This is a genomic window from Qipengyuania aquimaris (genome assembly GCF_009827445.1).
Lineage (GTDB): Bacteria > Pseudomonadota > Alphaproteobacteria > Sphingomonadales > Sphingomonadaceae > Qipengyuania > Qipengyuania aquimaris.
In genome coordinates, this window is record NZ_WTYI01000001.1 from 1,128,356 (window position 1) to 1,579,623 (window position 451,268).

General features: G+C 62.3%; 438 protein-coding genes, 8 tRNA genes, 2 other RNA genes and 1 riboswitch (2 of these 449 running past the window's edge). Of the genes, 189 read left to right on the plus strand and 259 right to left on the minus strand.

The window, feature by feature from the left end; all coding sequences use genetic code 11:
* The 5 genes from GRI34_RS05505 to smpB all read right to left on the minus strand — a co-directional run.
* On the minus strand, window positions 1–1,133 hold the 5' portion of the coding sequence (locus GRI34_RS05505) for a DUF4139 domain-containing protein (protein WP_160595095.1). Its footprint begins 493 nt before the window's first position; the window shows 1,133 of its 1,626 coding nt (coding positions 1–1,133); it begins with the start codon at window positions 1,131–1,133; the stop codon falls past the left edge of the window.
* Window positions 1,134–1,146: 13 nt separating this feature from the next.
* Window positions 1,147–2,670: a DUF4139 domain-containing protein gene (locus GRI34_RS05510; protein WP_160595096.1), complete on the minus strand. Its 1,524-nt coding sequence runs from the start codon at window positions 2,668–2,670 to the stop codon at window positions 1,147–1,149.
* Window positions 2,671–2,707: 37 nt separating this feature from the next.
* Window positions 2,708–5,191, minus strand: a complete 2,484-nt coding sequence (locus GRI34_RS05515; protein WP_160595097.1) for a hybrid sensor histidine kinase/response regulator — start codon at window positions 5,189–5,191, stop codon at window positions 2,708–2,710.
* A complete protein-coding gene (locus tag GRI34_RS05520; protein ID WP_234028154.1) occupies window positions 5,188–5,721 on the minus strand; it encodes a DUF2062 domain-containing protein in 534 nt (177 codons plus the stop codon). The genes GRI34_RS05515 and GRI34_RS05520 overlap by 4 nt, the downstream gene beginning before the upstream one ends.
* Window positions 5,722–5,896: 175 nt before the next feature.
* On the minus strand, window positions 5,897–6,379 hold the full coding sequence (smpB, locus tag GRI34_RS05525; RefSeq protein WP_090478640.1) for an SsrA-binding protein SmpB: 483 nt from the start codon (window positions 6,377–6,379) through the stop codon (window positions 5,897–5,899).
* Between the two features lie 122 nt (window positions 6,380–6,501).
* Here smpB and GRI34_RS05530 point away from each other — a divergent pair, with 122 nt between their 5' ends.
* The gene (locus GRI34_RS05530; RefSeq protein ID WP_325065186.1) at window positions 6,502–8,469 is read left to right on the plus strand and encodes an alpha/beta hydrolase family protein; all 1,968 of its coding nucleotides are present in this window, start codon (window positions 6,502–6,504) and stop codon (window positions 8,467–8,469) included.
* An 18-nt stretch (window positions 8,470–8,487) separates the two neighbouring features.
* On the opposite strand, the gene dapA is transcribed toward GRI34_RS05530, so the two are convergent.
* Complete coding sequence (gene dapA / locus GRI34_RS05535; RefSeq protein ID WP_160595099.1) at window positions 8,488–9,369, minus strand: 4-hydroxy-tetrahydrodipicolinate synthase; 882 nt, start codon at window positions 9,367–9,369, stop codon at window positions 8,488–8,490.
* 105 nt (window positions 9,370–9,474) lie between these two features.
* Between dapA and GRI34_RS05540 the strand changes: the two genes are divergently transcribed.
* Genes GRI34_RS05540 through GRI34_RS05550 form a run of 3 tightly spaced genes read left to right on the plus strand, consistent with a single transcriptional unit; the run spans window position 9,475 to window position 12,399 of the window.
* The gene (locus GRI34_RS05540; protein WP_234028155.1) at window positions 9,475–11,415 is read left to right on the plus strand and encodes a lytic transglycosylase domain-containing protein; all 1,941 of its coding nucleotides are present in this window, start codon (window positions 9,475–9,477) and stop codon (window positions 11,413–11,415) included.
* A 23-nt stretch (window positions 11,416–11,438) separates the two neighbouring features.
* Window positions 11,439–11,918 carry a GreA/GreB family elongation factor gene (locus tag GRI34_RS05545; protein WP_160595101.1) on the plus strand — a complete coding sequence of 160 codons (480 nt, stop codon included), beginning with the start codon at window positions 11,439–11,441 and terminating at the stop codon, window positions 11,916–11,918.
* On the plus strand, window positions 11,911–12,399 hold the full coding sequence (locus GRI34_RS05550; protein ID WP_160595102.1) for an invasion associated locus B family protein: 489 nt from the start codon (window positions 11,911–11,913) through the stop codon (window positions 12,397–12,399). The genes GRI34_RS05545 and GRI34_RS05550 overlap by 8 nt, the downstream gene beginning before the upstream one ends.
* Window positions 12,400–12,452: 53 nt before the next feature.
* Here GRI34_RS05550 and GRI34_RS05555 read toward each other — a convergent pair whose 3' ends face one another.
* Window positions 12,453–13,115, minus strand: a complete 663-nt coding sequence (locus GRI34_RS05555) for an outer membrane protein (RefSeq protein WP_160595103.1) — start codon at window positions 13,113–13,115, stop codon at window positions 12,453–12,455.
* A 282-nt stretch (window positions 13,116–13,397) separates the two neighbouring features.
* Here GRI34_RS05555 and rlmN point away from each other — a divergent pair, with 282 nt between their 5' ends.
* From rlmN to GRI34_RS05590, 7 genes are all read left to right on the plus strand, one after another.
* Window positions 13,398–14,642, plus strand: coding sequence for a 23S rRNA (adenine(2503)-C(2))-methyltransferase RlmN (gene rlmN, locus GRI34_RS05560; RefSeq protein WP_160595104.1), 1,245 nt, complete (start codon window positions 13,398–13,400; stop codon window positions 14,640–14,642).
* A complete protein-coding gene (locus GRI34_RS05565) occupies window positions 14,639–15,250 on the plus strand; it encodes a class I SAM-dependent DNA methyltransferase (RefSeq protein ID WP_160595105.1) in 612 nt (203 codons plus the stop codon). Before rlmN ends, GRI34_RS05565 begins: the two co-directional genes overlap by 4 nt.
* Window positions 15,251–15,418: 168 nt before the next feature.
* Window positions 15,419–16,066, plus strand: a complete 648-nt coding sequence (locus GRI34_RS05570) for an MOSC domain-containing protein (protein ID WP_160595106.1) — start codon at window positions 15,419–15,421, stop codon at window positions 16,064–16,066.
* A 120-nt stretch (window positions 16,067–16,186) separates the two neighbouring features.
* Window positions 16,187–16,570: a glycine zipper 2TM domain-containing protein gene (locus GRI34_RS05575; RefSeq protein WP_160595107.1), complete on the plus strand. Its 384-nt coding sequence runs from the start codon at window positions 16,187–16,189 to the stop codon at window positions 16,568–16,570.
* A gap of 143 nt (window positions 16,571–16,713) precedes the next feature.
* Entirely contained in the window at window positions 16,714–17,481 is a 768-nt protein-coding gene (locus GRI34_RS05580; RefSeq protein ID WP_160595108.1) for an SDR family oxidoreductase, read from the plus strand.
* Window positions 17,478–18,149, plus strand: coding sequence for a cytochrome b/b6 domain-containing protein (locus tag GRI34_RS05585; RefSeq protein WP_160595109.1), 672 nt, complete (start codon window positions 17,478–17,480; stop codon window positions 18,147–18,149). The genes GRI34_RS05580 and GRI34_RS05585 overlap by 4 nt, the downstream gene beginning before the upstream one ends.
* Complete coding sequence (locus tag GRI34_RS05590; RefSeq protein ID WP_160595110.1) at window positions 18,139–18,879, plus strand: molybdopterin-binding protein; 741 nt, start codon at window positions 18,139–18,141, stop codon at window positions 18,877–18,879. Before GRI34_RS05585 ends, GRI34_RS05590 begins: the two co-directional genes overlap by 11 nt.
* Here the strand turns inward: GRI34_RS05590 and GRI34_RS05595 are convergent, their stop codons facing one another.
* Window positions 18,880–19,317, minus strand: coding sequence for a DUF1801 domain-containing protein (locus GRI34_RS05595; RefSeq protein ID WP_160595111.1), 438 nt, complete (start codon window positions 19,315–19,317; stop codon window positions 18,880–18,882).
* Window positions 19,318–19,495: 178 nt separating this feature from the next.
* On the opposite strand from GRI34_RS05595, the gene GRI34_RS05600 reads away from it, so the two are divergent.
* A complete protein-coding gene (locus GRI34_RS05600) occupies window positions 19,496–20,710 on the plus strand; it encodes an argininosuccinate synthase (RefSeq protein ID WP_160595112.1) in 1,215 nt (404 codons plus the stop codon).
* Window positions 20,711–21,654: 944 nt separating this feature from the next.
* Entirely contained in the window at window positions 21,655–22,167 is a 513-nt protein-coding gene (locus tag GRI34_RS05605; RefSeq protein WP_160595113.1) for a septal ring lytic transglycosylase RlpA family protein, read from the plus strand.
* Window positions 22,168–22,197: 30 nt separating this feature from the next.
* On the opposite strand, the gene GRI34_RS05610 is transcribed toward GRI34_RS05605, so the two are convergent.
* From GRI34_RS05610 to uvrA, 5 genes are all read right to left on the minus strand, one after another.
* Window positions 22,198–22,959, minus strand: coding sequence for a hypothetical protein (locus tag GRI34_RS05610; RefSeq protein ID WP_160595114.1), 762 nt, complete (start codon window positions 22,957–22,959; stop codon window positions 22,198–22,200).
* A gap of 30 nt (window positions 22,960–22,989) precedes the next feature.
* On the minus strand, window positions 22,990–23,757 hold the full coding sequence (locus GRI34_RS05615) for an RloB family protein (RefSeq protein WP_160595115.1): 768 nt from the start codon (window positions 23,755–23,757) through the stop codon (window positions 22,990–22,992).
* 14 nt (window positions 23,758–23,771) lie between these two features.
* Entirely contained in the window at window positions 23,772–25,040 is a 1,269-nt protein-coding gene (locus tag GRI34_RS05620) for an AAA family ATPase (RefSeq protein ID WP_160595116.1), read from the minus strand.
* A gap of 276 nt (window positions 25,041–25,316) precedes the next feature.
* Window positions 25,317–25,610, minus strand: coding sequence for a hypothetical protein (locus tag GRI34_RS05625; RefSeq protein ID WP_160595117.1), 294 nt, complete (start codon window positions 25,608–25,610; stop codon window positions 25,317–25,319).
* A 236-nt stretch (window positions 25,611–25,846) separates the two neighbouring features.
* Complete coding sequence (gene uvrA, locus GRI34_RS05630) at window positions 25,847–28,771, minus strand: excinuclease ABC subunit UvrA (protein WP_160595118.1); 2,925 nt, start codon at window positions 28,769–28,771, stop codon at window positions 25,847–25,849.
* A gap of 171 nt (window positions 28,772–28,942) precedes the next feature.
* Here uvrA and GRI34_RS05635 point away from each other — a divergent pair, with 171 nt between their 5' ends.
* The 6 genes from GRI34_RS05635 (at window position 28,943) to GRI34_RS05660 (ending at window position 35,926) form a co-directional block, all read left to right on the plus strand.
* Window positions 28,943–29,923 (plus strand): hypothetical protein, encoded by a 981-nt coding sequence (locus GRI34_RS05635; protein WP_160595119.1) that lies wholly within the window; start codon window positions 28,943–28,945, stop codon window positions 29,921–29,923.
* 187 nt (window positions 29,924–30,110) lie between these two features.
* Complete coding sequence (locus GRI34_RS05640) at window positions 30,111–31,025, plus strand: lysozyme (protein WP_234028156.1); 915 nt, start codon at window positions 30,111–30,113, stop codon at window positions 31,023–31,025.
* Window positions 31,026–31,150: 125 nt separating this feature from the next.
* Window positions 31,151–32,320 carry a GGDEF domain-containing protein gene (locus GRI34_RS13415; RefSeq protein WP_160595120.1) on the plus strand — a complete coding sequence of 390 codons (1,170 nt, stop codon included), beginning with the start codon at window positions 31,151–31,153 and terminating at the stop codon, window positions 32,318–32,320.
* 24 nt (window positions 32,321–32,344) lie between these two features.
* Entirely contained in the window at window positions 32,345–32,890 is a 546-nt protein-coding gene (gene thpR, locus GRI34_RS05650; protein ID WP_160595121.1) for an RNA 2',3'-cyclic phosphodiesterase, read from the plus strand.
* Window positions 32,891–32,991: 101 nt separating this feature from the next.
* Window positions 32,992–33,528: a hypothetical protein gene (locus GRI34_RS05655; RefSeq protein ID WP_160595122.1), complete on the plus strand. Its 537-nt coding sequence runs from the start codon at window positions 32,992–32,994 to the stop codon at window positions 33,526–33,528.
* Window positions 33,529–33,673: 145 nt separating this feature from the next.
* Window positions 33,674–35,926 (plus strand): M3 family metallopeptidase, encoded by a 2,253-nt coding sequence (locus GRI34_RS05660; protein WP_160595123.1) that lies wholly within the window; start codon window positions 33,674–33,676, stop codon window positions 35,924–35,926.
* Between the two features lie 19 nt (window positions 35,927–35,945).
* Here the strand turns inward: GRI34_RS05660 and GRI34_RS05665 are convergent, their stop codons facing one another.
* Genes GRI34_RS05665 through GRI34_RS05685 form a run of 5 tightly spaced genes read right to left on the minus strand, consistent with a single transcriptional unit; the run spans window position 35,946 to window position 40,711 of the window.
* Entirely contained in the window at window positions 35,946–36,266 is a 321-nt protein-coding gene (locus tag GRI34_RS05665) for a GCN5-related N-acetyltransferase (protein ID WP_160595124.1), read from the minus strand.
* A gap of 14 nt (window positions 36,267–36,280) precedes the next feature.
* A complete protein-coding gene (locus tag GRI34_RS05670) occupies window positions 36,281–37,009 on the minus strand; it encodes an ABC transporter ATP-binding protein (RefSeq protein WP_199800119.1) in 729 nt (242 codons plus the stop codon).
* Window positions 37,006–37,938 (minus strand): FecCD family ABC transporter permease, encoded by a 933-nt coding sequence (locus GRI34_RS05675; protein ID WP_160596403.1) that lies wholly within the window; start codon window positions 37,936–37,938, stop codon window positions 37,006–37,008. Before GRI34_RS05675 ends, GRI34_RS05670 begins: the two co-directional genes overlap by 4 nt.
* Window positions 37,939–37,955: 17 nt before the next feature.
* Window positions 37,956–38,768, minus strand: coding sequence for an ABC transporter substrate-binding protein (locus tag GRI34_RS05680; RefSeq protein ID WP_160595125.1), 813 nt, complete (start codon window positions 38,766–38,768; stop codon window positions 37,956–37,958).
* Complete coding sequence (locus tag GRI34_RS05685) at window positions 38,765–40,711, minus strand: TonB-dependent receptor plug domain-containing protein (RefSeq protein ID WP_325065188.1); 1,947 nt, start codon at window positions 40,709–40,711, stop codon at window positions 38,765–38,767. Before GRI34_RS05685 ends, GRI34_RS05680 begins: the two co-directional genes overlap by 4 nt.
* A 91-nt stretch (window positions 40,712–40,802) precedes the next feature.
* Window positions 40,803–40,996: riboswitch (cobalamin riboswitch) on the minus strand.
* An 81-nt stretch (window positions 40,997–41,077) separates the two neighbouring features.
* Here GRI34_RS05685 and GRI34_RS05690 point away from each other — a divergent pair.
* The 13 genes from GRI34_RS05690 (at window position 41,078) to GRI34_RS05750 (ending at window position 55,950) form a co-directional block, all read left to right on the plus strand.
* The gene (locus tag GRI34_RS05690) at window positions 41,078–42,148 is read left to right on the plus strand and encodes a cell wall hydrolase (RefSeq protein WP_160595126.1); all 1,071 of its coding nucleotides are present in this window, start codon (window positions 41,078–41,080) and stop codon (window positions 42,146–42,148) included.
* Between the two features lie 121 nt (window positions 42,149–42,269).
* Window positions 42,270–42,602, plus strand: coding sequence for a hypothetical protein (locus tag GRI34_RS05695; protein ID WP_160595127.1), 333 nt, complete (start codon window positions 42,270–42,272; stop codon window positions 42,600–42,602).
* Window positions 42,603–42,894: 292 nt separating this feature from the next.
* Window positions 42,895–43,857: a malate dehydrogenase gene (mdh, locus tag GRI34_RS05700; protein WP_160595128.1), complete on the plus strand. Its 963-nt coding sequence runs from the start codon at window positions 42,895–42,897 to the stop codon at window positions 43,855–43,857.
* A 23-nt stretch (window positions 43,858–43,880) separates the two neighbouring features.
* Window positions 43,881–44,795, plus strand: a complete 915-nt coding sequence (locus GRI34_RS05705) for a hypothetical protein (protein ID WP_160595129.1) — start codon at window positions 43,881–43,883, stop codon at window positions 44,793–44,795.
* On the plus strand, window positions 44,792–45,682 hold the full coding sequence (sucD, locus tag GRI34_RS05710) for a succinate--CoA ligase subunit alpha (RefSeq protein WP_160595130.1): 891 nt from the start codon (window positions 44,792–44,794) through the stop codon (window positions 45,680–45,682). The genes GRI34_RS05705 and sucD overlap by 4 nt, the downstream gene beginning before the upstream one ends.
* Before the next feature lie 105 nt (window positions 45,683–45,787).
* Window positions 45,788–48,619, plus strand: a complete 2,832-nt coding sequence (locus GRI34_RS05715; RefSeq protein ID WP_160595131.1) for a 2-oxoglutarate dehydrogenase E1 component — start codon at window positions 45,788–45,790, stop codon at window positions 48,617–48,619.
* Between the two features lie 28 nt (window positions 48,620–48,647).
* Window positions 48,648–49,889 (plus strand): 2-oxoglutarate dehydrogenase complex dihydrolipoyllysine-residue succinyltransferase, encoded by a 1,242-nt coding sequence (gene odhB / locus GRI34_RS05720; RefSeq protein ID WP_160595132.1) that lies wholly within the window; start codon window positions 48,648–48,650, stop codon window positions 49,887–49,889.
* 11 nt (window positions 49,890–49,900) lie between these two features.
* Window positions 49,901–50,206 (plus strand): hypothetical protein, encoded by a 306-nt coding sequence (locus GRI34_RS05725; RefSeq protein ID WP_160595133.1) that lies wholly within the window; start codon window positions 49,901–49,903, stop codon window positions 50,204–50,206.
* Between the two features lies 1 nt (window position 50,207).
* Window positions 50,208–51,620, plus strand: a complete 1,413-nt coding sequence (gene lpdA, locus GRI34_RS05730; protein ID WP_160595134.1) for a dihydrolipoyl dehydrogenase — start codon at window positions 50,208–50,210, stop codon at window positions 51,618–51,620.
* Between the two features lie 193 nt (window positions 51,621–51,813).
* A complete protein-coding gene (locus tag GRI34_RS05735) occupies window positions 51,814–53,181 on the plus strand; it encodes a serine hydrolase (RefSeq protein ID WP_160595135.1) in 1,368 nt (455 codons plus the stop codon).
* Between the two features lie 54 nt (window positions 53,182–53,235).
* Entirely contained in the window at window positions 53,236–54,570 is a 1,335-nt protein-coding gene (locus tag GRI34_RS05740; RefSeq protein WP_160595136.1) for an amidase family protein, read from the plus strand.
* Window positions 54,571–54,613: 43 nt separating this feature from the next.
* Entirely contained in the window at window positions 54,614–55,309 is a 696-nt protein-coding gene (locus GRI34_RS05745; RefSeq protein ID WP_160595137.1) for a PepSY domain-containing protein, read from the plus strand.
* Between the two features lie 5 nt (window positions 55,310–55,314).
* Window positions 55,315–55,950: a trimeric intracellular cation channel family protein gene (locus GRI34_RS05750; protein WP_160595138.1), complete on the plus strand. Its 636-nt coding sequence runs from the start codon at window positions 55,315–55,317 to the stop codon at window positions 55,948–55,950.
* 3 nt (window positions 55,951–55,953) lie between these two features.
* On the opposite strand, the gene GRI34_RS05755 is transcribed toward GRI34_RS05750, so the two are convergent.
* The 39 genes from GRI34_RS05755 to GRI34_RS05945 all read right to left on the minus strand — a co-directional run bounded on the left by GRI34_RS05755 (window position 55,954) and on the right by GRI34_RS05945 (window position 82,913).
* A complete protein-coding gene (locus tag GRI34_RS05755; RefSeq protein ID WP_160595139.1) occupies window positions 55,954–56,730 on the minus strand; it encodes a hypothetical protein in 777 nt (258 codons plus the stop codon).
* 146 nt (window positions 56,731–56,876) lie between these two features.
* Window positions 56,877–57,476 carry a hypothetical protein gene (locus GRI34_RS05760; protein WP_160595140.1) on the minus strand — a complete coding sequence of 200 codons (600 nt, stop codon included), beginning with the start codon at window positions 57,474–57,476 and terminating at the stop codon, window positions 56,877–56,879.
* 130 nt (window positions 57,477–57,606) lie between these two features.
* A complete protein-coding gene (locus GRI34_RS05765; RefSeq protein ID WP_160595141.1) occupies window positions 57,607–59,028 on the minus strand; it encodes a serine hydrolase domain-containing protein in 1,422 nt (473 codons plus the stop codon).
* Between the two features lie 89 nt (window positions 59,029–59,117).
* Complete coding sequence (rplQ, locus tag GRI34_RS05770) at window positions 59,118–59,537, minus strand: 50S ribosomal protein L17 (protein WP_090478754.1); 420 nt, start codon at window positions 59,535–59,537, stop codon at window positions 59,118–59,120.
* Window positions 59,538–59,625: 88 nt separating this feature from the next.
* Window positions 59,626–60,681, minus strand: coding sequence for a DNA-directed RNA polymerase subunit alpha (locus GRI34_RS05775; RefSeq protein WP_160595142.1), 1,056 nt, complete (start codon window positions 60,679–60,681; stop codon window positions 59,626–59,628).
* A gap of 104 nt (window positions 60,682–60,785) precedes the next feature.
* Window positions 60,786–61,175 (minus strand): 30S ribosomal protein S11, encoded by a 390-nt coding sequence (gene rpsK, locus GRI34_RS05780; protein WP_090478760.1) that lies wholly within the window; start codon window positions 61,173–61,175, stop codon window positions 60,786–60,788.
* 55 nt (window positions 61,176–61,230) lie between these two features.
* Window positions 61,231–61,599, minus strand: coding sequence for a 30S ribosomal protein S13 (rpsM, locus tag GRI34_RS05785; RefSeq protein WP_100259017.1), 369 nt, complete (start codon window positions 61,597–61,599; stop codon window positions 61,231–61,233).
* A 279-nt stretch (window positions 61,600–61,878) separates the two neighbouring features.
* Window positions 61,879–62,529 carry an SRPBCC family protein gene (locus GRI34_RS05790; RefSeq protein ID WP_160595143.1) on the minus strand — a complete coding sequence of 217 codons (651 nt, stop codon included), beginning with the start codon at window positions 62,527–62,529 and terminating at the stop codon, window positions 61,879–61,881.
* Between the two features lie 83 nt (window positions 62,530–62,612).
* Window positions 62,613–63,257, minus strand: coding sequence for an adenylate kinase (locus tag GRI34_RS05795; RefSeq protein WP_160595144.1), 645 nt, complete (start codon window positions 63,255–63,257; stop codon window positions 62,613–62,615).
* A gap of 32 nt (window positions 63,258–63,289) precedes the next feature.
* Complete coding sequence (gene secY / locus GRI34_RS05800) at window positions 63,290–64,654, minus strand: preprotein translocase subunit SecY (RefSeq protein WP_090478764.1); 1,365 nt, start codon at window positions 64,652–64,654, stop codon at window positions 63,290–63,292.
* 105 nt (window positions 64,655–64,759) lie between these two features.
* The gene (gene rplO / locus GRI34_RS05805) at window positions 64,760–65,290 is read right to left on the minus strand and encodes a 50S ribosomal protein L15 (protein ID WP_090478767.1); all 531 of its coding nucleotides are present in this window, start codon (window positions 65,288–65,290) and stop codon (window positions 64,760–64,762) included.
* A gap of 94 nt (window positions 65,291–65,384) precedes the next feature.
* Complete coding sequence (gene rpmD, locus GRI34_RS05810) at window positions 65,385–65,570, minus strand: 50S ribosomal protein L30 (protein ID WP_160595145.1); 186 nt, start codon at window positions 65,568–65,570, stop codon at window positions 65,385–65,387.
* 5 nt (window positions 65,571–65,575) lie between these two features.
* On the minus strand, window positions 65,576–66,370 hold the full coding sequence (rpsE, locus tag GRI34_RS05815; protein WP_224803434.1) for a 30S ribosomal protein S5: 795 nt from the start codon (window positions 66,368–66,370) through the stop codon (window positions 65,576–65,578).
* Window positions 66,370–66,714, minus strand: a complete 345-nt coding sequence (gene rplR, locus GRI34_RS05820; protein ID WP_090478770.1) for a 50S ribosomal protein L18 — start codon at window positions 66,712–66,714, stop codon at window positions 66,370–66,372. Before rplR ends, rpsE begins: the two co-directional genes overlap by 1 nt.
* Window position 66,715: 1 nt before the next feature.
* Window positions 66,716–67,249, minus strand: a complete 534-nt coding sequence (gene rplF / locus GRI34_RS05825; protein WP_160595146.1) for a 50S ribosomal protein L6 — start codon at window positions 67,247–67,249, stop codon at window positions 66,716–66,718.
* On the minus strand, window positions 67,249–67,644 hold the full coding sequence (gene rpsH, locus GRI34_RS05830) for a 30S ribosomal protein S8 (protein WP_160595147.1): 396 nt from the start codon (window positions 67,642–67,644) through the stop codon (window positions 67,249–67,251). Before rpsH ends, rplF begins: the two co-directional genes overlap by 1 nt.
* Window positions 67,645–67,655: 11 nt before the next feature.
* Window positions 67,656–67,961, minus strand: a complete 306-nt coding sequence (rpsN, locus tag GRI34_RS05835) for a 30S ribosomal protein S14 (RefSeq protein WP_090478779.1) — start codon at window positions 67,959–67,961, stop codon at window positions 67,656–67,658.
* Between the two features lie 41 nt (window positions 67,962–68,002).
* A complete protein-coding gene (rplE, locus tag GRI34_RS05840; protein ID WP_160595148.1) occupies window positions 68,003–68,581 on the minus strand; it encodes a 50S ribosomal protein L5 in 579 nt (192 codons plus the stop codon).
* Window positions 68,574–68,894, minus strand: coding sequence for a 50S ribosomal protein L24 (rplX, locus tag GRI34_RS05845; RefSeq protein WP_090478785.1), 321 nt, complete (start codon window positions 68,892–68,894; stop codon window positions 68,574–68,576). Before rplX ends, rplE begins: the two co-directional genes overlap by 8 nt.
* Window positions 68,894–69,262: a 50S ribosomal protein L14 gene (gene rplN / locus GRI34_RS05850; protein ID WP_006831888.1), complete on the minus strand. Its 369-nt coding sequence runs from the start codon at window positions 69,260–69,262 to the stop codon at window positions 68,894–68,896. The genes rplX and rplN overlap by 1 nt, the downstream gene beginning before the upstream one ends.
* A gap of 59 nt (window positions 69,263–69,321) precedes the next feature.
* A complete protein-coding gene (gene rpsQ / locus GRI34_RS05855; RefSeq protein WP_100259025.1) occupies window positions 69,322–69,612 on the minus strand; it encodes a 30S ribosomal protein S17 in 291 nt (96 codons plus the stop codon).
* A gap of 10 nt (window positions 69,613–69,622) precedes the next feature.
* The gene (gene rpmC / locus GRI34_RS05860) at window positions 69,623–69,829 is read right to left on the minus strand and encodes a 50S ribosomal protein L29 (RefSeq protein WP_090478791.1); all 207 of its coding nucleotides are present in this window, start codon (window positions 69,827–69,829) and stop codon (window positions 69,623–69,625) included.
* Entirely contained in the window at window positions 69,829–70,263 is a 435-nt protein-coding gene (gene rplP / locus GRI34_RS05865) for a 50S ribosomal protein L16 (RefSeq protein WP_090478793.1), read from the minus strand. The genes rpmC and rplP overlap by 1 nt, the downstream gene beginning before the upstream one ends.
* 21 nt (window positions 70,264–70,284) lie before the next feature.
* Complete coding sequence (gene rpsC, locus GRI34_RS05870) at window positions 70,285–70,980, minus strand: 30S ribosomal protein S3 (protein WP_100259026.1); 696 nt, start codon at window positions 70,978–70,980, stop codon at window positions 70,285–70,287.
* 1 nt (window position 70,981) lies between these two features.
* On the minus strand, window positions 70,982–71,359 hold the full coding sequence (gene rplV / locus GRI34_RS05875) for a 50S ribosomal protein L22 (RefSeq protein ID WP_006831883.1): 378 nt from the start codon (window positions 71,357–71,359) through the stop codon (window positions 70,982–70,984).
* Window positions 71,359–71,634, minus strand: a complete 276-nt coding sequence (gene rpsS, locus GRI34_RS05880; RefSeq protein ID WP_040963566.1) for a 30S ribosomal protein S19 — start codon at window positions 71,632–71,634, stop codon at window positions 71,359–71,361. The genes rplV and rpsS overlap by 1 nt, the downstream gene beginning before the upstream one ends.
* Window positions 71,635–71,640: 6 nt before the next feature.
* The gene (gene rplB, locus GRI34_RS05885; protein ID WP_090478804.1) at window positions 71,641–72,477 is read right to left on the minus strand and encodes a 50S ribosomal protein L2; all 837 of its coding nucleotides are present in this window, start codon (window positions 72,475–72,477) and stop codon (window positions 71,641–71,643) included.
* A 14-nt stretch (window positions 72,478–72,491) separates the two neighbouring features.
* On the minus strand, window positions 72,492–72,800 hold the full coding sequence (locus GRI34_RS05890; RefSeq protein ID WP_090478807.1) for a 50S ribosomal protein L23: 309 nt from the start codon (window positions 72,798–72,800) through the stop codon (window positions 72,492–72,494).
* Entirely contained in the window at window positions 72,793–73,416 is a 624-nt protein-coding gene (gene rplD / locus GRI34_RS05895; RefSeq protein ID WP_160595149.1) for a 50S ribosomal protein L4, read from the minus strand. Before rplD ends, GRI34_RS05890 begins: the two co-directional genes overlap by 8 nt.
* Before the next feature lie 2 nt (window positions 73,417–73,418).
* On the minus strand, window positions 73,419–74,255 hold the full coding sequence (gene rplC, locus GRI34_RS05900) for a 50S ribosomal protein L3 (RefSeq protein WP_090478815.1): 837 nt from the start codon (window positions 74,253–74,255) through the stop codon (window positions 73,419–73,421).
* Between the two features lie 244 nt (window positions 74,256–74,499).
* On the minus strand, window positions 74,500–74,811 hold the full coding sequence (gene rpsJ, locus GRI34_RS05905) for a 30S ribosomal protein S10 (RefSeq protein ID WP_006831877.1): 312 nt from the start codon (window positions 74,809–74,811) through the stop codon (window positions 74,500–74,502).
* Window positions 74,812–75,125: 314 nt separating this feature from the next.
* Window positions 75,126–76,301: an elongation factor Tu gene (tuf, locus tag GRI34_RS05910; protein WP_160595150.1), complete on the minus strand. Its 1,176-nt coding sequence runs from the start codon at window positions 76,299–76,301 to the stop codon at window positions 75,126–75,128.
* A 92-nt stretch (window positions 76,302–76,393) separates the two neighbouring features.
* Window positions 76,394–78,487 (minus strand): elongation factor G, encoded by a 2,094-nt coding sequence (fusA, locus tag GRI34_RS05915; RefSeq protein ID WP_160595151.1) that lies wholly within the window; start codon window positions 78,485–78,487, stop codon window positions 76,394–76,396.
* A 120-nt stretch (window positions 78,488–78,607) separates the two neighbouring features.
* Window positions 78,608–79,078, minus strand: coding sequence for a 30S ribosomal protein S7 (gene rpsG / locus GRI34_RS05920; protein ID WP_160595152.1), 471 nt, complete (start codon window positions 79,076–79,078; stop codon window positions 78,608–78,610).
* Between the two features lie 24 nt (window positions 79,079–79,102).
* Window positions 79,103–79,474, minus strand: a complete 372-nt coding sequence (gene rpsL / locus GRI34_RS05925) for a 30S ribosomal protein S12 (protein ID WP_006831873.1) — start codon at window positions 79,472–79,474, stop codon at window positions 79,103–79,105.
* Window positions 79,475–79,813: 339 nt separating this feature from the next.
* Window positions 79,814–80,248, minus strand: coding sequence for a hypothetical protein (locus GRI34_RS05930; RefSeq protein ID WP_160595153.1), 435 nt, complete (start codon window positions 80,246–80,248; stop codon window positions 79,814–79,816).
* A 69-nt stretch (window positions 80,249–80,317) separates the two neighbouring features.
* Window positions 80,318–80,572, minus strand: a complete 255-nt coding sequence (locus GRI34_RS05935) for a cold-shock protein (RefSeq protein WP_160595154.1) — start codon at window positions 80,570–80,572, stop codon at window positions 80,318–80,320.
* Between the two features lie 926 nt (window positions 80,573–81,498).
* On the minus strand, window positions 81,499–81,774 hold the full coding sequence (locus GRI34_RS05940) for a hypothetical protein (protein ID WP_160595155.1): 276 nt from the start codon (window positions 81,772–81,774) through the stop codon (window positions 81,499–81,501).
* Window positions 81,775–81,803: 29 nt separating this feature from the next.
* Window positions 81,804–82,913: a hypothetical protein gene (locus GRI34_RS05945; RefSeq protein WP_160595156.1), complete on the minus strand. Its 1,110-nt coding sequence runs from the start codon at window positions 82,911–82,913 to the stop codon at window positions 81,804–81,806.
* A gap of 528 nt (window positions 82,914–83,441) precedes the next feature.
* Here GRI34_RS05945 and GRI34_RS05950 point away from each other — a divergent pair.
* The 3 genes from GRI34_RS05950 to GRI34_RS05960 all read left to right on the plus strand — a co-directional run bounded on the left by GRI34_RS05950 (window position 83,442) and on the right by GRI34_RS05960 (window position 85,141).
* Window positions 83,442–83,699 carry a hypothetical protein gene (locus GRI34_RS05950; RefSeq protein WP_090478840.1) on the plus strand — a complete coding sequence of 86 codons (258 nt, stop codon included), beginning with the start codon at window positions 83,442–83,444 and terminating at the stop codon, window positions 83,697–83,699.
* 228 nt (window positions 83,700–83,927) lie between these two features.
* Complete coding sequence (locus GRI34_RS13200) at window positions 83,928–84,422, plus strand: hypothetical protein (protein WP_199800121.1); 495 nt, start codon at window positions 83,928–83,930, stop codon at window positions 84,420–84,422.
* Window positions 84,423–84,532: 110 nt separating this feature from the next.
* Window positions 84,533–85,141 carry a GNAT family N-acetyltransferase gene (locus tag GRI34_RS05960; RefSeq protein ID WP_325065189.1) on the plus strand — a complete coding sequence of 203 codons (609 nt, stop codon included), beginning with the start codon at window positions 84,533–84,535 and terminating at the stop codon, window positions 85,139–85,141.
* Here the strand turns inward: GRI34_RS05960 and GRI34_RS05965 are convergent.
* The 11 genes from GRI34_RS05965 to GRI34_RS06015 form a co-directional block, all read right to left on the minus strand.
* Window positions 85,138–85,725, minus strand: a complete 588-nt coding sequence (locus GRI34_RS05965; protein WP_234028157.1) for a GNAT family N-acetyltransferase — start codon at window positions 85,723–85,725, stop codon at window positions 85,138–85,140. The two genes, GRI34_RS05960 and GRI34_RS05965, sit on opposite strands and share 4 nt — an antisense overlap.
* The gene (locus GRI34_RS05970; protein WP_090478850.1) at window positions 85,677–86,462 is read right to left on the minus strand and encodes a LysR substrate-binding domain-containing protein; all 786 of its coding nucleotides are present in this window, start codon (window positions 86,460–86,462) and stop codon (window positions 85,677–85,679) included. Before GRI34_RS05970 ends, GRI34_RS05965 begins: the two co-directional genes overlap by 49 nt.
* A 67-nt stretch (window positions 86,463–86,529) precedes the next feature.
* Window positions 86,530–86,850, minus strand: a complete 321-nt coding sequence (gene trxA, locus GRI34_RS05975; RefSeq protein ID WP_090478853.1) for a thioredoxin — start codon at window positions 86,848–86,850, stop codon at window positions 86,530–86,532.
* Between the two features lie 51 nt (window positions 86,851–86,901).
* The gene (gene addA, locus GRI34_RS05980) at window positions 86,902–90,366 is read right to left on the minus strand and encodes a double-strand break repair helicase AddA (RefSeq protein WP_160595157.1); all 3,465 of its coding nucleotides are present in this window, start codon (window positions 90,364–90,366) and stop codon (window positions 86,902–86,904) included.
* Window positions 90,363–93,395: a double-strand break repair protein AddB gene (gene addB / locus GRI34_RS05985; RefSeq protein ID WP_160595158.1), complete on the minus strand. Its 3,033-nt coding sequence runs from the start codon at window positions 93,393–93,395 to the stop codon at window positions 90,363–90,365. Before addB ends, addA begins: the two co-directional genes overlap by 4 nt.
* Window positions 93,388–94,110: a nucleotidyltransferase family protein gene (locus GRI34_RS05990; protein WP_160595159.1), complete on the minus strand. Its 723-nt coding sequence runs from the start codon at window positions 94,108–94,110 to the stop codon at window positions 93,388–93,390. Before GRI34_RS05990 ends, addB begins: the two co-directional genes overlap by 8 nt.
* On the minus strand, window positions 94,107–95,096 hold the full coding sequence (locus GRI34_RS05995; RefSeq protein ID WP_160595160.1) for an aminoglycoside phosphotransferase family protein: 990 nt from the start codon (window positions 95,094–95,096) through the stop codon (window positions 94,107–94,109). Before GRI34_RS05995 ends, GRI34_RS05990 begins: the two co-directional genes overlap by 4 nt.
* Window positions 95,093–95,542 (minus strand): tRNA (adenosine(37)-N6)-threonylcarbamoyltransferase complex ATPase subunit type 1 TsaE, encoded by a 450-nt coding sequence (gene tsaE / locus GRI34_RS06000; RefSeq protein WP_160595161.1) that lies wholly within the window; start codon window positions 95,540–95,542, stop codon window positions 95,093–95,095. The genes GRI34_RS05995 and tsaE overlap by 4 nt, the downstream gene beginning before the upstream one ends.
* On the minus strand, window positions 95,539–97,881 hold the full coding sequence (locus tag GRI34_RS06005) for a PAS domain-containing sensor histidine kinase (protein WP_160595162.1): 2,343 nt from the start codon (window positions 97,879–97,881) through the stop codon (window positions 95,539–95,541). Before GRI34_RS06005 ends, tsaE begins: the two co-directional genes overlap by 4 nt.
* A gap of 89 nt (window positions 97,882–97,970) precedes the next feature.
* Window positions 97,971–99,413 carry an adenosylhomocysteinase gene (gene ahcY, locus GRI34_RS06010; RefSeq protein WP_160595163.1) on the minus strand — a complete coding sequence of 481 codons (1,443 nt, stop codon included), beginning with the start codon at window positions 99,411–99,413 and terminating at the stop codon, window positions 97,971–97,973.
* A gap of 110 nt (window positions 99,414–99,523) precedes the next feature.
* On the minus strand, window positions 99,524–99,982 hold the full coding sequence (locus GRI34_RS06015; protein WP_160595164.1) for an S-adenosyl-L-homocysteine hydrolase: 459 nt from the start codon (window positions 99,980–99,982) through the stop codon (window positions 99,524–99,526).
* A gap of 177 nt (window positions 99,983–100,159) precedes the next feature.
* Between GRI34_RS06015 and GRI34_RS06020 the strand changes: the two genes are divergently transcribed.
* Both GRI34_RS06020 and GRI34_RS06025 read left to right on the plus strand, forming a co-directional pair.
* On the plus strand, window positions 100,160–100,639 hold the full coding sequence (locus tag GRI34_RS06020) for a peroxiredoxin (RefSeq protein ID WP_160595165.1): 480 nt from the start codon (window positions 100,160–100,162) through the stop codon (window positions 100,637–100,639).
* A 79-nt stretch (window positions 100,640–100,718) separates the two neighbouring features.
* Complete coding sequence (locus GRI34_RS06025; protein WP_160595166.1) at window positions 100,719–100,979, plus strand: hypothetical protein; 261 nt, start codon at window positions 100,719–100,721, stop codon at window positions 100,977–100,979.
* Between the two features lie 87 nt (window positions 100,980–101,066).
* Here GRI34_RS06025 and GRI34_RS06030 read toward each other — a convergent pair whose 3' ends face one another.
* The 4 genes from GRI34_RS06030 to GRI34_RS06045 form a co-directional block, all read right to left on the minus strand.
* Window positions 101,067–102,350, minus strand: a complete 1,284-nt coding sequence (locus GRI34_RS06030; protein ID WP_234028158.1) for an alpha/beta fold hydrolase — start codon at window positions 102,348–102,350, stop codon at window positions 101,067–101,069.
* Window positions 102,351–102,453: 103 nt separating this feature from the next.
* The gene (gene folE, locus GRI34_RS06035) at window positions 102,454–103,065 is read right to left on the minus strand and encodes a GTP cyclohydrolase I FolE (protein WP_100259051.1); all 612 of its coding nucleotides are present in this window, start codon (window positions 103,063–103,065) and stop codon (window positions 102,454–102,456) included.
* The gene (locus tag GRI34_RS06040; RefSeq protein ID WP_160595168.1) at window positions 103,062–104,612 is read right to left on the minus strand and encodes a phospholipase D-like domain-containing protein; all 1,551 of its coding nucleotides are present in this window, start codon (window positions 104,610–104,612) and stop codon (window positions 103,062–103,064) included. Before GRI34_RS06040 ends, folE begins: the two co-directional genes overlap by 4 nt.
* Window position 104,613: 1 nt before the next feature.
* A complete protein-coding gene (locus GRI34_RS06045; protein WP_160595169.1) occupies window positions 104,614–105,105 on the minus strand; it encodes a hemerythrin domain-containing protein in 492 nt (163 codons plus the stop codon).
* 88 nt (window positions 105,106–105,193) lie between these two features.
* On the opposite strand from GRI34_RS06045, the gene GRI34_RS06050 reads away from it, so the two are divergent.
* Window positions 105,194–105,592, plus strand: coding sequence for a metallopeptidase family protein (locus tag GRI34_RS06050; RefSeq protein ID WP_160595170.1), 399 nt, complete (start codon window positions 105,194–105,196; stop codon window positions 105,590–105,592).
* 52 nt (window positions 105,593–105,644) lie between these two features.
* Here GRI34_RS06050 and GRI34_RS06055 read toward each other — a convergent pair.
* A tRNA-Arg gene (locus tag GRI34_RS06055) sits at window positions 105,645–105,721 on the minus strand.
* Between the two features lie 44 nt (window positions 105,722–105,765).
* Window positions 105,766–106,161 (minus strand): (deoxy)nucleoside triphosphate pyrophosphohydrolase, encoded by a 396-nt coding sequence (locus tag GRI34_RS06060; RefSeq protein WP_325065228.1) that lies wholly within the window; start codon window positions 106,159–106,161, stop codon window positions 105,766–105,768.
* Window positions 106,162–106,274: 113 nt separating this feature from the next.
* Here GRI34_RS06060 and GRI34_RS06065 point away from each other — a divergent pair, with 113 nt between their 5' ends.
* Together GRI34_RS06065 and GRI34_RS06070 are read left to right on the plus strand one after the other, a co-directional pair.
* Complete coding sequence (locus tag GRI34_RS06065; RefSeq protein WP_160595172.1) at window positions 106,275–106,454, plus strand: Flp family type IVb pilin; 180 nt, start codon at window positions 106,275–106,277, stop codon at window positions 106,452–106,454.
* Between the two features lie 124 nt (window positions 106,455–106,578).
* The gene (locus GRI34_RS06070) at window positions 106,579–106,770 is read left to right on the plus strand and encodes a Flp family type IVb pilin (protein ID WP_100259056.1); all 192 of its coding nucleotides are present in this window, start codon (window positions 106,579–106,581) and stop codon (window positions 106,768–106,770) included.
* Between the two features lie 84 nt (window positions 106,771–106,854).
* Here the strand turns inward: GRI34_RS06070 and GRI34_RS06075 are convergent, their stop codons facing one another.
* From GRI34_RS06075 to GRI34_RS13355, 5 genes are all read right to left on the minus strand, one after another.
* On the minus strand, window positions 106,855–108,321 hold the full coding sequence (locus tag GRI34_RS06075) for a M48 family metalloprotease (RefSeq protein ID WP_160595173.1): 1,467 nt from the start codon (window positions 108,319–108,321) through the stop codon (window positions 106,855–106,857).
* 113 nt (window positions 108,322–108,434) lie between these two features.
* Window positions 108,435–109,379: an acetyl-CoA carboxylase carboxyltransferase subunit alpha gene (locus GRI34_RS06080; protein ID WP_160595174.1), complete on the minus strand. Its 945-nt coding sequence runs from the start codon at window positions 109,377–109,379 to the stop codon at window positions 108,435–108,437.
* Between the two features lie 10 nt (window positions 109,380–109,389).
* Entirely contained in the window at window positions 109,390–110,268 is an 879-nt protein-coding gene (locus GRI34_RS06085) for a tyrosine recombinase (RefSeq protein ID WP_160595175.1), read from the minus strand.
* A 7-nt stretch (window positions 110,269–110,275) separates the two neighbouring features.
* Window positions 110,276–112,090 carry a hypothetical protein gene (locus GRI34_RS06090; RefSeq protein WP_160595176.1) on the minus strand — a complete coding sequence of 605 codons (1,815 nt, stop codon included), beginning with the start codon at window positions 112,088–112,090 and terminating at the stop codon, window positions 110,276–110,278.
* Complete coding sequence (locus tag GRI34_RS13355) at window positions 112,087–112,221, minus strand: hypothetical protein (protein ID WP_267903980.1); 135 nt, start codon at window positions 112,219–112,221, stop codon at window positions 112,087–112,089. Before GRI34_RS13355 ends, GRI34_RS06090 begins: the two co-directional genes overlap by 4 nt.
* 76 nt (window positions 112,222–112,297) lie before the next feature.
* On the opposite strand from GRI34_RS13355, the gene GRI34_RS06095 reads away from it, so the two are divergent.
* From GRI34_RS06095 to GRI34_RS06110, 4 genes are read left to right on the plus strand one after another with little or no spacing between them, the layout of a single operon-like run.
* Entirely contained in the window at window positions 112,298–112,867 is a 570-nt protein-coding gene (locus GRI34_RS06095; protein ID WP_199800123.1) for a shikimate kinase, read from the plus strand.
* Window positions 112,858–113,967 (plus strand): 3-dehydroquinate synthase, encoded by a 1,110-nt coding sequence (gene aroB, locus GRI34_RS06100; RefSeq protein ID WP_160595177.1) that lies wholly within the window; start codon window positions 112,858–112,860, stop codon window positions 113,965–113,967. Before GRI34_RS06095 ends, aroB begins: the two co-directional genes overlap by 10 nt.
* Before the next feature lie 10 nt (window positions 113,968–113,977).
* Window positions 113,978–114,748 carry a cyclase family protein gene (locus tag GRI34_RS06105; RefSeq protein WP_160595178.1) on the plus strand — a complete coding sequence of 257 codons (771 nt, stop codon included), beginning with the start codon at window positions 113,978–113,980 and terminating at the stop codon, window positions 114,746–114,748.
* Window positions 114,749–114,751: 3 nt separating this feature from the next.
* The gene (locus GRI34_RS06110) at window positions 114,752–115,213 is read left to right on the plus strand and encodes a GNAT family N-acetyltransferase (protein ID WP_160595179.1); all 462 of its coding nucleotides are present in this window, start codon (window positions 114,752–114,754) and stop codon (window positions 115,211–115,213) included.
* A gap of 6 nt (window positions 115,214–115,219) precedes the next feature.
* Here the strand turns inward: GRI34_RS06110 and GRI34_RS06115 are convergent, their stop codons facing one another.
* The 11 genes from GRI34_RS06115 to GRI34_RS06165 all read right to left on the minus strand — a co-directional run bounded on the left by GRI34_RS06115 (window position 115,220) and on the right by GRI34_RS06165 (window position 128,241).
* Window positions 115,220–115,480, minus strand: a complete 261-nt coding sequence (locus GRI34_RS06115) for a hypothetical protein (RefSeq protein WP_160595180.1) — start codon at window positions 115,478–115,480, stop codon at window positions 115,220–115,222.
* Window positions 115,481–115,663: 183 nt separating this feature from the next.
* Window positions 115,664–117,730, minus strand: coding sequence for an acetyl-CoA carboxylase biotin carboxylase subunit (locus tag GRI34_RS06120; protein ID WP_160595181.1), 2,067 nt, complete (start codon window positions 117,728–117,730; stop codon window positions 115,664–115,666).
* Between the two features lie 74 nt (window positions 117,731–117,804).
* Window positions 117,805–118,236, minus strand: a complete 432-nt coding sequence (locus tag GRI34_RS06125) for a hypothetical protein (protein ID WP_160595182.1) — start codon at window positions 118,234–118,236, stop codon at window positions 117,805–117,807.
* A 148-nt stretch (window positions 118,237–118,384) separates the two neighbouring features.
* Entirely contained in the window at window positions 118,385–119,164 is a 780-nt protein-coding gene (locus GRI34_RS06130) for a heme-dependent oxidative N-demethylase family protein (RefSeq protein ID WP_160595183.1), read from the minus strand.
* Window positions 119,161–119,391, minus strand: coding sequence for a hypothetical protein (locus GRI34_RS06135; protein ID WP_160595184.1), 231 nt, complete (start codon window positions 119,389–119,391; stop codon window positions 119,161–119,163). Before GRI34_RS06135 ends, GRI34_RS06130 begins: the two co-directional genes overlap by 4 nt.
* A complete protein-coding gene (bioB, locus tag GRI34_RS06140) occupies window positions 119,391–120,401 on the minus strand; it encodes a biotin synthase BioB (protein ID WP_160595185.1) in 1,011 nt (336 codons plus the stop codon). The genes GRI34_RS06135 and bioB overlap by 1 nt, the downstream gene beginning before the upstream one ends.
* Before the next feature lie 277 nt (window positions 120,402–120,678).
* Window positions 120,679–122,835: a methylmalonyl-CoA mutase gene (gene scpA / locus GRI34_RS06145; protein ID WP_160595186.1), complete on the minus strand. Its 2,157-nt coding sequence runs from the start codon at window positions 122,833–122,835 to the stop codon at window positions 120,679–120,681.
* A gap of 22 nt (window positions 122,836–122,857) precedes the next feature.
* Complete coding sequence (mce, locus tag GRI34_RS06150; protein ID WP_160595187.1) at window positions 122,858–123,307, minus strand: methylmalonyl-CoA epimerase; 450 nt, start codon at window positions 123,305–123,307, stop codon at window positions 122,858–122,860.
* Between the two features lie 79 nt (window positions 123,308–123,386).
* Complete coding sequence (locus GRI34_RS06155) at window positions 123,387–125,426, minus strand: S9 family peptidase (RefSeq protein ID WP_234028159.1); 2,040 nt, start codon at window positions 125,424–125,426, stop codon at window positions 123,387–123,389.
* Between the two features lie 506 nt (window positions 125,427–125,932).
* Window positions 125,933–127,465 (minus strand): acyl-CoA carboxylase subunit beta, encoded by a 1,533-nt coding sequence (locus GRI34_RS06160; RefSeq protein ID WP_160595188.1) that lies wholly within the window; start codon window positions 127,463–127,465, stop codon window positions 125,933–125,935.
* Window positions 127,466–127,524: 59 nt separating this feature from the next.
* Window positions 127,525–128,241, minus strand: coding sequence for a TlyA family RNA methyltransferase (locus tag GRI34_RS06165; protein WP_160596410.1), 717 nt, complete (start codon window positions 128,239–128,241; stop codon window positions 127,525–127,527).
* A gap of 71 nt (window positions 128,242–128,312) precedes the next feature.
* On the opposite strand from GRI34_RS06165, the gene GRI34_RS06170 reads away from it, so the two are divergent.
* Both GRI34_RS06170 and GRI34_RS06175 read left to right on the plus strand, forming a co-directional pair.
* Complete coding sequence (locus GRI34_RS06170) at window positions 128,313–128,876, plus strand: hypothetical protein (RefSeq protein WP_160595189.1); 564 nt, start codon at window positions 128,313–128,315, stop codon at window positions 128,874–128,876.
* A 431-nt stretch (window positions 128,877–129,307) separates the two neighbouring features.
* On the plus strand, window positions 129,308–130,387 hold the full coding sequence (locus GRI34_RS06175) for a branched-chain amino acid aminotransferase (protein WP_160595190.1): 1,080 nt from the start codon (window positions 129,308–129,310) through the stop codon (window positions 130,385–130,387).
* On the opposite strand, the gene GRI34_RS06180 is transcribed toward GRI34_RS06175, so the two are convergent.
* Window positions 130,384–131,313 carry a LysR family transcriptional regulator gene (locus tag GRI34_RS06180; RefSeq protein WP_160595191.1) on the minus strand — a complete coding sequence of 310 codons (930 nt, stop codon included), beginning with the start codon at window positions 131,311–131,313 and terminating at the stop codon, window positions 130,384–130,386. The two genes, GRI34_RS06175 and GRI34_RS06180, sit on opposite strands and share 4 nt — an antisense overlap.
* Window positions 131,314–131,419: 106 nt before the next feature.
* On the opposite strand from GRI34_RS06180, the gene GRI34_RS06185 reads away from it, so the two are divergent.
* Together GRI34_RS06185 and GRI34_RS06190 are read left to right on the plus strand one after the other, a co-directional pair.
* Window positions 131,420–132,121 (plus strand): pirin family protein, encoded by a 702-nt coding sequence (locus GRI34_RS06185; protein WP_160595192.1) that lies wholly within the window; start codon window positions 131,420–131,422, stop codon window positions 132,119–132,121.
* 15 nt (window positions 132,122–132,136) lie between these two features.
* Entirely contained in the window at window positions 132,137–132,730 is a 594-nt protein-coding gene (locus tag GRI34_RS06190; RefSeq protein ID WP_160595193.1) for an FMN-dependent NADH-azoreductase, read from the plus strand.
* On the opposite strand, the gene GRI34_RS06195 is transcribed toward GRI34_RS06190, so the two are convergent.
* From GRI34_RS06195 to GRI34_RS06205, 3 genes are all read right to left on the minus strand, one after another.
* Entirely contained in the window at window positions 132,731–134,074 is a 1,344-nt protein-coding gene (locus GRI34_RS06195; protein WP_160595194.1) for an MFS transporter, read from the minus strand.
* A gap of 109 nt (window positions 134,075–134,183) precedes the next feature.
* Window positions 134,184–136,244 carry an NAD(+) synthase gene (locus tag GRI34_RS06200; protein WP_160596411.1) on the minus strand — a complete coding sequence of 687 codons (2,061 nt, stop codon included), beginning with the start codon at window positions 136,242–136,244 and terminating at the stop codon, window positions 134,184–134,186.
* Between the two features lie 269 nt (window positions 136,245–136,513).
* Entirely contained in the window at window positions 136,514–137,518 is a 1,005-nt protein-coding gene (locus GRI34_RS06205) for a DNA topoisomerase IB (protein ID WP_160595195.1), read from the minus strand.
* Window positions 137,519–137,608: 90 nt separating this feature from the next.
* Between GRI34_RS06205 and yghU the strand changes: the two genes are divergently transcribed.
* The 7 genes from yghU (at window position 137,609) to GRI34_RS06240 (ending at window position 147,063) form a co-directional block, all read left to right on the plus strand.
* Window positions 137,609–138,460: a glutathione-dependent disulfide-bond oxidoreductase gene (yghU, locus tag GRI34_RS06210; protein WP_160595196.1), complete on the plus strand. Its 852-nt coding sequence runs from the start codon at window positions 137,609–137,611 to the stop codon at window positions 138,458–138,460.
* 48 nt (window positions 138,461–138,508) lie between these two features.
* Window positions 138,509–138,583, plus strand: a tRNA-Gln gene (locus GRI34_RS06215).
* Between the two features lie 117 nt (window positions 138,584–138,700).
* Window positions 138,701–139,486 (plus strand): enoyl-CoA hydratase-related protein, encoded by a 786-nt coding sequence (locus GRI34_RS06220; RefSeq protein WP_160595197.1) that lies wholly within the window; start codon window positions 138,701–138,703, stop codon window positions 139,484–139,486.
* Between the two features lie 191 nt (window positions 139,487–139,677).
* Entirely contained in the window at window positions 139,678–142,836 is a 3,159-nt protein-coding gene (locus GRI34_RS06225; RefSeq protein ID WP_160595198.1) for a TonB-dependent receptor domain-containing protein, read from the plus strand.
* Window positions 142,837–142,953: 117 nt separating this feature from the next.
* Window positions 142,954–143,742 carry a hypothetical protein gene (locus GRI34_RS06230; RefSeq protein WP_160595199.1) on the plus strand — a complete coding sequence of 263 codons (789 nt, stop codon included), beginning with the start codon at window positions 142,954–142,956 and terminating at the stop codon, window positions 143,740–143,742.
* Window positions 143,739–145,532, plus strand: a complete 1,794-nt coding sequence (locus GRI34_RS06235) for a tetratricopeptide repeat-containing sulfotransferase family protein (RefSeq protein WP_160595200.1) — start codon at window positions 143,739–143,741, stop codon at window positions 145,530–145,532. The genes GRI34_RS06230 and GRI34_RS06235 overlap by 4 nt, the downstream gene beginning before the upstream one ends.
* 16 nt (window positions 145,533–145,548) lie before the next feature.
* On the plus strand, window positions 145,549–147,063 hold the full coding sequence (locus tag GRI34_RS06240) for a tryptophan halogenase family protein (protein WP_160595201.1): 1,515 nt from the start codon (window positions 145,549–145,551) through the stop codon (window positions 147,061–147,063).
* A gap of 29 nt (window positions 147,064–147,092) precedes the next feature.
* On the opposite strand, the gene GRI34_RS06245 is transcribed toward GRI34_RS06240, so the two are convergent.
* A complete protein-coding gene (locus tag GRI34_RS06245; RefSeq protein WP_160595202.1) occupies window positions 147,093–148,475 on the minus strand; it encodes an NAD-dependent succinate-semialdehyde dehydrogenase in 1,383 nt (460 codons plus the stop codon).
* Window positions 148,476–148,686: 211 nt separating this feature from the next.
* Here GRI34_RS06245 and GRI34_RS06250 point away from each other — a divergent pair, with 211 nt between their 5' ends.
* The gene (locus tag GRI34_RS06250; RefSeq protein WP_160595203.1) at window positions 148,687–149,286 is read left to right on the plus strand and encodes an SDR family oxidoreductase; all 600 of its coding nucleotides are present in this window, start codon (window positions 148,687–148,689) and stop codon (window positions 149,284–149,286) included.
* A 16-nt stretch (window positions 149,287–149,302) separates the two neighbouring features.
* Here GRI34_RS06250 and GRI34_RS06255 read toward each other — a convergent pair.
* The 7 genes from GRI34_RS06255 to aspS form a co-directional block, all read right to left on the minus strand.
* Window positions 149,303–149,379, minus strand: a tRNA-Met gene (locus GRI34_RS06255).
* 76 nt (window positions 149,380–149,455) lie between these two features.
* Complete coding sequence (locus tag GRI34_RS06260; protein WP_160595204.1) at window positions 149,456–149,974, minus strand: 2'-5' RNA ligase family protein; 519 nt, start codon at window positions 149,972–149,974, stop codon at window positions 149,456–149,458.
* A complete protein-coding gene (gene mltG, locus GRI34_RS06265) occupies window positions 149,971–150,924 on the minus strand; it encodes an endolytic transglycosylase MltG (protein ID WP_160596412.1) in 954 nt (317 codons plus the stop codon). Before mltG ends, GRI34_RS06260 begins: the two co-directional genes overlap by 4 nt.
* Before the next feature lie 22 nt (window positions 150,925–150,946).
* Window positions 150,947–152,206 carry a beta-ketoacyl-ACP synthase II gene (fabF, locus tag GRI34_RS06270; protein WP_160595205.1) on the minus strand — a complete coding sequence of 420 codons (1,260 nt, stop codon included), beginning with the start codon at window positions 152,204–152,206 and terminating at the stop codon, window positions 150,947–150,949.
* Window positions 152,207–152,300: 94 nt separating this feature from the next.
* Window positions 152,301–152,537, minus strand: coding sequence for an acyl carrier protein (locus GRI34_RS06275; RefSeq protein WP_006834437.1), 237 nt, complete (start codon window positions 152,535–152,537; stop codon window positions 152,301–152,303).
* 111 nt (window positions 152,538–152,648) lie between these two features.
* Window positions 152,649–153,656, minus strand: a complete 1,008-nt coding sequence (locus tag GRI34_RS06280) for a hypothetical protein (RefSeq protein ID WP_160595206.1) — start codon at window positions 153,654–153,656, stop codon at window positions 152,649–152,651.
* 101 nt (window positions 153,657–153,757) lie between these two features.
* Window positions 153,758–155,578, minus strand: coding sequence for an aspartate--tRNA ligase (gene aspS, locus GRI34_RS06285; protein ID WP_160595207.1), 1,821 nt, complete (start codon window positions 155,576–155,578; stop codon window positions 153,758–153,760).
* Window positions 155,579–155,747: 169 nt separating this feature from the next.
* Here aspS and rnd point away from each other — a divergent pair, with 169 nt between their 5' ends.
* Together rnd and GRI34_RS06295 are read left to right on the plus strand one after the other, a co-directional pair.
* Window positions 155,748–156,950, plus strand: coding sequence for a ribonuclease D (gene rnd, locus GRI34_RS06290; RefSeq protein WP_160595208.1), 1,203 nt, complete (start codon window positions 155,748–155,750; stop codon window positions 156,948–156,950).
* The gene (locus GRI34_RS06295; RefSeq protein ID WP_160595209.1) at window positions 156,947–157,843 is read left to right on the plus strand and encodes a hydrogen peroxide-inducible genes activator; all 897 of its coding nucleotides are present in this window, start codon (window positions 156,947–156,949) and stop codon (window positions 157,841–157,843) included. The genes rnd and GRI34_RS06295 overlap by 4 nt, the downstream gene beginning before the upstream one ends.
* Here the strand turns inward: GRI34_RS06295 and GRI34_RS06300 are convergent.
* Window positions 157,840–158,109 (minus strand): hypothetical protein, encoded by a 270-nt coding sequence (locus GRI34_RS06300; RefSeq protein ID WP_160595210.1) that lies wholly within the window; start codon window positions 158,107–158,109, stop codon window positions 157,840–157,842. The two genes, GRI34_RS06295 and GRI34_RS06300, sit on opposite strands and share 4 nt — an antisense overlap.
* A gap of 195 nt (window positions 158,110–158,304) precedes the next feature.
* Here GRI34_RS06300 and GRI34_RS06305 point away from each other — a divergent pair, with 195 nt between their 5' ends.
* Window positions 158,305–159,771, plus strand: coding sequence for an oligosaccharide flippase family protein (locus GRI34_RS06305; RefSeq protein WP_160595211.1), 1,467 nt, complete (start codon window positions 158,305–158,307; stop codon window positions 159,769–159,771).
* Here the strand turns inward: GRI34_RS06305 and pgsA are convergent.
* Window positions 159,768–160,361: a CDP-diacylglycerol--glycerol-3-phosphate 3-phosphatidyltransferase gene (gene pgsA, locus GRI34_RS06310; RefSeq protein WP_160595212.1), complete on the minus strand. Its 594-nt coding sequence runs from the start codon at window positions 160,359–160,361 to the stop codon at window positions 159,768–159,770. The two genes, GRI34_RS06305 and pgsA, sit on opposite strands and share 4 nt — an antisense overlap.
* 112 nt (window positions 160,362–160,473) lie before the next feature.
* Here pgsA and GRI34_RS06315 point away from each other — a divergent pair, with 112 nt between their 5' ends.
* On the plus strand, window positions 160,474–161,817 hold the full coding sequence (locus tag GRI34_RS06315; RefSeq protein ID WP_090481460.1) for an MFS transporter: 1,344 nt from the start codon (window positions 160,474–160,476) through the stop codon (window positions 161,815–161,817).
* Window positions 161,818–161,820: 3 nt separating this feature from the next.
* Here GRI34_RS06315 and GRI34_RS06320 read toward each other — a convergent pair whose 3' ends face one another.
* Entirely contained in the window at window positions 161,821–162,015 is a 195-nt protein-coding gene (locus GRI34_RS06320) for a hypothetical protein (protein WP_143089629.1), read from the minus strand.
* Between the two features lie 150 nt (window positions 162,016–162,165).
* Here GRI34_RS06320 and GRI34_RS06325 point away from each other — a divergent pair, with 150 nt between their 5' ends.
* Window positions 162,166–163,836 carry a thiamine pyrophosphate-binding protein gene (locus tag GRI34_RS06325; RefSeq protein ID WP_160595213.1) on the plus strand — a complete coding sequence of 557 codons (1,671 nt, stop codon included), beginning with the start codon at window positions 162,166–162,168 and terminating at the stop codon, window positions 163,834–163,836.
* Between the two features lie 9 nt (window positions 163,837–163,845).
* On the opposite strand, the gene GRI34_RS06330 is transcribed toward GRI34_RS06325, so the two are convergent.
* A complete protein-coding gene (locus GRI34_RS06330; RefSeq protein ID WP_160595214.1) occupies window positions 163,846–164,256 on the minus strand; it encodes an EVE domain-containing protein in 411 nt (136 codons plus the stop codon).
* A gap of 160 nt (window positions 164,257–164,416) precedes the next feature.
* On the opposite strand from GRI34_RS06330, the gene GRI34_RS06335 reads away from it, so the two are divergent.
* The 6 genes from GRI34_RS06335 to GRI34_RS06360 are packed head-to-tail and all read left to right on the plus strand — an operon-like array spanning window position 164,417 to window position 170,160.
* Complete coding sequence (locus GRI34_RS06335) at window positions 164,417–166,114, plus strand: putative bifunctional diguanylate cyclase/phosphodiesterase (protein ID WP_234028160.1); 1,698 nt, start codon at window positions 164,417–164,419, stop codon at window positions 166,112–166,114.
* Between the two features lie 41 nt (window positions 166,115–166,155).
* A complete protein-coding gene (gene dapF, locus GRI34_RS06340; protein WP_160596414.1) occupies window positions 166,156–166,965 on the plus strand; it encodes a diaminopimelate epimerase in 810 nt (269 codons plus the stop codon).
* Window positions 166,962–168,149 carry a MiaB/RimO family radical SAM methylthiotransferase gene (locus tag GRI34_RS06345; RefSeq protein ID WP_160595215.1) on the plus strand — a complete coding sequence of 396 codons (1,188 nt, stop codon included), beginning with the start codon at window positions 166,962–166,964 and terminating at the stop codon, window positions 168,147–168,149. Before dapF ends, GRI34_RS06345 begins: the two co-directional genes overlap by 4 nt.
* Entirely contained in the window at window positions 168,146–169,069 is a 924-nt protein-coding gene (ftsY, locus tag GRI34_RS06350) for a signal recognition particle-docking protein FtsY (RefSeq protein WP_090481444.1), read from the plus strand. The genes GRI34_RS06345 and ftsY overlap by 4 nt, the downstream gene beginning before the upstream one ends.
* Window positions 169,069–169,713, plus strand: a complete 645-nt coding sequence (locus GRI34_RS06355; protein WP_160595216.1) for an inner membrane-spanning protein YciB — start codon at window positions 169,069–169,071, stop codon at window positions 169,711–169,713. Before ftsY ends, GRI34_RS06355 begins: the two co-directional genes overlap by 1 nt.
* Window positions 169,714–169,719: 6 nt before the next feature.
* Window positions 169,720–170,160: a GNAT family N-acetyltransferase gene (locus GRI34_RS06360; RefSeq protein ID WP_234028161.1), complete on the plus strand. Its 441-nt coding sequence runs from the start codon at window positions 169,720–169,722 to the stop codon at window positions 170,158–170,160.
* Here GRI34_RS06360 and GRI34_RS06365 read toward each other — a convergent pair.
* From GRI34_RS06365 to GRI34_RS06405, 10 genes are all read right to left on the minus strand, one after another.
* Window positions 170,157–172,115, minus strand: coding sequence for a potassium transporter Kup (locus GRI34_RS06365; protein WP_160595218.1), 1,959 nt, complete (start codon window positions 172,113–172,115; stop codon window positions 170,157–170,159). The genes GRI34_RS06360 and GRI34_RS06365 overlap by 4 nt on opposite strands.
* A 116-nt stretch (window positions 172,116–172,231) precedes the next feature.
* Complete coding sequence (locus GRI34_RS06370; RefSeq protein WP_160595219.1) at window positions 172,232–172,879, minus strand: tetratricopeptide repeat protein; 648 nt, start codon at window positions 172,877–172,879, stop codon at window positions 172,232–172,234.
* A complete protein-coding gene (locus GRI34_RS06375; protein ID WP_160596415.1) occupies window positions 172,876–173,259 on the minus strand; it encodes a cytochrome c-type biogenesis protein in 384 nt (127 codons plus the stop codon). The genes GRI34_RS06370 and GRI34_RS06375 overlap by 4 nt, the downstream gene beginning before the upstream one ends.
* Before the next feature lie 20 nt (window positions 173,260–173,279).
* On the minus strand, window positions 173,280–173,807 hold the full coding sequence (locus GRI34_RS06380; RefSeq protein ID WP_160595220.1) for a DsbE family thiol:disulfide interchange protein: 528 nt from the start codon (window positions 173,805–173,807) through the stop codon (window positions 173,280–173,282).
* Window positions 173,804–175,759, minus strand: coding sequence for a heme lyase CcmF/NrfE family subunit (locus GRI34_RS06385; protein ID WP_160595221.1), 1,956 nt, complete (start codon window positions 175,757–175,759; stop codon window positions 173,804–173,806). Before GRI34_RS06385 ends, GRI34_RS06380 begins: the two co-directional genes overlap by 4 nt.
* A complete protein-coding gene (gene ccmE / locus GRI34_RS06390; RefSeq protein ID WP_160595222.1) occupies window positions 175,756–176,217 on the minus strand; it encodes a cytochrome c maturation protein CcmE in 462 nt (153 codons plus the stop codon). Before ccmE ends, GRI34_RS06385 begins: the two co-directional genes overlap by 4 nt.
* Window positions 176,214–176,369, minus strand: a complete 156-nt coding sequence (locus tag GRI34_RS13205) for a hypothetical protein (RefSeq protein WP_199800124.1) — start codon at window positions 176,367–176,369, stop codon at window positions 176,214–176,216. The genes ccmE and GRI34_RS13205 overlap by 4 nt, the downstream gene beginning before the upstream one ends.
* Before the next feature lies 1 nt (window position 176,370).
* On the minus strand, window positions 176,371–177,093 hold the full coding sequence (ccmC, locus tag GRI34_RS06395; RefSeq protein WP_160595223.1) for a heme ABC transporter permease CcmC: 723 nt from the start codon (window positions 177,091–177,093) through the stop codon (window positions 176,371–176,373).
* Window positions 177,094–177,155: 62 nt separating this feature from the next.
* Complete coding sequence (locus tag GRI34_RS06400; RefSeq protein WP_160595224.1) at window positions 177,156–178,223, minus strand: Leu/Phe/Val dehydrogenase; 1,068 nt, start codon at window positions 178,221–178,223, stop codon at window positions 177,156–177,158.
* A gap of 49 nt (window positions 178,224–178,272) precedes the next feature.
* A tRNA-His gene (locus GRI34_RS06405) sits at window positions 178,273–178,349 on the minus strand.
* Window positions 178,350–178,545: 196 nt separating this feature from the next.
* On the opposite strand from GRI34_RS06405, the gene GRI34_RS06410 reads away from it, so the two are divergent.
* The 3 genes from GRI34_RS06410 to GRI34_RS06420 all read left to right on the plus strand — a co-directional run bounded on the left by GRI34_RS06410 (window position 178,546) and on the right by GRI34_RS06420 (window position 179,988).
* Window positions 178,546–179,181, plus strand: a complete 636-nt coding sequence (locus GRI34_RS06410; RefSeq protein ID WP_160595225.1) for a prolyl hydroxylase family protein — start codon at window positions 178,546–178,548, stop codon at window positions 179,179–179,181.
* Between the two features lies 1 nt (window position 179,182).
* Entirely contained in the window at window positions 179,183–179,605 is a 423-nt protein-coding gene (locus GRI34_RS06415; protein WP_325065191.1) for a GFA family protein, read from the plus strand.
* Window positions 179,606–179,670: 65 nt separating this feature from the next.
* Entirely contained in the window at window positions 179,671–179,988 is a 318-nt protein-coding gene (locus tag GRI34_RS06420) for a TraR/DksA family transcriptional regulator (RefSeq protein ID WP_160595226.1), read from the plus strand.
* A gap of 60 nt (window positions 179,989–180,048) precedes the next feature.
* Here the strand turns inward: GRI34_RS06420 and rpmE are convergent, their stop codons facing one another.
* From rpmE to pyrH, 10 genes are all read right to left on the minus strand, one after another.
* Window positions 180,049–180,273 (minus strand): 50S ribosomal protein L31, encoded by a 225-nt coding sequence (gene rpmE / locus GRI34_RS06425; RefSeq protein ID WP_090481408.1) that lies wholly within the window; start codon window positions 180,271–180,273, stop codon window positions 180,049–180,051.
* 94 nt (window positions 180,274–180,367) lie between these two features.
* Window positions 180,368–180,820, minus strand: coding sequence for a 3-hydroxyacyl-ACP dehydratase FabZ (gene fabZ, locus GRI34_RS06430; RefSeq protein WP_090481405.1), 453 nt, complete (start codon window positions 180,818–180,820; stop codon window positions 180,368–180,370).
* A gap of 22 nt (window positions 180,821–180,842) precedes the next feature.
* Complete coding sequence (locus GRI34_RS06435) at window positions 180,843–181,526, minus strand: OmpH family outer membrane protein (protein WP_090481403.1); 684 nt, start codon at window positions 181,524–181,526, stop codon at window positions 180,843–180,845.
* Entirely contained in the window at window positions 181,526–184,240 is a 2,715-nt protein-coding gene (gene bamA, locus GRI34_RS06440) for an outer membrane protein assembly factor BamA (RefSeq protein ID WP_160595227.1), read from the minus strand. The genes GRI34_RS06435 and bamA overlap by 1 nt, the downstream gene beginning before the upstream one ends.
* Before the next feature lie 133 nt (window positions 184,241–184,373).
* Window positions 184,374–185,513, minus strand: coding sequence for an RIP metalloprotease RseP (rseP, locus tag GRI34_RS06445; RefSeq protein ID WP_325065192.1), 1,140 nt, complete (start codon window positions 185,511–185,513; stop codon window positions 184,374–184,376).
* Between the two features lies 1 nt (window position 185,514).
* Window positions 185,515–186,672, minus strand: coding sequence for a 1-deoxy-D-xylulose-5-phosphate reductoisomerase (dxr, locus tag GRI34_RS06450; protein WP_160595229.1), 1,158 nt, complete (start codon window positions 186,670–186,672; stop codon window positions 185,515–185,517).
* Window positions 186,669–187,367 (minus strand): phosphatidate cytidylyltransferase, encoded by a 699-nt coding sequence (locus GRI34_RS06455; protein WP_325065193.1) that lies wholly within the window; start codon window positions 187,365–187,367, stop codon window positions 186,669–186,671. The genes dxr and GRI34_RS06455 overlap by 4 nt, the downstream gene beginning before the upstream one ends.
* Window positions 187,357–188,043 (minus strand): polyprenyl diphosphate synthase, encoded by a 687-nt coding sequence (gene uppS, locus GRI34_RS06460; protein ID WP_160595231.1) that lies wholly within the window; start codon window positions 188,041–188,043, stop codon window positions 187,357–187,359. Before uppS ends, GRI34_RS06455 begins: the two co-directional genes overlap by 11 nt.
* Before the next feature lie 36 nt (window positions 188,044–188,079).
* On the minus strand, window positions 188,080–188,637 hold the full coding sequence (frr, locus tag GRI34_RS06465; RefSeq protein ID WP_160595232.1) for a ribosome recycling factor: 558 nt from the start codon (window positions 188,635–188,637) through the stop codon (window positions 188,080–188,082).
* 29 nt (window positions 188,638–188,666) lie between these two features.
* Complete coding sequence (gene pyrH, locus GRI34_RS06470) at window positions 188,667–189,392, minus strand: UMP kinase (protein WP_090481386.1); 726 nt, start codon at window positions 189,390–189,392, stop codon at window positions 188,667–188,669.
* A 186-nt stretch (window positions 189,393–189,578) separates the two neighbouring features.
* Here pyrH and GRI34_RS06475 point away from each other — a divergent pair, with 186 nt between their 5' ends.
* On the plus strand, window positions 189,579–190,313 hold the full coding sequence (locus tag GRI34_RS06475) for a hypothetical protein (protein WP_325065194.1): 735 nt from the start codon (window positions 189,579–189,581) through the stop codon (window positions 190,311–190,313).
* A 77-nt stretch (window positions 190,314–190,390) separates the two neighbouring features.
* Here GRI34_RS06475 and tsf read toward each other — a convergent pair whose 3' ends face one another.
* Together tsf and rpsB are read right to left on the minus strand one after the other, a co-directional pair.
* Window positions 190,391–191,317, minus strand: a complete 927-nt coding sequence (tsf, locus tag GRI34_RS06480; RefSeq protein WP_160595234.1) for a translation elongation factor Ts — start codon at window positions 191,315–191,317, stop codon at window positions 190,391–190,393.
* 116 nt (window positions 191,318–191,433) lie between these two features.
* Complete coding sequence (gene rpsB, locus GRI34_RS06485) at window positions 191,434–192,183, minus strand: 30S ribosomal protein S2 (RefSeq protein WP_160595235.1); 750 nt, start codon at window positions 192,181–192,183, stop codon at window positions 191,434–191,436.
* A gap of 353 nt (window positions 192,184–192,536) precedes the next feature.
* Here rpsB and GRI34_RS06490 point away from each other — a divergent pair, with 353 nt between their 5' ends.
* Window positions 192,537–192,776: a hypothetical protein gene (locus GRI34_RS06490; RefSeq protein ID WP_160595236.1), complete on the plus strand. Its 240-nt coding sequence runs from the start codon at window positions 192,537–192,539 to the stop codon at window positions 192,774–192,776.
* On the opposite strand, the gene GRI34_RS06495 is transcribed toward GRI34_RS06490, so the two are convergent.
* The 4 genes from GRI34_RS06495 to GRI34_RS06510 all read right to left on the minus strand — a co-directional run bounded on the left by GRI34_RS06495 (window position 192,745) and on the right by GRI34_RS06510 (window position 195,676).
* Window positions 192,745–193,497, minus strand: a complete 753-nt coding sequence (locus GRI34_RS06495) for a CDP-alcohol phosphatidyltransferase family protein (protein WP_160596417.1) — start codon at window positions 193,495–193,497, stop codon at window positions 192,745–192,747. The genes GRI34_RS06490 and GRI34_RS06495 overlap by 32 nt on opposite strands.
* An 86-nt stretch (window positions 193,498–193,583) precedes the next feature.
* On the minus strand, window positions 193,584–194,333 hold the full coding sequence (locus GRI34_RS06500) for a phosphatidylserine decarboxylase (RefSeq protein ID WP_160595237.1): 750 nt from the start codon (window positions 194,331–194,333) through the stop codon (window positions 193,584–193,586).
* 41 nt (window positions 194,334–194,374) lie between these two features.
* Entirely contained in the window at window positions 194,375–195,517 is a 1,143-nt protein-coding gene (locus GRI34_RS06505) for a beta-ketoacyl-ACP synthase III (protein WP_199800125.1), read from the minus strand.
* A 73-nt stretch (window positions 195,518–195,590) separates the two neighbouring features.
* Window positions 195,591–195,676 (minus strand) — tRNA-Tyr (locus GRI34_RS06510).
* 100 nt (window positions 195,677–195,776) lie between these two features.
* On the opposite strand from GRI34_RS06510, the gene rlmB reads away from it, so the two are divergent.
* Together rlmB and GRI34_RS06520 are read left to right on the plus strand one after the other, a co-directional pair.
* On the plus strand, window positions 195,777–196,619 hold the full coding sequence (gene rlmB / locus GRI34_RS06515; protein WP_234028162.1) for a 23S rRNA (guanosine(2251)-2'-O)-methyltransferase RlmB: 843 nt from the start codon (window positions 195,777–195,779) through the stop codon (window positions 196,617–196,619).
* Between the two features lie 30 nt (window positions 196,620–196,649).
* Window positions 196,650–197,510 (plus strand): hypothetical protein, encoded by an 861-nt coding sequence (locus GRI34_RS06520; protein WP_160595239.1) that lies wholly within the window; start codon window positions 196,650–196,652, stop codon window positions 197,508–197,510.
* 115 nt (window positions 197,511–197,625) lie between these two features.
* Here the strand turns inward: GRI34_RS06520 and GRI34_RS06525 are convergent, their stop codons facing one another.
* The 8 genes from GRI34_RS06525 to GRI34_RS06560 all read right to left on the minus strand — a co-directional run bounded on the left by GRI34_RS06525 (window position 197,626) and on the right by GRI34_RS06560 (window position 206,783).
* Window positions 197,626–197,898 (minus strand): HU family DNA-binding protein, encoded by a 273-nt coding sequence (locus GRI34_RS06525; RefSeq protein ID WP_090481341.1) that lies wholly within the window; start codon window positions 197,896–197,898, stop codon window positions 197,626–197,628.
* A 245-nt stretch (window positions 197,899–198,143) separates the two neighbouring features.
* Window positions 198,144–200,540, minus strand: coding sequence for an endopeptidase La (gene lon / locus GRI34_RS06530; protein ID WP_160595240.1), 2,397 nt, complete (start codon window positions 200,538–200,540; stop codon window positions 198,144–198,146).
* A 132-nt stretch (window positions 200,541–200,672) separates the two neighbouring features.
* A complete protein-coding gene (locus tag GRI34_RS06535; protein WP_160595241.1) occupies window positions 200,673–201,011 on the minus strand; it encodes a YbaB/EbfC family nucleoid-associated protein in 339 nt (112 codons plus the stop codon).
* Window positions 201,008–202,831, minus strand: a complete 1,824-nt coding sequence (locus tag GRI34_RS06540; RefSeq protein WP_160595242.1) for a DNA polymerase III subunit gamma/tau — start codon at window positions 202,829–202,831, stop codon at window positions 201,008–201,010. The genes GRI34_RS06535 and GRI34_RS06540 overlap by 4 nt, the downstream gene beginning before the upstream one ends.
* A gap of 50 nt (window positions 202,832–202,881) precedes the next feature.
* An RNA gene (ffs, locus tag GRI34_RS06545) (signal recognition particle sRNA small type) lies at window positions 202,882–202,976 on the minus strand.
* A 56-nt stretch (window positions 202,977–203,032) separates the two neighbouring features.
* Window positions 203,033–203,311, minus strand: coding sequence for an ETC complex I subunit (locus tag GRI34_RS06550; RefSeq protein ID WP_090481332.1), 279 nt, complete (start codon window positions 203,309–203,311; stop codon window positions 203,033–203,035).
* Window positions 203,312–203,328: 17 nt separating this feature from the next.
* Window positions 203,329–205,755, minus strand: coding sequence for an ATP-dependent helicase HrpB (hrpB, locus tag GRI34_RS06555; RefSeq protein ID WP_160595243.1), 2,427 nt, complete (start codon window positions 205,753–205,755; stop codon window positions 203,329–203,331).
* Window positions 205,756–205,766: 11 nt separating this feature from the next.
* Entirely contained in the window at window positions 205,767–206,783 is a 1,017-nt protein-coding gene (locus tag GRI34_RS06560; protein ID WP_160595244.1) for a polyprenyl synthetase family protein, read from the minus strand.
* Between the two features lie 49 nt (window positions 206,784–206,832).
* Between GRI34_RS06560 and GRI34_RS06565 the strand changes: the two genes are divergently transcribed.
* A complete protein-coding gene (locus GRI34_RS06565; RefSeq protein ID WP_234028163.1) occupies window positions 206,833–207,159 on the plus strand; it encodes a chorismate mutase in 327 nt (108 codons plus the stop codon).
* Here the strand turns inward: GRI34_RS06565 and GRI34_RS06570 are convergent.
* The 4 genes from GRI34_RS06570 to GRI34_RS06585 form a co-directional block, all read right to left on the minus strand.
* The gene (locus GRI34_RS06570) at window positions 207,156–208,499 is read right to left on the minus strand and encodes a sensor histidine kinase (protein ID WP_160596420.1); all 1,344 of its coding nucleotides are present in this window, start codon (window positions 208,497–208,499) and stop codon (window positions 207,156–207,158) included. The genes GRI34_RS06565 and GRI34_RS06570 overlap by 4 nt on opposite strands.
* Window positions 208,500–208,593: 94 nt before the next feature.
* Window positions 208,594–209,271, minus strand: a complete 678-nt coding sequence (locus GRI34_RS06575) for a response regulator transcription factor (protein WP_090481318.1) — start codon at window positions 209,269–209,271, stop codon at window positions 208,594–208,596.
* A 94-nt stretch (window positions 209,272–209,365) separates the two neighbouring features.
* Entirely contained in the window at window positions 209,366–209,671 is a 306-nt protein-coding gene (locus GRI34_RS06580) for a PepSY domain-containing protein (RefSeq protein ID WP_160595245.1), read from the minus strand.
* A 62-nt stretch (window positions 209,672–209,733) separates the two neighbouring features.
* Entirely contained in the window at window positions 209,734–210,453 is a 720-nt protein-coding gene (locus GRI34_RS06585; RefSeq protein WP_160595246.1) for an SIMPL domain-containing protein, read from the minus strand.
* A 129-nt stretch (window positions 210,454–210,582) separates the two neighbouring features.
* Here GRI34_RS06585 and GRI34_RS06590 point away from each other — a divergent pair, with 129 nt between their 5' ends.
* Genes GRI34_RS06590 through GRI34_RS06600 form a run of 3 tightly spaced genes read left to right on the plus strand, consistent with a single transcriptional unit; the run spans window position 210,583 to window position 214,581 of the window.
* Window positions 210,583–212,157 (plus strand): amidohydrolase family protein, encoded by a 1,575-nt coding sequence (locus GRI34_RS06590; protein WP_160595247.1) that lies wholly within the window; start codon window positions 210,583–210,585, stop codon window positions 212,155–212,157.
* A 43-nt stretch (window positions 212,158–212,200) separates the two neighbouring features.
* Window positions 212,201–214,006, plus strand: a complete 1,806-nt coding sequence (locus tag GRI34_RS06595; RefSeq protein ID WP_160595248.1) for an ABC-F family ATP-binding cassette domain-containing protein — start codon at window positions 212,201–212,203, stop codon at window positions 214,004–214,006.
* A complete protein-coding gene (locus tag GRI34_RS06600; protein ID WP_234028164.1) occupies window positions 214,003–214,581 on the plus strand; it encodes a uracil-DNA glycosylase family protein in 579 nt (192 codons plus the stop codon). Before GRI34_RS06595 ends, GRI34_RS06600 begins: the two co-directional genes overlap by 4 nt.
* Here the strand turns inward: GRI34_RS06600 and GRI34_RS06605 are convergent.
* Window positions 214,566–215,039, minus strand: coding sequence for a DUF6456 domain-containing protein (locus tag GRI34_RS06605; RefSeq protein WP_160595249.1), 474 nt, complete (start codon window positions 215,037–215,039; stop codon window positions 214,566–214,568). The genes GRI34_RS06600 and GRI34_RS06605 overlap by 16 nt on opposite strands.
* A 91-nt stretch (window positions 215,040–215,130) precedes the next feature.
* Between GRI34_RS06605 and GRI34_RS06610 the strand changes: the two genes are divergently transcribed.
* On the plus strand, window positions 215,131–215,703 hold the full coding sequence (locus tag GRI34_RS06610; protein ID WP_160595250.1) for a helix-turn-helix transcriptional regulator: 573 nt from the start codon (window positions 215,131–215,133) through the stop codon (window positions 215,701–215,703).
* Complete coding sequence (locus GRI34_RS06615; RefSeq protein ID WP_160595251.1) at window positions 215,700–216,896, plus strand: glycosyltransferase; 1,197 nt, start codon at window positions 215,700–215,702, stop codon at window positions 216,894–216,896. The genes GRI34_RS06610 and GRI34_RS06615 overlap by 4 nt, the downstream gene beginning before the upstream one ends.
* Here GRI34_RS06615 and secF read toward each other — a convergent pair.
* From secF to yajC, 3 genes are read right to left on the minus strand one after another with little or no spacing between them, the layout of a single operon-like run.
* A complete protein-coding gene (gene secF / locus GRI34_RS06620) occupies window positions 216,893–217,870 on the minus strand; it encodes a protein translocase subunit SecF (protein ID WP_160595252.1) in 978 nt (325 codons plus the stop codon). The genes GRI34_RS06615 and secF overlap by 4 nt on opposite strands.
* An 11-nt stretch (window positions 217,871–217,881) precedes the next feature.
* On the minus strand, window positions 217,882–219,474 hold the full coding sequence (secD, locus tag GRI34_RS06625; RefSeq protein ID WP_160595253.1) for a protein translocase subunit SecD: 1,593 nt from the start codon (window positions 219,472–219,474) through the stop codon (window positions 217,882–217,884).
* A 24-nt stretch (window positions 219,475–219,498) separates the two neighbouring features.
* Window positions 219,499–219,825 (minus strand): preprotein translocase subunit YajC, encoded by a 327-nt coding sequence (gene yajC, locus GRI34_RS06630; RefSeq protein ID WP_160595254.1) that lies wholly within the window; start codon window positions 219,823–219,825, stop codon window positions 219,499–219,501.
* A gap of 199 nt (window positions 219,826–220,024) precedes the next feature.
* On the opposite strand from yajC, the gene GRI34_RS06635 reads away from it, so the two are divergent.
* Window positions 220,025–220,101 (plus strand) — tRNA-Pro (locus GRI34_RS06635).
* A 43-nt stretch (window positions 220,102–220,144) separates the two neighbouring features.
* Here GRI34_RS06635 and GRI34_RS06640 read toward each other — a convergent pair.
* A complete protein-coding gene (locus tag GRI34_RS06640) occupies window positions 220,145–220,552 on the minus strand; it encodes a hypothetical protein (protein ID WP_160595255.1) in 408 nt (135 codons plus the stop codon).
* 138 nt (window positions 220,553–220,690) lie between these two features.
* Here GRI34_RS06640 and GRI34_RS06645 point away from each other — a divergent pair, with 138 nt between their 5' ends.
* The 4 genes from GRI34_RS06645 to accC all read left to right on the plus strand — a co-directional run bounded on the left by GRI34_RS06645 (window position 220,691) and on the right by accC (window position 223,570).
* Complete coding sequence (locus GRI34_RS06645) at window positions 220,691–221,104, plus strand: holin family protein (RefSeq protein WP_160595256.1); 414 nt, start codon at window positions 220,691–220,693, stop codon at window positions 221,102–221,104.
* 99 nt (window positions 221,105–221,203) lie between these two features.
* Complete coding sequence (locus tag GRI34_RS06650) at window positions 221,204–221,638, plus strand: type II 3-dehydroquinate dehydratase (RefSeq protein WP_160595257.1); 435 nt, start codon at window positions 221,204–221,206, stop codon at window positions 221,636–221,638.
* Between the two features lie 76 nt (window positions 221,639–221,714).
* Window positions 221,715–222,212: an acetyl-CoA carboxylase biotin carboxyl carrier protein gene (gene accB, locus GRI34_RS06655; RefSeq protein ID WP_160595258.1), complete on the plus strand. Its 498-nt coding sequence runs from the start codon at window positions 221,715–221,717 to the stop codon at window positions 222,210–222,212.
* Window positions 222,213–222,220: 8 nt separating this feature from the next.
* Complete coding sequence (gene accC, locus GRI34_RS06660) at window positions 222,221–223,570, plus strand: acetyl-CoA carboxylase biotin carboxylase subunit (RefSeq protein ID WP_160595259.1); 1,350 nt, start codon at window positions 222,221–222,223, stop codon at window positions 223,568–223,570.
* A 60-nt stretch (window positions 223,571–223,630) separates the two neighbouring features.
* On the opposite strand, the gene GRI34_RS06665 is transcribed toward accC, so the two are convergent.
* From GRI34_RS06665 to GRI34_RS06675, 3 genes are all read right to left on the minus strand, one after another.
* A complete protein-coding gene (locus GRI34_RS06665) occupies window positions 223,631–225,538 on the minus strand; it encodes a TIR domain-containing protein (protein ID WP_160595260.1) in 1,908 nt (635 codons plus the stop codon).
* Between the two features lie 105 nt (window positions 225,539–225,643).
* Entirely contained in the window at window positions 225,644–226,063 is a 420-nt protein-coding gene (locus GRI34_RS06670; RefSeq protein WP_325065195.1) for a GFA family protein, read from the minus strand.
* A gap of 4 nt (window positions 226,064–226,067) precedes the next feature.
* Window positions 226,068–226,532: an Lrp/AsnC family transcriptional regulator gene (locus GRI34_RS06675; RefSeq protein ID WP_100259294.1), complete on the minus strand. Its 465-nt coding sequence runs from the start codon at window positions 226,530–226,532 to the stop codon at window positions 226,068–226,070.
* Window positions 226,533–226,753: 221 nt separating this feature from the next.
* Here GRI34_RS06675 and GRI34_RS06680 point away from each other — a divergent pair, with 221 nt between their 5' ends.
* From GRI34_RS06680 to GRI34_RS06700, 5 genes are all read left to right on the plus strand, one after another.
* A complete protein-coding gene (locus GRI34_RS06680; RefSeq protein ID WP_160595261.1) occupies window positions 226,754–228,517 on the plus strand; it encodes a histidine kinase dimerization/phospho-acceptor domain-containing protein in 1,764 nt (587 codons plus the stop codon).
* 47 nt (window positions 228,518–228,564) lie between these two features.
* On the plus strand, window positions 228,565–229,566 hold the full coding sequence (locus tag GRI34_RS06685; RefSeq protein ID WP_160595262.1) for a polysaccharide deacetylase family protein: 1,002 nt from the start codon (window positions 228,565–228,567) through the stop codon (window positions 229,564–229,566).
* Window positions 229,567–229,626: 60 nt separating this feature from the next.
* Window positions 229,627–229,703 (plus strand) — tRNA-Ile (locus GRI34_RS06690).
* Between the two features lie 33 nt (window positions 229,704–229,736).
* Window positions 229,737–229,813 (plus strand) — tRNA-Pro (locus GRI34_RS06695).
* A 31-nt stretch (window positions 229,814–229,844) separates the two neighbouring features.
* A complete protein-coding gene (locus GRI34_RS06700; protein ID WP_160595263.1) occupies window positions 229,845–231,191 on the plus strand; it encodes an MATE family efflux transporter in 1,347 nt (448 codons plus the stop codon).
* Here GRI34_RS06700 and GRI34_RS06705 read toward each other — a convergent pair whose 3' ends face one another.
* The 3 genes from GRI34_RS06705 to GRI34_RS06715 form a co-directional block, all read right to left on the minus strand.
* Window positions 231,192–232,403, minus strand: a complete 1,212-nt coding sequence (locus tag GRI34_RS06705; RefSeq protein ID WP_160595264.1) for a GGDEF domain-containing protein — start codon at window positions 232,401–232,403, stop codon at window positions 231,192–231,194.
* A 102-nt stretch (window positions 232,404–232,505) separates the two neighbouring features.
* Complete coding sequence (locus GRI34_RS06710) at window positions 232,506–233,855, minus strand: M20/M25/M40 family metallo-hydrolase (RefSeq protein ID WP_160595265.1); 1,350 nt, start codon at window positions 233,853–233,855, stop codon at window positions 232,506–232,508.
* Window positions 233,856–233,933: 78 nt separating this feature from the next.
* Window positions 233,934–235,109 (minus strand): glycosyltransferase, encoded by a 1,176-nt coding sequence (locus tag GRI34_RS06715; RefSeq protein ID WP_160595266.1) that lies wholly within the window; start codon window positions 235,107–235,109, stop codon window positions 233,934–233,936.
* A 123-nt stretch (window positions 235,110–235,232) separates the two neighbouring features.
* Between GRI34_RS06715 and ettA the strand changes: the two genes are divergently transcribed.
* The 3 genes from ettA to GRI34_RS06730 all read left to right on the plus strand — a co-directional run bounded on the left by ettA (window position 235,233) and on the right by GRI34_RS06730 (window position 239,347).
* Entirely contained in the window at window positions 235,233–236,906 is a 1,674-nt protein-coding gene (gene ettA, locus GRI34_RS06720) for an energy-dependent translational throttle protein EttA (RefSeq protein ID WP_160595267.1), read from the plus strand.
* Window positions 236,907–236,953: 47 nt separating this feature from the next.
* Complete coding sequence (locus tag GRI34_RS06725; RefSeq protein WP_160595268.1) at window positions 236,954–238,762, plus strand: sensor domain-containing diguanylate cyclase; 1,809 nt, start codon at window positions 236,954–236,956, stop codon at window positions 238,760–238,762.
* 147 nt (window positions 238,763–238,909) lie between these two features.
* Window positions 238,910–239,347 (plus strand): FKBP-type peptidyl-prolyl cis-trans isomerase, encoded by a 438-nt coding sequence (locus tag GRI34_RS06730; RefSeq protein ID WP_160595269.1) that lies wholly within the window; start codon window positions 238,910–238,912, stop codon window positions 239,345–239,347.
* A 130-nt stretch (window positions 239,348–239,477) separates the two neighbouring features.
* On the opposite strand, the gene GRI34_RS06735 is transcribed toward GRI34_RS06730, so the two are convergent.
* Window positions 239,478–240,047: a flavin-binding protein gene (locus GRI34_RS06735; protein ID WP_234028165.1), complete on the minus strand. Its 570-nt coding sequence runs from the start codon at window positions 240,045–240,047 to the stop codon at window positions 239,478–239,480.
* 184 nt (window positions 240,048–240,231) lie between these two features.
* Between GRI34_RS06735 and GRI34_RS06740 the strand changes: the two genes are divergently transcribed.
* A complete protein-coding gene (locus GRI34_RS06740) occupies window positions 240,232–241,341 on the plus strand; it encodes an RcnB family protein (protein ID WP_234028166.1) in 1,110 nt (369 codons plus the stop codon).
* A gap of 83 nt (window positions 241,342–241,424) precedes the next feature.
* On the opposite strand, the gene GRI34_RS06745 is transcribed toward GRI34_RS06740, so the two are convergent.
* Entirely contained in the window at window positions 241,425–241,976 is a 552-nt protein-coding gene (locus tag GRI34_RS06745) for a cytochrome b (protein ID WP_160596425.1), read from the minus strand.
* A gap of 106 nt (window positions 241,977–242,082) precedes the next feature.
* Here GRI34_RS06745 and GRI34_RS06750 point away from each other — a divergent pair, with 106 nt between their 5' ends.
* Window positions 242,083–242,751 carry a prolyl hydroxylase family protein gene (locus GRI34_RS06750; RefSeq protein WP_160595270.1) on the plus strand — a complete coding sequence of 223 codons (669 nt, stop codon included), beginning with the start codon at window positions 242,083–242,085 and terminating at the stop codon, window positions 242,749–242,751.
* Between the two features lie 4 nt (window positions 242,752–242,755).
* Here the strand turns inward: GRI34_RS06750 and GRI34_RS06755 are convergent, their stop codons facing one another.
* From GRI34_RS06755 to GRI34_RS06765, 3 genes are all read right to left on the minus strand, one after another.
* On the minus strand, window positions 242,756–244,384 hold the full coding sequence (locus GRI34_RS06755) for a lysine--tRNA ligase (RefSeq protein ID WP_160595271.1): 1,629 nt from the start codon (window positions 244,382–244,384) through the stop codon (window positions 242,756–242,758).
* A 273-nt stretch (window positions 244,385–244,657) separates the two neighbouring features.
* The gene (locus tag GRI34_RS06760) at window positions 244,658–244,984 is read right to left on the minus strand and encodes a hypothetical protein (protein WP_160595272.1); all 327 of its coding nucleotides are present in this window, start codon (window positions 244,982–244,984) and stop codon (window positions 244,658–244,660) included.
* Window positions 244,985–245,092: 108 nt separating this feature from the next.
* On the minus strand, window positions 245,093–245,542 hold the full coding sequence (locus tag GRI34_RS06765; RefSeq protein WP_160595273.1) for an Lrp/AsnC family transcriptional regulator: 450 nt from the start codon (window positions 245,540–245,542) through the stop codon (window positions 245,093–245,095).
* A 117-nt stretch (window positions 245,543–245,659) separates the two neighbouring features.
* Here GRI34_RS06765 and GRI34_RS06770 point away from each other — a divergent pair, with 117 nt between their 5' ends.
* From GRI34_RS06770 to GRI34_RS06780, 3 genes are all read left to right on the plus strand, one after another.
* On the plus strand, window positions 245,660–246,868 hold the full coding sequence (locus GRI34_RS06770; RefSeq protein WP_160595274.1) for a methionine gamma-lyase: 1,209 nt from the start codon (window positions 245,660–245,662) through the stop codon (window positions 246,866–246,868).
* 62 nt (window positions 246,869–246,930) lie between these two features.
* Complete coding sequence (locus GRI34_RS06775; RefSeq protein ID WP_160595275.1) at window positions 246,931–249,672, plus strand: ATP-dependent DNA helicase; 2,742 nt, start codon at window positions 246,931–246,933, stop codon at window positions 249,670–249,672.
* Window positions 249,669–250,196 (plus strand): SixA phosphatase family protein, encoded by a 528-nt coding sequence (locus tag GRI34_RS06780; RefSeq protein WP_160595276.1) that lies wholly within the window; start codon window positions 249,669–249,671, stop codon window positions 250,194–250,196. Before GRI34_RS06775 ends, GRI34_RS06780 begins: the two co-directional genes overlap by 4 nt.
* 605 nt (window positions 250,197–250,801) lie before the next feature.
* On the opposite strand, the gene soxR is transcribed toward GRI34_RS06780, so the two are convergent.
* On the minus strand, window positions 250,802–251,239 hold the full coding sequence (gene soxR, locus GRI34_RS06785; protein ID WP_160595277.1) for a redox-sensitive transcriptional activator SoxR: 438 nt from the start codon (window positions 251,237–251,239) through the stop codon (window positions 250,802–250,804).
* Between the two features lie 115 nt (window positions 251,240–251,354).
* Between soxR and GRI34_RS06790 the strand changes: the two genes are divergently transcribed.
* Window positions 251,355–251,729 carry a VOC family protein gene (locus GRI34_RS06790; RefSeq protein WP_160595278.1) on the plus strand — a complete coding sequence of 125 codons (375 nt, stop codon included), beginning with the start codon at window positions 251,355–251,357 and terminating at the stop codon, window positions 251,727–251,729.
* Between the two features lie 152 nt (window positions 251,730–251,881).
* Entirely contained in the window at window positions 251,882–253,144 is a 1,263-nt protein-coding gene (locus tag GRI34_RS06795) for a Xaa-Pro dipeptidase (protein WP_160595279.1), read from the plus strand.
* Here the strand turns inward: GRI34_RS06795 and GRI34_RS06800 are convergent.
* Both GRI34_RS06800 and GRI34_RS06805 read right to left on the minus strand, forming a co-directional pair.
* A complete protein-coding gene (locus GRI34_RS06800; protein ID WP_160595280.1) occupies window positions 253,119–253,442 on the minus strand; it encodes an ArsR/SmtB family transcription factor in 324 nt (107 codons plus the stop codon). The genes GRI34_RS06795 and GRI34_RS06800 overlap by 26 nt on opposite strands.
* A gap of 82 nt (window positions 253,443–253,524) precedes the next feature.
* The gene (locus tag GRI34_RS06805; protein WP_160595281.1) at window positions 253,525–254,220 is read right to left on the minus strand and encodes a DUF4197 domain-containing protein; all 696 of its coding nucleotides are present in this window, start codon (window positions 254,218–254,220) and stop codon (window positions 253,525–253,527) included.
* A 66-nt stretch (window positions 254,221–254,286) separates the two neighbouring features.
* Here GRI34_RS06805 and GRI34_RS06810 point away from each other — a divergent pair, with 66 nt between their 5' ends.
* Genes GRI34_RS06810 through GRI34_RS06820 form a run of 3 tightly spaced genes read left to right on the plus strand, consistent with a single transcriptional unit; the run spans window position 254,287 to window position 258,685 of the window.
* Window positions 254,287–256,452, plus strand: a complete 2,166-nt coding sequence (locus GRI34_RS06810) for a primosomal protein N' (RefSeq protein WP_160595282.1) — start codon at window positions 254,287–254,289, stop codon at window positions 256,450–256,452.
* Between the two features lie 11 nt (window positions 256,453–256,463).
* The gene (locus GRI34_RS06815; protein ID WP_160595283.1) at window positions 256,464–257,084 is read left to right on the plus strand and encodes an SOS response-associated peptidase; all 621 of its coding nucleotides are present in this window, start codon (window positions 256,464–256,466) and stop codon (window positions 257,082–257,084) included.
* Window positions 257,085–257,116: 32 nt separating this feature from the next.
* The gene (locus GRI34_RS06820) at window positions 257,117–258,685 is read left to right on the plus strand and encodes a cryptochrome/photolyase family protein (protein ID WP_160595284.1); all 1,569 of its coding nucleotides are present in this window, start codon (window positions 257,117–257,119) and stop codon (window positions 258,683–258,685) included.
* On the opposite strand, the gene GRI34_RS06825 is transcribed toward GRI34_RS06820, so the two are convergent.
* On the minus strand, window positions 258,682–259,263 hold the full coding sequence (locus tag GRI34_RS06825; protein ID WP_160595285.1) for a DnaJ domain-containing protein: 582 nt from the start codon (window positions 259,261–259,263) through the stop codon (window positions 258,682–258,684). The genes GRI34_RS06820 and GRI34_RS06825 overlap by 4 nt on opposite strands.
* 185 nt (window positions 259,264–259,448) lie before the next feature.
* Complete coding sequence (ada, locus tag GRI34_RS06830) at window positions 259,449–260,477, minus strand: bifunctional DNA-binding transcriptional regulator/O6-methylguanine-DNA methyltransferase Ada (RefSeq protein WP_160596426.1); 1,029 nt, start codon at window positions 260,475–260,477, stop codon at window positions 259,449–259,451.
* 104 nt (window positions 260,478–260,581) lie between these two features.
* Between ada and GRI34_RS06835 the strand changes: the two genes are divergently transcribed.
* Complete coding sequence (locus GRI34_RS06835) at window positions 260,582–262,150, plus strand: S1 family peptidase (RefSeq protein WP_160595286.1); 1,569 nt, start codon at window positions 260,582–260,584, stop codon at window positions 262,148–262,150.
* A gap of 1 nt (window position 262,151) precedes the next feature.
* Here the strand turns inward: GRI34_RS06835 and GRI34_RS06840 are convergent, their stop codons facing one another.
* Window positions 262,152–262,979 (minus strand): TauD/TfdA dioxygenase family protein, encoded by an 828-nt coding sequence (locus tag GRI34_RS06840; RefSeq protein ID WP_160595287.1) that lies wholly within the window; start codon window positions 262,977–262,979, stop codon window positions 262,152–262,154.
* Between the two features lie 206 nt (window positions 262,980–263,185).
* On the opposite strand from GRI34_RS06840, the gene GRI34_RS06845 reads away from it, so the two are divergent.
* From GRI34_RS06845 to GRI34_RS06875, 7 genes are all read left to right on the plus strand, one after another.
* Window positions 263,186–263,740: a F0F1 ATP synthase subunit delta gene (locus GRI34_RS06845; protein WP_160595288.1), complete on the plus strand. Its 555-nt coding sequence runs from the start codon at window positions 263,186–263,188 to the stop codon at window positions 263,738–263,740.
* A 16-nt stretch (window positions 263,741–263,756) separates the two neighbouring features.
* Window positions 263,757–265,286 carry a F0F1 ATP synthase subunit alpha gene (gene atpA, locus GRI34_RS06850; protein WP_160595289.1) on the plus strand — a complete coding sequence of 510 codons (1,530 nt, stop codon included), beginning with the start codon at window positions 263,757–263,759 and terminating at the stop codon, window positions 265,284–265,286.
* A gap of 33 nt (window positions 265,287–265,319) precedes the next feature.
* On the plus strand, window positions 265,320–266,192 hold the full coding sequence (locus GRI34_RS06855; RefSeq protein ID WP_160595290.1) for a F0F1 ATP synthase subunit gamma: 873 nt from the start codon (window positions 265,320–265,322) through the stop codon (window positions 266,190–266,192).
* A 14-nt stretch (window positions 266,193–266,206) separates the two neighbouring features.
* Window positions 266,207–266,569 carry a hypothetical protein gene (locus tag GRI34_RS06860; RefSeq protein WP_224802565.1) on the plus strand — a complete coding sequence of 121 codons (363 nt, stop codon included), beginning with the start codon at window positions 266,207–266,209 and terminating at the stop codon, window positions 266,567–266,569.
* A 19-nt stretch (window positions 266,570–266,588) separates the two neighbouring features.
* A complete protein-coding gene (gene atpD / locus GRI34_RS06865; RefSeq protein WP_160595291.1) occupies window positions 266,589–268,046 on the plus strand; it encodes a F0F1 ATP synthase subunit beta in 1,458 nt (485 codons plus the stop codon).
* Between the two features lie 3 nt (window positions 268,047–268,049).
* Window positions 268,050–268,307 (plus strand): ATP synthase F1 subunit epsilon, encoded by a 258-nt coding sequence (locus tag GRI34_RS06870; RefSeq protein ID WP_100259344.1) that lies wholly within the window; start codon window positions 268,050–268,052, stop codon window positions 268,305–268,307.
* Between the two features lie 153 nt (window positions 268,308–268,460).
* A complete protein-coding gene (locus tag GRI34_RS06875; RefSeq protein WP_325065196.1) occupies window positions 268,461–270,596 on the plus strand; it encodes a prolyl oligopeptidase family serine peptidase in 2,136 nt (711 codons plus the stop codon).
* Window positions 270,597–270,656: 60 nt separating this feature from the next.
* Here GRI34_RS06875 and GRI34_RS06880 read toward each other — a convergent pair whose 3' ends face one another.
* The 3 genes from GRI34_RS06880 to glmU all read right to left on the minus strand — a co-directional run bounded on the left by GRI34_RS06880 (window position 270,657) and on the right by glmU (window position 272,997).
* Complete coding sequence (locus GRI34_RS06880) at window positions 270,657–271,289, minus strand: SOUL family heme-binding protein (protein WP_160595292.1); 633 nt, start codon at window positions 271,287–271,289, stop codon at window positions 270,657–270,659.
* A 65-nt stretch (window positions 271,290–271,354) separates the two neighbouring features.
* Complete coding sequence (locus GRI34_RS06885; protein WP_199800126.1) at window positions 271,355–271,624, minus strand: HNH endonuclease; 270 nt, start codon at window positions 271,622–271,624, stop codon at window positions 271,355–271,357.
* Between the two features lie 5 nt (window positions 271,625–271,629).
* Entirely contained in the window at window positions 271,630–272,997 is a 1,368-nt protein-coding gene (gene glmU, locus GRI34_RS06890) for a bifunctional UDP-N-acetylglucosamine diphosphorylase/glucosamine-1-phosphate N-acetyltransferase GlmU (RefSeq protein WP_160595293.1), read from the minus strand.
* 60 nt (window positions 272,998–273,057) lie between these two features.
* Between glmU and GRI34_RS06895 the strand changes: the two genes are divergently transcribed.
* From GRI34_RS06895 to GRI34_RS06905, 3 genes are all read left to right on the plus strand, one after another.
* A complete protein-coding gene (locus tag GRI34_RS06895; protein ID WP_160595294.1) occupies window positions 273,058–273,726 on the plus strand; it encodes an HAD-IA family hydrolase in 669 nt (222 codons plus the stop codon).
* Window positions 273,727–273,861: 135 nt separating this feature from the next.
* Window positions 273,862–274,791, plus strand: a complete 930-nt coding sequence (locus GRI34_RS06900) for an SDR family NAD(P)-dependent oxidoreductase (protein ID WP_160595295.1) — start codon at window positions 273,862–273,864, stop codon at window positions 274,789–274,791.
* A 143-nt stretch (window positions 274,792–274,934) separates the two neighbouring features.
* Window positions 274,935–276,077, plus strand: coding sequence for a hypothetical protein (locus GRI34_RS06905; RefSeq protein WP_160595296.1), 1,143 nt, complete (start codon window positions 274,935–274,937; stop codon window positions 276,075–276,077).
* A gap of 60 nt (window positions 276,078–276,137) precedes the next feature.
* On the opposite strand, the gene GRI34_RS06910 is transcribed toward GRI34_RS06905, so the two are convergent.
* From GRI34_RS06910 to GRI34_RS06925, 4 genes are read right to left on the minus strand one after another with little or no spacing between them, the layout of a single operon-like run.
* Window positions 276,138–276,488 (minus strand): DUF2794 domain-containing protein, encoded by a 351-nt coding sequence (locus GRI34_RS06910; protein WP_160595297.1) that lies wholly within the window; start codon window positions 276,486–276,488, stop codon window positions 276,138–276,140.
* Entirely contained in the window at window positions 276,488–277,177 is a 690-nt protein-coding gene (gene epsC / locus GRI34_RS06915; RefSeq protein WP_160595298.1) for a serine O-acetyltransferase EpsC, read from the minus strand. Before epsC ends, GRI34_RS06910 begins: the two co-directional genes overlap by 1 nt.
* 27 nt (window positions 277,178–277,204) lie before the next feature.
* Entirely contained in the window at window positions 277,205–277,822 is a 618-nt protein-coding gene (locus tag GRI34_RS06920) for a P-loop NTPase family protein (protein WP_160595299.1), read from the minus strand.
* A gap of 15 nt (window positions 277,823–277,837) precedes the next feature.
* Window positions 277,838–279,046, minus strand: coding sequence for a heavy-metal-associated domain-containing protein (locus tag GRI34_RS06925; RefSeq protein ID WP_234028168.1), 1,209 nt, complete (start codon window positions 279,044–279,046; stop codon window positions 277,838–277,840).
* Between the two features lie 132 nt (window positions 279,047–279,178).
* Here GRI34_RS06925 and purM point away from each other — a divergent pair, with 132 nt between their 5' ends.
* Genes purM through GRI34_RS06940 form a run of 3 tightly spaced genes read left to right on the plus strand, consistent with a single transcriptional unit; the run spans window position 279,179 to window position 281,434 of the window.
* Entirely contained in the window at window positions 279,179–280,276 is a 1,098-nt protein-coding gene (purM, locus tag GRI34_RS06930; protein ID WP_160595301.1) for a phosphoribosylformylglycinamidine cyclo-ligase, read from the plus strand.
* Window positions 280,269–281,234, plus strand: coding sequence for a phosphoribosylglycinamide formyltransferase (gene purN, locus GRI34_RS06935; protein ID WP_160595302.1), 966 nt, complete (start codon window positions 280,269–280,271; stop codon window positions 281,232–281,234). The genes purM and purN overlap by 8 nt, the downstream gene beginning before the upstream one ends.
* Window positions 281,234–281,434 carry a hypothetical protein gene (locus tag GRI34_RS06940; RefSeq protein WP_160595303.1) on the plus strand — a complete coding sequence of 67 codons (201 nt, stop codon included), beginning with the start codon at window positions 281,234–281,236 and terminating at the stop codon, window positions 281,432–281,434. The genes purN and GRI34_RS06940 overlap by 1 nt, the downstream gene beginning before the upstream one ends.
* Here the strand turns inward: GRI34_RS06940 and GRI34_RS06945 are convergent.
* The 6 genes from GRI34_RS06945 to GRI34_RS06970 form a co-directional block, all read right to left on the minus strand.
* Complete coding sequence (locus GRI34_RS06945; RefSeq protein ID WP_160595304.1) at window positions 281,431–281,889, minus strand: nuclear transport factor 2 family protein; 459 nt, start codon at window positions 281,887–281,889, stop codon at window positions 281,431–281,433. The genes GRI34_RS06940 and GRI34_RS06945 overlap by 4 nt on opposite strands.
* Window positions 281,890–281,946: 57 nt before the next feature.
* Window positions 281,947–282,369 carry a nucleoside-diphosphate kinase gene (gene ndk / locus GRI34_RS06950; RefSeq protein ID WP_160595305.1) on the minus strand — a complete coding sequence of 141 codons (423 nt, stop codon included), beginning with the start codon at window positions 282,367–282,369 and terminating at the stop codon, window positions 281,947–281,949.
* Window positions 282,370–282,454: 85 nt separating this feature from the next.
* Complete coding sequence (locus tag GRI34_RS06955) at window positions 282,455–282,949, minus strand: hypothetical protein (protein ID WP_160595306.1); 495 nt, start codon at window positions 282,947–282,949, stop codon at window positions 282,455–282,457.
* Window positions 282,950–283,013: 64 nt separating this feature from the next.
* Window positions 283,014–283,451, minus strand: coding sequence for a DNA polymerase III subunit chi (locus tag GRI34_RS06960; protein ID WP_160595307.1), 438 nt, complete (start codon window positions 283,449–283,451; stop codon window positions 283,014–283,016).
* Window positions 283,448–283,594, minus strand: a complete 147-nt coding sequence (locus tag GRI34_RS06965) for a DUF2256 domain-containing protein (RefSeq protein ID WP_100259362.1) — start codon at window positions 283,592–283,594, stop codon at window positions 283,448–283,450. Before GRI34_RS06965 ends, GRI34_RS06960 begins: the two co-directional genes overlap by 4 nt.
* Before the next feature lie 24 nt (window positions 283,595–283,618).
* Entirely contained in the window at window positions 283,619–285,079 is a 1,461-nt protein-coding gene (locus GRI34_RS06970; RefSeq protein ID WP_160595308.1) for a leucyl aminopeptidase, read from the minus strand.
* A gap of 100 nt (window positions 285,080–285,179) precedes the next feature.
* On the opposite strand from GRI34_RS06970, the gene GRI34_RS06975 reads away from it, so the two are divergent.
* From GRI34_RS06975 to rsmA, 4 genes are all read left to right on the plus strand, one after another.
* A complete protein-coding gene (locus GRI34_RS06975) occupies window positions 285,180–287,525 on the plus strand; it encodes an LPS-assembly protein LptD (protein WP_160595309.1) in 2,346 nt (781 codons plus the stop codon).
* A gap of 143 nt (window positions 287,526–287,668) precedes the next feature.
* Entirely contained in the window at window positions 287,669–289,021 is a 1,353-nt protein-coding gene (locus GRI34_RS06980; RefSeq protein WP_325065197.1) for a peptidylprolyl isomerase, read from the plus strand.
* Window positions 289,018–290,031, plus strand: a complete 1,014-nt coding sequence (pdxA, locus tag GRI34_RS06985) for a 4-hydroxythreonine-4-phosphate dehydrogenase PdxA (RefSeq protein ID WP_160595310.1) — start codon at window positions 289,018–289,020, stop codon at window positions 290,029–290,031. The genes GRI34_RS06980 and pdxA overlap by 4 nt, the downstream gene beginning before the upstream one ends.
* Window positions 290,024–290,848: a 16S rRNA (adenine(1518)-N(6)/adenine(1519)-N(6))-dimethyltransferase RsmA gene (gene rsmA, locus GRI34_RS06990; protein ID WP_160595311.1), complete on the plus strand. Its 825-nt coding sequence runs from the start codon at window positions 290,024–290,026 to the stop codon at window positions 290,846–290,848. Before pdxA ends, rsmA begins: the two co-directional genes overlap by 8 nt.
* Here rsmA and GRI34_RS06995 read toward each other — a convergent pair.
* Window positions 290,845–291,624: a DUF2189 domain-containing protein gene (locus GRI34_RS06995; RefSeq protein WP_160595312.1), complete on the minus strand. Its 780-nt coding sequence runs from the start codon at window positions 291,622–291,624 to the stop codon at window positions 290,845–290,847. The genes rsmA and GRI34_RS06995 overlap by 4 nt on opposite strands.
* Before the next feature lie 60 nt (window positions 291,625–291,684).
* On the minus strand, window positions 291,685–293,790 hold the full coding sequence (locus GRI34_RS07000; RefSeq protein WP_160595313.1) for a malate synthase G: 2,106 nt from the start codon (window positions 293,788–293,790) through the stop codon (window positions 291,685–291,687).
* Between the two features lie 129 nt (window positions 293,791–293,919).
* Between GRI34_RS07000 and GRI34_RS07005 the strand changes: the two genes are divergently transcribed.
* From GRI34_RS07005 to GRI34_RS07020, 4 genes are all read left to right on the plus strand, one after another.
* Window positions 293,920–295,128, plus strand: a complete 1,209-nt coding sequence (locus GRI34_RS07005; protein WP_160595314.1) for a hydrolase — start codon at window positions 293,920–293,922, stop codon at window positions 295,126–295,128.
* The gene (locus tag GRI34_RS07010) at window positions 295,125–296,141 is read left to right on the plus strand and encodes an arginine N-succinyltransferase (RefSeq protein WP_160595315.1); all 1,017 of its coding nucleotides are present in this window, start codon (window positions 295,125–295,127) and stop codon (window positions 296,139–296,141) included. Before GRI34_RS07005 ends, GRI34_RS07010 begins: the two co-directional genes overlap by 4 nt.
* Window positions 296,138–297,388: an N-succinylarginine dihydrolase gene (locus tag GRI34_RS07015; protein WP_160595316.1), complete on the plus strand. Its 1,251-nt coding sequence runs from the start codon at window positions 296,138–296,140 to the stop codon at window positions 297,386–297,388. The genes GRI34_RS07010 and GRI34_RS07015 overlap by 4 nt, the downstream gene beginning before the upstream one ends.
* 149 nt (window positions 297,389–297,537) lie before the next feature.
* Window positions 297,538–297,795, plus strand: coding sequence for a hypothetical protein (locus tag GRI34_RS07020; protein WP_160595317.1), 258 nt, complete (start codon window positions 297,538–297,540; stop codon window positions 297,793–297,795).
* Window positions 297,796–298,051: 256 nt separating this feature from the next.
* Here the strand turns inward: GRI34_RS07020 and ssrA are convergent.
* Window positions 298,052–298,396, minus strand: a transfer-messenger RNA (tmRNA) gene (gene ssrA, locus GRI34_RS07025).
* Between the two features lie 48 nt (window positions 298,397–298,444).
* Window positions 298,445–298,909 (minus strand): large conductance mechanosensitive channel protein MscL, encoded by a 465-nt coding sequence (gene mscL, locus GRI34_RS07030; protein ID WP_100259372.1) that lies wholly within the window; start codon window positions 298,907–298,909, stop codon window positions 298,445–298,447.
* A gap of 136 nt (window positions 298,910–299,045) precedes the next feature.
* Here mscL and GRI34_RS07035 point away from each other — a divergent pair, with 136 nt between their 5' ends.
* Genes GRI34_RS07035 through GRI34_RS07055 form a run of 5 tightly spaced genes read left to right on the plus strand, consistent with a single transcriptional unit; the run spans window position 299,046 to window position 302,525 of the window.
* Window positions 299,046–299,648, plus strand: a complete 603-nt coding sequence (locus GRI34_RS07035; protein WP_160595318.1) for a LemA family protein — start codon at window positions 299,046–299,048, stop codon at window positions 299,646–299,648.
* An 8-nt stretch (window positions 299,649–299,656) separates the two neighbouring features.
* Window positions 299,657–300,481: a TPM domain-containing protein gene (locus tag GRI34_RS07040; RefSeq protein WP_160595319.1), complete on the plus strand. Its 825-nt coding sequence runs from the start codon at window positions 299,657–299,659 to the stop codon at window positions 300,479–300,481.
* On the plus strand, window positions 300,481–301,158 hold the full coding sequence (locus tag GRI34_RS07045; protein ID WP_199800127.1) for a TPM domain-containing protein: 678 nt from the start codon (window positions 300,481–300,483) through the stop codon (window positions 301,156–301,158). Before GRI34_RS07040 ends, GRI34_RS07045 begins: the two co-directional genes overlap by 1 nt.
* A 9-nt stretch (window positions 301,159–301,167) precedes the next feature.
* Window positions 301,168–301,740 carry an NUDIX hydrolase gene (locus GRI34_RS07050; RefSeq protein ID WP_160595321.1) on the plus strand — a complete coding sequence of 191 codons (573 nt, stop codon included), beginning with the start codon at window positions 301,168–301,170 and terminating at the stop codon, window positions 301,738–301,740.
* Between the two features lie 2 nt (window positions 301,741–301,742).
* A complete protein-coding gene (locus GRI34_RS07055; protein ID WP_160595322.1) occupies window positions 301,743–302,525 on the plus strand; it encodes an SDR family oxidoreductase in 783 nt (260 codons plus the stop codon).
* Window positions 302,526–302,562: 37 nt separating this feature from the next.
* Here the strand turns inward: GRI34_RS07055 and GRI34_RS07060 are convergent, their stop codons facing one another.
* From GRI34_RS07060 to GRI34_RS07065, 3 genes are read right to left on the minus strand one after another with little or no spacing between them, the layout of a single operon-like run.
* On the minus strand, window positions 302,563–302,781 hold the full coding sequence (locus GRI34_RS07060; protein ID WP_160595323.1) for a PspC domain-containing protein: 219 nt from the start codon (window positions 302,779–302,781) through the stop codon (window positions 302,563–302,565).
* Entirely contained in the window at window positions 302,778–302,897 is a 120-nt protein-coding gene (locus GRI34_RS13210) for a recombination protein F (protein WP_198507709.1), read from the minus strand. The genes GRI34_RS07060 and GRI34_RS13210 overlap by 4 nt, the downstream gene beginning before the upstream one ends.
* Before the next feature lie 33 nt (window positions 302,898–302,930).
* On the minus strand, window positions 302,931–303,050 hold the full coding sequence (locus tag GRI34_RS07065) for a recombination protein F (RefSeq protein WP_090481021.1): 120 nt from the start codon (window positions 303,048–303,050) through the stop codon (window positions 302,931–302,933).
* A 230-nt stretch (window positions 303,051–303,280) separates the two neighbouring features.
* On the opposite strand from GRI34_RS07065, the gene recF reads away from it, so the two are divergent.
* Complete coding sequence (gene recF, locus GRI34_RS07070; RefSeq protein ID WP_160595324.1) at window positions 303,281–304,357, plus strand: DNA replication/repair protein RecF; 1,077 nt, start codon at window positions 303,281–303,283, stop codon at window positions 304,355–304,357.
* On the opposite strand, the gene GRI34_RS07075 is transcribed toward recF, so the two are convergent.
* The gene (locus GRI34_RS07075; protein ID WP_234028169.1) at window positions 304,354–305,055 is read right to left on the minus strand and encodes an arylesterase; all 702 of its coding nucleotides are present in this window, start codon (window positions 305,053–305,055) and stop codon (window positions 304,354–304,356) included. The two genes, recF and GRI34_RS07075, sit on opposite strands and share 4 nt — an antisense overlap.
* A 47-nt stretch (window positions 305,056–305,102) precedes the next feature.
* Between GRI34_RS07075 and GRI34_RS07080 the strand changes: the two genes are divergently transcribed.
* Window positions 305,103–305,792, plus strand: coding sequence for an ABC transporter ATP-binding protein (locus GRI34_RS07080; protein WP_160595325.1), 690 nt, complete (start codon window positions 305,103–305,105; stop codon window positions 305,790–305,792).
* Window positions 305,789–308,296 (plus strand): ABC transporter permease, encoded by a 2,508-nt coding sequence (locus tag GRI34_RS07085; RefSeq protein ID WP_160595326.1) that lies wholly within the window; start codon window positions 305,789–305,791, stop codon window positions 308,294–308,296. The genes GRI34_RS07080 and GRI34_RS07085 overlap by 4 nt, the downstream gene beginning before the upstream one ends.
* A 216-nt stretch (window positions 308,297–308,512) precedes the next feature.
* Here the strand turns inward: GRI34_RS07085 and GRI34_RS07090 are convergent, their stop codons facing one another.
* Window positions 308,513–311,185 (minus strand): TonB-dependent receptor, encoded by a 2,673-nt coding sequence (locus GRI34_RS07090; protein WP_160595327.1) that lies wholly within the window; start codon window positions 311,183–311,185, stop codon window positions 308,513–308,515.
* 256 nt (window positions 311,186–311,441) lie between these two features.
* Between GRI34_RS07090 and typA the strand changes: the two genes are divergently transcribed.
* The gene (gene typA / locus GRI34_RS07095) at window positions 311,442–313,262 is read left to right on the plus strand and encodes a translational GTPase TypA (protein ID WP_160595328.1); all 1,821 of its coding nucleotides are present in this window, start codon (window positions 311,442–311,444) and stop codon (window positions 313,260–313,262) included.
* A 15-nt stretch (window positions 313,263–313,277) separates the two neighbouring features.
* Here the strand turns inward: typA and GRI34_RS07100 are convergent, their stop codons facing one another.
* Window positions 313,278–314,033, minus strand: coding sequence for a hypothetical protein (locus GRI34_RS07100; RefSeq protein ID WP_160595329.1), 756 nt, complete (start codon window positions 314,031–314,033; stop codon window positions 313,278–313,280).
* Between the two features lie 103 nt (window positions 314,034–314,136).
* Between GRI34_RS07100 and putP the strand changes: the two genes are divergently transcribed.
* The 4 genes from putP to GRI34_RS07120 are packed head-to-tail and all read left to right on the plus strand — an operon-like array spanning window position 314,137 to window position 318,549.
* A complete protein-coding gene (gene putP, locus GRI34_RS07105) occupies window positions 314,137–315,615 on the plus strand; it encodes a sodium/proline symporter PutP (protein ID WP_160595330.1) in 1,479 nt (492 codons plus the stop codon).
* A 43-nt stretch (window positions 315,616–315,658) separates the two neighbouring features.
* Window positions 315,659–317,449, plus strand: a complete 1,791-nt coding sequence (gene ggt, locus GRI34_RS07110) for a gamma-glutamyltransferase (RefSeq protein WP_160595331.1) — start codon at window positions 315,659–315,661, stop codon at window positions 317,447–317,449.
* Between the two features lie 12 nt (window positions 317,450–317,461).
* Complete coding sequence (locus GRI34_RS07115) at window positions 317,462–317,869, plus strand: VOC family protein (RefSeq protein ID WP_234028170.1); 408 nt, start codon at window positions 317,462–317,464, stop codon at window positions 317,867–317,869.
* Window positions 317,870–317,880: 11 nt separating this feature from the next.
* A complete protein-coding gene (locus GRI34_RS07120) occupies window positions 317,881–318,549 on the plus strand; it encodes an extensin-like domain-containing protein (RefSeq protein ID WP_160595332.1) in 669 nt (222 codons plus the stop codon).
* A gap of 41 nt (window positions 318,550–318,590) precedes the next feature.
* Here the strand turns inward: GRI34_RS07120 and GRI34_RS07125 are convergent, their stop codons facing one another.
* The 7 genes from GRI34_RS07125 to GRI34_RS07155 all read right to left on the minus strand — a co-directional run bounded on the left by GRI34_RS07125 (window position 318,591) and on the right by GRI34_RS07155 (window position 324,739).
* Entirely contained in the window at window positions 318,591–319,253 is a 663-nt protein-coding gene (locus tag GRI34_RS07125) for a response regulator transcription factor (protein ID WP_325065198.1), read from the minus strand.
* A 100-nt stretch (window positions 319,254–319,353) separates the two neighbouring features.
* Window positions 319,354–320,103: a proteasome-type protease gene (locus GRI34_RS07130; RefSeq protein WP_160595334.1), complete on the minus strand. Its 750-nt coding sequence runs from the start codon at window positions 320,101–320,103 to the stop codon at window positions 319,354–319,356.
* 21 nt (window positions 320,104–320,124) lie between these two features.
* Window positions 320,125–320,940 (minus strand): transglutaminase family protein, encoded by an 816-nt coding sequence (locus GRI34_RS07135; RefSeq protein ID WP_160595335.1) that lies wholly within the window; start codon window positions 320,938–320,940, stop codon window positions 320,125–320,127.
* On the minus strand, window positions 320,940–321,884 hold the full coding sequence (locus tag GRI34_RS07140; protein ID WP_160595336.1) for an alpha-E domain-containing protein: 945 nt from the start codon (window positions 321,882–321,884) through the stop codon (window positions 320,940–320,942). The genes GRI34_RS07135 and GRI34_RS07140 overlap by 1 nt, the downstream gene beginning before the upstream one ends.
* Window positions 321,884–323,311, minus strand: a complete 1,428-nt coding sequence (locus GRI34_RS07145; RefSeq protein ID WP_199800128.1) for a circularly permuted type 2 ATP-grasp protein — start codon at window positions 323,309–323,311, stop codon at window positions 321,884–321,886. Before GRI34_RS07145 ends, GRI34_RS07140 begins: the two co-directional genes overlap by 1 nt.
* Before the next feature lie 77 nt (window positions 323,312–323,388).
* Entirely contained in the window at window positions 323,389–324,144 is a 756-nt protein-coding gene (locus GRI34_RS07150) for an esterase/lipase family protein (RefSeq protein WP_325065199.1), read from the minus strand.
* Between the two features lie 52 nt (window positions 324,145–324,196).
* Entirely contained in the window at window positions 324,197–324,739 is a 543-nt protein-coding gene (locus GRI34_RS07155) for a DUF3617 domain-containing protein (RefSeq protein WP_160595337.1), read from the minus strand.
* A gap of 98 nt (window positions 324,740–324,837) precedes the next feature.
* Between GRI34_RS07155 and uvrB the strand changes: the two genes are divergently transcribed.
* From uvrB to GRI34_RS07170, 3 genes are all read left to right on the plus strand, one after another.
* A complete protein-coding gene (gene uvrB, locus GRI34_RS07160; RefSeq protein WP_160595338.1) occupies window positions 324,838–327,033 on the plus strand; it encodes an excinuclease ABC subunit UvrB in 2,196 nt (731 codons plus the stop codon).
* Between the two features lie 125 nt (window positions 327,034–327,158).
* Entirely contained in the window at window positions 327,159–327,947 is a 789-nt protein-coding gene (locus GRI34_RS07165) for a class I SAM-dependent methyltransferase (protein WP_160595339.1), read from the plus strand.
* A gap of 95 nt (window positions 327,948–328,042) precedes the next feature.
* Window positions 328,043–328,582: a hypothetical protein gene (locus tag GRI34_RS07170; RefSeq protein WP_160595340.1), complete on the plus strand. Its 540-nt coding sequence runs from the start codon at window positions 328,043–328,045 to the stop codon at window positions 328,580–328,582.
* Here GRI34_RS07170 and GRI34_RS07175 read toward each other — a convergent pair.
* Window positions 328,527–330,671, minus strand: coding sequence for a protein-disulfide reductase DsbD family protein (locus tag GRI34_RS07175; protein ID WP_160595341.1), 2,145 nt, complete (start codon window positions 330,669–330,671; stop codon window positions 328,527–328,529). The genes GRI34_RS07170 and GRI34_RS07175 overlap by 56 nt on opposite strands.
* Here GRI34_RS07175 and GRI34_RS07180 point away from each other — a divergent pair.
* Window positions 330,646–331,860, plus strand: coding sequence for an FAD-dependent monooxygenase (locus GRI34_RS07180; RefSeq protein ID WP_160595342.1), 1,215 nt, complete (start codon window positions 330,646–330,648; stop codon window positions 331,858–331,860). The two genes, GRI34_RS07175 and GRI34_RS07180, sit on opposite strands and share 26 nt — an antisense overlap.
* 1 nt (window position 331,861) lies before the next feature.
* Here the strand turns inward: GRI34_RS07180 and GRI34_RS07185 are convergent, their stop codons facing one another.
* The 3 genes from GRI34_RS07185 to hemC all read right to left on the minus strand — a co-directional run bounded on the left by GRI34_RS07185 (window position 331,862) and on the right by hemC (window position 334,409).
* Complete coding sequence (locus GRI34_RS07185; protein ID WP_325065200.1) at window positions 331,862–332,695, minus strand: hypothetical protein; 834 nt, start codon at window positions 332,693–332,695, stop codon at window positions 331,862–331,864.
* 95 nt (window positions 332,696–332,790) lie between these two features.
* Window positions 332,791–333,483: a uroporphyrinogen-III synthase gene (locus GRI34_RS07190; RefSeq protein WP_160595344.1), complete on the minus strand. Its 693-nt coding sequence runs from the start codon at window positions 333,481–333,483 to the stop codon at window positions 332,791–332,793.
* Window positions 333,480–334,409 (minus strand): hydroxymethylbilane synthase, encoded by a 930-nt coding sequence (gene hemC / locus GRI34_RS07195; RefSeq protein WP_160595345.1) that lies wholly within the window; start codon window positions 334,407–334,409, stop codon window positions 333,480–333,482. Before hemC ends, GRI34_RS07190 begins: the two co-directional genes overlap by 4 nt.
* Window positions 334,410–334,457: 48 nt before the next feature.
* Here hemC and tsaD point away from each other — a divergent pair, with 48 nt between their 5' ends.
* From tsaD to GRI34_RS07260, 14 genes are all read left to right on the plus strand, one after another.
* Window positions 334,458–335,498 carry a tRNA (adenosine(37)-N6)-threonylcarbamoyltransferase complex transferase subunit TsaD gene (gene tsaD, locus GRI34_RS07200; protein WP_160595346.1) on the plus strand — a complete coding sequence of 347 codons (1,041 nt, stop codon included), beginning with the start codon at window positions 334,458–334,460 and terminating at the stop codon, window positions 335,496–335,498.
* Window positions 335,495–336,487, plus strand: coding sequence for an NAD(P)H-dependent glycerol-3-phosphate dehydrogenase (locus GRI34_RS07205; protein ID WP_160595347.1), 993 nt, complete (start codon window positions 335,495–335,497; stop codon window positions 336,485–336,487). The genes tsaD and GRI34_RS07205 overlap by 4 nt, the downstream gene beginning before the upstream one ends.
* Complete coding sequence (locus GRI34_RS07210) at window positions 336,484–337,980, plus strand: lipopolysaccharide biosynthesis protein (RefSeq protein ID WP_160595348.1); 1,497 nt, start codon at window positions 336,484–336,486, stop codon at window positions 337,978–337,980. The genes GRI34_RS07205 and GRI34_RS07210 overlap by 4 nt, the downstream gene beginning before the upstream one ends.
* 191 nt (window positions 337,981–338,171) lie before the next feature.
* The gene (locus GRI34_RS07215; protein WP_160595349.1) at window positions 338,172–339,815 is read left to right on the plus strand and encodes a vWA domain-containing protein; all 1,644 of its coding nucleotides are present in this window, start codon (window positions 338,172–338,174) and stop codon (window positions 339,813–339,815) included.
* Between the two features lie 64 nt (window positions 339,816–339,879).
* A complete protein-coding gene (locus GRI34_RS07220; RefSeq protein WP_160595350.1) occupies window positions 339,880–340,620 on the plus strand; it encodes an OmpA family protein in 741 nt (246 codons plus the stop codon).
* The gene (locus GRI34_RS13360) at window positions 340,620–340,751 is read left to right on the plus strand and encodes a hypothetical protein (protein WP_267903951.1); all 132 of its coding nucleotides are present in this window, start codon (window positions 340,620–340,622) and stop codon (window positions 340,749–340,751) included. The genes GRI34_RS07220 and GRI34_RS13360 overlap by 1 nt, the downstream gene beginning before the upstream one ends.
* Window positions 340,748–341,227 carry a hypothetical protein gene (locus tag GRI34_RS07225; RefSeq protein ID WP_160595351.1) on the plus strand — a complete coding sequence of 160 codons (480 nt, stop codon included), beginning with the start codon at window positions 340,748–340,750 and terminating at the stop codon, window positions 341,225–341,227. Before GRI34_RS13360 ends, GRI34_RS07225 begins: the two co-directional genes overlap by 4 nt.
* 64 nt (window positions 341,228–341,291) lie before the next feature.
* Complete coding sequence (locus tag GRI34_RS07230) at window positions 341,292–341,660, plus strand: response regulator (RefSeq protein WP_199800129.1); 369 nt, start codon at window positions 341,292–341,294, stop codon at window positions 341,658–341,660.
* A 73-nt stretch (window positions 341,661–341,733) separates the two neighbouring features.
* Window positions 341,734–342,120 carry a four-helix bundle copper-binding protein gene (locus tag GRI34_RS07235; RefSeq protein WP_160595352.1) on the plus strand — a complete coding sequence of 129 codons (387 nt, stop codon included), beginning with the start codon at window positions 341,734–341,736 and terminating at the stop codon, window positions 342,118–342,120.
* A gap of 37 nt (window positions 342,121–342,157) precedes the next feature.
* On the plus strand, window positions 342,158–342,604 hold the full coding sequence (locus tag GRI34_RS07240; RefSeq protein ID WP_160595353.1) for a lasso peptide biosynthesis B2 protein: 447 nt from the start codon (window positions 342,158–342,160) through the stop codon (window positions 342,602–342,604).
* Between the two features lie 69 nt (window positions 342,605–342,673).
* On the plus strand, window positions 342,674–343,849 hold the full coding sequence (locus tag GRI34_RS07245; protein ID WP_160596435.1) for an acyl-CoA dehydrogenase: 1,176 nt from the start codon (window positions 342,674–342,676) through the stop codon (window positions 343,847–343,849).
* A 153-nt stretch (window positions 343,850–344,002) separates the two neighbouring features.
* Entirely contained in the window at window positions 344,003–344,644 is a 642-nt protein-coding gene (gene maiA / locus GRI34_RS07250) for a maleylacetoacetate isomerase (protein WP_160596436.1), read from the plus strand.
* 4 nt (window positions 344,645–344,648) lie between these two features.
* A complete protein-coding gene (locus tag GRI34_RS07255) occupies window positions 344,649–345,659 on the plus strand; it encodes a fumarylacetoacetate hydrolase family protein (protein ID WP_160595354.1) in 1,011 nt (336 codons plus the stop codon).
* Window positions 345,660–345,730: 71 nt separating this feature from the next.
* Window positions 345,731–346,783, plus strand: a complete 1,053-nt coding sequence (locus GRI34_RS07260) for a glycosyltransferase (RefSeq protein ID WP_160595355.1) — start codon at window positions 345,731–345,733, stop codon at window positions 346,781–346,783.
* On the opposite strand, the gene GRI34_RS07265 is transcribed toward GRI34_RS07260, so the two are convergent.
* The 6 genes from GRI34_RS07265 to GRI34_RS07290 form a co-directional block, all read right to left on the minus strand.
* Window positions 346,765–347,922, minus strand: a complete 1,158-nt coding sequence (locus GRI34_RS07265) for a tetratricopeptide repeat protein (protein ID WP_160595356.1) — start codon at window positions 347,920–347,922, stop codon at window positions 346,765–346,767. The two genes, GRI34_RS07260 and GRI34_RS07265, sit on opposite strands and share 19 nt — an antisense overlap.
* Window positions 347,919–350,129 carry a GumC family protein gene (locus GRI34_RS07270; protein WP_160595357.1) on the minus strand — a complete coding sequence of 737 codons (2,211 nt, stop codon included), beginning with the start codon at window positions 350,127–350,129 and terminating at the stop codon, window positions 347,919–347,921. Before GRI34_RS07270 ends, GRI34_RS07265 begins: the two co-directional genes overlap by 4 nt.
* On the minus strand, window positions 350,126–350,743 hold the full coding sequence (locus tag GRI34_RS07275) for a polysaccharide biosynthesis/export family protein (RefSeq protein ID WP_160595358.1): 618 nt from the start codon (window positions 350,741–350,743) through the stop codon (window positions 350,126–350,128). The genes GRI34_RS07270 and GRI34_RS07275 overlap by 4 nt, the downstream gene beginning before the upstream one ends.
* A 95-nt stretch (window positions 350,744–350,838) precedes the next feature.
* Complete coding sequence (locus GRI34_RS07280) at window positions 350,839–352,215, minus strand: O-antigen ligase family protein (RefSeq protein ID WP_160595359.1); 1,377 nt, start codon at window positions 352,213–352,215, stop codon at window positions 350,839–350,841.
* 57 nt (window positions 352,216–352,272) lie between these two features.
* Entirely contained in the window at window positions 352,273–353,436 is a 1,164-nt protein-coding gene (locus tag GRI34_RS07285; protein WP_160595360.1) for an acyl-CoA dehydrogenase family protein, read from the minus strand.
* A gap of 43 nt (window positions 353,437–353,479) precedes the next feature.
* Window positions 353,480–354,241: a crotonase/enoyl-CoA hydratase family protein gene (locus GRI34_RS07290; RefSeq protein ID WP_160595361.1), complete on the minus strand. Its 762-nt coding sequence runs from the start codon at window positions 354,239–354,241 to the stop codon at window positions 353,480–353,482.
* A 115-nt stretch (window positions 354,242–354,356) separates the two neighbouring features.
* On the opposite strand from GRI34_RS07290, the gene GRI34_RS07295 reads away from it, so the two are divergent.
* On the plus strand, window positions 354,357–355,625 hold the full coding sequence (locus tag GRI34_RS07295) for an acetyl-CoA C-acetyltransferase (protein ID WP_160595362.1): 1,269 nt from the start codon (window positions 354,357–354,359) through the stop codon (window positions 355,623–355,625).
* Between the two features lie 9 nt (window positions 355,626–355,634).
* Here the strand turns inward: GRI34_RS07295 and cysN are convergent, their stop codons facing one another.
* The 5 genes from cysN to GRI34_RS07320 all read right to left on the minus strand — a co-directional run bounded on the left by cysN (window position 355,635) and on the right by GRI34_RS07320 (window position 362,664).
* Window positions 355,635–357,542, minus strand: coding sequence for a sulfate adenylyltransferase subunit CysN (gene cysN / locus GRI34_RS07300; RefSeq protein WP_160595363.1), 1,908 nt, complete (start codon window positions 357,540–357,542; stop codon window positions 355,635–355,637).
* Window positions 357,542–358,450 carry a sulfate adenylyltransferase subunit CysD gene (gene cysD / locus GRI34_RS07305; protein WP_160595364.1) on the minus strand — a complete coding sequence of 303 codons (909 nt, stop codon included), beginning with the start codon at window positions 358,448–358,450 and terminating at the stop codon, window positions 357,542–357,544. The genes cysN and cysD overlap by 1 nt, the downstream gene beginning before the upstream one ends.
* 147 nt (window positions 358,451–358,597) lie before the next feature.
* Window positions 358,598–360,001: an alpha-amylase family glycosyl hydrolase gene (locus GRI34_RS07310; protein WP_160595365.1), complete on the minus strand. Its 1,404-nt coding sequence runs from the start codon at window positions 359,999–360,001 to the stop codon at window positions 358,598–358,600.
* Window positions 359,994–361,532: an MFS transporter gene (locus tag GRI34_RS07315; protein ID WP_199800130.1), complete on the minus strand. Its 1,539-nt coding sequence runs from the start codon at window positions 361,530–361,532 to the stop codon at window positions 359,994–359,996. The genes GRI34_RS07310 and GRI34_RS07315 overlap by 8 nt, the downstream gene beginning before the upstream one ends.
* 100 nt (window positions 361,533–361,632) lie before the next feature.
* The gene (locus tag GRI34_RS07320) at window positions 361,633–362,664 is read right to left on the minus strand and encodes a LacI family DNA-binding transcriptional regulator (RefSeq protein WP_160595366.1); all 1,032 of its coding nucleotides are present in this window, start codon (window positions 362,662–362,664) and stop codon (window positions 361,633–361,635) included.
* Window positions 362,665–362,935: 271 nt separating this feature from the next.
* Here GRI34_RS07320 and GRI34_RS07325 point away from each other — a divergent pair, with 271 nt between their 5' ends.
* From GRI34_RS07325 to GRI34_RS07350, 6 genes are all read left to right on the plus strand, one after another.
* The gene (locus GRI34_RS07325; protein ID WP_160595367.1) at window positions 362,936–365,725 is read left to right on the plus strand and encodes a TonB-dependent receptor; all 2,790 of its coding nucleotides are present in this window, start codon (window positions 362,936–362,938) and stop codon (window positions 365,723–365,725) included.
* A gap of 119 nt (window positions 365,726–365,844) precedes the next feature.
* Window positions 365,845–367,362 carry a tryptophan halogenase family protein gene (locus GRI34_RS07330; RefSeq protein ID WP_160595368.1) on the plus strand — a complete coding sequence of 506 codons (1,518 nt, stop codon included), beginning with the start codon at window positions 365,845–365,847 and terminating at the stop codon, window positions 367,360–367,362.
* Window positions 367,359–369,200 carry an alpha-amylase family glycosyl hydrolase gene (locus GRI34_RS07335; protein WP_160595369.1) on the plus strand — a complete coding sequence of 614 codons (1,842 nt, stop codon included), beginning with the start codon at window positions 367,359–367,361 and terminating at the stop codon, window positions 369,198–369,200. Before GRI34_RS07330 ends, GRI34_RS07335 begins: the two co-directional genes overlap by 4 nt.
* Complete coding sequence (locus GRI34_RS07340) at window positions 369,197–370,783, plus strand: alpha-amylase family glycosyl hydrolase (protein ID WP_160595370.1); 1,587 nt, start codon at window positions 369,197–369,199, stop codon at window positions 370,781–370,783. Before GRI34_RS07335 ends, GRI34_RS07340 begins: the two co-directional genes overlap by 4 nt.
* Window positions 370,780–372,816: a glycoside hydrolase family 97 protein gene (locus tag GRI34_RS07345; RefSeq protein WP_160595371.1), complete on the plus strand. Its 2,037-nt coding sequence runs from the start codon at window positions 370,780–370,782 to the stop codon at window positions 372,814–372,816. The genes GRI34_RS07340 and GRI34_RS07345 overlap by 4 nt, the downstream gene beginning before the upstream one ends.
* Window positions 372,813–374,309, plus strand: a complete 1,497-nt coding sequence (locus tag GRI34_RS07350; protein ID WP_160595372.1) for a tryptophan halogenase family protein — start codon at window positions 372,813–372,815, stop codon at window positions 374,307–374,309. Before GRI34_RS07345 ends, GRI34_RS07350 begins: the two co-directional genes overlap by 4 nt.
* Window positions 374,310–374,315: 6 nt before the next feature.
* Here the strand turns inward: GRI34_RS07350 and GRI34_RS13215 are convergent, their stop codons facing one another.
* The 24 genes from GRI34_RS13215 to GRI34_RS07465 form a co-directional block, all read right to left on the minus strand.
* Window positions 374,316–375,287, minus strand: coding sequence for a hypothetical protein (locus GRI34_RS13215; protein WP_199800131.1), 972 nt, complete (start codon window positions 375,285–375,287; stop codon window positions 374,316–374,318).
* 174 nt (window positions 375,288–375,461) lie between these two features.
* Entirely contained in the window at window positions 375,462–376,244 is a 783-nt protein-coding gene (locus GRI34_RS07355; protein WP_160595373.1) for a Bax inhibitor-1/YccA family protein, read from the minus strand.
* Between the two features lie 145 nt (window positions 376,245–376,389).
* Entirely contained in the window at window positions 376,390–376,893 is a 504-nt protein-coding gene (locus tag GRI34_RS07360; protein ID WP_160595374.1) for a type III secretion system chaperone family protein, read from the minus strand.
* Between the two features lie 145 nt (window positions 376,894–377,038).
* Window positions 377,039–378,577, minus strand: a complete 1,539-nt coding sequence (locus tag GRI34_RS07365) for an SPOR domain-containing protein (RefSeq protein WP_160595375.1) — start codon at window positions 378,575–378,577, stop codon at window positions 377,039–377,041.
* 45 nt (window positions 378,578–378,622) lie between these two features.
* Complete coding sequence (ftsZ, locus tag GRI34_RS07370; protein ID WP_160595376.1) at window positions 378,623–380,305, minus strand: cell division protein FtsZ; 1,683 nt, start codon at window positions 380,303–380,305, stop codon at window positions 378,623–378,625.
* 133 nt (window positions 380,306–380,438) lie between these two features.
* The gene (gene ftsA, locus GRI34_RS07375; protein ID WP_160595377.1) at window positions 380,439–381,731 is read right to left on the minus strand and encodes a cell division protein FtsA; all 1,293 of its coding nucleotides are present in this window, start codon (window positions 381,729–381,731) and stop codon (window positions 380,439–380,441) included.
* Window positions 381,731–382,627: a cell division protein FtsQ/DivIB gene (locus GRI34_RS07380; RefSeq protein WP_160595378.1), complete on the minus strand. Its 897-nt coding sequence runs from the start codon at window positions 382,625–382,627 to the stop codon at window positions 381,731–381,733. Before GRI34_RS07380 ends, ftsA begins: the two co-directional genes overlap by 1 nt.
* Window positions 382,620–383,597, minus strand: coding sequence for a D-alanine--D-alanine ligase (locus GRI34_RS07385; RefSeq protein ID WP_160595379.1), 978 nt, complete (start codon window positions 383,595–383,597; stop codon window positions 382,620–382,622). Before GRI34_RS07385 ends, GRI34_RS07380 begins: the two co-directional genes overlap by 8 nt.
* 4 nt (window positions 383,598–383,601) lie before the next feature.
* Window positions 383,602–384,525: a UDP-N-acetylmuramate dehydrogenase gene (gene murB, locus GRI34_RS07390; protein WP_160596438.1), complete on the minus strand. Its 924-nt coding sequence runs from the start codon at window positions 384,523–384,525 to the stop codon at window positions 383,602–383,604.
* 38 nt (window positions 384,526–384,563) lie between these two features.
* Window positions 384,564–385,985 (minus strand): UDP-N-acetylmuramate--L-alanine ligase, encoded by a 1,422-nt coding sequence (gene murC, locus GRI34_RS07395; RefSeq protein ID WP_160595380.1) that lies wholly within the window; start codon window positions 385,983–385,985, stop codon window positions 384,564–384,566.
* Window positions 385,982–387,178 (minus strand): undecaprenyldiphospho-muramoylpentapeptide beta-N-acetylglucosaminyltransferase, encoded by a 1,197-nt coding sequence (gene murG / locus GRI34_RS07400; RefSeq protein WP_160595381.1) that lies wholly within the window; start codon window positions 387,176–387,178, stop codon window positions 385,982–385,984. Before murG ends, murC begins: the two co-directional genes overlap by 4 nt.
* Window positions 387,175–388,443, minus strand: coding sequence for an FtsW/RodA/SpoVE family cell cycle protein (locus GRI34_RS07405; protein WP_160595382.1), 1,269 nt, complete (start codon window positions 388,441–388,443; stop codon window positions 387,175–387,177). Before GRI34_RS07405 ends, murG begins: the two co-directional genes overlap by 4 nt.
* Window positions 388,440–389,753: a UDP-N-acetylmuramoyl-L-alanine--D-glutamate ligase gene (murD, locus tag GRI34_RS07410; RefSeq protein WP_160595383.1), complete on the minus strand. Its 1,314-nt coding sequence runs from the start codon at window positions 389,751–389,753 to the stop codon at window positions 388,440–388,442. The genes GRI34_RS07405 and murD overlap by 4 nt, the downstream gene beginning before the upstream one ends.
* Window positions 389,750–390,820, minus strand: coding sequence for a phospho-N-acetylmuramoyl-pentapeptide-transferase (gene mraY, locus GRI34_RS07415; RefSeq protein ID WP_160595384.1), 1,071 nt, complete (start codon window positions 390,818–390,820; stop codon window positions 389,750–389,752). The genes murD and mraY overlap by 4 nt, the downstream gene beginning before the upstream one ends.
* A gap of 18 nt (window positions 390,821–390,838) precedes the next feature.
* Window positions 390,839–392,305, minus strand: coding sequence for a UDP-N-acetylmuramoyl-tripeptide--D-alanyl-D-alanine ligase (locus GRI34_RS07420; RefSeq protein WP_160595385.1), 1,467 nt, complete (start codon window positions 392,303–392,305; stop codon window positions 390,839–390,841).
* Entirely contained in the window at window positions 392,302–393,774 is a 1,473-nt protein-coding gene (locus tag GRI34_RS07425) for a UDP-N-acetylmuramoyl-L-alanyl-D-glutamate--2,6-diaminopimelate ligase (protein ID WP_160595386.1), read from the minus strand. The genes GRI34_RS07420 and GRI34_RS07425 overlap by 4 nt, the downstream gene beginning before the upstream one ends.
* Window positions 393,771–395,474 (minus strand): peptidoglycan D,D-transpeptidase FtsI family protein, encoded by a 1,704-nt coding sequence (locus GRI34_RS07430; RefSeq protein ID WP_160596439.1) that lies wholly within the window; start codon window positions 395,472–395,474, stop codon window positions 393,771–393,773. Before GRI34_RS07430 ends, GRI34_RS07425 begins: the two co-directional genes overlap by 4 nt.
* Before the next feature lie 41 nt (window positions 395,475–395,515).
* Window positions 395,516–396,028, minus strand: a complete 513-nt coding sequence (locus GRI34_RS07435; protein ID WP_160595387.1) for a hypothetical protein — start codon at window positions 396,026–396,028, stop codon at window positions 395,516–395,518.
* Window positions 396,028–396,966 (minus strand): 16S rRNA (cytosine(1402)-N(4))-methyltransferase RsmH, encoded by a 939-nt coding sequence (rsmH, locus tag GRI34_RS07440; RefSeq protein WP_160595388.1) that lies wholly within the window; start codon window positions 396,964–396,966, stop codon window positions 396,028–396,030. Before rsmH ends, GRI34_RS07435 begins: the two co-directional genes overlap by 1 nt.
* Entirely contained in the window at window positions 396,963–397,448 is a 486-nt protein-coding gene (locus GRI34_RS07445; protein WP_100259448.1) for a division/cell wall cluster transcriptional repressor MraZ, read from the minus strand. The genes rsmH and GRI34_RS07445 overlap by 4 nt, the downstream gene beginning before the upstream one ends.
* Window positions 397,449–397,789: 341 nt before the next feature.
* Entirely contained in the window at window positions 397,790–398,530 is a 741-nt protein-coding gene (locus tag GRI34_RS07450) for a Gldg family protein (protein ID WP_160595389.1), read from the minus strand.
* A complete protein-coding gene (locus GRI34_RS07455) occupies window positions 398,514–398,885 on the minus strand; it encodes a hypothetical protein (RefSeq protein ID WP_160595390.1) in 372 nt (123 codons plus the stop codon). Before GRI34_RS07455 ends, GRI34_RS07450 begins: the two co-directional genes overlap by 17 nt.
* Window positions 398,886–398,911: 26 nt before the next feature.
* A complete protein-coding gene (locus GRI34_RS07460) occupies window positions 398,912–399,928 on the minus strand; it encodes a cysteine synthase A (RefSeq protein WP_160595391.1) in 1,017 nt (338 codons plus the stop codon).
* A 42-nt stretch (window positions 399,929–399,970) separates the two neighbouring features.
* Window positions 399,971–400,288 (minus strand): 2Fe-2S iron-sulfur cluster-binding protein, encoded by a 318-nt coding sequence (locus tag GRI34_RS07465; protein ID WP_160595392.1) that lies wholly within the window; start codon window positions 400,286–400,288, stop codon window positions 399,971–399,973.
* A gap of 81 nt (window positions 400,289–400,369) precedes the next feature.
* Between GRI34_RS07465 and GRI34_RS07470 the strand changes: the two genes are divergently transcribed.
* Genes GRI34_RS07470 through GRI34_RS07480 form a run of 3 tightly spaced genes read left to right on the plus strand, consistent with a single transcriptional unit; the run spans window position 400,370 to window position 402,866 of the window.
* Window positions 400,370–400,987 carry a DNA-3-methyladenine glycosylase family protein gene (locus GRI34_RS07470; RefSeq protein ID WP_160595393.1) on the plus strand — a complete coding sequence of 206 codons (618 nt, stop codon included), beginning with the start codon at window positions 400,370–400,372 and terminating at the stop codon, window positions 400,985–400,987.
* Window positions 400,988–401,009: 22 nt separating this feature from the next.
* Window positions 401,010–401,816, plus strand: a complete 807-nt coding sequence (locus tag GRI34_RS07475; protein ID WP_160595394.1) for an SDR family oxidoreductase — start codon at window positions 401,010–401,012, stop codon at window positions 401,814–401,816.
* Window positions 401,817–401,828: 12 nt separating this feature from the next.
* Window positions 401,829–402,866 carry an alpha/beta hydrolase gene (locus GRI34_RS07480; RefSeq protein WP_160595395.1) on the plus strand — a complete coding sequence of 346 codons (1,038 nt, stop codon included), beginning with the start codon at window positions 401,829–401,831 and terminating at the stop codon, window positions 402,864–402,866.
* Here the strand turns inward: GRI34_RS07480 and GRI34_RS07485 are convergent.
* Complete coding sequence (locus GRI34_RS07485) at window positions 402,855–403,151, minus strand: 4a-hydroxytetrahydrobiopterin dehydratase (protein ID WP_090480803.1); 297 nt, start codon at window positions 403,149–403,151, stop codon at window positions 402,855–402,857. The two genes, GRI34_RS07480 and GRI34_RS07485, sit on opposite strands and share 12 nt — an antisense overlap.
* A gap of 54 nt (window positions 403,152–403,205) precedes the next feature.
* Here GRI34_RS07485 and ccmA point away from each other — a divergent pair, with 54 nt between their 5' ends.
* The gene (ccmA, locus tag GRI34_RS07490) at window positions 403,206–403,787 is read left to right on the plus strand and encodes a heme ABC exporter ATP-binding protein CcmA (RefSeq protein WP_160595396.1); all 582 of its coding nucleotides are present in this window, start codon (window positions 403,206–403,208) and stop codon (window positions 403,785–403,787) included.
* The gene (locus tag GRI34_RS07495) at window positions 403,784–404,443 is read left to right on the plus strand and encodes a heme exporter protein CcmB (RefSeq protein WP_160595397.1); all 660 of its coding nucleotides are present in this window, start codon (window positions 403,784–403,786) and stop codon (window positions 404,441–404,443) included. Before ccmA ends, GRI34_RS07495 begins: the two co-directional genes overlap by 4 nt.
* 101 nt (window positions 404,444–404,544) lie before the next feature.
* Here GRI34_RS07495 and map read toward each other — a convergent pair whose 3' ends face one another.
* Both map and GRI34_RS07505 read right to left on the minus strand, forming a co-directional pair.
* The gene (gene map / locus GRI34_RS07500; RefSeq protein ID WP_160595398.1) at window positions 404,545–405,375 is read right to left on the minus strand and encodes a type I methionyl aminopeptidase; all 831 of its coding nucleotides are present in this window, start codon (window positions 405,373–405,375) and stop codon (window positions 404,545–404,547) included.
* Between the two features lie 41 nt (window positions 405,376–405,416).
* A complete protein-coding gene (locus tag GRI34_RS07505) occupies window positions 405,417–406,250 on the minus strand; it encodes a DUF3298 and DUF4163 domain-containing protein (RefSeq protein ID WP_160595399.1) in 834 nt (277 codons plus the stop codon).
* Between the two features lie 44 nt (window positions 406,251–406,294).
* Here GRI34_RS07505 and GRI34_RS07510 point away from each other — a divergent pair, with 44 nt between their 5' ends.
* From GRI34_RS07510 to GRI34_RS07545, 8 genes are all read left to right on the plus strand, one after another.
* Window positions 406,295–407,683 (plus strand): leucyl aminopeptidase family protein, encoded by a 1,389-nt coding sequence (locus GRI34_RS07510; RefSeq protein WP_160595400.1) that lies wholly within the window; start codon window positions 406,295–406,297, stop codon window positions 407,681–407,683.
* 78 nt (window positions 407,684–407,761) lie between these two features.
* Window positions 407,762–408,115 (plus strand): hypothetical protein, encoded by a 354-nt coding sequence (locus tag GRI34_RS07515; RefSeq protein WP_160595401.1) that lies wholly within the window; start codon window positions 407,762–407,764, stop codon window positions 408,113–408,115.
* Window positions 408,108–409,043, plus strand: coding sequence for an N-acetyl-gamma-glutamyl-phosphate reductase (gene argC, locus GRI34_RS07520; protein ID WP_160595402.1), 936 nt, complete (start codon window positions 408,108–408,110; stop codon window positions 409,041–409,043). Before GRI34_RS07515 ends, argC begins: the two co-directional genes overlap by 8 nt.
* A gap of 201 nt (window positions 409,044–409,244) precedes the next feature.
* Window positions 409,245–409,583, plus strand: coding sequence for a P-II family nitrogen regulator (locus GRI34_RS07525; RefSeq protein ID WP_090481558.1), 339 nt, complete (start codon window positions 409,245–409,247; stop codon window positions 409,581–409,583).
* Between the two features lie 59 nt (window positions 409,584–409,642).
* Window positions 409,643–411,052, plus strand: a complete 1,410-nt coding sequence (gene glnA, locus GRI34_RS07530; protein ID WP_160595403.1) for a type I glutamate--ammonia ligase — start codon at window positions 409,643–409,645, stop codon at window positions 411,050–411,052.
* Window positions 411,053–411,259: 207 nt separating this feature from the next.
* A complete protein-coding gene (locus GRI34_RS07535; RefSeq protein ID WP_160595404.1) occupies window positions 411,260–411,856 on the plus strand; it encodes a lysozyme in 597 nt (198 codons plus the stop codon).
* 85 nt (window positions 411,857–411,941) lie between these two features.
* Entirely contained in the window at window positions 411,942–412,949 is a 1,008-nt protein-coding gene (locus GRI34_RS07540) for a hypothetical protein (RefSeq protein ID WP_160595405.1), read from the plus strand.
* A 13-nt stretch (window positions 412,950–412,962) separates the two neighbouring features.
* A complete protein-coding gene (locus GRI34_RS07545; protein WP_160595406.1) occupies window positions 412,963–413,526 on the plus strand; it encodes a fasciclin domain-containing protein in 564 nt (187 codons plus the stop codon).
* Here GRI34_RS07545 and GRI34_RS07550 read toward each other — a convergent pair.
* The 4 genes from GRI34_RS07550 to GRI34_RS07565 form a co-directional block, all read right to left on the minus strand.
* Window positions 413,520–417,722, minus strand: coding sequence for a translocation/assembly module TamB domain-containing protein (locus tag GRI34_RS07550; protein WP_160595407.1), 4,203 nt, complete (start codon window positions 417,720–417,722; stop codon window positions 413,520–413,522). The genes GRI34_RS07545 and GRI34_RS07550 overlap by 7 nt on opposite strands.
* The gene (locus GRI34_RS07555; protein ID WP_199800133.1) at window positions 417,722–419,887 is read right to left on the minus strand and encodes an autotransporter assembly complex protein TamA; all 2,166 of its coding nucleotides are present in this window, start codon (window positions 419,885–419,887) and stop codon (window positions 417,722–417,724) included. Before GRI34_RS07555 ends, GRI34_RS07550 begins: the two co-directional genes overlap by 1 nt.
* A complete protein-coding gene (locus tag GRI34_RS07560; protein WP_160595408.1) occupies window positions 419,853–420,695 on the minus strand; it encodes an arginyltransferase in 843 nt (280 codons plus the stop codon). The genes GRI34_RS07555 and GRI34_RS07560 overlap by 35 nt, the downstream gene beginning before the upstream one ends.
* A 149-nt stretch (window positions 420,696–420,844) precedes the next feature.
* The gene (locus GRI34_RS07565; RefSeq protein WP_160595409.1) at window positions 420,845–422,098 is read right to left on the minus strand and encodes a threonine ammonia-lyase; all 1,254 of its coding nucleotides are present in this window, start codon (window positions 422,096–422,098) and stop codon (window positions 420,845–420,847) included.
* A gap of 109 nt (window positions 422,099–422,207) precedes the next feature.
* On the opposite strand from GRI34_RS07565, the gene GRI34_RS07570 reads away from it, so the two are divergent.
* Window positions 422,208–423,857, plus strand: a complete 1,650-nt coding sequence (locus GRI34_RS07570; RefSeq protein WP_160595410.1) for an amidohydrolase — start codon at window positions 422,208–422,210, stop codon at window positions 423,855–423,857.
* Here the strand turns inward: GRI34_RS07570 and tatC are convergent.
* The 9 genes from tatC to GRI34_RS07615 form a co-directional block, all read right to left on the minus strand.
* Complete coding sequence (gene tatC, locus GRI34_RS07575; protein WP_160595411.1) at window positions 423,842–424,648, minus strand: twin-arginine translocase subunit TatC; 807 nt, start codon at window positions 424,646–424,648, stop codon at window positions 423,842–423,844. The genes GRI34_RS07570 and tatC overlap by 16 nt on opposite strands.
* 1 nt (window position 424,649) lies before the next feature.
* Complete coding sequence (tatB, locus tag GRI34_RS07580) at window positions 424,650–425,108, minus strand: Sec-independent protein translocase protein TatB (RefSeq protein WP_160595412.1); 459 nt, start codon at window positions 425,106–425,108, stop codon at window positions 424,650–424,652.
* Between the two features lie 24 nt (window positions 425,109–425,132).
* Window positions 425,133–425,363, minus strand: a complete 231-nt coding sequence (gene tatA, locus GRI34_RS07585) for a twin-arginine translocase TatA/TatE family subunit (RefSeq protein ID WP_100259471.1) — start codon at window positions 425,361–425,363, stop codon at window positions 425,133–425,135.
* Between the two features lie 59 nt (window positions 425,364–425,422).
* Window positions 425,423–426,013: an SMC-Scp complex subunit ScpB gene (scpB, locus tag GRI34_RS07590; protein WP_160595413.1), complete on the minus strand. Its 591-nt coding sequence runs from the start codon at window positions 426,011–426,013 to the stop codon at window positions 425,423–425,425.
* A complete protein-coding gene (locus GRI34_RS07595; protein WP_160595414.1) occupies window positions 426,010–426,810 on the minus strand; it encodes a segregation and condensation protein A in 801 nt (266 codons plus the stop codon). Before GRI34_RS07595 ends, scpB begins: the two co-directional genes overlap by 4 nt.
* Window positions 426,807–427,826, minus strand: coding sequence for a beta-N-acetylhexosaminidase (gene nagZ, locus GRI34_RS07600; RefSeq protein ID WP_160595415.1), 1,020 nt, complete (start codon window positions 427,824–427,826; stop codon window positions 426,807–426,809). Before nagZ ends, GRI34_RS07595 begins: the two co-directional genes overlap by 4 nt.
* An 81-nt stretch (window positions 427,827–427,907) precedes the next feature.
* Window positions 427,908–428,615 (minus strand): SPOR domain-containing protein, encoded by a 708-nt coding sequence (locus GRI34_RS07605; RefSeq protein ID WP_160595416.1) that lies wholly within the window; start codon window positions 428,613–428,615, stop codon window positions 427,908–427,910.
* Between the two features lie 2 nt (window positions 428,616–428,617).
* Window positions 428,618–430,357: an arginine--tRNA ligase gene (gene argS / locus GRI34_RS07610; RefSeq protein WP_160595417.1), complete on the minus strand. Its 1,740-nt coding sequence runs from the start codon at window positions 430,355–430,357 to the stop codon at window positions 428,618–428,620.
* An 88-nt stretch (window positions 430,358–430,445) separates the two neighbouring features.
* Entirely contained in the window at window positions 430,446–431,099 is a 654-nt protein-coding gene (locus GRI34_RS07615; RefSeq protein ID WP_160596441.1) for a hypothetical protein, read from the minus strand.
* Window positions 431,100–431,192: 93 nt separating this feature from the next.
* Between GRI34_RS07615 and ispH the strand changes: the two genes are divergently transcribed.
* From ispH to rnhA, 3 genes are read left to right on the plus strand one after another with little or no spacing between them, the layout of a single operon-like run.
* The gene (ispH, locus tag GRI34_RS07620; RefSeq protein ID WP_160595418.1) at window positions 431,193–432,170 is read left to right on the plus strand and encodes a 4-hydroxy-3-methylbut-2-enyl diphosphate reductase; all 978 of its coding nucleotides are present in this window, start codon (window positions 431,193–431,195) and stop codon (window positions 432,168–432,170) included.
* Between the two features lie 13 nt (window positions 432,171–432,183).
* Window positions 432,184–433,140 carry a homoserine kinase gene (gene thrB / locus GRI34_RS07625; RefSeq protein WP_160595419.1) on the plus strand — a complete coding sequence of 319 codons (957 nt, stop codon included), beginning with the start codon at window positions 432,184–432,186 and terminating at the stop codon, window positions 433,138–433,140.
* 27 nt (window positions 433,141–433,167) lie between these two features.
* Entirely contained in the window at window positions 433,168–433,614 is a 447-nt protein-coding gene (gene rnhA / locus GRI34_RS07630; RefSeq protein ID WP_160595420.1) for a ribonuclease HI, read from the plus strand.
* 3 nt (window positions 433,615–433,617) lie between these two features.
* On the opposite strand, the gene GRI34_RS07635 is transcribed toward rnhA, so the two are convergent.
* The 3 genes from GRI34_RS07635 to GRI34_RS07645 form a co-directional block, all read right to left on the minus strand.
* Window positions 433,618–433,794 carry a YegP family protein gene (locus tag GRI34_RS07635; protein ID WP_160595421.1) on the minus strand — a complete coding sequence of 59 codons (177 nt, stop codon included), beginning with the start codon at window positions 433,792–433,794 and terminating at the stop codon, window positions 433,618–433,620.
* Window positions 433,795–433,856: 62 nt separating this feature from the next.
* A complete protein-coding gene (locus tag GRI34_RS07640; RefSeq protein WP_160595422.1) occupies window positions 433,857–434,954 on the minus strand; it encodes an NAD(P)/FAD-dependent oxidoreductase in 1,098 nt (365 codons plus the stop codon).
* On the minus strand, window positions 434,951–435,958 hold the full coding sequence (locus GRI34_RS07645; RefSeq protein ID WP_160595423.1) for an alpha/beta fold hydrolase: 1,008 nt from the start codon (window positions 435,956–435,958) through the stop codon (window positions 434,951–434,953). The genes GRI34_RS07640 and GRI34_RS07645 overlap by 4 nt, the downstream gene beginning before the upstream one ends.
* A 62-nt stretch (window positions 435,959–436,020) precedes the next feature.
* On the opposite strand from GRI34_RS07645, the gene GRI34_RS07650 reads away from it, so the two are divergent.
* The 7 genes from GRI34_RS07650 (at window position 436,021) to GRI34_RS07680 (ending at window position 443,588) form a co-directional block, all read left to right on the plus strand.
* Window positions 436,021–436,734: an A24 family peptidase gene (locus GRI34_RS07650; RefSeq protein WP_160595424.1), complete on the plus strand. Its 714-nt coding sequence runs from the start codon at window positions 436,021–436,023 to the stop codon at window positions 436,732–436,734.
* Window positions 436,735–436,825: 91 nt separating this feature from the next.
* Window positions 436,826–437,944, plus strand: a complete 1,119-nt coding sequence (gene cpaB / locus GRI34_RS07655; protein WP_160595425.1) for a Flp pilus assembly protein CpaB — start codon at window positions 436,826–436,828, stop codon at window positions 437,942–437,944.
* A 39-nt stretch (window positions 437,945–437,983) separates the two neighbouring features.
* Window positions 437,984–439,558 (plus strand): type II and III secretion system protein family protein, encoded by a 1,575-nt coding sequence (locus GRI34_RS07660; RefSeq protein ID WP_160595426.1) that lies wholly within the window; start codon window positions 437,984–437,986, stop codon window positions 439,556–439,558.
* 11 nt (window positions 439,559–439,569) lie between these two features.
* Complete coding sequence (locus tag GRI34_RS07665; RefSeq protein ID WP_160595427.1) at window positions 439,570–440,223, plus strand: CpaD family pilus assembly protein; 654 nt, start codon at window positions 439,570–439,572, stop codon at window positions 440,221–440,223.
* A gap of 3 nt (window positions 440,224–440,226) precedes the next feature.
* Complete coding sequence (locus GRI34_RS07670) at window positions 440,227–441,510, plus strand: pilus assembly protein CpaE (protein WP_160595428.1); 1,284 nt, start codon at window positions 440,227–440,229, stop codon at window positions 441,508–441,510.
* An 85-nt stretch (window positions 441,511–441,595) separates the two neighbouring features.
* Complete coding sequence (locus tag GRI34_RS07675) at window positions 441,596–442,567, plus strand: type II secretion system F family protein (RefSeq protein WP_160595429.1); 972 nt, start codon at window positions 441,596–441,598, stop codon at window positions 442,565–442,567.
* Window positions 442,568–442,586: 19 nt separating this feature from the next.
* Complete coding sequence (locus tag GRI34_RS07680; RefSeq protein ID WP_199800134.1) at window positions 442,587–443,588, plus strand: type II secretion system F family protein; 1,002 nt, start codon at window positions 442,587–442,589, stop codon at window positions 443,586–443,588.
* A 51-nt stretch (window positions 443,589–443,639) separates the two neighbouring features.
* Here GRI34_RS07680 and GRI34_RS07685 read toward each other — a convergent pair whose 3' ends face one another.
* The 3 genes from GRI34_RS07685 to GRI34_RS07695 form a co-directional block, all read right to left on the minus strand.
* Window positions 443,640–444,137: a MarR family winged helix-turn-helix transcriptional regulator gene (locus GRI34_RS07685; RefSeq protein ID WP_234028173.1), complete on the minus strand. Its 498-nt coding sequence runs from the start codon at window positions 444,135–444,137 to the stop codon at window positions 443,640–443,642.
* Between the two features lie 40 nt (window positions 444,138–444,177).
* Window positions 444,178–445,050 (minus strand): crotonase/enoyl-CoA hydratase family protein, encoded by an 873-nt coding sequence (locus GRI34_RS07690; protein WP_160595430.1) that lies wholly within the window; start codon window positions 445,048–445,050, stop codon window positions 444,178–444,180.
* 139 nt (window positions 445,051–445,189) lie between these two features.
* On the minus strand, window positions 445,190–448,243 hold the full coding sequence (locus GRI34_RS07695; protein WP_160595431.1) for a TonB-dependent receptor domain-containing protein: 3,054 nt from the start codon (window positions 448,241–448,243) through the stop codon (window positions 445,190–445,192).
* Between the two features lie 254 nt (window positions 448,244–448,497).
* Between GRI34_RS07695 and GRI34_RS07700 the strand changes: the two genes are divergently transcribed.
* Window positions 448,498–449,103, plus strand: a complete 606-nt coding sequence (locus GRI34_RS07700) for a DUF305 domain-containing protein (protein WP_199800135.1) — start codon at window positions 448,498–448,500, stop codon at window positions 449,101–449,103.
* On the opposite strand, the gene GRI34_RS07705 is transcribed toward GRI34_RS07700, so the two are convergent.
* Together GRI34_RS07705 and GRI34_RS07710 are read right to left on the minus strand one after the other, a co-directional pair.
* Window positions 449,100–449,585 (minus strand): DUF411 domain-containing protein, encoded by a 486-nt coding sequence (locus GRI34_RS07705; protein ID WP_160595432.1) that lies wholly within the window; start codon window positions 449,583–449,585, stop codon window positions 449,100–449,102. The genes GRI34_RS07700 and GRI34_RS07705 overlap by 4 nt on opposite strands.
* 5 nt (window positions 449,586–449,590) lie before the next feature.
* Window positions 449,591–449,860: a metal-sensitive transcriptional regulator gene (locus GRI34_RS07710; RefSeq protein ID WP_160595433.1), complete on the minus strand. Its 270-nt coding sequence runs from the start codon at window positions 449,858–449,860 to the stop codon at window positions 449,591–449,593.
* Between the two features lie 85 nt (window positions 449,861–449,945).
* On the opposite strand from GRI34_RS07710, the gene GRI34_RS07715 reads away from it, so the two are divergent.
* A protein-coding gene (locus GRI34_RS07715) for a copper resistance system multicopper oxidase (RefSeq protein ID WP_160595434.1) crosses the window boundary here: on the plus strand, window positions 449,946–451,268 show its 5' portion. The gene runs 366 nt beyond the window's last position; 1,323 of the gene's 1,689 nt are visible here — the first part of the coding sequence; the start codon lies at window positions 449,946–449,948; the stop codon falls past the right edge of the window.

Here is a 451,268-nt window from a genome sequence, read left to right on the forward strand (position 1 = left end):
ATGAACCGCGCCTCGACCTCGTCCTTGTCGAGGAAGGCGACCTGCTTCTGTCCTTGAGCGGCGACGGTGACAGGCTCCGGAATGCGATAGAGCTTCAAATCGCCAAGTGCCTCCTCGGCCGCGATCACGGAAAGTGGCGCGGCGGCTTCCGCCATCACTTTCTGGATCCTGCTGCCGGTCACCACGATCGATTCTGCGTCCATCGCCATCGCGGCCATGGCAGGAGGCGGCGGAGGAGGCGGTGGTGGCGGCGGATACAGGAGCGGTGATCCGGTGGCCGTGCTGCCGAAGGGATAGCAGGTAAGGCGAAGCGGGCGTGCCTCGGGCTCGTCCGCCAGCTCCTCGAAGTGGGACTCCACACTGAGCGTGCCGGCCACCGCCATTAGGGTGGCATCGGGAAAGCTCTGATTGTTGTCGTTGAGGATGGTGAGCCAGGACAGCAGCTCCATCCGCAAGCTGCCATCCGCCCTCGCTTCGTGCAAACGGGCGACGTAATTCGCTTCCCAGTCGAAGCCCCATGCAAGGTAAGACAGCGTCACGGTGTAAGTCCCACCAGAATCGCTGCGCGTATTGATCGAGAACACGGGCTGAGGTGATAAGCCCGAGGGCACTTGGTCGAAGGTCAGTTTTTCAGGAAGGCCCGAGCATCGCACGGCTTCGAAGCCATCCTGTGTTTCCAGGACCAGTCCGCCGTCGGCACGGGTCCTGACAATTGCCTGCTCCGAACGCGCCGCACCGCTTGCCGGATCGGTGCGCGTTATCGTGACGCGATTGCCAAGAGTACGATCGACGAGGGCCGCAGGGCTGAGCAAATCGGCGTTGCGGTTCTTTTCGATCGTGCCGCCTGGCAGGCCGGTGACGATGGCGCTCACGGCGACCATGCCCTCTGCCACCCCGGTAAAGCGGATCTTCGACTCGCCCGGAGGAAGAGTGAGGGTCCTGACCTCGCTGATCATGGCGAAGCCTTCAGGCCAGCGGCGGTCCATCCGCTCGCCCTCGCCCCGCTGGGGATCGCGATAGACCGTCACCGCAAGCTCGTTCGGAGCCGACGCATCGACGGTTTCGCGTGCCAGCAGGTCGCCAGCCGGAACAATGGCCGCGAGTGCCGCAACGAGGAGAAGAGGACGGATCACGCCGGTGCGGAAATCAGTAGCGCGTTTCGAAAGTCACGGTGACTTCGCGCTTGCTGTTCGCAGCCACGGGCACCGTCCATTCGCGCCGGTCGAGGCCCACGCTACGCCCGGCGACGTCTTCGCTGATGACGCGGTAATCGCGCGACCACCAGCCGCGATAGAGGCCGCCCTGGACCAGTTCGACCTCCACCGCCGTCGGCTTCGCATTGGTGATCGTATAGCGCATGGTGGTGCGCCAGAAGGTCTTGGCCTCCTCCACCTCGATCTCGCGCGTGACTTCGCCGTTCTCGATGACGCGATAGCGGGCGCTCTTCTCGTATTCGCTGGCGGTGATCTTTTCGCGGTCCACGACCTCGGCAAGGACCAGCACGTCGAATGCGTCGCCCGTGCGCAGCGTCAGTTCGCTGCCCATCGGGGTGTGGCCGATGCTGTTCTCGCCGATGAACTGCGGATTTCCCTCGGCATCGCGCTGGTAGAAGCGGACGGCCCCGGCAGGCAGGGCATCGCCCAGCCCCTGCTCGCGGCTGGTGCCGAACTGGACCTGGCTTGCGACGTTGATCGAGCGGTCGTCATTGGTCAGCCAGTCGACGGTGCGCTGATAACGCCTGCGTGCAGGAACGCTCTGCACATCGAGGAAGCTGACCTGCTTGGTCTGATTGTTAGCAATCGTGGTGCGCTCGGAGAGCGGATAGAGATAGAAGTCGCCGAGACGCTCACGATCTGCGGTTTGAGTGCCCGGCACCATCGAGCTGTTGCGCCCCGGAGGCGGAGGCGGGGATCGACGCCCGCGATCATAGCCGTTCGAACCGGGAGATCCGGCGACGAGCAGCGTGTCCGCATTGTGGAAGGTCGTGCCGGTCTGGTTTGTCAGCGTCACCCAGCCCTGCATGTCGACCGTTCCCTTTTCCTCATCGAACAAGGCGACATAGTCGGCACTCCAGCCCAGGCTCGGCGTGAGGTAGCGGATCGACGCAGGCCGCGTTCCGGCGCGGGTGCTGTCCACGGTCACCGACAAGGTCGGCCGCGCACGCAAATTGGTCGGCACGCGGTCGAAGATCGCCCTCACCGGCAATCCGTCGTCGCGCAGCACTTCGATACGGTCGCCGATTTTCACCACGACGCCGCCCGATGTGGAGAGGACTGTCGCTCGCTCGCGCGTTTCGGCGCCGGTTGCCGGGTTGGTCCGGATAAGGGTGATGGTCTGGCCGATAGCCTTTTCCATGAGCTTGGTCGGGGTCAGCAGGTCGAAGTCGAAATTCTGCTCGACGATCCCGACACCCGCAGCGGCGAAGCTGAGCGTTTCGGGCCGGATGCGGGCCGAGACATCGGGAAACTCGATCCGGCTGCGTCCGGCAGCGATGGACAGCTGGCGCACATCCTGCACCAGCGCGTGCCCATTGTTGTAGATGGTGACCGAAACATCGCCCTGTGCAGTCGCATCGGGGTCCGCCAGCGCCTGTTCCGCGGTCTGGGCCAGAAGCGGAGCACCGCCGAGAATTGCCAGTCCCGTCAGTGCCGAAATCGAATACGCCTTCATCGCAGTCCCCTTACCGCAGCCAGGGGAGCCCGATTACTTAGGCGTCCGTCTTGGCCTGTTCTCCAAGTACCTCTGATACCTTGCCGTTTATTTGCTGTACGCTGAACGGCTTGGGAATAAAGTGCATGTTGTCGATGTCGATATCGTTACGCAACTGCTCTTCGGCATATCCCGACATGAAGAGAATGGGGATCTTTGGTTTCACCTTGCGAATGGCGCGCGCCATTGCCGGACCGTCCATCGCGGGCATGACAACGTCCGACACGATAAGGTCGAATTCGGTCTTCCCATTGGCGATCGCGGCAAGGCCTTCCTCGCCATCGCGTGCGGTGGTCACCTGGTAGCCGGCGCGGGTAAGCGCACGTTCGGCGACTGCACGCACCATGTCCTCGTCTTCCACCAGCAGCAGCTTGCCGCCGCCCGACCATTCGCTGGCCTTGCTCTCTTCCGTATCCTCCGGACGGGTCACGGCGGGGATCTCGCCCTTGTGGACAGGCAGGTAGATCGTGAAGCGGGCGCCGGCAGGCCGCCCATCCGGGCCGCCTATGTTATCCGCGAAGATGAAGCCGTTCGACTGCTTCACGATACCGTAGACGGTGGAGAGGCCGAGGCCGGTGCCCTTCCCCTGCTCCTTGGTCGTGAAGAACGGTTCGAAGATCTTGCTGAGATGCTCGCCCGGAATGCCGCCGCCCGTGTCCTGTACGATGAGGACGGTATAATCGTCGGCGGGCATGATATCGATGCCCATCTTGCGCACGTCGCGCGCCGACACGCGGCGGGTCGCGAGCGTCAGGCGACCCTTCCAATTTTCCTTGCCGGACTTCGCCGCATGGGCCTGCATCGCATCACGCGCATTCACCGCGAGGTTGATGATGACCTGCTCCAGCTGTTGCGGGTCGGCGCGGACTGGCCCCAGCTCGCGGTCATGGCGCACGGCAAACTCGATCTTGTCGCCCATGAGGCGTTTGAGCAGCTGGCTGACCTCGCTGACAACGTCGGGCAACTGGAGCACCACGGGGCGCAGCGTTTGCTGGCGGCTGAAGGCGAGCAATTGCCGCGTCAGGCTGGCCGCGCGGTTGGAGTTTGCCTTGATCTGCTGGATATCGTCGTAGTCGCTGTCGCCCGGCGTGTGGCGCAGCAGCATGAGATCGCAATAGCCGATGATCGCGGTCAGCACGTTGTTGAAATCGTGCGCGACGCCGCCTGCCAGCTGGCCCACGGCCTGCATCTTGGTCGCCTGCGCAACCTGGCGGCGCAGGCGCTTTTCCTCGGTGGAATCGGAGATCGACAGGAGGACGGCCGCATCGCCCAGGCCGCGCACACCGGCAAGTCCGATGGAAACCGGCTCTTCCTTGTCGCCCGACAAGCGGACCGCCATGTCCCCGCTCGACGTTGCGCCCCGCGCAAAGCGGCGGACAGTGTCGGAAATGGCCGGCTTGTCTTCGCGCACGACGAGATCGGAGGGGAATTGCGGCAGCCCCTTTTCCTCGCGCTCGACTGCACGCAGGAACGCCTTGTTGGCATAAAGGAAACGACCGTCGCGGTCGGTCAATGCAAGGCCAAGCGGCAATGCGGACAGCAAGGCTTCGAGCTGCGGGACGGCGGCCTTGCCGCTACCCTGCCAGCCACCACCGATGCCGACATTGCTATCGACCAGCAGCATGAGCGATGGCGACTGGTCCGCGGCCTTCTTCTTGTCCGCCTGCGGCTGGGTCAGCGGAATGTGCACCAGCGTCTGCGGGGTGCCCTGCTGCCCTTCCTGAGCGAAGAAAATGCGGTCGCGGTCGTCTGACCGGAGCAACTGGACGAATTCCTGGCCTGCAAGGCTGTCGTTCGGGTTACCGGCTGCGCGTTCCGCCAGTCCGGGCGTCGCCGACTGGACGATGCCGTCGGGCGCCACCAGCGCCAGTTCGATGCCAGCGCTGGACAGGATCGCACCGAACGGTCCAGACACGCGTTCCGCCAGCGTGTCGTGGCCGTCTTCCTCGACCCGCTCGCCGAAGCGCCAGACAAGGTAGTCCTCGCCCCGCCCCACGCGCTCGATATGCAGGCTGAATTTGCGATCGGCGGACGGCGTTTCGAGCTCCTCGCTCTGCGCCTCGCCTTCGCGCCACGCCTGGCGGGCTGCATCGGCGAGCCGTTTCTTGCCTCGATCCGACAGGGAAATCTCGTGCGGGGCCACTTGGCCGCCGAACCAGTCCTCATACGTCGCATTGGCGCACACAAGGCGGTTCGCACGGTCGATGATCGCTACCGCCCGGCGCCGGTTCTCGATGGCTGCAGCGGTAACGGCCCAATCGGGTTGCGCCGGCTGACCGGCTTCTTCGGGCGCTTTGAGGCGTGCTGCGAGCAATAGCGTCAGGAGAACTGTCAGCAAGCCACCGCCATAGGCCAGCGCCACCAGCGACGATCCTGCAACCAGCCACACCAGCACCACCGATGTTACCAAGGCGAAGACGATTCCAAACAGCAGTGGAATTGGCGGGAGGGCCTGCGCCTCGACCTGATCGGACCCGGTCACTGGCCGCGTTCCTTCAGGCGCTCGCTCAGCCGCTGCTCCATGCGGATCAACCGTTTCCGGCGTTTGCGTGCAACAATGTACCGCCAGCTGAAACTGGCGATCAGATATCCCATTCCTGCACTGAAGAGCGCGAGTACGAGAAAGCCGAAAGCCGTCACGCCACCGACCTCAAGCCAACGGGCGAGCGCGCCGCCGTCTTCGGCAAGCGTGCCTGCGCTACCACCGAGGCTGGCATCGATATTCAGCATGGTCTTGCCCGTACGGTTGGCGACCAGCAGCCAGAACGGCAGGGTGAAGGGGTTGGTCACGAATGTGACGAGCGCCGAAAGCGGCACATTCGCCCGCGCCGGAAGCGCCAGGAACGCCGCGAGGAAAATTTGCCCGATCGGCACGATGAATGCCGCAAACAGGCCGAGCGCAACACCGCGCGGCACGCTGCGGCGGGTAAAGCGCCAGAGCTCAGGCGTCAGGAAACGGTGCGCAATCGGCTTGAGGTACTTGTTGCGCGCCATTTCTTCGCGCGTGGGCATATACTTGCGGATCAGATCCGCTGCCCAAGTCTTTGACCTCTTCCCGCTCATCGCCATGCACCCGACATGGCGTCGCCCTGTGCACTGCACAAGCGGCTAGAACTAGTTTTCTGCGGTGAAGAGGCCATGACGAGAGATATGCCTAGCACAATTGACGTTTCCGTCCTGTGAAGCGTCATCCCTTCTCGCGCATCAGGCGAGCCTTGTCGCGCTTCCAGTCGCGGTCCTTGATGGTCTGGCGCTTGTCATGCGCCTGCTTGCCCTTGGCCAGCGCAAGCTCGACCTTCGCCCGTCCGGTAGAGTTGAAATAGATCGACAGCGGGACAAGCGTCATGCCCTTGCGCTCCACCGCACCGAACAGCTTCTCGATCTCGCGTTCATGCAGCAGTAGCTTGCGCGGACGGCGCGGTTCGTGATTCAGGCGATTGCCGTGCGAATACTCCGGGATGTTGGCGTTGATCAGCCAGACCTGCCCGTCCCGCACCTCGGCATAGCTTTCCTTGATGCTCGCCTCGCCCGCGCGCAGCGCCTTTACCTCGGTCCCTTGCAGCGCAAGTCCGGCCTCGAAAGTTTCCTCGACATGATAATCGAACCGCACACGCCGGTTGTCGGCGACGGTTTTCTGCTTGTCGAAAGTAGCGGGTTTGGGTCGTGCCATATCGGCGGTGCATGTAGGCGCTTGGGATGGAAAGGTGAAGGGAAAGCTCGGCGCTGCGGTTGCGCCGGGTAAGTATACTCTCTACACCGAATAACTAAGTTTGGTTTCAGGGGGTCGTAACCGTGAATATTATTGGAAGGCTAGTGTGTGCACTGGCCATTACTGTCGGCGCGCAATATCCGGCGCATGCTCAAACGCAACCGAAAGAAGTGGCGCTGTCCGAGTACGGTGAGCTTGCCAACGTGGAGGACGTTGCCTTGTCGCCGTCAGGCGATCGCGTTGCCATCGTCATGACAGTGAACGGCGCGCGGCTGCTTACGTTTTTCGGTCCCGAAACTAACCTGCTCGGCACGGTGAATGTGGGCGATGTAAAGCTGCGCTCGATCGATTGGGTTGGCGAAGACCACGTCCTGATGATTTCCAGCCAGACGGAAAAGCTTGGCATGAACTTCACCACCGACCTTCACGAATTTTCGGTTGGACGGATCATACCGGTCAACTCAGGCACCAGTGGTGATGTCGTCTTCGCCAATCGCCGCGAGCTGCTCGACGCCATCTTCGGCTATTATGGCAAACGCCAGGTCAATGGTCGCTGGTACGCCTATTTCGGGGCGATGGTGCTCAAGCGCAATCCGGGTACCAATTCGCGCACCTCGTTCGGGTTCGACCACGGGCGCCCGTTCCTCTACCGTGTCGACGTCACCGATATGTCAGTAGAGAAGATCAAGGGTCCTGCGCGCGAAGGCCAATCGCGGGACTGGCTCGTCGGTGCGGAGGGCGATGTCGCCGCTACATTCGACATCGATAATGAAAGCGGCCGCTGGACCATCCAGGGACCGGACGGCAACGCCATCGCCGAAGGCCGCCAAGAATCGGGACGCGCAGGCATGGTGGGTCTCGGATATGGCGGGCAAAGCGTCATCTATTCGCAAGCTGACGCAGACGGCACCAACACCTGGTACGATGTGTCGCTCGCTGGTGGCCCTGCCGAGTTGTTTCTCGACGAGGTAGATGTAGATCGTCTTTATTTCGACAGGCTAACCGGGCACCTGACCGGATATCTGCGCGGGGACGGAAACAAGGTCGCAGTCTTCAAGGATCCGGCGAAGAGCAAAACCGCCAAGGACGTACGAGCGGCCTTCTCCCATCTCGACATGCGCATGATGGAATGGACCAGCGATTTTGGCAGGGTTCTAGTGCGCACTTCCGGCAACCAAGACAGCGGTACATGGTTCAAGGTGGATTTGCGCGAGAAGAAAGCGGATGCGTTCGCTTACGAGCGCATGGCGATCGGTCCGAATGAAGTCGGAGCGATCTCGACGGTCGATTATGTTGCTTCCGACGGCCTGGAAATGGACGGTATCCTTACCCTTCCCCCGGGTCGCGAACCAAATAACCTGCCAGTCGTAATGCTTCCGCACGGCGGGCCTCACAGCCATGACACGGCCAGTTTCCACTGGTGGGCGCAAGCGTTTGCATCGCGCGGCTATGCCGTCTTCCAACCCAACTTCCGCGGTTCGACCAACCGCAACCAGGCTTTCCGCCGCGCTGGCTACGGAGAATGGGGACGCGCGATGCAGACCGATATTTCCGATGGTCTCGCCAAGTTGGCTCAAGCGGGCATTGTCGATCCCAAGCGCGCCTGCATTGTGGGCGCCAGCTACGGCGGATATGCCGCGCTGGCAGGTGTTACCCTACAACAGGACATTTACCGCTGTGCAGTGGCGGTCGCTCCCGTCAGCGACATTCGCAAGATGTACTACGAGGATGTGAGAGCCAGCGGGAGAGACCGCACAACCGAAAAAAGCCTGGAACTTCAGCTTGGACCGCAAGAACGCTGGGACGAAGTTTCCCCTTGGAAAAATGCCGCGAAGGCTTCCGCTCCCGTCATGCTGATCCACGGGCGCGACGACACGGTCGTACCTTACGTGCACTCGCACCGGATGGCGGATGCGCTCAAGGACGCGAAAAAGCCCTACGTACTGGTCCCGCTCGAAGGCGAAGACCATTGGCTTTCGCTATCCTCTACTCGCAAGCAGATGCTGGAAGCGGCAGTCGGCTTCGTCGAGAAACATAACCCTGCCGACTGACGCCAGGAGCGCGCCGGGTCAGATAAGCCCGGCGTGCTCCAGCGCTTCTTCTACCGCCTTGCGGCTCGCGTCGCTGGCCTTGCAGATCGGCAGACGCACATCGTCCGGGAACCAGTCGTGCACGCGGCTGAGGGCATATTTCACCGGTGCCGGGCTGGCGTCCGAGAACATCGCATAGTGCAGCGGGAAGAGGCGATCGTTGATTTCGCGCGCCTTGATCAGGTCCGCCGCGGCAATTGCGTCATGGAATTCTGCGCAAAGCGCGGGCGCGACATTTGCGGTCACCGAGATGCAACCCGACCCGCCGGCTGCGCTGTGCGGAAGCCACAACTCGTCGTTACCGGAAAGCTGGCAGAAATCACGGCCGATACCCATGCGGTGATCGGCCACGCGCGACAAATCGCCGCTCGCATCCTTGATAGCGACAATGCGGTCGGGATATTTGTTCACCAGTTCGCAGACCGTGTCATCCTCGATATCCGTCACCGTTCGACCGGGCACGTTGTAGAGCACGATCGGAAGATCGCTGTTCTCTGCAAGGAAGCTGAAATGGGCGATTAGGCCCGCCTGGCTCGGCCGATTGTAATAGGGCGCAACGCACAGGCCGGCGGCCGCCCCCGCCTTCTTCGCGAACTGCATGTGGAGCAAAGCGTTGCGCGTATCGTTCGACCCGCAACCGGCGATCACGGGGACGCGTCCGGCGGCCTGTTCGATGCAGACTTCGATGACCCGGTGATGCTCTGCATTGGAGATGGTCGAGGCCTCTCCGGTCGTGCCGCAGGGGACCAGCCCCTTGCTGCCATTCTCGATCTGCCAGTCGACCAGCTTGCGAAACGCAGCCTCATCGAACGATCCGTCGCGAAAAGGAGTCGCAAGAGCGGGAATTGAGCCAGAGAACATTTACGCGAGTCCTGCGTTAGAGGTATGAAAACGGGACGCTTTGTGGCGACCCATGCCGCAATTCATTCAGCGCCTGATAAGGAGGGGCCGGGCACTATGTCCAGCATGGCCAATAAAACTTTCGCTTCGTTCGCATTTCTTGCCGGTACTGCACTGGCGAGCCCCGCAATCGCCCAGACGATCGCCGTACCCGAACGCAGCATGGTGGCACAGCAACCCACCCGCATGACGCAGGCGCTGTCGCAGTGGGAATATCTGACGAAGGAAGACGATCTCTCCTTCTCGCAATACGCAGGCTTCCTCTCGACTTATCCGGAATTTCCCAAGGCCGCGCTGATCCAGCGCAGGGCCGAGGCCGCTCTCGATAATGAGGCGATCTCGCCGCAATCGCTCGTGGCCTTTTTCGAGAAGAACCCTCCCCTCTCCAATGGTGCCAAGGCGCGCTACGCATTGGCGCTGGCGGCGATGAACCGTCCCGAGGCGTTCGATCTTGCGCGCGAAGCATGGCGTGGCGGTTCGATGAGCGGGCCGGCAGAGGCCTATATGCAGGGGCTGTTCGGCCAGCGCCTGTCGCCCGAAGATCACGATGCGCGCATGGACGCGCTGCTGTGGCAGGGCCAGCAGGAAGCGGCTGCACGCCAGATCGTGCGCGTCTCGCCCGCCTATCGCGATATGGCGCAGGCGCGCCTTGCGCTCCTCCAGGGCACCGATCCGGCAAGCATCGGCCTCACCGTGCCGTCTGGCGCGATGAACGATAGCGGTTATGTCTATAATCTCGCTCGCTATTATCGCAGCAATGGTCGTCTGCCGCAGGCGATCAACCTGCTGGCCACGCGTGCGCCTGCATCCAGTCCGGCGTTCGACGGCGCTGATTTCGTAACCGAAGCGCTTCGTGCCGCCCAGGGCGCGGGAACCTCTCAGGCCGTCGCCATCGCCAGCAAAGTCGATGACCTCTTCGCGCCCGGGACCGATATTTCCGAAGGCTCTTTCCAGCTGCGCGACAAATACACCGACCTGATGTGGCTCGGCGGAACGAAGGCGCTCTGGTCCATGGGTGACGGCGCCAAGGCCGCCCCGCTCTTCTATCGTTATGGTGCTGCTGCCAAGACGCAGCTCACGCGCGCGAAGGGCTTTTACTGGGCAGGCCGTGCCGCCGCGAAAGCCGGCGACCGCGAGGAAGCGCGCCGTTACTGGGAAATGGCATCGAGCCATCCGGAATATTACTACGGCCAGTTGGCGCTCAGCGAACTCGGCCGTACGATCAAGGAATTTGCCAAGGCCACTCCCGTACAGCCCACCGCTGAACAGCGCGCCGCATTCAATGCCGAGCCGCTGACGCTCGCCCTGCGCGAAATGGCTCGCAATCGCCGCGCGTGGCAGACCGAGCGTGCCTTCTTCGAAGCTATCGCCGAGAATGCAGAAACGCCTGCCGAAATGGCTCTTGTCGCCGAACTCGCCCGCGACACCGGGCTCGAGGAAATGGCGGTCGTTGCCGGAATGGTCGCCGGAGAGCGCGACTTCGCGGACTTCGAATGGCTCGGCTTCCCCACCGTGCCGACGCATTCGGGCGCGAACTGGACCATGGTTCACGCCATCGCCCGCCAGGAAAGCGAGTTCGACCGCACGCGCGTCAGCCACGCCGGTGCGCGCGGCATGATGCAGCTGATGCCAGGCACCGCGCGCGAGGAAGCGGGTAAGATCGGCGTCCAGTACATGTCCGCCAGCCTGACGGGCGATCCCGGCTACAACATCCGCCTTGGCGACGCGCATTTCGCACGCCTCATGGACCGCTATAACGGCGCGTATCCGCTGGCCATTGCGGCCTATAACGCGGGCCCGGGCCGGGTGAACCAGTGGCTGCGCCTGAACGGCGACCCACGCACCGGAGCCGTGGACTGGGTATCCTGGATCGAGCAGATCCCCGCCAATTTCGAAACGCGCTATTATGTCATGCGCGTGATCGGGAACGCGGTGACCTACGCCAATCTGCACCCTGACAAGTCCGCCTCTTACGAGCGCGATATCCGCCATTACGTCGGGCGCTGATCTGCGCTAGGGCTCGCCGCCTGATGCAGACCCGGAGCAACCCGATTACACCGGCAGGCTATGCCGCCATGAAGGCACGATACGACCATCTCCTTGGCAAGGAACGCCCGGAGATCGTCGAAATCGTGAGTTGGGCTGCGGGCAATGGTGACCGGAGCGAGAACGGCGATTACCTCTACGGCCGCAAGAAGATGCGCGAGATCGACCGCGAACTCGCCCATCTTGCCCGGCGCATGAAGGCCGCACAGGTCATCGCCCCGACCGACCAGCCGGACAAGAGCAAGGCCTTCTTCGGCGCGCGCGTGACCATGGCCGACGAGGACGACAACGAGAAGACCGTCACTCTCGTCGGCGACGACGAGCAGGACGCAGGCAAGGGCCGGATCGGCTGGTCCAGCCCTCTCGCCCGCGCATTGAGGGGTGCCAGCGTCGGGGATTTGCGCACGGTCAGGCTTCCATCCGGCGTGAAGGAATGGGAAGTCGTCGCCATCGACTATGACTAGGATCGCCGCCGCCCTTGCCGTGATGATCGCCGCAGCCACTCCGCTTGCGGCCAAGGACAGCCTTGGCGTCTTTTCCGGCTGGGCCGCCTTTCGCGACGCCAATGTGCCGCGTTGCTATGCAATCGCCGCAGCCGAACCTGCGCGCGACGGCACCGCATCGAGCGGCTACGCTACGATAGGGCACTGGCCGAAACGGAGCATTCGCGGACAGGTCCACCTGCGCCTGTCGCAACCCCTGCGCGCCAAACAGGCCAGTTTGCGCATCGGCCGCCAGAGCTTTTCCCTGACCGTCGACGGGAACAAGGCCTGGGCGCGGGACAAGGCCATGGACGCCGCGATCATCGCCGCCATGCGATCGGCACCGTCGATGCGCATCACGGCGATCGGTACCAATGGCCGCCGCTTCACCGACACCTACGAACTCGCAGGCGCCGCCACGGCAATCGATGCCGCCACCCTGGCTTGCCGACGCTTCAGATAAAGAAAGAGCCGATGGCATCGCTGCCACCGGCCCTTCACTTCACACAGGCTTAATTAGAAACGGTAGCCGAAGCCAACCATGACCTGGTGACGGTCGGTATCGATTTCACCGACATCGACGTCGGCAATATCGCCTTCGAAATCGAGTTCCGCATCGCTGTAGTTCGAATAGCGATATTCGACCTTGGCGAAGGTGTTCGCATCCAGCGCGTATTCGACGCCGGCACCCAGGCGATAGCCATCGGTGTCGAGCTTGGCGGCGTATTCTTCACCGTCGAACGAGCTGTTGATGTTGTAACGGCCGTTCGTGTAGCCGCCCTTGGCGTAGACCAGAAGGTCCGGCTGTGCGAGCACACCGACACGGGCGCCGACATAGATGTCGCGACCGGCGTTCACATCGCCGAGACCGAAGCCTTCGAAGTCGCCATCGTCGAATTCGACGTCTGCAGTGGAATCGGTCAGTTCACCTTCAAGGCCGAGGACCACGCCGCCGGCATTGAAGTCGTAACCGAGACCAACGCCATAAACGACGCCTTCGATCGACTGGTCGTTGTCTTCGTTCACATCGTCATCGATCGAGCTGCCAGCCTTGCTGACGTCGTAACCGCCGACGACTTCGACGCGCGGGCCGGTGAACGGCGAGTTGTCCTGGGCGGCGGCCGGGGCTGCCATGGCGATTGCCGAACCGGCGACCAGAAGTGTTGCGACCTTTTTCATAGTAAACTCCATTGTTGTTTTCGACGCGCCATGTGCGGCGCGTGGACCCGATCAACGGCAGTTTCCCACTTGCGTTTCATTAACCTCGCACAACAAGAAAGTGTTGCAGGTGCGCAACAAAATTAGCGACGAAATTCATCCTGCCGTCGACCAAATGCAGCGGGCGAAAATTTTCGACGAACGGTGCAGGGAGCAGGCGAATTCACGGAAACCGGATGCATGATCCTGCATTGTGCACGCCCCTTTCCTTTCACCCCTCACGCGCCTATATGCGCCGCTCCCATGGCCGATACGACTTTGATGAGCATCCCCGGGCAGGTTGACCCGGTTCCTGTCGCGCGTGACATCACGCCGCGTCCTGACGGGCGCGTGGATCTGATGGGCCTGCCCAAGGCGCGTATCCGCGAACTGTTCGAAACCGCCGGGCTGGAAGCGAAGCAGGCAAAGCTGCGCTCCAAGCAGGTGTTTCACTGGCTCTATCATCGCGGCGTCACCGATTTCGAAGCGATGACGGACATCGCCAAGACGATGCGCCCCTGGCTGACCGAGCGTTTCGTTATCGGCCGCCCGGAAATAGTCGAAGCCCAGCATTCGAACGACGGCACCCGCAAATGGCTGCTGAAGACCGCCGACGGGCACGAGTTCGAAATGGTCTTCATCCCCGATGCCGATCGCGGAACGCTGTGCGTGTCGAGCCAGGTGGGCTGCACGCTCAACTGCCGCTTCTGCCACACCGGCACCATGCGCCTCGTACGCAACCTGACGCCGGGCGAGATCGTGGGTCAGGTCATGCTGGCGCGCGATGCGCTGGGCGAATGGCCCAAGGGCAAGATGGATTTCGCAGAGGAAGCGGACGAAACCGAATACCGCGCAGACGGCCGCCTGCTGACGAATATCGTCATGATGGGCATGGGCGAACCGCTCTATAATTTCGAGAACGTGCGCGACGCACTGAAGCTGGTGATGGACGGTGAAGGCCTGGCCCTCTCCAAGCGCCGCATCACGCTGTCGACCAGCGGCGTCGTTCCGGCAATGGAACGCTGCGGCGAAGAGATCGGCGTGAACCTCGCCGTGTCGCTCCACGCAGTGACCAAGGAAGTCCGCGACGAGATCGTCCCGATCAACAAGAAGTACGGCATCGAGGAACTGCTTGCGGCGTGCGCCGCCTATCCGGGTGCCAGCAACGCGCGCCGCATCACCTTCGAATACGTGATGCTGAAGGACAAGAACGATTCCGACGACGACGCGCGCGAACTGGTGCGCCTGATCAAGGAATACGACCTTCCCGCCAAGGTGAACCTCATACCGTTCAACCCCTGGCCCGGCGCGCCCTATGAGTGCTCCACGCCCGAACGCGTGCGCGCTTTCTCGAACATCGTCTTCGAAAACGGCATTTCCGCACCCGTTCGCACCCCGCGCGGCCGCGATATCGATGCGGCTTGCGGCCAGCTGAAGACTACTGCCGAAAAGAAATCGCGCGCCCAGCGTGATCGCGAAGCGGCAGAGGCCGGAGCCGCGCAGGAGTGAGCGCGGACGCGGACACGATCGCCTATTACGAGGCGAACGCGCCGCGCTACACCCTGTCATTCGGCCAAGGGCCGAGCCGCTTTCTCGACGCATTCCTCGACCGGGTGAAATCCGGGGCCGAGATTTTGGAGCTCGGCTGCGGGAGTGGCCGGGATTCCGCGCGCATGGTCGAACGCGGGTTTGCGGTCGATCCTACCGACGGGACCGAGGCCATGGCCCGCAAGACCCGCGAACGCTTCGACCTGCCGGCGCGCAAGCTGCTGTTCTCCGAACTCGATGCGCAAAGTGCCTATGATGCGATCTGGGCGCACGCATGCCTGCTGCACCTGCCCCGCGCCGATCTTCCGCCTGTCCTGCGATTGATCCACGCCGCTCTGCGTCCCGGTGGCCTGCACTTTGCCAATTACAAGCTGGGCGACGAGGCGCATCCGGACGAAGGCCGCGATCCGCTGGGTCGATGGACCAACCTCCCCTCGCCCGAATGGCTGGAGGAGCGTTACCGTGAAGCGGGTTTCACGATCCTCGATGCCGTGCGCTATCGCGGCGAAGGGGCCGACGGCGTGCAGCGCGACTGGTATGCCCTGACTGTCCGGCGCGGTGACGATTGACCGCGGGGCACGAACCCTTTCCTACTTTGGCGCCTTGTGCTGGAAGGGGTGGATGATCGTGCCTCGGCCTCGAAAAACGACCGGAATGCGCCGCTTGGAAGGTGCCGGGAATTTTCTCCCCTGGACCGTGTTTCACCCGTTCCACTCTGTAGGATCGCGGGGCCGGATATGAGCGTGCGCGTGGATGCGATCTGCATCGGCCTGCCCAAGCCATTCAACGGCGCGGAACTCAGCGCCATCGACAAACGCCCGCTGGGAGGAAAGGCGACCTTCCGCAGTTTCGGCATTGAAGGGGATATGGTCGCCGATACAAAGCACCACGGCGGGATCGACATGGCGGTGCACCAGTATCCGACTGACCATTATCACGCCTGGAACGAGGTACTGGGTGGACATCCCCTCCTTACAGGCCCTGCCCCTTTCGGCGAGAACCTCATGGTCGCTGGCCTGAAAGAGGACGAGGTCCTGATCGGCGATCGTTTTCGCCTTGGGACTGCCTTGCTGGAAGTCAGCCAACCACGCCAGCCATGCTGGAAGATAGAGCATCGCTTCGGTCGCAAAGGCATGGTCGCTCACATCCTCGGTGCGCACAATTGCGGCTGGTACTACCGCGTCGTCGAGGAAGGCGAGGCCGAGGCGGGCGACGAATTGCGCAAGGTCGAGGACGGCCATGCCGACTGGAGCGTCGCCCGCGTTTTCGCGGCTCTCTACGACCCGGCGGCAAACCCGAATCAGGACGAGCTGTGTGCGATTGCCGGGCTCGACCGGCTCACCGGAAAGTGGCGCGAGAAGGCACGTGGCAGATTGAAATCATAGCATTTCGTCGCAGGCCGCCGGTCGGTTTATCGCTAATTTCGAGTTAAAGGCGTTTGTTCATCCGCGGTTGTAATCCCCGCCGCAAACTGGCGACAAATCACTCTCATTAGGGGACGCACAATGAAGAAGATCGCACTCGCTTTTGCCGCCGGCACGATGGCCGTGACCGGCCTCGGAACCGCCGCTCCGGCAGCCGCCGACCCGCCCAGCTGGGCTCCGGCTCACGGCAAGCGCGCCAAGGACCGGATGTACAACAACCAGGGCTACTACGTCACGCCGCGCCGCATCACGCGCGACAGCTACATGTGGCGTGGCCGCGACGGCCGCTACTACTGCAAGCGTGACAACGGCACGACCGGTCTTGTCATCGGTGCAGGTGTCGGCGCGCTGGCGGGGCATGAACTCGCCGGTCGCGGCGACCGCACGCTGGGCGCGATCCTCGGCGGGGCCGTGGGCGCAATCGTCGGCCGCGAGATCGACCGTGGCAGCCTGCGCTGCCGCTGATAGACCTGAGATGACAGCAAGCGCCGCGGGCCCATTGGCTCGCGGCGTTTTGCTTGTCCGCACCTCATCGGCGCAAAAGGCTTGATCGCAAAGCCGTTGCTGGTCCAGACCGGCACCATGGATCGATCCGACGAGCTTTCCCGATGACCCGGCCTGCCGTCCTTGTGACCGGTGGCGCAAAGCGGCTCGGGGCCGCCATCGTGAAGACCTTCGCTGCGAAGGGCTGGCACGTCATCATCCACTACCACAGCTCCGACGGGGCCGCGCAGGAACTGGCCGACAGCCTGCCGAGCGTGGAAACGGTCTGCTGCGACCTGCGCGATGGCGACGCTGCGGTTCGAATGATCGAAAAGCTTGCCCAGCGCCACGACGATTGGCGGGTGCTGGTCAACTCCGCCTCCGCTTTCTCTCCTGACGATGTAACCGGGCTCGATCCCGACACGAACCAGAGGGCGATGCAGATCAATGCCCGCTCCCCCGCCCGTATGGCGCAGGCCTTCCTTAAGGGCGCCAAGTCCGAAGATGGGCGCTGCGTCATCCAGGTCACCGACCAGAAGTTGCGCAACCCCAATCCCGACTTCTTCAGCTACACGATGAGCAAGCATGCTCTCGACGCCACCATCGCTATGCTTTCCATGGGCGCAACCCGCGATGACGACCGGGTATACGGCCTTGCTCCCGGAGCAATCCTGCCAAGCCACGACCAGACGGAAGAAGAGGCCGAGCGCTCGCACCGGATGAACCTGATCCGGCGTCGCACCGGGGCGGACGAAATTGCCGATGCCTCCGTCTTCCTGGCGCAAGGTCATCTCGGCAGCGGCCAGACGCTCTTCATCGACAGCGGCCAACACCTGATGCAACAGGACAGGGATGTCATCTACCTCGCGCGGGAAGAGGGAGCCGAGGCTTGAAACGTCACGCCCTTTCTACGCGCCTGTGGCACTGGCTGAACCTGTTCTGCGTGGTCGTCCTGTTCATGTCGGGACTCACGATCTCCAATGCCCACCGCCTGCTCTACTGGGGCGACTGGGGCTTTTCCCGCCAGCAGGCCTGGCTCGAAGTTCCCCGCTTCCCCGACTGGATGACCATCCCCGGTTATTACAGCCTGGCGGTTGCACGCGACTGGCATATCCTCATCGCCTGGCCGTTCGCACTGGGTCTGCTTTTCATGTGGGCTGCGATGCTCCTCAACAGGCATTTCAAGCGCGACATCGCCACCAGCAAGCGCGAATGGCGCTGGTCGAACATCAAGCGCGATATCGTCCAGCACCTGAAGCTCGATTTCGACCACGGAGACGGCAAGTACAATTTCCTCCAGAAGCTGGCATACGGGCTGGTGCTGGGCGTTTTCCTGCCGATGATGGTATTCACCGGAATGGCGATCAGCCCGGGGCTGGAGCCGCTGCTCGGATGGTTGGTCGACCTCCTGGGCGGAAGGCAGTCGGCACGCAGCCTGCACTTCATCTTTGCGTTCGCCATCTTCGGCTTCTTCATCGTTCATCTGGCCCTGGTCATCCTGGCAGGCCCTTTCCGGCAAATCCGGGACATGATCACCGGAGGACGCATCGATGAAGCGTAGGGGGTTTCTCGCAGTGCTCGGTGCCGGGTTCGTCGCCGGGTGCAACAAGTTCGCCGATAGCGACGCTGGCTCGAAACTGCTGGGCGCCGCGGAAAAGTGGCACAAGAATGCGCACGAGTTCCTGATGGACAGAAAAGCGCTCGCCCCCGAGTTCCCGCGCAGCGCAATCTCTCCCTTCTTCCGGGGCAACGGTTCGGTCGATCCGCAAAACGGTGACTACCCGGCCCAGGCCGAAGCAGGTTTTGCCGACTGGCGGCTGGAAGTACGCGGCCTCGTCGAACACCCGCTTTCGCTCAGTCTCGAGAACATTCGCAAGCTGCCCCAGCGCACGCAGGTAACGCGCCATGACTGCGTCGAGGGCTGGAGTGCGATCGGCGAATGGACCGGGCCGCAGCTTTCCCTGCTGCTCGACACGGCAAAGCTGAGGCCCGAGGCGAAGTACATCGTATTCCGCTGCGCGGATAACCTCAACGGGCAGGATTATTACGAGAGCGTCGACCTCATCGACGCTTACCACCCGCAAACAATCGTCGCGCATGAGCTGAACGGCGAACCGCTCCCCATCCGCAATGGCGCCCCGCTACGAATGCGCATCGAACGCCAGCTTGGATACAAGCACGCCAAGTATCTCACCGCCATCGAAGCGGTGGCCAGCCTCGATGATATCGCAGGCGGGAAAGGCGGCTATTGGGAAGACCGCGCCGGCTACCAATGGTACGCGGGCATCTGATCACGCCGGGTATTTGCGCGCCATGCCTTCCCAGTCATTGCGCAGAAGAGCCTCCAGCACATCCATGTCTACATCGGCGAGCTTGTTGATGTAGAGGCAGCTCTTGCCGATCTTGTACTTGCCCAGCTTTGCGAGAAGCTCGTCGCGGCGCTTGCCGGTTTCCGGGTCGCAATATCCGCCCATCAGGTAGAGCGAATGTTTCGCTTTGCGGGGGCTAAATCCACTTCGCATCCAGTGGACATCGCGACCGCTTTCATAGGTGGTGTGGTACTCACCATAACCGATAATCGACGGCCCCCACATCTTGGGTTCCATACCGGTGACCTTGCGGAAAAGATCGTCGAGGACTTCCGCTTCTTCGCGCTTTCGCTCAGGCTCGACCGAAGCAAGGAAATCCGAGGGTTTGCGATCAGTGATTTTCGTCGTTGCTTCTGCCATTGCGCTCCAATATCACTCACGAGGAATTCGGCCAAACCCTGGCCAGCTTCCGCCCTCCCCGCATCGCGTCCGTATCTTTGGCGAAACCTGCCGCTTCCCCCGGCTTAGCGCTTCTTGATTGCCTACCGCCTTACCCTCCTGCTAGCCGCGCCTCCAAGCAATCCAAGGTGCATCTGCAATGTCCGATATCAAACGCGTCGTCCTGGCCTATTCCGGCGGCCTCGATACTTCCGTCATCGCAAAGTGGCTCGAAGTGGAGCGCGGGTTGGAAGTCGTCACCTTCACGGCCGACCTCGGTCAGGGTGAAGAAATCGAACCTGCTCGCGAAAAGGCGCGCACGATGGGCATCCCCGACAAGCACATCTTCATCGAAGACCTGCGCGAGGAATTCGTCCGCGATTTCGTCTTCCCGATGATGCGGGCGAATGCGCGGTATGAAGGGGATTATCTCCTCGGCACCTCGATTGCCCGGCCACTCATTTCCAAGCGCCTCGTGGAGATCGCTCACGAGACTGGCGCCGATGCGATCGCCCACGGAGCGACCGGCAAGGGCAACGACCAGGTGCGCTTCGAATTGTCCGCCTACGCGCTTGATCCCGATATCAAGGTCATCGCCCCCTGGCGGGAATGGGACCTCACGAGCCGCACGGCGCTCATCGCATGGGCAGAGGAGCACCAGATCGCCGTTCCGAAGGACAAGCGCGGGGAAAGCCCCTTCTCGACCGATGCGAACCTCCTGCACACCTCCAGTGAGGGCAAGGTGCTGGAAGATCCGTGGGAAGAGACACCCGACTACGTCTATTCGCGCACCGATCATCCGGAAGACGCGCCGGACACGCCTGAATACATCGAGATCGGCTTCAAGAAGGGCGACGGTGTTTCGTTGAATGGCGAGACGATGAGCCCCGCTACCCTGCTGACCGCCCTCAACGAGCTGGGACGCAAGCATGGCATCGGGCGCCTCGACCTGGTCGAAAACCGCTTTGTCGGGATGAAGAGCCGCGGGATGTATGAAACCCCGGGCGGCGAGATTTACGCCCGTGCTCACCGCGGTATTGAGCAGATCACGCTCGACCGGGGCGCGGCGCATCTCAAGGACGAGCTCATGCCGCGCTATGCGGAACTGGTTTACAACGGCCTGTGGTTCAGCCCCGAGCGCGAGATGCTGCAGGCGGCCATCGATCTCAGCCAGGAGAAGGTCAACGGGACCGTCAGGCTGAAGCTCTACAAGGGCAACGCAATGGTCGTCGGGCGGAAGTCCGATCAGTCGCTCTATTCCGAAGCCCACGTTACCTTCGAAGATGACGCAGGCGCCTACGACCAGAAGGATGCCGAGGGCTTCATCAAGCTCAATGCCTTGCGACTTCGCCTGCTGGCCAAGCGTGACCGGTAGAGAATTACCGGTCAGCCAGTCCGTAGGCGCTTAAAATTGCGCGCATAGCCGAAGTCGGGTTCGAATCTTTGCGACGAACGGTTGACTTATCCACCTCCCTCCACAGCGAATTGTGTGGAAAGTGGATAACTCGCCTCTTGTGCGCTTGAAGAATCACACAATCAGGAGCAGCTTCAAGTCATCGGAACGGCGAAGAAAGCTTCCGGTCTCGACGGTCTAACGACCTGAAAGACTTAGGAAATTCGGAACCGGAAAGACGTAGCGGAACCTGTCCGCGCGACTTAAGAGACCCTCGTGCCGAAGGCTCACGCCGGACGCAAGGCGGGTCGATGACGAAGACGCGTAACGTTCCATTACGAGCCGGGGCAACCCGGTCGGATGCCGAAGGAGGCGTCGCAACAAGGTCTTCGGACCGGATGGCGATGCAACCGTTTGAGGCTCCGGCCATCAACGGAAGGTCGGGCTGCGGAGCTGCCTGTTGAAGGTCGGCTGGGGAAAGTAAGCGAACGGCTTCGGCCGCGACGCGACTGGACCGGGCTGATTGGAGGGTGGAGCCGGATGCCGGTGCGAGCGCCGGTGACAGAACCGGAAGGGAAGTCTTCGGACGGAACGGAAGGGAAAACATCGGATGCCAAGTCTGCGTCCCTTGAACTTCGGTTGAAGGAACACGGCCACGCATCGGTGAGAGTGGGGTCGGCAGCAATGCCGGCCCCATTTGCTATGCGGCACCCTTCCCTCGCGATCCGGCAACAACAGCCGTCAATTCCCCCGAATCGCTCTCTGGTATGCACGCCACCTGGCACACCCCAGATGCAGTAGGAAAGCGCGACCACCTCCGTATCCGCGCGTTGAAACGTGGCCAAAACGAGGCAGTTTCCGTCCACGTTAACGACTCCGCGCGGCGCATCGCCTATATCCTCCCGAACCGAACGGGAGGTCCATTCATGGCCAAACGCGCGCTACGCAGCGCACTCTTCGTTGCAGCACTGACGCTGCCCGGCACCGCCGGTCATTCGGAAGAGCGCGAGCTTACCCCAGTAACCGACACCCAATTCCAGGCGAGTTTCGCCGAGTACGCCCCCCTGCCCGCTGCGCCTGCGCCGGGGCCGGAGGCGGTGGATCTCGACACCTTCGATCCCCCGATCGAGGTGGAGCCCGTCACGACCTCGCTCGGCAGCGGGGTTGCTTCCTATTACGGCCGCCGGTTCCACGGCCGCCGCACCGCCAATGGCGAGCGGTTCGACATGAACGCCATGACAGCTGCGCACAAGACGCTGCCCTTCGGAAGCCTGGTCCAGGTCACCAACCCGCGCACGGGGGCTTCGGTCATCGTGCGCATCAACGACCGCGGTCCCTACGCACACGGCCGCACCATCGACCTCAGCCGCGCCGCCGCCCAGCAGATCGGGCTGGTCCAGCGCGGTCACGGCTCGGTAGAGCTGGAACTGGTGAAGTAGGCACCGCGCCCCCGCGCCAGCCCCTCGCCGCTACCACACGAACGCGCCCTTCCCGTCCTCTCCGGTGAAGAGCCACCACTCCCGCCTGCGCCCCTCGTAGGCGGATAGCTGCAGCTCCTCCAGCGCGAGAGGCTCCAACCCCAGCGCCTGTGCCTGTTCCTCGATGCTCGGCGCATCGGCGGGCCGCGCATCGAGCATCGCCAGCACCCGCTCCACCCAGGTGACGCAGCACGCGCACAAGTCCTCCTCGTCCAGCGTGTCGGATTGCTCCCCGCATTCCCTACAGAGTGGAACGGGTGGAACACACTCCTGGGCCAATTCTCCTGGCGAGCGCGCCGCCGCCAGTTCCTCGCCCCGCTCCAGCGCCTCGATCCGCTCGTCGAGCACATCCAGCTCGGCCGCGATTTCGGGCTTTTCCTCGAGCCGGTCGAGCCGCGCCAGGTGCGCGAGCAGCAGGCGGTCGGAATAGCGCCTGCGCCGCGCCACCTCCTCGCCGTGATAGAAGACCGCCTCCTCCACCCCGTTGATCGCGCGATCGGCGAGCGTCGCCTCGGCCGCAGCCCGCGCCGCGAGCAGCGCCGCATCCCACGCCCGCGCAAAGCCGGAGGAGCGCCGCCGCGCCCGATAGGCCGTCTGCGCCGAGCACGAGGCCGCCCGGCACGCGAGCCGGACATTGCCGAACAGCTGGAGGCTCTTGAGAAACTCCGCCTGGAGCGAAGGCGTCAACACCGTCCGCCCCTCCCCATGCGGACCGTGAGTGGGAGCGGGTTCGATCGGGACGATGGCGTTCATGGTTCACCTTATGGGCTGGAGTGAACCGGGTTAGTTATAAGGAGACGCGGGAGTAGGACAGGCTAGTCGATCTCGCCTCTTAAAAGTGATTCCCAAAGTTCCGCTTTGCCTTGGCGAACATGGCAAAGGCGAGCTTGGCCTACCGCACGTCCTGTCCAGATAATTCAAATAAATGCGCGACGAGCTTGTGCATTTCTGTCGATGGGTTTTTCTCATCGTCGGCCTCAGCCATGCCCAGCGCAGCGCGCGAATTGGCAATCGCTTGTGGTAAACGCCCACGAAGTTGAGACCAGAGGTCTGTTTGCCCTTTCCTATAATCGCCAATACGGTCCGCAAGTTCTCGACAAGCCACTTCGCCAGCGCTTCGCCAGCGCTTCGCCCCCCTGCTGCGACAAGTGGTTTACGGAACGGCTCAAAATGCATCAGGCCCCAAACCTCGAAGCAAGGATATGAAGGTACAAGGCGAATGGGCAAGCCACCCGCGATCTCTGTTGCGACTTTCTCAAGCGCAGCTGCGAACGTTTGGTGACTGTCGCGGTCGACCAAGCAGAAAAGCTCATCGAAACCACCGTCTTCTTTGAACTGATCAATTCCATACAACACCACACTAAGCGGGTCGCTGCCACATTCCTCGCCACGAATATCCAAACCGAAAAAACGTAGTTCTCTTCTCAAACCATCAAAGTATTCGGGTTCGGTGCATTCGCCCTCACAAGCGATGAGTATTCTCGACTCGCCTTCTTTCAGATTATCAATGCGACCGAGCGTGGCCGGCGGACGTCCACGTCGCTTTTGCATCGGTCGGCGGGCCATTACCGGCTCGTCCGAGCCAATGGAATACCACGGTAGCGACCACCAAGGTAACCTCGCAGAAATGATTCATTCTGTCGGGGCTTAAAGTCAGATAGCGGATACAAAACTGAACCTGCATTGATATTTCTGTCTAGGAACCAAATTTGATCAGTTCTTAGGAGATTATCTTGGAGAAGAGTCGCTTCATGGCAAGTGATAACGAGCTGCGCGTTACTGGTATTGTGCGATTTGCTGAAGAACAAACTAACGAGCGCTCTCAAAGCTAAGGGATGTAAACCACTATCAAGTTCGTCGATGATCAGCGTGTATCCGCTTTCAAGTGTGTCGATCCACGGCCCAGCAAGGCTATACATGATCGAGTTGCCGGTGGATTCCTCTTCCAGCGCGAACTCAATCGGCATCCCGTCAGTACCGCTTCGAATTAGAGACGCGTCGTAATGTTTCTTACCTTTAAGCTCACTCAAGATCGACTCGCGTACTTGCTCACTGAAGTCCTTCAATAATTCTTCAGCATCGAACTCGCTTTCCTTCACTCGTAAATCTTCAATTTCTGGATCAACCGATCGAATGAGGTCAACCACTTTGCCCTTTTTTTCTTCATCAAGACAATACTGAGAGGTTCTAACATCACCAAGACTTCTCGCACTTGAAAAGACGCGAAAATGACTATTAAGCCATTCAAAAGGAGGCTCTAGGTCCTGAGAGTTCAACTGATTAGCAGTTGAAAGGAATAGAGAATTACTTCGAGTTGATTCCTGCCAGACTTTCTTCTCACCGCGAATTCGACTATTCACATACCACTCATAATCACCGCTACTGGTATCGAGGTCACGCGAAAAGATGTGACGAATTCGACCATCCGATGGCGTTTCATACAACCACTCACCGTGTACCTTTTCGGCATCAGCAGAGAAGCCGTACTGGTAGAGCACATCTTTGTGGATGAAAATTATTTCGAATTCGGATGGTTCTTCTCGGCATTTTGTATCGAGCCGATATGGCGAAACAGGAATTGGGTCACCTTTCTGTCCAGAAGCCGAATGCATAACGAACCTACGCATCGTTGCCATTGCGGCAATCAGGTTGCTTTTGCCTCCAGAATTCGCCCCATAAATAACAGCGCCATGCAGCAGATTAGGCGCGGGCTTGAGTTTTGTCGAAAAGCTTCGGCCGTTTTTACCGGTGCCTTGCCTTCCGGCCTCAAGCGAAAGCGTTTGCTCACACTTGAAGGACAGATAATTTTTGACTGAAAACCTGACGAGGGCCATCGTTGCTCCAAACAAATAGCGATTTCTGCACATTTTGTGCTCAAAACAGCTGTTATTTGAGATTCTGGCTGTAGGCAAGCCTTAAGTTTGAGGCCTACACGCTCTCGCAGCAACCTAACAAAATCTCACCTTTTCGACGATGGAGATGACGATACTGTGTCGCTTTCAGCTTCCGCTCAAGGATCAGTTCCACGTACTGGCCCGTATAGCTTTCCGGCACTTCCGCGACCTCTCCCTGCGCGCCTTACGCGACGATCCGGCCATCAAGCACCGCCCTTACTTCGCGTTTCGCGCACACCCCTGCACGACGGTTTGCATCTCCGCATTGTCCTCGCCGAAGGCGTCGGTCAGTTTGAAGCCGCGGCGGTCGAATTCGCGTTTCATGCAGCCGCAGATTTGCGGGGCCTTGGACTGGAATTGCGCCGGGAAGCGCGCGCGAGCGACGCATTGCTCGACGAAGTCCTCGTCCAGCCTGCGGTCCACCTCCGCCCCGATCTCATCGCTGTTCGACCAGCCGAAAGCGACCAGGAAGCCGACCACTGCGGCGACGATAAAGGCAAGCCATTTCATAACCCACGCTCCTTAAGCTGACGGGTGTGAAGGCTTGGCTATAGCACAGGGTGGTTAAGGGTTCTGCCTCGCGCGGAGTGGCTCGTTCGGGCGTATTTTTTTGTTTGCGCCCTCAAACGCCGGGCGCGGCCCGTCCGGGCCGCTTGGCTTCGCGGCATAAGCCGCGACGCGCGCTTGCGCTTTGGCGACGCTGGCGCGTCGCACCAGCGCTCCTCCGCTAGCTATGCGATATTCACTTACTCCGCCGCTTCCTTGGTGGCTGCTTGCCGTTCCAGCATCGGCTTGAGATACTGCCCCGTATAGCTCTCCGGCACCTCGGCCACTTCCTCCGGCGTACCTTGCGCGACGATCTCGCCGCCGCGCACGCCGCCGCCCGGGCCCAGGTCCAGGATGTGGTCGGCGGTCTTGATGACGTCGAGATTGTGCTCGATCACCACCACCGAATTGCCCTGTTCCACCAGCCGGTGCAGCACTTCGAGGAGTTTCCTCACATCCTCGAAATGGAGGCCCGTGGTCGGCTCGTCGAGGATGTAGAGCGTCTGGCCGGTGCTGCGCTTCGACAGTTCCTTGGCCAGCTTCACGCGCTGCGCCTCGCCGCCTGACAGCGTGGTCGCCTGCTGGCCGACCTTGACGTAGCCCAGCCCCACCTCGTTCAGCATGTGCATCTTGTCGCGGATCGGGGGGACGGCCTTGAAGAAGACCTCCGCATCCTCGATCGTCATGTCGAGCACGTCGGCGATGGAGTGCCCCTTGAACTTCACCTCCAGCGTTTCGCGGTTGTAGCGCTTGCCGCCGCATTCCTCGCAGGTGACGTAGACGTCGGGCAGGAAGTGCATCTCGATCTTGATCAGGCCGTCGCCCTGGCACGCCTCGCAGCGGCCGCCCTTGACGTTGAAGCTGAAGCGGCCGGGCTTGTACCCGCGCGCCTGCGCTTCGGGGAGGCCCGCGAACCAGTCGCGGATCTGGGTGAAGGCGCCGGTGTAGGTCGCCGGATTGGAGCGCGGGGTGCGGCCGATGGGCGACTGGTCGATCTCGATCACCTTGTCGCAATATTCGAGGCCGGTGACCTTATCGTGCGCGCCCGCGACCACGCGCGCGCCGTTCAGCTGGCGCGCCGCGGAGGCGTAGAGCGTGTCGATGGTGAAGGACGACTTGCCCGAGCCCGAGACGCCGGTGATGCAGGTGAAGGTGCCGAGCGGGATGGAGGCGGTCACGTCGTTGAGGTTGTTCGCCCGCGCGCCGTGGACGGTAAGCTCGTGCCCGTTGCCCTTGCGGCGGGTGGCCGGAACGCTGATTTCGCGGCGGCCGGTGAGATAGTCCGCGGTGAGCGACTTCTTGCTCCGCAGCACCTGCTTCAGCGTGCCCTGCGCAACCACCTCGCCCCCGCGCACGCCAGCGCCCGGGCCGAGGTCGACCACATGGTCCGCCTGGCGGATCGCGTCCTCGTCATGCTCCACCACGATCACCGTGTTGCCGAGATCGCGCAGGCGCTTGAGGGTTTCGAGCAGCCGGTCGTTGTCGCGCTGGTGGAGGCCGATGCTGGGCTCGTCCAGCACGTAGAGCACGCCCGAAAGGCCCGAGCCGATCTGCGATGCGAGGCGGATGCGCTGGCTCTCCCCGCCCGACAGCGTGCCGCTGGTGCGGTCGAGGTTGAGGTAGTCGAGGCCGACATTGTCGAGGAAGCCCAACCGCTCGTTGATTTCCTTGAGGATGGCCTTGGCGATCTGGCTTTGCGTGTCGTTGAGATCCTCGGGCAGCTTGAGGAAATAGTCCTTCGCATCGGCCACGCTCATCTTGGTGGGGGTGGCGATGTCGGTCCCTGCGATCTTCACCGCCAGCGCCTTCTCGTTGAGACGCTTGCCATGGCAGGTCTCGCACGGCTGCGCGGTCTGGAACTTTGACAGCTCCTCGCGCATCCACGCGCTCTCGGTCTGGAGCATGCGGCGGTTGAGGTTGCCGATGACGCCCTCGAACGGCTTCTTCACCGTGTACTGCTTGCGCCCGTCCTTGAAGGTAAGCGGGATGGCCCGGCCGCGGGTGCCGTAGAGGATGATATCTCGGATTTCCTTGTCGAAATCTTCCCACGGAGTGGTGAGATCGAACTCGTATTCCTTCGCGAGGCTGGCCAGCACCTGCATGTAATAGGGCGACGGAGGATTGCTCTTCGCCCACGGCACGACCGCGCCTTTCTTGAGGCTGAGCGCCTCGTTGGGCACGACCAGCTGCGGGTCGAACAGCTGCTTCTCGCCGATCCCGTCGCAGGTCGGGCAGGCACCCTGCGGTGCGTTGAAGGAGAACAGGCGCGGCTCTACTTCCTCGATGGTGAAGCCGGACACCGGACAGCTGAAACGCTCGGAGAACACGATCCGGTTCGCGGGAAGGCCCGCTCCCTTCATCGCGCCGCCGCCTTCAGCTTCGTCCTCACGCCCGGGCACGACGCCATCGGCAAGGTCCACATAGGCGAGCCCATCGGCGAGCTTCAACGCAGTCTCGAAACTGTCGGCCAGGCGCGTTTCCAGGCCTTCCTTCACCGCCAGGCGATCCACCACCACTTCGATGTCGTGCTTGAATTTCTTGTCGAGCGCAGGCGCTTCCTCAATCGGATACATCTCGCCGTCGATGCGCACGCGGGTGAAGCCCGCCTTCTGCCATTCGGCCAGTTCCCTGCGGTATTCGCCCTTGCGACCGCGCACGACCGGCGCGAGCAGGTAGAGCCGGGTACCTTCAGGCAGTTCCATGACCCGGTCGACCATGTTGGAGACCGTCTGCGCCTCGATCGGCAGGCCGGTGGTCGGCGAATAGGGCACGCCCACCCGCGCCCACAGCAGGCGCATGTAATCGTAAATCTCTGTCACCGTCGCCACGGTCGAACGCGGATTGCGGCTGGTGGTTTTCTGTTCGATCGAGATAGCGGGAGACAGCCCGTCGATATGTTCGACGTCAGGCTTCTGCATCATCTCGAGGAACTGGCGCGCATAAGCGGAGAGGCTCTCCACATAGCGCCGCTGCCCTTCTGCATAGATGGTATCGAACGCCAGGCTCGACTTGCCCGAACCGGACAGCCCCGTGATCACGATCAGGCTGTCGCGCGGAAGGTCGATGTCCACGCCCTTGAGATTATGCTCGCGCGCGCCGCGTACGGAGATTTTGGTAAGTGCCATGAAGGAAGCGTGTTCCCGAATTGTTCGCTTTGGTCAAGGGGCCGCGACTGTGGGTGTCCAGGCCTTCACTGAGGGCAGCGGACGAGAAGCGCGGGGGTTCCGCAAATGTGGGTTTGGCCCTTGGCGAATACAAGCTGGGACCCGGATGGCAGCCACGCGAGTTTTCTAGGCATGACCATCCCACGCACACTCCTTTCGATAAGCGCCTTCCTTTCAGCAACTTGCCTTGCCGGGTGCAGCGATGCGCCGCCCTCCGAAAGCGAATTAACGACCTCCGAGGCTGCGGCACCCGCGCTCGAGATCGGCGCGCCAGTGACCTCGCTCGGCGCAATCAAGGGGTTCTGGCTGGTCGAACGCTTTGAGGAATTTTCGCCGGACTGGCGCGAAGGAGTCGGCTGGCGCAGTGCCTATGTCCAGGTCAATGCCGACGGGCTGGCCTATTCGGTCGGCTGCAATCACTCCAGTAATCCGGCAACGCTGGGCGAAGATGGGATTCTTCGGGAGGCCGGCGATGGTTCGCGCATCCAGACGTTGATGGGGTGTCCCGCCGAATGGGAAGGCCGCGACGGCAGGTTCTTCGGCTTCTTCGGTACAAATCCTACCGTGAACCGGGTTGGAGAAAGTCGACTGCTGTTGAAGAGCGGGGCTACGGAACTCGTATTGGTAGAGCCGGAAGCCTGGCGGTTGGCCAATATCCCCGACCGCGATTTCGTAACGGGCAAATGGGTGCCGCAAATGGCGTCTACTTACGACGGGTGGGGCCATTCGGGCTTCGGCATCGGCGAGAATGCAGGTGTGGTCACCATCGCTGCCGGCAATATCGAATGGTCGGAATGCCCTGGCACCTCGATCGAGATCGAATGGACTGCAGACGGCCGTCTAAGGAATCGGGATGGAGCGAAAACCCGGTGTGACGCTCTTGCGCGGAATACGGACAACGGCAGAAGTCTCGTGATGGGTGTCCTCTCTGACAGCCCTGCGGTAATCCGTATAGGAAAGAACAGGATAACCCTGATCGTCGGGACGAGCGACAAGGGCAGCAGGCTAGATATGCAGACGCTTGAAAGTGTCATGAATCCTCCAAAACTGCCGCCACCCCCACCGGGAGAGGTGGAACCGCCTCCCCCGCCTCCTATTCCCATAAATAGCTGAAACTCTGTTATTTTTTGGTCGCTCCCCCGATATGGACCACCCCTCCAAGCGAGCGCCAGGCGCGGTGAAGCGTGGACCCATTCAACCAGTTGATCCGTTGATTGGGTAAGACAGGCCGCAGATCGGCCATGCCTTCCGCTTTCGAGCGAAGGGTTTCAGATACGGAATTCACGGGAATAGAAAAGCAATGAAGCAGGAAGTCGAGCAAAAGGACCGGGTCGCACCGTCACCCGACCGCTTGCGACCTGCGCCCATATCCGGTTCGCTTCAGGACGAACGCATCCGCGCAATCATGCGCGAACTCGATCGCCCCCTCGACAGCGAGAACTGGATCGCAACACCCCACGCGGGTGAGCAGAAGCGCGCACGCAAGCTCCTCAAGCGTATAAAGCAGCATCGCCGTCACCGCCGCGACCTCAAGCGTGCACGCCAGGCGGCGCAGCAGGTGTTCAACGTCAAACCCAGGATGTCTTCGCGCAAGCGAGCGACGTTGATGATGGGTGCTGGCGCAGTCGGCCTTGCAGCCTTTACCGGACCACCGACACAGAATTCGCGCAGTAAGCCTCAGTCTGCTGCAACCTATGTGATGAGTGCTGAAGAGCAGGACGTCCGCAAACCTGCAGCCCTGATGAAGGCGAGCGATGACTTCAAGCAGGCGCTTATCGAAGAAGAAGGGGTCCGCTACACAGTCTATCGCGATGTCGCAGGCTATCCTACCGTCGGCGTGGGCCATTTGATTACGCCGGAAGACAACCTGCGGGTCGGCGACCGTATCTCGGAAGAACGCGTATTGTCCCTCCTGGAAAAGGATTTGCAAACCGCGGAGCGCGGCGTGCGTATCCTCGTGGGCGACCTTCCCCTTTACCAGCACGAATTCGATGCGCTGCTCGATCTCGTCTACAATGTGGGCCTAGGGAACGTCTCCGAAAGCAAAAGCCCGAGACTCAACGCTGCTATCGAAGCTGGCGATTATGAGCAGATCGCCGCAGAACTCGATTATACCCACGCGGCCGGCAAGGTTGCTCGCGGTCTTGAATTCAGGTCCGAACGCAGAGCGCAGATGTTTATGGACGCGAGCTACGATAACCCCAGGGACAGTTGAGCGTTTTCATTGATAACAATAACCCCCGCCTTCGACGCAATATTGTAAGTTTCCGGTTTGTGTCATAAAGCGTTCATGAGGCCTCACACACACGGGTTGAAGGTGAGGTAACAGGGGACAGCCGCGTGAAGACGGCAACTGGGTTTTCGGTCGCACCCGAACGGGACGCAGATTGGCTGCAAGAAAGCTGGCGAGAGACCGTGAGATCGGTCTTGATCACCGAAGATCGTGCTTTTTACGCCAATGTCCTCGCCGTCGTCGCAATTGCCGTAGCCGTCTTGTTTCTGCGCAATCCCTCGGCCTATCTTTTTCCTTTGCTGATGCGCGTATTGTCCCTGACCGGAGCGCATCTTTCCTACAACCATCTGCGCCGTCAGATCGACACCGGCCATTCACTCGATCCGGCGTTGAGAATCCTTACCGTGATGCTGTTTTTTGGGGGGATGAGCTGGGCCTACCTGCTCCTGCCGTCGCTTTCGAAGCCGCTGGACGAACCTCTTCGCCTCGTGATCGCGGCAGGGACAATCACCGGCGTGGGACTTATCGTGACGATGACCGCAACGCTGAGGCAACAAACGTTTGCGTTCTTGCTTGGCTTCCTGCTGACGCTGTTTGTCGGCCTTTATTTTTTCGCCGGTGATGCCCTCATTACCTACGGAATCGGGACGACCGCACTGGTTATCGGAGTTTCCATGTTCGCCTTTGCATCCGCCCAGCAGCGGAGCGTTTCCGCCGACATGCTGGTGGAAAACCGGCGCCTCAACGAAGACCTTGCCGATGCCTTGGCGCAGGCGGAATTCCTGGCCAAGCATGATCCGTTGACAGGCCTCTACAATCGCCGCGCTCTCTTCGAATACGGGCTTGTGGATGGCCAGACCAACCCGATCGCGCACCTGTTGCTGGTGGATTTGGATCACTTCAAGAAAATCAACGACAATTACGGCCACGATATGGGCGACAAGGCGTTGATCGAAGCGAGCAAGCTGATGCGCGACGCCCTTCGCGTTTACGGCGATGGGCATCATTTCGCGGCGCGCCTGGGTGGCGAAGAATTTTGCGTGTTCCTCGATGAAGAAAACCCTCACGAGGCCCTGATATTCGCTGAAGACCTACGAGAAGGGCTTGCATCGCTGCACGAGGTGCTCGGCCTGCCGAGCGGCGCGACCAGCGCCTCCATCGGCATGGGGCCGCACACGCTTGGCAGCACCATTGACGAGAGCCTGAGGCGAGCAGATGCCGCAATGTACGATGCCAAGACCGAAGGCCGCAATCGCGTGCGCCAGGTCAACCGCTGATACGGCTCTGACCCGGATTACTCCATGAGCCATCGCCTGTTCGTCGGACTGCGTCCGCCAGCCAGCCATCGGGACCAACTCATCGACCGCATGCAAGGCGTGGATGAGGCGCGCTGGCAAGATGACGAACAACTGCATTTGACGTTACGCTACATCGGCGATGTCGAGACACACCAGGCTGACGACCTCGCCGAACAGCTGGGCTCGATCGACTTCCAACCATTCGACCTTACTGTTTCAAGCACCGGTTTTTTCGAAAGAAAAGGCCACCTCCGGGCCCTGTGGGCAGGAGTCGAGCAAAGCGAGGCGCTCATCCGCCTACAACGCAAGGTCGAAAGGATGTGCCAGGCCGTCGGTTTCGAAGCTGAGGGTCGCAAGTTTCTCCCCCATATCACTCTCGCCCGGCTGAATTCCGCAAGCGGACCCGCCAACGCATTTCTGTCCGCTACAAGCACCTTGCGCCTTGAGCCATGGACCGTGCAGGAATTCGTCCTGTACGAGAGCGAATTGCATCCCGAGGGGTCGATCTACACCCCTATTGTCCGCTATCCTGCGCGCAAATGCACTTAAAAGCCCACCTTTTCCCGACGATCGGCCTCACGACCGCCCTTGCGGCATGCTCCCCGGCTCCTTCGGATATTCTCGTTCCGGATGACCAGCGCGAGCCCCTGATGCAAATAGTCGAACAAGAAGCCCGTGCGGATCCTGCCGAGAATTGCCTTTTGCTGGTCTGGTCGGAACAGGAAGATCCGGACATCGAGTTCGACCGGGCAAACGACGCCGTCAACGGCGGTGCGATCTCCTGCGCTACCGGAACAAGTCCGAGCCAGTTCGAAGCCGCCATCGAAACCTTGCGCGATGCTGCCCAGAGCGGCGACAAGGCGCGCCTTCTCGAACAAGTTGGCCTGCCACTTCTCTATATCGACGCCGAGGGCGAGCGGCAGGAGCTGACCGAAGACCAGATCGACGCCCTGTTCGATGAGGTGTTCGACCAGCGCATGGTCGCGGTCCTGCGCGATCTCGACCTGTCGCAAATGACGGTCGACAAGGACCAGGGCGCGTATTTCGAACTCGGTTCTCTATGGCTGGTTGTCGACGGCACCGGAGGCAAGCCCCGCATCGTCACGGTGAACCGCCAGGCGCTGGAGGAAGCGGCTGAGGCTGCGAAGGATCAGGCCGAGCGGGGTCAGGGCAAGCCACTCGACTAAGCGCCTCCGCAGACCGGCATTTGCCGTTCGACGCGCGAAACTTGCACTTCGCCTGCAATTCCTGTTCATGCGCCATTGTCGCAAACGAAACCATATTGCGGATGCACAAATGTCCATTCGCTTTTCGCCGATTATTGGAGAGACCATGAAGGCCCAGATTTTGGCCACCACCGCCGCCGCAGCCCTGCTTGGCGGCTGCGTTACCATCAACACCGAAGAAGGTGATCCCTTGGCAGAACTGAAGGAAGCCCAGGCGTACAATCCGGATATTCCCGCCGGCACCGGCTATTTTGCCGAACGCAGCGATCTGCCGCTTTACGCGCCGGACTTCACCAAGATCTCCGAAGACGATTATCTCCCCGCTTACGAGCAGGCGATGATGATCCACAAGGCCGAGATCGAGGCGATCAAGAATAACCCGGCCGCCCCGAATTTCGAAAACACCATCGTCGCTATCGAAAAGGCCGGCAGCATGCTGGGCCGCATCAACACGGTGTTTTTTGCCCTGACCGGTTCGAATACGACCGATCGCCTTGACGAAATCAACACAGAGATCAGCCCCAAGCTGACCGAGCATTATGACTCGATCACGCTCGACCCCGCACTCTTTGCCCGCGTCAAGGCCGTCTATGACAACCGCGCCGCGATGACGATGACGGTGGAAGACGCCAAGCTGCTCGAGACCACCTACGATACCATGGTCCATGCCGGCGCGCTGCTGAGCGATGCCGAGCGCGAGCAGGTCAAGGCGATCAACTCGCAGCTCTCGACGCTGACGACCGAATTCAGCCAGGCAGCCCGCGCCGCGATGAGCGACCAGCCGGTCATCTTCGACACCCGTGAAGAGCTCGCCGGTCTGTCGGACAACGACATCAAGTCCGCTGCCGATCTGGCCACCGAAAAGGGCTTTGACGGCAAATATGCCATCGCGCTCCAGAACACGACGCAGCAGCCGCTGCTGCCGAGCATGGAAAACCGCGCTGCCCGCGAAAAGCTGTTCATGGCGAGCTATCACCGCGCCGACGGGACGACCGATGTCGACACGCGCATGCTGATTGCCAAGATCGCCAAGCTGCGCGCCGACAAGGCCGCCCTGTTCGGTGAAGCCGACTGGGCCAGCTACGCCATGTGGGATCGCATGGCCGAAAAGCCGAAGACCGCGCTCGATTTCATGGAACAGATGGTCCCTGCCCTTGCCGCGACCCAGCGCCGTGAAGCGGCCCTGCTGACCGCCGCAATCGCTGCCGACGGCGGCGACTACGAAGTGAAGCCGTGGGACTGGTATCGCTATGCCAACCGCATCAAGGCCGAACAGTTCGACCTCGATGAAGATGCGGTGATGGAATACTTCGTGCTCGACAAGGTGCTCGAGGACGGCGTGTTCTACATGGCCGAAAAGCTTTACGGCCTAACCTTCCAGAAGCGCACCGACCTGCCTGTCTATCACCCGGACGTGACGACCTACACCGTCTTCGACCGCGACGGCCGCGAACTGGGCATCTTCTATTTCGACCCGTTCCAGCGCCCGTCCAAGCGTGGCGGCGCTTGGATGAGCAACTTCGTGGAGCAGAGCCATTTGTATGGCACCAAGCCGGTGATCTACAACGTGCTCAACATCCCGAAGGCACCGGCAGGCGAAGTCCAGCTGGTCAGCTTCGACTGGGTGAACACCACCTTCCACGAATTCGGCCACGCGCTGCACGGCTTCTTCGCCGACCAGCGGTATGAAAGCCTGTCGGGCACCGCCACGGCGCGCGACTTCGTGGAATATCCCAGCCAGGTCCACGAGATGTGGGCCACCTGGCCGAGCGTGCTGTCGAACTACGCCAAGCACTACGAAACCGGCGAGACCATTCCCGACGAGATGATCGAGAAGATCGAAGCCGCTGCAAAGTTCAACCAAGGCTATGATTTCGGCGAAGTCGTCGAAGCCGCCCTGCTCGACATGAAGTGGAGCGCGCTGTCGCCTGCCGAAGCAGCCGCTATCGATACGCCGGAAAAGGTCGACGCGTTCGAGCGTCGCTCGCTGGAAGAACTCGGCCTCGAGATCGACCTCGTGCCGCCGCGTTATCGCAGCACCTATTTCAGCCACATCTTCAGCTCGCCCGCGGGTTATTCCGCCGGCTATTACAGCTATCTGTGGACCGAGATGCTCGATCGCGACAGCCGCAAGTGGTTCATCGAGAACGGCGGCCTCACGCGTGAGAACGGCGATCACTATCGCGCAACCGTGCTCAGCCGCGGCGGGACGATGGATTACTTCCAGATGTTCCAGAACTTCGCTGGCCGGGCACCCGATGTGACCCCGATGCTCGAAGCGCGCGGCCTTGTCGCCGGTGACGAAGCAGCGGACAGCGAAGTGTCGGACGGCAAGCTTCCGGGTTCTGCCGTCAACTAAGGCTGATCGTCAGCGTAAATCAGCAAAGGCCGGGCCGTTTGGTCCGGCCTTTTCTTTTGCCCCGCCATGCGAGTGACTTGTCGTTGAGCTGGTCCATGTCCAGCGCCCCGGCAATGGCCTGTTCGCCAAGGGCAATCGCCAGCCCCAGCTGTTCATCGGTCGCATTGCGATAAGCAGGCGAAGCGATAGTTTCACGCCAGGGGCCGCCCGTGGCATTGTCGAGCAGGATGCGCTGGAAGCAGTGGTCGAGATGTACCGGCCACTCGCGCGCGCCGGAAAGTGCAGGCAGTTCCTCGCGCGTCAGGGCGAACCAGCGCTGGACTAGATGATCGGCAGCCATGGCCGGTCAACGGGTCACAGCGGCATGAGTGCCATGCGACCGCCGCGCTCGATCCATTCGACCTGCGTTTGCCAGACGCGCTCTACCACCTCGGCGGCAAGCGCGCGGTGCGGCTCATCGTCCGCCGCCAGTGTCCCTTCGTCCAGCACGATCACGCGGTCCGCATGGTTCATGGCATGGGACAGGTCATGCAGCACCAGAACCACGCCGATGCCGCTGTCGGCGGCTCGGCGCAGGTGTTTGAGCAGGGCCAGCTGGTGCCCGATGTCGAGCGCAGCCAGCGGTTCGTCGGCGAGAATCCATTGCGGCTCTCCCGCAAGCACGCGGGCCAGCAGGACACGCGCTGTCTCCCCGCCGGACAATGATTGCGCACGACGGTCGGCCAGATGCTCTACGTCGAGTGCCCGCAACGCGGCCTCTACTGGCTCGGTGCGCTTGTCGCCATGCGGCATCCGGCCCAATTCGACGAGCCGGCGGACCGGCACGTCCCAGGATACGGTATGCTCCTGCGGCAGATAGCCGATTGCCTGTGCACGCTCGCGCGGCTGGTAGGACACAAGGTCCCTGTCGCCGAGCCCGATAGCGCCGGAATCGACGTCGAGAAGTCCCGCCAACGCTTCGAGAAGGCTCGACTTGCCCGCCCCGTTGGGGCCGCAGATCGCGGTGATTTCCCCGGGCCGCAGGCTCAGGCTGACATGGGCGAGCCTGTCCTCAAGCACGAGGTCGCGTGCTTCCAGCATCATGCCAGCCCCTTCCGCATGCGCAGCAGCAGCCACAGGAAGAAGGGCGCACCGAGCAGGCTCAATGCAATGCCCAGCCGCAGTTCGGTGACCAGCGGGAGGATGCGCACCACGCTATCCGCAACAAGCACCAGCAAGGCGCCCGCCAGCGCGCTCGGCAGGATTAGCTGCGAAGGCCGCCGATCCGTAAGCGGCCGCACGAGATGGGGGACGATGAGCCCGACGAAGCCGATAATGCCTGCAACCGCGACACCCGCTCCCACAGTGAGGCCGACGCCAAGGATCAGGAGCCACAACAGCCGGTTGGTATCGACACCAAGCGAGCGTGCAACCGGCTCTCCCAAGGTCAGCGCATCGAGGCCCGCACCTGCGCGCATCAGTAATACCATGCCGAGCAAGACCATCGGCCCGGCAAGCCACACCTCGCGCCAGCTGCGGTCGGTCAGCGCGCCGTTCAGCCACAGCACGATCTCGCTCATAGCAAAGGCATTAGGAGACATGGAGATAGCCAGTGCAGTCAGCGCGCCCGCGAGGCTCGCCACCATGAGGCCAGCCAGCGTGAACAGGGCGATGCCCCCGGTGCGCCCGGCAATCAGGGCGAGCAGCGCCATCGCCCCGCCCGCACCGACCAGCGCGAAGAGCGGCAGCAGCCACGCGCTCGCGGTGAAGCCGAAGAAGAGAGCCGTGACCGCGCCCAGCGCCGCACCAGGCGCGATGCCAAACAGGCCGGGATCGGCCAGCGGATTGCGAAGGTATCCCTGCATGGCCGCGCCGGCCGACCCAAGCCCCGCTCCCACTACGATTGCCAGCACGGCACGCGGCAGGCGGAGCTCGCCAAGGATGAGGGCGGCGTTGGGCGTGGTTGCCGGGTCGATCCACACCCTTCCCGCAAGCAGCGATAGCGGTAAGGCAATCGCCAGCAGTGCGGCCATGACGAGGACGGCGCGATTCACGACACGTCCTGCCGGATTTGCGCCAGCCGTTCCGCAGCACGGATGATCGTCGGGCCGCCGCAATAGAGGAGGCTCGTGTTGAAATTCTCGCGACGCATCTGCAGCAGGCCGGACAGGACAGGATGGCGCTGCCCCGCCTCGCTGCCCGCTATCAGCAAGACTTCGGGAGGGTCGGCGACGACTTGTTCCAGCGCGAGGTAGTCCGCCTGCGCCATTCCCCTGGCAGCGCTGTAGCTTTCGAAGCCCGTCCGCCGCAGCAGATCGCTGATGAGCGCGCCCTCACCCGGGACAATGCCCGAGGGTTGCCATAGGGCGGCTTCGACCGGCCTGCCGTCGGCAACAGCACCCGTAAGCGCGCGCTCGATCGAAGCGACCAGGGATTCTCCGCTCGCGGGATTGCCCGTCAGGCGCGCAAGTTGGCGCACCTGCTCGATGCTTTCCTCCACGCTCGCAACGCTGCCGAAGGTTTCGACCCTCATCCCCAGATCATCAAGCGCCGCCCGCGTTGCAGGGGCGATGAAAGTCGAGGCCACGACAATGTCGGGTTCAAGGGCGAGGATTTCCTCCACCGTGCCGCCCGTCGAGGCATATCGTGCCGCAACCTCCGGCTCCATCGAACTCGCGCGCGGGTCCTTGCTATAGTGCGAGATTGCCAGCAGCTGTTCGGGATCGGTGACCTCCGCAAGGATCGCGTCCGTGCAAGGGTTCAGGCTGACGAGCTTGGGCTTTTCGCCGCCATGGTCCCCTAGCTCCTGGCCGCCCGAACAGGCGGCCAGGAACAGGAACAAGGTGGGCGCGATGCGCTTCACATCTGCGCCCTTAGCCCGACGAACGCGCCTCTGCCCGGCGTCTGATAGCCGGATACGAGGCGGTAATCGGTATCGAACACGTTCTCGACCCGCCCGAACAGTTCCAGGCTCTCGCCGATATCGAACGCGGCCCTAAGATCGAGGATCTCGTATCCGTCGAGTTCCACGGTGTTCGCCGCGTTGTCGAAGGACGAGCCCGAGAAGCGCAGGTCGGCGCCCAGCTTCAACCCGAAACCGCTTTCCCAATCGGCGAACAGGGTGCCGAAATGCTGCGGCCTGCGTGCGAGCTCGAGACCGCTCCCGCGATCCTCTGCATCCACCAGCGCGTATACACCCGACAGGCGGAGCGAGTTCGTCACATCGAAACCCGCTTCCGCCTCGATGCCCTGCGCGCGGGCGCGGTCGGTGTTCTGGTAAACGCCGAACGGCCGGTCGGGCGTGAAGGCAAAGCCGATCAGATTATCGCTGTCGCGCCGAAAGCCAGTCAGCGCGAGGTACAGGCCGAGATCGCGGCGACCACGCTCGATGCCGATGTCGAAACTGGTGCTCTCCTCCGGTTCGAGCTCGGTATTCCCGTAGAAGGACAGCAATTGGTATAGCGTCGGCGCCTTAAACCCTTCGCCAAGGCTGGCCCGCACGCGCCAATCGTCGCCGAAACCATAGCTGACATCGCCGCCAAAGCTGGTCGACGTGCCGAATTGCTCATGATCGTCGATCCGTCCGCCGACATGGATGGCAAGGCGGCCCATCACCCAGCCGAGCTGACCGTAGAAACCCGCAATGCCCGTCTCGGCAGGAGCGTCGAAATTCGTCTCGAACTCGGTCCATTCCTTCTCTCCGCCGAAAGCGAAGCTGAGCCCGCCCAGAAGGCGGTATTCGCCGCGCAGCTGCACGCGCTCGGACTTGCCCTTGCTGCCGAAGGTGACACCGCCGTCCTCACCGAGATTGTCGCGCTCGGTGCCCGAGAGGCTGTAGGCTGCGCGCAAGGTCAAATCATTGCCGTAGTACGCAAGGCCGATGTCGCCCCAGTGGCGGCGCGTTTCCTGCGTTTCCAGGGTATCGGCCAGGGCGAATGAGGGAGGCGGGAAGCCGTCTATGTCGAGCTTTCCCTCGCTCCAGTTGAGGTGGGTGAAAATTTCCAGACTGTCGGTCAGGTCGAGGAAGCCGACACCTCCGATTGCAAACTGCTGGAAACCGTCCGCCTCGGTGCCATTCGCGGCGGCGGAAAAACCGTCGCTCGTGAACCATGACCCATTGAGCCCGACATAGGCTTTTTCACCGCTTACCCCGGTCGCGACATTCGCCCGGAAGGTCTCGCGCGCACCATACTCCAGCGTACCCTTCATACCCGTTTCGGCGCGGGTGGAGATGTCCATGACACCGCCGATCGCCTCGCTTCCCCAGATGGTCGAGTTTGACCCCCTCAGGATATCGAACTTACCCGCCATTCCGGTGAGCTGGTTGCCGAAATCGAAGCCGCCACCCGGCGCGGCCGGATCGGCCACCCTGACGCCGTCGACCAGCACCAGGACCTGGTCGGCACTGGCACCGCGAATGTTGACGCCGGTGAAACCGCCGACCCCGCCATTGCGCGAGAAGGAGAGGCCGGGTGTCCTTTGCAACACGCGCGTTGCGTCGCCGCCTTGCACGCTTTCGATCTCGTCGCGCTCGATAATCGTGACCGCCTGTCCCGTGTTCTCGATGGCGGTGGAAAGACCATTAGCGGTCACCGTGATCTGAGGGACCAGCATGTCAGCGATTACGATCGGTTCGGGCCACTCGCGCTCTATGCGGGTACCGTAGTGCGCTTGGTCATCGACTTCCTTTGCCTGTTCGGCATCTTGTGCAGCGATGATTTCCGCCAGCGCGTCCTCGCTTGCCGATTGCGCAGCAGCGGCGGCCGGGAAAGTGGAAACAGTAATCAGAAACAGGTATTTATACACGAAACCTCCTATCATGAACGAACTGCCGCTCATGACGGGAGGGAGCAGGATCGCTTCCATCCGCGTTTGCCATCGGTGCACCCCGCCCGTGGCCGAACGACTGGTACAGGCAGGTCTCCTGGCTCGCCGGATCAACGCTTTCCCGCCGCCTTCCCACCCCCGCAAGGGGGCAGTGGCATCTGGCGGGATCGCTCCCCGGTCACAGTTGCGGGGGCAGCCGGGGCTTCCTCACCCCGTTCCCTCTTAGGTCCGCCTTCGCGGACAACCCGTACCAATAACCGCGCCAATAGGGTGGGTTCGCAGGGCGGGCAAGTGCCTTGCTATTAACCTTTCCCCGCTATGCGATCCTGCGGTATGGAGCGCGTCATGCAGCATCGGGATACACCAGTGTCGAGCAGGAGGGCTGCGCGCGAGGCGCAGGCCCGCTCGCGCCGCCAGATGCTGCGGCGGGTGGCAGTGGTGATCCTTGCAATCGCCCTGCCCACGGCTGCTGCGCAGGGTGCATGGCCCGGCTTTGCCAAGGCCATGGGCATCGCGCAGGGCGAGCCGCCGGTCCAGCCCATGCCGTTCGAGATTGCAGGCCAGAGCTTTCCGGGCTCGGCATTCTATTATCTCGACCAGCCGCCCGAACAGGTGATCGACCTTGCCGAGCTTCGCGTGTCCGAAGGCAACCTCGATACCGAACGCTTTACCGAACGCTTCGGAGCGGCTGCCACCGCACGGGCCTTCCAGAGCGCGGGGAGCGGGATCGACAAGGCACGCGCGCTTCGGTGCCTGTCCATGGCCGTCTATTACGAAGCCGCCAGCGAAAGCCAGGCGGGGCAGGAAGCCGTCGCGCAAGTCGTCCTCAACCGGGTCTCGCACCCCGCCTATCCGGCAAGTATCTGCGGGGTCGTATTCCAGGGGTCGGAGCGCAAGACCGGTTGCCAGTTCACCTTCACCTGTGACGGCTCACTCAATCGCCAGCCATCGCGCGCCGGCTGGGCCAGAGCGCAATCGGTGGCCCTCGCCGCCTTGTCGGGGCATGTATTCCAAGCGGTCGGCCTCGCGACCCATTATCACACCCACGCCGTCAATCCGTACTGGGCGAGCAGCCTCGACCTGATCGGCTCGATCGGCGCGCACCGTTTCTATCGCTGGAAGGGCAGCGCAGGCCGCGCAGCCGCATTTTCGGGGGCCTATGCGGGCGGAGAACCGCTGGCCTTGCCGAATACGTCGAGCGCTTCGCCCCTGCCCTCGCAGGCAGCATTGGGCAGCGTGCCCCCTCCTCCCGCAGATCCCGTGATCGGAGCGACCATCGCGCCCGAACCCAAGGTCGGCGAGACCAGCGCCGCAGAGGTGGTCGGCTCTCCGCAGTCCGGCGACGTGAAGCCTGAATATCGCAACAGTGGGCGGTGGATCAGGGAGCCCGGCGCGCGAAAAAAGACAGCGGAATAGGCATTTAACTTCTTTTCAAGCATACCGCGGAACCGAAGTTTAGCGGCTGCCGCTTATACCGTCTCCCGAAGCCGGGCCGCGAGGGTAGATAGACCCGCGGCAGCACAGGAGGATCGCGTTCATGCCAGTTCATTTTGCCGCCGCGCGCTCAGCCGCGCGCTCCCCCGTTGCGCGCATACTCGCTAAGCCGTCGCCGGGGATTGCGGTAAACGACAATGATTATCCGGTCGGTGAACCCTTCCCGATGGAGAGCCTGCGCGATGCGTTGATGCATTTCGCGGAACACGGGATGGGCGCCGCAAAGGAAGCACATCGCCTAGCACGTGTCGCGCATGAAGCTGACAATGTCGGTGATCGCGAACACTGGGCTGGCATCTGCCGCACACTGGATGCCCGGGAAGCCAGCGAATTCGAGCGCGCGCTCATCTCGCAGGATGCGCCGCTGATAGGTTGAGCCTGTCGCTTCGCCTCACCTGAATGGGGCGACGGCAAAAGTACTGGCCGCGCGGAACCTGAAAGCCGCGCGGCCATTTCTTTGTCACCTCCCCGCGGAAAACTGCCGTTATTGCTACTGCGAACTATTTGCAAAGATAGTTGTCGCATGCGACCTTTTGCCGGTTGCATTCCTATGCTCCGGGGCCTAGGTCGCCCTTCGAACACCGGGCGCGCGTACCCACGCGGGACTCCACGCGCCATAGCGGTCCAGGCAATTTCGTCCCGCGCTGTTTGAAGGACGCACTCACCCTATGGCACGCAAGAAGATCGCGCTCATCGGCTCCGGCATGATTGGCGGCACCCTCGCCCACCTCGCTGCGAAGAAGGAAATGGGCGACATCGTCCTGTTCGACATCGCCGAAGGCATGCCGCAGGGTAAGGCACTCGACCTCAGCCAGTGCGGCCCGATCGAAGGTTTCGACGCGAAGATCACCGGCTCGAACGACTATGCCGATATCGCCGGTGCAGATGTTGTCATCGTCACCGCAGGCGTTCCCCGCAAGCCCGGCATGAGCCGCGACGACCTGCTCGGCATCAACCTCAAGGTGATGAAGGCGGTCGGCGAAGGCATCAAGAACAACTGCCCGGACGCTTTCGTTATCTGCATCACCAACCCGCTGGACGCGATGGTCTGGGCGCTGCGCGAATTCAGCGGCCTGCCGCACAACAAGGTCGTCGGCATGGCCGGCGTACTCGACAGCGCGCGCTTCGCTACCTTCCTCGCCTGGGAATTCGACGTTTCGGTGAAGGACGTGAACGCCTTCGTCCTCGGCGGCCACGGCGACACCATGGTCCCCGTCACCAGCTACACCACGATCAACGGCATCCCGGTCAACGACTTCGCCAAGATCAAGGGCGTTTCGGAAAGCCGCATCGATGAAATCGTCGACCGCACCCGCAAGGGCGGCGGCGAAATCGTTGGCCTGCTCGGCAACGGCTCGGCCTATTACGCCCCGGCCACCAGCGCGATCGCGATGGCCGAAGCCTATCTCGGCGACCAGAAGCGTATCCTGCCCTGCGCCAGCTATGTCGAAGGCAAATACGGCCTCGACGGCCTCTATGTCGGCGTGCCCACCATGATCGGCGCCGGCGGCACGGAAGAAGTGATCGAGATCGAACTGTCGGACGAAGAGAAGAGCAACCTCAAGGTCTCTACCGATGCGGTCGAAGAACTGCTCGAAGCCTGCAAGGGCCTCGACAGCTCGCTGGCATAAGCTGGCAGGAACGGAGACTTCTCATGAAGCGGATCGCACTCCTTTCAGCCCTGCCACTGCTGGCATTTGCAAGTCCCGCAGCGGCGCAGATGAAGCCCGCAGGGGCGCCGGACATTCTCGAAGCTATCGAGATGTGCAAGTCGATATCGACGCCCGTCTGGATGCATCGCGACCTTCTCGAAGATTCAGACTGGCATACGGCTGAAGTGCGCGGCGAACGTCGCCGCACCCGCAAGGTGCGCGGCATCTATGAGAAGTTGGGCAACCGTGCCTATGTCGTTCTGACCCGGGAAGAACTGCGCAACCGTGAATGCGTGGTGCAGGCGCGCCTCGAAGAAACCAGCGCTTACATGCCCCTGCTTCAGGAAATTTCGCAGACCACCGGCATGCCGACCGGTCAGGACGGATACGGCTATACCTGGGAGCTGGACGACTACAACATGCGCGTCGAGCCGACCGGCGAGCGCAGCGCGCCGAGCGTGCGTTTCGTCATTTCGACCATTCCGATGGTTGGCACGGATGATATCCTGGCGGCTGTCGATGCATGCGTAGCCGCGACGGGCGCGACACGCCTCGAAGCTGATGCACTCGCACCGGCTGGCTGGAGCAAACGGACCGAATTCCGCCGTAAGGATTCGGATGGCTCGCTGGGTATCGTCATGTTCGAAAGCGCGGAGAACGCAGCCATCGTTTCGTCGCGGGCAACCGGTGACGACTTCAAGGATTGCCGCGTCTCCGGACGTCTCGAGAGCAAAGAGACCGCAGAGAACCTGCGCGCCGCCCTGACCGGCAAATTCGGAACCCCGAGCGCCGATGACGACAAATTGAATTGGAGCCATGACGGTCGCTCTTTGCGCCTCATGACTTTCGAACGTGCCAACCAGTCGGGGGCGTTCGCTTTCCAGATACCTGTTTCCTACGTGGGAGAAACCGAATGAGCATCCTCGTCGACAAGAACACCAAGGTCATCACCCAGGGGATGACTGGCAACACCGGCACCTTCCACACCCAGCAGGCGCTTGATTACGGCACCAAGATGGTAGCAGGCGTCACGCCCGGTAAAGGTGGCACCGACCACATCGGCCTGCCGCAGTTCAACACGGTGCGGGAAGCCAAGGCCGAAACCGGCGCGACGGCTTCGTGCATCTACGTCCCGCCGCCGTTCGCAGCCGACGCTATCCTTGAGGCGATCGATGCCGAGATGGAACTGATCGTCGCCATCACCGAAGGCATCCCTGTGCTCGACATGGTCAAGGTCAAGGCTGCCCTCACCGGCTCGAACTCGCGCCTGATCGGCCCGAACTGCCCAGGTGTGCTGACCCCTGAAGAATGCAAGATCGGCATCATGCCCGGCTCCATCTTCAAGAAGGGCAGCGTCGGCGTGGTCTCGCGTTCGGGCACGCTGACCTATGAAGCCGTGCACCAGACCACCATGGTCGGCCTCGGCCAGACCACGGCAGTCGGCATCGGCGGCGATCCGGTCAACGGCACCAATTTTATCGACGTGCTCGACCTCTTCCTCGACGACGACGAAACCAAGTCGATCATCATGATCGGCGAAATCGGCGGCAGCGCGGAAGAAGAGGCGGCCGAGTTCATCAAGCAGGAAGCTGCCAAGGGCCGCAAGAAGCCCATGGTCGGCTTCATCGCAGGCCGCACGGCGCCTCCGGGCCGCCGTATGGGCCATGCCGGTGCTATCGTTTCGGGCGGCCAGGGTGGCGCGGACGACAAGATCGCGGCGATGGAAGATGCGGGCATCCGCGTTTCGCCCTCGCCCAGCGAACTTGGCACCACGCTCGACGCGATGCTGAAGGAACTCGCCTGATCTTTGGTCTGTTGCGGAAAGGTTTTCTCCTCCCCGGGAGCCTTCCGCACCGCCGAGGCATTGGCAGTATAAGCCGGCAAGAAAGTCGGCGCGAAAGGTAGCCCGATGGGTAACGAGAGCCACGATTTCCTGCCCGAAATGGGCGATCAGGAGGGTCCGCAGCAAGGGCCCAGTTGGGGTAACCCGCGCTGGTTGGCCGAAGTGGTCGACAGCGATGCGGACCTCACGGCCGCACTTGATCCCACCCAGATGCGTCTCGCGGTCAAGCAGGCCGCAGAGAAGGCCGGCAAGGCCACCGATCCCAAGGCTATCGAACAGGCGGCCGACGACAGCATCCGCGCTATGCTGCTCGTGCGGCTCTACCGCGTGCGCGGCCATCTGGCGGCCGACCTCGACCCGCTGGGTCTTTCCCACCGCGAGGTGCCGGAAGATCTGACGCTGGAATGGCATGGCTTCACCGGCCAGGAAGACCGCGAAGTCTTCGTCGGCGGCGTATTCGGCTTCGACTGGGTCACCGTTCGCGAGCTCTACGATGCCCTGCGCGCTACCTATTGCGGCAATGTCGGCCTCGAGTACATGCACATCTCGGACACGGAGGAACGCCGTTTCCTCCAGGACAAGTTCGAACAGCCCGAAGACACGATCCAGTTCACCGACGAAGGCAAGCGCGCCATTCTCGCCTCCGTAATCCGGGGCGAGGAATACGAGAAATTCCTCGGCAAGAAATACGTCGGCACCAAGCGCTTCGGCCTCGATGGCGGCGAATCCATGATCCCTGCGCTCGAAGCGGTCATCAAGTATGGCGGCCAGCAGGGCGTGCGCGAAATCATCTACGGCATGGCCCACCGTGGCCGCCTCAACGTTCTCGCGAACGTCATGGGCAAGCCGTACAAGGTCATCTTCCACGAATTCTCGGGCGGCTCTTCGAATCCTGACGATGTCGGCGGCTCGGGCGACGTGAAATACCACCTCGGCACCAGCACCGATCGCACCTTCGACGATATCGACGTGCATATGAGCCTCGTGCCCAACCCCTCGCACCTTGAGGCGGTGAATCCGGTCGTCCTCGGCAAGAGCCGCGCGCAGCAGGCCATCCGTGACGACCTCAAGAAGCATGAACAGGTTCTGCCTGTCTTGCTCCACGGCGATGCCGCCTTCGCAGGCCAGGGTATCGTGTGGGAATGCCTCGGCTTCTCGGGTGTGCGCGGGTACAACACCGGCGGCTGCCTGCACTTCGTCATCAACAACCAGATCGGCTTCACCACCAGCCCGCAATTTGCGCGTAGCTCGCCCTACCCGAGCGATGTCGCCAAGGGCGTCCAGGCGCCGATCCTCCACGTCAACGGCGACGATCCCGAAGCCGTGACCTTCGCCTGCAAGCTGGCGATCGAATACCGCCAGAAGTTCGGCCGCGATATCGTGATTGACATGTGGTGCTATCGCCGCTTCGGCCACAACGAGGGCGACGAGCCCAAGTTCACGCAGCCGCTGATGTACGACGCCATTCGCAATCACCCGCGGGTGAGCGAGCTCTACACCAAGCGCCTCGAAGAAGAAGGCGTCATCGAGAAGGGCTATGCCGACCAGTTGCGTAGCGAATTCGACGCCCATCTCGAGGAAGAATTCTCCGCGGCCAAGGATTACAAGCCCGACGAGGCCGACTGGTTCGGCGGTCGCTGGGCCGGCATGAACAAGCCTGCCGATCCCGAGGGCGCACGCCGCAATGTCGAAACCGCGATCGAAAAGAAGCTGTTCGACAGCCTCGGGCGCACGCTGACGACCGTCCCCGAAGACGTGACCATCCATAAGACCCTGGGCCGCGTGCTCAAGGCGAAGAAAGAGATGTTCGACAGCGGCACCGGTTTCGACTGGGCAACCGCAGAAGCGCTCGCCTTCGGCAGCCTCGTTACCGAGGGTTTCGGCGTCCGCCTGTCGGGCCAGGATTCGGGACGCGGCACATTCAGCCAGCGTCATGCCGTCTGGGTCGACCAGAAGGACGAGCGCAAGTACATCCCGCTGACCACCCTCCCCCACGGCAAGTTCGAGGTCTACGACAGCCCGCTGTCCGAATACGGCGTGCTCGGCTTTGAATACGGGTTCGCCATGGCGGATCCGAAGAGCCTAGTGATGTGGGAAGCGCAGTTCGGCGACTTCGCCAACGGCGCGCAGATCATGATCGACCAGTTCATCGCCGCCGGTGAAGTGAAATGGCTGCGTGCGAACGGCCTCGTCCTGTTGCTGCCGCATGGCTACGAAGGTCAGGGTCCGGAACACAGCTCCGCGCGTCTTGAACGCTTCCTGCAGCTGTGCGCGAACGACAATATCCAGGTCTGCAACATCACCGACCCGGCGAACTACTTCCATGTCCTGCGCCGCCAGATGCTGCGTTCGTTCCGCAAGCCACTCGTCATCATGACGCCCAAGTCTCTGCTGCGCCATCCGATGGCCAAGAGCGATGCCGATGGTTTCATGGGCGAAACGCATTTCATGCGGATCAAGTCGGACCTGACCGACATTCCCGACGAGAAGGTGAAGCGCCTTGTCCTCTGTTCGGGCAAGGTCGCTTATGACCTGATGCAGCGCCGCGACGAAGCCGGGGTGGACGATGTGTCCATCGTGCGCATCGAGCAGCTTTATCCCTTCCCCGGCGAACCGCTGGCGGTCCGGATCGAACGGATGAAAAATCTTGAGACCATCGTCTGGTGCCAGGAAGAGCCGAAGAACAACGGCGCGTGGTTCTTCGTCGATCGCCTGATCGAGGAAGCGGCGGAGAAGGCCGGCAAGAAGGGCATGCGTCCCTGCTATGCCGGACGCGAAGTCGCCGCCTCGCCCGCCACCGGATATGCCAGCCGCCACAAGGTCCAGCAGGAAGCGCTGGTCAACATCGCGCTCGGCCTGAACGGCGACAATTCCGCCGCCACCAGCAATTGCCCCTGATCGAGGTCGTAAAAGGAACCACCTGACCATGGCCACCGAAGTCAAAGTCCCCACGCTCGGCGAGAGCGTTACCGAAGCCTCCATCGGCGAATTGCTGAAGAACGTCGGCGATGCCGTCGCCGTGGACGAGCCGATCGTCAGCCTCGAAACCGACAAGGTCGCGGTCGAGGTACCCTCGCCCGTCGCGGGCGTGATCACCGAATTCAAGGTCGAAGTCGGCGACACCGTCGAAGTCGGCGCGGTTCTGGCCGTGATCGAAGAAGGCGGCGCCCCCGCTGCCAAGGGCGAAGAAGCCGGTCGCGCTGCCGAACAGCGGGAAGACGGAAAGGAAGAGCGCGCCGAAGCGAGCGCTCCCGCGGCCTCTTCGGACGCATCGCAAACGCTTTCGCCGGCCGTACGCCGCGCCGTTCTTGAACACGGCGTCGATCCCTCGACAATCAAGGGCACCGGCAAGGATGGCCGCCTGACCAAGGAAGATGTGATCGCCGCTGCCAAGGCCAAGAAGGACGGCGGCACGATTGCCGATGCTGCTCCTGCACAGGCCGCCACCCCGTCGGCTCCGGCTGGCGAGCGCCGCGAAGAACGCGTCAAGATGACGCGCATGCGCCAGACCATCGCCAAGCGCCTGAAGGGCGCGCAGGACAATGCGGCGCTGCTGACCACCTTCAACGATGTCGACATGTCGGCGGTGATCGAGGCGCGTACCAGGTACAAGGACCTCTTCGCCAAGAAGCATGACATTCGTCTCGGTTTCATGGGCTTCTTCGCGAAGGCCGCCTGCCTCGCGCTGAAGGACGTTCCGGCGGTCAACGCCTATATCGAGGGCGACGAGATCGTCTATCACGATTACGTCGACATCTCGGTCGCGGTTTCGGCGCCCAACGGCCTCGTCGTCCCGGTCATCCGTGACGCGCAGGACAAGGGGTTCGCCCGCATCGAGAAGGATATCGCGGACTTCGGCAAGCGGGCCAAGGAAGGCACGCTGACGATGGAAGACATGAAGGGCGGCACCTTCACCATCTCCAACGGCGGCGTCTTCGGATCGCTGATGTCGACGCCGATCATCAACCCGCCGCAGAGCGCCGTTCTCGGCCTCCACCGCATCGAGGACCGCCCAGTCGTCGTCGACGGCGAAATCGTCATCCGCCCGATGATGTATATCGCCCTGTCCTACGACCACCGCCTGATCGACGGCCGCGAGGCTGTGACCGCGCTCAAGATCATCAAGGAAGCGATCGAAGATCCGACCCGGATGCTGATCGACCTCTGAGGAGCGCTAGCATGAAGAAGCTGGTAATCTGCACCACTGCCCTCGTCGCCCTGACGGGCTGCGACGTCGCTAGCGCAGTCGCCGGCGATGCGATCGCGGGAGAAATCCGCACGCGCTACATCGAGCAGTGCCAAGGCATTGCCGAAGGTGCAGGCATTGCTACGGAACGGATCGACGCTGCGTGCGAATGCAGCGCGGACAATTTCAAGGAAGACTTCGCCGCCGATGGCCAGTTGGACATCAATCGCGAGCGGATGGAAGAAGTCTTGAGAATCTGTATCCAGGACGACACGCAAGTCGCTCCTGCGGAGGGATAAAATGGCTGAATACGACTACGACGTCCTTGTCATCGGCGCTGGCCCCGGCGGCTATGTCGCCGCGATCCGCGCAGCACAACTGGGCCTGAAGACCGCCTGCGCCGAAAGCCGCGAGACGCTGGGTGGTACCTGCCTCAACGTGGGCTGCATTCCGTCGAAAGCGATGCTGCACGCATCGGAATATTTCGATGCGGCAAGCAATGGCACGATGGCCGAGATGGGTATCGAGGTTTCGCCGAAGCTGAACCTCGACGCGATGCACGCGCAGCGTCGTGACGCGGTAAAGGGCCTGACGGGCGGCATCGAATTCCTGTTCAAGAAGAACAAGGTCGACTGGAAGAAGGGCCATGCCACCTTCCAGGATGAGCACACGGTCAAGGTCGGCGACGAAACGGTCACCGCCAAGGACATCATCATCGCCACGGGTTCTTCGGTCACTCCGCTCCCCGGTGTCGAAGTCGACAACGACAAGCAGATCGTCGTCGATTCCACCGGCGCGCTGGAACTCAAGTCCGTGCCCAAAAAGATGGTCGTCATCGGCGGCGGCGTGATCGGGCTGGAGCTCGGCTCCGTCTGGCGGCGTCTCGGTGCCGAAGTCATCGTGGTCGAATATCTCGACAAGCTACTGCCCGGCATGGACGACGATGTCCGCAAGGAAGCTGGCAAGATCTTCAAGAAGCAGGGCATGGAACTGCGCCTGTCGACAAAGGTCACCGGCTGCACCGTGAAGGGCAAGAAGGCCACGCTGACGCTGGAACCGTCTTCTGGCGGTGACGCAGAAACGCTCGAAGCCGATTGCGTACTGGTGTCGATTGGCCGCAAGCCGAATACCGATGGCCTCGGCCTCGATGCGATCGGCATCGAAACCAACAAGCGCGGTCAGATCGAAGTCGATCACGACTTCCGCACCAAGGTCGACGGCGTCTGGGCCATCGGCGACGTCGTCCCCGGGCCGATGCTCGCTCACAAGGCCGAAGACGAAGGCATTGCCTGCGCCGAGAATGTTGCTGGCCAGACCGGCATCGTGAACCACGATCTCATCCCCGGCGTGGTGTACACCTGGCCCGAGTTTGCCGGTGTCGGCCTGACGCAGGACGAAGCGATCGAGAAAATGGGTGGCGACAAAAAAGCCATCAAGGTCGGCAAGTTTCCCATGATGGCCAACAGCCGCGCCAAGACCAATCACGAGCCCGAGGGCTTTGTGAAGGTCATCGCGGAAGCCGAAAGCGATCGCGTGCTCGGAGTTTGGGCCATCGCCAGCGTGGCAGGCACCATGATCGCCCAGGCGACGCAGGCCATGGAATTCGGCGCTACATCCGAAGACATTGCCTACACCTGCCACGCCCACCCGACGCATTCGGAAGCGATCAAGGAAGCGGCGATGGGCGTACAGGGCAAGCCGATCCACATCTGATCAGGTCGACGGGAAGGTCTTTGCCAAAACCCACGGGGGTGCGTGAATGGCGGCCTTCCTGATTTTAAACCTGTCCACTAAGGCCGCAATTAAATCTGCGGCTGAGTATCGGCCTTTAGCAAACGAAGATCCTCCGAACTTGCCCTCACTCCTCGAGTGTGTATTAATACCGTAATACACATGGGAGAATGAGATGATCACGTTCCGCCGCACAGCCAATGCCTTCGCCCTTTTGGCCTTGATGCTATCCGGCGCTTCCCTGTCCGCGCAGGATGCACAGCGGATGGAAACCATCGTCTCCGCAAGCGAGGATGACGGCAAGTTCATGGGAACGGCGCTGGTAGCTATTGGCGACGAAATCTTGCTCGACAGCGGGTATGGATCCGCCAATCTTGAGTGGGACATCTCGAACAGCCCGCGCACGAAATTTCGCATCGGTTCGGTCACGAAGCAGTTCACCGCTGCTGCGATCCTGTTGCTCGCGGAACGAGGCGAGATCAATCTAGATGAGGCCATCGGCACCTATTGGTCCAAAGCTCCCGCGTCCTGGGATGCTGTCACCATCCGTCACCTTTTGCATCACACTTCCGGAATTCCGAACGTCACGAGCTTTGAAGACTTCGGAAAATGGAAATACCTGCCCACCGAGCGCGACGAGTTAATCGCCCGTTTCTCCGACAAGCCGCTTGAATTCGAACCTGGCGCAAAGTGGGCCTATTCCAATTCCGGCTACCTGCTTTTGTCGGCCATCGTTGAGGAAGTGGGAGGTTCGCCCTACGCCGAGTTCGTGAAGGAAAATTTCTTCACGCCGCTACAAATGGCGGACACGGCGATCGATGTGACCGCTGAGATCGTGCCTTACCGTGCATCGGGGTATTCCCCGTCCGATGATGCGATGGTCAATGCAGATTACGTCGATATGGGCATCCCCCAAGGTGCAGGAGCCCTATATTCGACAACGCACGATCTCCTCAAATGGCAACGAGGCCTATTCGGCGGCAAGGTTCTCCGACCTGAGAGCCTCGCAATGATGGTTGCCCCAGCCATCGAAGCAATGCCCGATTCCGGCTATGGGATGGGTGTTCTCGTGACCGAGAAGGATGACGGACGTCTCATCTGGCACGGCGGCGGTATCGAGGGATTCAACTCGTTCCTTGGCCACGATCCCGACCGCAACATTACCGTCGTTGTGCTCGCCAATCTGAACGGTGGTGCTGCAAATACTCTAGGGCAATCGCTTGTTACCCTGGCTCGCGGCGGTGAAGTCACCCTGCCCAGCGAACGTGTGACTGCCGACCTGCCGATTGAGAACCTCGCTCAATACGAGGGCGTCTATGCCATAACTCCCGAATTCAAGATCAGCATCTTCGAAAGGAACGGCGCCCTGATGACGCAGGCGACTGGACAGGATGCCTTCCCGATCTTTGCAGAAGAGCGCAAGGACTGGTTCTTCCTCAAGGTCGTCGACGCGCGCCTCCACTTCCAACGTGACGATAACGGAGACGTCACCGGCCTGGTCTTGCATCAAGGTGGTCGCGAGGCGCCGGCAACGAAAGAGTAAGGGAATTGCCCCTCTTCCCCAGCTGACATAGTCTGCAAAGCGAGGGGAGATTGCATGGCCTATCCGAAATTGACCGACAAACCCGGAGCGATTGAAACGGCTGCGCGGATTGCAGCGGGAGAAATCTCGCCGCTTGAGGCTGTCGACGCGGCGATTGCGCGGATCGAACACCTTGATACGCATATCAATGCGGTGGTGGTTTGCGATTTCGAGCGCGCCCGGGATGCGGCGAAAGCTATGGATAAGTCTGCGCCTTCGGACGCTACGCCACTGTTCGGCGTCCCCATGACGATCAAGGAAAGCTTCGACATTGCCGGCCTTCCCACCACCTGGGGCCACGAAGCGCACCGCGACAACATAGCCACGGCGGACTCCGCAGTCGTACGCAAGCTGAAAGCAGCGGGCGCGATCTTTCTCGGCAAGACCAATGTACCGCCTGACCTGGCGGACTGGCAGTCCAACAATCCGGTATATGGCCGCACCAACAATCCTCACGATCACGAACGCTCGCCCGGCGGATCGTCGGGCGGGTCGGCAGCTGCAGTCGCCAGCGGAATGGTGCCGTGCGAATTCGGGACGGACATCGGGGGGTCCGTGCGCGTACCGGCCCATTTCTGCGGCGTATGGGGCCACAAGTCGAGCTGGGGCCTGGTCAGCAAGGAAGGGCACGACCATCCCCTCATGGCAGGTCGCGGCGCGCATGACGGGGTCCTTTCGATCGCAGGCCCCCTCGCCCGCAATGGAGCGGACCTCTCGCTCCTTACCCGGATCACCACCGATCGCCCGCTCGAAGAGCGTCGCGCGCCTCTTTCTCAGATGCGTTTCCTCGCGCTCATCGATCATCCCGACTGCGAGACCGATGACGGTGTTCGCGGTCCTCTCAAAGCTGCGCTCGACACGATGCGCCAGGCAGGCGCGACAGTGGACACCAGCAGCGATATCTTGCCAGACCTTGCCGCGCAGCATGCCGATTACATGCGGATGCTCAACGTAGCGATGGCGCGCGGCGCACCCGGAAAGGACGGCAAGCGAGCCAGCGCTACCGACTGGTTCAACATGCTCGACCTGCAGTATCGCAACGAGCTGGCCTGGGCGAAAGTGTTCGAGACATATGACTTCGTTCTCGCCCCGCCTGCTCCCGTGCTTGCGGTGCCACATACCGATGGCCGGGTCTTCGATGGGGAAATAGAGGTCAATGGCCGGCAGGTTCGCGGTGCAGCCGGTCTGTGCTGGGCCGGGCTCGCCACATTCCCCAACCTTCCCTCGACCGTATTGCCGATCGGTGCGAGCGGCGATCTTCCCTGCGGAATGCAGGTCATGGGTCCCCGCTGGGCAGATCTATCCACGATCGCGGCTGCAGAAGCTATCGGGCAGGTGTTGCACTCCTGAGCCTCGCAGCGCATTCCGGTTGGCGGATCAGACGGAGGATTTTGTGGGTCAGCAGCAAATGATGCGGCGCTTTGCCAAATGGCACATCTGGCTGGCCTGGCTGGCTGGCGTTCCGATCCTGATGTGGACCGTCACTGGCCTCATCATGGTGATCAAGCCGATCGAGGAAGTGCGCGGCAATCATTTGCGCAACGCGGTCACCGAACGCGCCTTGCCCAGCGACACGGAAATCTCGGTCGCCTTGCCAGCGGAAAGCACGCGGCCGGTTCGCTCGGTGAAGACGCAGATCGAACGCGGCGAAACGGTGACGCGGATCACCTACATGGACGGTACGAGCGACAGGTTTCGTGCCGACGGCTCCGAAATGGGCCCGATTTCCGAGGTGGAAGCGCGCATGATCGTGGCCGAGCGCATCAAAGGCGGCGACCGTGTGGCCGACACCGCGCGCTACGATGCCGATGAGGTCCCGTTCGATTTCCGCAGGGAAATGCCGGTCTGGCAGGTCGCCCTGACGGACGGAACCCACGTCTATGTCGGCGAGCATACGGGTGAGATCGAGGCCGTCCGCACGCAGTGGTGGCGCACGTTCGATTTTGTCTGGGGCTTGCACATCATGGATCTGCAGACCCGCGAAGACACCAGCCATCCGATCCTGATCCTGTTTGCAATCCTTGGCGTCCTGGCGTCGCTGCTGGGCTTCGTCCTGATGTTCCGCCGCCGCAAAGCCCGTAAGGTCTAACTCTCTTGAACGAGGAAATCCTCACGCCTGTGCTCGACTGGCTGGACGTTGCCGGAGTGGCGATCTTCGCCATGACCGGGGCCCTGGTGGCGGCCAAGGAAAAGCAGACGCTTGTCACGCTGACATTCTTCGCTCTCATCACCGGAGTAGGAGGTGGCACGATACGGGATCTGCTGATCGGCGCGCCAGTGTTCTGGATGGTCGACCCCTGGGTCTCCGCCACCTGCCTCGGTATCGCGCTGTTTGCATGGTTCACGCCCACGCGCTGGTGGGAGGGCCGGTTCCTGTCGATTGCCGATGGAATGGGCCTCGCCGCCTATGCCGTCCTCGGTACGGCCAAGGCGCTGCAATACGGAGTCCCGCCCGTCCCCGCGGCATTGATGGGGGTAATTACCGGCTGTGTCGGCGGCATCATCCGCGATGTGCTTGCGGGAAGGCCTTCGATCCTGATGCGGCCGGAGCTCTACGTTACCGCCGCAGCCCTTTCCTCTAGCCTGACCGTGGTCGGCTCGCTGGTCGGACTGGAGGACTGGTACGTATGGATCGGCGCGGCGCTGGCCGGATTCGGCCTCCGCCTCGCCGCCATCCTGTTCAATCTAGCCCTGCCCTCCTACGACGAGCGCGTGGCGAGCAAGGACTAGGATTTAGACCGGGTCGCCGGGATAGACGGGGCGATTGTCTTCGTCCTCGCCCTCGATCGGGCCGCCGGGATAGGCCGGTTGGGCTCCTTCGACGACGGCATTTTCCGTGTCCGAAACCATCGCAGTTCGACCGTCGGCCTTCTGCCTCTCGGCAGCATAGCGCGCATCGTCCCACTGGTTGTCTTCGGTGACTGCTGCATAGCCGTCATCGTCGCGATCTTCGTCGCCCTGCCAATTGCCGGACTGCCCGAAATCCACGTTCCGGACGCGGCCATCGTTGCCGATTTCGCAGGAGAAGCCTGCGCCGCTCGAAAGGGTGCCGCTGATCTGCCAACCGCGAGCGGTGCGATCCGCACGGTCCACGGTCTCGACGCGTTCGTCACGCTCCACCGCATCTACGCACATGCTCACGGCGCGGTCGATACCGCGGCCATCGTCCCAGCGCGCATCGTCGCGGCGATCATCGCGATAGTCGCGGTCGCGATAGCGGCGGTCGTCGCTACGCTTCGAATTGTTGGCGATAGCGGCGATGCCACCGATGATCAGGACGCCGGTCAGCACGTCGCCTAGGCTTGGGCCACGGTGGTGACGATAGTGGCGGTAACGGCGGTGCCGATGGTTTTCGTAAATCTGATCGGCGGGATCGTAGCTGGTGACGCCTGCGGGTTTCGCAGCGACAACCGAGACCTGCGGGATGGATGCCGCGGCGACGGGCGACACCCCGATATAAGCGGTCGCGAGAACGGCAGGCGCGAGTGCCCAAGTGTGCAATTTCTTCATGCAAAACTTCCTCTGCCTTCGCGCCCCCACCTAGCGCAAGGAATGACGATGCGACCGATGCCATATCGCAGCTTTAGCACGGCTGAACCGGACACAAAAAACGGCCCGAACCTCAAGGTCCGGGCCGCTGGTGGATTGATCGGGAATTAGCGGAGACCGCGAATGCCCTTGAAATCGACGTGGCTCACACGGCCCCGCTCGATATAGCAGGTGAACTTGCCGTGATCTTCACCGCGATAGCGGCGACGGTCGTCACGATCGTACCTGTCATAGCGGTCGTACCGGTCATAGCCGCCCCAGCGGCCACCACGCTGGCCATCGACGACGATCCGGCCCTTCACCCTCCAGCCATAACGCGTGTCGTCGACATCGCGGATGTCGGTGACCTGGGCGTATCGATAGCCATAACGGCGCGCGTCCTGCTTGGCGGCGCGAACACAACGCTCGACTGCGGCGCGCGGGTTTCCGCGGTTACGATACGCGCTGCGGCGGTAATCGCGCCCGTCGCGGTAATAGCGACCATCGCGGTAATAGCGGCCGTCGCGATAATAGTCGCGGTCCCGCTTAGCCGAATTGGCAATAGCGGCAATGCCGCCGATGATGACTGCGCCGGCGATGACGTCGCCGACGGAGATACCATCGTCGCGGTCGCGGGCCTGGGCCGGAGTTGCGGTGGCCAGCGCCATGGCGCCGACTGCAGCTGTTGCGATCCCACCCTTCGCAATATTCTTGGTAATCTTGGTCATGTGAGGTTCTCCTCATCTCTACCCAGGCGGGATTGCCTCGGTTGAATGAGGTTCTAGGCGAGTCGCACTGAGGTGAGCCTGAATTCCGATTGCAGGCAATATTCAGGAAAGTCTATATTTATCTGAACGCCTAATTCTCAAGCGATTTCAGCACGTCGCGGGTGAAAGCGGCAATATCGAAGCGGGTTCCGACCATGTTTTCCCCACGTCTGACGATCACGACTTCGCGCGAAGGTACGACGACCACATACTGCCCGCGATTGCCAAAAGCGGCGAAAGTGTCGCTCGGAACACCTTCGGACTGGTTCATCAACCACCAGGCTGCTCCATAGCCGAAAGCGCTGCCTTCAGGCTGCGGTCCGGCAGGGCTTGAGACATAATCGCGCCAGTCCTCTGGCAAGATGCGCTCACCTTCCCACACGCCGTCCTGCAAATAGAGTTGACCTAGCCGAGCGAGATCTCGCGCGGTTGACCAGACTTGTGACGAGAGGACGTAGTTACCCCGCCAGTCGGTCTCGGCGACAGTGTTGGTCATTCCGAGCTTCTCGAAGAGGTCCGCAGGCGGATGGTCTTCGAAGGTTTCGTCAATCGCCATGATCGCAGCAAGAGTATCATTGTTGGCGTAGCGATAGATCGTGCCCGGCGCATCAATCAGCGGCCAATTTTGTGCACGTTCCTCTACAGTTGTGCCGCCCCAATAGAGCGGATCGGTGCGATTGCCGCGCGTGTCCGAATACCGACCCGTTGCCATGCGCAGCGCATGGTCGATAGTGATCGCGCGGCGGGGGTCGATATCGTCGGCACCCAGTCCGGCCGAAGCAGTTACCTCCGCCTCACCTCTCTGCACTGCTGCTCCGATCACGGTTGCAGCAATGCTCTTGGCTACAGACCATGTGCGCTGAGGCGTCGTCGCGTAGAAGCCATCGGCATATTGCTCGCCAGCCAGCTTGCCACGGTGAAGCACGGTGACTGCGGTTGTCCGCCCTTCGCCATATGCGCCTGTGAAGGCCGCGCTCACATCCACGCGTTTTTGCGCGATATTGGCCGCCATGGGGTCAGACGTAGTCCGCTCCATGGCAGGATTGCTGGGCGCCTCGGTACGCAAGAAGTTCCAGTCTGGCGGTGTGGCGCCCATCGGAGCGACGAAACAGCCCTTCCCTTCGCGATAGACGGCCCAACGGGGCGGAGCATCTTCGGCCCAGGTCACCGCGACGTGGTCCAGCCCTGGGCGCTGCCCGCTGTCTTCGTCCAGGGGTGCCGCCCAGAACACGTCATATTCTAAGTCGCGGACAATTGGATCGAGAGCAGGGTAAATCCCTGTCAGTTCCCAAGCGTGGACACTCTCAGGCGTTCTCAGCGCGCCATTGGCCTCAGCATTGCCAATCGCGCTGCACAGCATCAGCGCCTTGTAGCCCGCTGCGAGCGCAAGATCGTAGCGCGCATCGAGCTGGTCTTGCGCCGTTGGCGGCGAAACAGAGCGTGATTGCGCATGGGCAGAACTCGCGGGAGCAGTGATCGCAGCGAGAACGCTGGCAAGAATGAGCCTCTTCATGGCAGCCAACCCTAAGCGCGCCCGCCCAAAAGAAAAGGGGCCGGAGGATTTCGCCTCCAGCCCCTCGTCAATTTCCCGATGGAGAGCGCTTACGCGTCTTCCATTTCCTCGTCGCCCATGACCGGACCGCTGTCCTGGCCCTTGGCGTCGACGTCGCGGTCGACCAGCTCGATCACGGCCATCTGCGCGGCGTCGCTGCCACGATAGCCGGCCTTGATCACGCGGCTGTAACCGCCTTCACGATCGGCATAACGCTCTGCCAGGACGTCGAACAGCTTCTTCAGCTGCGTTTCGTCCTGCAGGCGAGCCATCGCAAGGCGACGGTTCGAAAGGCCGCCACGCTTTGCCAGCGTGATCAGCTTTTCGATGTAGGGGCGCATTTCCTTCGCCTTGGGCAGCGTGGTCATGATCTGCTCGTGCTTGATCAGCGCAGCAGCCATGTTGCGCAGCATTGCATGACGGTGACCCGTCTTGCGTTGCAGCTTGCGGCCGGAAATCTTGTGACGCATTTTCTAGTCCTTCGTTCGTAGGGGGCCCGTATGAGGTAGCCCGAAACAGGCCGGAAAACGGGGTCCGGCCTATGCCCCTTGAGATAGATTAACCGAGCAGCTCTTGTTCGAGCTTCTTGGCCATTTCCTCGATATTTTCCGGCGGCCAGCCAGGGATGTCCATGCCGAGGCGCAGACCCATCGAGCTCAGGACTTCCTTGATCTCGTTGAGCGACTTGCGGCCGAAGTTCGGCGTACGGAGCATCTCGGCCTCGGTCTTCTGGACCAGGTCGCCGATGTAGATGATGTTGTCGTTCTTGAGGCAGTTCGCCGAACGAACCGACAGTTCCAGCTCGTCGACCTTCTTGAGAAGGTAGCGGTTGAGCTGGTTGGTGTCGCTTTCCTGCGGCTCTGCAGCCTGGCCGATCATCGCCGAAGTCGGCTGCGGGATGCCGTCTTCGAAGTGGACGAACAGGGTCAGCTGGTCCTGGAGGATGCGCGCGGCATAGGCCACGGCGTCTTCCGGAGTGACGGTGCCGTCGGTTTCGATCGTCAGCGAAAGCTTGTCGTAGTCCAGTTCCTGGCCCACGCGAGCGTTGTCGACCTTGTAGCTGACCTGGCGAACCGGCGAATACAGGCTGTCGACCGGGATGAGACCGATCGGCGCATCGGCCGGACGGTTCATCACGGCGGGGCGATAGCCCTTGCCCGTGTCTGCGGTCAGTTCCATGTTCAGCGTTGCACCTTCGTCGAGGTGGCAGATCACGAGATCCTTGTTCATGATCTCGATGTCGCCGGAAACGGCGATGTCGCCAGCCTTGACTTCGCCCGGGCCGGTGGCCGAGAGCTGAAGGCGCTTGGTGCCTTCACCTTCCATCTTGAGCGCGATTTGCTTCACGTTCAGGACGATGTCGGTGACGTCCTCGCGCACGCCTGCGAGCGAGGAGAATTCATGCAGCACGTTCTCGATCTTGATCGAGGTGATGGCCGCGCCCTGGAGCGAGGACAGCAGCACGCGACGCAGAGCGTTGCCGAGCGTCAGGCCGAAGCCACGCTCGAGCGGCTCGGCAACGAAGGTCGCCTTACGCTTCTTGTCGCCACCGTCCTTGATGTCGAGGGTGTTGGGTTTCTTGAGTTCCTGCCAGTTCTTGATGTTGACGGACATGGATTTCCCCTGGTGTGGATGCGGGCAGGACCGGAGCTCTCAGTGAGCGTCCGGTCCGTGAAGATTGTCGGCGGCCCGTTGCCGGACCGCCAGGCAGGTACGGATCAGACGCGACGACGCTTGGACGGCCGCACACCATTGTGCGGGATCGGCGTAACGTCGCGGATCGAAGTGATCGTGAAGCCGACAGCTGCGAGACCGCGAAGCGCGCTCTCACGACCCGAACCCGGGCCCTTAACTTCGACTTCGAGGGTGCGCACACCATGCTCGGCAGCTTTCTTGCCGGCATCGTCTGCTGCAACCTGGGCAGCATAGGGAGTCGACTTGCGGCTACCCTTGAAGCCCATCATCCCGGCGCTGGACCAGCTGATAGCATTGCCTTGTGCGTCGGTGATGGTGATCATCGTGTTGTTGAAGCTGGCGTTGATGTGCGCAACGCCGCTGGAAATGTTCTTTTTGTCGCGGCGCCTAACGCGGCCGGGTTCGCGTGCCATGATGTTACTTCCTTACATATTCTCAAGAAGGGAAAAGCGCTGGGAGGCCCCAAGCTTACTTCTTCTTGCCGGCGATCGGCTTGGCCTTGCCCTTGCGGGTACGGGCATTGGTGTGAGTGCGCTGGCCGCGAACGGGCAGGCCGGCACGGTGACGAAGACCGCGATAGGAACGCAGGTCCATCAGGCGCTTGATGTTCATCGCGGTGTCGCGACGAAGATCGCCTTCGACCATGTGCTCTTCGTCGATCGTTTCGCGAACGCGCAGGATTTCCTCGTCGGAAAGGTCCTGGACGCGGCGAGCGTGATCGATGCCGAGCTTGTCGGCGATCTCAACAGCCTTGGTACGGCCGATTCCGTGAATATAGGTGAGCGCGATGATAACGCGCTTGTTGGTGGGGATATTTACCCCGGCAATACGAGCCACTTAATTCTCCATGCTCCACAGGGTCCTTTAAAGCGGGACCCTATCTCAACGCCTTGTTTTCATTGACACAACCGGTCGTTCTTCACGCAAAAAGCCCGGATGGCGTGCTTACAGCTCCCGCCTGCCGGACTCACCGAAAGTGTCGAATGAAACGCGCGCTTAGGCGGATTCGCCGCTAAGGTCAACCGCCCGCGCACGCAAACGACGAGGCCACCGATGTAGGAGGCCTTCCGTCTATTACAACAGTGTCATAACGGGTGGAGGGAGCTGCGTCAAAATTCAGTCGGCCAAAGCGTCTATCTGATCCCCGACACTGGCTTCCTCGGCCGGCTGATCCTCGTCTTCCTGCTCCGGCGTTTCGCCCGCAGCTTCGGCTTCATCACCATCCAGTGAACCGAGGTGATCGCGCAATCCCGACAATTGCTGGTTCATCACCCCGTCGACAGCCTTCGATATCTGGCCGATCTCGAAACCCATCGGCCCACCGACATTGTATTCCCAGTCGATCCGGGTCCCGCCGTCGATTTCCGAGAGTGTGACAGTCAGGACCCCGGTCGCGGGGACGGCCTGCAGCGGGCCCAGCCCCCCGCGTAGACGCAGCGCCCGATCCGGCACGGCCTGTACGACGATTGCATGCTGCGCACTGCCATCGAGGGGAATGTCGCCCTCGCCCGGGATCTTCTCGCAAAAGCACCCGCCTGCGCTCGGCACGAGCGTCATGTTAGACGCATCGGCCGACCATGTGTGCGCGTCGTTCCACCAGTCTGAAGGCTTGATCAAGGCAAGCCAGGCTTCACGCGGGGTTGCCGCAACCCGCGCCGAGGCCTTGGTCACGAAGCCGCTATCGCTTGTCGCGACGACCTCTGCGCTCGCCGGCACCGCGAGTGTCGCGAGGCCGATGGCAGCAAGGGTTGCATGAAAACGCAGCATTCATCTCTCCCGGATCATTCGCGCGAGTTGTATGAGTGCAAAAGGTGTTTGGAAAGGGCAGTTCGCACCGCCCTGCCCCTTCCTTAGGTCAGGATCGCGTCGATCGCGTGGGTGACGTCATCGATGGCACCCATCCCGTCGACCCGGCTGACGATTCCGCGCTCTTCGTAGCCAGGCAGGATCGGAGCGGTCTCGCTGCGATAAACCTGCATGCGGTGACGCACGGTTTCTTCATTATCGTCGGGGCGGCGCTTGAACTCGGTCGAACCGCACTGGTCGCAGACACCTTCCACCTTCGGCTGCTTGAAGGTGTCGTGATAGCCCGCACCGCAATTGGCGCAGGTGAAGCGACCGGTAATACGCTCTACCAGTGCATCCTCGTTCACTTCGAGTTCGATGACATGGTCGAGGCTGCGGCCATGCTTGGCCAGGATCTCGTCCAGCTGCTCAGCCTGTGCTGCCGTGCGCGGATAGCCGTCGAAGATAGCACCGGTTTCGGGGCCCATGTCGGTGAGCTTGGCATCGATCATGGCGGAAACGATGTCGTCCGAGACAAGGCTGCCGGAATCCATGATGTCCGCGACCTTGCGGCCGAGTTCGGTATCCGCCTTACGCGTTTCCCGAAGCATGTCGCCGGTGGACAGCTGCATCATGCCATGATGCTCGACCAGGCGCTGTGCCTGCGTGCCCTTGCCTGCGCCCGGAGGGCCGAGAAGAATTATATCCATCGCGTGACGTCCCTTTCGCCTTCGCTCATGCCTTAACGAAGGCGCCCCTTCAACTTGGCCTTTTTGATGAGATCGCCGTACTGGTGCGCCAGCAGGTGCGACTGGATCTGGCTGATCGTATCGACGGTCACGTTCACGACGATCAGCAGGCTGGTTCCGCCAAGGAACAGCGGGATGCCGGTCTGGGCGATCATGTATTCGGGCACGACGCAGACGAACGTCAGGTAGATGGCGCCGATCACGGTGATGCGCGTGAGAACGTAGTCGAGATACTGCTCGGTGCGCTTACCGGGGCGTATGCCCGGGATGAAGCCGCCGTTCTTCTTCAGGTTCTCTGCGGTCTCTTCCGGATTGAAGACGACTGCGGTGTAGAAGAAGCAGAAGAAGATGATGCCGAGGCCGTACAGCGTCATGTAGAGCGGCTGCCCGTGCTGGAGGTATTGCAGAACCGTCTGCACACCGCCGCCGAAGCTGCTTTCCGTGTCCAGCGAATTGCCGGCAAACTGCGTGATCGTCAGCGGCAGCAGAAGCAGCGAGCTGGCGAAGATCGGCGGAATGACGCCGGCAGTGTTGAGCTTGAGCGGAAGGTGCGAACGATCCGCCTGCATCCCGCCGCGCTGGGTCGCACGCTTGGGATACTGGATCAGCAGGCGACGCTGTGCACGCTCGAAGAAGCTGATCAGCAGGATCAGGCCGACGACCATCACGATGAAGCCGAGCAGGATGCCGGTTGCGATCGAACCTTCGCTGTAGCCGGTCGCCATGTTCGACACGAAGGTCGGGAACTGGGCGACGATGCCGGCCATGATGATCAGCGAAACGCCGTTGCCGATACCGCGACTGGTGATCTGTTCACCCAGCCACAGCAGGAACATCGTGCCGCCGACAAGACTGATCACCGCGCCGACACGGAACATGTAGCCCGGGTCCACGACTGCGGCGATACCTTCGGAGGCACCGAAGCTTTCCAGTCCGGCGGCCAGGAACCAGCCCTGCACCGTGCAGAGCAGCACAGTACCGTAGCGGGTATACTGGTTGAGTTTCTGCCGTCCGACCGTGCCTTCTTTCTTGAGGGCAGCCAGCGTGGGATGCAGGGCCGAAGCCATCTGCACGACGATCGAGGCGGTAATGTAGGGCATGACGCCGAGCGCGATGAGGCTCATCCGCTCCAGGCTGCCGCCCGTGAACATGTTGAACATGTCGATGATGCCACCCTGTGTGACATCGGCCAGCTGCGTCAGCGCACGGGCGTTGATGCCCGGCAGCGGAACGAAGCTCAGGAAACGGAAAACGATCAGCGCGCCGATCGTGAACCAGATGCGCTGCTTGAGCTCAGTGGCCTTGGAGAAATTGGCGAGACTTATGTTGCTCGCGAAACTGTCGGCGCTTGATGCCATTGGTCGTCTTCGATCCTAGCTTGTCGCCGGCCCGTCCCGGCGCTGACCGGACAGATAGGGAGCGGAAGGCCGATTGTCGAACCCCCGCTCCCTTATTTCCATCGATTACTTTGCCTTCTTGGCCTTGTTGGCCTCGGTGCGAGCAGCCTTCTTCTCGTGCTCGGGCTGCGCCTTGGGCAGCACTTCAACCGAACCACCGGCCTTCTCGACGGCTTCGATCGCGCCCTTGGAGGCACCGGCAACGACGAACTTCGCCTTTGCCTTGATCTCACCCTTGCCGAGCAGGCGGACACCGTCCTTGCCGCCGCGTGCGAGGCCTGCGGCCTTCAGCGCTGCGTGGTCGATGTCCTTCTTGGCGTCGAGCTTCTTGGCGTCGATGAACTTCTGGACCATGCCCAGGTTCACTTCGGCGTAGTCCTTGCCGAACGGGTTGTTGAACCCGCGCTTCGGCAAGCGCATGTGAAGGGGCATCTGGCCGCCTTCGAAGCCCTTGATGGCAACACCCGAACGGCTCTTCTGACCCTTCTGGCCTCGGCCAGCGGTCTTGCCCTTGCCCGAACCGATGCCACGGCCGACGCGGATGCGCTCCTTGCGGGCGCCGGGATTGTCACGGATGTCATTGAGTTTGATAGTCATGTCTTGCACTCGCTTTCGCTTTTGTTCGCGCTGAAAAATGGAAGCGGCCCGCTATCGTAGCAGGCCGCTCCCGTCAAATTGTTCCGTCGACTGATTAGTCGACGATCTCGACAAGATGCGGGACCTTGGCGACGGCACCACGCACTTCGGGAGTGTCCTGGCGTTCTACGACCTTGTGCATCTTGTTCAGGCCAAGACCGATGAGGATCTTGCGCTGTCCTTCCGGACGGCGGATCGGCGAACCGATCTGCTTGAGCTTGATGGTTTTTGCTTTAGCCATCTTGATTACTCCGCGATAGCGGCGGCGTCGGCTTCAGCCTCTGCCTCCGATGCACCACCGCGACCAAGCAGGTCGGCGACCTTCTTGCCGCGACGCTGGGCAACCGACTTCGGCGAAGTCTGGTCGGTCAGCGCGTCGAACGTGGCGCGGATCATGTTGTAGGGGTTGGAGGTGCCGACCGACTTGGTCACCACGTCTGCAACGCCCAGGCTTTCGAAGACGGCACGCATCGGACCACCGGCGATGATACCGGTACCCGGAGGCGCCGTACGCACGGTTACCTTGCCGGCACCGAAGCGACCGTTGCCGTCGTGATGGAGGGTACGACCTTCCTTCAGCGGGACGCGGATCATCTTCTTGCGAGCAGCGGCAGTCGCCTTCTGGATCGCTTCGGGCACTTCGCGGGCCTTGCCCTTGCCGAAGCCGACACGGCCCGAGCCGTCACCCACGACCACGAGAGCAGCGAAACCGAAGCGCTTACCGCCCTTCACCGTCTTGCTGACGCGGTTGATATGGACGAGCTTCTCGATGATGCCGTCGTCTTCTTCTTCGCGACGACCGCCACGGCGGTTGTCACGGCCACCACGACCACGGCCGCGATCGTTGCCACCGCGGCCACCGCCACGGTTGCCACGTCCGCGCGGCTGACCTTCAGCGCCCTGTGCGGGGTCCTGGTTGGCAGCAGCTTCCGAAGGCGTATCGGCAACAGCCGGCTCTTCGTTGGTCACAGCGGTTTCGGTTTCTGCCGTCACGACCTTTTCTTCGGTCTTTTCTTCGGTCTTGTTTTCATCAGCCATGATCAGAACTCCAGCCCGCCTTCACGGGCGGCGTCGGCCAGCGCTTTCACGCGGCCATGGAACAGGAAACCACCGCGGTCGAAAACGACGTTGGTGACGCCAGCCTTCTTTGCAGCAGCGGCGATGTCGGAGCCTACCTTCTTGGCGGCGTCGACATTGGCACCCGAGCCCTTCACGCCCAGCGTCGAAGCAGCGGCAACGGTCTTGCCGGCAGCATCGTCGATGATCTGCGCGTAGATGTGCTTACCGGTGCGATGGACCGACAGGCGCGGCTTGCCACCAGCGCGGCTGCGAAGCGCAGTGCGCACACGGCGGCGGCGGCGTTCGAAAAGGGAAAGCTTTGCCATCTTACTTCTTCTTCCCTTCCTTGCGGAAGATATACTCGCCGCGGTACTTGATGCCCTTGCCCTTGTAAGGCTCGGGCTTGCGCCACTTGCGGACGTTAGCCGCAAACTGGCCCACGGCCTGCTTGTCACTACCGCTGATTTCGACGGTGGTCTGGTCCGGGGTCTTCACCTCGATACCTTCCGGAACATCGAGGTCGACGTCGTGCGAGAAGCCGAGCTGAAGCTTGAGCTTCTTGCCCTGTGCCTGCGCACGATAACCGACGCCATTGATCTCGAGGACCTTGCTGAAACCTTCGGTAACGCCTTCGACCAGGTTCGACACCAGCGTGCGCTGCATACCCCAGTGGTTGCGTGCCTGACGGGTGTCATTGGCCGGAGTGACCGAGATTTCGCCGTCTTCCAGCTTGTACTCGACCAGATCGGACATGCCCATGGAAAGGGTGCCCTTGGGCCCCTTCACGCTGAGCGTGCCATCTTCGATCTTGGCCTCGACCCCACTCGGGATCGCGACGGGTTTTTTACCGATGCGGCTCATCAGAATACCTCCGCCAGCACTTCGCCACCGACGTTGTCGGCACGTGCTTCGGCGTCCGAGAGCACGCCCTTCGGCGTCGAGACGATGGTGATGCCAAGGCCGTTGCGGACCACGGGGAGTTCTTTCGAACCCGCATAGACGCGGCGGCCGGGCTTGGAGACGCGGGCGACGTGCTTGATAGCCGGTTCGCCTTCGAAATACTTCAGTTCAATCCGCAGCGCAGGGTGCTTGCCACTGTCGTCTGCAGCGTAGCCACGGATGTAGCCTTCGCGCTGGAGTACTTCGAGGACGTTTGCACGCAGCTTGCTAGCCGGCGAAAGGACGCTGTCCTTCTTCGCCTGCTGGCCGTTGCGGATACGGGTGAGCATATCACCCAGGGGATCGGTCATAGCCATCTATCGATTCCTCACCAGCTCGACTTGGTCAGGCCCGGAATCAGGCCCTTGTTGCCGAGGTCGCGCAGTTCGATACGGTTAAGGCCGAACTTGCGGTAATAGCCGCGGGGGCGGCCGGTGGTGGAGCAGCGGTTACGCACCCGGGTCGGGTTCGCATTACGCGGCAGTTCAGCCATCTTGAGGCGCGCGATCAGTCGCTCGCCCTCATCGAGGCTCTCGTCGTCTGCGATCGCCTTCAGCTTTGCGAACTTATCCGCATACTGCTTGACGAGCTTCTTGCGACGCTCGTTCTTGTTGATCGAACTCAGTTTCGCCATTGGACTTAAGTTCCTTCCTTATCTCTCGATCGGAAGGCGGCTCACGCCGCCTCCTTCTCTTCCGACTTTTCAGCCGGGAACGGGAAACCGAACAGACGCAGCAATTCGCGCGCTTCTTCGTCGGTCTTTGCCGTGGTTGTTACGATGATATCCATGCCCCGGACCTTGTCGATCTGATCGTAGCTGATCTCGGGAAAGATGATCTGTTCTTTGAGGCCCATTGCATAGTTGCCGCGACCGTCGAACGACTTGGCGTTGAGGCCACGGAAGTCGCGGATGCGGGGCATTGCGATGGTCACAAGGCGATCAAGGAATTCGTACATGCGCTCACGACGAAGGGTGACCTTCGCGCCGATAGGCATGCCTTCACGCAGCTTGAACTGCGCGATCGACTTCTTGGCCTTGGTGATGACCGGCTTCTGGCCGGCAATCAGTGCCATCTCTTCGGCTGCAGTCTGGACCTTCTTCTTGTCCTGGCTGGCTTCGCCCACACCCATGTTGAGCGTGATCTTTTCCAGCTTCGGGACTTCAAGACGGTTCTCGTAGCCAAATTTCTCGGTCATCGCCTTAACGATCTGGTCGTCGTAGCGCTGCTTCATGCGAGGCGTATAATCAGCCATCGATGGTCTCCCCGGATTTGACGGCGACGCGCACCTTCTTGCCGTCCTTTTCTTCGAAACGGACGCGGGTGGGCTTGCCATCCTTGGGATCGGCAACAGCAACCTTCGAGATCGGCATCGGTGCTTCGAAGCGGTCGATGCCACCCTGCGGGTTCTGCTGGGTCGGCTTGCGATGACGGGCTGCGATGTTCACGCCTTCGACGACGATCTTGCCGTCCTTGGGGTTCACTTTCGAAACCGTACCGGTCTTGCCCTTGTCCTTGCCGGACAGGACGACGACGGTGTCACCCTTCTTGATCTTTGCGGACGCCATTACAGCACCTCCGGAGCAAGCGAGATGATCTTCATGAAGCCGCGGCCACGCAGTTCGCGTACCACCGGCCCGAAGATACGGGTGCCGATCGGTTCTTCGTTCTTGTTGACGAGAACCGCGGCGTTGCTGTCGAAGCGGATCACGCTGCCGTCGGGGCGGCGTACGTCCTTCTTCGTGCGCACGATGACAGCGCGATGGACATCGCCCTTCTTCACCTTCGTGCGCGGCTGGGCTTCCTTGACGGAAACCACGATCACGTCGCCGACGGACGCGGTGCGGCGCTTGGAGCCGCCCAGTACCTTGATGCACTGGACGCGCTTTGCGCCGCTGTTGTCCGCGACGTCGAGATTGGATTGCATCTGGATCATTGATCCGTTTCCTTCTCACTGGCTTGCCGGAACAAGTCCGGCAGTTCCTAACGTCTAACTCAGTTGCCTGCGGCTTCGACTTCGAGGTCAGCCTCGACAGCCTGCGTTCCGCCTGCCGTTACCCGGTCCTTGACCAACCAGGTCTTGGTCTTCGAGATCGGCTTGGTCTCTTCGATGCGCACGACGTCGCCGAGCTGGTACTCGTTCTTCTCGTCATGTGCGTGGTACTTCTTCGAGCGACGGATGATCTTCCCGTAGAGGGGGTGCTTCACCTTACGCTCGACCAGTACGGTCACGGTTTTGTCGGTCTTGTCGGAGGTGACGGTCCCGATCAGAATACGCTTGGGCATGGTCTACTCCTTAAGCCTTGGCAGCGGCGCTGGCGCGCTCGGTCTGCAGCGTCTTGATCTTGGCGATCGAGCGGCGGACTTCGCGGATGCGGGCGGGCGCTTCGAGCTGGTTCGTCGCAGCCTGGAAGCGCAGGTTGAACTGCTCACGCTTCAGGTTGGTCAGTTCCTCTGCCAGCTGGTCGTCGCTCTTCTGGCGCAGATCTTCGATCTTGCTCATCATTCGCCTCCCAGGTGCGAGGAGTCACCCAGACGGGCAACAACCTTGGTCTTTACCGGCAGCTTCATGGCTGCGCGGCTGAACGCTTCGGCGGCCAGCGGGCCAGCAACGCCGTCGAGTTCGAACAGAATACGGCCCGGCTTTACGCGAGCGGCCCAGTATTCGACGGAGCCCTTACCCTTACCCTGACGGACTTCGGCAGGCTTTTTCGATACCGGCACATCGGGGAAGACGCGGATCCAGAGACGGCCCTGACGCTTGATGTGACGCGTGATCGCACGACGCGCAGCTTCAATCTGGCGTGCGGTGATACGCTCGGGCTCGAGGGCCTTGAGGCCGTACGAGCCGAAGTTCAGCGTGGTGCCGCCCTTGGCGTTGCCATGGATCTTGCCCTTGAACGCCTTGCGGTACTTGGTTTTCTTCGGTTGCAGCATGGTTCTTTCCTAATCCTGCAATCAGCGAGCCGGACGGACGCCGGACGTCTGCGATTCCATCATGAGACGGTCCTGCGCGGTCGGGTCATGGCCGAGGATCTCACCCTTGAAGACCCACACCTTGATTCCGATGATGCCGTAAGCGGTCAGTGCTTCGGCTTCAGCGTAATCGATGTTGGCGCGCAGCGTGTGCAGCGGCACGCGGCCTTCGCGATACTGTTCGACACGTGCGATTTCTGCACCGCCAAGACGGCCGCCACACATGATCTTGATGCCTTCGGCACCAAGGCGCATGGCCGACTGCATGGCGCGCTTCATAGCGCGACGGAATGCGACACGGCGGATCAGCTGATCGGCAATGCCCTGTGCGACGAGCTTCGCATCGACTTCCGGCTTGCGGATCTCGACGATGTTCAGCTTCACTTCGCTTTCGGTCATCTTCGACAGCTGCGCACGCAGCTTTTCGATGTCCGCGCCCTTCTTGCCGATGATGACGCCGGGACGCGCAGCATAGATCGAAACGCGGCACAACTTGGCCGGACGCTCGATCACAACCTTCGAGATTGCAGCCTGAGCTGCGTTCTTGAGGATGTACTTGCGGATCTCGATGTCTTCGCTCAGCAGCTTCGCGTAGTCGCGCCCTTCGGCGTACCAGCGGCTGTCCCAGGTGCGGTTGATCTGCAGGCGCAGACCGATCGGATTGCTCTTATGGCCCATCTTACGCCTCTTCCTGCTCGCGAACGACGATCCGAAGGCGGCTGAACGGCTTCAGGATGCGCGTCGACTTGCCGCGACCACGGGTGTGGAAGCGCTTCATCGTGATCGACTTGCCTACCGAAGCCTCGGCTACGACCAACGAGTCGACATCGAGGTTGTGGTTGTTTTCCGCGTTGGCGATCGCCGAGGCGAGAACCTTCGTGGCATCCTTGGCCATCGACTTCTTCGAGAAGGCCAGGATGTTGAGGGCCTCTTCGGCCTTCTTGCCGCGGATAAGCTCGGCAACGAGGTTCAGCTTCTGCGCGGAACCACGAATGGTGGTGCCTACTGCCAGAGCCTCGTTGTCGGCGACGCGACGGGGAGCTTTCTGCTTGCTCATCAGCGCTTACCCTTCTTGTCGGCAGCGTGACCCGGGAACGTGCGCGTGGGCGCGAATTCACCAAGCTTGTGGCCGACCATTTCTTCCGAAACGGCTACGGGGATGAACTTGTGGCCGTTGTACACGTTGAACGTGAGACCGACGAACTGGGGCAGGATAGTGCTGCGGCGCGACCAGGTCTTGATCGGCTTGGCATTGCTTGCGTCCTGAGCCTCTTCGGCCTTCTTCAGAAGGCTGAGTTCGACGAACGGACCTTTCCAGACGGAACGAGCCATGTCGGATTACCTCTTCTTCTTCGCGTGACGCGAACGGATAATGAACTTGTCCGTCTGCTTGTTCTTGCGGGTGCGGGCGCCCTTGGTCGGCTTACCCCACGGAGTGACGGGATGACGGCCACCGCTGGTGCGGCCTTCACCACCACCGTGCGGGTGATCGACCGGGTTCTTGGCGACACCGCGCGTCAGCGGCTTGATGCCCATCCAGCGACGACGACCGGCCTTGCCCAGGTTCTGGTTCTGGTTGTCTGGGTTCGACACGGCGCCAACGGTGCCCATGCAGTCGGCGCGCAGGTAACGCTGCTCGCCGCTGTTGAGACGCACGATGACCATGCCGCGGTCACGACCGACCAGCTGGACATAGGAACCTGCAGCGCGAGCGATCTGACCGCCCTTGCCCGGCTTCATTTCCACGTTGTGGCAGATCGTACCGACCGGCATCTGGCCGAGCAGCATTGCGTTGCCGGGCTTGGTGTCGGCCTTTTCGGCTGCGATCACCTTGTCACCGACAGCGAGACGCTGCGGAGCGAGGATGTAGGCCTGCTCGCCGTCTTCGTACTTCACGAGTGCGATGAAAGCGGTGCGGTTGGGATCGTATTCGATCCGTTCCACGGTGCCTTCAACGTCCCACTTGCGACGCTTGAAGTCGATGAAGCGGTACTTCTGCTTGTGACCGCCGCCGATGCCACGCGAGGTGACATGGCCCTTGTTGTTCCGGCCACCGGTCTTGCGCTTGCCTTCCGTGAGCGACTTGACGGGCTTGCCTTTGTACAGGCCCGACTTGTCGACGAGGATGAGGCCGCGGCGCGCGGGGCTCGTCGGTTTGTAGTTCTTGAGTGCCATTGTTTCCTAGCCCCTCAGATACCGCTGGTGACGTCGATGCTATCGCCGTCCTTCAGGGTGACGACAGCCTTCTTCACGTCGTTGCGCTTGTAGGGCTTACCGCGCCAACGCTTGGTCTTGCCCTTGACATTGATCGTGTTGACGCCCGTCACGCTCACATCAAAGATCGCCTCGATGGCTTCCTTGATCTGCGGCTTCGTTGCGTCATTGGCCACTTTGAAGACGACCGCGTTATGCTCGGAAGCAAGGGTCGACTTTTCGGTGATGTGCGGTGCGAGCACGACGTCGTAGTGACGCGCGTCTACTGCCTGCTTCTTAGCCATTGAAACGGCCCTCCAGCTTTTCGACCGCGTCCTTGGTGAGGACCAGCGTGTCGTGCTTCAGGATGTCGTAAACGTTGGCGCCCATGGCGGGCAGGACGTTCACGCCCGGCAGGTTTCCGGCGGCCTTCTTGAAGCCGTCGTTCACGCTTTCGCCGTCGATGACCAGGACCTTGCCGTTCCAGCCATTCTTGTCGAACACACCCTTCAGCGCCTTGGTCTTGGCGTCCTTGAGCTCGAGGCTGTCGACGACGACGAGGCCGTCCTTCGCCTTGCTCGAGAGAGCCATCTTGAGGCCGAGAGCGCGGATCTTCTTGTTCAGCGACTGCTCGAAGTCACGCTTGCGCGCGCCATGAGCCTTACCACCGCCGATAAAGATCGGAGCGCCACGATCGCCGTGACGTGCGCCGCCCGAACCCTTCTGGCGACCGAACTTCTTGCCCGTGCGGGCAACGTCCGAACGCTCACGCGTGGGGCGTGCAGTGCCGCGGCGGTTTTCGAGCTGCCACGTTACTACGCGGTGAAGGATGTCGGCACGCGGTTCGAGACCGAACACATCTGCGTTCAGTTCGATGTCGCCCGACGCCTTACCGTCGATTTTCTGGACCTTGACCTTCACGATCAGGACTCCTTGCTATCGGTGGCATCGCCCTCGGCACCAGCTTCCTGCTGTGCGAGAAGCTTCGCCTGAGTTTCGGCGTCCACCTCGGTGTTCACTTCGTGCTCGGCTGCGCTTTCGACCAGACCGGCGTCAGCTTCCTGCGAAGCGAACTCGTCCTGGTTGCGGCGCATGACGCCCGGGAACGGCAGTTCCTCGGCCGGAGCAACCTTCACGGCATCGCGAACCATGAGCCAGCCATTCTTCGCGCCCGGGACCGAACCCTTGACGAAAAGAAGACCGCGATCGGCGTCGGTGCGCACGATTTCGAGGTTCTGCTGGGTACGCTGACGGTCGCCCATGTGGCCGGCCATCTTCTTGCCCTTGAACACGCGGCCCGGATCCTGACGGTTACCCGTCGAACCGTGCGAGCGGTGCGAGATCGAGACACCGTGGGTGGCACGCAGACCACCGAAGCCCCAACGCTTCATGGCGCCGGCAAAGCCCTTACCCTGCGTGTGACCGGTGATGTCGACCTTCTGGCCGGCGATGAAGTGCTCGGCAGAAATGCGAGCGCCGACCGGAAGCAGAGCTTCTTCGCTGTCGACGCGGAATTCTGCGACCTTCATTTTCAGCCCGACTTCTGCCTTCGCAAAAGCTTCGCGCTGCGGCTTGTTTACGTTCTTCTGCTTCGCTTCGCCCGAACCGACCTGGACGCCGTAATAGCCGTCACGGTCCTGCGTGCGATGTGCGGTGACCTGGCAATCTTCCAGCGAAAGAACGGTCACGGGTACGTGCCGTCCGTCCTCCTGGAAGAGGCGGGTCATCCCGACTTTCTTTGCGATCACGCCTGTGCGCATCGTCAAACTCCTCAACAGAGGCACCCAGAGGCCCATCCCCAGGGTGCTTGCCAGCCCGATGATGTGATGCGTGCCCCCGTCCGGGCTGATTGCTTCCGAGAAGGAAGCAGACGGGGGACGCAGTCCCGGGCTGATGCCCGGCGGTATCCCGATGTCTTGCCTGATCTTGCGATCCGGCGGGGCTATCGAGCGCCCCTTTAACTTCCGGCTGCTTTAAAGTCCTGCCGGGGACCGGATCAGTGGCTTAGGCCAGCTTGATCTCAACGTTCACGCCAGCCGCGAGGTCGAGCTTCATGAGCGCGTCGACGGTCTGGGCGTTGGGCTGCACGATGTCGAGCAGACGCTTGTAGGTGCGCACCTCGAACTGCTCGCGCGACTTCTTGTCGATGTGCGGGCCGCGGTTCACGGTGAACTTCTCGATGCGCGTCGGCATGGGAATGGGACCACGAATAAGGGCACCCGTACGACGTGCGGTGTCTGCGATTTCACCAGTTGCCTGGTCGAGAACGCGATGGTCGAACGCCTTGAGGCGAATGCGGATATTCTGTGCTTCCATTACCTACACCGATGCGAAAGAGCCAAGCGGGCCGGGGGTGACCCGCAAACAAAAAGAAAGGTCCGCCTCGCATTGGACCCGGTTTCCCGGAACGAGCGACCTTCCATGAATTCGATAAATCAGAGACGAATCTCTGTCTGTGGGCGCGCATATACGGGTGACACCCGCATCTGGCAACCCCCGATTTCCGCCAAATCCAACTAGCGGGATCGTGGTGCGATCAACCGTGCCTCAGCACCGACCGCAAACCCCAGAAAAGTGGAAGGCCCGCCCTTCCCCGAAAGGAAGGACGGGCCTGCCATTGAAGCAAAAGCTTACTTCTTGATGGTGCCGACAACACCCGAGCCGACCGTACGGCCACCTTCGCGGATTGCGAAGCGCAGACCCTGGTCCATAGCGATCGGTGCAATCAGCTTGACGTCGATCGTCACGTTGTCGCCCGGCATCACCATTTCGGTGCCTTCGGGAAGGATCACTTCGCCGGTGACGTCGGTGGTGCGGAAGTAGAACTGCGGACGGTAGTTCGCGAAGAACGGCGTGTGACGGCCGCCTTCGTCCTTCGAAAGGACGTAGACTTCTGCGCTGAACTCGGTGTGCGGCGTAACCGAACCCGGCTTAGCGAGAACCTGGCCACGCTCGACTTCTTCACGGCCAACGCCGCGGATCAGGGCACCGATGTTGTCGCCTGCTTCACCACGGTCAAGCAGCTTGCGGAACATTTCGACGCCGGTGACGGTCGTCTTCGCAGTGTCCTTGATGCCGACGATTTCGACTTCGTCGCCAACGTTCACAACGCCGGTTTCGACACGGCCGGTGACAACCGTACCGCGACCCGAGATCGAGAACACGTCTTCGATCGGCATCAGGAAGTCCTTGTCGACCGGACGATCGGGCTGCGGGATGTTGGTGTCGACCGCGTCCATCAGTTCCTTGATCGAGTTTTCACCGATTTCCGGATCACGACCTTCGAGAGCGGCCAGTGCCGAACCCTTCACGATGGCGATGTTGTCGCCGTCAAAGCCGTACTCGCTGAGGAGTTCGCGAACTTCCAGTTCGACGAGTTCGAGGATTTCCTCGTCGTCAACCTGGTCGACCTTGTTCATGTAAACGACCAGAGCCGGAACGCCGACCTGACGTGCGAGCAGGATGTGCTCGCGGGTCTGCGGCATGGGGCCGTCAGCTGCGTTCACAACCAGGATGGCGCCGTCCATCTGGGCCGCACCGGTGATCATGTTCTTCACGTAGTCGGCGTGACCCGGGCAGTCGACGTGTGCGTAGTGACGCGCGTCGGTTTCGTACTCGACGTGTGCGGTCGAGATGGTGATGCCGCGCTCACGCTCTTCGGGAGCCTTGTCGATGTTTGCGAAATCGACGGCCGAACCGAGAACCTTGGTGATTGCTGCGGTCAGCGTGGTCTTGCCGTGGTCGACGTGGCCGATGGTGCCAACGTTGACGTGCGGCTTATTGCGCTCGAATTTTTCCTTCGCCATTTTCCAATAACCTCTGTCTTAAAAATTGGGATTTCTGCGGGAAGAAACGGCGCCCGCGGAATCAGGCGCCGCCCCTAGACGGTGAAGCTGCCTTACGCAAGCTTCTCCTTGACTTCCTGTGCCACGTTAGCCGGAACTTCGTCGTAGTGGCTGAACTGCATCGTGTACTGAGCACGACCCTGGGTGAAGGAGCGCAGTTCGTTCACGTAACCGAACATGTTCGCGAGCGGAACGAAGGCTTCGACTGCCTGGGCGTTGCCGCGGCTGTCGGTGCCCTGGATCTGGCCACGACGCGAGTTGAGATCGCCGATGACGTCGCCGAGGTAATCCTCGGGAGTGACGACTTCGACCTTCATGATCGGTTCGAGAAGCTTGATGCCGGCCCGCTCTGCGACTTCGCGCATAGCGCCGCGACCGGCGATTTCGAACGCGATCGCGCTCGAGTCGACGTCGTGGTAGGCACCGTCATACAGGTTGACCGTGAAGTCGATGATCGGGAAGCCGACCAGGTGGCCGCTTTCGGCCTGCTCGCGCAGACCCTTCTCGATCGCGGGGATGTATTCCTTCGGAATGTTACCGCCCTTGATCTCGTCTTCGAAGACGAAGCCCTGACCGCGCTCGCCCGGGGTGACCTTGAGCTTGACGCGACCAAACTGACCCGAACCACCCGACTGCTTCTTGTGGGTGTAGTCCACGTCCACCGGCTTGCCGAGGTATTCGCGATAAGCGACCTGCGGTGCACCGACGTTCGCCTCGACCTTGAATTCGCGCTTCATGCGATCGACGAGGATGTCGAGGTGAAGCTCGCCCATGCCCTTGATGATCGTCTGACCGGATTCGTGGTCGGTGGTGACGCGGAAGCTCGGATCTTCGGCGGCCAGGCGGTTGAGGGCGACGCCCATCTTTTCCTGGTCGGCCTTGGTCTTCGGTTCGACCGACAGCTCGATCACAGGCTCGGGGAATTCCATACGCTCCAGGATGATCGGGGCGCTCGACGCACACAGAGTGTCGCCGGTGGTGGTTTCCTTGAGACCTGCGATAGCGACGATGTCGCCTGCAAACGCTTCATCGATGTCCTCGCGGTTGTTCGAGTGCATCAGCAGCATGCGGCCGATCTTTTCCTTCTTGTCCTTCACCGAGTTCAGGACACTGCCCTTGGTCAGCTGGCCCGAATAGATGCGGGTGAAGGTGAGCGAGCCGACGAACGGGTCGTTCATGATCTTGAAGGCGAGTGCCGAGAACGGAGCCTCGTCCGAAGACGGACGGGTCTGCTCTTCGTCGCTGTCGGGCAGGACGCCCTTGATGGCCGGAACGTCGAGCGGCGACGGCATGTAGTCGACAACCGCGTCGAGGAGGGGCTGGACGCCCTTGTTCTTGAACGCCGAGCCACACAGGACCGGCACGAATGCACGGTCCATGGTGCCCTTGCGGATCAGACGCTTAAGCGTTGCTGCATCGGGCTCGTTGCCTTCGAGATACTGTTCCATGACATCGTCGTCGAGTTCGACGGCGGTCTCGACCAGCTTCTCGCGGTATTCGGCAGCCTTGTCGGCGAGATCGGCCGGGATGTCGACGTAGTTGAACGTCGCGCCCAGACCGTCGTTTTCCCAGACGATGCCGCGCATGTTGACGAGATCGACTACGCCCGAAAGATCGCTTTCGGCGCCGATCGGGAGATAGAGCACCAGCGGCGTCGCGCCGAGGCGGTCGATGATCGACTGTACGCAGTAATAGAAGTCAGCACCGGTGCGGTCCAACTTATTGATGAAGCACATCCGGGGAACGCCGTACTTGTCGGCCTGGCGCCAGACGGTTTCGGACTGCGGTTCTACGCCGGCGACGCCGTCGAAAACTGCAACAGCGCCGTCGAGTACGCGCAGCGAGCGTTCCACTTCGATCGTGAAGTCGACGTGTCCGGGCGTGTCGATGATGTTGATGCGGTGCTTGGGACCTTCACCGTCTTCGGCCGACCAGAAGGTGGTCGTTGCAGCCGAGGTGATGGTGATGCCGCGTTCCTGCTCCTGCTCCATCCAGTCCATGGTAGCGGCGCCGTCGTGGACTTCGCCGATCTTGTAGGACTTGCCGGTGTAGTAAAGGATACGCTCGGTCGTGGTGGTCTTGCCGGCATCAATGTGGGCCATGATGCCGATGTTGCGGTACCGCTCCAGCGGATATTCGCGAGCCATGTGCTTTTCCTTAAGACTGGGGGAGGAGACGAATTCTCCAGCCCCATATGGGTATCATTGTGACCGCTTGAAGACCGCGGGGAAGGAAACGCCCTCCCCCGGCCCCACAAGCGGAACGGCTTACCAGCGGTAGTGCGAGAAAGCGCGGTTCGCGTCCGCCATGCGGTGCGTGTCTTCGCGCTTTTTCACGGCGTTGCCGCGGTTGTTCGCCGCATCCATCAGCTCACCCGACAGACGTGCTGCCATGGTGGTTTCCGGACGGCCGCGCGCTGCGCCGATCAGCCAGCGGATCGCGAGTGCCTGGGCACGCTCGGGGCGAACCTCGACCGGCACCTGGTAGGTCGCACCACCGACACGGCGGCTGCGAACTTCGACCTGCGGCTTGATGTTGTCGAGCGCGGCGTGGAACAGCTCGACCGGGTTGGCCTTTGCCTTTTCCTCGACCACGTCGAGCGCGGTGTAGACGATACCTTCTGCAACGGCCTTCTTGCCGTCATACATCAGGTTGTTCATGAATTTCGAAAGGACCTGATCGTTGAATTTCGGATCAGGCAGGATTTCCCGCTTCTCGGGACGACGACGACGACTCATTGATTATCTCCTAAGTCCCGTGGATTACTTCGGACGCTTCGCGCCATACTTCGAGCGCGACTGCTTGCGATCCTTGACGCCCTGCGTATCGAGCACGCCGCGAAGGACGTGGTAACGAACGCCGGGAAGGTCGCGAACACGGCCGCCGCGGATGAGCACAACGGAGTGCTCCTGCAGGTTGTGGCCTTCGCCCGGAATGTAGGAGATGACTTCGCGCTGGTTGGTCAGGCGAACCTTGGCAACTTTACGCAGAGCCGAGTTCGGCTTCTTCGGAGTGGTCGTGTAAACACGGGTGCAAACGCCGCGCTTCTGCGGGTTCTGCTCCATCGCAGGGACCTTGGACTTGGCCTTCTGCGGAACGCGGCCCTTGCGGACCAGCTGGTTAATAGTCGGCATGAGTTCTCTCTTCACCGTTTCGATGGCGGCGACTAGCGGGTTTCAGGATGGTTCGTCGGGTTCGTGCCAAGCGCCGCACCGATGCCGCAAAGGGCACCTGGGCGGTCTGTTCGCACGAGCCTGAAACGCTCCACCCATCGGCCCACACGGCCACCGGGTTACTTTGACGGCTGCCCCGAGCGAAACTGGTTCGCTGCAATAGAAAAGAGCCTTATCGCTACAGCGACAGGCCCCCGGGTCATGACCGGCAATGTTCAGCTCTATCTGGCCAGCGTTGGTTTCGCACAGGGCGATTCCCTCACCGGATGGGCGCGCACATAGTGTGAGAGGGGAGATGGGTCAAGCCGTGCCGCCCTCTTCAGCGCTCAACTGACGCAGGTGCTCGGCAACTGCAAGGTCGAGGTCTTGGTAGACGTAAGGCCCCACATGGTAAGACCGCGCTATACGCTCGGTAATCTGCGGCGGCGTCGGTTGTGCCGGATGGCGGACCGCGCCGCCTTCGTCTTCCCAGGATTTGACCGGATCGACGGGTATGGCCGGCGCAAGCGGCTTGAGCGGTTCGGTATCACCGGCATAGCTGCCGTAGATGATCGTTTCCGGCCGGTTGACCGGTTCATCCGGCTTGCTGGCGTACAACGTGTCCCGCAACCCGCGAATGCGTGCGGCGTATTCGGCAACCTTGACGAAATGACTGTCCTTGGCCGCCGTATCGCCGGAAGCCGAAGCCTTCATCACCGCAATTTGGTGCTTGTGTAGCAGTTCATTGAGATCCATGGCTCGCCTCCTGCGGCAACCGTTAGGTAATTCGGGCGCATCCTTGTGACGCGCCCGAAAGGTCATGCATCAGCCCTGCTGCTTGCTGGCCTGTTCACCCTGCTTGCCCGCGCCCTGTTCTTCTTGGCGCAGGTTGATTGCCTGCGGCTTTCCGCCGTCGACCTGCTTGGTTTCGTAGCCGAAGCGCTGGCCCTGCTCGGGAGCGGAAGATTCCTTCCTCAGATCGGCCTTGGCGAAATGCAGCACATCGCCGCCCTTTTCGGCAGTGATCATGCCCTCGCCCTTGCCGCTGTCGTAGTTCTTGATGGTGCCATAATGTGTCATGGAAATAATCCTTCGATTTCGCGCAGGCGTTCATCAGCGACCGCTTGTGCGCGGGCTAGAAGGCGAAATGGAAAGAAGAGAGGGCAACTGGCCCTCGGGACCGTCGATCGCGACTGGTAGCTAAGTCTAAGATGGGGTGTTTTCGCCGGATTACAAGGCGGTGGAGCTGTTTAGCTGGCCGGGCCTGAAACGCTCCACCCATCGGCCCACACAGCCACCGGGTTACCTTGACGGCTGCCCCGAGCGAAACTGGTTCGCTGCAATAGAAAAGAGCCTCGTCGCATAAGCGACAGGCCCCCGGGTCATGACCGGCAATGTTCAGCTCTATCTGGCCAGCGTTGGAGGCGCGCAGGGCGATTCCCTCACCGGATGGGCGCGCACATCGTGTGAGAGGGCGGATGGGTCAAGGGAGAGGGATGTTACAGGAATGCGCCTCGTTGGACACAGTAATAGCAACGACCCGTGTCTTGATAGGATAAGGCAGATATGAAAGCCTCAGCCTCATCCAGCGAAACACCTGTGGCTGGGTAAGCGGGAAACCATTTGGTCGGTCCGTTCCCTTTGTCCTGATTTTTCTGACCTCGCCCATTCCGACAATGATCACAATCACCGGAGTGAATTCGAGCCCTGCTGGTCGGCGGGATGATCTTCACAAAGAAGGGCATCAATTCAATCTTCTGAAAATCGCTCAAGCTCAGCCTGGCATTCAGCCTTCAAGTTCGATGCTCGGGGCAAGTCAACTTCGCCACGCAAATCATATGCAACGCAAGCCTCAGAGGCGAGAACATCGACCATCAGCTGAACTGCTTCTTCAGATTCCTCTAATCGCAAATCTTTGGAGAGTAGGTTTGAGAGACGGGCCAACTGCGCCTGATATCGCTCAGCCCGTCTCAATTCCGCACCGTCCAAGTGACTTTTCGCCGTGTTCACCAGCGCATATTGTGAACAACATTCTGCCGAAGCTTTTCCCGTTCGATATCGTAAGTATCATTTTTGGTGAATTCCCGCATAAAGTCGGCAGATAGACTTTGGTACGACTGCCCCGATTCAATAACCGAAGACACCTCCTGAAGCTTGCGATCATCCACTCGACCCTTGGTGTCGAGGTAAGATTGGACCAAAAATGTCACGAGCCCAGTTAGCGCCGCTGTCGCGACGATGCTGACGAACATCCAAGTCCGATCTCCCTTTCCCTCGCTCAACTTGTCATTCCTTCCGCAATAAGCCTGAGCTAGGCCTCATCGTCTTCTACGCCCATCTCCGTCGATAGACCCGTCGCTTCTTCGACGTCGTGCAATTGCCTACACTGCTGCTCCCAATCATCGAGCATCATCAATTCTCGCGCACTTTCGACCCTTTGAGCGACTTCTATCGTGCAATCGTCGTTCGGCGCAGCAGAATTCACAATTTGAATCGCTTGCGCGAGATCAACGTTTCCTAAATCCGCTCCATAGGCAATGCCAGCAGTGAGAAGCGCAACCGTCGCCAAAGGGGCTACCGTATGATCGATAATTCTCTGAAAGCCCCGCGAGTTGATATTGAGCTTCAACTCCATCGCGCGTTCAGGGTGTTCCCGCAGATAGTTTATTGCTTCCGCGTAGGGAACCTGATTTTCAACTCCCTGTTCCGCAGCAATCAGCACCCCTGTAATGTAGTTGAGGAATGATTGAATGTAGTATTCGTTGAGAGTGTTAAAGTCGTCCTCTTCCGTATTGATACGTGCAGAAAACGTCCCCGCGAAGATGTATTGGTCAAATCCTGCCGCAACAACCTCTTTTCGCAAACTTCTATCAAGAAGCATGACGGGATCAGGCCGGCTCAAGCGATCTCTCATCAAATCAGAGAAAGTTCCACGCTGTTTTGATCGAAACCATTTAACTCTACGAGCCAGCATAGGCTCGCCATCATATATCGCTTGCCAGCTATGCATATGCGGCAAGCCTACAAGCTTACCGATGAGAACCTCACCAAAGTAACCCTCGCCCGGCACCACGATAACGGTTCCCTCTGGCAATTCGCGCAATTTTCGAATTGCTCCAATGTACCGTCCGAGGCGCTGCCGATAATCTTGTCCCTCGAAATCTGAAGTGTCGTCAGCGGGTCGAGGCCCAAAGTTGTCATTATCGTGCCAATCCCTGATCGCGAGAGACCGGACCACTTGAAGCCGCATCTCCTTATCTTCGGGCAACTCCTCTAGTGGATCCAAATCGAGATCTGGGAAATCGAGAAAAATGCGATTGCTTCGCCGAAAGTGGTCGAACAGCCAGTAGTCCTCTCCCGGCCGAACAACATAAATATTGTCTTGCTCGCGCAGAACATGGGTCGAAATATCGACGCGCATTCTACTAAATTCCCCGCTTCGAACAGACCACCCGCATCGCAAGCGGAGCTTGTTTCGTCAAACTTCGACCGTCACGCGATCCCAAAAATTGGGTGATAAGCACTATCAGGTTGCGCTCCCAATCCAAAGCGGGCGCCCACCACATACAAGCGCCTTTAGCGATAGTCGTCCACATCGATTTGACCTGAGTTTCAATTCCAATCACCGAGCGATGGGCGCATATCGTGCTCAAAATTTCGCAAGCTAGAAACTGTTTTCCTACTCCGCAGTTTCTTGTTTTTGTCCCTCAAACGCCGGGCGGAGCGCGTCCGCGCTCCTTGGCTTCGCGCCATTAGGCGCGGCGGGCGGTCGCCCTTGCGGCGCGCTGGTCGCACGCCGGATTTCGCCAAAGCTGGAGGGGCGCACCCCCACCCCATCCTACTGATTTCACACCACAGAAAAAAAATGTGGCACAAATTTGTCATCAGTGCGTAGTATGGTCGAAGCGCGGGTTTCCGCGCTCGGAATCCACATAAAGGGGAATACCACATGAAGTTCAACAAACTGGCAATCGTCGCCGCTTCGGCAGCCGCTCTCTCGCTCGCAGCTTGCGCCGAAAGCGAGCAGGAAGCTCAGGAAGACCTGGTCGAGCAGCAGGCTGAATCGCAGGAAGACCTCCTTGAAGAGCAGGCCGACCTCGCAGAAGCACAGGGCGACGAAGCAGCTGAAGAAGCTCTCGACGCCGAAGCAGACGCCATGGGCGAAGCCGGCGACGCAGCAGAAGACGCTGTCGACGAAGGCATGTAACCCACACAGCCCGCGGTTCACTCCGCAGGCGAAAAAAGCGGTGTCCGTCGAAAGACGGATGCCGTTTTTTTTGCGCCCTCAGACGCCGGGCGCGACGCGTCCGCGTCGCTTGGCTTCGCGGCATTAGCCGCGGCGGGCGGTCGGCCTTGCCTTCGCCTTCGGCTCGGATTTGGCCCTTAACCGATAGAGGTTTCCTACACGGTCGAGTTGTGCATTTCCGAGGGGGCCATGAACGAAACCACTCGTGTAACGCCTCGACAGGCAACTTCTGCCGTTGCCAATCCCGGGCCGGAGCTTGATCCGGACGATCCGCTGCTCGCCTTTGCGCCCTATATTCACAGGCAGCCGCGGCGCAATTCCATTACGCCGGACCTGCAGCGCCGGTTCGTCGCCACGCTCGCGGCGACGGGGATCGTCGTGCAGGCGGCCCGCTCCATCGGGAAAAGCATGGAGGCGCTCTACAAGCTTCGTGCGCGGCCCGGGGCGGAAGGGTTTGCCGCCGCGTGGGACGAGGCGGTCGGATACGGCGTCTGGCGGCTGGAGGATTGCGCGATCGAGCGCGCCCTGGCCGAGGGGTTCTACAACCCGCGCGCCAATTCGCTGCTCTGCTTCGTTCTCGCCTATCGCGGCCGCTATCGCGAGGATGTGCGCAAGATCGTCCCCAGCCACCCCGTCTACGAATGGATCCGCGACGATGGGCTGGCGGAAGAAGGTCTGGTCTAGGCTGCCCGCCCCCGCATGGAAGGGCTTAGCCGCCTGCCGACCCTGTGCTATGCCGCCCGCACAGACCAAGGAGCCGCCCCATCGCCGATGATCCCCCCTCCCCCGAATACGTGCCGTGGCGCGGTGGCTGCGGGCCGGGTTCGATCAACACCGCCATCGAGGATGGCCGCCCCGTCTGCATCCGCCGCGTGGACCGCGCGGACGAGGCGCTGATGCGCGCAGGGATAGAGCGGATGTCGCCCCACTCGCGCTACTTGCGGTTCTTCTCCGGCATGCGCACCCCGCCCGACTGGGTGATCGACCGCCTGCTCGACGCGGACGGGGTGATGCACCTAGCCTGGGGCGCGCTCGACCTGTCGGAAGACCCGCCGCGCTCCGCCATCGGTGCCGTCCACGCCTTTCGCGACGAGGAGGATCCGGAATGCGCGGAGTTCTCCGTCGCCATCATCGACGATTTCCACGGCCTCGGCCTCGGCAAGCTGCTGACGGCGACGATCCTGCTCGACGCGCGCGAGGAAGGGATCACGCGCTTCCATGTCGAAACGCTGAGCGAAAACCGCAGCGCGACGCAGTTCACGCGGATGCTGGGCGGCGTGGGGAGCGGGACGGTCGACGCCTCGCGCGGCTGGGTGCTGGAAATCGACGAGGCACTGGAGCGATTGCGGCAACAGGCCGACCCGCCCGGCATCGCGCACGTTTTTGCGGCCTTCGACGGCTAGGCCCGCTCGCTCGCCAACAGTCCGTACACCGCCACATCGCGAAGCCCTGCGTGGGTCGTCTCATGCTCGCGGAACAACGCCTCGCGCGTGAAGCCGAGCCGTTCGAGCAGGTGGATGGAGGGGGTGTTGTCCATGTCCACCTCGGCGGTGAGCTTGCGCAGGCCGCTTGCGAACAGGTGATCTACGAGCGCCGCAGTGCATTCGCGCGCCACGCCCCCGCCCTGTCGGTCCATGCAGGTGACGTAGCCGATCTCCTCGATACCGTCCTCATGCGCAGGCACGGCGACGAAGCGCCCCGCAACGCGTCCCTCCGCATCCTCTGCGATCCAGGTGCGCCCGTTCCAGTCCGGCTCAGCCAGCCAGCCCCACAGCTCTTCTTGGGAGGTGAAGGCCGGGCGAGTCAGGTAGAGGCACTGCGCCTCATCCGCGAAGGTCGGGAATAGCGCAGCGGTGTCCTCGCGCTTCAGCGGGCGCAGGGTGAAACGGTCGGTACGCAGGGTCTCGACGTCGCGCATGGACTGAGCCAGCGCGGCGATCAGGCCGTCAGGAAGGCGACCAGCGCCTTGACCTTCTTGGTCCGCCATTGCGGGGTCGGAGCGACCAGCCAGTAGGCGCGTGTGCCCGGCTCGGGCCCGTCGAGAACCTCAAGCTGGCCCGCCTCGATCGCTTCCTTGGCGAGCAATTCGGGCAGGATCGCCTTGCCCAGCCCCGCCATCGCGCCCGAAAGCGCCTGTCCGGCATTGCTGACGGTGACGTGCGCAACAGTGCCGTCCTGCAAGGGCAGGCCCCAGTCGATCCACTTGTCCGGCGCACCGGGGGCAGCCACGGTCACGCGGCGAGCCGCCGCAAGTTCGACGCCCTGCAGATCGCCCGGCCCATCGACCAGCCGGATGGCGCAGTCGAGATTGGCCTCGGTAAAATCGGCGTTTTCGTCAGCGACGAAGGTGAACTTGATGTCGGGGTTCGCTTCGGCAAATTTCGCCAGCCGCGGCGCGAGCCACTGGGCGTAGAATTCGCGCGGGCAGGCGACCGTGTAATTGTCGCTAGCCTGGCCCGCCTGCATGGCGGAGACGCTTTCCTCGAACTTGAGGAAGCCCTCGCGCAGCGCGTCGAGCCCCGCCGAACCTTCCTGCGTCAGCTCCAGCCCCTTGCTGGTGCGCCGGAACAGGACGGTGCCGAGGTGGTCTTCGAGCGCGCGGATCTGCTGGCCCACGGCCGCAGGCGTCACCGCCAGCTCGTCCGCAGCGCGGGTAAAGCTCAGGTGACGGGCTGCGGCGTCATAGACGCGCAATGCGTTGAGAGGCAGGTGCGTGCGCTTCATGGTTCCACGCGTTTAGCAATGTTGCGCCGCAAAACAAGATTGCGGCAAGACTATGTCCCGAAGTGCGTCAGAGCGCGCCTTCGAGCCACTGCTTGAGCTGGCCCTTGGGTGCCGCGCCGCGCATCTGTGCCGCCGGCTGGCCATCCTTGAACAGGACCAGGTAAGGGATCGACTGAACGCCCATCTGTCCGGGCACGCCGGTATTTTCCATGATGTCCATCTTGGCGATGGTGACCTGGTCGGCCATTTCTTCGGAAAGTTCTTCCAGCGCCGGAGCGATCATCTTGCACGGCCCGCACCATTCGGCCCAGAAATCCACGAGAACGGGCTTGTCGCTGTCGAGGACGTCTTTCTGGAAGCCTTCGTCGGTTACGTTGATGGTGGCCATGGGATATCTCCTGAATTCGTGTCTGCCGCCGATGTGGGGCGGCTTGGTCGATTACTCAACGGGCGGCAAGGCAAAGCTTTCCTGCCGATCCGGAAACGCGGTCTTGTAAGGCGCGAGCGCCGCCGCGGGCAAGGCGATCAATTGCGGCGTCTGGGTATAGAGCACCGCCGCCTCTACCGCCCTGCCCGGATAGATCGCTTCCAGCGCCGCGACATAGGCAGCCATCTGGCGCATCGTCGTTTCCGGAACCGCATCGAGCGAGGCAGGAGGGCGGCGCGCGGTCTTGAAATCGACCACGGTGACCTTCTCTGCCGTCACCAGCAGCCTGTCGGCAGTGCCCATCACGACCTGGCCCTGAACCGTTGCGGCAAGCGGTATTTCCGCAAGCGCATCGGGACCGAAGATCGACGTGAACTCGGGCGTGTCGAGAACGGCGCGCGCACGTTCGTACATTTCGCGCCGCTCCGTCTCGGCCAGCTCGGGTGTCTGGCGGGCCAGCCAGTCCAGCGCTCTCGCCTCCCTCTCGCCCTGCGGCACTTCGGGAAGACGTTCCAGCAAGGCATGGATCAGCACACCGCGCCGTGCGGCTCCGGCGGCAATTTCCGGAGGAAGCGGCGGATCGCTGCCTTCGACTTCGCCAAGCCCGGACGGGGCAAGCGGACGCGGCGGTCGCGGCTCCGGCCCTACGGGAGCCGATGCCCAGCCCGGCAATTCCACTTCGGAAGCACGACGCGCCGACACGTCGGGGAGCCTTGCATCGCTTAGGGTGCCCCATTCGTAGCGGGCGTCCCACAAGTCGTCCGCAAGCGCGTCATCCGGAAAAAGCGGCTTGAGCCGGGCGTACCAGCTGTCCTCGTGCGGACCGTTCTTCGCATCGCGCGGGCCGAGCGATCCGCCGACGAACAGCGCCTCTTCCGCGCGGGTCATCGCGACATAAAGCAGCCGCCAATGCTCCTCCAGGGCGGCGGACGAAGCGACGTCCTCTGCCTCGCGCAGGGGGCCAACCTTCTCGTCCTTCTTCAGGCCCGGGACGGGAACGGCAAATTTCCGCTCGCCGCCGAGCGGAGCATCTTCCAGCTCGAGATCGCCAGATCCGTCAGGGCCGATTGCGGCGTCGGCAAGGATTACGATGGGTGCCTGCAAGCCCTTCGATCCGTGCACGGTCATCACGCGCACCTGGTCGCCGCCCTCGCCTGCCTCGCGCTTGATCTCGCCTTCGCCAGCATCGAACCAGCGGATGAAGCCCTGAAGGCTCGCGACGTGGCTTGCGGCATAGGCGTTGGCGGCGTTGAGCAGCTCGTCGATAGGGTCGTTTGCCTCGCGCCCGAGCCGCGACACGAGCTTGCGCCGACCATCCATAGGTCCGACGAGGATCCAGTGCAGCAATTGCTGCGGCGTGTCGAAATCGGCGCGGCGCAGGATTTCGCGCAATGCGTCGAGTGCCTGGACGATCATCGGGTCCTCGCTGCGGCGCAAATGCTCCCACAGGCGCACGCCCTTGTCGCGGTAGCCGTGCTTCAGGAGATCGTCCTGCGACCAGCCGACCAGCGGTGAGACGAGCAGGCTCGCAAGGGTTAGATCGTCCAGCGGCTGAGCGGCAAAACGGATCGCCGCCATCAGGTCCTTGACTGCCAGCGGATTGCCTAGCCGCAACCGGTCGACCCCGGCCACCGGCACACCGTGGCGATAGAGCCGCGCTACGATCAGCGACGCGAGGTCGCGCCTCTTCCTGACGAGAACCATCACATCGCCGGGACCGGCGCGGCGAGGCGCGCCATCCTTCACCAGCGGGAAGCCTTCTTCCATCCAGCGCTTCACCTGGCGGGCAATACGGTCGGCCAGCTTTCGATCATGCTTGCCGAGCCAGCTTTCGTCTTCCTCGCCCTCTTCCATCCCGCTGTCGGCGTGGACAGTGTTCCAGAGTGTCACGAGACCGGGACGATCCTGCCCGTCGTGTTGTTCCGCCTCCCGATCGAGGCCCAGTTCGGCAGAGCCAATCGCCTTGATTGCCTCGTCCACGAAATCGAGGACGTTGTCTGCGGTGCGGAAACTCTGGCCGAGGCCGTATTGGCGCAAGTAACGCGGATCGGGCGCGTCGCGTGCGTCCTGCGCGGCATCGGCGGTGCGCCGCATTTTTTCCGCATAGCGATCGCGCGCCTCGGCGAAATTGCGCGGACTGGTACCCTGGAAGCCGAAGATCGCCTGCTTGAAGTCGCCCACGGTGAAGATCGTGCGGATCCGGTCCGAGCGCGCACCTTCACCGGAGAAGAAATCGTCCGTCAGCGCCTCGATGATTTGCCACTGGGCGCGGTTGGTATCCTGCGCCTCGTCGACGAGGATGTGGTCGAAACTACGATCGAGCTTGTAGCGGATCCAGTCGGCCACCGCGGCATCCGACAGCAGGTGTGCGGCGCGCTGGATCAAATCGTCGAAATCGACCAGTCCTTCACGCGCCTTGGCCTGTTCCCACCGCAGGGCGAAGGCGCGTCCTGCCTCCAGTTGCGGGGCGAGGGAATCCGCAAGGTTCAGCAAGGCGCGGCGTTCGGCTACGTCCCGTATTGCTTCCGCGATCAACTCTTGCTTGCGCACGAAATCGGGATCGTTCTTCTCGGCACCTTTCATCGAGCGCGGCGCGCCGTCCCTCTTCAAAAGCGTGTCGAAGAAGCCGTCCAACGTCGACAGTCGATCTGCAGGATCGCGTTCGAGCCAAGCCGGTACGAAGTCGCGCACCTTGTCGGCCGCTTGCGCCTTCCAACCATCCATGGCCGGCAAGGTTGCCCGAAGGACTGAAACCGGGAAACTCTCGTCGCTGCACGCCTCGGTGACCCATTCGGGTCCGGCATCGGAAGGAACATCCAGGACGCGCCTTACCGCACCGGAGAGCTCTCCCTGCCATTGCGGCTGGTACCAGAGGTCGAGGAAACCGGTGCATTTCATCAGCCAGCCGCGCACGGCGTCTGCGCCCTTGCGGCGGCTCATCTCGCCGATTGCGGCAACGAAGCGGGGCTCGCCCTGTTCAAGTAGTTCGCCGAGCACCTCCCTGCTCAGGAGGTCGCGCTCGCGGTCCTCCATCGGCTGGCTACCGGGAAGGATTTCCGCCTCTGCCGGAAACGCGGCAAGCAGATATTGCGCGAAGGCGTGGATCGTATCGATCCTGAGGCCGCCGCCCGGGCAATCGAGCACCCGGGCGAAGAGCGAGCGTGCCCGTTCGCGCGTGCCCGGATCGCTCTTTGCGCCCAGATTGCCGAGTTCTTCCGCCAGCTGCGTGTCGCTCATGCGGACCCAGCGGGCTAGCACCTCGTTGACGCGCACGGCCATTTCGGCAGCGCCCGCCTTGGTGAATGTGAGGCACAGGATCTGCGAGGGATCGGCACCCGGCTCCAGCAGCAGGCGCAGCACACGCGCGGACAGGACCTGCGTCTTGCCGGTACCCGCGCTGGCCGACAGCCAGACGCTTTCCTGCGGGGCCACCGCGTCCATCTGGTGGCCCTTGAGGGGATAGACCTTGCCGCTCATGCCGCGCCGCCTTCCGCATCTTCTTCGGCGTCCATGTGAGGCAGCCATTCCTCAAGCCGCATCAGCTGGTCGTAGGTATCGTAGGCGGGGTAATCCGGGTTGAGCCGCGCGGTGAACGGCGCATCCCCCTTGATCCAGCGGTTGATCGCATCGGTCAGGTAGGCTTCGGACTTGGGCAGGAAATCCTCCGGCTCGATCCCGCTACGCTTGCTGCCGACCTTGAGCGGCGTTTCGACATAACCGAAGCCGAATTCATTGCTGTCCGATTTGGCCTTGCCGAGCGACCAGTATTCGAAGGCGCTCGCTTCGCCCGAAATGCCTTCGAAACCGCCCCGCCCGGCCATCATGCCGAGCAATCCGAGCTGCAACGCAAAGCCCTGTTCGACCATCTTGGAAGACGGGGGCGAACCGGTCTTGTAGTCGACGATCGCCAGGCTTCCGTCGGAGAGCCGGTCGAGGCGGTCGATCTTGCCGTGAACGCGCACGCCCTCGACGTGCATATCGCCCCAGGATTCCACTGCGACGACTTCGCGATCTTCGTAGCCGGCGATCTCGCTTTCCACCCATTCGAGCGCCTTTTCGAGACGCGGTTGCCACAGACCGCGCATCAGCGGGTGGACGTTGCGGTCGTCGAACACTGCGTCCATTACCTCGGCAATGGGCGGCTTGGGATCGGCACGATGCCAGCGCTCGAGGATTTCGTGCGCAACCGTGCCCTGCCACGCGGCAGAAGGCTCTGCATCGAGCGCGTCGAGGTCCTTCAGGCCGAGGATTTGCTGGGCGTAGAACTGGTAGGGATCGCCGCGCAGCCGGTCGAGCGCGGTGGCCGAGATCGCGACCTTGCGCTGATCTGCATCGGGCATGGGCTTGGGCCGCGGATAGACCCCGGCATCGGGAGCCCGCGACATGGCGCGCGCCAATTCGACGGCCTGCGTTTCCTCATGGCGTGGCAACTGGTCGCCAAGCAGCGCCTGGACGCGCAGGAGGAAACGGCTGGGAATAGCCGGACCGCCCTCGTCCCGTGCCGCGCGGCTGAGGACCACTTCAGGTGCACCAAGGGCGCCTGCAAGGTCGTGCGCGGACAGGCCGATCCGGAAATCGCCGCCCGGTACGCCGAGCGTCCGGAGCACCGGCGGGGCGAGCAGCGCATCGACGCTCCCGCGCGCCGGCCACACACCCTCGTTGAGGCCTGCGCAAATCACCAGATCGGCGCGGTTCATCCGCGCTTCGAGCAGGCCGAGCACCTGGACGCGCGCGTGACCGCCATAGGGCGGGCGGACCGCCACCTGCTCCATGGCATCCGACAAAAGCGCCGCTACATCGCGGGGCGCCACCATGAAGGCTGCCTCGCGCGCGTGGAGGCGAAATTCCTCCACGAAGGCCGACAGGCTGCGCCCGTCCTCTCGTGCCCACAAACGCTCGCCGCACAATCTTTCGGCGCTATCCGCCAGCGTGTCGATCAGCTCCGCAAGCAAGCAAGAAGCGTCATGGTCCCGCTCCACCAGAGGAGACAGAGCCGCCTCTGCCTGCGACCAGAATTCACCGACATTCTTGTGCGTTTCTGAAAGCTTGGCGACGATTTCGCTCACCGGTTCGAGGCCAGACTCCAGCCTCGGCCCGCGCAGTTCGCGCTCCACCCGACGCAGTTGGCGCAGCCAGACACCGCGCTCCATCTCGCCCTTGGCCAGCGGATGACCCAGCAGCGCCATCAGCGAAACCGACATGGCATTTTCAGCCATGACCTCCGCTGCCAGCAGGAAAGCGCGCCCCGCTGCCGTCTGGGATAGCGGGCGACCGGCGGAATCGTCGGCGACAATGTTCCAGCGTGCGAGATGGTGGACCACTCGCCGCGCCAGCGCCCGGTCGGGCGTCACGACGGCGACACGCTTTTCGGGTTCTTCCACGGCCTCGCGGACCAGCAATGCGACGGCCTGCGCCTCTTCTTCAGGATTGGCCGCCTGCATGACGCGAACCCCGGACAGGCGGCGCTTCTCGGAAGGTAGCGCCGCCCACACCTTGCTTCCCTCCGGAGGAAGGAAAAGCGCGCCGATGGCATGGCTGCGCTCCGGCGGAGCGGCGGTCATGCCCTTGCGGTGCCACGGCTGAACTTCCTCGCGCCGCACACCCATGCGGTTGAGCAGCAGCTTGAGGTGATACTGCGGGTGCGTAACCGCATCGTCCTTCGCGAACACGGTGTCGCCGGGCGACGGACGGTTGCCCGCCCTTCCCAGCTCGTCCCAGACCGCGGCATCCATGGTCAGGTCGAAATCGGGCAGGATTACCGCGCTCTGCGGCAGTTCGCTCACCACCCGCAGCAGCCTTGCAAGTGCAGGCGCTGCACTGGTGACGCCCGCAGCGACGATCGGCGCTGCCGGGGGATCTGCTTTCCAACCCTTCGCGGCGTGATCGAACAGGCGATTGCGCCTCGCTGCAGCGTCGAGCGAAGTATTTGCGTCGAGCCACGCCAGCCAGCGCGTCTGGACCCGTGCAAACAGACGCAGCGCTTTCTGCCAGTGCTCGGACAGGCTCGGATGGATCTCCAGCACTTTCTCGTCGAGCAATTGCTCCGGCCCCACATCCTCCACCAGCAGGCGGTCCATGGTGGCGCCGGTTTCCCGCGCAAGGCGCAGCAAGGTCGCACCCTTGGGCGCATCGTCGCCCATTTCTTCTGCAATGAGGCTCGCCAGCGCGAACATCCGGCGCTGCGGGTCAACGGCAGGCCTTATGTCGGCTGAGCGCAGCGGATCGAGCAGTGGCCCCAGGGCCTCGTCGAGATCGAGATCACCGACCACCACCATGCGCGGCATCAGGAGGCCCGGCCGCCCAAGCTCGCCCGCATGGCGAATGAAGGCTTCGGATACGGTGCGCCGGGCACGGCTGCTGGGCAAAAGCAGCGTCAGCCGGGCAAGGCCAAGCTCATCGTCTGAATATCGTGGGACCAACCCTGCCACCAGGGCGTCGGCAAAACCGCGGTGTGCGGCAATCGAGTAGACCTTCGGCTCTGGTGCGACCCTGCCTTCGTCAGCCACCCGTCAGTGCCTCTTCGGTAGGCCTGATGTGGTGCGGTGTGCCGACTTCGTACCATTGGCCAGTAAAGGCGACACCGTAGAGCCGGTCTTCGGCAATCGCGCGATCCCACAGGATATTGGTCGAGAACTTGCCTTCGGGCGCGTCGCGCAGCAGTCGGTGCGACACGAGCTGGATGCCCGTGTAGATAAATGGTGCGATCCGGTCGGGTCGCTTTCGCGCCAGGCGGCCCGCGCCGTCCATGTAGAAATCGCCCGTACCGTCGAAATTATGGGCCCGCGCATGGGTCACGACGAGGAGAAGTGCGTCCATCTTCTCCGGGTTCCATGCCTGCGAAAGGTCGAGAAAGGCGTTGCGGGGTCCGTCCAGCCAGATGCTGTCGGCGTTGCAGGCGAAGAACGGGTCAGGCAGCAGGCCTGCCGCGTTCGCCTTGATCATGCCGCCGCCTGTTTCAAGCAGTTCGGCGCGTTCGTCGGAAAAGGTCACGGCGGGCGCCTTGCGTCCTCCGATGTGCGCTTCGATGGATTCGGCGAGGTAGTGGACGTTCACGATCGCCTTCTCGATCCCCGCATCCTCGACCCGGTCCAGCGCCCGATCGATCAGCGGCTTGCCCGCAACGCGAACCATCGGCTTGGGCGTGGAAGCCGTGAGCGGTCGCATCCGTTTGCCGAGGCCGGCAGCCATCAGCATCGCGGTGTCGGAAACAAGGCCGCTCATGCGATCTTGCCGCCATGATTGGCACGGATGTCGTCGGGAATATTGGCGGCAAACCATTCGGCTACCGGTGCAAGCGCCTCGTGCTTCAAATCCCGCTCCATCGCTTCCCAGACGCGCGGGATCATCGTGAGATAGCGCGGCTTCGCATCGCGCTTGAACAGGCGCGTGAAGATGCCAACGATCTTGGCATTGCGCTGCGCTCCGAGACGGGCGTAGTCGGCCTCGAAATGCTCGTCCGCACTCGCAGCGAGGCGATATCTGTCGAGCATGGCCGTTTCGAGGTCGGTCGACACGTCGCGGCGTGCATCCTGTAGCAGGCTGACGAGATCGTAGGCCTTGTGGCCGACAAGCGCATCCTGGAAATCGATCAGGCCCTGCTCACCGCCCGACTTTCCGGGTTCCAGCAGCATGATGTTCTCCGCGTGATAATCGCGCAGGACGCTCACCCCGGGTTGCTGGCGTGCGAGCATCGGCGACAAGGCCTTGTCCCACGCTTCGCGCCACCCGTCCTCGTCGACCGTCAGGCCGGCAGCCGGACAGAACCATTCGACGAACAGGCCGGCTTCGCGCTGATAGACGGCCATGTCATAGGGCTCGAAAGGACCGGGCGGCAGCTTGTGCAGGTCCACCAGTGCATCGATGGCCTGCGCGTAGACCGCGTGCTCGTCCTGGGGATTGGCGTCGATCCATTCCTTCATTCGCTGGTCGCCGAAATCCTCTGTGAGGATCCAGCCCCTGTCCGCGCGTTCTGCCAGGATTGCCGGAGCACGCATGCCGTGTTCGGCCAGCCATTTCGCCACGTGGAGAAACGGCTTGGGGTCTTCCTCCGGCGGCGGCGCGTGCATCAGAATGGCGCTGCGACCACCCATGCGCAGGCGGAAATAGCGGCGGAAGCTGGCGTCGCCCACCAGCGGGGCGATTTCGGCGCCCTGCCATGCAGTGTCGCCAAGGAAGTCGTGAATGCCGTCGGGCAGCGTATCGCTCATGGCTTCCGGCTTTGCCAAGCTTCGCCTGCATTAACAACGGCCCTGCGCCCCTCACCCCCATTTTCTCCCACCGTTTGCAGCGTGATTTCGAGGCAGGTCGCCTCATGGGAAAATCCGCCTGCATGGTCGGGCCATTCGGCGAGCAGCGCGGCGCCCTCGCGGTAATCGTCGAGGCCGATCTCTTCGGCTTCGGACGGATGCTCCAGACGGTAGAAATCCGCATGAACGAGCGGCACGCGCAAATGATCGTAGGTCTCGACGATCGTGAAGGTCGGCGACGGCACCTCCCCTTCGTGACCCAGCGCCGAGATGATCGCGCGGGCGAGCGTGGTCTTGCCCGCGCCCAGCCCTCCCGACAGCGCCACGACATCGCCGGGCTGCAACTTCGCGGCGATCCTGGCGCCGAACACATCCATCGCGGCGAGATCGGGCAGGTCGACTATCACGGTAGCGTAATGACCGCGCTGGTCCCGGCGTTGCGCCGGCTCTGGATATCGAGCGTGCCGCCATGAGCCTCGACCAGTTGGCGCGCGAGCGGGATCCCGAGACCGTGGCGACGCTCGATGCCCTTACCGTCGGCGGACATGCGGATACCTTCGAGCGCGCGGGCCAGTTCATGCTGGCTCATCCCGCGCCCGGTATCATTGATCGCAATGCGATTGAGGCCGCGCTGCTTGGCGACATCGATCACGATCTTCCCGCCCTGCGGCGTATTATTGATCGCATTGTCGAGCAATTGTCCGAGCGCGCGCTGCAATTGCTGCTGGTCGGCATCGACCACCTTGTTCGCATTGCCCTTCAGATCGAGCGTCAGCCCACCGTCGAGGATCGCCTGTTCGCGCTTGCGCACGATGCGGGTCAGCAGCGGCAACAGTTCGACGCGCTGTTTGCGCAGCGGCATGAGGCCGGCCTCGGACTGCGACAGGTCGAGCACGTTTTCCACCTGCTCGGTCAGCTTGCCGACCGACTGGGTGATTGCAGCTACATACTCCGCGGCTTGCGGAGACAATTCACCGGCCAGCCCGCTTTCCAGCATCTCGGCGAAACCACCGATCGTGGTCAGCGGGGTGCGGAATTCGTAGCTCATATTGGCGAGGAAGCGGGTCATGACCGCATCGGCCTCTTCGAGCGCGCGATTGCGTTCCCGCAGTGCCTCTTCCGCCTGCTGCGAAGCGGTGACGTCGAGGACGGTAAGGAGGCCGTTGCCGTCCGGCAGCGGCACGCCGGCATAATCGAGCGTGCGACCGTCAGCGAGCTCGATCCGGCCTTCGCGGTTCTTGCGATCCAGCGTTGCGGATCGGATGGTCTGGCCGATCTGCGCAATCGCCTTGGGGTCGGCGAGCTGGCCCGCAATTGCCTCGAGCAATTCTTCGGCCTGCGGATGGTTGTCCAGAACTTCGCCATCGAGGCCCCACGCCTTGGGAAAGCCACGATTCCACAATTCGAGGTGTCCGTCAGGCGCGAAGACGGCAAGTGCTTCGAACAGGCTGTCGAAGGTCGCGGTTCGCGTGCGCAGCAGAGTGTCGCGCGTGGCGGAAAGGGCGAGCTGCTCGGTCCGGTCTTCCGCGATCATCACCAGTCCGCCGTCGGGAAGCGGCTGCGCGATGACGCGCAGGTGCGTTCCATCCGGCAGCGGCCAGGCCATTTCCTCCGGGTCGTCGCGCTGGAACCATTCGACCAGTTCGCCGCGCCATGCGGGGAAGTCACGCACTTCGGGAATACGGCCGTTCTCGCGCGCGACCATCAGCATCTGCTCGAAGCTGGTGCGCTCGTTCACCACGCCGGGCGGGAGCGAGAAGGTCCGGTGGAACGGCTGGTTCGCAAAGGTCATGCGGCGGCGCGCGTCGAACTGCGCCACGCCGATCGAGAGCTGGTCGAGCATCGAGCGCTGCGCTTCGCGGAAAGCGCGGAATTCGCGGGCCTGCTCTTCCATCTCCTCGATGTCGACGGCGTATCCGGCGATACCTTCGCCGACGAGCGGCAAATCAGTCACGCGGATCGTGCGACGCGCGTCCTTGATCGTGGCGGAGACGATCCGTTCGATCGGTTGGCGGCGATCGGCGGCCTGCTGCGCGACCTCTGCCGCAGTGCGCCCACCCACGCGCTCGACCAGTTCAACCTGTTCAGTCACGACTTGGTCGGCGCTTTCACCGCCCACCGCTTCGACATAGGCGCGGTTGACGAGGCGCAGGTGCATGTCGGCACCGCGGAACCACATCGGCATCGGCGCGGCTTCGATCAGGCCGACGAGCGCGCCGAAATCGTCGCGGGCGCGTGCCGCCTCTTCTTCCAGCCGGGCGAGTTCGTCTTCGGTCTCGGTAAAATCGAACACCCAGATCAGCGCAGCGCCGCTCGGCGAAACGGCGGGATCCGCCAAGGCGCCGCGCATGGCCAGCATCTTACCCGACCCGGGAGGCCGCAGGGAAAGCTTGAACGGCTTGGCCGTGCGCTGCGTGCGACGGACCAGGGTGGAGAGTTCCTCGATCTGTTCGTCGGAAAGGCCGGTGCCGTCTTCGCGTGCGAGTTCGCTGAGGTATTCGGGCACCCGCTCCAGACCGAGCCAGCGCGCCAGCCGGTCGGGCGCCTCAATCCGGCCGTCGGTCCGCACCGTCAGGGGAATGGCAGGCCCCTCCTCGACCATGCGCGCGAGGCGCAGGGCGGCCTTGCGATGGGCCTCGGCGGCCTGCGCCCGCGTCGTCGCGCGCAACATCAGCCACACGGCCGCGCCGGTCCAGACTGCCAGCAGCAGTCCGATCAGGGCCAGGAGGGTCGGCGAAACTTCCATCATTCGCCAGCTATGCGTGCAGCGGCGGGGATGCAATGCCCCGCCGCCTCACATGATTGAATAACCCGCCGAAAAGCGGGAATCGCCGCTTAGTAGCGATAATGTTCCGGCTTGAACGGACCTTCGACCGGAACGCCGATATAGTCCGCCTGCTCCTGGCTCAGCTTGGTGAGCTGGACGCCAAGCTTGTCGAGGTGGAGCGCGGCGACCTTCTCGTCCAGTTTCTTGGGCAGGACGTAGACGTCGTTTTCGTATCCGTCGGTGTTTTCCCACAGCTCGATCTGCGCCAGCACCTGGTTTGTGAAGGAACAACTCATCACGAAGCTGGGGTGGCCGGTGGCGCAGGCGAGGTTCACCAGGCGGCCCTTGGCCAGCACGATGATTTCCTTGCCATCGGGGAACTTCACGAGGTCGGTGCCGGGCTTGAGTTCGGTCCACTCGTAATTGTCGAGCGCGGAGATCTGGATCTCGCTGTCGAAGTGACCGATGTTGCACACGATGCTCATCGGCTTCATCGACTTCATGTGCTCTGCCGTGATCACGTCTTCATTGCCGGTGGTGGTCACGAAGATGTCGGCACGCTTCACGGCGTCTTCCATGGTGACGACTTCGAAACCGTCCATGGCCGCCTGAAGCGCGCAGATCGGGTCGATTTCGGTGACGAGTACGCGCGCGCCGCCATTACGCAGCGACTGGGCCGAGCCCTTGCCGACATCGCCGAAGCCGGCAACGCAAGCGACCTTGCCCGACAGCATGACGTCGGTGGCGCGGCGGATCGCGTCGACCAGCGATTCGCGGCAGCCGTAGAGGTTGTCGAACTTCGACTTGGTCACGCTGTCGTTCACGTTGATCGCCGGGAACGGCAGCTTGCCCTGCTTGGCGAGGTGGTAAAGGCGGTGGACGCCAGTGGTGGTTTCTTCCGAAACGCCCTTGATCGCCTTGACGCTCTTAGTGAGGTAGCCCGGCTTCTTCGCGACAAACGCCTTGAGCGCGCGCTGCATTTCGATTTCTTCGGCGTTCTGCGGCTCGGGCATTTCCTCGCCTGCTTCGATACGCGCACCCCACAGGGCGAACATGGTCGCGTCGCCGCCATCGTCGAGGATAAGGTTCGCCGTGCAATCGGGATCTTCATCGGAAGACCAGTCGAAGATCTTGCCGACATAGTCCCAATATTCGGCAAGGCTTTCGCCCTTCACGGCAAATACGGGAATCTCGTTGGCAGCCATGGCGGCAGCTGCATGGTCTTGCGTCGAGTAGATGTTGCAAGTCGCCCAGCGCACTTCGGCACCCAGCGCGGTCAGCGTTTCGATCAGCACCGCAGTCTGGATCGTCATGTGGAGCGAGCCGGTGATACGCGCGCCCTTGAGCGGCTGCGATGCGCCGTATTCCTCGCGCGTTGCCATCAGGCCCGGCATTTCGGTTTCTGCGATACGGATTTCTTCGCGGCCGTAATCGGCGAGCGAAATGTCTTTGACGACGTAGTCTGTAAACTGGGCCACTGGCGGTCCTTTTCTTGATATGTCCGGATTCATGCGCCGCGCACGGAAAAGGGGCGGCACACAGATGCGCCGCCCCTAGCCCTTCATTTATGGGAGGGCAACAGCGCCCCTCTGCTGCCCTCCCTCGCGTATCCCGAAAGGCCTCAGCGTCGTGCGTAGCGTCCACCGCTCCGCGGACGCGGTCCGAGCAATTCGTCGGCGGCCTGGGCCAGGACCGCAGGATCTTTGGAACCTGCAAGGTCCGACGTGATCTCTTTCAGTTCGGCACAGCCCAGCCACGGGTGTCCCTGCCCGTACTGGTTCGCCATGCCGACGCTGATCTGGTCGAGCTTGCGCTTGGCGCCCTTGCTTCCGTGACGCTTCACCATGCTCTGCTCCATCCGCCGCGCCGCGCCGTTGAGCGTAGACAGGTGGTTGGAAGAGAATTTGCGATAATGGTGCTGGAAGTCGTCGCTTCCCATGCGGCACCTCAGCGACGTCACCATCAGCATGATGTCCAGCTTGCGAATCTGCTCATCGCCCGTCCCGGCGCTGGCAGTGGTCGGCGCGCAAAGCATCGCTGCCGCCGAAGCCGCGAGCGCAAATTTCCTTAAATTTTTCATAGTCCCTGGTCTCCCTTCGCGGACGACCCGTTGCCCGCGATGGAAACCATGAGTGCAAAAATTTACCGGGATTTAAACCCGCGCGGTAAACTGACGTTAACCACTCGACTCCCTTGCATGCACGGTTCGTCTCTCTACATCGTGAGTGTGGACGGGAAGACACAGGAGTTTTAACAAATGACAATCGCTGTAGGCGACAGCCTCCCCGATGTAACGCTGGTGAAGGCAACGCCCGATGGACCCGAGCAGGTCCAGTCGAGCGAGTATTTCAAGGGCAAGACCGTGGCGCTGTTTTCGGTGCCAGGCGCTTTCACGCCCACTTGCTCTGCGCGCCACCTGCCGGGCTATGTTGAAAAGGCCGATGACCTCAAGGCCAAGGGCGTCGACGAGATTGCCTGCACGGCGGTCAACGACGCATTCGTACTCGGCGCCTGGAAGGGCGCGAACGAAGCTGGCGAAGTGACCATGCTGGCAGACGGCAATGCCGATTTCGCCGAAGCCGTCGGCCTCACCATGGACGGTTCAGGCTTCGGCATGGGCAAGCGCGGTCAGCGCTACTCAATGCTGGTCGAAGACGGCGTTGTGAAACAGCTCAACGTGGAAGCGCCGGGCGATTTCTCGGTATCGAGCGCGGAGCACATGCTCGGCCAGATATAACCTGCATCACCTGTCCCGATTGCGGACAAAGCGGCGCCCCGTCTTGCCTCACGGCACGGCGGGGCGCAGTCTTTCGTGCATGACGCAGGGGAAAGACAGCAGCGACGAGAACTTCGGCATCCTTTTGGGATGGAGCTCGTCACCGGCGGGCGAGCGCATCGCGCTCAAGATGCAAAGCACCCGAAAGGTCGTCGAGAGCGAAGAGGATGTGCGCGAGTATCGCTATTTCCTGAGCAAGGAACAGGCGGTCCAGCTGGGCAACTACCTCTACACCCTCGCCGGAGAAACGGCGCCGGTCCGCAAGAAGCGCGGGCTTATCGAAAGAATGTTCGGCGCATAGCAGCGGTCGCGGCCGAGCCACCACGTTGGCGATTTTCGAGGTGAGCGAGGGAAGGTTGACCCTTCCCCGGCTAACGAAGGTTCGACCTCATTCTACCGTAACCGAAACGGAGCGCCCGTAGTCGCGACCGGACCTTCCTTTGATGTAGTCGGCCATGAGATCATAATATCCCGGCGTGACACGAAAGTATTCGCGCATTCCATCGGGAGATTGCTCGTACTCCCACATGCCGTGATCGGTCTCGGGAAAAACACGGATCGCAATATCGCTCCCGGAGCGACGAAGGCTCTGGAGGCGTTCAAGCGTGAGGCCGATCGGAGCTTCCCGATCTTCGCCCGCAAGGACCCAGAGTTGGGGTACCTCAACATCCCGCAGGACGCTCATCGGCTCTAGCGACCAATCGATATCGAGATCGTTGAACCGGGGCACGCCCTCTTGCCGAAGCTGTTCAACGGGCGTGTTGAGAAAAACACCCGTGTAGCCGCCGCGTATGAGCTGGAACCATGGTTCGGAAGCATATTGCTGCTGGATTGCCGCCAGCTCGTCCAGACCGTCCTTATAGTCCGAAGACGCCACCCGCGCCGTGACGTCGGTGATATTCTGCGCGATCGCGAGGACATCCTTCCCATAGCCGGCGTCGCGAAGTTCCTTTTGCACCTGGCTGGCGTCTTCTTCACGAATATCTGCGACGAGGCCGTAGCCGATAGCGATGAAGTCGGCCTGCGACCGTTCTGCAGCTAGCGGAGCGACCCATCCTCCCTGGCTCAGACCGACCAGCCCGAAGCGGCCGAACCGTCCCGCCGCCAGACGCTTCGCCTCCATCGATGCGGCAACCAGATCGCCGGCCAGACGCGGGAAATTTTGCGAATAGCGCCCTTCCGACTGCCCAGTGCCTCGTTTGTCGAAAACGAATACCGAAATGCCCCTCCCAAGCATTTGATACGGATCGCGGACCGCCTCTATCCACCCTGTCGGTTCGGAACCATGCGCATATGCAATAAGAGGTGTGTCTCCGTCGGCATCGGCAGGTTCGAGTAGTTGTCCAGCCAGCATCACCTCACCGGAGGCGAAGCGCGTGTTCGTCACCCGTATCGGTATCGTGGACCAGACATGTTCGCCGTTGACGAGAACGGAGCCTTTCCCGCATCGAACGACTTCGTCAGGTTCCTCGGTCGATCCGATCCGGCCATCCTCGAAGGCGTAGCTAAAGCCGTCTTGAGACCGCGTGATAGCGACGAAACGACCGCTCGGCTCACCATAAATGCCGACCTCGCATGGACCCGAAGAAAAGGCGGCTGTCGTGGCCTGGGCGCTGGCAGACACCACCTCTGTCGGCGAGGTGCCGCAGGCTGTCAGTGTTAGGAGGCTCAATCCGATCAGATGTTTTGGTGACATACACGGATAATACACCTAAGCGGATGAGACGCAACTACCTGTTGAAGTCATGCACCAAGCTCTACCGCGCCTCTGACGCTCAGCCATACCCCATCAGGCTCAGCACTTCCTTGCGGCTGCGCTGGTCTTCGAGGAAGGTGCCCATCATGCGGCTGGTGATCATGCCGACGCCGGGCGTGCGCACGCCGCGGGCGGTCATGCAGCTGTGCGAGGCTTCGATCACCACAGCGACGCCCTGGGGCTGCAAATGCTCCCAGATACAATCGGCGACCTCGGCGGTCAGGCGCTCCTGCACCTGCAGGCGGCGCGCGAAGCCGTGGAGGACGCGGGCGAGTTTCGAGATGCCCACCACACGGTCGTTCGGCAGGTAGGCGATGGCCGCCTTGCCGATGATCGGGGCCATGTGGTGTTCGCAATGCGACTGGAACGGAATGTCCTTGAGCAGGACGATCTCGTTATACCCGCCGACCTCTTCGAAAACGCGGCTCAGGTGGTAGGAAGGGTCTTCGGTATAGCCGAGACAGTATTCCTTCCACGCGCGCGCGACGCGCGCGGGCGTATCGAGAAGACCTTCGCGGGTGGGATCGTCTCCGGTCCACTCGATCAGGGTGCGGATCGCGTCCTGCACGTGTTCCGGTACCGGCGGCTTGCCGCGCGGATCGTCTTCGTCTGGACCTACAAGGCTGCTCACTTGCCCCACTTCCCTTTGATCTTGGTGCGAACCCGTTCGAGGCGGCTTCCCTTGCGGAAAAGACCGCCATTTGCAAACGGCTCGAACATATCGTCGGGATCTTCGGGATCCAGGACACCGCTCTGAGCGACGGCTTTCTCGGCATCGTTGAGGTCAGGCGGGTGATAGCGGCGCAGATTGCGGCCGCCCTCGGTGACTGTGTGGTCGATCATGGCGGCCATCGAGCCGTAGCGAGCCAGCATCTCTGGCACCTCATCCTCTTCCACGCCGCAATGTTCGGCGAGAAGCGAGTGGCGGATCGCTCGGATAGGATCGGCGGCGTGCTCGTTGCCCGGCCGGGTCGAGTCGACGAACACGTCGCATTCGCTGTCGAGGCCCATGGAGCGATTGTTGAGATTGGCCGATCCGATGCGGAAGATCTTGTCGTCGACGATCATCATCTTGGCGTGGACGTAAATCGGCGTTTCCCCCGACCACGGGCACCAGATGGTGAAGCGGTGCTTGTGGTCGACTTCCTCAATACAGCGGACGATCTCGGCGCGCGCATGGTCCATTGCCTGCTGTTCCAGCCAACCGTCGGCCTTTTCAGGATGGACGATAACAAATTCCGGAGGATCGTCCTCTTGCACTCGCTCGATGATTGCTTCCGCCACTGCACGCGAGGCAAAGTACTGGCTTTCCGCGTAGATGAATTTCTCGGCACGTTTGATGTGGTCGACGAAGAGATGCTCGATCTCTTTCACTTCCGACCAGTCGCGATGTTCGGCGCGGGTGCGTGCAATGCCGATCTCAACGTTTTCGAAGGTCGGCTCAAGGCCTTCGGGCCAGAGGCTTTCATCGCGCGGCTGGATCGGCAGCAACGGCGTGCCCCCGGCCCTAATCCAGCGATCGCGCCCCAGGTCGCTCAGCGCCTCGGCAATTTCGCCTTCCATCATCATCGAGGCGTCGTGCCAGGGCTCGTAAGGTTCGCCGCGCGGAGTGCGGCGCATCGGCTCGTCTTCCTTGTGCTCGCGCGTGTCGAGCCGCTTCACGGTCATGTCGATACCGCCGCACACAGCCAGCGAATTGTCGAGGATACCGATCTTCTGGTGGTGGCTGCAGCCGGTCGGGTGGGCACTGTCGAACTTGAAATCGATCCGGCGATGGCGTGCCCATCGCGTCAGATCCCACCACATGGAACCGCGCAGGACGAATTTGAAAACGCCGAAGCTCCATTTGAGGATTCGGATCTCGAGCGATTTTTCGCGATTGATGAGCCACGAGAAAAAGCTGCCCAGCCTCGCGGGGTACTTGTCCTTGAACGGCCGCTGCCACCAGCGGCGCCCTTCGCCCAGATGGATGCGGGTATCGAAATCCCAGCCGATGAGGAAAATGCGATGCTTCGCATTCATCATCGCTTCCTGCATCGCAGCGAAATAGTCCGCCGCGTCGATGATCACCCGCGCACGGTCGACCTTTGCATAACGCCAAACGCCCGGCTCGACGCCTTCGTCGAGCCGGGACACTTGTTTCGGATCTGCGGGTTGCCCCTCCTCCCCCTTGGCCATCTTACTCCTTGGCTTCCTCTTTCTTTTCGGGCGTCAATTCGGCGTCCGCTTTCTCTTCCTTCTTACGGCGATCGAAAACCTCGCGCATGTGCTCCTGGTCTTCATCGTCGAGGTAGTTCGCAAAGTCGGGGAAGTGGTCTTCCTCTTCTTCGTCGATGTGGTGGCGGTAATCGTGGGCGAACTTCTTGAACTTGGTCAGCCAGCCGCCCTCGGACATGTCGGTAGCGGCCAGGTCGTTCAGCATTTCGTCGATTTCGTCATGCTCGGCAACGGAATGGCGCGTTTCGTCGGTGGTCGGCGGCTTGCGCAGCATGGTGGAATAGAGCGCCTGCTCTTCTGCGGCGGCGTGGCTCTTCAATTCCTTAGTGAGTTCTGTGAAGAGCTCTTCGCGCTTCTCGCTCTCGCCGCTCGTTTCGAGCAGCTTGTCGATCAGGTCGCGATGGCGATCGTGGTCTTCTTTCAGGCGATCGAAGATTTCGGTGGTGTCGGACATGGGTGTTTCTCCTTTGCCTGATTGAACAGGCGAAGGCGCGCCGGGTTCCGTCCTTGCACGATGATAGGTGGCGACTCATATAGGACGGATGCTTCACGATCGATCGGGACCCACGCAGGAGCAGATGCAACAGATGGCAGAAGCCGTACGCGCATCGCTGCCTGATCACTTCCGCTTGCAGATGGAAGAAATCGTTTTGCGGGTGGAGGACTTCGCCACAGAGGAACAGCTCGCGGCCGTCGAGATCGAGAGCAAATGGCACCTGACCGGCCTGTACGAAGGCGAATCACTGCCCGACCGCTCGATCTGGGCTAGTGGACGCATGCCGGCACGCATCTGGCTCTTCTGCAAACCGTTGATCGCGGAATGGCGCGAAACGGGCGTTCGCATGGACGATCTCGTGCGCCATGTCGTGATTCACGAAGCGGGCCACCACTTCGGCTTCAGCGACGAAGACATGCATCTACTGGAAGATCGCGCCGACTGATTCAGGCCTAGAACCAAAGAAGCCCACGACCGCTGGGGGTCATGGGCTTGTTTGGCGCGCCAGGAAGGATTCGAACCTCCGACCGCCTGATTCGTAGTCAGGTACTCTATCCAGCTGAGCTACTGGCGCGTTGGAGGGCGGCACATAGGCAGGCGATGCGGCCTTGGCAACACCTAATCGGGCATTTTGGCGAGCAAATGTGCAGCAAGCTCGATATCCAGCGGTGGCTTGGCCAGTTTCTCTATGTCACGGCCCCTCACCCATTCCACCGCACCGCCCTCGAGCGCAGAGGCTTTCCCGGTCCATCGGGTGCAAGTGTAAAGAAGTATGACAATCGGGTTGGGGCCGACATCCTCGCCCTCCTGGGCGAAGCAACAGGGCGACAGATCCTCGGCGCGGACATCTATCCCTAATTCCTCCTTCACCTCGCGAACCAAGGCGCAAGCGGGCGTTTCGTCAGCCTCGACCTTGCCGCCAGGGAACTCCCACAACCCGCCGTGGTGCTTGTTATCGGGGCGTCTGTGCATCAGCCAACGGCCCTCCCTGTCACCAAGCGCAAGGGCGACCACGCAGCGCCATGTCGGATAATTTTCCAAAACTGATCCTTCCCGAAACCTTTTCTTAACGCCTGACCGAGTAGTTCGACGATGTCAGCTACGAATTGACTTTGGGGGCAACACAAGTGGTCGAATTTCTCAAAAGACTGGGACGCGACACCGAAGGTGCCACCGCTGTTGAATACGGGCTGATTCTCGCTCTGATCTTCCTCTCCATGCTCGGTGCGGTCAGCTCCTTTGGACAGACCACCATCGATATGTGGAACAGGGTGGCAACTGCCATTTCGGCGGTCACCGGGGTCTGAACGGGAGCGAAGAAGTCGGTCGGTTGATTAGCAATTTGTCAACTTGTCGGCGTCAGAACGAGAATTGCTCAAGCTTCAACAGGGGCGAGAGCCGGGTAACGAAGACTGAACCAGGAGACTACACATGAAGTTCATCAAAACGCTGCGTCGCAACGAAGAAGGTGCAACCGCTATCGAGTACGGCCTGATCGCTGCTCTTATCGCTGTTGCTGCTATCACTGCCATGCAGAGCCTCGGTGGCGAGCTCAGCACGACCTTCAACACCGTTGACGGTGAAATGGCTACGGCAAACGCCAAGGCTCCGAACGGCGTCTAATAGACCCTTCGGTAACGAAAAAAGAAGGCGGCGAGGGAAACCTCGCCGCCTTTTTTGTTGCTCGCGGTAAAAGTGATCAGGGGCTTAGCGGCCCCGCACCACGATCTTTACCTTCTGACCGGCCTGCAGGCGATCGGTCGACGAGAGGCCATTGAGCACGCGGAAGCGCGCTTCCTGTCCGCTGTCGTAGGCCATGCGCGCCGCCATCGTCGCAACCGTATCGCGCGATCCGACCGTCACGACATCCACATGACGCGGGATGACATTGGCCGCCTGCTGCGCGGTAATGCGGCGCATCGACGAAAACATCGAATTGAACGTGCCGGACTGGCCCGCCGGGGTCAGCGCCAGGAAGTGGTAGGCGCGGTCGTTCGAGAATTCATACGCAAACACCGTGACATCCAGGTTCTGGTTGCCCGAATTGACCCGCGCAGTGCCGTAGGCGGCAGGCAATCCGTTGACCGTGGTGGTCTGGATGCTGGCGGGGCGAACCTGCTGCTGGTCGCTCAGCGCACCGAAGACGCTGGTGACATAGCTCTGCAGATTGCCATTATACGGCCCAAGCGAGAATTGAGCCTTGCCGCTCTGCCCGCTGATGGTGACGGCGCGCGTGCCGTTGACCATGTAGAAGCCCTGCGGCGCGGTGAACGCCAGGCGCAGGTCCGGATGGATGAACTGGCGCCCTTCGACGACGCCCTGCTGCGGATCATCGCCATACAGGATGCCGTCGATACGGGTGAGGAATGTGTCGCGATTCGTCACGCGGCCGGTTCCGCCGACTTCCTGCGCGAAATTCAGAGCGGTCTGTACGCGGCTGGCAGGATCGGGGTGGGTCGAAGCCCATTCCGGAAGGCGCGCGTTGTCGCGTCCCATCAACTGCGCATCGAGCGAGTTTTGCGCTGCAAGGCTGGACAGAACGGTAGCCATTGCACGCGTGTCGTATCCTGCCTGATTGAGATACTGGATACCGAGGCGGTCGGCTTCCAGCTCCTGGCTGCGCGAGAACTTGAGGGTCAGGAGCTGCGAGCCCTGCAATGAGAGCTGTCCAAGCTGCTGTCCGAGGCCGGTGCCGCCAAGCAGGGCCTGGCTGGCGATCGCGCCGAGCACACCGAGGATCGAGTTACGCTGGGCAGCCTGCTGGCGACGCTGCGAGTGGCGAGCCGCGACGTGGCCGACTTCGTGGCCGAGAACGCCCGCCAGTTCGGCTTCGTTGTTCATCAGTGAAACGAGCTGGCGCGTCGTGTAGACGTACCCGCCGGGGATCGCGAATGCGTTGTTTACCGGGCTGTTCAGCAGCGAAACTGTGAAGCTGCCGCGCGCATTGGCAAGGCCTGACTGGACGGCGATGTTCTGGCCGACCATTTCCACATACTGGGCCTGCGGGCCGGTCATCGCTCCGCCGAACTCGGCCAGCAGCTGCGGATGGGCCTCTGCGCCCTGCTGTGCTTCACCCTGCGATATCGGCGCGGATGAATCTGGAATGGTGGCACAGCCCGTGAGGGCCAACGCAATGGTGGCGGTGGATGCGGCGAGTGTCTTCATGACGGACATTGGGTTCCCCTTCGTCTGGCCAAGCGGGTCCCACCGCCGCCGGGCCGGTTGTTTACGCTAGGGAGAACAGGGGGATGCGGCTGTTTGTTCCCGCACCGCGCAAATGAAGTCGATCAGCCTGCGATCTGCAGGAAGCGCTCCTCGCGCATCCGCTTAAGCTCTTCCGGAGAGTGAATCGACAGCTTGTCGAGTTCCTCGCCGATCGCTTCCGCAAGGCTATGTGCCGCTGCACGCGGATCGCGATGCGCGCCGCCCACAGGTTCGGCCACGATGCGGTCGATCACGCCCAGCTCCTTCAGGTTCTGCGCCGTCACCTTCATGGCCTCTGCCGCATCGGGCGCCTTTTCGGCCGTACGCCACAGGATGGATGCACAGCCTTCGGGCGAAATCACCGAATAGACCGCGTGTTCGAGCATCAGCACGCGTTCGGCGCTGGCCAGCGCCACTGCGCCGCCCGAACCGCCCTCGCCCACGATGCTGGCCACCATGGGCACCGGCAGCGCGAGGCAGGCTTCGGTGGAACGTGCAATCGCTTCGGCCTGGCCGCGTTCTTCCGCTTCGACGCCCGGAAACGCGCCGGAAGTGTCAACAAGGGTGACGACCGGCAGGTCGAACCGGCCGGCAAGTTCCATCAGGCGGATCGCCTTGCGATAGCCTTCGGGCTTGCCCATGCCGAAATTGTGACGGATGCGACTGGCGGTATCATTGCCCTTTTCGTGGCCGATCAGCACGATCTTGCGGCCGTTCAGCTTGGCAAAGCCGCCCATGATGGCTTCGTCTTCGCCATAGGCGCGGTCTCCGCCCAGCGGCACGAATTCCTCGAATGCATACTCCACGTAGTCGCGGAAATGCGGACGCGAAGGGTGCCGCGCGACCTGCGTTTTCTGCCACGGCGTCAGCGAGGCATAGGTGGAAGCGAGCAAGTCCGCGCTCTTGAGTTCAAGGCGCTGGAGCTCGTTCGTGATATCGACATCGTCGCCCTCGGCAGCGCTGCGCAGTTCCGCAAGGCGCGTTTCGAGTTCGGCGACGGGCTTTTCGAATTCAAGATAGGAAACCATTGCCACCCCGCTAGTCGCTCGCGCGCGGGCGGGCAAGTGGATGCCGTTCGTTGACGAGCTTTACCAACCGTGCCGCGTCGACATGGGTATAGATTTGTGTCGTCGCGATATCCGCATGGCCGAGCAATGTCTGCAAGGCGCGCAGGCCCGCCCCGCCCTCCAGCAGGTGAGTCGCGAAGGCGTGACGCAAGACGTGGGGGCTGAGCTTTTCGGGGGGCAAATCGGCGCGCACGGCAAGTTCCTTCAGCATCTGGAACAGACGGACCCGCGAGATATGTCCTGCGCGCGACGGAAACAGGAACGTGGATCCACCCGGGCGCAATGACAGCCATCGCGACAGCGCTTTCTTGGCGCGGCGGCTGATCGGCACCAGCCGCGCCTGGCCGCCCTTCCCGGTCACCGTGAGAAAGGGTTCGTCGCGCGGCACCGCCGATAAAGGCAGTGAGACGAGCTCCGTTGCGCGAAGCCCCGAACCATAGAGCAGTTCGAGCATGACCAGCATCCGTACGGCTTCGGGCCGCTCGCTCGATGCTTCGTCCTCTGCGCGGGCAAACAGTGCCTCGACCTGCTGGTGGGTCAGGATCTTGGGCAAGGGACGGCGCGTGGCAGGGCGCGGGAGAGCGTGCGTCGGATCGTCCTCGCGAAGGCCTTCGTCCATCAAGAAGCCGTAGAACTGGCGCAGCGCGGAAATCTTGCGAGCCACGGTCGACGCGGCGAGCGAGGACCAGCCCTGCCCAAGTTTCGAAAGTTGCGCCTTGTTGGCGGCGGCAAGATCGCCGCCCACGATTTCCTCTGCCTGCGCCAGGTCTCGCCCGTAGGCGATGATCGTGTTCCGGGCCGCGCCGCGTTCTGCGGCCAGCATGGCGAGGAAATCGTCGATTGCGCTCATGGCCCGGTCAGGCCCGCGCGACCGCCTCCGCGGCGATCATCCTGGCCTCGGCCTCCATGCCCACTGCATTGAGCGCGGAAACGATGTGATAGAGATGGCGCGCGGTCATCTGGTCCCAGCTCGTTCCCTGCATCCCCAGCCCGGCCAGATAGGCAACCAGTGCGCCATTATTCACTTCGGCAGCCTTGTCGATCATCCGGGTCCAGCGGGTGGGCGCGGTGAAGTTCATTTCGAGCCGGTCTGAATACTCGGCAATCTCGTCCTGCCCGACGCGCCCCAGTCCGGCGAGGCCAGCCAGCAGCATACGCGATTTGCGGCTGCGGGTGGATTCGTCATCGTCGAAGAACGTGTCGAGCTGGCCGTCGGTGACCGTGCCGCCCTGCGGATTGGCCAGTGCCAGGAGCGCCCAGCCAAGGCTGCCCTCATCGACAGCATTGGCCCATCGCATCGCATCCCGGTCGAGGCCTGCGGTCAGCATAGAGGCGATGAGGTCTCCGGAATCGTCCGCGAAATCCGCGCTCGGCGTCACACGCGCAGCGGCGTAGGCGGTTAGGACATAGCGGCCATACTCGTCATCGCTGCCATTCCACACATCGCGGATAGCTGCGATCCGCTCTGCCGGAGAGGGATCGACATAGGCAGAGCGAAGGCGTGACGCGACCGGCAACGCGGGGTCTTCGCCCGCTTGCTCTCGCTCTGCGTAGAGCAGGGAGTAGAGATCCACGATGGCGCGCGCGGACAGGACACCCGATGCCGCTGCCACATCGGCACCGCGGATACGCTGTCCTGCGGAAAGAGCCGGTGTCAAAGCGCTGGAAATCAGCATCGAATTGTCGAGATCGTCGGTCAGGTCTTCGGGGATCGGTTCGCCCAGAGCGTTCGCCATGGCGAAGCGCCACGGGGTCAGATCGCCCGACCCGTCCCACTCGATGGTCACCGCTCGCCGTCCCTCGCCGGCAGCACCGGCAAAACGCTGTGCCAGCAGCACGTCGAGCCGCGCGTCCCCTTCGGCGCGCGAAAGGAGCCTGCGCAAATCGTTCTGCGCCCGCTGCGATTCCCCGGCGAAGGCGGCGCAAATGCCTTCCAGCATTGCCCAGCGCGGCGTCTCTTCGTCGCCCTTGCCCAGCCGAACGGCCGGGCACGCACCCACGATATCGCTGGTCCCGACATAGGCGTCGATCGCGGCGCGGGTCAGCGCGGGCGAGTAGTTCGCCGTATCGATGTCCTGTACCAGCGCGCGCGCAGCGGCATATTCGCCCATGCTGTTGAGCGCACGTGCGCGAAGGGTGGCAAATTCGACCGGACCCATGCCCTGCGGTGCATCGAGCCGGCTCGCGAGCGCCCGGCGCATCAGGATGTGTCCCCAGCGCGACACCATCGGTCCCTGGACGGCGCCCAGTGCAGCGCGCACGATGGAGGCAGGCTGGCGCGCGAGCGAGCCGGTGGGCAATCCGCCCTCTGCAGGCGCAATGATCCCGATTTCGCGGGTAGCCCGGCGCGCGGCAGGCGGAATGTCGTAACGCGGTCTCAGGCCCAAAGCCTCGTCGAGTTCCGCCGCGGTCATCGATTCCAGCTCTTCGACAGAGGGAATATCGCCCAGGCTGATGCCGGAGGTATCGACCGGCGCAGGCGCACTCGGCAAAGGCTGCACCACTTCGCCCGATGCCGTCGGACTTTGGGTGGGCGCAGGTGTCGCAGGGGCCGGAGCGGGCGCAGGCGTATTGGCGGCCCCGGGCAGAATGCTCTCGGGTGCGCGCTGTGCCACCACCACGCTGGAGGAAATAACGAGGGCCGCACCGGCCAGCCAATAGCCGCGTTTCATCCTGCTGCTCCTGGCAGTTCGACAGGTTCCGAAATCGGACGCAGCGGCTCTTCACCGCCGTCGATCCAGGCCACGACCAGCACTGCCAGAATGGCGAGCGCAGCGATCAGGATCATACGCGAGCGTTTCACGGCCAAGATTTTCGTATCCTCGATCAATATTCGTGTGGGTTGCCCGCGCCCTAGCCCATCTATAGGCCGAGCGGCAATGAGCAACGCGCATACACCCCACGATATGTCCGATCCCGTGCGGCAGGCACGCCGGATCACACGCCCGGTCGTGCTGGTCGGTCTGATGGGCGTGGGCAAGACGAGTATCGGCCGCCGCCTCGCCTCGGCGCTGGATCGGGATTTCATCGACGCCGACGAGGAAATTGAGCGCGCCGCCGACCGCACGGTGGCGGAAATCTTCGAAGCGCATGGTGAAGCCTATTTCCGCGACGGGGAACGGCGCGTGATCGCGCGGCTCATGGAAGAAGGTCATGGCGTGATTGCCACCGGCGGAGGCGCCTTCGTCGATCCGGAAACGCGCGCCCTCGTCATCGAGAACGGGCTGGCGATCTGGCTCGATTGCGACATCGACACGCTGGTCGAACGCACGTCGCGCAAGAATACGCGCCCCTTGCTCAAGACCGGCGACCCGCGTGCAATCCTACGCGACCTGAAGGAACAGCGCAGCCCTGCATACGCGCAGGCGCAAATCCACGTCGTGACCGGGGATGGCCCGCACGAAGTTGCAGTAGAGCGCATCATCGAGGAGCTTGCGGCATGGCAGTGATCGACGTCGAACTCGCCGGCCGCAGCTACGAAGTGCGCGTTGCGCGCGACCTTCTGGCATCCGTTGCCGATCAAGCCGGGGCGTTCCTGCGCAAACAGGGCGTTCCCATCGTTGCCGATGCCAATGCGCGCCGACACTGGGGCGCTGCCGTCGAAGCCTCGCTTCGCGCTTCCGGCAAGGAACCGCGCTGGTACGATGTCGCTCCGGGCGAAAGTTCGAAAAGCTGGGAAAGCCTTGCGCGCCTGACCGACTGGCTGCTGGCCGAAGGGGTGGAGCGCGGCGACCATGTGCTGGCGCTTGGCGGCGGCGTCGTGGGCGACCTGACCGGCTTTGCCTGCGCGATCCTGAAGCGCGGCTGCGGTTTCGTGCAGTTGCCGACCACGCTGCTGGCTCAGGTCGACAGTTCAGTAGGCGGCAAGACCGCGATCAACACGTCGGCAGGAAAGAACCTGGTCGGTGCATTCCACCAGCCCTCGCTGGTGCTTGCCGATCTTTCGGCGCTCGACACCCTGCCCGACCGCGAGATGCGCGCAGGATATGCGGAAGTGCTGAAATACGGCGTGCTAGGCGACGCGGACTTCTTCGCCTGGCTCGAGGAAAACGGCGCCAGGGTGGTGGACCGCGAAAACGAAGCGCTCGAACACGCGGTTGCTGAGAGCGTTCTGGCCAAGGCGCGGATCGTCGCGGAGGACGAGCGCGAGACGTCCGGTGCACGGGCGTTGCTGAACCTCGGTCATACCTTCGGCCATGCACTCGAGGCGGAAACCGGCTTTTCCGACCGGCTGCTGCATGGCGAAGGCGTTGCGCTCGGCATGGTCCTCGCGGCGCGCTATTCCGCGAGGCGCGGCGATATCGGGATCGAGGATGCGCAGCGCGTGACCCGCGCGGTCGACGCTGCGGGGCTTCCATCGGAAATTTCCGCGCTTGGCCTGACCTGCGACGGGCGCGCGCTGGCCGATCACATGCTGCACGACAAGAAGATGGATTCAGGCACCCTGCCCTTCATCCTGTTGCGCAGCATCGGTGCAGCATATCTCGCTAAGGACGTGGCGCTGGACGACGTTGCGCTCTTCCTCGACGAGCAGCTTCAGGCGCACTAACGTGGCGCGCATGACGCGCTTTATCGACCTCTCCATCCCGATCACCAACGAGGTCGTGTCCGACCCCGACGTGATGCGCCCAAAGATCCAGTACATGACCCACGAAAGCACGTGGGAGCAGATCGCAATGTTCTTCCCGGGACTGGAAAAGGGCGACCTGCCGGGCGGCGAAGGCTGGGCGGTCGAGATGCTGGAACTCTCCACCCACAACGGCACGCACATGGATGCGCCGTGGCATTATCATTCGACGACGGACGATGGTGCGAGCCCTGCGCCGAGCATCGACGAGGCCCCGCTGGACCGCTTCTATCGCCCGGGTGTGAAGCTCGACTTCAGCCACCTGCCCCACGGCCATGTCGTCAGCGCGGCAGAGGTCGAGGAGGCATTCGCGAAGATCGGCCACGACCTGCAGCCTCTCGATATCGTGCTGGTCCAGTCTGGCGCGGTCTACGGGACGGACAATTTCACCGACCAGGGCGTGGGGCTAGGCGCGGAGGCAACGCTCTGGCTGACCGAGCGCGGTGTCGAAGTTGTCGGGACCGATGCGTGGAGCTGGGATGCCCCCTTCAGCCACACAGCAAAACGTTGGGCGAAAACCCGCGATCCCTCGATCATCTGGGAAGGCCACAAGGCGGGCCGCATTCGCCCCTATTACCAGATTGAAAAGCTGACCAATCTCGAAAGCCTGCCCGGTCACGGTTTCATGTTCAGCTGTTTTCCCGTGAAGATCGAACGCGCCAGTGCAGGATGGATCCGGGCGGTCGCGATGGTGGAAGAGTAAAAGATGCGCGTCGCACTTGCCGATATTGCTGATCCCTGCGTCCGTGAACTTGCCGCCTATCACCAGCAAGATATGCACCGCGCATCGCCTCCGGGGACCGACTTTGCCCTCGATGTCTCGGGTTTGGAAAAGCCCGGCATTACGATCATCGGGGCCTGGGAGGGAGACACGCTCATTGCGATGGGTGCCTTGAAGCGGCTCGCTGGCGGTCAGGCGGAATTGAAATCCATGCGGACTCATCCGGACCATCTCGGGAAAGGAGCCGCGAGTGCTATTCTGGAGGCCCTCATCGCCATGGCCGCGCAAGAGGGCACCGAACGACTAAGCCTGGAGACAGGCACCGCAGAAGTATTTCAACCCGCTATCAGACTGTACACGAAGCGCGGTTTCGCTGCAGGCGAGGGTTTCGCGCAATACGTCAATGGTCCGCACAACCAGTGCTACCATCTGGACCTGAAAGCCTAGCCGGGTTCAGCTCGCGCGCGGTTCCAGTCGTGTGACCTTCGCGCCTGCACCGTGAGGTTGGTAATCGGCCATCATGGTGTCATGTTCGCTGAACAAACGTTCGATTTCGGACCTGCGTTGCAACAGCATCTGCGCAATGCCCGGTGCGAGGCTGTCACCTTCGCCAATTTTGCCAAGAATTCCTGCGAGATCACTGATCGTCGCGTCTTCCGGGGTCTTGTGGTAATTACCCCGCGTGTCGAAGAATCCTGTTCCCCTGTGTGCCATGCGTACTACTCCTGAGTGAGTTGCGTCAGAAGCGAACCGAAGGCCCACAGTATCTCCACAAGACCGATTCGGTAAAAGACCCTTAACCACGATTTCACGCCGACCCCTGCATTTCGCAAGGATCGGCGCGATCAGGGTAATAATCGAAGCGCGGCGCTATAGTAAAAAGCGCGCCGCTCTTTTCTATTCTAGTTCGAGGATGACTTCGTCCACCGCGAGGCTATCGCCTTCGCCGGCATTGATCTTGCCCACGACAGCCTGTTTTTCGGCGCGCAGGATGTTCTCCATCTTCATCGCCTCGACTGTGGCCAGCGGCTGGCCGGGCTGGACTTCCTCGCCCTCTGCCACGTGCAGCTTCACCAGCAGGCCCGGCATCGGGCAGATGAGCATCTTGGAAAGATCCGGCGGTTCCTTCTCGATCATGTGACCGGCAAGGTTCGCGATGCGCGTCTGGAGGATACGCAGGTGATGCGTCGCCCCGCGCGTCGTGATGGCATAGCCAGTGCGCGACGGAGCCAGCTGGAACGTATAGGTTTCGAGCGGCTCGGCATCTTCGTCGGCATCGTTTGCGAACAGAGCCACGTCGATCATGCGCTGGCCCGGCGTGTACTGCATCTCGATCGTGACCTGCTCGTCATCGACGGTCAGCGCGTTCTCTTCTAGCCGTACTTCATGGCTGGACGAGCCTTCCTCACGCTCGCCGATCCGGATGGTCCAATCGCCCGGCGCGTATTCGTCGCCGTTCAACTGCTGGTCGATCCGTCGGGCGCGATCGGCATCGGCTGTCGCGATGACGCCGCCCACCGCAGCCAATACCCGCTTGAGTTCGTCGGAGGCAGGAGCGCCTTCGAAACCCTCGGGATATTCCTCGGCAATGAAGCCGGTCGTCAGTTCGCCCGAGCGGAAACGCGGGTGCTGCATGATGGCGCTGAGGAAATCGATATTGTGCCCGAGCCCCTCGATCCGGAACGCGTCCAGTGCCTGCACTTGAAGGTCCGCCGCCTCGTCGCGGGTTTCGCCCCAGGTGACGAGCTTGGCGATCATCGGGTCGTAGAACATCGACACTTCACCGCCTTCGAACACGCCATCGTCGACGCGGATGCCGTCAATGCCTCGTCGCCCGTTCTCGGCGCCATCGTCCGCCCACGGCTCCACCGGCGGCTGGTAATGAACAAGGCGCCCGGTGGACGGCAGGAAGCCGCGATAGGGATCTTCCGCATAGACGCGGTTCTCGATCGCCCAGCCGTCGATTTTTACATCGTCCTGTGTGATATCGAGCGTCTCGCCGGCCGCGACCCGTATCATTTGCTCTACAAGGTCTACGCCAGTGATCGCTTCCGTTACCGGATGCTCTACCTGCAGGCGGGTGTTCATTTCGAGGAAGTAGAAGCTCTCGCCCGTCGGATCCGCGCCGCTGACGATCAGTTCGACGGTGCCTGCGCTGTGGTAATCGACCGCCCGCGCCAGTGCGACACACTGTTCGCCCATGGCCTTGCGCATCTTGGGTGTGACGAAGGGCGACGGCGCCTCTTCGACGACCTTCTGGTGACGCCGCTGGATCGAGCATTCGCGCTCGTTGAGATAGATGATGTTGCCGTGCTTATCGCCCAGGATCTGGATTTCGATATGGCGCGGGTTCTCGATGAACTTTTCGATGAAGACACGGTCGTCGCCGAAGGAGTTCAAACCTTCGCGCTTGGTCGCCTCGAAGCCTTCGCGCACATCCTTTTCGGAATAGGCGAGGCGCATTCCCTTGCCGCCGCCGCCTGCGCTGGCCTTCATCATCACCGGATAACCGATGTCGCCGCTGATCTCGACGGCATGCTCCGTATCGCGGATTTCGCCGACGAAGCCGGGGACTACGTTGACCCCGGCCTCGCGTGCCAGTTTCTTGGATTCGATCTTGTCGCCCATCGCCGCAATCGCACCGACCGGGGGGCCGATGAAAGCGATGTCATTCTCTGCCAGAGCCTCTGCAAAGCTGGTGCGTTCGGAGAGGAAGCCGTAGCCCGGATGCACTGCCTCCGCGCCGGTCTGCTTGCAGGCGGCGATGATCTTGTCTGCGATCAGATAGCTTTCCGCTGCCGGTGCCGGGCCGATGTGCACGGCCTCGTCCGCCATGCGCACAAATGGCGCGCGCGCGTCGGCATCGGAATAGACCGCGACGGTGGCGATACCCATCCGCTTGGCAGTCTTGATGACGCGGCAGGCAATTTCACCGCGATTGGCAATCAGGATCTTGGAAAACAAACGGGCCTCCGATGCAGGCGAACTAGCGTGAGCAGTCCATGCCGCAGCGGAGGCCCCGTATCAAGGCAAGTACCTCAATCCCGGTCGATATGACCGATGTGGCGGTCTTGACGCAGGATAAGGGAATCGAATTCTTCCCACAGCGCCTTGGCCTTGTCCTCGCCGCCGACCTGGCGCACGAATTCGGCCTCCCACTTCTTACCCTCGGGATTTTCAGCCCAACCCATCTGCGCGATACCACCGCGCATCGGCAAAGCGACGATGCTGTCATAATCGCCGGTTTGCATATGGAAATCGATCACGTCGTTATAGCCCAGTGCCGTATCGACCTTTTCGAACATTTCGATGATTTCGTGGGCACGTTCCCCCTTGCCTTGCTTCCACTTGATCATGTTGACCCGATACCAGTCGACCTTGGAAAGTTCGGGCGTGTGATCGTCCGCAAAGGCGGGTGTTGCCGGAATGGCGAGGCCAATGGCGGCGACGGTCAAGATAAGCTTCTTCATGCAGTCTTCCCCCTAGTCAGGAATACGACCCTAAGAAGCGATCCGTTCGGTTATCTGCTGTTGTCCCCCAGCGCGGCGAATTAGCCACCCGAATCGAGCGAGAGTCAAGCAGTCAGCCTAACCCACTGATCCGACCTCGAATTTCCGTCTACGGCTGGACGAACTCGATCAGCGCATGGGCATAGTGCTGCGCTCCGCGCCGCTCGCCCTCGCCTTCGAGAAGCCCCTGCATGGCCACCGCGAGGCGCTGCTGGTTGTCCGATGACAGCTCGCCCAGCGGAGACACGTAGATACCAATAGTGAAGAGGATCGCACCCGTTTCGGGCAGGCGGCGCAAGGTCTGGCGTTCGGAGCGCACGAAGAGGGTTTCGCCGGCATTTTCCGGCGTGACATGCGCAAACGCCTGTTCCGGAGGCTCGGCCACCCAGCGCTTGTCGCCGGTGGCTGCGATAAACCAGTTGCAGCGCCCGTAAATCGCGCCCGCTTTGAGCTTGGCCATGAAGTGATCGACGCCGCTGGCAAGCTGCTCCTCGTATCCCTGAATCGGCGCATGCAGCGCACGCAGGGGCAGACCCAATTTGTCGGCAGGCGTCCAGTCGGAAGGCCATGCCACTGCCGCGCCGACGAGGCGGTACTGTTCGTCGCCTTCGCGCAGGGTGAGCAGACACATGTCCTCGTGATGCGCCCGCGCCGCTTGGGGCAGGCCACCCGAGAGTCCGAGCACCGCAGCGAGCTCCACCCCTGGCGCCTCGCCTTCGCGCGACAGCTGGATGCCTTGCGGATAGGCCGCGAACCCCGCCTCGCGCGCCGCAAGGTCGGGATCTGGCTGGAGCCAGTCCCTCTCGTCGAGCTTGGCGAGCCCCATCTTGAGCACCCCGCCCCCGCGTGCCTTCGGCAGCAATGCGTCGACGGAGAAGCCGAGGGTCAAGGGCGCATCCGTTTGATAATTCCGCGTGCGAACCACTGTAAAAATATCGCGCAGATAAGGCCGTAAAGAATGGTCGGGATGGCGCCCCCTGCCAAATAGCCGGGAGCAGCTTTCTCTTCACCACTTGCCGAAAATTTCACGATTTCGAAGACCATAGAAGCGGCGGTCCAGAAGAGAACCGAGAATAGTGAAAAACCGATAGTTGCGATACGAATGAAGCGAGCCATCACTCGGCTGGCTCCGCCACCTTGCAAGCCCGCATCGGCTCCTCCTGCTGGAGCGCGGTGAGGCCCAGCTTGGCGAAGAGCGCCGCATCGCTGTCGTCGCCCGCATTGGGAGCGGTCAGCAGCTTGTCGCCGGTGAAGATCGAATTCGCGCCCGCCATGAAGCACAGCGCCTGCGTCGCTTCGCTCATGCTTTCGCGGCCTGCGGAGAGGCGGACCATGCTCATCGGCATCGTGATACGTGCGACGGCCACGGTGCGCACGAACTCGATATCGTCGATCTTGGCGAGCGGGGTGTCGGCGAGCATGTCGCCCAGCACCGTGCCCTTGACCGGCACCAGAGCGTTGACCGGCACGCTTTCGGGATGGAGCTCCAGCGTGGCGAGCGTGTGGACGAAGGCCACCCGGTCCTCGCGCGTTTCGCCCATGCCGACGATCCCGCCGCTGCACACGTTGATGCCCGCATCGCGCACGTTCTGCAGCGTGTCGAGCCGGTCCTGGTAGTTGCGGGTCGAGATCACGCGCTCGTAATATTCCGGCCCGGTGTCGACATTGTGATTGTAGTAATCGAGGCCCGCTTCCTTGAGCATGTCCGCCTGTTTCGGCGTCAACATGCCCAGCGTCATGCAGGTCTCCAGCCCCATTTCGCGCACGCCCTTCACGATCTCGACGATCGCGGGCATGTCGCGGTCCTTGGGATTGCGCCATGCCGCGCCCATGCAGAAGCGCTGACTGCCCGCATCCTTCGCCTGCGCCGCGCGCTGGAGGACGGACTGCACCTCCATCAGCTTGGTCGCCTCGACCCCGCTATCGGCCTTCACCGACTGCGAGCAATAGCCGCAATCCTCCGGACACCCGCCAGTCTTGATCGACAGCAGCGTGCACAGCTGGATCTGCTCGGGCGGATGGAACTCGCGGTGGACGGTAGCGGCCTGGAAAAGCAGTTCGGTAAAGGGAAGGTCGAACAGCCCCGCGATTTCCTCGCGGGTCCAGTCTGTGCGGATTTGATTCATAAATCAGTACTCGAAGATATTGCGACAAAGCCCGAAAAAATCAGGCCAAAAACGATCGTTAGGCCGAGCACTAGGGCGGCGATTACCCAATTTCGATTCCGAAAGTTGCCCGATTTGTCGAACGCTAGGAAACTGAGTCCCAATCCGATCAGCGCAGGAGGAGCGATCACCACGGAATGGGCTAGCAGATTTGTCGCACCTAAAGCCCTCGCGAAAAGAACCCCTAGAATTACCCCCGAAAGCGTGAAGACGAGAGTTTTCGAACCTCTATGAGAGCTCACTCAGCCGCCTCGTCCAGATCCTCACCGGCAGGCGGCATGTTGTGGCCCATCAGGCGCAGCACGTCCGCCGCGCATTCGACCACGTTGCTGCCCGGACCGTAGATGCCCTGCACACCGGCATCGCGCAGGAAGTCGTAGTCCTTCTGCGGGATCACGCCGCCGGCAATGACCTTGATGTCGCTGCGGCCCGCGTCTTTCAGCAGGCCGATCAGTTCGGGGATAAGCGTCTTGTGCCCCGCCGCAAGGCTGCTCGCGCCGATGGCGTCGACATCGTTCTCCAGCGCTATGTCGCGGGTTTCCGCGGGCGTCTGAAACAGCGGACCGGAGACGACCTCGAAGCCCATGTCGGCAAAGGCGGAGGCGATCACATTTGCGCCGCGGTCGTGGCCGTCCTGGCCCATTTTGGCGACCATCAGCTTGGGCGCACGGCCGAGGCGGCGCTCGACCGCCTTCACCCCTTCGACCACCTGGCGGTAGCGATCGTCGTCCGAATAGGCTTCGGAATACACGCCGCGCACGGGCTTGGGCATGGTGTCGTAACGGCCATAGGCGTCTTCCATCGCCTGGCTGATTTCGCCCAGCGTCGCATCGTGGCGCGCCGCCTCGACAGCGAGCTCAAGCAAATTGCCCTCGCGCTGCGCAGCGCCGCGTGCCAGCGCGTCGAGCGCGGCCTTGCAGGCGAACTCGTCGCGGCCCGCACGGACCTTTTCAAGCCGCGCGATCTGGCTCTGGCGCACGGCATGGTTGTCGATGTCGAGCGTGTCGATTTCGTCTTCCTTGTCGCGGCGGTACTTGTTGACGCCTACGATCACCGTCTCGCCCCGGTCGACGCTGGCCTGTTTCGCAGCAGCCGCTTCCTCGATCTGCGCCTTGGGTTTGCCGCTGGCGACGTATTCGGTCATGCCGCCTGCCGCCTCGACCTCGTCGAGCATCTTTTTCGCCTCGTCTACCAGCGCGGCGGTGAGGCTTTCGATGTAATAGCTGCCGCCCAGCGGATCGGCGACATTGGTGATGCCGGTCTCTTCCTGGATCACGAGCTGCGTGTTGCGCGCGATGCGGGCGGAGAAGTCAGTCGGCAGCGCGATCGCCTCGTCCAGCGCATTGGTGTGGAGCGACTGCGTGCCGCCCAGCACCGCCGCCATCGCCTCGATCGTGGTGCGGATGACGTTGTTGTAGGGGTCCTGCTCTTGCAGGGAAACACCGGACGTCTGGCAGTGGGTGCGCAGCATCTTCGACTTGGGGTTTTCGGCCCCGAGATCGGTCATCACATCGTGCCACAGCGCGCGCGCCGCGCGCATCTTGGCGATCTCCATGAAGAAGTTCATGCCGATGCCCCAGAAGAAGGACAGGCGCGGCGCGAAGTCGTCGATATCGAGGCCCGCTTCCATCGCGCGCTTGGCGTATTCCTTGCCGTCGGCGATGGTGAAGGCGAGTTCCTGCACTGCCGTCGCCCCGGCCTCGTGCATGTGATAGCCCGAGATCGAAATGCTGTTGAATTTCGGCATGTTGGCCGAGGTATATGCGATGATGTCTGAAACGATCCGCATGCTCGGTTCGGGTGGGTAGATATAGGTGTTGCGGACCATGAACTCCTTTAGGATGTCGTTCTGGATGGTCCCGGCGAGCTTGTCCTGCGAAACCCCCTGCCGCTCTGCCGCGACGATGTAGAAGGCGAGCACGGGGATCACCGCGCCGTTCATCGTCATCGACACGCTCATGGTGTCGAGCGGGATCTGGTCGAACAGGATTTCCATGTCGCGAACGGTGTCGATGGCGACGCCCGCCTTGCCGACGTCGCCGACCACGCGCGGGTGGTCGCTGTCATAGCCGCGGTGGGTGGCAAGGTCGAAAGCGACAGACAGGCCCTTCTGACCCGCGGCAAGGTTGCGGCGGTAGAAGGCGTTCGATTCCTCGGCGGTGGAGAAGCCCGCATACTGGCGGATCGTCCACGGACGGCCGGTGTACATCGAGGCATAAGGCCCGCGCGTGAACGGCGCGATGCCTGGCACGCCGGGGTCGAGACCTTCGGTATCCTCGCTGGTGTAGAGCGGCTTTACCTCGATGCCTTCGGGCGTGTGCCAGGTCAGGTCGCGGCCCTTCACTTCCTTGTCGGCGCGGGCCTTCCAGTCGTCGTATGTCGGCTTGTCAGTCATCGTGAGTTCCGTGTCCGCGCGATCAGTTCGACCAGTGCGCGTTTTCCTTGGGGGTTTCCATGATTTCGGTGAGCTGGCCCATCATGTCCTTGGGGTGGAGGAAGAAGATCGGCGTGCCGTGTGCGCCGATGCGCGTCGGGCCGAGAATGCGCTTGCCCATATCGTCGAACCATTTGCGCGCGTCCTCGATGTCCTCGACCTCGTAGCAGACATGGTGCTGCGCGCCGGAGGGATTCTTCTCGAGGAACTTGGCGATGGGGCTGTCTTCGCCCAGCGGCTCGATCAGTTCGATCTGCGTGCCGTTGGTGCCCTCTTCACCCGGAGTGTCGACGAAGCAGACCTTCACCCCCTGCGCTTCCAGATCGAAGGGCTTGTGAAAGCGCGTCGCGCCCATGACGTCGCGGTAGTAGCGGATCGATTCCTCGATCGACGGCGTCGCGACACCGATGTGATTGAGACGGCCGAGCTTCATGCGTCATCCTCCAGAACAGAAACGGCGCGCCCCTGCAAACAGGAGCGCGCCGCTTCTTTGGAACGTCGGCAGGCAGCAATCAACCGCCGCTTTCGACATCTCCCAGTCCTTCGACATATTCGGCACCGGCGAGGATTTCCGCCGAACTGCCTTCGAAGCTTTCGCCGATAGGCTGCGTACGCCCGCCGAGGCAGGTGCCGAGGAAGCCTTCCATCGCCGCGAAGAAGCTCAGCCGGTTTTCCGGTTTCTGGAAGCCGTGCCCTTCGTCGGGATAGTTGATGTAGGTGACGGGCAGGTTCTTGGCCTGCATAGCCTCCACCAGGTTGTCGGCTTCCTGCTTGGTCACGCGCGGGTCGTTGCCGCCCTGCCCCACGAGCAGGGGCACGCGAATGTCGTCGATCCGGCTGATGGCCGAGCGCGCCAGCAAGTCCTTGCGCTGTTCGGGATTGGCGGGATCGCCGACATAGCGATACCAGGTCCCGGCAAGGAACGGTTTCCAGTATTCGGGGAAGCTCTCGATCAGGGTGACGAGGCTCGACGGGCCGACGATATCGACGCCGCAGGCGAAGCGGTCGGGCGTGAAGGCAACGCCGGTCAGCGTGGCATAGCCGCCGTAGCTGCCGCCGCCGATCGCGACCTTGTCTTCCTGCGCGATGCCTTCCGCAATCGCCCAGTCGACCGCGTCGATCAGGTCGGTGTGCATCTTGCCGGCAAATTCGCCGACGGCAGCATTGGTGAAGTCCTTACCGAAGCCGGTCGAGCCGCGGTAATTGACGCTCAGTACCGCATAGCCGCGATTGGCCATCCACTGGTGGATCGTGTTGTAGCCGTAGCTGTCGCGGGCCCACGGGCCGCCGTGGACCCACAGCAGCATCGGGACCGCTTCGTCCGGACGCCCGTCGCCATCGGGATCGCTGCCCGGCGGCAACGTCAGATACGACACCAGCGTCTTGCCGTCCGAAGACTTGAGTTCGAGCGGGTGCATCGGCTGCAGCGGCGCATCGGCGAGATCGGGACGTGTCACGAACCACGGCGTCAGCGTCTGCGCAGCCCGATCGTAAACATGATATTGCCCCGGAGCCTCGGCAGAGCCACCCCATACGATCCACTTGCTGTCGTCTTCGGTCCGCGAAAGGATCTGGTACTCGCCGTCGATCTTGGAGGAAAGGTACTGCAATTCCTTGGCCGCCTCGTCGTTCAGCGCCTGCCATTCTTCCTGGAGGTAATTGGTCGAATAGGCGATCGGCTCGTAGGTCTCGTTGTCGACGAGAACGCGGCTCAGGTCTGCCTTTTCCGGCTCTACCAGCAGCGAGCGCTCGCCCGTCGTCAGGTCGATGGCGAAGCCTGCCGCAAGATTACGCTCGCGGCTGTCGATCATGTAAACCGTGTTGTTGTCGCGCGAGAAGCCGACGATATTGGTGTTAAGCATGTCCTCGCTGGGAATGTCGGCAAACACCTCGCCCGGCGTCATGTCCTCGTTGAGATAGACGGCCTTCATCCCGCCATCGGGCTGCGGAGCCAGCGCCATGCGCGGCTTGTAGGTATTGTCGGTGACCCAGGCAGCATAGCCGGGATTTTCCGCGACCAGCGTGCGCTCGCCCGTCTCGATGTTGTATTCATAAAGATCGGTGAGCTGCGGGTTACGCTCGTTCGTGCCGACCAGGATCACGCCGGGCCGGTCGCGGCTTGCGCCCGTCAGCTGCGCGCGGATGCCGTCGGGCAGCGGGGTCAGGTCGCGTGTCTCACCAGTTTGGGGATCGGCGGCGTAGACGTGGAAGTTCTCGTCGCCGTCATTGTCCTTCACGAATAATACGTACTGACTGTCGACGGTCCACTGGTGGTTGGAAATGCCGCGATGGCGGTCGTCGGTCACGACCTTGCCGTTCGACGGATCGCTGGCAGGCGCGACCCAGACGTTCATCACGCCTTCGTCGGGCGCGATCCAGCTGACCCACTGGCCGTCCGGGCTGATGCGGCCCTGGCTCGCGACGGGATTGCCGAACAATTCATCGCGGTCGATCAGCTCGTAATCGGAAAGGGCGTGATGTTCTGCATGGCCGACGCCCGTCATCAACGCCGAACCTGCAAGCGCAGCGGCGGCTAGGGAAATTTTCTTCATGAAGTCAGTCTCCTCTCGATGACCGGGAGACTAACCGGGGGAAGCTGTATTGTCTAGGTAACACGGCGTCGAGGGGCGCACACCTCGATAGACGGCAGAGATCAGTCGATTAGCAGCGTGGCGACGTCGATATGGCTGAGATGGCCGAGTCTCATTTCAAGAGCTCCGTAATGGAATGCAGTTTCTTTCTCGACTAGATCGGGTTTTCAGAAAGTCCTCAACTAACTCTCTTCGGTCAAGCCGCGCTGAAATGTACGGGGTCAATACAAAACTCAGAAAGTTACGTTTAATGGCTCTAGCATCCGGGTCATGATCGAAAACGATCCGCCGGATATACAGACGCCGGAGTAAATCATCCGACGGAAGCTTTGAACAATCCCAAAAATTGGCTTGATCGGCACGTGTCTTCTGACGTTGATCGATACCTTGCTCGCCTATTCTCGCGACATATCCAACACCAACAAGCGAGGCGAAAAGGACGACTAACGAAGCGAGACCAACCTTATTCACAGTGGGATATTGTCGTGCTTTTTCCACGGGTTCTCGAGCTGCTTCGTTCGGAGCTTGCGTAGCCCCAATGCAATCCGCCGCCGCGTGGAATGCGGGTAGATCACCTCGTCAATATAGCCGCGCTGGGCGGCCACGAAGGGGTTCGCGAAGCGGTCTTCATATTCCTTGGTCTTCTCGGCGATCTTGTCGGGATCGTCGCGGTCTTGGCGGAAGATGATCTCCACCGCGCCCTTTGCGCCCATCACGGCGATTTCGGCGGTGGGCCAGGCGTAGTTGAGATCACCGCGAAGATGCTTCGACGCCATCACGTCATAGGCGCCGCCATAGGCCTTGCGGGTGATGACGGTGATCTTGGGCACGGTCGCCTCGGCATAGGCGAACAGCAGCTTCGCGCCGTGCTTGATGATGCCGTTATGCTCCTGCGCCGTGCCGGGGAGGAAGCCGGGCACGTCGACGAAGGTCAGGATCGGGATTTCGAAAGCATCGCAGAAGCGCACGAAACGCGCGGCCTTCTTGGAACTGGCGATGTCGAGCACGCCGGCCAGCACCATTGGCTGGTTCGCCACCACGCCCACCGTGCGCCCTTCGACCCGGCCGAAGCCGCAAATGATATTGGCGGCATGGTTCGGCTGGATCTCGAAGAAATCGCCTTCGTCCAGCGTCTTCCTGATAACTTCGTGCATGTCATAGGGCTGGTTGGCGTTGTCGGGGATCAGCGTGTCTAGGCTCGGCTCCTCGCGGTCCCAAGCGTCCGCCGTGGGCCGTTCCGGCACCTCCTCGCGGTTCGACAGCGGCAGGTAATCGAAAAAATCGCGCGTCGCGAGCAGCGTCTCGATGTCGTTCTCGAAGCTGTTGTCGGCGACACTGGTCTTGGTGGTGTGCGTCTTCGCCCCGCCCAGTTCTTCCTGCGTGACGACCTCGTTGGTCACCGTCTTCACCACGTCGGGGCCGGTGACGAACATGTAGCTGCTGTCCTCCACCATGAAGATGAAGTCGGTCATCGCGGGCGAATAGACCGCACCGCCTGCACATGGCCCCATTATGAGGCTGATCTGCGGCACCACGCCGCTGGCCAGCACATTGCGCTGAAACACCTCGGCATAGCCCCCGAGCGAAGCGACGCCTTCCTGGATGCGCGCGCCGCCGCTGTCGTTGAGGCCGATCACCGGCGCGCCGACTTTCATCGCAGTATCCATCACCTTGCAGATCTTTTCTGCGTGGCGCTTGGAAAGTGAGCCGCCGAAGACGGTGAAATCTTGGCTGAAAACATAGACGAGGCGGCCGTTGATCGTGCCCGATCCGGTGACGACGCCATCGCCGGGGATCTTCTGGTCCTGCATGCCGAAGTCGACGCAGTCGTGTTCGACATAAGTGTCGAGTTCTTCGAAGCTGCCCTCATCCAGCAACACATCGAGCCGTTCGCGCGCGGTCAGCTTGCCCTTGGCGTGCTGTGCGGCGATGCGTTTCTCGCCTCCGCCCAGCTTGGCGGCTTCGCGGCGACGTTCCATTTCGGCGATATTGGCGGACATGCTCTCTCCGTAAATTCTCTCGCGAAGCGCCTAGAGCGCGCAGTGGCGAAGCGTCAATGTCAGGCTTGGCCCCGCTGAGCGCTTATCAGGAACTCGACATTGCCTTCCGGGCCCGTGATGGGGCTTTCCACAATGCCCTGCACCTCGAAACCCAGACCTTCGACCCACTCGCGCACCTCGTCACAAACGCGGGCATGAAGCGCCGGATCGCTGACCACGCCCTTCTTGCCCACTTCCTCGCGCCCGACCTCGAACTGCGGCTTGATGAGAGCGACGAGGCGGCAGTCCTCTTCAGCGAGTTCGAGCGGGCGTTCGAGAACTTTGGAGAGGCCGATGAAGCTCGCATCGCACACCACCCATGTCACGGGCCGGTCGATCATCTCGGGCGTTAGGATGCGCGCGCTGGTCTGTTCGAGCACCGTCACCCGCTCGTCCTGCCGCAGCTTCCACGCAAGCTGGTTGGTGCCGCTGTCGACAGCAAAGACGTGGCTGGCTCCGCCCTGCAACAACACGTCGGTGAAACCGCCGGTCGAACTGCCGATGTCCATCGCGGTGACCCCGCTCGGATCGAGACCGAAATGCTCGATCGCGTGAGCCAGCTTGATCCCGCCGCGGCTCACCCAGGGATGGTCGCGACCGCGCACTTCAAGCGGAACGTCCTCGCGCAATTGCTGACCGGGCTTGGCAAGCTTCTGCTCGCCAGAAAAAACCAGTCCCGCCATGACCAGCGCCTGCGCACGGGTCCGGCTTTCCACCAGGCCGCGATCGACAAGCATTTGGTCGAGACGTTTCTTCGCCACAGCAAACTCCGTTTGAAACCAAGGGCGTTAGCGCGCATTGGACCGGTATGAAACCGATCTACGGACAATTTGCAGCCGCCTGTGCGCTGACCATCGGCCTTGCCGCCTGCATCCCGCCCTCACCGGAGCCGACGCCCGCGCCCAGCCCTGCACCCGTCAGCACTCCGTCGCCAACACCTACGCCGACACCGACACCGGTACCGCAGGCTCCTGTTACCGCAAACTGGATCGATGCCCCGCAAACCTCCGGCAACTGGTCTTACGGGACGGTCGATGGCGGAACGATCGCGCGCTTTTCCGGCCGCAACGGAGGACCACTCTTCGCCATCGGCTGCATGCGTGGCAGCGCCCGTATGGCAATGATTCGCTATCAGGCAGGCAGCAGCGCCACTCCGGCCATGACCATTCGCACCGAAACAGCCACCCGCACGCTTGCGGCACGGCAAGGCGACAGCGCCTCCTCACTCGCTGCCGACGTGCAGGCACGCGACCCACTGCTTGATGCCATGGCCCTCACACGCGGACGATTCGCTGTGGAAACAAGCAATTCGTCGCCGCTTTACCTTCCGGCATGGTCCGAAGTGACGCGGGTTATCGAGGATTGCCGCTGACCTGATTCGATGCTCGGCCCGCCTCCTTGGAAGAGCCCCCGATCCGGATACGAAAAAGGCCCGGGATTCGTCCCGAGCCACAAACGCCAATTCTGACGTGGGATAACTTTTTTACAAGCCTTGTTTTCACCTCTTTTCCGCAACAAATTGTAAGCAAGATCAGCGGCGCACGCGGTCTTGGCCACCAGTGAAACGGCGGTCTAGCTCACAAGCTTGAAAGGAGGTGATCCGATGTCTCATGGTTCAGTAGCGAGGTCGGTGAAGATCCCTACGGAGCATATTCGGTAACATTCCTGCCGAGTAAGGCTACGTGAGCGGCGCTTCCGACCGCTGACCATGCGAAGGGCGATCCTCCTACGGGCGAGGGTCGCCCTTCTCATTTGAGGGTCTCGATACTTGCGCCCGCGCGCCCTTCACACTAACCGCGCGTCATGGATTTCGCGCACATTCCCCACCCCGCCCCCGTTCCCGACGAGACCCGCCAGCAGGCGCTTCTGGATCCCGGTTTCGGCAAGCTTTTTACCGATCACATGGTCGTGATCGACTATGATGCGGACAAGGGTGGATGGTATCAGGCCACGCTCGGCCCGCGCCAGCCGATCAGCCTCGATCCTGCGGCGGCGGTGCTGCATTACGCGCAGGAAATTTTCGAGGGGATGAAGGCTTACAAGCACGGCGACGACACGCTCGGCCTGTTTCGTCCCGAACAGAATGCGCGGCGTTTCAACGCGAGCGCGAGGCGGATGGCGATGCCCGCATTGCCGGAAGAGCTTTTCCTCGAATCCATCCGCCAGCTGGTCGCCGCCGACCGTGACTGGGTGCCGAGCGATCCCGACGGTTCGCTTTACCTGCGCCCTTTCATGTTCGCATCCGAGGCGTTTCTCGGCGTTCGCCCGGCGAGGCAGTACAAATATATCCTGATTGCGAGCCCCGTCGGCCCCTACTTCAAGGGCGGCGCGAAGCCGGTGAAGATCTGGGTCAGCCGCAACTATACGCGCGCAGCTCCCGGCGGGACCGGTGCGGCGAAGACCGGCGGCAATTACGCCGCCAGCCTCGTGCCCCAGGCCGAGGGTATCGAGAACGGCTGCGACCAAGTGGTCTTCCTCGATGCGGTCGAGAAGAAATGGATCGAAGAACTGGGCGGGATGAACCTGTTTTTCGTATTCGACGATGGCACGGTCATTACTCCGCCGCTGACGGGCACGATCCTGCCGGGCATTACCCGCGACAGCCTGATCCAGCTGCTGCGCGAAGAGGGTCTCAACGTTCGCGAAGAGCCATACAGCATCGACCAGTGGCGCGTTGATGCGACCACCGGCAAGCTGCTGGAAACGATGGCCTGCGGCACCGCTGCGGTCGTGACGCCAGTCGGCACTGTTCTTGGCCCTGATGGCGACTTCACCATTGGCACTGGCGGTACCGGCCAGATCACCAACAAGGTCCGCGAAAAGCTAGTCGGCATCCAGAAGGGCGCCGTGAGCGATACGCACGGCTGGGTCACGAAGCTCTAAGGCCGGGCCGTCACCGAAGGCTCCACTCCTTCGCACGCCGCCAGTCGGTCCCTGATTGCATCGATAAGCCAGCTGGTTGCAGGGCCTGGCCGCGCATCTCGGCGCCAAAGCGCGCTGAGCGTATAGTTCGCCCCGGGCTTTTCGGGGAGGTCCAGCAGACACAGCCTGCCTTCCTCAAGATCGCCGCGCACCATGTGCCGCGGCATATTGCCCCAGCCGATTCCCTCCTTGAGAAGCGCGTGCTTCGCGCCGAGGTCTGCCAGGCGCCAGTTCTGCGGCGACAGCACCGAAAATTCCCGTCCTTCCGAAAGGGGCGAGCGGTCCGACAATACGAGCTGGAGGTGCTTGCGGCTTTGCCCCGGCTTGATGCCGGCGCGCGCGAGTGGATGATCGGGGGCGGCAACGGGGACCAGTTCGACGGCACCGACGGCCTGTCGTTCAAGTTCCGCCCTGTCGGCCATCAACGGACCGCCGATTGCCAGGTCCGCGCCGCCACCGATGAGGCAAGCCTCGACAGCACCCAAGGCTTCCACCTGTAGTCGCAGGGCGACATTGGGATACATCTTGCGAAATTCGCGCAGCACCCCCGCCGTCACTTCGCCCGGCAGCATCACGTCGACGACCAGCGAAACCTCGCTCTCGAGGCCGGCATGGAGGCTTCGCGACTTCGCAATGAGCGTGTCGACACCGTCGGTTACGGCCATGGCTTCAGGGAGCAGCGCCTTGCCGTCATCCGTCAACACCGGCCTGCGCGAGCCTTCGCGCTCGAACAGCGTGACCCCCAATTGCGCTTCCATCTGGGCAATGCCGTAGCTTACGGCCGAGACCGCCCGGCCCATCTTGCGCGCCGCGGCGCCGAAGCTCCCCTCCTCGGCCACTGCGAGAAAGATGCGGAGTTGGTCGAGGCTAGGCTCGCCAAACTTCACTGTTCGTATTTCCTGAACATCTTAACGTATTTTATCGCAGTTATCGAAACATAGCGCAATCGCTATCTGTTGCTCCAACGAAGCAATCCCTTTGAGGAGACCCGATATGATCGAACACCGCCCTTTCGATACGCTCGGCAAGGCCAACCACGGCTGGCTCGATGCGAACCACCATTTCTCTTTTGCCGGCTACCATGATCCGGAGCGCGTTAACTGGGGCGCCCTGCGCGTCTGGAACGACGACATCATCGCGCCGAAAAGCGGCTTTCCGACGCACCCGCACCGGGACATGGAAATCATCACCTATGTCCGCACCGGCGCGATCACCCACCGCGACAGCATGGGCAATGAAGGCCGGACCGAGGCAGGGGACGTCCAGGTGATGAGCGCCGGAAACGGCGTCCAGCATTCGGAATTCAATCTGGAAGACGAGGAAACCACGCTTTTCCAGATCTGGATCATCCCTTCCGAACGCGGCGGCCAGCCCGGCTGGGGTGCACGCAAGTTCCCCAAGGACGACCGCGCCGGCCAGTTCGTGCCGCTCGCCAGTGGAGCCGCGAACGACGACGACGCCCTCAACATCCGGACCGATGCCCGCGTTCTGGGTGCGACGGTCAAGGCAGGCGAAAGCGTGACCTACATGCCTACAGCAGCCGATCGGCACCTGTATCTCGTGCCGGCGACCGGAAGCATCCGCATCGGCGATATCGAGGCGAAAGCGCGCGACGGCATCGCCATCACCAAAGAAGGCAGCATCACCATTACCGCTCTCGAGGACAGCGAACTCGTCCTTGTCGATGCGGCCTGAACAGGAGACAGACACATGAGCACTATCCTTCACATCACCGCCAGTATCCGTGATGGCGAGAGCGTTTCGCGCAGCCTCGGCACCAAGCTGGTCGAAAACCTCGCAGCCAAGCAGGACGCGAAGATCGTCATCCGCGACCTCGCGAAGAACGAGATCCCGTTCATAGATGCGGAGCGTTTCGCGGCAAACCTCGCACCCTATGCAGAACGTTCGCCCGAGCAACACGAACTGGCCAAGGTGGCCGACGAACTGATCGAAGAGCTGAAAGCAGCCGATACGATCGTGTTGAGCGTGCCGGTCTACAACTTCGCCGTTCCCGCCACGGTCAAGGCGTGGGCCGACCTCGTCGCCCGTGCAGGCACGACGTTCCACTACACTGCAAATGGCCCCGAAGGTCTCCTGACCGGCAAGAAGGCTTATATCGCAATCGCGTCGGGCGGCACGCCGATCGGGAGCGAGATCGACTTCATGAGCCCGTGGCTGAAGTTCTTCCTCGGCTTCCTCGGCATCACCGATGTCGAAATGGTCGCCGCCGATGGCATCATGGGTGAAGGCGGCGAAGAGAAGATCGCCGAAGCCCACGAAAAGGTCGAACGCCTCGCCGCCTGATCACGCGGGCTTGTGAGCCGCCATTATCTCGCGCCGCTTCTGGATTTCATAATATTCGGGGCGGCGCGGGAATTTTGCTGTCAGCAACAGCAGTAGCGCGACTGTCAATCCGGCGCCCACGATGATGAATATCGAGGGCAGACCGCCAAGCGCGTCTGTCTTGCCCAGCATGAACGCTCCAAACGAAATCCCGAAGTTCGACACCGCCATGTAGATAGTAAACTGCGTCGCAGCGACGGTCGGGTCGCACAGCCGCATCGAGATGGGCAGCAATGCGACCGTGATCAGCATGTCGAGCGGGATCCAGAAATAGACGAACGCCATGAAGACAGCAGAGCTGCTCCAGTGTTCGACCGCTCCGAACATGACCGCGCACATCGCGATGCCTGACGCCACCCACATGATGCCGATCCGCTTCGCGCCGTATCTGTCTCCGAGCCAGCCACCCAGCGTCATACACAGAACTCCGGCCAGCAGCCCGGCCGTTGCGGTCAGGCTGGATATTTCGGCAGTGTCCCAGCCCACATAATTGGCCCCGATGAGCGGTGTCGCACCTGCGAAGCCGCCATAGAGGACCCCGCGCCCGAACAGGCAAGGCAGCCACAAAAGGCTCGACGACTTTCGCATCGAGTTGAACGTGGACTTGAGCAGCGGCCACCAGGCATCGAGCTGGATTTCCAGGTTCCTCTCGTGGGCCCTGCCGCTACTCCACGGCATCGACCTTTCGCCCTGCCGCTCCCTGAACGAGGCAATGTAAACGCACAGGACAAAAATCAGGGCGGCGACAATCAGGAATGCCGCTGGCGCTCCGAAGTCCCCGATTACGAAACCGCAAATGGCCGTTGCGGCGGCGATACCGATCGCCTGACCGCCGAACATCATGCCGGAACCTCGCGCTCGTTCATCCTCGGTCATGATATCGACCGCAAGGCCATCGACCGCCACGTCCTGGAACGTCGTCGCCAGGTTCAGGGCAAAGCCGATACCGCCGAGAATTGCGACGTCTTTCACGGAAGGGTCTATTAGCGCTGCTATCAGCAGGCATGCGATCATCACGAGCTGCGCACCAAGGATCCACGCCCTGCGTCGCCCCATGGGCAGGAAGGTATAGCGGTCCATGATGAACCCGTTGACGAGCTTGAGCGACCACGGAAGCGCCGTCAGCGCAGCCACAGAGCCGACATCGGCCGCAGGCGCCCCGTTGACGGCCATCCATGCCGGCACCGCGAACCAAAACAAGCCGATCGGCATGCCTTGGCCAACGTAGAGGATGAAAAGGGTGAACAACCGCAAGCGCAGACTGTCTTCAAGGATCAGTGATTTTCCGGACGCGGCAGATGCCATCGCTTAGCCCCCATAAGCATGAGTGACGGCTGGCTGTCTGCCCTTGGCCGATCGCGTCCCTACGATCCGATTGCCTCAGTGCTGCCCTATCGCGGGCGATCTAGCAAGATCAGCCGGGCAGGTTTCGCTTCAGGTCATCGAGCCACAGATCCGCTACGGCATCGCTGGGCGCACGCCAGTCGCCGCGCGGCGAAAGTGCGCCGCCCGCGCTGACTTTCGGCCCGTTGGGCATGGCGCTGCGCTTGAACTGGCTGAAGCCGAAGAAGCGTTTCACGAAGTTTTCCAGCCACTTGGCGATGGTGGCAAGATCGTATGCGTTCTTGGCATCTTCGGGGAAATCGATCGGCCATTGGCCGGCCTCGGCGTCCTTCCACGCGTGCCAGGCAAGGAACGCGACATGGCTCGGACTTTGTCCCCAGCGAATGACGTGGTGCAGGAAAAAGTCGTTCAACTCATAAGGGCCGATGATCGATTGTGTGCTCTGGATCGTGCCATCCTCGCCCGCGGGAACCAGTTCCGGGCTGATTTCGGTGTCGAGGATATCGAGCAATACCTCGTCGACATGATCGTCGAACTGGTGCGTCGTCGTGGTCCAGCGAATGAGATACTGGATGAGCGTCTTCGGCACGCCCGAATTGACACCATAGTGGCTCATCTGGTCGCCTACGCCATACGTGCACCAACCGAGCGCGAGTTCGGACAGGTCGCCGGTCCCGATCACCCAGCCGCTATGCTGTCCTGCAAGGCGGAAGAGGTAGTCCGTGCGCAGGCCCGCCTGGACGTTTTCAAACGTGGTGTCGTAGACGGGATGTCCGTCGGCGAAGGCGTGGCCGATATTCTCCAGCATCATCGTCGCCGTCGGCTTGATGTCGATTTCTTCCGCCGAGATGCCGAATGCCTTCATCAGCTTCCATGCGTTGGACTTGGTGCCGTCTGATGTCGCGAAGCCGGGCATGGTGTAGCCGCGAATATCGGTGCGGGGGCGGCCCAGGCGGTCCATCGCCTTGGCGGCGACCAGCAAGGCATGGGTGCTGTCGAGCCCTCCCGAGATGCCGATGACCAGGCACTTGGGCCGCGTCGCTTCGATCCGGCGCATCAGAGCGTCGACCTGGATATTGAATGCTTCGTAGCAATCCTCGTCCAGCTTTTCCTGGCGGTTCGGGACGAAGGGGAAGCGGCGGATCGGTCGGACCAGTCCTTTATTCTTGGGGGCCGCGCAGTGCTCGAAGCCGATTTTGCGGTACCAGTCTTCCGGGCGACCCGCCGCATCGGCTGCATCGCCCCAGGTCTGCATCCGCATGCGCTCCGCAAGGATGCGGCGCGTGTCGACGTCTGTGACACACAGTTCGGGCTCGTGATCGAAACGCACGCTCTCGATCAGCAAATCGCCGAGTTCGTAGATCATGCCCTGCCCGTCCCACGAAAGGTCGGTGGTGCTTTCGCCATAGCCGCTGGCGGAATAGGCATAGGCGCAGACATAGCGTGACGAGCTGGCGCGTGTGAGCATGTGCCGCTCATCCGACTTGCCGATCGTGATGTTCGATGCGGAGAGGTTGAGCAGGATCGTCGCCCCGGCCAGCGCGGCAAGCGTACCGGGCGGATTGGGCGACCAGAAATCCTCGCAAATCTCGATACCGAAGGTGAAGCCGGCGAGGTCTTCCGCTTCGAAGACGATGTCCGTTCCGAAGGGCACGGTCTCGCCCAACACATCGATTTCCAGCCCGACACAATCACGGCCATGGCTGAACCAGCGCTTTTCGTAGAATTCGCGGTAATTCGGCAGGTAGCTTTTGGGCACCACACCGAGGATGCGCCCCTTGGCGATGGTGATGGCGCAATTGTAGATCCGCCCGTTCCGCCGCAGCGGGGCGCCGATGACGAGCACAGGTGTGAGCGTGCGCGACCGCTCGAGAATTTCTGAAAGATGCCGTTCGACCGCCTCCAGAAGCGCGGTCTGCAAATGCAGGTCGTCGAGCGCGTAGGAGGAAAGGCTCAGTTCCGGATAAAGCAGGAGATCGACGCCCTGCTCATGCGCCTTTTTCGCCTGCTCGATTATGCCTTGGGCATTGTAGGCGATATCCGCGGTGCGGACTTTCGGCGTGGCGGTTGCGACGCGTACGAACCCGTGCGTGTGCAAATCGAAAAAGGGATGCGTGTCACCGCTGGCCATGGGTCGCGTTTCTTCCTGTTGGTTTTCGGCAGGCTCTATCCAGTCCGCAGGCTCGCAAATGCCGAGTTCGGAGAGCGTGCGCTGGGCCTGTGCGCGGGCGATGCGGCCCTTGCTTTCCCAGCCGAACACGGTCTGCGTCTTGAAGCCATGACGGGACGCGAACTCTTCTGCGGACAGGGGAGGTTTCTGCGCCAGCCGCCATGCCTTGAGTTTCTGTCCTGCTTTATGCATTTCTTGCGATTATCCCGAAAAGATAATTCGCGCAAGGATCAAGCCACAGCAAGCAGCTCCGCCACGTCGGGTGCATCCTGCAATAGCTCCAGCAGCCCGCGTTCGTCCCGCGTGAGCCACTGCGTCGCACGAGGCAGCTTCAGCGAAGCCCGCCATTCCTCCTGGCGATCGACGAGATCGATCACGGCCGGATGGATATAGCTTTTGCGCGTTACAGCGGGGGTGTTGCCGAGTTTCTGCGCAACACAATCGAGCAGTTCCTTGATCGGCAGCCTACCCTCGCCCTGGCGCAGGCACTCGAAGGCCAACACGCTTGCATGCCAGGTACGAAAATTCTTCGCCGTAAAGCGCTCGCCCATCGTCTCTTCGAGATAGGCGTTCACGTCGCTCGAACCGACGGGGTTCACCTCGCCATCATCATCGACATATTTGAAAACGTTTTGGCCGGGTAGGTCCTGCATCTTGCGCACCAGTCGGGCGAGACTGCCATCGGTAAGCGTTACTTCACGCTGCTTGCCGGACTTTCCACGATAGCGAAGGCGCAGCGTCTTGCCGGTCACCTCTGCATGCCGCCGCCTCAAAGTCGTCGCGCCGAAACTCTTGTTACGCTCGGCATAACCTTCATTGCCGACGCGAACCGCGCCGAGATCGAGCAGTCGCACCACGCTTGCCACTGCCCGGTCGCGGGTCAGTTTTCGGCCGCGCAAATCTTCCTCCACCCTCTTGCGAACAAGGGGGAGCAACGCGCCGAACGCGATGCAGCCATCGAATTTCTCGCCTTCGCGGGCAGCGCGGAAATCGGGGTGATAGCGATATTGCTTGCGTCCCTTCGCATCCAGGCCGGTCGCGAGAATATGGCCGTTCGGCGCCGGACAGAACCATGCGTCCTCATAAGCGGGCGGCAGGGCGATCGCGTTGAGCCGCTCCTTCTCCTTGCGGTCGCGAATAAGCTCGCCCTTGGGATCGTAATACGCCCAGCCCTTGCCCGCGCCCTTGCGGGTGATGCCGGGCAGGCTGTCGTCTACATAGATGAGCTTCGTCATGGCGAAGGGAAGAACCGTGGCAAGCGTGTAGCGGTTCCCCACCTTGCGACGAATGGAAGGGTGAATTAGCCCACCCAAAAGGAGATCACTATGGCCGATGCGACTTACACCCCGCCCGCAGTCTGGACTCACGACGCCGAGAACGGCGGGCGCTTCGCCAGCATCAACGCTCCGACAGCAGGTGCGCGTGAGCAGAAGGACCTGCCGGTCGGAGAGCATGATTTCCAGCTCTACTCGCTGGCGACGCCGAACGGGGTGAAGGCCACCGTCATGCTGGAAGAATTGCTCGAAGCGGGCCACTCCGGCGCAGAATACGACGCGTACACGATCAATATCGGCGACGGCGTGCAATTCACCAGCGGTTTCGTCGACGTGAACCCCAATAGCAAGATTCCCGCCCTCCTCGACCGTAGCGGCGACACACCCGTCCGCGTTTTCGAGAGCGGCGCGATCCTTATGCACCTGGCGGAAAAGTTCGGGGCATTCCTGCCGACCGATCACACCCGCGCAGAAGTGCTCAGCTGGCTGTTCTGGCAGATCGGCAGCGCGCCCTTCATCGGCGGCGGCTTCGGGCACTTCTACGCCTACGCGCCAGAGAAGTTCGAGTACCCCATCAATCGCTACGCCATGGAGACCAAGCGGCTCTTCGATGTCGCTGATAAGCGGCTCGCGGACAGTGAATATCTGGGAGGCAAGGACTACACGGTTGCCGATATCGCGGCCTGGCCATGGATGGCGCCCTTCGTCGAAGGCACCATTTACAACGAGGCCAAGACCTTCCTCTCGATCCACGAGTATGAAAACGTCGCGCGCTGGGCCAAGCAGATCGCCGATCGCCCTGCAGTCCGGCGCGGCCGGATCGTCAACAAGGCATGGGGCGATGAAGACACGCAGTTGCTTGAGCGTCACTCGGCTGCCGATTTTGAAGGCAAGAAGCTCTAATCCCCCCTTCACATTGACGGCGGGCACGTTATAGGAGCGCCCGCCTGCTGGGGTGTAGCCAAGTGGTAAGGCACCGGTTTTTGGTACCGGCATTCGCAGGTTCGATCCCTGCCACCCCAGCCACTCTCCTCCATTCTCCCGATACCGGTCCCCCACTCGCTTTTGCGAGCGAACTAGGTTGCATTTGCGCACCCTTTTGACCAAACGGGTCGGACACAAGGGACAGGAGAACGAGGACCCATGAGCGATTTCGAAATGATCAAGGCCGAACGCGACGGGCCCGTACTCACGATAACGCTCAATCGTCCCGAACGCCTCAACGCCTGCCCGCCGCAAATGGCGGACGAGATATTCACTGCGATCCGCGACATCGGCGATGCACGCGCCGTCCTGCTTCGCGGGGAAGGTCGCGCCTTTTGTTCGGGCGCCGACCTTGCCGCGAATGCCGAAATGTCTGTCAGCGGCGGCGATCGCGCCTTTGCGTCTCTTAGCCAGCATTACAACCCGATGATCCAGGCCTTGGCGGCCCTGCCCGTCCCGGTCGTTTCCGTGGTTCAGGGCCCTGCCGCGGGCGTCGGCTGCTCTCTCGCACTCGCTGCAGATTTCGTACTGGCGGGCAAGAGCGGGTACTTCCTCCAGGCGTTCGTCAATATCGGCCTGGTCCCCGATGGCGGATCGAGCTGGATGCTCCCCCGCCTTATCGGCACTGCCCAAGCCACTCGCATGATGATGCTCGGTGAGAAAATTCACGGAGAGGAAGCAGAGCGCATCGGCTTGATCTATCGCTGCGTCGAGGACGACGCCCTGGCGGGCGAAGCACAGGCTCTCGTCGAGCGGCTGGCCAATGGCCCCACGGTCGCAATCGGCCAAATGAAACGCACCCTGCGTGAGGGCTTGCAAGCCGATTTTCCCGCAACGCTGGCGGCAGAAGCCAACGCGCAGCGCATTGCCGGCAGCACACAAGATGCCGTCGAAGGGGCCATGGCGTTCCTCCAGAAACGCAAGGCCGAATTCAAAGGCAGCTGATCGGGCGCTCCCTTGTGGCGAAAAGACCACAAGGCCTCATGAAAATGGGTAAAAACCGCGCTCGTTGATTGTTTTCCAACCGATCTTCCGCAGAAGTGCCGACATTAACGCCTGTGCTGCCTTCCCGGGCAGTGCAATTTTGGGAATCGCCAACACCGGAAAACCCGGTTTGCTTAGGGGGTTTAGAATATATGAATACTCGCATTTACGGTGCGAATCCTAAGGCCACGCGCCTGCTGGCAGGCTCCGGCCTGGCTGCACTCGCCGTGACCTTGGCTTCGCCGGCCGTGGCCCAGGACGCTGACGCGCAGGATGACGAAGAAGTCGTAATCCTGGAAGAAGGTCAGGAAGTCCCCGAGGGTACCACCATCCTCGTTACGGGTTCGCGCATCCGTCGCAGCGAAGCGACCAGCTCTTCGCCCCTCCAGATCATCGATCCCGACATCGCTCGCCGCACCGGCGCTACCGACGTCGCAGAGATCGTCCAGAACTCGCCGATCGCGAGCGGTTCGTCGCAGATCACTTCGGCAATTTCGGTCAACGCCGTTTCGAACGGTGGTCCGGGTGCAGAAACGATCTCGCTGCGCGGCCTGGGTGCCGAACGTACCCTCGTCCTGCTCAACTCGCGTCGTGCAGGCCCCGCCGGTACGCGCGGCGGCGTTGCCTCGTTCGACCTGAACGTGCTTCCCTCCTCTATCATCCAGTCGGTGGAAATCCTGAAGGACGGCGCATCGTCGATCTACGGTTCGGACGCTGTGGCCGGCGTGGTCAACCTTTTGACCAAGCGCTCAACCGACGGTCTCGAGCTCGACGGTTCGGTTACCCTGCCGTTCGAAAGCGGCGGCGAAATCTACCAGGTTTCCGCTGCCTGGGGCAAGGAATTCGACCGCGGCCACATTATGTTCGCCGGTGAATATTATCGCCAGGAAGAACTTGAGCGCCAGGACCGCGACTATCTCGGTTGCGACTACGACTACCTGTTCCGCACTGAAGACGGTGACGAGCGTGTCGACCTGATCGACCCGCGCACCGGCAGCCTTGCTTGTAACGGTACGACCTGGGGCCACGTCTGGGCATACTATGCCAGCAACGTTCCGCAGACGAACTCGCCGGCAACGCTCATGCAGTTCAGCTACGGCAATGACAATCTGGGCCAGTACCTCGATCGTCCGGGCCCGATCACCGGTGCTTTCGACGTCTCGTCGCCCGAAGGCTGGTATCCGGTCGCGAAGTACGATCCGGTGTCCCAGGCGCTGACCAACAGCTACCACCCGTTCGAACAGAAGTCGTCCGTCATCCCCGAGACCGAGCGTTACACCGCTTACGTCGAAGGTTCGTTCGACATCACCGACACGCTTCGCCTCTATGGTGAAGGCCTGTTCAACCAGCGTCGTACCTATGTCGACAGCTACAGCCAGTTCTACAACTTCGGCTACACGCAGCAGTACGACGAAGGCGATCCGGACGATCCGTTCCCCGGCTGGAATGGCAACTTCCAGTTCCTGTCGCCGACCGGTATTCTGGACAACTACGACAACGAGATCACCGTCGATTACTATCGCGCGGTCCTCGGCCTGACGGGTGACTTCAGCGACCGTATCGGTTTCGACATCCACGGTCAGTACAGCCGTTCGGACGGTGATTACGCACTCGACCAGATCCTGCAGGACGTTATCAGCCAGCAGACCAACCGTGCCTTCGGTGCCGGTTGTGCAGGCCTCGTCACGCCGATCAGCGGCAAGCAGTGTCTCCAGGTCAACTGGGTCGATCCGCGCATCATGGCCGGTGACTTCACCGCCGAAGAAGAAGCCTACTTCACGGAAACGGAAGTCGGTAACACCCTGTACGAACAGGTCTTCGTCGAAGCTTCGGTTTCGGGCCAGGCGTTCGAACTGCCGGCAGGCTGGCTCGGCTTCGCAGCCGGTGCCGTCTACCGCCGTGACGACATCAACGACCTTCCGGGTCACATCACCTACGCTCCGAACCCCGATTTCGACCCGACCCTGTCGCCGGAAGATGACGGTTACGAGCGTCCGTTTGTAGACAACGGTTTCGCAAACCCGTTCTCCTCGGGCAACACCTTCGGTTATCGTGAGACGACCGAAGCCTTCGCCGAAATCGAAGTTCCGCTCATGCGCGACCGTCCGCTGGTTCAGGACCTCGTCCTGTCGGCATCGGCTCGTGTCACGAACGTGAACTCGGTCCGTGGTTCGGATGGCTTCTCGGACTCCGACAACGGCAACATCACCTACAAGCTGATGGGTAACTGGCAGGTCAACGACTGGCTGCGTTTCCGCGCAACCTACGGTACGTCCTACCGTGCACCGGCCCTGTTCGAGCTCTTCCTGGCCGACCAGGTCAGCGGCGCTCGCCAGACTGTCGACCCGTGCGTCAACTGGGGTCAGAACCTCGCAGAAGGTGCAATCACTCAGCGTATTGCTGACAACTGCGCTTCTGAAGGTCTCGCCGATGACCGTACCGGTGCCGGCATCCAGGCCAGCGTCTTCACCTCTGGCGGTGTCGGCGTGCTGGAATCGGAATCGTCGCGCGCCATCACGGCCAGCACGATCCTGACGCCGTACATCGGTTCGGACAGCGACCTCGCCATCACCATCGATTACTTCGATATCAAGGTGAAGGACGAAATCGCTCAGCTCACGCCGACGTCGATCCTCCGTTCGTGCTACGATTCCGAAGATTTCCCGAACAGCCCGTTCTGTGATCTCTTCGAGCGTGGCCAGGACGGCGACCCGACCAACATCCGCAACATCTTCCGCAAGTTCATCAACGTCGATGAACAGCTGAACCGCGGTATCGACTTCACCGTCCGTGCAAGCCACGACTTCGGTGATGCCGGTCGCATCCAGCTGCTTGCTCAGGCTACCTACCAGCTGGAAGACACCGTTGCGCGTCTTGGCGAGTTCGAAGACTTCAACGGAGAAGTTGGCGATCCCAAGTTCACGGCCGACATCAACCTTGGCTATGACTACAAGGGCTGGAACCTTCTTTACGGTCTCGACATCATCGGCGCTTCGTCGAGTGAAGAAGACTACATCGAAGACTTCGGCACGCTCTGCCGCAGCCCGGAAACGAGCCCGATCGCAGAATTCGTCTACCTCGGCGAATATTGCGTTCGTCCGATCACGGATGCTGTGTTCTACCACAACCTCTCGCTGACGAAGGAATTCGCAGACCGCTTCGAAATCACCGCCGGTGTTTCGAACATCTTCGACACGCGTCCGCCTGAAGTGTCCGGCATCACCACCATCGGTGGTGCAACGCCGCTGTTCGCATCGCAGTATGACTGGCTTGGCCGTCGTCTGTTCGTGCGTGCAGGCATCAACTTCTAAGCTTCTCGCTTAGCCACAGATCAGGGGCGGTGCCGGAAGGCATCGCCCCTTTTCTTTTGCGCGGTCGAAATCCTCGCCAGCCTTGCACTTTGCGCCCGCACCCTTAATCCGGCTGGCATGCAAACCATTCACGTCAAGCCGGACAATCTCGACGAACGGAATACGGAATTCCCGCAAACGCCGCTCGATCAGCCAGTCTTCCTGAACAGCCTCCCGAAGTCCGGCAGCCATTTGCTGCGCAACATCATCCGCATGTTCGTACCGGTGGAACACCAATACAACGCCGACTTCATCCAGTTCGCCAATCTCAAGCGCCATGTCGCGGCTTTCGACGGGCCGCCCGCCAAACTGAGCTGGGGGCACCTCTTCTTCGCCGATATCTCGGCTGCGACCACGGGTGGCGCGCGCCGCATCCTCCTCGTGCGCGATCCCTACGACTGGGTTCTCGCAATGGCCCGCTTCATGCTGTCCGACGAGTTCTCCGGCGATCTCGATATCCTCAAGAAGGCCCCGCTCACCGCAGAGGAGCTTATGAATGTCGTGATCTTCGGCCTGCCGCGTCAGAGCCCCGGTCTTCACGAGACGTTTCTTTTCAACGCGGTCGCCTGGCTTGGGACGGGCGAATACCTCGTCAGGTTCGAGGAACTGCGCGACGCAGTGAAGAACCTCGATAGCGATGAAAGCGAAGCCTATTTCGCCAAGCTTCTCGAAGCTTGCGGTATTACAATACCCGATGACTGGCGCGAACGGGTCCGCATCGGAGCGGATCCGGAGCAGAGCGGTACTGCCCGACAGAACCTGACCATGCGCGGGGTCAACATTCCCGACACGCTCCCGCAAGCACAGCGCGACATCGTCGATCTCGTATCGCCGCGCCTGCGCACCATCCTGGGGTACGCACAATGAGCGGCGGACGCCCTGTGGAAACCGTCGGCGGTTCGCTCGACGACGCCCTCGCCCGGGGCGCCGCCCTACTCCAGTCCGACCCTGCCCTTGCTCTGAAGCAAGCTCAGGTCATTCTGCGCAAGGACGGGCGCGAACCGCGCGCCCTGCGCCTTGCCGCTGCGGCCCATCGCGCAAGGGGCGAGGCGGATTTCGCCGCCAAGGCCGAACTCCTCGCTATCGACGAAGCGCGCCGGTATCCCGTGCTGGCGCAGGCAGCCAAGGCGCTCAATGCGGGTGATTTCCCCGCGGCGAGCGATCTTGCCGCTAAGCATCTCAAGGACTTTCCCGGAGATCTTGCCGCAATAGTCCTCTCCGCCGAGAGCGCCTTGGGTATCGGTTTGCACGACAAGGCTATCCCCATGCTGAAGATGGTCCTCGATCGAGCGCCGGGTTTTGCCCACGCGAGCGTGCTGCTGGTCAACGGCTTGATGCTGTCGGACCAGTTGACCGAAGCTCGCAAGACGTTGGATCCGCTCATTGCCGCTGCCCCGGACGACATTGGCCTTCTCTCACTTCAGAATCGCCTTCTGACCGGCGCTGGAGATTTCGATGGCTGCGTAGAGACGACGCAGCGGCTGATCGACTTGAAGCCGAAATCGCCCGATTTTCGTGCCGATCACGCAGACGCCTTGCGCTTCGTCGGGCGGAGCGATGAGGCGAAAGAGGCGTACCGCAAAGCGCTTGAGCTCGATCCCGATCATGCGCGCTCGTGGTGGAGTCTCGCCGATCTCGACGCTCCCAGTCTCTCCGATGACGATATCGCTTATCTGACCAGACGTTTGGAAGCAGCCGGATTCAAGGGCGAGCGCGAGATCAATTTCCACTTCGCCCTCGCAATGGCTCATCACGCGCGGAAGGATTTCGACCAGGCATTCGTACATTTCGAAGCCGGAAACCGTAAGCGCCAGGAAGCTGAGCCTTTCGATGCAACTGAGTTCGCGCAGTTGATGACAAAGCACCTCGATCACGCAAGCTCAATCGCGGCAGCACCGAAGGAAGCAGGCGAGAACGCGTCCCCCCTTCCCCTCTTCATAGTGGGTATGCCGCGAGCAGGTTCGACCCTGCTCGAACGAATGCTCGGCCAGTCGGACGCCATCGAACCGCTCGGGGAGTTGCAGGTCGTCTCCCACATGGTCCAGCGCCTGATGCTGACCCAGGGCCGCGACGCGCTTCCGCAAACGATAGCCGGCCTGAACGACCAGGCGCTTGCCTCCATGGGCACATGGTATCGCAACCGTGCACGCGAGATGATGCGCAGCAATGCCAAGATCATCATCGACAAGATGCACATGAACTGGCGCCACCTGCCCCTGATCCTGCGCATGCTACCGCAAGCGAAAATCGTCGATATCCGGCGCGATCCGATGGATTGTTGCTGGTCGAATTATCGCACCTTGTTCGCCCGCGGCCATGCGGCTTCCAGCGATCTGGAGGATATTGCGAGCTTCTATCGCACCTATACGCAATTCACCGATGCCCTGCGCGAGCGGTTCCCCGACCGGATCATGCTTGTCGAATACGAGAACCTCGTGGACCGTCCGCAGGACGTGCTCGGCGATGTGTGCGAATTTCTCGGCGTTTCCTACGAGGAGGCAATGCTCGCCTTCCACCAGTCGTCCGAAGCGGTGGCAACGGCCAGCTCCGAACAGGTGCGTAAGCCCCTGAACCGCAAGGGGATCAAGGCATGGAAGGACTATGAGGCGCATCTCGCTCCCTTGTCCGATGCCTTGGGTGAGCTGGCTGGAAGCTGAGATCTAGGTAAGCGCGATGACCGATCCTATTCGCAAGGTTTTGATCGTGGGTGGCGGCTCGGCCGGTTGGATGGCAGCCGCATATCTGTCGCGTGCTCTTTCCGAAACCGTGGCGATCGAGCTCGTCGAAAGCGAAGCAGTCGGCACGGTCGGTGTCGGAGAGGCAACGATCCCGCCTATCCGCGAATTCAATCGCATGGCGGGGATCGACGAGGTCGAGTTCGTCAGGGCGACCGATGCCACCTTCAAGGTCGGTATCGAATTCGAGAATTGGGGGGTGCCGGGCGATCGATACCTACACGCCTTCGGACATGTCGGCCAAGAACTCGATGCGATGGTACGCCTCCATCACTGGTGGCTACTGGGCAAGCAAGCAGGTCGGCAGGAATATCCGCAGTGGCAGGAGCTGTTCCTTGGCCGGGCCGCCGCCGATCTTGACCGGTTTGCCATCGACCAGCGCCCGGGCAGCGAACTTTCCCGACTGCTCCCCCACGCCTATCATTTCGATTCTCTCAGCTATGGGCAGTATCTGCGCAAAGTCGCTGAAAGCCGCGGCGTAAAGCGGACCGAGGGAAAGGTTGTCGCAATCCACCGCGCTTCAGAAACGGGGGAAGTCACAGGAGTCGGCCTGGATGGCGGCGCCACCCTTGAAGCCGACTTCTTCATCGACTGTTCCGGTTTCCGCAGCCTCGTATTGGGCGAGGCGATGGAAGTGCCCTTCGACGACTGGAGCCATTGGCTGCCTGCCGACCGCGCGCTCGTCGTGCAGACCGAAAACGTGGGCGATACGATATCTCCGATGACCCGGGCCATCGCCCACAGCGTTGGCTGGCAATGGCGCATCCCGCTTCGGAGCAGGACCGGCAACGGTCACGTCTTCTCAAGCGCGTTTTCGAGCGAGGAAGAGGCGACAGAGCGCCTGCTGGCGACCGTATCGGGCGATCTGCGCGGCGACCCACGCCTGATCAGGTTCCGGACAGGCAGGCGGCAGGAGGCGTGGGCAGGCAATGTCGTCGGGATCGGCCTTGCCGCCGGCTTCCTGGAGCCCTTGGAGTCGACCAGTATCCATCTGGTCCAGGCCAGCCTCGAACGATTGGTAGAACTATTCCCGACCAAAGCGATCGACCCTGTCCTGCGCGACCGCTTCAATGCGCAAACGCAGCAGGAATGGGAGCAAGTCCGGGACTTCGTGATTGCGCACTATGCGGTGACGCAGCGCGACGACAGCGAGTTCTGGCGTCATTGCCGCACGATGGAATTGCCGGATACCCTTTCGACGATCCTCGAACTTTGGCGTTCGCACGGAAGCGTGGCCATCGACGGCGGGCATCTCTTCCAGCTCGGATCGTGGACTTCGCTTCTACTGGGACAAAATCTCGAACCGGCCCGCCCCCATCCGGCAACGGCACGCGCGCAGCCACAACCGATCGCGGACCGCATCGCCCATATCGCCAGCTCGCTGCGCAAGAGCGCCGAGGGACTGCCCGATCACGGACAATTCCTGGCCCGCATGGCCGGGACATCCTCATAGATCCCGGCCACTGCAGGCAGGTCATCGCCTTACGATGGCAGGAAGATGGCCTTCGCGTTGACGAATTCCTTCATGCCGAAGCCGCCATGTTCGCGGCCATAACCTGAATCCTTGACCCCGCCGAAAGGCATATTCGGGTCTGCCGCTCCGAACGAGTTGATGCGTACCATACCTGTGTCGAAATGATCGCGGGCCAAGCGGATCGCCTTGTCCTCATCCTTGGTGAAGATACCCCCGCCAAGGCCATAGCGGCTGTCATTGGCGATACGCATGGCGTCCTCGTCATCCTTGGCACGAATGATGGAAGCGACAGGGCCGAAGAGTTCGTCGTCATAGGCCGGAGTGCCCGGCTTGCAGTCGGCGAGTACCGTTGCCGGATAATAGCATCCTTGCGCGTCCTTGTCGGGATCTCCGCCGCACAGCAGGGTTGCACCTCCATCAAGGCTCTTGCCGACCTGCTCGACCAGCGTATCGAATTGCTCCTCGCTCGAAACCGGGCCCAGCTGGGTGTCCTCGTCGAAGGGATCGCCCATCTTTACCGATTTCATGCTTTCGACGAATGCCGATACGAAGTCGTCGTAGACGGCGTCGGTTACCACGAACCTCTTGGCCGAAACGCAGGTCTCGCCATTATTGTAAAGCCTACCCTGAACGCAGGTTTTCACTGCCAGGCCGATGTCGGCATCTTCGAGGACGAGGTAAGCGTCGTTCGAACCGAGCTCCAGCACCGTTTTCTTGAGGTTCTTGGCCGCCAGTTCGCCGATATGGCTGCCTGCGCCATCGCTGCCGGTCATGGTCACGGCGCGGACCAGATCGTGTTCGATGATCTTGTCAGATACGTCGTGGCCGACAAGGATCACGTCGAACAGCCCCTTGGGCAGTCCGGCTTCGAGACACAGGTCACGCAGCAACAGGCCGCTGCCGGTGCAGATCGATGCGTGTTTCAGGACGACAGCGTTTCCGGCCATGATGTTCGCCGCCAGCACACGCATGGGTTGGTAGACCGGAAAATTCCACGGCTGCACGCTGTAGATTACGCCGATCGGGGAATAGGTGACGATGCCGCGTTTCTTGCCGCCGCTATGCTGGCGTTCTTCATCGGCCAGCGCATCGGGTCCATTGTCGGCCGTGTATTCGCAAATGCGGGCGCAAATCTCGATTTCGGTTTTGCCGTCCTTGTAGAGCTTGCCCATTTCCTTGGTCATGAGCTCGGAAAACTTGTCCGCGTTGTCTCTCAGGACTTCAGCGATCTTGCGCAGGTATGGTGCGCGTTCCTCGTGGGACTTCTTGCGCCAATCCAGAAACGCCTCATGCGCAGCCTCGACGATCCCGAACGCCTCGCTTTCGCTCATCAGGTCGTAGGTCTGAAGATTTTCCCCGGTCGCGGGGTTCTTGGTCTGAATCGTGCTCATGGGAGGTGCTTTCTGATCGTTGGGCAAGCGCGCGTTGGCATCGCTCGCAGGGTTGGACTTCACGTGGCCAACGGTGACGGCACTACCGTGTTCCGAGGCGCCCCTTCTCCGCTCGCAGCGACCGCGGCTGTCGAAACGATCTGGTGCGGGATGCGTTCAGCCATCGAACAACGATCCTTTCCAACCCCGATTTCCAGAACGTAGGCACATCATGAAAATTCTTATCGCCGGCTCGACCGGCAACACCGGACTTCGCCTCACCCGCCAGCTTATGGAGGCAGGTCATGAACCGATCGCGATGCATCGCGCCTCTTCCGACACCTCGGAATTGCCTGAAGGTGTCGCGACGCGCGAAGCCGATCTGACTCAATTGGACGACAATGTTTGCTCAGATGTCGATGCGGTGGTGTTTGCGGCGGGCTCGGGCGGCGACACGAGCGAGGAAATGACCGAAAAGGTCGATCGCGACGGGGCCATCAAGCTGATCGACCAGGCAAAAGCCGCCAATGTCAGCCGCTTCGTCATGCTGAGTTCCGTAGGAGCGGACGATCCCGACCCGGATTCCGAGCTCTATCACTATCTGAAAGCGAAAAATGCCGCAGACGAGCATCTCGAAGCCTCCGGTCTCGATTATTCGATTGTGCGTCCCGTCGCGCTCACGGACGACGACGGCGATCGCGACGTGAAGCTGGGCGACGATGTAGATCCCAAGGGCAAGGCAGCGCGCGGTGATGTGGCGGCCGTCCTCGCGCGCGCTATCAGCGACAATAGCCTGCGCAACAAAGCGTATCTGATGGAAAGCGTCTGCTAACGGCAAGATGTCGGTTTGGTAGCGGAGGAGGGACTCGAACCCCCGACACGCGGATTATGATTCCGCTGCTCTAACCACCTGAGCTACTCCGCCCCGAAAGGCCGTGCGGCGGGCAAATGCCCGCTCGGCAGGCGGCGCATTTAGGGCGCGCGCGCCTATCGGTCAACACTCATTTCCCGCGAAATGCGAAGCGGCGCAGAAACTCCCATGGTCCGCCACGGTAAGCGTAAAGCGTGAGGCCGCGAAAGGCGAAGTCGCGGGGCTGGATCACACCGCTCAATTGCGCCTGAAGCGCCTTTGCTTCCTTGGAAGTGACCTTGTTCTGGATCGTCACGTGCAGGCGCGGACGATGCTGGTCCTGGTTGGTCAGCATGCCGTGGAAATGATCGGCGATCCGGTCGCGCAGGTCGAGCATCGCGGGGCTGACAAGCTTGATGGCGGTGCCTCCCCCGAGCGACATGAGACCCTCTACCCTCCCCTCGACCGGCGCCGTTTCCCCCACGAGGCGCGCAAGGTAGCGACGGACCTCGTCCTCGCACTGCGCCGGCAGGGCATGGAACAGCGTCACATGCGCTTCGAGGTAATTGCGCTCGGGCGGGAAATGCTCGGTCCGCAGGTCGGTGAAGCGAGCGTGAAGGTCCTCTGGCAGCTCCGCCGTCAGGATCAGGGGCGCGTCGCTCCCGCTCACATTTCACCGCGTTCGCGGCGCAGGGCGAACCACTTCTCGACGTTGGCATTATGCTCGGCCAGCGTCTCTGCGAAGGCGTGGCCGCCCGTCCCGTCGGCGACCATATAGCGCGCTTCGGTGGCCTCAGGATCGAGGACGGCGGCGATGGATTCGCGGCCCGGATTTGTAATCGGCCCCTTGGGCAGCCCGACCATCGAGTAGGTATTGTAGTCATTCACCGCGGCGATTTCCGATTGCCGGATGCGGCGGCCAAGCGGTTTGCCCTTGGTGATCGGGTAGATGATGGTCGGGTCCGCCTGCAACAGCATGCCGTCCTTGATGCGGTTCGAATAAAGCCCTGCGACCATGCGCCGCTCTTCCGGCACCCCGGTTTCCTTCTCGACGATCGATGCGAGGATCAGCGCATCCTTCACATTGTCGACCGCGATCCCTTCCTTGCGGCGCGGCCAAGCCTCGGCGAGGTAATTCTGCATCGCCGCCTGCATGCGGGCGAGGACGGCGCCCCGTTCCTCGCCGCGTTCGAAATCATAAGTGTCGGGCAACACGCTGCCTTCCTGCGGCACAGGGATTTCGCCGGTCAGGTGCTCCTGCGCCATTAGGCGTTCCCATACCAGGATGGAGGGCATGCCTTCGGGAATGGTAACGAAGCGGCGGATGACGTCGCCCGACTGGAACATGTCGAGGATCTGCGACTGGCTGGCGTTTGCGGGCAGGAGGAATTCCCCCGCCTGGATCGGATCGCCGCCACCGAAAATCTTCGCGCGCAGCAGGAAAGCGTCGGCGGACGCAACCACACCCTCCTCCTCCATGCGGTTCGCCACCGAGGTCAGCGTCGATCCCGAGGGCACGATGAAGGGCGTGTCTTCCTCGATCTGGGCGGAGCCGAACCAGCCGCTGGCGAACCATACGGCTGCAGCAGCCATAACCAGCGCGGCAACCGCGCCGAGCATCAGCGCGGAGCGTTTTGCCACCTCAGTCGACCTTCTTGACGATCAGCGAAGCGTTGGTGCCGCCAAAACCGAAGCTGTTGTTCAGCGCCGCTTTCACTTCGCGCTTCTTGGCGGTGAGCGGGACAAGATCGACGCCTTCGGTGCCTTCGTCCGGATCTTCGAGATTGAGCGTGGGCGGGACGACCTGGTCGCGGATTGCGAGAATGCAGAAGATCGCCTCGACCGCACCCGCGCCGCCGAGGAGGTGGCCGATGGCCGACTTCGTGCTGCTCATGGAAGCGCCGCACAGATCGTCGCCCAGCACGCGCTTTACCGCGGCAAGTTCAATCGTGTCCGCCATCGTCGAGGTGCCGTGTGCGTTGACGTAGTCGATGTCACAGGCTTCGAGGCCGGACTTTTTCAGCGCCATGCGCATGGCGAGTTCAGCGCCCTTGCCTTCCGGGTGCGGGGCGGTGACGTGATAGGCATCGCCCGACAGGCCATAGCCCACGACTTCGGCATAGATCTTCGCGCCGCGGGCCTTGGCGTGCTCGTATTCTTCGAGAACCACGACACCCGCGCCCTCGCCCATGACGAAGCCGTCACGGTTCTTGTCATATGGACGGCTCGCCTTTTCGGGCGTATCGTTCATGCTCATGTTGAGCGCACGCGCCTGAGCAAAGCCCGCCACGCCGAGCGGGTTCACGGTGCTTTCCGCACCGCCGGCCAGCATGATGTCGGCATCATCGAGCGCGATCATTCGCGCGGCATCGCCGATCGAGTGGGCGCCGGTCGAACAGGCAGTCACGACTGCGTGATTGGGCCCCATCAGGCCATATTTGATCGACACCTGGCCGCTGATTAGGTTGATCAGGCGTCCATGGACGAAGTGCGGCGAAACACGGCCCGGACCGCGTTCGTGCAGGACGATGGATTCGCTCTCGATACCCGGAAGGCCGCCGATGCCCGAACCGATCGACACGCCGGTGCGCATCTTGGTAGCTTCGTCCATGTCTTCGAGGCCAGCGTCTTCGATGGCCTGTCCGGCCGCGTCGATGCCGTAGATGATGAACGGATCGACCTGGCGCTGGACCTTGTGGTCGACGCGCTTGTCGGGATCGAAGCCGTATTCGTGGTCCTTGCCCTTAACCTCGCAGGCGATCTGCGCCTTCTGGTTCGAAGCGTCGAAGCGGGTGATCTTGCCCGCCCCGCTCTTGCCAGCGATGAGATTGGACCAGGTAGTCTCCACATCGCCGCCCAGGGGGGTGACGAGGCCAAGTCCGGTTACGACCACACGACGCATGTAATTCTCCGCGTAAAAAACAACAGGCCCGGCCCGCTATCGGGTCGGGCCTGTCCGGTCCCGCTTTACGCGGGAAATTGAGCTTTCGAGGGAATTAGCCCTTGTGCTCTTCGATGTACTTGGTCGCATCGCCGACGGTGGTGATCTTCTCAGCCGCATCGTCGGGTATTTCGACGCCGAACTCTTCTTCGAACGCCATGACCAGTTCAACGATGTCGAGGCTGTCTGCGCCAAGATCGTCGATAAAGCTGGCTTCCTGCGTCACCTTGTCGGCTTCGACGCCGAGGTGCTCGACAACAATTTTCTGCACGCGGTCGGCAGTATCGCTCATTTTATTCCCTCTCGAATTCATGGGGGTTAGCAAATTGGCTTTCGCCCTAATGAACGCCGCCGATAAGCGCAAGGGGGTGGCTGCTTTGACGGAGGGGAATCGAGCCTGACCTTACGGCAGGGAGGTCGTTTCACCTGCGTCATCTTCGCTCACCCCCCAGATTTCGTCGAGGATATAGTCGGGCGGGAAATGCTTTCCGACCTGATCCTGAGCCGCCAGCGTCGCTTGCAGCCGCGCGATGGCCGTACGGACGTACGAATGACCTCCATGCCTGCCCTCGATGAATTTCTGGTCGCTCAGCGCCCGGCGCAAATCTCCTTCGCTCTCGCGGCACACGGCACTGTTGAAGCGAACCGACTGATGATCGAAATTGTTTTGTGAAAGCTGGTCGAAAAGGACACAGGCCCCGATTTGATCGTGTTTGGTAAGCGAAAGGGCGCGCTTGAAGGTGGCGCGGTCCTCTTTCGACAGGCCCTTCCTCTTTTCCAGCAATCTGACCTGCTCGCTCCCCATCCGGGGAGCGAAATCCATGCGCACTTCCCGGGCAAAACCGTCGAGCAGAGACTGCCCAACTTCGCCAACGGTCGGGCGATCATCGCCTGCACAATATTCCAGCCTGCGAGCGCGCTCGCCGCCGTTTGAATAGCGTTCTTCACGACCGAGTTCGGCGACCATCCGAACATTGGCGTTGAGCGAGACGACGATTGCATAGCAGGCCACCTCGGTGGTCCTGTAACGCACGCATTCGTCCTTTTTCTCCTCGATGCAGGTCTTTTCGATGCGTGGATCGAGCTCGATTTCGTCGACGTCGACCTGCGCCACGCCGAACAGCGTGCCCCTGCGGATACCTGGCGAACCACTACCTGCCTTGTCGCTTGGCACGATCTTGAAAAAAGGGCCTTGCTCGACGTTTACCGCAGCGAGTCGATCCATGAGGGCGTATTTCAGGTCGGGACCGGCGCTGCCTTCGAAGTCATCGATCATGATGACGTCGATACCGATTGCATCGTCCGTATTTGCTGGCGCCATGGTCGAAACCGGGAGGGTTTCGGCATGCAAAGGGGCCGCAAGCAGGATAGAAGCCCCTGCAAGTGCGGCCCATAAACTCTTGATCTTCATACTTCCCCCGCTTTTGTGTTCAGCGAGAGAATTGCCCACACAAGCTTACGCAGCGATTAAGCGCATCCGCAGATTTGGCAGAATTTCTTGCTAATCCGGCTTCAGGCGTCGCCCACCCGGTCGACCCGGGTAGCCTCGGCACCCTGCGGCTTCGGCGCTTCAACCGTGCGAATATGCACATCGCGCAGCTGGCGCGAGGACACGAGGTTGGGCGCGCCCATCATCAGGTCCTGCGCCTTCTGGTTGAGCGGGAAGGCAATTACTTCGCGGATGTTCGGCTCGTCGGCGAGCAGCATCACAATGCGGTCGATGCCCGGTGCGGAACCGCCGTGCGGCGGCGCGCCGAGCTTGAAAGCTTCGATCATGCCCGAGAAGTTCTCGTCCACATCGGCCTGCGTGTAGCCGGCGATCTCGAACGCCTTGTACATGATTTCCGGCTTGTGGTTCCGGATCGCGCCCGAGGACAATTCGTAGCCGTTGCAGACGATGTCGTACTGCCACGCCAGGATATCGAGAGGGTCCTTGGTTTCCAGCGCTTCCATCTCGCCCTGCGGCATGGAGAACGGGTTGTGGCTAAAATCGACCTTCTTGAGCTCTTCGTCATACTCGAACATCGGGAAATCGACGATCCAGCAGAACTTGAAGCAGCCTTCCTCGATCAGTTCGAGCACTTCGCCGACGCGCGTGCGTGCGGCGCCAGCCAGCTTCGCCGCGTCCTTTTCCTTGCCCGCGGCAAAGAACAGGCCGTCGTTTTCGCCAAGGCCCAGCTCGGCATAGAGCTTTTCCATGCCTTCCGTGCCGTGGTTCTTGGCAATCGGGCCGCCGAACTCGCCCCCCTTTCGGGTGACATAGCCGAGGCCGGCAAAACCCTCCTTGCGGGCCCAGTCGTTCATTTCGTCGAAGAACTTGCGGCTCTTCTCATTGGTGTTCGGTGCCGAGATCACGCGAACTTTGCCGCCGGTGCCGACGATCTTTTCGAACAGGCCGAAACCGCTCTTTTCGAAGTGGTGCGTCACGTCGGAAATGATCAGCGGGTTGCGCAGGTCGGGCTTGTCGGTGCCGTATTTCAGCATCGCTTCGGCATAGGGGATGCGCGGGAATTCACCGGCGGGGGTGACGGACTTGCCGCCAGAGAATTCTTCGAACACGCCCGCGAGCACGGGTTCGATCGCCTGGAAGACGTCTTCCTGCGTCACGAAGCTCATCTCGAAGTCGAGCTGGTAGAATTCGGGAGAGCGGTCTGCGCGAAGGTCTTCGTCGCGGAAGCAGGGCGCGATCTGGAAGTAGCGGTCGAAACCGGCAACCATCAGGAGCTGCTTGAACATCTGCGGCGCCTGCGGGAGCGCGTAGAAACGGCCCGGGTGAAGGCGGCTGGGCACGAGGTAGTCGCGCGCGCCTTCGGGACTGGAGGCGCCGAGGATCGGCGTCTGGAATTCGCTGAACCCCTGGTCGGTCATGCGGCGACGCAGGCTGGTGATGACCTGGTTGCGCAGCATGATGTTCTTGTGAACCCGCTCGCGGCGCAGGTCGACGAAACGGTACTTGAGACGCGTTTCCTCGGGATAATCTTCCGCTTGGTTGACGATCAGCGGCAGGTCTTCCGCACGGCTCTGGATTTCGATTTCGCGGGCAAAGACCTCGATCTCGCCGGTGGGCAGGTTCTTATTGACCGCCACGTCGTCGCGCGCCTTCACCGTGCCGTCGATGGTGACGACCGATTCCAGCTTGAGCTTTTCGAGCACCGGAAGCGCCTTGCTGTCGCTGTCGGCAACGATCTGCGTGATTCCGTAATGGTCGCGCAGGTCGACGAACAGCACGCCGCCATGGTCGCGCTTGTTGTGCACCCAGCCGGACAGGCGAACAGTGTCGCCGACATTCTCTTTTGTCAGCTGAGCGCAGTTGTGGGTACGATAGGCGTGCATCTGGAAGTCTTTCCAATTTGGGATGTATGGCGCTAAGGGCGCGAGCGTGCGCGCTCCTTTAACAGGAATCGCGCGCGCTAACAGGGCACCGGCGGGTTTTTGTCAAGACTTTGGCAGATGCTTGTGGCGGTGCGGGAGCGGTACTCCGCTCGCAACATGAAAAGACACGATGAAAATACACGACCTGATAACGACCACCGATGCCCTCGCCGACTTGTGCGAGCGCCTGGCGAAAAGCGAATTCGTCACCGTCGACACCGAGTTCATGCGCGAGAACACCTACTGGCCGGAACTGTGCCTGGTGCAGATCGCGAACGAGGAAGAAGCAGCCGCCATCGATCCGCTGGCCGACGGCATCGACCTTGCCCCACTGTGGGATTTGATGTGCGACAATGAGGACGTGCTCAAGGTCTTCCACGCCGGCGGGCAGGATGTCGAGATCGTCTACAATTTCACCGGCAAGACTCCGCACCCCATCTTCGACACGCAGATCGCGATGATGGCGATCAGCCAGTCCGAACAGATCGGCTATGCCAATCTCGTCGAAAGCTGGCTCGGCTTCACCGTCGACAAGGGCGCACGCTTTACCGACTGGAGCCGCCGCCCCCTGACCGAAAGGCAGATCGAATACGCGATCGGCGATGTGACCCATCTGTCCAAGATCTTCCCCAAGATCCTCGACAAGCTGGTGAAGACCGGTCGCGGTGCATGGCTCAATGCAGAAATGGACAAGCTGGCCGACCCGGCGAATTACGCCAATGACGCCGATCTTGCGTGGAAGCGCATCCGCTCGCCCGGCCGGAATGCCTCGGTGCTTGGCCGGCTCAAGGCGCTGGCCGCATGGCGCGAAGGCGAGGCGCAGCACAAGAATATCCCGCGCGGCAGGATCATGCGCGACGAGACGCTGGCCGATATTGCCAGCCATCCGCCCAAGAAGCAGGCCGACCTCACCAAGGTCCGCGGCCTGTCCAATGCCTGGCGCGACAACGATATCGGCAAACGGCTGATGAAGGTGCTCGACAAGGCAGAGCCGATGCCGAAGAGCGAAATGCCCGACAAGCCAAAGCGCGGCGCACCGCTCGGCAAGGAAGGCGCGCTGGTCGCCGACCTTCTAAAGCTGCTGCTCAAGATCCGCGCGCGTGAAATCGACATTGCCGCCCGCCTGCTGACCCGGGCGGACGAAATGGAAGCGCTGGCCGCAGGCGTTCGCAAGCTGCCGATCCTTGAGGGCTGGCGCTACGAGGTCTTCGGCAAGGATGCGCTCGAGCTGGTCGAGGGCCGCCTCGCCTTCGCGGTCAAGGACGGCAAGCTGCTGATGACTCACATCGACGACATGGGAAGCGAATTGAGCGAAGCGCAGGCGGCAGAGTGAGTACCTACCTCCCCACCCTCAAGCAGCTGCAATATCTCGTCGCCCTGCACGAACATGGCCATTTCGGCCGCGCGGCAGAGGCCAGCTTCGTTTCCCAATCGACCCTTTCGGCGGGCATTCGCGAGCTGGAATCGCTGCTCGGCGTCACCCTGGTGGAGCGGAGCCGCCGCGTGGTGCGCTTCACGGCGCTGGGCAACCAGGTGGTCGAGAAAGCGCATCGCATCCTACGCGAGGCGGAGGAACTGGCCGATCTCGTCCAGGCTGCCGGCAAGCCGCTGGCCGGGCAATTGCGCATGAGCGTGATCCCGACGATCGCGCCCTTCATGCTGCCGCGTTTCCTGCCCCGGTTGCGCAAGGAGCGGCCCGAGCTCGAGCTGTTCCTGCGCGAAGAAACCAGCCAGGATGCCGTGGAATCGCTCCAGCACGGTCGGGTAGATTGCGTGCTACTGGCCCTGCCCTTCGCGACCGGAGAGGTGGAACAGGCCCATATCGCGGACGATCCGCTCTATGTCGCATTCCCGAAAGACGACCCGCGCGATCCGCCGGAAACCATTTCCGCCGACATGATCGACGAGGGACGGCTGCTCCTGCTCGAAGACGGCCATTGCCTGAAGGAACATGCGCTGGCGGCCTGCAACCGGCCTGAATTGCGTGGCAGTGCGACCATGATCGGCACCAGCCTTCACACCCTCGTACAGATGGTCGACAACGGCCTTGGCCTGACCATGTTGCCGCAGATGGCGGTCGATGCGGGTATCCTGAACGGAACGGAGGTCGTCGCGCGCCCGCTCAAGAGCAAGGCGGCAAGCCGCGAGATCGCGCTCATCTGGCGCAAGAATTCACCGCGCCGGGACGATTTCGAATTGTTGGCGGAGGAACTGCGCGCGGGTTAGGCTGCGAGCGGTTCTTCGTCCTGCTTGACCTTGGATTTAAGGTAGCGATCGGCTTTCTTCACCACGAACATCGGGACGATCACGCTGAGCGCGATCCCTGCGAGCGAGCAGAAGGCGATCCAGATTGCCATCGCCGTGCCGCCGGACAGGTAGAGTCCATAAAGCACGGGCGCCGCGAGCACGAGGCCGCGGATCTCGTTGAAGATGATCGCAACAGCACCGACCTTGAGCAGCGCAGCGAGAAGCATGTGTAGCGTGGCAGTCATGCGAACCGTAGTAATCCTGCTTGGTAAAGAAACCGTTGACCACGCAGCGGGTATCTCCTCTCCGCCGCAAAAGCGGTGCGACTGGTCATGTCTCGCATCGGCCCCTAAAGATGGCTTGGCGGCGCCGACACGGGATCACGCGGGCCGCGACAGGGGGTTCGAGATCGTCATGCGATTGACCGGGGTACATTACCGGTGAGCAAGGGAGAGACCGGACAGGTCGGCGTCTATCGCGGCGCGGCTGTGGCCGTCGCGATGACGTGGGTGCTGCGTGCGATCGGACTGGTTTCGGTCTTCGTTCTGGCGCGCCTGCTGACCCCGGCCGATTTCGGTGTGGTCGGGCTGGCAATGACTGCTGTCGCGCTGGTGGAAACCTTCTCCTACCTCGGCATGAAGCAGGCCCTGCTTCGGATGGATAAGCTGGAACGGGACTATTACGACACGGCCTGGACCATCCAGATAGTGATGTTCGCCCTGCTCGCCGCAGTCCTGTTCGCCATCGCCGGCCCGGCCGCGGCTTTCTTTGCAGAGCCGCGGGTAGAGCCGGTCATTTACGCGCTGTCGCTACGCTTCCTCATGCTCGGAGCGATGAATATCGGGATCGTCGAGTTCGAGCGCGATTTCGCCTTCGGCCGCGACTTGAAGATGAAAGGCACGGCACGGATCTTGTCGTTCTTCGTGACCGTCGGGCTGGCGCTATGGCTGCGGTCCTACTGGGCGCTGGTCGCAGGGATGATCGTGCAATCCCTGATTCTCATGGTGCTCTCCTACACAATGCAGGCCTATCGCCCGCGACTGTCGGCGGCGCGCCGGGCAGAGCTGCTCGGCGTCTCCCTCTGGTTTTTCGCCGGGGCTGCCGCGCAGGTTTTCTACAGCCAGGTGGAGCGCCTGACCGTGGGCCGCGTGGCCGACACCGGCACGGTCGGCGCATTTTCCGTGAGCAAGGACGTGGCGAATATCCTGACACAGGAAATCGCGATGGCCCTCAACCGCGTGACATACGTGACGACGGCGCGCAGCGGAGCCTTTACCGAACAGGGGCGCCGTATCGCCCGCTCGCTGGGCGGTTATGCCATGATGGCCGCACCGATGGGGCTGGGCCTCGCGGCGGTGTCGGACCAGTTCATTCGCGTATTCCTCGGCGAGCAATGGGGTGCCGCCGCCGTGCTGGTCGCGCCTATCGCTGTCGGCACGGCTCTCATCGCCGTGTTCCGCCTGATCGCCTCCTCGCTCCAGGCAGGCGGGCACGAACGGCTGTCCGGACTGCTGTGCCTTGGCGCACTGGCCGCCATGGTGATTGCGGTCGTCACGGTCGCCGCAAACGGTGGGTCGCCGCTGGCCATCGCCCAGACCGGCCTTGCCGTAAGCGCGGCGCAACTGCTGGTCGGCCTTGCCATCATCTCGCTCCTGTCGCGAGGGAGCGTCTTGGGCGCGATCGTGGCCGTGGCCCGCCCCTTCCTTGCCGCTGCAGCCATGTATGTGCTGGTAATCAGCCTGCCGGTGCTATCGACCTGGGTGCTGGTCGAGCTGGTCTGGCGCGCGAGCGTGGGTGCGGCGAGCTATGCCGCGATGCTGTGGCTGCTGTGGCTGGTCTCAGGCCGCCCCGATTCCAGCGAGGCCGAGTTCCTTCGCGTCGCAGGCCGCAACCTGCGGCGACTCTAATCCATGTGCTTGAGGCCGACGCGCAGGTAGTCCCACCCTGTGATGAGCGTCAGCAAGGCGGCTGCCCAAAGTGTCACCAAGCCGACCGTGTGCGGGACATTGGCCGCGATATCGCCGATCATGACCGTCCAGCGCGGCAGCCCCTGTCCCAGAATCAACGAACCCAGTGCGATAAGCTGGAATGTCGTCTTCCACTTGGCGAGCTTGCTCACCGGAACCGAGACTTGAAGCCCGCCCAGGAATTCGCGCAGGCCCGACACCGCGATTTCGCGCACGAGGATGATGAGTCCGGCAATGACATGCATGTCGCCCACATAGGGGCCGCGCAGTACACCCTGGGCCGCCAGCACGAGGATCACCGATGCGACCATGATCTTGTCGGCGATCGGATCGAGGAAAATGCCGAGCTTCGAAACTGCCCCGCTCGATCGGGCGAGCATGCCGTCGAAATAGTCGGTGATGCCCATCGCGCAGTAGAGCACGAAGGCCGCAAGATAGCCGGTTTCCCAGCCCGGCCACCACAATAGGAAGGCCAAGAGCGGGATCGCGACGATGCGCGAAAGCGTGAGGATGTTGGGCAGGCTCAACATGACGAATCGCTCTAACGACAAACTGTCCGGCGCAAAAGCGGCACATTTGCCTTGTCCGCGCCTGCGTTAGTCCGCACAAGGGCTGCGGAGCCGAGGTTGTGCCCGGGGGGTCATGCTTACATCTACACATTTGCTGCGCAGCAGGCGTTTCCTGCCGCTCTTCGTGACGCAGCTGTTCAACGCGTTCAACGACAACCTCTACAAGACCGCGATGGTGCTCTTCGTGGTCTACCAGATCTACAATTCCGAAGAGGCGGAAGGCCAGTTCAGCGCCATCGCGTCGGGATTGTTCATCCTGCCGTTCTTCATCCTGTCCGCACTGGCAGGCCAATTAGCCGACATGCGCGACAAGGCGGCGATCATCCGCAAGGTCAAATTCTGCGAGATAATCCTGATGCTTATCGGGGCGAGCGGGCTGTACCTCGCCTGGAAAGGCTATGACCTGCCGGTCAGCCTGTTCGGTATCGAGACTACCCTGCCGATCGTCCTGATGCTGTTTGCGCTGTTCCTGACCGGCGTGCAGTCCACCTTCCTCGGACCGATCAAATACGCGATCCTGCCGCAGCACCTCAAGAAAGACGAAGTGCTCGCGGGCACCGGCTTGGTCGAGGCCGGAACTTATATCGCCATCCTTGCCGGCACGATCCTGGCTGGTTGGATCCCCGTCGAGGTCGCGGCGGTTGGCATCATCCTCACCTCGGTCGTCGCCTATTTCGTGAGCCGCCAGGTGCCCGATGCCCCGCCGCAGGGCGCGCCGGAAAAGCTCGACTGGCACATCCTGCGTGCTTCGGTGCAGCTCGTGCGCGAAACCATGCATGCGCGCGAAGTCTATTACGCCATCATCGCGATCAGCTTCTTCTGGACCATCGGTGCGGTGCTGTTCATCCAGTTCCCCCCGCTCGCCAAGAACGTGATCATGGCCAGCAAGGAAGTGGCAAGCCTCTTCCTCGTCATCTTCTCGGTCGGGATCGCCATCGGATCGGTGGCTATCAACGCCCTGCTCAAAGGCGAGGTCTCGGCCCGTTATGCCTCGCAATCGGTGATCGTGATGGGCCTCTTCGTGATCGCTTTCTACAGCGTCGCGAAATTGTGGGAGGCCGACCAGCCGACCGAACTGCTCGATGTCGCAGGTTTCCTCGCCTGGCCGATGGCGACCGTGCTGCTGCTGTGCCTGCTCGGCATCGCGATTGCAGGCGGAATGTTCGTCGTGCCGCTCTACGCCTTCCTGACCACGCGCGTGGCGCCGGAGAAGGCATCGCGCACGATTGCGGCCAACAATATCGTCAATTCAGGCGCGATGGTCTGCGGCTCGCTCCTGGCGATGGGGATGAGCGCGGCCGGGGTCCCGATCGTGGAACAGGTACTCATCAGCGCACTGATGTGCCTGATCTCTGCATGGTTGGGGCGCAAACTTTTGAAGGCAGAGCGTAGCGCCGCAGCCCTCAATCGGGCCTGACAATCAGGCGATAAAAGCGAGAACCGCTGCGAAGGTCGCGAAATAGACCGTCGCCGCGCCGCGTACATCCGAAGCGGTCAGCCGCCAGTCGATCGGCTGGTCCTGCGGAACGTCGGCGAACATCGCGCGGCGCTGGGGCAGACTTGCCCGCAACCAGTGGCGGGCGGCTTCGGTGTTAAGGACTAATGCGCGTCTCATGATGCAGCTCTTAACGCATTTTTAACCCTTGGGGTCCCGCACAATCAACGCTGTAGCAATACGGGACATTCAGCGTGTTTGCTGAGGATATGTGGCAAGATTTGCCACCGCGATTGCGCGAAGCTGCCGGCGAGGCTAACCGCGTGATCCATGACCAAGCGCCCCACTCCCGCCGCCGCGAAACTGCTCGTCGATTGCCTGATCGAACAGGGCTGCGACCGAATTTTCACCGTGCCGGGAGAAAGCTTCCTGCAGGTTCTCGACGCGCTCGGCCAGCAGGACTCAATCGACCTGGTCACTTGCCGACAGGAAGGCGGGGTTGCGATGATGGCCTGCGCTGACGGGGCGATGACCGGAAGGCCGGGGATCGCCTTCGTCACCCGCGGCCCGGGCGCGACCAATGCCAGCATCGGCATCCACGTCGCCCAGCAGGATTCGCAGCCGATGATCATGTTCGTGGGCGACGTCGATTCCGAGATGCGCGACCGTGAAGGCTTCCAGGAAGTCGATTTCGCGGCCTTTTTCGGGCCGATCGCAAAATGGGCAGCGCGCATCGATAGCGCGGACCGTATCCCGGAATATGTCGCCCGCGCCTATGCCACCGCCATTTCCGGGCGCCCCGGTCCGGTCGTTCTGGCCCTTCCCGAAGACATGCTGAGCCACGACACTTCGGCAAAGCCCCGCAAGCGTGTGGAGCGGCCTGCGCAGGCCCCCTGCCCCGATGCGATGCAGGCGATGATGGCTCTTATCGCCGATGCCGCTTCGCCGGTCGCCATCGTCGGCGGCGCCGGGTGGAACACGAAGGCGCGCGAGCACTTCCAGCTCTTCGCCGAACGCCTCGGCATTCCGGTCGCCACTGCCTTCCGCCGCCAGGATGCGATCAGCCCGTCGAGCCGCGTCTATGCCGGAGCGCTGGGCTATGGCCCCAATCCCAAGCTGGTCGAGCGCGTGAAAAATGCCGACCTGGTCCTCGCAGTCGGCGCACGGCTCGGCGAGGCGACCACCGACGGCTACACCGTTCCGCCGCTGGAGGATGCCGATCGCACGCTAATCCACGTCCATCCCGATCCAGAGGAATTGCACCGCGTCTATCCCACCGATCTCGCCATCTGTGCCGAGATGGACGAGTTCGCGGAAAGCGCCGCCCTGTGGGACGATGGCGACACGATCGATTTCGATGCCGGCGCAGAGGCGAATGCCGAATGGGAAGCCTGGGCCACGGCCACGCCGAACGACTACCCGCTGGATATGGGCGCGTGCGTCCAGTTCATGCGCGACACGCTCCCCGCCGATACGATCATCTGCAACGGCGCGGGCAATTTCGCCGGCTGGTGGCATCGCTACTGGCGCTATGAAGGCTTTCCGACACAGCTTGCACCTACCTGCGGCGCCATGGGCTATGGTGTGCCCGCCTCTGTCGCCGCGTCGCTACGCTTCCCCGAACGCGCGGTCGTTGCCGTAGCGGGCGACGGCGACTTCATGATGAACGGGCAGGAAATGGCCACGCTCGTCCAGCACGGCGGCAATCTGATCGTCGTCATCGTCGATAATGGAGCCTATGGCACGATCCGGATGCATCAGGAGCGCGAATTCCCGGGCGAAGAGCGCATCAGCGGCACCCGCCTCGCCAATCCCGATTTCGCGGCATTGGCACAGGCTTACGGAGGCTGGTCTGCCCGCGCAGAGACGACCGATCAGTTCAAGGATGCACTGGTTGCAGCGGAAGGCCGCACCGGCCTGCGGCTCATTCACTGCGTGATCGATGTCGAACAGCTGGCAGCGAGCGGTGCAACCGTCAGCGGATTGCGCGCCCGCAGCTGATCCAGTCGGTCAGATCCCTGCCATCGAGCAGATCACGGACCATTCGTCGGGCTTGATTTCCGCGACCGACAGGCGCGAGAGGCGTACCAGTTCGCAATCCTCGAGCTTTGGTTCGGCCTTGATCTGCTTCAGCGTCACCGGGCTCGGCAGCTTGGTCTTCGGCACGATTTTCACGGCGGCCCACTTGCCTTCCGGGTCGGTTGGATCGGTGATCCCGGCCACGCTGACTTCGCAAATGCCGACGATCTCCAGCCCTTCGCGCGAGTGGTAGAAAAACGCCTGGTCGCCCACTTCCATGGCCGCGAGGTTGTTCTTGGCGCGGTGATTGCGAACGCCGTCCCAGATCCCTTCCTTCTCGGCGACAAGGTCGTCCCAGCTATATTTGAAGGGTTCCGATTTCATCAGCCAGTAACGGGCCATTCGCAAAATTCTCCTGGTCAGCTTCGATAATTTTCCGGCGGCCTAGCGCGCGGGACGCCATTTGGCCAGAAAACGCGCCGCGGCAGCGGGTTCCGGTTAACGGCTTTTTAGACATCGTCCCTTAGGCACGCATGAAACACGAGTGTGTCCGGGGGACCTTTTGGGCAAGAACATCTCAGGATTGCGGCAGGATCGGCCGGAACGTGCGTCGCATGACCTCGCGGGATCGACACGCCACGATCTGGTCACGCAGGGGATCGCCTTTGCCGCGATGATCCTGTTCGTCGGCACCGCCGGCGTCGCCCTGCCCAATATCATCAAGACGTGGAGCGGATCGGTCGGTGGTCCCGATGCGGTCCTTACCAATGCCCTCATTCTTAACATCGCGCTCATCCTGCTTGGATGGCGGCGTTACAAGGCGCTGAATGCCGAGCTGGCAGAGCGTCGCCAGTCCGAAGAGGAAGCCCGCCGCCTCGCCGAGATCGACGACCTTACCGGATGTCTCAACCGTCGCAGTTTCGCTGCTCGCCTGGCGATCCTTCTCGAACAGGAATGCAATTCCGAGCGAGCGCTCGCTGCGATTGCCGTCGATCTCGACAACTTCAAGCAGGTAAACGATCTCAACGGCCATGCCGCAGGCGACGCAGTCCTGCGGGCGACTGCGGAACGGCTGGGACGCGTTCTACCGTCAGGCGGTGTGCTTGCCCGGATCGGCGGCGACGAATTCCTGTGCGTGGTGCCTTATCACGCATCCGCCCCTGATCGTATCGAACATCTGGCAACGCGGATGGTCGACCGCGTTGCTACACCGGTCAATCACGACGAAGTCGCCTTGGATGTCACCGTTTCGATAGGCATTGCCAGCTCCATTCATCTCGAGACTCTCGAAAAGGGATCGAGCGGGGCGCAGGACCTGATGCACAAGGCGGACATCGCCATGTATCACGCAAAGAAGCAGGGCAAGAATCGCTTCTACTGGTTCGAACCGCCGATGGAAAACGAACTGCGTTTCCGCAACAAGCTGGAATCAGGCATCCGCGCCGGCATCGCGAACGGCGAATTCGTGCCTTATTACGAACAGCAAATCGACCTAGAGACCGACAAGCTGGTCGGTTTCGAGATGCTGGCTCGTTGGGAATCGCCGGAACTCGGCGTTGTTGGTCCGGATATCTTCATTCCCATCGCGGAAGAAATTGGCGTCATCGGCGAATTGTCGGAGAAATTGATCGAGCAGGCGTTCGAAGATGCCAAGCAGTGGGATCACCAATTGACCTTGTCGGTCAACATTTCGCCAGTCCAAATGCGCGACCCGTGGTTCGCCCAGAAGGTACTTAAGCTGCTGGTCAAGCACCGCTTCCCGCCGCACCGCCTTGATATCGAGATCACCGAGACCTGCCTGCACGAAAATATCGGCATGGTGCGTTCGATGATCACGTCCCTGCGCAACCAGGGCGTCCATGTCAGCCTCGACGATTTCGGGACCGGCTATTCCAGCCTTTCGCAGCTGCGAAGCCTGCCCTTCGACCGGCTCAAGATCGACCGCACTTTCATCAGCGAATTGCGCGCCGATGAAAACAACACTGCCTTGGTCGATGCGATCGTGGCGATGAGCGATGGCCTGAAACTGCCGATTACCGCCGAGGGCATCGAGAACGAGGCGATCCACGAAGTCCTGAAGAGCATGGGCCGCATGAAAGGCCAAGGCTACCACTACGGTCGCCCCGAGCCCGCAGCGAAGGTGCTCGAGCGCCTTTCGGTACAGGAACTGCTGGCTTCGGAAAGCGACGATGTCCTCGACCTCGAAGCTGAACGCAAGAAGCGCGACGACAAGGTCGAGAGCGGCAAGCGAGCGGGCTGATACTTTACGATAGCCCCCCGAAGGCATAGATGCGCGCCAAGATGCGCATTCCCTTCATCAAGATGCATGGACTAGGCAATGATTTCGTCGTGCTCGATGCGCGCGAAAATGACCTGCCCGATCTTAATGAAAGTATCGCGCGCGGTATCGCGGATCGGCACACCGGTATCGGATGCGACCAGCTGATCCTGCTACAACCCAGCGACAGCGCGGATTTCCGCATGCGGATCTACAATCACGACGGCGGCGAAGTGGGCGCATGCGGCAACGCAACGCGCGCTGTCGCCATGCTGCATGGCAGCAACGCCACGATCGAGACGGACGGAGGCATGCTGGCAGCCTCGCCGCGCGACGGCGGCGCCAGCGTCGACATGGGCGCGCCGCGCTTCGACTGGGACGCCATCCCGCTCGCCTACCCAATGGACACGCTCTCCATGCCCGTCGGCTGGGAAATGCTGCAGAATCCCGGAGCGGTGAATGTCGGCAATCCGCATGTGATCTTCTTCGTGGACGATTGCGATGCGGTCCCGCTCGACCGGCTGGGACCGGAAATCGAAAACGACCCGCTTTTCCCCGTACGCGTGAACGTGAACGTTGCGACCATCGAAGACCGCAGCCGGATCAGGCTGCGCGTATGGGAACGCGGCGCGGGCCTGACCAAGGCGTGCGGTACGGGTGCCTGCGCGACGGCTGTCCATGCCATGCGCCGACGGCTCGTCGACAGCGAAGTGACCGTGGCCCTGCCCGGCGGCGACCTGCAGATCGCCTGGAGCGAGGGCGAAACCATTCGCATGACCGGCCCTGCCAGCGAAAGCTTCCGCGGTTCTTTCGAGTGGGACGACTACGCATGAACGCGCTCGCAAAATTGCCGCAGATCGTGTCGCTCGGCTGCCGCCTCAACATCTCCGAAAGTGAGCGGATGCGCACCATGCTGGCGGGCGAGGAGAACCTCGTCGTGGTCAACAGCTGCGCGGTCACCAGCGAGGCAGTGCGACAGACGCGGCAGGCCATCCGCCGTGCGCGTCGTGCAAATCCGGACGCGCGCCTGCTCGTTACCGGATGCGCTGCGGAAATCGAACGCGACGAGCTGGCCGCCATGCCCGAGGTCGATGGACTCATCGCCAATGACGCCAAGCTCGACCCGCGCGCATGGAACGTGCCGGCGGAAGCTCCGCCCGTTCCCAAGCGGCGCACGCGCGCCTTCGTGGCCGTGCAGAACGGCTGCGACCATGCCTGCACCTTTTGCGTGATCCCACAAGGTCGCGGGGCAAGCCGTTCGATGTCCGTGGACGCGGTGATCCGCGAGGTCGGCCTCCACATCGACCAGGGCGCCGCCGAAGTGGTGCTGACCGGCGTCGACGTCACCTCATGGGGCCACGACCTTCCGGGCAAGCCGCAGTTGGGCGCGATGGTGCGCGCCGTGCTCGACGCTTTCCCCACCCTGCCGCGCCTCAGGATGTCGTCGCTCGACGGGATCGAGATCGACGAGGCCCTGTTCGAGTTGTTCGCCGGTGAGCCGCGCCTGATGCCGCATCTCCACCTGTCCATGCAGCATGGGCACGACCTTATCCTGAAACGGATGAAGCGCCGCCACAGCCGCGCCGATGCGGTCGACCTGGTGCATCGCCTCAAGGACCGCCGCCCGGACCTTGCCGTGGGCGCCGACCTCATCGCCGGTTTTCCGACCGAGACCGAGGAGCACCACGAGGCCAACCTCTCGATCATTCGCGAGCTTGGCATCGTGCACGGCCACATCTTCCCCTATTCGCCCCGCCCCGGCACCCCCGCAGCGCGGATGCCGCAATTGGACCGCGCGACGATCAAGCAGCGCGCTGCCGAACTGCGCGAGGCAGTGGCGAAGACCCGTGCAGAATGGCTGGCAATGCTCGTCGATAAGCCGCTCAATGTCCTCGCGGAACGCGACGGCACTGGCTATGCGGAGAACTTCGCGCGGGTGGACCTGCCCGCCGGTACCGAGCCGGGGCAGCTCGTCACGATCACCCCCACCAAATTCGAGGACGACCTTCTGGCATGAGCAAACCCAGCTGGACCGAGCGCCTGTTCGGCGGCTTCAAGAAGACGTCGGAACGCCTGTCCGAAAACCTGACCGAAGTCGTCAGCAAGGCGAAGCTGGACGATGCGACACTCGACGATGTCGAGGATGCACTTATCATGTCCGACCTCGGCCCGAGCGCGGCTGCGCGCATCCGGGAGAAACTGCGGGACAAGCGCTTCGGCCTGGAAATCAGCGCGCAGGAACTGAAGGAAGCGGTCGCCGAGGAAATCGCGGCGATCCTGCGCCCCGTCGCAAAGCCGCTCGAAATCACCGCCTTCCCGCGTCCGCAGGTCCTGCTCGTGATCGGGGTGAACGGCAGCGGCAAGACGACCACCATCGCCAAGCTCGCGCACCTTTTCGTCGAGGACGATTACAACGTCATGCTCGCCGCCGGAGACACCTTCCGCGCGGCCGCCATCGGCCAGCTCCAGACCTGGGCAGACCGCGTGGGCGTCCCTATCGTGCGCGGCCCGGAAGGCGGCGATCCCGCCTCGATCGTGTTCGACGCGGTCAAGAAGGGCACCGAGATCGGCACCGACGTGCTGATCGTCGACACCGCAGGCCGCTTGCAGAACAAGCGCGAACTGATGGACGAGCTTGCGAAGATCCGTAAAGTCCTCGGCCGCCTCAATCCCGAAGCGCCGCATGACGTGGTGCTGGTGCTCGATGCCACCAACGGCCAGAACGCGCTGTCCCAGATCGACGTGTTCAAGGAAGTGGCAGGCGTCACCGGCCTCGTCATGACCAAGCTCGACGGAACCGCGCGCGGCGGCGTGCTCGTCCAGGCGGCGGAGCAATACGGCCTGCCGATCCACGCGATCGGCGTCGGCGAGAAGATCGACGATTTGCGCCCCTTCGATCCCGACCTGGTGGCGCGTGTCATTGCGGGGATCGCCTGATGAGCGAAGCGAAGCCCAAACAGAAAACCGGCTGGCTGCACACGCTGGTCGATTATGGCCCGCTGCTGGTCTTCCTCGGCGTCTACAAGTTTTACGAACCGCCCGAGACGTCGACATTCGGCGAGATTGCGGCGGTGATTTACGGCACGATCGCCTTCATGGTCGCCGCCGTGGTCGCCCTCGCCTTCAGCAAGTGGAAGTTCGGCAAGGTCAGTCCGATGCTGATCCTGTCGACGACGCTGATCGTCGGCTTCGGAGCGCTGACGATCTGGCTGCAAGACGAACGTTTCATCCAGTTCAAGCCGACCGCGATCTACCTACTGTTCGGCGTAGTCCTGATCATCGGCTGGCTGCGTAACCGGGCGTGGCTCCAGGTCCTGCTCGAAGCCGCTTTCGAGGGCGTCACCCACGAAGGATGGCTCAAGCTTTCGCGCAATTGGGGCTTCTTCTTCTTCGCGCTGGCGGGCCTCAACGAGGTGCTGGTTCGCACGATGAGCTTCGAAGGCTGGCTCTGGGCGAAGCTGTGGGTGTTCCTGCCGCTGACCTTCCTGTTCACCTTCACGCAAATCCCCATGCTGCTGCGCCACGGTCTCTCGTTCGAGGATACCGACGAGGTCATGCAGGACGAACCGCCGACTGGATAAGTCGCCATGGTGGTCCAAATTTTACGCAGCCCTCCTGCCGACGTGGCGAAAGCGCTCAGCGTCGGCATCGCCGAGTTCAATCGCGCGACCATTCCCGACCTCGAACCAAACGAGGACGAGGTGCGATTCCATGTGGTGGCTCGCGGCGACAATGGCGAGCTCATCGGTGGTCTACGCGGTTCCTGCTATTGGAACACGCTGCACATCGAGCTTCTCTGGCTATCGGAACAAGCGCGCGGCTCAGGAACAGGCAGCGATCTCGTCGCTGCGGCGGAGGCGTTCGCGGGCGACCTCCAGTGCAACCTTGCTCTCGTCGAAACGACAAGCTGGCAGGCTCGCCCGTTTTACGAGAGAAACGGCTACGAGTTGATGGCTTCGCTTGAAGGTCGGCCCAAAGGCCACACCACACATTATCTGCGCAAGACGCTCAAGACCGAGAACGTCTAGATCTCGACCTGGCTGCCAAGTTCGACCACGCGGTTGGTCGGCAGCCTGAAGAAGTCCATCGCCGTTGCCGCATTCCTCAGCATCCAGGCGAAGATCTTCTCGCGCCAGATCGGCATTCCAGGCTTGTCGCTCGGCAACAGTGTCTGGCGCGACAGAAAGAAGCTGGTGTGCATCATGTCGAACTCGCCGCCGCAACGCTCCATCTCCTTGAGGCCTTGCGGCACGTCGGTTTCCTGCATGAAGCCATAGTGCAGAACAGCGCGGTAGAAGCCGTCGCCAAGATCGACCATTTCGCACCGCTCGCTCGCATCGACATAGGGGGTATCGTCGATCAGCACGGTCAGGATCACTACCCGCTCATGCAGAACCTTGTTGTGTTTGATGTTGTGCAGCAGCGCGGAGGGAACACCGGCCGTCTGGCTCGCCATGAAGATCGCGGTGCCCGGCACACGTGTCGCGCTGTTCTTGGCGCTCTTGGCGAAGATTTCGATCGGCAGGGCCGTCTCGCTCATCCGTTCACGCATAAGCTTGCGTCCGCGCGCCCATGTGGTGAGCAAGGTGAACGCCACGAGACCGACGACCAGCGGGAACCACCCACCCTGCGGCACCTTGACGAGATTGGCTGCGAAATAGGCGCCATCAACGATCAGGAAGAAGGTCACCACGGGCAGGGCGTACCACCACTTCCACTTCCATACGCCGACGAACAGCACGCCCATCAGCAGCGTGTCGATGGTCACGGCACCCGTGACCGCAATCCCGTAGGCGCTGGCGAGGTTGGACGAGTTCTGGAAGGTCAGGACGAGGATGATCACCGCCACCATCAGCGCCCAGTTGATGACCGGGATGTAGATCTGTCCGGCCTCGGTTTCGCTGGTGTGGCGGATCGACATGCGCGGCATGAAGCCCAGTTGCATGGCCTGGTGGGTAATCGAGAAAGCGCCGGAGATCACCGCCTGGCTAGCGATAAACGTCGCCATCGTGGCGAGGATAACCAGCGGAAGACGATATTCCTCGCTCGCCAGCAGGAAGAAGGGGTTTGCCGCGGCGATAGCCGCCTGCTCCGGCGGGAGACCCGCGATCATCGCGCCCTGCCCGAAATAGTTCAGCAGCAGGCACGGCATCACGAAGCCGAACCAGCTCAGGCGCATCGGTCCGCGTCCGAAGTGGCCCATGTCCGAATAAAGCGCTTCGGAACCGGTCACCGCGAGCACGACCGCGCCAAGAGCGAGGAATGCCACGACGCCGTCGGTGACGAAGAACATAAAGGCGTAATAGGGGTTCAAGGCCCACAGGATGTCGGGATTCTGCCAGATCTGGTTGAGACCCAGCCCGGCAATGGTCACGAAATAGACGATCATGACCGGCGCGAAGAGCGCGCCAACCTTCGCCGTCCCGCGGCTTTGCAACAGGAACAGGCACACCAGCAGGACCAAGGCGATCGGTATGACCAGAGGATCCAGCCGGTGATCGACAACCGTCAGGCCTTCGACCGCGGAAAGGACGGAGATCGCCGGAGTGATCATGGAATCGCCGTAGAAAAGCGACGTTGCGAATACCCCGAGCAGGACTACCAGCCAGCCCCAGCGGGACTTGCCGATATGGCGGCTGAGCAGCGCGACGAGTGCAAGGCTACCGCCCTGCCCCTTGTTGTCCGCACGCATCAGGATCGTGACATACTGGATCGCGACAACGATCAGCATCGACCAGAAGATCAGGCTGACGACGCCCAGGACGTGCATCCGGTCGATCGCGATATTCGCGGCGCCGGTGAAGGTTTCGCGGAATGCATAAAGCGGGCTCGTCCCGATATCGCCGAACACGACACCGATCGCGCCAACAGCCAGAGCAGATTTCGATGCGCTGTGGCCGTGGCCATGTGCCTGGCCGGGACCTTCACGGCGCGCACCGTCGACTGCAGCCGCTTCGACTGGAGCTGTGCTATCGGTGCTCAAAGGTGGGTTTCCGGCCGCATATTGTCATTCGCCTATCCGCGAAGTGTCTGTGTCCTTCGCAAGGTCGCGGCGCTTAGCACCGCCCTGCGACGCTCGCAATGGCCCTGACAGTGGTGTTACCGATCGGGATCGGCAGGCCTGGCCGCCATTTCGAGCAGCGCATCGAGGCGAGCGAGTCTCATCTCGAGGTCCTCGCGCCACTCGGCGTCTTCGGGCGCTGCCTCAAGCGCTTCCACCCAAAGTTCGCGTGTCCGCGCAGGCTCGCCGCCGCGAAGCCAGGAAAGGCCGAGGAAATAGCGCGCTCCGCCGTTCTCTGGTTGGAGCTCTGCAGCGCGCTCGAAGGCGTTTATCGCAGCGGGCGTCAGATTGCCTTCGGCATGTTCGACCAGCGCAATGCCGGTCGCCAGCCAAGCCTCTGTATCCGAAGGATTTTCACTGATCGCATTCGCGTAGAGACCGGTTGCCTGTGCATAATCTCCGCGGCGCGCGAAACCGTCGCCGGTCATGATCCACCTGCTGGGCAATTGCCCGGCACCGAAAAATTCGCGCCGAGCAGAAACGAGGAGTTCGCCGCTCTGCGCCTCGGAACCGGCGGCCGCCTTCGGCGCGCTACCCTGACCAGGCGACCCTTGCATCGCATATCCCGCAAGGCCGAAGATCAGCGTCGCTCCGAGCAGGGTCCACAAGCTACGCGGCAGGCGCAACAACGCGACGGCGGCCACGAATGCAACAAGCGCAAGGAGAATGATCGGCAACCAGGTCATGCCTTGCCCTTACCGAATCGGCGCCACAGGACTGCGGCAATGGTCAGGAGGAAGACTACCGGCAAGGCGAACAGTGGCCACGTCCGCGCACTCACCACGGGGGCATAGCTGACATAGTCGCCATATCGCTGCATGAGCCAGGCGCGGACTTCTTCCGGTTGTTCGCCTGCCGCGATGCGAATACGAACCTGGTGCCGCATGTCGCCGGCCATCGGCGCATCGCTGTCCGCGATCGATTGGGACTGGCACTTCAGGCAGCGCAGTGTTTCCATCAACTCCTGCGCCGCAGCTTCCTGCGCGGGATCGTCCAATTGGCGATAGGCGTAAGGAGCAGGAGGCGCATTGCCCTGCGCCAGCGCCGGAGCGGCGACAAGCGCCATCAGGAAAGCCGCAAGCAGTCTCACGCGCCGGCTTCCCGCAGCTTCTCGAGCAGGACGGGCAGGTCATCCGCACGGATGTCGCCGATGTGCTGGTAAGTGATCACCCCGTTGCCATCGATGACGAAGGTTTCGGGCACACCGGAAGAGCCGATACCCAGCTGCACTTCCGAAAGGTCGTCGCGCCCGATGCGGGTGTAGGGGTTGCCGTGCCGTGCAAGGAACTGCGCCACGTCTTCGGGATCGTCGCGGATCGCGATGCCGACAATCTCGACGCCCTGTTCCTTCAAGGCCTCAAGCTGCGGGGCCTCGGCGATACAGGGCAGGCACCAGCTCGCCCAGATATTGAGTAGTCGCGGTTTGCCATCCCTGAGGTCTGCCGTGGTGACACCGGGGTTATCGGAATGCGCAGGCGGTAGCTCGAAATAAGGCAATTCCTGACCGATCATGCCGCTGGCCACAACATCGTCCTTGGGCTGAGTCAGTTGGTAAGCAGCAACGCCGAGGAAGAGCGCGAAGAGCATCAAAGGCAGCCAGACACGCCAGTTCATCCCAATTCCTCCATATCGGCGCGGCGCACCTCGATCTTCCGGCGGATCGAGCGGCGCTTCAGGTCGCGTCGGACGCGGCCGATGATTGCCAGCACCCCGCCCAGCGCCATCAGCATCCCGCCGTACCAGATCAGCGTCACGAACGGCTTCCACCACAGCCGCAGCTGCCACCTGCCATCATCGGCTTCGCTACCCATCACGGCGTAAAGCTGTCCATTCCAGCGAGTGAGGAGGACGCTTTCCGTGGTCTGTTGCGGCGGCGCCCAGAAATTGCGGGACTGGGGCGCAATCTCGCTGGGCTCACCGCCCTTGTAACTGGCAAGCATACGGCCTTCGATCGCGGTCCAGTTGGGGCCTGCGACCGGTTCAATGCCGTCCAGCCTCACTTTCCAGGGTCCGACCTGGGTAGACTGCCCGACTTCCAAAGCTGCCAGCTTCTCGTTCGAAAACGCACTTTCGCTGGCCATTCCGAAGAGGGCGACGGCTATGCCGAAGTGGGCCATCACCATGCCCCAGACCGAGACCGGGAGGCGTCGGAGATTGCGTCCCCTCAGGGGAAGGAAGCTTGCGACGGCCAATGCAATCGCCAGCGCAAGGCCCATGAGCGGGAGGATCGCCACGCCTTCAAACAGGGCGAAGAAAATAAGTCCGGCGACAATGAGCGCAGCAATGAGGGCCAATTCCTTGGAAATGCGCCCGAAACTGTCGCGCCGCCACCTCAGCAGCGGACCCACGGCCATGACCGCCAGCATCGGCAGCGCGAAGATCGCCGACACCGGATTGAAGTATGGCGGGCCAACAGACACACGCACATCGAAAGCCTCGGTCAGCAACGGATAGAGAGTGCCGAGCAAAACCACTGCAAGAATGGCGCTCAGCATGACGTTGTTGAACACCAGCGCGCCTTCGCGGCTGGCCACGCTGAACCGTTCACCCTCGCTGATCGAATTGGCACGCAGCGCGAAAAGCAAGAGTGCTCCGCCGATATAGATGGCGAGCAATACCAGGATGAAGCTGCCACGTTCGGGGTCGACTGCGAAGGCATGAACGCTGGTAAGCACGCCCGAGCGCACGAGGAATGTCCCGAGCATGCTCATGGAGAAAGCGATCACGCCAAGCATGATAGTCCAGACCCGCAAGGCATCTCGGCTTGCAAGGACACTGACGGAATGGAGGAGCGCGGTCGCTGCCAGCCAGGGCATCAGGGACGCATTCTCGACCGGGTCCCAGAACCACCAGCCGCCCCAGCCCAACTCGTAATAGGCCCAATAGCTACCGGCCGTAATGCCAAGAGTCAGTAGAACCCAGGCGCCGAGCACCCAAGGACGCATAGCGCGGGCGAAATCGGGCGTTACGGATCTGGTCAGCATGGCGCCGACCGCGAAACTGAACGCGACCGACAGCCCGACATAGCCGAAATAGAGTGTCGGCGGATGGAAGGCGAGACCGATATCCTGGAGTAGCGGATTGAGCCCCTGCCCTTCTGCTGCCGGAATCGGTAGTCGCTCGAACGGGTTCGAGCTGAGCAACAAGAAGGCATAGAAGCCCAGCGCCACGAAGCCTTGTGCCGCCAATGTCGCCTGCATGGTGCGTTCCGGCAGCCGTCGTTCGATCGCAGCAATCAACGCGCCGGCCAGCGCCATGACCGTGACCCACAGGAGCATCGAGCCTTCGTGGTTGCCCCAGGCGCCCGAAAGCTTGAACACCATCGGCTTCATCGAGTGGGAATTTGCGGCCACCAGTTTGACCGAAAGATCCGTTATCGCGAACACCCAGAGCAAGGCCGCGAAGGCGAATGCCGCAAGTGCCCCCTGGAGGATCGCCGCGGGGCGCGAGAGTATGGTTATGCCCTCGACTTCTCCGTCTCGCGCGCCGAGTGCGCCTGCCACCAGTTGTAGGGCGGCCAAAGCCGCCGCCATCCACAGCGCGGCATGACCGAGTTCTGCGATCATTCGAGGCCCACCGTGGTCTCTTCGGCCATCTCGGCTGCCTGGTGTTCGCTCATGCCTTCCAATTCGCGCGGCACGTAATTCTCATCGTGCTTGGCGAGCAGGTTGTCCGCGATGAAGGTACCGCTTGCATCGAGACGGCCTTCGGCGACCACGCCCGATCCTTCAACGAAAAGGTCAGGAAGAATACCGGCAAACCGCACGGGAATGCGGGAGTTTTCACGACCGGTTACGGCAAATGTGACGGTGATGCCGTCGGCCTGCTTCTCGAGTGAACCGGGTTCGACCATCCCGCCAAGTCGCACGGCTTGTCCGGGCTCCGGAGGATTTTCCGCCATTTGCTCCGGCAGGTAGAAATAGCTGGCCTGGTTGCGCAGGGCATAGCTTGCCAACAGTCCGGCGCCGATCAGAGCGATCAGGACGAGGACGATGAGGATCAACCTTTGGTGTTTCGCCTTCATCGCGCCTTCCTAGTGGCCGAACGCACGTTCTCGCGGCGCTTTTCCGCGCGCTTCATCGCGATCCAGCTCCAGGCAATCATGCCCAGCGTTCCGATGACCGCCACGACATAGGCCGCGAGCACGAAATCCCACTGGTCGAGGGCCTCACGCATTTCAGTCCGCCTCCAGCGCGCGCCGCCGCAAGCGGGCTTCGGCCTGGATGTCGGCAAGAAGAGCACGCATCCGTGCAAGCACCACTCCACCGAAAATCAGCGAGAAGCCGAGTACCGCCAGAAGCAGCGGCTGCAGGAAAACCACGTCGATAGCGCTTTTGCCCATAGTGATGCTGGGCGGCTGGTGGAGCGAATTCCACCACACGACGCTGCGGTTGATGATCGGGATGTTGACCGCGCCAAGCAGGCCGAAAATTGCCGGAATACGGGGCGACACGCCCTCGCGTTCGGCAGCCTGAGCCAACGCGATGTAAGCGAGATACAGAAACGCCAACACAAGCATGCTGGTCAACCGTCCGTCCCACACCCACCACGTGCCCCATGTTGGCCTCCCCCAGATGGAACCGGTCGCGAGACAGATGATGGTGAACACGAGACCCGGTACTGCTGCCGCTCGCGCGGCGATGGCGGCCAGCGGATGGCGCCATACAAGGAAGACGAGACTGCAAATCGCAATCGCGCTCCACCCGCCCATGCCAAGCCATGCTGTTGGCACATGGATGAAGAGAATGCGGACGGTCTCTCCCATCAGGCGGTCCGGGGGAACCGACGTGATACCCCAGTACAATGCGACTGCCGTCACGATGAGGCCGCTCACGAGCAACAGCGGCGTCAGCCACCGCGCGAGGGAAAGGAACCGTTTGGGATTGGCGAAGCCGTGCATGATCGAAAGCCGTCGCCCGCGCTTTTACAGGCGCAGGCCTGACCCGCAAGTGAAGATCGCGCTTATCCGCGTCCGATGAGAGCCTGCGCCAGGCGGTCGGCGACCTGATCGGGCGATTCGCCGGTCTTGTCGCTTTCCTGCCAGATTTCCTCGAGCCGTCCGGGGATCAGCGCGATACGCTTGCGCACCTCGTTGATGTCGCACGGCGCTTCGTCCTGACGGCACAGATATTCGAGGGTCACGGAAATGATCCCGCCCGCATTGATGACATAGTCGGGCGCATAGAGGATGCCGCGCTTCGCCAGCATCGGGCCATGCTCCGGCCGTTTCAACTGGTTGTTCGCGCCGCCCGCCACAACCTTGCAATCGAGTCGGCCGATGCCGTCGTCATCGAGAATCGCACCGAGCGCATTCGGGCTGAACACATCGCAAGGGACCGACATGATTGCGTCGCTCGCTACGCATTCGGCATCGAGCTCCGTCGCCAGCGCACGGCAGCGATCTTCGCTGATATCCGAAAGGGTGAGCTTCGCGCCTTCCTTGGCCAGCAGCCTCGCGACGCCGCCACCGACACTGCCGACACCCTGGAGGGCGACATGCACGCCGTCCATGCTGTCCTTGCCCAGCTTGTGCTTCACGGCAGCCTTGATGCCGAGGAAGATGCCGAGCGCGGTGAACGGGCCGGGGTCGCCGCCGGCAGCATCTTCGCCCTCGACCGGCAGTCCGGATACGTACTGCGTGCGCTGGGCTACCGCTGCCATGTCGGCTTCGGAGATACCAACGTCTTCGGCAGTCACATACTGGCCGCCTAGCGCGTCGACCGCGTCTGCGAAAGCAGCGAGCATTTCGGCGGTTTTGGTCTTGTCGCTATCCGCCAAAATAACTGCCTTGCCGCCGCCCATCGGCAAGCCGGCCATGGCGTTCTTGTAGCTCATCCCGCGAGACAGGCGCAGGGCATCGCGCATGGCCGCTTCCGGCTCTGCATAGTGCCAGAAGCGCGTGCCACCGGCGCCGGGGCCGAGATGCGTGGAATGAAGCGCGATAATCGCAGTCAGGCCGCTCTTCCGGTCGCGAACGAGCTGCACGAGCTCGTGATCGTCAAAGTCCGTTTCGGTCCAGAAAGCCGTCATCGCTATGCCCCTTGCAAGGAGTTCAACATGCTGCGCGAAGGGGAGAAAATGGGGCGATCGACGGGGTTCGAACCCGCGACCTCCGGTACCACAAACCGGCGCTCTAACCAACTGAGCTACGATCGCCACACGCCCCCGGAACGCAGCCGGGTAGGCGGCACATAATCGCGGGCGAGCGGGCGTCAACCCGCCTTCCGCAACGGCGCGTGCCTGTTGCACAATGTGCGCCCGATGGGAAGGGAAAAAAGCGTGCGCAGGGTCTGGCACGCAACTATCTTACGACCCCTTGCAGCGGCTGCACCCGCGACTATCGTGCGAGCCGATGATCGGACCGGGCGAATCTTCTGCCGAAACACTGTTGGCCCGGCCGGGCGTGCAGCGTGTCCCCTCGGACAGGCTGGAGCTGTTCCAACTAAAAAACTTCGTCAGCCCTTCCCTGTGCGAAACGCTGATCGAACTGATCGAGAAGGACCGCCGTCCTTCCACTCTCGCGGATGCGGGGGATGATCGATATTTCCGCACCAGCGAGACCTGCGACCTCGAGCCGGAAGAACCCGCAGTGCGCGAGATGGAGGCGCTGTTCAGCGCTCTGAACGGTATCGATCCGACCCACGGCGAACCGCTGCAGGGCCAGCGCTATGATGTCGGCCAGGAGTTCAAACCGCATTGCGACTACTTCAATCGCGACGGACAGGACTGGGACAAATATTGTTCCGTCGCAGGCCAGCGCACCTGGACCTTCATGGTCTACCTCAACGATGTCGAAGCCGGTGGCGCAACGCGGTTCAAGGCGATCAAGAAGAATATCCAACCCGAAACCGGCAAACTGGTGTGCTGGAACAACATTCGCCCTGACGGGTCGGAGAACCCGAATACGATCCATCACGGCATGAAAGTGCGCCGCGGCGTCAAATACGTCATAACGAAATGGTATCGCGAAAAGCCGTGGGGTTGGTAGGGTGATCGAAGGCGGAAAGATCCACGAAGGCGGCTGCCACTGCGGAACCGTGAGGTTTCGCTTCACCATGCCAGCAGAGCCGGTAATCAGGCGCTGCAATTGCACCATCTGCGCCATGAAGGGCGTGGTCATGGTCGACGTACCGATGGACGATTGCACCATCACCAGAGGAGAAGAGGCCCTCACCCTTTACACCTTCGGAAGTGGTCAGGCGCAGCACCGCTTCTGTTCCAAATGCGGCATTCATCCCTTCCACCAACTGCGATCGGAACCCGATCACTATGGATTGAACCTCGCCTGCATCGACGGCATGACGATCTACGACCTGCCTGAAATACCGGTCTTCGATGGACAGAACCACCCGGCCGATAGCGGCGATTACAACTATGTCGGTGTCATGCGTTTCGAACGCTACGAAGATTGATCAGGATCAAATACGGGCGACCCGGCGCTTGCTAACTCTCTTTTCAACAAAGGGAGAACCCACCGATGAACGATTACAGCGCCCTGCAACAACAGCTTCAACAGCGCCTTGCCGATCTGCTCGAGCGCGCCGAGGTCATCGAGGATGACCTTCGCCACCCTCTCGACGCAGACTTCAGCGAACAGGCGGTGGACCTAGCCGACGACGAGGCTCTGGAAGGGGTCGACGATGTATTGCGCGCGGAAATCGTACAGGTGCGCGATGCACTGCTGAGGGTAGAAAACGGCACCTATGGCACTTGCGCCAGTTGCGGCAAGCCGATCGCCGAAGCCCGTCTGCAAGCGCGCCCGATCGCCACGCGCTGCATCGAATGTGCTGCCTGACCGAAACGAAAAAGGGCGGCCCCGCAGGACCGCCCTTTGAATTCGGTAATGCCTGAAAGCTTACTTCTTGAGGCTGATGCCGCCGAAGCGCTTGTTGAAGGCTGCAACGCGGCCGCCTTCCTGAAGCTGCTGCTTGCCACCGGTCCATGCCGGGTGGCTCGTCGGGTCGATTTCCAGCGTCAGGGTTTCGCCTTCGCTGCCCCAGGTGGAGCGCGTCTGGAATTCGGTGCCATCGGTCATCTTGACCGTGATCATGTGGTAATCGGGGTGACCTTCGGCCTTCATGATAAACGTCCTTCTAGCTTCGGAGCGGTTCCGACCGGTCCAGCTGTGTTTGGAGAAGGCGCGCGGTTAGCGCCGCGCGCAGAGATTTGCAAGCCTATTCGGGTGCGTCGGCAATCATTGCGGTGAAGCTGACTTCGCAGGTGACCTTGCCTTCGACACTGGCTTTACCTGAAAATTTGCAGACGCGGGCGCGTTTCTGGACGAATTCGGCCTCGAGATCGAGCAAGACGCCAGGTGTCACAGGCGCGCGGAACTTCGCATTCTCGATCGCCATGAAATATACCAGCTTACCCGAGCCTGCGAGCCCGAGGCTTTCAACAGCGAGTACGCCAGCCGCCTGGGCCAAGGCCTCGATCTGGAGAACGCCCGGCATGATCGGCGAGCCCGGAAAGTGTCCTTGGAAGAAATCTTCGTTGAAGCTGACCGCTTTCACCGCGTGAATACGCTCGTCGATGACGAGTTCCTTCACCCGGTCGACAAGGAGCAGGGGATAGCGGTGCGGCAGGCGCTTCAGCACCTCGACGACGTCGAAACCGGTATCGCTCATTCCCCTGCTCCCCGTTCTTTTCTTAGCGGCCGGTTGCAGCCGGCTGCTGCGTCTGCTGCTGTGCGGCTGCCTGCTGCTGGCGGGCTGCGGCGACCATCAGGATCTGCTGGATCTGCTGGTAAATCGCGACCGACTGCTGCGCCGGCTGCCAGCCCTGCGGAGGGGTGATCTGGACCGACGGCACGCGCGTGTTGAGCGCTGCGACGACCTTCTGGGTCACGTTCGCTGCCGGGGCGGAATACTGAACCGCATCGGGCGAAAGGATCAGCTGGAGGTTATCCTGCTGCACGACGGTCTGAAGCGCGGCGTTATACTGGAGCAGGATCTGTTCGATCGCATAGATGCGTGCACCGTCGATCTGGTTCGAAAGCTGTGCAGTTTCGTTCTCCAGGGTCTGGAGCTGCTGAGCCTGCGGAGCGCTCTGCGCAGCCTGCTGCTCAGCCTGGTCGAGCTGGCCGTCGCTGTTGGTGTCCAGCTGCTGCAGGAGCGTCTGCATCTGCTGCTGCTTCTGCTGGATTTGCGTAATCTGCGAGGCATAGGTCGTCGAGATCTGCTGGTAGGCAGTCGTGCGTGCGGTAGCCTGTGCAACGGCAGCGGGGACGCTGACGATCCCGATGTTGCCGTTCACCTGCGCGGCAGCCGGAGTGGCCGCCATGGCAGCGGTTGCGAGGCTCGCAGCTGCGAGAGACTTGGTAATCAGTTTCATTAGAATTGCGTTCCTACATTGAAGGAAATGGTCTTGGTATCGTCACCCTCTTGCTTCTTAATCGTCTGGGATAGATCGATCCTGAACGGGCCGAAGGGCGAGTTCCAGTTGATACCTATACCCGCGGTGATGCGCGGGCTGATGCTGTCGCCGAACAGGACTTCGCGATAGAAGCCATTCGGGTCCAGGACCGGGGTGTTGGCGTTTCCGTCGGCGTCCACGGCATCGAAGGTGCTGCCCGAAACGGGGTTGCCATCGGTGTCGAGCTGGGGATTGCCGTCGGCATCGTAAAGCGGGCCGAAGAAGACCGGATTACCGCCAGAGCGAGTCTGAAAGCTGTTCGGGAAGTCGTCGAGCTGCGGGCGGTCGATCGCGAAGAGCGAGCCGACATCAAGCCAGAGCGAGGGGCGGATACCCATTTCACGCGCACCCGATCCGAGCGGAATTTCCAGTTCTGCGCGTGCAAGGTAATAAGCCCTGCCGCCCAAGGCATCGTCGAACGCACGGTTCTTCGTCTCACGGAACTGCTCGATCGTCTCCAGCACGCGAGCCGTATCCGGATCGCCATCGTCATCGAGATAGCGCAGGCGGACCACACGCGGGCCGACGCCGCGAATATCGAAACCGCGGAACTGGGGCTCACCCAGGAAGAAGCGGTCGGTCAGGCGGACATCGTCGAAACCCGGAGTCTGGTTATTGCTCAAGGCGCGAATCCAGCCACCTTCCGCATTCACCGAGAAGATCAGGCCGCTGCCAAGATTGAACCACTTGCCCATCTGCGAACGCATGCGCAGGTATTTGACGTTGCCGCCAAGGCCGGCAAATTCGCCAGTAACACTGATCGTCTCGCCTCGCGTCGGGCGGACCCGGCTATCGAGCGAGTTGTAGTTGAGCGTCGCGCCGAGGATCGAAACCGTACGCTCGCCGACAGCTTCACAGATGAAGCGCGACTGGAGGCATTCAGCGACACCATCGCCATCGGTGTCTTCGAAGAAGCCATCGCCGATCGACACGTCTTCATACTGGAAGGTGTAGCTGCCGATCAGCGACATGTATTCCGACAGGGGAACACCGGCGCGCATGGTGAAACCTGTTTGCGCCTGCTTGTACCGATTGAAATCGGTCGCGAAGAAGTCGTTGTCGTATTCGCGGTGATAAATGTCCGCGCCCATCGAGATATTGCGGTCGAACACGTAAGGTTCGGAGAAGCTGATCTGGGCCGACTTCGAGAAGCGGGAGTAGTTGACGCTAAGGCCGACCGTCTGGCCACGACCGCGGAAGTTACGCTGGCGGATCGAGCCGGAAAGAATGAAGCTCTGGATGGACGAGAAACCGGCGGAAAGCTGGAGTTCGCCGGTCGGCTGTTCTTCGATGTTGGCTTCGAGCACGATACGGTCGGGCGCGCTGCCTTCGACCTGCGTGATCTCAAAGTTTTCCTGGAAGTAGCCGAGCGACTTGATGCGGGCTTCGGAGCGACGGATGGCGAGCGAGTTGAACGCGTCACCTTCCGCGACACGGAATTCGCGGCGCACCACCTTGTCCTGCGTAAGCGTGTTGCCGTTGACGTCGATGCGCTCGACATAGGTGCGGTCAGCTTCGCGAAGAACGAAGTTGACGTCCATCGTCAGGGTTTCGGGGTTCCTGGTGAACTGGGGCGCCACTTCGGCAAAGGCATAGCCGAAGGTACCGGCCAGCTCGGTCATTTGCTCGACCGTGTCTTCGACACGTTCCGCATCGTACCAGTCGCCGGTCTGCATAGGCAGGCGGGCGGTCATCGTTTCGCTGTCGAAATCGCGCAATTCGCTTTCGACCTTGAGGTCGCCGAACTTGTAGCGCTCACCTTCTTCGACGACGAAGGTGATGATGAAATCTTCCTTGTCAGGCGTCAGCTCTGCGACTGCGGAAACGACGCGGAAATCGGCATAGCCCTGCGTCAGGTAGAAAGTACGCAGTTGCTGCTGGTCGAATGCAAGACGGTCGGGGTCGTAGCTCGTGTTCGAGCTGAAGAAGGTCCACAGGCGCGATTGCTTGGTGACCATCTCGCCGCGCAAATCGCTGTCCGAGAATGCCTCGTTGCCGATGATATTGATCTGGCGAATCTTCGACTTGGGACCTTCTTCGATCTCGAAGACGATATCGACGCGGTTCTGGCTCAGCTGGACGAGCTGAGGCTCTACCGTTGCAGCAAAGCGGCCCTGACGCTTGTAGAGCTCGATGATACGGGCAACGTCGGCGCGCACCTTCGAACGTGTAAAGATCTGGCGCGGCGCGAGGCGAATCTCGGGAATGATCTTGTCATTCTTGATCCGCTCGTTCCCTTCCAGGATGATGCGGTTGATGACCGGGTTTTCCGTCACCGTGATCACGACATTGCCAGCGTTGTTCGTCACGCTGACATTCGAGAACAACTCTGTTGCGTATAGGTCCTTGAGAACCTGGTCGCCCACCGCCTGGGTATATTCCTGGCCAGGACGCAAGCGAATGTACGATAGAATCGTCTGCGGCTCGAGGCGCTGAGCACCGGCCACGGCGATCGAACGCACGACATCTTGCTGGATCACCGGCTCAACCGGCTGTGATGCCTCAGCCTCTTCAGCATCCTGGGCCAAGGCAACTGCGGGCATGCCCGCCATAACGGAACCGGCCATCAGTCCGGCGACGAGCCGCGCGCCAAATGGTTTCGTCTCGCTCGCGGCGTTCGCAAAATCAGTCATCGACAAGGGAGTTCCCGTCCTCAAAAGTACAAAAGACGCCTTGCGAAGCGCCTGGAGGCCCCCTGCCCCATGCGCGCCGCGCGATCAAGCCGTGTGACGCCGCAGACGCGCCTTCACCCGGCCCTTTCCCCGCCTAATTCCCGAAGAACGGGAGTTTGGCGATATCAATGAAGGTGACGAAAATCATCAGCGCGAGCACAATTGCCACACCGGCCCGGTAGGCCACCTCCGTACTACGGGGGCCAAGCGGTTTCCGACGGATCGCTTCCGCCGCGTAAAACGCCAGGTGCCCACCGTCGAGAGCCGGGATTGGCAGTAGGTTGATGAATGCCAAGTTAAGCGAGATTAGCGCTGCCAGATTGAAAAATGCCAGCGCACCGAGGCTCAGCTGTTCACCGGCAAATTTCCCGATCGTAACCGGTCCACCCAGTTCCTTGACCGAGCGTTCTCCGACTACGATCTGCTTGATGCCAGTCACCATCATGTCGACCAGCTTGCCTGTCTGGACGAAGCTCAGACTGACTGCTTCGCCTGGCCCGACACCCTCGAACTGGCGCTCGGTAACGGCAGGCGGGATACCGATCTGTCCGATGGTCGAGACGTTTCCGAACCGGTCCTCCGCCTTGATCGTGCGCGGGACGACGTCGAAATTCCGCACATCACCGTCACGGATGACCTCGATGTCCAGCGTGCGCCCCGGATACATGATGATCGCTTCGCGCAAGTCGAAGAAGCTGGCGACCTCTTTGCCATCCACCCTCACGATACGATCGCCGATCTCCAGTCCGGCTGCCTCAGCAGCGGAGTCTTCGGCAAAGGCTGCGATCGTCGTTTCCATCGCCGGATCCGGCGAGACCGGTTTGCCGAAGATCATGAAAAAGCTCGTGAAAATCGCCAAGGTCACGATGATATTCATCGCCGGCCCGGCGAAGACGATCAGCGAACGCTTCCACAGGCTGGCGTGGTGGAAACTGCCCTCGCGCTCTTCGGCGGAAGCGTTAGCGATCGCTTCCTTGTCCGGCACGCTGGCAGGATTCATGTCGCCCTTGAACTGGACGTATCCGCCAAGCGGCAGCGCGCATAGTTTCCAGCGAGTGCCGCGCTTGTCGGTAAAGCCAGCAATTTCCTTGCCGAATCCCACGGCAAAGGCCTCTGCGTGGACGCCGAACCAGCGGCCCACGAGATAGTGTCCGAGTTCGTGCAGCGTCACCAACGGCCCCAGCAGCAGCGGGAAGCCGATGATGTACATCCAGAAAGGTATCGAACCGTCCAACTCAGCATGTCTCCAGCATTGCGCTTGCGCGCCGTCTCGCGTCCTCGTCGACGCGCAGCACCTCTTCGAGGGTCTGCGGCGCAGGCGGAAGCTCTGTTTCCGTAAGAACGCGCTCCACCATTAGCGCAATACGGCTGAACGGGATGTTACCTGCGAGGAATGCAGCCACAGCGACTTCGTTCGCAGCATTAAGCGTGCCAGGCGCCGCGCCGCCCGCCTGTGCAGCCTCCCTGGCCAAGCGCGTCGCGGGGAAGCGTTTTTCATCGGGCGCATGGAAGGTAAGTTCGCCGATAGCTGCGAGGTCGAGGGGATCCATCGGCGTGTCCATGCGCGCGGGGTAAGCGAGACACGAGGCAATCGGGACCCGCATGTCGGACGGGCCGAGCTGCGCAAGCGTCGACCCGTCGCGGTATTCTACCATCGAATGGATGACGCTCTGCGGGTGGACCACGATCCTGATCTTGTCGAGGCCAACCGGAAACAGGTGATGCGCTTCGATCAGCTCCAGCCCTTTGTTGAACATCGTGGCGCTGTCGACGCTGATCTTGGCGCCCATGTCCCAGTTCGGGTGAGCGATTGCCTGAGCGGGCGTTGCCTCATCCAGCTGGGCCTTGGACCATGTGCGAAGTGGACCGCCGCTTGCCGTCAGAGTGATGGTACGCACTTCCGCCAGCTTGCCGCCCCGGAGGCACTGGAAAATGGCATTGTGTTCGCTGTCGACAGGAAGCAGCGTAGCGCCGTGTTTCTCGACCGCGGCCGTCATCACCTCGCCTGCCGAAACGAGCGCTTCCTTATTGGCCAAGGCGACCGTGGTGCCCTGCTCGATCGCCGCCATCACGGGACCCAGTCCCGCGCAGCCGACAATTGCCGCCATCACGATATCCGCCGAGCGCGCCGAAGCTTCGCATAGGGCCCCTCTTCCCGCTGCAGCCTCGATTCCGGAACCGTCCAGTGCGTCTCTCAGCGCGCCGAGAAGATTATCCTGCGCAATTACAGCGAGGTCGGCATCGAATTCCCGGGCCAGCTTGGCCAATTCTTCGACATTGGAATGGGCGGTAAGAGCGACGACGCGCCAATCGGCGCGATTGCGACGGATCAGATCGAGAGTGGACACACCGACCGAACCGGTAGCGCCGAGAACCGAAATCGACCTTGTCATGCAGCGGAACCGAGGACGAAGCCCGCGATTAGCACCACGGGAATGATGCCATCTGTCCGGTCGAATACGCCTCCGTGGCCCGGAATCAGGTGCGAGCTGTCCTTCACCCCGGCTTTGCGCTTGAGCCAGCTTTCGAGGAAATCGCCTGCCTGGGCAGCGACAGCAAGCGCGAGGCCCATCAACGCGATGGTGCCCACTTCGTTCATGTCGAAGCCCATCGTCGTCGGCCCGCTAACCTGACGTGCCGAGAAATAAATGAACAGGGCCAGCCAAAGACTGGCGCCGACGACGCCGCCGAGTAGCCCGGCCCATGTCTTGGAAGGGCTGATCGAAGGCGCAATCTTCGGCCCGCCGATCGTGCGTCCGAAGAAGAAGGCGAATGTGTCGATCGCTATGACCGTCCCAACAATGCCGACCACGAGGCCGGGCGGCATCCGCGTAAGGACAAATCCGGCGAGCCCAATGTATAGTGCGCCCGCCAGGATGGCAGCCAGCCGGTAAGGCACATTGGTCGTGGCCTTCACGACAAGCAGGATGAACTCGACGAAGGTGGCGAGCACCACTGCAGCGATGAACCAGTCAAGCCATGGGTCGCCGGCAACCAGAGCTGCAACAGCGATGGCGACCATGACGGCAGCCGAGATCAGGCGCTTGGGCAGGTCCGCATTCTTCTTCGGCTTTGGATCACCGTCCACCAAATCGTCTCTCCCGTCCCGCAAACTGGTCCAGCGCATCCTTCAGGTGCGCAGGTGTGAAGTCGGGCCATAACACATCCGTGAACAGCATTTCCGCATAGGCCGCCTGCCACAAGAGAAAATTGGAAAGACGCACCTCTCCACTGGTGCGGATCAGCAGGTCGAGAGGCGGCAAGTCTGCTGTAAAGAGGTTGGCAGCGATGCTCTCTTCATTGATTTCGCCTACCTGGGCAGCCTTTCGCGCTGCCTGGACAATTTCCGCGTGCGCCCCGTAATTCAATGCGACCGCCAAGGTCCGTGATCCGTGCGCAGTCTTATCGAGCGCATCCTCGAGCATTTCGACGATGTCAGGCGCAAGTTCCTGCCAGTCGCCGACAATCTTCAGTTTGACATCATTGGCAATGAATTCTGGCAAGTCCGACTTTATGAACTTGCGCATCAAATTCATAAGGTCATCGACCTCTTCCTCGGGCCGCTTCCAATTTTCACTGCTGAAAGCGTAGAGCGTCAGGCACTCGATTTCGGTGTCCTTGAGGCTGCGCACCAGCTCTCGCACGGCCTCGACGCCCTTGCGGTGGCCCATGACCCGCGGCAAGTGCTTGCGCTTCGCCCAACGTCCATTGCCGTCCATGATGATGGCGACATGGCGCGCGATCTTGTCGTGGCTGTCAGCCATAGGTTCTCATCCGAGAGGCAGCAGACCTTGCGGGCCTCACTGCGTCATGATTTCCTTTTCCTTGGCCTGGGCCGTCTGGTCGGCCTCGCCAACGTACTTGTCGGTGAGCTTCTGGACCTCTTCCTCGGAGCGCTTGCGCTCGTCCTCCGAGATTTCCTTCTTCTTTTCGTCTTCCTTGAGCGCTTCCATGCCGTCGCGGCGCACATTGCGGATGGCGATCTTGGACTGTTCTGCATATTGGCCCGCGAGCTTGGCGAGGTCCTTGCGGCGTTCTTCGGTAAGATCGGGCATCGGCAGGCGAACGTTCTGCCCGTCGATCATCGGATTGAGACCGAGGTTGGCCTTGGCAATACCCTTCTCGACCGCAGTGACATTGGCCTTGTCCCAAACCTGCACGCTCAGCATGCGCGGCTCCGGGGCGGACACCGTCGCGACCTGGTTCAGCGGCATCATCGAGCCATAGACTTCGACCACGACAGGATCGAGAAGGCTCGTGTTCGCGCGGCCGGTCCGCAGGCCCGAAAGATCGCCCTTCAGGCTGTCGATAGCGCCCTGCATGCGGCGTTCGATATCGGCTTTGTCGTATTTGGCCATGATGGCTTCCTCGTCTCTCTTCGTTTCTTTTATGCGGTATGATCGGTGACGACGGTCTGTACGCCGTTGCCCGAAAGGACTTTGGCGACATTGCCCTTCTCGCGGATCGAGAAGACCACGATCGGGATATCATTGTCGCGACAGAGCGCTACTGCGCTGGCATCCATGACCTTCAGATCATCTGCCAGAACCTTGCCGTAACTCACGGTTTCGTAACGCGTCGCGTCGGGGTTCTTCTTGGGATCGCTGTCGTAAATGCCATCGACGCTCGTGCCCTTGAGCAATGCGTCGCAATTCATCTCTGCAGCGCGCAGTGCCGCACCGCTATCGGTAGTGAAATAGGGTGCGCCCACGCCAGCGGCGAAGATCACGATACGACCTTTCTCGAGGTGACGCTCTGCGCGGCGGCGGATGACCGGTTCACAGACCTGATCCATCTGCACCGCGCTCTGCACGCGGGTCTGCACGCCAAGCTGTTCAAGCGCGCTCTGCATCGCGAGCGCGTTCATTACCGTCGCAAGCATGCCCATGTAGTCGGCCTGAGCCCGGTCCATGCCCTGCGCCGCACCTGCCATGCCGCGAAAGATGTTACCGCCGCCGATCACAAGGCATATCTCAAGCCCGGTGTCCTTGGCCGCTTTCACTTCCTTGGCAAGCTCCAGCACGAAGGCCGGATCGATCCCGAACTGCTGGTCCCCCATCAACACCTCGCCCGAAAGCTTCAGAAGGACGCGGTTCATCTTGGGGAGGGTCATGCGGGATATTCTCGATTATGGGGTTTGGGGGTCCTTAGCCATGAAGCGCCGGACTCGCAAAGGGAAAGGCGAGCCCCGGAAGACTGTCAAGGAACGCTCCCGCCGACCTGCCGTTACCGGTTGATGACCATTCGATCACAAAATCCCGTATCGCAACGTAGCGCTTGGCAGCGAATTGCGATCATCGTGGCCGTTGCCCTTCAGATCGGCTCTACCTTCCTGCCCAGTCTTGGCGTGGGAGAGCCGATAGGAAGCCGTTCCGATGCGGAGCGCACCTTGATTACGCCTGCTGGCTGGGCATTCGCCATTTGGGGTCCGCTGTACTTCGGCTCGGTCGTGTTCGCCGCCTACCAGGCACTACCGTCCCAGAAGACGAACGCCTTGCTTGGAAAGATCGGTTGGTATGCGGCAGCAGCCTTTTTCGGGAACGGCCTGTGGGCGCTCTACACCCAGTTGAACAGGCTGGACGCTGTGTCCGTCCTGATCATCGCAAGTGTGCTTTCCTGCCTGCTGGTCATTTACCGGACCTTCGTGCGACTGGACCGGGAGTTCACGGTCGCGGAACGCTGGATAGTGATGCTTCCGCTCAGCGCTCTTGCCGCCTGGCTGACCGCAGCCACCATCGTGAATGTTTCAGCCGCCCTGCAAACCTACGGCGTGGGCGGACCCTGGCCCGAAGCGACAGTCGGGGCGGCAATCGTGGCGATCGGGGGGATCATCGCCTCCCTTGCGATTTGGCGCGGTCGAGGAAACCCGGTCTACGCGCTGGTGTTCCTGTGGGCGCTGTTCGCAATTTATTCGGCCGGGGGGCAAGCCGCACCGTCGATAGCCTACGCGACGATCGCAGCAGGCCTGCTGGTGATCCTTGCCACCGCCTACAAATTGCGACTTTCCGAAAACAGGCGGCGCTGGTTCGGCTGATCCGCTCTGCAAAAAATAAAACGGCCGCCGAACCGAGAGGTCCGGCGGCCGCTTGTTAGCCTTCGGGAAGGAAGCGCTTAGCCGCCGACAGCAGCAGCCACTTCGGCTGCGAAGTCGGTTTCTTCCTTTTCGATGCCTTCGCCGAGCTGGAAGCGGACATAGTCCACCAGTTCGACTTTGGCGCCGACGTCCTTGCCAGCCTGTTCGACGACCTGTGCGATCGGCGTCTTGTTGTCGATCACGTAGATCTGGCTGAGGAGCGCGTTTTCCTTGGCGTATTTGTTGACCGCGCCTTCCACCATCTTTTCCTGGACGTTTTCGGGCTTGCCGCTTTCGGCAGCCTTTTCCTGGGCGATGGCACGTTCGCGAGCGATCACGTCGGCGTCGAGACCGTCAGCGGTCAGCGCCTGCGGGAAGGCTGCGGCGATGTGCATGCCGAGCTTCTTGCCCAGCTCTTCGAGCTTGGCCTTGTCGCCTTCGCTTTCGAGGGCGACCAGCACGCCGATCTTGCCGAGGTCGGGAGCGACAGCATTGTGCATGTAAGGCACGATGACGCCGTTGGTGACCGAAACGGTCTTCATGCGACGGATCTGCTGGTTCTCGCCGATGGTGGCGACGTTGTCGGTCAGCTTGTCGGCGACGGTACCGCCTTCGGGGTAGTCGGCAGCCTTGAGGGCTTCGACATCATCACCGTCAACGCCCAGGGCGACTGCGGTGGTCTTGCGAACGAAGTCCTGGAACTTGTCGTTCTTTGCAACGAAGTCCGTTTCCGAGTTCACTTCGACGGCAACACCGCGAGTGCCTTCGACGGCAATGCCGACGAGACCTTCAGCCGCCGTACGGCTCGACTTCTTCTGGGCGGTGGCGAGGCCCTTGGCGCGCAGTGCGTCGACAGCGGCTTCGATATCGCCGTTCGATGCTTCAAGCGCCTTCTTGGCGTCCATCATGCCCGCGCCGGTCTTCTCGCGCAGGGCTTTCACGTCAGCGGCAGTGAATGCAGCCATGAGATTTTCCTTCTTGGTGTCTTTAATGCGTAGGCACCGGGCCTGCTGTGTTCAGCGGCCCGGCGCATAGTTCGCTTGTGTGACGAGAGCATGGCGCCCCCGTCTCACGGAAACGGTTAAGCCGCGGCTTCTTCCGGCGGATTTTCCATCGCACCAACATCGGCACCGGAATCGGTCACGCCTTCACCCTTGCCCGAACGGGCAGCGTCGCCAACGGCATCGCAATAGAGCTTGATGGCACGGGCAGCGTCGTCATTACCAGGGATCGGGAATGCGATACCGCTCGGATCGACATTGGTGTCGAGCACAGCGACGACCGGAATACCAAGCACGTTGGCTTCCTTGATGGCCAGGTCTTCCATGTTGGCGTCAATCACGAACATCACGTCCGGGATGCCGCCCATGTTGCGGATACCGCCGAGGGACAGTTCAAGCTTGTCGCGCTTGCGCGTAAGGTCGAGAACTTCCTTCTTGGTTAGACCGGCATTGTCACCTGCAAGACGCTCGTCGAGGGTCTTGAGGTACTTGATACGCTCGCTGATGGTCTTCCAGTTGGTGAGCATGCCGCCCAGCCAACGGTGATTGACGTAGTGCTGACCCGAAGCAAGCGCAGCTTCGCGGATCGGGTCCTGCGCCTGGCGCTTGGTGCCGACGAACAGCACCTTGCCGCCCGAACGTGCGGTCTGGTTGATGAAGTCGAGAGCGCGCGCGAAAAGCGGCACGGACTGCGACAGGTCGATGATGTGGATGCCGTTGCGCGCGCCGAAGATGTACGGCTTCATGCGCGGGTTCCAACGGTGGGTCTGGTGGCCGAAATGTGCGCCGGCCTCGATCAGTTGCTGCATGGTGACGGTAGGAGCCGCCATGGTCATTTCCTTTCCGGTTGTACCTCTGGAAGGCTGGAACCCGTGGTGCGGTATGTCCCGCGCCGGGCACCGGTATGAGCGCCTTCCATGTGGATTTGCCCGCCCTTTCAAGCAGCCCGAATTGGCCGAATCTCAAGCGAACGGCGCGCCTTTAGCGGGGTTTTCCGGCGAAAGCCAGACTCGATTCATCGCAAAAAACGGGAATCCTGGCGCGAAAAGCGCTTGACAGGCGAGAACAAAACGGGAACATTGTTCTCATCGCCGGAACTCCCGGCGGGCATTAGGGGTTTTCCCGTAGAATTACCCGGTCTGTCAACAGGTTTATCGACAGGGCACGGGGAGGAGATAATCGGATGTTCGCACTGTTCCTCACTGCCGTCTTCGCCATCGCTGCAATCGCCGCGCTGGCAGTGCTCGCCGATAGCGGACTGCGCTGGTGGTCCGCTTTCGGTCAGCTGCGGCACCGCCTCAAGCTGCCGACCGAAGTCGAGTTTTGCGAAAGTGGAATGCGTCCGGCGATCACACACGGCGGCTTTACCCGCCCGGGTCGCGCCCGCCCTGCTACGCGCCAGTCGGTGCGCTGCGCCGCCTGATCCGCGAATACCGCATCAATGTGTACGGCAGCAGCAAGAGATAGCCGACACCAATAGCACTGAGCGTCCACCACGGCTCCACGAGCAGGGCCGCGAATAGCAGGCCGACAAAGGCCAAGACCCATAATCTGATCCCCCGGCGCGGCCTCAACGAAGTCCAGCTGGGCGTCGCCATGCTCGAAATCATCAGCACCGCCACTGCTAGGAGCCAAGGACCGACCACGATCGGAGTCCGGAATATGTCGAGGTCGGTCGCCGACCAGATGAAAAACGGCAGGAAGGCGAGACCTGCCCCCATCGGCGCCGGAACCCCTGTCAGGAAGCCGAGCGACTTATGCGGCTGCTCCTGCATGTCGATCTGGGCGTTAAATCGCGCCAGTCGCAAGGCGCAACAGATCGCAAGCGCGAGAGCTGCGAACCAGCCCAGGCGCGGCTCTGCCGACAAGGACCATAGATAGATGATGATCGCCGGTGCGGTGCCGAAGCTGAGCGAATCCGCGAGGCTGTCGAGCTCTGCGCCGAAGCGTGACTGGGCGTTGAGAGCGCGTGCTATACGCCCGTCCATGCCATCCAGCAGGCCTGCCACGATGATCGCGATTGCTGCAGCCGCCCATTGTTCGGAAATTGCGAAGCGGATCCCGGTCAGTCCCGAACAGAGCGCGGCTGCCGTGATTGCGTTGGGCGCCATGGCCCTTAGCGAAAGTCCGCGTGACTTCCCCATTACGGGCTTTTCATCCTCGGCAGCCTTCGGACCCAGTCGAGCGCGTTCTTCGTACTGGCGATGGGGATCGGCTTCTTCGGGCTGGCTCAATGCGACACTCCTTCAAGCAGGCGCTGCGAACCGATCTCGGCGAGGACGGTTTCCCCGGCGACGACCCTTTGCCCGAGCATGACGCGCGACGACGTTCCCTTGGGAAGGTAAACGTCGACGCGGCTGCCGAACCGTATGAGCCCCACTCTCTGACCAACGCCCAGTGTGTCCCCCGGTTTCACGAAGGGTACGATGCGACGCGCGACCAAACCGGCAATCTGCGTGAACCCCACGCAGACACCGTCGCTCCGCTCTACCAGGATGTGCTGCCGCTCGTTCTCGTCGCTCGCCTTGTCGAGTTCTGCTTTCAGGAACTGGCCGGGGACATAGACCAGCCGCTGGACCATGCCTGCAATGGGCGTCCGATTAATGTGAACGTCGAAGACTGACATGAAGATCGACACGCGGATTGTCGGCTCGTCGCTTAGGCAGGGAAGACCGTGACCGTCATCGACCACCAGTTCGCGCGGTGGATTGACCTCTGTGATCTGGACAATGCGCCCGTCGGCCGGAGATACAATGGCGTCGGTATCCTGCGGGACGACCCTTTCGGGATCGCGGAAAAACGCGAATATGCCGAGCGACAGGAAAGCCATCGGCCATGCCAGCGTTTCCCACGCGAACATAGCGAACAGCAAGGAGATGCCGAGCGCTGCGATGCCGAATTTCCGGCCCTCCGGATGGATCGCGGGCAGCCCCCACTGGGCTTCGCCGCGGCCCTGGCTGTCGAGTAGATCACCTGCCATGTGCGTGGGCCTAGGCGCTGATCGCGCCGCTCACAACCCGCCTAGCCTGCCTTGCGCACGAAAACGGTGCCGGCAGAGTACCCTGCGCCGAAGCTGCAGATCAGGCCCGTGTCGCCCTCTTCCAGGTCCTCGCTGTGCAAGTGGAAGGCGATGATCGAGCCGGCACTCGACGTATTGCCGTAGGTGTCGAGCACGGTGGGGCTTTCGTCCTCGTTCGCTTCATGGCCGAGGACCCGATGCGCAATAAGGCGATTCATTCCCGTATTCGCCTGGTGCAGCCACAGGCGGCGCAGCGCTGTCGGATCGATATCAAGCCGCCCAGCTTCGTCGACGATCATCTGCGCGACCATCGGCACGACTTCCTTGAAGACCTTGCGGCCTTCCTGGACGAACAATTTGTCCGGTCCGCCCGCATCTTCGGGGTAGGCGCGGTTGAGGAAGCCGAAGTTGTTGCGAATGTTGTTCGAGAACACCGTTTTCAGCTTGGTGCCCAGGATATCCCAGTGCTGCGCAGGAGCAATGGCGGCATCTTCGACCAGCACAGCCGTGGCGACGTCGCCAAAGATGAAATGGCTGTCGCGATCGCGCCAGTTGAGGTGGCCGCTGGTGATTTCCGGGCTGACCACGAGCACGCTCTTGGCGTTTCCGGCGCGAATGTAATCGGCGGCGGTCTGGATGCCAAAGGTCGCGGAAGAGCACGCGACATTCATATCGAAGCCGAACCCGTCGATGCCCAGCGCCTGCTGGATCTCGATCGCCATTGCCGGATAGGGGCGCTCCATATTCGAGGCTGCGCACAAAACAGCGTCGACGTCCTCGGGCTTGCGCCCTGCCCGCTCGAGCGCGTCGCGGGCCGCCTTGACGCCGATTTCAGCGAGGATGGACAATTCTTCGTTGGAACGCTGAGGCCAGCGCGGCGCCATCACATCGGGATCGAGAACCGGCTCTTTCGCCATCACGTGGCGCGCCTTGATGCCGCTCGCCTTTTCGATGAATTCGACCGAACTTTCCGTCAACGGCTCCATGTCACCCGAAGCGATCGCATCGGCATTCGCTTCGTTGTGGCGGCGCACATACTCGTTGAAGCTGGCGACCAGCTCTTCGTTGGTGATGCTTTCGGCGGGGGTGAACAATCCGGTCGAGGAAATGACGGGTCGACCGGTCATCTGGATATGCTGAGTCATGCCCGCGTGCCTAGGCCCGGCCAAGCTGGCTCGCAAGAGAGTTGCACAATGAAATACTGGGGGTGAGAGCCGGTGGTGGACAGGGCTGGATTCGAACCAGCGTACGCTTGCGCGGGCAGATTTACAGTCTGCTGCCTTTAACCACTCGGCCACCTGTCCACACGGGCTCGCCTGTTCTCTTCTCAGAGATATAACGTCGGAAACCCCTTGGGGTCCCTGCCGAGAGGCGCCCCTTTGGCGAAGCGACGCTTGCCTGTCAATGCCCTCACTGGCAGGAGCGCAGCCCAAGCCGAAATACAGGATGGAAAAGATGGCAAAGGGCGAACGCAAACGCGCATTGAGAGGTCGTGCCGGCCGCATGAAGGGTGGTCGAGGAAGTGGCAGGGCCAGTGCCGGTCACGTCCGCTTGTGGGGTCGCCACGCGGTCGAGGCGGCATTGAAGAACCCGGACCGCGTGCACCGCAAGCTGTGGGCAACACGCGAGGGGATCGAATCGCTCGACGGGGAACTGCCGCCGGACTTTCCGGTGGAGTTTGCCGATGGGCAGGATCTGGCCCGGCTTGTCGCAAAGGATGCTCCGCACCAAGGGCTGGTTCTGGAATGTGCGGCGCTGGAAGACAAGTTTCTCGATGAAGTGCTCGAGGGCGATCCCGCGCGGCCGATCGTCCTGCTCGACCAAGTAACCGATCCGCATAATGTGGGCGCCATCATGCGCTCGGCCAAGGCATTCGGTGCTGCGGCGATCGTAACGCAGGACCGCCATGCCCCGCCCGAAGGAGGCGTTATCGGCAAGACCGCATCCGGCGCGCTGGAAACGCTGCCGTGGATCCGGGTCGTAAACCTGGCCCGTGCGCTCGATGAGATCGCCGAGGCCGGATACTGGCGCATCGGCCTGACCGGCCATGCGGAGGCCACCCTGGCAGAGGCCCTGCCTGCCGGGCCGGTCGCCATCGTGCTTGGTGCCGAAGGCGAAGGGATGAGGCAGAACATCGAAGGCCACTGCGATGCGCTCGCAAAACTGCCGATCTCTTCGGAAATCGAAAGCCTTAACGTTTCCAACGCAGCTGCCGTGGCATTGTATGCCGTAGCAACGCGCAACTGACGGACCGACGAACTCGACCGGGGGGAATTCATGACTAAACCGATTCGCACAACCATCCTGGCGGCGGCTAGCTCGCTCGCCTTGACCGGCTGCCTGCTATCGCCAGGTACCTTCACCAGCGAAATGCAGCTGATGAAGGACGGCACCTTCGCGTACAATTACGACGGCGAAATCCAGATGCTGGCTCTGAGCAAGCTCGCCGAGATGGGCGCAAAGGCCGAAGAAGAGTTCGAAGCGGAATGCGTCGACGAGGAAACCTGGGAAGAGCGCGAGTGCTCGCTTGCGGAAGTGAACGAGCAACGCGCTGAATGGCAGGCAGGGGCGAGCGAACGGCGTGCCAAGGCTGAACGCGAGGCAGAGCAGGCGAAGCAGATGCTCGGCGGGTTCGACCCTTCCGACCCTGAAGCAGCGCAGAAGCTTGCCGACCAGCTGTCACGGCAGCGCGGTTGGCAGGCGGTCGAATACAAGGGCGATGGCATTTTCGACGTCGACTTCAGCGTATCTGGCCGCATGACCCACGACTTCGCCTTCCCGATGGTCGAGAAGATGCCCATGGCGAACATGTTCGTCACCATGATGCTGCGCGACGGCAACCAGGTGCGGGTCGATGCGCCGGGCTTTGCGTCGCAGGGCGGCGGCAATCCCATGCAGGGCATGATGACCGGGATGATGGGGCTGGCCACGCTCGGCAAGGCGAAGGAGAATGGCGAGGACGGCGAGATGCCGAACATACTGATGCCGAACGGCACCTTCACCATCGTCACCGATGGACGCATCCTTGCCAACAATACCGACGAAGGTCCTGTCGCGACCGCTCGCGGGCAGACGCTGGTCTGGGAGATCGACCAGCGCACAGAACAGGCACCGACTGCGCTCATCGCCTTCGACTGATCTCTCGAGGCCTTAGGGCCACAGAAAAACGCCGCAGCCACGCATCAAGCGGGCTGCGGCGTTTTCTTTTCCATGACTGCCAGCCGCACAAGTACGGCGCAGTGACGGAGCGGTCTTAGTTGACCGCGTCCTTGAGACCCTTGCCGGCCTTGAACTTCGGCTGGTTGGAAGCCTTGATCGTCATCGGTTCGCCGGTGCGGGGGTTGCGACCGGTCGACGCCTTGCGCTTTGCGACCGAGAACGTGCCGAAGCCGACCAGGCGGACTTCGTCACCGTTCGAGAGCGATTTGGTGATCGCGTCGAAAACGCCTTCGACGGCGCCTGCTGCGTCGCTCTTCGAAAGGCCGCTCGAATCGGCAACCGCGCTGATCAGGTCGTTCTTGTTCATTTTGATGGAAACCCCCTCATTTGGTGTTTTGAAATAATGCCGGTGAATCACGTCACCGAAGGCGAGCGAATTGAGAGGCTTTTGGTCGCGCTGTCAAAGGCAAAATCCGCGAAAAAGCGCCGATTTCGCGCTACGAATTCGATTTCTGCGACGAACCGTTGACTGCAGGTGTCCCACAACGGGAAAGACGCCCGAACCGAAGTCCGGGCGCCTTCACGATTCGCTGCAGTGCAACGTATCTTTTGTTAGTGTGCCGTAGGGGCCGCGGGGCCTCCAGCACCCGGATGGACAGGCTGGCTGGCAAGGTCGTCAGCCTCGGTCCATTCGATCGGCGCGGGGATCGCCGTAAGGGCATGTTCGAGGACTTCGTCGACGTGGCTGACTGCCACGATCTCCAGCCCCTCTTTCACGTTGTCGGGAATCTCGGCGAGATCCTTCACGTTCTCTTCCGGGATCAGCACCTTCTTGATGCCGCCGCGCAATGCAGCCAGCAGCTTTTCCTTGAGGCCGCCGATCGCCAGCACCCGGCCACGCAAGGTGACCTCTCCGGTCATCGCCACGTCCGCACGCACCGGAACGCCCGACAAGGTCGATACGATCGACGTCACCATGCCGACGCCCGCACTCGGCCCGTCCTTGGGCACGGCGCCTTCGGGAAGGTGGATATGGATGTTCTTGCGCTGGAAGATGCTGGGCTTGATGCCATAGGCAGGTGCCCGCGCCTTCACGAAGCTGAAGGCGGCGGCGACGCTTTCGTTCATCACCTCGCCTAGCTTGCCGGTGGTCTTGATCTCGCCTTTGCCCGGCGTCGTTACGCTTTCGATGGTCAACAATTCGCCGCCCACCTCGGTCCAGGCGAGGCCGGTGACAGCACCCACCTGCGGCTCGTCTTCGCTCATGCCGTGCTTGAACTTGCGCACGCCTGCGAACTCGCTGAGGTTTTCCGGCGTGATGGTTACTTCGGTCGCCTTGCCCTCGAGGATCTTGCGCAAGCTCTTGCGTGCCAGCCTTGCAAGCTCACGCTCAAGAGTACGCACACCAGCCTCGCGGGTGTAGTAGCGGATGAGATCGCGCAGCGCCTCTTCGGTCAGCTCGAACTCTACGGGCTTCAGACCATGGTCCCTAACCTGCTTGGGCAGAAGGTGACGCGATGCGATTTCGACCTTTTCGTCCTCGGTGTATCCTTCCAGGCGGATAATCTCCATACGATCGAGCAGCGGCTGCGGCAGGTTGAGGCTGTTCGCGGTGGTCACGAACATGATGTCCGACAGGTCTAGATCGAGTTCGAGGTAATGGTCCTGGAACTTGTTGTTCTGTTCGGGGTCCAGCACTTCGAGCAGGGCCGAGGCGGGATCGCCGCGGAAATCCTGTCCGAGCTTGTCGATCTCGTCGAGCAGGAAGAGCGGGTTGCTCTTGCCGGCCTTCTTGAGGTTGGTGACGATCTTGCCCGGAAGCGAGCCAATGTACGTCCGGCGGTGACCGCGGATTTCCGCCTCGTCGCGCACGCCGCCAAGTGACTGGCGCACGAATTCGCGGCCGGTCGCTTTCGCGATCGACTTGCCGAGGCTGGTCTTGCCGACGCCGGGAGGGCCGACGAGGCACAGGATCGGGCCTTTCAGCTTGTTGGTACGCGCCTGCACGGCAAGATATTCGATGATTCGGTCCTTGACCTTTTCGAGGCCATAGTGATCCGCATCCAGGATCTCCTGGGCCTTGCCGATGTCCTTCTTGACCTTGCTCTTCTTGCCCCACGGGAGGCCGAGCAGTACGTCGAGATAATTGCGAATGACGGTCGCCTCGGCGCTCATCGGCTGCATGGCCTTGAGCTTCTTGAGCTCGGCTTCGGCCTTGGCCCTGGCTTCCTTCGACAGCTTGGTCTTGCCGATCTTCTCGGTCAGTTCGGCAATCTCGTTGCCGCCGTCTTCGTCGTCACCGCCCAGCTCGTTCTGGATCGCCTTGAGCTGTTCGTTGAGATAATATTCGCGCTGGGTCTTCTCCATCTGGCGCTTCACGCGGCCACGGATGCGGCGTTCCACCTGAAGGACGGACAGTTCGCCTTCCATGAAGGACATGACCATTTCCAGCCGCTTGAGCGGATCGGGTTCGATCAGCAGCGATTGCTTGTCGGACACCTTGGCATTGATGGCGGCGGCAATCGTGTCGGCGAGTTCGCCAGCATCGTCGATTTCGCGCAGCTGTTCAGCGGCGTCTTCGCCGACCTTCTTGTTGAGCTTGGCGTATTCGCCGAACTGGTCGACGACCTGGCGCATCATTGCCGTGACCTCGCTGCCCGCAGCGGTCGGCTCTTCGATAATCGAGACATCGGCCACAACATGCTCGCCTTCGGGGCGAAGCGCTACGAGCTTGGCGCGTTCCTGGCCTTCGACCAGCACGCGCACGGTGCCGTCGGGCAGTTTGAGCAACTGCAGGACCTGCGCCACGACACCGAGGTCGTAAAGGTCGCTGCCCTCGGGGTCGTCACAGCCCGGATCGAGCTGGGAGAGGAGGAAGATGTCCTTCGATCCTTCCATCGCCACTTCGAGCGCCGCGACCGACTTGTCGCGGCCCACGAAAAGCGGAACGACCATGCCGGGAAAAACGACGATGTCGCGCAGGGGAAGAAGGGGGAAACTCTCTGTCATGTTTATGCGTCCGTTTGCGATCCGGTAAGTGTGTGGGACCGTCCTTGACCCTGAATATGGGTGCGCCCCCCACGCTTCGCAACGTGGAGGGCGCAACATGTTGGGGATTGGAGAGCGCGGAGCGCGCCCGGCTTACATTCCCGGGAGATTGAAGCCCGGCGGAAGTCCCATACCGCCCTGGATCTTCTGCATTTCTTCGGCCGACTTGCGGTCCGCCTTGTCGCGCGCATCGTTGAAAGCAGCGGCCACAAGGTCTTCGACCATCTGCTTTTCTTCCGGCTTCATCAGGCTGTCGTCGATCTTGACACCGATAATGCGACCACGCGCGGAGGCGCGGACCTTCACGAGGCCGCCACCGGCAGCTCCTTCGACTTCGATCGTGTCGAGCTTGGCCTGCGCCTCGCCCATCTGCGTCTGGATCGTCTCGGCGGCCTTCTGGGCTGCGGCGATCATTTCTTCCATCGATTTCATGCGTTTCGACTCCAGGGTATTTCGCGCCGTTGCGGGGGGAGCTCGGCGCCGTCTTCGATAAGTTCGGCATCGGGGAATGCCGCGAATGTGGCTTTCACCAGCGGATGTTCGCGTAGCTTGGCCTTGGCCTCCTCGCGCTCCGCTTTCTCGACTTCAACCAGCGATGGACGGGCCTTCGCCGGATCGCCGCTTTCCAGCGTCCAGCGTTCACCGCTGATCGCATAGAGAGCGTCCTTCAGCACCGGCTCGATCGCATCGCTGAACTTGTCGGAGCGATGATAGACCAACCTGCCCTGCTCCACCAGGATCGGGCGTACTTGCAGGCGCATGATGCTTGCGGCCTGCAAATGACCGGCATTGTCGATCTTGTCGACAAGCGTTTCCCAGTCGAGCGAAGCAGATGGCGCTCCAGCGCCGCCGATGTCTTGAGAAGCGGCGGCAGGCGCCGGGCCGCGTTCCGCCAGTTCTTCCAGCTTTTTCGCCAGCCTCCCGGGATCGGGCAGGTTCGAAGCGTGGAGCACGCGCAACAGAGCCATTCGGGCGGATACGAGTGGATCGGGTGCCTGCCGCACCTCGTCATGACCCTTGAGCAATAGTTGCCAGAGGCGATGGACCTGGCCGACTTCGAGCCGCTTCGCCCAGTCATCCAATTGCTCGCGCTCTTCGGCGGTCGGTGCGTCGGCCTCCCCGGCCACCTGCGCCAGCGCGATGCGGTGAGTAAGATCCATGAGCGCGCGCATCAGCGACAAGGGCTCGACACCCAGTGCATACTGGTCGTCGACGGCCTTCAAGGCGGCCTTGGAATCGCCGTCCAGCAAGTGGGCGAACAGGCGCCGCTGCGCCCCGCGATCGGCAAGGCCAAGCATGTCGCGAACGCGCTCTGCAGAAACCTTCCCGCCGGTTTCCATGTCGGCATGGGCAATCGCCTGGTCGAGGATGGACAGGCCGTCGCGCACCGAGCCTTCGGCGGCGTTGGCGATGATATGAAGCGCCTCGTCCTCGGCCTCGACCCCTTCCTTGCGGCAGATTTCCGCGAAATGGGATTCAAGCAATTCCACCGGGATTCGGCGCAAGTCGAAACGCTGCGTGCGGCTGAGGACCGTGACCGGAAGTTTGTCCACCTCGGTCGTGGCAAAGAGGAATTTCACATGCGCCGGCGGTTCTTCAAGCGTCTTGAGCAAGGCATTGAACGCATTGCGCGACAGCATGTGAACTTCGTCGATGATGTAGATCTTGTAGCGCGCAGATACCGCCGCATAGCGAACCGCCTCGATGATCTCGCGAACGTCGTCCACCCCGGTATGGCTGGCGGCGTCCATCTCGATCACGTCGATATGCCGACCTTCGGCGATCGCCGTACAGGGCTCGCAGACGCCGCAGGGGCTTATCGTCGGACCACCCTCTCCATCCGGACCGACGCAATTGAGAGCCTTGGCGATCAGGCGCGCGGTCGAGGTCTTCCCCACCCCTCGCACGCCGGTCATCAGGAAGGCGTGGGCCAGCCGGTCGCGGGCGATGGCGTTGGCCAAAGTCCTGACCATCGCATCCTGGCCGATCAATTCGGCAAAGGTCTGCGGACGGTACTTGCGTGCGAGCACACGATAAGGCTGCGCGGCCTGCGGCGCAGCGACCGCAGGAGCCGGTGCCGCTTCGGCCTGGGCAACCGGGGGCTTTTCAGCAGGAGCCGGGGCGGGTTCGGGAGCGTCCCCGAACATCGAATTCTGGCCAGCAGCCTCGAGTTCCGCTGCGCTCGGCGTTTCCGCTTCTTCAGCCTCGGCTTCCCACGGAAGACCGTCAGTATTGTCCGGTGAATCACCCATGCAGGATTAGGTAGGCGCAGACGCGCCGAATGTCATGAAGGGTGTGGGAAAATAAAGGAGCCGAGCGACCCGTCGCAATTCACCTGGGCTGCTTCCTTCCGGACCTGACCCGGTGAGCGAACGCAAACGTCCACCCGACTCCCGGCGCGCCATATGGCGGCGGTTTGCCTAGATTTCAACTCCGCATTTCAGGCGGAGCGATTACCGGAAATTATCGGCGTAGGCCTGCAGCTTCAGATTGTGCGGCGGCGTGGCGTGGACGCGGGCGGGAATGCCGTATTTTTCGGCATAGGCCTTGGCCTCGTCCTTGCTCGGGAACTTGAGCTGCACCTGGACCTGTGTGTCGCCGCTGCCTGTCCAGCCCATCAGGGGGTCGGCCTTGCGCGCTTCGGACTGTTCGAATTCCAGCACCCACTCGTCGGTGCGGGCCTTGCCGGATTGCATCGCGCTTTGCGGACGTTGGTAGATTCGTGCAGCCATAGTGGGCGCCCCATAATTCAACCTCCCGATTTATGGAAGGCGTTCTTGGTCTTCAAACTCGGCTTTTCGGTCCAAGGTTCCTCGGGCCAGCGATGCTTGGGATAGCGACCCTTCATGTCCTTACGCACATCGTCCCAACTGCCGCGCCAGAATCCCGGCAGGTCGCGCGTCGACTGGATCGGGCGTCCGGCAGGGCTGGTGAGCTTCAGGAGAAGCGGCGTCTTGCCGATCATCGGATGCCGCTCCAGCCCGAACAGGGCTTGCACGCGGACTTCCACGCTCGGCGCATCGTCGCCTGTGTAGTCGATCGGATGAGTGGTCCCGGCGGGCGAGGTAAAATCCCGCGGTGCTTCGCTATCCAGCCTTTGGCGTGCATCCCAGTCGAGGAGATTTAGGAGCGCATCGACCAGCCGGCCTTTGGGCAAATCCAGATCGCGCCGGCCGGCCAGCAAGGGCACAAGCCATAAGTCCATGGTATCGCGCAAATTTTCGGTCTCAAACGCGTCGATGCCGACAAAGGCAGCCCGGGCCGAAAGCGCCTGCGGAACCAGCTTTGCCGGGTTATCCAACGCTTTTTCCACAAGGCTGTCCACAATCGCCTGCTCGTCAGGGGAAGGGTCGGGACCGCTCGCCAGCGTGATCGCGCCGAGCCGCCGTTCGAGCCGCGCTTCGATACGATTCCCACTCCACCGCAAGACCGACCGTCCTTCGATCCGATCATCCAGCCAGCGCTCGAGATCGCTTTCCCCGAGCGCGATTGCCGAGGTGATCCGGGCTGCCTTCGCTTGCCCCTGCGCGTCGCCGATTACGAGATAGGACGATCGGGCCAGCGACGACGTTGGATCCAGCGAAAATCCCCTGCCCCCTGCGGATATCCAGCTCTCGCCACTCGCATCGCGTCGTTTGGCGATGAATTCGGGCCTCCCTGCTGCGAGCATGATGGCGGCAGGTGGTGCTTCACCCCTTACCTTATCGACGAGATCCTTCGCTTGGGCTGCCCAACGCTTTGCCAGTTTTCGGCTCGCTTCTGCCCGCTGGCCGCGATCGCCGTCCCAACGTTGCAGCCGTGCCTCCAGATCCTCTCCGCGACCGCCCAGCGCTCTTTCCTGGAGCAATAGCGCAAGTTTGGCCGCCCTTTCTGCCGCGCCGTGTTCCGCTCCGAAAAGGAGCATCGCAGCCGAAGCCGGATCCATCGGTAACCGCGCCAGCTTTTCACCCGCTGGCGTAATGCGCCCCTCCCCATCGAGCGCGCCGAGCTCCTGCAAGGTGTTGCGCGCCGCAGCAACGGAAGGGGCGGAAGGCTTATCGAGCCACTGCAACGCGGCTGGCTCGTTCGTGCCCCATTTCGCAAGTGTCAGGACCAGCGGCGCGAGGTCGGCGGTCTCCATCTCCGGAGGATCGAATGCGGGGCGCCCGGCGTGGCCGCCCTCCTCCCACAATCGATAGGCAACTCCCGGGCCCTGCCTCGCCGCGCGCCCTGCCCGCTGCGCCGCAGCCGCTTGGCTCGCGCGGTGGGTCACCAGATGCGTGGTGCCAGCCGCACGGTCGAATTCGGCGCGGCGCGATAGTCCGGCATCGACGACTATCGAAACCCCATCGAGTGTCAGCGAGGTTTCTGCAATCGCCGTGGCGAGCACGATGCGGCGACGTCCTTGCGGATCGCGGCGGATCGCAGCGCGCTGGTCCGCGCCTTGTACCTGTCCGTGAAGTGGAAGGACCACGGCGTCGGGCAGTCGCGCTTCAACCCGCTCGCGCGTGCGCTCGATCTCGCCCACGCCGGGTAGGAACGCCAGGATATCGCCTTCTTCGTCACGCCATGCTTGGGCGATGGCCGACGTCATGGCGTCCTCCACCCGCATTTGCGGCGAAGACCCGAGCCATTCGATGCGCAAGGGGTGGGCGCGGCCTTCGCTTTCGAAGACCGGCGTGTCCACGCCCAGCAAATCCGCGAACCGCGTGCCGTCGATGGTCGCCGACATGACAAGGACCCGCAGGTCGTTGCGCAGCACAGCGCGACTTTCCAGAGCCAGAGCCAGGCCAAGGTCACTGTCGAGATGACGCTCATGCGCCTCGTCGAACAGGACTGCCGAGACGCCCTCCAGTTCGGGATCCTGAACGAGCATGTTTACGAAAATCGCCTCGGTAACGACCAGGACCCGCGTCTTCGGGCCACGCTTGCTGTCGAGGCGGGTCAGATAGCCGATCGTCTCACCCGGCTTTTCGCCCAGCATCTCGGCCATGCGCTCGGCAGCAGCACGAGCCGCAACACGGCGCGGCGATGTCAGGATGACAGTGCCCGTGCACCAGTCCTGGGTAATCAACGCAGGCCCGACGGCGGTCGTTTTACCTGCACCCGGAGGAGCGATGAGGACGGCGCCCGTGCCTACCCGCAGACTCTCAAGCAGGTCTGGTAGGACCGCACTGATTGGTAGCGCATCCGGCACCCGGACAGCACTTAGTGCCCGCGTGCGACCGCGAACAGTGCCGCCTGCGCCATTGCCTGCCGGGCTTTGCCATCGGGGAAGATCGAGAGCGCGTCAATGGCGCGCTGGGCGAAGTGGCGTGCACGTGCTTTCGTGTCGGCAACGGCGTTGTACTTGCCGATCAGGCGGATCGCTTCGGCCAGGTCTTCGTCGCCTGAGCGGAACCCCGCGATCGCCGATTTCCAGAAAGCGCGCTCTTCCTCGTTGCCGCGAGCGTAAGCGAGAATGACCGGCAGGGTCATCTTGCCTTCCCGGAAATCATCGCCCTGGTCCTTGCCCATTTGCGCGGCGTCGGCATCGTAATCGAGCGCGTCGTCGACCAGCTGAAAGGCAACCCCGAGGTTGCGTCCGTATTCGTCGAGCGCCCGTTCCTCTTCCTCGCCACACTCGGCGACGACAGCGGCGATCCTGCTCGCGGCGGCGAACAGGGCCGCAGTCTTTGCGCGGATGATATGGAGGTAGCGCTCCTCGCTCGTGTCGATCTTGCGCTGGGCGGTGAGCTGGTCGACCTCGCCTTCGGCGATGATCGCACTGGCACCGGACAGGATCTTCAGCACCTTCAGGCTGCCGTCCTCGGTCATCAGTTCGAACGAGCGGCTGAAGAGGAAATCTCCGACCAGCACGGTCGCGGGATTACCATAGATTATGTTGGCCGCCGCCTTGCCGCGCCTCAGGTCGCTGCCATCGACGACATCGTCATGCAGCAGCGTGGCGGTGTGGATGAACTCGACCGCCGCGGCGAGCTTGTAGTGGCGGGTCCCGCTATACCCGACCAGTTCCGCCCCGGCGAGCGTCAGCATGGGCCGCAGCCGCTTGCCGCCGCCCGAAATTAGGTGTCCGGCCAGTGCAGGGATCAGCGGCACTTCGCTCTGCATCCGGTCGAGAATGACCTGATTGACCTGGTTCATGCCCGAGGCGGTGAGCGCGAGCATGGGATCGATCGAGGGCACGGGGCCCTTGCGCGGAAGGGGTACGACGTCGGCTGTCATTGCAGCTTGGCCATGCGCTGCACTTGCTTTCTTGGCAAGAGAGCAATTGATGATAGCTTGGCAAGCGATGACGCAAATGGCGCAACCTCAACCGGGGGACGACAAGGTCCTGGCCGGCTATCGCAAGAGCATCGACAACATCGATGCCGCTATCGTCCACATGCTCGCGGAACGCTTTCGCATCACGCAGGCGGTCGGGGAATACAAGGCGAAGGTGACGCTGCCGCCGGCCGATCCGAACCGCGAGAAAGAGCAGATCGCGCGCCTGCGCCGCCTTGCGGAGGAAAGCGAGCTCGATCCCGAGTTCAGCGAGAAATTCCTGCGCTTTATCATCGACGAGGTCATTCGCCACCACGAAAGGGCGCGTGGTAGCTAACCCGCCCGGGGAAGGCTGAGCTTTACCAACAGCCCGCCGAGGTCCTCGCTTTCGTCGAGTTCGACCGAGCCGCCGTATATCTCCGCCACGTCCCGCACGATTGCCAGGCCAAGACCGGTGCCGGGCTTGCCCGTGTCCAGGCGCGCGCCGCGGTCGAAAATGCGGGCACGTTCGCATTCGGGAATGCCGGTACCGTCATCCTCGACCCAGATGGTGCACAGCTCTTCATCGCGTGCGGCATCGATGGTCACGAACACGCTGCCGCCGCCATATTTGGCCGCGTTCTCGATTAGGTTGCCGAGAATTTCATCAAGATCCTGCCGCTCGATCGAGACGGCGGCCAGCTTGTTCCCGTCAAGGTCGAAGCGGGTGTTCTCGTAGATACGTGTGACGGCGCGCAGCACGCTTTGAGCGCTTGGCCAGACGTCGGCACGCGCATGGCCACTCGCCCGCCGCCCGACCGCCCTCGCCCGCGCGAGATGGTGTTCGACATGGCGCTGCATGGTCTTGGTCTCGCGGCATACGAGGTCTGACAGCTTGGGATCGTGGGCGGTCGCGGCATTCGTCAGAACCGTCAGCGGGGTCTTGAGTGCATGGGCCAGATTGCCCGCGTGCATGCGCGCCTCTTCCGCCTGCTTTTCGCTATGGGCGAGCAAGCCGTTGATCTCTTCCACCAGCGGCTCGACCTCGAGCGGCAGCGGCTCCGTAATCCGGTTTGCCCCTTCCGAACGCATCGACTGGATCGCGGCGCGCACACGGCGCAGCGGCGACAGGCCGTAATAGCTTTGCAGGATCGCCATGATCAGCAGGCCGAGGCCAAGCGCGGCAAAGCTCCAGATCAGGATCGAACGGATCCGGGCGATCTGGAAATCGAGTTCCTCGCGCGCCGAGGCGACGGTGAAGGTCCACACCACATCGCTGTCGGGCAGTTCGACATTGCGCTCTACCACCCGCAGCGGCTCGCCATCGAACTGGTATGAATCGTAAAAATGCGGGTCGTTGTCGCGATGCGATCCATCCACCGTCAGGGTGCGATCCCAAAGGCTGCGGCTGGGGAAGGTCTCGCGCCCATCCCCGCTGATTTGCCAATAGACGCCGCTGTAAGGTTCGAGAAAGCGCTGGTCGCCGAGCGAGCGATAAGTCCAGACCTCGCCATTATTGTCGATCTCTGCAGAGGAGATCAGCGCGGTCAACACGTACTCCAGCTGGTTGTCGAAATTGTTCTGCACCAACCGCGTCAGCGTGCGGTCCAGCGCGAAGCCCCCGCCCACCAGCAACAGGCCGATCCAGACGGCCGCGATGACCATCATGCGCTTGGCAAGGCTGCGCTGCGGCGGCATGCCTTTCGGCAATGTCACGGGGTCTGCTGGCGGCGCAGACGCGTCACCGGGCGGAATGTCCGCCGCGCGACGCGCCTCGCCAGCCGGAGTATCCTCAGGCTCGGGGCGCGTCAGCGGGGTCGTCGAGGCTGTACCCAAGTCCACGGATAGTCGTGATTACCTCTGCACCCAGCTTCTTGCGGATGCGCGTAACGAAGACCTCGATCGTGTTGGAATCACGGTCGAAATCCTGATCGTAGATGTGCTCGATCAGCTCGGTGCGGCTGACTACCTTGCCCTTGTGGTGCATGAGGTAGCTCAGCAGCTTGTATTCCTGCGCGGTCAGCTTGACCGGCTCGCCAGCCAGTGTGACACGGCCCGAACGGGTGTCCAGGCGGACTTGCCCTGCAGTCAGTTCGCTGGAGGTATTGCCGGACGCACGGCGGATGAGCGCGCGAAGGCGGGCGATCAGCTCTTCGGTCTGGAACGGCTTGGCGAGGTAGTCGTCGGCACCGGCATCGAGGCCCGCCACCTTGTCGGACCAGCTGTCGCGCGCGGTGAGGACGAGGACAGGGAACTTGCGCCCTTCCTTGCGCCACATGCCCAGCACGGTCAGCCCGTCGATCTCAGGCAAGCCGAGGTCGAGGATGACAGCGTCGTAATCTTCGGTGGAACCGAGGAAATGCCCGTCTTCGCCGTCGGTCGACAAATCGACCGCGTAGCCATTCTGCTCGAGAGTGCTCTTGAGCTGCTGGCCGAGCGTGGGTTCGTCCTCGACAATCAGGATCCGCATGAATTTCCGTCCTTGTTATCTGCGTAATGCGTGTCGTTCATGTAGATGAACGCGTCAAGATGAACGGAGTTTCTTGTGCCCGGTGCCGGACCGCTCAGCGGCTGCGGCGCAGGACGCGGCCAGTGCGCGCATCGACATCGACGAACTTCACCTTGCCGTTCTTGATGAACTTCAGGCGGTAGGCCATCGCGGTCGAGTCGTAGTCGAAACCGAGGTATTCCGCGTCGCCCATCGAGGGAACGATGCGATTTTCAATTTCACGGGCGCGCATGATGTTGCCTGCCCGCATTTCCTTGCGCGCTTCGCCCTGGTCGGTGCGACGCTGCGCCTCTGCCGGGGTCGCCATAAGCGGGCCGGCGACGAGACCGAAAGCGAGGAAGGATGCAAGCAGGCGTTTCATGATGCTGTAGTGACTACTCCCGAGCCATTGAACAAGTCGTGAATGTGGACGTTCACAATCGTTCAGCGCGTCATCTCGTATTTTACCGTCACATTGACGCCGGTGCTGACAAGGCCGGGCTGGACCGGTGCCGACTGATCGGCAGCGGCTTCGAGAGCCATGGTTCTGACCACGGGGTAATTTCCTTGCGAGCGCCCGGTAATCGTCTCGTTCACTTCGAGCAGGCGAATTCCGGTAAAGCCGGCAAGCTGCGCGTATTCCAAAGCCTGTTCGCGGCCGCGCTGCATCGCCGTGGCCCTTGCCCGTGCTTTTGCTTCGGTATCGTTTTCGAGGCTGAAGCGCGGCCCGTCGAGATTGGTTGCGCCTGCCACCACCAGCGCATCAAGCACTTCGCCGGTTTCGTCGATATCGCGCAGTTTCACGCTGACCCGGTTCATCGCCTGGTAGCCGCGGAATACCTGCCGCTGCTGGCGCTGGTCGTAATCGTAGCGCGCATTCAGGTTGATACCGGAGGTCTGGATGTCCCGCTCCGCCACGCCGAGCGCCTTGATCCGTTCGATCACCTTGCGCATCTCGACCGAGTTCTGCCGCAAAGCTTCGACTGCAGTGGGGGCATTTGTCACCACGCCTGCGCCGACATTGACGATGTCGGGTTCCGCCTCGATCTGCTCCGAAATACTGAGTTCCACCACGGGGCCGGTGGCGGCGATCTGGACTTCGGCGGCCTGGGCGGTTCCGGCCATGGCAAGGGCTGCAAGAGCTGGGACGGTATGGCGGATCATGGCGTAACTCCTTTTGTTGAGAGGTGTTTTTCGGCTTCTCACCTTTACCAACGGCTGAACGCGCAGGTTCCCTTCTTTTCATCTTCGCCCGATGACGGTAGCGCGGGATCCATCTTGAGGGGGACCGGAATGCGGCTTGGCAAATATCTCATCGCGATGGCAGCGGCCATGCTCTCGAACGGGCTGGCGGCGCAGATGGAGCCGGTGCCCGATATCCAGCCGGGCGAAGCGGAGGGACCGTTCGGGACCCTGATCGTGTCGGGGGCGACCATGATCGAAGGATCGGGCGCGCCGCCCATGGGACCTGTCGATATCGTGATCGAAGGCAATCGCATCGCCGCGATCCATGGCGGCGGCGCACCTGCAGATGTGAAGGCGGCGGCCGAGCGCGTGATCGATGCTACCGGCATGACGGTCTTGCCCGGCTTCGTCGACACGCATGGCCACAATGGCGATCCGTCCAAGGCTGCCCAGCCCTCCTACGGCTATCGGCTCTGGCTCGCGCACGGTGTCACCAGTGTGCGCGGGGTCAGCTTTTACTTCGGGCCCGGTCAGCCGGATCTGACCGACCGCCAGCGCAGCGAAGCGAACGAGATCGTCGCCCCGCGCCTGTTCCCCTACGCCGTGTTCGGCGACAAATGGGGCCGCCGCGCTCCGACAACGCCTGCCGAAGCGCGCGAATGGGTTCGCTGGGCCAAGGCGCAGGGGTTCTGGGGGATCAAGTTCTTCAATTCCGCGATGCCCGACGTGCTCGGCGCCGCTCTCGACGAGGCCGAAAAACAGGGCATCGGAACGGTCGCCCACCTTGCCCAACCCGGCGTCCAGCGGGTGAATGCGCGCAAGGCTGTCGAACTTGGCCTCGACGGGATCACCCATTTTTACGGCCATTTCGAAAGCCTGCTCGATGACAATGCGTTGCCGCGCTATCCGCAAGGCTACAACTATTTCGACGAGCAATCGCGTTTCGCTTGGGTAGCCCGCCTCGCCGACCAGGTGGTCGAGCCGCACAGCGAGGAATGGGACGCATACATCGACTTTCTCATCGAAAGCGGCGTGACGCTCAGCCCGACCTTCAACATCTATTCTGCCAGCCGCGATGTGATGGCCGCGAAAAACCGCGACTGGCATGCGCGTTACAGCCTGCCCTCGCTGATGGATTTCTACGCGCCAAGCGCCACCAATCACGGCAGCTATTACAAGGACTGGAGTACGGAAGACGAGGTCGCCTGGCGCAAATTCTACCGTTACTGGTTCGACCTGACTGCCGAATTCCACCGCCGCGGCGGGCGCGTCACCGCAGGGAGCGATCCGGGCTACATCTACCAGACTTGGGGCTTCGCCTATATCGGCGAGCTTGAGATGCTGCGCGAGGCCGGCCTCAGCCCGCTGGAAGTCATCCGCGCTGCAACCACGGCGGGCGCGCAGGAAATCTATGATCCGCGCGGTGAAGAAGCACCGATGGGCACGATCCAGGTCGGCAAGCTGGCCGATCTTGTGATCGTGCCGGGCAATCCGCTCGACAATCTCAAGCTGCTGTACGGCACCGGTCATACGAAGCTGAACCGCGAGACCGGCGCGATCGAGCAGGTCGGCGGCGTGCGGTGGACGATCAGGGACGGCATTATCTACGACGCGCCGAAACTGCTCGAAAGCGTCGCCGCAATGGTGGAAATGCAGAGAGCTTCGCGCGAAGCCGCCCAGTAGGCGCTTGCAGCTTGGGGGCGGCGCGACTACCTCGCGCTGCGTTATGGCACAGCCCCCCATCCTCAGCCTGGAAGGCATGGCCCTGCAACAGGGCGGCAAATGGCTGTTCGGCGGGCCGGATCACGACCCGCTGGACCTGCATATCGGCCCACGCGACAGGATGGCGCTGATCGGCCGCAACGGTGTGGGCAAGACCACCCTGTTTCGCATGATCGACGGCCAGCTGGAAACCGACGCTGGCACTCGCAAGATCAAGCCCGGAACGCGGATTGTCCTGCTTGAACAGGACCCCGACCTTTCGGGCCACGCCACCTTGATGCAGTGGGCGCTGGACGGCACGCACGCCCCGCAGGAACACGAGGTCGAAGCCATCGCCGGCCAGCTCGGCATCGATATGAGCCGCGCTACCGAAGGCGCAAGCGGCGGCGAGAAGCGCCGTGCAGCGATTGCCCGCGCGCTGGCGCAGGATCCCGACCTGCTGTTGATGGACGAGCCGACCAACCACCTCGATCTTGCGGCCATCGAATTTCTCGAAGGCTGGCTCGACCGGTATCGCGGCGCCTTCCTGGTCATCAGCCACGACCGAACATTCCTCAAGCGCCTGACCCGCGCGACTATCTGGCTCGACCGGGGTAATTTGCGCCGCAAGGAAGTCGGCTTCGGCGGCTACGAGGCCTGGGAAGAGCAGGTTTACGCCGAGGAAGCACGCGCAGCTGAAAAGCTCGACGCGAAGCTGAAACTCGAGGCCCACTGGCTCGAACGCGGCGTCACCGCACGGCGCAAGCGCAATCAGGGCCGCCTGGAAAAGCTGTGGCAGATGCGCGCGCAGCGAGCCTCGATGATCGCCAGTGCAGGCACCGCAAAGCTGAAGCTGGCTACGGAAGAAGATTTCAAGTCGAAGTCGGTCATCGTCGCAGAAGGGATCACCAAGTCATACGGCGACCGCACGATCATCAAGCCGTTCAACCTGCGCATCCAGCGCGGCGACCGCATCGGGATCGTCGGCTCCAACGGCGCAGGCAAGACCACGCTGCTCAAGATGCTGACCGGCGAACTGGAGCCCGACAGCGGCACGGTGGAAATCGCCAAGACGCTTACCGGCGTGATGATCGACCAGCAGCGCCAACTGCTGACCGACGAGAAAACCGTCCGCCATGTGCTGGCAGAAGGCGGCGACTGGATCGATGTGCGCGGCGTGCGCAAGCACGTTCAAGGCTATCTCAAGGAGTTCTTGTTCGACCCCAAGATCGTCGACATGAAGGTGTCGGTTCTCTCCGGCGGCGAACGTTCGCGGCTGCTGCTGGCGCGCGAGTTCGCGAAGGCATCGAACCTCCTCGTGCTGGACGAGCCGACCAACGATCTCGACCTCGAAACGCTGGACCTCTTGCAGGAAGTTATCGCCGATTACGAAGGCACCGTGCTGATCGTCAGCCACGATCGCGACTTCCTCGATCGCACCGTCACCATCACACTCGGCCTCGACGGGACCGGCAAGGTCGATGTCGTGGCCGGCGGGTACGAAGACTGGGAAAAGAAACGGCGCGCCCCTGTCGAGCGGAAGGAAAAAAGACAGGACAAGCCCGCTTCGAAGCCTGCCGAGCAAGCCAGGACGAAGCCGACCAAGCTATCCTACAAGGACCAGCGCGATCTGGAACTGCTGCCTGCACGTATCGAGGAGTTGGAAGCGGCTATCGCGAAGGGCGAGACCATCCTTTCCGATCCCGATCTCTACTCCAAGGATCCCAAGAAATTCGCCACGATCAGCGAGGGGATCGAGAACGCTCGCACCGAAAAGGACGCGGCCGAAGAACGCTGGCTGATGCTGGCGGAAATGGCAGAGACCCTTTGAGCGCAGAAGCGCTTGCGTCACGGATCGCAGCTTGCCGGCTGTGCGAAAAGCACTTGCCCCACGGCGTGCGTCCCGTCGCCAGCTTTTCGCCCAACGCACGCCTTCTCATCATCGGCCAGGCGCCCGGATCGAAAGTCCATGAAAGCGGCATTCCGTGGGACGATGCGAGCGGTGACCGGCTGCGCGAATGGACTGGCCTCACCAAGGAGCAGATGTACGATCCACAGCAGGTTGCGCTCGTCCCGATGGGCTTCTGCTATCCGGGCAAGGCCAGCGGAGGTGACAAGCCACCCCGGCCCGAATGTGCGCCCCAATGGCATGAAAACGTGCTCGAGATACTGCCCGAAGACCGTCTCACACTGCTCGTTGGAACCCATGCGCAAAGTTACTACCTGCCGCAGACACGCAAGCTGTCGATGACCGAGCGGGTTCGAAACTTCGAAGACTACCTGCCGGACTTTCTACCACTGCCCCACCCTGCGTGGCGTTCCACATTATGGATGCGGCAGAACCCGTGGTTCGAAGAGCGGATCCTGCCGCGGCTGCGCCAGCTGCTCGCTCACCGGATCCGGTAAAAATCAGCCACCCGATCCAGCGCAAGACGCAGGACCAGCTTCCCGCTCCTGGCGGGCCAGCCGAGGCCCTTCTCGGAATGGGACAGGCTCCCGCAATTGCAGACGACATGCCACAGGACATCCTTCAGGCCGCTCCCTGCCTGCGCCATCGCAGCATCGAAGCGTGCGCGGGCCGCGAGCTGGCGCTCACCCGGCGTCATGCCGTCACCGCCCCCACCGTCCACGCGCACCGGGTCCCAGCGCATCGTCATCCCCGGCGCAACCTGCGCACGCTCATAGTCCGATCGGAGCCGCTCGCCCGCATCAAACAGGCGGTCATCGATATGCCCGCGCGCATGAAGCCATGATAGCGGCGACTCGGCCAAATTCACCGTAACGGTTCGCTTCTTGCCCTTTGCAGCGCCTTTTGCGCGAGGCCCCTCTTCGGTCAGTTCCCGCTCGCTTAGTTCCCTTCGCATACCCGATCTCCTTGCCTGTGGAGAGATCGCTTGCATATTTTCGGTTAGTGTAGGAAAGTCGAAAAACCATTTCGGTTACTGGAGAAGGTGGTTGATCAACCGTATCCGCGACATCCGCAAGCAGAAGGGCTGGACACTGGCCGATCTGGCAGAGGCTTGCGACCCGCCCACCACGCCGCAGACCGTCGGTCGGCTCGAGACCGGAATGCGGAACCTGTCACTTAAATGGATGGAACGGATTGCTGATGCCTTGGGCGTAGAGCCGGAAGTGCTCGTCCGCTCCGAAAAAGCCGCCCATCCGCAAGTTGTCGCCCATCTCGGCAAGGATGGGCCAGAGGCGCTGGAGACAACCCGCGATGCATTGCTCGCGACCGATCTTGGATCGGACGGCGCCCTGATAGTCCTGACTATCGAATATCCGCATGGGGAATATCGCCCCGGGGATCAGTTGTGGCTGCGCCAGATCGATCCGGAAGATGCCGGACGCGCGGTGAACCGCGACGTGCTCGTCCCGCGCAAGGCCGGGCGCTTCTCCTTCGGCCGGTTGATCGATCGGCAGGGCAGCCTCGTGGGTATCCTGCCGCCGGGCCACGGAGAAAAGCAGCAGGTGGTCGACAGCCCGCCCTGGATCGGTGTCGCCGAAATGCTGGTCCGCCGGCTGTGACCTCTCCCAAACCGCGGCGGGCGTTGGTCCTGTCGACATTGTGGCCAAATGCATCAGCACCAAGGTTTGGCACTTTCGTCGCACGCTCGATTGAGGCACTCGGAAAGCATACGGACTGGGAGCCTGTCGTCGTCAACCCAATCGGCCTGCCTCCATTGGCGCTCGGGCGGTATCGCGAGGCGAAGGAGGCCGCCGTCGATGGCTTGGAAAACGGTGTAGCTGTCCATCGCCCGACGTTTCGCCTCCTTCCCAAGGTGGGAGGTCGTCTGAATCCCCGCCTGATCGCCAAGGCCGTAATGCCTCTGGCAGAAAGACTGCACGAAGAGCAGCCGTTCGACCTGGTCGATGCGCAGTTTTTCTACCCGGACGGCCCAGCCGCTGCCCGCATCGCAGCTGAGCTCGGTCTTCCCCTCTCGATCAAGGCGCGGGGGGCGGATATCCATTATTGGGGCGGCCGCAGCTATGGTGCGCACGCGCTCAAAACTGCTGCCCAGCAGGCTGCCGGTCTGCTCAGCGTTTCCGACGCATTGGCGGACGACATGGCTGCGCTGGGCATGGACCGCGCCAAGATCGCGATCCATCGCACGGGCCTCGACCGCGACCGGTTCCGGCCGCTCGGCCATACCCAATTGCGAAACCGCCTCGGCAACGAGCTCGGCATCGAGATCGGCGAAAACGACCAACTCATCGCCACCGTCGGGGCCCTCATCGAACGCAAGGGGCAGGCGTTGGTCATAAAGGCTCTGACCGACCTGCCTGGCGCTCGCCTCCTGCTGGTCGGCAAGGGAGAGGACGAGGCCAGCCTGCGCGCCCTTGCAAGATCGGAAGGCGTGGCCGATCGCGTCCACTTCCTCGGTAGCGTGGATCACGACCTGTTGCCGATCATCCTGTCCGCCGCCGACGTGATGGCCCTGCCATCTGCCAGCGAGGGGCTTGCCAATGCATGGATCGAGGCGCTGGCCTGCGGCACGCCCGTCGTCATTACCGACGCTGGCGGTGCGCGCGAAGTGGTGAATACGCCCGCCGCAGGAGTCATCGTCGCCCGGCGAACCGACGCCGTGCGCGAAGGCATCAGGCTGGTCTTGCAAAACAGGCGGCCACCCCTGGAGGTAGCCGCCTGTGTCGACGCTTATAGCTGGGAGGCTAACGGCAAGGCGCTAGGCGCGCACTACGATCGCCTCGTCGAGGGTTAGACCTCGCCGCGCGCGATGCGCTCCTGCTTGTCGGCAACTGTTTCTTCCGGAACGAAGCTGTCCGAATTGACACCCATCCAGATGAGCAGCGGCGCGGCCATGTAGACCGAGCTGTACGTACCCACGAAGAGGCCGAGCGTGATCGCAGCGGTGAGGCCGAAAAGACTCGCGGGGCCGATCAGCAGCAGCGGCAGCAGAGCCACAAGCAGCGTCAGCGAGGTCATGACGGTACGCGCCAAGGTTTCGTTGACCGAGAGGTCGAGTAGCTCTGGCACCGGCATCTTGCGGTACTTCTTCAGGTTCTCACGGATTCGGTCGTAGACGACGATCGTATCGTTCAAGGAGTAACCGATGATGGCCAGGATCGCGGCGATGATCTGCAAGCTGAATTCCAACTGGAACAGCGCGAACATTCCTAATGCCAGGCTGACATCGTGGAACAGGGCAAACAGCGCGCCGACCCCGAACTGCCATTCGAAGCGGATCCAGATATAGAGCGCCACGGCCAGCATGGCGGCCACCAGCGCAAACACCGCATCCTCGCGGAATTCACCCGAAACCTTGCCGGACACGTTGTCGTTCCCGTCGAGGCGGAAGTCGGGATAATTGCCCTTCAACTCGTCCACAACCGCATTGGCGGCGGCCTGGGCGGCGTCCTTGTCGGCAGCAACCTCGTCGGGCAGGCGAACGCGGATCGAAACCTGGTTATCCTCGCCAAAGCGTTGGACCACCGGGGAGCCATATCCAAGGCCCTCTACATCCTGCCGCAGCTGCGCCACCGGGGCTTCGCTGCGTTCGGTGAAGGTCGCCCGGACCTCGAGTCCGCCGGCAAAATCCACACCGTAATTGAGACCCTTGGTCATGACGAGCGCCCAGCTCGCCGCGATCAGCAGGATGCTGACCACGAAAAAGGGCACACGCCACTTGAGGAACTTGATGTTGGTATCGTCGGGGACGAGCTTGAGAAGTTTCATCGTCCGTTTCCTCAAAGATTGATGTCGGATGGGCGCGACTTGCGCAGCCATCCGGCGACCCACATGCGGGTCAGCGGCAGAGCGGTGAAGACGCTGGTGAACAGGCCGACGACGAGGACCACGGCAAAGCCCTTGATCGGTCCGGAGCCGAAGCTGAACAGCAGGACGCCTGCGATGAAGTTGGTGACGTTCGCGTCATAGATGGCGCGGCTGGCTTCCTTGTAGCCGTTCTCCACCGCCGCAATGACGCGCCTCCCGCGTTTTCGCTCCTCGCGAATGCGTTCGTTAATCAGCACGTTGGCGTCGACTGCAGCACCGATGGTGAGCACGAAGCCCGCGATACCCGGCAGGGTCAGCGTCATGTTAAGCGCCGCCATGATGCCGAGCAGCATGAGCACGTTGATGACCAGTGCCACCGTCGCATAGATGCCGAAACGACCGTAGGTCATGATCATCAGGCCCATGACCAGAATCGTGCCGATCAGGATGGCGATCATCCCCTGCTTGATCGAGTCCGCGCCGAGATCGGGTCCGACCGTGCGTTCTTCGACCACGCTGAGATCGACCGGCAGCGCGCCGGAGCGCAGCTGGATCGCCAGGTTGTTCGCGCTTTCGACAGTGAAACCGCCGGAAATCTGCGACTGGCCGTTCTGGATCGGCTCGCGCATGACGGGAGCGGAAATAACCTCACCGTCGAGGATGATCGCGAACTGGCGTCCCGTGTTTTGCGTCGTCATCCGCGCAAAGCGGCGACCGCCGTCGGGATTGAAGGTGATCGAAACGACTGGCTCGTTGGTCTGCGCATCGAAATTCTGCTGCGCGCCAGTAAGCGTTTCGCCGTCGATGCCGCCGATGCGCTGGACGACGACCCCGTTAGGGAAGCCCTCGCCCTCGGCATAGGGATAAACTTCGCCGCCTGCCACGAAACCACGCGCCACTTCTTCGGCGCTGGCCTGACGCTCGACGAGCTTGAATTCCAGCTTGGCAGTCTTGCCGAGCAGTTCCTTGAGCTGTTCGGGATCCTGCAGACCGGGCACCTGCACCACGATGCGGGTGTCGCCCTGGCGAAGGATCGTCGGCTCACGCGTGCCGAGGCCGTCGATACGAATACCGACGGTGCGCAGCGCACCTTCCATTGCCCCATCGACCGCATTGTCGAGACCGGCTGCAGTCTGGGTCAGCACGAAGCGCTGCCCGTCGACGACCTGCAGGTCCCATTCGCGGACCGGGCCGGTGCCGTTCATGATGTCTTCGATTTCAGCCCGCGCGCGGTCCACGTCGGCGACATCGTCGAGCAGGAAGCTGAGCTGGCCGTCCGCGGTCGAAACGTCGCCGATGCGGATGCGGGGCTCTGCGCGGCGCATGGCGTTGCGCACGCTTTCTTCCAGGTCTTCCAGACGCATGGCGGCCACTTCGTCCCGCTCGGCTTCGAGCAGGATGTGGCTACCGCCGGCAAGGTCGAGACCGAGGTTTACGACCGGGTCGGGAAGCTGATCGGGCCAATCGAGATTGGCGAGCGAGAACAGGGACGGCAGCGACAGGAGCATGCCAATGACGGCGATGCCCCACAGGAACGCTTTCCTCCAAGTTGGAAATTCGAGCATGTCTGCTGTGTGCCTCTTGCCGGATCAGTCGTTGGCGGGCTTGGCGGTGGTGCCGGACAGCACTTCGCCAATAGTGTTGCGCACGGCGCGGACCTTCATGCCCTTCGACAGTTCGACTTCGACGAACTGGTCTTCGACCTTGGTGATCTTGCCGACGAGACCGCCAGCCGTCACGACTTCGTCACCGCGCTTCAGACCGGCGATCTTTTCCTGGTGCGCTTTCTGCTGGCGCATCTGCGGGCGGATCATCAGGAACCAGAAGATTGCGAAAATCGCGACCCATGGAAGAATCTGCAGCCAGACCGGCGGCTGGGCGGCGGCGGAGCCGGCGGCGGCGAGAAAGTCGATCATGAAGGAAAAGCCTGTATCCGTTGATGCTGTTGTTCGTGCGAGATGGGACCGGTTGCGGAGCAATCAAGCTTCCGGCCGAAAGCCCCCTCGCCAAGAGCGCGCGCAGTTAGCAGGAACGCGATTGCAGGGCAATGAATTGCGGCAGCTTGACGCTTGCCATGCACAAAACTGCACCCTATAGGGCCGCCTCCACTGGTATCGGGACGTGGCGCAGTCTGGTAGCGCACTATACTGGGGGTGTAGGGGTCGCTGGTTCGAATCCAGTCGTCCCGACCAGTGGATCGCACCGGAAAAATTGGTTTTCTGAGAACAGCCTTGCTCAGCCCGGGCTGATCGCGCGGTCGCCGCTTAGCGCAGCGATCAGGCCGGTCGCATAGAAAGCGACCAGCACGCCGACGATTGCCTTGGGCGATTTGCCGGCCTCGGCGATCCCCGCACCGCAGCCTGCATCATCGGCCCAGTCGAGCCAGTCCTGCCAGGAATAGAGCTCGTCATCGTCGACGTCGCGGTAGGTCTTGCCGACATAGCGCCAGTCTTCCGGCGCATTGCCGTCTTCCAGCCATTGCGCATATTCCGGCTCGATCCGGTCGCAATCCCACAGTTCGGGAATGTCGAGCGCGCCATCCGCGGTCGAAGGGATCGGATCTGCCGGTTGCGCCACGGCACCGCCAGCGACCAGCGCCAGCACACCTGCAGTTGCAGCAATATGCGAAATGACCCGTTTCATCCGATGCTCCGCATCTCTTTCGACGGCGACTGCTGTAACCCACTTGCCCTTGCGATACAATGAAACCCGTCCGGCTGTGCCGGTGCGTTTCCTACATATTCCCATTTGGTTATCCAATTGCTTTTGGAGGAACCAATTATGGCTATCATCGAATCGCTTATCGGCCCTATCGCCTCGATCATCGACAAGATCATCCCCGACAAGGAAGCGCGCGCCAAGGCAAAGCTCGAACTTCTAGCGCTGGAAGGGACGCACGAACTCAAATCCATCGAAGCCCGCCTCGCCGCCATTGTCGCCGAGGCCAATTCGAAGGACCCATGGACCAGCCGAGCGCGGCCCAGCTTTCTCTATGTCATGTATTCGATGATCCTCTTCGCCCTCCCTATGGGCATCCTCGCAGCCTTCCTGCCGGAGGCGGCCGGAGATATCGGCGATGGCATCACGCGCTACCTGCGCGGGCTCCCGGACGAGCTCTACGCCCTCTTCGGGACCGGCTACCTCGGCTACACGGCTGCGCGCCAGTGGGGGAAGGCGAAAGGAATGGAGAAATAATTCTCCCAGGACCGTGTTCCACATGTTCCATTCTGTCGGAGGCGCGCGGGGGCAATCCAACTATGTCCCTGCGCGCCCGGCTGGGCTAGGAGACACGGCATGAGCACACTCGTCTACGTCCTCAACGGCCCGAACCTCAACCTGCTCGGCACGCGCGAACCGGAAATCTACGGTTCTAACACGCTTGCCGATATCGAGGCCGGCTTGCACGAGCAGGCAAAGGGTCTCGGTCTCGCGATCGACTTTCGCCAGACCAATCACGAAGGGCAGCTGGTAGACTGGCTTCACGAGGCAAACCGTGAGGGCGCGAAGGCGATCCTGCTCAACGCAGCGGCATATACGCACACGTCCATTGCGCTGCTCGATGCGATCAAGGCGATCGATGTCCCGGTGATCGAAGTGCACTTGTCTGACCCCACCAAGCGTGAGGAATTTCGGCACACCAGCTACGTCGGAATGGCAGCGGTTGATTGCGTCCAAGGCCTCGGCGCGCGCAGCTATTCCGTAGCGTTGGAGAAGGCCGGTTCGTTGTAACGCAATCGTCACAGCCCCTTGTCTTGCACGCCGAGCCAGAGCATAGGCGCGTGCAACAGTTAACAAGGGACCATTCATGGCCGAACGCAAAGGTAGCGCCGGAAAATCCGGTATGAACGTCGACACCTCGCTTGTGCGCGAGCTCGCTGAAATGCTGGGCGACACAGGCCTCACCGAAATCGAGGTCGAGGATGGCGATCGCAAGGTCCGCGTATCGCGTGGCGGCGGCGTGGCCATGGCCGCCCCTGCCCCGATGGCAGCAGCGCCTGCGCCCGTAGCGTCCGCTCCGGCGCCGGCTCCTGCTCCCGGTAACGACCCAGCTCCCGCTGACGCCGACGCCGCCGGTGCGCTCAAGTCGCCCATGGTCGGCACCGTCTACCTCGCCCCAGAACCAGGCGCAGCCGACTTCGTGAAGGTCGGGGACAGCGTGAAGGAAGGCCAGACCCTCCTGATCGTCGAAGCGATGAAGGTCATGAACCCGATCGCCGCCGACAAGTCCGGCACGGTCAAGGCGATCCTCGTCGAGAACGCCCAGCCCGTCGAATTCGACCAGCCGCTCGTCGTCGTCGGCTGAGGCAGGTCATGACGATTTCGCGTATCCTTATCGCCAATCGCGGCGAAATCGCGCTCCGCATACATCGCGCCGCGCACGAAATGGGCATCGAGACAGTCGCGGTGCACTCCACCGCCGACGCCGATGCCATGCACGTGCGCCTTGCCGACCATGCGGTCTGCATCGGCCCGCCGAGCGCGACCGACAGCTATCTCAACATCGCCAACATCATCTCGGCCGCCGAAATCGCGCAGGCCGATGCGATCCACCCGGGCTACGGCTTCCTGTCGGAAAACGCCAAGTTCGCCGAGATCGTGGAAGCGCACGATATCAAGTGGATCGGCCCCAAGCCCGAACACATCCGCACGATGGGCGACAAGGTCGAAGCCAAGCGCACCGCAGGCAAGCTCGGTCTACCGCTGGTGCCCGGCAGCGACGGCGCTGTTTCCGAGATCGAGGAAGCACGCAAGATCGCCGACGAGATCGGCTATCCCGTTATCATCAAGGCCGCCAGCGGTGGCGGCGGACGCGGGATGAAGGTCTGCGAAAGCGAAGACCAGCTCGAAACGCTGATGCAGCAGGCCGGTAGCGAGGCGAAGGCCGCCTTCGGCGATGCAACGGTCTATATCGAGAAATACCTCGGCAATCCGCGGCACATCGAATTCCAGGTTTTCGGCGATGGCGAAGGCAATGCCATCCATCTTGGCGAACGCGATTGCTCGCTCCAGCGCCGGCACCAGAAGGTCCTCGAAGAAGCGCCCTCCCCGGTCATCTCGGATGAAGACCGGATGCGGATGGGCGAGGTCTGCTCCAAGGCGATGCGCAACATGGGCTATCGCGGTGCGGGCACGATCGAGTTCCTGTGGGAAAACGGCGAGTTCTACTTCATCGAAATGAACACCCGCCTGCAGGTCGAACACCCCGTGACCGAGGCGATCACCGGTGTCGATCTCGTGCGCGAACAGATCCGCATCGCGGCGGGCAAGCCGCTGTCGGTTGCGCAGGAAGATATCGAGTTCAAGGGCCACGCGATCGAGTGCCGCATTAACGCGGAAGACCCGTTTACCTTCGCGCCCAGCCCCGGCAAGGTCACCTATTACCACCCGGCAGGCGGCATGCACGTGCGCGTCGATAGCGGGCTATATGCGGGCTATTCAATCCCGCCCTATTACGACAGCATGATCGCCAAGCTGATCGTGTATGGCCGTAACCGCGAAGGCTGCATGATGCGCCTCAAGCGCGCGCTGGAGGAAATGGTGGTCGAGGGCGTAAAGACCTCAATCCCGCTCCACCAGGCCCTGCTGGAGCAGGAGGACGTCCAGACGGGCAACTACTCGATCAAGTGGCTGGAGGACTGGCTCAAGGAGCGTGAGGTCTGAGGCCGATTTTTTCTTACGTCGCTGATTAATAAAGGTAAATCAGGAATAGGCACCAGTCGCCTAATCTATAGTCCACGCACCATTTGAACCGTCTGTTCCTGGATCAGGGCGGGCAAGGTCCGGCCAACCATATTTCTGCCAAGCAGCAACCAGTCCAATCGTTTCTGCGAAGTCCTTGAACCCCGGGTGCGCACGGAATCCCCGTGCACGCTTCGACGGCATCCAAGCTTCGCTTACAAGGGATATCCATATGGCTGGTGATTTGTGCTCGAGGTAAAGCCTGAAATAGCTCTCGGCACTCTTTTCACACACCAGCGCTGACAACATTGGATAGTTGATCGGCTCGGACTTGGTTTCCGCGGCATTCAAAATGAATGTTTCCACCAACTCCTGAGCTTGTGGATCGTCATAAAATTTGGCTCGAAAAACGATCTCCCATTGTTCCTTTGACCTTAATTGCGAGGCAAATCTTTCGCCAACCGCTTCGTAACTTTGCATGATCATATCAAACGCGAAATCTGGATCGCCCTGTATCGCCTTTATTTCTGCCAAATAGAAAGCACTCCCGGCGAACCCGGCCTCTTGCGCCCGCTGAAGCATCGCTTCGGCCAATTCAAACTCAGTGAGGCCGAGATAACACTGACCGGCGCAATATGAGATTCGACCAGACAAAGGTTCAAGCTCTAGGGCATCCAGAACATGCGGCAATCCAGCAGAAAATCTGCCGATTGCCATGCTCTTGTAAGCCATTGCGAAAATGGACTCGGGATTGTTCTCTATCGTTTCCTTCGTTTTCTCATAGTAGCCGACGAAATCTGTCCCATCCCACTGGGAGTATGCGATAGTATATTTTGCAGTCAGTGATTGAGGATCGATTTCAAGGGCGCGGGCGGCCGCCCTTGCTGCGGCTTCGTAGTAAACGTGTTCATCGGGAACAGTGGCGACCTGCGGCATCTGCGCCTGGGCAAATGCCATAAGTTCCCATGCTTTCAAGAACTTGGGGTCGAATTCCACAGCAGCTTCCAGAAGCTCGAGCGCGCGCGATATCGTTTCGTCACCCCAATACTTGTTCAAAAGTGCGCGAGCTCGGAGGAAGAGGTCATAGGCCTCCTTATTGTCCGTCAGCTTCTCGGCAAGGCGCTGATCCGTGCCCCAACCGAGCAGGGTCCCCAGCTTGCCAACTATCGCCTGCGAGATCTGGTCCTGAAGATTGAAAACGTCGTCGAGCGTTCCATCATATTTTTCCGACCAGAGATGAAAGCCGTCCGAGGTGCGAATGAGCTGCGCGGTTATGCGGACCCTATCGCCCTGCTTGCGAACGGAACCTTCGAGTACGTTGGCAACATTCAGTACCCTGCCGATTTCGCGAATATCGACGCTCTTGCCCTTCAATGCGAAAGACGACGTCCTCCCCGCCACGAGAAGGCCAGGCACGTTGGCAAGAGCATTGAGGACTTCTTCGGCCATTCCATCTGAGAAATATTCCTGCTCAAGGTCGGAGGACATGTTTGCGAAGGGAAGAACCGCAATCGAAGCCGAGATCGGACTATTCTGCTGGACAGAATCTGCGCCATTCGGGATCGAACGAGAACCGCCGATCGATGAAGCCAGTTCGTCGATCGCTCGATGGGAAGGATCACCATCCCATCCGCGAAAGTTCACCGCGTGAATTTGCCGGAACCCCAGCGGTGGCAAAGAGCCGTCAAGCGACAGGGGCAGCAGCTTTCCCTGTTCGCGTGCAAAATCCGCTTCGTCTCGAACCCAGTGCGATCCAAGCGAACGCTCGGACCACGCTACGACGACAGCATCAGCAGACTGCAACTCTTGCTCGATCACCAAGCTGAACTCTGAGCCGGCGGCTATCTCTCGATCCCACCAAACCGAGTAGCCTCTTACTTCCAAAGCGCCAGCAAGTTTCCCGATCGTGTCGCGGTCGCCGTGAGCGTATGATATGAAGATATCGGCCAAGGACCCTCCAAACTTGCGACGCAGTCATCGTTAGCAGGTTGGAAGGGTTTGTGCAGCACCTTAGTATTTACTTGACGGTTTCGGGTTTGCACAGCGGCAATAGGCTCAGTCGAATTCGAACCCCGCTGCCTTCGCCTCGGCGATAATCTCCTCGCCGGTCATCTTCGGATGCTCGCCCACAATGCAGCTCCAGCTTGCGGCTTCGTCGACGAAGATCTCTTTCTCGATTGCCGCACCGCTCGCGCTGTCGAACAGGCCGGCCGAAAAGCTGCGGTTGCCTGTGGGGAGGAATTTGAACCACAGGTTCGACCCGCAGGTCTTGCAGAACGCACGCTCGGCCCACTCGCTCGAGCGGTAAACGCCGACGCTATCCTCGCCGTGGATGGTGAATTGCCTGCTTTCCAGCGCGCTGTAGAACGCCCCGCCCCAGCGGCGGCACATGGTGCACTGGCAAATCTCGATCTCGCCCGAAGCGTCCGCAACTTCGATGCGGACTGCCTTGCAGAGGCAATGACCTTCGACCACCCGATCAGCCGAGCGGGACGCCCGGTTCGCTCTTGGAAGTGCGGATGGTGAGCGAGGTCTTCACGCTGGCCACATTGGGCGCCGGCGTCAGCTTGCTGGTCAGGAATTCCTGGAAGCTTTGCAGATCCTTGCTGACGATCTTGATAATGAAGTCGATTTCGCCGTTCAGCATGTGCACTTCGCGCACTTCGGGCAGGTCCAGCATCGCCGCTTCGAATTCGCGCAGCGCGTCTTCGGCCTGGCTCTTCAGGCTGACCATGGCGAAAACCGTAATCGAGAAGCCCAGCTTCGACGGGTCGAGTTCGGCATGATAGCCGCGAATGACGCCGTCCTCTTCCAGCGCGCGCACACGGCGCAGGCACGGGGGCGCGGTCAGGCCGACGCGATGAGCCAGTTCGACATTGGTGATTCTGCCTTCGTCCTGCAGTTCGGAGAGCAGGCGACGATCGATTTCGTCGAGATTGGCCATACGAGTCCTCGATAATTTGATGCGCCATAAAGACGCTGCGCGCTTAAGAAATGTTGAAAAGGCGCAAGCATCGTATTGGCTAACATTATTATCTTTGCCAGCAATCGTCCCGCTTTGCAACGTGTCGGAAACATCTCGTTCATCACGTTTGTTGGAGCGATAGAAGGGACGCGCGCGTAATGGTTACCCGCCTGCAAACCACCTAAGCTTCAGGAGCATCGATGCATTTTGACGACCGCCTTGCTACTGTACTGCGCAATCGCGCGGGCGGGGAGCGTGCGGCCAAAACGCAGTTCCGGCAGCTGATCGACCTGCTCGGCGAACGTCCGCAAGCAGGCGACAAGGCCCTGAAAGCAGCAGCTTACCTGCGATTGATCGCATTGGGCGAGATGATTTCCGTGGCCGATCGGGCCGCAATCGTGGGCGAGAACGGCTGGCGTTTCCGCAATCCGGAACTGGTGAAATGGTTCGGCGAAGCACACCCGCATATCGCCGCCGCGGCGCTGTATCGTGCGAATCTGACAGGCGAGGAATGGGAGGAAATCATCCCCCGCCTCCCGATCCGTGCACGCGGTTTCCTGCGGCATCGGCGCGATCTTCCCGTCGCGGCGGAGCGGGTTCTCGATGCCCTGGGCGTGTCGGACCGCGCGCTGCCGCAGCCGGTGCTCGAGCAATTGGGCGAAAAGGCCGCCATGCCGCCTCTCCCCGTCGAGGAACCGGAAGACACGCCTGAAGAGAATTTGGAAGAGCCTGCGCCCCTGTCGCTCGGCACACTCGAAACACCCGAAGCGCCTGCCGACGAAAAGCCTGCCCCGGAAGAGCGGCCGGTCGAAGCCGGGAAGGAGGGCATTCGCGCCCTCGTCGACCGGATCGAGGCTTTTCAGAAGGTGCGCAGTGAAAGGGTGCTGGACGAAGACAATCCGCGCCTTCCGCTGGGCGAGAAAGACGCCGCACCGCACGCCCGGCCGCTCGACCAGTTCGTGTTCGGCAGCGACACCGACGGACGGATCGACTGGGCCGAAAGCGGCATTGCGCAGATGGTCGGCGGTATCGATATCGCCCACGCAGCCGACGAGCAGGAGCTGGCTTTGCGCGCCTTGCGGATGCGGCAGCCTCTGTCAGGGTTAGCAGTGCATCTGAGAGGCGCGGCCCGGATAGAAGGTGACTGGATCGTCGACGCGACCCCGCGTTTCACTCGGTCGGAAGGGCGCTTCTACGGCTATGTAGGCCGCTTCCGCCGCGCCGTCTCGCAGGTTGAGGACCGGCGCGAGGCGGAGGCTGATCGCCTGCGCCAGCTGCTCCACGAACTCCGCACGCCGGTCAACGCGATGCAGGGCTACGCCGAGATAATCCAGCAGCAGGTGATCGGGCCGGTCCCGCACGAATACCGCGCCATCGCCGCGACCATCGCTGGCGATGCCGCCCATATTTTGGCCGGGTTCGAAGAACTGGACCGGCTGGCGAAACTTGAAACCGGCTCGCTCGAACTGGAAGCAGGAAATGCCGATTTCGCGGCGATTGCGCGCAAGCAGGTGGCGCAGCTGCAGCCTGTGCTGAGCCCGCGCGTCGCCCGTTTCGATACCGACCTTGGCAACGGACGCGCGCCGATCTCGCTATCCGAGTCCGAAGCAGAGCGCTTGGCTTGGCGCTTGCTCGCTACGCTTGCGGGGACGCTGTCGGCTGGAGAAGCAGTCGCTATCAAGATGGAAACCGGTCCGGAGCAGGTCGAATTCGCTCTCAGTCTTCCTTCGGGACTGAGGTCGGCCGAAGACATCTTTTCCGTCGAAACCCGTGCCAATTCCGGCGCGCTAAGCGCGGGTATCTTCGGGGCGGGCTTCTCACTGCGCCTTGCTCGCGCCGAAGCGCGCGCAGCGGGCGGAGAATTGGTCAGGCTCGATGGCGCGCTGGTTCTGAGTCTCCCGCTCTTGACCGGTGTAGAGAGGCTGCCTAGCCCTGAAGGGCAGCCGGATAACGCGACCGGTTGAGTTTGGGTAACGGCCCCCTGGAACAGAAGCAGCTTGGGGAAGCATCTTTGTCCGACCGCAGCCTTCTCGACCCACCGACGCCCGGTCTGCGGGCGCGGTTCAAGCCGGGTTTCGGCCGTCGCGCGCTTCTGACAATAGACACCGAGGAGGAGTTCGACTGGTCGAAGCCCTTCACGCCCACCGGCCACAAAGTCGACCACCTCATGAGGATCGGCAAGTTCCAGGAATTCTGTGAAGGTTTAAGCGTGGTCCCCGTCTATCTAGTGGACTGGCCCGTAGTCAGCTCCGACCTGGCGAAGGAAGTGTTCCCGCACCTGGTGACTCAAGGTCGCGCCGAAATTGGCGTCCAATTGCATCCATGGGTCAATCCGCCCCAGCGCGAAACGGTCAATGCTCGCAACAGCTACGCGGGGAACCTGCCTCCCGATCTCGAGCGGGAAAAGTTCGACAATCTGGTGGACGCGATCGAGCAGAATTTGGGGGTCTCCCCGCTGATATATCGTGCCGGGCGGTACGGTGTCGGGACGGAGACCGCGACCATCCTGAAAGGGCGTGGTATCGCCATCGACACCTCCGTTCGCCCGCATCATGACTATTCCGACGATGGCGGTCCCGATTTTACCCGGCATCCCGACTATCCCTATTGGACAGACGAGCAGCGCAACCTGCTCGAGATCCCGCTGACGACATGTTACTGGGGAATGCTGCGAAAGCAGGGTGCATTGCTTCAGCCCCTAATTCGAAAGTTTCCCGGCCTTGGAGGAGCCTTGGCAAAGACGGGCATGCTTGAACGCATCCCGCTCACGCCTGAAGGCACAACAAGCGAAGAAGCGATCCGATGCATCGACATCGCGCTCGATGATGGCTTTGAACTGCTCGTCATCAGCTTGCACAGCCCTTCGCTGGTACCAGGCCACACGCCTTATGTGCGCAGCGAAGATGACTTGGACGCGCTCTACGACTGGTTGCGTGCCGTTTTCGGGTATTTCGAGCTTCGCGGAGTGAAACCGACCAGCGTCAGTGAAATCATGCACCAGGTTGAGGTTTGAGCGCTTGCGCTTGACGAATGGCGCGTCTAGGCGGCGCATTCGTCTGACCACAGATGACAGGGGCCTGTAGCTCAGTTGGTTAGAGCTGGCCGCTCATAACGGCTAGGTCGCGGGTTCGAGTCCTGCCGGGCCCACCAGTGGTTTGTGTCGTCAGTCGGGATTGCCCGTGTCGGGGAGTAGCGCAGCCTGGTAGCGCATCTGTTTTGGGAACAGAGGGTCGCAGGTTCGAATCCTGTCTCCCCGACCAGCAATCCAGTTCAACGCAGGAGGAAAGCCGGATGACCGCCGCCCGACCTGCAACTATCGACAAGCGCGCAATCTGGGCCATCGCCCTGCCCGCAATGGTCACAAATGTGGCTACAGCATTGATCGGCATCGGCGATATGTGGATCGTCGGGCAATTGAGCGACGCGCCAACGCAGGGCGCAGTCGATGTCGGCGCGCGCCTTTTCGCCGTTCTCTTTACCGTGATGAACTTCCTCAAGACCGGCACTACGGGCCTTGTCGCACAGGAAGGTACGCGGGCGGGCAAGGACGCGCAGGTCGCCATACTGGTGCGCGGGCTTGCCGTGGGCCTCGTTATCGCGGCCATTCTCCTAATCGCCAAGCCGGTGCTACTGCCCGCTGCGCTGGGCGCGCTCGGAGCCTCGGGCGAAGTTCTCGAAGCTGCACGGGTTTACGCAGAGATCCGCTATTGGTCAGCGCCTGCAGTAATGGCCAACCTCGCCCTGATCGGTTTCATGGTCGGTCGCCGCCAGATGACCGCGGTGCTGATTTTCGAGGTGGCATACAATCTCACGAACATCGCACTCGGCCTCTGGTTTGTGCTCGGCCTCGACTGGGGCATTGCGGGGATCGGTTGGTCCAGCCTGATCGCCGAATATGCGAAGCTGGTCGCGGTGGGCCTGTTCCTGGCCCGTGGCGATTTCCTCGCCCGGCTGAGAAAGAGCCTGGCGGAAAAGGGTACCTTGGGATGGAGCGCGCTTAAACCGTTCCTCTCTGTCAACAGAGACCTGTTCCTGCGCACGGTCGTACTGACAATTGCCCTGGCTGCGCTGACACGTTTGTCGGCTGAACGTGGTGCAGTGGTATTGGCCGCCAATGGCATCCTCTACCAGATGTTCATTTTTACTGCCCTCCTTCTCGACGGCTTCGAGAACGCAGCGCAAGTGCTCAACGGAGAACGGGCAGGAGCACAGGATCGAAAAGGGTTCAGCGCCTATCTCGGAGCGATCCTGCTAAGAGGCATTGTCGCTGCTGCACTTGTCGCCGCGGCGTTCGCCCTGTTTGCCGATCCCGTCCTTGCAAGTTTCGCTGCGACTACCGCGGTCGAGGCCGTGGCGCAGGACCTCGGGATTTGGCTGATCATCATCCCATTTGCAGGGGTCGCCAGTTTCGTGCTGGACGGAATATATGTGGGTGCGAGTTGGACCAGGGCGCTGCTCCTCACAATGATGGGTGCTGCGGCGATATTTGCGCTAGCCCTATGGCTGACATGGCCACTCGGGTCGCATGGGCTTTGGCTGTCCTTCACCCTTTTCCTGATCGCGCGCACTGTCCTGCAGCTGGGTTCAATTCCGTTCCTGCTGGACCGCGAATTCGGCGATCCCAGCCAAGTCGACTGACTAGGAATTTGCCGCCGTTGGCCAGCTGGATTTGGGAGCAATGGTAGCGATGAGGGAAATATCGCCCGATTTCTCATCGTGAATTGATCGGTTCCGGCCACCCTGCTTGGCGGCATATAGCGCCGCATCGCTGCGCGCGAACAGCTTGCCGTAACCCTCGCCTTCTCCACGCCCTGCGATGCCAAAGCTGGCCGTAAGTCGGTGGTCTTCGGGCATGCCTTCGATCGTACTGGCGCCAAAGCGGTTGCGGACGCGTTCTGCCATAGCGACGGCCGCGTTCCCATCACAGTTCCACGCGAGAATACAGAATTCTTCGCCCCCGATGCGTCCTGCAATATCGGTATCGCGAATCGTATTGCGCACGACTTCCCCGAACCGGGCGATGGCACGGTCACCCGTCTGATGCCCGTAGATGTCGTTGACCGCCTTGAAATGATCGATATCGGCTACGACCAGCGAAACCGGGACGCCTTCCTGCTTGGCCCGTTCGAGATAGGCAATAGCATCCTGTTCAAAGGCGCGACGCGTACGCAAACCGGTAAGAAGGTCGAGTTCAGCGCGCTCTCTTACCGCCGCGATCTGGTCGTAGATACACGCCGCTACAAGCACCATTGCAGCCAGCAACGACAAGAGAGCGAGCGATAGGTTGAGCACCGAGTAATAGAGCGATTCCCGGTAAGCCGCTGCCGGGATGCTGCCTTCGACCAGCAGCGTTAGCAGCGGCCGGATGAGGAATTGCGCGGCCAGGAGCGCTTGCATCGCGATGATGACCTTGTCGATTGCCTCGCGACGGTGTGCGTTGAGCAGTGACATGACTGCCACCACATACATCACGCCATATCCCGCATTCACGATGATCAGGCGTGCGGTCAGATCATCGGACAGAAGAATGGCAAGCGCCAACGTCGCCGCCGAGAGCGCATAGACGATGAGCAAAACGCCCAGATGGGGCGGCTGATCGACGCGGCGTGCCATGCCCCAGATCCCCGAAGCCGCGCTCAGCGTGTAGAAAAACTGGGTGGTGTGGAAGACGTACGGTGAACCGGTGTCGAAAAGGTGAGTGACACCGAAACCGATCGCGAAGAAAGCATAGGCTGCGGCAAACGCGAGCACGTAATTGCCCAGCGTCCCGCGCTTCCACAAGAGGAGGAAGCCGACACTGAACATCACCGCCATGGTCGGCGTGATCATCCCGATGATTTGTTCGCGCATCCCCGCCCTGTCTTGTTGAACTTTCGCGTTAGCTTCGAAAGGTTAATCACCTGTTGAGACTTTACCCAAGATCTCGAATTTACGGGTGTTTACGCCGGGTAGCTATTCGGCGCTAACCCGCATGATCGGAGCGCTGCGATTGGCCAGGATACCGACAACGGCGGTCCAGACAGCCACGTTCTGCCGCAACTGTGCCGGGTCGATCTTGTCCAGCGTATCGTCTGCTGTGTGGTGCAGGTCGAAATAGCGCGTTCCATCCTGTTGGAGGTCGATCAGCGCCCCGCCCTGTTCGCGCACGAGATTGAGATCGGCACCGCCGGTGGCGACGATGCGCGTCGGTGCTACTCCGAAACGCGCGACCGCGCCCGCCAGTTCGCGGTAGAGATCGGGATCGCTCGAAGTGAAGTTAGTCTCAATTCGCCAGATGCGGTCTGCGCCGAAATCGCTTTCAAGCCCGACATAGACCGGCTCGTTGGCATGTGCTTCGGCATAGGCAGCGCTGCCCCACAGACCCGTTTCCTCGGCCCCTGCAAACAGGACACGGATGGTGCGCAGCGGCTGGCCCTGCGCAGCGACGTGTTTTGCAGCGGCAGCGATGATCCCGCAGCCTGCGCCATCGTCGATTGCCCCCGTGCCGAGGTCCCAGCTGTCGAGATGGCAGGCCAGCAGCACCGGCTCTAGGGAGGGGTCGCTGCCGACAATCTCACCGACGACATTACCGCTTGTCGTCATGCCGAGATCGCGCGGGGTTAGGACCAGCTTCATGCGGACCTCGCCCCCGCGGGCAAAAAGTCGCTCGAGATTGTCGGCATCAGGGTTGGACAGCGCGCCCGCAGGAATGGGAGCCACCCCTTCTGCAAAAGTCGTGGTACCCGTATGCGGTACACGGTGGCTGTCAGTGCCGACTGATCGAATCACGGTTGCCACTGCGCCCTTGCTCGCCGCCACGGACGGAGCCATCCAGCGCGCCGGTCCTGCGAATCCGTAGCTGGAGCCGTCCTGCGTCTGGCGCATATCATGGCTGACAAAGGCGATCTTGCCTTCGAGGCTAACTTCATCGGCCGCGACAAGGTCGGCATAGGTAGGGAAATAGACTACCTCGGCTTCGATACCCTCTGGTCCGGTCGAGCTAGTGGTCGACAGCGCGGTGATCGCCATGGGCTGCGTTGCCGGGGCGACAACCCAGGCCATCTCCTGTCCGCGCACCCATGTTTCCATCTCGAACGGTTCGTCCGCGATGTTGGAAAAGCCATTGCGGCGCAGCCAGTCCATCGCCCACACGCGGCCACGGGCTTCGGCATCGGTACCCGGCATGCGCGGGCCGACTTCGGTGGTGATCCCTTCCACTAAATCCCAGGCGATGGTGTCGCCAGCCAATGCTTCATCGGCGCGGTCGGCTTGTGCGGGAGTGGCGAGAGTAATGGCGGCAAGCGCAAGCAGCTGTTTTTTCATGGCGCGCTTGCTAGCAAAAGCTGTGGTCCTGCCAAGCTGCAAACGCAGCGTGCCTGTTCGTAACCCAGGCGCGGCAAGCTAGCTGGTCGACATCTCGTCCCAGAAGTCGAGGGCGTTGCTGGCGCCGTCGCTGTCGGGATCGAACAGCGCTTCCACGGCATCTGCAAAGCGTTCCACATCGCCCATGTGCGCCCGGGCCGCAGTCGCGTCGGAATAGCGCTGCCACGCTTGTTCGCTCTGCGACAGGGCAAGCATGGCGCGGGCGATCCCTTCGATCGATTGCGGCTCGACAACGTAACCGGTGACGCCGTTGCGGACCAGGGCGTCGCGCGCGCCGACAGGCGTCGACACGATGGCCGGAACGCCGAATGCCGCCGCTTCATTGACCACCAGGCCCCACTGTTCCTCGGTACTGACAAGGCATAGCGCCAGCGCGCCAGCCATCTGGCGAGAGACTTCCTCGGCGCGTAAAAAACCGGTGAACTCGACCCCTTCTCCCGCCTGTTCGCGCAAAACACTGCTCAGCTCTCCGTCTCCAGCCAGCACCAGATTGCGCGCGGCTGGCCCTGCCAGTTCGCGATAGCGCGCGTAGCCTGCGAACAGCTTGGGCAGGTTCTTCTTCTTCACGAAGCGACCGACATAAAGGAAATCGCGATCCGCCCACTTCGCATCGGCGCCGGCGCCTTGAGCGCGGATCCGGTCGATGCCCACGCTATCGTATCCGGGAAGGATCGGCTTGTCGCCAAAGCCGAGGAAGCGCAGGTATTCGCGCTGGCGCAGCCCGCCGACGATGGCGGCGCGATAACAGGACAGCAGCCTTGCCTTGGCCTGTTCACGCGGCAAGCTGCGTGGAAAATCGTCGAACTTGCTTTCGGTCATCATCACGCAGCGCGTGCCGGCGGCTTTCAGGCGCCAGGACAGGGCGATGATGTCGCGCTCCGAATAAGGTACGCCGATGCACACCATATCCGCTTCGCCGACGAGCTTCATGGCGGCCCGGTAGCGGGCGAGATGGCCGACGTCGTCATAGGACCTGCCGGGAAAAAGCGTGACATGCCGCGCGTGCTCGAACCCCGTTGCAGGCTCCCACGCGTAAGTTCGGCTGGTGGTCGCGTATTCGACCGCGATAACTTCCGCCCGCCCGGCCAGCCTGCGGGCAGCGGCTTCGACCCGGTCGACATGGAACGCGCCATATTGAGCGAAGAGGATCGCCACTTGCGGCAAGGCCGGACTGTCTGCGCGCGCGTCGGTCATCACGGCTCTTTCGCTATGCCAGGCGCGGGACGATTGCCAGACCCGGCTTGCCCCCGGCCACAGCTATGACTATCTGGCGCACAACTTCCCGTTCCGAACAGATCAGACCCAAGGATTCGCCCGATGGCCGCGCAGTACGCCTTCGTAATGAAGGACATGACCAAGACTTTCCCCGGTGCCAACAAGCCGGTGCTCAGCAATATCAACCTGCAGTTCTACCAGGGTGCCAAGATCGGCATCGTGGGTCCGAACGGCGCGGGCAAGTCGACGCTGATCAAGATCATGGCCGGCATCGACACCGATTTCACCGGCGAGGCATGGCCGGGCGAGAACATCACTGTCGGCTATCTGGAGCAGGAACCGGAGCTCGACGAGACCAAGACCGTCCTCGAAAACGTCAAGGATGGCGCGCGCGAGACTGCGGACATGGTCGAACGCTTCAATGCGATTGGCATGGAAATGGCGGAAGAAGACGCCGATTTCGATGCGCTCAGCACCGAGATGGCCGAATTGCAGGACAAGATCGACGCAGTCGACGGCTGGACGCTGGACAACCAGCTCGAAGTCGCAATGGAAGCGCTGCGCTGCCCGCCGGGCGACTGGCCCGTCACCGATCTTTCAGGTGGCGAAAAGCGCCGCGTGGCCCTCACCCGCTTGCTGATCCAGAAGCCTTCGATCCTGCTGCTGGACGAACCGACCAACCACCTCGACGCGGAAAGCGTCCAGTGGCTGGAAAACCACCTGAAGGAGTATGCGGGTGCGGTGCTGATGATCACCCACGATCGCTACTTCCTCGACAATGTGGTTGAATGGATCCTCGAGCTCGATCGGGGTTCCTACTATCCGTACGAAGGCAACTACTCGACCTATCTCGAGAAGAAGGCCAAGCGCCTCGAGCAGGAAAGCCGCGAGGAAAGCGGGCGCCAGAAGGCGCTGTCACGCGAGCTTGAATGGATCCGGCAGACGCCGGCCGCGCGCCAGACCAAGTCAAAGGCCCGTGTGCGTAAGTTCGAACAGCTCCAGGAAGAGCAGCAGAACCGCAAGCCGGGCAAGGCGCAGATCGTGATCCAGGTGCCGGAGCGTCTCGGCGGCAAGGTCATCGAGGCCAAGAACATCTCCAAGGCATACGGCGACAAGCTGCTCTTCGAAAACCTCTCCTTCATGCTGCCCCCGGGCGGCATCGTCGGCGTGATCGGTCCGAACGGCGCCGGTAAATCAACGCTGTTCAAGATCCTGACCGGCAAGGAAGAGCCCGATAGCGGCACGGTAGAAATCGGTTCGACCGTCCACCTCGGCTATGTCGACCAGAGCCGCGATCACCTGGACCCGAAGAACAACGTCTGGGAAGAGATTTCGGATGGCCTCGACTATATGAAGGTCAACGGTCACGACACATCGACCCGGGCCTATGTCGGCGCGTTCAACTTCAAGGGCGCGGACCAGCAGAAGAACGTCGGCAAGCTGTCGGGCGGCGAACGCAACCGCGTGCACATGGCCAAGATGCTGAAGGAGGGCGGTAACGTCCTGCTGCTGGACGAACCCACCAACGACCTCGACGTGGAAACGCTGGGTGCATTGGAAGAGGCGATCGAAAACTTCGCCGGTTGCGCCGTAGTCATCTCGCACGACCGTTTCTTCCTCGACCGTCTGGCCACCCACATTTTGGCGTTCGAAGGCAACAGCCACGTCGAGTGGTTTGAAGGCAACTTCGAAGCTTACGAAGAAGACAAGCGCCGCCGCCTCGGCGACGCGGCGGACCGTCCAAGCCGGGTGAGCTACAAGAAGCTGACACGTTAATCTTGGCGAAACAGTCGATCGGCCAGATGGCCTTCCAGGGGGAAATCTTGAACCGATCGAATGCAAACCGGAGCGAGACTTTTGTTTGGCCGCTGGCCTACAGCCTGGCCTGGCTGGTTTGCGCCTACATTGCGCTCGAACTGACGCAGGGCGAGGACGGCATAGCGGCCGTTTGGCCATCGAGCGGTATTTTCGTGGCATCGCTGCTGCACCTGCGTGGCCAGGGCCGCGTGGCGGTTACGATCGGCGTCGGCATCGCCAGCCTGGTTGCGAACTACATAACAGGCGTGTCTTTGCTCGCGTGCTTCAGCTATACGGTGGCGAACCTGGCGGAAGGCTGGCTAGTCTTTTACCTGATGGGAGGAGAGAGCAGTCGGGGCAAGCTGCTTGCGCGCCCACTCAATCTTCTACGCTTCGCCGCATCGGCGATTGTCGTGAGCATTCTGAGCGCCGGCGTTGCGGGCATCCTCAGCGCCAATTTCGCATTCGAGTTCCTGGTGTCTTGGGCGACAACGGTGGGCCTCGGCATGCTGATTGTTACTCCATTCATCCTGTTCCTTGTGCAGAGCGACGAGGGGCGTAAACGCCTCGCCAGCGTACGCACTGTCTGGGCCCTGATGCTCGTCGCTGTGGCATCGCTCGTTGCCTTCGGGCAGTCCGAAGTGCCGCTGCTGTTCCTGCCTGTACTCGCCATTTCGATCGCTACCGCAGCTCTTGGCCTTAGCGGTGCTGCACTTTCCCTGCTTGTAGTCGCGGTTATCGGGTCGATCCTGACGGTTTACGACCTTGGTCCGGTCAGCGGCTATTTCGAATTGCAGAGCCAGAAGGTGCTCTTCCTGCAGGTCTATTTCCTCGGCCTTTTGGTATCGGCGCTACCGGTCGCACTCATGCTTACCCAGCGACAGAACGACCTCGTCAATCTTTCGAGAAGCAATCGCTTCCTGACCGCCGCAGAAAAAGCCGCCAAGGTTGGACATTGGCGGTACGCGCCAACCGAGGGGCCGGTCTACCTCTCCCCCGAAGCGCGCAGGATGGTCGGAGCCGGTGCGCAGCCCCATACCGTCGCCGATATTGCCGAGCTATTCCAGGACAGCGATCGCAAACGCGTTTCACACATCTTGGTCCAGGCTCTCTCAACTGGCGTGCCCTTCGCATTCGAAGCACGCATTGCCGGCCCCTACGGCGAGGTTTTCGACACCGAATGCCGCGGCGAGGTCGAATGGTCGGATAACCCCGAGAAAATCTCGATATTCGGCACCATGATGGACATCACGGAGCGCGCAAACACGATGCGTGCGCTTGCCGATGCCCGTGCCCATGCCGAACGCAAGGCAGAAGAGCACCAGGCCCTTGCGGAGACCGACCATCTCACCGGAATCGCGAACCGGCGCAAAATTTTGGCGGTGCTGGAGAAGACGGTCCTCGACGCCCGCGGCACCGGGGACAAGGTCGCCCTTGCAATCGTCGATGTCGACCATTTCAAATCGGTCAACGATCGCTTCGGACACGAAGCAGGCGACAGGACGCTGCAAGTGATTGCGAGGATTCTGTCCGAACGCTTCGACGATGTCGGCATCGTAGGGCGTTTGGGCGGCGAGGAGTTCCTTGTCGTCGCCCGCGGAGCGAGCGCAGGCGAACTGGACCAGCGCTGCACCGCTTTGCGCGATTTTCTTTGTGCCTATGCATGGCCGGTCAAGGACCTGAAGGACGTGACGCTCAGCATTGGCATTGCCGAACTGGCCGACGGCTCGAGCGAAACCGATATCCTCAATGCCGCGGACAAGGCGCTCTATTTCGCGAAGCGCGGAGGCCGCAATCGCTCGGTCGTCTTCGAGGGAAATCTGGTCAGGGTCTGACCCGGCACATCTTGTCGCTTATCATCCGGGCAGGATTTGACTCTCCCCCTTCCGATTTGACAAAAGCCCCCGCGAGGCGCTCGACACGCGGGTGCCGTTCCCGACGGCGCACTTCATGCGCCGCGAACACGAATTTCAAGGATATCCATGACTACTCCCAGCAACGGCGACACCGTGACCATCGATTACGTCCTCAAGCGGGGTGACGGACAGGAAGTCGGCAATACAGCCCAGGTCGGCCCTCAGCAGGTCCAGATCGGCAGCGGTCAGATCTTCCCGCAGATCGAAGAAGCGCTGACCGGCATGGAGGTTGGCGACGAAAAATCGGTCGACATCCCGTGCGACAAGGCATTCGGTCCGCGCCGCGATGAACTGGTGATCGACATTCCTCGCGCCAACCTGCCGCCCGAACCGGCCCCGCAGCCCGGAATGCAGCTCAATGCCCAGTCTCCCGACGGACAGCCAATGACCCTCTTCATCGTCGAAGTTGGCGACGAGAGCGTGAAAGCGGACGGCAATCACCCGCTGGCAGGCGAAGACATCACTTTCGACCTCACCCTGCGCGAAATTCAGCAGGCAGCCTGACGCGCTGATCTAATCGGGGGCGGCCGGTCGCTGCGCACGAGGTATGACCGGCCGCCACCTCTTTGAAAAATTCAGGAGCATTGCGGGACCAATGCCAAAGCGATGCGTGGTCCCTGATAGATTGCCGTTGCTACGGCGTGATCCAGGACGCTGTGTCGCGCCCGATCAGAGCCCGGCGGTGGCCCTCATTGGAAAGCCAGTACCAGTCGACTTCCTCTACCTTGACCAACAGGACAGCGAAGTGCTCACGCGCCGGGACGAGTTGTTCGTCCGTCGGCTGGATACCTTCGGCCCAATCTGGGAGACCGCTTGAAGGCTCGGCGCGCATTTCGCCGGGAGGTGCACCAAGATAACATCGCCTCGCAAAATTGCTGCTTTCGCTCCATGCTTCCTCGGCGAGACCGGTTTGCGTCTCGATCCGGCCCGTACCGCGCACCCTTATCTGCACCTTCTCTTCGGGATCGTAGAATAAGGCCGCCATCGGAGAGCCATCGCCGATGACCGCCGCCTTGGGTGACCGCGCGTCCGTATGAAAGCGCAGTGTCCAGTCGTCGCAGTCGAACTCCCTCAGGATCATGATTCGTGCATCGGCATCGTGCGTAACCACGACCGGAGAATGCATCGGAGATTTGCGGCTGGAAGCAGCAATGCAGAAACGGTCTGCAATATCGGCGCGAACCTTGTCGAGGTCATCGTACATGATGCTCCCAACGCACGTATCGGCGTTTTGTGTCAAATGCCGTCGTTCAGATTCTGCACCCCCAACATTAACGCAAACATGACAGGCCGGTTCAGTTTCGCGTCAGGCCGTTCTGATACAAAGCGGTACATCGACATTGGAGCCGCGGGTGGTGGAGCGGCTTTTGAGCAAGAAGGAACGCTCCATGACTTTTACGAAGCTGATGAAAGGCAGCGCGCTTGGTGCCCTCGCAATCGCGATGGCAACCGCGGTGGCTCCGGCCCAGGCCGAAGCCGCAACCGCAGCCGACCAACAACGCGCTGAGCGCGATCGGGGCGACCGACAGGAACGCCGCAGCGAGCGTCGCCAGGAAAGGCGTAGCGAAAGGCGTGAAGCACGCAACGACCCGCGCAGCGAACGCCGCGAGGCGCGTGCGCAGGTCCGCCGTGAAGCGCCGCGCCGCCAGGCACGCCCGCAGCAACGCGCAGAACGTCCGCAACCGGTTGCTCGCGACCAGGAGCGCCGTGGCCGCGAATGGAATCGCTCGGACCGCCGCTCGGACACCGCGCAAGTGCGCTCGGGCCGCGACTGGAACCGCAGCGAACGCCGCGACGCCAACCGCGCTATCCGCCGCGAGGACGTGCGTGAGGCGAGCAGGACGGATCGCCGTGCAGATCGCCGCGAAGAGCGGCGCGCGGACCGCAGAGCCGATCGCCGCGAAGACCGTCGCATCGACCGTCGTCAGGACCGCAGGGCCGATCGTCGCGAAGATCGTCGCATCGACCGTCGTCAGGACCGCCGTGCCGATCGCCGCGCGGACCGCCGGGCAGACTATCGTGACGCCTATCGTGAAGGACGCCGGGACGAACGCCGCCGGGACAATCGCGAAGATCGCCGCATTCGCCGCGACGGCTACCGCGATGGCTATCGGGACGCTCGCCGCGGTGATCGCCATGAACGCCGCAAGCGTCACTGGGACGGGCGCCGCTGGCATCACTACAACACGTGGAACCGCTACGACTGGCGGGACAACCACCGCTACAACTGGCACGACTACCGTAAGCGGTATCGCAGCATCTATCGCCTTGGCCGCTACTATGCGCCCTATCGCGACTACCGCTATCGCCGCCTGAGCATCGGTTTCTACATCGGAGACCTGTTCTTCGGCAGCCGTTACTGGATCAACGATCCCTGGCGCTATCGCCTGCCGGAAGTCTACGGCCCCTATCGCTGGGTTCGGTATTACGACGACGTGCTGCTGGTCGACACCTACAGCGGCGAAGTGGTCGACGTGATTTACGACTTCTTCTGGTAAGCCTTCAGGCTCCTGCCCGAAGGGATGAGAGTGGCCTTTCGGGCAAGATACCCCCGCCGAGCGATCGGCGGGGGTTTTTCGTTTCAGCCGGGTACCTTACCGAAGGGCAGCATTCTAAAGATGCCACCGTTCTTGTCGAAGAAGGTGTGCTTCAGCCCGCCAAGAATGTGCAGGCCGATCAGGTAGATCATCACCGATCCACCCGTCGCGTGGAGGTTGAAGATCGCCTTGCCTGCTTCCGGATTTTCTCCCACCGGCAGCGCGGGAAGCGTAAATATCCCGAACACGTCGACGCCGCTCCCGAAATATGAGCTTCCCAGCCAGCCGCCGATCGGCAGTCCGATCAGCATGACGTAGAAAATGACATGCGTGGTGCGAGCAAGAATACGCTCCCAGGTCGCAACGCCGTCGAGGGCCGGAACCGGATGCGTGAATCGCCAGGCAAGCCTTGCGAGGCTCAGGATCAGGATCACGATGCCCAAGGCCTTGTGATTGGCGAAGATCGCGGCTCTTTCTGCATCGCCCGCATGCTCGGCCGCTTCCGCCAGCCTCCAGTTCACGATGACCGCTATTGCGATGACCCAGTGAAAGAGCATTGCGACCAGTGAGTAACGCTGGGCATTATTGGTGGCCATTTCCATCAGGCTTCTCCCCTCAATCGGTGCGCGAAACTATAGGTTTCGCATTGAAGCACAAGATGCCATCTTGCGAGCCGCGCGGCGATTGCTAACAATCGCAGCGATGACAAAGACAGCGACAATTCCCGATCAGGATGCCCTCAAGCGTATAGGTGCGAAGGTGCGCCAGCGCCTCGAGGCGGATCCGGAAATCTACAAGGTTCCCACGGACAAGGCAGAGATCTTCGCCGTGCCGAACTTCCTCTCACCCGAGGAATGTCGCCGCTTCATCACCATGATCGACGTGGTCGCAAGGCCGAGCGAACTTCACGAGACCGCCTATATCGAGAAGTTCCGCACGTCCTATTCGGGCAATTTCGACCCGCGCGATCCCTTCGTCAAAGGCATCTCGCGCCGCATCGACGACCTTCTCGGCATGAATTCCGCGACCGGCGAGGCGATCCAGGGCCAGCGTTACCTGCCGGGCCAGGAGTTCAAGCCGCACAACGACTGGTTCTACACCGACCAGGAATACTGGAAGCTGGAACGCAAGCGCGGCGGCCAGAGGTGCTGGACCGCCATGGCCTTCCTCAACAAGGTGGAGGAAGGCGGGCATACCCACTTCACCGAAGTCGGTGCATCGATCGAGCCCAAGCCCGGCGTCCTCCTGGTGTGGAACAACGCCACGCCCGAAGGCGCGCCCAACGAGGGCACGATGCATGCCGGAACGCCGGTCATCAAGGGTGCCAAATACGTGCTGACCAAATGGTACCGCACGCGCAAGCACACCTGAGGCGTCAGCTGCGAGCGAGCGCCTCGGCGATCAGCTTGCGGCTGTTCTCGATCCCGTAAAGCGCGATGAAGCTGCCCATACGCGGGCCTTGGTCGCTGCCGAGCAGTGTCTGGTACAGCGCCTTGAACCAGTCACGCAGGTTCTCGAAACCGTATTCCTCGCGCTTGCCGATTTCGTAGACCTGGGTCTGCAACTCCTCTGCGCTGGCATCGGCCGGCGCTTCGGCAAGGTATGCATCGAGTGCGCGCAACGCCTCGGCCTCGTTTGTTGCGGGCGCACGCTTCGACAGGGTCGGCACGATGTAATCGCGTGTATAGGCGACCGCAGTCCCGATCAGCACGTCGAGCTCCGGCGTTATCCGCTCGGCCCCGATATAGCTGGCGAGATAGTCACGCAGCGACTCCTCGCTCGCCTCCGCCCCGAGTACGCTGGAGAGGTTGAGAAGCAGGCCATACGTCACCGGCAGGCTGTCGCCCGCACCGGGTGCCTCGCTGCCCTCGAACCCGCCATTGGCGCGCGCAAGGTGCCAAACCGGATTGCCGAGCTGCTTGTCGAGCTCCTGCTCGGCCAACCGCTCGCGGAACTGCCAGTAATCGTCCACCGCGCGCGGGATTACGCCGACGTGCAGCTGCTTGGCGCTCTTGGGATTGGGGAAGATGTAGAAGCCGAGGCTTTCCTCGCTGCCGTATTGCAGCCATTCCTCGATCGACAGGCCGTTGCCCTTGGACTTGGAGATCTTCTCGCCGTTCTGGTCGAGGAACATCTCGTAGATGAGGCCCTCCGGCTTGCGCCCGCCGAGAACCTGTACGATCTTGCCCGACTGCACGCCGCTGTCGGTCAGGTCCTTGCCATACATCTCGTAATCGACGCCGAGCGCATACCAGCGCATCGCCCAGTCGACCTTCCACTGCAGCTTGGACATGCCGCCGAGCGCGGATTGCTCGACCACGGTGCCGTCCTCATCGCTGAAGCGGATCGTTCCTGCCTCGGCATCGACCACCTCGACCGGGACCTGCAACACGCGGCCCGTGCCGGGCGAGATGGGCAGGATCGGGGAATAGGTCTTGCGCCGCTCTTCGCGCAGCGTTGGCAGCATGATGTCGAGGATGTCCTGGTTCTTGCGCAGGACCTGCCGCAGCGCATCGTCGAAGCGGCCGGAGTTGTACATGTCGTTCGCCGCGATGAACTCGTACTGGAAGCCGAAGCGGTCCAGGAATTCGCGAAGCTTGGCGTTGTTGTGCGCGGCAAAGCTCTCGTGGCCCTTTTCGAACGGGTCGGGCACGCGGCTGAGCGGTAGGTGCAGGTTCGCTTCGAGCAGCGCCTGGTTGGGCACATTGTCGGGCACCTTGCGCAGGCCGTCCATGTCATCGCTGAATGCGACCAGACGCGTCTTGCCGTCTTCGGGCTTCGCACCGATCATCGCCTCATAGGCGCGGCGCACCAGCGTGGTGCGCAGTACTTCCTGGAAAGTGCCGATATGCGGCAGGCCGCTGGGACCATAGCCGGTTTCGAACAGCACGGGGCTGCCGTCCGGCTTCACACCATCGGGATAGCGTTTGAGCAGACGCTGCGCCTCCTGGAACGGCCAGGCCTTGGACACACGTGCGGCGTTGATTAGATCGGTCATGCTCATGCCAATCCCTCTTGCCGCTCGCCGTTCCTGTTGCAAGTGCGAAGTGTAGGAAAGCGCGCCGCCAGGTCCGACAGAGTGGAACACATGGAACACGGTCCTGGGAAAGAAAACGCCTTATGCAGCTCATGGCCGGTCGCGATGCTGAATTCGGTCAGTGAAGGGGCTTGCTCCATGAGGCGGACGATAGGTCGACGCTTCGATGTAGGACAGCGACTGCTATCGGACTCGATCAGCGCAAAGCGGACTTTCCGCCAACGACCCGATTGCTGCCATTCACTCGACGGGTGATGGCCAGCATTCGAAACGCGCATTGTCGGTCGAGTTCATTCCCCGTGTTGCGAAGCCGGGTAATTGTTGCAGTCGAGCGAGTGCCTCCGTTTCGCCGGTCGCCAACTGAGGAAAGGCGACCTTCGTTTGGCCGGTGCTGTCGTTTAGAAGCCACCAAACGTCTGCTCCCCAAGGGGCATCGCCGTTTGTCTCGACATAAACCGCAGCAAGGTCCGTCATCTTGATGCGCTGCTCAGCCTGCTTGGGCGCTCGACAAACAATCTCATCGTCAACTGTTACTTCGACCACGTATTGCGCTTCAGGATGCTTCATGCGGAGCAGGATGCCTTCGAGAACGCTCTGGCGCAATGTCCGCTAACCACCCAAACAAAGACCTCACGATCAATCGGCCTCAAGCCCGGAAGCCGCCATTCCTGCCCGCTAAGGCAACTCTACCGTATCTTTCACCGTACCGTAAACGAAGCTGGTGTTGATCGTCGCGATGCCGGGGGTCGTGTGGAGCGTTTCGCGCATGAAGTCTTCATAGGCGTCGAGGCCGGCAACCACGATCTGGAGCAGGTAATCGGAGCTTCCCGTCATCAGGTGGCAGGTGAGGATTTGCGGCGTTTCGCGCACGCGCTTCTCGAAGCCATCCACCACCTCGCGGTCGTGGCGGGCCAGTGTGACCTGCACGAAGGCGGTGACCGGGTAGCCCGCAGCCTCGCGGTCCACGATGGCGACGTAGCGGTCAATTACTCCCGCCTTTTCCAGATTGCGTACACGGCGCAGGCAGGGACTGGGCGACAGGTTCACGCGTTCGGCAAGCTCGGCATTCGTCAGGCGACCGTCGCGCTGCAACTCGCGTAAAATAAGGCGATCTTTCGCGTCCATAACACTCCCATTATTGGCATGATATGCTATTCTTTGCTCACTTATTAGTATATTTCGCAGGGAAATGCCATTCGATAGGCGCTATACACCTCTCAACTTAATTCCAGAGAGGCTCGCATGTCCCGCACCACGCTTTCCGGTTTTTCCAGCCGCGCCATCCATCACGGGTACGACCCCGCGGAAAACCAGGGTGCGCTGACGCCGCCGATGCATCTCGCATCGACCTTCGCGTTCGAGAGCGCGGAACAGGGCGGCGCGATCTTCGCCGGTGAAGAGCAGGGTTATTTCTATTCGCGCATCGGCAATCCGACGGTGGACCTGCTGGAACAGCGCCTCGCCGTCCTCGAAGGCGCGGAAGCCGGTGTCGCGGCTGCGTCGGGGATGGGCGCAATCACCGCCGTCATGTGGAGCCTGCTGGAAGCGGGCGACGAGATCGTCACCGACAAGACGCTCTACGGTTGCACCTTCGCCTTCTTCCGCCACGGCCTTGCCAAGTTCGGCGTGAAAGTGACCCATGTCGATCTCACCGATCCGAGCGCGCTTGAGGCGGCGATGCATCAGGGCGTGAAGGTCGTCTATTTCGAAACTCCGGCCAACCCGAACATGCGGCTGGTCGATATTGCCGCGATCAGCGAAGTGGCGCACCGCTACGATGCGCAAGTCGTGGTCGACAACACCTATGCCACCCCTGCCCTCACCCGCCCGATCGAACTGGGTGCGGACATCGTCGTCCATTCCGCGACCAAGTATCTCGGCGGGCACGGCGACCTTGTCGGCGGGCTGGTCGCAGGCTCTGCCGAAACCATGCAGAAGGTGCGCCTCGAAGGGCTGAAGGACATGACCGGCGCTGTGATGAGCCCGTTTACCGCCACGCTGATCATGCGCGGCTTAAAGACGCTGGCCTTGCGGATGGAACGCCACAGCAAGACTGCCATGGAAGTAGCACTCTGGCTGGAAGCGCAGTCGCAAGTGGCAGCCGTCCATTATCCCGGCCTCGAAAGCTTTGGCCAGCATGCGCTCGCCAATCGCCAGATGGCACTGCCGGGCGGCATGATCGCTTTCGATCTTGCCGGTGGGTACGACCAGGGCATCCGGTTCATGAACCGGCTGGAGATGATCATCCGCGCCGTGTCGCTGGGCGATGCAGAAACGCTGATCCAGCACCCCGCGTCGATGACCCATTCGACATATACGCCCGAAGAACGCGCCGAACACGGCATTGGCGAAGGCCTACTGCGCCTGTCCGTCGGTTTGGAAGAAGCCGAGGACATCTTCGCCGACCTCGAACAGGCGCTCGTCGCATCGGAGCTGTCGATAGCCGCGTAAGAGCGCGCAAAAGGGCTGCAGAGCGCTTGCCCCGCGTTCCGTTTGTGTTCTAACGGCAGGGAGTGAGCGAGCCGCTGCCCCTCCCTGCCCTTCACGCCAGCCACGCCGGGACCTGGCTGCGCGATGCCAACGGCTCCACCCGTGGCTGCTCGAAGGGCGAGGCGGTGATGGCGGCGGCCGATACGCCGCTCCTGATGATGAACGCACCGCTGGTGGCCAGCAGGCTCGGCTATCCCGACTTGTCCGGCCTGGACCTGCTGGAACTGTTCGCCTTCATCCACCCCGCGAGATTCTGCGTTCCCACACCCAAGGGCCTGGCCGACGCGCTTGGCCTCGAAGAACCGGCGGACGACGCCGATGTCACGCTGCTTTTGCAGAAAGCGGCTGGCGCCCTTGTGGCAACTTGCGAGAGCGACGGCTGGGCGGAACGCGAAGGTGCGTGGTCGACGCTGCAATCCCTCGCCCGCCTGCGCTGGCCATGGGCGAATGTGCTCGCCCCTCATGTGCGTAAGCCGGAAAAGGCCGAGAAATGGCTCTTTACCAAGCTGCCGGAGTGGGAGGAAACGCCAGATCGGCCGCAACCTGCGCAAGTCCTGATCGATGAGCCGGAGATCGAAGCTCAGCTGGAACGGCTGACCGGAGAAGGAGCGGAGCGGCGCGAAGGGCAGCGATTGTTCTCACGCGGGGCCGGTCACGTCTTCGGCCCTCGCGACAAGCAGAAGCGTCCTCATGTTCTGCTGGCACAGGCGGGCACCGGTATCGGCAAGACGCTGGGCTATCTCGCCCCTGCATCGCTTTGGGCCGAGCGATCGGGCGGGACGGTCTGGGTCAGCACCTACACCAAGAACCTCCAGCGCCAGCTTCGCCGCGAGAGCGCGCGCGCATGGCCAGCAGCCCGCGCCGACGGCTCGCCCCCCGTGGTGGTGCGCAAGGGCCGCGAGAATTACCTCTGCCTGCTCAACCTGGAAGACGCGCTGCAAGGCGGTTTCACGGGGCGGCCCGCTATTCTCGCGCAGCTAGTGGCGCGCTGGACGGCCTATACCCAGGATGGCGACATGATCGGCGGGGACTTGCCCGGCTGGCTCGGCACGCTGTTCAGGAAGCGCGGCATTGCGGCGCTGACCGACCAACGCGGCGAATGCGTCTATGCCGGCTGCCCGCATTATCGGAAGTGCTTCATCGAACGCAGCGCGCGCAATGCAGCGCAGGCCGATCTCGTCATCGCGAACCATGCGCTCGTCATGGTCAACGCAGCCCGTGGTCGGGACATCGCCAGCCGCCCGACCCGCATCGTCTTCGACGAAGGCCATCACGTGTTTGACGCTGCAGATTCGACGTTCTCTGCCGCATTGACGGGGCAGGAAGCCATCGAACTGCGCCGCTGGATCATCGGTCCCGAGCGTAATTCGCGTGGAAGGCGCCGCGGCCTTGCTGCGCGCCTTGCCGATGTGGCGAGCTATGACGATGCAGGAGGCGAAGCGGTCGAGGCCGCGGTCGAGGCGGCACAGGCCCTTCCGTCCGACGGATGGCTGGGACGGCTTGCGGAAGGAACCCCGTTCGGGCCGGTCGAGGCCCTCCTCGAACAGGTGCGCGCGGCCACTTACGCGCGCGACGAAAGCGGGCAGGAGGCGGGCTACGGCATCGAAACCGAAACAGCGCAGCTCCCCGGTGAACTGGTCGAAGCCGCAGGCACAGCTGCGCTCTCCCTCGCTGCTATTCGCACGCCGCTGCTGAAGCTTGCGGGGAGGCTGGAGGCAGTGCTGGAGGACGCGCCCGACTGGCTCGATGGCCAAGGCCGTGCGCGGATCGAGGGCGCACGCCATTCGCTGGCCTGGCGCATCGACCTGATTGCGGCGTGGGAAGCCCTGCTCTCGCGCCTCGGCGGTCCGGCAGATCCCGATTTCGTGGACTGGCTGGCGGTCGATCGCAACGACGCGCGCGAGTTCGACGTCGGGCTCTACCGCCACTGGCTCGATCCGATGAAGCCCTTTGCCCATACCGTGCTCGAACCGGCGCACGGTGTCATGCTCACCAGCGCGACCCTGACCGACCGCGACGAGACCGGCGCCGACTGGCCGCACGCCATCACCAAGAGTGGAGCACCGCATCTCGAACTGATGCCCAAAACCGCGCAATCGAACAGCCCGTTCGATTACGCGTCGCGTGCCGAGGTCTTGATCGTCACCGACATAAAGCGAGGCGACATTCCTGCACTCGCCGGTGCCTATGCAAGGCTGATCGAGGCGAGCGATGGAGGCGTCCTGGGTCTCTTCACCGCGATCCGGCGGATGCGCGCGGTCTACGGACGGATTGCCGACCGCCTGGCGCGCGCGGGCCTGCCGCTCTACGCGCAGCACGCCGATCCGATCGACACGGGTACGCTGACCGACATATTCCGCGACGATCCGCGCGCCAGTCTGCTTGGCACCGACGCCCTGCGCGACGGGGTCGATGTGCCGGGAGAATCGCTTCGCTGCGTGGTCGTGGAAGCCGTCCCCTGGCCCCGCCCGACCATCCTCCACCGCGCCCGCCGCGCGGCGGCATCCGAGCAGGAAGGCGGTGCAAAACGCTATGACGACCGTATCATCCGCGCGCGGCTGGCCCAGGCATTCGGCCGCCTGATCCGCAGCCGCGACGATGCCGGGCACTTCGTCGTCCTGTCCTCTGCCTTCCCCAGCCGGTTGCTCTCCGCCTTTCCCGACGGCACGCCTGTCATGCGCGTGACACTCGACGAGGCTTTACAGCGCGTGGCGAAGGGTGTTGGAGAGGTTGGGAACACTCCAGCGGAGAAACAAGACTCGTGAAGATCCTCGGCCTTTTGCGTCACGCCAAGTCCGACTGGGGGCAAAGCGACAAGCGCGATTTCGATCGGGGTCTCAATGAGCGCGGGCTCAAGGGTGCGCGGTTGATCGGGGAGCATATCCGCGATCACGGTGTGAAATGGGACCGGCTGGTCGCCAGCCCCGCCGAACGCGTCAAACTCACGCTGGAAGAGGCTGCAATCGGCCCCGAACCCGAATGGGACCGCCGCCTCTACCTCGCCTCCACCGAAACGATCTGCGAGGTGGCGAGCGAGATGGGCGGCGATGCCGACACGCTGCTGCTGGCAGGGCACAATCCGGGCTTCGGAGACATGGTCTTCGAACTGGTCGCCCCGAAGAACGAGAACGATCTGTTCGACGAGGCGAAGGTCAAATTCCCAACCGCTGCTTTCGCCGTGTTCGAACTCGACATCGATGACTGGTCCGACCTTTCCGAAGGATGCGGCAAGCTGGTCCACTTCGCCCGCCCCCGCGATCTCGACGCGGAACTGGGTCCGGAATATTAGTGCGAACGGCGGTCGTTGGGTGGATAGAGGACTTAATCCCTTTCGTAGAAGGTATGTCCTCGATTGACCGGCAAGAATGCCTTGAGAAGAGAGGATCTGGATACTTCTTCAGCTTCGAGCTTCAATTCCGCTGCATGATGTCGCAACCATCCAGTCTGTCTATCTAGATTACTGGATACATTTTCGAATGCCCTCTGAACCGCTTCATTCGGGTCCGAAGCCAGAACATATCTGTGACAGTAGAGTCCGGCTGGCTGATCCACGTCCCCATCAAGCTCTGTTGCTTCCACAAGCCAACTCAATCGACCATGAACTAGAACGTAGAAACAACGCATAGATGCTCCGTCGCGAAATTCCGGAAGGACCGCAATCGGGTCTTTAGCGGCGTGCGTTCGAGGTCTTTGGACGAATTATCGACCAGAGTAGGGCGGAGCATCCTGCAACGATTCCGACCGAGATCTGCGTGGAGAACTCCAGTGCCTGTCGGAGAACAAGCATAAGCAAGGTCATCGCAGCAAACGTAGTCAGCAAAGCCCTAAGCATGCAATAAGCCTGCCAGAGTATTTAGATGTCTGCAATCGAGTCGTGATGCGACAGTCCGCTCTTCATCGTAGCACGCGCGGGCCCGTGCCGCTCTCGCCCCATTTGTCGTCAGCATTGTAAAGCGCACACTTCTTAAGGCTCAGACAGCCGCAGCCGATGCAGCCGTCGAGACTGTCGCGCATTTTTTCGAGCGAGGCGATCTGGTCTTCGATGCGTTTGCGGATCGAGCCGCTGATGCGTTTCCAGTCGGCGGCGTTGGGCGTGCGTCCTTGTGGCAGGCCCGCGAGCGCCTCCTCGATCTCCGCCAGGGACAGCCCCAGTCGCTGGGCGATCAGGATGAAACTCAACCGCCGGATATCGCCGCGGAGGAAGCGGCGCTGGTTGCCGCTTGTGCGCAGCGCTTCGACCAGCCCGCGCTCTTCGTAAAACCGGATTGCCGAAACGGAGAGGCCGGTCCGACGGGCCAGTTCGCCGATGGGAAGGAGGTCGTTCGCTTTCATCGATCACAGCGATAGCGAAAACGAAGCTTGACCTCAACTTAGCTTGAGGTTGCATTGAGTGTGCATCGCATTTGCGGACCATCCCGGTGCCGCATCGAACAGAAGGAATTTAGCGATGCCAAAAGGACGTCTCGAACACGCCAATATTTCCGTCACCGATCCCGATCGCAGTGCCGCCCTGCTCAAGGACCTGCTCGGCTGGCACGAACGCTGGAGCGGACCTTCCATGGGGAACGGCCGCACGATTCATGTGGGCGGCGAAGACAATTACGTCTCGCTCTATACCAGCGAGGCCGTTGCCGGCGATTATCGCAAGGGCCAGCCGCTCAACCACATCGCCTTCATGGTCGATAATCTCGATGCGGCGGAGGCAGTCGTCGTGGAGCACGGTCTCGAACCTTTCAGCCACGGGAAGTGCGAACCCGGCCCGCGCACTTTCTACTTCTTCGACTGGGACGGGATCGAGTTCGAGGTGGTCAGCTATGAATGAGATCGTCCCGCGCCGTCCGCTCTTCCAACCTGACCCCAGGAAGCCACGGCAAGCCACCGGGAAACCGGTCGAAAAGCCACGCTTCCCTCCCCGCCCGCTTCCTGTATGAAAAGCGGGCGGCCGGGGAGCGCCGCGACAAGGGGAATCTGACAATGAAGCCTGTCCTGCTGGCCGCAGCCGCAATCGTGTCTCTCACCGCCACGCCCGCATTTGCGGAAACGGTGGTGGTGACGGCAGACCGGATGCTCGATGTGGAGACCGGACGCTATCTCGCCGATCCGGTCGTGACCGTGGTCGATGGCAAGGTTGCCAGTGTGCAGTCAGGTGTCACGCTTCCCGATGGTGCGAAGCATATCGATCTGGCCGGCCACACGCTGCTGCCCGGCCTCATCGACATGCACGTCCACCTTGATGGCCGTCCCGAGTACGGCGGATATTCCGGGCTGCAGTTCACCGATCGGTTCTGGACCGCGGTCGGCGTCGCCAATGCCCGCACTATGCTGGAAATCGGCTTCACCACCGTGCGCAACGTCGGCGACGACGATTACAACGTAATCGGTATCGACCAGGCGATCGAGGAAGGCTGGATCATCGGTCCGCGCATCGTCGTCGCCAACCATTCCCTCGGCGCGACGGGCGGGCATTGCGACGAGACTTTCCTGCCGCCTAGCTTCGATGCGAAGAGCCCTGCCGTCGGCGACAGCCCCGACGAATTGCGCAAGCGCGTGCGGGAGCAGCGCAAATACGGCGCGGAAGTCATCAAGGCCTGCGCCACTGGCGGCGTCTTCAGCCGCAATACCGCGCCGGGCATCCAGCAGCTGACGCTGGAGGAGCTCACCGCAATTGCAGACGAGGCGCATTTCTGGGGTTTGAAGGCCGCGGCTCACGCCCACGGTGCACCCGGGATCAAGGCCGCTATCCGGGCAGGCTTCGATACCATCGAACACGCCAGCTATGCCGACGATGAAGCCATCCGTCTCGCCAAGGAGCACGGCACCTTCTTCTCGATGGATATCTTCAACACCGAATACACCCTCTCACAGGGCGCTGGGAACGGCGTGCTGGAAGAGAACATCGCCAAGGAACGCGCACTCAGCCAGGCGCAGCGCGACAATTTCCGCCGCGCGCACGAAGCAGGCGTGAAGATGGTCTTCGCCAGCGATGCCGCCGTCATGCCGCACGAGCTGGTCGGCGGTCAGTTCCGCGTCATGGTCGAATACGGCATGACCCCGCTCGAGGCGATCCGGGCGGCCACCGTCACCGCGGCGCAGGCGCTGGGTCAAGAAGGCGAAGTCGGCGTGATCAAGCCCGGCGCATGGGGCGACATGATTGCCGTCAGCGGCGATCCGCTGGCCGATGTCGGCGAACTCGCCGACGTGGATGCCGTGATCAAGGGTGGTGTGCTGGTCGATTAGCGGGCGCCGCATGGAAGCCCGATAACGAACCCAGCGGCACGTCTTCGAACCGGACGAGCCAGCGCTTGGCCATCTTCGCCAGCGGCATCGGATTGAGGTAGTGCCGCTTGCACCGCCCGTCCCGCTCGCTTGCGACCAGCTCGGCGCTCTCCAGCACGGCAAGGTGCTTGGCCACCGCCTGCCGGGTCATCGGCAGGTCTTCGCTCAATTCCGATAGAGTCAGGCCGCCCTGCTCGCTCAACCTGTCGAGCAGGAGGCGGCGCGTGGGGTCCGACAAGGCGACGAAGGTATCCGTCATATGAGCAAGGCTAGGCACCTGCGCGCGAGTCGCTCAAGTTTGCGGACGCGCGCAGGGGCCTGTTTTCCCCAATAGGGATTCTTCAGAAGGCGCTCGCACCGCCGAATACGCCGATGATGAGGGGGTCGTTGGTCGCGCGGGGATTGCGGCGGATTTCCGCTTCCTCGAACCCCATCTCGCGCCAGATCGTGTCGTCGATGCTGTTCGCGACCCTGCTCGCAACCTGCGACACGTTGACGCCGGTCAGCGCGCCGAGCGCCTGTCCGACCAGCGGATCTTCGGCAAGGCGCATCGCGTCGCCCAGTTCGGGGATCATCGCATCGACGAGGCGCATGCCCATCTCTCCGCGCAGGAAGCTGGTCGCCGCGGTCGGCCCGCCATTGACGAGTTCGACAGCGTTCGAAATGCCGATCACGCGCACGGTATCTGCCACGATCGGGGCCGCGCGCTCCGCGCCTTCATAGGCGATGTCGCCGAATGCATCGAAAAGGCGGTCCTTGAACAGGTTGGACGTCAGGATGCTGCCCAGAACTCCACCGCGCGCACCGAGCAGGTTTTCCAGCCCGACTTGTGCAACCTGTTCATCCCAGAAGCCGCCATCGTCGAGCATGCGGGCAAAGGCCCGCTCGCTCGACAGGAACAGGAGGCGCTGGATGGCGTCGACGAAACCGAAGCCGCCAAGCGATGTGCAGGCCGGAAGCGCCAGGGTCGCCCCGCCGAGCGTCAATCCGCCCAGGAACTTGCGCCGGTGAGTGGTGGCCGTGAGAATATCGTTCATTATTTCTACTCCTCGAAGGTCCCACCCTTGTCGAGTGCGACATAGGCCGCCCATATGAGCCCTCCGATGAACCGCGTGCGCTGCCTCGTCCTCAATGCCGCCCTCGGCCCGCTCGACTACAAGGTGCCCGAAGGCATGGAAGTCGGTCCGGGCCATGTGGTCGAGTGTCCGCTTGGGCCGCGTACGATCATCGGAATCGTCTGGGAAAGCGAACGGCTTCCCGGCACCGAGGTTCCGGCGGAAAAGCTCCGCCCTTTGCGCTCGATCCTTCCGGTACCGCCCTTGTCTGCGCCGCTCAGGCGCTTGATCGAGTGGACGGCTGATTACTACGTCGCCTCCCTTTCCAGCGTCGCGCGCATGGCGTTGTCTTCAGGCGGCGCGCTCAAGGGACCGGCGACCATCACGGAATATCGCCTGACCGGAGGCATGCCGGAGCGCATGACCCCGCAGCGCCATGCGGCGATGGAGGCTCTTGAGGGCGAACAGGCTACTATCCGCGAACTGGCCGGGATCGCCGGAGTTTCAGAGGGCGTGCTGCGCGGCCTCGTCAACCAGGGTGCGCTGGAACCGGTGGAGGTCGACTGCGACCGCCCCTTTGACGAAGCGCGGCCCGATTTCACGCATGTGGATCTCAGCGACAACCAGCAGCTTGCGGCCGACACCTTGAGCGAGGCCGTCCGCAAGAGGAAATTCGCACCTTACCTGCTCGACGGCGTCACCGGATCGGGCAAGACCGAAACCTATTTCGAACCTGTCGCCGAAGCGCTTCGGATGGGCCGTCAGGTGCTGGTCCTGCTGCCTGAAATCGCGCTGACCGAGAATTTCCTTCACCGTTTCGAAGAGCGGTTCGGCGTGACCCCCGTCCTCTGGCACTCCTCGCTGAAGTCCACCCAGCGCCGCCGTGCATGGCGAAACGTGGCGAGCGGCGATGCGCAAGTCGTGGTGGGCGCTCGTTCAGCCCTGTTCCTGCCCTTTCGCAATTTGGGCTTCATCGTCGTCGACGAAGCCCACGAAACCAGTTTCAAACAGGAAGACGGCGTGCGCTACAATGCCCGCGACGTGGCCGTCATGCGCGCGCATTTCGAAGGCATCCCGGTTGTCCTCGCCAGCGCGACCCCGGCACTGGAAAGCCTGCAAATGGCCGAGAGCGGCGTCTATGCGAAGCTCGACCTGCCCAGCCGGTTCGGCGGGGCGGAATTGCCCGCCATCGACACGATCGACCTGACCGAGGAAAAGCCGCCGCAAGGAATGTGGCTAGCCCAGCGGCTGATCGACGGCGTCGCCGAGCGGCTGGAGCGCAAGGAACAGTCGCTGCTCTTCCTAAACCGCCGCGGCTATGCGCCGCTGACCCTGTGCCGCAATTGCGGGTTCCGCTTCCAGTGCCCCAATTGCAGCGCGTGGCTGGTCGAACACCGTTTTACCCGTCGACTTGCCTGCCACCATTGCGGACATGAGACGCCAAGTCCCGCAGCCTGCCCCGAATGCGGTGAGCCCGATTGCCTCGTCGCCTGCGGTCCCGGCGTCGAGCGCATCGCCGACGAGGTCGCGGAGCGCCTGCCCGATGCGCGCGTCTTCGTCGCCACGTCGGACACGCTCAATTCGCCGGGTCGCGCCGCGGAATTCATTGCGCAGGTCGAAACAGGGGCGATCGACGTCATCGTCGGCACCCAGCTGGTGACCAAGGGCTTTCACTTTCCGGAGCTTACGCTGGTGGGCGTGGTCGATGCCGACCTCGGCCTCGAGGGAGGCGACTTGCGCGCAGGCGAGCGGACCTATCAGCAAGTCGCGCAGGTTGCCGGGCGTGCCGGTCGCGGCTCCAAGCCGGGCGAAGTGCTGATCCAGACCCGCCATCCCGAAGCCAGCGTGATCGCTGCCCTTGCAGCGGGAGATCGCGATGCCTTCTACGAGGCCGAAACCGAAATGCGGCGCGAGGCTGGCGCCCCTCCCTTCGGCCGCTGGGCATCGATCATCATTTCCTCCGAAGCCGAGGCGGAGGCACGGGAAGCCGCACGGCGGATCGGAGATGTGCGCCCCGACGTGCCCGACCTCATGATACTCGGCCCGGCGCCTGCACCCATGGCGCTGCTGCGGGGACGGTATCGCTATCGCCTGCTGATGAATGCGCGGCGTAGCGTGCAATTGCAGGACGTCATCCGTCGCTGGCTTTCCAGCCTCGACCATCCCCCGGGCGTCCGCATCGGAGTGGATGTCGATCCCTACAGTTTCGTGTAGGTACGGCTGCCATGTGCAATCTCTATCGCATGACCAAGAACGCCACCGAAGTCGCGCAATTGTTCGACGTGGTGGCGGAAATCGGCAGCAATGCGGGCGGCGAGATCTATCCCGGCTATTCCGGCATCGTGATCGCAGGCGGCAAGGTCGAAACCATGACCTGGGGCTTCCCCTTCCAGCGCAAGGGCGCGAAGGGCCAGCCGCTCAAGCCAAAGCCGGTCAACAATGCACGCACGGACAAGCTCTCCGGTCCTTTCTGGAAAAGCAGCTTCGTGGAACGGCGTTGCCTGATCCCGCTGGAAAGCTTCGCCGAAGCGCAGGGCAAGAAAGGCGCGATGACCCGCACCTGGATGACCATGCCCGATGCCGAGGTCTTCACGGTTGCCGGCATTTGGCGCGGCAGCGCGGAATGGGGCGATTGCTATTCTATGGTGATGACCGATGCCTCTCCCCAGATGAGCGAGATCCACAACCGGATGCCTGTAATCCTTACGGCGGATCAACGCGCGACCTGGCTGGACGGCTCACCCGGCGACGCTTTCGATCTTTGCCGCCCGTTCGACGGCACTCTGGCGATCGAGCCGACGGATGTCCCCTGGGCGGGGCGATCGGCGCAGTCCTCGCTGCTCTAGGCACCTGTCGCGCGCTCGCGCATTGAGAGCGCATGGCAGAAAATACAGATGGCCCCGTTCTCGTCCCGATCCTCGGCGACCAGCTGACCCGCGACCTCGCCAGCCTGCGCGGGCGGACAAAGGACGATACCGTCATCCTGATGATGGAGGTCTGGGACGAGGCGACCTACGTCAAACACCACAAGCAGAAGATCGTGCTGATCTTCTCCGCCATGCGTCATTTTGCCGACGACCTGCGCGATGCGGGCTGGACGGTCGACTACGTAAAGCTGGATGCGAAGAACAATGCCGGGAGCTTCACCGGCGAGGTCGCCCGCGCCGTCGAAGAACACTCCCCGCGCGCCATCCATGTGGTCGAACCGGGCGAATGGCGCCTGCGCGAGGACTTCGATCAGTGGGCCGACAAGTTTCCCTGCGAAGTCGAAATCCTTGCCGACGACCGCTTCATTTCCACCCAGGCAGAGTTCGATGAATGGGCGGAAGACCGCAAGGAAATGCGGATGGAGTATTTCTACCGCGAAATGCGTCGCAAGACGGGCCTGCTGATGGACGGCGACAAGCCGGAAGGCGGGGAGTGGAATTACGATAGCGAGAACCGCAAACCTCCCAAGGAAGGGCTCGATGCGCCCGAGCGCCCGCTGTTCGAACCCGATGCGATCACATGCGAGGTGATCGAACTGGTCGAAGATCGTTTCGGCGATCACTTCGGGTCTCTGGAAAAATTCGGATGGCCGGTGACCCGCGAAGAAGCGGAAGAGGCGGCGGATGCTTTCTTCGCCGAACGCATCGAATGCTTCGGCCCATACCAGGACGCGATGGTTCATGGACAGGACGACCTGTTCCATTCGATGCTGTCGACCAGCATCAATCTCGGCCTGCTCGACCCGCTGGAGCTCTGCCAGCGGGCGGAGAAAGCGTACAAGGACGGCCGCGCACCGATAAACTCGGTCGAAGGGTTCATCCGCCAGATCATCGGCTGGCGCGAATATGTGCGGCGGTTCTACTGGCACCAGATGCCGCACCTGCAGAAAGCGAATGCGCTGAATGCGCAGCGCGGGCTGCCCGAATTCTACTGGACCGGCGAAACCGACATGCGGTGCCTTGCCGACAGCATCCGCTCCACCCGCGACAACGCCCATGCCCACCACATCCAGCGGCTGATGGTGCTCGGCAATTTCGCCCTGCTCGCAGGGATAAACCCCCGCGAAGTGCAGGACTGGTACCTCGTGGTCTACGCCGACGCCTATGAGTGGGTGGAACTACCCAATGTGGCGGCGATGATCCTCTATGCCGACGGCGGAAAGCTGGCGAGCAAGCCCTATGCGGCGAGCGGCAACTACATCAACAAGATGAGCGATTACTGCGGTGAGTGCCGATATTCCGTCAGCAAGAAGACGGGCGAAGGCGCGTGTCCCTTCAATCCGCTCTACTGGCATTTCATGGATCGCCATCGCGACAGGCTTGAAAAGAACGCCCGCATCGGGCGCATCTACTCGACATGGGACCGGATGGACGAGGCGAAGAAGCAGGAATATCTCGAAAGTGCCGAGACGTTCCTCGACAGCCTCACGCCTGCCGGCAAGGAGTGGGCGCGCAATTAGGCTTCGCGCGCGTTGTCTCTCATCTGGGCAATCAGCTTCGTTTCTTCGGCCTTGCGGCTCATTGAGATGACGTGATCCACACCTTCTATGGTAATTGCCAGCTTCCCCTCCGGGGTGATTTCGATGAAGCCCTTGGACTTCAGGTACCAGGTGTGGAATTCGAAATTTTCGTCGGAGCAATCCAGCGTCTTCTGGATATAATATCCCATGATACCCGGGTCTTTCGCATGCTCGCGGCGGCGCTTGTATAGGTGGTACAGCACCTTCTCGTGCGCTTCTGCATCGTCGAGCGCGGACTTTTCGTCGATCAGCAGATCTTCGCTACCGGGGAACTGGTAAAGGTTATCCTTTTTCAGTTCCTTGTAGCGCTGGTCGTACTTGGCGCGCTTTTCCGGATCGCGCAGCAATTGGTATGCGGAAGTCACTTCCTGGAACTTGTCGATGTCGGCCGTATCGGTGTGATCGGGATGATACATCTGCGCTGCGTGCCGGTAAGCTTTTTCCAGCATCTTGCGGTCGCAGGTCGGACTAACCTGCAACAGGGCATAGAAGTCGACGAAATCCTGTCCGCTATCCATCGCCTAAACCTGCTAATACTCGGTACGGTCGACACAACCGCACGGGATTGATCCAGAAGCCGGTTATTATTGGCCCACGCGATTGCTTCGGCGGGTTGCGACGTTGGTGTATAGTCTTCCTACTACAGGCTGCATTGTCAAAGGAAACTTGCCTCTGACGCGAATTATTTCGTGTTAGGAGCAGTTTATCGGGATTTTTCCCGCTCGAGCAGCTCCGCCTTGATTTGCGTTCCGTAAGCATATCCGCCGAGCGAGCCGTCCGCCGCGATGACCCTGTGGCACGGGATCAGCACGGCGATGTTGTTCGCGCCGTTGGCCCCGCCGACCGCGCGCGACGCGTTCGGATTTCCCAGCGCGGCAGCGAGCTCGCCATAGCTGCGCGTTTCGCCCGCCGGGATTTCGCGCAAGGCCTGCCAGACCCGTTGCTGGAAAGCCGTGCCCTTTACGTCGAGCGGAATGGAAGCGAGTGCCGCCTGCCCCGGGTTCTCGACTGCAGCGGTTACCTGCCGGAACAGGTCGCGAAAATCCTCGCCTGCTGCAACCAGCTCAGCCTCGGGAAAGCGGCGCGCGAGATCACTCTCGTCTTCGTTGAACGACAGGCAGCAGACTCCTTGCTCCGTCGCAGCGACGAGCATCGCGCCAAGCGAGGTCTCGATCACACTCCAGTGAACCGTGCGCCCCTTGCCGCCATCCTTCCAGTCGCTTGCCGTCATGCCGAGCTTGCCTTTCGTATCGTCGTAGAATCGCGAGGGAGAGGAATACCCGGCCTCATAGATCGCGCCGGTGACGCTGTCGCCAGCGCTGAGGGCCTCGCGGGCGCGCTCTTCACGCAAGGCCCGCGCATAGGCGGCAGGTGACAGACCGGTCGCGCACTTGAATACTTTCTGGAAATGGGTCGGCGAATAGCCGGTTATCCGGGAAAGGACGGACAGGGTCGGCGCATCCTCGGCCCGGCGTATCTCTTCGATTGCCGCCATGACGGCAGCCTCGTCGCGCCCGACGTCATCGGGAAGGCATCGCTTGCACGGCCGCAGGCCCGCCGCCCGCGCGCTCTCCCCGTCGACGAAGAATCGCACATTCTCGCGCAAGGGGTGCCGCGCAGCGCAAGACGGACGGCAATAGATGCCGGTACTCATTACGCCGGTGACAAAGCGCCCGTCGAACGCGCGATCACGCCGCTTTACCGCCTGCCATGCCTGTCCCTGGTCGATCATCGCCCTGCTCCATAGCGCATCTTGGCCCTCTTTGCGGCTGATTTGCACAGCACGCATCCCGCAGCTTGCGGTCAAAGCGATTGGGCGGCACAAGCGGCGGGACGATGGGACGCATTCTCACATATTTTGCCGCCATGTGCGCGCTCTTGCTGCCGCAACTGGTCCATGCCGATCCGGCCGATATCGACGCAGCGTCGCGCGGGGTCGTGCGCGTGGTCATCATCGGCAATGACGGCGACGAGCTTTATCCCGTCAGCCACGGCACCGGTTTCGCCGTCACGCAGAACGCCATCGTTACCAACGCCCATGTCGTGCGCGACGCAATGCGTGACGCAGATTTGCGTATCGGGATCGTGCCCAATGGCGGCGGCGAGGCAGTTTACGGACAGTTGGTCACTGCCAGTTCGCGCAACGATCTGGCGCTTGTTCGCCTGACCGGAAACCTGCGCCTGCCCCCGCTCGCCATTGCGGGCCAGCCGGTTTCCGGAGCCGGAGAGGTGACCAGCGTCGGCTATCCGATGAATGTCGACCGCGCCCAGGGGCTGGACCTGACCGATCTGTTCCGCAGTCAGCCACCGGTAAAGAGCCGCGGCTTCATTTCGGGAGAGCGGCCGAGCCGCCAGTTCGACACGATCCTCCACACAGCACCGATCGCGCGGGGCAATTCGGGCGGCCCCTTGCTCGATCCGTGCGGACGGGTCGTAGGGGTAAACAGCTTCGGTGCGGACAATGAAGGAGGAGATGCGGAATTCTTTTTCGCCGTGTCCAATCGCGAGCTGGTGCCTTTCCTCAAGGCCAACGACATTACTCCGCGCCTTTCCGACCAGCCGTGCCGCAGCCTCGCCGACCTCGACGAGGCAGAGCGCGAGCGGATCGAACGCGAACAGGCCGAAGCACGGCAAAGCCTTGCCCAGCGTGCAGAAGAAACCCGCGCCAAGCGCGAACGCGCCCTGCTTCGTGCACAGCTGTCGGTTTCGCAAGATCGCGAAGACCGCATGGCGCTGGCCTTCGTTCTCATGCTCGTCGCGTTCGGGCTCGGACTTTGGGCATGGAGCCAGCGCGAAAGGATCGGCGCGGATGACGAGGATGCGGCGCTCCGCATAAAGAAGACCAACATCGCCTTCGCGATTGCAAGCTTCCTTGTCGTGGTGGCCTTTATTGCTTTCATCACGCGCCCCGGCCTTGACGAAGTGGATCGGCGGGTCGCGGCCGTGATGGCGGAAGGCGAAAAGCCTGATGATGGCGCTCCGCTAGCCGGGCAGGAAAGCGGAGACCTTTCGCTCGTCTGCAACGTGATTCCGGAACGCAGCCGCATCACCACGTCCGAAGCAACCGAAATCGAATTCGAATGGACCGCAGACGGATGCGTCAACGAGCGCACCCAATATGGCTATGCGTCCGGAAACTGGTCGCGAGTCTTTGTACCCAATGAAGAGGACGCGGTTTCGGTGAACAGTTTCGATCCGGATCGCCGGATATTCCGGTCCGAACGCTACCTCCTCCAGCGCGGCGCCATGCGCGAGGCGCGCAGCGCGCGCGCAAAATACACGGCGCCCAAGTGCGGCGTGGAAGGAGCCGCTACGTCTCTCGGAGATTTGCAGGGCGAAGTGCTGAGCCAGCTACCCCAGCAGCCGAACGAGCGGCTGGTCTACCAGTGCGAGACGCGGGACTAGGTCAGGCGGCGAGAGCTTCACCCGACAAGGTAATGCGATGCATCTCGCGCGCGTACCCCTGATAGTCGTTCATGGCATAATGCCAGGTCGTCCGGTTATCCCAGATCGCCACCGTGCCCGGTTCCCATTGGAGCCTGCATTGCAGGTCGGGCGACATCGCGTGGGCGAATAGCTCCTGCAGCAACGGCAGGCTTTCCTCGCGGGTCTGGCCGACGAAATTGATCGTGAAGCCCGGGTTTACATAAAGGAGCTTATGCCCGGTGTGCGGGTGGCGGATGACGACGGGGTGTGTTGCGCCTGTCTTCAGGTCTTGCCCGCGCAGGTCCGCGCCCTGGTCGGTCTGCGCATACGCACCATCGGGCGAATAGATATGGTCCGCCGTGTGGAATGCGCTCAGCCCGTCGATCTTCTTTTTTGTCTCTTCAGGCAGCGTGTCATAGGCAGCCCCCATGTGCGCCCACAGCGTGTCGCCACCGGAAGGCGGCAATTCACGCGCCACGAGAATCGATCCCATGGCGGGGATCTGATCGTAGGAATGATCGGTGTGCCAGCCGCCACCGATATTGGTGGTCTGGTCCTTGCGTTTGCGCACGACGGCGATCTCGGGATGTTCGTCGGTCAGCGGAAAATAATTGTTGATGTCGATCCCGCCCCAGCGCTTGGCAAAGGCGATATGGTCTTCGGGACTGAATTCTTGGCCGCGGAACACCGCCACACCGTGCCTATATATAAGGCCGCGAATGGTCTCGAGCTTGCTACCTTCCGCCTCGGCAAGCGCAATGCCCTTTACCTCGACACCGCAATGCGGCGACAATGCCTCAGTTTCCATCCCGTCTCTCCCGCTCGATCGGTTTTGATTGAGGACGAATTTACGCCTCCCTGTCCAAAAGTCGAATCTTTCACAGGCGGAGTCGGGTTGCCTTCGCGGGGACCCTTTGCTAGGCGCGCGCCAACCTTGCCGGAGCGACTCATTTTCGCTCACCCCCGGCTTGGAACGACAGACTTTTTTTCCGACCCTTAGAGGACGAGAGACGCGTGGATATTTCCGCCGGTATTCAGGCTAGCCTGGCAGGGCGTTATGCCTCGGCCCTTTTCGATCTGGCCAGCGAGGCCGGGACCGTGACTGCGGTCGAATCGGACCTCGACAAACTGGAAGCGGGGCTTGCCGAATCGGCAGAGCTCAAGACGCTGACCACCAACCCGCGCGTGAGCCGCGGCGAAGCAGAAAAGGCACTGTGGGGCGTTTCCGCCATCATGGGCCTTTCGGACCTGACGCAGAGGTTTCTCGGCACGCTTGCCGCGAACCGCCGCCTCGGCCAGCTTCCCGGCGTCATCCGCGCATTCCGCGCCATCGCTGCCGCGCAGCGCGGCGAAGTGACTGCCGAAGTCACTAGCGCCCACGCGCTGACCGACACGCAGCTGGACCAGCTCAAGACGAAGCTGACCGCTCGCGAAGGTCGCACTGTAAAGATTAATTCCAAGGTTGATCCCGATCTTCTGGGCGGCCTTGTCGTTACCATCGGTTCGAAGCGCATTGACGGTTCGATCCGCACCCGCCTCAATTCCCTCGCCCAGGCGATGAAAGCCTGATCAAAGGACGATAATCATGGATATCCGCGCCGCAGAAATCTCCAAGGTCATCAAGGACCAGATCGCCAATTTCGGCACCGAAGCCGAAGTCAGCGAAGTTGGCTCCGTGCTGTCGGTGGGTGACGGCATCGCCCGCATCCACGGCCTCGACAATGTCCAGGCCGGCGAGATGATCGAATTCTCCAACGGCGTTCAGGGCATGGCGCTGAACCTCGAAGCCGACAACGTCGGTGCCGTTATCTTCGGTGCCGACACCGACATCGGCGAAGGCGACACCGTCAAGCGCACCGGCACCATCGTGGACGTTCCGGTCGGCAAGGGCCTGCTGGGCCGCGTCGTCGACGCTTTGGGCAACCCGATCGACGGCAAGGGTCCAATCGAATCGACCGAACGTCGCCGCGTCGAAGTCAAGGCGCCGGGCATCATCCCGCGTGAATCGGTTTCCGAACCCGTGCAGTCGGGCCTCAAGGCCATCGACGCCCTCGTCCCGGTTGGCCGTGGCCAGCGCGAACTGATCATCGGCGACCGCCAGACCGGTAAGTCCGCCGTCGCGATCGACACCTTCATCAACCAGAAGGACGCGCACCAGGGCGACGACGAGAAGAAGAAGCTTTACTGCATCTACGTCGCCGTCGGCCAGAAGCGCTCGACCGTCGCACAGATCGTCAAGAGCCTCGAAGAAAACGGCGCGATGGAATACTCGATCGTCGTCGCTGCAACCGCATCTGAGCCCGCTCCGCTGCAGTACCTCGCACCCTACACCGGCTGTGCGATGGGCGAATTCTTCCGCGACAACGGCATGCACGCCGTCATCGTTTACGACGACCTTTCCAAGCAGGCAGTGGCTTACCGCCAGATGTCGCTCCTCCTGCGTCGTCCTCCGGGCCGCGAAGCTTACCCGGGCGACGTTTTCTATCTTCACAGCCGTCTCCTCGAGCGCGCTGCAAAGATGAACGGCGCCAATGGCGGCGGCTCGCTCACCGCGCTGCCGATCATCGAAACGCAGGCAGGCGACGTGTCGGCCTACATTCCGACCAACGTGATCTCGATCACCGACGGCCAGATCTTCCTCGAAACCGACCTGTTCTACCAGGGCATCCGTCCGGCAATTAACGTCGGCCTGTCGGTCAGCCGCGTCGGCGGTGCCGCGCAGACCAAGGCGATGAAGAAGGTTTCGGGCTCGATGAAGCTCGACCTCGCACAGTATCGCGAAATGGCTGCCTTCGCGCAGTTCGGCTCGGACCTCGACGCCGCTACGCAGAAGCTGCTGAACCGCGGTGCGCGCCTGACCGAGCTGCTCAAGCAGCCGCAGTTCTCGCCAATGCCGTTCGAAGAGCAGACCGTGTCGATCTTTGCCGGCACCAACGGCTACCTCGACGATGTCGCGGTCGATCGCGTCACCGACTACGAAGCCCAGATGCTGAGCTTCATGCGCTCCGAACACGCCGATGTGCTCGCGGAAATCCGCACCACCGGCAAGTTCGAAGACAGCACCAAGGACAAGGTCGTCGACGCACTGAAGACCTTCGCCAAGCAGTTCGCCTGAGCCAACCGAGAGCACACGAGATAGGGAGCCGAAATGGCTAGCCTCAAGGAACTCAAGGATCGGATCGGGTCGGTGAAGTCGACCCAGAAGATCACCAAGGCCAAGCAGATGGTCGCCGCGGCAAAATTGCGCCGTGCGCAGGCCGCTGCCGAAGCCGCACGTCCCTACGCCGAACGGCTGTCGGGCGTCATGGCATCGCTTGCCAGCAAGGTAAGCGGCGACAGCGCGCCCCTGCTGCTTCGCGGCACCGGATCGGACAAGCGCCACCTGCTGGTGGTCGTGAACACCGACAAGGGCCTGTGCGGTGGTCTCAACGCCAACATCGTCAAGGCCGCCAAGGCCAAGGCGCGCGAACTGATCGCAGACGGCAAGGACGTGACTTTCTATCTCGTCGGCAAAAAAGGCCGCGCGCCGATCAAGCGCGACTATGCCGACAAGATCGAAAAGCACTTCGACACCTCCGACGTCCGCCAGCCGGGCTTCGAAGAGGCCGATGCCATCGCCGAAGACCTGCTCGAACGCTTTGAGAAGGGCGAATTCGACGTTGCGCACCTCGTCTACCCGATCTTCCAGTCGGCGCTGGCGCAGGATCCGACCGTCGATCAGCTGATCCCCGTCCCCTCGCCCGAAGGCGAAGGCACCGGCGGCCATGCAGTCGTGGAATACGAGCCGGGCGAAGAGGAAATCCTCGAAGACCTGCTCCCGCGCTACGTGAAGACGCAGCTGTTCGGCGCCCTGCTCGAACGCGAAGCATCCGAACAGGGCGCGTCGATGACCGCCATGGACAACGCGACGCGCAATGCAGGCGACCTCATCAACAAGCTGACGATCCAGTACAACCGCAGCCGCCAGGCCGCGATTACTACCGAACTCGTCGAAATCATCGCAGGCGCGGAAGCGCTCTGACAAGGACCGGATACGTGAAGAAACTCGCCCTCATCCTGCCCGTCGCACTCCTCGCCGCTTGCGGTGAAGAGCCCGCGCCCGAGCCGACCCCGACCGAGACCGCAGCACCGGAACCGGTTGCGAGCCTGCCCGCCACGGACCAGGACTACTTCCGCGCCAAGTTCGCAGAAACCTGCGAAGGTGCAGAACCGGTCAACAACGCCGTATGCCGCCGCGCGATGGGTGCCGACCAGGCACTGTGCGAATACGGTCTCGGCGAAGACGAATACATGCGTCACGAAGCCACGCTGGTTGCGAACGAAGACGGTTCGGACTGGATGCTGAGCGACGCCGACGCCCTTTGTGCCGAACACGGCGCCCACCACAAAGCCTCCTGAGCCAGTAGGAAACCTTATCATGGCCACTGCCCCCAAGCTTAACCAGAGCCCCAACGGCGTTATCTCGCAGGTCATCGGCGCTGTCGTCGACGTTGCCTTCGAAGGTGATCTTCCGCCGATCCTGACCGCGCTTGAAACGAAGAACGGCGACAACACGCTGGTCCTCGAAGTTGCGCAGCACCTCGGTGAAAACACGGTGCGTACCATCGCTATGGACGGTACCGACGGCCTCGTCCGCGGACAGGAAGTCGTGAACACCGGCTCGCAGATCTCGGTCCCGGTGGGTCCGAAGACGCTCGGCCGCATCATGAACGTCGTCGGCGCGCCGATCGACGAGCGCGGCCCGATCGGCGCCGACAGCAGCAGCCCGATCCACGCGGAAGCCCCGCTCTTCGTCGACCAGTCGACCGAAGCGGCCATCCTCGTCACCGGCATCAAGGTCATCGACCTTCTCGCACCTTACGCAAAGGGCGGTAAGATCGGCCTGTTCGGCGGCGCAGGCGTCGGCAAGACCGTTCTGATCCAGGAACTCATCAACAACATCGCGAAGGGCCACGGTGGTGTGTCCGTCTTCGCCGGTGTGGGTGAGCGTACCCGCGAAGGTAACGACCTCTACCACGAATTCCTCGACGCCGGCGTTATCGCCAAGGACGAAGACGGCAACGCCACTTCGGAAGGCTCGAAGGTTGCCCTCGTCTTCGGCCAGATGAACGAACCTCCGGGCGCACGTGCCCGCGTCGCTCTTTCGGGCCTGACCATGGCGGAATACTTCCGCGACGTCGAAGGCCAGGACGTTCTGTTCTTCGTCGACAACATCTTCCGCTTCACGCAGGCGGGTTCGGAAGTGTCGGCACTGCTCGGCCGTATTCCTTCGGCCGTGGGCTATCAGCCGACGCTCGCCACCGACATGGGTAACCTCCAGGAACGCATCACCTCGACCACCAAGGGTTCGATCACCTCGGTTCAGGCCATTTACGTTCCCGCCGACGACCTTACCGACCCGGCACCGGCAACCTCGTTCGCCCACTTGGACGCAACGACCACCCTGTCGCGCGCCATCTCGGAGCTGGGCATCTACCCGGCCGTCGACCCGCTGGACTCGACCAGCCGCGTTCTCGAACCGCGCGTCGTCGGCCAGGAGCACTACGAAACGGCTCGCCGCGTTCAGGAAACGCTGCAGAAGTACAAGAGCCTGCAGGACATCATCGCCATTCTCGGCATGGACGAACTGTCGGAAGAAGATAAGCTGACAGTGGCTCGCGCCCGCAAGATCCAGCGCTTCCTCTCGCAGCCGTTCCACGTCGCCGAAGTCTTCACCAACATCCCCGGCGTGTTCGTCCAGCTGGAAGACACGGTGAAGTCGTTCAAGGCTGTCGTCGACGGCGAATACGACCACCTGCCGGAAAGCGCTTTCTACATGGTTGGCGGCATCGACCAGGCGGTCGAGAAGGCCAAGAAGATGGCGGAAGAAGACTAAGCCATGGCTTTGCACTTCGAACTCGTCACGCCGGCCAAGCTGGTCCGTAGCGAGGACGTCCACATGGTGGTCGTCCCCGGCGCGGAAGGCGAATTCGGTGTGCTGGAAGGCCACGCGCCTTTCATGTCGACGATCCGTGACGGCGCCGTTCAGGTCTACAAGACCGAAGGCGCTGCACCCGAGACGATCGAAGTCCGAGGCGGTTTCGCCGAAGTGGGCGAAAACGGTCTGACGGTGCTGGCGGAGCACGTCGAAGGTTAAGCCCTTCGGGACAATCGCAAACTGGAAAGGGCGGCCCATCGGGTCGCCCTTTTTTCGTTGGTCCGCCCGCATCAACCCCTCGTCGAGCAGGCCTGTCCTTCCCTTTTCGAATGAGCAGGTTAGAACCGACCCGCATTCATGCAGGAGAGGACTGTGAAACGTGTTTCGACGCTGGCATTGGCCGCGACCATGACTATCGCCACCCCCAATTCACTCAGCGCCCAGGACGGCGTACCCGGACCCGACGAGGATCCGTACATTTGGCTCGAAGAAGCCCGTAGCGACGAAGCGCTCGACTGGGTGCGCGCAGAAAACAACCGCACCATGGCGCATATGGCGCAGGACCCCCGGTTCGACGAACTGACAGCGGAAGCGCTGGCCATCCTCGATGCCGAAGACCGCATTCCCTACGTCTCGATCCGCAAGGACGGCCTGTATAATTTCTGGCAGGACAAGGAAAATCCCAAGGGTGTCCTGCGCCGCACCACGCTCGAAAGCTACAAGAGCGACGATCCCGAATGGGAGACCGTTCTCGATGTCGATGCCCTGGCTGCCGCAGAGGGCAAGGAGTGGGTCTACAAGGGCAGCACCTGCCTGCCGCCCGACCAGCGCCTGTGCATGATTGCCCTGTCCGACGGCGGCGAAGATGCCACCATCCTGCGCGAATTCGACATGACGACCAAACAGTTCGTCGAGGGCGGCTTCGTCATCGAGGAAAAGAGCCAGGGCGGCGTCCAGTGGCTTGATGAAGACACACTGTTGGTCGGTCGCGACTTCGGCGGCGAAACCATCACCGAAAGCGAATATCCCTTCACGACGCGTCTTTGGAAGCGCGGCACGCCGCTGAGCGAGGCGGAAGAAATCTTCCGCGGCGAGCCGAGCGACGTCTGGGCCGGGGCTGGCCTGATCCGCGACAACAAGGGCGTGGTACACGGTCGCACCGCCTTCCGTGCGATCAGCTTCCATGAAAGCATCAACTACATCTGGCACGAGGGCGAGTGGCTTGAACTCGACATGCCGAAGAAAGCCAACATTGGCGGCATCATCGACGGCCAATTGACCTTTTCTACCGATGTCGATTGGGAAACGCAGGGACAGGTCTTCCCCGCCGACGCGTTGGTCGCGGTCGATCTGGAAGACTTCAAGCGTGACCCGAACGGAGCGAAGAAAACGCTCGTCTGGGCACCGGCGGAACGCCAGACAAAGCGTGGCGGCGGGGTGACCGCCAACAGCGCCTACATGGCGATCCTCGACAATGTCGTGGGCAAGGTGCTCAAGATCGATTTCGAGGATGGCGAATGGGTCACCACCGAAGTCAATTTGCCCGATAATGCGACGCTCGGCGTACAGGCCACCTCGTCCGAAACCGACGAGATCATGTTCACCTCGACCGACTTCCTGTCACCGAGCACGCTTTGGTACTCGGACGGCACCGGCGATCCGCAGGTGCTCAAGACTTCGCCCGAATATTTCGATGCGACGGGCATGGAAGTCGAACAGTTCGAAGCGACCAGCAAGGACGGCGCGAAAGTCCCGTACTTCCTGGTGAAGCCGAAGGGCATGGAGATGGACGGCAAGAATCCCGCCCTGCTCTATGGCTATGGCGGTTTCCAGATCTCCCAATTGCCGAGCTACCGGGCGCTCACCGGCAAGATGTGGCTCGAAAAAGGCGGCGCCTTCATACTCGCCAACCTGCGCGGTGGCGGCGAGTTCGGTCCCGGGTGGCACCAGATGGCCATCCGCGAGAACAAGCAGCGCACTTGGGACGATTTCATCGCCGTGGGTGAGGATGCCGTGAAGCGCGGAATCACCAATCCCGGCCAGCTCGGTATCCAGGGCGGTTCGCAGGGCGGCCTGCTGGTCGGCACCGCGTTCACGCAGCGTCCCGACCTGTTCGACGCGGCGATCGTCGCGATCCCGCTGTTCGATATGCTGCGCTATCACCTGATCGGTCGCGGCGCATCGTGGATCGGCGAATATGGCGATCCCCGTATCCCCGAACAGCGCGAGTGGATCGAGGGTTATTCGCCCTACCAGAAGATCGTCGACGGGGTGGATTACCCCGCCCCCTTCCTCTGGGCATCGACCGCGGACGACCGCACCCACCCTGCTCACGCGCGCAAGGGCGCAGCAAAGCTCAAGGCTCTGGGCCAGGACTACTGGTACTATGAGGACATGACTGGCGGTCACTCGGGCGGCGTCGACAACGAACAGCGCGCAAAGCTGCAGGCATTGCAGATGGTCTACCTCATGCAGCGCCTGATGGACGACAACGAGGCCGGCGAATAAGCAGCGGCTACCATAAAAAGGAAGGGGCGGCCTCGCGGTCGCCCCTTTTCGTTTCCGCGCCTATTCGACGGGAATGATGACTTCGTTGCGCCTTAGCGGCGGCGGGACCATCGGCGCGTCGTAGAAGGCGAATTCGGGAGGACCGGCGATCGTCAGGTCGCGGTCCGCGATCCATGCGCGCAATTCTTCCTCGCGTGCAGCGAGGTCCTCGCTCGATCCACGACCGGAGAAGCGGATTGCCGCCACCCTGCGCGGGGGCATTTCAACAAGAGTGACATCTTCGGGCGGAGTGGGCAGCGTCTCCATCGTATATTCGGCCGGCATGACGAAGCGCGTGCGCCAGCTGCCGCTGGTGTCGCCGCTATCCTGCAATACAGGCGAGGTCATGGCGATCTTTTCGCCCTGGTCCTGCATCACCGGGCTGGTCATCGCGATTTCCTTGCCCGGACGATCCTGCGCGAAAATATAGGCCGCCAAGCGGCGGAAGCCTGCATTGAGCGCGCGCCTGCGGTCACCGGTATGCGTCACTTCCGCAACGATCATCGGCGCATATTCGCGCAGCTGGATAGCGCCATCCTCGGACATGAGCGAATAGTCGGGCTCGTCGACCGAGCTACGGTATTGCGCGTATGCACCTGCGGCACCGATGGACAGGACCGCTGCACCTGCAGCGGCGTATTTCCAGAATTTCATGAAGTCATGCTCCCTTGCGTTTCACTATCAACGCCGGGGCAAGGACGGACGTTCCGCAGGCTGGTTTACTTCGGCCTTCGGGTCGGCGCGTGGAAGTCTGGTGGCTTGTTCGCGATCCAGTCGACGAACTTCGCCAAGGCCTCATCCTCGAGCAAGGCAGCGCGATCCTCTCCGATCCGTGAAAGCCGGGTATTCGTGAAGTTGGCGTGGATCGCGCGGTGACAGATGGGATGCACGGCAACCGTTGCGCGGCCCTTCTTGGCTTTGGGCACAGTGTGGTGCTGCTGGACCTTGCGCCCCAGCGGGCGTTCGCAGAGCCAGCACAGGTCCGCCAAACCGGTCAGTCCTTCTTAGCCGCTGCCTTTTTCTTCTTCATCGTGTCGTGAAACCGATCGGCCCAGCCGGGCTTCACCATCTGCTCTGCGCGTACCATCCGCAGTTCGCCGGGCGCCACGTCGCGGCTGACTGCGCTTCCGGCAGCGACGATAGCGTCCGCCCCGATGGTGACTGGAGCGATCAACGCGCTGTTCGACCCGATGAATGCACGCTCGCCAATCGTGGTCTTGTGCTTGAAATAACCATCGTAATTGCAGGTGATCGTGCCAGCGCCGATGTTGGCCCCGGCCCCCACCGTGGCATCGCCGAGGTAGGTGAGATGGTTGGCTTTCGCGCCTTCCCCCAGCACCGCCTTCTTCATCTCGACGAAATTGCCGACCTTGCTGCCCTGTTCCATCACTGCGCCGGGGCGTAGGCGAGCATAGGGTCCCACTTCGCACCCTTCACCGACGATGGCACCTTCCAGATGGCTGAACGCACGAATGGTAGCTCCGCTCGCGACTTTCACCCCGGGCCCGAACACGACATTGGGTTCGATCGTCACATCGGGGGCCAGTTCGGTGTCGTAGCTGAAGAACACGGTTTCCGGTGCGCGTAGGGTCGCGCCTTCGGCCATCCAGTGTTCGCGCTGTTCGCGCTGCCATTGCGCTTCAGCAGCAGCGAGCTCGCTCCGCGAATTGATACCGGCGACTTCGTTCGGATCGTCAGTCGTGACGGCTGCGCAGACGCGCCCGTCACCGATGGCGATATTGACGATATCGGGGAGGTAGTATTCGCCCTGGGCATTGTCGTTGCCGACCCTGTCGAGCAGCGCCCACAGGTCGTCCGCCTTTGCGGCCATAAGGCCCGAATTGCACAGGTGGCAGGCACGCTCGCTCTCGTCGGCGTCCTTAAATTCGACCATCTTGGAAATGCGCCCGTCGTCATCGGCGATGACACGGCCATAGGCGAGCGGGTCTTCCGGCTCGAATGCAAGGACTACCGCTGCCGGGGCATCGTCCGCATTGAGGCGATCCAGCATCGCTCCCATGGTTTCAGCGCGCACGAACGGCACATCTCCGTACATGATCAGCACATCGCCCGAATATCCGCTCAGTTCGTCCTGCGCCTGCTGTACGGCATGACCGGTCCCGAACTGCGGTTCCTGCAGACAGGTGCGCGCATCGTCCCCTAGCGCCTGTTCCAGCTGCTCTCTCCCTGCACCGACAACCACGATCTTGTGATCGGGCGACAGGCTGTCGACGCTGGCCATGAGGTGGTGCAGCATCGAACGTCCTGCGATCGGATGCAGGACCTTGTGAAGTTCGCTCTTCATGCGGGTGCCCTTGCCCGCAGCAAGGATGACGGCGGCGAAGTGTCTGGTCTGGCTCATGCGTTGGCCATGCCACCAAATGCTTGCGGATTGAAGAACCATCCTTCACCCCCTGACGCCATGACGGCATTTCCCTTCCAATCGGTCGGCTTCGACCTCGATGGCACACTCCTGGAGACTCACCGCGATCTTGGCGCTGCGGTGAACCATGCGCTTGTACTGGGCGGGTTCGACCCCGTCCCGGCGGACCATGCCAGCGACCTCATCGGTGGCGGGGCCAAGATCATGCTTGCTCGCGCGGTGGACCAGCAGGGCGGCCTTCCGGATGACGAGTTCCGGCGTCTCTACAAGCAGATGCTGGGCTATTACGCGGAAAACAACGCGGTTCATTCGCGGCCCTACCCCCATGCGGTCGAGACGCTGGACGCGCTGGCGGCCCGGGGCGTCAAGATGGCCGTGGTCACAAACAAGTTCGAAGGCTTCGCGCGCGATATCCTCACGACCCTGGACCTTGCCGACCGGTTCGAGACGATCATCGGCGGCGATACCATGGGCAAGGGCCGCGCCAAGCCCGAACCGGATGCAGTGATCGAGGCACGCAATCGGTGTGGCGGCGGCCCGATGGCCTTCGTGGGCGACAGTTCTTACGATGTCCGGGCAGCGCGCGCGGCGGACGCTCCGGTGATCGCGGCGGCGTACGGCTATTGCGACAAGCCGGCACACGAACTGGGTGCGGATGCTGTCATCGAATCGCTCGATCGCCTCATTTCCGCCCTCGAAACGCTGTAGGCGCTCGCTTCGTCTTCACCCTGCCCCTACGGCATGGCGGATCGCCGCGCATACGGTTGCAAGATGCACGCAAAAATGCCACGCCGCAGCGCACAATTGACCTTTACGTAAACGACAAAGCAGGAGCCCCCACCCATGAGCATCGATTTCAAGGACAAGGTAGCCATCGTAACCGGCGCAGGCGGCGGGCTTGGCCGCGAATATGCGCTGGAACTCGCGCGCCGCGGCGCAAAGGTCGTCGTCAACGATCTCGGCGGTGCACGCGACGGTACCGGCCACTCCGACATGGCCCTCCAGGTCGTCGAGGAAATCGAGAAGATGGGCGGCGAGGCGATGTCGAACGGCGGCAGCGTCACCGAATACGACCAGATGGAAAAGATGGTCGCCGACGCCAAGCAGAAGTGGGGCGGCGTGCATATCCTGCTCAACAATGCAGGCGTCCTGCGGGACAAGACCTTCGCCAAGATGAGCCCGGAAGATTTCGAGTTCGTCCTCAAGGTTCACCTCACCGGTTCCGCTTTCGTCACCAAGGCTTGCTGGGAACTCATGCGTGAGCAGGCTTACGGCCGTATCATGATGACCGCGTCCTCGACCGGCCTGTTCGGTAACTTCGGTCAGGCCAATTACGGCGCAGCCAAGCTCGGCCTTGCCGGCCTTACCAAGACGCTGGCCCTCGAAGGCGCGAAGTACAACATCAAGGTCAACACGCTCTCGCCGGTCGCGGGCACGCGCATGACCGAAGACCTCTTCCCCGAAGAAGCCTTCAAGCTGTTCGATCCGGTGAACGTGGTCCCGGCCGCTCTCTTCCTCGTCAGCGAAGATGCACCGACCAATGCCATCGTTGGCGCAGGCGCCGGTGGCTATCACTCGGCCTGGACCGTCATGAACGACGCCGTCTGGCTTCCCGATGGCGAGCGTACGGTCGAAGGCTTCGCAGCGAATTGGGACAAGATCAGCGAATTCTCGAATCTCAAGGCCCCGCAGTCGGGCAGCGAGCAGTCGGGCGCGATCCTGACCGCAATGCAGAAGGTGACCGGAACCGGTCCGAGCAGCGCTCGCGGCTAAACCCCCTTCCCGAACTAGCGAAAACCCCGCTGCACCCAAGGATGCGGCGGGGTTTCTCGTTTTTGGAGAGTGAGTTAAGACCACCGTATTGACGCATTAATACACCAAGCGTATCACTCGTGGTCACTCAATGGGGAGAGACCATGTACAGTCAGGAAGACCTGAATTCCGCAGTGGCTTCGGGCGCCATCAGCCAGGAGGCCGTCGACGCTCTACGCGCGCACGTCGCCTCGACGCGTGATGCGGTGCCTGCCGATGCGGAACATTTCCGTCTCATCACCGGGTTCAACGATATTTTCGTGACCATCGGTGTGATCATCATGCTGGTTGCCATGGGCGCCATCGGCCAGGCGATTGCCGGCGCGATCTGGCCAGTCCCGGCATGGCCAGAGATGGGCAGCGATCCCGACTGGTGGGAAAACAACCGCAGCGCCATGGCTATTGCCCGCGGCATGGGCCTAAGCTTCGCCGCACTTGGCGTTGCCGTCACCGCGTGGCTCCTCGCCGAATTCTTCACCCTCAAACGCCGCATGGCGCTGCCTAGCATCATCCTGTTGCTGGCATTCGTCGGTGGTGTATTTCTTTCCCAGCTCGGCGGCATCATGGCCTATATGGAAAGCGGGACAGAGCGCAGCGAAACCATCGGTTTCCTGTGGGCCAGCCTTGCCCTCCTGATCACCGCGGGCTTCGCCTGGATGCACTGGAAACGCTTCATGGTCCCGATCACCATCGCGGCAGGCACCGCTGCGATCGCGGGAACGGCGATAGCGCTTATAATTGCGATTATCGGCCCCGATACGGCCAACATCGAGAATGTTCTGCTGTCGCTCGTGTTCGTCGCAGGACTGGTTGTCTTCGGCTTTGCCATGCGCTGGGATATAAGCGATCCCAAGCGCGAGACTCGCCGTAGCGATGTCGCTTTCTGGCTTCACCTGCTGGCTGCGCCGATGATCGCCCATCCGGTTTTCGCTCTCATCGGCGTGACCGATGGCGACAATATCGGGGCTCTGGCAGCCGTGCTGGTTCTGGCGGTCTATATCGTCTTCGGACTCGTGGCGCTGGCCATCGACCGGCGTGCGCTGCTCGTCTCGGCGCTGGCCTATGTGCTGATCGCGCTGACCTTCCTGTTCCGCGAATTCGGAGCGGTGGAGCTGAATTTCGCGCTTACCGCATTGGTGATCGGTTCGGCCCTGCTGACGCTCAGCGCTCTGTGGACGCCGATCCGCCGCGCAGTGGTTCAGGGGTTGCCGAGCGACCTCAAGACCAAACTACCTGCTACGGCCTGAGGTCCATACCTGCTCACAAGGGGAAAGGTCCGCACTTCGGTGCGGGCCTTTTTCGTATGCTTAGTCGTCGATTGCCTTGAGGAGGCGGCGTTCGATCGGGGCCATGACGCCGGGCAATTCGTGCCCGCGCTTCAAGACCTGGCCGTGTTCTCCGAAGAGGGTCCACATGCCCTGCTTGCCGCGCAGCGAGGGGCGTTTCTCAACCCGGGCCTGGGGACGTTCCGCAGCGCGGCGGAAGGCCGCGAACACCGCAACATCGCGCGTGAAGTCCATCGCGTAGTCTCGCCACTCGCCAGCCGCGACCATCCGTCCGTAGAGATCGAGGATGCGGGTCAGTTCTTCGCGGGAGAACCCGACCTGCAACGGTTTGCGACCGGGAAAGGCGACGATCTTGTCACCGGCGAAATTCATCAATCGTCGGTCCCGCTACGCTGATCCGGTTCCCGCTCCGCCCTAAGCGCCGCGATTTCATCCTTCAGCGACTTGAGCTCTGCCTCCAGCTTCTCGATGCAGTCGCGGCTCGGCTCGCAAGGATCGTCGCAAGGCGTGCCGTAGGGGATGAATTCCTTGATCCAGTCCTCTGCCGGGACCAGCGTACTGCGCGCTTTCAGTCCGACCATGGTCGCGCCTTCCGGCACATCGTCGGTGACAACCGCGTTCGCGCCGATACGCGCGCGATTACCGACCGTGATCGGCCCGATTACCTGAGCACCGGACCCGATGATCACATTGTCGGCGATCGTGGGGTGCCGCTTGCCGCCCTTGCCATTGGTGGGGTTAGTGCCGCCCAGCGTCACGCACTGGTACATCGTGACATTGTCGCCGATCTCCGCCGTTTCGCCGATCACGGAAAAACCGTGGTCGATGAAGAAATTGCGGCCGATCTTGGCGCCGGGATGGATATCGATGCCGGTGACCATCCGGCTCCAGTGGTTGATGAGGCGCGCCAGGAAGAAGAGTTGCGCTTCGAACAGCCAGTGCGCGATCCGGTGATAGGCCATGGCCCAGACGCCCGGATACAACAGCACTTCCCACCGGCTGCGCGGTGCAGGATCGCGTGCTTTCACGCTGTCGAGGTAGGCTATCAGCCGTTCCAGCATCGGGGTAATTCTCCCACCAAGGGCAATTTAAAGCAAGCGGCCCTGTTCAGGGCCTTCGACAGCCTCGAGCGCGTCACGCCATATCGACATGGTGGCTGGGGCCATGCGTTCAAGGCTGAGGCGGTCGATCTCGGCAACGATCCGCTCGATCGCGGCATAGGAACGCTCCATCCGCGGGATCAAATATGCAGGCGCTCCTTCGCCGAGCGCCAGCCCCCTTTGCGCCGCGTGGCTGAGCATGAGCTCTGCCGCCATGTCATCGTCTGGCGGGCCGATCTCCAGCTGCAAAGCCGCGCCCATGCGGCTGCGCAGGTCGGGCAATGCGATGTCCCAACCGCCTTCGCTCACGGTCATCAGCAACGGGTAACCGTCTTCCTGCGCCCGGTTCCAGGCATGGAATATCTCGGTCTCGTCGCGCGTATCGGCATCGTCGATGGCCCCGCCATCCGTGTGCGAGGCGAACCATTTCGCAATGAGCGATTTGCCGGAGCGTGCTGGCCCGGCGAGAATCGCAGTGCGAAACGGCCAGGTTTCGGCAGCGGCGAGCGCGTCGGCAACCGCCCGGTTGCTCGAACCGATCACGATCCGCTCGGGCTCACCCGATGCAGCTTGCGTGAGCGGGAGGGCGATCTGGGATTGCGACATTGCCGAACCCGGTCCTCAACGGCTGATAAGCAGCGCGTTGTCCCCCCGGCGAACATTGAAACCGCGCTGGCGCAGAGCATCGGCAAGCTGAGTGATGGAACCAGCATAGCTCACGGTGAGGACGGTGGTGCCGCCGATTGCGGTGCTGCGCACACCGATCGCGCGCACACCCTGCCCGCCGCGAATACCAGCCATTGCATCGTCGAACGACGGCGCGTCGGGCGTAGTGACCTGGACCGTGTAGAGTGCCACCGAACCTTCCGGTGGAGGCCGGTCGATCGGCGCGGCAGTGATGGTACCGTCGCTCTCGGATGTCGGCATCGCCGCACGCTCCGCAGCAGCGGCGTCCTGTGCCTTGAGCCTGCGGCCAAGTTCGACCAAGCGCGCAATCGCCGGATCGAGATCGCCCATGCGAACATTGAGGGTCGGATCCGGGCGGAGCGTCCCATCGCCCAGGGCCTCGGTGAAGATAGCATCGAAACGCTGCACTGCCTGACCCAGCATTTCGGGCAATTTCTCGGGATTTTCTGCCGTCAGCGTGAATGACCCGAGGTACTGGCTATCAGGTCCGTGGCGCGCGGTGAAACGCCCCTCGACCGGCCCACCAGGGAAGGTGTAGTGCAGCTCCGCAATCGGGATCAGGACGTCCGCGGCACCGAAATCGTCGAGGATATCGCGCCACCAGACGCGGCTGCGCCTGCCGGTCTGCCCATAGGTCAGGAGCAGCGAGTCGCCACCTGCTCCGCTGGGCCTGACGTAATTGATTTGGCTGGCCCCGGCCTGGTAGCTCGCCCAGGCGCGTTGCCAGGGATTGCGTTGTTCGTAGACCAGCGCAGTGCCGCCGGACATCGTTACGGGAAGCAACAGCATCGGCGCGCTACGGCGTGAACGACCCTCGGCGCCGAGATACCTGGCCGCACGGGCCCGGTCGAACACTACGCCAAGCGTCGCGACATACCTCTTTGGCCCCAAACGCTCACGCTCGATCACGATGGCGGAAACCATGCTCTCGATCTGCGAATCGGGCAGGCTGGGTCCGTCGATCTTTTCCCAGGCCTTTACCTGAGCTTCGCGCCATGCCTCTTCGCGCGCTTCAAGGCCGGAATCGGCCTTCACGTCCACTTCGATGCCCGACACCTCGATGTCCGTGGACGAGGCGATGGGCGCGATCCCGCGTTCCCCGCCCACCTGCGCGTAGGCGAGCCATCCAGCTCCGCCGGTCATGGCTATGCCGGCTGCGATGATCGCGAGGCGCTTCGAGCGGGGAAGGGAAAAATGATGCCGCATGGGGAAAACAGCGGGCCTTTTGCCCAATCGCTTCTGGAAATCCAAGCGCGAATGCGCGAGGGGCAACATATGAGCAGCGACAACCAGTCCTACACCTACGAACAGGCGGGTGTTTCGATCGATGCGGGCAACGCCCTCGTCAAGGCGATCGGCCCCCTGGTGAAAGCCACCATGCGCCCCGGAGCGGACGGAGAGATCGGCGGCTTCGGCGGTTTCTTCGATCCCAAGGCGGCCGGGTACAAGGATCCCCTGCTGGTGGCGGGCAATGACGGCGTCGGGACCAAGCTAAAACTGGCGATCGACACCGACCGGCACGACACCGTCGGGATCGACCTGGTGGCGATGTGCGTGAACGACCTCATCGTGCAGGGTGCGGAACCGCTCTTCTTCCTCGACTATTTCGCCACCGGCAAGCTGGACAACGGCGTCGCCGAACGCGTCATCGCGGGGATCGCTGACGGCTGCAAACAGGCAGGTTGCGCCCTCATCGGGGGCGAGACTGCCGAAATGCCCGGCATGTACGCCAGCGGCGATTACGACCTTGCAGGGTTCTGCGTCGGCGCGGTCGAACGCGGCGAACAGCTGACGGGCGAGCGGGTGGCCCCGGGTCACGTGCTCTTGGGCCTCGCCAGTTCGGGCGTCCACTCCAACGGCTTTTCACTCGTGCGCCGGCTGGCCGAAGACAAGGGCTGGAAGCTCGACCGCCCTGCCTTGTTCGACGAGGACCGGCTGCTGATCGAGACCTTGCTCGAACCGACCCGGATTTACGTCAAATCGCTCCTGCCCGTGGTGCGGGACGGGTTGGTCGATGCGCTGGCCCACATCACCGGGGGCGGATTGCTGGAGAATATCCCGCGCGTCCTGCCGCAAGGTGCCCATGCTGAGGTCGAAGCAGACGGCTGGGACCAGCCGGGCCTGATGGCGTTCCTGCAGGCGCAGGGTAATATCGAACCGGGCGAAATGGCGCGCACCTTCAATTGCGGCGTGGGTATGGTCCTCGCGGTCGATCCGGCAAATGCGGAGATCGTGCGCACCCGCCTCGAAGATGCGGGCGAAACCGTGCTCGCTGTCGGCCGTATCGTCGAAGGCGAGAAAGGCTGCACGGTTCGCAGTTCTGCCGGGACATGGTCCGCCAAGGCGGACTGGGAGGCGGTCCACCTTGGCTGAGAGGGCGAAGGTCGCGATCTTCATATCCGGGCGCGGCAGCAATATGGCCGCGCTGCTCTACGCCAGCCTGATCGACGATTGCCCGTATGAGGTATGCCTTGTCGCGGCGAACGATCCGGAAGCGGAGGGGCTTTCCATAGCTGCGGCTGAAGGTGTTCCGACCTACACCCTGTCCCACAAGGGCTTGGCGCGCGCAGATCATGACGCGGCCATGGAAAAGGCCGCCCGCGATGCGGGCGCGCAATATATCGTGCTGGCCGGCTACATGCGCATCCTGACCGAAGGCTTCGTCGCGAATTGGCAAGGAAGGATGCTCAATATCCACCCGTCGCTGCTGCCGAAATATACTGGCCTCGATACCCATGCGCGCGCGATCGAAGCGGGGGACAGCCATGGCGGCGTGTCTGTTCATCTTGTGACCGAGGAGCTCGATGCGGGCGAAGTCCTGGGCCAGGTGGCAGTCGCGATCCGTGACGGAGAGACTTCCGACACGCTTGCAGAACGCGTGCGCTATGCCGAACACCAGCTCTACCCGCAGGTCCTGGCCCGATATGTGGCGCGTGAAAGCGATCCCCAGTTCCTGCTTCAGCGTGTGCGCGACCTCGCGCTTGCCCTGCCCCTGACGCACGAGCGCGAGAGCCACGGCTCACCGGGCTGGCGCGCAGGCAGTGAAAAGTCGGGTAAATATTTCGCCTATTTCAACGACCAGCACCACGGTTCCGAACATATCGCCCTGCTTGTTAAGACCGGCAGCCTGGACGAGTTGCTCAACCTCGTTGAAACGCAGCCCGACACCTATTTCAAACCGGCCTATTACGGGGCGAGCGGCTGGGTCGGGCTGATCCTCAACCGCCCTGACTGCGATTGGGACCACGTTGGCGAATGGCTGGAGCGCAGCTGGCGCGCCGTCGCACCGAAATCGGTCACGAAATTGCTCGATGCGGCAGAGGATTTCTGATGCAGCGCCTCACGCCCTATCTGTTCTTCACGCTCGCTGTCGCAGGGCTCGCCTGGGTAGCAATCCGGGGCGATGCCGGTTTTGACGACGAGGTCGATCCGCTGACCGCAGTGATAGTGGTTGCAGGGGTATTCCTGGCAGCACACGCGTTACGCCATCTGGCAGCGCGGCTGTTCCGCAAGACTAACGGTAAGGACTAGTCTGCCGTTGCACGGCGCGCTGCGGCAAAGCGCGGCAGGGTCATCTCGTTATTGGTCCGTGTGACTTCTATGCGCCTGATCAACGGACCGTCGAACAGAAACCTCCACATCGTCGGTGATCGCACATCCGACACTGTATTTTCCAGATGGCCGCGAACGAGCACTTCTTCGCGATTGGGATCGATCGAATCGAAAATCAGCTTCGGGTCGCCGAGAACTTCGTAGAACTGCTGTATAGAATTCAGAAACTCTTCGGCCCCGCAAACTTCATTGCCGCTCTGGTCGGTCATGGAGAAGTCAGGGGAAAGCAAATTCTTCACAGCGTTCCAGTCGCGCCGGTTGATGGCGTCGCCGATCGCTGTCACCGCACGCATGTGGCGGCGGCGTTCTCGCGTAGAAGGGAGAATCGCCAAAAACATAATGGGCGCGATCTTAACAGAGATCGCGCCCGTCACCTAATCTGTTACAAAATCAGGCTTTTTCCTGATAATTTATAACAAATGATATGTCGCTTAGCCGACGATTTCGTCGTCGTTGAAGAAGAACGCGATTTCCTTGGCAGCGTTTTCATCGCTGTCAGAACCGTGAACCGAGTTGGCTTCGATCGATTCCGCATAGGTCTTGCGGATGGTGCCTTCGTCGGCATCGGCCGGGTTGGTTGCGCCCATCACGTCGCGGTTGCGCTTCACGGCGTCTTCGCCTTCGAGCACCTGCACCACAACCGGGCCGGAGATCATGAATTCGACCAGTTCGCCGAAGAAGGGACGTTCGCGGTGGACGTCGTAGAAGCCTTCGGCCTGTTCGCGGGTCATGTGGATGCGCTTCGAAGCGGCGACGCGAAGGCCGGCTTCTTCAAGCATCTTGGTGACGGCGCCGGTCAGGTTGCGACGCGTGGCATCGGGCTTGATGATCGAAAAGGTGCGGGTAACCGCCATGATATGTGTTCCTTGCGAAGTGTCTTTTATGGGGGAGAATGTTCTCGCGCGCGCCCCTAGCGCCGCGCGCGCCCGCGAGCAAGCTTTAGCCGATTCCCGCGCTTACGGTCAGTTCCGCTTCGCTGCCGTCATCTGACGCGCGGATGGTGGCGGCAAAGGTCGTGCCGTCATCGAAATTTTCACCCGCGAGCACTAGGGCGCTTTCGCCCGGTATGTCTGAGGTGACGGAAAAGCCCGCTTCGCCCGCGAGTTCACGGTAGAATTCGGCGAGCGCGTCCCGGTCGAGCTCGCTTGCGAAGACGATAGTCACCAGCCGCCCCTCGCCCTGTTCGACGCGGGTCACGCTTTCGATTGTCGCACCGGGAGGCAGGACGAAGGGTGCCGGAAGCACCGGGTCGACCGTTCGGCCTGCCGCCAGTGTCGTGCGGGTGCCGTCGCCATCGGTGTGCACCGCGCGCACTTCGCCCGTTTCAGGATCGACGGTGTAGCTGCCGATCGGCTTGGCATCCTCTTCCGCCACCTCCGCTTCGGAAGGGTCCTGCGTATCGCCGCACCCGGCCAGGGCCAAGCAAGATGCCATGATGAGTGGAAATGTGCGCCCCATGCCCAACCGACGGGCGAAACGGCGAAGGGTTCCAGCCGGTCTAGCGCCCTTCGCGCCAACCGCCTTCGGGGGTCTGCTTGAAGATGCGGTTGTCGATGTCTTCCCGCGGCGCCAATTCGCGCCACAGATTGCGCGCGGCGTCGGTCGCTTCCTCTCCGAAAAGCAGCATGACCCGCTCCAGTGCGGTTGCTTCCTCGCGCCAGGTGCCATCGGCGAGGACAAGGATCTGCGCCTCATTCACCGGATTGCAGGTATCGGAGATGGTGATCGGTTGGCGCGCCGCATGCGGACCGTCGGCAGGGCCGTTGGCAAGGAATCCGCTAGCTGCCCAAAGCGCTTCGCCAAGGCGTTCGCGGAGTCCTTCATCGGCGGCGACGATGGCGAGCCGCATCCCGGCCTGCATTGCCTTGCCCGCCAGCTTGACCACGGTCACATCGACCGGGTCGCGGCTGAGCTGGTAGAAATCAACGCGCGTCATGCGGTCCCGCTACCCTTGTTGCGCCTGCACTTCTCGGAACAATAGCGCACATTCTCCCAGTCCCGTTCCCATTTCTTGCGCCAGGAAAAGGGCAGCCCGCAGGTCTCGCAGACCTTGCTGGGCAAATCCCCTTTCCTGCGCATCTTGGGAATGACGAAAGCTCCCGCTTAGCCTTCGGCGGTATCGGAAACGATGCGGTCGATCAGGCGGACACCGTAACCCGTCGCGCCCTTGCCCCAGGTGCGTCCTGGCTTGTCCGACCAGGCCTTGCCCGCGATGTCGATATGCGCCCAGGCGACATCGTCCGCGATGAAGCGCTGGAGGAACTGGGCCGCCGTGATCGAGCCTGCACCCTTGCCGCCGATATTCTTCATGTCGGCGATCGGGCTGTCGATCAGCTTGTCGTACGCCTTGCCCAGCGGCATGCGCCACACCGTGTCGCCTGTGGCTTCGCCGGCGGCATCGATATCCTTGGCCAGTTGGTCGTCGTTCGCGAACATGCCGGCGTGCTCGTTGCCAAGCGCGATGATGATCGCGCCGGTGAGCGTTGCGAAGTCGATGACGCGGGTCGGCTCGAACTCCTGCTGCGTCCAGTGGAGCGCGTCGGCAAGGACGAGGCGTCCTTCGGCGTCGGTGTTGAGGATTTCGATAGTCTGGCCGTTCATCGACGTGACCACGTCGCCCGGGCGCTGCGCGTTACCGTCAGGCATATTCTCGACGAGGCCCATGACGCCCACGACATTGGCCGGGGCCTTGCGCTTGACCAGCGCAAGCATGCCGCCGGCAACCGCGCCTGCGCCGCCCATATCCCACTTCATGTCTTCCATGCCCGGACCCGGCTTGATCGAGATCCCGCCGGTGTCGAAGGTCACGCCCTTGCCGACAAAGGCGATCGGGCGTTCACCTTCTTCTCCGCCGTTCCAGCGGATCGCAAGAATGCGCGAGTCGCGGGTCGAACCCTGTCCGACACCAAGGAGCGAGCCCATGCCGAGCTTTCCCATTTCGGCTTCGTCAAGGACGATCAGTTCCGCGCGCGTGCCCTCGAAACGCTTCTGGCAGCGTTCTACGAAGCTTTCCGGATATATGATGTTGGCAGGTTCGGTCACGAGTTCGCGCGTAAATTCAACGCCCTCTGCAAGTGCTTCAAGCTCGTTCCAGGCAGTATCGGCATCGTCGGGCGCGCCGACCACGGTGACTTTCTTGAGCGTGATCTTCTGCTCGTCCTTCATCTTGGTGCGATAGATGTCGTAGCGCCAGTTACGCAGACGCATCCCGAGCAGGACATGGCCGACTTCTTCGGCCGAGAGACGGTTTTCGGTCACGTCGAGGACAAGCTCCTCGTTACCGGTCGACTGGTATTTCGCAGTCAGCGCAGCGCCGGCCTTTTCGAGATTTGCGAGACGCGCATCGTCTGACGCATCGCCCGCCCCCGCCACGGCAATGCGCGCAGCGCCGTCACCGCTGGCCACGAACCCTTCGAAGGTCTGGCCAGCGCCGCCCTTGAAGCGGGCTGCCTCTGCGCCTGCCTTCATGGCGGCGTCGAAGGATTGAGGAAGCTTGCCCTTGTCGGCGACATGCGCAATGAGGCGCGCCGCCTGCGGTTGGGTCTTGCTGAATTGGATGTGCATGGAAACTCCCGGAAAACTGTCTGACGCAGCCCGATCGCTGGATGCGGGGCCGCCGAGGATGGCGATTGCGATTAGGCGTGGGCGATGCGATAGGCAAGCCATGCTCCTGTGGCCCCAGCCTTCGCGCAATACCTTTTTGCACGCCTTCGGGGCCGGAGCGGGTGCGCTTGCTCTGGCTGCCGCTGCCCCGCTGGCCGCGCAGGACGGTGCGGCTACGGGCGCCGGGACGGTGGAAGAGCCCGAAGGTGAAAGCCCGACTGACCTGCCTCCTCCGCCGGACGCCGTTATCGTCGCGCAAAGTGACCTCGACCCGCCACCGACTGCCGAGTTCAACGAAGCTGGCGAACGCCAGATCGCCTTCGCATCCGACATCCTCAGCTACGATTCCGATGCCGATATCGTCACCGCGGAGGGCAATGTCGTCCTGCGCTCGGGCGAACGCTCGGTCCGGGCCGACAGTGTCAGCTGGAGCAGGCGGACCGGCGTTATTCTTGCCAGCGGCAACGTCCGGTTCGTCGATGAAAACGGCAACCAGCTCTTTTCGGACCAGGTCGAGCTGACCGACGAATTCGAAGCGGGCGCGCTGGAGAACCTCTTACTCGCGCTGCGCCAGGGCGGCCGTCTTGCCGCGCGGCGGGGTTTACGCGAAACCGACGGGACTATCGCGCTGCAAGAGGCCGCCTACAGCGCCTGCGCAGTCGTCACGCCCGAAGGCTGCAACAAGGACCCAAGCTGGCGGATCACTGCCGACCGCGTGATCTACGATCCGCAGGACTCGCGGTTACGGTTTCAAGGTGCTTACCTCGAGCTGTTCGGGGCGCGCATCCTGCCTCTGCCCGGCCTCGCAATCCGCACCGATGGCGGCGCAGTCAGCGGATTTCTCGTGCCGGACCTGCGCTTTTCGGAAAGCAACGGGGTCGAGGTTTCTGGAAGCTATTATATCCGCCTCGCCGACAACAAGGACCTGACGGTATCGGCCTACGCCTTCACCGAAGCGCCGCCGATGGTTTCCGCGCAGTGGCGCCACCTGACCGACAAGGGCGCTTACCAGATCACCGGCTACGCCACGAACAGCCGCCGCTTCACCGACGCAACCCGGACCGATACCTTCGAGAGCGAGCCGCGCGGCTACCTGTTCGCCAACGGCAAGTTCCAGTTCACCCCGGAATGGAGCCTCACCAGTTCCGTCCGGCTCGCAAGCGACCGCACCTTCCTGCGCCGCTATGACATCAGCCGCGACGATCGCCTGCGCTCGATGGTCGACCTGGAGCGGATCGACCGCAATTCCTACTTCTCGCTGGCGGGATGGGCGACACAGACGCTGCGCCTGAACCAAGATCAGGGCCAGGTGCCGATCGCCCTGCCCGCGATGGATTACCGCCTCCGCCTCGATGAACCGGTGCTCGGCGGCAAGGTCGAATTGCAGGCCAACACCCTCGCAATAATGCGCGCCGAAGGGCAGGATACCCAGCGCGCCTTTGCCCGCGCGAAATGGGACCTGCGAAAGATCCTTGGCCTTGGCCAGGTGGTGACCCTGACCGGCCTCCTTCGCGGCGATGTCTACCATTCCAACAACAACTTCCTGACCCAAACCGTGTCCTATCGCGGGGAAAATGGCTGGCAGGCACGCGGGGTCGCGCTCGGCGCGCTCGACGTCGAATGGCCGTTCGTCGGCGAGTTGCTTGGCGGGACACAGGTATTCACGCCGCGTGTGCAATTAGTGGTGACCCCTCCGATCAGAAACCTTGCCATCCCCAACGAAGATGCGCGGGCGATCGACCTTGAAGATTCCAACCTTTTCGCGCTGAACCGCTTTCCCGGATACGACCGGATCGAGGATGGCGCGCGCATCACCTACGGCTTCGACTGGCAGCTTCGCCGGCCGGGCTGGGAAGTTAAGACGACGCTTGGCCAGTCTTACCGGCTCGATGCCGACCGCGACATCTTCCCTGACGGCACAGGCCTGTCCGAAAAGGTCAGCGACATCGTCGGCCGTACCGAGCTGCGCTTCCGCGACTTCGTAAAGCTCACGCACCGCTTTCGTCTGGACAAGGACAACCTGGCCGTAAGGCGCAACGAATTCGACGCGACCGTGGGCACCAGCGCGACCTATGTCGAGGTCGGGTACCTGCGCCTCGATCGCAACATCACCTCGGTAGAGGATTTGCAGGACCGCGAGGAATTGCGCGCCGCGGCACGCCTGTCCTTCGCCAATTACTGGTCGGTTTTCGGGTCAGGTGTTTTCAACCTCACCAATCGCGAGGAAGACCTCAGCCTGTCGAGCGACGGTTTTCAGCCGATCAGGACGCGCCTGGGCCTTGCCTACCAGGACGATTGCCTCGAACTCGGCCTGACGTGGCGACGCGATTACGTGTCGGCAGGCGATGCCGAACGCGGCGATACCTTCCAGCTCTATTTCAGCTTGAAAAACCTCGGCTTCAGATAGGCGTTGAACAGGCCCTGCCATGTGGTTGGCAGGGCGAAATAAACGCGCTATCCGCCCACGCAATCAGCAACGGTTAAGCCACGCTTTGGCAAAGCCGTTACCTCTCCGGGTGCGCTCTGCGCGCCGCAAATGGAATTTTACGCGTGAACGCAACCAAGCTTGCCAAAATGTGCGGTTCTGCCGCTACTCTCGTCGCTACACTCGCCCTTGCCGTCACCCCGGCAAGCGTCGGTGCGCAGGCGTCGGTGACTGCGAACAACCTCGACCTTCCCGACAATCTCACGATGCTCACGAATCCGGATCCGAACGTGCGCCGTGCGACCGCCGTCGTAAACGGCCATGTCATTACCGGAACCGATCTCGACCAGCGTGTCGCCCTTCTGGTCGAAGCCAACAACACCGAACTGGCGGCTGAAGAACTGCGCCGCGTGCGCGAACAGGTCCTGCGTAACCTGATCGACGAGACCTTGCAGATCCAGGCAGCCGAGGCTGAAGACATCATGATTTCCCAGGCGGAAATCGATCAAACTTACGCCCGCCTCGCCGCACAGAATAATCGCCGCATCGAGGACATGCAGACCTATCTGTTCTCGATCGGATCGTCGCCGATATCATTGAAGCGACAGATTCACGGCGAACTCGCATGGCAGCGACTGCTGCGGCAAAAAGTCGCCTTCTTCGTCAATGTTTCCGCCGAAGAAGTGAATGAGCTGATGCAGCGCCTCGAAGCATCAAAGGGCACCGAAGAGTATCGCCTCGGCGAAATCTACCTGTCCGCGACGCCTGAAAACGCGGCCGCAGTGGAGGCCAACGCCCTCAAGATCGTCGAACAGCTCCGCCAGGGCGGCAGCTTCGTCGCTTATGCGCGTCAGTTCTCCGAAGCGTCGACTGCCGCAGTGGGCGGGGACCTTGGCTGGATCCGCTTGCCGCAGCTCAAGAACGCACAGCTCGAAGCGGTTGCGCAGGAAATGCAGCCCGGCCAGCTGGTCGGCCCGATCGAAATTCCGGGCGGCTTCTCGATCCTGTACCTGATCGAAAAGCGCCAGGTGCTTACTGCCGACCCGCGCGATGCAATCCTGAGCCTGAAGCAGATCCAGATCTCCTTCGACCAGAACGCCACGCAGGCTGCCAACGAAGCGCGCCTCCAGGAATTCCTCGCCGGCGTCCAGTCGATGCGCGGCTGCGGAAGTGCGAACCAGATCGCCGATTCCATCGGCGCCTCGGTTGTCGACAACGACCAGCTGCGCGCTCGTGCCTTGCCCGAACAGCTGCAACAGATTGTTCTTGGCCTGGGAATCGGTGAAACGACTCCTCCGTTCGGCGATTTGCAAGACGGCGTCCGTGTCCTGATGTTGTGCGGTCGTGACGATCCGGAAGTCCAGTCGGGCCCGAACTTCGACCAGCTCATGCAGCAGATCGAGGACGAGCGGATCAACCGCGCGGCGCAGCGTTACCTGCGCGACCTGCGCAACGACGCCTATATCGAATATAATTGACGCCCGCCCCGCTCCCCCTCGCCGTATCATTGGGCGACCCTGCGGGGATCGGGCCGGAAATTATCGCCGCCGCCTGGGCGCGCCGCGACGCTGAAGCGCTCGCCCCCTTCTTCGTGGTGGGCGGCGCAGGCGTAATTGCTTCGTCGGCACAATCGCTGGGGATGCCGCTTCCGGTCGAGCGCATTACCAATCCCTCGCACGCAGCACAGGTTTTCGGGCGAGCGCTTCCGGTGCTCGGGCTGGAAGACGACCCGTTCAGGCCGGGTGAACCGACCGAAAATGGCGCGAGGCTTGCTCTGCACTCACTGGAACGCGCGACCCAACTCGCGCTTGAGGGGGAGGCTGGAGCGCTCGTCACCGCGCCGATCGCGAAGTCCGAACTCGCAAAGGTCGGCTTCGATCATCCCGGCCAGACCGAATTTCTCGCTTCCGCTTGCTCGCTCGACCAGCGCGATGCCGTGATGATGCTGGCCGGTCCGAGCCTTCGCGCCGTTCCCTTGACCGTTCATTGCGCCCTTGCCGAAGTGCCCGGCAGGTTGAGCGTCGAATTGATCTGTCACCGGGCCCGCATCGTGGCTCGCGCGCTGCAACGCGATTTCGGCCTCGAACGCCCATGCCTCGCAGTTTGCGGCCTCAACCCACATGCCGGCGAAGATGGCCGCTTCGGCGATGAGGAACAGCGCATAATCGCGCCCGCGATCGAGGTATTGCGCGACGAAGGCTATGAAGTAAGCGGCCCTCACCCCGGGGACGCCCTGTTTACGCCGCGCGCACGCACGACCTTCGATGCCGCGCTGGCGATGTATCACGACCAGGCACTGATTCCCTTGAAGGCCCTCGATTTCGACGAGGGCGTCAATGTAACGCTGGGCTTGCCGATCGTACGGACGAGCCCCGATCACGGGACGGCTTTCGACATTGCGGGCAAGGCCATCGCCGATCCCGGGGCGATGATTGCCGCGCTGCGCATGGCAGGCGAAATGGCGCAGCGGCGCGCACGCCATGGCTGACTTGCCACCTCTACGCGAAGTGATTGCCCGTCACGGCCTCAGCGCGAGCAAGGCGTTGGGCCAGAACTTCCTGTTCGACGAGCAATTGCTCGACCGGATCGCCGCTATCCCAGGCGATCTTGCAGGGAAGAAAGTGCTCGAAGTCGGACCGGGCCCGGGCGGCCTCACCCGCGCCTTGCTACGCGCAGGCGCCGAAGTCACCGCGATAGAAATGGACAGTCGCTGCCTGCCTGCGCTGGCCGAACTTGGCGAGGCCTTTCCCGGCAAGCTCAAGGTCATTCAGGGCGATGCGCTGAAACTCGACCATGCCGAGATCATGGGCGGCGAGCCCTTCGCCGTCCTGTCAAACCTGCCCTACAATGTCGGAACTGCGCTGTTCGTGCGCTGGTTAGGTGGGGAAAGCTGGCCTCCGCTATGGACCAGCCTGACGCTGATGTTCCAGCAAGAGGTCGCCCAGCGCATCGCGGCCACCCCCGACAATTCCGCCTACGGCCGACTTGGCGTGCTGGCCCAATGGCGCAGCGCGGCGAAGATGGCGATGAAGGTCCATCGCAGCGCCTTCACCCCTCCGCCCAAGGTAATGAGCGCCATCGTTCACGTCGAACCGCGCGAAATGCCCGAAGGCGTCAGCGCCCGGATGTTGGAACGGCTCACTGAAGCCGCGTTCGGACAACGCCGCAAGATGCTGCGCCAGAGCCTGAAAGGCGTGCCCGGTGCGGTTGAAGCGCTCGAACAGGTCGGGATCGACTCCCAGCGCCGCGCGGAGACGCTTTCCGTCGACGATTTCGTGAAGCTGGCGCGGATCCTTTCCGCCTAAGCCACGTCGCGCACGATCCTGCGGTACAGGTGCCAGGTCGCGTGGCCAAAAATCGGTAGGGCCACCAGCAGGCCCAGGAACGCCGGGATCAGGGCGATCAGTAGCGATAGAGCGATAATCGCCGCCCACAGGGTGAGCATGAACTTGTTCGACCGGAATGCGGCTAGGCTGGTGATGATCGCCGTCAGAAAATCCACCTCGCGATCAACAAGCATAGGCAGGCTGACGACGGTCACAGCGTAGAACGCCAGCGCCATGATCGCGCCCACCCCCGTGCCGACGGCCAGCATCGCCAGCCCCGCAGGGGTCAGGAACGCCTCGACCGATTCAGCGCCGACGCCGGATTCTGCCATGAAGATCGCAAAAATGCCGTGGGCGATGATCATCCAGAAACTGAAGGCGACGAAGACGATCCCGCCCATCATGATGAGCTGCTCATCGCCCTTGCCTCTCACAGCACCGAGAACTGCGCCCCATTTGACCGGAAGGCCGGCCTCCCGCCTTCGGCTGACTTCATAAAGTCCGACTGCAGTGAACGGCGCGACGAGCGGGAAGCCGGCGACCGCGGGGACGAACCACATCGTCTCGCCCCATTCGACCGCCGCGACGTAGAGGAACAGGCCCGCCGCTACATAGATGGCAGCGAAGAACAGGCCGTAGACCGGGCAGGCGAGGAAATCGGCGAGGCCCGCCTTCAAGGCTTTGCCAAGATCGGTCAGTGACAGATTGCCTGCCACCCTCACCGGCGCGATTTGTACTTCGCCAGCCGCGTCCATCGTCCCGCCTCCTCTCGACCAGTCCGGTAGGAGGCAGTCTGCTACAGCTTCAGCCGGGCATCAAGCGCCCGCCTTTTTCCTCAAGCGCCAGGCATGGAGCAGCGGTTCGGTATAGCCGCTCGTCTGTTCGACGCCCTTGAAGATCAGGTCTTTAGCGGCGCTGAAAGCCGCGCCATCCTGGTTTTCCAGAAGCGGTTCGTAGAACGGGTCGCCAGCATTCTGCTCGTCCACCTTGGCGGCCATGCGGCGCAGGCTGTCCAGCACCTGCTCTTCGGAAATGACACCGTGAAGCAGCCAGTTGGCGATATGCTGGCTGGAAATGCGCAGCGTCGCACGGTCTTCCATCAGGCCGACATCGTTGATGTCCGGCACCTTGGAACAGCCCACGCCCGCATCAATCCAGCGCACCACATAGCCGAGGAGGCCCTGGCAATTGTTGTCCAGTTCCTCGCGGATTTCCTCTTCGGACCAATTGGTGCTGTCTGCCAGCGGAATGGTCAGCAGTTCTTCCAGCTTGGCCGCATCGCCGAGACCCTTCTGGATTTCGAACACATCCTCGCGGTGGTAGTGGATCGCGTGGAGCGTGGCTGCCGTCGGGCTCGGCACCCAGGCGGTGTTTGCCCCGGCGCGCAGGTGACCGATCTTTTCGATCATCATCTGGCCCATGAGGTCGGGCGCTGCCCACATGCCCTTCCCGATCTGCGCGCGCCCCGAAAGGCCATGCGCAAGTCCGATGCCGACATTGCGAGCCTCGTAGGCCGTGAGCCAGGCGGACGACTTCATCTCGCCCTTGCGCATCATCGGTCCTGCACGCATCGAGGTGTGGATTTCGTCGCCGGTGCGGTCGAGGAAGCCGGTGTTGATGAAGACGATCCGGTCCCGCACCGCGTGAATGCAGGCGGCGAGATTGGCCGAAGTACGGCGCTCCTCGTCCATCACCCCGACCTTCACTGTATGGCGCGGCAGGCCGAGCAGGTCCTCGACCGCATCGAACAGGTCGTTGGTGAAGGCGCACTCTTCGGGCCCGTGCATCTTGGGCTTCACGATGTAGATGCTGCCCTTGCGCGAATTGCCGTATTTGCCGAGGCCGGCGACGTCGTGCGCGCCGATGGCCGAGGTGACGACTGCATCCATTATGCCTTCTGCAATCTCCCCGCCGTCCCAGCGCATGGCGGGATTGGTCATCAGGTGACCGACATTACGTACGAACATCAGGCTGCGCCCGGGCAGGGCGAATTCGGTGCCGTCCTGAGCGGTGTATGTGCGGTCGCCTTCCAGCGCGCGCGTGACTGTTTTGCCGCCCTTTTCGAAGCTTTCCGACAGATCTCCGCGGATCACGCCGAGCCAGTTGCGATAGGCGAGCAGCTTGTCCTCTGCATCCACGGCGGCGACCGAATCTTCGCAATCAGCAATCGTGGTCAGCGCCGCTTCGAGATTGATATCGGCGATATTGGCCGGATCGCTGCGACCGATCGGATGGTCCGCATCGAACACAACCTCGATATGCAGGCCATTGTGCTTGAACAGGCAGGCCTTGTCGTTCCAGCCCACGCACTGCGCCGGGTCGGCAAGCGGGATGCCGTTGTGCTTGACGTCGGACAGTTCGGACCACTTCTTGCCATCAGCCAGCGGCACGGCCTCGTCCATGAAGGCTTTCGCCTTGGCGATCACTGCCACGCCGCGATCCTCGTCATATCCGCCGGGCCGCGCCGCAGGGGCGTCCAATGCATCGGTGCCGTAAAACGCGTCGTAAAGGCTGCCCCAGCGCGCATTTGCAGCATTGAGAAGGAAGCGCGCGTTGAGGATGGGGACGACCAGCTGCGGGCCGGCCATGGTCGCGATCTCGGGATCGACATTCTGCGTCCCGATGGTGAAATTGCCCGGCTCGGGCACGAGATAACCGATTTCTTCCAGAAACGCGCGATAGGCGGTTGCATCGTGAGGTTGGCCCGCGCGCTCCGTGTGCCACGCATCGATTTTCGCCTGAAGATCTTCGCGCTTCTGTAGCAGGGCGCGGTTGCGGGGCGCGAAGGTGCCGAGCAAGTCGGCGAAGCCTGTCCAGAAGGCGTCAGTATCGCGGCCGAGAGGCGCGATGACTTCGGTTTCGATAAAGGTAGCCAGAGCCGGATCGACTTCGATCCCTGCGCGCGTCAAGTAATCTGTCATGGAACTCCCTTGGGGTATTCGAATGGCAATGTGTACCCGGGGAGGAGCGATCCGACCTATGCCGCCAGCGGTTGACGATTGCAAGCGGCGGGGTGGACACTTGGCGCATCCCGACTAAGGAAGTTGCCAATGAAACCGGACAGTGCCCCGCAAGCCCTTCTCGATGCAATCGATGCAGACACCATGCTGCGCGAAGTCCAGGACTGGGCGGCCATCAACACCGGCACGGCGAACATCGAAGGTCTCGGAAAAATGGCCGGCGTCCTTGCCGACGCCTTCAGCGCCCTTCCCGGCGAAGTCGAGCTGGTCGAACCCGCCACCGTAACCGCCATCAGCGCCGACGGACGCGAGTTTGAAAAGCCCCATGGCAAGCACATGGTCCTGCGGGTGCGCCCCGAGGCCCAGCGGCGCTTCGTCATGACCGGCCACATGGACACGGTATTCCCTGTCGACCACCCCTTCCAGGAAACCGTGTGGCTGGACGACGAGACCATCAATGGTCCCGGCACCGCCGATATGAAGGGCGGGCTCAACGTCATCCTCCACACGCTCAAGCTGTTCGAGACGATCGAAGGTTCGCAGCGCGTCGGCTACGATGTGATGATCAATTCAGACGAGGAAACGGGCAGCCTTGCCAGCCGCAGCCTCATCGAGGAGCTGGCGCGCGGAAAATACGCGGCGCTGACCTACGAGCCGAGTGCATTGCCCGACGGCACGCTCGCCCATGCGCGCGGCGGGACCGGAAACTATTCGATCACGATCACCGGCAAGTCCGCCCATGCCGGGCGCAACCCGCACGATGGCCGTAACGCCATTGTTGCCGCCAGCGACCTGGTGCTGCGCATCAAGGCGCTCGAGGCGGATGACATTACCGTAAACCCGGCGAAGATCGAAGGCGGCGCGGCCAACAATGTCGTGCCCGACCTTGCAATCCTGCGCTTCAATATCCGTCCCAAGTCGACCGATGCGATGAACCGCTTCGACGGCGAACTCGATGCGATCCTGCGCATGATCGAGGCCGATCACGAGGTCGGCATCCACCGGCACGGAGGCGTCACCCGTCCGCCCAAGCCGGTCGATGAAAAGGCCCAGCGGTTGTTCGACCTCGTCAAATCCTGCGGCGCCGAGCTTGGCCAGGAGATCGGCTGGAAGAGCACCGGCGGCGTTTGCGACGGCAACAATATCGCCGCCACCGGCGTGCCCGTGGTCGACACCATGGGCGTGCGCGGCGGCGCAATCCACTCACCGGACGAATTCATGATCGTCCCATCCTTGCGGGAACGCGTGGCGCTGTCCGCGCTGGTCCTTACCAAGCTTTCCACCGGAGACCATTTGTGACTTTCCGCCTCCGCGCTGCCCATATCAGCGACCTTGAACACCTGTACGAAATGGCCAAGCTGACCGGTGGTGGCTTTACCAACCTGCCGGCAGACAGGGCGGCGCTGACCCGCAAGCTGGAGCGCGCCGAGGCCGCGTTTTCGCGCACCGACGACGAGCTTGGCGACGACCAGTTCACCCTCGTGCTCGAAAACACCGAAACCGGACAGGTGCGGGGCACGTGCCAGCTATTCACGCAGGTCGGCCAGCAATGGCCGTTCTACAGCTATCGCATGACCACGCTAACGCAGCACAGCCAGGAACTCGACCGCACCGTGCGCGCCGAAATGCTCAGCCTTACGACCGATCTCGAAGCATCGAGCGAAGTCGGCGGACTGTTCCTCCACCCGGGCGAACGTGCAGGCGGTCTTGGCCTCCTGCTGGCGCGCAGTCGCTACCTCTTCGTTGCGATGCACCGCGCGCGTTTTGCGGACCGTATCCTTGCCGAATTGCGCGGCGTGATCGACGATCGCGGCGGATCGCCTTTTTGGGACGGTGTTGCAGGGCGCTTTTTCGGCATGACCTTCCAGGAAGCGGACTATTTCAACGCCATCAATGGCAACCAGTTCATTGCCGATCTCATGCCCAAGCACCCGGTCTATATCGCCATGCTGGACGAGGAGGCGAAGAAGGTGATCGGCGTACCGCACCCGAGCGGCCGCGCGGCCATGCGCATGCTCGAGAACGAAGGATTTGCGGCCGAAGGCTATGTCGATATCTTCGACGGCGGTCCCACGATGACGGCCCGCACCGACACGGTGAAAAGCATTGCGGATGCGAAGCCCGCTGCCGTTTCGGCGACCGATCTGGAGGAAGGCGAGCGCGCCCTTCTCGCCACCGGGAAATTCGACGATTTCCGCAGCTGCTACGGCGTGCGGGCATTCGGTGACGATGACAGCATTGCAATCGATACGACTGCCGCCGAGACGCTCGGCGTGAGCAAGGGCGACGAAGTATGGAGCGTCGCGCGATGAGTCTCTTCGAGATCAATTTCGACGGCATCGTCGGGCCGAGCCACAATTACGCCGGCCTCAGCCTCGGCAATATCGCCAGTTCCAGCCACGGCGGGGATACCAGCTATCCGCGCGCCGCGGCCCTTCAAGGCCTCGGCAAGATGCGCTCCAATATGGAGCTTGGACTTGCTCAAGGCTTCCTTCTCCCCTTGCCGCGGCCCAACCTCGGATTGATCCGCGATCTGGCATTGGGTGCCGGTGCCCCGCGCCAGCTGATTGCAGCAGCATGGTCCGCCAGTTCGATGTGGACCGCCAACGCCGCCACCGTCAGCCCCGCTCCCGATACGGCAGACGGGCGGTGTCACCTGACGCCTGCCAATCTCGTGACGATGGCCCACCGCGCGCAGGAATGGCGCGACACCAAGGCCCAGCTCGACATAGCGTTCGGCGACAGCAAGCATTTCGCCGTCCACGACGCCATCCTGCCGACCTTCGGCGATGAGGGGGCAGCCAACCATATGCGCTTTTGCGAAGGGCATGGTGCCGAGGGCGTGGAAGTGTTCGTCTATGGTACGCAGGGCGGAAAATTTCCCGCCCGCCAGCACGAGCAGGCTAGCCGCGCCGTCGCTCGCCTGCACGGGCTGGACCCGGACAAATGCGTCTTCATCGAACAGAACCCGGAAGCGATTGCAGCAGGTGCGTTCCACAACGACGTGGTCTCGGTGGCAAACGAGCGGGTGCTGTTCACCCACGAGCGCGCCTTTGCCGACAAGCAGGGCGCCTATGACGCAATCGCAGCGGCATTCCCCGCTCTCCAGGTGGTCGAGGTGCCAGAAAGCGCCGTCAGCCTCGAAGAAGCGATCCGTACCTACCTGTTCAACGCGCAGCTGCTGACCCTACCGACCGGCGAAATGGCTCTCGTGGTGCCAACCGAATGCCAGGAGAGCGCCGCGGTCTGGTCGTGGTGCGAACATATGCTCGCGACGAATGGCCCGATCCGCAAGGTCATCCCTGTGGATGTGAAGCAATCGATGGCCAATGGCGGCGGCCCCGCCTGCCTTCGCCTGCGCGTGGTGGCCGATCCTGCCACGGTCGATCCGCGTTTCATGCTGGACGAAGCCAAGCTGGAACGCGTGGAGGCAGTCGTTGCGGAGAACTGGCCGGAACAGATCGATCCGGCCGATATTGGAAGCGATGCCCTGGCAAAGACGGTGATCGAGGCGCGCGAGGCGCTGCTATCTGTCCTGTCCTTGGACACTCTCGCTTAAACCGGCCCAACACGGTTAACGCGCTGGACTCGGCTTCCGCGCCGCGCCTACACTCCTCGTTGCATTAACCACCGGAAGCCGCAGGCTGGCAAAGAAACCCGCCTGATCACGCAGCCGGAAGTTAACAAATCGAGGAAGCGCACACACCCATGTGGACCAAGATCAAGCGGCTTTTCGTGATCAAGACACGCTTCGAAGCGTTCCTGATCATCTATGCCCTTGCACTTGGCGCCATGACGCGCGGCGCGCATTACACGGTCGAATACCCCGGCGTCGGCGGCTGGCTGCTGATGGCAGCCACCGCGGGCGCTGTGTTCCTGGGCGGTGCGAAAATCCTCGACGCGATCCGCTACGAAACCGAAGCGCGCAAGGCCGAAGAGGCCGAGACACCTAATACCGGCGCGTGAATCGGCCAGGTAAAAAACTATTCCATCGCGTTGGAATAGGGTTCGTACCCGAACCCCTAGCGGGATGGGGGTGCCTTTTTCTCGTCATTTCAATGATTTTGCTTGTTATTTTTCTGGCAAACATGAGAGACAGCGCCTTCGCGCAGGCAAGCGCAGGCGTGATTGCGATCGCGACTTTCATCGCGCTCATGGGCTTTGCTAAGAAGAACAGCTGAAGAAGGTGGGGGTTTCTGTTGCTAGCTACCCCCGGAGCCCCGGATTCCGCTTCTGTTGCCCGGTGGGTCCAACCGCGCTTTAGCTTTGTAAGATCAGGCCGTTAGGCCGTCAGGTTACGCAGCGATTGCGAGTGCTTCGTTATCGTTGGCACTTGTGTGTTGTGAACAGTTTTCCGGGTTACTCAGCCCGGGCGAAAACACTGTCTTTCAGCACACGTCGATCCTAGTTCGGCCCCGTCAAAAACCGCGCATTTACCGCGGGTTATGGTGGAGCCGCCGGGTACTGCCCCCGGGTCCGTTGTACCTATTGCACAGCGCAGTTTATCGCCATAGCCGGCCGAAACCGACAGGCCTCATATAGCGATCGAAGCCTTAATGTGAAGTGAGCGGGCGAATGCGGTGCACAAAGCGCCAGCTTCATGCACCGCAATCGTTTATCCCATCGGGCCGTTCTTGGGGGCACCGGGAGCGCCGCCTTTCAGCGCATCACGGATTTCCTTGAGCAGGTCGATCTCGCTCGGGCCTGCGGGTGCCTCTTCTTCCTTCTCCTCGAATTCGGCCATCACCTTCTTGGCGTAGCGAACGAGCAGGAAGATGATGAAAGCAAGGATGAGGAAATTGATGATTGCCGTGATGAAGCTGCCATATCCGATCATTGCTGCCCCCGCCTCTTGCAACGCGGCATAATCGTCCATCGCGCCCTCATATCCTTCCGGCGTGCTCAGCAGGATGAAATACCGGCTGAAATCGGCGCCGCCGAAAATGGCGCCGACGATCGGCATGATGATCTCGTCGGTCAGCGACTTCACGATGGTGGCGAATGCCCCGCCGATGATCACCGCGACGGCGAGTTCCATGACATTGCCCTTGGCAATGAATTCCTTGAAATCCTTGAGCATGAACTGTGTCCCTCCACTGCGACCCGGATGCTCAATTCCTGCCAAATTTGATGCAGGTCTACAAGCGCTGCAATCCTTGAACAGGGCTGCAACCGTGCTATCTAGGTAAAACAGTATTCGAAAAAGGGGTTTCTCGATGACACGTTTCGCCAGCTTCCGCGTCGCTTTCGTTGCCGCGGCCGCCATGGCTCTCTCGGCCTGCGGCATCAACTCGGTTCCGGCAGCGGAAGAAAACGCCAAGGCCAAGTGGGCCGATGTCGAGGCGCAGTTCCAGCGCCGTGCCAATTTGATCCCGAACCTCGTCGAAGTGGCGCAGGGCGCTGCCGAGAACGAGCGCACGATCCTCACCGAGGTCACCGATGCCCGCGCCCGCGCCACCAGCGTGAATATCGACGCTGCCGATCTCGGCGATGCCGAAAAGATGGCCGAATTCCAGGCCGCTCAGAGTCAGCTGGGTCAGGGCCTCGGTCGCCTGCTCGCAAGCTTCGAAGCCTATCCGCAGATCCAGTCGAACCAGAACTTCCTCGCGCTGCAGAGCCAGCTGGAAGGCACGGAAAACCGCATCGCCGTCGCCATTCGCGACTACAACGAAGCCGTGCGCGAATATAACACGACGATCCGCACCTTCCCCGACACGATCGGCGCCAACATCATCCACGGCGCAGAACCGCTGGTTCCCTACGAGGCTGCGACGGAAGGGGCTGAAGTCGCTCCGACCATCGACATGACCTCGAACTGAGCGCGTTGATGCGCCACCTGCTTGCCTTGCTCGCCTTGGCGGGGGCGCTGCTTGCGCCCCCTGCCTTGGCGCAGCAGTTTCCCGAGCTGACCGGTCGGGTCGTCGATCAGGCGGACCTGCTCACTCCGGCGGAAGAGGCAGAACTGACGCAAAAACTGGCTGCGCTGGAGGACCAGTCGCAGCGCCAGCTCGTCGTTGCGACCATCCCCAACCTGCAGGGATACGACATTGCCGACTACGGCTACCAGCTCGGCCGCGAGTGGGGCATTGGCGATGCAGAGCGCAACGATGGCGCGCTGCTCTTGGTTGCTCCGAACGAGCGCAAGGTACGCATCGAGGTCGGCTATGGCCTTGAAGGCATAATGACGGACGCCCTGTCCTCAATAGTCATACAGAACGCCATTCTTCCCGAGTTCCGGAACGACAATTATCCCGCCGGTATCAATGCCGGTGCCGATGCGATCATCAGCCAGCTGGTCCTGCCCGAGGACGAAGCGCGCCGGATCGCTGCAGAGGCGAGCCAGACGCGCGAAGCCGACAGCGGCTTCCCCTACGGCGGCCTGATCTGGCTTGGTTTCATCTTCTTCTTTTTCATCCTGCCCATGCTCACCGGCCGTGGCCGGAGGCGGCGCTACAAGCGCGGTCCGTGGGGTAACACCGCCCGCGACATCATCCTGTGGGAAGTCGGCTCTGCCATCGCGCGCGGCGCGCTGTCGGGCGGCGATGACTGGGGTGGCGGCTCTGGCGGCGGATTCGGCGGAGGCTTCGGTGGCGGCGGATTTTCCGGCGGCGGCGGCAGCTTTGGCGGCGGCGGCGCATCGGGGGGTTGGTAATGGCGAGCTATCTGAACGCAGAACAGCATAAGATCGTATCCGACGCGGTCGCTTCGGCAGAAGAGACGACTGCGGGTGAGATCGTGACCGTGCTGGCAGACCGCAGCGACGGATACACGGACGTATCGCTGGTATGGGCTCTGGCGCTGGCTTTCACCGCCATGAGCTTGTTCGCCCTGCTCCCGGTGCCGTTCCAGGATTTGTGGGATTCTCTGTTCGGCGGCTGGCGCCATGAATGGACCACGGGCGAAATCGCCAGCCTGACCATCGCGCTGGGCCTGATAACCTTCATCGCCGCATGGGCCATCCAGCTTTGGGATGCGCTTCGCTTTGCGCTTATCCCCGGACCGGTGAAATTTGCGCGGGTCCATGCGCAAGCGGTCAAGCACTTCAAGGTCGGTGCAGAGCGCCGCACCCATGGCCGGACCGGTGTGCTTCTCTACCTGTCCATGCGCGAGCACAGGGCGGAGATCGTCGCCGATGAACCGATCGCGGCGAAAGTAGATGCGGAAGTCTGGGGCGAAGCGATGGCCGACATGCTCGCGGAAATCAAAGAGGGCCGGATTGCCGAAGGTCTCGCTGCAGGCGTGCGCGACGTTGGCGCGGTCCTTTCCGATCACTTCCCGCGCGCAGAAGACGACGTGAACGAGTTGCCCGACCGCCTTATCGAAGTCTAGATACGCCGCATGGCCGAACCTATCGATGTGCCGGGCCGCGATGCGGATGCCGACAAACCCGAAGAAATCATGTGGCAAGGACGCTTCGTCACCACCAAGCGCCGTGGCCGCTGGGAATACGCCAGCCGCTCGCGCGGGATCCGGGCCGCCGCGATCATCGCCATTGACGAGGACGATCACGTCATCCTGGTCTCGCAATACCGCGTACCATTGGGACGCATCTGCCTGGAAATCCCTGCCGGCCTGATCGGTGACGATGAAGGCAAGTCTGGCGAAAACGCGGAAGACGCAGCGGCGCGCGAGCTGGAGGAAGAGACCGGCTACCGTGCGGCGCGGATGGAGAACCTTGGCGAATTCTATTCCTCGCCCGGAATGGTCAGTGAAAGCTTCACGCTCATGCGCGCCCATGGCCTCGAAAAGATTAGCGAAGGCGGCGGCACCGACAGCGAAGACATCGTCGTCCACCGCGTCCCCCGCACGCAGCTGGCGGAATTCGTTGCCCGCTGGCGCGCGATGGGTCACGGTGTGGATGTAAGGATCGCGATGCTGATGGCATCGCACGCAATGATATCGGGAGAGTAGGAATGGCGAAACGGTGTGCAGGTAAGCTGGCGCTGGTCACCGGCGCGGCGCAAGGCCTCGGACGTGCCCATGCAAGAAGGCTTGCCGAAGAAGGCGCGCGGGTACTGTGCACCGATATCAATGGTGAGGGCGCGCAGGCGACCGCCGCCGAAATCGTCGAAGAGATGGGCGCGGGCCATGCCTATGGTGTCCAGCATGACGTGACCAACCCAGAAGACTGGGAGCGGGTGGTCGAGACGGCCGATGCAGAACTCGGCGGCCTCAATGTCCTCGTCAACAATGCGGGTATCGGTGTCGCCGGAAACATCGAGACCTGCGATTTCGACGACTGGAAACGGTGTTTTTCCGTCAATGTCGATTCGATCTTCCACGGCTGCCAGAAAGCCCTGCCGCTGATGCGCGAGCATGCGCCCGGCTCGATCATCAACATTTCCTCGATCGCCGGGCTCATCGCCAGCGATACGATGCCTGCGTACAACTCATCGAAGGCTGCGGTGTGGATGCTGTCGAAGTCGATCGCGCTGCATTGCGCGAAGAAGCAAATGCAAATCCGCTGCAATTCCATCCATCCGACATTTGTCGATACGCCGATCCTCGACGGGACGGCACGGCATTCGGGGCTGGATAAGGACGTCCTGATGGACAAGCTGGCCCGGCAGATCCCGCTCAGGTTTGTTGGCGAGCCGAACGATATCGCCAACGCGGTGGTTTATCTCGCCAGTGACGAGAGCCGTTTCATGACCGGTGCGGAGCTCAAGCTCGACGGCGGTATCTCGGCCATGTGACGGAATAGAGGACGCGGTATTGCCCCCGCGTCCTCTGTCAGTCTGCGATCAGTCCGATCGCCAGGTAGATCAGGATGAAGCTTCCGAAGCCGAGCAGCGTTCCCAGGACGAAGCCGACGCGAACCAGCGTGGTGTCGATCCCGAAGTAGCGGCCGATACCGGCGCATACACCCATCATCTTTGCGTTCGTGCGATCCAGTTTGAAACTGCGGCTGGGGCGCACTGCATTGTCGTCGCGGAATTTCAGGTCGCTCATGCGATCATTCCGGTCGGGGTGGCATAGGCAATGGCGGTGGCGAAGAAGCCGGCCGAGATCATTACCGAAACGGCAGCGGCCATGACGCGGCTACCGATGTTTTCATTGTCGAACATAAGATGGTTTCCTTTAAATGGGTGGGCTGGTGATCAGGCGACGAGGCCGGCGGGCGTGGCGGGGATGATTGCGAAAGCCATGCTGAGTGCCGAAAGGCCAAGTGCGAAGACAGCTGCGAAAGCCTTGTTGGTGTCGAGTGCGAAAGCGGACATGAGTGATACTCCCTTTGTAATTTCTGCTTCCCTCCGGACCATCCGGGGGACACCAGATTGATTGCAACAGGCGTGCCAAACTTGAAAAACGGCGGAAATCTGCGGAAGCCCGCTTAATCTGGCAGACAGGTTTCGTTCATCAATCCGAAAGGTTGGGAAATTTCACCAACTATTGGATTTGGGTAATTTGCTGGCGGCGAGAGAGTGCCCGCGCTAACGCTTTTGGGCCCATGCTCGAGCGCATTTCCCTCACCCAATTCCGCAATCACGCCTCTACCAATTTGGAGGAAACGGCGCGGTTCAACCTGCTGGTTGGCGAAAACGGCGCGGGAAAAACCAATGTCCTGGAAGCGCTCTCCCTGCTTGCCCCCGGACGCGGCCTGAGGCGTGCGGCGCTGGTCGACATGGTTGCCCACGGCTCGCCGACCGGCTTCGCCATCGGCGCCGATCTCGCGCAGGACGAAGAGCGGGTCCGGCTCGGCACTTATACGGAAAGCGACAATCCCGGTCGCCGCAAGGTCAGGATCAACGGGGCCGAGGCCACCGCTTCGGCTTTGGGGGAGTGGCTGGCCCTGACCTGGCTGACACCTGCGATGGACGGGCTGTTTACAGGCCCTGCCGCCGACCGCAGGCGGTTCATGGACCGCATGGCTCTCGCTTTAGACCCGGCGCACGCAAGCTATGCTTCGCGCTATGAAGCGGCCCTACGCGAACGCAACCGGCTGCTGGCAGACGACCGCGCGCCGGACAGTTCGTGGCTCGATGCGATCGAGGCGCAGATGGTCGAACACGGCGGCAGGCTGATTGCAGGGCGGGCCGCGCTGGTCGACACGCTGATGGCCAGCATCGCGCATATGCCTGCCGAACCCTTCGCCCGCCCTGCCCTCACCTACTCGCCAGGCGGAGCCGACAATCCGGACGCCTTGTCGCAATCCCTATTCGAAAATCGCGTGCGCGACTGCGCAGCCCAGCGCACGCTCACCGGCCCGCATCGCGACGAGCTGGAGGTGATCCACGCGGCCAAACGCGTACCCGCGGCGCAAAGTTCGACCGGCGAACAGAAGGCCATGCTGGTCGCCATCACGCTCGCCCACGCTGGGTTGGCAGCCAAGGGGCGCAGTGGCATCCTGTTGCTGGACGAAGTCGCCGCCCATCTCGATCCGATCCGGCGCGCAGCCCTGTTCGACCAACTCGCCGCCAGCGGGGCGCAGGTTTGGATGACGGGTACCGAACTCGCACCCTTCGAGGCAATCGCGCCGCAAGCCGCCACCTGGCGGGTCGAAGGCGGCGAGGTCACGCGAATCTAGTCCGTAGCAGGAATAGCCGCTTCGATCCGATCCACGGTCGCCTCCACCAGGCGATCGATGCCTTCGGTCGTGGGATGGATGCGGTCATCCTGGAAGAGCGAGGGATCCTGGTAGATGCTCTCGAGCCAGAAGGGCACGAGCGTCGCGCCATATTCCTCTGCCAGCTCGGGATAGAGGTTGTCGAAGTCCTGCTGGTATTCCGGCCCATAATTGGGAGGAGCACGCATCCCCATCAGCACGACGGGAATATCGCGATTGCGCAATTCGCCCAGCATGCTTTCGAAATTGGCACGGGTCTGGTCGGGAGAAAGCCCGCGCAGCATGTCGTTGCCGCCCAGTTCGAGGAGAACGAGGTCCGGCTTCACGTCCTGCGCATCGAGCGCGAAAGCGAGGCGTTTCGCGCCTGCACCGCTCGTTTCGCCCGATACCGCAGCGTTGACCATCTGCGCGTTGATGCCGCGTTCGCGCAGCGCCCTTTCGAGGTCTGTCGGGTAGCTGTTCTCCAAGCCCACGCCATAGCCTGCGAACAGGCTGTCTCCGAAGGCGAGGATGTGGCGTTCGGGGCCCGCCACCTCGATCGTCTCGGCATTCGGAGCGGCAGCGCTCGTATCCTCTGTCCGATCGACCGTCTCCGCCTCGCTGCCACAGGCGGCAAGGGACAGGGCGGCGGCAAGCATCGACAAACTACGCAGAACCATCGGCGGACTTCCTTGAGAGTTGCTGTGCCATCTGCCATCGCAGCCGCGTGACCACTTCTCAAGATGCGATTTGCGCTCGCGACCTGCGCCTCACCCTCGGCTCCACCCAAGCCCCTGTCGAAATCCTCAAGGGGCTGGATCTCACCATCAAGCATGGCGAGACCGTTGCCCTGCTTGGTCCGTCCGGATCGGGCAAGAGCTCGCTCATGGCGGTTCTGTCGGGGCTGGAACGCGCGACAAGCGGCACGCTGAGCGTCGCGGGGCAGGACTTCGCGGCGATGGACGAGGACGACCTTGCCCGTGCGCGCCGCGGCCGCATCGGCATCGTGCTGCAGGCATTTCACCTCCTTCCGACGATGACCGCGCTTGAAAACGTAGCGACACCGATGGAACTGGCCGGCCAAAGCGATGCGCAGGAGCGCGCCAAGGCGGAACTGGAAGCAGTCGGTCTTGGCCACCGGCTAGATCACTACCCGCAGCAGCTTTCCGGCGGAGAGCAACAGCGCGTGGCAATCGCCCGCGCCATCGCTTCGCGCCCCGACCTCATTTTTGCAGACGAACCGACCGGAAATCTCGATGCGGCAACGGGGCACGAGATCGTGGAACTCCTGTTCGCCCGCCGGGCCGAAACCGGCGCCACGCTGCTGGTTATCACCCATGACCCCGAACTTGCCGATCATTGCGAGCGCGTCCTGACGCTTGGTGACGGTCGCATTGCGAGCGATACCGCCGCATGAGCTGGTCGACCGCCTGGCGGATCGCCCGACGCGATCTCAATGCCCGTTTCAAGGGCCTGCGCCTGCTGCTGGTATGCATCTTCCTCGGCACTGCAGCCCTCGCCGCAATCGGAACGTTAACTGCCGCAATCGAACGCGAACTGGCAGCCAATGGCCAGCAATTCCTCGGCGGTGACCTGCAGGTCGAGCTGTGGCAGCGTTCACTGAACGCCGAAGAGCGTGCGGCTCTGGAAGAACTCGGCACGGTATCGGCGGGCACGCGGCTGCAAGCCATGGCGCGCAAGGACGACAATGCCGCGCCCATCGAATTGAAAGCGGTGGACGAACTTTACCCGCTTTACGGCAAGCTTGTCATCCAAGGCGGGCGTGAAGTCACCGCACCTAGCGGCAATAAGGCCTATATTGCGCCTGGCGCAGCCGACCGGCTCGGGCTCGAGACTGGCGACACCTTCCTGATCGGCACAGAGACCCTGGAGGTCGCGGGCATCATCGCCGATGAACCCGACCGGCTTGGCGAAGGGTTCCAGCTTGGCCCGACCATCATCGTCGCCGAAGACGTTCCGGAGCGTGCCGGATTGCTCGCCCCCGGTGCCATGTACCAGAGCAAGACGCGGGTCGCTTTCGACACATCCCGCGACCTGGAATCGGTGGAAGAAGACCTCGAGGCGCGTTTCCCCGAGGCGGGTCTCGATATCGACACTGCCGACCGCGCGGCCCCTGGCACCGACCGTTTCGTCAGCCGGATGAGCGAATTCCTGACCCTAGTCGGCCTTGCGGCATTGGTGATTGCAGGGATCGGTATCGGCGGAGGCGTCTCATCCTATCTCGACGCGCGGCGCCAGTCCGTGGCTACCCTCAAGATCCTCGGTGCGACTAGCCGCGACATCGCGCGCATCTATGCTTTGCAGATATTTGCAGCCGCTGCGGTTGGCAGCATTGCCGGGCTCGCGGTCGGCGTTGCCGTCGTGCCGCTCCTCGCAACGGCGCTGGAAGGATTGTTGCCGGTCGATACGGGCTTCGTCATAGATCCGGGCGCCCTGCTCCTCGCCTCGGCCTATGGCCTCCTCGTCGCGCTTGTCTTCGCAGCCCCGCCGTTGATGCGGGCAAGGCATTTCCCTGCGATGGCGCTAATGCGCTCGAACATCGCCCCGCTGGCGCGCGATCGATCTGCTTTGTTCGTGGTGATCGCGGGTCTTGCAGCAATCGTCGGCCTTGCGCTCGTGACGGCCAGCCAGCCCCTTCTTTCCGGCGGTTTCCTCCTTGGTGCGGCAGTGGTCCTGGCCCTACTGGCGCTGCTGGGATGGGCCATTCGCAAGATTGCCGCTGCCCTGCCGCGTCCAACCAGCCCCATCGCCCGCACGGCATTGGCCAATATCTATCGCCCCGGTTCCAGCACTGGTGCGCTGGTCACCGCGCTGGGCTTCGGCCTTGCTTCCTTCGTCCTTCTGGCGGCGGTGCAAAGCGCCATCGATGGCAATATCGAGAAACGCGTCCCGGCACAGGCACCGGACTATTTCGTGCTCGACGTGCCGCGCGAACAGGAAGAACGCTTCAGCGAACTGATCCTGCAGACGGACCCGGACGCCGAGATCCGGACCGTTCCCGCGCTGCGCGGTTCTGTCCTCGCCTTCGGATCCGAAGGCAACATGACGCGGACATCCGAGCTCGAGGAAATCCCCGATGGTGCGTGGGCCCTTCGCGGCGAACGCGGCCTGACCTATGCCGACGCGGTTCCCCCCGGAAACAACCTGACCGAAGGGCAATGGTGGGACGCGACATATGGTGGCCCGCCACTGGTCTCGATCGACGAGGAATTCGCGCAGGCAGCAGGCCTAGGGATCGGCGACCGGCTGACCTTCGGCGTGCTGGGCGTCGAGGTGGAAACCCAGATCGCGAGCCTTCGCCAGGTCGACTGGGAAAGCATGGGCTTCAATTACGTCTTCGTGCTCAGCCCCAATGCCTTGGAAAACACGCCGCACAATCTGGCGGCAACCGTCGAGCTTGCCGAAGGCACGCCGACCGGCCCGCTGCTCCAAGCGCTGGTGCGCGAATTGCCTTCCACCTCGGTGATCGAGGTCGGCGGCGTCCTCCAGCAGGCACGAACAATCCTCGAACAGGTCGGGCTGGCGACGCTGGCTGCAGCGAGTGTGGCGGTTCTTGCCGGTCTCGCCGTACTTCTCGGCGCGATCGCAGCGGCGCGGGCCTCGCGGACCTATGACACGGTAGTCTTGCGCGTGCTTGGTGCAGACAGGCGTCAGGTGTTGGTCATGCAGCTGATCGAATACGCCCTGCTCGCAAGTGCGCTCGCTGTCGTGGCGCTTGGCCTTGGCAGCCTTACCGCATGGCTCGTCGTGACGCAGCTGTTCGAATTCGACTGGCTACCCGACTGGACCGAGGTCCTGTTGGTGCTTGGGCTTGGTCTGGCGACCGTCCTGGTCTTTGCCGTGGGTGGCTCGTTGCCCCTGCTGAGGGCCAAACCTGCACAGGCTCTGAGGGCGCTCTAAAAGAAAATCCCCCGCTCTGAGGCGGGGGATCAAGGCTGGGTCAGTCAGGGGACAAACCCTCGGGTCGCAAGAGCCCTTATAACCCGGCTTCGGTTTCATTTCCGCGACATCAATGGTTGCGTCCCGCAACGGGACCCGGTGCGCGCGAAGGGTAAACGGCACGAAAAAGGGGGCCCGAAAGCCCCCTTCTCCATATTTGGTTGGATTGCTCGCCGCTTAGAAGCGGAAGCGTACCACGCCGCCGTAGGTGCGCGGAGCGCTCGGGTAACCAGAGATCGATCCTTCCTGAGCAACGCTCGGGAACAGGGTACCGATGTACTGATCGTTCAGCAGGTTACGTGCCCACAGGCCGAATTCTAGCCCGTTCTCCATCGAGAAGGTCGTCGACGCGTTCACGAGGTTGATTTCGCGACGATAATCGCGAGCAACCGCACGCGCAGCCTCGTCGGAGCCGAAGCCGCCGATAGCGTTGAGGATCTGCGTGTTGCTGGTGTGGTTGTAGTCCAGGCGGGTGATCAGGCGATTACCCGACAGGCCGAATTCATGCGTGTAAGTCGCCGAAGTGGCGATGTTCCACGAAGGAATACCAGCGGGGCGCTGTCCCGAAAGGTCACCTGCCGGACCGTCGACGAAGCTGTCGAACAGCGGGTCGAGGTGGGTCACGGCGAAGGTCAGGACCAGCGGGTCGACCGGATTGATCGTCGTGTCGAACTCGAAACCGCGAACCGACTGCTTACCAGCATTCGTTAGCTGGAAGCCGGTGCCGGTGAACAGGAAGTCCTGGAAACCTTCGAGCGACTGGTCGAACACGGCAAGGTTGAAGCCCATGCGGTCGAACTGTGCCTTGAGGCCGATTTCCCACACTTCCGCTTCTTCCGGACCCGCGAAGCGCGAACCGGTGGTCAGGTTCGGCACGGCAAGGCCGCCATTCAGGATCGGCGAGGACGGTGCCAGGATCTGGCTGCCGAACGGACCCGGAATGTAGTCACCGAACGCCGGGCGCGAATCGCGCGACAGGTTGACCGAGCTGGCTTTGAAGCCGGTGGCGTAGCTGATGTACGCATTCAGGTCCTGCGTGACGTCGTAGGCGAGACGCAGCGTGTACGAGAAGTCGTCGTCACGTGTGCGTCCGTCTTCTACCGAGTTCGGCAGGTCGACGAAGGGCGGCTGGAACTGGAATGCCTGCAGGCCGAGCAGCGGGTTACAAGGAGCCGGCGCGGCCGGGTTGCATTCCGTCGTCGCCACGGCAGCGATCTGCTGGAAGATCGGTGCGGTCGTCGCGCCCGTCGCGAAGCCCTGGATCACGGTCGGAGTCACATCTGCAGGCGAAATGCCGAGCGCGCCTGCGATCTGGCCGACAATGACGGCATCCACGAGGTTCACGTTCGCAAGCGGGTCATAGGAGACCTGGCTGAGGGCGAAGTCCTTCTCGTCGTCGGTGTAGTTGAAACCGGCGGTGAGGACGAGACCTTCGAACGGCTCGAAGTCCACCTGGCCGAAGATCGACCACGCCTTGTTGTCCATCGAATAGCTTTCGCTGGTCAGCAGCGGCGTATTGAAGATGCTGTTCTGCGGCAGGCCGAGCGCACCTTCGATGGTGTTGAACGAGAACGTCGGATCCTGGGCGATGAAGGCACCGAGGAATTCACCGTAGCCACGGAAGTCCGAACCGGTCTGCAGTTCGCTTTCCTGGTTGATGCTCTCGTCGAAGTAATAACCGCCGAGCAGGAAGTTGAACGGGCCGTCGAAATCGGACGACAGGCGCAGTTCCTGGGTGAAGGTCTGGACGTCCTGGGCGCGAACTTCGCTGGCGAGGTCGGCGCTGGTGAAGTCGATGTCCTGGTCGAAGAAGTTCTCGAGCTCGCGATAGGCCGTGATCGAAGTCACGGTCAGCGCACCGACATTCCAGTCGGCCTGCAGCGAAACGCCGTAGTTGTCCACTTCGTTGACCGGCTCGCGGTTCAGGTAGGTGTCGTAGCTGAACAGGTTTTCCGGATCGATCGCACCACCGAGGGCGAAGATCGCTGCGCCGGTCGGACCGTTGCGGATATTACCGACAGTACAGCAGATTTCGTCGATCCGGCTGTAGTCGCCGATCAGGCGGAACTTGAGGTCGGCACTCGGTTCGAACAGCAGCTGGCCGCGAGCGGACCAGCGATTGCGGTCGTTGAGGTCGGCATCAAGGTTGACGATCTGGCCGTAACCGTCGCGCTTGTTGTAAGAACCGTCGATCGAGAAGGCGAGATTTTCGCCGATCGGGCCGGTCAGGTCACCCTTGACGATGATCTGGTTGAGGTTGCCGTAGACGGCTTCGACGCTGCCGCCGAGTTCGTACTGCGGTTCGCGGGTTACAACCGAGATGACACCAGCCGAGGCGTTCTTGCCGAACAGGGTCGACTGGGGACCACGAAGGACTTCGATACGCTGAACGTTGGCGAGATCCGAGAGAGCGCCAGCCGTACGCGAACGGAAGACGCCGTCGATGAAGACACCGACCGACGGCTCGAGACCGAAGTTGTTCGCGCCGTTACCGAAGCCACGGATGAAGAAAGTGGTGTTCGAGGAGCTCTGCAGCTGGCTGACACGCAGCGAGGGAGCGACCGTCTGGAGATCGAGAACGTCGCGGATCTGCGCCTGCTCGATCACTTCGCCCGAAGTAACCGAAACCGAAACCGGGACTTCCTGCAGCGTTTGTTCACGCTTGGTTGCAGTCACAACGATGACGTTGCCCATGTCCTGTTCTTCGGTCTCGAGCGCCATTTCATCGGCGTCGGGCTCCGCTACTTCCTGGTCCTGCGCGACGGCAGCGCCGGGCAGCGTAATTGCTGCAGCACCTGCCAGCAGGGCGGTACGAACGGCCGCTTTCCGGCCGAAACGATTGAAATTCATGAATAATCCTCTCTCAAAACCACAATTTGGTCGGCTGCGTAGTCCCCACAGTCACGCAAGCTGGTTGCGGAATTATTGCGCCAGTCGTTTCCATACAAGCATTTAGCGCTGCGGTTCGCGTGCGTAAGAACGGGTGTGTTGTTTGAGTCACACTCTCAAATGCTTGCCGCATTGCAGCATCTAAGCTAGGGGCGCGCACGAATTGGCAGAGCCGAATCCGCGCCAGCCGCTCCGATACCCTTACGAAAGCAAAATCATGTCCCGCGACCTACGCAACGTGGCGATCATCGCCCACGTCGACCACGGCAAGACCACGCTGGTCGACCAGCTCTTCCGCCAGTCCGGCACCTTCCGCGAGAACCAGCGCATTGAAGAGCGCGCGATGGATTCGAACGATCTGGAAAAAGAGCGTGGGATCACGATCCTTGCCAAGTGCACGAGCGTCGAAAAGAACGGCACGCGCATCAACATCGTCGATACTCCGGGCCACGCCGACTTCGGCGCCGAGGTCGAGCGTATCCTGAGCATGGTCGATGGCGTAATCCTTCTGGTGGACAGCGCCGAAGGTCCCATGCCGCAGACCAAGTTCGTCACCGGCAAGGCGCTTGGCCTGGGACTGCGCCCCATCGTCGTCGTCAACAAGATCGACCGTTCGGACGCACGCCCGCAGGAAGTGCTCGACGAAGTATTCGACCTGTTCGCCAGCCTCGATGCAACCGATGAACAGCTCGATTTCCCTTCGCTCTGGGCTTCTGGCCGTGACGGTTATGCCAGCGAAGACGAGAATGCCCGTGAGGGCGACCTCGAACCGCTGTTCAAGCTCATCGTCGACCATGTGCCGGCTCCGGGTCTCGACACCGAGGCACCGTTCAGCTTCCTCGCCACCCTGCTCGACCGCGACAACTTCATGGGCCGCGTACTCACCGGCCGCGTGCAGTCGGGCAAGATCGACGTAAACGATCCGATCCACGCGCTCGACGGCGATGGCAACATCGTCGAAGTCGGCCGCGCTACGAAACTGCTTAGCTTCGATGGCCTCGACCGCGTGCCGGTCGAACACGCAGAGGCCGGCGACATCATCGCCCTTGCCGGACTTGAAAAGGCAACGGTTTCGAACACCATTGCCGATCCGGCGGTCAAAGAGCCGATCGAAGCACAGCCGATCGATCCGCCTACGCTTGCAATGCAGTTTTCGGTCAATGACAGCCCGCTCGCTGGCCGCGAAGGTAGCAAGGTGACGAGCCGCATGATCCGCGACCGTCTCTATCGCGAAGCGGAAACCAACGTCGCCATCCGCATTACAGAAAGCGCCGACAAGGACAGCTTCGAAGTGGCAGGCCGCGGCGAATTGCAGCTCGGCGTCCTCATCGAAACGATGCGCCGCGAAGGCTTCGAACTCGGCATCAGCCGCCCGCGCGTCCTCTTCCGCGAAGAGAACGGCCAGCGCATGGAGCCGTTCGAAACGGTCGTCATCGATGTGGACGACGAGCATTCGGGTACGGTCGTCGAGAAGATGCAGCGCCGCAAGGCCGAGCTGACCGAAATGCGCCCCTCGGGCCAGGGCAAGACCCGCATCACCTTCTCCGCCCCGTCGCGCGGCCTGATCGGCTACCACGGCGAATTCCTGTCCGACACGCGCGGCACGGGCATCATGAACCGCCTGTTCGAGAAGTATGACACCTATCGCGGCCCGATCGAAGGCCGCCAGAACGGCGTGCTTATCTCGATGGTCCCGGGTGAAGCTGTTCCCTATGCGCTCAACGCGCTGGAAGATCGCGGCGAGCTGTTCATCAGCGGCGGCGCCAAGATCTACGAAGGCATGATCATCGGCGAAAACGCCAAGCCCGACGATCTGGAAGTGAATCCGATGAAGTCGAAGCAGCTGACGAACTTCCGTTCGACCGGCAAGGACGACGCCATCCGCCTCACACCGCCGCGCGTGATGACCCTGGAACAGGCCATCGCCTATATCGACGACGATGAAATGGTCGAAGTGACGCCGGAGAACATCCGTCTTCGCAAGGCCATCCTGGACCCGCACGAGCGCAAGCGCGCAAAGCGCGCCGCTCAGGCCTAACCTGCAACAACCACGCTATCCTGCGGCGAGATGCGTCTCGCCCAGGACCAGCGCGGCGTAGAGCAAGGCTCCGGCAAGAAACGGCCAGAAAAAGCTCTTGCGTTCTTCGGGAAGCTCTTCCTTGAGAACAAGCAGGACAATTCCTCCTGCCACGAATGCGAACAGGCAACCGATAGCCATTTCGGGAAGGTCGAGCGCCAGGCCGAGGACCCACCCAAACATCGTCGCTGCGGCGAGCACCCAGCGCCCCTTGTTGTCGTAAAGCTCGGGGTGATCGGCACGTGTGCCGAAATCGGCGGTAACGAAGTGCAGCATCATCGCGGCGAAATACAGGATCATCCCGCCCATGCTGGCATCCTCACGGTGGTTGAGGAGGTAGGCGATCACAATCATCAGCAGCGCGCTTGCTGCGATATGTAGCCAGAAAACGCCGCGCTCCGGGCGATCGCGCCCCTCGTTCGCCATGCGCTGGTCGCGCGAGACGGAAAGGGCACGTTCCAGCCCGTAGAACAGGGCCAGCCCCACCAGTGACAGCGTGTAAACGAGACCTTCTGCCAATTCTGCCTTGAACCCGGTCGCATCTTCGAAGGTGGCAGCGTGCGCACCCAGCTCCGGCAGGATGTGGAGAAATACATATCCGACCGCCACTCCACCGGCGAAGCTCAGCCAACGGCTACGCGGTGTCCGTTCAAGGAATCTCAGCTTACCGACAAAAATGTGCACCGCGCAAAATGCGAGTGCCATAAGAGCGCTGATTGTGGTGCCGGCCATTACTCCCTCAACGCGCAAGGATCATGATCGGGCCCGAGACCGTGGGACAAGCGAGCCCGCCGCAACGGTAGCCAGCTAAGGTTGCATTTGTTACCAGCCCCCCATGCAAACCGGAACTCTCATCTCCCTTACGCTCTATTTCGTCCTCATGATCGGCATTGGCCTGTGGGCCTGGCGCCGCTCTACCGATACCAGCGAGGGCTATCTCCTCGCCGGTCGCAACCTGCCACCATCCGTTGCCGCGCTCTCGGCAGGGGCGAGCGACATGAGCGGCTGGCTGCTGCTCGGCCTTCCCGGCGCGCTTTATGCGGCAGGTCTCGTGGAGGCGTGGATCGGCATCGGTCTCTTCGTAGGGGCGCTTTTCAACTGGATCGTGGTTGCCCCGCGCCTGCGCAAGCAGACCGAAGAATTGGGCAATGCGCTGACGATCCCCGAATTCCTCGCCAATCGCTTCCCCGACAAGGCGGTCGCCCTCAGGGTCGTCTCCGCGCTCATCGTCGTGGTGTTCTTCGCGGTCTATACCGCAGCTGGCCTGGTCGGCGGCGGCAAGCTGTTCGAGACGAGCTTTGCCGGATTGCTGCCTGACGCAGGCATGAGCGATTACATGCTCGGCATCTGGATCACGGCGCTGGTCGTGCTGGCCTACACGATGGTCGGCGGTTTCCTCGCGGTCAGCCTGACCGACTTCGTGCAGGGGCTGATTATGGTCACTGCCCTCGTCATCATGCCGCTGGTCGTGATGTTCGACGAAGGCGGCAGCGCGGGCGCATCGCTCACCGAAGTGGATGTCCCCGGCTTCCTCAGTCTGACGCAGGGTCTGACGGCGCTGGGCTTCATCAGCGCGGTGACCTGGGGCCTCGGCTATTTCGGCCAGCCGCATATCATCGTGCGTTTCATGGCCATCGACACCGTCGCCAAGGTGAAGACCGCGCGCAATATCGGGATGACATGGATGGGCGTAGCCCTGCTCGGTTCGATCGGTATCGGGATCGCCGGACGCGCCTTTGCCGAACGTAACGGCATCGTGGTGGACGACCCCGAGACGATCTTCATCGTCCTTGCGAACCTGCTGTTCCATCCGCTGATCACCGGCTTCCTGCTGGCGGCGTTGCTAGCTGCGATCATGTCGACGATCAGCTCTCAATTGCTGGTGGCTTCGTCCTCGCTGACGGAAGACTTCTACAAGCTGTTCTTCCGCAAGCAGGCGAGTGAACGCGAGAGCGTGAACGTAGGCCGCATTTGCGTCGCGCTGGTGGCCCTGGCCGCCATCTGGATCGCCAGCGATCCCGACAGCCAAGTTCTTGGACTGGTCTCGAATGCATGGGCCGGCTTCGGCGCAGCATTCGGTCCGCTAATCATCCTGTCGCTCACCTGGGACCGAATGACCGGTGCAGGTGCGGTGGCCGGACTGGTCACCGGTGCCGCTGTCGTGATGGCGTGGATCGCGCTGGGCTGGAATTCCGCCCTGCCCGGATTCGACGGCGGCCTGTACGAGATAGTACCGGGCTTCATCGCAGCCTGGATGGCGATCTGGCTGGTGAGCAAGGCGACCGCCAAGTCGGCAGACCCCTTGCCAGCCTGACAAAGGCGCTTCACACCGCTCTCCAAAGGAACAGGAGAGCGAAATGCGAGCGATATTGGCAGGAGCCGCGGCACTGGCATTGATCGCGGTCCCGTCGACCGCACAGGAGCAGACCGAAGAACGCACCGTGGAGCAGCAGATCGGCGCGGGCGGCAGGCCGGTCGGCGCCAATTGGTCGCGCAGCCCCGTGATTGCGCAGAACGGCATGGCCGCCACGGCGCATCCGCTGGCAACGCAGATCGCGCTCGACATCCTCAAGGCAGGCGGCAGCGCAGTAGACGCGGCTATTGCTGCCAATGCCGCGCTCGGCCTGATGGAGCCTACCGGTAACGGCATCGGCGGCGACCTGTTTGCCATCGTCTACGATCCGGCGAGCGGTAAGCTGCATGGCATCAACGGATCGGGCCGCTCGCCCAAGGGGCAGACGCTGGACCAGCTGCTCGAAAAGCTCGATGGCGCGGACAGCCTGCCACCGGTCGGCCCCCTGCCCGTCACCATTCCCGGCACGGTCGATGCATGGTTCGCAATGCACGGCAAATTCGGCAAGCTGCCCATGAGCGACGTGCTGGCCCCGACCGTCTCCTATGCCCGCGAAGGTCACCCGATCGCCCCAGTCATCGCCATGTATCTCGACCGCTCGCTGCGCGCCTATACTGCCCGGCAGGAGGCCTATCCCTTCGAATTCGACAACGCCCGCAAGGTCTGGTTCTCCGACGGGACGGCACCCGAGGCAGGCGAGATGTTCCGCAATCCGGACCTTGCCAATACGCTGGAGACCATCGGGCGCGATGGCCGCGATGCCTTCTACGACGGCGAGCTGACAGAAGTGATGGTCGCCTACCTCCAGGCGCAGGGCAGCGCCTTTACGCGCGAGGATTTCGCCGACCATGAAAGCGAGTGGGTGGACCCCGCATGTGCGCTTTACAAGGACGGGTACGAGCTGTGCGAATTGCCGCCCAACAGCCAGGGCTTTGCTGCGCTCCAGATGGTCAACATCCTCAAGAATGTCGACCTCTCGCAATGGGAACGCGGAAGCCCCGAAGTCCTGCATTACATTACCGAAGCCAAGCGGCTGGCTTATGCCGATGTCGCCCGCTTCTATGCCGATCCCGACTTCGCGCGTTTCCCCGCGGAATTGCTGAGCGAAGAATATGGACGCAAACGTTTCGCCCTAATCGATCCGGCGCGTGCGGTGCCGGAATTCGGTCCTGGCGAGCCGAAACTGGAGGGCGAAGGCGACACCACGTATCTCACCGTGGTCGATGGCAATGGCATGATGGTCAGCCTGATCCAGTCGAACTATCGCGGCATGGGCGGCGGGCTCGTGGCGCCCGGCACCGGCTTCATGTTCCAGGACCGGGGCGAGCTGTTCAGTCTCGACCCGGCCCATCCCAATGCCTACGAGCCGGGCAAGCGCCCCTTCCACACCATCATCCCTGCTTTCGTAAAGAAAGACGGAAAGCCCTACTTGACGCTCGGCCTGATGGGCGGCGGCATGCAGCCGCAGGGGCACGTGCAAGTGCTTATCAACATCGTGGACTACGGCATGAACCTGCAGGAGGCAGGCGATGCCGCACGGCTCAACCATGATGGCGGAAGGCAGCCGACAGAAGCGCTGGAAGGACCCTCTGCCGATCCGCTCGGCACGCTATACGTCGAACCGGGCATTACTGTGGCAACCGTCGAAGCATTGCGCGCGATGGGCCACAAGGTCGAAGTCGTATCGAACGGCATTATGTTCGGCGGCTACCAGGCGATCGCACGCGATCCCGAAACCGGTGTGCTGACCGGGGCTACCGAAATGCGCAAGGACGGACAGGCGAGCGGTTATTGAGAGGAGGCCCACATGGCCAAGATTACGGGATTGGGCGGCGTCTTCTACGTGGTGAAGGACCCGGAAGCGACCCGCGCCTGGTATCGCGAAACGCTGGGTATCGACGGCGATTATGGACCGCAGCTCAACTGGAGCGAAGAAACTGGCGACCAGCCCTATTCCCTCATCAGCCACTTCAAGGACGACCAGTATCTCAAGCCTGGCCGTGGAAGCTTCATGATCAACCTCCGCGTCGACGATCTCGATACCCTTCGTCGCGCAACTGAAAGACAAGGGTGTCGACGTGCTGGACAGCGTCGACGAGGGTTACGGCAAGTTCGCCTGGCTGCTCGACCCCGACGGCGTGAAGATCGAGCTATGGGAACAGGTTCTCGCACCGAAATGATGCGCCTGCTTGCCGCTTTCCAAACGCCGATGTAGCTTGCCGCTCCATGAGGATCGCAGCCTTACCAGCTTTGCTTTCAGCCGTTGCCTTGGCCGGTTGCGGCGCTGTTCCGGAACGCGCTGGCGAGACAACTTCCCGCCCCTCAACTTCCGCGCAGGCACTGCCTGAACCCACGCTTGAGGCGCGGCAATGCCTAGCCGATCTCGGAAACACGCGCGCACAATTTGCTCCCTTGCCCGACAAGCTCCAGGCCGGCGGCTGCTCGACCCGTAACACCGTTCGCCTCAGCGCCCTCTACGGCGATACAGGGCCGTTCGACGTTACTAATCTGACCGCCGTAGCCTGTCCCGTAGCCAAGGATTTTGCCGCCTGGGCACGCTTCGGCGTCGATCGTGCCGCACGTCAGATCCTGGGCAGCGGATTGGAACGGATCGAGACGATGGGCAGCTATTCCTGCCGCAATGTCGCAGGCACCAACCGGTTGTCCGCCCATTCGCAAGGTCAAGCAGTGGATGTATCGGGCTTCGTACTGACCGATGGCCGTCGGATCACGGTCCAGAGCGGCTGGAATGCTTCGCCCGAAGAGAGAAGGTTCCTGCGCACGGTCCACTCCAGCGCGTGCAAGCGCTTCGGGACCGTGTTGGGCCCCGATTATAACGCCGCCCATCGCGATCACTTGCACCTGGAATTCGGCCGCGGTTCCTTTTGCCGCTGACCCGCCTGTCGGTGCGACCCGCAGGCTCGAAAACGACCCGATCAGGCCGCGGAAATCTGTGCGCCGTCGAGATGCGCCTCAATGCGCAGCCGGACCGCCTCGGCGGCGTGATGCGCGCCCAGCTTGTTCATCATGTTGGCCCGGTGGATTTCTACAGTTCGCGGGCTGATCATCAGTTCGCGCGCAATCATCTTGTTGCTGCGACCTTCTGCCAGCCAATCGAGCACTTCGCGTTCGCGCGGGGAAAGGGACGCAATCCTGCTGCGCGCTTCGATCATCTTGCGCCGCGCTGCCCCGTAAGCCTCCGCTTCGCGGGATATCCGCGTGATAGCCTCGCTCAACCGGGCGAATTCGAAAGGCAGTCGCAGGTAATCGAGAGCCCCCGCCTTGATTGCCGCGACGACCCGCCCGGGCCGGGGATCCGCCGAAGTCCCGACTACCGGGAGCCAGATCCCTTCCGCCGCTAGGCGGCGCAGGACGACCGCCACCGCTCCATGGCCCTCATCATCGCGCGCAAGGACTAGGCCGCAGGAAGGGGAAGACGCCAGCAGTTCGCTGACATCGGCATAGACTTCGCAATGGTGCCCCATGTCGAAGCCGATGTGAGCCTGCTGAGCACGCGCCCTGGTGGAGCCATCTACTATATGAAGGGTCTGTCGCTGTTCCATGCCGGCAATGCTGGCACCATACGGGACAATGCGCATTCCGGATGACTACGGATATGGATGCAAACTATTAGTCTTCATGGGAATTCAAACGGATTAGGTACGAGAATAATAAATCCGAATTGGATGCATCGCTCTATCAATCATCACCATGATAGAAGCTGTAATCGGGGAGCGAGTGGAACGCGTTCTTTAGCGCATCGCCCCAGCTGGACGAGATCGCCTGGAAATAGGGGTCGTCATGGGTCACACGGTGCTGGTGTCCCGCCTCGAAGCTGTCGCGCTTGATCACCTGCAGGTCCAAGGGCAGGCCGACGGACAGGTTAGCCTTTAGCGTGGAATCGAAACTGACCATCAGCAGCTTCACCCCGTCTTCGAGGCTCATCGTGCGGTCGTATCCCCGAATGATGATCGGGCGGCCGTACTTGGTCTCGCCGATCTGGAAGAAAGGCGTGTCGAGGCTGGCCTCGATGAAATTGCCTTCGGGATAGACCATGAACAGGCGCGGCTCCATGCCCGCGATCTGGCCGGCGACGATGATCGAGGCGGTAAAGCGTCCACGCCCGCGATCGCCATTGGCACCCTGCCGATCCGCAATGATATCGCGCAGCAGCTTGCCGATTTCGGTCGCCACCTGGAACATGGTGGGCGACTTCAGGATCGCGTTATCGCGGTCGTCGGGTTGCTTGGTGCGTTCTTCAAGCTGGCTGATGACCGCCTGCGTGGTTGCAAGATTGCCGGCAGTCATGACGGTGATGATCCGCTCTCCCGGCACTTGCCAGGTGAACATCTTGCGAAAAACGGAGATGTTGTCGACGCCCGAATTCGTGCGGGTGTCGCTCATCAGCACGAGGCCCTTTTCGAGCACCATTCCTACGCAATATGTCATGTCGATCCCAAAAAATGTCGTCTATTGTTGGACTTGCTGCTGTTCGACGGAGACGTCGACTTCGAGCACCTGTTCCGAATTACCGAAGCTGATCCCTGTCACGGGCGCTGCATCGCGATAGTCGCGGCCCGTGGCAACCCTGACATAGCGCGCATCGGGACTGATACCGTTGGACACGTCGAACCCGACCCAGCCCAATCCATCGACGAAAGCTTCCGCCCAGGCATGGGTCGCCTCTTGGTCGATCCGATCGTTCATCATCAGGTAGCCCGAGACGTAACGCGCCGGAATGTCCAGCGCCCGCGCCATACCGATGAAGATATGGGCGTGATCCTGGCAAACACCCGCCTTGGCCGCGAAGCTTTCTTCGGCCGTCGTCTTTGGGATGGTCGATCCGATCCTGTATTCGACTTCTTCGAGTACACGGCGCGATATGTCGTGGAGCATATCCAGTTTGTCTGCCCCACTGCTCTCGAATTCCTTGATGAACTTGCGAATGCAGGGGCCCGGCCGCGTCAGCGAGGTTTGAGAGAGGAAGCTCCACAGTGGGAGGTGCCCCGCGTGACGTCCGATCACACCGGCATGGTCATGGGTGTCGACAGTGCCCTTGCAGGTGACGACCACTTCGCGCGTGCCTGGTTCGACCGCAATCAGCGTCGTCGTGTTATGGTGCTGGTCTTCGAACTGAAGCTCTTCGTGAGCATTCTCGTATTCCATCGACCAATCGAGGATTTCCTGACCCTGCGTTTGCTTGGGCACCAGGCGTAGGCGTTGGAGCGCATGCACGACAGGCTGGCCGAAACGATATTTCGTGGTGTGGCGGATCGAAAGGCGCATCAGGCAAGGAACCTGTAATCGGTGGAAATTGCTTCGGCGATTGCTGCATTGTCCTGCGTAAACTCGACAAGGAATTCATGCAGTCCCTGATCGAAGATATCTTCGATCGTCAGATCGGTGAGATGGGTGTCCGCATCGCGCATGAGCATATTGCTCTGCCCTTCGGTACCATGGAGCCTTGCAAGCGCGGCCAGATCGTCCCGCAGGGCGCAATAACAGAAAGCCAGGCTGCGCGGGAAACGTTCGTCAAGGATGAGGAACTCGCAAATGCCCTTCGCGTCGATCTGTCCGGCATTGAGCCAGCGATAGGCTCGGTCGCCGGAAACGGAGCGCAGCACCTGGTCCCATTGGCCCGTATCGAGGCTGGAGCCGACATAAGATAGCGATGGCAAGAGCAGGTAATATTTGATGTCGAGAATGCGCGAGATGCTGTCGGCACGCTCGATGAATGTCCCTGCGCGAGCGAAATGGTAGCCCTCGTCTCGCAGCATCGACCCAGCCAATGCCCCGTGCGCAAGGGTCCCTGCCCGCCGGATGGTGGCGACGGTGTCGAGGACGCGGTTTTCGGCCACAGGTTTCTTCAACTGTTCGTCGATGACGAGCCAGTTCTCGTTGATGGCTTCCCACAACTCTCCGCTGATGGCGTTGCGGGCCAGCCGCGCATTCTGCCGGACCAGCCCGAACATCGCCAGGATGGAAGAAGGATTGGCTTTGTCCCTAAGCATGAAGTTCCACACCTGACTGCCAGTGTAGGTGCCGTGCTTCGCCTCGTAGGCAGCGCGCTGTCCGGCGGTGGAGATGACCGAGCGCCACTCCTCTTCCGCCGTTACCAGGTCGCGGGTCAGGGCCATGCGCATTCCAGCATCCAGCAGACGCGCAGTGTTCTCCGCCCGCTCGAGATAGCGGAACATCCAGAACAATCCGTTTGCGGTTCTACCTAGCATCAGTCTTTCAGCACCCAGGTATCCTTGGTCCCCCCGCCCTGGCTCGAATTGACGACCAGCGATCCTTCTTCGAGCGCGACACGTGTCAGCCCGCCTGGCGTGATGTCGATCTTGTCGGGCGAAACGAGGACGTAGGGTCGTAGGTCCACGTGGCGCGGAGCAAGGCCCTTTTTAGTGTAAATCGGACAGGTCGACAGCGAGAGTGTCGGCTGCGCGATATAATTGGACGGGTTTTCGACCAGCTTCGCGCGAAACTTCTCGATTTCTTTCTTCGACGACGCAGGCCCAACCAGCATGCCGTAACCGCCCGAGCCGTGGACTTCCTTGACCACCAGCTCTTCCAGATTGTCCAGCACGTATTTGAGGCTGTCCTCGTCCGCACAGCGCCACGTTTCGACGTTGGGCAGAAGCGGTTTCTCGCCGGTATAGAATTCGACGATTTCGGGCATGAAGGAATAGATCGCCTTGTCGTCGCACACACCTGTGCCGGGCGCATTGGCAATGGTGACGCCGCCGGAACGGTAGACATCCATGATGCCCGGTACACCCAGCACGCTGTCCGGATTGAATGTCAACGGATCGAGGAATTCGTCGTCGACCCGGCGGTATATCACGTCCACCGCCTTGTACCCGCTGGTCGTGCGCATCGCGACGCGCCCATTGATCACGCGCAAATCGCTGCCTTCGACGAGTTCCGCACCCATCTGGTCGGCAAGGAAGGCGTGTTCGAAATAGGCCGAATTGTAGATGCCCGGGGTCAGGACCGCCACCACCGGGCGATCACCGGCAGCAGCAGGAGCACAGGCGGCCAGGCTCTTCGCCAGACGACGCGGGTAATCGGACACGCTTTCGACCGGCACCCGCATGAAAAGCTCGGGATACATGGCCATCATGGTTTCCCGGTTTTCCAGCATGTAGCTGACGCCCGAAGGCGTGCGCGCATTATCCTCGAGAACGAAGAATTCATCCGGTCCGGTGCGCACCAGGTCGATACCGACGATGTGGGTGTAGACACCGCCTGGCGGGGTAAACCCGACCATGTTGGGAAGCCATGCAGCATTGTCTCGCAGAAGCCGCTGCGGAAGTCTGCCAGCGCGAATTATCTCCTGTCGATGATAGAGATCGTGCATGAAAGCATTGAGCGCGCTGACGCGTTGCTCGATACCTTTCGTCAGCTTGCGCCATTCGTTCGCGGTAATGATGCGTGGCACCATGTCGAACGGGATCAGGCGCTCTTCCGCCTCGTCCTCGCCATAGACGTTGAAGGTGATCCCGGTCTTGCGAAAGTTGGTTTCCGCTTCGGAATGTTTGCGCTTCAGCAGCTTCGCATCCTGTTCGTCATACCAGTCACAGTAGGACGAATAAGCGTCGCGTACCGAGCCATCCGACTCGCGCATTTCGTTGAAGAAGTCGGCAGAGCCGCTCATGATCCCCCAGAGATTGCATCGAGCCGCAGGACGCGGCCCTTAACAGGACTAACCGCCCTGCCTCACAAACTAAAGGTTCAGGAGCGATCCAGTTCCGACAATAGCGCAGAAACGGCCTCGTGGGTCAGGACGAAGCCCATGTGGGTGCAGCGCAAGGCCACCGCACGGTCGCGTTCGCCGGGCCTGCCGCAGGCCGATCGCGGGTGGACGATGCCATCGCGCGGCGACCAGAATGCAACCGTTTCGACGGGCGGCTTTTCGCTGACCACAGTATCGATCTCTGGTTCGTCGACACGGTGGCCGGCAATCGCCTGGTAGGCGCGCCAGCCGTTGTTCGCGCGCGGGGAACCGGAAAAGGGCGAACCCATGGTCACAACCTTGGCGATCTTGTCCGGATGCTGCTTCGCCAGTTCGCGCGCCATGACGCCGCCGAGGCTCCAGCCCACCAGCACGATCGGCTCACCGCGCCGATGATAAAGATCGATCAGACGCTCTTCGACCTTGGCGAAACGGTCGGCCGTAGCGCCAAGATTATATCCCATGCCCCAGCGCTTGACTGTATGCCCTGCATCTTCAAGCTTGCGCGCCATCCAGCGCATCCGCACGGGGTGGGCACCGAAGCCGGGCAGGAGCATCACGCGCTTGGGGTGCGTGGCAGGCGTCGCGGCGAAATCTTCGAAGCGGCGCTTCACCGGCTCCAAGGGCCACAGAAATTCCTTGGCCAGCAATAGCGCCCTGGGCCCGCGCGCATCATCGGGACTCGGTTCGGCGGCAAGCGCCAGCCTGCGGCTCACTTCCTCGCGGGTTTCCTGAAACGACGGCGTCTGCATCATTCAGGAGAATGCACGACATCGATGGCGGTTTCCTGAACGGGACCCCTTCGTGTCAGTTGCAGTCGCCGGTGCGGGTCATGCCGACCTTCATGGTCACTCGCTTCGTGTCTTCGCTGCCTGCAACCGGTTCGACGGCCGTCATCGTCATTTCGCTGGCAGTCCCGGTCGACTGGCTGTCGATGGTGATCTTGGCCTCTCCGTCGCCTGCCTTGCAGGTCATCGCGGCCTGCATCCCGTCGGCATCCGAGGTCAGGCTTTCCATCGTGCAGTCGCCGTTCTGCATCTGCTCGGCGATGCCGATCATGCCCTTGCTCGCTTCTTCTTCGGTGAGGCAGCGTGCAGGGGCTGCATTCGCCATGGCGCCCATGAATTCCTTCGCTTTGGCGACATCGCCTTCGCTCATGGACGGATCGACGAGTTCGACCAGCTCCAGGTTCATCTTGTATTCGCCCGCCTCCAGCGGCTTCACCTTGGCCGCTGCCGCTTCGACCTCGTCTGCCGACACGGTGCCATCGCCGTCGGTGTCCGCATCGCTGGAGCTGCCGCAAGCGGCGAGCGCGATGGTGGCAATGGCGAGGGTCAAGGTATTGCGCATGAAATTCTCCGCGTGGTTTGCCGTTCGACGCTAGCAGCACGCCGCGCTCGCGCAAGCCGCCGTTGCACCTGCCCCATTCGTTCCCCATATGTGCGCACATGTCAGAACTCGTTATCAGGCGCGGCCTCGAAGAACCCGACACCACAGGCGAGTTCGTACCGCACAAACCCGCGCGTCCCGAAAAATCTATGGGCGGCCGCAAGTTCAAGCTGGTGAGCGACTACACTCCCGCTGGCGACCAGCCGACTGCGATCAAGGAACTGGTCGCCTCCGCACGCGACGGCGAAATGACCCAGACGCTGCTGGGCGTCACCGGTTCGGGCAAGACCTTCACGATGGCGAAGGTCATCGAGGAATTGCAGCGCCCTGCCCTGATCCTCGCGCCGAACAAGATCCTCGCCGCACAGCTTTATGGCGAGTTCAAGAGCTTCTTCCCCGAAAACGCGGTCGAGTATTTCGTCAGCTATTACGACTATTACCAGCCCGAAGCCTACGTGCCGCGGTCGGATACCTATATCGAGAAGGAAAGCTCGGTAAACGAGGCGATCGACCGGATGCGCCACTCGGCCACGCGTGCCCTGCTGGAGCGTGACGACGTCATCATCGTGGCCTCGGTTTCTTGCCTCTACGGTATCGGTTCGGTCGAAACCTATTCGGCCATGATCTTCGATATCAAGAAAGACCAGACGGTCGACCAGCGCGAACTGATCCGCAAGCTGGTGGCCCTCCAATACAAGCGCAACGATGCCGCTTTCGCGCGCGGCAATTTTCGCGTGCGCGGCGACAACCTCGAAATCTTCCCGAGCCATTATGAAGACATGGCCTGGCGGATCAGCTTCTTCGGTGACGAGATCGAGGAAATCAGCGAATTCGACCCGCTCACCGGCAAGAAGGGTGCCAGCCTCGACAAGGTGCGCGTCTATGCGAACTCGCACTACGTGACCCCCGGCCCGACCATGAAACAGGCCAGTGAGGCCATCAAGTTCGAGCTTCAGGAACGGCTCAAGGAATTGCAGGAAGAAGGCCGCCTGCTGGAAGCGCAGCGACTCGAGCAGCGCACCAATTTCGATCTCGAGATGATCGCGGCCACCGGCTCATGCGCAGGGATCGAGAATTACAGCCGCTTCCTGACCGGCCGCTTGCCGGGCGAGCCGCCGCCAACGCTATTTGAATACCTGCCCGAAAACGCGCTGCTCTTCGTCGATGAAAGCCACCAGACCGTGCCGCAGATCGGCGCGATGGCCAAGGGCGATCACCGGCGCAAGATTACACTCGCCGAATACGGCTTCCGCCTGCCCAGCTGCATCGACAATCGGCCACTTCGCTTCAACGAATGGGACGCGATGCGCGCGCAGACCTTCTGCGTCTCAGCAACACCAGGCACGTGGGAGATGGAGCAGACCGGCGGCATTTTCGCCGAACAGGTCATCCGCCCCACCGGCCTCATCGACCCGCCGGTGGAGATCAAGCCGGTTGAAGACCAGGTCCAGGACTGCATCGAGGAATGCAAGAAGACCGCCAGGATGGGCTATCGAACGCTCGTGACCACGCTGACGAAGCGCATGGCGGAAGACCTTACGGAATTCATGCACGAAGCGGGCGTGAAAGTGCGCTACATGCACTCCGACGTGGAAACGCTGGAGCGTATCGAGCTGATCCGCGACCTGCGCCTCGGCGTCTACGACGTGCTCGTCGGTATCAACCTACTGCGCGAAGGCCTCGACATCCCCGAATGCGGCCTCGTCTGCATCCTCGATGCCGACAAGGAGGGCTTCCTGCGTAGCGAAACCTCGCTCATCCAGACCATCGGGCGCGCTGCGCGTAACGTCGACGGGCGGGTGATCCTCTATGCCGACCGCGTGACCGGCAGCATGGAACGCGCCATGGCGGAAACCGATCGCCGCCGCGAAAAGCAACGCGCCTATAACGAGGAACACGGGATCACCCCGCAGACGATCAAGCGGAAGATCGCCGATATCGTGGCCGATACCGCGTCGCAGGATGGCGTCACCGTCAGCACGGGCGACGACGAGCGCAATAACCTCGTCGGCCACAATCTTCGTGCCTACATCGAAGACCTGGAAAAGCGCATGCGTGCCGCCGCAGCCGATCTCGAATTCGAAGAGGCCGGCCGCCTGCGTGACGAAATCCGCAAGCTGGAAAACGACGAGCTGGGCCTCGGAGACGAAGAGAAAAAAGCTTCACGCGTCGGTCGCAGCGATGCGGGCAGGCCCGGAACGCGCAAGACGCGCTATGGCAAGACACGCTACAAGCGGATGGGCGGCAAGCCCTAGCCGCCAGCGCTCGAACCGCCAGACTTCGACAAATAACGCCCCGGCCTCGACCAGCGGCGCGCACCGACCTTCCCACCTGCGGGGCGGCGGTTCATGCTTTCCCCATCGAATAAGGGGAGAGAACCATGAGACTGCCTATCGTCCTGACGGGAGCTTTGGCGCTGACGCTTGCCGCTTGCGCGCAAACTGCCAACGAAGATCAAGGGGAGGTCGCCATGGCGCCGTCCTTGTCGACCGAAAGCATATACGCAGCCGTGGCGAACGAAGCCCGCACCGAGCGCGCAAGGGAACTGGATGACAGCCGCAAACCGGCAGAAGTCCTCGCATTCTTCGGTCTTGAGCAGGGCGACGACGCTGCCGACCTGATTTCGGGCGGAGGCTACTGGGCGGAAATTCTCGCGCGTGCGGTTGGTGAGGATGGCAGCGTGACTGCGCTCGAACCCGAACAGTTTTACAATGAAGAGGCGTGGACGGCGCTGGCTCAGCGAGAGCCCGGCGTTGCCCTCGAACGCTACCGTTTCGAAGCGTTCGAGCCGGGCGACGAACGGATCGACTTTGCGATCATGAACCTCGTTTATCACGACCTCTACTGGGAATCGGAAGAATATGACGTTCCCCGCTCGGAGCCCGCCGATTACCTTGCCGCGCTTTATTCGATGATGCGCCCTGGCGGTATCGTGGGCGTGATCGACCATGTCGGCAACGCGGGCGATGCGCGCGCCACAGTCGAGGAATACCACCGCATCGACCCGCAGGTAATTCGTGACGATTTCGCAAAGGCCGGCTTCGTCCTCGAAGCGGAGAGCGACATGCTCGCCAATCCCGATGACACTCACGAAATCAGCGTCTTCGATCCTTCGATCAGGGGGAAAACGGACCGCGTCGTCATGAAGTTCGTGAAACCCGCAGAATAAGGTTTGCTGCGAGGCGTCGGCGCGGCGTGGCGAAGCTGTGAGGTTTCGTCGCTCCCGCGTTGACGCTCGCCCTCCCTTTCGCATAGCTGCGCGCCATGTTTCGCACCATCGCGCTGGGCGCGCTCTTGCTGGTCACGGCCTGCAAGCCCCCTGCATCAGACGAATATGTAACACGTGAACGCATTGCTGCGGAACGCGATGCACCGCGCCCTCCGATAGATTCGCCCGATACCGAGGGAGCCGTTTGGGCTTACAGCCAGGATCGCGAGCGCCTGCTCTACGGCAAGCCCGGTGCGACCCCGCTCATGGCCCTCGCCTGCGAGGACGGCGTGCTGCGCTATACCCGCTTCGTGCAGGCCGATGCCCACGCCAAGGCGGTGCTGGCGATGATCGGCAACGGCCATGTCGAACGGTTCTGGATCGATGCGGAGCAGGACGGCGAGGCCTGGATCTGGCGCGGGCGCACCCCGGCCGACGATCCGCGGCTTGAAGTGCTCACGGGTCCGCGAACGGTGGAAGCGACTGTGCCCGGCGGCGGGTCGATCATCCTCAACCCCAGCCGCCTTCCCGCGCAATTCATTACCGACTGCGCGCCGCTTCCTGACGGGCAAGTTCCGGAAGAAGATCAGGCGTAAGCACCTGCGGCAATTGCCGCGCATCCCCGCCCGCCGGATACCACAGGTAAAGCGGCACACCGGCAGCGCCCTGCTGCGACAGGAAAGCGGCGATGTCGTCGTCGCGCCGCGTCCAGTCACCGCGCATCGCGATGACGCCCGCTTCCTCGAACGCCGCGCGCGTCTCTTCGCGCTCGATCCCGACGCTCTCATTGACCTTGCAGGTGATGCACCAGTCGGCGGTAAACCAGACGAACACCGTCTGGCCGCTCGCGCGGGCCGCTGCGAGGTTCGCGGCCGAAAACTCCTGCGGATCGAGAATGCTCTGCGCGCTATCGGCAACGGGTGGATCGTATGTCCGCACCATGCCGATCGCAGATACTGCGGCCATTGCGAGGCCGATCAGCGCCGGCAGCATCCTCGATTTTCCGGAAGCCTGGCCTTCCGGCGAAATCATACCCGCGAAATAGACGAGGCCCGCCGCGACACCGGTCGCCGAAAGCAGGAACTGCCCTCCACCGATGCGCCAGAGCAGCCAGCCGAGTGCGAGCAGTGTCAGCCCCATGGGCAGTGCCATCCAACGCCGGAAGCGTTCCATCCAGGCACCGGGCTTTGGCAAACGCTTGCGGAACGCAGGCACGAAACCGACCAGCAGGAACGGCAGGGCCAGTCCGACGCCAAGCGCAGTAAAGATCGCGAAGCCCTCGATGGGTCGCAACACCAGCGCTGCCCCCAATGCGAGCGCCATGAAGGGCCCTGTGCACGGCGTCGCCACGAAGGCGGCAAGCAGGCCTGTTGCGAAGGATCCGCCCGAACTAGGCTTGCCGCCGGAAATGGCGAGGCCGGGAATGGCGAACAGGCCGAGGAAGTTCGCGGTAATCAGTGCGGCAAGCGCAAACAGGCTCGCCACGATTGCGGGCTCCTGTAATTGGAACGCCCAGCCGACCTGCTGACCGGCCGATCGGAGCAACAGGATCAGCGCGCCAAGTCCGGCGCAGGCCAGCACGACACCCGCAGTATAGGCGAGCGCATCGCGGCGGGCCGCGCCCTCGTCGCCCCCGGCCTTCGCCAGGGCCAGCGCCTTGAGGCTGAGGATCGGAAACACGCATGGCATAATGTTGAGCAAGAAGCCGCCGACCAGCGCCGCGATCACCAGCAGGCCGAAGGGAGGCGTTTCCCGAGGCCCCCGGAATGCCTTCACACCCTCCAGCGGCACGTCTGCAGGCGTCGCCATGAACCGCACGCCTTCACCATCCCCCAATGCAAGGATGCCTTCGATGCGATCGGGCGTGTCTGCGCTATCGCCCTTGGTCCTTTCCAGTGGCAATTCGGCAACCAGCAGGTTGCCATCGCGGATCCACGTCTGCACGGCCGCATATTCGGGCCGCAAGCCATTGCCCAGAGAGGGGTTTTCCAGGAAGAGGTGCAGCTCGCCGAGGCCCATCGAGGCTGGCAGCGGGATGCCGATGCGCAGGCGCTCGCCGGAAATCTCGAAGCCTGCCTCGCTGTCGAGCATCGGCGCGATTCTCCCGCGCCACTCGTCGAAATTACCACCGCTCCGGGCGCGCAAGGCTGCATCCTGCGGCACGCATATCCGGTCGGTACAGGCGAGGTATTCGACGAAGCCCGTGACCGGGGCGAGGTTCATGACCGCAGCATCCGGGCCGGGAGTGACCGGCAAAAGAACGACGTACTCTCCCTCGAAGATGTGGTTCATCAAACCGCCGATGAGCAGCGTCTGCGGCACGGGATAAAGCGGCTTTCCGACTTGCCACCCGTCCGGAAGATCGAGCTGCAAATCCATGCCCTGCCCCGCATCGCCAGGATTGGACCAGTAGCCGTGCCACTCCTCGCTCGATGGAGTGAAGCGCAGCGCAAGCAGCCATTCCTCGCCCGGCGCGGGCGCGCCATCGGCAAAAAGTTCGACCGAGATATTCTCGTCGCCAAAGCGCGCGGCGCGATCCTGCGCGATTGCGGGAGCGGGCAAAAGGCACGTGAGGGCAAGCAGGAAAGCGGCCAGCCGGGCCAGCGAGACGTCCATAATCCTTGCCAGTGTCACGCCGCCCGCTCTAGGGACCGTGACCATGACAGACAAGCGCGACTTGCTCATCCTCGGCGGCGGCCTCGTCGGCTCCACACTGGCGCTGGCAGCTGCGAAACAGGGTTTTTCCAGCCACCTGGTCGACCGGGCCGATCCCGCCGACCTTACGGCAGACGGTTTCGACGGGCGTGCGTCGGCGATCTCCACTGCAAGTTGGCGCCTGTTCCGCAATATCGGCCTGGCCGACACGCTGGAGCCCTATGGCTGTCCGATCGAGAGCATCGCCGTGCTCGACCAGATGAAGCCGGGCCGCATCGATTTCACACCGGAAGAGCACGACGGTTCGCTCGGCCGGATGTTCGCCAATCGCGTATTGCGCACGGCCCTGTTCGAGGCGGTTAAGGACGAAAGCCTCATCACCCTGCACGCCCCGGTCGACGTGGTCGATCGCCAGCGCGATGCTTACGGTGTCTCCGCCACGCTCGCCGACGGGCAGGTACTGACCGCGGACCTGCTGGTCGGCGCGGAAGGGCGCAGTTCGCCCACGCGAGAGGATGCGGAGCTGAAAATGGCCAGCTGGGACTATTCCCACCGCGCGATCATCGTCGGCCTCGACCACAGCAAGCCGCATGGCGGCGTGGCGTGGGAGATCTTCTATCCCGCTGGTCCCTTTGCCCTGCTCCCACTTCTCGACGGGCCTCAAGGACAGCATCGCAGCGCGCTAGTCTGGACGGTCGACGAGAAGGATGCGGCGGGCGTCCTGAAGATGGGCGAACGCGCTTTCCTCGCCGAGGTGCAAAAGCGCATGAGGGAACTGCTTGGCGAGCTTTCTCTCAACAGCGCACGCACGTCCTATCCGCTCAGCTTCCAGCACACAGTTCGCATCGTGGGCGAGCGCATGGCGCTGGTCGGCGATAGCGCCCACGGCATGCACCCGATTGCGGGACAGGGCCTCAATCTGGGCCTGCGCGATGTCGGCGCACTGGTCGAGGTGCTGGGCGATGCCCGCCGTCTCGGCCTCGATCTTGGCGATATGCAGGTGCTCGAACGTTACGAGAAATGGCGCGCGCTCGATTCCATCATGGTCATGGGCGCAACCGACAGCCTGACGCGCCTGTTCGGCGTGCCGGGGAAGGCCGCCAGCGCAGTCCGCCGTCTTGGCATGGCCGGGGTCCAGCGTTCCGGCATCCTGAAGAAGTTCTTCATGGACGAAGCGCGCGGCGTATCGGGCGATGTGCCCGAATTGATGAAGGCCTGACCTACTCTTCAACCGGGCTCGGCTGTTCGATCCGGTTGCCTGCACCATCGCGCAGGCGGCGCGGTTCCAGCACCGCTGCCGTTTCGATGAGATCGAGCGCGCGCTGGGCCGAAGCATAGCGTTCCGCATCGCGCAGCCAGCCTTCGGCATTCACCGCACCGGGCAGATTGCGCACTTCCGCAACGGCCGAATCCGGACGGCCGCTTTCAAGGAACAGTCGTGCACGCTCCAGTCTTTGCTGGGGCTGCGGCGATGGCGCGCTTTCGCGCCGGATGGTGAAGAGCGAGCCCAATTCGTCGGCGAAGCGCTCGAGGCTCGGCTTGCCCTCGCCCGATTGCAGGCTGGGCGCGAGGCCTTCGAGACGGAAGATCAGCTGGTCGAGCGTGACCGGTTCGCGCGAGAAGGTCAGGATGGTGTTCACGGCATTGGGCAGCGCGTCGCCGAACCGCAGCCGGAGTTGGTCGGCGAGATAGCCGAGTTCGGCACCCTTATCGACCGCACGGCGGGTTGCAAAAGCAATCAGCAGGCCTTCCGCGCGTGCCACGTTCCCGGCAGCTGCCTGCGCCTGAAGGTCGAGGCGCGACAGGCGCTGTTCGGCGGCCGCCAGGCGCTGGTCGATACCGCCCTGTTGTTCTGCCACACGTTCAACCGCCTCTGCAGCGGCCGCGCTTTCGCTGGCGCTCGGCGTGGGTGAAGGCTCAGCGCCATCGGCCGGCGTATTGTCCGCGATCTGCACGGGTTCTTCGGTGGTTTCCGGCGCGGAATCCATGCGCCATGCGATGTAGCCCGCAACACCTGCGCCAAGCGCGAAAGCGCCGCCAACGGCAAGCAACATCGGGCGCATTCCACCACGCGCACGCCGAGTGCTCGAAAACTCGTCCATCTTACTCCAATCCGCGACCCCGGGCGCCTCTCATACGGGGCGCCATATCAATTGGACATGGTCTGACACAATTGCTCGGCCAAGGCCAGTAGCTCCGCATCGCGTGGCTGGTTTGCGATGTGGATGGAGTGCCAGCCCTCGCCCGCCATGTCGGCGATGCGGGGACCCAGGACCGCCAATGCGAGCCTGGACCGGTCGATTTCCAGCCGCTCGCATTCCTCGAACAGGCGCTTGGCCGCTTCGCCCGAATGCAGCAGCACCACCCCGCCTACGCGCATGATATCGGCCATCTCGTCGGGTATGTCGAGCGCCTCGGTCCGGTAGACCACGCGCGTGTCGATCGTCATGCCCTCGGGTGCCTGCAACTCGACATGGGCCTCGCCTGCAAGGCGCAGCATATGGCGTTCACCCGCTTTCATCTTGTCGAGCAAGGCCTGCAAGCCGCCCGTGCCCGTGCGGGCGACCATGTAGCCTTTTTCGCGCGCTCCCTCGGCCGTCGCTTCGCCGACTGCGTACACCGGCAAGGAGGTAAGGCGCGTGAGATGGGTGCCGCCATGACGGAAGACATTGGAACTGCCGACCAGCAGCCCATTGTAATTATCCGCCTTGGGCGCGCCCCATTCGACCGGTTCGACTTCGAACAGCGGGCAGCCTTTGACGTCCAGTTCGAGCGCTCTCGCCGTTTCCAGCGTGACAGAAAGGCCCGGCTCCGGGCGAAAGACGAATACCCGGCAGGTCATTCCATCTGCCCGAAATTGACTGCAATCTCTGGCGGCGCATCGTCGAGAAGAGTGCGGGCCAATTCGCCCGGCGCGGCAAGATCGTCGCAAGCGAAGCTGGCCGTGCCTTCGACGCGCTGGCTGCCATCCGGGCTGAAGATCGCCGCACGCATAGTGAGGCGGTCATCGGTGCGCGTGGTCAGGACCGCAATCGGACTGTGACATGTTCCGCCCAGCCCTTGGAGCAGGGCGCGCTCGGCCAGAACTTCATCGCGGCTCTCCGCGTGATTGACCACAACCAATGCTTCGCGGGTCCGTTCATCGCTGGCCCTGCATTCGATGCCGATCGCGGCCTGCGCTGGCGCAGGAAGCCAGTCTTCCGGATCGAGCCTTACGCCGACATTGTCCTCGCCAAGGCGGGACAGACCCGCCGCAGCAAGGAAAGTCGCGTCAGCCTCTCCTGCTTCGAGCTTGGCCATGCGCGTCGCCACATTGCCGCGGATACCGACGACTTCGAGGTCGGGCCGCGCATGAAGCAATTGGGCTGCCCGGCGCGGCGCACTGGTGCCGACCTTCGCACCTTGCGGAATGGCTGCAATCGATGCTGCACCGAGCAGGGTATCGGCCTTGTCCGCACGCGGCAGGATCGCGCCTATGGCGATTATGTCCGGGCGAATGGTCTCGACGTCCTTCATCGAGTGGACGGCAGCATCGATGCGGCCTTCGGCAAGCCACAGGTCAAGTTCGCGTGTCCACAGAGCCTTGCCCCCGATTTCGGCGAGCGGGCGGTCCTGGATCTTGTCGCCGCTGGCAATGACGGGGACCAGTTCGACCGCACCCACATCCCAGCCATGGGCGGCGCAAAGGCGGGCGCGGGCTTCCTCTGCCTGCGCCATGGCAAGCGGCGAACGGCGGGTTCCGAGGCGAAGGATGGGCGTGTCTGGCATATCGGCGGCTTGCCCTAGCGAGCGAGACCGCTAAGGGAAAGCGAAGTTATGACGCTCGTTCTTGGCATCGAAAGTTCCTGCGACGAAACCGCAGCCGCGCTGGTCGATGGCGAACGGCGCATTATCGCCCAGCGGATCGCCTCGCAGGACGAGGAACACGCGCCCTTCGGCGGCGTGGTGCCGGAAATCGCCGCGCGCGCCCATGCCGAACGGCTTGCCCCCATGATCGAGGGCGTGCTCGCCGATGCAGGCGTCACACTGGCCGATTGCGATGCGATTGCCGCCACGGCGGGCCCCGGCCTTATCGGCGGCGTGATGGTCGGCCTCGTCAGTGCCAAGGCGCTGGCCATGGCGAGCGATACGCCGCTGATTGCGATCAACCACCTCGAAGGCCACGCGTTGAGCCCGCGCCTCGCGGATGCCGACCTTGCGTTTCCCTATGCCCTCCTCCTTGTATCGGGCGGACACTGCCAGATCCTGCGCGTGGACGGCGTCGGTCAATACCGCCGGTTCGCGACGACGATCGACGATGCACTGGGCGAGGCATTCGACAAGACCGCGAAGATCCTGGGCCTCGGCTTTCCGGGTGGCCCGGCGGTCGAACGGCTCGCGAAAGAAGGTGATGAAAGCGCCGTCCCCCTGCCCCGTCCCATGGTCGGCAGCGGCGAGCCGCATTTCTCGTTCGCCGGGCTCAAGAGCGCTTTCATGCGCGCTCACCAGTCGGGCAAATATGCCGCGGCCGACATCGCCGCCAGCTTCCAGAAGGCTGCCGTCGACTGCGTGATCGACCGGCTATCCATCGCATTGGAGGCAATGGGCCGCACCGACACGCTGGTTGTTGCTGGCGGCGTGGCCGCCAATGCCACGGTGCGTGCGGCGCTGGAGGAACTGGCCGAGCGCCATTCGATGCGCTTTACCGCGCCGCCGCCCAAGCTGTGCACCGACAATGCCGCGATGATCGCCTGGGCCGGGGTTGAAAGGCTCGCCATGCACGACTTCAAGCCCGACTCGCTCGACATCGCGGCCCGTCCTCGCTGGCCGCTCGACCCGCAGGCAGAGCCGGTGCGCGGCGCAGGAGTGAAAGCATGAGCAGCGTAGGGGTTCTTGGAGCCGGTGCCTGGGGCACGGCGCTCGCACAGATGCTGGCGAGCGATGGCCGTGCGGTAAAGATCTGGGCGCGCGAGGAAGAACTGGTCGACGAGATCAATTCTGCGCACACCAATTCGATCTACCTGCCCAGCGCGAGCCTGAGCGGGCGGATTACCGCCACCAGCGATCTTGCCGAAATGGCGGCTCTCGATGCGCTGCTCGTGGTAACCCCGGCCCAGCACATGGGGTCGGTCCTTGCGGCTATGCCCTCGCACCCGGCCGACCTGGTTCTGTGTTCCAAGGGTATCGAGGCAGGCAGCGGCAGGTTGATGAACCACGTGGCGAAAGAGACGGCCCCGGACAGCGCGATTGCAGTGCTTTCCGGCCCCACTTTCGCGCATGAGGTCGCCGCAGGCTTGCCGACCGCCGTGACGCTCGCGTGCGGCGGCGGAGCAGAGCAGTGGGACCGCCTGTCCCCGCTCATCGCACGGCCTGCCTTCCGTCCCTATTATTCCGACGATGTCGTGGGCGCCGAGATCGGCGGCGCGGTGAAAAACGTGCTGGCGATCGCCTGCGGCGTGGTGGACGGCCTCGGCCTTGGCCAGAACGCGCGCGCGGCTTTGATTGCCCGCGGCTATGCCGAAATGCTGCGCTTCGGGGAGGCGCTTGGCGCGCGGGCCGAGACGCTCGCCGGATTGTGCGGGCTGGGCGATCTCGTGTTGACCTGCTCTTCCACCTCCAGTCGCAATTTCTCGCTCGGCAAGGCGCTGGGCGAAGGGGAAAGCGCCGACACGCTGATGAGTGACCGGCGCACTGTGGCCGAAGGCGCGCATACTGCGCCCGTGCTCGTAAAACTTGCCGCGCGCCAAGGCATTGCCATGCCGATCGTGACGGCCGTCTACGACCTCCTCAAGGGAGACGAGCCGAAATCTGTGGTCGAAGGCATCCTCGCGCGGCCGCTCAAGGCCGAACAGGGCGAAGCGGGATGACTGCCGCTGGAAATGACGAAGACCTGACCGCCATCGCAAAGGGCGGAAGGCAGAATTTCATCGGCTTCCTGCTGCGCCTGCTGGCGCGCCTGCCCTTCCTGTTCATCGCGGGCCGCCTTTACGGCCCCGAGGCGCTGGGCCGCTTTGCCTCCGCCCTCGTCGTCGTCGAACTCGTCGCACTGATGTGTTCGATGGGCGAAAAGCGCGGTCTTGCACAGCGACTGGCCGATGGCGAAGAGGGAACGCATCCGGCAAACCTCGTCTACGACGGCATGCTGCTGGCGATCGCCTTTTCCGCGCTGGCAGCCGCTTTCTTCTGGCTGGTTCCCGCCCCGCTGTTCCCAAGCGGCGAATTCACCCAACTCGACCGGCTGATCGTCTTGGCCATTCCCGGCTACGCCCTCACCGAAATCGTGCTGGCGGCGCAGGCTTACAAATACGATATCGCGACAACCGTCCGCGCACGGGCCGTGGTCGAGCCATGGACGATCTCGATCATGGCCGGTGTCTTCTATTTCGTGCCCGCACTGTCGGATTCCGGCCTCTCGCTCGCCTATCTGGTTTCGATCTACGCGGGCCTCTTCACCGGCCTCTACGCCTTCTTCCGCAGCTACGGGCCGCCGAAACACTGGCGTCCGGAACTGGGATATATGCGCAAGGTGACGGCCCGGGCACTGCCGCTGGCGACGGCCGATGCCATCGAGTGGGGAACGCGCCGCCTCGATATCTTCATCCTCGGCCTGTTCGCCGCCCCTGCTGCGGTCGGCGTCTATTATATCGCCCAGCAGGTCGCGAGCCTGCCGCAAAAGCTCAAGACCAGTTTCGAGCCGATCCTCGGGCCGGTGATCACCAAGAACCTGAAGACCAAGAACTACGCCGCGATCGCCAAGCAGGTCTGCCAGGTCGGCTTCTGGATCATCGCCGCACAGGCGGGAATCGCGCTGGCGCTTGGTGTGCCGGGCGAAGCGGTGATGGGTCTTGTAGGACCCGAATTCGTCGGCGGTACGGGTGCGCTGGCGTTCCTGCTTGCGGCAGAGGTCGTGGCGGCAACCGCCGTCGTGTCCGAAGCCGTGCTGATCTACGTCGCTCGCGGTCGCAACCTCGCTATCTCGGTCGGGACCATCGCATTCCAGGCGGCGCTGACCATTACGCTGATCATGCTGGTCGAACGGCTTGGTTATGGCGAACCGTTCAAGGCCGCCGCAGCTGCGCTCGCCCTGATGATCGCGCTCGGTGTCGCAAGCCTCGTCAAGGCGCTGCTGCTGACCCGCATCCTCGGCCACCCGATCAACAATTGGCGCTGGGCACTGCTCTATGCGGTAGCTCCTGCGGTTCTCGTCGGCTGGGCGGCAACCCAGCTCCCCGAGTGGGCCGAACTGGCTTTCGGCGTGCCGGCGATCCTGCTGACCTACGGTTTTGTCATCTGGAAACGCGGCTTCGGGCCCGAAGATCGGGTCCTGTTCAAACGAAATAAAGCAGAAACGCCCGATTAGGGTCCACTCTGCCTCATTTCTCGAAACTTCAATAAAATCAGCAAATTAGGACTCGCCAAGGGCACTTCGCGCTGCCAATGGCGCACACCTTGATTGACTCTTGCCCCATTTTCGCCACATTCTTGCCTTGTTGATGCCGTAATTTATGTAATAACATCACATTGAGAGAGCGAATCGTGGAGAGGATAGAAATGGACAACACAACCCGCATGGCCGGAGGCTCGCTTGCCTTCGTTTCGACTGCCGCCCTCATCATCGGCCTTGCCGGATGCGAAGGCGTCAAGGACCGCAGCGAGAAGACGGAACGCCTGACGACCGTCGATATCGAGCAATCCGCCGATGCCTCCGTGATGTACGAAAGCGCTGAGATGGCCATGGCCCCGCCCCCGGTTTCGGTGGCCGCGCCTTGGATCGGCGATCACGACATGATGATCCCGTCCGAAGACCGTGAACGGTATGCCGGAGAGAAGGTCTCGCCGATCAGGGTCACCTCCAGCGAGCCGGTTTCGACCTTCTCGGTCGATGTCGACACCGGCGCCTATGCCAATGCGCGCCGGTTCCTGACGATGGGCCAGTTGCCACCGCAGGACGCCGTGCGGACAGAGGAGATGATCAACTACTTCCGCTACGATTACGAGGCCCCGGCCGATCGCAGCAAGCCGTTCTCGGTGACGCTGAGCACGGCGGCCAGCCCGTGGAACGAGGAAGCCAAGCTGGTCCGCGTCGGTCTGCGCGCATACGACCTGCCGCGCAGTGAACGCCCGGCGGCAAACCTCGTCTTCCTTGTCGATGTTTCGGGCTCGATGGACAGCTCCGACAAGCTGCCGCTGGTCAAGCGCGCGCTCTCCGGCCTCGCCTCCGAAATGAGCCGCGACGACAAGGTATCAATCGTCGTCTACGCAGGCTCTACCGGTGTCGTGCTGGAACCGACCAGCAATCCGGCAAAGGTGCGAGCGGCGCTTGCCCGGCTGGGTGCGGGGGGCTCCACCGCTGGCGCTGCCGGGCTGGACCTCGCCTATTCGATGGCGGAACAAGGCTTCATCAAGGGTGGTGTAAACCGGGTAATCCTGGCCACCGACGGCGATTTCAACGTCGGTATGTCGGATACGGACGCGCTGATCGACAAGATCGAGAAGAAGCGCGACAGCGGCATTACGCTGACCACTCTCGGCTTCGGTACCGGCAATTACAACGAAGCGATGATGGAACAGATCGCCAATCACGGTAACGGCAATTACGCCTATATCGATAGCGCGCTAGAAGCGAAGAAGGTGCTGCGCGACGAGATGAGCTCGACCCTCTTCACCATCGCCAAGGACGTGAAGATACAGGTCGAATTCAATCCCGCGGTCGTCAGCCAGTACCGCCTGATCGGGTATGAAAACCGCGCGCTCCGAGAAGAGGATTTCGCAAACGACCGCGTCGATGCAGGCGATATCGGAGCAGGTCACCAGGTGACGGCCCTTTACGAGGTCATCCCGACGGGCGCGAAGGGCTGGATCGGGGAACGCCGCTATGCGGGAAATCGCGGCAAGGCCAAGGCGGGTGCTGCGAACGAGGCCGCGTTCGTCCAGTTGCGGTACAAATTGCCCGGCGGATCGAAATCGAAACTGCTCCAGTATCGACTTTCTGCCGGGCGACTGGCCACGCAGCGCTTGCCGCAGGGCGACTTTGCCTTCGCCGCGGCCGTTGCGGCTTATGGCCAAAAGTTGCGCGGCGACGAGCTCCTCGCCGACTATTCCTGGGACGATGTGGTCCGCCTAGCCGGTCGCCAGCGCGATTTCTGGCGGCAGGAATTCGTCGAACTCGCCCGCACAGCCGAAGCGCAGATGTAAGTCTGCGCATAGCGCGCGCCGTGGGCCTTGCACCCCTGCGGCGCGCAGCTAGAAGGCGGGAACCATGAAGTCCCGTCCCGCCATTGCCATCGCCCTAGGCGCCGTGCTTGTCACGGCGCTCGGCTATGTCGGTAGCCAGTCCGGAGCAGAAGCACTGGCACAGCGGCTCGATGAACGTGCAAGGCTGGCGATCGCAGAGGCGGGGTACGAACCGGTCACTGCCCGCTTCCAGACAAGGCGAGGCGCCCCCATCCGTCACCCGATGCTATCGGGCGGCGAAGGCCTGGACGAAGGCTCGCGAGACCGCGTCGCCAAGCTCGTGGCCGGATTACCGGGCGTTGGCGGCATAAGCTGGGAAGACGGCTGGGCCAATGCGTCGTCGGGCGATGTCGATTTCGAACCGGTACGTTGCCAGGACGATGTCGAAACCCTGCTCCGCACCCGGTCGATCCGTTTCGAAGAAGGCAGCGCCGCGCTGCTCGACACTAGCAATATCCTGATCGACGAAGTGGCGGACGCCCTGCGCCCGTGCCTCGGCTCGATCATCGCAATCATCGGCCACACCGACCGCAGCGGCACCGAGCCCGGCAATCTAGCGCTTAGCCAGGATCGTGCGCGCGCCGTCCGTGAGGCCCTGGTTCGCCGTGGAATTCCGCGTGACGGGCTGCGCGCCCGCGGCGTCGGATCGAGCGAGCCGGTACAGGGCCTGGAAGCGGACGATCCCGCCAATCGCCGCATCGAATTTTCCGTCATCCGGATCGAGCCGGTGACCCCCACCCCTGTCGACACGCCGGGACCACGCTAATGCCGATCTGGCTGGAAACCACTTCCCTGATGCTGGCTGCCTACGGGCTCGGCCTTGCCATCGGATGGGTGATCTGGGGCCGCGCGCCCGATCCCTCCACCACTGAACAAAGCCAAGAGGAAACGTCATGAGCGAATTGGTCGCCGAACAATGGCCGCTGATACTGGTCGCCCTGCTGATCGGTATCGTCGTTGCCTTCTATCTCTTCCGCTCGACCCGGCGCACCCGCGTGACCGGCGCGAAAAGCGACGTGCTGGACGAGGGTGCAGACAAGGCCCATCGCAATGCCGCGCTGATCGACAGCGCGCCTGCCGCAGCGAAGGATCCTGCCGTTCCTACCACCGCTTCCGTTGCAAAAGGCACCGGCGGAGACGATCTCACCCGCATCAAGGGCGTAGGACCCAAGCTTGCCGCCACGCTGGGTGACCTGGGCGTGACCCGTTTCGACCAGATCGCGGCGTGGGACGATGCCGAAATCGAGCGCGTCGATGCACAGCTCGGGCGCTTCCAAGGTCGCATCCGCCGCGACGACTGGGTTGGCCAGGCAGCGCTTCTGGCGGGCGGCGACGTGCAAGCTTTCCAGCAGAAATACGGATCGACTGCCTGAGCCGGGAACCTTTTCTCTTCCGCGCGTTGAGTCCGTTGGGTCGATTGCGTGTGAGGAGAGCAGGATGGGACAGCAACAGCCACTGCGCATACTCGTTGCAGAAGACGAATTGATCGTCGGCTACGACCTATGCGACACCGTTTCAGAAGCAGGTTATGTAGTGGAGGGTCCTTACGATGACCTCTCTTCTGCCATGCTCGCCTATCAGAAGAACAAGCCCGATATCGCGATCCTCGATGTGCAGCTCGGTGACGGCATCGTCTATCCGCTTGCCGAACAGATGATGGCAGAGGACGTGCAGGTTATCTTCCATTCCGGCCAGATCACGCCGGCACAGGTTGCCGAACGCTTTCCCAGCGCCACTGCGCTGTCGAAGCCCTGCCCGCCGGCAGAGGTGATCCACTCGGTTCAGCAGGCCGCCGCGCACCACTGACCCCATTGCCGAAACGAAGCGGCTGGCGCTCCATTGCCTTGATTGAAACCCGAGGCAATTCAAGGAGATCGCCATGTCGCTTCCGTCAATGATCGCAGCACACCCGCAAGTCGATAACGAGACCGAGGAACTTGTCCTAGCTGCACGCCATGCGATGCTGTGCTCGCTCTTCTGCACCTCTTGCGCCGATGCCTGCGTGGCCGAAGCCATGGACATGGCGCAGTGCATCCGGAACTGCCTCGATTGTGCCGACGTCTGCGCCGCCACCGCACGTCTCGCCGTGCGCCGCACCGCGCAGAATATCGATGTCCTTCGTGCCCAGATGGAGGCCTGCATCAAGGCTTGCGAGACCTGCGCGGAAGAATGTTCGCAGCATGACAACCCGCATTGCCAGCTCTGCGCCAAGATGTGCCGCGAGTGTGCCGAGGACTGCCGCAAGGCGCTGCCTCACGTAAATTGAGGCTTTTGCCGACGAAACGTGGTAATCTGGCGCGGTAATGCCGAAGCTGCGCACCTTTCTCGCGCTCGACAGCGCCGATCGCCTCGCCACGTTCGAGGCCATGGCCGCGCTGCTTTATGCCAAGGCATTGGTGGCGGGCGTGGCCCCGGGGCGTTGGCACGAACGCTTCGCATCGGTGGGCGCACCGCGCACCGGCACGCCGCAAGGAGCCGAGCTGGAAGTCACGAGACGCACGCGCTTTGCCATCGCGAGGGCGCTTCGCAACGTGCCCGGATCACCCAACTGCCTGCCCCAAGCGCTTGCCGCACGCAGCATGTTGCAGCGCCGCGGTATCGAAGCCGACCTTTTCATCGGAACCCGTCTGGACGGCGCCAGTGAAAATCGCTTCCACGCCTGGCTGAAAGTGGGCGATGAATGGGTGACGGGCCTGTGCGACGAAAACGAATACGCCCTGTTCACCGGTCACGGCGCAGAAGTCGCCTGACTCCCCCTTGCGCCGCACAGCGCATGGTGCCATCGGCAATCACGTAACAGAGGAGACTATATGGCCGGCATGGTGCCTTTCGCCTGGGACGATCCCTTCAATCTCGAAGACCAGCTGACCGAGGAAGAGCGGATGATCCGCGACGCCGCGCACGGTTTCGCGCAAAGCGAGCTGCAGCCGCGCGTCACCGACGCATATCGTGAAGAGCTCGATGCGCCCGAACTCTTCCCGCTGATGGGCCAGGCCGGTCTGCTGGGCGCTACCGTGCCCGAAGAATACGGCGGCGCCGGTGCCAGCTATGTCGCCTACGGCCTGATCGCGCGCGAGATTGAACGCGTCGACAGCGGCTATCGCTCCATGGCCTCGGTCCAGTCCAGCCTCGTGATGTACCCGATCCATGCCTATGGTTCGGAAGAGCAGAAGAAGAAGTACCTGCCCGGCCTCGCCAGCGGCGAACTGATCGGCTGCTTCGGCCTGACCGAACCCGACGCGGGCTCCGATCCGGGCGGAATGAAGACCGTCGCGAAGAAGGATGGCGACGGCTACAAGATTTCCGGTTCCAAGACCTGGATTTCCAACGCGCCCTTCGCCGACGTCTTCGTCGTCTGGGCCAAGAGCGAAGCGCATGGCGGCGGTATCCGCGGCTTCGTCCTAGAAAAGGGCATGGAAGGTCTTTCCGCCCCCAAGATCGAAGGAAAGCTTTCGCTGCGGGCATCGACCACCGGCATGATCGTCATGGACGAGGTGAAGGTCGGCGCAGATGCGCTGCTTCCCGAAGTTCAGGGCCTCAAGGGTCCCTTTGGATGCCTCAACCGTGCGCGTTACGGCATTAGCTGGGGCGCCATGGGTGCGGCGGAATTCTGCCTCCACGCCGCGCGCCAGTACGGCCTCGACCGCCAGCAATTCGGTGTGCCGCTTGCCTCCAAGCAGCTTTACCAACTCAAGCTCGCTGACATGATGAGCGAGATTGCGCTGGGCCTGCAGGGTAGCCTGCGTGTCGGCCGCCTGATGGACGAAGGCAAGTTCGCCCCCGACATGATCTCCATCGTGAAGCGCAACAACGTCGGCAAGGCGCTCGATATCGCCCGCAAGTCGCGCGACATGCACGGCGGCAACGGCATTTCGGAAGAATACCAAGTCATCCGCCACATGGTGAACCTTGAAACGGTCAACACCTACGAAGGCACGCATGACGTCCATGCGCTGATCCTTGGCCGGGCGATCACGGGGATCGCCGCCTTCTGATGTGCTTTCCTACTTTCCGGAACACGGGCATCAGGTTCGTATGAACTGCTCCGAACCCGTGATGTGCCCCGGTTTTGGCGGGGTTGGCGGGTCCGGCGTTTATTTCGCCTGGACCGTGTTCCACATGTTCCACTCTGTAGGAGACGCCGCATGATGAAGCTGCACGGTTACTACCGCTCCTCGACCAGCTACCGCCTGCGCATCGCGCTGGAGCTGAAGGGGCTGGACTATAAGTACGTCCCGGTGAACCTGCTCACCTCGGAACAGAAGGGAGAAGCCTTCACCAGCCGCAACCCGTTCGGTTCGGTTCCTCTGCTGGAAGCCGACGGCAAGGACCGGGTGCAATCGATGGCGCAGCTGGAATGGCTCGACGAAGCCTATCCCGAACAGCCTCTGCTGCCTTCCGATATCGAAGACCGCTATGTCGCGCGCGAACTGGCCTATGCCATCGCGACCGAGCTGCATGCGCCGCTGAACCTTCCGGTACTCAAGTACCTCGCCAACGAATACGGCAAGTCGCAGGACGAGATCGGCGTATGGTATCGCCACTGGCTCGCGCGCACGCTCGACCCGCTCGAAGCGAGGCTGGCGCAGTTGGACACGGGCGACTTCCTGTTCGACAGCCCCGGCTTCTTCGAAGTCTGCCTGCTGCCGCAGGTCTACAACGCGCAGCGGTTCGGCTTCGATTTCAGCGACAAACCCCGCATCACCTGGATCGAAAAGGCCTGCCTGGCCCTACCCGCCTTCCAGCGCGCCCATCCGGACAACCAAATCGACAATCCAGAGAGGAATTGACCCCATGAAGCTCGCCACACTCAAGGACGGAACCCGCGACGGCAAGCTGGTGGTCGTGTCGAAAGACCTCACCCGCTACTGCGCGGCCGACAACATCGCGCCCACAATGCAGGCCGCGCTCGACAATTGGGACGAAGTCGCGCCGAAGCTGAACGCGCTCTACACCGATGTCGAGCACCAGACCGTGCCGTGCGAACGCTTCCACGAGCGCGAGGCGCATTCGCCCCTGCCCCGTGCCTACCAGTGGGCCGACGGCTCGGCCTATATCAACCACGTCGAACTGGTGCGTAAGGCCCGCGGTGCGGAAGTGCCGGAGAGCTTCTACCACGACCCGCTGATGTACCAGGGCGGCAGCGACAAGTTCCTCGCCCCGCGCGACGATATCCCGCTCAAGGACACCAAGTGGGGCTGCGACATGGAAGGCGAAATCGCGGTCATCACCGACGATGTTCCGATGGGCGTGTCGAAGGAAGACGCAGCCGATCACATCAAGCTGGTCATGCTGGTGAACGACGTGTCGCTGCGCGGCCTGATCCCGGGCGAACTGGCAAAGGGTTTCGGCTTCTTCCAGTCCAAGCCTGCCAGCGCCTTCAGCCCCGTTGCGGTTACGCCTGATGAGCTTGGCGATGCGTGGAAAGGCAGCGTCATCCACCTGCCGCTGATGGTCGACTATAATGGAGAGCCTTTCGGCCGCGCCAATGCGGGCGTCGATGCGACCTTCAGCCTCGCCGACCTCGTGGCCCATGCCGCCAAGACGCGCGAGCTTGGGGCGGGCACTATCATCGGTTCGGGCACGGTCTCCAACCAGGGCCCCGATGGCGATCCGGGCAAGCCGGTTGCAGACGGCGGCCTCGGCTATAGCTGCATCGCGGAAATCCGCATGATCGAGACGATTGCCGATGGCGAAGCGAAGACACGCTTCATGGCGCCCGGCGACACGGTTCGCGTGGAAATGAAAGACGCGGAAGGCCACTCGATCTTCGGCGCAATCGAACAGAAGGTCGTCGAGGCCTGAGCGATCCCTCACCCCTCGCGGGCAAGCGGATCGGCCTGCTGAGCTCGTGGGTATCGCGCCGCAATGGCGGCGTGTTCGAAGCTGTCGCTGCGCAGGTCCAGATCCTGCGTCGCCTTGGCGCTACGCCTGTTGTGCTGGGCGTCGGAGATGATGCCGCGTCACAGGACAGCTGGCGGCTGGAGGGGGCCGAGCTCCAACTTGCCAGGCGGCGTGGTCCGGTCGCTCTTGCCTACTCCCCCGATCTGCCGCGTTTGCTCGAGGCAGCGAAACTGGACCTGCTCCACCTGCACGGGATTTGGCAGTATCCGGTTCGCGCCGCGGGCACATGGGCTGGATCGACTGGCAAACCGATGATCGTCAGTCCTCACGGTATGCTCGATCCGTGGATCACGAACCGCAATGCATGGAAGAAGCAAGCCGCACGCCTGCTTTGGGAACGCGCAGCCTGGTCGCGAGCGTCCCTGCTTCACGCCCTGACCGAGGCAGAAGCAGCCGAGATCGAGCGGGAAATACCGACAGCATCGACGATCGTGATACCCAACGCCGCGCCAGCGGCGACCAAGGATCCCCCCCCACCGCGTGGGCCCGTGGCACTTTATCTGGGCAGGATACACGAGAAGAAGAACCTAGGCGCGCTGCTCGCAGCCTGGACGCGGGTACGCGGCGATCTTCCCGCCGACTCCTCCCTCGTCATCGCAGGCTGGGGAGATGACGAGGGCATCGCTGCCATCGAAAGCGCTCTTGCTGGTTCTGCGGCAACAAATGTCGAGTTCGTCGGGACCGCATTCGGTTCGCAAAAGGCGGCCTTGTTGGACCTTGCGCGCTTTATGGTCCTGCCGTCGCATAGCGAAGGCTTGCCCATGGCGATCCTCGAAGGATGGGCGGCCGGCGTGCCGTCGATCATGAGCGGCGCCTGCAACCTGCCCGAAGGCTTTGCTTCAGGGGCAGCGATACGGTGCGGCACGGCGAGCGACGCTATCGGCGCTGCACTGGTGGAAGCATTTGCGAAAACCGACAGCGAGTGGAAGGAAATGAGCAATTCCGCTCTCTCCCTGGCTAGCGGACCGTTCTCGCAAGAGACGATCGCGAAGCATTGGGAGCGCAGTTACGGTCGATTGCTTTGATCCGCGCGACCGACCGGTTCGAGACGCACATTGTCCAGAGAAACCGCCCCCTTTTCCGGCCTTAACCAGATACCGAAAACCTGGTCCTCGCAGTCCGGCGCTTGAAGCAATTGCCCTCGTCCGAGCGAGCCGCCTCCCTGTCCGGGCCGCGACGGAACCCCGCAATCGAGCGAGACAAGCAGCGCATCGGCATTTTCGCCCGAAACACTCGCAAACGCTCGATATTCGCCCGCTTCAAGCGCGACCGGTTGCGACAGGACGAGGCGGGTGACGCTCGTCCGGTTGCTCAGTTCGACATGGCGATCTTCCTCGCCGATCGCCGAGATCCTGACGTCTCCCGAGCGGTGGCGGCGCCAACCGAAGAGAGCCTCTTCTCCCAGCCGTTCAAATCCGGGATCGATCAGAAGCAGGTTGCTTTCCGGATTGACGCAATAGGCTGCCAAAAGGTCCTGCGCATCGGCACGCAGGTTGCGCTTGGCGAGTTCGCGAACCAGCGGCTCGACCCGCGCACAGCTCAATCCGATAGTGTCCGCCCCCGAAGCGAGGAAGCGCGCGCGTTCCCGAAGAACACTCGCCTGCTGCCCTTCCGCGCGAAGGTAGGCATCGCTCCAAAGGCTCTGGCCATCCAGCCTTCGAGCCAGTTCGGCCCGACCTGCCGCACTCGCTTCCATCATGGCGAACAATGCCTCGAGCTCGCTCGCGGCAGGCTGCACCCGCAACAGTGTATCGAAATGCCCCGCGGCGGCATCGACATTGCCGCGCTCCATGGAATGGGCTGCAAGCGCTGCCCGGCTTAGCGGCTCACGCGGGCTAAGCCGCGCCGCGACCTTCATCGCGCTCTCCCCTCTTGCAGGTTTGCCTGCCTGATACGCCGCAGCGCCCAGAAAAGCCGCTCCGCGCGCATCGACCGGGTCTGCGAGTATCGCCCGACGTGCCGCCGCATCCGCCTGCGAGGTATCGCCAGCGAGAAGATGCAAGGAAGCGGCGACCCGATCGGCTTCGACACGAAAGGGTGAGGGGATCAACCGTTCGTCATTCGGCTGGTGGGCGGTAACGCGATCCAGGCCGGAGAAGAACGCGGTGAGCGCAAACGCCACGCCCGCCACAGTCACGAGCCATTGGGCCCGCACGCTGCTCATACGGACGCCGCGTCCTGTTTGTCTGCATAGGCGTAATAGTCGTAGCCGTAATACGCCGAATAGCGGTTACCCGAGCGCGCCGGATCGAACTTGGCAAGTGCCGCCCCGAGCAGCGTAGGCTCCATCGAGCGCAGGCGGCGCAGGGCAGCCTTGAGCGAACCGCTCCGGCCGCGTTCGGCCTCCACGACGAATATCGTGCCGTCTGCGATTGCCGCCAGCATGGGAGCATCGGCCAGTCCCAGAACAGGCGGACTGTCGACGATCACGACGCCGTATTGCTGGCTGAATGTCTCCAGCAACTGCGCCATGCGCGGCGAGGAAAGCAGTTCGGTCGGGCTTGGCGGAAGGGGGCCTGCCGGAAGGATATCGAACTCCGCCTCGCCCAGCGTGACCCGCGTTGCCATATCACTGGGCTCGTCACGCGAAATCAGGAGATCGGTAAGCCCGCGCTCGCTCTTGATGCCGGCAATCTTGTGCAAGGTCGGTCGGCGCAAGTCGGCGTCGATGAGCAGAGGCGCGATGCCGATGCGGGCAAGGCCGGCGGCAATGGCGAAACTTGTCGTGCTCTTACCTTCCGCTGCCTGGGCGCTGGTAACGACAATGACTTTGGGCAGCCCCGTCGGCGTCGAATAAAGCAAGGCCCCGCGCATCGAGTTGTACGCTTCGGAAATCGCGGATTTCGGTTCGGCCAGTTCCTCGAGCGGAGTGCCGCTCTCGGTGCGGGGTACGACGCCAAGGAGCGACAGTCCGAGCTTGTCTTCGACATCTTCGGGAGTGTGGATCACATCGTCGAGCTGGTCGCGCAGGAAGATCGCAATTCCCGCCACGGCAAGCCCCAGCAGCAAACCGATCGCAAGATTGCGCGGCAAGCTTGGCGAAGAAGGAAGGTCCGGGGCCTGGGCCCGGTCAATAATGGTAATGTTGCTCGACGCGATACCGGCGGACGCGTTGAGCTCGCGATAGCGCTGCAAAAGTCCTTCATAGATCGAGCGGGCGGTGTCGGCTTCGCGCGCCAGCACGTTGTAGCGCACGGATTGGTCCTGTTCGGCCAGGGTGTTTCCTCGCGCTTCATCGACCTGATTGTCCAGTCGGCGCTCGGCAGCCTGCGCCGCCAGATACTCGGCGCGAACCGATTGCCTGACCTCGCTCGCAGTCCGGTTGAGCTGGTTATTTACCGCAGCAAGGTCGCCCTCGATGCGTGCCGTTGCCGGGTGACCGGGCAGGTAACGATCGCGCGCCGCGTCGAGTTCGCTCTCCAATTGCGCGCGGCGCGTCATCAGGGCCTGGACCGTCGGATTTGCCAGAACGATCTGCGAGGAAAGGAGGGGGGAGTTGCGTACCGCATCCCACCGCGATTCCGCCGCAATCCTCGCTTCGCGTGCCCTGATTGCAGCCTGATTGTACTGCAGCAGGCTGGAAGAAGTCACGGTCCCGGCCGCTAGGTCCGCGCCGCCCGTCGCCAGGGCATCCCGTGTCCGGATAAGACCCGTCTGGCGCGCGTAGTCATTCAAGGCTGCTTCCGACTCTTCGAGAGAGGCGCGAGCCTCGTCGAGTTGTTCGGCGACGAAATTACGCGCGTAGGAGGAGCTGTCGAAGCGGCGCTGCAAGTTCTGCTGAATGAACTCTTCCGCGAATGCATTTGCTATGCGGGCTGTGACCTCTGGATCGGTGCTCGCGAACTCGACCATCGCAATGCGCGTAGTGCGGCGCAACTCCACCTGCGTGTTGTCCCGAAGAAGCGCCACGGCAAGCTTCCGCTTCTCCGCTTCACTTGTCCCGCCCGCCTGCACGGGGACCTCCATCGCGGCGAAGAAACGCTCGTCATTGGCAAGGTCCAGCGCGTCGGCCACGCGTTCGGCGAGCGCCCTGCTGCGCAGCACGTCGAGCTGTGTATTGAGGAAACGGTCGATGTCCCAGTCCGAAGGGGGGGCAATCTGCGGATCGAGATCCGCCCCGAGGACTTCGTCACTCTGGTCATTGATCTGGAGGCTCGCCGCCGCCGAATAGCGCGGCGTGTCCAGCATGGTCACGATGACGGCGAGCGCGACGGCGGCGCCGACGATGGCCAGCGCCATCCAGAAATACCTGCGCACCGCGCCGATCACATTACGGATCGCGGTACTAACGGCGTTCTCGCCCGCTGCAGCATAAGCCGCAGAATAGCGATCGCGTTCGCCGATCAGGGGAGGAAGGACCTGTTCTGTCATCCGATCGGCCGGAATATTCCGAAAACGGGCACCGCCCGCAGGACATCCTGCCAGGCGCCACGCACGCTGGAGTAGCCGACGACGACGACGTCGCCAGGTACCAGCGCCACGTCCGGCATCCTGCCGCCGCGGATGGCCCGCAAGTCGAAGCGTCCGGCGGTCCGTTCACCGTCGACCGTGCGGAAGATCATGATCTCGTCGAGTTTGGCAGTATCGGTCGGGCTGCGCGCCAGAGCGAGGGCGGACAGCAACGTCTGCCCTTCGGCGTAAGAGAAGACCCCGGGCTGTTCGACCTCCCCCTCTACCGCGATCGTGCGATCGCGCGCTTCCAGGACCGCCACCGAAACGCGTGGATCGCGCAGGTAATTCGTTGCGTAGGCCGCCTCGATAGCAACGCCAAGTTCGCTGGCACTGCGTCCGACAGCCTGCACGTCGCCGATCAGTGGGAGCGTCAACATACCGGCATTGTCCACGGCGATGCGCTCGACAGACAGGTCGGATTCACCGAAAACGGAGATCGACACGATATCGCCCGGGGCCAGCGTATATCGTTCCGGCAAAGCGGTTTGCGGATCGATTACCACCGCATCATACCCCGCCTGCCCGTCTGGCACGACAGGGTCCAAGGGTGTCTGGCACGCAGACGCGGCAAGCAGGCAGGCCACCGCAATCGCCGGTTTCGATTTCCGTTCTGGAAGGATTCGACCCGTCATCTGTCCCTGTCCGCGTCCCGGTTTACCTCACGCATGTGCTGCGTGGGTGAGAGCATTCCTGCCGCCACACCCGCAAGGCAGGCTATTGCCATGTTGCGAAGGGGATAATCGACGAGCGAATGCAGCGCAATGACACCAAGGGTACCGCACGCAAAGATCTGTGGAGCACGCTCCGACGCTGCCTGTGACCAGGCGGAGAAGCCCTGACGCAGGAGCAGGTAGCCACCGGCCAAGAGCACAAACAGGGCAAGCAGTCCGGCCTCCAGGAAGAATTCGAGGAAGTCGTTATGGGCGCGGTTGATGAAGGCGGCGGTGAGGCTTTCGAAACTCTGATGCGGTGCAAATGCAACCGGGAAGGTTCCGACACCGCTTCCGACGGGGAAGAACGCGTCGATCGCCTGCAATGTATCGCGCCATAAGATGATGCGCGCATCGCCGGCGGCATCGAAACGCGTGGCTACGGCGGCCAGTCGCGGATTTCCGGCCAGGATCAGCGGAAGCGCCAGCAAGAGGATGACACCGAAGGAGGCTGCACGGCCTGCCAGCTTGAGCGCTCTCCCCTCGCCGAGCGGTTTCAGGATCACAGCATTGAGGGCAAGGACCGGCAGGATCAGCAGGACTCCCATTCGCGAACCGGTGAGGATGGCTGCAATAAGCAGGACGGCCTGACCTGCCAGAAAAACAGGCATCCGTCGCCGGAGCAGGGCCGGTGGCATCGGTTTGGATACGAAAAAGGCACTCGCGGCGAGCGAACCGATTAGGAGCACGTCGACCGCTGCATTGCGATTGGCATGGAAGGCGGTGAGCCAACCGCGGTGGCTCATCTCGTAGAGATAGAACGAAGCGCCTCCGCTGGCCAATTGCAAGGCGCCGAGCACAGCCCCTGCTACGGAAAGCAATGCGATCGAAAGGATCAGGAAACGACGGTCGCGCGACGGCAATTTCGCGGTTGCCCACATTACGGCGACGGCTGGCATAAGGGCCAGCAAACCAGCAAGGGTTCGCGCCGGGCTAATGCTCAGCGGCTGCCAGCTGTTTGCGCCATCGACCAACGAAAGCGAAGCGACTTGCAGTTCGCGGCCGGGCAATGATTGCCAGATTTGCGGCGGCAAGAGCAGCAATTGCAGTGTGGGGAGGAACAGCAGCATACTGCCAAGGAGGGCAAGCCTCTGCGGAACCGGTTGGAGGACTTCCTCTTTCCCGCGCGGGGCCCACCAGACCCAGGCGAGCAACGCCGCGACAAAGCCAAGTTGCACGATGATCTCGGCCTTTGGACTCGGCGAGCCGCCGCCGCCGAAGATCATCGCAATAGCCACGAACGCCGCCACCAGCAGGCCATGCCGCGATACTGGTCTGGCGTTTCTTCTGCGCAAGCGTCCGCTCCCCCTCAGGCTGGGCACTGCCCTAGCCTGAGCAGGGAGGGGAAGGAACTACATCGAACGGGCAATCACCATCTTCATGACTTCGTTCGAGCCGCCGAAAATGCGGGTAATACGGCTGTCGCGGTACATCCGGGCGATCGGGTAATCGTTGATGTAGCCTGCACCGCCATGGAATTGCAGGCACTTGTCGACCACCTCGCCCTGCAGTTCGGTGACCCAGTACTTGGCCATGCAGGCCGTATCGACGCTGAGTTCACGTTTGAGGTGCTTTGCAATGCAATCGTTGACGAAGACCCGTGCTGCGGTCGCCCGCGCCTTCAGGTCGGCCATGACGAATTGGGTGTTCTGGAAATCCCAGATGGTCTGGCCGAAAGCCTTGCGCGACTTGACGAATTCCATCGTCGTCTCGAGCGCTTTCTCGATCCCTGTCATGGCGCCCATGGCGATGATCAGGCGTTCCTGCGGCAGTTCGCCCATGAGCTGGTAGAAGCCCTTGCCCTCTTCACCGCCGAGCACGTTTTCAGCCGGTACGAAGACATCGTCGAAGAAAAGCTCGGAAGTATCGGCGGCGTCCATGCCGATCTTGTCCAGCTTCTTGCCGCGCTGGAAACCTTCGGCGCCTTCCGTTTCGAGCAGCATGAGCGAAATGCCCTTGGCGCGCTCGTTGGGATCGGTCTTGGCGACAACGATGATGAAATCGGCGGTCTGGCCATTGGAGATATAGGTCTTGGCGCCGTTGATCCGGTAACCGTTGCCGTCCTTCAGGGCCGTGGTTGTAATGCTCTGCAGGTCGGAGCCCACGCCCGGTTCGGTCATGGCGATTGCGCTGACGAGCTCACCGGTGACCAGTTTCGGCAGGTACTTCTTCTTCTGCTCCTCGGTGCCGTGCCGCACCAGGTACGGGAGGATCACCGTGTTGTGCAGGCTCGCGGCGAACCCTTCGACGCCGTGCTTCGCCTGCTGGTCGATGACCACCATTTCGTGGCGGAAATCGCCGCCGTGACCGCCATATTCCTCGGGGACCGAAGTGCCGAGAAGGCCCGCTTCGCCGGCCTCGTTCCAGAACCCACGCTCAACCTGGCCTTCTTCGCGCCATTTCAGGACGCGTTTCTCGGGGGCGTGCTTTTCATAGAACTTCCCGACGGCGTCGGCGAAGATCGAGATTTCCTCGTCTTCCATAAACTCGGGCGGGGGTACGTCGATGACGGGCATTTATAGGGTTCCTCTCGATTATCCTCTTGTGGGTTCGGGCCGCTTACTTGCCCTTCCAGTTCGGCTTGCGCTTTTCGGCAAAGGCGGCCGCGCCCTCGCGCGCATCTTCGGACACAAAGACAGGGCCGATCAGCTGGGCCTGCTTGTCATAGCGTTCGTCCATCGCCCAGCCGCGCGATTCCTTCATGATCTGCTTCGATACGCGAACTGCCAGCGGTCCGTTTTCCGCGATCTTGGCGGCAAGCTCCTTCGCCCCGTCGAGGGCGGAGCCATCGGTCACGCGGTTGATGAGGCCAAGCTCGTAAGCCCGTTCCGAGCCGATGAAGTCGCCCGTCAGCGCCAGTTCCATGGCCACGCGTTCGGGGATCTGGTCGGGCAGCATCATGACGCCGCCTGCCGCCGCCACGAGGCCGCGCTTCGCTTCGGGAATGCCGAATTTCGCATCCTTGTGCGCAACTACCAGGTCGCAGGCGATCATCAGTTCGAGCCCGCCTGCCAGCGCATAGCCTTCGACTGCGGCGATCAGCGGCTTCTTCGGGGGAGCCTGCACCACGCCGCCGAACCCGCGCCCTTCGATGCTGGGCGATTCGCCGCGCAGGAAGCCCTTGAGGTCCATGCCCGAACAGAAGGTGCCGCCTGCACCGGTCAGGATACCGACCCGAAGATCGTCGTCCGCATCGAGCCGGTCCATCGCCGCTGCAATCCCCTCGGCCGCGGCCTTGGTCATCGCATTCTTCGCTTCGGGACGGTTGATCGTGACGATCAGGACACCGTTGTCCACTTCGGTCAGGACTTCTTCCGACATGCTTGCTCTCTCCATTGCAAATAGAAACTGTTCTTGCGCCCTTGCTGCGGGAGGTTTACGCAAACGTCAACCGGCAAAAGCCGCAAGATTCGACAAGACGAGAGAGGAACAAGCCATGTCCGAAGCCTATATCATTGATGCCGTCCGTACCCCGCGCGGTATCGGCAAGCAGGGCAAGGGCGCTCTCGCCGCAATGCATCCCCAGCATCTTGCCGCGACCTGTCTCAAGGCCATCAAGGACCGCAACGGGCTCGACACGGCGACAGTCGACGATGTCATCTGGTCGGTCAGCACGCAGGACGGAATGCAGGCTGGCGACCTCGGTCGCATGGCCGCGCTTGATGCAGGCTTCGACATCACCTCGTCCGGCACGACGCTCGACCGCTTCTGCGGCGGCGGCATCACCAGCGTCGCCCTCGCCGCCGCACAGGTGATGAGCGGCATGGAAGATTGCGTGGTGGCAGGCGGCACCGAGATGATGAGCCTGACGGCCGCCATGTCGAAGGAAAAGATGGCTGCCGGCATGCGTCCTCCGATGATGGGCAGCTATAACGAACGCCTGATGCGCAAGCACCCGCAGAGCCACCAGGGCGTGTGCGGCGATGCCATCGCGACCATGGAAGGCTTCACCCGTGAAGAGCTGGACGAAGTCGGCTATCGCAGCCAGCAACGCGCCGCCGCAGCGATCGAAGAAGGCCGCTTCGACAAATCGGTCGTGCCGGTGCTGGACGATGACGGCAACGTGGTGCTCGACAAGGAAGAGTATCCCCGTCCGCAGACGACCAAGGAAGGCCTTGCCGAACTGGAACCGGCTTTCGCCAAGATCGCCAACGTCCCGCTCGACAAGAACGGGACTACGTTTGCCGGACTGGTGAACGCGAAATACCCTGATCTCGAAATCAAGCACTTCCACCACGCGGGCAACAGCTCGGGCGTGGTCGATGGTGCGGCAGCCGTCCTGGTCACCAGCAAGGAATATGCGCAGAAGCATGGCCTGAAGCCGCGCGCACGCATCGTCGCGACAGCCAATATGGGCGACGATCCGACGCTGATGCTCAATGCACCGGTCCCGGCCGCCAAGAAGGTGCTCGAAAAGGCGGGCCTGACCAAGGACGACATCGACCTTTACGAGATCAACGAGGCTTTCGCTGTCGTCGCTGCCAAGTTCGTACGCGACCTCGAACTCGACTGGGACAAGGTCAATGTGAACGGCGGCTCGATCGCATTGGGTCACCCCATCGGCGCCACAGGCTCCATCCTGATCGGCACGATGGTCGACGAGCTGGAACGCCAGGATAAGCGCTATGGCCTCGTCACCATGTGCGCGGCAGGCGGCATGGCGCCGGCAATCGTGATCGAACGGGTCGACGATTTCGTCGACTGATCACGGCGGTCACTTCAGCGGCAGGATCTTCGAAATCACGTAATCCGCGGCTTCCTCGGGGCTCATCGCCACGGTGTTGACGCGGATTTCTGGATCTTCCGGTTCCTCGTAGGGACTGTCGATGCCGGTGAAGTTCTTGAGCTTGCCTTCGCGCGCCTTCTTGTAGAGGCCCTTCACATCGCGTGCCTCCGCCACTTCGAGCGGGGTGTCGACGTGGATCTCGATAAACTCGCCCTCGCCCATCATGTCGCGGACCAGCTGGCGGTCGGCGCGGAACGGGCTGATGAAAGCGGTGAGCACGATCAGCCCTGCATCGGTCATTAGCTTCGCCACTTCGCCGATGCGGCGGATATTCTCGATCCGGTCGCTTTCGGTAAAGCCGAGGTCCTTGTTGAGACCGTGGCGGACATTGTCGCCATCCAGCAGGAAGGTGTGGCGGTTCATCAGCGCCAGTTTCTTCTCGACCTCGTTGGCGATGGTCGACTTGCCCGAGCCGGACAGGCCGGTGAACCATAGCACGCGGGGGCGCTGGTTCTTCATCGCGGCGTGATCGTCACGCGTAATATCGGTCGCCTGCCAGTGCACATTCTGTGCGCGGCGAAGACTGAAGTGCAGCATGCCCGCGCCAACGGTGCGATTGGTGATCTTGTCGATCAGGATGAAGCCGCCGAGCGCGCGGTTGTCGGAATAGGCCTCGAACACGATCTGCTTGTCGGTGGTGATCTCGCTCACGCCGATTGCATTGAGTTTGAGCGTCTTGGCAGCAAGATGCTGCATCGTGTTGACGTTGATCTCGTATTTCGGCTCGGCAACGGTCACGCTGACCATCTGGGTGCCGAGCTTCATCCAGTATGCGCGGCCGACGACGAGCGGATCCTCGTCCATCCAGACGATCGTGCTTTCGAACTGGTCGGCCACTTCGGGCGGGTTGTCGGCTGCGGCCAATACATCGCCGCGCGAGCAGTCGATTTCATCTTCGAGCGTGATGGTGACGGACTGGCCGGCAACGCCCTGTTCGAGTTCGCCGTCCATCGTCACGACCGATTTGACCGTGCTGGTTTTGCCCGAAGGGAGCGATCGCACCTGGTCGCCCGGTTTGACGCTGCCCGTCGATATCAGGCCGGAGAACCCGCGAAAATCGAGGTTCGGACGATTGACCCACTGCACCGGCATGCGGAACGGCTTGTCGAGGTTCGCATCGGAACGGACTTCCACCGCTTCAAGGTGATCCATTAGCGTGGGACCATCGTACCATGGGGTCTTGTCCGACCTCGTGGTGATGTTATCGCCCGCAAGGCCCGAGATCGGGATCGCAGTGAAGCTCTCGATACCGATGCTTTTGGCAAACTCTTCGTAGTCGGCGATAATCGCGTCGTATTTTTCCTGATCGTAATCGATCAGGTCCATCTTGTTCACGGCGAGGACCAGGTTCTTGATGCCGAGCTGGTGACACAAAAAGCTGTGGCGCTTGGTCTGGACCAGCACGCCCTTGCGCGCATCGATGAGAATGCAGGCAAGATCGGCGGTCGATGCACCGGTCACCATGTTGCGCGTGTACTGCTCGTGGCCCGGGCAGTCGGCGACGATGAACTTGCGGCTCTCGGTCGCAAAAAAGCGATAGGCGACGTCGATAGTGATGCCCTGCTCGCGCTCGGCGGCTAGGCCGTCGACCAGCAGCGCAAAATCGATATCCTGGCCCTGCGTCCCGACGCGCTTGCTATCGCTTTCCAGCGCCGCAAGCTGGTCCTCGAAGATCATCTTGGAATCGTAGAGCAGGCGCCCGATCAGGGTGGATTTGCCATCGTCCACGCTGCCGCAGGTGATGAAGCGCAGCATCGTCTTGTGCTGGTGCTTGTCGAGATAGGCCTCGATGTCTTCGGCAATCAGTGCGTCGGTCTTGTAGGTATCGGAGGACATCAGAAATAACCCTCCTGCTTCTTCTTCTCCATCGACGCGTCACCTGAATCCTTGTCGATCACCCGGCCCTGCCGCTCCGACGTGGTCGTCAGCAGCATCTCCTGGATGATCTCGGGCAGTGTGGCCGCCTCGCTTTCGACCGCGCCAGTCAACGGAAAACAGCCCAGCGTGCGGAAGCGGATCGAACGTTCGGTGATTTCGGGGCGTTTGCCCATGACCTTTTCAAGCCGCTCGATATCGTCCGCCATGAACAGGCCGCCTTCGTATTCGAAAGTCGGACGCTTGGCGGAATAGTAGAGCGGCACGATCTCGATATTCTCGAGATGGATATACTGCCAGATGTCGAGCTCGGTCCAGTTTGAGAGCGGGAAGACGCGGATGCTCTCGCCCTTCTTCTTGCGGGCGTTGTAGAGGTTCCACAGTTCCGGCCGCTGGCTCTTGGGATCCCAACCGTGGCTGGCCGTGCGGAAGGAAAAAATGCGCTCCTTGGCGCGGCTCTTTTCCTCATCGCGTCGCGCGCCGCCGAAGGCCGCATCGAAGCCGTATTTATCGAGCGCCTGCTTCAGCCCCTGCGTCTTCCACATGTCGGTGTGGAGCGGGCCGTGGTCGAAAGGATTGATCCCTATTTCTTCGGCTTCGGGGTTGCGATGCACGAGTAGTTCCATGCCCGCATCCTGCGCGCTGCGTTCGCGCAGTTCGTACATGTCCTTGAACTTCCATGTCGTATCGACGTGAAGCAGCGGAAAGGGCGGCGACGACGGGTAGAAAGCCTTCTTCGCCAGGTGCAGCATCACCGCGCTGTCCTTGCCGATCGAATAAAGCATGACGGGCTTGTCCGCCTCGGCCACCACTTCGCGCATGATGTGGATGCTTTCGGCTTCGAGCCGCTGGAGGTGGGTAAGGGTCATCGACAGTCGGGCCCCGGCGTCTGTATACGGTTAAACTTAGCGAGACGCCGAGATGGATGCATGCTGCTCAACCCGCAAGCGCCATTTGGTCGCAGGCGGGATAGAATGGTTTGCGCCCCGGCAACCGCAATGTGGGCCGATCAGCCCCTATTGCGTGCTTGAAAGCAGTCGAAAACCCCATGCGGGAAGCGTCACACTGTCGCCCTCGGCAAGCACCGTTTCCCCTTCTTCACGAAACCCGGTGTAGCGCCCCGCTGCGAGACCATCCGCCAGCGTCACGCTCACTTCCGACGGCGAGAAATTGAACAGACCCACGACCTTGTTGCTGTCTTCCTGCCGCGCCCAGGCAAGCACCTGCTCGGGCTTGTCTGTCACCACCTGGTGCATCCGCGCACCCCACTGACCGTTTTCGAGCGCCGGATTGGCCTTGCGAAAATCGATCAGGTCAGCGAGCAATTCGCCATACGTGCAATCCGGGTTCTGCTCCCAGTCGATCGGGTCGCGCTCGAAAAATTCGAGCCGCTTGGCATTGCACGCCTCCATTCCATTATGGATCAGGGGAAGACCTTCGCCGGTGAAGGACAGCGCAGTCATCGCCTCAAGCGCGTTGCCATAGTTCTCTTCCATCGTGCCCTCCCACGCATTGCTGTCGTGGTTCTCGATGTAGGTCATGCGCATCGCCGAGCGCGGCCACAGGCTCTCGTTTTCGGCATAATAGCCGTAGAAGCTGGTCGCATTGCCCTTGCCCTGCGCCACGTTCTTCGTCGTGTTGTGCCAGTCCCACGCATAGGTCGCGTCGAAGGCCTTGTGGTGGAACGCGGTCTGCTGGACCTCGCCGAGCATGAAGACCGGCTTGATCGCCTCGAGACGCGCACGGGCGGTCTCCCAGAAATCGAGCGGAACGTAGCCCGCCACATCGGCTCGGTAGCCATCGACGCCGAATTTGCGCACCCAATATTCCATCGCCCTGCCTACGTGCTCGCGCACACCCGGCTGCGACCAGTCGAGGTCGATGATATCGGACCAGTCCCACCATGGGGTCGGACGGAAATCGCCGTCCCATGTCTTCTCGTACCAGTCGGGATGATCGCTGCGCAGCGCATTATCCCAAGCCGTGTGATTGGCGACGAGGTCGAGGATCACCTTGAAGCCCTGTTCGTGCGCGGCATCGACGAAGGCGCGGAACTCATCCTCCGTGCCGAATTCCGGATTCACCGCGTAATAATCCTGCACCGAATAGGGGCTGCCCAGCGTGCCCTTGCGGTTCTCCTCGCCGATCGGGTGGATCGGCATGAGCCACAGGATATCGACGCCCAGCTCCTTCAGGCGCGGCAATTGTTCCTGTGCGGCGGCGAAGGTACCTTCCTCGGTGAAATGGCGGGTGTTGATCTGGTAAAGCACGGCATCGCGCGACCAGTCGGGATGCTCGATCGTGACGGTCTCTCGCGGCTCCCACGTTGCGTTGCCCGGTTCTTCAGGCGTGCCCGACATTGCGTAAGCACCACCCGCGACCAAAGCTGCTGCGGCCGCCCCAATGATGACCTTACGCATTGGCAGTCTCCCCCGGAACGGTAACCCGTAGCATGGCAAGAGCAGCCACCGTCCAGCTCGCGGCGGCGAAAAGCATCGTCCAGATCGGGTCCGCCGGGAAAAATGCGTTCATTACGCTGCCCATGACCGTTGCAACCAGCAATTGCGGCACAACGATGAAGATGTTGAATAGCCCCATGTAGATGCCGAGCTTCGCCTGCGGCAGGGTACTGGCAAGGATTGCGTAGGGCATGGCAAGGATCGAGGCCCAGGCAATTCCCTTCAATATCTCGCACACGATCAGCAGGTTCGGGTCGCGCAGGAAGAAATACCCGAGGAACCCGAGCGCCCCAAGAAGCAGGCAGGTCATGTGCGTCCGCGCCTTGCCCATACGCTTGGAAAGCAGCGGCAGGACCACCAGTGCAGCAACCGCAGCTACGCCGTTCTGGATCGTGTAGATCAGGTTCCACCAGTTCGCGCCTTCGTTATAGGCGGCGGTGGTCGGATCGGCGCTGCCGTAGAAATACTGCGAGACGATCGGGCCGGAATAGATCCACATGATGAAGAGCGAAGACCAGCTGAAGAACTGGACGACAGCCAGCTTTTTCATCGTGTCCGGCATTCCCGAGAAATCACCGACGATGCTGGACAGCATATTCGCGTGCTTGCCCTGCTTGGCCATCGAAATGCCGATGGCGCTGAGTAGCCCGTATGCAATTAGCAAGCCGCCCAGAAGCAGGATTTCCTTTTCCAGCCCAAGCGGGGAAACCGCGAGGATCACCGCTACGCCAGCAACCAGCCAAATGGCTGCCGAAGTGTAGGTTTTCGCTGCGAGGGCACGCACGGTCTGGCCTGCCTCAACTTCTCGCTCCGCCTCGAATGCGGCCATTTCCTCCGGGCTGTATTCCTTGGTCGAGACGACGGTCCAGCCGATCGCCGCGAACAGGGCGGCGGCACCGGCCCAAAAGCTCCACCTGACGGTATCAGGTATCTCGCCTGCCGGTGCGACATTGCTGACGCCGAATTGCTCGAGCAGCCATGGGAAGATAGCCGCGACTACCGCGCCCGCCCCGATAAACGCCGTCTGCACGGCATAGCCCGTGGCGTGTTGCGACTTGTCGAGCATATCGCCGACAAACGCGCGGAAGGGCTCCATCGAGATGTTGAGGCTGGCGTCGAGCACCCACAGCAAGGCCGCAGCGAACAGCAGCGGCGCACCGAAGGCAGGCGCGAGCGGCATCAGCAGCAACGACAGCGCAGCCAGGATCGCGCCGGTCATGAAATAGGGCCGCCGGCGCCCGAAACGGTTCCAGGTCTTGTCCGACAGGTGGCCGATGATCGGTTGTACGATCAGGCCGGTGAGCGGCGCGGCAACCCAAAGCGCGGGAAGATCGTCGAGCGATGCCCCGACGGTCTGGAATATCCGGCTCATATTGGAGTTCTGGAGAACGAACCCGATCTGGATGCCGAAAAAGCCGAAGCTGATATTGGCGAGCTGTCCCCAGCCCATCTGCGGCTTGCGCGTCGATAGTGGTGCGGCCGAAGTCGCCATCGTACAATCCTCTCCCCGGCCGGACTTGTTGCCCGGTCACGATGCGATGGCTCGCACGAAGTAGGCCCTTTCGCAAACACGTATACGAATACGTAGCGCGTCAGTTTTGCGTGGTGCTGCCCCTGATCACCAGCTCGCCCGGCAGCTTGCGCGGTTTGACTTCGCGCTCGTCGATCTGGGCAAGCAGGGCCTCGACTAGGGTTTCGCCTGCCCCCTTCACGTCCTGGGTTACCGTTGTCAGCGGGGGAGTGGTCAGACTGGCTGCCGGAATATCGTCGAAACCGACGACGGCAATGTCGTTGGGCACGCGCTTGCCCGCCTCTGCAATGGCCCGCATGGCTCCGATCGCGATCAGATCGCTTGCGGCAAAGATCGCATCGCACGTGCCTCCGCTGGACAGCAATGCCTTCGCAGCAGCGTAACCTGCTTCTTCGGTGGTGATAGCATCGAAGCGCGGCGGCGCAGGAAGGCCTGCATCCTCGACCACCTTGCACAGGCCTGTGTAGCGGCCGAGGAATTCGGGACAGGTTTCGTCCGCCTCGCCGAGAAACGCGATATCGCGCTTGCCGATACCGACAAGGTGTTCGCCGACCTTGCGGCCTGCATCGACATTATCAGTACCCACGGTAGCGCCACTGGAATCCAGGCTGACCGAGCCCCAGCGCGCGAAATGTGTGCCCTGTGCAACGAGCTTTTCCAGCTTGGGCGTATAAGTCGTGTAATCGCCATAGCCGAGCAGGATCAGGCCGTCCGCCCGGTGGCTGTCCTGGTATTTCACATGCCAGTCGTCTTCCATCCGCTGGAAGGAAATCAGCAGGTCCAGCCCCCTGTCGGCGCACGCCCGCGTGATCGAACCAAGCATCGCTAGGAAGAAGGGGTTGATCATGCTTTCGTCGGGCGTGGGATCCTCGAAGAAGAGCAGAGCAATGGTGTTGGAGCGCTGGGATCGGAGCGAGGACGCGTTCTTGTCGACCGTGTAATTGAGGTCGCGCGCGATCTGCTGGATTTTCTGACGGGTCTGCTCGCTCACCGAACGGTCGCCGCGCAGCGCACGGCTGACGGTCGGCTGCGAAACGCCGGCGGCATAGGCGATGTCGAAGCTGGTCGGGCGACCAGTCGGCTTGCGTCCCATCTCTCTCCTCCAGACAGGAAAACCTGCCCATCAACCGACCATAGGACCATCCGGCAAAACTGCCAATCTCCGCCGGATTTTCCCCCTTCAAGAGCTGTGACATTTCCGCATCTCAAGCCTTCGACGGCAGTATGCGTATACGTATGCTGTCTATCGCCAGCCCCCCGGCCGGACATATCCATGGTCGCATACAGGCCGGTGTTCCGCCGCCTGTGGGGTATTCGAGCCGGACCTGCCAGAAGTCAGGACGGCCATCTGGGAGAGCACAGAAATGGCATTTCGCAAGCATCTTGCCGGGACCAGCAGCGTTCCGGTTCTCGCACTGGCACTGGTCGGCGGCATGTATCCGTCGATCGCCGCTGCACAGGACACGCAGCCGGCAACCACCGTCCAGGAAGAAGAAGGCCAGCCGGTCGATGAAGCCGACGAAGAAAACGTCATCATCGTCAGCGGGTTTCGCGAAGCGCTTGCCACCGCGGTCGCCCAGAAGCGCAACAGCGACCTGATCCTCGAATCGGTGACTGCCGAAGACATCGGCAAGCTACCAGACGATTCGATTGGTGAATCGATCGCCCGCCTGCCCGGTGTGACCTCGCAACGCCTCAACGGCCGCGCCAACGTCATCGCCATTCGCGGCCTTGGCCCCGATTTCTCGCAGACGCTCCTTAACGGACGCGAGCAGACGTCGACCGGCGACAACCGCGCCGTCGAATTCGACCAGTATCCGTCCGAAGTCGTGAACCAGGTTCTCGTCTACAAGAGCCCCTCGGCCAGCCTCGTTGGCCAGGGCCTTGTTGGCACGATAGACGTGCGCACCATCCGCCCGCTCGAAACGGGCGAGCAGATCTTCGCTATCGGTGCCAAGGGTTCCTACGCCGATCTTGGCGCGCTGAACGCCGGTTCCAAGGAATTCGGCTATCGCGCCAATGCGACCTATGTCGACCAGTTCGCCGACGACACGCTCGGCATCGCGCTGTCGGCCGCCTATACGGACGAACCTTACCAGCTGCAGGAATTCAACGCCTGGGGTTATGCCGGGAATGGCGAGCCGGGCAGCCCCTTCGTCATCGGCGGCAACAAGAGCTTCGTGACTTCCACCCAGCTCACCCGCATCGGCGTCAACGGCACACTGCAATGGCAGGCTTCGCCGACGCTCATGGTCACTCTCGACGGTTTCTATTCGAACTTTGACGATGACCAGTCGAAGCGCGGTATCGAACTGCCGCTCGGCTTCGGTGCGTTCGGCACCACTTTCGACCCGAGCACCGCAACGGTCGTCGATGGTCCCTTCGGCGGGTTCGCCGAACAGGGCACTTTCGAGAACGTCGAAGGCGTGGTCCGTAACGACGTCTTCCAGCGCGAAGCCGATCTCTATTCGGGCGGTCTCAACCTCGACTACGAGGGCGACGACGGCTGGAGCGCTTTCTTCGACTTCGGTTTCTCGCGCACCGACCGCAACGAGCTGAGCATCGAAAGCTACTCGGGCACCGGCTATAACGCAGGTGTCGGCGCCACCGACACGATCCAGTTCTTCTCGGACACCGAGGGCACCAGCTTCCAGCCGACGCTCGACTACAGCGATCCCAACCAGATCGTGCTGACCGACCCGCTGGGTTGGGGCGGCAGCCGCGTCCAGGCCGGTTACTACAACAACCGCATCATCGAAGACGAACTGTTCCAGTATCGCCTCGGCGTTGCGAAGGAGCTTGAGGGCTTCATCTCCAAGGCGAATTTCGGCCTGTCTTATACCGACCGCAGCAAGAGCCTCACGCCTGACGAATTCTTCGTCATGCCCTCTGGCGGCGCGACCGAAATTCCGATCCCGAGCGGCGCCCTGCTGCGTCCGACCGACCTCGGCTATCTCGGTCTTGGCCCGATCGTCAGCTACGATGTGCGCGACCTGATCGCGGACGGAACGCTGATCCTCGAAGCGAACGACAGCAACGATATCCCGGCCAAGGCATATGGCATCACCGAAAAGCTGATGACCGCCTACCTCCAGTTCGACGTCCAGCAGGACCTCGGCTCGGGCGAACTGACCGGTAACTTCGGTGTCCAGGCCGTGAACACCGAGCAGAATTCCACTGGTGTCGCATTCGTCGATCTCGACGGGGACGGCGGTCAGGAGCGCGTCGATCTTTCGCTAGGCGACAACTACTGGGACATCCTTCCCAGCGCCAACCTGTCGCTGCGTTTCGATAGCGGATGGGTCTTCCGTCTGGCGGCCAGCCGCCAGATCCAGCGCCCGCAGCTCGACGACCTTCGCGTCGCGATCGGCTATGGTATCGTCGAGACCAATAACGGTCAAAGCCCGACGGGTCAGTACCCTTACATCGATGGCGGAGGCGGTAACCCGGTCCTGCGCCCGTATCGCGCCAACGCGGTCGACTTCAACATCGAGAAGTACTTCGCAGGCGGTGCCGGAGTGGTCGCAGCCCAGCTGTTCTACAAGGACCTGGTAAGCTACATCGACGGCGACGTTCAGGTCTTCGATTACAGCGCCTTCCCGCTTCCGGCAGGCAACCCGCCCGCCACAACGATCGGCTTGCTGCGTTCTGAAGTGAATACCGGCGGCGGCAATTTCTACGGTGCCGAACTTTCCGCGACCGTGCCGTTCGATGCCTTCGTTTCAGGCCTTCAGGGCTTCGGTGCGACCGGCGGCGTCGGCTACACCAAGACCGAGATCGAGAATGCCCAGGGCAATGTGGACCAGATCCCGGGCTATTCTAAGTGGGTGGCCAACGGCACGCTCTATTACGATCTCAACGGCTTCAGCGCTCGCGGTAGTGTGCGTTATCGCTCCGAATTCCTCGCGGACTTCACCGGCTTCGGTGGCAACATCACGCGCCGCCTGGCTCGTGCGGAAACCATCGTCGACGCCCAGATCGGTTACGAATTCCAGCCCGGTAGCGCGCTGGAAGGCCTGTCGATCTACGTCCAGGGCCAGAACCTTACGAACCAGCCCTTCGTGTCGCAATTCGATGTGCCGGAACCGCGTGCAGTGATCGACTACCAGGAATACGGTCGTCGCTTCCTCGCCGGGTTCACCTACAAGTTCTAAGGCTCCTCCGGTCGGGCGGCGGATATGCGCAAGCACTTCCACCGTCCGGCCTCCCAGCCTGCCGGGATGATTGTCCGTAGAAGGATGGCAATCCCGGCAGGCTCCCATAGGGTGAGCTCGTGACCGACCAGGAAACTTTCGATATCTGCATTGCCGGCGGCGGGACCGCTGGCTGGATGGCGGCCGCGCTCCTGGCACGGTTCCTGCCCGCCACACACCGGGTCACGCTGGTGGAAAGCGCAGAGATCGGAACCGTCGGCGTCGGCGAAGCCACGATCCCGCAGATCCACCTGCTCAATAGTGCCCTCGGCCTCGACGAAGCCGAATTCCTCCGCGAAACCAAGGCAACCTTCAAGCTGGGCATCGAGTTCGATGGCTGGAAGCGAGAGGGTGAGGCCTACATGCACGCTTTCGGCCCTGTCGGCCGCGCACACGGCTTGCTCCCGTTCCATCATTACTGGCTGCGCGCAAAACAGGCCGGTTGGGCCAAGCCGCTGGCCAATTATTCGCTCAACGAAATGGCAGCGCGCGCGCTCAAGATGCGCCGCGGGCCGCGCACGGCGCATTCGCCGGCGATGCCCTATGCCTATCATTTCGACGCCGGGCTCTATGCCGCCTTCTTGCGCGGATATTCCGAACAGCGCGGCGTTACACGGGTCGAAGGCACCATCGCGCGTGTCGAAAAGAACGGCGAGAACGGAAGCATCGCCGCACTGGGTCTGGGCGATGACCGCCGGATTGAAGCCGATTTCTTCATCGATTGCACCGGCTTTCGGGGCCTCCTGATCGAGCAGGCAATGGAGACCGGTTTCGACGACTGGTCCCGCTTTCTGCCCTGCGACCGGGCGATGGCAGTCCCTTGCGAGAATGGTGGCAACTTCACGCCCTACACACGCTCCATCGCGCATAAGGCCGGTTGGCAATGGCGCATCCCATTGCAGCACCGCATCGGCAACGGACTGGTCTATTCGTCGGCACACCTCGATGATGACGAGGCGGCCCGCTTGCTTCTCGGCAACCTCGACGGATCGCCGCCGGCCGATCCCAGGCCGATCCGCTTCACGACCGGGAAGCGCCGAAAGCACTGGCATGGCAACTGCCTCGCGCTAGGGCTGGCAGCAGGCTTTATGGAGCCGCTTGAGTCCACCAGCATCCACCTCGTGCAAAGCGCGGTTAGCCGGTTCCTTTCGGTTTTGCCGGGCAAGACGCCCGACCCAGCGATCGTCGACTGGTTCAACGATCAGGCGCAGTTCGAATGGACGCGCATTCGCGATTTTCTCGTCCTTCATTACTCGGCCAATGAGCGCGAGGGCGAGCCCTTCTGGGACGCAGTCCGGCACATGACCTTGCCGGATACCCTGGTGGCGAAGCTGGAAAACTGGCGCGCCACCGGTTTCATCCACCGCGAGCACGAGGAACTGTTCACCGAAGTAGGCTGGTTCCAGGTGCTCGCCGGACAGGGCGTGGAAGCGCACGATTACAACCGCCTTGCCGATACGCTCAGTGACGCCGACTTGCGCAAGCTGCTCGACGGGACCGAAGCGGCGCTCGTCGAAGAAGCGCGGCAAATGCCCTCACATCGCGATTTCCTAACCCGCTTTGCCAATCTCACTCCCCAGCAGGAAGCCTCCGCATGATCCGCCAGACACTCCCGCTTCTCGCCCTTGGCCTTGCGTCATGTGCCAATGCCCAGACCGCGCCGCAAAGCACGCCGGTCGCCGCCGAAGAGAGCTTTCGCGACCGCCTGCCGAGCGAGGAAATCGTCTATTTCGTCCTGCCCGACCGCTTCGAGAACGGCGACACCACCAACGATCTGGGCGATTTTGCTGGCGACCGGCTGAAGACGGGCTTCGACCCGTCCCAGAAGGGCTTCTTCCATGGCGGTGACCTGCAGGGGCTGACGCAGCGTCTCGACTATCTGGAAAACCTCGGCGTCACCGCGATCTGGTTCGCGCCGATTTTCCAGAACAAGCCGGTCCAGGGGCCGAAGGGCGACGAGAGCGCGGGCTATCACGGATACTGGGTGACCGACTTCACCCGCCCCGACGGGCATTTCGGCACGCGCGAGGAATTCAAGACCTTCGTCGATGCCGCCCACGCGCGCGGGATGAAGGTCTACATGGACATCATCACCAACCACACCGCCGACGTGATCCGCTATGCCGAGGGCGACGAGACCGGATACGCCTATCGCAGTCTCGGCGATTATCCGTATTCCACACGCGGCCCCGCCACCGGCGAGGCGATCAATCCGGGCTTCATGGGTCACGAGGACCGCAGCGATGCGAATTTCGCCAAGCTGCGCAATCCCGACTACGCCTACTCCCCGGTGGTGCCGGAGGCGGAACGCGACGTGAAGGTGCCCGCCTGGCTCAACGACCCGATTTATTACCACAACCGAGGCGATACGACCTTCACCGGCGAGAGCAGCCGCTTCGGCGACTTCGTCGGGCTCGACGATCTATTCACCGAGCATCCCCGCGTGCTGGAAGGCATGATCGACATCTATGCCGGCTGGATCCGCAGCACGGGTATCGACGGCTTCCGCATCGACACCGCGCGCCACGTCAATCCGGAATTCTGGCAGACTTTCGTGCCCGCCATGCTGGACGCAGCGCGCGAGAGCGGCATTCCGAATTTCCATATCTTCGGCGAAGTTTACCGCGATGACCACGACAATGGTTACATCGCGCAATACACACGCCGCGACGGCTTTCCCGCGGTGCTCGACTTCGCTTTCCAGCAGGGCATTCGCGAGGTGGTGAGCCAGAACAAGGGCACTTACATCCTCAACGAACTGTTCGATGGCGACGTGCTGTACGAAGGCGGGGAAGAGGCAGCATTGGCCATGCCGACATTTCTCGGCAATCACGACATGGGCCGCTTCACTACCATCCTGCGGTGGGACAATCCGGACATTTCGAACGCGGAGATGCTGGCACGGACCAAGCTTGCCCACGCTATGCTGCTGACACTGCGCGGATCGCCGGTGATCTACTATGGCGCGGAACAGGGCTTCGTCGGCGACGGCAATGACCAGGCGGCGCGCGAGGATATGTTCCCCAGCCGGACGGACAGCTACAACGACAATGTGCTGATCGGTACGGACGCGACCACGGCGGACAGCAATTTCGACGAGAACCACCCGCTCTACCGCCTGATTGCCGAATTTTCGCAGATGCGGCGCGCCCATCCGGCATTGCTGCGCGGGCGACAGGTGATCCGCCACTATGGCCAGGAACCCGGGTTGTTCGCCGTGAGCCGCTTCGATCCAGACGATGGGCGGGAATACCTCGCTGTTTTCAACACCAGCGGCGTGGCGCAACAGGCGAACGTGACACTCGGCTATGATGCCCGCTCGTTCGAGCAGCTGGCCGGAGACTGCCCATCTTCCGTGACTGCACCTGGCAGCGCCGCCTTTGCGCTTCCCGCATTCGGGTGGGCCGTGTGCCGCGTTGCGGAGACTGCCGAATGAGCGGCAAGCTGCCCTGGTGGAAGGGTGCGGTGATCTACCAGATCTATCCGCGCAGCTTCATGGATTCCAATAGCGATGGCATCGGTGATCTGCCGGGCATCGCGCAGCGCCTGCCGCACATTGCCGAACTTGGCGCGGACGCGATCTGGATTTCGCCGTTCTTCAAGTCGCCGATGAAGGATTTCGGCTACGACGTTTCGGATTACTGCGATGTCGACCCGATATTTGGCACCCTTGAGGATTTCGATGCAGTAATCGCCCGCTCACACGAGCTTGGTCTCAAGGTACTGATTGATCAGGTCTATTCCCACACCTCGGACGAGCACGAATGGTTCGCCAAAAGCCGATCAAGCCGCGATAATCCCAAGGCCGACTGGTATGTCTGGGCCGATGCCAAGCCCGACGGGTCGCCGCCGTCGAACTGGCAGTCGGTCTTCGGAGGGCCGGCGTGGACCTGGGATGCCCGCCGAGGTCAATATTACCTGCACAACTTCCTATCCAGCCAGCCGCAGCTCAACCTTCACAACCGCGAAGCGCAGCAGGCCGTGCTGGACGTCATGCGTTTCTGGCTCGAGCGCGGCGTCGACGGGTTCCGGATCGATGCACTCAATTTCGCGATGCACGACCCGCAACTGCGCGACAATCCCCCCGCTCCGCCGACGAACAAGCAGCGCACGCGGCCGTTCGACTTCCAGCTCAAGACCTACAACCAGAGCCATGCGGACATTCCCGCCTTCATCGAGCGGATCCGCGCGCTGACCGATGAATTCGACAGCATCTTCACCGTGGCCGAAGTCGGCGGCGACGATGCCGTGCGCGAAATGAAGGCGTTCACCGAGGGCGAGACGCACCTCAATTCGGCCTATGGGTTCAACTTCCTCTACGCCGAGGCGCTGACCCCACAGCTGGTCTGTTCCGCACTCGCCGAATGGCCGGAGCAACCTGGCCTCGGCTGGCCGAGCTGGGCGTTCGAAAACCACGATGCGCCCCGTGCGCTCAGCCGGTGGTGCAAGCCGGAAGACAGGCAGGCCTTCGCCCGTCTCAAGACGCTGCTGCTGATGAGCCTGCGCGGCAATGCGATCCTGTATTACGGCGAGGAACTCGGCCTCACGCAGGTCGACATCCCGTTCGACCAGTTGCACGATCCCGAGGCAATCGCGAACTGGCCGCTCACGCTGAGCCGCGACGGTGCACGCACCCCCATGCCGTGGGACGAAAGCGAATGCGCCGGTTTCGGCAGCACCGCACCATGGTTGCCGGTTGGCGACGACAACCGTCCCCGGTCGGTCGCAGCGCAGCATGGCGATGCAGGGTCGCTGCTCGAATTTACCAAGCAGGCGATTGCCTTGCGCAAGGCGAACCCCGCGCTCCACCACGGACGCGTCGTCGAATGCATTCACGACGGCGATATTCTCGAACTCGTCCGCGAGGCAGATGGCCAGCGCCTGCGCTGCCGCTTCAACCTTAGCAGCAAGCCTGCACAATGCAGCGATTGCGAAGGCCGCACCCTGCTTGCGATCAATGGCGCTCAGCCGACCGCCCTTCCCCCCTTCGCCGCCATCATCCTGGAGACCGACACATGATCCGCCACATCGCCCTGTTCCTGGGTGCCTCGCTCCTGCCGATCGCTGCAGCGCAGGCGGAAACGGTCACCTCGCCCGACGGGCGGATCGCGGTAACGCTCGACGCGGATGGCGAAGGCATCCCGTTCTACGAGGTCACGCGCGACGGTGTGCCGGTCATCGCCAAGTCGAACCTCGGCTTCGCCTTCACTGACGCCGACCCGATGCGGCGCAATTTCGAAGTGGTCGCTTTTCGCGAGGAAAGCCACGCCAGCACCTGGGAGCAACCCTGGGGCGAGCGCCAGTGGGTGCAGGACATTCACAACGAACTGGCCCTCACCTTCCGCCAGCGCGATGAAGACGCGCGCGAGATTACCGTGCGCATGCGCGTGTTCGACGATGGTCTGGGCTTCCGCGTCGAATTCCCGGAGACGCAGCGCCAGCCCGTCTATCGCATCGCGGAGGAATTGACCGAGTTCAACATCGCCGCCGATGGCACGGCCTGGTCGATCCCCGCAGGCGACTGGAATCGCTATGAATATCTCTATTCGAAGACCCCGGTAAGCGCGCTTTCGACCGTGCATACGCCGGTGACGATGGTCCTCGACAACGGCCTGCACCTCTCTTTCCACGAGGCGGCGCTGGTCGACTATTCGGGCATGTGGCTCCGCCGCGTGGACGACACGCGCTTCCGCGCCCAGCTGGCGCCGTCGCCGCGCGGTCCCAAGGTAATCCGCGAAGGCGCCTTCACGACGCCGTGGCGCACGATCCAGATCGCAGGCGGCCCCAAGGGACTGTTCGAGAGCAACATCATCCTCAACCTCAACGAGCCCAACAAGCTCGGCGATGTCAGCTGGTTCACCCCGCACAAATACATCGGCATCTGGTGGGAAATGCACCTCGATGACAGCAGCTGGGCAAGTGGTGAGAAGCACGGCGCGACTACGGAAAACGCCAAGCGGCACATCGACTTTGCCGCCGAGCACGGCTTTCGGGGCGTCCTGATCGAAGGCTGGAACCTGGGCTGGGACGGCACCTGGTTCGGCAATGGCCGCGAGTTCGATTTCACCACCGCCTATCCCGATTTCGATATCGTGGAGGTGGCGCGCTATGCCGAAGAAAAGGGCGCGCGCATCATCGGCCACCATGAGACGGGCGGCAACATCAAGGTCTACGAAGAACAGCTCGAAGACGCGATGGCCTTCTATGAAAGCCTCGGCATCGATGCCGTGAAGAGCGGTTACGTCGCCGATGCTGGAGGCGTTATCGCACCGGCCGGTGAAGGCGGCATGGGCGAGACCTTCGTCTGGCACGACGGGCAGGAAATGGTCCGCCATCACCTGAAGGTCGTGAAGGAAGCGGCCGAGCACAAGATCGCCATGAACCCGCATGAACCGGTCAAGGACACCGGCCTACGCCGCACCTATCCCAACTGGGTCAGTCGCGAGGGCGCTCGCGGCGCTGAATACGATGCATGGGCGGTTCCGAAGAACGATCCGGGTCATGTGCCCGAACTCATTTTCACGCGCATGCTGTCCGGTCCGATGGACTACACGCCCGGCGTGTTCTCGCTCGAGGGGCGCGGTGCGACCGCCCCCGACCTGCCGAGCACGCTTGCGCGCCAACTGGCATTCTACGTGGCAATCTATTCGCCCATCCAGATGGTTGCAGACCTGCCGGAAAACCTCGCCAAATATCCGCGCGCGCTCGACTTCGTGAAACGCGTTCCCGCAGATTGGGCCGAGAGCCTGCTGGTCGATGGCAAGGTAGGCGAATACGCCGTCATCGCCCGCCGCGACCGGGACACGTTGAACTGGTATGTCGGCGCAGTTACCGATGCGGACGAACGCGTTGCATCGGTCCCTTTGTCCTTCCTCGACCCAGGCAAGTCCTACGCCGCAAAGATCTGGCGTGACGGCGCGAAAGCCGATGGACTTGGCGCGGATCGCCATGCGATGGACGTCGAGACCATGACCGTAACCGCCGACCAGACGCTCGATCTTCGCCTTGCACCCGCAGGCGGCTTCGCGATCGAGTTCGTGCCGCAGGGGTGAGCACAGGCTCCGCTCCTCGCGTCGTCGTCCTCGGCGGCGGCAGCGCAGGATGGATCACCGCCTGCCTGCTGCATCACGAATGGGCTGCACGCGGCGGCAGTGTCACCGTCGTCGAAAGTCCCGCAATCGGGATCATCGGCGTGGGCGAAGGTTCTACGCCGCAATTGAAGGCGTTCTTCGATCACCTCGGCATAGAAGAGGCCGAGTGGATGGCGGCTTGCGACGCCACCTATAAGCTCGGTATCCGCTTCACCGGCTGGAGCGAGCGCGAGGGATGCGAGAGCTATTTCCACCCCTTCCCGGGTCCGGTCGACCTTCATACCGAGCCGAGTTTCGTCAAGAACTGCGGCCTGCGCCGCCGGGGCATAGACGTGCCCGCGCATCCGGACGACTGGTTCCTCGCAGCGCAACTCGCCAAATCGAGGCGCGGCCCGGTGCCGGAAGCGAATTTCCCCTTCCCGCAAAGCTACGGCTACCATTTCGATGCCCACAAGCTTGGCGCGTTCCTGCGCGACTGGGCGGTCCCTCGCGGTGTCACACACCGTCCGCTGAAAGTCGAAGATGTGGAGCTTGATCAGAGCGGCGATATCGCGGCGCTGCTTTGCGAAGGAGGGGAGAGGATCGAGGGCGACCTGTTCGTCGATTGCTCCGGCTTTGCAGCACTGCTCGCCGAGCAGAAGCTCGATGCGCGGTTCCTCCCGTTCGCAGAAAACCTTTTCAACGATCGCGCTGTAGTGATGCCGACATCCCACGCCGGGCCGATCGTCCCGCAGACCGAGAGCATCGCCATGAGCGCAGGTTGGCGCTGGTCGATCCCGCTGACATCGCGGGTGGGGAATGGATATGTCTATTCGTCCCGCCACATCAGCGATGACGATGCCGCCACCGAACTGGCCGACGCTTTGGGCGTCGCCGCAGACGAAGCTCAGCCGCGCTTCCTGAAGATGAAAGTCGGCAGGTTAGAGAATAGCTGGGTACGCAATTGCCTCGCCACAGGCCTGTCGCAAGGCTTCATCGAGCCGCTCGAGGCAACGGCGCTGCATATCGTCATCGCGACCGCGCTCGATTTCGCCAAGGCTTACGAAAGCGCCGGATTCACCGATACGCATCGTGACACTTTCAACCAGAGGATTGCAGCGCGATACGAAGGTATTCGCGACTATATCGTTGCGCACTATCGCATGAACCAGCGCAGCGACACGGACTACTGGCGACAGAACGCAGCGAACCAGTCGCTTTCTGACGATCTGAAGGCGATGATGACCGCCTGGTTCACGCATGGCTCGATCGAGGAGGCCAACACCAAGGCCTATGGTCCCGCTGCGCCATACGCCCCGATGAGCTGGCATGCGCTGTTCGCGGGCTACGGCACCTTTCCGCCGCCTGCCAGGATGCAGGCACCCCCGTCCGGCCTGGACGTGGCGGATCGCGAGGCAGCCCGCACCTTGCTGGCTGCCTGCGCGCTCAATTTCCCGGAGTATGCACCGGCTTAGGCAACCCTAGCGTTGCGGATCGGGGGTATCGTCTGGTCCGACTTGCGCCTGGCCCTGCACCACTTCACCCGACTGGAAAATCGGACCTTCGGTGGGCAGCGTTGATACCGTCTCTCCGGTTTCCTCGTTCTGTGTCGCCACGATTACCGGCTGGACGCCGGCCGCAGGCGGCAGGTCCACCGGAGCCTGCGTTTCGCTGGCCACCGTAACCGGGGCCGTCGCAGGCATGGAGTTCACCAGCGTTTGGCCCGGGGCGACATCGACATCGGGGCTCAGCGGATTGGTATAACCCTGCACGGTCGTGGTGACGGTGGGCGGACCGTACTTCGAATCCCACGCAGCAAGGTCCACGCGGTACTGTTCGTACGCACGGTAGAAATTGTTAAATACGCCCTCGATCCGCGGGAGCGCCACGGCGGCGAAGCTGTCGAGAGAGCCGACCTCTGCGGTCAGCGCATCGCGGCTTACTGCCAGCGCCGCGTCACAGAAATTGCTCATGGCGGGCGGCAGGGCGAAATAGTTGTAGACCTGCGTCATGTAGGAATCCTGCACGTCCCGATACGTCGCGCCGTACTTCTGGCGGAATTCTCCCTGGAGAGCGCGATTGGTCGCCGAAAGTTGGCGCGCGTTGCGCTTCAGGAAGGCGCCGTAATTGTCGACCAGCATCGTCGCCTGCGGCTCGGGGCAATTGAGCGCCGCGACGTTGAGCGCGGAGCGCAGGTTCCACACAGTCTGTGCCGGGGTGAGGTTCGCATTGACGGTCTGGCGCACGCCATCGACGGCTACCAGCGGAATGGTCATGCCGGTCGTCGCACCCATTGGCGGGACCGGGCGCGGCGGAATGACTACCGGCGCGGGCGGCGGAGGAGGCGGCGGAGGCGGCGGTGGAGGAGGTGGCGGTGTCGCGCAGGCTGAAAGAGCAAGCAGGCCGCCAGCGATGGCGGCAAAGCGAATGGTGATGTGCGAATTGCGGCTCACGGCGCGCGGACCCTCCTCAAGGATTATGCTGGCTTCATTCTGAACGCGTCACGATTGACCCGCGATGAAGCGTTTCCCCTTACTACCCCCTTGAGCGGACAAAGAAAATGCCCGGGGCGCAAGTTACGCCCCGGGCACGATCAAACGACTCACTGCTGCGGTCGGTGGTTGGGATTACTCCCGATTGCCGAGGAACTGCAGCAGGAACATGAACAGGTTGATGAAGTCGAGATAGAGGCTGAGTGCGCCCATCACGATCGCCTTGCCCGCATATTCGGTGCCGCGGACATAGTGATACTCGTTCTTAAGGCGCTGCGTATCGTAGGCAGTGAAGCCTGCGAAGATCAGCACGCCGAGAATGTTGATCACCAGACCCATCGCGCCCGACTGGAAGAAGAACGCGTTGAGCAGCATCGCCACGATGATGCCGATCAGACCCATGAGCAGGAAGCTGCCCCAGCCCGAAAGGTTCTTCTTCGTGGTGTAGCCGAACAGGCTAAGACCCGCGAAGGCGGCGGCCGAAGCGAAGAAGGCGGAAGCGATCGATTCACCAGTATAGGTGGCGAAGATCGTCGACATCGACATGCCGAACAGTACCGCAAAGCTCCAGAACATGGCCTGGAGCGTGCCCTTGCTGAAACGCTGTACCCCGCCGAAGCTCAGCACCAGGATGAATGCGAGCGGCGAAAGCGAGATGATCCAGCCAAGCATGGTCGGCTGAACAGCGGCACCGCGCGGCGTCTGGACGACCTGGTAGGCCGCTTCGAACAGGGCGGTGTTGACGAACAACAGGGCGACGATGCCGGTAAGCAGCACGCCCGAAGCCATCATGTTGTAGATCGACAGCATGTGCTGGCGCAGGCCAGCATCGAAAGTGGTCTGGCGGGATACGGCATCACCCGCACGCGGCACGGACGAGGTCGCCTGCCTCTGGTCGGTGTCGTTCCAATCGGCCATTTTCAAAAACTCCCAATTGCGGAGACAATTCACCCCGCTTCTGGAGGGAATATCGGGTTTATTCCCTCCGATTTCAAGCGAAACCGGACGCGGTTTGCCTAATGGAAATCAACCATTTGCGCGGATCGGAGCCGCATTCGGCAGTTCAGGCTTCGCCGGCGGCATCCACCATGGCCGCTTTGAGCGCATCTGCGGGGCTCTTGTCGCCCCACAGCACGAACTGGAAAGCGGGGTAGAACCGGTCGCATTCCTCGACCGCGATCTCGACTAGCGATTGCGCCTGGCCAAGGCTGAGAAGCCCCTCGTCGCCCAGCATCGTACCATTGCGATAAAGCAGCACGCCGCCGTTCGACCAGATATCGAAATGGCCGAGCCACATCTGTTCGTTGACCATGGTCACGAGCTCCTGCGCAACCGCCCGCTTTTCATCGGAAATCCGGATTTCCGGCAGGCACAGCAATTGCAGGACCATGTCCTCTGGACGCCAGATCCCGCGCAGCTGGTAGGTGGTCCAGCTGCCCTGCACTTCACCGCTCATCTCGTCGCCGGTTGCACCGCACGGCCAACCGCGAGCCTCGAACAGGGCGGTCAGCATTTCAAGCGGAGCGGCGTCCTCTTCTGCCTCGAAGCGGCTTTCGGAGGTTCTCATCGTGGCGATCCCGTGGCTCTCATGTGAGGCCTTGTGCAGGTCGCCCCGCCCGCTTGGCAATCGAACGTCCCAAGCGGGTTGGGGAGAACGCAATCGGCTTGTGCAAAGCTTGTGCACAAGCCGAACTTACGGATAGGCCGGCGCCCTAATCGAGCGAGGCGATTTCCTGGCCCTCGTCGCTGGAGAAGGGGAAGCTGTCGATTTCAAGTTCGCGCAAGCGGTTCACGACATCACGCGCTGCATTGCGCGATTCGTAAGGCCCGGAAAGCAGCCGGTTGGCCTCTCCCCAAGGCGTAACGAAGGGGCCCTTCCCGTTCAGCAGCCCGTCGGCATTGCGGGCAATGCGGCGCCAGTCGAAACGCAGCGCGGAAGTATCGCGGCCCGTCGCGACCTGTACCCAGTGGCGCGCAGGATGTGCTGGCGGAGGGGGTGCAGGCGGCTCGGCTCTCTCGCGGGGCGCCTCGATACGGGTGATGTCGACAGCACCCTGGCGCGGAGCCGCGCTTGCTTCTGCCAGGTCGAAACCGGCGAAGGCGTCGGCCACGCTTACCTCTTCCTGAGCCTTCGGGAGAAGCGCCTCGGGCGGTGTGGTGGGTGATACAGTGGCAACCGGCGTGGCTTGCGGTGCGGCCACCGTAGGTGGCGGCGCCGCGGCAACAGCAGGCGCCGGGGCAGGAGCGACGGCCTGGACCGGCTGTTCCGTCCTTACCGGACGTTCGACGCTGCGGGTAGGCCTGAAAATCGTGCGGTCCGACCGGTCGCTGGGCTGCTCCACCCTTTCGAGTTGTGGTGCCGTCCGCTGGCGGGTGGGCCGTTCCGGTTCACGCGGCTGTCCCAGCGCAGGTCCGGTCGGGGCGAGCGCCACGTCGGCGGAGCGTACCGCCGGACTGTCGTATCGCGCGATTGCGGGATCGTCCCGCCCGATCGCCGCCGTGCGCGGGAACACGCCAAGCGTGCCGGCAGCTGCCTGCTGCGCCGCGGTAAGCTGCGGCATGTATCTAAGGTAGGGTTCGACCCTTGCGGCCATCGCTCGCGGCATCATGTCGCGCGCGATCTGGATCGCTGCATCCGTTTCACCAAGGACGGCAAGCCCGAAAGAGCGTGTGCGAAAGGCCGCATTGTCACCCTGTTGCAAGAGCGGCAGCAATGTCGCTTCGAAACCCGCCTTGTCGCCGGAGATGGCCTGGCTCAAGGCAAGGTTGCGGCGCACCTCGGCATCTTCACCCTGTTGCAGGGCGAGCCGGTAGAGTGACTGCGCACTGGCGGAATCGCCAACCAGATCGAAGGCAAGTCCCCGTGTCGCGGCCATGCGCTGTGGCTGCACGCCCGCACGCTCGGCTTGCGCGAACAGTTGCAGGGCTTCTACCGGGCGGCGAGAATAGGTGTAGGCTTGCGCAAGCCCGAGGGTCACGCGGCTGTTATTGGGCGAGATGTCCTGCGCCCTGCCGAAGAATCCGATCGCGGCCGGAATGTCGCCCAGTTTGAGGGCTGCCTCGCCGGCATCGAGCAAGGCATCGACATCGCCCGAATTGCGGGCCAGTCGTTGCAGGGCGGAGTTCAGTTCGCTCGTCCCTTCGGCCGGCAGCGGCTGGACGACTTCCTGCGCAGCCAAAGGGCCGGTCATGCCAAGCGCTAGCGCGCAGGCAGCCAGGCTCAGGGCACGATGTGTCACGGAACTGGTCATGATCTCCCCTTGCAACGCCTGACGGGTCGCGAGAGTTTCAGGAGATTACTGGTTGTTCTGGCGACCGAGGAAACGCGGGATGTTGAGCGAACCGCTGCTGCTGTCGTCGCCATCCTCGTCTTCGTCGTCACTGTCGGTTTCGCTTTCGGAAGAACCGGAACCGCGCGACAGGTTGGCCATGCGCTCGAAGAGCGTGCTGCCCTGCGACGCACCGCCACCTTCATTACCGCCGCCAAGGACCGGCTGCTTCTTCGCGGGCTTGCTCTGCAGCGGGCTGTCGCCGTCGACGAACTGGTCCGCACCGAGCTGGAGTTCGTCTTGGCCCGCACCGTCGTCGATCGGGTCGGACAGGTCGAGCGGTGAGCCCGATGCGCCCTCGCCTTCGTCGGTCCAGCCGTCGCCAGAACCGAACGAGCCGTCTTCGGCCGGTTCGGGTGCCTCGCTGCCGAAGGAATCGAAACGCTCGGTCTCTTCGTTGCGAAGGCCCGCGAGCGGGTCGACGATGCCGTCGACATCATCTTCTTCCTCGCCTTCGTCACCGAAATCGTCGGCACTTGCGGCGGAGAGGCCAGTCGAGCTCACTTCGTTTTCATGGGCCTCATCCTGCGGCTCGTCGTCGAGGCCGGCGGAGAGACCTTCGCTCAGTTCGAATGGCTCGTCGTCTTCTTCGACACTGTCGCTCGGCAGGTCGAGGACCGGGCGCTGCGGTGCGCGCGCGTCGGACATCGAGAAGCTCTGCGACTGCGGAGCGGCACCGATGCCGGACTGTTCGATGCCGGTGGCGACCACGGATACGCGGATCTTGCCTTCGAGGTCGGGGTTAAACGCGCTGCCCCAGATGATGTTCGCGTCTTCGTCGACCAGTTCGCGGATGTGGTTGGCCGCCTCGTCGACTTCGAGCAGCTTCATGTCTTCACCGCCGATGATCGAGATGATGACGCCCTTCGCGCCGGTCATGCTGACGCCGTCGAGCAGCGGGTTCGCAATGGCCAGTTCCGCAGCTTCGAGCGCGCGGTTGTCGCCTTCGCCTTCGCCGGTGCCCATCATCGCCTTGCCCATTTCGCTCATCACCGAGCGAACGTCGGCGAAGTCGAGATTGATGAGGCCGGGCATGACCATGAGGTCGGTGATCGAGCGGACACCCTGCTGCAGCACCTCGTCGGCGAGCATGAAGGCTTCCTTGAAGGTGGTTTCCGCCTTGGCGACCAGGAACAGGTTCTGGTTCGGAATGACGATCAGCGTGTCAACGTGCTTCTGCAGCTCTTCGATACCGGCTTCTGCTGCGCGCATGCGGCGCGTACCCTCGAACAGGAACGGCTTGGTGACGACGCCAACGGTAAGGACGCCCTTGCGGCGTGCAGCCTCCGCGATGACAGGTGCCGCACCTGTTCCGGTGCCGCCGCCCATGCCGGCCGCGATGAAGAGCATGTTGCAGCCTTCAAGCGCGTCTTCGAGATCTTCGACCGTTTCTTCGGCCGCTGCCTTGCCAACTTCGGGACGGGCGCCTGCACCAAGACCGCCGGTGATGTCGGGGCCGAGCTGGATGCGCTTTTCGGAAGCTGAAGTGGACAGCGCCTGTGCATCGGTGTTCGCAACGAGGAAGTCGACGCCCTCGATCTGGGCTTCGATCATGTTCGCGATTGCGTTGCCGCCTGCACCGCCAACGCCGATGACCATGATCTTGGGGCGGAGATCGTCGCTGGATGCGGGACCGATATTGATGCTCATTGAGCTTTCCTCGAAGTAAAAAGTCGCCTGAAAACGGTTATGTCACACCTAAGCGCAAAAGCGAATCGCTGTGACCTTGGTAAATAGCCTTATCCACAAGGGCTGAAGCAGGGGTTACGCTACGTATCACCCCCTAAAAATACTCTCTCACTGCCTGCATGACCCGATTGACCAGTCCCAGCCCCGAATAGCGGCGGGTCGGTTGGTAGCCCGGGCCAATTGACCGGATATCGACCGGATCTTCCGCGGCGTAGAGGCACAGGCCGGCCAGCGTGGCGAAACCCGGGGTTGCGTGCGCTTCGGGCAAACCGCGCAAGGATGGCGGTTTTCCGATGCGAACGGGCATGCCTAGCGCACCCTGCATGAATTCGGCGATGCCGTGCAATTCCGCCCCGCCGCCGCTCAGTACGACCTGGCCCCCGCTCGCACCCGAAAAGCCCATAGCCTTCAGGCTCTTGCCGACTTCGCTGGTCAGCGCGCCGAGACGATCCGTGACGATGGAAACGAGTTCAGCGCGGGGGATGCGATTGTGTTCGTCCGCCCCGCGTGCAGGCTGGCCGGTGGGCCCTTCCTCCGGCGAATTGACGGGGATCATCTCGCGGTGGTCGCTGGGCGTGGCGATGGCCGAGCCGGACACGCACTTCAGGCGCTCCGCCTGGCTGCGCCTGATGCCGAGCGAGGAGGCGATGGCATCGGTAATGTCGTTGGAGCCGACAGGAATGGACCTCAGCCCCAAAAGCATGCCGCCCGCATGGACGGAGACATTCGTGACCTGCGCGCCGATTTCGACCAGCGCAACGCCAAGATCGCGTTCTTCGGCACTGAGGCAGGCATAGGCAGCGGCGAGCGGGCTGGCGACCACGCCCTCGACGTCCAGGTGCGCGCTCTGCACGGCTTCGATGAGGTTCCGTACCGGCGCGCCTTCGGCCAGCGTCACATGGACATCGACGCCGAGCGATTCCGCGTGCAGCCCGGAAGGGTTCGCAATGCCATGCGCCCCATCGAGCGAATAATGCGCTGGCTGTGCATGGAGGACCATGCGCCCGTCGGGCTGGATATGGTCGCGCGCGGCAAACAGCAGGTGTTCGATATCGTCTTCGTCGATCCGCCGTCCGCCGATGGCTATTTCCACGCTCGCAACCTTGCTCGAGAGGCCTGCTCCCGCGCAGCCGATCCAGACGCTGGAAACAGACGTGTTCGCGTTCGCTTCCGCCTTCTCGACCGCATTGCGGATCGCGTGGGTCGCAGCGCGCATATCGGTGACATAGCCGCGCTTGATGCCTTCGCTCTTGCGGTGCGAGGAGCCGAGCACGACCATTTCGCCGTCTTCCGCCTGGCCCATGATCATGGCCGACACGCGGAACGAGCCGATGTTGACTGCGCCGAAGACGCGATTGACGCGCGGGAGGGGGGCTGCGGACGCCATTATTGCGAGCTCATGCCCTTGGGACACGGGCCGTCCTGGCATCGCAGATAGGCACGGTCGGGCACCCGCATGTCGATCGCCACGGCCTTGCCCCCGATCAGGCGATTGCGCCCGTCCATCTCCGCAAACTTCACCAGCGCGGCAGGTCCCTGGTCGCCTTCCGGCAGGGCCAGGAGCTGGCCGGTCTTGAAAGTCAGGTTCCAGCGGCGGTTGCCCACCCATTCGGCGGCCACGATCTGCGGCTTCAAGGCAGGCGCCGCATCCAGCAGCTTGCCGAGTTCGGCGACCTGTTTCTGCGCGCCGGGGCCGGAAATGAGCAGCTGCCCCTTGGCATCTTCCGACGATACCGGCTCGAGCTCATGACCCTCCGGATCGACCAAGACGAGCCGGTCGGGCTTGACCAGAACGGCGTGAGGCGCGCGTTCGACAATGTCGATCCGCAAGGTATCGGGCAGTTGCCGCGAAACCCGCGCATCCTTGACCCAGGACAGCTCCAGCAGGCGTTCGCGCACCTCTTCCACATCGACGAGCGGCATGGGCCGGTCGGTTTCGCCGAGCACGCGCTGGTAGACCAATTGCTCGCTCATCCGCTCGACGCCGGTGACGCGCACCGTGCGCACCTCATAGCCTGCACGGCTGGCCGATTTCGCCAGTTCGGTACGGGCAAGTTCCGGCACGCCCGCATAGCTCGCGACCGTCCAGGCTATGCCCAGCCCTGCCGCCACGATCAGGAACAGGAAGAACTTGTGCCACTGCTCTTCGGTGAAAGGCAGTGCTGCCATGGCCCGGTCGAGGAAGCCGGACGTGTGCCGCTTGGCCGCGCGCGCCTTCTGGCTGCGATTGCGGGCCGCGGCAGAGCGCCGCACACCCGTCGGCTTACGCTTGACCTTAGCCATCGCCGCCCCCTTTGCGTGCGGCGAAATCGCGCAGAGCGGCGGCAATGATGGTTTCTACCAGCTCGCCATATTCCATCCCCGCATAGCGGCCCTGCTCGGGCACGAGGCTGAGCGGGGTCATGCCAGGCTGCGTGTTGGTTTCCAGTACGAAGAGGCCGTCCTCGCCCTGCGTATCGTCCCAGCGGAAGTCGGTACGGCTGGTACCCTTGCAGCCGAGCAGCCTGTGCGCCTTCAGGGCTATCTCGAGGCATAGCTTCTCGATCTGCTCCGGGATTTCGGCTGGGCAGATGTGGTCGGTCATGCCGTCGGTATACTTGGCATCGAAATCGTAGAACCCGCTCTTGGGTTTGAGTTCGGTCACGGCCAGTGCGCGCGGCCCTTCCTCGAAATCCACGACGGCGGAGGTCAGCTCCAGCCCGCGAATGAACGGTTCTGCCAGAAGTTCGTCGAAATCCTGCCATGGCCCCTTCGCGTCTCGCGCGATCGGATTGCCGTAATTCCCGTCATCGGTGACGATGGCGACCCCGACCGAGCTGCCTTCGTTGACGGGCTTGAGCACATAGGGGCGCGGCATCGGATCGCGTTCGAACAGGTCGGCGCTCTTGACGATGCGCCCGCCGGGCATGGGGATGCCGTGGGGGACCAGCGCCTGCTTGGTCAGTTGCTTGTCGATGGCGACGACCGATGTGGCGAGACCCGAATGCGTATAAGGCACGCCCATCAGGTCGAGCATGCCCTGCACCGTCCCGTCTTCGCCCGGAACGCCGTGGAGTGCATTGAAGACCACGTCAGGCGCAGCCTCGGCTATCCGCTCCGCAACCTGCCGGTCCATATCGATGCGCGTGACTTGGTGACCGCGCTCTTCCAGCGCTTTCGCAACGCCTTCACCCGACATCAGGCTGACGGGTCGTTCATTGGCCCAGCCGCCCATGAGGACAGCGACATGGATTTTGCGGTCGAGAATGCTCATTGTCTCAGGGCCTTCCTACCCGCTGGATTTCCCATTCGAGTTCGACGCCCGAATGCTCGTAAACGCGGCGTCGGACTTCCTCGCCCAATCCTTCGATATCGGCGCTGGTGGCATCGCCGGTGTTGATCAGGAAGTTGGTGTGTTTCTCGCTCACCTGTGCGCCGCCCATGGTGAGGCCGCGGCACCCGGCCGCATCGACCAATTCCCACGCCTTCTTGCCCGGGGGGTTCTTGAAGGTTGATCCGCCGGTCTTGGTCCGCAGCGGCTGCGAATTCTCGCGCGCTTCAGCAATGCGGTCCATCTCCGCGCCGATTTCTTCGGGGTCGCCCTGATGCCCCTGGAAGCGGGCGGATACGACCACCGCGCCTTCGGGCAGGACCGAGTGGCGATAGGTATATTCGAGATCGGTCGCCGGCAGGGTCACCAGTTCACCGCCCGGCAGGATAACGTCGCAATCGATCAGCACATCGGACACTTCGCGCCCATACGCACCGCCGTTCATGCGCACGAAGCCGCCGACCGTACCGGGGATGCCGCGCATGAATTCCAGACCTGCGACGCCTTCATCGCGCGCCGCGCTGGCGACGAGGATGCCGTGTGCACCGCCGCCGCAGCTGACGACCTCGCCGTCGATCGAAACATTCGCGAACGGCTTGCCCAGCTTGATGACCACGCCCGGTACGCCGCCGTCGCGAATGATCATGTTGGAGCCGAGGCCAAGTGCCATGACGGGCAAATCGCCGCCCAGGCGTTCGAGGAACAGCCGCAGATCGTCGAGGTCTTCCGGTTCGAACATCCAGTCCGCACAGCCGCCGGTCTTGAACCACACCAGCTTCGCCAGCGGTGCCTGCGGTGTCAGCTTGCCGCGCAGCCCATCGATCGAAACCGGAGCTGCAACGCTGCCCTCGACCTCGCAGTCGGGAGCCATGCCGCTATCCCAATTGGGTACGTCATCGGGCTGCTGCATCACGCGCCGCGCTCCTCGATGATCGCGTCGGCAAGGCCCGCGGCCCATTTCGTGATGTCGCCTGCGCCGAGGCATACAACGATGTCGCCCTGCTCGATCTCTCCGGCGAGTTTCTGCGCAAGGTCTCCCTGGTCATCGACCGTCGACACGGCGCGGTGGCCGCGCGACTTGATGCCTTCGACCAGAGCGTTGGCATCGACGCCTTCGATCGGGTCTTCACCTGCGGCATAGACCGGCGTGACATAGACGACATCGGCCTCGTTGAAGGCGCTCTGGAAATCGTCCATCAGGTCCTGCAGGCGGGTATAGCGGTGCGGCTGCATGACAGCGATCACCCGGCTCTTCGTCGCTTCGCGCGCTGCGCCCAGCACTGCGCGGATTTCGACCGGGTGATGGCCGTAGTCGTCGATGATCGTGACCTTGCCTTCGCGGCACGGCACTTCGCCGACCTTGGTGAAACGCCGCCGCACGCCGCCGAAGCTGGAAAAGCCGTTGCAGATGACGTCGTCGGGGCAGCCCATCTCGATCGCCACGGCAATCGCGGCGAGCGCGTTCTGAACGTTGTGGCGGCCCGGCATGGGCAGCGTCACGTTCTCGATCCGGCGGTCTTCCTCGCCGCGCTGGCGCACGATCACGTCGAAGCGGTTGCCGCCTTCGTGCGGCTGCACGTTCACGCCGCAGATGTCCGCCTGCAGGCTGAAGCCATAGGTCATCACGCGCCGGTCGCGGACCTTTCCGATGACGGCCTGCACTTCGGGATGGTCGATGCACAGGATCGCCGCGCCGTAGAACGGCACGTTGTGGATGAACTCGACGAAAGCGTCCTTCACGCCGTCGAAATCGCCGTAATGGTCGAGGTGCTCGGGATCGATATTGGTGACCACCGCGATCGTGCCATCGAGGCGCAGGAAGCTGCCGTCACTTTCGTCGGCTTCCACGACCATCCAGTCGCTGTCGCCGAGGCGCGCGTTGGAGCCGTACTGTTCGATGATGCCGCCATTGATGACGGTGGGATCGACATTGCCGGAATCGAGCAGGGCCGCGATCATGCTGGTCGTAGTCGTCTTGCCGTGCGTGCCGGCGACGGCAACCGTCGACTTGAGGCGCATAAGTTCGGCCAGCATTTCCGCGCGGCGCACCACGGGGATGCGGTTTTCCAGCGCGTGGGCGACTTCCGGATTGGTCCGGCGCACGGCAGTGGAGGTGACGACAACGGCCGCGCCTTCCACGTTTTCCTTCTCGTGGCCGATCTTGACGGCAATGCCTTGCGAACGCAGGCGCTCGACCGTCGGGCTTTCGTTGATGTCGGAGCCTTGCACCGTATAGCCGAGGTTGTTCATCACTTCCGCGATGCCCGACATGCCGATGCCGCCGATGCCGACGAAGTGGACTGATCCGATGTCGGTGGGGACACCCTTCATTCCGAGATCTCCCTGCTTGCGCCCTGCCCGGCAGGCGCGCCTTGCGTTGCGCCGCGAGCATTGTTTCCGCCGACACGGATGACGTCCATCATGTCTGCCCCGCCGAAGCTTTCGACGAGGTCGGCGAGGTCTTCGACGGCACGGGGCCGGCCGCAATTCCACGCAGCATGCGCGGCATTGGCGAGGCCCTTGGGATCATCGGCCAGGACGCGGATCTGCTTGGCCAGTTCCTTCGCCTCGAACTTGTCCTGCCGGATCATGCGCGCACCGCCCGTCTTCGCCATTTCGCGGGTGTTGGCGGCCTGGTGGTCGTCGGTCGCGATGGGGAGCGGGATCAAGATGCCCGGACGCCCCACGGCGGTCAGTTCCGCGATGGTCGAGGCGCCTGCGCGCCCGATGAACAGGTGCGCATCGGCAAGGCGCGTGGCCATGTCTTCGAAATAGGTCGCGAGTTCGGCCGGGATACCGTGGCTGCGATAGCGTTCGCGCACGGTGTCGAGGTCTTCTGGGCGGCATTGCTGGGTAACCTGCAGCCGCTCGCGAATGGCGGGGGGCAGCATCGCCAGCCCGTCTGGCACGATTTCCGACAGGACCCGCGCGCCCTGGCTGCCGCCGGTGACCAGCACCCTGAGGAGGCCGTCTTCGCCATAGGAGGGGAACGGCTCGTCGCGCAGGGACAGCACCTCTGCACGCACCGGATTGCCGACAAGGTGGACCTTCTCGCCATGCTTGGGCTTCAGCCGCTGCACATCGGGATAAGCGGTGGCGATAGCCTGCACGCGGCCGGACAAGAGGCGGTTCACCCGGCCAAGCACGGCGTTCTGTTCGTGCAGCACCGTCGGGATTTTCGCCGAGGTGGAGGCAAGCACGGCCGGAAGCGAGGGATAGCCGCCGAAGCCGACGACAGCGCTCGGCTCGAAGCTCTCGAACAGGCGCAGCGCCATCTTGCGGCCTTCCAGCACTGCCTTGGTGCCCTTCACCCATTGCAGCGGGTTTTTGCCGAAACGCCCGGCGGGTAGGACATGGGCGGGCATGAAATCGGGCTTGCCGGGGATTTCCGCCCCGCGCTCGTCTGTGATCAGCGCGACGTGATGGCCCCGCCGGTCGAGTTCTGCGGCCAGCGCGAAGGCCGGCAGCAAGTGCCCTCCGGTGCCCCCAGCGGCCAGCACGTAATGTCGGTTCGATGTCGTCATTGGTAGATATCGCGCGACAGGTGCGATGGTTTCTCGTTCATCCGGTCCGCCTGCCCGAAACCGATGAGGTCGCCAAGCCCCCGGGTAGACCTTTTCAGATAGGGATTGCGCCGCGTGATCGCGATCAGCAGCCCGATGGCAAGGCACACGGCGATGGTGGACGAGCCGCCATAGCTCACCAGCGGCAGCGTCATACCCTTGGACGGGAAGAGTTGGAGGTTCACCAGCATGTTGATGAAGGCCTGCCCCCCGAGCAGCGAGACGAGGCCCGTTCCTGCCAGCAGCGCGAACAGGTCGTCCTCGTCAACCAGCCGCATCAACACGCGTACCACGATGGCGAGGTAGAGCAGCACGATCAGCGCGCAGGCGATCAGGCCGAACTCTTCCCCGATGACGGAGAAGATGTAGTCGGTATGCGCTTCGGGCAGGCTCATCTTGCGAATGCCGAGGCCGTATCCCGCGCCCGTCCAACCGCCGGCCAGCAGGGTGCGGCTGGCAAGGTCGACCTGGTCGAAGGCAGTGCCGCCGCCGAAGAAGGCATCGATACGGTGGCGCGCGTTGTCATAGAGGAAATAGGTCGCGGTGATGCCCGCGATCCCGCCCCCGATGACCGCGCCAAGTCGCTTCACCGGAACGCCCGACAGGATCACCATCACGAACCACACGCCGCCGAACAGGATGGTGCCGCCGAAATTGGGCTGCAGCATCATCAGCGCCGCAATGAGGACCAGCAGCGATGTCGCAATCAGCAACACCGGAAGGTTGGGATCGCGCATGCGCCATGAGAGGATCCACGCCATGGTGATTGCGAAGCCGGGCTTCAGGAATTCCGATGGCTGGAATTGCATGCCAAGATTGATCCAGCGCCGCGCGCCGTTGATCTCCACCCCGATGAAGGGAACGAGGAACAGGAGGCCGATCATTCCCGCTGCCAGCACCACGCCGAGGCGGCGCGCATTCTCGCGGCTGAGCATGGATACGCTCACCAGCACGCCCAGCGCCAGCACCTGCCAAACGACATGACGGTAGAAGAAATAGAGCGGGTCGAGCGTGGTGCTCGACGTGGACAGGCGATCCGCGCTGGCGGGGCTGGCGGCAGCAACCGCGATCGTGCCGAGCGTCATCACCAGCAGGACTAGGCCCAGCAACACGCGGTCGATCTCGCGCCACCAGATCTTGATCTCGCTCCAGCGCGACATCTTGCCGGAGGGAATATGCGCAGGCTTGCGTTTCGCGCCGGGGACGTAGGGCTGCATGGTGCTCATTCCAGCCCCTCCACCAGCGCGCGGAAATGCTCGCCGCGTTTTTCGAAGTCCTGATACTGGTCGAAGCTGGCGCAGGCGGGCGAAAGGAGGACAGTATCGCCATCCTCTGCCCTGTCAGCGGCGGCGCGTACTGCGCGGTCCAGCGTGTCGCACTGCTCCACCGGCACGCGGCCTTCCAGCAGCGCTGCAAAGTCCGGCCCGGCCTTTCCGATGGTGTAGGCGGCCTTCACACGAGGAAGTTCCGTCTCGCATTCGCCCAGCCCCGGCTCCTTGGCGAGCCCGCCCAGGATCCAGTGGATGTTGTCGAATGCTGCAAGCGCGGGGGCAGAGGCAGCGGTGTTCGTGCCCTTGCTGTCGTTTACATAGGCGACGCCCGAGATTTCCGCGACCAGCTCCATGCGGTGCGGGAGGCCGGTGTAGGTCTTTAGTCCTCTCCCAATGTCGTCGTCGGAAACTGCCAGAACATGCGCTACAGCAATCGCGGCTCCCGCATTTGCCAAATTGTGTGGCCCCTGAAGTGTCGGCCAATCGGCTTGCTGCCACGGGTCGAGCGTGTCCATATAGATGGTCCCGTCCACCACTGCCGCCCCAAGTCTGTCGCTGTGACGTTCGAGAATGTTGTCAAATCTGTCGGAACATTGCTGGTGTTCCGTGCTCACTGCAGCGCTTGACGGTGACTGCATCTCGAACAACCGAGCCTTAGCCGCCGCGTACTTCGCAAAATCCCCATCATACCGGTCGAGATGATCCGGCGTGATATTCAGCAGCACCGCCACATCGCAATCGAGCGAATAGGTCAGGTCGATCTGGTAGCTCGACAGTTCCAGCACATAGACCCCGCCATCAGGCAATGGTTCCTGTTCGAGGATCGGCAGACCGATGTTACCGCACATGGTGGTCGGCACGCCGGCTTGCTTTAGGATGTGGTGGACCAGCGCGGTGGTGGTCGATTTGCCATTGGTGCCGGTGATGCCGACGACGCGATGGGGCGGCAAGTCGGCGCGCGCCTGCGCAAACAGTTCGACATCGCCGATCACGGGCACGCCGAAGCTATCGGCATGCGGCTTGATCGGATGCGTGTTGAGCGGGACGCCGGGGCTGACCACTACACCTGCATAGCCGGTCAGGTCCGCCTCCAGCGGGTCACCAATGGCGCAGCGCCCGTTGTAAGGCTCGCGCGCCTCGGCGCGGTCGTCCCACACCAGCACGTCCGCGCCCGCGGCGAGCAAGGCCTCGACCGTCGCCCGGCCGGACCGCGCGAGGCCGAGCACCGCGTATCTCTTGTCCTTCCAGGCAGGTGAAGTGATCATCTGAGCTTGAGCGTTGCCAGCCCCAGGAGTGCGAGCACGATGGCGACGATCCAGAAACGGATGACGACCTTGCTCTCGGACCAGCCGAGCTGCTCGAAATGGTGGTGGATGGGAGCCATACGGAAAACCCGCTTGCCCGTGCGCTTGAACCAGAAGACCTGGATGATGACCGAAAGCGCCTCGAACACGAACAGGCCGCCGACGATTGCCAGCACGACTTCATGGTGCGTTGCCACGGCAATCGCGCCCAGCGCGCCGCCTAGGGCCAGCGAACCCGTGTCGCCCATGAAAACGGCGGCAGGCGGGGCGTTGAACCACAGGAAGGCAAGGCCCGCGCCGATGATCGCCGCACACATGATCGCCAGCTCGCCAGCACCCGCAACATGGGGAATGCCGAGATATTCGGAATAGTCCACGCGGCCCACGAGATAGGCGATGATCGCAAAGGTACCGGCAGCGATAATGACCGGCATGGTGGCAAGCCCGTCCAGCCCGTCGGTAAGGTTCACCGCATTGCCTGCGCCCACGATCACGAAGGCTGCAAAGACGTAGTAGAACGGCCCCAGCTCCACGCCGAAGTCGTTGATGAAGGGGACATAGACGAAGGTGTTGATCTGGCTGACGATGATCCAGCTGGCCGCGCCTGCGACGATGAATTCGAACAACAGGCGGGTGCGGCCCGAAACGCCCTTGTGGCTGGCCTTCGACACTTTGTCGTAATCGTCGAGGAAACCGATCAGGCCGAACCCGCCGGTCACCGCAAGGCAGGCCCAGATGAAGGGGTTGGACAGGTCCATCCACAACATCATCGAAATGAACAGGCTGACGAGGATCATCAGGCCGCCCATGGTCGGCGTGCCGACCTTCGCCAGGTGCGTCTGCGGTCCGTCTTCGCGGATCGGCTGGCCCTTACCCTGGCGCACGCGCAGCATATCGATGAAGCGCGGGCCGATCAGCAAGCCGATCAGCAGCGCGGTAAGCAGCGTCGCGCCGGCCCGCGCCGTCTGGTAGCGGACCAGGTTGAACAGTCCTTCGAAATTGAAATACTCGGCGAGGAGGTAGAGCATCGGGCCGCGCGGGGCCTCCTATTCAGGGCGGGTGAAACGGTCCACGAGCCGGCCGAGCCCGACCGAATTGGAGCCTTTGACCAGCACCGCGTCGCCCGCCACGATGCCGAAATCCTCGAGCAATCCGATCGCCTCGTCGGCAGTCAAGCAATGCTCCCACTCGAGCGGCTTGCCAAGCGAGTTGAGGACGGGTTTCCCCAGTTCGCGGGCCAATGCGCCCATCTCGTCGCCCACCAGCACCGCATAGTCGATATCCGCTGCAATGACGTGCTCTGCCAGCGCGGCATGGAATTTGGGAGCGAAGTCGCCCAACTCCTTCATCGCACCGAGGACGGCGATGCGACGGGTCGAAGGCGTTGTGCCGAGTTGCGCCAGCGTTGCACGCATGCTGGCGGGATTGGCGTTGTAGCTCTCGTCGATCATCAGCGCCTTGCCGCCGGGCGCGTCGATGCCGTGCCGTTCGCCCCGGCCTTTCAGACCGCCCATTTCGGCAAGCGCGAGACCGGCTGCGGCCATATCGCCGCCCGCTGCGCGCACAGCCGCCATGACGGCAAGCGAGTTGGCGACCCAGTGCTCGCCCGGTTCGGCCACGGTGTAGCACAAGCGGCCGGTGTCGAATTCGCAGGTCACGAGGCTGCCGCCATTGGCGCTCGGGATCGCGTCGAGCAGGCGCATATCGGCATGGCGCGCCTTGCCGAAGCTGACGACCTTAGCGCCGACACGCAGGGCGGCGAGCTTGAGCTGTTCGTAATGCTCGCTGTCGGCAGGGATGACTGCCGTGCCGCCCGGTTCAAGGCCGGAAAAGATTTCCGCCTTGGCGTTGGCTATGGCCTTCATGGAACCGAGGTTCTCGATATGCGCCGGAGCGATGGTGGTGATGACGGCGACATGCGGGCGGACCTGCGCGGTCAGACCCTCGATCTCGCCGGCATGGTTCATACCCATCTCGAACACGCCGAAGCGGCTGCGCGCACCCATTCGCGCGAGGCTGAGCGGGACGCCGACATGGTTGTTGTAGCTGCGGGTCGAACGATGCGCCGCACCGCGGCTGGCACGTTCCAGCGCGGCGAAGATCGCTTCCTTCACGCCGGTCTTGCCGACCGATCCGGTAACACCAATGATCCGCGCCTCGGTCCGGCTGCGCGCCGCGCGGGCGAGTGCCGCGAGAGCTTCTGTCGTGTCTTCGACGATTACATGCGGATAGTCGACCGCGCGATCCACGATGGCGGCTGCCGCGCCGCTTTCGAAAGCCTTGTCGATGAAACGATGTCCGTCCATCGCTTCGCCCTTCAGGGCTACAAAGAGGTCTCCGTGCACTACATCACGGCTGTCCATCTCTACACCGGAAACCTGGAAATCGCAGCTTGCCGTGCCGCCCGTAACCTCTGCTATCGTATTGGAATCCCACAGGGTAAGCGGCAGGCGATCGCGCGGATCGCTCGTCCATTCGACATAGGCGGGGTGGCGCAGGATAGCCGCGCTCATGCGTCACCTCTGGCGATGGCAGCCGCACATTCGCGGGCGACTTCCACGTCGTCGAAGGGAAGGACCTTCATGTTTTCTCCCGATCCGATGATCTGACCCGTTTCATGACCCTTGCCCGCGACAAGCACGATGTCGTCGGGTCCGGCTTCTGCAATGGCGGCATGTATTGCTTCGCGACGCCCGCCTATTTCTCTGGCTTCGGGCGCGCCTTCAAGCACGGCGCGGCGGATATCCGCAGGATCCTCGCCGCGCGGGTTGTCATCCGTGACGATAACCACATCGCTCGCCTTGGCCGCCGCTTCGCCCATGGGCTTGCGCTTGCCGTGATCGCGGTCGCCGCCGGCACCGAAAACGGTGATGAGCCGCCCGCCGACATGGGGGCGGAGGGCAGCGATGGCTGCCTCGATAGCGTCGGGCGTATGGGCATAATCGATATAGACCGGCGCTCCGGTGGGCGCGATGGCCGCCCGCTCAAGCCGTCCGCGAACCGGTTGGAGCCGGGCGACACCGTCCCACACGCGGCTCGCATCGATGCCCGTTGCAAGCGCGAGCCCCGCAGCGGTCAGGGCGTTCGACACCTGGTAGGCACCGATCAGCGGAAGGTTGATCGTGCGCTCGGTCCCTTCGTGCGAGACCTTGAGGGTCTGGCCGAGCTGCGTGGGCTGGCGGTCGATCAGGCAGATATCCTCGCCCTTCTCGCCCACAGTCATTACATTGAGGCCGCGGCCCCTGGCATGGTCGACCACGCGCGCATTCCATTCGCTGCCGTCGAGCCAGACAACCGCTGTCGCTCCGTCCGACACCACTTCGTCGAACAGCCGCATCTTGGCCGCGAAGTAGTCTTCCATATCCTTGTGATAGTCGAGATGGTCGCGGCTGAAATTCGTGAACGCCGCCGCTTCGACCGGAACGCCCTCGTTGCGCGATTGCGACAGGCCGTGGCTCGACGCCTCGTAGGCGACATGCGTGACGCCCTCGCGAGCGAGGCCGCTCATGTTCGACAGGAAGGTCACGATATCGGGCGTGGTCAGGCCGGTCGACACGCTCTCGTCCGGGGTCGTCACGCCGAGTGTACCGATGCTGGCCGCACGCTCGCCCGCCATGCGCCAGATCTGGCGCGTCATCTCGACGGTCGAGGTCTTTCCGTTCGTGCCCGTTACCGCGACGATATGTTCCGGCACCGGCGTGAAGAAACGCGCACCGAGCTTGGCGAAATCCTTGCGGGGTTCCTGGCTCGCGATGTGGATTGCGCCTTCCACCTTGGCCTCTGGCCGAGCAACGACGGCGATTGCGCCAGCTTCGATCGCGGCGGGAATAAAGTCCTCTCCATTGACCACACTGCCCTGGAAGGCACCGAACACCGTGCCGGGCGCGACCTTGCGGTTGTCGATGGCGAAACCGGTGACATTGGCGCTGCCGTCACCCGGACAGGCGATGCCCGCTTTTTCGCAAAGCTTGTCGAGCCTCATTCCATGGCTCCCGGGATAAGCGGCTTGATGGCGGAGATATCGATGTCGCGCGTGTCATCAGGACGCACGCCAATCAGCGGACCAATGCGAGGCACAAGGCGGCCTACGATGGGCGCCGCGTTCCATGCCGCCGTACGCTGGTAGGAACTGGCGAGCGTGCCGCGCGGTTCGTCGAGCATGGCGATCACGACATAGCGCGGGCGGTCCATCGGGAAGGCCGCTGCAAAGGTCGAAACCAGCGCGGTCCGGCGATAGCCCGCCTTGCCGCCGGGCTTTTCCGCCGAACCTGTCTTGCCGCCGACGCGATAGCCCGGAGCGTCTGCATTGCGGCCCGTCCCATATATTGCAGTCGCGCGCATCATCTGGCGCATACGGCTGGAAGTTGAAGCCTTGAAAACGCGGCGACCCTTGGGCGCTTCGCCCGCACCGAGTTTGTGCAGGGTCGCGGGACGCCAGACGCCACCGTTGACCATCGCTGCATAGGCGCTTGCGAGGTGAAGCGGCGTAACCGCGATACCGTGTCCGTAGCTGACCGTCATGCTGCGCAGGCGCGGCCAGTTCTCGCCCGGCCAGATGGGGAAACCCTTGGCCGGCAATTCGATATGCGGGCGCTCGTTCATGCCCATATCTATCATGTAGCGGCGCAGGCGTTCCGGGCCGAGTTCATCGGCAATCCGCGCGGTCGTGGTGTTCGAGGAATGGATGAGTGTTTCGACCACGTTGAGGTCCGGCCCCATCGCGTGGCTGTCCTTGATCGAGAACCTGCCGACCTTCACCGGCGATGCGTCGTAGCGTTTGCCCAGATCGCGCACGACACCGGCATCGATCGCGGCTGCGACAGACAACGGCTTGAAGGTCGAACCCAGCTCGTAAACCTGGTTGGTCACGCGGTTGAACATCAGCGCCTGGCCATCCTTGTCGATCTTGTTCGGATCGAATTCGGGAAGCGATGCCAGCGCGAGGACTTCGCCCGTATCCACGTCGAGCACGATGCCCGCCCCGCCCTGCGCCTGCGTCAGCTTCATGCCGCGGCGCAGTTCATCTTCGAGGGCGCCCTGAACGCGAACGTCGATCGAGAGGGCGATGGGCGTTCCGCGCGTATCGGGGTTGCTCAGGTGTTCATCGAGTACCTGCTCCATGCCGACGCGGCCGCTGCCATCGGCGGCGACATAGCCCAGCACGTGGGCTGCCATCTTGCCCTGCGGGTAGTGGCGGTCTTCTTCCATCGGAATTTCGAGAGCAAGCTCGCCGATTTCCTGCACCCGGTTTGCTTCTTCGGGCAGCAGGCGGCGACGCAGGTAGCCTTGCGTACCTGATGCGAGTTGCCGCGCGACCTTGGCCTGATCGAGATCAGGGAAAATCTCGCCCAGTTTCGCGGCGACTTCATCGGGCGTGCGAACCAGCGGTTCGCCATCTTGGCCAAGCGCCTTGGGATTGAACCACAGGGCATAGGCCGGGAAGGCACGCGCCATCGGCACGCCGTTACGGTCGGTGATTTCTCCGCGCGGGGGAAGCAGTGCGTCGGCGAGCGTAGTCGCCCGCGCCTCGGCGCCGTTCATCCCGAGGTACGAGATGCGCATCACGGCGACTACTGCCAGGAATGCAAATGCCGCCACGATCCACAGTACGCGCCAGCGCGCCAGGTCGAGCGAGCGTTCACGCAGGGTAACCAGTTGGACCCGGCCGCTTGCGACGGCCATGCTGACTGCGCCCGGTCCGCCATTGATGGCGGAAAAAGCGTTCACCGCGCCACCTCTGCCGACGCAAGGGAAGCGTTGCCCGGCTCTGCCAGTCGCTGGGCGAGCGATGTGGCGAGACCCCGAGCAGGCGTGGTGCTGGCGACGGCGGGAGGTTGTTCCTCCTCGCCGAGCCAGTCCCCGAAGAGGCTCTCTTCGCCTTCACCCTGGCTGACAGGGCGCAGCATCGCGACACGAATGGGCTGCGGGGCGTCGTGACCGCGCGGCGTTCCCAGCACGGCCAGTTGGCGCTCCTGCTCGACATACTGGTCGGCACGGGGCGCGGAGTAACCGAATTCGACCTGGTTCCAGGCCGCCAGCTGGTGCTGGCTGGCACGCGTCTGGAATTCGGTTTCGAGCATGAGCTTGGAGCGTTCGGCAGCGATGATCTGACGCTCAACCAGGCGCACGTCGCTCTTCACCGCATTCACCTTGAAGGTGAGCGCAAGCAAGGCGGCGAGACAGGCGCCAAGCGCAAGGAGCCAGCCGATCTGGCGGAGGCGGGATGAGCGCACCATTATGCGGCCTCCCTTGCCGGGGTGGCGGTACGCGTGGCGTGACGCAGGACCGAAGACCGGGCGCGCGGATTGCGTTCCAGCTCCGCCTTGCCGGGCTTGATCGCCTTGCTGACTTTCGAAAAAACCGGATCGTCCTGCGTCACCATTGGGACATGACGCGAGGCACTCGGGGTTGAGGAGGCCTCGCGAAGGTAACGCTTGACGATCCGGTCTTCGAGGCTGTGGAAGCTGACCACCGCAAGGCGGCCCCCTTCGCGCAGCAGGTGTTCGGCAGCCGACAGCCCTTGGGACAGTTCGTCGAGTTCGCCGTTCACGTGAATTCTGATGGCCTGGAATGTGCGGGTTGCCGGGTCTTTCTTGTCATGCGGCTTGTGACCCAGCGCCTTGCGCACGACGCGCGCCAGTTCTCCGGTCGTTTCCAGCGGACGCGCAGCGACGATCGCACGCGCCACGCGGCGCGACTGGCGCTCTTCGCCGTACTGGTAGATGACGTCCGCGATCGTGCTTTCGTCTGCCGAATTGAGGAAGTCGGCGGCGCTTTCCCCGTCCTGGCTCATCCGCATGTCGAGCGGCCCGTCGGACGAGAACGCGAAACCGCGCTCGGCCTGGTCGAGCTGCATCGAGGAGACGCCGATATCCATGACGACACCATCGACCTTGGCGACGCCTGCCGACGTCATGACGCCGAGCATTTCGGAGAAGCGATGCGGGTGAAGAATTAGGCGGGGCGGAGTTTGCTCCGTCTCCCGCCATGTGCGACCCGAAGCGATTGCGTCGGGATCTCTGTCGAAAGCGTGCACGGTCGCGCCGCGCTCCAGCAGCGCGCGCGTATAGCCGCCTGCGCCGAAGGTCGCGTCGATGATGACAACGCCGGGCTGCGGATCGAGCGCTTCGATCACTTCGTCGAGGAGGACGGGAATGTGGGGCGCGCCGCTCATTTGCCCTTCGCCTTCGCGTCGGCAAGGAAGCTTTCGCAAGCGGCTTTCGCGCCGGCCCAGTCATCGCCCATCTTGGCGAGTTCGGCGGGGTTCCACAGCGTGAAGAAGCGTCCACCGCCCTGAAAGTAGAGCCCGTCCTCGATCTTGCCGAGGGCGCGCAAATGTTCGGGCATCACGAAGCGACCGCTGTCGTCGAAGGGCATTTCGAGGAAGCCGAAAAGCTGGCTGGCGCGCGTATCGCGGTCGAATTCCTTGCCGAGACGCACGGCCAGTTCTTCTTCGCGGTCGAGCTGTGCGTTGAGTTCTTCCTTGCGGGACAGGCCGAAGCCGACGAGGCAGTTCCAGCTGGTGTGCTTCATCAGGCACAGGACACGGCCGTCGCTCGATTCCTTCAAGGCCTTGCGGAAGATCGGCGGAAGCACAAAGCGGCCCTTGTCGCCAGCAGGCGAGTAGGCTTGTCCGCTATACCCTCCGAATTGCAACGCCTTGTCCCCGGCTCGTGTTCAAATCCCCCTCGGACACATCCTCCCCGTCCGCCCGAGCGCGTGCTCGACCGGCTCGCCAACCCGATTGGGAGGGCGCGCAAAGACACTGGCTGTCCGATGTGAGAAAGATTTATCGCGGGAGACGCGGGGATGGAAGGGAAAATTGCGGGATTTTACGGGATAAACCTGCAATTATCTGATTTCTATGGATTAATTTCTCTTCACAGCAGCTGCTATTCTTACCATCATCCTAACGCAAGTGCCGGTTTTATACGGGGAATCGCCATCCGGCCCGTGTTTTCCCGAGCTCCTTCCCGTGAAATCCCGCCGGATATCCCTCAGTTGAGTCGCTTGAGCAGCCCGGACAATGCGGCCCGCCGCTGCGCATCGCCACTTTCCGTGTCGAGCACGGCGGCATCCGCGACCAGCAACACCCGGCCAGACCCTATCGCGCAGTCCGCAACAAGCGCATCAGAAGACAGACTGCAGCGCGCATCCTCTCCCCCATCGCCAGGCGCGAAACGGCCTGCCAGCTGAACGGGAAAATCGCCGTCCGGCCCTGCGACTATTCGTTCATCCTGGCTCTGCGTGTCGTCGAATTCGAGCGTCAGCCCCCAGCGCGCCAGGATCGGTGAAACCAGCACGACATCGAATGGGCGACGCGGATCGCCGAGGGCGAATTCGGAATGCTGGGTAAGAAACGGATCGGCGAACACCAGCGCCCTGCCCCCGCCTCGCACCCATTCGTCGAGCGCTAAGTTTTCGGACGGCGCCAATGCCCGCGGTTGTGCGATGACAAGCCGGTCGAGACCGTCGATCGCATCTTTTTCAAGCGTGTCGAGAGGCGTCAGATCGTATCGCTCTTCGAGCAGGGAGCGTACCCAGCTCGGCTCTTGCGAATTGCTTTCCAGCATGGAGGCAATGTCCTGCCCTTCCGCCCAGTAGATCGGGAGGGAGGTAAACAGGCCCACCGGTTCTTTTTCGATGTCCGACCCGCCGCGCGCCTCTTCCTCGCTGGCCGCGCAGCCTGCGAGCAATAGGAAAGCCGAAAGGAGAGCCGCCTTATTCAGCAGGGACATTCGGATCGCCGATACCCTGCTCGGGAACCACGGCAGGGCTCTGCGTGCTCGAAGGTACGGGCTCGGCAGGCAAATCGGGCACCACACCGGCTTCGACCAGGGGGTCTGCCTGCGTGGGCTCAGCGCTTGGTTCGGTGGTGGCGGCAGCCTGCGGTACTGAGGACGCGTCGACTTCGCGCGCGCGATCCTGCACTAGGCTCGCCAATCCGACGAGCAGGACCATGAGGACTACGCCGGCAATCCCGATCTGCAGGCGATGGACCGCCTGGGCTCGCGAACCGCCCAGCGGTGCTTCAGGCAGACCGCCAATCTGCGGCTTGCTGGAAGAAAGATCGAAATAGCGCGGCATTTTCATGATTCTGCGCTCCTTCGAGCCTGCCGTCAATCGGAAGCCTTCAACCAGTCGAATACCGGCAGGCCTTTCGCCTCCAGCCAATCGGCGTTGTACAGGCTGGAAAGGTAGCGAAAGCCGGTGTCGCAAAGGATTGTGACAACTTTCGGACTTTCGCGCCCTTCCGCGACGAGCTGTTTCCCGAGCGCGACCGCGCCTGCGACATTGATGCCGCTGGAAAGGCCGAGGCACAGACCTTCCTCGCGCAGCAGGCGCGCCACCCAGTCGAGACCTTCCTCGTCGGAGACGCGAAACTGCGTGTCGATAGGTGCGCCTTCGAGATTGCCCGTGATCCGGCCCTGCCCGATCCCTTCGGCCACCGAAGACCCTTCGGCCTTCAATTCACCGTTGGCATAATAGCTGTAAAGCGCCGCGCCGTGCGGATCGGTCAGCGCGATGACGACGTTCTCGTCGAATTCCTTAAGGCCCATGCCCACGCCAGCAATTGTGCCGCCGGTGCCTGCCGCGCAGGTGAAGCCATCGACTTTGCCGCCGGTCTGCTCCCAGATTTCCTTGGCCGTGCCCTCGATATGGGCCTTGCGGTTTGCGGTATTGTCGAACTGGTTCGCCCAGACCGCGCCTTCGGTTTCCTCTGCCAGGCGGCGCGAGGTGTGGACGAAGTGGTTGCTGTCGGCGAATTTCGTCGGCGGGACAGTGACCAGCTCGGCGCCGAGCGCGCGCAGAGTGTCCATCTTTTCCTTCGACTGGTTGTCCGGCATCACGATGATCGTGCGATAGCCCAGAGCGTTGGCCACCAGCGCGATGCCGATACCCGTGTTGCCAGCTGTGCCTTCGACCACGCAGCCACCGGGTTTCAGCTCGCCACGCGCCTCTGCATCGCGGATGATGTAGAGCGCGGCCCGGTCCTTTACCGAGGCGCCCGGATTGGCGAATTCGCACTTGCCGTAGATGTCGCAGCCGGCTTCCGCGCTCGGCCCTTCTAGGCGGACGAGCGGCGTGTTTCCGATCAGGTCGAGCGTGTGCTCGCGAATGGGAATTTGTGTCATGCTGCGTGAGGTAGGCGCGGGCGCGCTACCTCGCAAACAACATCAATCTTCAGGGGCGATAGTAACCTTCAACCCGTCCAGTTCGCCGGTGAAGGGGATCTGGCATGACAAGCGCGAAGTCTCGGCGCGGTGCTCGGTCGATTCCAGGAGGTCGTCCTCGTCCTCGCTCATTTCCGGAAGCTTGTCCTGGAAGGCGGGATCGACATGAACGTGGCAAGTCGCACACGAACAGCAGCCGCCGCACAATGCCAGCAATTCGTCGAAGCCGTTGTCGCGAATGGCTTCCATGACGGTCAGGCCGTCCTCGACTTCGATCTCGCTCGTCTCGCCTTCGCGGGTGGTGACGATCAGCTTGGGCATCGATTGCGTATCCTTGTTGCCTCGCCCGCCAAACGGGCCCTATGCGTTGCGCTGCTATTCAATAGGGAGCGGAAGCGCAAGGTGGGCCTAACCAATTCGCAATTGCGCGAGCATCTGGATGCCGTGGCCAGCAAAGATGCGGTTGTGGCAGCGGCAATCGAACGTTGCGGCTATCCCGAAGAGCGCATCCGTCCGACCGGGTATCGCACCCTGCTGCGCACGATTGTGGGCCAGCAGGTCAGCGTCGCAGCCGCAGCCTCGGTGTGGAACAAGCTGGAGACGGAACTCGGCGAGGACATGGCGGCGCGCGAATTGCTCGACCGCGACTTCGATACCTTGAGGGCGTGCGGTCTTTCACGCCAGAAACAGGGTTATGCGAGGTCTCTGTGCGAACTCGTCGAGAGTGGGGAACTCGACCTGGAGAGCCTCCCGCAGGACGACGAGGAAGCCATCGCCGAACTCGTCCGGATCAAGGGCATCGGGCGCTGGTCGGCCGAGATCTACCTTCTATTCGCAGAAGGACGGCAGGACATCTGGCCCGCAGGCGACCTGGCGGTCCAGGAAGCGGTGGGACGCCTCCTTGGCTTGCCGGAGCGACCAAGCGAGAAACACACCCGCGAATTGGGCGAGCAATGGCGTCCCTATCGCGGAGCCATGGCCATTTTCACGTGGCACACCTACAACAATGCCGCGCTCTGACGGGCGCGCGAGGGAGAGAGACATGAGCGAACGCAAAGCGATTTTCATCACGGGTGGCGGATCCGGCATCGGCCGCGCGATCGCTCTGAAATTCGCGGATGAAGGTTGGTTTGTCGGCCTTGGCGATATCGACCAGGCGGGCATGGACGAAACGCTCGCCCTGATCGAAAACGGCTTCACCTTCGCCCACAAGTTCGACGTCCGCGAACGCGAGGCATGGGACCACGCACTCGACGGCTTTGCCACCGCCAGCGGCGGCCGGATCGACGTGCTGGCGAACAACGCAGGCATCCCGCTGGGCGGATCGCTGATGGAAAACTCGACAGCCGAGATCGAGCGCTGCCTCGACATCAACCTGAAAGGCGTCCTTTTCGGCGCGCAGGCGGCCTATCCGCATCTCAAGAAGACCGCGCCTGGATCGTGCCTGCTCAACACCGCGAGCGCTGCCGGGATCTACGGCACGCCCGGCGCAAGCGTCTATTCCGCGACCAAGTTCGGCGTGCGGGCAATTACCGAAAGCCTCGATGGCGAATGGGCGGAAGACGGGATCAACGTCCGCTCGATCATGCCGAGTTTCATCGACACGCCGCTGCTCGATCATACGCCCAATGCGCAGAGCAACGAGGGCATTCGCCAGCGCGTGAAGGATGCAGGGCTCGAGATCACTCCGGTGGTCGAGGTTGCGCAGGCAGCATGGGACGCTGTTCACGGCGACAAACTGCACACGACCGTCGGCAAGACGGCAAAGCGTATCGCTTTCGGATCGCGCTGGATGCCCGGCCGCGTGCGCAAACAGACACGCCAGTCGGCCCGCCCTCTCGGCCAGTAAGGACCCACAATCATGCGAGTTATCCTGTCGCTGGCAGCGCTGCTGCTTGCCGCGCCCCTTAGCGCCCAGCTCACCGAGGCCGAGCCCTATATCCTCGGCCAGACCTACACGCTCGAAAGCGCGATACTGAAAGAAGGCACGCGCAAGATAACGGTTCGCCTGCCGGCCGAGTACGAAGCCGAGCCGGAGCGCGCCTTTCCCGTCGTTTACCTCCTCGATGGCGGGCCGGAGCAGGACTTCGCCCATATCGCCGGCATCGCGCAGAGCCGCGAGATGAACTACTCGTTCGAGCCTTTCATCCTGGTGGGCATCCAGAGCGTGAATCGCAGGCACGAACTTTCGCCGCCCGCCGCCGATCCCGCGCCATATGAAGAGGCCTTGAGGGCCACCCCCGGTGGTTCGGCGGACTACCGTCGCTTCCTGAAGGAAGAACTCAAGCCGATGGTCGAGGCGCAGTTCCGCACCGATGGCCGCGATGCAATCATGGGAGAATCGCTCGCCGCGCTGTTTGTGGTGGAAACGCTGCTCGAAGAGCCGGCGCTGTTCGACGACTACATCGCCATTTCGCCAAGCATGTGGTGGGAAAAGATGAAGTATGGCCGCGAAGCCGGTGGCTACCTTGAGAACATGGGCTCCGGTGCAAAACGGCTTTATCTTTCTACGGCCAACGAAGGGGACTGGCACCGCGAGGGGACCGAGCACTTGATTGCCGCTTTACGGCTGCATGCTCCCGAAAACCTGACATGGACCTTCGTCGATGCTGGCGAAAGCGAGACCCACGGAACGCTCTATCACCCGATGGCCCTCGACGCTTTCCGCGCCCTCTACGGCACACCCAGCCGCGAGTATCGCAGCTATCCGCTCATCGGCGGCCCGGACGTCAGGGAGCGCAGTGCTGAGGAAAATGCGCTTCTCGAGCAGGAATGCATGCGCGAAAACAGCATCGCGATGACGCCAGGCACGGCAGAGCGGGCGCGCGAGGCGATCTATTACCGCTGCTTGTTGCTCGAGCTCGGCCCGACGCCGCGCGAAGGCAATCTAGGCGAGTAGCGCGTCGATCTTGCGGGCCATCTTCACGTCGCGCAGGCTCAATCCGCCTGCGTCGTGCGTGGTCAGCGTGATCTCCACGCGGTTGTAGACGTTGAACCATTCGGGATGGTGGTCGCGCGTCTCCGCGATCATCGCGACGCGGGTCATGAATGCAAAGGCCTTGGAAAAGTCGTCAAATTCGAACTTGCGCTCGATCGCGTCGCCGTCGCGGGCCAGCGACCAGTCAGGCAATGCCCGCAGCCAGCTGTCACGTTCTTCCTGGGTGAGCTGTTCGACGGAACCCATTTGCGAATCTCTCCTGCTTGTCGCTGGCAGCGCTTTTGCCTATCGCTCCCGCCCATGCAAGCGCGCCTAGCAGCATCCGACCTCGCCTGCCGCCGCGGCGAGCGGCTGCTGTTCCGCGCGCTGTCCTTCGAGGCCGCGTCAGGTAGCGCCATCCACATCGCTGGCGCAAACGGGATCGGCAAGTCGAGCCTGATCCGCATCCTCGCCGGATTGCTGCGCCCCTTCGCCGGAACCGTGGAAAGCGATGGCGCAATGGGCCTGGTCGACGAGCGGCTGGCGCTCGACCAGAACCTGCCGCTGGGCAAGGCGCTCGCTTTTTACGAGAAACTCGACGGGTGCCGCGATCCGGGTCGGGCGCTCGACCTGCTGCAGCTGCGACCATTGATGGATGTGCCCGTCCGTTACCTGTCGACCGGTCAGAAAAAGCGTGCGGCCCTTGCCCGCCTGCTCAATCGCAATTGTCCGATCTGGCTGCTGGACGAGCCGCTGAACGGCCTTGACGCGCAGGCGGCGGCAAGCATGGAAGCGCTGGTAGCGCTGCATTGCGGCGGCGGGGGCATTGCGGTGGTGGCCTCGCACCAGTCGATGGCCCTGCCCGACGTAAAAACCATCGACCTCGCCGAGTACGCGGCATGAGCGCTCTCGCAACTCTCCTTCGGCGCGATCTGGGCCTGTTGCTGCCAGGTGGTCGCGGCGGAGCGGGCGTCCTTCCGCTCCTGTTCTTCCTTGCCGTCGCCATGCTTTACCCGTTTGCCGTTGGCCCCGATGCACAATTGCTGGCCCGTACCGGTGGCGGCGTCATCTGGGTGGCAGCCCTGCTGGCTGCGATCCTTCCGCTGGAAAAGCTGGTGTCGGGCGATCTGGAAGCCGGTGTTTTCGACCAGCTCGCCCTGCGCGGCGTTGCCGAGGAATGGGCCATGCTGTCGCGCCTTGTCGCGCACTGGCTGGCCTTTGCGCCGCTGCTGCTGGTCGCAACCCTGCCTGCAGCCGCGCTGCTGGGACTGTCGGGAGAGACCACGCGCACCGTGCTGCTGGGCCTGCTGGCCGGGACGCCCGGCCTCGCGGCAGTCGGCCTTGCGGTCGCAGCCCTGACTGCCAGCCTAAGGGGAGGCGCTGCGCTGGCCGGACTGATGGTCATCCCGCTGGCAGTGCCGATCCTGATTTTCGGCGCGGGCACGCTGGCCCGCCCGGACCCGAGCGGCCTGTTGCTGACGGCAGCAATCAGTCTTGGGCTATGTGCGCTCGCCCCGCTGGCGGCAGGTGCCGCAATCAAGGCAGCGCGCGAAAGCTGACGGGACCTACGACACGCAGTGTCGCAAGGGCGACCGCCCGCCCGAGCCTTTGCGAGGTAGCCAAGCAGTGCGGACGCACTGCGCCCGGCGACTGAGGGCGCTTACGAGTAAGGCGGCTTGTGGAGGCCCTTGGGGCTTTCGGTAAAGATCTCCACCCCGTTTTCGGTAATCCCGATCGAATGTTCGAACTGCGCCGACAGCGACTTGTCGCGCGTTACCGCGGTCCAGCCGTCACGCAGCAGCTTCGCATGCGGGCGGCCGAGATTGATCATCGGTTCGATGGTGAAGAACATGCCGGGCTTGAGTTCCGGACCCGTGCCCATGCGGCCGGTGTGGATCACCTCGGGCGCATCGTGGAACAGGCGGCCAAGGCCATGACCGCAGAACTCCTGCACCACGCCATAGCGGAACTGGCGCGCATGCGTTTCGATGACAGCGCCGATATCGCCCAGCCGCGCGCCGGGCTTCGAAGCGGCCTCGATGCCGAGCATGAGGCATTCATACGTCACATCGACCAGCTTTCGTGCCTTGAGCGGCACATCGCCAACGAAGAACATCCGGCTGGTATCGCCGTGCCAGCCGTCGAGCAGCGGGGTCACGTCGACATTGACAATGTCGCCATCCTTGAGCGCCTTTTCGCTCGGGATACCGTGGCAGATCACGTGGTTGATCGAGGTGCAGCAGCTATGCGCATAACCGCGATAGCCCATGGTCGCAGGCACCGCGCCGCCGTCGAGCGTCATCTTGCGCACGAGGTCGTCGATCTCGCCGGTGGTGACGCCGGGCTTCACGAAACCGGTCAATTCGTCGAGGATTTCCGCGGCCAGCCGTCCGGCCTTGCGCATGCCCTCGAAGCCTTCCGCTCCGTGCAGCTTGATCGTGCCGTCACGATAGACGGTCTGGTCGCTCTCGATTACCTGATATTCGGTCATGCGCGCCCATGTAGCGATCATGCGCGCAAATTGCGAGACCGTCAGTTGCGGACGCGAAACGCTGCGGCATAGGCCGGCTTCACTGCGTCGAGCACCGATGCGGTGACGGGAAAGTCGAGCTCGTAGCTGCCTTCGGCGTATGGACCCGCGACGTAGGGGCCGAAATAGATACCGATGCGGTCGAAATGCTTCCCGTCGGACGAGCCGATGAAGATGCTGGCTTCATCGAGCCCCGGGCAATCCTCGAATATCGCATCGCTTTGCGGATCGACCGGGCTGCCGCGGCGTTCTTCGCGTTCTTTGTTGAGGGTCGCGCACAGCTTCGCGCCGAGCGCGTTCTCAAGGGCTACTGCGGATTCGAACAGGTCTGCACCTGAGACCCCCACCTCCTTCGCGCGGTCCCAGACCAGCGAGGTGCGGCCGGACATTCCGTGTGCGCCGCCGGTATAGAGGTACATATCGCGGGTCAGGCTGAGCCAGCCGGGAATGTCGGCAGCGACCTTCCATGTGACTTCATAGCCCCGGCCCACGCAGCTCACGCAATCCTCGCCGGCGAAATCGGCCAGCGAGCGCTCCCACTCTGCCTTTTGCTTGGCCAGCGCTTCGTCACGCTCGCTGCGCAGGATTTTTTCCAGCGCAGGGATTGCGGACACTTCAGCAGGCCAGCTGTAAGCGAATTCGCGAACGGCGTCCCCGTCGCGCGCATCGTCTTCGAAGGTCACCTCGGCGGGCCCGGCGTCACTGGCCGACGCGGGATCGGCGCTGGCACTTGCCGTAGCCACAGGCGCATCGTCCTGGACCTCGGTAAAGGCGGGCGATTGCGTACAAGCAGCACTCGACAGGGCGAGTGAAATCAGGAACAGGCGGTGTCGCATCTCATTTCCATGCCCGAGATCAAATTAGTACGGGGTGAATACCAATGGCCGAAACCGCAGCTCTCATCCAGTCCGACCAGGGCCAGGACGCAACGCTTATCCACCTTGTTAACAAGGACGGGTTCGAAAATTGGGCAAAAAAACTGTCGGCAGGCCAGCGCGAGGCCCTGAAGGCGCAGAAATTCGATGGCGGCGGCTACCAGGCCGCGATCGTGCCCGATGGTGACGGGTGGTTTGCCGTCGGTGGCGTTGCCAACCCCGACGAGCTTTCAAGCTGGTGCATGGCCAAGCTGGCCGAGGTCCTGCCGGAAGGCACCTACCGCCGCGCCGAGGGAGAGCCCGGGCCTGCCATGCATGGCTGGCAGACGGCGCAATATACGTTCGAACGCTACAAGAAGCCGGAAAACCCGACCGGGCCGCGCATCCTCCTGACCAAACAGGCGGGCCGTATTGACGGCGCGATCGCGGAAGCGAAAGCCGTGTGCCTCGTGCGCGACCTGGTCAACACGCCTGCCGAAGACATGGGACCAGCCTCGCTCGAAGCGCAGGCGGAAAAGCTCGCCAAGACCCATGGCGCCGAGCTTAAGGTCGTCCGCGGCGATGCGCTGGAACAGGATTATCCCATGGTCCACGCAGTCGGCCGCGCTGCCGAACGCAAGCACGCACCGCGCCTCATTCATCTCACCTGGGGCAAGGCAAGCGATCCGGTGCTGGCCGTCGTCGGTAAGGGCGTCTGCTTCGATAGCGGCGGTCTCGACGTGAAGAGCGCAGCCGGAATGAAGCTGATGAAGAAGGACATGGGCGGCGCCGCCCACGCGCTGGCCCTCGGCGGATTGATCATGGGCGGCAAGCTGCCCGTTCGCCTGCACCTGCTGGTGCCCGCAGTCGAAAATGCCATTGCAGGCAATGCCTTCCGTCCCGGCGACGTGCTGTCGTCCCGCAAGGGACTAACCGTGGAAATCGGCAATACCGATGCCGAAGGCCGCCTGATTCTGGGTGATGCCCTGACGCGGGCGAGCGAGGAGGACCCCGACCTGATCCTCGATTTCGCGACGCTGACAGGCGCGGCGCGCGTTGCTCTCGGCCCCGATTACCCGGCCCTCATGACCCGCCGCGACGAGACGGCAGACGCGCTGATCGAAGCCGGACGGGGCGTCGACGACGAGCCATGGAGGCTGCCGCTTCCCGATGCCTACAAGGAATGGCTGGCATCCGACATAGCCGATACGAACAACGCGCACGGCAATGCCTTTGCAGGCGCCAGTGTCGCTGGCCTTTTCCTCGACAAGTTCGTGGGCGAAGGACTGGACTGGGCCCATTTCGATACCTTCGCGTGGCGACCCGCTGCCAAGCCCGGACGCCCCAAGGGCGGCGATGCCTATGGCCTGCGCGCTGCGTGGCACATGCTCAAAGCGCGCTATACGGGGACATGACCGGCGCATGTCTTGCGAGAACGGGCGCGCGCGGCTAAGCGCCCGAGCTTGTAACAAATATCAAGCCAGACAGGTTTCGTGAGCGAAGACGCACAGTATTCCCTGCCGGACGGTATCGTCGGACTGAAAGGTCCGGTGGATCGGCCTGCGCCCGGCACCCTGCCGCTCAGAGGCGACCTGGCGCATGTCGCGCTGGCAGGACGCTATCTGGCAGCGCATTATGTCGTTCCCGTGAAACGTGCGATCGGTGCCAGTGACGCCGTGCTGAAACTGGCCATGCGCGACGACGCTGACAATGGTTCTACGCTCGCCGCAAACCGCGAAATAGAACTGCTCGACGTGGCCGGCGACTGGGCCTGGATCACCGAAGGACCGGAAGGTCCGAGCGGGTATGTCCGCATGAACGCCCTCGCCCCCGACACCGGTGCATAGGGTCTTCATCGACGGCGCTGCCGGGACCACCGGCCTGGAGATCGCCGCGCGTCTCGAAGGTCGCAGCGAATTCGATCTGATCACGCTTGGCGACGACAAACGCAAAGACGCCAATGCACGGCGTGAAGCACTGAACGAGGCTGATGTTGCGATCCTGTGCCTGCCGGACGATGCCGCGCGCGAAGCGGTGGGCCTCATCGATCCGGCTGGCGGCACCCGCGTCATCGACGCGTCCAGCGCGCATCGCACCGCCGAGGGCTGGTGTTACGGTTTCCCCGAACTCGTCGGCCGCGAGCGCGTTGCCGATGCGCGGCGGGTCAGCAATCCCGGTTGCTATCCGACCGGCTTCCTCGCGCTAGTCGCCCCGCTCGTGAAGCAGGGCCTGCTGCCTGCCGACTGGCCCTACGCCATCAACGCGACGAGCGGATATTCCGGCGGCGGCAAGGCCATGATCGCGCAGTTCGAAGAGGAAGGCGCGCCTGCCTTGCAGAGCTATGGCTATTCCATGGCGCACAAGCATCGTCCCGAAATGAAAGCCCATGCCGGGCTAAAGCACGGAGTGATCTTCGCACCGTCCGTGGTCCCCGCCTACCGCGGCATGATCGTGGAAGTGCCCCTGCACCTCGGCGCAATGGAAGGCGATCCCACAGCCGACGCGCTGCGCGAGGCACTGCGCGAATTCTATGCCGACAGCGCGGTCGTCTCGGTGCGCGAGAGCGCCGGCGTCGACAAGCTCGTCCTGGAAAAGGATGCCACGCCATCGGATGCGATGGAGTTGTTCGTCTTCGGCAATGAAGGTGGCTGGCACGCACGTCTCGTGGCGCGGCTGGACAACCTCGGCAAAGGTGCCAGCGGCGCCGCCGTGCAGAACCTGAACCTGCTGTGCGGCCTTCCTGAAACGGCGGGCCTGGCTCTTCCATCTGCCTAAAAATTAGGCAGCGCCAGACTGCGCATTGGGCAGCCAAACCCTGTTATTGAAGAAACGCCCTTCGCGGGAGGACGCAATTGCGTGATTCCGTTGGTCGCCGCTCCCCATCGCCAGCTTGGCACGATTCTTGGAACACCGCGCGCAGAGGCGCATTCGTTTACCGAGGGCGCACTCACACAAGCAGGCGGGAATCGGATAGACGTGAAAAAGATCGAAGCGATCATCAAACCCTTCAAGCTCGATGAGGTGAAGGAAGCGCTGCACGAAATCGGCGTGTCCGGCATCACCGTGACCGAAGCCAAGGGTTTCGGCCGCCAGAAAGGCCACACCGAACTCTATCGCGGCGCCGAATACGTCGTCGATTTCCTGCCCAAGGTGAAACTCGAGGTGATCGTTTCCAGCGATATCGCCGAACGCACCGTCGAAGCCATCGCCGCAGCCGCCCAGACCGGACGCATCGGCGACGGCAAGATCTTCGTCTCCGCCATCGAAAGCGCGCTGCGCATCCGCACCGGCGAAAAAGACGAAGACGCAATCTGAATTTCAAACCGGCCCAACTGCCGGAACCAACACGAACTACCCCTACTGGAGGCAATCTAATGGCAAATGCGAAGGACGTCCTGAAGCGTATCAAGGACGAGGAAATCGAATGGGTCGACCTGCGCTTCACGGACCCGAAGGGCAAATGGCAGCACCTCACCATGGTCGCCAAGACCCTCGACGAAGACCAGCTTGAAGACGGCCTCATGTTCGACGGTTCCTCGATCGCCGGCTGGAAGGTCATCAACGAAAGCGACATGATCCTGAAACCCGACCTCGAACGCGTCTATGTCGACCCGTTCAGCGCCGAACCGATGCTGATCATGTTCTGCGATATCGTTGAGCCGTCGACCGGCGACTGGTACGCCCGCGACCCGCGCACGACTGCCAAGCGCGCCGAGAACTATCTCAAGTCGACCGGTATCGGTGACACCATCTACGTCGGTCCCGAAGCCGAATTCTTCATGTTCGACGATGTGCGTTTCGAAGACGGCTATGCCGGTTCGGGCTACGCGATCGACGACATCGAGCTGCCGACCAATAGCGGCAAGGAATACGAGAGCGGCAACCTCGCGCACCGTCCGCGCGCCAAGGGCGGTTACTTCCCCGTCGCTCCGGTCGACAGCGCCGTCGACATCCGCGGCGAAATGGTCTCGACCATGATCGAAATGGGCCTCAACTGCGACAAGCACCACCATGAAGTGGCCGCAGCGCAGCACGAGCTCGGCCTCACCTTCGGCACGCTCGTCGAAACCGCCGACCAGATGCAGATCTACAAGTATGTCGTGCACCAGGTCGCGCATATCTACGGCAAGACAGCGACTTTCATGCCCAAGCCCATCAAGGACGATAACGGCAGCGGTATGCACACGCACATGTCGATCTGGGACGGCGGCAAGCCGACCTTCGCAGGCAACCAGTACGGCGGCCTGTCAGAAGACTGCCTCTATTACATCGGCGGCGTCATCAAGCACGCCAAGGCGTTGAACGCCTTCACCAACCCGACAACCAACAGCTACAAGCGCCTGGTCCCGGGCTTCGAAGCGCCGGTCCTGCTGGCCTATTCGGCACGCAACCGTTCGGCATCCTGCCGCATTCCCTATGGCACGGGCGACAAGGCGAAGCGCGTCGAATTCCGCTTCCCCGACGCGATGGCGAACCCCTACCTTGCCTATGCAGCCCTGCTCATGGCCGGTCTCGACGGGATCACCAACAAGATCCACCCGGGTGAAGCGATGGACAAGAACCTGTACGACCTGCCGCCGGCGGAACTGGCTGAAGTGCCGACCGTCTGCGGATCCTTGCGCGAAGCTCTGGAAGCGCTTGAGGCCGATCACGACTTCCTGCTCAAGGGCGAAGTGTTCACCAAGGACCAGATCGAAGCTTACACCGAACTCAAGTGGGAAGAGGTGCTCCGCGTCGAAACCACGCCGTGCCCGGCCGAGTTCGACATGTATTACAGCGCCTGATCACAAGACACGAAACCGTACATAAGCGCTTAATCAATAACGGTTATAGCGTCCCGATCACCGAGTGGGCGTCCGGAGCAATCCGGGCGCCCTTTTTTGCATTTCTGGAAATGCCTTTGCGACCACGACGCTGCAACTCAGAGTTTTCCTACTGAACCCAAACGTGCCTAATCCATCTGCCTCCACAATCTGTGAGGTAAGAGCGAGATGAACCGCAAATATATTTTCGATCACGTCCGCCGCATGCTCGGACGGGGCTTCCGGCAGGCAGAAGTCGATGCGCTCGATCGGGTGCTCGACGATGCAAGCGGATATTCTTCACAGGGCCGTGTTCCATCCGTTCCACTCTGTCGGATTGGCGAGGCAGGTATCCAACTCATCAAGCGTTTCGAAGGATGCGCCCGTTTGCGCCGCGATGGCCTTGTAGAAGCTTATCCCGATCCGGGGACCGGTGGTCCGCCCTGGACGATCGGTTGGGGCTCGACCGGTGCGGAAATCGGTCCGCAGACGGTCTGGTCTCAGGAACAGTGCGATGCCCGGCTTGAAGCGGATCTGAAGCTCTATGCATCCGAAGTCGCTGCGGCGATTGGCGATGCTCCGACGACACAGGGCCAATTCGATGCGCTTGTCAGCTTTCACTACAATACGGGGGCAATCCACCGCGCAACACTTGCCCGCCTGCACCGACAAGGACGGTACGAAGAGGCGGCGCTGGAGTTTGGCAGGTGGAAACACGCCGGTGGGCGAGTGATGAAAGGTCTGGTCCGCCGCCGCGCCGAGGAAGCAAGGCTCTATCGGACTTAAGCTTACCGGCTTGAAACCTTGCTGAAAAATGAACCGGAACCGGATGGGCGGACGCTCCGTTAGTGAGGGCAAAGGAGATTAACAAATGCGTATTTTGCTGGCAGGAGCAGCCGCTTTCGCGCTCGCCGCAAGCGGAGCCTACGCCCAAGGTAACGGTAAGGGTAACGGGAACGATCGCGGAGGCGGTAAGCCCGCGGCTGCCCAGAACAAGGGCGGCGGCAATGCAAAGGCTGATCGTGGACCACAGCGGCAGCAGGCCCTTGGGAATGGAAACGGAAATGCGAAGGCCGACCGTGGCCCCGATCGCCGTCCGGTCCAGACCGCCAATTCCAACCGCGGCAACGGAAATGGAAACGGCAACCGCAATGCCGTTCGCGGCAATGACCAAGGCAATGATTACAAGCGGAACGGCAACTCCGTGCGATACAGTGATCGCGGCAACGACAACCGCGATGTCCGCATCGCATACGATGGCCGCGGCTTCTGGCTCGAGCGCGAGCAACGCAACCGCGGCCTGGTCGATGGGTGTCCCCCCGGCCTCGCGAAGAAGCGTAACGGCTGCAACCCGCCAGGACAGGTCAAGGATGACTACCGCCGCAGCCTGTTCGGCAACGAATATCGCCCGAGCCTTTTCGGCCTGAGCAATTACGGTCGCGGCGATTATTATTACCGGGACGGTTATCTCGTGCGGTACGGCGACAGCGGCATTTCCGGCTGGCTGCCGCTGCTCGGCGGCGCGCTGGGGATCGGGAATGTCTGGCCCAGCGGTTACGCCAGCTACGATGTGCCCGACTATTACGTCGACTACTACGGCCTCGGCAGTCGCGATCACTATCGCTATGCCGATAATGTGATCTACCGTGTCGATCCGGAAGACGCGGCAATTATGTCGGTTGCCGCTTTGATTACCGGAGACGAATTCAGCGTGGGCCAGCCCATCCCTCGCGGTTACGACGTCTACAACGTGCCCGCGCCCTATCGCGATCGCTATTACGACACGCCTGACGCGATGTACCGCTATTCCGATGGCTATGTGTATCGGGTCGATCCCGAAACCCGGCTTGTCGCTGCCGCCATCGATTTGCTCACCTGAGGGACCTGAACCAATGACGAAGATACGAAACCGCTTCGCCCTTTCGCTCGCCCTCAGTGGACTGGTCTTGCTGCCGGCCTGTGGCGAAACCAGCGGCGAAACCGCTACTGACGGCGCGACCCATTCGAACGGTAGCCAGACCATGGCTGCAACCCTGGGTGCGGCCTCCGATTTGTCGACGATCAACCAAGCCTTTGTCAGCTCCGACCTGATGGGCGTTTTCGACGGAGTTGGAAGCTACACATTGCTCGCTCCCCGAGACGAGGCCTTCGAAGCCTTGGGCGACGCTGGGGAACAGTTGATGACTGAAGAGCAGCGTCCATTGCTCGTCGGATTGCTACGCGATCATATGCTGCCTGGCTACCTGCGTCCGGAGGACATTCTCTCTGCGATCGAGAGCCAAGGAGGCGAAGTTACCGTCACCACGATGGGTGGCAGTGATGTCGTGTTCAGCAGCGAGGGCGACACTCTCACCGTGACGCGTGATGACGGGACAAGCGCCACCTTCATCGGAAATGCGGAAGCAGCCACCAACGGGGTGATTATCCCGATCGACGGCGTCCTCGCTCCTCAGTAGTCGCGGCTAACCTCGGCGACCACGCTGTCGCGCCCGATGGTCGAGACGCTTGCCAGAAGAGAAAGCCAACTGGTGACGCGGAATTCCAGCTGCGTCGCGCTATAGCCCCGTCCGTCGGTGATGATCTCGACGTAGAAACGTCGTCCGATGTTCTTGCCGAGAGCGACACCGGTTCCTCGGCCCAGCGCGGCGTCAGCGCCCACGATGCGCAACCGGTCGAGGCCGATTGCCGAGCGCAGCTGGTTGATCGGGTCCATCCCGCCCCCGCCGCGCAGGCTGGCAACAGCCGCGCCGAGCTGCAGTGCGTCGGTGGCGGAAAGGGACGTGATGGATCCGCCGAACAGCAGGCGTGCGAGGATTTCCTCCTCAGGAAGTGCCGGATCGGAATTGAAGGCAACTTCCGGCTGTGTCGCGCTGCCCGTGATCGTGACAATGACGTTGACGCCGTTCGCTTCCGTCTCGGCGCGTATGTCGAGGCGCGGATCGACCGGCACGTTTTCATCGAAGTCGATTTCGCCGCGGGTTAGTTCAAACCGGGTCCCGGCGAACGTATAGTCTCCGCGCACGACTTCCGCACTTCCGCCTATCCGGGGATCGTCAGTCGTGCCGCGCAAGATGATGTCCGCGCCCCACTCGCTATCGAGGCCCATCCCGTCAACGTCGATCCTGCTGTCGGCCTCGGCATCGATTAGATAGCGCCATGGCCTCGATGCTGCCACCCGGCGTCGCCGGTCTGCAGGCAGGTTCACTTCGCGCGTGCTGATGCGCGGCAGACGCAGATCATCGCTTGCAGTGCCCAGTTTCCAGCTCGCCCGGTTCACCCGCACCCGCCCCGCGATGATCCCGCCCAGGCCATTGGAAACAATGCGAAGTGGACCGGTAATCGTTGCGGACAGCCCGTTTGCGTCAAGCAATTGGGCATTATCGGCGGCCGCCCGCAAATCGAGTGACGGACCCCGGATTTCGACAAACCTGCCCTCGACACGTTCGCCCAAGCCTTCAAGATCGACCGTTCCACTGCCTGAAACGCGTCCGCCATTGGCCGTCGTCCCGGCGAAGCTCCTCAACCGCAATAGCGACCCGGCGAACGCCCCGCGCATTTCTACATCGCGGATGTCCGTCCCGGAAAGCGAGCTGCGCACGCGCAGGCTGTCGCTGTTCACTGTTCCCCTCACACGTGGCTCTGCAAGGGAGCCTGTCGCGTTAGCCGCGATCGACACGGGCCCGGTGAGATCGAATGCGTCGATTGCGGCCAGTCTCCACAGGCTTTCGGCAGCACCTTGGAAACGCATCTGGCCATCGAGCCGCCCCGCTCGCAGCCGCTGGGTGATGTCGCCTTGCGCCGGGAGGTTCGTAATCAGCGCCTGAATACGGCCGCGCTGGATGTCCTCATTTTCCAAGGTCGCTCTCGCCTGAAAGCGGTCGGTCCCAAGCCGCGCGACGAGTGCCAAATCCATCGGCTTTGATGAAAGCACAAGTCCCGAGCGCGTCAAATTGTCGACCTTCACTCGCGCCAGTCCGGTCGGTAAGGCACCCTTTGGACTACTGTATTCGACAGTCCCAGAGATAGTGCCTCCCAGTCCAAGGTCCGACATTGCGACATCGGCCAGCGAGAGCGGCATTCGGGCAAGCTTGAGGTCAACCGCAAGATTGCCGCCGCCAAACTGGCCCGAAGCGATCGCACCCCCTTCGCCGTAAGAAAGCTGGGTCGGAGCCAAGATCCAGCCACCGTCTTCCTGTGCCGTCAGAACGGCGCGGCGAGGCATATCGATCGAGCGACCCGCGAATTCGCCCTGCGCCGCGACCGCAATCCGTTCAGGCCGGAAACGTGCATTGAGGTCGAGTGCAAAGCGTACTCCTCGCTGCCCGGTGATACGTGCATCGACGCTGCCAACCCCGTTTTCCACCTCACCCTGCGCCGCCAGCCTCGCGATAAAGATGTTTCCGTATTGCAGGCCCTGCGCATTTGCCGATCCGCTGAAATTGGTGGTTCCTGCGCCAATCAATCCTTCGCCATCGACATTGGCGCGCGCGATCGTGATGGGCGTATCACCGCCGAAACTGGCATTGCGCGCTGTGACATCGAGATCGACGAACTGCTGGTCGCCGCGCGGCGCGAGTCCGATAGTGCCGGACAGCCCGCCGCCCGAGAGATTCAAGACGCCGTCCGCACCGCCTTCGGCCAGGGTAAGGCTGCCATCGACCGAAGTGTCGGACAGGGTCAGTCGCTCGACGTCGATACGGGTCGGACCATCGGCGGGCGCAAACAATGCGAGCGTGCCGTCGAACGGACCGAGGACCGAACCGCCCCGAGTGTCGATAGCGAACCCTTCTGTGGTCGGCGCGATGGCGACACGAACGTCCTCCAGCCCTGTGAGCGGACGCGCGAACACGAGCTCGGCAGTCGGTCCGTCATCGGCGATGCTAGCCTCGACCGTGAAGTCGCCATATTCTGTATGCGTGCCTGTGCCGGCCAGCTGCGTGGTCCCTTGGGCTATGGACCCGTCGAGCTCCATCCGCAGCTTCTCTGCGTTGACCCGCATCGTCCGGAATTCGAGCGCAGACCCGCTGCCCGTTGCTATGCCGCCACGCACACGGATCGCGCTTCCGGCGAGATTGGCCAAGGTGTCGTTGGTCACCGGCGCGACACGCGCATCCAGCTCCGCACCGAGACGCCATCCCGAAGGCAGGAGGTCGAAATCGATCATGGCGGTGCCGCCGGCCCTTCCGACATTGTCCAGCGGGAGCCCGTTGGCTCGTACAGGGCCGCGAAGCTGGTATCGACCGGCGGCAAGATCGCCTCTTAGAGCGAGGTTGGCGGCAAGACCCTGGAATGCGACCCGCAAGTCGTCCCCAGTCAAACGGTCACCTGCCAACTGGATGCGGCCCCTGAGGTCGCCGTTCACCAAGCGCGGATCGACAAGCGCATTTCCAGTCGAAACGCGGTCGACGCTGGCCGATAATGGTAACGTCCAGGTGCTGCCGTCGAAGCGGGCCGTGCCTTGCTGCGTGAGCCCGGTCAGCCGCGTTCCTCCTGAAACTAGCGCCCCCACACGCAAGTCATGGGCTATGTCCAGGTCGCTGAATGCACCGTTTAACGTGGCAGTGGCCGTCGTATTCTCGAGCCTCAGGCTCTCCCCGAAGAGCGCTGGGTCGCGCAATCGAGCGGATACATCGTAGTCGCCCAGCCTATTCTCGGCGAGGTCGATGAGGCCTTCGCCATCGAGGTAGATTCCCCGACCCGATACGATCGTGCGCCCGTCGAACGCACGATTATCGATAGTCACGCGAGAGCTCAGCGCAACATCGTCGCCAAGTGCATCGGCAGGGATACCCTCGAGAAAATTCGAGGGGTCGATCTTGCCCAGCAGGCCGAAGGTACCTTCGCGGTTCGACAGCTTGAGAGCAGCCACGCGTTCGCCTTCGCTTTGGGCGTAAAGGTATCCGTTCCATGCAGACCAGGTGCCATCTCCGCTGATCCTGGCCTCGTAAGGAGCAGAAAGGCCAAGCAGGGAGGCGATGGCGCCTTCTGCGGATGCGGAGAGATCGGCCTCGATATCGAAATTGTCGCCGTCAGGTTCCGCGTCGATCAGGACTGCAAGCTTGTCAGACTGTCCCAGGCGGGCATTGCCGTCCACGAAGAGGCGACGGTCCTCAACCTGCACTTGTGCTGTGAGGTCGACGCGTTGCGCCTCGTCACCGGCGATGCCTGGCGCCAGCATGAGATTGTCGATCTCGAGCTCGTCGATCGCAATATCGAAGCCCGGCAGTATCGGGCCCTCCTCTTCGCTCGGGAGGAATTCCGGCAAGCGCGCCAGGGTCGCACGCCGCGCCACGAAGCTGTCGATGTCGAGCCGGTTGTTGAGCCAGCCTCGCGGGTCCCAGTCCACTTCCGCCCTCGGGATCGTCAGGAATACGCCTTGGGGATCGGACAGACGGACGTCGTGAAGGACCGCTTCGCCATAGATATTCCCGTCGATCCGGCCGATGGAAATGTTGAGCCCGTTCGGGAAGGTTTGCCGTGCAATCCGGTCGGCGAGGAAACGTTCGCCGATGGGAGTGTTCAGGATGACCAGCGCCCCAGCGATGAGGAGCACAAGAGCGCCGAGAAGGCCGAGCACCCACTTTCCCGCACGCCCGAACCGCGAGCGGCGCTTCTGCGGGCTGGCCTCGGCCTGGGTTTCCACGTCCGACATCAGAATGCCTGGCCCAAGGAGACATACACCGCGACAGGCGCGTCGTCGGGCTCGGGATTGAGGGGCACGCCGACATCGAGGCGCAGCGGCCCGAAACCGGATTCATAGCGGACGCCGACACCCGCTCCGTATTTGATGAACCTGAAATTGGGAGTGGATTCGATGGATACCGAACCGACATCAAAGAAGGGGACCACGGATAGGGCCCCGTCGAAAAATCCGGTTCCGACCCGGGCTTCTACGGAAGCTTCCACGAGGCTGCGACCGCCGACGGGTTCGCCCAGATCGTTGCGCGGACCGACGGCTTGATAGCCATAACCTCTCACCGATCCGCCGCCACCGGCGTACAGCCGGCGCGAGGGCGCAATAGCGAACAGCGGAGCACCGGGAATGCTGGCAAAGCGCACCCGTCCGGCCAGGACCGTATCGCTTCCAACCGACTGGTAATAAGAAGCGTCTGCCTGGTTACGAAGGTAGTAGTACTGCTGTCCAGCAGTCCGCGAGGTTTCGGGTGCCAGATATCCTGTCAGGCGGAAACCTTGGGTCGGATTGAGGAGGGAATCCGTCGTATCGATAGTGGCACGCCCAAAGACTGCCGCGATGAAATAGGTCTGCCTGGGGCGGGGAATACCCGAAATGACGCGGTTGCGCTCATCTGTAGCAAGAATTTCCGCGCCCAGCGCCCAAGCCAGCGGTTTCTGGAACAGCAGCGTCGATGAACGCTCGTAGGTCCCCGTTATCGCAACTGTTCGAGCCTCGTAGGCGACATTGTCGACGTTCGACGCGTAGGCATCCAGCGTTAGGACCTTGTCCCTGCCGCCGAAATTGTCCTTGCGGAAGGTGATCCCTGCCAGCTGCTCCTGCGTGCCCGCGATACCTCGAACCCTGAGAGAACCTTCCGGAGGGAAGATGTTCCGGTGTTCCCAGCTAGCCTGGACGCGGAAGCCTTCTTCGGAGCCGTAACCGATTGCCCCAGCGATGGTCCGCAGCTTGGCGCGGGTCATCTCGACATCCATCGCCACCACGCCGGGCTCGTCACCTACGGGCGCCTGCACTTCGCGCGGCGTGACCGAAACTGCCGACACCAGGCCGGTAGCGGTCACTGCGCGCCGCAGGTCGAGAGATAGGCTGCGCTGGTAGGTTTCACCCGGTTCGAAGCGCGCAATCGAGGCGATGTGCCGCCCCGAAAGGAAGCCGGGATCGCTGCTGACTACCTCACCGAACACGTATTTTCCGCCTGGCTCGACCGGGAGGGTAAGGTCGCCTTCCTTGCGATCGTGATCGATCAGCAGCTCGGGCTCGTCGATCTCGGCGAAAGCGTAGCCATTCTCGCCCAGCGCGCGATCGAGGTTGAACTGCTCTTGCAGTATCTTGTCGCTCTGAAGGAAGTCGCCGGGCTGGATATCGAAAGTGTCGCGCAGCAAGGCGTAGTCGCGCGCTGCATCAAGATTGCCGAGATCGATCGTGCCATAACGGAAGCGCGCGCCGGGAATCACGTCGAAGCGGACTGACGGGCGTTCGAGAGCTACTTCGTCACCCGGGGCGACAGTCCCGATCGAGCGAATGATCTCGCCGTCGTAATAGCCATAGACGCGCAGGAGATTGCCGAGCAGTTCCTCGTCTTCACGCGCGCGCGCCGCGAGCTGCGCGACGTTGGCATCGGAATCGTCCAGTTCCTCAATCGTAGAGAGCGCCTCGTACCGCGCGACGAAATCTCCGCGTTCGGAGAACGGTGGTTCGGCCTGAGGGAAGCCGAGGACCAGATTATCGGCGAGCTTTTCGACTTCTGCATCTTCGAAGGCAATGACGGGGGCGCCGGTATCGAGATCGGCAAACTCGATCTCTTCTTCAGGCTCGAGCGGTTCGAACCCGTCGATTTCCAGCTCGTCGGGCCAGGCAATTTCGATGCCTATCGGATCCCCTATCGGGGTGCTCGGGTCGGGTACTTCATCTGAAGTGTCCTCGGCGGACACGTCCACCCCCTGTTGCGCCCAGGCCTCCGGGTCCTCCAACGCACTGTCGGGAATAAGGTCTTCGAGTCGCTCGGGCGCCTGCCTATCCTGCGCGAACACAGGATAGCTGATCAAAGCCAGCGCAGCGGTGCAGGTTCTGAGGATCAGGCTGAGGCCCTTAGTCTGCGAGCTTGTATTCGCGCTGGCTTCCATCCTTGGCAGGAAGCGGTTCCGAATCGCGCTGCTCGCGCGGCTTTGTTGCTGCGGCGATGAGGCGCTTCTGCTCGAACTCGGGCATGCGCTCCCATCCGCCACGGGTAAGCCTTTCGAGCGGCCGGTAACGGACCTTGTATTGCATCCGGTCAGACCCTTCGACCCAATAGCCGAGATAGACATAGGGGAGCCCATGCGCGCCCGCACGGCGGATGTGATCCAGGATGATGAAGTTCCCAAGTCCCGCGCGATCCTCGATCTCAGGATCATAGAAGCTGTAGATCATCGACAGCCCGTCACCCTGAATGTCCGTGAGGCAGGCACCGACCAGACGACCTGGCTCCGACCCTACTCCCGGCTCCCTATATTCAACCACATAGCTCGATACGGGCGTATGTTCCACCATATCTGCAAAGTCGGATTCGTCCATCTCTGCCATGCCCCCTCCCGGGTGGCGATGAGCGAGATATTTGCGCAGCAATTCGTATTGTTCGTCGGTCGCCCACGGACGGCATTCGCTGACCACGAGATCGTCGTTTGCCTTCATGGTGCGCTTTTGGCTGGAAGACGGCTTGAACTCGCTTGCAACAACACGAACGGACACGCAGGCCTGGCAATCGAGGCACGAAGGCCGATAGGCCACGGTCTGGCTCCGCCGGAATCCGATGCGCCCGAGCGCTTCGTTAAGCTCGTCAGCGCTTTCGCCGCGCAATTCGGTAAAGACCTTGCGTTCGCTCTTGCCCGGCAAATAGGGGCACGGCGCAGGGCTCGTCACGAAAAAGCGGGGGAAGCGGATCGGGGCCGTCACGAGTGAAAGGCATCCTTCGAATTGCGTGCGTTTATTTATGTTTAACGCATTCTTTATGCAGGATCGAAGGGCCGGTTAAAAGTGTCTTAACCATGAAAAAGGAAACGCCGGCGGAAAAGCCTTGGGATTCCGCCGCTTGCGAGGCGATTCTATTCCAGCTCAGCCATTTCGACCGAATAACCTTTGGCCTCCAGCGTCTTGATCAGGCCGTCGATCTGGCTCTGATCGCGTGCCTCGCACTCGATTTCGGTCACGAGTCCCTTTGCCGGCAGGGTCGTGAAAATCCGCTGGTGGTAGATCTCGATGATGTTGACGTTGTGGTCGTTGAATTCGCGCATCACCTTGTAGAGCGCGCCCGGCCGGTCCTGCAGTGTGACACGCAAGCGCGCCAGGCGGCCGCTACGTGCAAGATCGCGGATCAGAACGTTCGCAAGCAGTCGCGTGTCGATGTTGCCGCCACACAGGACCAGGCCAACTTTCTTGCCCGCGAACTTCTCCGGGTTCGACAGCACCGCTGCCAAACCTGCTGCGCCTGCACCTTCCACAACCGTCTTTTCGATTTGGAGCAGAAGCGACACGGATCGCTCCAGCTTGGGTTCGCCGACCAGCAGAACCTCGTCCACCAGTTCGGCAATTATCTGCCGGGTAAAGTCTCCCGGCTTCTTCACGGCAATACCTTCCGCAAGGGTATCGCCGCCGCATGGCAGCTCTTCGCCGGTCACGGCTGAATACATCGAAGGGTAAAGTTGCGCCTGCACACCGATCATCTCGATCTCCGGGCGCAGCGCCTTTGCGACGGTCGCCATGCCGCTCATCAGGCCGCCACCGCCGATCGGCACGACGAGACAATCGAAATCGTCCTTCGCCGCCAGCATTTCCAACGCGACAGTGCCCTGCCCGGCCGCCACCTTGGGATCGTCGAAGGGGTGGACGAAAGTGAGGCCGCGCTCCTTCTCCAGCTCGAGCGCATGGCCATAGGCCTCGTCGAAAGTTTCGCCGAATAGGACGACATTCCCTCCGACGCTCTCGGTCTGCATGACCTTCACGCTCGGCGTGGTCGACGGCATCACGATAGTTACCGGCACCCCGAGCCGCCTGCCATGGTAGGAGAGGCCTTGCGAGTGATTGCCCGCCGAGGCGGCGATGACGCCGCGGCTGCGCTGCTCTTCAGTAAGGTGCAACAGGGCGTTCAACGCACCGCGTTCCTTGTAGGCCGCGGTGAACTGGTGGTTTTCGAACTTGAGCCAGATATCCGCGCCGGTAATTTCCGACAGGGTGATGGAATGCATCAGCTCGGTCCGTACGACCGCGCCTTCGATGCGCTTTGCAGCTGCGCGCACATCGTCGAGTGTCAGGAGATCGGTGGCCTTGTCTCCGGCGGGCATGGGATTTGCCTGGGTCATACGGCAGGCCTACGTGCCGCCAAGGCACGGTGCAATCGGCGAAAGGGTTTGCCCCTGCCAAGCTTTGCCTTATCGACGATGGCTGAAATTTACGGATTGGGATTGCCTGATGAAGACGAAGTACCTTGCCGCATTGCTTGCAACGACCATTGCCGTCCCCGCTAACGCCGACGTCCTGGTCGACAACGTCTCGGGCATCACGATGGATGAAGAAGGCAAGGTCAAGCGCTTCGAGGCGCTGGTGATCGACGACGATGGCCGGATTGCGCAGCTGATCGAACGCGGGGAAGACCGGCCGCGCACGGAGTATCGCGAAGATGGAGAAGGCCGCGTCATGCTGCCCGGCATGATCGATGCCCATGCCCATGTCATGGGCGTCGGCTTCGGTGCGCTGACGCTGGATCTGTCGGACACCAATTCGCTCGACGAGGCGCTGGAAAAAATCCGCACCTTTGCCGCCGAGAACGAGGCGCGGCCGTGGATCCTCGGGCGCGGCTGGAACCAGGAAAAATGGGGTCTCGGCCGCTTTCCGACCGCCGCCGAGCTCGATAGCGCAGTTGCGGACCGCCCGGTTTATCTCGAACGGGTCGATGGCCATGCCGGTTGGGCCAATACGCTCGCGATGCAGGCGGCCGGCATCACCGCCGCCAGTAAAGCGCCGAGTGGCGGCAAGATCGAACTCCTCGCCGACAAGAAGACGCCCTCTGGCGTTTTCATCGATCTCGCCATGGACCTCGTGAACAAGGCGGTCCCCGCACCGCGCGCGGTGGAACGCGACCTTGCTCTGGCAGAGGCGCAAAAGGTCTTCCATCGCTACGGCATCACATCGGTTGCCGACATGGGAACGACGATCGAGGACTGGCAATCCTTCCGCCGTGCGGGCGATGCAGGTTCGCTCAACCTGCGCATCATGTCCTATGCCTTCGGTCCGGAACAGATGGTGCTGATCGGCGGACCGGGGCCATCGCAGTGGCTCTACGACGACAAGCTTCGCCTAAACGGCGTGAAGCTCTATCTCGATGGCGCGCTGGGTAGCCGCGGGGCGTGGCTGAAGCGCCCCTATGCCGACGATCCGGGCAATTACGGCCTTCCGCTCCAGACCCCTGCCCAGCTGCGCAACAACCTTGTCCGCGCTGCGCAAGGTGGGTTCCAGCCCGCCGTCCATGCCATCGGCACAGCCGCCAATGCCGAACTCCTCAACGCGATCGACGAGATTGCGGAGAGCTTCGACGGCGACCGGCGCTGGCGCGTCGAGCACGCACAAATCGTCGATCCGGCCGACCTGCCCAAGCTCGCCGACAACGGCATCATCGCCTCGATGCAGCCGCTACACCAGACTTCCGACCGCCTGATGGCGGAAGCGCGGCTCGGCATGGACCGGTTGGACGGCGCCTACGCCTGGAACACCATACTCGATCTGGGCGGGACGCTCGCCTTCGGGTCTGACGCGCCGGTTGAACCGGCCGACGCTTTTGCCGGTTATGCCGTCGCCATCACCCGCATGGATGCGAATGGGGAGCCCTTCGGCGGCTGGTTGCCGAGCGAACGCGTTAACCGCGAACAGGCGCTGGCAGGCTTTACCTCGAAGGCGGCTTACGCGGGCTTTGCAGAGGGGCGCTTCGGACGCCTTTTGCCGGGTGAGCGCGCCGACTTCATCCTGGTAGATAACGACCCGCTGCTGGCAACTCCGGAAGAAATCCGCGCGACCAAGGTTTTCGAAACCTGGGTCAATGGCCGCAAGGTCTACGAGGCCGATTGATCGGCGGGAGCCTCGGCTTCTTCCGGCTTATCCTTGGCTGCGCGGCTATCGAACAGGCGCATGAGCAAGAGCGATCCTTCGTAAAGAAGGATAAGCGGCACTGCGAGCAATAGCTGCGAACCCGGGTCCGGCGGCGTGATGATCGCCGCCAGCGCCACGACCAGCACGATGACGTACCGCCGCGCGCCCACCAGCTGTTCGCGCGTGACGATCCCTGCGCGGTGGAGGAGGAGAAGCAGGACGGGCAGCAGGAAGCTCATCCCGAAGGCGAGGATGAACTGCATGACGAGGCCGAGATACTCGTTCGCAGCGGGCAGCGCGTTGATGGCAAGCCCTCCCGCTTCGCCTTCGAAGCCGAGAAACCACTCGAAGGCGGTCGGCATGACCACGTAATAGGCAAGGGCCGCGCCGCTCAGGAACAGGAACGGGGTTGCCAGCAGGAATGGCAGAAATGCCTTCTTCTCGCGCGCGTAAAGGCCGGGGGCGACGAAGGCCCACAGCTGGTTCGCGATGTAGGGAAAGGCAATGCAGAACCCTGCGAAAAGGGCGACCTTCAGTTCCACGAAGAACACTTCGTAAAGCTTGGTGAAAATCAATTGCCCCTGCCCTTCCGGAAAAGCCGATTTGAGCGGCTGGATCAGGAAGCCGAGGATCTGGTCGGCAAAAAACAGGCAAACGCCGAATGCCACCACCAATGCCGCGACACAGCGCACGAGGCGCGATCGCAGTTCGACGAGGTGATCAAGCAACGGTGCCTGGCTTTCGTCGATATCCTTCATCTCGAACGCCATCTCAGTCGGCGTCCTTTACCGGCGGAGGCGGAGGCGGATCGCCCAGGGGAAGGCCAGGCTCGGCATCGTCGGGGCCACCGTGCTCGGGCGCCTTCTTCGGCGCGGCACGCTTGATCGCGGCTTCTGCTGCGGCATCGGCGTCCGGAACTTCCTGCGCCGAGGCGAGCGGCTGCATCTCGGCGCCGGGATGGATTTCAGGACCGCCGCCTGCCGCTTCGGAGCCGGTCGGGTATTTCGCCATGATTTCGGCGTTACGATCGGCCCATTTCTTTTCCATGTCCTCGATCTCGGCCTGGCGAACCATTTCGTCGATCCCCGAGCGGAAATGTGCGGACATGCGGCGCAGCTTGCCGATCCAGCGCCCTGCCGTGCGCATCGCGCGCGGCATTTCCTTCGGGCCAATGACGATGATCGCCACCACGACGATCAACAGCAGTTCGGCGGCGCCGATATCGAACATGCGCGCTTGCGCCTTCTAGTCAGATTACTTCGTGTCGGAGGGCGTGTTGACCTGGTCCTTGGTCAGCCCTTCGTCGGCGGGCTTCGCCTCGTGCTCGATCCGCTTGGAAGGAGCGGCATCCTCTTCGTTCATGCCCTGCTTGAAGCTTTTGATGCCTTTGCCGAAATCGCCCATCATCTCCGAAATCCGACCGCGTCCGAAAAGGACGAGGATGACGATGGCGATGATGATAAGCTGCCAGGGGCCGAGCGACATGAGAGTACCTTTTCGATAGTGTTGTTGCAGATATAGTCGCTCTGCGGGCGATACGCCAGTCAGGCGACGTCTTCCGCCTCTTCCTGCTCATCGCCGCTGTCGGTCAGCGCTTCGAAAGCGTCGTCGACCGGATCGAGCAGGCCTGTCGCCTTCAATTCCGCTATACCGGGGAGGTTGCGGCGGCTGGTGAGGCCGAAATGGTCGAGGAATTCAGGCGTTGTAGCATAGATCGTCGGCCTTCCGGGCACCTCGCGCCGGCCAGCGATCTTCACCCAGCCAGCCTCCATCAGCACGTCCAGCGTGCCACCGGATGTCTGTACACCGCGGATTGATTCGATCTCGGCGCGGCTGACGGGTTCGTGATAGGCGATGATCGCCAGAACCTCGGTCGCGGCGCGGCTGAGCCTGCGGACCTGTTCCTTCTCCTTGCGCAGCAAGTGCGCGAGATCGGGTGCAGTTTCGAAATGCCAATGCTTGCCCCGCTCCACCAGGTGGACGCCGCGTTCGCTGTACGCCTCGCCAAGCGATTTAAGAGCGTCACGCACATCCGCATTGGCTGCATCGCCTAGGAAACTGGCGAGAACCTCCACCGTCATGGGTTCTTCTGCGGCGAACAGGGCCGCCTCGATCGCACGTTCGAGATCGGTCATGTTACCCGCCTCAGGCGCAAGGGACCGAACGTGTCCTCCTGCGCGATTTCCGCCTTGCCGAGACGCGCAAGTTCGAGCGCGGCGACGAAGCTCGATGCCAGCGCCGAGCGTCGCAACCGTGGTTCGGCATGCGGGGGGAGGAAGTCGCGGATTTCCATCCACTCCAGCGTGACGCCGAGCATATTCGATACCCGCTCCAGCGCTGAATCGAGCGTCATGACGGGCCGCTCGCGCACCATGTGGATGGCAGGCGCTGTGCGGGCCTTTACCCGTCCATAAGCCTCGATCAGGGCGAACTGGTCGCACTTCCACTTGGTCTTGCGGACGATGTCGAGCCCCTCGGGCGCGCCACGCAGGAATACATCTCGACCTATCCGGTCGCCGCCCATTAGGCGAGCGGCTGCGTCTCGCATTGCGCCAAGGCGTTGCAACCGCAGTTGCAGTCGCAGTGCCAGCTCTTCCGGGCTCGGGTCTTCCTGCTCTTCCTTGGGAAGCAGCATCGCCGATTTCAGATATGCCAGCCACGCAGCCATCACGAGATAATCGGCCGCAAGCTCCAGCTTCAGCGCTTCTGCCGTCTCGATATAGTCGAGATATTGCTCGACCAGCGCGAGGATCGATATTTCCCGCAGGTCGACCTTCTGGCGGCGTGCTAGATCGAGCAGGAGGTCGAGCGGGCCTTCCCATCCATCTAGCTCGAGATAGAGCGCACCCTCATCGACCGGCGCTTCCGCTGCAATTCCGTCCCATTCCTCCTGTTCGGGAATGGCATCGGTGAACAGCAGCCCGTCGCTCATGCAGTCGCCTCTGCAATCGCCAGCAAGGCGTCCCGCTTGGCGAGCAATTCTTCGGTGTCCGCACTGTCGCACGGCTCGCCCATCATTGCGTGCACCCGGTCCAACCGCGCTGCCGTTGCCCCGGACATGCTACCCAGACGTTCGGCGATGGCGAGTTGGTCGTCCATTTTCGCCCAGCAATTCAGCGCAATATCGCAGCCCGCTGCCAAGGCTTTCTCGCAACGCTCGGGAATGCTCCCGTCGAGCGCCTGCATGTCGATATCGTCGGTCAGCAGGAGCCCGTCGAAACCGATGCGGCCCCGGATGACGTTTTCGATCACCGTCGGGGAAAGCGTCGCGGGACGCTCCTCGTCCCACGCGGTAAACACGATATGCGCGCTCATCCCGAGAGGGTGCGCGGAAAGGGTGCGAAACGGTTCGATGTCCGTTTCCAGTTCCGCGTCGCTCGCCTCTACGCGGGGAAGCGTCTTGTGGCTGTCGACGGTTGCGCGGCCGTGACCCGGCATGTGCTTGAGACAGCCAACCACACCTGCATGGCTCATCCCGTCGAGCACGGCCCGACCGAGCGCCGCGACCTGCATCGGCTCGCTGCCCAGCGAACGGTCACCGATCACGTTATCCGTTTCGGGCCGACGCACGTCGAAAGGCGCGTGATAATCGACACTTACGCCGACCAGTGCCAGTTCGCGGGCCATCGCCTCGGCATTCACCCGTGCCGCTTCGATCGCGCTGGCAGGAGCGATTTCGAACAAGCGCGCAAACGCCTCTCCCGCAGGGTACTTCGGCCATTCCGGCGGTTTCATCCGTACGACGCGGCCGCCTTCCTGGTCGATCGAGACGATCAGCCGGTCACGGCCGTGGATACTGCGCAAATCATCCGTAAGTGCCCGCATTTGCTCGCGATTTTCGCAGTTGCGAGCAAACAGGATGTAGCCTGCCGGATCGGCGTCCTTGAAGAAGGCGCGTTCGTCGGCCGTCAGTTCGAGGCCGGAAATGCCGAAGATAGCGGGCAACATAGGCGTAAAAATGCGCTTCTTCCCGCCTAGTGGCAAGCGGCTAAGGGGCAGGAGGTGTGGAAATAGCGCCGCGCGGGCGGCTTATTTCACGAAACAGGGCAATCCGTCGGTTTTCAGCGCGTTGCACAGACGATTGGCCGACGCGCGGTCACCGGCGACCGCCTGGAGCCTGTAGACCGTGCCGATATCGACCTTCGCCTCTACAACCCGGTGGCGCACGCCGTTCAACGCTTCGGTCTGGCGCATCAGCCTTGCCCAGGCATCCTGCGCATCCGCACGCGTCGGGAACGCGCCCACTTGCACCGCAACGCCGGATAGGGCCGGCTCCGGAGACGTAGAGGAAGTATCCGCTGGCGTAGCACCATCATCGTTTAGCGTAGTCGCGATAGAGGGCCCGGCAGCAGATGGAGCCGGATCGTCGGCCAAGCGACCTTCGCGCGTCTGGCCTTCGCCGACAGCGAAACTGGTATCGCCAGTTCCGGCATAGGTCTTGCCGCCGGGATTCTCCGGGCGCGACTTGTAGGGTTCGTCCGGCGCCGCGATCAGGCTGCCATCCGCCGGCGGTTCGTCGGCATGGCTGCCAAGGAAGTACCAGGCAAGGCCGAGGAACGAGCCGACCAGCAGGATCGCGAGCACGCCCAGCAGCACGATGCGCGAGGTGGCAAAGCCGGTATCGCCATCGTCGTCGTCATCCGCTTCGAGCCAGGGCAACCGCTCGTCGTCTTCGAGCAGTTCGAGGTTCTCGCCCTCTTCCCAGTCTTCGTCCCGGTCGTATTCGCCGCCCGCCATGCTCACATCTCCTCGACCGCTTCGACCCCCAGGATACCGAGGCCGTTGCGGATCACCTGTCCGACCTGCGACGCCACGAACAGGCGTGCGCCGGTCAGTTCGGGATCGTCTTCCTGGATGATCCGCTTTGCCGGATCGTCGTTACCCGCATTCCAGTAGCTGTGGAAGGAGGCGGCAAGATCGCCGAGGAAGAAGGCGATACGATGCGGTTCGCGGGCGCGGGCTGCGGCCTCGACGATACGCGGGAATTGCGCAGCTTCGCGTACCAGCGCGAATTCGCCCTCGCCCAGGCGGTCGAGATGGGCATCGCTCGGCTCGACACCCGCCTTGCGCAAGGTCGAACGGATACGCGCATGGGCGTACTGCAAGTAGAAAACAGGATTATCCTTGGAGGCTTCCACCACCTTGGCAAAGTCGAATTCCATCTGCGCTTCGGGCTTGCGGGTCAGCATGGTGAAACGCACCACGTCCTTGCCGACTTCTTCGACCATGTCGGCGATGGTGATGAAATTGCCCGAGCGCTTGGACATCTTCACCGGCTCGCCGTCGCGCATCAGATTGACCATCTGCACCAGCTTGACGTCGAAGGGCACATCGCGGTCGGCACCCTGCGTCAGCGCGGCGACGGCCGCCTTGATCCGCTTTACCGTACCGGCGTGGTCCGCACCCCAGATGTCGATCAGGGCATCGGCCTTCTCGGCCTTCTGGAAGTGGTATGCGAGGTCGGCCCCGAAATAGGTCCACGAGCCGTCCGACTTCTTGATCGGGCGATCCTGGTCGTCCCCGAACTGGGTCGAGCGGAACAGCGGCAGTTCCACCGGCTCCCAGTCTTCGGGCGGCGCCTTGCCCTTGGGCGCTTCGAGCACGCCGTCATAGACATAGCCGTGTTCGCGCAGCCACTTCTCTGCCTCTTCCGGCTTACCCGCTACCTGCAATTCGGCTTCGGAGGCGAAGATATCGTGGTTGATACCGAGCAGCGCGAGGTCGGCGCGGATCATGTCCATCATCGCGGCGACCGCCTGCTTCTTGAAGATCTGCAACCACTCGGCTTCGGGGGCGGAGGCGTATTTATCGCCGAATTCCGCCGCCAGGGTTTTGCCGACCGGCTTCAGATAGTCGCCGGGATAGAGGCCTTCGGGAATCTCGCCGATGTCTTCGCCCAGCGCTTCGCGATAACGCAGGTGCGCCGAACGCGCGAGCGTATCGACCTGGCCGCCGGCATCGTTGACGTAGTATTCGCGCGTGACGCCGTGGCCGGAAAATTCCAGCAATCCGGCCAGCGCATCGCCCACCACCGCACCGCGGCAATGGCCCATGTGCATGGGTCCGGTCGGATTGGCCGAGACATACTCCACATTGACCGTGCGCGCGCCGCCCATGACCGAGCGTCCGTAATCCGGACCAAGGGCCGCAATCGCTTCGAGCTCGCGCAGCCACGCGGTGTCGGCAAGGCGCATATTGATGAAGCCCGGTCCGGCAATGCTCGCCTCGGTAATGTCGGGCTCGCGGCCGAGATGCTCGATAATGAGTTCTGCCAGCGCGCGCGGATTGGTCTTGGCCTGCTTGGCCAGCACCATGGCGGCATTGGTCGACAGATCGCCGTGCGAGGGATCGCGCGGCGGTTCGACCGTTACGTTTGCCCGGTTTGCGTCTGCGGGAAGGTGCCCTTCCATCTCGAGCGCATTGAGAACGGCGTCGATTTTCGCCGCGAACGAGGCGTGGAGTGTCTGCATGTCAGCCATGTCCGCGCGCCTAGACGAATCGGGCGAAATGGCAAGATGCGAGGGCGCTATCGCCCCCGGATCATGCCCCCTCGATCGCGTTCAGGGATCAGCGCGTGGCGTTGTAGCCCAACTGTTCCTGCGTGAGCTGGAAACCGACCAGCAGTTCGAAGGTCGCGCGCTGGACGGCGGCCCGCACTTCGGGATCGGCCAGCGGGTCGAGCGCGGCATCGGGATCGCCGGCACGGCGCTTGCGCGTGATGCGTTCGCGAATGTCGGCGGGCAGCGTTGCTTCCGCGCGATTGACGAATGCGGCGGCCTTGCCGGTCGCGCTGGCGCGTTCCTGGCCGTCCGCGAAGGTCAGCGTGACGGTGCCGACACGCTTGGAAATGACGGCGCTACCGCCGCGCAGGACCGTCGAGAAATAGGGGAGTTCCACCGTCCGTGCGCCCTGCACGTTCGTGCGGCGCGCCACGACATCGAAGCTGGCTTCGGAATAGACCTGTTCGCCCTGCTCGTTACAGGTCGAGTTGAGGTTCGTGATCGCCGCGGTCACATCCAAATCGGCAAGCGTGCGGGAATCGGTGCTGCGAAACAGCGTTACGTCGCCTGTATAATCGGGAATGCCGACTGCCGGACAGGCGGTCCTGACCGCCGTGATACCGACCGCGTTACCGGCCACGACCAATTGCCCGTCGCTCTTGCATCCGGCGAGTGCGAGACCCATTCCAAGAGCAGTAAGGAGGCGAAAGCGGTTCATCATGTCGGCGGCATTCCTCATGTGTTCGTATTCAATGACCCTGCCGGGGCGTGCGTGCCCTAGCTTGGCACGATGCAAAGCGCTAGAGGGGCGCGCATGAACGCCCCCTTTCCATCCACCGCTTCGGGAAACGACCCGCGACTGCCGCTCAAATTGCTGATCGCCGCACCGCGCGGTTTCTGCGCCGGAGTCGACCGAGCCATCGAAATCGTCGAGCGCGCGCTCCAGAAATACGGCGCACCGGTCTACGTGCGTCACGAGATCGTCCACAATCGCTATGTCGTGGACAGTCTGAAAGCAAAGGGCGCGATCTTCGTGGAAGAACTCGACGAAGTGCCGGACGACGCGCCGGTGGTCTTTTCCGCCCACGGCGTGCCTAAATCGGTGCCCGCAGAGGCCGAGCGCCGCAAGCTGCTCTACGTCGATGCCACCTGCCCACTGGTCAGCAAGGTCCACCGCCAGGCGGAACGCCAGATCGAAAAGGGCCAGCACATCCTCTTCATCGGCCACGAAGGCCATCCCGAAGTTATCGGCACGATGGGCCAGGTGCCGGACGGCCGGATCACCCTGGTCGAATCCGTCGAGGATGTGGCGACACTGCCTTTCACGCAGGACGACGACTTATCCTTCCTCACGCAAACGACGCTGTCGGTCGACGATACGCGCGAGATCGTCGAGGCGCTGCAGGCGAAATACCCGAAGATCGTAGCGCCCAAGGCTGAGGACATTTGCTATGCCACCAGCAACAGGCAGGCTGCGGTGAAGGATATCGCCAGCGGCTGCGACCTCGTTCTGGTCATCGGTGCGCCGAACTCCTCCAACTCGTTGCGCCTCGTCGAAGTCGCCCAACGGATGGGCACGGATGCACGATTGATCCAGCGCGCCAGCGAGATCGAACCCGAATGGCTCGAAGGCGTCGGCACGCTCGGCCTCACAGCAGGGGCATCGGCGCCCGAAAAACTGGTGCGCGAAGTCGTCGACCGGCTTTCGGACTGGCGCGTCGTAACCGAAGAAATCATCACGACCACCGAAGAGAACATGATCTTCAAGTTGCCTCGCCAGCTAATGGATTGATCGGGCCGATAGCTTGGCCGTTTACACCCATCTCGGTGCCGAAGACCTGGCGGAACTGATCGCGCATTACAATGTGGGCGAACTGATTTCTGCCAAGGGCATCGCGGAAGGCGTGTCGAATTCCAACTGGTTGATCGAGACGACCGGCGGGCGCTACATCCTGACCATGTACGAACGGCGGATCGACACGGGAGAACTGCCTTTCTTCCTCGGCCTGCTCGACCATCTGGCGGAGCGTGATTGTCCGGTGCCCGCGACCATCCACGATCGGTCGGGCGCGGCGTTCCGCACTGTCGATGGCAAGGCGGTCGCGCTGATCGAATTCCTGCCCGGCGTCTCTCCCAACCAGCCGACTGCAGCGCAGGCGAAGGCTGTCGGAAAGGCGCTCGCCGAACTGCACATCGCGGCGCAGGATTATGCCCTTTCGCGCGAAAACGACCTTGCGCCGCAGGGCACGCTCGCCATGCTCGAAGCCCTGAACGCCGATGCGCTGGCAGGTATCGACCCTGCGCTACCCGCGACGGTCCACAGGGGGCGTGCGGTCGTGTCCGCATGGCCCGACGACCTGCCTTCCTCGATCATCCATTCCGATCTCTTCCCCGACAATGTCCTGATGCTCGGTGACGCCGTGTCGGGGATGATCGACTTCTATTTCGCGTGTCACGGCGCAATGGCGTACGATCTTGCCGTGACCCACGCCGCCTGGTCGTTCGACGGGACGGGAGCCAAGTACGATCCGGCAATCGGCAATGCCCTGATCGACGGATATTGCGCTGTCCGCCCGCTCGGCGATGACGAGCGCGCGGCCATGCCATTGCTCGCCCAGGCCGCCTGCCTGCGCTTCGTCGCCAGCCGCGCAGAGGACTGGATCGAGACGCCTGCGGACGCGCTGGTCACGCGCAAGAATCCGATGGATTTCGTGCGCCGGTGGGATTTCTACGCTGAAAACGGCACCGCGCTCTTCGCCTGAGGGGTTTAGCACGCTAGGGCCGCGCCGATGAAACAGATCGAACTCTTCACCGATGGATCCTGCAAGGGCAATCCCGGCCCCGGCGGCTGGGGCGCATTGCTGCGCATGGGGCGGCACGAAAAGGAATTGTCCGGCAGCGATCCGGAAACGACCAACAATCGCATGGAAATGACAGCCGTGATCCGCGGCCTGTCGGCGCTGATCGAGCCGTGCCAGGTCGATATCTATACCGACAGCAAATACGTGATCGACGGGATCACGAAGTGGGTACACGGCTGGAAGAAGCGCGGCTGGGTCAATGCCAGCAAGAAGCCGGTCAAGAATGCGGAACTATGGCACGACCTGATCGAAGCGACCGCGCGGCACCAGATCGAATGGCACTGGGTCAAAGGCCATTCGGGTCACCCGGAAAACGAGCGGGTGGATACCCTCGCCAACCAGGCCGCGGATCGCGCGCTCGTCGGCGAGGGCTGAATATCAGGAGTTGTCGACGGTTTCCGCGCCGGGGCCGTTCTTCTGGATCGAAGCGATGGCGTTCTTGGCGCTGTCCTTCGAGCTGTAGCCTTCGGTCGAGAACATCACTTCCGAATTGTACTTGAACCGCACGCGGTATTCGCCAGCCTTGTCCTTATAGATTTCGAAATGATGTCCCATCGGTATTCTCTCCTCTTACGGGTTGGATTCGTTCTGCACCCTAACAAATGTTGCAGTCTTGGCTAGGGGAAGCGGTCCGGAGAGTAGATCGAGGCATCGATCGCCCTCGTCATCTCGTCCCGTTCCTTGCCCAGCAGCAATTGCGAAGCCAGCCGCGCAGCCGCAGGCGAGGTCTGTATGCCGAAGCCGCCCTGCCCTGCGAACCACGCCAAGCCTTCGACCTCCGGGTCGTAGCCATATATCGGCGCGCGGTCGGGTGCGAAACTGCGCAGGCCCGCCCATTTGCGCTCCACCGCCTGGACCTTCCAGTCGACCACGCCCTGCAGCCGGTCAATCGCCTCTGCCACGGCCAATTCTTCGGGAGCAGCGTCGCAGGCGGCGCTCGGTTCTTCGTCATGCGGGCTCAGCCACACCCGCCCGCTCTCGGGCTTGAAGTAGAACTTGCCCGAGATATCCAGCACCAGCGGCTGGTCGGGCGCAGGCGCGGGATCGGTACGCAGCTGGATCACCGTTCGCCTGTAGGGCTGGATACCCAGCGGTTTCGCCCCCGCGAGCGATGCGACCTCGTCGGCCCACGCCCCTGCCGAATTGACGAGTACCGAAGCGGCAAAGCTTCCTCCCCGGTCGGTTTCGAGCGCCCAGCTGCCATTGGTGCGCACTGCCGATGCCAATCTCGACCGGCATTCCAGCTTCACTCCGGAAGCCTTCGCCCGCGCGAGGTAATACGCATGGAGCGCCGCGACGTCGATATCCGCGCAGGCGGGTTCCCAGATCGCATCAGACCACTGTGGCCTGATCCCGGGGATCTTGTCGGCCAGGTCATCCGCACCGATCCGTTCGATCGTCGCCCCGGTGTCCTGGAAGCGCGTCATGAAAGTGTCGAGCGCCGCCCGATCTTCCCCGCGTCCGATATAAAGCGCACCGCGCGGCGACAGGAAGCCGTTCTCCCGCAGGTACTTTCCCGAAGCGAGCGTAAGCGGCACGATCTCCGGCCCGCCGTAGCATTCTTCCCAAAAAGCCGCCGAACGCCCGGTCGAGTGATAGCCCGGCCGGTCTTCCGCTTCGAGTATGAGTACGCTTGCCCCGCCCTCGGCGAGTTCGGCCGCAAGGCTCGCACCGGCGATGCCGGCTCCAACAACGGCGAAATCGTAAACGGTCACTGCTTTACCAGTGCAACCCTATCGAGAAACTCCGAGATGCCCGCCAAGGCCCTGTCACGCACAGCGTCGACCTCGCGCAGGATTTCATGACGCGCCTCGTCACCGAACACCAGCACTTCGCCGCGCGGCAGGCGCTGGGCAGCGCGCACCGCGGCCTTGTGGCTGACCAGCTTGTCGTTCTCGGTCGAGAAGATGAAGACGGGGACCTGGACCTTCTCCATTGCGCCGGGCGCCTCGATAACGCGGGTCGAGGCATAGGCGCGTTCGACCCAGCCCCAGCTCCCCGGCCCCATCACGAGTTCCGGGCGATGCTCGCGCCACCACAATTCGTCTTCGTAACGATCATCGTCATGGGTCAGCAGGTCACGCCGCCTTGCAGGGACCTCGCCCGGCTTTTCGCTCCATTTCCATGCCGGACGCGTCGGGGCGCCGATTCGCGTCATCAGCTTTGCAACGCCATGCAGCATGGGCAGGGGTAGCGGGGGACCGCTCATGCCGAGCATGGGCGCGGACAGCACGACCGCGTCGGGCGATACCACCCCGTCGACCAGCGCGCGCATGACGATGTGCCCGCCCATGGAATGCGCTGCCAGCACGTGCGGTCCGGGCGTGGATTTCACCCAGTCCGACCAGAAATGTTCGAGATCGGCCACCCAGTCGGAAAAATCTTCCACGTGGCCGGTGATGGGATCATCGCCGAGGCGGCCCGAACCCGCCTGCCCGCGCCAATCAGCGGCGGTGACGCGCCAGCCGCTGCGGTGCCACCCGTCGAGCGTCTCGAGGTATTTCTCGAAGAAGTCGCCGCGCCCCGGCAGGAACAGGATCGATCCGCGCTCTCCCTTGCCCGCTCCCGGCCAGTCGATTCGGCGCAGCGTGTGACCGTCGGCTGCCTGCCACACGCTTTCGCTCGCGCTGGCGGGAATGGCGCGCCGGTCTATGGCTGCGGTATCTGTCTGCAAGTCGGCCTGGCTGATGGGTGCCTCCCGGTTCTGCGCAAAGGGCATGGTTACTATTTGGTAAGCATGTTTCGGTAGCACTGGCCCTCGACCTTCAGTTCGGGGACGTCATGCACGACCAGATTTTCACCTACGTTTTGCTTGCCGGATTGGCAATCGGCCTGCTGTGGGCGGCGTTTACCGACCTGCGCAGCCGCACCATCGGCAATCGCCTGAACATCGCGATCGCCGCCGGCGCTCCGCTGTTCTGGTGGGCCAGCGGGCTGGACCTGTGGCCGGGCGTCGCCATGCAGTTCGGAATGGCTGCAGCGACCTTTGCGGTGTGCTGCCTGTTCTTTGCCCTGCGCCAGATGGGCGGCGGCGACGTGAAGCTGCTGACCGCGCTGGCTTTGTGGTTCCCGCCGACCAATTTCGTCGTCCTCGTCATCATCATGGCGATGGCCGGCTGGGTCCTGACGCTTGCCATGGGCATGTGGGGCGTTGCCCATTCGCGCGTGGTCGGCGGAAAGCCGGTACGCGATACGGTGCTGCTGGGTGCCTTTACCCTCGTCGCCGCGAATTTCGCCAGCGCCGTTCTGGGCGGACCGAAACTGGCCATTCCTTCCGCAATCATAGAGCCGCTGGCAGCCAATGGCGCGACCTCCTTACTGGTCGCCCTGGTGCCGGTCGCGATTCTCGCATTCGTTACGCTGGCATCGATCAAGATCATCCGCCGACATGACCAGCAACCACGCATTCCATACGGACTCGCCATTGCCGTCGCAGGGCTCTGGGTCGTCGGCGGCGGGTTCGTCACACAAATTTCTGAAGCCGGGATCGGCTGACAACCCGATTTTAACCAATCGGGGTCTAGACACGGAAACCATAGCTGTCCGCACTCAAACTACGCGGGCCATATGAGGGGGCTTAAACGCCATGGATAGGAAGAAGCTGGTTCTGCTGGTTGGTGCGCTGGTCGTTGCGATCGGTACGGCACTTGTTGCCCGCAGCATGTTCGCAGGAGCATCCGCTCCGCAGGCCAACGCGGCATCGCAAGTCGAAGCTGCAGGGCCCAAGGTTCTGGTTGCGCAGCGTGCGCTGCCGACCGGTACGATCATCACTGCAGATGCCATCGGCTATCAGCTGTGGCCGGAGGAGCTGGTTCAGGATGCCTACTTCCTGGACGGCGAGGCCGACATCACCAAGCTGATCGGGACGGTTGTTCGCCATCCTGTGACTGCCGGTGAACCGGTGACCCAGGGTTCGCTGGTGAGCCCGGGCGACCGCGGCTTCCTTGCAGCGGCCCTCACTCCCGGCATGCGCGCCATCACGGTACCCGTCGATGCGAAGAGCGGCGTTGCCGGCTTCGTCTTCCCGGGCGACCGCGTCGACATGGTCCTGACCCAGACGGTCCAGGGCACTAACGGCCAGGCGCTGAAGACGTCGGAAACCATCCTTCGTAACCTTCGTGTCCTGGCAACCGACCAGTCGACCACGCAGGAAACCGTCGATGGTGTGACGCAGGTCAAGGCCTTCCGCACGGTCACTATGGAAGTGACCCCGAAGATCGCCGAAAAGGTCGCCGTTGCGCAGACGATCGGCACGCTGAGCCTCGCTCTGCGCGCTATCGCCGACAGCGAAGGCGAACTCGAACGTGCCCTCGCCTCGGGCGAAGTCAGCATCCCCGACGATGCGACGCCCGAAGAGGAAGAGCGTATCCTTCGCACCGCCATGGGTCGTCCCGACGACAGCCGCGGCACCTATGTCACGGGCGGCGATGTCTCGCGCTTCCAGCGTAGCTCGATGCCGCCGCGCGGCGGGGCTGCACCGCAGTCGAGCAACGACGGTCGCACTTTCTCGCACACGTCGGGTGCTACCACCACGACATCGGCTCCGGTGAGCCGCGGTCCGATGGTTCGCGTGACGCGCGGCAAGACCACCGAAGCGGTTCCGCTTTCGATGGGCAGTGCAGTGCGCGGTATGAACGCCGCAGTCGGTAACGGTGCAGGCCGCGTCGGGGAAACCGCCCCGGTCGCACTCAGCACCCTTCGCTAAGAATTCAAGAGCTCAGGAAGCCATTCAGGGGGCAATTCCATGAAACGTCGTCTTTCCACCAAACTGCTGCTTGCCGGACTGGCCCTCGCGCCGCTGGCTGCCGCTCCGACGACCACGGCCACGGCCCAGTCGGTCGTTAGCCCGAGCCAGGACATCGTCCTCTCGATCGGTCGCGGTGAGCTCATCAACGTGCCCGGCGCGATGACCGATGTGTTCATCTCCAACGAGAATGTTGCCGATGTCCAGGTCAAGTCGCAGCGCCAGCTGTACCTGTTCGGTCGTTCGGGCGGCGAGACCACGGTCTACGCCAGCAACGCTCGCGGTGACATCATCTGGTCGGCCAATGTGCGCGTCGGTTCTAACATCGGCAGCATCGACCAGATGCTCGCTCTCGCCATGCCGGAAGCGAAGATCAACGTCGCTACCATGGGCAGCAACGTCGTTCTGCTGACGGGCACGGTTGCCGCACCCGAAGATGCCGCCGAGGCCCAGGCTCTCGTCGAAGCATTCGTCGGCGAGGAAACCAATGTCATCAGCCGCCTGCGCATGGCGACGCCGCTGCAGGTCAACCTGCAGGTCCGCATCGCCGAAGTCAGCCGCTCGGTCGTTCGCGCTCTTGGCGTGAACCTCCAGTCGCTCGACAGCACCAGCGGTTTTAAGTTCGGCATTGGTCAGGGTCGTGCAGCGAAGCTGTTCTCGCCCGGAACGACGCTCGGCATGAACGCCAATACGGTGGACGTGTTCACCGACCCGTCGACCGGTGAATCGGTCGAAGTTCCGGCAACCTCGATCCTCGGTGCGGACCTCGGCAGCACGCTCGGCTTTGCTGGCAAGCTGCTCGGCCTCGACATCGGCGGCGCGCTCGACCTTGCGGAAACGCAGGGCCTCGTGACCACGCTGTCGCAGCCGAACCTGACCGCGCTTTCGGGCGAAACCGCCGAATTCCTTGCCGGTGGTGAATTCCCGATCCCGCTCAACCAGGGCCTCGGCACCACGACCATCGAATACAAGAACTACGGTGTGAGCCTCGCCTACACTCCGACCGTCCTTTCGAATGGCCGGATCTCGATCCGCGTTCGTCCGGAAGTCTCGGAACTGTCGGCGCAGGGCGCGATCGAATTCGAAGGCTTCCGCGTTCCCGCGCTTATCACGCGCCGTGCGGAAACGACCGTGGAACTCGGCTCCGGCCAGAGCTTCATGATCGCTGGCCTTTTGTCGAACAACGCATCGAACCAGATCGAAAAGGCTCCGGGCCTCGGTGACATCCCGATCCTCGGCAACCTGTTCCGCTCGACCGACTATCGTCGCGGCGAAACCGAGCTGGTCATCGTGATCACGCCGTATCTGGTGAAGCCGGTCAATGCGAGCGACATCCGCCTGCCGACCGACGGCTTCCAGAAGCCGACCGAATTCGACCGCCTGCTGCGCTACCGCGAAGCCGACGGTGTGACCGGTGGCCAGGGACGTCCGCTCCCGACCGTCAGCGGCGCTACCAATTCGGCACCGCAGATCTCTTACGAGGGATCGGACGCAGGTGAACAGGTCGCCATGCCTTCCGAGGCGCGCCGCGACGAGAAGACCGCCGCTGCCAAGCCCGGCTTCAGCTTCGAATAAGGGGACGAGACATGCCTAAAGCAATCAATCGCAAGCTCACCGCTTCGCTCGCAGCCTCGCTCGCCCTGACATTGGGCGCCTGTGGCGGCATGAACATGGACAACCGCACGCTCTACAGCGTGAAGCAGCCGGTCGTTGAACGCTCGAACTATACGCTCGACGTGGCCACCAACGCCGATGGCCTGCCCATCTCCGAGCAGCAGCGTCTCGCCGGCTGGTTCGAAAGCATGGACCTTCGTTACGGCGACCGCGTTGCCGTCGAAGATGCCACCGCTTCTGCTGCCGTGCGCGAAGATGTTGCCGAACTGGCAGGCCGCTATGGCATCCTGCTTGCAGAAGGCACCCCGGTTACGACCGGCTATGCCGAACCCGGCCAGGCCCGCATCGTCATCACGCGTTCGACCGCTTCGATGCCGCAATGCCCGGACTGGTCGCACACGGCCGAAGCCAACGAGAAGAACGCCACCAATCCGAATTACGGATGCGCGGTTTATGGCAATCTCGCCGGCATGGTCGCCAATCCGGAAGACCTGATCCAGGGCCAGCAGGGCACTGGAGAGACCGTCGTTACCACCTCGACCAAGGCCATCAGGGCCTATCGTGACGCAGAGCCGACCGGTGTGGACGGCCTGGCGACGATCAGCACGACCGAAGGAGGGTCCTAAACCATGAGCGCTTCCTTGAAATCCAGCATGCCGGGCAATCGCGATCCGTTCGCCGCCTTCATGTGCGACGAAACGGCGCTGGATGTCCTGCGTCCGGTCGTGATCGAACTCGGCTGGCAACCTGAGAAATGCAACAAGGGCGGTCTGCGCAACGCGATCCAGTCCCTGTCGGTTTCGGCCAGCCCGAACATCCTGATGGTCGACCTGTCGGAAAGCGGCGATCCGCTGAACGACATCAACGCCCTCGCCGAGGTCTGCGAACCCGGCACGGTGGTGATCGCGGTCGGCCAGGTCAACGATGTGCGCCTCTATCGCGACCTGCTCGCCAGCGGCATCCACGACTACCTGCTGAAGCCGCTTTCGGCTGCGGTCCTGCGCGATTCGCTCAACGCGGCACAGGCCGTCTTCATGGCCCCGCGCGGCGGTGAAGGGGAACAGGCCCAGCGTCACATCTCGACCGCCGTGGTCGGCACTCGTGGCGGTGTTGGTGCCTCGACGATCGCGACCTCGCTTGCCTGGATGTATGCGGAAAAGCACATGCCGACCGCACTGCTCGACCTCGACGTGCATTTCGGCACCGGCGCGCTCACGCTCGACCTTGAGCCGGGTCGCGGCCTGACCGATGCAATCGACAACCCCAGCCGCATCGACGGCCTGTTTATCGAACGCGCCATGATCCGCGCGAACGACAACCTGGCCATCCTGTCGGCAGAAGCGCCGATCAATTCGCCGCTGATGACCGATGGCTCGGCATTCCTGCAGCTGCAGGAAGAATTCCGCCACGCTTTCGAGATGACGCTGGTGGATATGCCGCGCAACATGCTGATCAACTTCCCGCACCTGCTGAACGACGTGAATGTCGTGACGCTGGTCACAGAAATGACGCTGGCTTCCGCCCGCGACACGATCCGCATCCTGTCCTGGCTCAAGACCAATGCCGCGCACGCCACTCCGGTAATCGTGGCCAACAAGGTCCAGCCCGGTGCTGCGGAAATCAGCAAGGCCGATTTCGAAGCGTCGATCGAACGGCAGATCGATATCTCGATCCCGTACGACCAGAAGGCCGCTGCCAATGCTGCAAAGCTCGGCAAAACCTTCGTCGACGCCAACGGATCGAGCAAGGCGACCGCTGCGATCAAGCAATTGTCGACCCGCATCATCGGCCTCGGCGACGAGGAAAGCGAGGAAGCGGCGCTGGTCGGTGGCGGCAAGAAGTCGCTGCTGGGCAACTTCGACATCAAGTCGCTGCTCGCCAAGAAAGACAAGGGCCAGGTCGAAGAGGTCTGAACGGGGAAGCAGGAGTGACATGGCTCTGATCGGCCGCGTCACTCCATCCTCATGGTAAGTTTACGGTACGGGACGGAGAGACACGATGAACATTGTCCAGCTCATGCTGGTAGCCGGCGGGATCCTCGCGCTGCTCGTGCTCGGATACATGGCGTTCGCAGGTCCCGATGCGGGCAAGCAGAGCCAGCGTCGCCTACAGCAACTGCGTTTCCGTCACTCGGAAAGCACCGACGCGAAGGTCGAATCGCAGCTCAAGAAGGCGATCGCCGCCCGTAAGCCCAAGCAATTCAGGCAGGCTGGTTCGGGTTCGCGTATCGAAGCCCTCGCCATCCGCCTTGATCGTACCGGAAAAGGCTGGACGCTCAGCCAGTACGGCTATGCATCGCTCGGCCTTGGTCTGGTCGCCGCACTCGCGATCTTCCTCAAGTCGGGCTCGCTCGGCCTTGCGCTTGGCATCGGCGTATTCGTCGGCGCTGGTATACCGCACTTCGTGGTGAGCCGCGCGATCAAGAAGCGTACCAACCAGTTCAACACGAAGTTTCCCGATGCGATCGAATTACTCGTTCGCGGCCTTCGCTCCGGTCTTCCGGTGACCGAGACCCTCGCCGTCGTGGCGCAGGAAGTGCCCGGACCTGTCGGCGTGGAGTTCAAGGGCATCGTCGAGCGCATCAAGATCGGCCGCACCATGGAGGACTCGCTCCAGCAGACTGCCGACCGTCTCGGCATCCCCGAATTCAACTTCTTCTGCATCACGCTCGCCATCCAGCGCGAAACCGGTGGTAACCTGGCAGAGACGCTGTCCAACCTTTCGGACGTGCTGCGCAAGCGTGCCCAGATGAAGCTCAAGATCAAGGCGATGAGCTCGGAATCGAAGGCTTCGGCCTATATCGTCGGCGCCCTGCCCTTCATCGTCTTCGGCCTGATCTGGTGGATTAACCCGTCCTATATCGGCGCGTTCTTCACCGACGATCGTCTCACCGTGGCTGGCCTCGGTGGCCTGGTCTGGATGAGCATCGGGGCCTTCATCATGGCCAAGATGGTCAGTTTCGAAATCTAAGGCACGAGGAAGCGATATCATGGAACCCGCAAGCGGCCCTACCCTCCTCGGCTTTGACGTCATTCTCGTCGGCTCGATCCTTGCCGGGATCGCAGCACTGGCCGTCTTCGTGGCGATCTATTCGGCCGTCACGATCAAGGACCCGATGGCCAAGCGCGTGAAGGCGCTCGAAGGCCGTCGCGAGGAGCTCAAGCACGGTCTCGTCACGACCAGCGCCAAGAAGCGCCAGAGCCTCGTTCGCAAGAACGACACGGCCGACAAGGTGAAAGACACGCTGGGCAGCATGAAGGTGCTGCAGCAGAGCCAGGTCGAGGACATGCAGCAGAAGCTGGCCTGGGCCGGCTATCGCAACAAGGAAATCGCGGTCGTTCTTATCGGTCTGCGCATGGTCCTGCCGATTATCTTCGGCGGTATCGCCTTCACGATGCTCTATGTGGTCGAGATCTACCCCGACTGGCAGTTCAAGCGCGTGGCAGCTCTCGCTGCGGCGGTATTCGCCGGCTACAAGGGGCCTGAAATCTTCCTTTCGAACAAGTCGGCCAAGCGCACCGACGCGATCCGTAAGGGCTTGCCCGACGCGCTCGACCTCTTGGTCATCTGCGCCGAAGCCGGTCTGACTGTCGACGCCGCATTCAACCGAGTCGCCAAGGAACTGGGCCGCGCCTATCCGGAACTGGGTGACGAATTTGCCCTGACCGCAATCGAGCTGTCGTTCCTCAACGAACGCAAGCAGGCATTCGACCACCTGGCCTACCGCGTAAACCTCGAAGCGGTTCAGGGCGTGGTGACCACGATGATCCAGACCGAACGCTACGGTACGCCACTGGCCAGTGCGCTGCGCGTACTGTCGGCAGAATTCCGTAACGAGCGCATGATGCGCGCCGAAGAGAAGGCCGCGCGTCTTCCGGCCATCATGACCGTTCCGCTCATCATGTTCATCCTGCCCGTGCTGTTCGTGGTCATTCTTGGGCCGGCAGCCTGTTCGATCGCAGACGCCTTCAGCGGCGGGGTCGGCAAGTAGGCCTGAAAAAACCCGAAAACGGGTCGCTCGAAAGAAAGCCTGGTCGACTTCCTAGTCGGCCAGGCTTTCTGCGTCGAAGTCCCCGGCGTTGTCGCGCACGCGCGAAAGCATATCGCGCAGCGCCACACGCTCGTCTTCACTCAGGACCGAGAACATTTCCTTCTCGATCTTGAGAGCCAGCGGCATGATGCCGGCGTGGACTGCCTTGCCTTCCGCCGTGAGTGCCAACAGGTGCGAGCGCCCATCCTTCGCATTGGGCGTGCGTTCGGCAAGCCCACGGCTTTCCAGCGTCTTGCAGGCACGGTTGACGGGTACCTTGTCCATCAGCGTCTGCTGCGACAATTCGCGCTGGGTCAGGGGGCCGCTGTCGCCGAGCACGGCCATGATCCGCCATTCGGTCGTCTTGAGCGCGAAACGCTTGCGATATTGTTCCGCAATTCTTGTCGAGACCGCATTGGATGCGACCGAGAGCTGGTACGGCAGGAAATCGGCGAGGCGTTTGGCTGGCTGGCGGCTGGGCATGGCCGTAGCTGTAATGCCCTCACCCATGATGGCAAGGCCGTTGCGCGTGTGACTATCTCATCTGCAACTATTCGAAGCCGGGTTCGTCCCACCACGGGTAGAAGTCGGGCATGTTCTCCCCAACCGTGTCGGGATAGGCAGGCGGGCGCTTTTCCAGGAAGCTTGCGATGCCTTCCTTCGCGTCCGCGCTGCGGCTGAGGCGATAGATCGCGCGGCTGTCGATCCGGTGCGCCATCATCGGGTGATCCGTGGTCGACAGGCGCCAGAGCATTGCACGCGTCATCGCGACCGACACGGCCGAGGTGTTGTCCGCAATCTCTCGCGCCAGGCCCATGGCGGCGTCCATCAGTTCGCCTTGGCGGTGGAGCGAGCGTACGAGTCCTCGATCGAGCGCTTCCTGCGCATCGAATACCCTGCCCGTCATACACCATTCGAGCGCGGTCTGCATGCCGACAAGACGCGGCAGGAACCAGCTGGAGGCGGCCTCAGGCGTGATCCCGCGCCGCGCGAAGACGAATCCGAAGCGCGCATTGTCGCTCGCCAGGCGGATATCGAACGGCAACTGCATGGTCGCCCCCACGCCCACGGCGACACCGTTGCACGCGCCGATCAGCGGCTTCTTCGAGTTGAACAGGCGCAGCGTCAGCCGTCCGCCCCCGTCACGCACGCGCTCATCCGAGAGGTCCTCGACCGGATTTGGATCGGAGAAGACATGTCCCCCACCCTCAGGCGTCAGGTCGGCACCGGCACAGAATGCCCGGTCGCCGTGCCCTGTGACTATTACCGCACGCACGCTGTCGTCGGCATCGGTTACGTCCAGCGCATCGATGAATTCCGCCATCATGGTGCGGGTAAAGGCATTCATCTTTTCGGGCCGGTGCAGCGTGACAGTGGCCACGCCGTCCGCGATGTCGAGTTTGATCTGCGTGTAGTCGGTCATTTGGCTTTCCCTCGTGTCTCTCCGACAGGATGGAACACGGGGAACAGCGTCGTGGCAAGTGAGAATGCCCCTCGCCAAGCAAACGAGGCGCGCCCACCGGACGCGCCTCGCGAGGTTTCGGGTGCTATCTAAGCCCGGATCAGAACGACTTGCGCAGCTCCACATGGAACTGCCTGCCACGGGCGGAGTGCAGTTCACTGAAGTAGCCGTACGTCTCGTCGGCCAGCGGCGGATCTTCACCGAGCAGGTTGTTGATCGCAAAGCGCAGCCGCGTCCCGTCGAGCGCGGTGTCGTTGTTGATTGTGTAGGCGATCGAGAAATTGACCGTGAAGAAGTCGTCGACCCGGTAAAAATTCCCGTTCGGATCGTCGGTCTCGATCAATTCGTCACGCGTGACGCTGGTGTCCCAGACCTCGCCGACATAGGACCCGAACAGGCCGATATCGACCGGGCCGCTCTCCCAGTTGATGGCGCTGCTGAAACGCCACTTGGGACGCCCCTCGATCTCGAGCAGTTCGCCCAGACCTTCGACGCTCACGTCGGTCGGCAGCAAGCCGTCCGCAATCGCGTCGAGTAGTTCCTGCCCTTGCGGACCGGCGGACTGGACGAAGCTTTCAAGGCGAGCGGCGTTGAAGCGCAGGCGAAAGTCGCCCAGCCCGAAGTTCGGGACATCGTAGAACATGCCGAAGTCCCAGCCCTTCGAAATGCGGCTGTCGAGGTTGAGATAGGGGTCAAGCACCTGGATGATCGCGCCGGCCGGGGCCAGGCTGGTGCCCGTAAACAGGGCGATGTCATCCGTCGTCGGATCTTCGCGGATCACGTTCGGATTGGTGCTGCCGTTGAGGCGGCGCAGCAGGTCCAGCGCGATGGCATTGTCGTCGCCGAAAGTGCCGACCAGCCCTTCCTGCTTCACGCGCCAATAGTCCGCAGTCAGCGTCAGGCCGGGGATGAAGACCGGCTCCAGCACCACGCCGAGGTTGATGCTGGTGCTGTCTTCGGGCTCGAGATCCCTTGCGCCCGAACGGAAGCTGATCGTTCCTGAACCGGGGCAGGCACCGAGGTTTTCCAGCGTGCCTTTTTCGACGCGTGCCTGGCAGACCACGAAATCGTCACGCGTGTTCGAACGCGTGGTTCCTTCATCGTTGACCTGCACGAGGTTCGGCGCACGGAAGCCCTGCGACCATGCACCGCGCAAGGTGACACCCGGGAAGGTGGTCCAGGATGAGGCGATACGCGGCACGATTGCCGTGGCGTCGATATCGGCGAAATGCTCGACCCGGCCCGCCAGCTGGAGGTTCAATTCCTCCACCAGCGGGATATTCATGTCGGGCGCAACCAGCGGGACGAAGACTTCGGCAAAGGCCGAATAGACGTCGCGCGTGCCGTCGGTGTCGGGCGACGGGCTGGTGCCCGCAACATCGCTGCCGTTGAAATCTCCGGTCACACTGTCGGTGAAGGTGATCGTGCCATCGAGACGCGGATCGCGGTCGTCGTAGAAGGTTTCGCGGCGGAACTCGATGCCCGTTGCCACGCCGACGTTGCCACCCGGCAGGGTGAACAGATCGTCACGGCTCAGCTTGAAATCCGCCAGCGCCAGGCTGGTGCCGCCCTTGCGGAACACGTCGATGCGGAACGGGTCAATCGACGAAGCGGGATTGGGCGTGCAATCGCCCTCGCCCGGATCGTCAAGGCAACCGCCGTTGAAGGGGTTGTAGGCATCGGGCGTCGTCAGGTTGATCTGCTGCTGCATCAGCGTGAGCGACACGCGGTTCCGGGCAAGGTCGATCAGGTCGGCTTCGGAATAGAGCACGCCGGTGTCGAAATCCCACGCGCCGAATGAGCCGCGCAGGCCCGCCACGAGGCGGTAGGTATCCTTGTCGACGCTCACATCGCGGTTGCCGACATCGACGAAACGATAGCGTTCCATGATCAGATCGGCGCCGCCTGCTGCAATGGTCGTTCCGGGCAGCCGGTTGGGGTTGGGCGAACCGTCGGCCAGCGTCGTCGGGCCGAACGGGTTCCAGTAGGCATCGCGCGCAATGCCGACCGGCACAGCGCTCAGGATTGCCGAAGCCTCGATATTGCGGCGGTTCTCGGAACGGTAATAGCTGCCTTCGAAATAGGCTTCGACATTGCTCGACAGTTCGTAGCTGAGTAGGGCCATCGCATTGTAGCGCTTCTTGGCGCTGATAAGGTTGTTACCGAAGTTGGTATTGTACCGGACCGCGCTCGTCGGCGTAGTGCCGTTGCGCGCGCAGATCCCGTTGCCGAAATCGAGACGGCATCCCGGGAAAGTGGACGGTTGCAGGTAGAAGTCGTCATCGCCGATCGGTGTGCGGCTGGACGGTGCCTGGATGTCGAACTGGCCGAACGGGCCGAAGGTATTGCGGTTGTTGAACGAGGCATCGCCTTCGAAATCCGTACCCTCGACCAGCGGGAGCCGGTTGTCCTCGGCCGCATAGTCGCGTTCGGACGCAGGCATGCCATTTTCTTTGAAATAGCCGCCGTAGACGGTCAGATTGCCGCGGCCACCGCCGAAGTCGAAGCCATAGCCGCCGCTGATCGAGTAATTGTAGAGGCTGGTGCCCTGCGATGCGCGCCAGTCGGCCTCCAGGAAGCCACCGGTCCGATTGCCGCGCAGCACGGTGTTGATGACGCCGGCCACGGCATCTGCGCCGTAGATGGCCGATGCGCCGTCGCGCAGAACTTCGAGGCGCCGTACGCTGCCGGGTGCGATTTCATTGGTATCGGCACTCACCACGGGAACGAGCAGTTCGGTCTGGAAACCCGGGTGCAGCGTCATGCGCCGCCCGTTGATAAGCAGCAGCGTGTTGCCCGTGCCGAGATCGCGCAGGTTGATCGACCCGACGTCGCCGCGCGCGCTGTTCTGGGTAGTGGCGTTCTGCTCGTTGAACGCGACGGTGCCCGCCTGGGGGATGGAGCGGAAGAGCTCGTCGCCCGACGCCGCGCCGGTGTTCTCGATCGCCGTTTCGTCGAGCACGGTCACCGGGAGAACATCGTTGATCTGGGCGCCCCTAATCTGTGTCCCGGTTACCACGATCTGGTTGGATTCGTCGGCTTCTTCGGGAGAAGCGGGCGCTACTTCGGACTGCGCATATGCCGTTCCGTGCATCAGCGCGAGGAAGGCAGTCGAAGTAACTAAAGAACGGAATTTTGACAGTTTCTGGGACATGACTCACCCCTGCAAAAGCAACCCGCATCAATGCTTGTCTCGGTGAATTTATTCAGCAACAAAAAACGGCCGAAGCCCCTAGCGAATTTTCACTACTTGCAATTTGACTTGACAATTTCTTGCGTTCGGCATCGCGCCGCAAATTATCGAAGTAATGAATAGGTGAGTCGGCACCTGCAATCAGGCGAACTGGAACCGTGCGGCTCCGAAAAACGCTTTGAATTCAGATTAGAGAGTCAACCAACAGGGAAACCATGAATCAGGACAGCTCCAGCCACGGAGGCAAATGGACCACGTTCTTCGCCATGATCGCAACGTCGATCGTGACGATGTTCGTGCTGAAGTATTCCAACATCTACGAGACGGATCACGCCTTCTTCAGCCAGACCCGCATGTGGATGGCCTTGATGATGGGCATGGCGATGATCGTCATCATGCTCGGTTTCATGTGGGGCATGTACAAGACCTTCATGACCAAAGTGCTGGTGATGATCGGCGCGATTGCCGGCTTCTTCCTCTTCCTGTTCCTCGCCCGCAGCCAGGCGACGGTCGAAGACGAAGCGTGGATGAAAGCGATGATCCCGCACCACTCCATCGCCGTTCTCACCAGCCGCCGCGCCGAAATCAGCGACCCGCGCGTGCGCGAACTGGCCGACGCCATTATCGAAGCGCAGGTGAAGGAAATCGCGGAAATGAAGCTCCTGCTCGCCGATATCGAAGCAAACGGGAAAATGGGCGATGGCACACCCCTGCCCCCGCGCACGGCCAAGCTGACGCCAGAGCTGCTGGACGAGGCCGAAAAGGCGGTCGAGGGTGAGGTTACGCCCGACATCCGCGAGGAAGTCGAGGTGGCGCGCTAGCTGCCGCTGGCCGGATAGCTCGACCAGACGACCCGCTTGTCCGGGCCGAAGGCGATGACCTGGTAGGCCTGTCGCCGGGTGCCCATTTCCATACCGGGCGAACCGAGCGGCATGCCGGCAACAGCAAGGCCCGTGATCCCCGCCGGGCGTTCTTCCAGCAGGCGCTCGATATCGGCTGCAGGGACATGACCCTCGATAACCATGCCATCGACGATGGCGGTGTGGCAGGACACCAGGTCAGCAGGTACGCCATTGGCCGATTTGACTGCGGCAATGTTCTCGCTCTCGATGGTCTTGGCTGCCACCGCGTCGCCATCGGCAGAGAAGTGCTCATGCGCATGCTTGAGCCACGACAGGCAGCACCTGCAATTCGGGTCGCGGTACATGGCGATGTCGGTCGCCTGCACCGCCCCGGCGCAGCCTGCAAGCGCTAGCCCAAATGCGAGCCGAAGGTTGAGGCGCGTAGTCTTCTTCATGGTCATTTCGATCACCTTTTTCTCTGCAGCAACTCGACCAGTTCCTCGAACTTCTGGCGCTGGTCTTCGGCGTCTCCGCTCGATATCGCTTCTGCCACGCAGCAGGCAGCGTGGTCCTTCAGGACCTGCGTTTCGACCTTGGCCAGCGCGGATTTGATCGCCTGGATCTGGGTGAGGATGTCGATGCAGTAGCGATCGTCCTCGATCATCTGCGCGACCCCGCGCACCTGACCGGCGATCCGGTTGAGACGATTGATTTTCGCGGTCGAATTGTCAGCCATCGTGGCGTTCCCGTTGTAATACCCTGTGGGGGTATATATGTGCAGGCGACTATAGGATCAACAGAGCCGGATATTCCTCCTCGTCATGCAGATCAATCGCCGCCGATTCATCACCAGCACAGCAGGCCTCGCCGCAGCCACTTCCCTCTCCATGCCTACCTGGGCCAAGGGCGGCTCGCTGACCCATGCGAAACGCGGTTTCGGGGAAGTTTCGGGCGAGGATATCCGCCTTGCCATCGCCAATCATCATTTCATGACCGGCGGCCGGTCGGGCCACGCCGTGGCCGTCAACGGCACGGTTCCCGGCCCGCTGGTGCGCCTGCGCGAAGGCCAGAACGTCAAACTGCACGTCACCAACCATCTGGAAGAAGACAGCTCGATCCACTGGCACGGCCTACTGGTCCCGTTCCAGTTCGACGGGGTTCCGGGGGTAAGCTTCCCCGGCATCAAGCCGGGCGAAACCTTCACCTATGAATTCCCGATCCGGCAGAGCGGCACCTATTGGTGGCACAGCCATTCGGGTCTGCAGGAGCAGGCAGGACATTACGGCCCAATCGTCGTCGAGAGCGCCGAACCCGATCCGCGTTACGACCGAGATTACGTCGTCCTGCTGAGCGAGTTCACGCCGATCCACCCGCACCAGATCATGCGCAAGCTCAAGGTCGGCGAACACTATTTCAACCGCCAGATGCAGACGGCGACCGACGGCGACATGTCCGGGGAAATGCGCCGCATGTGGGGCGAAATGCGGATGAACCCGCGAGATATCTCCGATGTGACGGGCACTACCTACACCTATCTCATCAACGGGCATGGCCCCGCCGACGATCTCCAGCTTGAATTCCAGCCGGGTGAGCGCGTGCGCCTGCGCGTCATCAACGGCTCGGCCATGACCTTCTTCAACGTCCGCATTCCCGGCGTGCCGATGACCGTGATCCAGGCCGACGGACAGGATGTCGCCGATGTCGAGGTGGACGAATTCCAGATCGGTGTCGCGGAAACCTACGACGTGATCGTTACACCGCCGGCAGGCAGCCATGCATTGGTGGCAGAGGCGATGGACCGCAGCGGTATGGGAGTTACCAGCCTCACTTCGCACAAGGGGCATATCGCCACCCCGCCCGCGCTGCGAGAGCCGGTGACGCTGTCGATGACGGACATGGGCATGATGGACCATTCCGCCCATGGCGGCGGCGGTTCGATGGATCATTCCATGCGCGACAAGAGCGCGGTGCCGGACGATGTGAAGGTCGGTCCGGGCGTCGACATGATCGCGCCGATGCCGATGGACCGGATGGACTTCCCCGGGCTCGGCCTCGAGACGGTGAAGCACCGCGTGCTGCGCTACACCGACCTCAAGGCCAAGCGGATGAACCCGCATCGCACCGTGGACCGCGAGATGGAGATC

What these genes read in the sequence shown, in the direction of transcription:
- GRI34_RS05510 (WP_160595096.1), bottom strand. Translation starts at nt 2,670, where the DNA reads ATGAAGGCGTATTCGATTTCGGCACTGACGGGACTGGCAATTCTCGGC.
- GRI34_RS05520 (WP_234028154.1), bottom strand. Translation starts at nt 5,721, where the DNA reads ATGCCCACGCGCGAAGAAATGGCGCGCAACAAGTACCTCAAGCCGATT.
- smpB (WP_090478640.1), bottom strand. Translation starts at nt 6,379, where the DNA reads ATGGCACGACCCAAACCCGCTACTTTCGACAAGCAGAAAACCGTCGCC.
- dapA (WP_160595099.1), bottom strand. Translation starts at nt 9,369, where the DNA reads ATGTTCTCTGGCTCAATTCCCGCTCTTGCGACTCCTTTTCGCGACGGA.
- GRI34_RS05540 (WP_234028155.1), top strand. Translation starts at nt 9,475, where the DNA reads ATGGCCAATAAAACTTTCGCTTCGTTCGCATTTCTTGCCGGTACTGCA.
- GRI34_RS05545 (WP_160595101.1), top strand. Translation starts at nt 11,439, where the DNA reads ATGCAGACCCGGAGCAACCCGATTACACCGGCAGGCTATGCCGCCATG.
- GRI34_RS05550 (WP_160595102.1), top strand. Translation starts at nt 11,911, where the DNA reads ATGACTAGGATCGCCGCCGCCCTTGCCGTGATGATCGCCGCAGCCACT.
- GRI34_RS05555 (WP_160595103.1), bottom strand. Translation starts at nt 13,115, where the DNA reads ATGAAAAAGGTCGCAACACTTCTGGTCGCCGGTTCGGCAATCGCCATG.
- rlmN (WP_160595104.1), top strand. Translation starts at nt 13,398, where the DNA reads ATGGCCGATACGACTTTGATGAGCATCCCCGGGCAGGTTGACCCGGTT.
- GRI34_RS05570 (WP_160595106.1), top strand. Translation starts at nt 15,419, where the DNA reads ATGAGCGTGCGCGTGGATGCGATCTGCATCGGCCTGCCCAAGCCATTC.
- GRI34_RS05575 (WP_160595107.1), top strand. Translation starts at nt 16,187, where the DNA reads ATGAAGAAGATCGCACTCGCTTTTGCCGCCGGCACGATGGCCGTGACC.
- GRI34_RS05580 (WP_160595108.1), top strand. Translation starts at nt 16,714, where the DNA reads ATGACCCGGCCTGCCGTCCTTGTGACCGGTGGCGCAAAGCGGCTCGGG.
- GRI34_RS05590 (WP_160595110.1), top strand. Translation starts at nt 18,139, where the DNA reads ATGAAGCGTAGGGGGTTTCTCGCAGTGCTCGGTGCCGGGTTCGTCGCC.
- GRI34_RS05595 (WP_160595111.1), bottom strand. Translation starts at nt 19,317, where the DNA reads ATGGCAGAAGCAACGACGAAAATCACTGATCGCAAACCCTCGGATTTC.
- GRI34_RS05600 (WP_160595112.1), top strand. Translation starts at nt 19,496, where the DNA reads ATGTCCGATATCAAACGCGTCGTCCTGGCCTATTCCGGCGGCCTCGAT.
- GRI34_RS05605 (WP_160595113.1), top strand. Translation starts at nt 21,655, where the DNA reads ATGGCCAAACGCGCGCTACGCAGCGCACTCTTCGTTGCAGCACTGACG.
- GRI34_RS05610 (WP_160595114.1), bottom strand. Translation starts at nt 22,959, where the DNA reads ATGAACGCCATCGTCCCGATCGAACCCGCTCCCACTCACGGTCCGCAT.
- GRI34_RS05615 (WP_160595115.1), bottom strand. Translation starts at nt 23,757, where the DNA reads ATGCAAAAGCGACGTGGACGTCCGCCGGCCACGCTCGGTCGCATTGAT.
- GRI34_RS05620 (WP_160595116.1), bottom strand. Translation starts at nt 25,040, where the DNA reads ATGGCCCTCGTCAGGTTTTCAGTCAAAAATTATCTGTCCTTCAAGTGT.
- GRI34_RS05625 (WP_160595117.1), bottom strand. Translation starts at nt 25,610, where the DNA reads ATGAAATGGCTTGCCTTTATCGTCGCCGCAGTGGTCGGCTTCCTGGTC.
- uvrA (WP_160595118.1), bottom strand. Translation starts at nt 28,771, where the DNA reads ATGGCACTTACCAAAATCTCCGTACGCGGCGCGCGCGAGCATAATCTC.
- GRI34_RS05635 (WP_160595119.1), top strand. Translation starts at nt 28,943, where the DNA reads ATGACCATCCCACGCACACTCCTTTCGATAAGCGCCTTCCTTTCAGCA.
- GRI34_RS05640 (WP_234028156.1), top strand. Translation starts at nt 30,111, where the DNA reads ATGAAGCAGGAAGTCGAGCAAAAGGACCGGGTCGCACCGTCACCCGAC.
- thpR (WP_160595121.1), top strand. Translation starts at nt 32,345, where the DNA reads ATGAGCCATCGCCTGTTCGTCGGACTGCGTCCGCCAGCCAGCCATCGG.
- GRI34_RS05655 (WP_160595122.1), top strand. Translation starts at nt 32,992, where the DNA reads ATGCAAATAGTCGAACAAGAAGCCCGTGCGGATCCTGCCGAGAATTGC.
- GRI34_RS05660 (WP_160595123.1), top strand. Translation starts at nt 33,674, where the DNA reads ATGAAGGCCCAGATTTTGGCCACCACCGCCGCCGCAGCCCTGCTTGGC.
- GRI34_RS05665 (WP_160595124.1), bottom strand. Translation starts at nt 36,266, where the DNA reads ATGGCTGCCGATCATCTAGTCCAGCGCTGGTTCGCCCTGACGCGCGAG.
- GRI34_RS05670 (WP_199800119.1), bottom strand. Translation starts at nt 37,009, where the DNA reads ATGATGCTGGAAGCACGCGACCTCGTGCTTGAGGACAGGCTCGCCCAT.
- GRI34_RS05675 (WP_160596403.1), bottom strand. Translation starts at nt 37,938, where the DNA reads ATGGCCGCACTGCTGGCGATTGCCTTACCGCTATCGCTGCTTGCGGGA.
- GRI34_RS05690 (WP_160595126.1), top strand. Translation starts at nt 41,078, where the DNA reads ATGCAGCATCGGGATACACCAGTGTCGAGCAGGAGGGCTGCGCGCGAG.
- GRI34_RS05695 (WP_160595127.1), top strand. Translation starts at nt 42,270, where the DNA reads ATGCCAGTTCATTTTGCCGCCGCGCGCTCAGCCGCGCGCTCCCCCGTT.
- mdh (WP_160595128.1), top strand. Translation starts at nt 42,895, where the DNA reads ATGGCACGCAAGAAGATCGCGCTCATCGGCTCCGGCATGATTGGCGGC.
- GRI34_RS05705 (WP_160595129.1), top strand. Translation starts at nt 43,881, where the DNA reads ATGAAGCGGATCGCACTCCTTTCAGCCCTGCCACTGCTGGCATTTGCA.
- sucD (WP_160595130.1), top strand. Translation starts at nt 44,792, where the DNA reads ATGAGCATCCTCGTCGACAAGAACACCAAGGTCATCACCCAGGGGATG.
- GRI34_RS05715 (WP_160595131.1), top strand. Translation starts at nt 45,788, where the DNA reads ATGGGTAACGAGAGCCACGATTTCCTGCCCGAAATGGGCGATCAGGAG.
- odhB (WP_160595132.1), top strand. Translation starts at nt 48,648, where the DNA reads ATGGCCACCGAAGTCAAAGTCCCCACGCTCGGCGAGAGCGTTACCGAA.
- GRI34_RS05725 (WP_160595133.1), top strand. Translation starts at nt 49,901, where the DNA reads ATGAAGAAGCTGGTAATCTGCACCACTGCCCTCGTCGCCCTGACGGGC.
- lpdA (WP_160595134.1), top strand. Translation starts at nt 50,208, where the DNA reads ATGGCTGAATACGACTACGACGTCCTTGTCATCGGCGCTGGCCCCGGC.
- GRI34_RS05735 (WP_160595135.1), top strand. Translation starts at nt 51,814, where the DNA reads ATGATCACGTTCCGCCGCACAGCCAATGCCTTCGCCCTTTTGGCCTTG.
- GRI34_RS05740 (WP_160595136.1), top strand. Translation starts at nt 53,236, where the DNA reads ATGGCCTATCCGAAATTGACCGACAAACCCGGAGCGATTGAAACGGCT.
- GRI34_RS05755 (WP_160595139.1), bottom strand. Translation starts at nt 56,730, where the DNA reads ATGAAGAAATTGCACACTTGGGCACTCGCGCCTGCCGTTCTCGCGACC.
- GRI34_RS05760 (WP_160595140.1), bottom strand. Translation starts at nt 57,476, where the DNA reads ATGACCAAGATTACCAAGAATATTGCGAAGGGTGGGATCGCAACAGCT.
- GRI34_RS05765 (WP_160595141.1), bottom strand. Translation starts at nt 59,028, where the DNA reads ATGAAGAGGCTCATTCTTGCCAGCGTTCTCGCTGCGATCACTGCTCCC.
- rplQ (WP_090478754.1), bottom strand. Translation starts at nt 59,537, where the DNA reads ATGCGTCACAAGATTTCCGGCCGCAAGCTGCAACGCAAGACGGGTCAC.
- GRI34_RS05775 (WP_160595142.1), bottom strand. Translation starts at nt 60,681, where the DNA reads ATGTCCGTCAACATCAAGAACTGGCAGGAACTCAAGAAACCCAACACC.
- rpsK (WP_090478760.1), bottom strand. Translation starts at nt 61,175, where the DNA reads ATGGCACGCGAACCCGGCCGCGTTAGGCGCCGCGACAAAAAGAACATT.
- GRI34_RS05790 (WP_160595143.1), bottom strand. Translation starts at nt 62,529, where the DNA reads ATGCTGCGTTTTCATGCAACCCTTGCTGCCATCGGCCTCGCGACACTC.
- GRI34_RS05795 (WP_160595144.1), bottom strand. Translation starts at nt 63,257, where the DNA reads ATGGATATAATTCTTCTCGGCCCTCCGGGCGCAGGCAAGGGCACGCAG.
- secY (WP_090478764.1), bottom strand. Translation starts at nt 64,654, where the DNA reads ATGGCATCAAGCGCCGACAGTTTCGCGAGCAACATAAGTCTCGCCAAT.
- rplO (WP_090478767.1), bottom strand. Translation starts at nt 65,290, where the DNA reads ATGACTATCAAACTCAATGACATCCGTGACAATCCCGGCGCCCGCAAG.
- rpmD (WP_160595145.1), bottom strand. Translation starts at nt 65,570, where the DNA reads ATGGCTAAAGCAAAAACCATCAAGCTCAAGCAGATCGGTTCGCCGATC.
- rplR (WP_090478770.1), bottom strand. Translation starts at nt 66,714, where the DNA reads ATGGCAAAGCTTTCCCTTTTCGAACGCCGCCGCCGCCGTGTGCGCACT.
- rplF (WP_160595146.1), bottom strand. Translation starts at nt 67,249, where the DNA reads ATGAGCCGCATCGGTAAAAAACCCGTCGCGATCCCGAGTGGGGTCGAG.
- rpsH (WP_160595147.1), bottom strand. Translation starts at nt 67,644, where the DNA reads ATGGCTATGACCGATCCCCTGGGTGATATGCTCACCCGTATCCGCAAC.
- rpsN (WP_090478779.1), bottom strand. Translation starts at nt 67,961, where the DNA reads ATGGCGAAACTGAGTTCGATCAACAAGAACGAGCGTCGCAAGAAGCTC.
- rplE (WP_160595148.1), bottom strand. Translation starts at nt 68,581, where the DNA reads ATGGCTGATTATACGCCTCGCATGAAGCAGCGCTACGACGACCAGATC.
- rplX (WP_090478785.1), bottom strand. Translation starts at nt 68,894, where the DNA reads ATGGCGTCCGCAAAGATCAAGAAGGGTGACACCGTCGTCGTCCTGTCC.
- rplN (WP_006831888.1), bottom strand. Translation starts at nt 69,262, where the DNA reads ATGATCCAGATGCAATCCAATCTCGACGTCGCGGACAACAGCGGCGCA.
- rpsQ (WP_100259025.1), bottom strand. Translation starts at nt 69,612, where the DNA reads ATGCCCAAGCGTATTCTGATCGGGACCGTCACCTCCGACAAGACCGAC.
- rpmC (WP_090478791.1), bottom strand. Translation starts at nt 69,829, where the DNA reads ATGAGCAAGATCGAAGATCTGCGCCAGAAGAGCGACGACCAGCTGGCA.
- rplP (WP_090478793.1), bottom strand. Translation starts at nt 70,263, where the DNA reads ATGCTGCAACCGAAGAAAACCAAGTACCGCAAGGCGTTCAAGGGCAAG.
- rpsC (WP_100259026.1), bottom strand. Translation starts at nt 70,980, where the DNA reads ATGGGCCATAAGAGCAATCCGATCGGTCTGCGCCTGCAGATCAACCGC.
- rplV (WP_006831883.1), bottom strand. Translation starts at nt 71,359, where the DNA reads ATGAGCAAGCAGAAAGCTCCCCGTCGCGTCGCCGACAACGAGGCTCTG.
- rpsS (WP_040963566.1), bottom strand. Translation starts at nt 71,634, where the DNA reads ATGGCTCGTTCCGTCTGGAAAGGTCCGTTCGTCGAACTCAGCCTTCTG.
- rplB (WP_090478804.1), bottom strand. Translation starts at nt 72,477, where the DNA reads ATGGCACTCAAGAACTACAAACCGACGAGCCCCGCGCGCCGCGGCCTC.
- GRI34_RS05890 (WP_090478807.1), bottom strand. Translation starts at nt 72,800, where the DNA reads ATGGCTAAGAAGCAGGCAGTAGACGCGCGTCACTACGACGTCGTGCTC.
- rplC (WP_090478815.1), bottom strand. Translation starts at nt 74,255, where the DNA reads ATGCGCACAGGCGTGATCGCAAAGAAAGTCGGGATGACCCGCCTCTTC.
- rpsJ (WP_006831877.1), bottom strand. Translation starts at nt 74,811, where the DNA reads ATGGAAGCACAGAATATCCGCATTCGCCTCAAGGCGTTCGACCATCGC.
- tuf (WP_160595150.1), bottom strand. Translation starts at nt 76,301, where the DNA reads ATGGCGAAGGAAAAATTCGAGCGCAATAAGCCGCACGTCAACGTTGGC.
- fusA (WP_160595151.1), bottom strand. Translation starts at nt 78,487, where the DNA reads ATGGCTCGCGAATATCCGCTGGAGCGGTACCGCAACATCGGCATCATG.
- rpsG (WP_160595152.1), bottom strand. Translation starts at nt 79,078, where the DNA reads ATGAGTCGTCGTCGTCGTCCCGAGAAGCGGGAAATCCTGCCTGATCCG.
- rpsL (WP_006831873.1), bottom strand. Translation starts at nt 79,474, where the DNA reads ATGCCGACTATTAACCAGCTGGTCCGCAAGGGCCGCGTTCCGCAGAAG.
- GRI34_RS05930 (WP_160595153.1), bottom strand. Translation starts at nt 80,248, where the DNA reads ATGGATCTCAATGAACTGCTACACAAGCACCAAATTGCGGTGATGAAG.
- GRI34_RS05935 (WP_160595154.1), bottom strand. Translation starts at nt 80,572, where the DNA reads ATGACACATTATGGCACCATCAAGAACTACGACAGCGGCAAGGGCGAG.
- GRI34_RS05945 (WP_160595156.1), bottom strand. Translation starts at nt 82,913, where the DNA reads ATGCGCGTCGATATTTCGACCCATGTTCTGCGCGAGCAAGACAATATT.
- GRI34_RS05950 (WP_090478840.1), top strand. Translation starts at nt 83,442, where the DNA reads ATGAAGTTCAACAAACTGGCAATCGTCGCCGCTTCGGCAGCCGCTCTC.
- GRI34_RS13200 (WP_199800121.1), top strand. Translation starts at nt 83,928, where the DNA reads ATGAACGAAACCACTCGTGTAACGCCTCGACAGGCAACTTCTGCCGTT.
- GRI34_RS05965 (WP_234028157.1), bottom strand. Translation starts at nt 85,725, where the DNA reads ATGGCGGACCAAGAAGGTCAAGGCGCTGGTCGCCTTCCTGACGGCCTG.
- GRI34_RS05970 (WP_090478850.1), bottom strand. Translation starts at nt 86,462, where the DNA reads ATGAAGCGCACGCACCTGCCTCTCAACGCATTGCGCGTCTATGACGCC.
- trxA (WP_090478853.1), bottom strand. Translation starts at nt 86,850, where the DNA reads ATGGCCACCATCAACGTAACCGACGAAGGCTTCCAGAAAGACGTCCTC.
- addA (WP_160595157.1), bottom strand. Translation starts at nt 90,366, where the DNA reads ATGAGCGGCAAGGTCTATCCCCTCAAGGGCCACCAGATGGACGCGGTG.
- GRI34_RS05990 (WP_160595159.1), bottom strand. Translation starts at nt 94,110, where the DNA reads ATGAGCGGCCTTGTTTCCGACACCGCGATGCTGATGGCTGCCGGCCTC.
- GRI34_RS05995 (WP_160595160.1), bottom strand. Translation starts at nt 95,096, where the DNA reads ATGAGCGATACGCTGCCCGACGGCATTCACGACTTCCTTGGCGACACT.
- GRI34_RS06005 (WP_160595162.1), bottom strand. Translation starts at nt 97,881, where the DNA reads ATGGAAGTTTCGCCGACCCTCCTGGCCCTGATCGGACTGCTGCTGGCA.
- ahcY (WP_160595163.1), bottom strand. Translation starts at nt 99,413, where the DNA reads ATGAATCCGGACATATCAAGAAAAGGACCGCCAGTGGCCCAGTTTACA.
- GRI34_RS06015 (WP_160595164.1), bottom strand. Translation starts at nt 99,982, where the DNA reads ATGAAAAATTTAAGGAAATTTGCGCTCGCGGCTTCGGCGGCAGCGATG.
- GRI34_RS06020 (WP_160595165.1), top strand. Translation starts at nt 100,160, where the DNA reads ATGACAATCGCTGTAGGCGACAGCCTCCCCGATGTAACGCTGGTGAAG.
- GRI34_RS06025 (WP_160595166.1), top strand. Translation starts at nt 100,719, where the DNA reads ATGACGCAGGGGAAAGACAGCAGCGACGAGAACTTCGGCATCCTTTTG.
- GRI34_RS06040 (WP_160595168.1), bottom strand. Translation starts at nt 104,612, where the DNA reads ATGGCCAAGGGGGAGGAGGGGCAACCCGCAGATCCGAAACAAGTGTCC.
- GRI34_RS06045 (WP_160595169.1), bottom strand. Translation starts at nt 105,105, where the DNA reads ATGTCCGACACCACCGAAATCTTCGATCGCCTGAAAGAAGACCACGAT.
- GRI34_RS06050 (WP_160595170.1), top strand. Translation starts at nt 105,194, where the DNA reads ATGCTTCACGATCGATCGGGACCCACGCAGGAGCAGATGCAACAGATG.
- GRI34_RS06070 (WP_100259056.1), top strand. Translation starts at nt 106,579, where the DNA reads ATGAAGTTCATCAAAACGCTGCGTCGCAACGAAGAAGGTGCAACCGCT.
- GRI34_RS06075 (WP_160595173.1), bottom strand. Translation starts at nt 108,321, where the DNA reads ATGTCCGTCATGAAGACACTCGCCGCATCCACCGCCACCATTGCGTTG.
- GRI34_RS06080 (WP_160595174.1), bottom strand. Translation starts at nt 109,379, where the DNA reads ATGGTTTCCTATCTTGAATTCGAAAAGCCCGTCGCCGAACTCGAAACG.
- GRI34_RS06085 (WP_160595175.1), bottom strand. Translation starts at nt 110,268, where the DNA reads ATGAGCGCAATCGACGATTTCCTCGCCATGCTGGCCGCAGAACGCGGC.
- GRI34_RS06090 (WP_160595176.1), bottom strand. Translation starts at nt 112,090, where the DNA reads ATGAAACGCGGCTATTGGCTGGCCGGTGCGGCCCTCGTTATTTCCTCC.
- GRI34_RS06095 (WP_199800123.1), top strand. Translation starts at nt 112,298, where the DNA reads ATGAGCAACGCGCATACACCCCACGATATGTCCGATCCCGTGCGGCAG.
- aroB (WP_160595177.1), top strand. Translation starts at nt 112,858, where the DNA reads ATGGCAGTGATCGACGTCGAACTCGCCGGCCGCAGCTACGAAGTGCGC.
- GRI34_RS06105 (WP_160595178.1), top strand. Translation starts at nt 113,978, where the DNA reads ATGACGCGCTTTATCGACCTCTCCATCCCGATCACCAACGAGGTCGTG.
- GRI34_RS06110 (WP_160595179.1), top strand. Translation starts at nt 114,752, where the DNA reads ATGCGCGTCGCACTTGCCGATATTGCTGATCCCTGCGTCCGTGAACTT.
- GRI34_RS06115 (WP_160595180.1), bottom strand. Translation starts at nt 115,480, where the DNA reads ATGGCACACAGGGGAACAGGATTCTTCGACACGCGGGGTAATTACCAC.
- GRI34_RS06125 (WP_160595182.1), bottom strand. Translation starts at nt 118,236, where the DNA reads ATGAAGAAGCTTATCTTGACCGTCGCCGCCATTGGCCTCGCCATTCCG.
- GRI34_RS06135 (WP_160595184.1), bottom strand. Translation starts at nt 119,391, where the DNA reads ATGGCTCGCTTCATTCGTATCGCAACTATCGGTTTTTCACTATTCTCG.
- bioB (WP_160595185.1), bottom strand. Translation starts at nt 120,401, where the DNA reads ATGAATCAAATCCGCACAGACTGGACCCGCGAGGAAATCGCGGGGCTG.
- scpA (WP_160595186.1), bottom strand. Translation starts at nt 122,835, where the DNA reads ATGACTGACAAGCCGACATACGACGACTGGAAGGCCCGCGCCGACAAG.
- mce (WP_160595187.1), bottom strand. Translation starts at nt 123,307, where the DNA reads ATGAAGCTCGGCCGTCTCAATCACATCGGTGTCGCGACGCCGTCGATC.
- GRI34_RS06155 (WP_234028159.1), bottom strand. Translation starts at nt 125,426, where the DNA reads ATGAAGAAAATTTCCCTAGCCGCCGCTGCGCTTGCAGGTTCGGCGTTG.
- GRI34_RS06160 (WP_160595188.1), bottom strand. Translation starts at nt 127,465, where the DNA reads ATGTCCGCCAATATCGCCGAAATGGAACGTCGCCGCGAAGCCGCCAAG.
- GRI34_RS06165 (WP_160596410.1), bottom strand. Translation starts at nt 128,241, where the DNA reads ATGCTTGTCGATCGCGGCCTGGTGGAAAGCCGGACCCGTGCGCAGGCG.
- GRI34_RS06170 (WP_160595189.1), top strand. Translation starts at nt 128,313, where the DNA reads ATGAAACCGATCTACGGACAATTTGCAGCCGCCTGTGCGCTGACCATC.
- GRI34_RS06175 (WP_160595190.1), top strand. Translation starts at nt 129,308, where the DNA reads ATGGATTTCGCGCACATTCCCCACCCCGCCCCCGTTCCCGACGAGACC.
- GRI34_RS06185 (WP_160595192.1), top strand. Translation starts at nt 131,420, where the DNA reads ATGATCGAACACCGCCCTTTCGATACGCTCGGCAAGGCCAACCACGGC.
- GRI34_RS06190 (WP_160595193.1), top strand. Translation starts at nt 132,137, where the DNA reads ATGAGCACTATCCTTCACATCACCGCCAGTATCCGTGATGGCGAGAGC.
- GRI34_RS06195 (WP_160595194.1), bottom strand. Translation starts at nt 134,074, where the DNA reads ATGGCATCTGCCGCGTCCGGAAAATCACTGATCCTTGAAGACAGTCTG.
- GRI34_RS06200 (WP_160596411.1), bottom strand. Translation starts at nt 136,244, where the DNA reads ATGGCCAGCGGTGACACGCATCCCTTTTTCGATTTGCACACGCACGGG.
- GRI34_RS06205 (WP_160595195.1), bottom strand. Translation starts at nt 137,518, where the DNA reads ATGACGAAGCTCATCTATGTAGACGACAGCCTGCCCGGCATCACCCGC.
- yghU (WP_160595196.1), top strand. Translation starts at nt 137,609, where the DNA reads ATGGCCGATGCGACTTACACCCCGCCCGCAGTCTGGACTCACGACGCC.
- GRI34_RS06220 (WP_160595197.1), top strand. Translation starts at nt 138,701, where the DNA reads ATGAGCGATTTCGAAATGATCAAGGCCGAACGCGACGGGCCCGTACTC.
- GRI34_RS06225 (WP_160595198.1), top strand. Translation starts at nt 139,678, where the DNA reads ATGAATACTCGCATTTACGGTGCGAATCCTAAGGCCACGCGCCTGCTG.
- GRI34_RS06230 (WP_160595199.1), top strand. Translation starts at nt 142,954, where the DNA reads ATGCAAACCATTCACGTCAAGCCGGACAATCTCGACGAACGGAATACG.
- GRI34_RS06235 (WP_160595200.1), top strand. Translation starts at nt 143,739, where the DNA reads ATGAGCGGCGGACGCCCTGTGGAAACCGTCGGCGGTTCGCTCGACGAC.
- GRI34_RS06240 (WP_160595201.1), top strand. Translation starts at nt 145,549, where the DNA reads ATGACCGATCCTATTCGCAAGGTTTTGATCGTGGGTGGCGGCTCGGCC.
- GRI34_RS06245 (WP_160595202.1), bottom strand. Translation starts at nt 148,475, where the DNA reads ATGAGCACGATTCAGACCAAGAACCCCGCGACCGGGGAAAATCTTCAG.
- GRI34_RS06250 (WP_160595203.1), top strand. Translation starts at nt 148,687, where the DNA reads ATGAAAATTCTTATCGCCGGCTCGACCGGCAACACCGGACTTCGCCTC.
- mltG (WP_160596412.1), bottom strand. Translation starts at nt 150,924, where the DNA reads ATGCTCGGCGCGGTTGCCGCGCTGGTTATGGCTGCTGCAGCCGTATGG.
- fabF (WP_160595205.1), bottom strand. Translation starts at nt 152,206, where the DNA reads ATGCGTCGTGTGGTCGTAACCGGACTTGGCCTCGTCACCCCCCTGGGC.
- GRI34_RS06275 (WP_006834437.1), bottom strand. Translation starts at nt 152,537, where the DNA reads ATGAGCGATACTGCCGACCGCGTGCAGAAAATTGTTGTCGAGCACCTC.
- GRI34_RS06280 (WP_160595206.1), bottom strand. Translation starts at nt 153,656, where the DNA reads ATGAAGATCAAGAGTTTATGGGCCGCACTTGCAGGGGCTTCTATCCTG.
- aspS (WP_160595207.1), bottom strand. Translation starts at nt 155,578, where the DNA reads ATGCACGCCTATCGTACCCACAACTGCGCTCAGCTGACAAAAGAGAAT.
- rnd (WP_160595208.1), top strand. Translation starts at nt 155,748, where the DNA reads ATGAAAATACACGACCTGATAACGACCACCGATGCCCTCGCCGACTTG.
- GRI34_RS06300 (WP_160595210.1), bottom strand. Translation starts at nt 158,109, where the DNA reads ATGACTGCCACGCTACACATGCTTCTCGCTGCGCTGCTCAAGGTCGGT.
- pgsA (WP_160595212.1), bottom strand. Translation starts at nt 160,361, where the DNA reads ATGTTGAGCCTGCCCAACATCCTCACGCTTTCGCGCATCGTCGCGATC.
- GRI34_RS06315 (WP_090481460.1), top strand. Translation starts at nt 160,474, where the DNA reads ATGCTTACATCTACACATTTGCTGCGCAGCAGGCGTTTCCTGCCGCTC.
- GRI34_RS06320 (WP_143089629.1), bottom strand. Translation starts at nt 162,015, where the DNA reads ATGAGACGCGCATTAGTCCTTAACACCGAAGCCGCCCGCCACTGGTTG.
- GRI34_RS06325 (WP_160595213.1), top strand. Translation starts at nt 162,166, where the DNA reads ATGACCAAGCGCCCCACTCCCGCCGCCGCGAAACTGCTCGTCGATTGC.
- GRI34_RS06330 (WP_160595214.1), bottom strand. Translation starts at nt 164,256, where the DNA reads ATGGCCCGTTACTGGCTGATGAAATCGGAACCCTTCAAATATAGCTGG.
- dapF (WP_160596414.1), top strand. Translation starts at nt 166,156, where the DNA reads ATGCGCATTCCCTTCATCAAGATGCATGGACTAGGCAATGATTTCGTC.
- GRI34_RS06345 (WP_160595215.1), top strand. Translation starts at nt 166,962, where the DNA reads ATGAACGCGCTCGCAAAATTGCCGCAGATCGTGTCGCTCGGCTGCCGC.
- ftsY (WP_090481444.1), top strand. Translation starts at nt 168,146, where the DNA reads ATGAGCAAACCCAGCTGGACCGAGCGCCTGTTCGGCGGCTTCAAGAAG.
- GRI34_RS06355 (WP_160595216.1), top strand. Translation starts at nt 169,069, where the DNA reads ATGAGCGAAGCGAAGCCCAAACAGAAAACCGGCTGGCTGCACACGCTG.
- GRI34_RS06360 (WP_234028161.1), top strand. Translation starts at nt 169,720, where the DNA reads ATGGTGGTCCAAATTTTACGCAGCCCTCCTGCCGACGTGGCGAAAGCG.
- GRI34_RS06370 (WP_160595219.1), bottom strand. Translation starts at nt 172,879, where the DNA reads ATGACCTGGTTGCCGATCATTCTCCTTGCGCTTGTTGCATTCGTGGCC.
- GRI34_RS06375 (WP_160596415.1), bottom strand. Translation starts at nt 173,259, where the DNA reads ATGGCGCTTGTCGCCGCTCCGGCGCTGGCGCAGGGCAATGCGCCTCCT.
- GRI34_RS06380 (WP_160595220.1), bottom strand. Translation starts at nt 173,807, where the DNA reads ATGAACTGGCGTGTCTGGCTGCCTTTGATGCTCTTCGCGCTCTTCCTC.
- GRI34_RS06385 (WP_160595221.1), bottom strand. Translation starts at nt 175,759, where the DNA reads ATGATCGCAGAACTCGGTCATGCCGCGCTGTGGATGGCGGCGGCTTTG.
- ccmE (WP_160595222.1), bottom strand. Translation starts at nt 176,217, where the DNA reads ATGAAGGCGAAACACCAAAGGTTGATCCTCATCGTCCTCGTCCTGATC.
- GRI34_RS13205 (WP_199800124.1), bottom strand. Translation starts at nt 176,369, where the DNA reads ATGCGTGAGGCCCTCGACCAGTGGGATTTCGTGCTCGCGGCCTATGTC.
- ccmC (WP_160595223.1), bottom strand. Translation starts at nt 177,093, where the DNA reads ATGCACGGCTTCGCCAATCCCAAACGGTTCCTTTCCCTCGCGCGGTGG.
- GRI34_RS06400 (WP_160595224.1), bottom strand. Translation starts at nt 178,223, where the DNA reads ATGACGGCTTTCTGGACCGAAACGGACTTTGACGATCACGAGCTCGTG.
- GRI34_RS06410 (WP_160595225.1), top strand. Translation starts at nt 178,546, where the DNA reads ATGATCGGACCGGGCGAATCTTCTGCCGAAACACTGTTGGCCCGGCCG.
- GRI34_RS06420 (WP_160595226.1), top strand. Translation starts at nt 179,671, where the DNA reads ATGAACGATTACAGCGCCCTGCAACAACAGCTTCAACAGCGCCTTGCC.
- rpmE (WP_090481408.1), bottom strand. Translation starts at nt 180,273, where the DNA reads ATGAAGGCCGAAGGTCACCCCGATTACCACATGATCACGGTCAAGATG.
- fabZ (WP_090481405.1), bottom strand. Translation starts at nt 180,820, where the DNA reads ATGAGCGATACCGGTTTCGACGTCGTCGAGGTGCTGAAGCGCCTGCCG.
- GRI34_RS06435 (WP_090481403.1), bottom strand. Translation starts at nt 181,526, where the DNA reads ATGAAACTGATTACCAAGTCTCTCGCAGCTGCGAGCCTCGCAACCGCT.
- bamA (WP_160595227.1), bottom strand. Translation starts at nt 184,240, where the DNA reads ATGACTGATTTTGCGAACGCCGCGAGCGAGACGAAACCATTTGGCGCG.
- dxr (WP_160595229.1), bottom strand. Translation starts at nt 186,672, where the DNA reads ATGACAAGGTCGATTTCGGTTCTCGGCGCTACCGGTTCGGTCGGTGTG.
- uppS (WP_160595231.1), bottom strand. Translation starts at nt 188,043, where the DNA reads ATGGCTGACAGCCACGACAAGATCGCGCGCCATGTCGCCATCATCATG.
- frr (WP_160595232.1), bottom strand. Translation starts at nt 188,637, where the DNA reads ATGGCCAAATACGACAAAGCCGATATCGAACGCCGCATGCAGGGCGCT.
- pyrH (WP_090481386.1), bottom strand. Translation starts at nt 189,392, where the DNA reads ATGACCCTCCCCAAGATGAACCGCGTCCTTCTGAAGCTTTCGGGCGAG.
- tsf (WP_160595234.1), bottom strand. Translation starts at nt 191,317, where the DNA reads ATGGCTGCATTCACTGCCGCTGACGTGAAAGCCCTGCGCGAGAAGACC.
- rpsB (WP_160595235.1), bottom strand. Translation starts at nt 192,183, where the DNA reads ATGGCGGCTCCTACCGTCACCATGCAGCAACTGATCGAGGCCGGCGCA.
- GRI34_RS06490 (WP_160595236.1), top strand. Translation starts at nt 192,537, where the DNA reads ATGTTCGCACTGTTCCTCACTGCCGTCTTCGCCATCGCTGCAATCGCC.
- GRI34_RS06495 (WP_160596417.1), bottom strand. Translation starts at nt 193,497, where the DNA reads ATGGGGAAGTCACGCGGACTTTCGCTAAGGGCCATGGCGCCCAACGCA.
- GRI34_RS06500 (WP_160595237.1), bottom strand. Translation starts at nt 194,333, where the DNA reads ATGGCAGGTGATCTACTCGACAGCCAGGGCCGCGGCGAAGCCCAGTGG.
- GRI34_RS06505 (WP_199800125.1), bottom strand. Translation starts at nt 195,517, where the DNA reads ATGACTCAGCATATCCAGATGACCGGTCGACCCGTCATTTCCTCGACC.
- rlmB (WP_234028162.1), top strand. Translation starts at nt 195,777, where the DNA reads ATGCCCTCACTGGCAGGAGCGCAGCCCAAGCCGAAATACAGGATGGAA.
- GRI34_RS06520 (WP_160595239.1), top strand. Translation starts at nt 196,650, where the DNA reads ATGACTAAACCGATTCGCACAACCATCCTGGCGGCGGCTAGCTCGCTC.
- GRI34_RS06525 (WP_090481341.1), bottom strand. Translation starts at nt 197,898, where the DNA reads ATGAACAAGAACGACCTGATCAGCGCGGTTGCCGATTCGAGCGGCCTT.
- lon (WP_160595240.1), bottom strand. Translation starts at nt 200,540, where the DNA reads ATGACAGAGAGTTTCCCCCTTCTTCCCCTGCGCGACATCGTCGTTTTT.
- GRI34_RS06535 (WP_160595241.1), bottom strand. Translation starts at nt 201,011, where the DNA reads ATGAAATCGATGGAAGAAATGATCGCCGCAGCCCAGAAGGCCGCCGAG.
- GRI34_RS06540 (WP_160595242.1), bottom strand. Translation starts at nt 202,831, where the DNA reads ATGGGTGATTCACCGGACAATACTGACGGTCTTCCGTGGGAAGCCGAG.
- GRI34_RS06550 (WP_090481332.1), bottom strand. Translation starts at nt 203,311, where the DNA reads ATGGCTGCACGAATCTACCAACGTCCGCAAAGCGCGATGCAATCCGGC.
- GRI34_RS06560 (WP_160595244.1), bottom strand. Translation starts at nt 206,783, where the DNA reads ATGACAGCCGACGTCGTACCCCTTCCGCGCAAGGGCCCCGTGCCCTCG.
- GRI34_RS06565 (WP_234028163.1), top strand. Translation starts at nt 206,833, where the DNA reads ATGATAGCTTGGCAAGCGATGACGCAAATGGCGCAACCTCAACCGGGG.
- GRI34_RS06570 (WP_160596420.1), bottom strand. Translation starts at nt 208,499, where the DNA reads ATGCCGCCGCAGCGCAGCCTTGCCAAGCGCATGATGGTCATCGCGGCC.
- GRI34_RS06575 (WP_090481318.1), bottom strand. Translation starts at nt 209,271, where the DNA reads ATGCGGATCCTGATTGTCGAGGACGAACCCACGCTCGGCCAGCAGCTC.
- GRI34_RS06580 (WP_160595245.1), bottom strand. Translation starts at nt 209,671, where the DNA reads ATGAAACGCCTGCTTGCATCCTTCCTCGCTTTCGGTCTCGTCGCCGGC.
- GRI34_RS06585 (WP_160595246.1), bottom strand. Translation starts at nt 210,453, where the DNA reads ATGATCCGCCATACCGTCCCAGCTCTTGCAGCCCTTGCCATGGCCGGA.
- GRI34_RS06590 (WP_160595247.1), top strand. Translation starts at nt 210,583, where the DNA reads ATGCGGCTTGGCAAATATCTCATCGCGATGGCAGCGGCCATGCTCTCG.
- GRI34_RS06595 (WP_160595248.1), top strand. Translation starts at nt 212,201, where the DNA reads ATGGCACAGCCCCCCATCCTCAGCCTGGAAGGCATGGCCCTGCAACAG.
- GRI34_RS06605 (WP_160595249.1), bottom strand. Translation starts at nt 215,039, where the DNA reads ATGCGAAGGGAACTAAGCGAGCGGGAACTGACCGAAGAGGGGCCTCGC.
- secF (WP_160595252.1), bottom strand. Translation starts at nt 217,870, where the DNA reads ATGAAACTTCTCAAGCTCGTCCCCGACGATACCAACATCAAGTTCCTC.
- secD (WP_160595253.1), bottom strand. Translation starts at nt 219,474, where the DNA reads ATGCTCGAATTTCCAACTTGGAGGAAAGCGTTCCTGTGGGGCATCGCC.
- yajC (WP_160595254.1), bottom strand. Translation starts at nt 219,825, where the DNA reads ATGATCGACTTTCTCGCCGCCGCCGGCTCCGCCGCCGCCCAGCCGCCG.
- GRI34_RS06640 (WP_160595255.1), bottom strand. Translation starts at nt 220,552, where the DNA reads ATGAAACGGGTCATTTCGCATATTGCTGCAACTGCAGGTGTGCTGGCG.
- GRI34_RS06645 (WP_160595256.1), top strand. Translation starts at nt 220,691, where the DNA reads ATGGCTATCATCGAATCGCTTATCGGCCCTATCGCCTCGATCATCGAC.
- GRI34_RS06650 (WP_160595257.1), top strand. Translation starts at nt 221,204, where the DNA reads ATGAGCACACTCGTCTACGTCCTCAACGGCCCGAACCTCAACCTGCTC.
- accB (WP_160595258.1), top strand. Translation starts at nt 221,715, where the DNA reads ATGGCCGAACGCAAAGGTAGCGCCGGAAAATCCGGTATGAACGTCGAC.
- accC (WP_160595259.1), top strand. Translation starts at nt 222,221, where the DNA reads ATGACGATTTCGCGTATCCTTATCGCCAATCGCGGCGAAATCGCGCTC.
- GRI34_RS06675 (WP_100259294.1), bottom strand. Translation starts at nt 226,532, where the DNA reads ATGGCCAATCTCGACGAAATCGATCGTCGCCTGCTCTCCGAACTGCAG.
- GRI34_RS06680 (WP_160595261.1), top strand. Translation starts at nt 226,754, where the DNA reads ATGCATTTTGACGACCGCCTTGCTACTGTACTGCGCAATCGCGCGGGC.
- GRI34_RS06700 (WP_160595263.1), top strand. Translation starts at nt 229,845, where the DNA reads ATGACCGCCGCCCGACCTGCAACTATCGACAAGCGCGCAATCTGGGCC.
- GRI34_RS06705 (WP_160595264.1), bottom strand. Translation starts at nt 232,403, where the DNA reads ATGCGCGAACAAATCATCGGGATGATCACGCCGACCATGGCGGTGATG.
- GRI34_RS06710 (WP_160595265.1), bottom strand. Translation starts at nt 233,855, where the DNA reads ATGAAAAAACAGCTGCTTGCGCTTGCCGCCATTACTCTCGCCACTCCC.
- GRI34_RS06715 (WP_160595266.1), bottom strand. Translation starts at nt 235,109, where the DNA reads ATGACCGACGCGCGCGCAGACAGTCCGGCCTTGCCGCAAGTGGCGATC.
- ettA (WP_160595267.1), top strand. Translation starts at nt 235,233, where the DNA reads ATGGCCGCGCAGTACGCCTTCGTAATGAAGGACATGACCAAGACTTTC.
- GRI34_RS06730 (WP_160595269.1), top strand. Translation starts at nt 238,910, where the DNA reads ATGACTACTCCCAGCAACGGCGACACCGTGACCATCGATTACGTCCTC.
- GRI34_RS06735 (WP_234028165.1), bottom strand. Translation starts at nt 240,047, where the DNA reads ATGTACGATGACCTCGACAAGGTTCGCGCCGATATTGCAGACCGTTTC.
- GRI34_RS06740 (WP_234028166.1), top strand. Translation starts at nt 240,232, where the DNA reads ATGACTTTTACGAAGCTGATGAAAGGCAGCGCGCTTGGTGCCCTCGCA.
- GRI34_RS06745 (WP_160596425.1), bottom strand. Translation starts at nt 241,976, where the DNA reads ATGGCCACCAATAATGCCCAGCGTTACTCACTGGTCGCAATGCTCTTT.
- GRI34_RS06750 (WP_160595270.1), top strand. Translation starts at nt 242,083, where the DNA reads ATGACAAAGACAGCGACAATTCCCGATCAGGATGCCCTCAAGCGTATA.
- GRI34_RS06755 (WP_160595271.1), bottom strand. Translation starts at nt 244,384, where the DNA reads ATGAGCATGACCGATCTAATCAACGCCGCACGTGTGTCCAAGGCCTGG.
- GRI34_RS06760 (WP_160595272.1), bottom strand. Translation starts at nt 244,984, where the DNA reads ATGAAGCATCCTGAAGCGCAATACGTGGTCGAAGTAACAGTTGACGAT.
- GRI34_RS06765 (WP_160595273.1), bottom strand. Translation starts at nt 245,542, where the DNA reads ATGGACGCGAAAGATCGCCTTATTTTACGCGAGTTGCAGCGCGACGGT.
- GRI34_RS06770 (WP_160595274.1), top strand. Translation starts at nt 245,660, where the DNA reads ATGTCCCGCACCACGCTTTCCGGTTTTTCCAGCCGCGCCATCCATCAC.
- soxR (WP_160595277.1), bottom strand. Translation starts at nt 251,239, where the DNA reads ATGAAAGCGAACGACCTCCTTCCCATCGGCGAACTGGCCCGTCGGACC.
- GRI34_RS06790 (WP_160595278.1), top strand. Translation starts at nt 251,355, where the DNA reads ATGCCAAAAGGACGTCTCGAACACGCCAATATTTCCGTCACCGATCCC.
- GRI34_RS06795 (WP_160595279.1), top strand. Translation starts at nt 251,882, where the DNA reads ATGAAGCCTGTCCTGCTGGCCGCAGCCGCAATCGTGTCTCTCACCGCC.
- GRI34_RS06800 (WP_160595280.1), bottom strand. Translation starts at nt 253,442, where the DNA reads ATGACGGATACCTTCGTCGCCTTGTCGGACCCCACGCGCCGCCTCCTG.
- GRI34_RS06805 (WP_160595281.1), bottom strand. Translation starts at nt 254,220, where the DNA reads ATGAACGATATTCTCACGGCCACCACTCACCGGCGCAAGTTCCTGGGC.
- GRI34_RS06810 (WP_160595282.1), top strand. Translation starts at nt 254,287, where the DNA reads ATGAACCGCGTGCGCTGCCTCGTCCTCAATGCCGCCCTCGGCCCGCTC.
- GRI34_RS06815 (WP_160595283.1), top strand. Translation starts at nt 256,464, where the DNA reads ATGTGCAATCTCTATCGCATGACCAAGAACGCCACCGAAGTCGCGCAA.
- GRI34_RS06820 (WP_160595284.1), top strand. Translation starts at nt 257,117, where the DNA reads ATGGCAGAAAATACAGATGGCCCCGTTCTCGTCCCGATCCTCGGCGAC.
- GRI34_RS06825 (WP_160595285.1), bottom strand. Translation starts at nt 259,263, where the DNA reads ATGGATAGCGGACAGGATTTCGTCGACTTCTATGCCCTGTTGCAGGTT.
- ada (WP_160596426.1), bottom strand. Translation starts at nt 260,477, where the DNA reads ATGATCGACCAGGGACAGGCATGGCAGGCGGTAAAGCGGCGTGATCGC.
- GRI34_RS06835 (WP_160595286.1), top strand. Translation starts at nt 260,582, where the DNA reads ATGGGACGCATTCTCACATATTTTGCCGCCATGTGCGCGCTCTTGCTG.
- GRI34_RS06840 (WP_160595287.1), bottom strand. Translation starts at nt 262,979, where the DNA reads ATGGAAACTGAGGCATTGTCGCCGCATTGCGGTGTCGAGGTAAAGGGC.
- atpA (WP_160595289.1), top strand. Translation starts at nt 263,757, where the DNA reads ATGGATATCCGCGCCGCAGAAATCTCCAAGGTCATCAAGGACCAGATC.
- GRI34_RS06855 (WP_160595290.1), top strand. Translation starts at nt 265,320, where the DNA reads ATGGCTAGCCTCAAGGAACTCAAGGATCGGATCGGGTCGGTGAAGTCG.
- atpD (WP_160595291.1), top strand. Translation starts at nt 266,589, where the DNA reads ATGGCCACTGCCCCCAAGCTTAACCAGAGCCCCAACGGCGTTATCTCG.
- GRI34_RS06870 (WP_100259344.1), top strand. Translation starts at nt 268,050, where the DNA reads ATGGCTTTGCACTTCGAACTCGTCACGCCGGCCAAGCTGGTCCGTAGC.
- GRI34_RS06880 (WP_160595292.1), bottom strand. Translation starts at nt 271,289, where the DNA reads ATGAAATTCTGGAAATACGCCGCTGCAGGTGCAGCGGTCCTGTCCATC.
- glmU (WP_160595293.1), bottom strand. Translation starts at nt 272,997, where the DNA reads ATGAGCCAGACCAGACACTTCGCCGCCGTCATCCTTGCTGCGGGCAAG.
- GRI34_RS06895 (WP_160595294.1), top strand. Translation starts at nt 273,058, where the DNA reads ATGACGGCATTTCCCTTCCAATCGGTCGGCTTCGACCTCGATGGCACA.
- GRI34_RS06900 (WP_160595295.1), top strand. Translation starts at nt 273,862, where the DNA reads ATGAGCATCGATTTCAAGGACAAGGTAGCCATCGTAACCGGCGCAGGC.
- GRI34_RS06905 (WP_160595296.1), top strand. Translation starts at nt 274,935, where the DNA reads ATGTACAGTCAGGAAGACCTGAATTCCGCAGTGGCTTCGGGCGCCATC.
- GRI34_RS06910 (WP_160595297.1), bottom strand. Translation starts at nt 276,488, where the DNA reads ATGAATTTCGCCGGTGACAAGATCGTCGCCTTTCCCGGTCGCAAACCG.
- epsC (WP_160595298.1), bottom strand. Translation starts at nt 277,177, where the DNA reads ATGCTGGAACGGCTGATAGCCTACCTCGACAGCGTGAAAGCACGCGAT.
- GRI34_RS06920 (WP_160595299.1), bottom strand. Translation starts at nt 277,822, where the DNA reads ATGTCGCAATCCCAGATCGCCCTCCCGCTCACGCAAGCTGCATCGGGT.
- GRI34_RS06925 (WP_234028168.1), bottom strand. Translation starts at nt 279,046, where the DNA reads ATGACCGGCGGAGCTGGATGGCTCGCCTACGCGCAGGTGGGCGGGGAA.
- purM (WP_160595301.1), top strand. Translation starts at nt 279,179, where the DNA reads ATGAGCAGCGACAACCAGTCCTACACCTACGAACAGGCGGGTGTTTCG.
- GRI34_RS06940 (WP_160595303.1), top strand. Translation starts at nt 281,234, where the DNA reads ATGCAGCGCCTCACGCCCTATCTGTTCTTCACGCTCGCTGTCGCAGGG.
- ndk (WP_160595305.1), bottom strand. Translation starts at nt 282,369, where the DNA reads ATGGCGGTTACCCGCACCTTTTCGATCATCAAGCCCGATGCCACGCGT.
- GRI34_RS06955 (WP_160595306.1), bottom strand. Translation starts at nt 282,949, where the DNA reads ATGGCATCTTGCTTGGCCCTGGCCGGGTGCGGCGATACGCAGGACCCT.
- GRI34_RS06960 (WP_160595307.1), bottom strand. Translation starts at nt 283,451, where the DNA reads ATGACGCGCGTTGATTTCTACCAGCTCAGCCGCGACCCGGTCGATGTG.
- GRI34_RS06965 (WP_100259362.1), bottom strand. Translation starts at nt 283,594, where the DNA reads ATGCGCAGGAAAGGGGATTTGCCCAGCAAGGTCTGCGAGACCTGCGGG.
- GRI34_RS06970 (WP_160595308.1), bottom strand. Translation starts at nt 285,079, where the DNA reads ATGCACATCCAATTCAGCAAGACCCAACCGCAGGCGGCGCGCCTCATT.
- GRI34_RS06975 (WP_160595309.1), top strand. Translation starts at nt 285,180, where the DNA reads ATGCTCCTGTGGCCCCAGCCTTCGCGCAATACCTTTTTGCACGCCTTC.
- rsmA (WP_160595311.1), top strand. Translation starts at nt 290,024, where the DNA reads ATGGCTGACTTGCCACCTCTACGCGAAGTGATTGCCCGTCACGGCCTC.
- GRI34_RS06995 (WP_160595312.1), bottom strand. Translation starts at nt 291,624, where the DNA reads ATGGACGCGGCTGGCGAAGTACAAATCGCGCCGGTGAGGGTGGCAGGC.
- GRI34_RS07000 (WP_160595313.1), bottom strand. Translation starts at nt 293,790, where the DNA reads ATGACAGATTACTTGACGCGCGCAGGGATCGAAGTCGATCCGGCTCTG.
- GRI34_RS07005 (WP_160595314.1), top strand. Translation starts at nt 293,920, where the DNA reads ATGAAACCGGACAGTGCCCCGCAAGCCCTTCTCGATGCAATCGATGCA.
- GRI34_RS07015 (WP_160595316.1), top strand. Translation starts at nt 296,138, where the DNA reads ATGAGTCTCTTCGAGATCAATTTCGACGGCATCGTCGGGCCGAGCCAC.
- GRI34_RS07020 (WP_160595317.1), top strand. Translation starts at nt 297,538, where the DNA reads ATGTGGACCAAGATCAAGCGGCTTTTCGTGATCAAGACACGCTTCGAA.
- mscL (WP_100259372.1), bottom strand. Translation starts at nt 298,909, where the DNA reads ATGCTCAAGGATTTCAAGGAATTCATTGCCAAGGGCAATGTCATGGAA.
- GRI34_RS07035 (WP_160595318.1), top strand. Translation starts at nt 299,046, where the DNA reads ATGACACGTTTCGCCAGCTTCCGCGTCGCTTTCGTTGCCGCGGCCGCC.
- GRI34_RS07040 (WP_160595319.1), top strand. Translation starts at nt 299,657, where the DNA reads ATGCGCCACCTGCTTGCCTTGCTCGCCTTGGCGGGGGCGCTGCTTGCG.
- GRI34_RS07045 (WP_199800127.1), top strand. Translation starts at nt 300,481, where the DNA reads ATGGCGAGCTATCTGAACGCAGAACAGCATAAGATCGTATCCGACGCG.
- GRI34_RS07050 (WP_160595321.1), top strand. Translation starts at nt 301,168, where the DNA reads ATGGCCGAACCTATCGATGTGCCGGGCCGCGATGCGGATGCCGACAAA.
- GRI34_RS07055 (WP_160595322.1), top strand. Translation starts at nt 301,743, where the DNA reads ATGGCGAAACGGTGTGCAGGTAAGCTGGCGCTGGTCACCGGCGCGGCG.
- GRI34_RS07060 (WP_160595323.1), bottom strand. Translation starts at nt 302,781, where the DNA reads ATGAGCGACCTGAAATTCCGCGACGACAATGCAGTGCGCCCCAGCCGC.
- GRI34_RS13210 (WP_198507709.1), bottom strand. Translation starts at nt 302,897, where the DNA reads ATGTTCGACAATGAAAACATCGGTAGCCGCGTCATGGCCGCTGCCGTT.
- GRI34_RS07065 (WP_090481021.1), bottom strand. Translation starts at nt 303,050, where the DNA reads ATGTCCGCTTTCGCACTCGACACCAACAAGGCTTTCGCAGCTGTCTTC.
- recF (WP_160595324.1), top strand. Translation starts at nt 303,281, where the DNA reads ATGCTCGAGCGCATTTCCCTCACCCAATTCCGCAATCACGCCTCTACC.
- GRI34_RS07075 (WP_234028169.1), bottom strand. Translation starts at nt 305,055, where the DNA reads ATGGTTCTGCGTAGTTTGTCGATGCTTGCCGCCGCCCTGTCCCTTGCC.
- GRI34_RS07085 (WP_160595326.1), top strand. Translation starts at nt 305,789, where the DNA reads ATGAGCTGGTCGACCGCCTGGCGGATCGCCCGACGCGATCTCAATGCC.
- GRI34_RS07090 (WP_160595327.1), bottom strand. Translation starts at nt 311,185, where the DNA reads ATGAATTTCAATCGTTTCGGCCGGAAAGCGGCCGTTCGTACCGCCCTG.
- typA (WP_160595328.1), top strand. Translation starts at nt 311,442, where the DNA reads ATGTCCCGCGACCTACGCAACGTGGCGATCATCGCCCACGTCGACCAC.
- GRI34_RS07100 (WP_160595329.1), bottom strand. Translation starts at nt 314,033, where the DNA reads ATGGCCGGCACCACAATCAGCGCTCTTATGGCACTCGCATTTTGCGCG.
- putP (WP_160595330.1), top strand. Translation starts at nt 314,137, where the DNA reads ATGCAAACCGGAACTCTCATCTCCCTTACGCTCTATTTCGTCCTCATG.
- ggt (WP_160595331.1), top strand. Translation starts at nt 315,659, where the DNA reads ATGCGAGCGATATTGGCAGGAGCCGCGGCACTGGCATTGATCGCGGTC.
- GRI34_RS07115 (WP_234028170.1), top strand. Translation starts at nt 317,462, where the DNA reads ATGGCCAAGATTACGGGATTGGGCGGCGTCTTCTACGTGGTGAAGGAC.
- GRI34_RS07120 (WP_160595332.1), top strand. Translation starts at nt 317,881, where the DNA reads ATGAGGATCGCAGCCTTACCAGCTTTGCTTTCAGCCGTTGCCTTGGCC.
- GRI34_RS07125 (WP_325065198.1), bottom strand. Translation starts at nt 319,253, where the DNA reads ATGCGCATTGTCCCGTATGGTGCCAGCATTGCCGGCATGGAACAGCGA.
- GRI34_RS07130 (WP_160595334.1), bottom strand. Translation starts at nt 320,103, where the DNA reads ATGACATATTGCGTAGGAATGGTGCTCGAAAAGGGCCTCGTGCTGATG.
- GRI34_RS07135 (WP_160595335.1), bottom strand. Translation starts at nt 320,940, where the DNA reads ATGCGCCTTTCGATCCGCCACACCACGAAATATCGTTTCGGCCAGCCT.
- GRI34_RS07140 (WP_160595336.1), bottom strand. Translation starts at nt 321,884, where the DNA reads ATGCTAGGTAGAACCGCAAACGGATTGTTCTGGATGTTCCGCTATCTC.
- GRI34_RS07145 (WP_199800128.1), bottom strand. Translation starts at nt 323,311, where the DNA reads ATGAGCGGCTCTGCCGACTTCTTCAACGAAATGCGCGAGTCGGATGGC.
- GRI34_RS07150 (WP_325065199.1), bottom strand. Translation starts at nt 324,144, where the DNA reads ATGATGCAGACGCCGTCGTTTCAGGAAACCCGCGAGGAAGTGAGCCGC.
- GRI34_RS07155 (WP_160595337.1), bottom strand. Translation starts at nt 324,739, where the DNA reads ATGCGCAATACCTTGACCCTCGCCATTGCCACCATCGCGCTCGCCGCT.
- uvrB (WP_160595338.1), top strand. Translation starts at nt 324,838, where the DNA reads ATGTCAGAACTCGTTATCAGGCGCGGCCTCGAAGAACCCGACACCACA.
- GRI34_RS07165 (WP_160595339.1), top strand. Translation starts at nt 327,159, where the DNA reads ATGAGACTGCCTATCGTCCTGACGGGAGCTTTGGCGCTGACGCTTGCC.
- GRI34_RS07170 (WP_160595340.1), top strand. Translation starts at nt 328,043, where the DNA reads ATGTTTCGCACCATCGCGCTGGGCGCGCTCTTGCTGGTCACGGCCTGC.
- GRI34_RS07180 (WP_160595342.1), top strand. Translation starts at nt 330,646, where the DNA reads ATGACAGACAAGCGCGACTTGCTCATCCTCGGCGGCGGCCTCGTCGGC.
- GRI34_RS07175 (WP_160595341.1), bottom strand. Translation starts at nt 330,671, where the DNA reads ATGAGCAAGTCGCGCTTGTCTGTCATGGTCACGGTCCCTAGAGCGGGC.
- GRI34_RS07185 (WP_325065200.1), bottom strand. Translation starts at nt 332,695, where the DNA reads ATGTTGCTTGCCGTTGGCGGCGCTTTCGCGCTTGGCGCAGGTGTTGCG.
- GRI34_RS07190 (WP_160595344.1), bottom strand. Translation starts at nt 333,483, where the DNA reads ATGACCTGCCGGGTATTCGTCTTTCGCCCGGAGCCGGGCCTTTCTGTC.
- hemC (WP_160595345.1), bottom strand. Translation starts at nt 334,409, where the DNA reads ATGCCAGACACGCCCATCCTTCGCCTCGGAACCCGCCGTTCGCCGCTT.
- tsaD (WP_160595346.1), top strand. Translation starts at nt 334,458, where the DNA reads ATGACGCTCGTTCTTGGCATCGAAAGTTCCTGCGACGAAACCGCAGCC.
- GRI34_RS07205 (WP_160595347.1), top strand. Translation starts at nt 335,495, where the DNA reads ATGAGCAGCGTAGGGGTTCTTGGAGCCGGTGCCTGGGGCACGGCGCTC.
- GRI34_RS07210 (WP_160595348.1), top strand. Translation starts at nt 336,484, where the DNA reads ATGACTGCCGCTGGAAATGACGAAGACCTGACCGCCATCGCAAAGGGC.
- GRI34_RS07215 (WP_160595349.1), top strand. Translation starts at nt 338,172, where the DNA reads ATGGACAACACAACCCGCATGGCCGGAGGCTCGCTTGCCTTCGTTTCG.
- GRI34_RS07220 (WP_160595350.1), top strand. Translation starts at nt 339,880, where the DNA reads ATGAAGTCCCGTCCCGCCATTGCCATCGCCCTAGGCGCCGTGCTTGTC.
- GRI34_RS13360 (WP_267903951.1), top strand. Translation starts at nt 340,620, where the DNA reads ATGCCGATCTGGCTGGAAACCACTTCCCTGATGCTGGCTGCCTACGGG.
- GRI34_RS07225 (WP_160595351.1), top strand. Translation starts at nt 340,748, where the DNA reads ATGAGCGAATTGGTCGCCGAACAATGGCCGCTGATACTGGTCGCCCTG.
- GRI34_RS07230 (WP_199800129.1), top strand. Translation starts at nt 341,292, where the DNA reads ATGGGACAGCAACAGCCACTGCGCATACTCGTTGCAGAAGACGAATTG.
- GRI34_RS07235 (WP_160595352.1), top strand. Translation starts at nt 341,734, where the DNA reads ATGTCGCTTCCGTCAATGATCGCAGCACACCCGCAAGTCGATAACGAG.
- GRI34_RS07240 (WP_160595353.1), top strand. Translation starts at nt 342,158, where the DNA reads ATGCCGAAGCTGCGCACCTTTCTCGCGCTCGACAGCGCCGATCGCCTC.
- GRI34_RS07245 (WP_160596435.1), top strand. Translation starts at nt 342,674, where the DNA reads ATGGTGCCTTTCGCCTGGGACGATCCCTTCAATCTCGAAGACCAGCTG.
- maiA (WP_160596436.1), top strand. Translation starts at nt 344,003, where the DNA reads ATGAAGCTGCACGGTTACTACCGCTCCTCGACCAGCTACCGCCTGCGC.
- GRI34_RS07255 (WP_160595354.1), top strand. Translation starts at nt 344,649, where the DNA reads ATGAAGCTCGCCACACTCAAGGACGGAACCCGCGACGGCAAGCTGGTG.
- GRI34_RS07265 (WP_160595356.1), bottom strand. Translation starts at nt 347,922, where the DNA reads ATGAGCAGCGTGCGGGCCCAATGGCTCGTGACTGTGGCGGGCGTGGCG.
- GRI34_RS07270 (WP_160595357.1), bottom strand. Translation starts at nt 350,129, where the DNA reads ATGACAGAACAGGTCCTTCCTCCCCTGATCGGCGAACGCGATCGCTAT.
- GRI34_RS07285 (WP_160595360.1), bottom strand. Translation starts at nt 353,436, where the DNA reads ATGCCCGTCATCGACGTACCCCCGCCCGAGTTTATGGAAGACGAGGAA.
- GRI34_RS07290 (WP_160595361.1), bottom strand. Translation starts at nt 354,241, where the DNA reads ATGTCGGAAGAAGTCCTGACCGAAGTGGACAACGGTGTCCTGATCGTC.
- GRI34_RS07295 (WP_160595362.1), top strand. Translation starts at nt 354,357, where the DNA reads ATGTCCGAAGCCTATATCATTGATGCCGTCCGTACCCCGCGCGGTATC.
- cysN (WP_160595363.1), bottom strand. Translation starts at nt 357,542, where the DNA reads ATGTCCTCCGATACCTACAAGACCGACGCACTGATTGCCGAAGACATC.
- cysD (WP_160595364.1), bottom strand. Translation starts at nt 358,450, where the DNA reads ATGACCCTTACCCACCTCCAGCGGCTCGAAGCCGAAAGCATCCACATC.
- GRI34_RS07310 (WP_160595365.1), bottom strand. Translation starts at nt 360,001, where the DNA reads ATGCGTAAGGTCATCATTGGGGCGGCCGCAGCAGCTTTGGTCGCGGGT.
- GRI34_RS07315 (WP_199800130.1), bottom strand. Translation starts at nt 361,532, where the DNA reads ATGGCGACTTCGGCCGCACCACTATCGACGCGCAAGCCGCAGATGGGC.
- GRI34_RS07320 (WP_160595366.1), bottom strand. Translation starts at nt 362,664, where the DNA reads ATGGGACGCAAGCCGACTGGTCGCCCGACCAGCTTCGACATCGCCTAT.
- GRI34_RS07325 (WP_160595367.1), top strand. Translation starts at nt 362,936, where the DNA reads ATGGCATTTCGCAAGCATCTTGCCGGGACCAGCAGCGTTCCGGTTCTC.
- GRI34_RS07335 (WP_160595369.1), top strand. Translation starts at nt 367,359, where the DNA reads ATGATCCGCCAGACACTCCCGCTTCTCGCCCTTGGCCTTGCGTCATGT.
- GRI34_RS07340 (WP_160595370.1), top strand. Translation starts at nt 369,197, where the DNA reads ATGAGCGGCAAGCTGCCCTGGTGGAAGGGTGCGGTGATCTACCAGATC.
- GRI34_RS07345 (WP_160595371.1), top strand. Translation starts at nt 370,780, where the DNA reads ATGATCCGCCACATCGCCCTGTTCCTGGGTGCCTCGCTCCTGCCGATC.
- GRI34_RS07355 (WP_160595373.1), bottom strand. Translation starts at nt 376,244, where the DNA reads ATGGCCGATTGGAACGACACCGACCAGAGGCAGGCGACCTCGTCCGTG.
- GRI34_RS07360 (WP_160595374.1), bottom strand. Translation starts at nt 376,893, where the DNA reads ATGAGAACCTCCGAAAGCCGCTTCGAGGCAGAAGAGGACGCCGCTCCG.
- GRI34_RS07365 (WP_160595375.1), bottom strand. Translation starts at nt 378,577, where the DNA reads ATGACCAGTTCCGTGACACATCGTGCCCTGAGCCTGGCTGCCTGCGCG.
- ftsZ (WP_160595376.1), bottom strand. Translation starts at nt 380,305, where the DNA reads ATGAGCATCAATATCGGTCCCGCATCCAGCGACGATCTCCGCCCCAAG.
- ftsA (WP_160595377.1), bottom strand. Translation starts at nt 381,731, where the DNA reads ATGGCGTCCGCAGCCCCCCTCCCGCGCGTCAATCGCGTCTTCGGCGCA.
- GRI34_RS07380 (WP_160595378.1), bottom strand. Translation starts at nt 382,627, where the DNA reads ATGGCTAAGGTCAAGCGTAAGCCGACGGGTGTGCGGCGCTCTGCCGCG.
- GRI34_RS07385 (WP_160595379.1), bottom strand. Translation starts at nt 383,597, where the DNA reads ATGAGCATTCTCGACCGCAAAATCCATGTCGCTGTCCTCATGGGCGGC.
- murB (WP_160596438.1), bottom strand. Translation starts at nt 384,525, where the DNA reads ATGGCTCCCGACTGCGAGGTCGAGGGCAGCGTTGCAGCTCCGGTTTCG.
- murC (WP_160595380.1), bottom strand. Translation starts at nt 385,985, where the DNA reads ATGAAGGGTGTCCCCACCGACATCGGATCAGTCCACTTCGTCGGCATC.
- murG (WP_160595381.1), bottom strand. Translation starts at nt 387,178, where the DNA reads ATGACGACATCGAACCGACATTACGTGCTGGCCGCTGGGGGCACCGGA.
- GRI34_RS07405 (WP_160595382.1), bottom strand. Translation starts at nt 388,443, where the DNA reads ATGAGCACCATGCAGCCCTACGTCCCCGGCGCGAAACGCAAGCCTGCG.
- murD (WP_160595383.1), bottom strand. Translation starts at nt 389,753, where the DNA reads ATGATCACTTCACCTGCCTGGAAGGACAAGAGATACGCGGTGCTCGGC.
- mraY (WP_160595384.1), bottom strand. Translation starts at nt 390,820, where the DNA reads ATGCTCTACCTCCTCGCCGAGTATTTCAATTTCGAAGGACTGTTCAAC.
- GRI34_RS07420 (WP_160595385.1), bottom strand. Translation starts at nt 392,305, where the DNA reads ATGAGCGCGGCTATCCTGCGCCACCCCGCCTATGTCGAATGGACGAGC.
- GRI34_RS07425 (WP_160595386.1), bottom strand. Translation starts at nt 393,774, where the DNA reads ATGAGGCTCGACAAGCTTTGCGAAAAAGCGGGCATCGCCTGTCCGGGT.
- GRI34_RS07430 (WP_160596439.1), bottom strand. Translation starts at nt 395,474, where the DNA reads ATGGCCGTCGCAAGCGGCCGGGTCCAACTGGTTACCCTGCGTGAACGC.
- GRI34_RS07435 (WP_160595387.1), bottom strand. Translation starts at nt 396,028, where the DNA reads ATGGTGCGCTCATCCCGCCTCCGCCAGATCGGCTGGCTCCTTGCGCTT.
- rsmH (WP_160595388.1), bottom strand. Translation starts at nt 396,966, where the DNA reads ATGAGCGGCGCGCCCCACATTCCCGTCCTCCTCGACGAAGTGATCGAA.
- GRI34_RS07450 (WP_160595389.1), bottom strand. Translation starts at nt 398,530, where the DNA reads ATGTCCCTGCTGAATAAGGCGGCTCTCCTTTCGGCTTTCCTATTGCTC.
- GRI34_RS07455 (WP_160595390.1), bottom strand. Translation starts at nt 398,885, where the DNA reads ATGAAAATGCCGCGCTATTTCGATCTTTCTTCCAGCAAGCCGCAGATT.
- GRI34_RS07460 (WP_160595391.1), bottom strand. Translation starts at nt 399,928, where the DNA reads ATGACACAAATTCCCATTCGCGAGCACACGCTCGACCTGATCGGAAAC.
- GRI34_RS07465 (WP_160595392.1), bottom strand. Translation starts at nt 400,288, where the DNA reads ATGCCCAAGCTGATCGTCACCACCCGCGAAGGCGAGACGAGCGAGATC.
- GRI34_RS07475 (WP_160595394.1), top strand. Translation starts at nt 401,010, where the DNA reads ATGAGCGAACGCAAAGCGATTTTCATCACGGGTGGCGGATCCGGCATC.
- GRI34_RS07480 (WP_160595395.1), top strand. Translation starts at nt 401,829, where the DNA reads ATGCGAGTTATCCTGTCGCTGGCAGCGCTGCTGCTTGCCGCGCCCCTT.
- GRI34_RS07485 (WP_090480803.1), bottom strand. Translation starts at nt 403,151, where the DNA reads ATGGGTTCCGTCGAACAGCTCACCCAGGAAGAACGTGACAGCTGGCTG.
- ccmA (WP_160595396.1), top strand. Translation starts at nt 403,206, where the DNA reads ATGCAAGCGCGCCTAGCAGCATCCGACCTCGCCTGCCGCCGCGGCGAG.
- GRI34_RS07495 (WP_160595397.1), top strand. Translation starts at nt 403,784, where the DNA reads ATGAGCGCTCTCGCAACTCTCCTTCGGCGCGATCTGGGCCTGTTGCTG.
- map (WP_160595398.1), bottom strand. Translation starts at nt 405,375, where the DNA reads ATGACCGAATATCAGGTAATCGAGAGCGACCAGACCGTCTATCGTGAC.
- GRI34_RS07505 (WP_160595399.1), bottom strand. Translation starts at nt 406,250, where the DNA reads ATGCGACACCGCCTGTTCCTGATTTCACTCGCCCTGTCGAGTGCTGCT.
- GRI34_RS07510 (WP_160595400.1), top strand. Translation starts at nt 406,295, where the DNA reads ATGGCCGAAACCGCAGCTCTCATCCAGTCCGACCAGGGCCAGGACGCA.
- glnA (WP_160595403.1), top strand. Translation starts at nt 409,643, where the DNA reads ATGGCAAATGCGAAGGACGTCCTGAAGCGTATCAAGGACGAGGAAATC.
- GRI34_RS07535 (WP_160595404.1), top strand. Translation starts at nt 411,260, where the DNA reads ATGAACCGCAAATATATTTTCGATCACGTCCGCCGCATGCTCGGACGG.
- GRI34_RS07540 (WP_160595405.1), top strand. Translation starts at nt 411,942, where the DNA reads ATGCGTATTTTGCTGGCAGGAGCAGCCGCTTTCGCGCTCGCCGCAAGC.
- GRI34_RS07545 (WP_160595406.1), top strand. Translation starts at nt 412,963, where the DNA reads ATGACGAAGATACGAAACCGCTTCGCCCTTTCGCTCGCCCTCAGTGGA.
- GRI34_RS07550 (WP_160595407.1), bottom strand. Translation starts at nt 417,722, where the DNA reads ATGTCGGACGTGGAAACCCAGGCCGAGGCCAGCCCGCAGAAGCGCCGC.
- GRI34_RS07555 (WP_199800133.1), bottom strand. Translation starts at nt 419,887, where the DNA reads ATGGAAGCCAGCGCGAATACAAGCTCGCAGACTAAGGGCCTCAGCCTG.
- GRI34_RS07565 (WP_160595409.1), bottom strand. Translation starts at nt 422,098, where the DNA reads ATGACCCAGGCAAATCCCATGCCCGCCGGAGACAAGGCCACCGATCTC.
- GRI34_RS07570 (WP_160595410.1), top strand. Translation starts at nt 422,208, where the DNA reads ATGAAGACGAAGTACCTTGCCGCATTGCTTGCAACGACCATTGCCGTC.
- tatC (WP_160595411.1), bottom strand. Translation starts at nt 424,648, where the DNA reads ATGGCGTTCGAGATGAAGGATATCGACGAAAGCCAGGCACCGTTGCTT.
- tatB (WP_160595412.1), bottom strand. Translation starts at nt 425,108, where the DNA reads ATGTTCGATATCGGCGCCGCCGAACTGCTGTTGATCGTCGTGGTGGCG.
- tatA (WP_100259471.1), bottom strand. Translation starts at nt 425,363, where the DNA reads ATGTCGCTCGGCCCCTGGCAGCTTATCATCATCGCCATCGTCATCCTC.
- scpB (WP_160595413.1), bottom strand. Translation starts at nt 426,013, where the DNA reads ATGACCGATCTCGAACGTGCGATCGAGGCGGCCCTGTTCGCCGCAGAA.
- GRI34_RS07595 (WP_160595414.1), bottom strand. Translation starts at nt 426,810, where the DNA reads ATGAGCGACGGGCTGCTGTTCACCGATGCCATTCCCGAACAGGAGGAA.
- nagZ (WP_160595415.1), bottom strand. Translation starts at nt 427,826, where the DNA reads ATGTTGCCCGCTATCTTCGGCATTTCCGGCCTCGAACTGACGGCCGAC.
- GRI34_RS07605 (WP_160595416.1), bottom strand. Translation starts at nt 428,615, where the DNA reads ATGGCGGGCGGCGAATACGACCGGGACGAAGACTGGGAAGAGGGCGAG.
- argS (WP_160595417.1), bottom strand. Translation starts at nt 430,357, where the DNA reads ATGGCTGACATGCAGACACTCCACGCCTCGTTCGCGGCGAAAATCGAC.
- GRI34_RS07615 (WP_160596441.1), bottom strand. Translation starts at nt 431,099, where the DNA reads ATGATGAACCGCTTTCGCCTCCTTACTGCTCTTGGAATGGGTCTCGCA.
- ispH (WP_160595418.1), top strand. Translation starts at nt 431,193, where the DNA reads ATGAACGCCCCCTTTCCATCCACCGCTTCGGGAAACGACCCGCGACTG.
- rnhA (WP_160595420.1), top strand. Translation starts at nt 433,168, where the DNA reads ATGAAACAGATCGAACTCTTCACCGATGGATCCTGCAAGGGCAATCCC.
- GRI34_RS07635 (WP_160595421.1), bottom strand. Translation starts at nt 433,794, where the DNA reads ATGGGACATCATTTCGAAATCTATAAGGACAAGGCTGGCGAATACCGC.
- GRI34_RS07645 (WP_160595423.1), bottom strand. Translation starts at nt 435,958, where the DNA reads ATGCCCTTTGCGCAGAACCGGGAGGCACCCATCAGCCAGGCCGACTTG.
- GRI34_RS07650 (WP_160595424.1), top strand. Translation starts at nt 436,021, where the DNA reads ATGCACGACCAGATTTTCACCTACGTTTTGCTTGCCGGATTGGCAATC.
- cpaB (WP_160595425.1), top strand. Translation starts at nt 436,826, where the DNA reads ATGGATAGGAAGAAGCTGGTTCTGCTGGTTGGTGCGCTGGTCGTTGCG.
- GRI34_RS07660 (WP_160595426.1), top strand. Translation starts at nt 437,984, where the DNA reads ATGAAACGTCGTCTTTCCACCAAACTGCTGCTTGCCGGACTGGCCCTC.
- GRI34_RS07665 (WP_160595427.1), top strand. Translation starts at nt 439,570, where the DNA reads ATGCCTAAAGCAATCAATCGCAAGCTCACCGCTTCGCTCGCAGCCTCG.
- GRI34_RS07670 (WP_160595428.1), top strand. Translation starts at nt 440,227, where the DNA reads ATGAGCGCTTCCTTGAAATCCAGCATGCCGGGCAATCGCGATCCGTTC.
- GRI34_RS07675 (WP_160595429.1), top strand. Translation starts at nt 441,596, where the DNA reads ATGAACATTGTCCAGCTCATGCTGGTAGCCGGCGGGATCCTCGCGCTG.
- GRI34_RS07680 (WP_199800134.1), top strand. Translation starts at nt 442,587, where the DNA reads ATGGAACCCGCAAGCGGCCCTACCCTCCTCGGCTTTGACGTCATTCTC.
- GRI34_RS07685 (WP_234028173.1), bottom strand. Translation starts at nt 444,137, where the DNA reads ATGGGTGAGGGCATTACAGCTACGGCCATGCCCAGCCGCCAGCCAGCC.
- GRI34_RS07690 (WP_160595430.1), bottom strand. Translation starts at nt 445,050, where the DNA reads ATGACCGACTACACGCAGATCAAACTCGACATCGCGGACGGCGTGGCC.
- GRI34_RS07695 (WP_160595431.1), bottom strand. Translation starts at nt 448,243, where the DNA reads ATGTCCCAGAAACTGTCAAAATTCCGTTCTTTAGTTACTTCGACTGCC.
- GRI34_RS07700 (WP_199800135.1), top strand. Translation starts at nt 448,498, where the DNA reads ATGAATCAGGACAGCTCCAGCCACGGAGGCAAATGGACCACGTTCTTC.
- GRI34_RS07705 (WP_160595432.1), bottom strand. Translation starts at nt 449,585, where the DNA reads ATGACCATGAAGAAGACTACGCGCCTCAACCTTCGGCTCGCATTTGGG.
- GRI34_RS07710 (WP_160595433.1), bottom strand. Translation starts at nt 449,860, where the DNA reads ATGGCTGACAATTCGACCGCGAAAATCAATCGTCTCAACCGGATCGCC.